The organism is Acuticoccus sediminis, from assembly GCF_003258595.1.
GTDB classification, from domain to species: domain Bacteria; phylum Pseudomonadota; class Alphaproteobacteria; order Rhizobiales; family Amorphaceae; genus Acuticoccus; species Acuticoccus sediminis.
The window spans coordinates 1-461,373 of sequence record NZ_QHHQ01000004.1; the positions used below are offsets into that span (position 1 = coordinate 1).

Sequence of the window (461,373 nt, forward strand, 5' to 3'; positions counted from 1 at the left end):
CGCTGATCTCCTCATCCGAAGACCAGCAGGTCCCTTCCGTAGCTTACAGCCCTGTCCGATTTTTCGGGAGCACCTCACTCTCCCCGATCGGCTTCTTCGAGGAGCCTCCCCATGTCCGGATCCTTGTAAAGATCCTCCAACGGCCCGTGGCCGCCCGGAATGACCACGGCCCCGTAGGTCGCGGCCGAGACATCCGAAAGTCGCAGCGTCGACCGCAGACACGGGGCTAGGGCTTCAAGATAAGCCTTGAAGCGCGCTGCGTCCGGACCGACGAACTCCTGATTGAGGCTGTCGGGGTCAGGGACCGGCGTCATCCCGCCCGGCGTGGCCACATCCACCTCTTGTCCAGCCGCGACCAAGACCCGGTGCATGTTGATAAGCTCCTCGGCCCAAAACCCGGCCGGAGCCAACGTGCCATCCGCTCGCATCCAGTGATCCGCCGCAGACAGAACGATCAGGATCTTGCCCATGCGCCGCCTTGCTGGTTGGCCTCGGCTCACGTGTCCCGCAAGCTGCAATCGCCTGCAGACCTGCGGCGCGTCCACCGGCGCGGAAGCGATCTTGCTAGCTGACCACGACGAGCTGCGAGACGTGCTCCGACAGTGATGGGCGCACAGATTAGCACGCGGAACCGACAGCGCGGTTATATGGGTTGGTACAAACAATATGGGCCGCCAACGCGTGCCCGGTCCCCACCGTCCGCCTGGTTCTGCGGAAGACGAGCCACAACCCATTCTCTCCCGCCTGGCGGGATTGAGGCTGACCAGCAGTCGATGGCGATCCGGGATGACCCACGGGCGGCGGCGCTTCAATACAAGAGCCGAAGAGTCGGCCGCCGCTCCTTGACGACACTTGCCGTTCGAAGCCACCCCTCCGATTTACACGCTATTGCCCGATATTACCGCACACGTTCACGAGTAGGCTTCAATGCGGAAGATCTATCGCCTTCTATCTCCACAAGAGCAAACAAATGGAGATACGGTATGAGCGCTGCCCCGCATGTCACCCGAAGGACAATTCGGCGGCAGCAGTTGCGCGAGATTGTGCCGCTTGCCGACAGCACGATCTACGACATGGAGCAGCGCGGAGAATTCCCACAGCGCTTCTATCTCACCTCGCGATGCGTCGTCTGGGACTTAGCAGAGGTCGAGGCTTGGCTCGACGCTCGACGCCGTGCCACTAGGGCTAATGCTGTTAAGCGCGCTCCAAGCCCCGACGTTAGATTGCGCCGTTCGCGACCCGTCAAACTCTAGGCTCCAACTCAAGCATTTCCATCGTGGCGGGGAGCAGCGTCGGAACATACTTCCGCCCCAACACCCACGCGTCCACCAAATTCGACCACTCCTGCATCATATGCCGGCGTTGATGCTCATATTCCGCCTTGTTGTAGATGCCACGCGACGACCTTCCGTCCTCGTGCGCCAAGCACTTCTCGATCCAGTCGCTGTTGAAGCCGAGCTCATTCAACAGCGTCGAGCCAGTGCGACGTAGATCGTGAACAGTGAAGGGTTCGAGTGGCAGCCCCTCCTTTTTCGCTCTGACAACGACTGCGGTCGTAATCCGGTTGAACGTCGCCCGCGACATGGGCGCGTCAGCGTCATATCGCGACGGAAGGACATAGCGCGAATTGCCTGCGCAGGTTTTCAGCGCGATGAAGATGTCGACGGCCTGCTGTGACAGATAGACGTTGTGCGCCTTCGACCGCTTCATTCGCTCCTTGGGTATCGACCAGACGGCGTTCTCGAAATCGACTTCGTCCCACGTCGCATCTTGCAGCTCGCTTTTCCTGACCATCGTTAGGAGGAAGAGCTTCATTCCCAGCCGTATAGTCGGCAGGGTCGGTACATGCTCGAGCTGTCCGAGCATGACGCGGATCTCCGCAGGAGATAGCGAACGATCCTTCGGTACGAAGGTCGCGATAGACGCCGGCCCAACTTCATCCGCTGGGTTGGCTACCTTCTCGCCATGTAAGATCGCGAACGCAAAGATCAGCTTGACGATATCCCGCACATGCACAGCGGTGGCTGGAGCGCCGCGATCCTTCACCTTCCCGCACATCATGCGGAGATCGTCAGGCGTGATCTCCGTCAGAAGCCTGTTTCGAAACGTTGGCAGGACGTCGCGCTCGTAGATCGAGCGGCGCATGGCGCGCGTGCTGTCTGCCATGCGCGACTCCTGGAACCACTTCTCGCCGAACTCGCCGAACCTCTTCGCCTCCTTCAGTCGGCGTTTGTCGTGCTGCTTCTCTTGAGCGGGAGACCGTCCTTCGGAAATGGCGCGCTTCGCATCGATCAGCTTCTCGCGAGCCCTCGCAAGCGAGAGGCCATCTGAGCCGTATCGGCCGAGCGTCAGCGTCTCGCGACGTCCGTTGAGGCGGTAGTCGTACCGGAATACGATCGCCCCGGACGGCTGCACCACAACGTACATACCGTCACGATCGCTCACCTTGTACAATTTCTTCTGCGATCTCAGCGCCTTAATCGCAGTGTCAGTCAGCATGAGTGCCTCCAAAACCGTCTTAAAAGCGGGGAGAGGCGCCAATTATACCGTCAGGCAAAAACAGGCGGCGCTGGAAGCATGATTCCTCTTGAGAATCAGCCTGTTAACACCAAAAACAATACCGTCATCAGCTCTCTCAGCCGTGACGGTATAGCGAAATTCTCGATGGAACAAGTTGGTCCATACCGTCTGTTATACCGTCAAATCGGAGCACTGCCCCTCGATAGACGGCGATAGATGGCATCTCAATTAGGCCGATATTCCAATGGGTTGAAGCGTATCGGAGCGTACAAACGGATACGGCCGGAGGGGCAAAAATCATTCCCACTCGATCGTGCCGGGGGGCTTGGAGGTGACGTCGTAGACGACGCGGTTGACGCCGCGCACCTCGTTGACGATGCGCGAGGCGACGCGGCCGAGGAACGTCACGTCGAAGGGGTAGATGTCGGCGGTCATGCCGTCGGTGGACGTCACCGCGCGAAGGCCGAGCACCTTCTCGTAGGTCCGCGCGTCGCCCATCACGCCGACGGTCTCGACCGGGAGCAGCACCGCGAAGGCCTGCCAGATCCGGTCGTAGAGCCCGGCGGCGCGGATCTCCTCGATGAAGATCGCGTCGGCGCGGCGCAGCACCGCCAGGCCGTCGCGGGTGATGGCGCCGGGGCAGCGGATCGCGAGGCCCGGTCCGGGGAACGGGTGCCGGCCGACGAACGTCTCGGCGAGGCCCAGCTCCCGGCCCAGCGCACGCACCTCGTCCTTGAAGAGGAGGCGCAGCGGCTCGACGAGCTTGAGGCCCATCCGCTCCGGAAGGCCGCCGACGTTGTGGTGGCTCTTGATGGTGACCGAGGGGCCGCCGGTCGGCGACACGCTCTCGATGACGTCGGGGTAGAGGGTGCCCTGGGCGAGGAAGTCGCCCTTGACCGCCTTCGCTTCCTTCTCGAACACCTCGACGAAGAGGCGGCCGATGGTCTTGCGCTTGACCTCGGGGTCGGTGACGCCCTCGAGCGCATTCAGGAAGGTCTCGGAGGCATCGACCTTGTTGAAGATGACGTCGTTGCGGCCGGCGAACATCGTCTCGACCTGCTCGGCCTCGTTCTCGCGCAGGAGACCGTGGTCGACGAAGATGCAGGTGAGCCGGTCGCCGATGGCCTCCGCCAGGAGCACGGCGGTCACGGTGGAGTCGACGCCGCCGGAGAGGCCGCAGATCACGCGGCCGTCGCCGACCTGCTCGCGGATCCTGGCGATCGCCTCCTCGCGGAAGGCGGCCATCGTCCAGTCGCCGGTGGCCCTGACGATGCGGCGCACGAAGGACTCGATGAGACGCGCGCCGTCCGGCGTGTGGACCACTTCCGGGTGGAACATCAGCCCGTAGGCGCGGCGCTCCTCGTTGGCGATGATCGCGAACGGCGCGCCGGGCGAGCGGGCGACCACCTCGAAGCCGGGCGCCGGCTCGACGACGCGGTCGCCGTGGCTCATCCATACGGTGTGCGTCTCGCCGGGGGACCAGATGCCCTCGATCAGCGGGCTGTGGCCGACCACCTCGATCTCGGCGCGGCCGAACTCGCGATGGTCGCTCCCCTCGACGCGGCCGCCGAGCTGGTCGTTCATCGCCATCTGGCCGTAGCAGATGCCCATCAGGGGCACGCCGGAGTCGTAGATCTCCTGCGGGGCGCGCGGCGATCCCTCCCAGTGGGTGGATGACGGGCCGCCGGAGAAGATCACCCCGCTCGGCTTGTGTTCGGCAAATGCGGCGGCCGCTTCCTGGTACGGTGCGACCACGGAAAACACCCCCGCCTCGCGCACGCGACGTGCGATGAGCTGGGTGACCTGAGAACCAAAATCGACGATGAGGATCGTGTCGTGCGCCATGGCCTCTATTGGCACAGTCCGGCGCGATCCACCATCGTCCGTCAACGCATTCCGGATCCTCATCCCCGCTCCGTGCGCGGGACGCGTGGCGCATGCTCCGCGGCGGGTGCCGGGGCCGTCTCAGCCCGCCCGGTTGACCCAGCGCGCGGCGCGCCAGAGGTCGATCTGGGTCCGCCAGACCGCCGGTTGCGGCTCGGAAAGCGGAGCGCGGGCCGCTAGCGCGAGGTGCCGCCGCGCGGCGAGTGCCGGGAGGAACGCGGCGCGGGCGGCCGGCGCCACCCCGGCGATGTGCTCGCGCATGGCCCGATGCGCGGCCTCGCCGTGCCCGGCGACGGCCGACGCGGCTCTGCCGGCCCCCTCCGGCAGGCGGCCGGCGGACATCGAGGCGCCCTGCTCCTCGCCCGTCGCTTCCCGCCAGACGCTGGACGGCACGAGGCTGACCCCGCGCGCGAACCGGCGCGGCACGCTCGACGCCACGTCCGCCGCGGCGAGGACGACGCCGGCGTACCCCGCGGCGGTCCCGGCGCTGCGGGCGGCGGCGAGGCCGTCGTCCGCCCCCAGCGCGTCGACGCAGAGCGCCATGGCGGCGAGCTGGACGAGCGCGCCCTGCCCTTCGCCGGCATAGCCGTCGAAATCGTCCCAGCTCGCGAGCGGGTCGGCGTAGAGGTCGTGGATGAAGGCCTCGCTGACGGCGCAGAGCGTCTCCAGCGGCCAGCGGTAGCGCTCGGCCCCCTGTCGCAGGTGATCGACGAGCGGGACGGAGCGGCCGGCGCCGTACCCCTCGTTGCGGATCGCGTCGCGCCACCACTGCAGGCGGATCTCGGCCGCCATCGGGTCGGACACGGTCTCGACGATGCGCTTCAGCTCGAGGCGGTAGGCGGCGAGGGCGTGGAGGGCCGGGCGCGTCGGCTCGGGTGCGAAGAGCGCCGCGAGCCAGCGGGTGCGGTCACCGTCGCGGACCGCGTCTTCGATCCCCATCAGTCGACAGCGATCAAGGCCGCCGCGACCCGCCGCTCCTCCGATATCATGACGTTGAAGGTGCGCACGGCGGCGCCGGTGTTCATCGTGTCGAACCGGACGCCCTGTGCCCGCAACGCTGCCGCGGACGGTCCGCCGAGCGGGAACGGCACCGTGCCGACCCCCACGAGCAGAACGTCGATCTCGCCGCGCTCCTCGATGACGCGGGCGAGCGACTCGGGCGTGATGTCGGCCGCCTCCGCCGGAGCCCAGCCGTAGATGCCGGACGGGACGCACAGGAGCGACCCGCGATGGCTCATCCCGGCGAAGCGGAAGCCACCGTTGCCGTAGGCATCGATGGGTGCCCGCCCCGGGAAGTGGGCGTCGCGGATGACGAGGCCAGTCATCAGGCCGGCGTCGGCTCCGCGTCGCCGGCCGGCTCGCCGTCGTCGGCCTCGTCCTCCTTGCCGCCGCCGGACGCACGGCCCGGGCGCAGGTGCAGCGTGATGAGGAGCGGCGCCGCGATGAAGATCGACGAGTAGGTGCCGACCACGATGCCCCAGATCATCGCGAACGTGAACGAGCGGATCACCTCGCCGCCGAACACGAACAGGGCCGCCAGCGCGAGCAGCGTCGTGATGGAGGTCATCAACGTGCGCGACAGGGTCTGGTTGATCGACAGGTCGATGAGCTGCGGCATCGGCATGCGCTTGTAGCGCCGCAGGTTCTCACGCACGCGGTCGTAGACGACGACGGTGTCGTTCAGCGAGTAGCCGACGATGGTCAGCACCGCCGCGATGGATGTGAGGTTGAAGTCTAGCTGGGTCGCCGAGAACAGACCTATGGTCAGGATCACGTCGTGCATCGTGCAGAGCACGGCGCCGACGGCGAAGTGCCACTCGAACCGCAGCCAGATGTAGACCATGATCGCGATCAGGGCGACGACGACGGCGATGATGCCGGCCTGCGCCAGCTCGCCGGAGACGCGCGGCCCCACGACCTCGACGCGGCGGAAGTCGGCGTCGTTGCCGTAGAGCTCGCGCAGCTGCATCACCGCGAGCTGCTGCGCCTCGTCCCCGCCGGGCTGCTCCTCGACGCGGATGAGGATGTCCGTCGGCTCCCCGAACTCGACGATCTGGACGTCGCCGAGGCCGAGCTGGCCGACTTCCTGGCGGATCTCCGAGATCGGCCGCACTTCGTGGAAGCGCAGCTCCACCATGGTGCCGCCCTGGAAGTCGATGCCGTAGTTCATCCCCACGAGCGCGAAGAGGGCGAGGGAGAGGATGCAGCCGATGGCCGAGCCGATCATTGCCGGCACGCGCCAGCGCATGAAGGCGATCTTGGTGTCCGTGGGAAGGGAGAGTCGTTTCATGGCTTACACCGGCACTTCGGTCGGGCGGCGGCGGCGAACCCACATCGCCACCATCAGCCGCGTGAACAGGAACGCCGTGAAGATCGTCGTGAGAATGCCGATCGCCAGCGTGACGGCGAAGCCGCGGACGGGGCCGGATCCGAGCTGGAACAGGATGACCGCCGCGATGAGGGTCGTGACGTTGGCGTCCAGGATGGTGGCGAAGGCCCGGCTGAAGCCCGCGTCGATCGCGAGGATCGGACTGCGGCCGGCGCGCCCCTCCTCCCGGATGCGCTCGTAGATCAGCACGTTGGCGTCCACCGCCATACCGATCGTCAGCACGATGCCGGCGATGCCCGGCAGCGTCAGCGTCGCCCCGAGGAGCGACAGGAGTCCCAGGATGAGGACGACGTTCACGACCAGCGCGACGTTCGCGATCACGCCGAAGAAGCCATAGACCAGCACCATCGACGCGGCGACGAGCACGGCGCCGACGATGGCGGCGGTCTCGCCGGCGGCGATCGAGTCGGCGCCGAGGCCGGGGCCGACGGTCCGCTCCTCGACCAGCGTCAGGGCGGCGGGCAGCGCACCGGCGCGCAGCAGGACCGCGAGGTCGTTGGCCGACTGGACCGTGAAGGAGCCGGAGATCTGACCGGCGCCACCGCAGATCGGCTCGCGGATGGAGGGCGCGGACACCACCTCGTCGTCGAGGACGATGGCGAACGGGGTGCGCGACGGCGCCTCGCGGGTGGTCACGTCGCAGAAGCGCCGTGCGCCGCCCGTGGTGAGGCGGAAGGTCACCACCGGTTCGTTGGTCTGCTGCTGGAAGGCGGGCTGGGCGTCGGTGAGGTCCTCGCCGGTGATGAGCGGCGCCTCGTCGACGACGTAGGGAACGCCCGGCTCGGCCTCGTTGTCCTCCGACGTCATCAGCAGCATCTTGCCGGCCGGGGCGCGGCCCCGCTGCAGAACGTCAGTGGGGTTCACCGAGGTGTCGACCAGGTGGAAGGTCAGCTGCGCGGTGGTGCCGATGATCGCCTTGAGCTGCTCCGGATCACCGCCCGGCGCCTCGACGAGGATGCGGTCGTCGCCCTGGCGCTGGATGTTCGGCTCGGTCGTGCCGAGCTCGTCGACGCGGCGGCGCACCACCTCGATGGACTGGTCCACGATGGAGCGCACGCGCTGGGCGAGGCCCGCCTCGGTGAACTGCAGCCGCATCAGGCCGTTGTCGGACTGGGAGAACTCGAACTCGTTGACGCCGCCCTGGGTGAAGACGCCCTGACCGAGCGGGTTCAGGAGCTGGCGCAGCCGGTCGGCGGCCTCGTCGATCCGCGTGTTGTCGCGGATCCGCACTTCGACGCCGTCGCTGACGACGCCGAGGCCCGTGTAGCCGATCCGGGGCTCCTTCAGGAGCGCCTCACGCACCTCGTTGGTGACGGTGCGCAGTCGCGTGTCGATGTAGTCTTCCTGATCGACCTGGTAGAGCAGGTAGGCACCGCCCTGCAGGTCGAGGCCGAGGACGATGCGCTCCTTCGGCAGCCACGATGGCAGCGGCGCCATCCACGAGCGGGGGACCAGATTGGGGATCACCGCCGCCACGCCGAGGATGACGACGAGGACGATGGAAATCGTCTGCCAGCGTGGGAAGTGCAGCATCAGTCGTTCGCCGCAGCCGCCGGTTCAGGCTTCGCGCGAACTTCCGTGATCGTGCTGCGCACGACGCGGACGGGCTCGTTGTCGCCGAATTTGATCTCGATCTCGTTGTCGTCGACCACCTTCGTCACCTTGCCGATGAGTCCGCCGGCGGTGACGACCGTGTCGTTGCGCTTCAGCGCGGAGACCATCGCCTGGTGCTGCTTCATCCGCTGCCGCTGCGGGCGGATGATCAGGAACCACATAATAACGAAGATCAGCAGGAACGGGGCGAGCTGAACGATGAAACCAGCGCCACCACCTGCGCCGCCGGGAGCCTGCGCGAAGGCTTCTGTGATGAACATGACGAACCTTATGATCGGATGGCCGCGCGAACGAAAGCGCCCGGCTTCGGGTTTTGCCGGAGTTAGACGTTCCGCACAGCGATTGCAACGCGGGCGCGGCAAGCTGCGCCAGTTGAACCGCAGGTCGACCGGTCCGGACACCACTCCCGGACGGATCCGTCCACAGGACAAGCCATCGGCCCCCTCCATGACCGGTAGGGATTTGATCCGACGCGCCGGACGGTTATGTGGGGGGCTCGTCAGGAAGACATGGAGACAATCGGTGCCCGTGGCCACCCTCGCGCTCGGCAGCAATCTGGGCGAGCGCGCGGCGATGCTCGACCGGGCGGAAGCCGCATTCGCGGACCTTCCCGCAACGGTCCTCGCCGCGTCCTCCCGCCACGTGACGCCGGCACTCCTGCCCCCCGGCGCGCCGCCCGACTGGAATATCGCCTATCTCAATTCCGTGGTGCAGATCGATACCGAGCTCTCGCCGCTGGCGCTGCTCGACGGCATCAAGGGGATCGAGCATGCGCTCGGCCGACGTCCCGGCCCGCGCTGGTCGCCGCGCCTGATCGACATCGACATCCTCGCCTACGGCGACGCGGTCATCACGACCGAGCGGCTGACGATCCCGCACCCGGAGATCGCCGCGCGGCTCTTTGTCCTGCGCCCCTGGTCGGAGATCGACCCGGGCTGGCGTCACCCCGTCACGGGCGTCAGCGTCGAGGAGATGCTGTCGGTGCTGGAGGCCGAGCGGGCGTGACGAAGATCGTCGGCATCCTCAACGTCACCCCCGATTCGTTCGCCAACGCGCGCCACACGCTGGCGCCCGACGCGGCGATCGCCGAGGCGCAGGCGCAGCTCGTCGCGGGCGCGGACGTGATCGACGTCGGCGCCGAATCGACACGGCCGGGCGGCGTCGAGGTCACGCCGCAGGAGGAGTGGGCCCGCCTCGCCCCCTGCCTGCCGGAGATCATCCGCCTCGCCCGCGAGCACGGGGCCCTCGTCAGTGTCGACACGCGCAACCCGGCGACGGCCGAGCGCGCGATCGGGGCGGGAGCGGACTGGATCAACGACGTCGGCGGCACGGGTCCGGAGATGGCCACGGTGATCGCGGCCGCCGATCCGCGCGTTTCCCTCGTCCTGATGCACGCGGTCACCGTGCCGGTGGTGCCGGGCCGCACGCTGCCGCCGTCGACCGACATGATCGCCTTCATCACCGACTGGTTCGCGCGCCGCCTGACAGAGCTCGCCGCGGCGGGCGTCGACCCGTCGCGCGTGATCCTCGACCCCGGCATCGGCTTCGGCACCACGCCGCGTCAGGCCTTCGACATCGTCGCCCGCCTGCCGGAGCTGCGCGCCCTCGGCCGCCCCGTATTCGTCGGCCACTCGCGAAAGTCCTTCATGAAGTGCATCACCGACGCGCCGGCGCCGGAGCGCGACGACGTGACCCTCGCCCTCTCCGGCGTGATGCTGCTGCACGGGGCGGACTTCCTGCGCGTGCACAACGTCGCGCGCCACGTCGCGCTTCGGGACCGGCTGGCGCGCGTCCCGGCTTGACCGCCCGCCCCGGCGAGGCGCAGGAGACGCGGGGCGCGACATAATGCGCCCCCGACGTTCCAGCCGACCCCGTCCGACCCTGCCCCGCCCGAACCTGCCACCTGACCCTGCCATAGCCGAGACTGCCCCTGCGATGACGAACGACGCTCTTACCGACCGCCTCGACCGGCTGATCGCGATCATGGAGCGCATGGCGCCTCCCGCGACCCCGGCGCCGGACTTCGACAGCGCGGACGCGTTCCTGTGGCAGGCCGAGGCCGGCGGGCGCCTCATGCCGGTGCCGAAGGTCAGCCGCGTCGGCCTCGGCGCGCTCAAGGGCATCGACTCCAACCGCGATCTCCTGCTGGAGAACACGCGCCGCTTCGCGAAGGGGCTTCCGGCCAACAACGCCCTCCTGTGGGGCGCGCGGGGCATGGGCAAGTCCTCCCTGGTGAAGGCCGTCCACGCCGAGATCGACGGGCTGAAGCTCGTCGAGATCCACCGCGAGGACATCGCCGCCCTCCCCGCGCTCATGAGCGTCCTGCGACCGGCGCCCTACCGCTTCGTCATCCTCTGCGACGACCTTTCGTTCGACGCCGGCGAGACGTCCTACAAGTCGCTGAAGGCGGTGCTGGACGGCGGCATCGAGGGCCGGCCGGAGAACGTCCTCTTCTACGCCACGTCCAACCGCCGCCACATCCTGTCGCGCGAGATGGTGGAGAACGAGCGCGGCACGGCGATCAACCCGGGCGACGCGGTGGAGGAGAAGGTCTCCCTGTCGGACCGCTTCGGCCTCTGGCTCGGCTTCCACCGCTGCACCCAGGACGACTACCTCGCCATGGTGAACGGGTATGTCGCCGCGTTCTCGATCCCCGTCGAGGCGGACGAGCTGCGGCGGGACGCGCTGGAATGGGCGACGACGCGCGGCTCGCGCTCCGGCCGCGTCGCCTGGCAGTACGTGCAGGACCTCGCCGGCCGCACCGGCACCTCGATCCAGCTCTGACCCTACGGCGGCCGCCGGGCCCGGCCCTTAGCCCTGCGCCATGGTCCGGCTGGGGCGGGCACCGGGGCGAGCCTCTCCCCATGACGCGCTCCCCTTCGGGAGCGCGCGATGGCCGCGAAAACTGAAAAAGGCGCCTTCCGTGGGGAAGGCGCCTTTTCGTTTCCGGCCCTGTCGCGCGGCGGTCAGGCGCCGGCGAGGTGGGGAAGCGGATCGACGGGCGTTGAGTTGCGGCGCAGTTCGAAGTGGAGCTGGGGCTGGTCGACGGAGCCGGTGTTGCCCACCGCCGCGATCGTCTGGCCACGCTGCACGGTGTCGCCGCGCGAGACCTTCAGCTCGGAATTGTGGGCGTAGGCGGAGACCCAGTCGCCGTCGTGCTGGATCAGGATGAGGTTGCCGTACCCCTCCAGCTCGTTGCCGGCGTAGATGACCTTGCCGTTGCCGGCGGCGTGCACCGGGGTGCCGGACGGGGCCGCGAGGTTGATGCCGTCGTTCCGCTCGCCCGAGGCCTGCTTGCCGAAGCCGACGATGATCGCGCCGCGAAGCGGCCACGCGAAGCCGGACGCGGACTGGCTCGGCGCGGGCTGCGTCGGGGCCGGCGCGGCCGGCGCGGCCGGCGTGCTCGCCTGCGGCGCGCTGGTGACGGGCGCGGTGGGCGCCGGCGCGGCGTCGATGCGCTGCTGCGGCTCGGCCATCGCGACCTGCGTCTCGGGCTGCGGCTGGGCCGGCTGCTTCGCGGCGACCTGCGCATTGCCCAGGCCGCCGGGGCCCGGGATGCGCAGCACCTGGCCGGAGCGGACGTAGGCGTCGGGGCTCATGCCGTTCGCCTCGGCGATCGCGGTGTGCGACACGCGGTAGGTGCGGGCGATGGAATAGAGCGTCTCACCGGGCTGCACGGTGTGGCTCTGGTTGGCGGCCTGCTCGTTGAGGGTGCGCGGCGGTGTGCCGAGGCTCGCCTGCTGCTGCACGCTCTCCTGCGGGGAGCCGGAGACGTCCGGGATCGAGCTCGGCCCCATCGCCGGGGTCAGGTTCGGCTGGTCGACCCGCACGTAGGTCGGGATGATGATGCGCGAGCCCGGCCGGACGTCGAGCGGGTTGGACAGGCGGTTCGCCTCGAGGATCACGTCGACGGGGACGTTGAAGCCCTGCGAGAGGGTGTCCACCGTGTCACCGGCCGACACTTCGACGATCGGCGCTCCCTCGACCGTCCAGCCGCGGGCGCGCAGCGAGGCCGGCGTCGTGATCGGCTGCGATGAGACGGGCGTCACCATCGCCTGCTGACCGTTGAGGGGAGTGAGGTCGCTCGACTCGATCGGGTTGGTCGCCGTCTCGGGCGGGTTGTTGGCCGCGAACAGGGACGCTCCGGGGACGCGCACGGAATCGCTCGAGCACCCGGCCATCAACGCGGCAACCCCGACCACCACGCTCAGATTGATTGCAGTTTTGCCGAGGCCGCCCGTTGCCCATCCGCGCATGACTCGCACCCTTCCGCGCCCAGAAAACACGGGGGTATATGGAAGCTTTCGACGTTACCGAGGTCTTAATTGGACCCGCCGAATGCTGCCGGTTGGGGCCCTTTCGAAGCTTCGGCGCGGATCATGTTCCTGCCTGTTGCTATGGTGTCACAACCGGCCGGCGATCCCCGGGACGAGAGGTACGAAACGCACATCCGCGATGTGCTCCCCGACCAGCCCCTCGCCCGCCTTGCGACACTTGAGGAGCTCCTGAACCATCCCCTCCGCGCCGACCGGCGCGACGAGAATCCCTTCAGGAACAAGCTGCTCGACGAGCGCCTCCGGAACGGCGGCCGCCGCGGCGGTGACGATGATGCGGTCGTAGGGCGCGTGCTCCGCCCAACCCTCGTGACCATCGCCGACGAGGAAATCGACGTTGTCGAGCTTGAGGACGGAAAGCCTCTCGCGCGCAAGATCGGAGAGCAGGCGGTAGCGCTCCACCGAATAGACGTGACCGGCGAGGCGGGCGAGGATCGCCGTCTGGTAGCCCGACCCGGTGCCGATCTCGAGGACGCGGTCGTTGGGGCCGAGCTCGAGCGCCTCGGTCATCTGCGCGACGACCGCGGGCTGGGAGACCGTCTGGCCGCACTCGATGGGCGCGGCGCGGTCGGCGTAGGCGAGCGCCTTGTGCTCGGCCGAGAGGAAGAGGGAGCGCGGGACCGACTCCAGCGCCGCCAGGACCTTGTGGCCGGCAACGTTCTGCCGGCGCAGGTTCATGGCGAGCTCGGCCCGCGCGATGGCCTCCTCCTCGGGGGTCATTTGGCGTCGATGCGCTCGAAGCCGGTGTACGGCACGAGCACCTCCGGAACGCGGACCGAACCGTCCGCCTCCTGGTAGTTCTCCATCACCGCGATCAGTGCCCGCCCGACCGCCACGCCCGAGCCGTTCAGCGTGTGGACGAAGAGCGGCGAGGCGTCCGGCTCCGGCCGGTAGCGCGCGTTCATTCGCCGGGCCTGGAAGTCGCCGCAGACCGAGCAGGACGAGATCTCGCGGTAGGTGTTCTGCCCGGGCAGCCACACCTCGATGTCGTATGTCCGGCGCGCGCCGAAGCCGAGGTCCCCGGTGCAGAGCGTGACGACGCGGTAGGCAAGGCCCAGCGCCTGGAGCACGGCCTCTGCGCAGCCGGTCATCCGCTCCTGCTCGTCGAGCGACTGCTCGGCGGTGGTGACGGACACCATCTCGCACTTGGTGAACTGGTGCTGGCGCAGCATGCCCCGCACGTCGCGGCCCGCCGAGCCGGCCTCGGAGCGGAAGCACGGGGTCAGCGCCGTCACGCGCAGCGGCAGCTGGCGCCCGTCGAGGATCTCGCCGGCGACGAGGTTGGTGAGCGGCACCTCGGCGGTCGGGATCAGCCAGCGCCCGTCGGTCGTCCGGAAGAGGTCATCGGCGAACTTCGGCAGCTGGGCCGTGCCGAACACCGCCTCGTCGCGCACCAGCAGCGGCGGGGAGACCTCGGTGTAGCCGTGCGCCTCGGTGTGCCTGTCGATCATGAACTGGCCGAGCGCGCGTTCCAGCCGGGCGAGCTTGCCCGTCAGCACGGTGAAGCGCGAGCCGGCGAGCTTGCCCGCCCGCTCGAAGTCCATCAGGCCGAGCGCCTCGCCGATGGCGTCGTGCTCCCTGACCTCGAAGTCGAACTTCGGCGGCTCGCCGACGCGGCGAAGCTCGACGTTGGCGTCCTCGTCCTCGCCCACGGGGACGTCTGCGAGGACCATGTTGGGGAGCGCCGAGAGCTCGGCGTGCAGGCGCTGCGTGACGTCACGCTCCTGCTCCTCGCCGGTCTGGATGGTGGTCTTCAGCTCGGCCACCTCGCCGATGAGGCGCTGGGCCTCATCCTCGTTCCTGGTGGCCTTGGCCTTGCCGATGGCCTTGGACGCGGCGTTGCGGGCCGTCTGCGCGTCCTGGAGGCGGGAGACGATCGCGCGGCGCTCGTCGTCCAGCTCCAGAAGGCGGGACGCCGCTGGCGGGGCTCCTCGCTTGGCAAGGGCGGCGTCGAAGGCGTCCGGTGCGTCCCGGACTACGCGAATGTCGAACATGATCTGGCTCGGCTACTTTGGTGTCGCCCCTCTTAACGAGTGGACGGGACCGGCTCCAGACCAAGAATGCCCCACGGCGCAACATCCGTGCCACCGGATATGCCAATTCCGCCGATTGCATCGTCCGTTGACGCCGTGGACCGGCGAGGCCACCCTGATCCCGGCCCAGCGGATAACGTGGGTCATTCATCCCCTCACGCCAACCCTTCGGTTCGGCGCGACAAGCCCATACGCCACGTCTGTCCCGGTCTGGGCGGCCGGCGCCAGACGAGTTGCTTCATGGACCTCACCGTCCCAACGATCTTCGACGGCCATAACGATGTGCTCTCCCGCCTCGCCGGCGGCGGACGGGCGGCCGCAGCCAACACCTTCCGTTCCGGCGCCGGCCACATCAACCTGGAGCGCTCGCACCTCGGCGGCTTCGGCGGCGGCTTCTTCGCGGTCTGGATCCCCTCCTCCGGTGGCGGCACGGTCGACTTCGACGCCATGACCAAGCCGCGTTACAGCGTGCCGCTGCCGCCCCCCGTGGCGCAGCCGGAGGCGCTCGAGGCCGCGATGCGGCAGGTCTCCATCCTGATGGCGCTCGAGGAGGCGGACGAGCTGAAGATCTGCCGCACGGCGGGCGAGATCGAGGCGACGCTCGGCACCGAACGTCTCGCCGCGATCTTCCACATCGAGGGCGCCGAGGCGATCGACCGGGACCTCGCGGTGCTGGACGTGCTCCATGCGGCGGGCCTGCGGTCGCTGGGACCGGTGTGGAGCCGGCCCAACCGGTTCGGCCACGGCGTCCCCTTCCGCTTCCCCTCCTCGCCCGACACCGGGCCCGGCCTCACGGAGGACGGCCTGCGCCTCGTCGACCGGTGTCTCGAGCTCGGCATCATGGTGGACGTCTCGCACCTCAACGAGGCCGGCTTCTGGGACGTGGCGAAGCGCACCACGAAGCCGATCGTCGCCACCCACTCCAACGCCCACGCGATCACGCCGACGGCGCGCAACCTGACCGACCGGCAGCTCGCCGCGGTCGCCGAAACCGGCGGCGTCGTCGGGATCAACTTCGCCTCGGCGTTCCTGCGCGAGGACGGGCGGATGGAGGGCGACGTGCCGCTCGCCACCGTGCTGAAGCACATCGACCACCTCATCGCCATCCTGGGCGAATCGGGCCTGGCGCTCGGTTCGGACTATGACGGCGCCCTCGTCCCGCACGCCCTCGACGGGGTGGAGCGCCTGCCCAACCTGCGCCACGCGATGCGCGAGCACGGCTACGGCGAGGCGCTGATCGCCCGGATCTGCCACGGCAACTGGGTCGACGTCCTCCGCCGCACCTGGGGCGCCTGACCGCGCCTCCGCCTCCCGGCGAGGCTCCCCCGAGAGGCCGGACCGCACCCGGCCTCCATACCGCCCGTTCCCCACGAGGCCCGTTCTCCACAAGGCCCGTTCTCCACATCGCCGCCTCCGGGCCCGTGCGGCGCGCGGTCGCATACCCGCATGCCTCGCATCGGCGGCCGCGATACGCGCGCGGCGTGCATCGCCGCGCCTGATGCTTTCACTTATCGCGGGCTGGAACATCGCTTGCACGCGAACGTCCTCCAGGGCCGCACTCCTGCCGCAATGCTTACGGTTTCACGGGGCTTGCGATGCCGGACCGCACCCCGCTTAACTTATGGCGGCCGGCAGACCGCGCTCTGCGGAGCGTCAGGCACAACCGGCCGCACAACACATGGGCTCGCGCTGCACCACCAGCGCAGAATGAGGGAAGCACATGAGAAATCTTCGCGCGCTCCTGGCCGCGGCTGGAGTCGCCACGCTCGCCGCGGCGAACCCGGCGCTCGCGGCGACGCCGGACGACATGCTGGTCATCGCCAACCGGATCGACGACATCGTCTCGCTCGACCCGGCCGAGACGTTCGAGTTTGCCGGCAACGACGTGAACCGCAACGTCTACGGCCGCCTCGTCAACTTCGACCCGGCCGACCTCGATGCCGGCTACCAGCCCGACATCGCCGAGAGCTGGAAGGTCTCCGAGGACGGCACCGCCATCACCTTCACCATCCGTGACGGGATGACCTTCCACTCCGGCAACCCGGTCCGCGCCGAGGACGTCGCCTTCTCGCTCGCGCGCGTCATCAAGCTGAACCTCACGCCCTCGTTCATCCTCAGCCAGTTCGGCTTCACGCCCGAGAACGTCGACGAGAAGATCACCGTCGACGGCAACACGGTGACCCTCGCCTTCGACGCGCCGTACGCCGAATCGTTCGTCCTGAACTGCCTCACCGCCGGCGTCGGCTCGATCGTCGACAGGGAGCTGGCGATGGAGCACGAGGTCGACGGCGACCTCGGCCACGACTGGCTGAAGACCAACTCGGCCGGCTCCTACGCCTACAAGCTGACCAACTGGCGCCCGTCCGAGGCGGTCACGCTGGAGGCGAACCCGGACTTCTACCTCGGCGAGCCGGCGATGAAGCGCGTGATCGTGCGCCACATCTCCGAGAGCGCCAACCAGCGCCTGCTGCTGGAGCGGGGCGACATCGACGTCGCGCGCAACCTCAACCCGGAGGACGTCTCCGGCATCGAGGGCGCGGACGCCATCAAGGTCGTCGACGAGCTGCGCGGCCGCATCATGTACGCGAGCTTCAACCAGAAGAACGAGTTCAGCACCAATCCGAAGGTCGTCGAGGCGCTGAAGTACGCGGTCGACTACGAGGGCATGGTCAACTCGTTCCTGAAGGGCCAGTGGACCATCCACCAGACCTTCCTGCCGCAGACCTACTTCGGCGCGCTCGACGAAACGCCCTACAGCTTCGACCTCGAGAAGGCGAAGTCGCTCATCGAGGAGGCGGGGGTGACCACGCCGGTCACGCTCGGCCTCGGCGTCCGGGACGCGCAGGAGCGCATCGAGATCGCCCAGTCGATGCAGAACACGCTGGGCCAGCTCGGCATCAACCTCGACATCACCGTCGGCACCGGCGCGCAGACGCTGGGCAAGTACCGTGCGCGCGAGCTCGACGTCTACGTCGGCGAGTGGGGGCCGGACTATCCGGATCCGAACACCAACGCGGCGACCTTCTCGTCCAACCCGGACAATTCGGACGCGGCGAACGCCACCGGCATCCTCGCCTGGCGCAACGCCTACGACCCGGGCGAGCTGACCGAGATGACGAAGGACGCGGTGCTCGAGAAGGACACCGAGAAGCGACGCCAGATGTACCAGGAGATCCAGCAGAAATTCCTCGAGACCGCCCCGTTCGTGATCATGTTCCAGAAGATCGAGCAGGCGGCGATGCGTGACAACGTCGAGGGGCTGTCGCTCGGCCAGGCGATCACCTCCGCGGCGTACTGGAAAGTCAGCAAGTAGGTGTCGATCGCCGATCGCGCGGGCGGGGGGGAGAGCCCCCTCGCCTCGTCACCGGGCGGCCCGTCGCACCGCGCCGCAAGGCCGGAGCGGCGCCGGATCGTGCCCCGCTGGATCGTCCGCCTCGCCTCGGGCGTCGGCACGATCGCGGTCACGCTCCTCGGCCTCCTCTTCGTCACCTTCATCATCGGCCGCCTGATGCCGATCGACCCGGTCCTCGCCGTCGTCGGCGAGCGCGCCACCCAGTCGACCTACGATCAGGTCTACCGCGAGATGGGCCTCGACCAGCCCGTCATCGTCCAGTTCCTCTACTATCTCCGCGACGTCCTCTCCGGCGACTTCGGCCGCTCCACCACGACGGCGCATCCGGTCATCGAGGACATCGCGCGCGTCTTCCCCGCGACGCTTGAGCTCGCGACGCTGGGCACGCTCATCGGCGTCCTCGTCGGCGTGCCGCTCGGCGTGCTGGCGGCGGTCAAGCGCGGCTCGCTGGTGGACCAGATTGCGCGCGTGCTGGCGCTCGTCGGCTACTCGGCGCCGATCTTCTGGCTCGGCCTGCTGGCGCTCAACGTGTTCTACGGGCAGCTCGGCTGGGTCGCCGGGCCGGGGCGCGTCTCCATCTTCTACATGGACCTCGTGCCGCCGGTGACGGGTCTGGTCCTCGTCGATGCCATCCTCGACGATAACTGGGACGTCTTCTGGGACGCGCTCAGCCACATCATCCTTCCGGCCTCGCTGCTGGGTTACTACTCGCTCGCCTACATCTCCCGCATGACGCGCTCCTTCATGCTGGAGCAGATGTCGGCGGAATACGTCACCACCGCGCGGGTGAAGGGCGTGCCGGAGTGGCGCGTCATCTGGGGGCACGCGTTCGCCAATATCCGCGTGCAGCTCATCACCGTGATCGCGCTGTCCTACGCCGCCCTTCTGGAGGGCTCGGTGCTGACCGAGATCATCTTCGCCTGGCCGGGACTCGGCAACTATATCGCCACCGCCCTGCTGTCGGCCGACCTCAACGCGGTGATGGGCGGGACGGTCGTGGTGGGCTGCGTCTTCGTCTGCCTCAACCTCTTCGCCGACTTCCTGTACCGCTTCTTCGACCCGAGGGCGCGCTGATGGCCGCTGACAACGCCTCCTCCTGGCGCGCCTGGCTGCTGACCGACGCGCCCCACTCGCGCCTGCAGGCGCGCCTGTCCACGATGTACACCGGGTGGCTCGCCTTCCGCTCCAACCGGCTGGCGATGGTCGGGCTCGGGATCCTGCTGCTCCTCATCCTCGTCGCGGCGTTCGCGCCGTACGTGGCGCCGGACAGCCCGTTCTCGCAGAACCTCTCCAACCGCCTCCAGCCGCTCGGCGCCGAGGGGCATGTCCTCGGCACCGATTCGCTCGGCCGCGACATCCTCTCGCGCATCATCTGGGGCGCGCGCATCACGCTGGTCATCGTCGCGCTGGTCGCCGTCATCGCGGCGCCCATCGGGCTGCTGGTCGGCACCGTCGCGGGCTACTTCGGCGGCTGGCTCGATGCGGTGCTGATGAGGATCACCGACATCTTCCTCGCCTTCCCGCGCCTCGTCCTCGCGCTCGCCTTCGTGGCGGCGCTGGGGACGGGGATCGAGAACGCCATCATCGCGATCTCCATCACCGCCTGGCCGCCCTATGCCCGCATCGCCCGGGCGGAGACGCTGACGATCCGCCACCAGGACTTCATCTCCGCGATCCGCCTTCAGGGCGCGGGGCCGATCCGGATCATCACGCGGCACATCTGGCCGCTGTGCATCTCGTCCCTCATCGTGCGGGTGACGCTCGACATGGCGGGGATCATCCTCGCGGCGGCCGGTCTCGGCTTCCTCGGCATGGGGGCGCAGCCACCGGCACCGGAATGGGGGGCGATGATCTCCGAGGGGCGGCGCTTCATCCTCGACTACTGGTGGGTGGCCGCGGTGCCGGGATTTGCGATCTTCCTCGTGTCGCTCGGCTTCAACCTCCTGGGTGACGGCCTGCGCGACGTCCTCGACCCGAAGGATGCGAAATGACCCTCCTCGACGTCGAAAACCTCACCGTCACCTTCCCCACCCGGACGGGCACGTTCGAGGCGGTGCGCGGGACGACCTTCTCGCTCGGCAAGGAGCGGCTCGGCATCGTCGGCGAGTCGGGGTCCGGCAAGTCGATGACCGGGCGGGCGATCCTGCGCCTCATCCGGCCGCCCGGCGTCGTCACCGCCAGCCACATCCGCCTCGGCGACGAGGACCTCCTCGGCAAGTCGGAACGGCAGATGCGCAGGATCCGCGGCGAGCGGATCTCGATGGTGATGCAGGACCCGAAGTTCTCGCTGAACCCGGTCATGACGGTCGGCGACCAGATCATGGAAGCCTACCGCCTGCACGAGAAAGGCGGCCGGCGCACCGCGCGGCTCCGTGCGCTGGAGATGCTGGAGGCGGTGCAGATCCGCGATCCGGAGCGCGTCTTCCGCGCCTACCCGCACGAGGTGTCGGGCGGCATGGGCCAGCGCATCATGATCGCGATGATGCTGATCCCCAATCCCGAGATCCTGATCGCCGACGAGCCGACGTCCGCGCTCGACGTCTCGGTCCAGCAGGAGGTGCTGGCGATCATGGACCGCCTGGTGCGCGACCGCGGGATGGGGCTGATCTTCATCAGCCACGACCTCAACCTCGTCGCCTCCTTCTGCGACCGGGTGCTCATCATGTACGCGGGCCGCATCGTCGAGACGCTGCGGGCCGACCGCCTGCACGAGGCCGAGCACCCCTACACGCGCGGCCTCCTCGGCTCGCTCCCCCGGCTCGACGCGCCGACCGACCACCTGACGGTCCTGAAGCGCGATCCCGCCTGGCGCGACGCTCCGTCCGTGGAGGGCCGGGCATGATCGCGCTCGACGTCGCCGACCTCGACGTCTGGTTCGGACACGGGGAGGACCGGGTCGACGCCGTCCGGGGCGCCAGCTTTTCCGTCGAGAAGGGCGGCTCGTTCGGTCTCGTCGGCGAATCGGGGTCCGGCAAGTCCACGGTGCTGCGGGCGATCACGGGGCTGGCGCCGGCATGGTCGGGCTCGATCATCGTCAACGGCAAGCCGCTGGGGGCGACGCGGGACCGGACCTTCTACGGGACGGTGCAGATGGTGTTCCAGGACCCCTACGCCTCGCTGCATCCGCGCCATTCGGTCGACAAGGTGCTGAACGAGACGCTGCGGCTGCACGGGATCAGGGACACCAACCGGCGCATCCCGGAGTTGCTGGAGCAGGTCGGCCTCGGCCCCTCCTTCCGCTTCCGCTACCCGCACCAGCTCTCGGGCGGGCAGCGCCAGCGCGTCGCCATCGCGCGGGCGCTGGCGCCGGAGCCGTCGATCCTGCTGCTGGACGAGCCGACATCGGCGCTCGACGTCTCGGTGCAGGCGGAGATCCTCAACCTGCTGACGGACCTGCGGCGCGAGCGGGGCCTCACCTACGTGATGGTCAGCCACGACCTGTCGGTCGTCGGTCACATGACGGAGAAGGTGGCGGTGATGAAAGGCGGCGAGATCGTCGAGGTGATGGACGTCGCCGCGATGCGGGCGATGACGCCGAGCCATCCCTACACGCGCCACCTCCTGGAGGCGTCGCTCGGCTACAAGCGGGCCGGCTGAGCGCCCGCCCCACCGGGGCGGCCGCTGACGTGGCGGCGCGAGGAAACGCGCCGCCGCGTTCCCCCTCGGATCGTGGAACCCCGCGCCAGACAATAAGCTGAAAGATGCGCCGGCGGCAGTGTTCGAGCGCCGCGTGACGTGGACCGCCCGAGAGGGAGGCGAGGATTTCCCACGCCGCCGAGGCTCAGATGGCGGTCAGCGTCCAGTCGACGATTTCGAGGGCGGCCTGGCGGGCGGCGGCGTTCATGCCCTCCGCCGCACTCTCCACGTCGTCGCTGCCGATCGGCACGGCGGCGTCGAAGACGCGGGTCCGCAGGACGCGGCCGTCCGAATCGTTCAGGAGTTTCACCGCGACTTCGACCCGCGCGCGATTGCCTTGGTAGGTCTCCACCTGGAACGCACGGACCTCGGTCACGACCTGATAGTTGATCAGGAGGCTCTGCCCCGGCAGGCCCACGGCGTGGACCCGGCCGGAGTTCTCGAACGTGTCGAGCAGGATGCGCTGCAGCACCTTCGGCGCCGCGTCCTGGTAGGCCACCTTCGGATAGTAGGCGAGCGTGAGCGCGGTCGGCTTGACCGCGATCTTCGCCGTCGAGAGCGCCTCCAGCGCACGGGGCTCCGGCACCAGGATCTGCGCCGTGGTGCCGCTGGCCACCGCCGGATTGGGCAGCGCCGTCAGTTCGTAGATCGCCTCGACCTTATCGCCCCCGGCACACCCGATGAGGGCGAGCACGAGCGCCAGCGAAGCAACAGCGCGTACTCTCCTCATCGGCGCTGCGGCGAATACCGCGGAGCGTTGTCACCACCGAAGATGATGCGGCTTGGGTCTCGGTCAAAACTCGACACGGCACTCTCGATGGATCTCAAGGTACTACGACCTTGATTGATGAGGGCCCTCAGATCGTCAAGGCCGCTCTGGCTGAACCTCGAAAGGCCGTTAGCGATTTGGCCAGCGCGTGGCGCAAATGCAGCAGCAACCTGCTCAATCGAGGCCGTTGCCTCATTCACACCATTGAAGACCCGCTGCACCTCGCCGCCCAGGACGGCGTTCGCACGGTCGACCAGCGTGCCGAGCTTGTTGGACGCGTTCTCGACGTTGACCGAGATCCGCTTCACCCGGTCGAGCACCTCCTGCACGAGGCCGTTCTCGCCGTCGGCCCCGTCGAGCGACTGAGTGATCTGCTCGGCCGACTGGACCACGTCGTCGATGGCCTTGCCGATGGCGTCGGTGCGGGACCCGACCGCCGTCGCCACCTTCTGCGCGTTGTCGAGGATGCCGTTGATCGCGCTCGTGTTGATGGAGGCGACCGTGTCGGCGACCCCGTTGGCCGCGCGCGAGACGGACTGGACGATGCCGTCGATCGACGGCGCCTGGTCCCGCAGCGCCCCCGCGAAGGTCGACACCGAATCGATGGCGGAGCTGATCTCGTCCGCCCGGGCCGAGACCGCCGCCGCCACCTGGTCGATGCGCCGCGAGGCGTCGCCCACGGTGGAGACGATCTGCGAAACGTTCTCGCGCTGGTCCGACAGCGTGAGGGTCACGTCGCGCACGTTGGTCATGATGGCGCGGACCATCACCGGATCGACCGCCGTCACGACCTCGGTGACCGCGTCGACCACCGGGTCGAGCTGTCGGCGGAGCGCCGGCAGCGTCGCGGTGAACGTCTTCACGTCCGCCACCGCGCTGTTGGCGGTGTCGATCGCCTCGGTGATCGTGCCGAGCTGGCCACGCACGCGGCCGGTGATCTCGGCAACGTCGTCGGCGGCGACGCCGGCGGTGGCGATGAAGTGCTGCACCTGCGGGGCGCTCGCGCCCAGCGTGTCGGTCAGCGTCTTGGCGCTGGCGACGATGTCGCTGATCGCCTGAGGATCCACCGCCTGCAGCACCGCCGAGACGTTCTCCACGCCCGGCTGCAGCGTTTCAGCGTAGCCCGGGAGGGTGTCGGCGAAGGTGCGCGCCGAGGCGACCGCGGCGCGCGCGTCGTCGATCGCGCCCGTCACCTGCGGCATCTGCGCCGAAACGGTCGCCGCGATCTGGCGCGCGTCCGCCGCCGTCCCGTCGACGTTGGCGATGATGGAGCGGACGTTCTCGGTCTGGCCGACGAGCGTCTCCGTCATCGACTTCACGTCGCTGACGATGCCCTGCACGGCGGTCGGATCGATCGCCGAGAGGACGGCGGAGACGTTCTCGATGCCGGGCTGCAGGGTCGTCGCGAACTCCGGCAGCGACTGGGCGAAGACGCGCGCGTCGGCGACGGTGGCCGCCGCGTTGTCGATCGCGCCCTCGATCGCCGGCATGCGGGCCGCGACCGACGTCGAGATCGTTTCCGCATTGCCGAGCGTGCTCTCCGCCGACGTGATGATGTGGTCGATGGAGCCGGTGCGGTTGCTGATCGTGTCGGCGAGCGTGCGCACGCTGCCGACGATGCCCTCGACCGCGGTCGGATCCACCGCCGACAGAGCGGCCGAGAAGTTCTCGATCCCCGGCTGCAGCGAGGCGACGAGCTGGGGCGCCGCGTCCGCCGCCTGGCGGGCGCTGGCGATCGCCGCGGTGGCGTTGTCGATGGCGGTGCCGATCTCGGTGCGGCGCGCCGCCACCTGCTCGATGATCACGCGCGCATCGGCGGCGACGGAGTTGGCGTCCGCCACCACGCCTTCGACGCGGTTGACGATCCGCTCCACCGCCGGTCCCTGCCCGGCGAGCGTCGCCGTCAGATCCTCGACATTGGCGACGATGGCGTCGATGGCGGCCGGGTCGATCGCCGACAGGGCGTCGGCGACATTCTGGATGCCCGGCTGCAGCGCGTCCGCCATCTGCGGCAGCTTGTCGGTCGTCTCGCGGACGCTGGCGATGGCGGCGGTGGCGTTGTCGATCGCCGTGCCGATCGCCGGCATGCGCTGGGCGACGGCCGAGGAGATCGCCTCGGCGCGCTGCGCGGTGCCGTTGGCCGAATCGATGAACTGCGAGATCGCCTCGTTCTTGCCGGCGATGGTCTGGGTGAACGATTCGACATTGGAGACGACGGCGTTGATGCGCGTCGCGTCGACCGCCCGCACCGTGGCGGCGGCGTCGCTGAGCAGCGTCTCGGCGCTGGTGACGAGCTTCGGCGCGCCCTCGGACGCCTCGCGCAGGTTGGTCACCATCTGCGCGGCCTGATCGAGCGTCGTGCCGATCGATTCGCTGCGGGCGCTGAGGATCGCGGTCACGCTGTCGATGCCCTTGGCGGCGTCGGTCGCGGAGGCGACGAGGCTCGCGACGTTCTCCGACTGCCCGGCGAGCGTGGAGGTGACGGTCTGGACGTTGTCGACGATGCCGGTGACCTTCTCCGGCGTCACCGCGGCCGCGGCCTTGCTGAGGTTCTCGATCACCGGGGCCGCAGTCTGGACCGCGCCGCGCGCGTCGGCGATCAGGCTGGAGGCGTCGGTGATCGCCTGGTCCAGCGAGTCCTTGCGCTGGGCGATGACGTCGGTGATCGAGGCGACGTCGGTGCTGATGCGCGAGGCGTTGTCGATGAGGTTGCCGATGGCGTCCGAGCGGTCGGCGAACGCCGTGCTCGAGGTCGCCACGTTGGTCAGGATCTTCGTGATCGTCCCGGCGTCGATCGTCCGGACCACCTGGTCGGCCGCGGCGACCGCGTCGTTCAGCGTGTTCGCGGTGTCGCTCAGGCGGGTGATGATGCCGCCGACATTGTCGATCACCGTGCCGGCCTTCTGGCCGAGCTGCGGCAGCTCGCCGGTGAAGCTCTCGACGTTGCCGACGATGGTTGTGACGCGAGACGGGTCGATGGCGGCGAGGATGCCGTTGGCGTTCTCGACGACGCCGGCGATCTTCGGCGCGGCCTCACCGATCGCGGAGGCGGCGTTGGAGAAGTCCGTCACCATAGCCGGGATCTGCGGCGAGGCCTGGGCCAGGTTGTCGGTGATCGTGCGGACGTTCTGGACGACGCCGGACAGGTTCCCCTGGTTCTCGTCGACGAGCTGGCGCACCGAGCCCAGCGTGGAATCGAGCCGGCCGAGGACGCTCTGCAACGTGTCCAGCACGTTGGTGAAGGCGCTCGTCGCGGCCTGGAGGGTCGGAACCTTGTCCTCCTTCTCGGCCGCCTCGAAGATCGATTCGCCCGTGCCGCCGACCAGCGAGACGTAGGCGACGCCCGTCAGCCCCTGCGAGGCGAGCTGGGCCTGCGTGTTGACCTTGATCGGCGCGGAGGGGTTCACCCGCGTGATCGCGATGACGTTGTCGCCCCCTTCCGGCGGAAACTCGAGCGAGGTCACCTCGCCGATGCGGATACCGTTGAAGTAGACGCCCGCGCCCGTCGACAGACCCGTCACCGCCTCGGGGAAGATGATGCGCAGCGCCTCGGTCGCGCCACTGCCAGAGGACCGGTAGAGCCACCAGAGCGAACCGAACGCCCCTGCGAGGACGACGAGCACGAAAATGCCAATCGCGACGTAGTTGGCACGGGTTTCCATCAGTGAGCCCTACTCGTTATGCGGCGGCCGGCCGCGACAGACTGAAACATCATTCAGCGTCCACGAACCGCCCGCCGCGGACGCCGCGGAAGTATTCGCGAACCCAGGGGTGGTCGTAGTCGATCAGGTCCTGGACCGGGCCGTTGACGATGACACGCTTGTCGGCAAGCACCGCCACGCGGTCGCACACGTTCCACAAGGAATCGAGGTCGTGGGTCACCATGTAGACGGTGAGCCCGAGGGTATCGCGCAGGCCCGCGATCAGGTCGTCGAAATTGGCCGCGCCGATCGGGTCGAGCCCCGACGTCGGCTCGTCCACGAAGAGGAGGTCCGGGTCGAGCGCCAGCGCGCGGGCGAGACCGGCGCGCTTGATCATGCCGCCCGACAGCTCGGAGGGGAGCTTGTCCGCCGCGTTGCGGGCGAGGCCGACCATGTCGATCTTCATCAGCGCCAGCTCGTCCATGAGCTGCTTGCTCATGTTGGAGCCCTGCTCCTTCATCGGCACCTGGATGTTCTCCTTCACCGTCAGCGAGGAGAACAGCGCGCCCATCTGGAAGAGGACGCCGTAGCGGCGGTTGAGGAGCGCGCGCTGCGGTACCGACAGCTTGTCGACGTCCTCGCCGAAGAGGCGGATGGTGCCGGAATATTTCGGCACCAGGTCGAGGATGGTGCGCATCAGCACGGACTTGCCCTGTCCCGAGCCGCCGACGAAGCCGAGGATCTCGCCGCGCCGCACGTCGAGGTTCAGGTTCTTGAACACCGTGAAGGAGCCGAAGCGGACCTCGACGTCGCGCACCTCGATGACGTGCTCGTCGGTCGGCTGGACGTGCTTCAGACCGTCGTCCTCCGCGGCCCTGCCGTGATGCGCGGGGACCTCGGTGACCCGCCGCGTCCCGTCCGGCAGGGTCTCTTCCATCGGGGCGGTATCGTCTTCGTCGCTCACTAGATCCCCACTGCCGCGAAGAAGACGGCGAACAGGCCGTCAACGACGATCACCAGGAAGATCGCCTTCACCACCGAGCTCGTCGTCTGACGGCCCAGCGATTCGGACGACCCGCCGACCTTCAGGCCCTCGGAGCAGCCGACCAGACCGATGATGAGCGCCATGAACGGCGCCTTGGCGATGCCGACCCAGAACTCCAGCGGCGTCACCACCTCGTTCAGCCGGCGCAGGAAGACGTCCGGCGAGATGCCGAGGTTGCTCCACGAGATGAGCATCGCCCCGATGATGGCGGCGATGTCCGACAGGAAGGCGAGGAGCGGCAGCGCGAGGATGAGCGCGATGAGGCGCGGCACCACCAGCACCTCGACCGGGTCGAGGCCGAGCACGTTGAGCGCGTCGACCTCCTCGCGCATGCGCATCGAGCCGATCTCGGCGGTGAACGCCGAGCCGGAGCGGCCGGCGACGAGGATCGCCGCGAGCAGCACGCCGAGCTCGCGCAGGATGAGGATGCCGGACATGTCGACGACGAAGATCGTCGCGCCGAACGAGGACAGGTAAAAGCCGCCCTGCTGCGCCACGATGAGGCCGACGAGGAAGCTCATCAGCATGACGATCGGCACCGCGCCGCGGCAGGCCCGGTCGAAGTGCGACAGCACGGAGATGACGCGAAGGCGCGAGAAGTGCGAGAACACCGTCGACAGGCGGAAGCCGAACACCCCCAGCATCGACAGCAGGTTGACGAAGTCGTGCCCGATGCTGACCGTGCTCTGGCCGACGGAGCTGAGGCAGCGGACGATGGCCGGCGGCTGGCGCGGCCGATCGAGAAGCTGCGGGATGTGGTTCTCGATCTCGTCGAGCAGGAATTCCATGCGCTGGCTGACGTTCGCCAGCTTGACGCGGTTGCCGACGAACTCGGCCCGTGCCCGCTCGCGATGGATGATCCAGGCGCCGGCGGTGTCGGCGGTGGTCACGTTGCCGAGATCGAACGTCACCTCCGCCGCGTGCTGCCCCCGACCGGGCGCGGAGAGAGGATCGAGCGCCTTGATGGCCCGTTCCGCCGAATCGGCACCGCTCACCGTCCAGCTGCCGCCGAAGGTGGCCGTGAATTTGTCGCCGTCGTGGTCGACTTTGACCGATGGCGTCGGGGATGGGGCCTGCGCGTCCATCTTCTCGTCTTTTGCGTGCTCGTTTTAGGTGGTAGCTCCACAAGGCGGTTTCGTCACCAGCAGTCGGCCGATACCGATGCAGCGTCTCGCGGAGTGCTGCACAATGGCATCATGTCGGCACTGGGTGAAAAGTCCGCAAAGATCAAAGAGGAATAGGCGTCTATGGAACTCGAACGCCCCTATCTGTTGTTTCTCGGCGACGTTCCGGACGCGCTGGCCGCCAAGACCGGTCTCGGTATCGTCGATTGGCGGCGCGATTGGTGCGTGGGTCAGTGGCGCCTGCCGAACTGCAAGGCCGACGCCAAGCTCCCCGAGATGAATGCGACGGACGCCGCCGCCGCGGGCGCCAAGACGATGATCGTCGGCGTCGTCAACGCGGGCGGTGTCCTTCCGGATCACTGGATCGCCTCCATCGTCGAGGCGCTGGAGGCCGGGCTCGACGTCGCGAGCGGGCTGCACAAGCCGCTCGCCAGCGTGCCGGCCATCGCCGAGGCCGCGGCCAAGACCGGCCAGCGGCTGCTCGACGTTCGCATCTCCAAGCAGAGCTTCGCTACGGGCAAGGGCAACAAACGCTCCGGCAAGCGCCTCCTGACGGTCGGAACCGACTGCTCCGTCGGCAAGAAGTATACCGCGCTCGCACTTGAAGCCGGCATGAATGCCAAGGGCTTCGACGCGACATTCTGCGCCACCGGGCAGACCGGGGTGTTCATCTCCGGCCGGGGCGTCGCCATCGACGCGGTGGTCGCCGACTTCATCTCCGGTGCGGCCGAGTGGCTCACCCCGGCGACGGAGCCGAACGCCTGGCAGATCGTCGAGGGTCAGGGCTCGCTGTTCCACCCGTCCTTCGCCGGCGTGTCGCTCGGCCTGCTGCACGGTGCGCAGCCCGACGCCTTCGTCGTCTGCCACGAACCGACCCGCACCAAGATGCGCGGCGTCGAGACCCCGCTGCCGACCATCGGCGAGGTGATCGAGGCGACGATCGCGATGGGCAAGCTGACCAACCCGGCGATCAGGCCGGTCGGCATCGCCGTCAACACCGCCGCGCTCGACGAGGGAGAGGCACGGGCGATGCTCTACTCGGTTGCGACGGAATACAACCTGCCGACGATCGATCCGGTCCGCTTCGGGGTCGACCCGATCGTCGACGCCCTCGCCGCGGAGTATCTCGCGTGATGCAGCTCACCGCTCGCGCCGAAGAGTTCCCGATCGCCGGGGTGTTCTCGATCTCGCGCGAGCGGCGCACCATCGCCCGCGTCGTCGTCGCGATGATCACCGACGGCACCTTCACGGGCCGCGGCGAGTCCGTGCCCTACCCGCGCTACGGCGAGTCGGTCGAGGGCGTCGTCGGCGACATCGAGGCGATGGCCGAGAAGGTCGCCGCCGGGCTCACCCGCGAGGAGCTTCAGGAGGCGATGGAGGCCGGCGCCGCGCGCAACGCCATCGACCTCGCCATGTGGGACTTCGAGGCCAAGCGCAGCGGCCAGCGCGTCGCCGACATGGTCGGCCGCACGATGTCGCCGGTGACGACCGCCTATACCATCGGCCTCGGCGAGCCGGACGAGATGGCCGAGGCGGCGGCGGCCGCGAGCGAGCGCCCGCTGCTGAAGATCAAGCTCGGCCGGCCGACCGGCGACGACAAGCGCATCGCCGCCGTGCGCGCCGCGGTGCCGAACGCGACGCTCATCGTCGACGCCAACGAGGGCTGGAGCGAGAACAACCTTCTCATCAACATGTCCGCCTGCGCGGCGGCGAAGGTGGCGATGATCGAGCAGCCCCTGCCCTCCCGCCGCGACGGGGCGCTGGCGACGATCTCCCACCCGGTGCCGATCTGCGCCGACGAGAGCGTCCACACCTCCAAGGATCTCGCCGCGCTGAAGGGCCGCTACGATGCGGTCAACATCAAGCTCGACAAGACCGGCGGGCTGACGGAGGCGCTGAAGGCCGTGGCCGAGGCCGAGCGTGTCGGCCTCAAGGTGATGGTGGGGTGCATGGTGTCGACGTCGCTCGGTATCGCTCCGGCGATGCTGCTGGCACCGGGTGCCGACTATGCCGATGTCGACGGCCCGCTGATGCTGGCCAATGACCGCGACGGCGGCCTCACCTTCGATGGCTCGACCGTCTACCCGCCCAGCCCCGAACTCTGGGGCTGAGGCGCGCGGCCGCGGCAAGCTGCAGCCGCTCGGCGTACCTGGCCTGCGGCCTCCGGGACATCTGGCCCGCGACCTCCGGAGAGGTTCCCAATCCTGCCTCCTGCGCTCGATCGTGCGCAGGGTTCCTCGGGCCGGGCGCCCGCACGGCCGCCCGGCATCCGGGAAGCCGTGCTTCGGCCGGATCGGGGCGCTATTCGTCCTCGAGTGCGCGCATCAGCATGGGCGGGTCGACGTTGCCGCCCGACAGGACGACCACGACCGTTTCCCCCTTCACGTCGATGAGGCCGCCCAGCAGGGCGGCGAGCGCGATGGCGCCGCCCGGCTCGGTGACGAGCTTCAGCTCGTGGAAGGCGAAGGCCATCGCCTTGTAGATCAGTTCGTCCGGCACGGCGACGCCCGGCTCGGCGAGGCGCGTCAGTACCGGGAAGGTCAGCTCCCCCGGCTGCTGCGACAGCAGCGCGTCCGCGATGGAGCCGCCACGGATCGTGTTCGTCTCGCGGTGGCCGCTGCGCAGCGAGCGGGAGGTGTCGTCGAACCCCTCCGGCTCCACCGGCTGGCAGACCGCCGTCGGCATGCGCGCCTTGATCGCCGTCGCGATGCCCGACAGCAGGCCGCCGCCGCTCACCGGGACGAGCACCCGGTCCGGCGAGACGCCGAGGCGCGCGAGGTCCTCGGCCACCTCGATCCCCACCGTGCCCTGCCCGGCCATCACGCCGGGATCGTCGTAGGGCGAGACGAAGGTGGCGCCGGTCTCGGCGGCGATGTCGGTCGCGATCTTGACGCGGTCGTCGTTCTCGCGGTCGTACCCGACGACCGTCGCGCCGGAGCGGATGGTGCGGGCGCGTTTGATGGCGGGCGCGTCGTGCGGCATGACGATGGTGGCCGGGATGCCGGCGACCCGCGCCGCCTCCGCGACGCCCTGCGCGTGGTTGCCCGAGGAGCAGGCGACGACGCCGCGCTGGCGCGAGCCTTCCGGCAGCCGCCCGATGGCGTTCGTCGCGCCCCGGAACTTGAACGAGCCGGTGCGCTGCAGGCACTCCGGCTTGATGAAGACGCGTGCGCCGACCCGGGTGTCCAGCACGGGGGAGGACATCAACGGCGTATGTACAACCCGACCGGCCAGACGGCTCGCGGCCGCCTCCACGTCCGCGTCGGTGATCGCAACTGGGGGTTCATCCATCAGGCAGTGACCGGCTCGTGATCATCGAATGTCACGGGAGCGCCGTAGGTCTCGACATAGCCGATATGTGACACAGCGCGCCCGCCCTCAATCATATGCACACCGTAGGCCGGAGGCTCCATGACGAGGGCCGGCGGCGTCATTTCATCCAACGCCAGAACCACCTGATGCGCAACGCCCGGGATCGCCATCACCGGAACGCCGCCGACTTCGGACACGATCGTGCGGTGCACATGGCCGCAGACGATCCGCACGATGTTCTCGTGCCGCGCCAGAACCTTGGCGAACGCGCGCGCGTCGGTGAGGCCGATCTTGTCCATGAAGTCGATCCCCACCTGGAACGGCGGGTGGTGCATCGCGATCAGGACGGGACCCGAGGTCGCGAGCGTCGCGTCCAGCCAGCGGAGCTGCGCCTCACCCAGTTCGCCCTGGTGCTGCGACTGGTCGGGCGAGGAGACGGACGTGTCGAGCGCGACGACCGTCACCCCGCCGATCTTGTGCACGTGGCAGGCCTTGCCGGGCACGCACTCCTCGGCGAAGCCGGGGAAGGCCTGGAACGCGTCGCGCAGGGTCGGGGTCGAGTCGTGGTTGCCCGGAATGACGATGACCGGCACCGCGAAGCGCGACAGCAGCATGGCGGCGCGATTATAGGCATCCTCCTCGCCGAGGTCGGTGATGTCGCCGGAGACAATCACCGCGTCGATATAAGGGTGCCGGGAATTGATGGCGTCGATGGCCTGGACGACGAAGCGGTCAGTGTCGATCCGCCCCAGCGTCAAAGTGCCGGGTGGCCTCAGGTGCAGATCGGTGAGTTGTGCAAAGACCGCCATATGCGCGCCTCTAGCAGGGCCGCCGTGCGGATGCTACTGCCGCGTGCGTAACACTGTGGAGTGTTGCATCCCGGCCGATGACCCCGGCTCCCAGTTCCCCTAAGGCCATTCCATGTCGACCCCACCAACAGCGCGCCCGCACGACGGGTCATCGATCAGTGTTTGGGCCTCGATCGCGCTCGTCCTGCTCGTATTCTTGGCATACGTGCCCGGCTTTGCGACAGTGCCGCCGCTCGACCGCGACGAGCCGCGCTACACCCAGGCCACCAAGCAGATGGTGGAGACGGGCGACTACGTCCAAATCCGCTTCCAGGACGCGCCGCGCAACAAGAAGCCGATCGGCATCCACTGGCTGCAGGCCGCGGCGGTGTGGGCAAGCGGCGACGGCAACGAGGCCCCGTTGTGGGTCTACCGGATGCCCTCGATCATCGGCGCCATCGCGGCCGTTCTCCTCTCCGTCTGGATGGCGCGTGCGTTCCTGCCGCTCGGCGGAGCGCTGATCGTCGGCGGCCTCCTCGGCGCGACGGTCATCGTCGGGGTCGAGGCGCGGCTTGCCAAGACCGATGCCGTGCTGCTGGCGACCGTCGTCCTGATGCAGGGCGCGCTCGCCCGGGTCTGGCTGCGCGAGGCGAAAGGATGGGCCGCGCCGATCGCCTTCTGGGTCGGCCTCGCGCTCGGCGTCCTGGTGAAGGGGCCGATCGCGCCGATGGTGGCGGTCCTCAGCGTCCTCGTCCTGTCATGGCGCTCGGGCTGGAGCCTCGTGCCGCGGCTTCGACCGCTCGTCGGCGTCCTCATCCTGGCGCTCATCTGCCTGCCCTGGTTCGTGGCCATCTGGCGCGCGACCGACGGCGCGTTCTTCGCCAACGCGCTGGGGCGCGACTTCCTCGGCAAGGCCGCGACCGGGCAGGAAGGGCACTGGGCCCCGCCGCTGACGCACGCTGCGCTCTTCTTCGTGGTCGCCTGGCCGCTGGCGCCGTTCTTCGTCGCGGCCGCGCGCGGCTTCTTCTCCGAGCGGAGCGCCGCGCTACTCTTCGCGGCGGCCTGGGCGATCCCGAGCTGGATCGTCTTCGAGATCACGCCGACCAAGCTGCCGCACTACACGCTCCCGCTCCTGCCGGCGATCGCGCTCGCCGTGGTCGCGGTGCTGGGGTCCGCGGAACCGCCCCGGTTCCTGCGCCGCCTGGCGAGCTTCGCGCTGATCGCCACGCCGCTCGGCCTCGTGCTGGTCGCCCTCGCGGCGCCGGCCTACATCGCGAGCGCGGTCGGCCTGCCGATCAACGTCACCGGGATCCTCTTCTCGTGGGTGACGCCGATCGCGGTGGTGGCGATCGGCCTCGGCGTCGTCGCCGGCATGTCGCTGTGGCGCGGACGGGCGGCGCTCTCGCTGCCGGTGGTCGGCGCGGGGATCGCCTCCGCGGCGGTGGCGCAGGCGCTGGCGTGGGGCCTCATCGTGCCCAACATCGCCCCGCTCTGGGTCAGCCCGACCATCGTGCGCACGGCCGACGCCGTCTCCTCCTGTCCGGACCCGCGCATCGCCAGCGTCGGCGGCTTCAACGAGCCGAGCCTCATCTTCCTCGCCGGGACAGACACCGCGCTCACCGGCCCCGAGGAGGCCGTCGCCCTGGCCGAGAAGGAGTGCGTCGTCATCGTCTCGCGCGAGCGCACGGTCGCAGGCGTCCGCGCCGCGGCGGAGGCCGCCGGCGTGACGCTCAGGGAGCCGGCGACGGTGACGGGGTTCAACATCTCCAAGGGCGATCCCGTCCGCCTCACCTTCTTCGTGAAGGAGGCGCCGTGAGCGGAGGCCGCGACGGACCGAAGCCGGACGACATACCTGCCGCCACCTTGTCCGGAGCGGCCGGCTTCACTACAGACGGGACCGAACCGCGAACCGATGCGTCCGCGGCCGCTTCGTTCCCGGATCCGTCGATGTCATCCCGCGCCCCAGAAAGCCCGGTCGTCTCAATTCTGATTCCCGCCAAGGACGAGGCGGGGTCGATCGCGGACGTGCTGCACGAGATCACGGCGTCCTCGCTCGGCTCGCTCGGCGTCCCGTACGAGTTCGTCGTCATCGATGACGGCTCCACCGACGGGACTGCCAGGGCCGCGCTCGGCGCAGGCCTCCCCAACGTGCGCGTGCTGCGGCACGAGAAGTCGGGCGGCAAGTCGCGGGCGATCCGCGCCGGCGCGCTGGCGGCCCGGGGCGAGATCCTCGTCACGATGGACGGCGACGGCCAGAACGATCCGCAATTCCTCGCCGCGCTGGTGGCTCCGCTCCTAAGCGACCCGGCCGTCGGCATCGTCGCCGGCCAGCGCACGCGCCGGCACGACGGGTGGCAGAAGAAGTTTGTGTCGAAGGTCGCCAACCGCACGCGCCGCGCCCTCCTCGCGGACGACACGCGCGACACCGCGTGCGGGCTGAAGGCGATGCGGCGGGACGTCTACCTGACGCTGCCGTTCTTCGACAACAACCACCGCTTCTACCCGGCGCTCTTCATGCGCGAGGGGTGGCGCGTGGGACATGTGGACGTGGCCGACCGGCCCCGCACCACGGGCCAATCGAAATATGGCGTGCTCGACCGCGCGCTGGTGGGACTGCCCGACCTGTTGGGCATGTGGTGGCTGCGGCGCCGGGCGGCCTCACGCCCGACCGCGGTCGAGGTAACGCGGGAGTCGGTGGATGGGTGAGTGGTGGTCCGGCCTGGGAACGTGGTTCCACGAGGTCTTCGTCGAGCAGTTCGACGTCTGGATCGCGATCGGGTTCTTCGCCCAGGCCATGTTCTCGGCGCGCTTCCTCATCCAGTGGATCGCATCCGAGCGGGCGGGACGGTCCGTCGTCCCGGTGGCGTTCTGGTTCTTCTCGATCGCCGGCGGCGGATTGCTGTTTATCTACGCCCTGTCGCGCCAGGACCCGGTGTTCATCGCCGGCCAGGGCACGGGCCTGCTGATCTACGCCCGCAACATCTGGCTGATCGTCCGCGAGCGGAAGTCGGCGCTCGCCAACGCAAGCTGACCGTCCCCGGCCCCGCCGGGGACATTCCGCCGCGCGGGCGACCCCGGGTCGGAGGCCATTGGCCTCCAACCCCCGTCCGACGGGCGGCGGCTCAGAGGTGAGCCATTGCCCGGTCGAGGTCCTCGATGAGGTCGGCCGGGTCCTCGAGGCCGATGTTGAGGCGCACCAGCGGCTCGTCGTCCGGCCAGGCCTTCGCACTGCGGAACTTGTTGACCACCGGCATGGTGGCGAGGCTCTCGAAGCCGCCCCACGAGGCGCCGATGCCGAACAGCTCGAGGCTGTCGACCATCTTCATGATCTCGTCCTCGGTGCGGCCCTTGAAGGTGATCGCGAAGAGGCCTGACGCGCCGTCGAAGTCACGCTTCCACAGGGCGTGCCCCGGGGCGCCCGGAAGCGCCGGGTAGAGCACCTTGCCCACTCGCGGGTCGGCGTCGAGCCACTCCGCCACGAGGCGCGCGTTGCGCTCGAAATGCGGCATGCGCACGTGCAGCGTACGGGTCCCGCGCAGCGTCGCGTAGACGTCGTCCGGACCGACGTTCTCGCCCCAGTCGTCCCACGTCTTGCGCACCTTGGCGATCGCCTCGCCGTTGCCCGACACCGTCCCGAGGAGAAGGTCGGAGTGGCCGGCGATGTACTTCGTCGCGGCGTGGATCGACAGGTCGACCCCGTGCTCCAGCGGGCGGAAGTAGAGCGGCGTCGCCCACGTGTTGTCGATCATCGTCGTCGCGCCGGCGGCCTTGGCCCGGGCGTTGAGGTACGGGATGTCCGCCACCTCGAAGGTCAGCGAGCCCGGTGCCTCGAAGAACGCCGCCGCCGCCCCTTTTTCGAGCTCGCGATCAAATGCCGCATGATCGAGCGGGTCGAAGTAGACGACCTCCACCCCGAATCGCCTGAGGAAGCCGTCCGCGAAGCTACGCGTCGGGTGGTAGACGTTGTCCGTGATCAGGACACGGTCACCCGCGTTGACCGCCGAGGCGAGCGCGACGGTGCACGCGGCGAGCCCGGTCGGCGCCAGAACCGTTTTTTCCGACCCCTCCAGCTCGTTCATAACGTCGCAGAGCGCGTCGGTCGTCGGCGTTCCCGAACGGCCGTATGTGTATCGCTGCGTGCGCGTTCGTGTTCCTTTGACGTTCGGATAAAGCACGGTCGAGGCGTGCACGACGGGCGGATTGATGAATCCGTGGAACGCGGACGGATCGCGGCCCGCGTGCGTCAGCGTCGTCGCAACGCGTCGCTTCGGGCGGTGCGCGGTCTCATCGTCCATACAAAATTCCCCTCAAGGCGTTGGCAGTTCTTCTAGCGTCTGACTATGCTCCGACAAGCCATGCACGCTCGTCCGGGTTGTCATGTCGGCGCTCGGCACGAGGCTTGCTTTTGGCGAGCAAACGGATTTCGCGAGTCATCCGTCGCGATCTAAGGAGAGAGCAAAACAAATGAAACTCACCAAACTGGCGATCGCCGCCGGGGTCACTGGGGTATGTGTTGCCGGCGCGGCGCATGCTGCGACCCTTGATGACGTCAAGGCCCGCGGTCAGCTTCGGTGCGGCATCAACACCGGTATTCCGGGCTTTGCCTTCACCGACCAGCAAGGCAACTGGCAAGGGTTCGACGTCGCGCTCTGCAAGGCCGTCGGCGCGGCCATCTTCGGCGAGCCGAAGGTCGAGTACGTGTCGCTGACCGGCAAGACCCGCTTCACCGCGCTCGCCTCGGGCGAGGTCGACATGCTCTCGCGCAACACCACCTGGACCTACTCGCGCGACACCGACCTCAAGCTCGATTTCGCCGGCGTCAACTACTACGACGGACAGGGCTTCATCGTCCCGAAGGCCCTCGGCGTGACCTCCGCGATGGAGCTCGACGGCGCGACCGTGTGCATTCAGACCGGCACCACCACCGAGCTGAACCTCGCCGACTTCTTCCGCGCCAACGACATGAGCTACGAGCCGGTCCCGATCGAGACGGAGACCGAGGCGAAGGAGAAGTTCCTCGCCAACGCCTGCGACGTCTACACCACGGACGCCTCCGGCCTGGCGGCGACCCGCTCGTCCTACCCGAACCCGAAGGACTACGTGATCCTGCCGGAGATCATCTCCAAGGAGCCGCTCGGCCCGGCCGTGCGCCACGGCGACAACGACTGGGGCGACATCGTCCGCTGGACGCTGAACGCGCTGATCGTCGCCGAGGAGAAGGGCGTCACCGCCGAGAACGTGAAGGACATGGCGTCCGCGCCGGGTGACGATCCGGAGGTCAACCGCCTCCTCGGCACCGAGGGCGAGTACGGCTCCATGATGGGCCTCGACAAGGACTGGGCCGTCAACGCCATCGCCGCGACCGGCAACTATGGCGAGATCTTCGACGCCTATCTCGGTCCGGACACGGACATCGGCCTCGAGCGTGGCCTGAACGCGCTCTACACCGATGGTGGCATCCTCTACTCGCCGCCGTTCCGCTAAGCTCAACGGTCGCCGGGCGTGGATCCCACCGGGTCCACGCCCGCACCACATCTGGAGACCGGTATGACCGTTGCTGCCAGTACAGAGACGCCCGCCTTCCGAATAGAAATGCTCTGGCGGGACGAGCGATACCGATCCGGCTTCATCCAGGCGATCACGATGATGATCCTGATGTTGGCGGTGGCCTGGCTCGTCAACAACGCGGTCGAGAACCTCGCCGCCCTCGGAAAGACTTTTGATTTCGGCTTTCTCTGGCAACCCGCCAACTACGACATCAACCAGCGCCTCATCGACTACACGAGCCGCTCCACCAATGCCCGCGCCGCCCTCGTCGGCATCCTGAACACCCTCCTCATCGCCGTCATGGGCTGTGTCACGGCCACCGTCATCGGCATCCTCGCCGGCGTCGCGCGCCTGTCCAAGAACTGGCTCGTCGCCAAGCTCATGACGCTCTACGTCGAGACCTTCCGCAACATTCCGGTGCTGATCTGGATCCTGCTGACCGCGGCGATCGTCAACACCGCACTGCCCGCCCCGGCCACCTATCGCGGCCTCGAGACCGGGCCGGTCGTCGTCACCAACCGCGGCATCTACATCCCGACGCCCAACTTCGGCGACGGATCGCTCGTCCTCCTCATCATCTTCGCGCTCTCGGTCGCGGCGATCCTCATGGTCCGCGCCTGGGCCAACCGACGCCAGGAGGCGACCGGCGAGCAGACGCCCATGCTGTGGATCGGGCTCGGCCTCCTCGTCGTGCCGTCGCTGATCGGCTACATCCTCCTCGGCGCGCCGATCACGCTGACGTACCCGGAGCTGAAGGGCTTCAACTTCCAGGGCGGCATCCAGCTGCGCGACTCCCTCATCGCGCTGTGGGTCGCGCTCTCGCTGTACACGGGCGCCTTCATCGCCGAGATCGTGCGCGCCGGCATCCTGTCGGTCAGCCACGGCCAGTCGGAGGCCGCCTATGCGCTGGGCCTCAGGCCGAACCGGGCGATGAACCTCGTCATCCTGCCGCAGGCGCTCAGGGTCATCGTGCCGCCGCTGATCAGCCAGTTCCTCAACCTGACCAAGAACTCCTCGCTCGCCATCGCGGTCGGCTACATGGACGCCACCGGCACACTCGGCGGCATCACGCTGAACCAGACCGGGCGCGAGATGGAATGCATCCTGCTCCTGATGGGCTTCTACCTCATCGTCTCGCTGCTGATCTCGGCGGTGATGAACCTCTACAACGAACGCGTCCGGCTGGTGGAGCGCTGACATGAGCGACCTTCACGCAGAAACCGTGCCCTACGTCGCCCGGACCAGGTTCGAGCCGCAGCCGCCGCCGGTCGCCTCCTCCGGCGTCCTCGGCTGGATGACGCAGAACCTCTTCTCCTCGATCTCCAACACGATCGTCACCGTCCTCGCGATCGCGCTCATCCTCTACATGCTCCCCGGCATGCTGGAGTGGGCGGTGTTCCACTCGGTCTGGAACGCCAGCAGCATCAAGGAGTGCCGCGACATCATCACCGCCTCCTTCGGCGAGGGCGCGACCGGCGCCTGCTGGGCGGTGATCCACGAACGCTTCGGCCAGTTCATCTACGGCTACTATCCGGTGTCTCTCAGGTGGCGTCCGGACGTCGCCTTCCTGCTCCTCGTCGTCGCGATGGTGCCGGTGCTCTTCCGCACCATGCGCCCGCTCGCCTACGCGATGGGCGGCCTCCTCGCGATCAAGCTCCTCATCGCGCTCTACGACGTGATGACGGGCGCCAAGGTGGAGGTCCTCACCGGGCCGACGACGGTTCTCGCCGTCATCGCCGGCATCCTCGCCCTCGTCGTCGGCGGGGAGAAGCAGCGGCCCTACTGGATCTGGTTCACCCTGATCTACCCGGTGATCGCCTACTTCCTCCTCTGGGGCGGGCTGGTGCTGCAGCCGGTCGACTCCAGCAAGTTCGGCGGCTTCCTGCTGACGGCGGTCATCGGCGTCACCGGCATCGCCGGCTCGCTGCCGCTCGGCATCCTGCTGGCGCTCGGGCGCCGGTCGATGCTCCCGATCGTGCGCACGGTGTGCGTCATCTTCATCGAGTTCATCCGCGGCGTGCCGCTGATCACGCTCCTGTTCGTGGCCTCGACGCTGCTGAACTACTTCCTGCCGCCGGGCACGAACTTCAACATCGTCCTGCGCGTCCTGATCATGGTGACGCTGTTCGCATCGGCCTACATGGCCGAGGTGATCCGCGGCGGCCTCGCGGCGCTGCCGAAGGGCCAGTACGAGGCGGCCGACGCGCTCGGCCTCGGCTACTGGCAGTCGATGCGCCTCATCATCCTGCCGCAGGCGCTCAAGATCTCGATCCCGGGCATCGTCAACACCTTCATCGGTCTCTTCAAGGACACGACGCTGGTGTCGATCATCGCCCTGCAGGACCCGCTCGGCCTGATGAAGCCGATCCTCGCCAACTCGACGTGGAACGGCATCGTCTGGGAGCTCTACATCTTCATCGCCTTCATGTTCTTCGTCTGCTGCTTTGCCATGTCGCGTTACTCCATGTTCCTGGAGCAGCGCCTCAGAGCCGCCGACCGCCGCTAAGGAGCCGACCGCATGGCCAACGCAGCTACATCGCCCGACGTGGCACCCCCCGCGATGACCGTCTCGAAAGAGGTGGCGATCGAGATCAGCGGGATGAACAAGTGGTACGGCGAGTTCCACGTCCTGAAGAACATCGACCTCACCGTGAACAAGGGCGAGCGCATCGTCGTGTGCGGCCCTTCCGGCTCGGGCAAGTCGACCCTGATCCGCTGCATCAACGCGCTGGAGAAGCACCAGAGCGGCAAGATCGTCGTCGACGGCATCGAGCTCACGTCGGACCTCAAGAAGATCGACGAGATCCGCCGCGACGTCGGCATGGTGTTCCAGCACTTCAACCTGTTCCCGCATCTGACCATCCTCGAGAACTGCACCCTGGCGCCGATCTGGGTGAAGAAGATGCCGAAGAAGCAGGCGAACGAGATCGCCATGGAGTACCTGACCCGGGTGAAGATCCCCGAGCAGGCGAACAAGTACCCCGGCCAGCTCTCCGGCGGTCAGCAGCAGCGCGTGGCGATCGCGCGCTCGCTGTGCATGAGCCCGAACGTGATGCTGTTCGACGAGCCCACCTCGGCGCTCGACCCTGAGATGATCAAGGAAGTGCTCGACGTGATGGTCGACCTCGCGCAGTCGGGGATGACCATGATCTGCGTGACGCACGAGATGGGCTTCGCCCGTCAGGTCGCCAACCGCGTGGTCTTCATGGACCAGGGGCAGATCGTGGAGTCGAACGCGCCGGAGCCGTTCTTCACCAACCCGCAGCACGAGCGCACGAAGCTCTTCCTGAGCCAGATCCTCGCCCACTGACCGGCCAGCGGGCCGCGCGCCTTCGACCCGAGCCGGGTGTCGGTCCAGCCGACGCCCGGCTTTTTTCGTGCGCATCCCGAACCCGCCGGAACCGCACAAAAAAAGCGGCGGCCCTCCGGCCGCCGCCTGTCCTCGCGCCGCCGGACCTGATGCCCGGCGATGGCAAATCGGGACGAACGGCTATTCCTTGGCGGCGTCGCCGGACGGGGTCTGGAACCGCGCCGTCAGCATCTCCTGCCGGGCCTTGATGTCGCGGTTCTGCTCGATGATCGTCGCCAGCGCGTCGCGGAGCTGGGAAATGTCGGCGGGCGTGCGGGCGCCGTCTCCGCCACCCTGCCCGTCGAGCTGCTCGAGCCGACGCAGCACGTCGGCCACCACCTCGTCGACATGCTTGAGCTGGCGGCCGACGTCGGTCACCGTCTCGCGCATCGACCCGGCGAGGACCTCGAGGTCGCGCTTCTGCGCCTCCAGCGTCTTTTCGAGCGTCTGCAGCCGCGCGGTCATGGCGGCGACACCCTGGCCGCCCTCGCCTCCGCCCTGCCCGGCCTCGATGGCCGAGCGCAGCGCCTCCAGCTCGCGGTGGTCGATGTCCTGCGAGGAGCGCAGCCTCGCGACCTCCTCGGCGACCGCCCCCGGCGCCGCGCCGCCGACGGCCGAGCGCAGGGCGTCCGGCGTCATGCGCTCGGTGATCGCCGCGCTGATCATCTCCTTGATGCGCGGCAGAAGGCGCTCGTTGATCGCCGCGTTGAAGGTCTCGATGCGCAGGTACTCGTCCAGCACCGGCACCGAACCGTTGCCGGACCCCGCCCCCAGCCGCGCCTCGATCATGGCGAGGCGCTCGTTGACGGTCGATTCCAGCTTGGCGATCTGCGCGCCGCGGGCCGCCTTCTCGCGATTGATCATCGCGTCGACGCCGGGTCCCGCTCCGCGGTTCTCCACTGGCGGCGGGGTGGCCGGGCGCGCGGTCGCGGCGCTCTCGGTGCGCATGGTCGCATTCTGCGGCATGCGCTCGCGCGGGGTGAAGCTCACCTCCTCGGCGCGTGGCGTGGTGCGCACGGCGGCCGGCTCGACCGCCCCCTCCCGCCGGCGCCCGATGGTCCGCAGGCCGAGAAGCAGCACGAGCGCGGCGAGGCCGGTGAGACCGTAGAACGCCGTCTGGACGTCCTGCGTCTCGGCCTGGGAGGCCATGTAGAAGGTCCACGCGCCGAACAGGACGACAAATATGTTTCCCGGCCAGGGCCAGAGCCCGTGGAAACTCTCGCGGCGGTCACTGCGGGTGAGGGCCATCACGGTCCTGCCTGTTCGACGTTTCACATCCGATGGGAATGCTTACTCCCTGCCATGGCATCAAACAACGCGGCCTAAATCCCGCGCAGGCGATCGGGCCCCCTGTCCACGACGAAACGCCACGTGGCCGGTGGACCGCAAACGCCCGCGTTCGCGGGCAGGACGTCGAGCCCTGTTGCTATTGGGCCGCGCACGGGTAGAGACTGTGGGGTCACCTGAGCGGTTGAACCATTGTCGATGTCTTTGCGCGCACCTGCCGTTTGCCCGGCCGGGAGAATCTGCGACCGGACGCCGGGCCCGAACCCCGGCCTGCGGGACGGCGAACCTCGTTCAGCAACGTACCATTTCATTCATCATTTCAGCATTCTGGAGGCGGCGCCCCGTGCGAGGACGTGAGCCGAAGACGCCCGTGACGGACACTCCGCCGGGCGACGACACCAAGGGCGGCGGCCGTGCCGTCCCGTCGACGCATACGCAGTCACCGGTGTCCACGCGCAAGCCCGGGCAGCTGTCGATCGGCGCGAAGAATCTGTCGCTCGACCCCGTCTGGTCGCAGCCCCCGATCACCGACATCGAGTTCGCGCTGCTGCGCAATGCCGCGCTTCCGGAGGTCGCCCGCACGAACGGGCTCGACCACGAGATCGTCATCGTCGACCCGTCGACCGACCCGGACGAGCCCGCGCACGACGACCTTGCGATTCGCCTGTGCGAATGCGCCAAGCGGCTCAGCCTGCGGACCGTCGTCATCGGCCACCGCGACAGCCGCGAGTTCGGGGGCGGCGGCTTCTCCACCTCGCTGACGCGCATCTCCGACCTCTCGGAGATGCAGCAGGCCGAGGCGTTCGCGGCCGTGCGGGAGCGGATCAGCTGGATCATCTCGGCGACCCGCTTCAGCCGCAAGCGGCACCTCCTGTTTCCGGTGTGCGACGCCTCGCTCTACGCCATCGTGCTGGAGCTTCTGGCGCAGCAGCCGGCCGCCTCGCGCCCGTTTGTCCACCTCGCGACATGGTGGGACGCCGACCAGCTCCCCAACCGCGAGCGATTCGCGACTCTCGACCGGATCGGCTCGGCGATCCACCAGCTCAACAGCGAGCGCGTCTCGACCTTCCTCTACGCCTGGACGCGGCCGCTGGCGCAGCGGCTCTCCAGCGCGTTCGGCGTCCCGGTCGTGCCGCTCGAGATACCACCGGAGATCAGCCTCGCCGAACCGGGCGAGACGGCGCCGGGCCGGATCACCATCGGCTACCTCAGCGCCCCGACGGCCGACAACGGGTTCCACAACCTCCCCGACGTGATCCGCGCCGCGAATGCCGCGCTGCCGAACCCGCGCCAGGTCCGCTTCGTCGTCCAGGTGCGGCCGAACAGCGACGAGTCGCCGCTGCCCGACGAGGTGATCGCGACGCACGCCGCGCTCGCGTCGATCCCCGACCGCAACGTCTCGCTGATCGACGAGATCCTCGCCCGCCCGGTGTACTTCGCGGCGCTGCAGCAGATCGACGCCCTGTTGCTCCCGATCGCGGGACGGCCGGAACACCATTCGGTCGCCGCGCTGCACGCGATGGCCGCGGGCAAGCTCGTCCTGACCCTGGACGGGACGTCGTTTGCGGGAACGGTGAAGAACCGGGTCCTGTCGGCCCCGGACGCGGATGCGCTCGGCGAGCTGATCAGCCGCACGGCGGAGGACCCGAAGGCCGTGCGCACCGCCGCCAAGCTGGCGCGGACCACCTACTGGTCCACGGTCCGGCCGTCGCGCATGTTCGCGCAGCTGCTCTATGGTCCGCTCATCATCGGCGGGGCGGAGGGCAGCAGCGCAGTCTGATCCGGCGCTGCAGTTTCGCGGGTGGCGGCCGGCAATGCGGCAGGCTGCCGGCCCGGGCGTCAGCCGGGACCGGCCGCCGACCTCAGGTGCGGCCCCACTCGTCCTGCAGGCGCACGATGTCGTCCTCGCCGAGGTACGAGCCGGTCTGCACCTCGATCACCTCGAGCATGATGCGGCCCGGGTTGGCGAGGCGGTGGACGCAGCCGAGCGGCAGGTAGGTCGACTGGTTCTCCGACAGGGTGATCACCTTGTCGTCGATCGTGACCTCGGCCGTACCGCGCACCACGACCCAATGCTCGGCCCGGTGGAAGTGCTTCTGCAGCGACAGCCGCTTTCCCGGCGACACGAACAGGTGCTTCACCTGGAAGCGGGGCCCGTTCATGATCGACGTATAGCCGCCCCACGGCCGGTTCACCGTCGGCGAGACGTCGACCAGCTCGTTGCGCGCCTTCTCCTTCAGCATCGACACGACGTCCTTGACGTCCTGCGAGCGGTCCAGCGGGCAGACCAGAATGGCGTCCTCGGCCGCGATGATGGCGATCTTCTCCAGACCGAGCGCCACCACCTCGGCGCGCTGCGAGACGATCAGCGAGTCCTTCGTCTCCAGCGTCACCGCCTTGCCGCGCACGGCGTTGCCCGAATCGTCCTTCTCCAGGCTGTCCCAGTAGGAGTGCCAGGAGCCGACATCCGACCAGCGGCAGGAGATCGGCGCGACCACCGCCTTGTCCGTCCGCTCGAAGAGGGCGTAGTCGATCGAGATGTCCGGCGCGGCTTTCCATGCGGCCGCGGCCAGCGTGACCGTGCCCGGCACCACCGTGGCGCCGTTGACGGCGGAGGCCGCGGCGTCGACGACGTCGGGAACGTAGGCCTTCAGCTCGTCCAGCAGCGCCCGCGCGCTGAACGCGAAGAACCCGGCGTTCCAGTAGTAGGAGCCGTCGGCGACCATGCGCACGGCGTCTCCCGCGGGCGGCTTCTCGACGAACATCTCCACCGGCCGGACCAGATCCTCGCTGGCGCCGGCCTTGATGTAGCCGTAGCCGGTCTCCGGATGCGTCGGAAGGACGCCGAAGGTGACCATCTTGCCGGCCCGCGCGGCGGCGATCGCCGCTTCGACCGCCTTGAAGTAGGATTCGTCCGTCCCGACGAGGTGGTCGGACGGCAGGACGAAGAGAATCGCCTCGGGGTCGTCGCGCAGCAGCATCTCGGCAGCGGCGGCGATCGCCGGGGCCGTGTTGCGGCTCGACGGCTCGACGATCACCGTCGCGTCGCTCACGCCGATTCCCACGAGGCCGTCGTCGACCTGGAAGCGGTCGTTGTCACCGCACACGATGATGGGGCGACCGATGCCGTCCATGCCCTGGTGGCGCTGGACGGTTCTCTGGAACAGGCTGTGTTCCCCGTGCATCGGGAGAAACTGCTTGGGCTTGTCGGCGCGGGACAGGGGCCAAAGCCGCGTGCCCTTTCCGCCTGCCAAGATCACGGGGTAGACCGTCATGCGATGAACCTTCCTCAGACCGCATTCCCGTAGCAAAAGTAATCGCCCTCGGCCAACCGCCGGGGAGCGTCGGGGCCGGGCTGCATGGCGGCCATTCCACCCCTTTAACTTCACAGTCGTTTCCGTGTAAGGCCATCTCCTCGTGGTGACGGGTCCCCATCCGCGCGCCGCTCTTTCCCAACCAGGTCGCGCTGACCCTTGTTCGGAGCAATTTATTCATGGCGAAGATCATCGTCCTCGGCGGTGACGGCTTTTGTGGCTGGCCCACAAGCCTTCACCTCTCCAAGCGGGGTCACGAGGTCATCATCGTCGACAATCTCTCCCGCCGGAAGATCGACGTCGAGCTCGAAGTACAGTCGCTTACGCCCATCCGGCATCTCTCCGAGCGGCTCGCCGCATGGAAAGAAGTCAGCGGCCAGACGATCCGCCACGTGAACTTCACGGTCGGCGAAAACTATCACCGCCTCCTGTCGCTCATCATCGAGGAAAAACCGGACGCGATCGTCCACTTCGCCGAACAGCGCGCGGCGCCGTACTCGATGAAGACGCCGATGCACAAGCGCTACACGGTGCGCAACAACCTTACGGCCACCCATGACGTCCTGTGCGCCATCGTCGAGTCGGGAGTCGATGTGCATCTGGTTCACCTCGGAACCATGGGTGTTTACGGCTACGGTACCGCCGGAATGAAAATTCCGGAAGGCTATCTTCGGATCAAGGTCGACACGGACCATGGCCTTAAGGATCAGGAGATCCTATATCCGGCTAATCCCGGCTCGATCTATCATATGACAAAGACTCAGGATCAGCTGTTCTTTTTCTACTACAACAAGAACGACAAGGTTAAGATCACCGACCTGCACCAGGGCATCGTCTGGGGCACGCAGACGGACGAGACGTCGTCCGACGACCGCCTCATCAACCGTTTCGACTACGACGGCGACTACGGCACGGTGCTCAACCGCTTCCTCATGCAGGCGGCGATCAACTACCCGCTGACCGTCCACGGGACCGGCGGCCAGACCCGCGCCTTCATCCACATCCGCGACACCTGCCGCTGCGTCGAGCTGGCGATCCAGAACCCGCCGCAGGCCGGCGAGCGCGTCAACATCCTCAACCAGATGACCGAGACCCACCGGGTGCGCGACCTGGCCAGGATGATCGCCGACCAGACCGGCGTCGAGGTCGCCTTCCTCGACAACCCGCGCAACGAGGCGCCGGAGAACGAGCTCCACGTCGAGCACGACCGCTTCCTGCACCTCGGCCTCGAACCCATCACCCTGGAGAACGGCCTCATGGCCGAGGTGACGGACATCGCCAAGAGGTATTCGGATCGGTGCGACCGCACCAAGATCCCCTGCGTCTCGCTCTGGCGCTGACGCGGTCACGGTGAGCGGAACGCGGGGCGATCGCCCGGGCCGTCCCGCTCGCCAGGGCCCCACGGGGCCGCAGGAGGCCGGGCCGCTGGAGCGCATCGAGGTGCGCCGGCGCTCGCGCATGGGCGTCGAGCTCGGCCTCGCCCGCACCGGCAACCCGCACCGCGACCTCACGGTCTCGAAGATCCTCGAGGCCAACCGCCGGACGGGCCGCTATCCGCGGCTCGCCGGCATCTCCGCCACCGACCTCGCGAGTGAGACGCGCGTCCTCGCCGGGCCGGCGCCGAACCGGTACCACCGGCACCCCATCGCCGCCCCGTTCGAGGGCACGGGCATCCACCAGCTCCCGTTCGACGACGAGATGACCGAGGCGCTCGTCCTGCGCCGGTTCCACGACGTGGTCCTGGTGCGCGGCGGCGGCTTCGTGACCATCCTGCGCGGCAACGAGATCGACGACGCCAGCAGCGGCATCGTGATGCGCCAGATGCGGCTGTCGCGCCTCGCCGACGCCATCACGACGATCCCCCACGCGGCGGTCTGCGACGGACCGCACAAGTCGGGCAACCCGATCCATTTCATCGCCGACCGTCTGACCCGCGGGGTCCTGCTGCACACTCTCGCCGGGGCACCCGCGAGCGTCATCGCGATCGGCACCGACGAGCAGCCGTTCGCGCGCTTCGCCGCGGCGGCGGTGCATCCGGGCCATATCCACCTCGCCGCCGGCACGCCCTACCGGGTGGAGCAGCTCGACGTGCTGAGCACCACCTTCCGGCCGACGGGGCACCCGTTCTGGTACCTTGACGAGACCGTCGTCCGGACGATCGTCCCCCGACTGCTGGCCGGCGTCCCCGAGCGGGACGGCCCGAAGGCCGTCTACCTAGCCCGCAAGGACACCTCCCGGCGCCCCATGCGCAACGAGGACAAGCTGATCGCAGCGCTCGAGGCGCATGGCGTGACGACGCTCGTCATGTCGCAACTCGCGCCGGCGGAGCAGCTCGCGGCGGTGCGCGGGGCGGGGCTGGTGATCGGCCCGCACGGCGGCGCGCTCACCCACATCCTCGCCGCGCGCCCGGGGACGCGCTTCGTGGAGCTCTTCAACCCCAGTATCGGGACCGCGTCCTTCGCCGCGCTGTCGCTGGTGTCGGACGCCGACTACACGCCGCTCTTCGGCACGCCCGAGGAGGCCGGCGACGGCTGGACGATCGACGTCGACACCGTCCTCGACGCTGCCCTCGGACGCCGGACCGCCTGAGGACGGGGCCTACGCGGCCTCGACGATCATGACGTTGGCGAGCCCGCCGCCCTCGCACATCGTCTGCAGCCCGTAGCGCTTGCCGCGCGCCCTGAGGGCGTGGACGAGCGTTGCCATCAGCTTCGTCCCCGACGCGCCGAGCGGGTGGCCGAGGGCGATCGCGCCGCCGTTGACGTTGAGCCTGTCCGGGTCCGCCCCGGTGTGGCGCAGCCACGCGAGCGGGACGGGCGCGAACGCCTCGTTGACCTCGTAGAGGTCGATCTCGTCGATGGACATGCCCGCCCGCTTCAGGGCCTTGTCGGTCGCGAACAGCGGCTCCTCCAGCATGATCACCGGGTCGCCGCCGGTCACCGTGAAGGAGTGGATGCGCGCCAGCGGCGTCAGTCCATGGTCCTTCAGTGCCGTTCCGGAGACGACGAGGACGGCCGACGCCCCGTCGCAGATCTGCGAGGCGTTGCCGGCGGTGATGACGCCGTCCTCGCGCAGCGTCTTCAGCCCCGCGAGCCCCTCGGCGGACGCGTCGAAGCGGATGCCCTCGTCGGTCAGATGCTGCGCCGTGCCGCCGTTCCCGTCTGAAATCTCCAGCGGGACGATCTCGTCCCTGAAGGCGCCGGCCTGGGTCGCGGCGGTGGCCCGCCTGTGGCTCTCCAGCGCGTAGGCGTCGAGCGTCTCGCGGTCGAAGCCGTGCTTCCCGGCGATCATCTCGGCGCCCATGAACTGGCTGAAGGCGATGCCGGGATACTTCTCGTCGAGGCGCGGGCTCTTCGGCGAGTTCGGCTCGAACGCGGGGGTGAAGCGACCGGTCGCGCCCATCGGCACGCGCGTCATCGATTCGACGCCGGAGGCGAGGACGATGTCCTGCGTGCCCGACAGGATCGCCTGCGCCGCGAACTGCAGCGCCTGCTGCGAGGAGCCGCACTGCCGGTCGATGGTCACCGCCGGCACGCTCTCGGGAAGGATCGAGGCGAGGACGGCGTTGCGCGCGACGTGAAGCCCCTGCTCCGCGGTCTGGCTGACGCACCCCATGATGACGTCGTCGAGCGCGGCCGGGTCGACGCCGGCCCGCTCGACCGCCGCGTCGATGGTGCTCGCGGCGAGATCGACGGGGTGCCAGCCGGCGAGCTTGCCGCCCCGCCGCCCCCCGGCGGTACGCACCGCGCTGACGATATAGGCCTCTGCCATGGCGCTTCCCTCTTGTCCCGGCCGCCTCGCGGCCCTCGTGCCCCGGGCCGCCTCGCGACCCCGTATGATTCCCGGCAGCTCGACAGTCTGTGTGCTCCTCAGCCGGTCGCGGCGTTCTCCTGTGCCGCACCGTCGCCCCGGCCGCGCGGCGGCCCGACGCGCAAACCGTCGCCGCCTCGCTGCGGGCGTGTCCGTTCCGCCGCCCGGGTCCGAGCGCGGCATGCGTTGAAATCCGGTCCCCGCGCCGCGGACGCTGGGGCCGAGCTAGCCGCCGAAGCGGGCCGGACGCTTCTCCTTGAAGGCGGCGACGCCTTCCACGAAGTCGGGGTGGCTGCCCGCCTCGCGCTGGAAGGCCCGCTCACGGGCGAGCGCGTCGTCAAACGACGACTCGCAGGCCGTCCAGGCCGCGTGGCGGATCAGACCGAGCGCCCGGGATGGGCCGGCGGCCAGCCTGTCGGCGATCTCCAGCGCCGTCGCCTCGACCGCGTCGTCGTCGACGACACGCGTCACCAGACCCCAGTCGTGGGCCTTCTCGGCGGGGATCTTCTCGGCCAGCAGCATCATCTCCATCGCCCGGACGCGGCCGACGGCGCGGGTGAGCATCCAGGTCGCCCCGCCGTCCGGCACCAGCCCGATCCGCGCGAACGCCTCGAGGAAGTAGGCCGAGCGGCCCGCTACGATGATGTCGCCCGACATCGCCAGCGACGCGCCGACGCCGGCCGCCGCACCCCGCACGGCGGTCACGAAGGGGATCGGCAGGTCGCGGATCGCCTGCATCAGCGGATTGTATGTGCGCTCGAGCGCCGCGCCCGTGTCGTGCCCCGGCTGGCCCATGGTCGATTCGCCGGTGAGCTTGGCGCCGGAGCAGAAGGCACGTTCGCCACCGGCGAGCACCACCGCGCGCGAGCTCTTCGCCGCTGCCTGAAACGCCTTCAGAAGCGCCCGGCCGATGTCCTCGGTCACGGCGTTCATCGTCGCCGGATCGTTGAGCCGCAGCACCGTGACGTCGCCCTGCTGCTCGACGAGCAGATGGTCCCCACTCACCGCTTCCGCCACAGACATCAACAGCCCCCTTAATTGTCCGGTTAATGCATATGTGGTTTCGCACCTATTGCCAAGGCTCGTCCGTCCACCACGGGAAATAGCCCGGCATGTCGGTGCTGACGCGGTCGCTGAACGCGGCGGGGCGCTTCTCCAGGAAGCTCGCCACACCCTCCCTGACGTCGGCGGAGGCGACGCGCGCGGCAACGCCGCGGCTGTCCACCCGATGCGCCTCCATAGGGCTCGCCGCACCCATCATGCGCCACATCATCTGCCGGGTGAGCGCGACGGAGACGGGCGCGGTGTTCTCCGCGATCTCGGCGGCGATGGCGCGCGCCGCCGGGAGCAGCCCCTCTCCCTGATGCACCGAGCGGACCAGCCCGCTCTCGCGCGCCTCCTCCGCGCCGAAGACGCGGCCGCTGTAGCACCACTCGAGCGCGCGGGAGATGCCGACGATCCGCGGCAGGAACCATGAGGAGCACGCCTCCGGCACGATCCCCCGCCGCGCGAAGACGAAGCCGTAGCGCGCCGTGTCCGACGCGAGGCGGATATCCATCGCGAGCTGCATCGTCGCGCCGATACCGACGGCCGGTCCGTTGCAGGCCGCGATCACCGGCTTCAGCGACCGGAAGATGCGCAGCGTGACGAGCCCGCCGCCGTCACGGATCGACGGATCGCTCCAGTCCTCCTTGCCATCCGGCCCGAGCGGCGCACCGGGATTGGCGAAGCCGCGCCCGTTACCGGAGAGGTCGGCGCCGGCGCAGAAGGCCCTGCCGGCGCCCGTCACGATCACCGCGCGCACCTCGTCGTCCGCGTCGGACATGTCGAAGGCGGCGATCAGCTCGTCCCGCATCGTGGCGTTGAAGGCATTCAGCTTCTCCGGCCGGCTCAGCGTCACCGTCATGATGCGGTCCGCGGCGTCCACGGCGAGCGTCTCGAAGTCGGTCATCGGGCCTCCCTAGTGGACCTGACGGTTTTGGCCGGACCAGAACGGCCGCCGCAGCTCGCGCTTCAGCACCTTGCCGGCGGCGTTGCGGGGCAGCATGTCGACGACCTCGACGGTCTTCGGGCACTTGAACGCGGCCAGCCGCTCGCGCGTCCAGGCAAGCACGTTGGCAGCGTCCACCTTGTGGCCCGGCCGCGCCGAGACGATCGCCTTCACCGCCTCCCCCCACGTCTCGTCCGGCACGCCGATCACCGCCACCTCGTTGACGTCGGGATGGCCGAAGATCGCGTTCTCCACCTCCGCCGGATAGACGTTCTCGCCGCCGGTGATGATCATGTCCTTGATGCGGTCGTGGATGTAGAGGAAGCCCTCCTCGTCGAGGTACCCCGCGTCGCCGGACCGGAACCAGCCGTCCCGGTCGAGGACGTCCGCGGTCGCCTCCGGGTTGGCATGGTAGCCGACCATGACGGCCGTGCCGCGGATCGCGATCTCGCCGATCTCCCCCACCGGCAGCGGCGCGCCGGCGGCGTCGACGATCCGGATCTCGGAGCCGGGGGCGGCGCGGCCGGCCGAGCGCATCCGCGGCGCCCCCTCCAGCGTGTGCTCCTCCGGAAGCAGCATGGCGATGGTGCCCGTGGTCTCGGTCAGGCCGTAGCACTGGAGGAACTCGCAGCCGATCAGCGCGATCGACTCGCGCAGCAGGGCCAGCGGCATCGGCGCCGCGCCGTAGCAGATGAGGTTGACGCGGCTGAAGTCGGTGCCCGCGGCGGCCGGGTGCCGGACGACGAACTGCAGCGCCGCCGGGACGAGGAAGAGCTTCGAGACGCCCTCCCGGGCGATGATCTGCAGGATCGCACCGGGGTCGAACTCGCGCGTGATGACGTTGGGGCAGGCATTGAGGAAACCCAGCATCCACCAGCCGATCCCGGCGATGTGCGCGAACGGCATCGACATGAGGCTGACGTCGTCGTCGCGCCAGTGGTCGTAGGCGAGGTTCGGCGGCGTGTGGCGGCGCTGGCCGAAGAGGTTGTCGTGGGAGATCAGCGCCCCCTTCGGCAGCCCCGTCGTGCCGGACGTGTAAAGGACCAGCACCGGGTCTTCCGGCCGGCACTGCTCGGGGTACGGCTCCCCCCGCGCAGCGTCGCGCCAGGCGGCATAGTCCGGCCATTCCGGGTGCCCGCCCTCGACGGCGATCAGCGTGAGACCCGCCGGGAGCTGGCCGCGCACGCGGGTCACCGCGTCCACCAGCTCGGGGCCGACGAAGAGGATCTGCGGGTCGAAGTTCACAACGATTGCGGCGATCTCGGGCGGCGCGAGACGCCAGTTGACGGGTGCGAACAGCGCGCCGGCGCGGGCCGACCCGACGAAGATCTCGAACGCGAGGTCGCAGTTCTTGCCGACGTATGCGACGCGCTCGGCGCCCTCGTCGGCGATCGCGTTGGCGACGCGGTCGCAGAACCCATCGAACGCGGCGAAGGTCGTCACGCGGCCCTCGAAGATGTTGCAGGCACGGGCGGGGGCGCGCCTCGCGTTCTCGCGGGCGAGCGCGCCGACGGTCGACAACGTGCCGATATCGAACATGTCCGTTCCCTCCGGGGCGTTATCGTCATATCCGGCGGGCCGGATCCTCGCCCGCGCCGTGTGGCGGATGCCCCGTCCGCCGCCGGGCGGGGGCTCCCGCGCCGGCTCGATGCGCGGCACGTCGGTCGCCGCGCCGATCCCCGGTGACCCGCGTCAGATGCTGCGCGCGACCACCTCCTTCATGATCTCCGACGTCCCGCCGTAGATCCGCTCCACCCGCGCATCGCGCCAGATCCGGGCGATGGGGTACTCGTTCATGTACCCCGCCCCGCCGTGAAGCTGGAGCGCGGCGTCGCAGATCGTCCAGAGCGTCTCGGTGTGCCACAGCTTGGCCGCGGAAGCCTCGACGGCGGTCAGCTTCCCCGCCACGTGGCGCATCAGCGCCCAGTCGAGATGCGCCCAGCCCACCTGCAGCCGCGTTTTCAGGTCGGCGAGGGTGAAGCGGGTGTTCTGGAACTCGAAAACGGTGCTGCCGAAGGCCGTGCGCCCCTTGGTGAAGGCGACCGCCTCGTCGAAGGCGCGCTGGGCGCGGGCCTGCGCCATGACGGCGATCGACAGGCGCTCCTGGGGAAGCTGGTTCATCAGCTGCGCGAAACCCTGCCCCTCCTCGCCCAGGCAGTTGGTGATCGGAACGCGCACGTTCTCGAAGAAGAGCTCGGACGTGTCGGCGGAGTGCTGGCCGATCTTGTCGAGGTTGCGGCCGCGGGCGAACCCCTCGCGGTCCGCCTCGACCAGGATCAGGCTGATCCCCTTCGCGCCCTTCTCCGGGTCGGTCTTGGCGACCACCACGACGAGGTCCGCGTTCTGCCCGTTGGTGATGTAGGTCTTGCTGCCGGAGACCTCGTAGTGGTTCCCGTCGCGCCGCGCGACGGTCTTCACCCCCTTGAGGTCGGAGCCGGCGCCCGGCTCCGTCATCGCGATGGCGGTGATGACGTCTCCCGCGACCATGCCCGGTAGCCAGCGCGCCTTCTGCTCGGCCGAGCCGTAGGCGACGAGGTAGTCGGCGACGATGTCGGACTGGAGGCCGATTCCGGCGCTCGACCCGGCGTAGGCGAGCTCCTCGCTGACGACGGCATTATACCGGAAGTCGAGTCCCGGCCCGCCGTATTCTTCCGGTACCGTGGGGCACAGGAGGCCCGCCGCGCCGGCCTCGCGCCAGAAGGTCCGGTCGACGATGCCCTCGTTCTCCCACCGCTCGAGATTGGGGGTGAGGTGGCGGTCGAACATCTTTCGGACCGTGGTGCGGAAGGCCTCGTGCTCGCCGTCGTAGGCCCCACGTTCTGCGGTGTCGAGCATGCGATCCTCCAGCGCCGGAGGCCTTAATTACTCGATTAATTTACTCGCGTAAAGTCGAGTCGTCGACCACCAGGCCGCCCATGATGAGGTCGATCACCTGCCGGGCGTAGGCGCGCCGCAGGTCGTCGTCGATCTCCTCGATTCCGTGCACGTAGCGCAGCACGTAGCGGGCGGAGAAGATCTGGTCGCATGCACCTATGATTGTGAAGTAGAGGAACTTGGCATCGACGTACTTGAACTCGCCGGTCGCGACGCCGTCCTCGATCATCCGCTGGTAGGCCTCGATGATCGGCGCGCAGTAGGACAGCGCGATCTCGCGGGCGGCGGGCTCGTTCCCGTCGCGCATGACGGCGGTCAGCAGCCGGTTCAGGTACGGCCGGTAGAAGTACATCTTGATGAGCGCCGACAGATGATACTTCATCTTCAGCGTCGGCCGCAGGTCCATGTCGACGAGGTCGCGCAGTTGGGTCACGGCGTTGGTGAGGTCGCGCTCGAGGAGCGCGAGGACGAGGCCCCGCTTGTTGCCGAAATAGTACTTGACCAGCGCGGCGTTGACCTTGGCCGTCTGCGCGATGTCGCTGAGGGACACGTCGATCGTGTCCCGCGAGCGCATCAGCGAGCTTGCCGCCTCCAGCAATTTGTCGCGCGTTGTCGCGGGCGCACCGTCCGACTCGACGGGCGCCCTGCTGCCGATCTCGTCGGGTGCAGTATGATCGTAACTCTCCACGCCTTTAACTTTGCATGCTGGCTGTTTGTCCGCAACGCATCCGGGAGGTCCGCAGGTGCAAGACAGGCAGACGGAATTGACGTGACATGCCGCGCCCCTAACCGAACATCGAAGCCGTTAATTGATGGATTGACAGATCGAACTCAACATGGTGAAGAGTCCCATCAATGGCGGCAAAAGATCGCTGGGTACGACCGGCCGGGAGGGGCCGGCGCTCTTGAAGGAAACGGCCGTGTCTAGGGTTGAGGCTGCGGTTTCGGCATCGGATCAGGGCAAAAAGCGCTGACCACGCCGCAACATACCGCATGCCCCAGGGGGTGGCACCTCATCGCGCTCCAGCGGACACGGTCCGTCAGCGCGTGCGACGGACGTCGAACGTCCCATGGCTGCGCCTCGGTCAAGAGGACCGACCGAGGCGCACCACGCATCTCGCGAAATTCCCGCATCTTCAACGCCCGTTTGGCAGACGCCGCTCAGTCGCTGCGCCTCGCGTCAGCGGACGTCACGGCACCGGCGCGCCCGGGCACTCGTTCCAGACGGCAATCCCGAATCACCCGGGCCGCAACGCACATCCGGAGCGAATCGCAGTGACCGTTCGGGCCCACCGCGCCGAAGGGCTGCGGCTGGAGGCGCACCACGGCCGCGTCGTCGCCTGCCGGGCCGAGCGGCTCGCCAACGTCAATGCCCTCTGGCAGGCCGCGCTCGACGCGAACCGGGACGGCGAGGCCGTCGTCGACGGCGGGGAACGGCTGACCTACGCCGAACTCGACGAGCGAATCGCCCGCCTCGCTGGCGGGCTCGCCGCCTGCGGCATCGGACCGGGTGACCGCGTCGCGGTGCGGCTCGGCAACTCCGCCGCCTTCGTCGCGCTCGTCTTCGCGATCGCCCGCCTCGGGGCGATCCTCGTGCCCATCAACGTGCGCGAGGAGATGGAGGGCATGCGCCATCTCCTCACCGACTGCGGCGCCGCGCTGATCGTCACCGAGGCGGAACACGCCGCGGCCGTTCCGCCGCCGGCGGAGACCCCGGCCTGCCGGAACCGGTTCTCCATCGGCGCCGCCGACGGCTTTCGCCCGTATCGCGAGCTCGAGGCCGGTGCGCCGGTCAGGACGGCCGCCCCGGTCCACGAGGACGAGACGGCCGCGATCCTCTACACCTCCGGCACGACCGGCCGCTCCAAGGGGGCGCTCCTCACCCACCTCGGCATCGTCCATCAGGCGGCGACCTACCGGGAGCTCTTCGCGCTCACGCCTGCCGACTGCACCGTCCTCGTCGTGCCGATGAGCCACGTGACCGGGCTGATGGCCGGTATCCACGCCACCGTCGCCGCCGCCGGGCGGATCGTCGCCATGCGCACCTTCGACGCGGCCGGCTTCCTCGAGACCGCGGCGCGCGAGCGGCTGACGTTCACGATCCTCGTCCCGGCGATGTACAACCTCTTCCTGATGCGCGCACGCCTCGCCGACTACGACCTCGGCGCCTGGCGAATCGGCGGCTATGGCGGCGCGCCGATGCCCGCCCCGACCATCGAGCGGCTCGCCGAGGCCCTCCCCAACCTCAACCTCGTCAACGCCTACGGCGCGACCGAGACGACCTCGCCGATGACCCTGATGGATCCCTCGGAGACGGCGCGCCGCAGGCTCAGCGTCGGGCTCGCGACGCCGGGCGCCGAGATCGTGGTGATGGACGACGCGGGGCGCGAGGTGCCCACTGGGGAGACCGGCGAGCTCTGGCACGCCGGGCCGATGATCGTCCCCGGATACTGGAACAACCCGGAGGCGACGGCGCGCGAGTTCGTCGGCCGCTTCTGGAAGTCGGGCGATATCGGATCGATCGACGCGGACGGGTTCGTCTACGTCCACGACCGCAAGAAGGACATGATCAACCGCGGCGGTTTCAAGATCTACACCGCCGAGGTGGAGGGCGTGCTGCTGGGCGTTCCGGGCGTGCGCGAAGCGGCGGTGATCGCCAAGCCCTGCATCGTCCTCGGAGAGAGGGTCCACGCCGTGGTGCATGCGGATGCGGGAGTCACGGCCGATGCGCTCGCCCTCGCCTGTTCGGTCCTGACGGACTATCAGCGGCCGGAGAGCTTCACGTTCAACGCCGGGCCGCTGCCGCGCAACGCGAACGGGAAGGTGTTGAAGCGCCACCTGCGCGAGGCGCTCGGCTTCGTGAGCCCTTAGGCCAGGACGTGCGTCGGCAGCACGCGCGTGCTGCCGCCCGCCGGACCCGCCTCCGTCGGACCGGAGGCGTCACGGCGCGTTCGCCACGAGGTCGGCAGGCCGCCTGAGCGCCTATTGAAGCGTCGCCCAAGCGGGCGGTTCCCCGTTCTCGTCGTCTACATCTCCCTCACCGGCGAATGGTCGGTGGCAGCAGGGGCAGGGCAGACCTCGGAACATGGAAAGGTCCAGCACCTTCTTCTGCGGAAGAAAGATGATCTTCCCATCGTCGTCGAGACCAGTCTGCAGAGAGCCGAAATCGGACACTGGTATCCTCCTTCAGGTGTCCTTGGCTTCGAAACCCGGCGCGTGCGGTCACCCGATGCCCGAAGCCCACACGGTCCAGCACGCTATCTAACGTTAGAGTGCCAAACCATACGATTTGCTTGTATTCGCCGACGTTTTGTCAGAGTTCGTTATACGCTTTGCCAAAAATAGCACAATCTCCTCGCGACGAGGTATTGTAAATATCCAACAGAGGCAAAAAGGCAGTCGGCAGAATTTCGCCCAAATTGTTGCAACAAGCCGACAATTTTAGCAACCCGGCGCCAAACACTGGGGCGAAAAGCCGATATCGCGCCTTTTGGACCCGCCCGAAGCCCCCAATTTCGCTGGCGACACCTGGCGTACGGCGGGTTGGTCAGACGATTTGATCATATCAAACTCCGAGTTAGGAGAGTTCATTCGTTCTCAAATGCACATAAAGGCAATAAATCCAAGGCTGCAATAGCCAATCGCGCAACCAGGGCGATCCGCCGTCAACGGGGCGGCATGCGCGACGAGACAACCGATGCAACCGATATTACGTCGCCCGATTGTAATGTTTCATCATGCACGAAATAAACATTCGGCCGGCGACATTGGACGTGACGGGTCGATGCCCGAACCGATGCCCGAACATGCCCGTTTGTCTCAAATTTGCGACAATTGTCCAACAACCCGGCTGTTCGCGAGAAAAACTGCGCGAGCCGGTTGTGCTCCAGGCCCGACGGGCCCGCCTTAGTCCTCGCCCGCCGCCAGATCGCGCAGACGGGCGCGGATGATTTTCCCGGTGGTCGTCAGAGGCATTTCACTCAGGAAATAAACCCGGCGCGGATACTCGTGCGCCGCGAGCCGGTTCTTAACGTGCTGGGCGATCTCGTCTGCGAGGCGGTCGGACGGCTCGTAACCCTCCGCCAGCGTCACGTACGCCGCCACCACCGCGCCGCGGATCGGGTCGGGCTTGCCGACCACACCAGCAAGTTGCACGGCCGGGTGCGAAATGAGACAATTTTCAACCTCCGCCGGCCCGATGCGGTAGCCGGCCGAGCTGATCACATCGTCGTTACGACCGACAAATGTGAACCGCCCCGCGTCCCGGGTGCCTCGATCGCCGGTCAGGAGCCAGCGCCCGTCTGGCCCGTCGACGAACTTCTCCGCCGTCGCCTCGGGGTTATTCCAGTAGCGCAGAAACATGACGGGATCCGGCGACAGGACCGCGATCGCCCCCTCCTCGCCATCGGCGAGGATCGCGCCGCTCACCTCGTCGATCACCTCGACCCGGTGCCCCGGAGCGGCGCGGCCCATCACACCCGGCGTCACCGCCTCCAGCGCGCTGCAGGAGGAGACCACCATGTTGCACTCGGTCTGCCCGTAGAACTCGTTGATGGTGGTGCCGAAGACCCGCTCGCCCCAGTCGATCAGCTCCGGGCTCAGCGTCTCCCCGCCGCTCGCCACCGAGCGCAGGGTCAGCGCGAACCGGTCGGCATCCGGCACCAGCCGCATCATCTTCAGCGCCGTCGGAGGCAGGAAGGCGTTGCGCACCTCCTGCGCGGCCATGAGCCGGAGCGCCGCCTCGCCGGTGAACTTCTCGAACCGGCAGGCGACCACAGGAATCCCGTGGTGAAGCGCGGGCATCAGCACGTCGAGGAGCCCGCCGATCCATGCCCAGTCCGCCGGCGTCCAGAACCTGTCGCCGTCCTCGGGCATCAGGTTGTGGCTCACCTCGACGCCGGGGAGGTGGCCGAGGAGCACCCGGTGCGCATGGAGCGCGCCCTTCGGGTCCCCCGTCGTGCCGGAGGTGTAGATGAGCACCGCCGGATCGTCCGCCAGCGTGTCCACCGGCTCGAACGTCACCCGCTCGCCCTCACAGGCCGTGGAGAAGTCCTCGGCGCCCTCGACCGCCCCGTCGATGCAAAGGACGACTTCGAGCTCGGGGAGCGCGGCGCGGATCTCGGCGATCCGGGCCGCACCGGCGCGGTTGGTGATCACCGCCCTGGCGCCGGAGTCGCGCAGGCGGTGGCCCAGCGCGTCGACCCCGAAGAGGGTGAAGAGCGGGATCGAGACGCACCCCAGCTTCGCCGATGCGATGTGGGCGAGCGCCGTCTCGACGCACTGCGGCAGCAGCACGCCGATGCGGTCGCCCACCTCGCCGTGCCGGCCGACGCCGCGCGCCGCCAGCGCGTGGGCGAGCTGGTTGGAGCGCGCCCTCAGTTCGCCGAACGTCGTCGTGGTTGCCGTTCCGTCGGGCTTCGCGTCGATGATCGCCGGCGCGTCGGGAACGCGCTCGGCCCAGCGGTCGCAGATGTCGACGCCGATATTGTACCGCTCGGGGATCTCCCAGTGGAACGCCTTCTGGAGCTCCTCGTAGGTCTTCACGCGCGGCAGCACGGGCTCAGTCCTCCGTTTCGAGGGCGAGGAGGAGCGTGCCCTCCTCGACCTGGTCTCCGGGCGAGACCATGACCTCGGCCACCACGCCGTCGCGCGGCGCGGTCATTGTGTGCTCCATCTTCATCGCCTCCAGCACGACGAGCGCCTGACCCGTCTCGACGGTGTCGCCCGCCGCGACCCGCACGGCCCGGACGAGACCCGGCATCGGCGCCGCGACGGTGTCGCCGCCCGCGCCCTCCTCCGCGTGGGCCTCGGCGCTGTAGTGGGCGAAGCGGTAGGCGAGCGTGTCCATGAAGACGGTGACCGCCTCCGCCTCGTGGGCGATCCCGACGGTCGCGATCCGCTCGCCGAAGGCGATCCGGATGCGGTCGGGGTCGGACCCGTCGACGACGCTGAGCCGGGTGGAACCGGCCGGCGTCTCGACCGTGAACCGCCCGGCGTCCTCGATGACGGGAACGTCGACGCGCCCGTCCGATCCCTCGAACCGGGCGGCCTGCCGCGCGGCGCCCCAGCTCCGGAAGCCGGCGAGCGCGGCGAACGGCTCGTCGTCCGCGACCGGCGCCAGACGGCGGAGCTGCGCCAGCGCCGCGACGGCGATCGCCTCCGCCGGCGGCGGGGCCGATGCCGTCAACGCCGCCTGATCGCGGCCGATGACGCCCGTGTCGACGTCGCCCGCCGCAAAGCCCTCGTGCGCCGCGAGGCGGGCCAGGAAGGCGACGTTGGTGACCGAGCCGGCGACGCGCGTCTCGCCCAGTGCGCGGGACAGGCGCGCGAGCGCGCTCGCCCGGTCCGGCCCCCAGACGATCAGCTTGGCGATCATCGGGTCGTAGTGGGGTGTGATACGGTCCCCCTCGGCGACGCCGGTGTCGACGCGCACCCCCTCCCCGTCCGGCAGCCTCAGCGTGGTGAGCTGGCCGGTCGCCGGCAGGAAGTCGCGCGTCGCGTCCTCGGCGTAGATGCGCGCCTCGAACGCGTGGCCGTTGAGGCCGACGCCCGACTGGTCGAACGGCAGCGGCTCGCCGCCCGCGACCCGCAGCTGCAGCTCCACGAGATCGAGGCCGGTGACGAACTCGGTGACCGGGTGCTCGACCTGGAGGCGCGTGTTCATCTCCATGAACCAGAAGCGGTCCGGCCTCAGGCCCTCCGAGCCGTCGACGATGAACTCGATGGTCCCGGCGCCGACGTAGCCGATCGCCTGCGCGGCCTTCACCGCCGCCTCGCCCATGGCGGCGCGCATCTCGGCCGGCATGCCCGGCGCGGGCGCCTCCTCGATGACCTTCTGGTGGCGCCGCTGCAGCGAGCAGTCGCGCTCGTTGAGATGGACGACGTTGCCGTGCCTGTCGCCGAACACCTGGATCTCGATGTGGCGCGGCTTCTCGATGTACTTCTCGATCAGGCAGTGCGGGTCGCCGAAGGAGGACTGGCCCTCGCGCTGGGCTCCTTCCAGCGCGGCGGCGAAGTCGGCCGGCCTCTCGACCCGGCGCATGCCCTTGCCGCCGCCGCCCGCGCGCGCCTTGATCAGCACGGGATAGCCGATCCGCTCGGCCTCCCTTTCCAGCGTCTCGGCATCCTGCGCCTCGCCGTGGTAGCCGGGGACGACCGCGACGCCGGCCTTCTCCATCAGCGCCTTGGCCGCGTCCTTCAGGCCCATGGCCCGGATCGCCGAGGACGGCGGGCCGACGAAGGTGATCCCCGCCGCCTCGACGGCGTCGACAAAGTCCGGGTTCTCCGACAGGAAGCCGTAGCCGGGGTGGATCGCATCGGCCCCGGTCAGCCGCGCCGCGGCGATGATGGTGCCGGCCTTCAGGTAGCTCTCGGCGACGGGGGGCGGGCCGATCGGCACCGCCTCGTCCGCCATCTTCACATGGAGCGCGTTGCGGTCCGCCTCGGAGAACACCGCGACGGTGGCGATCCCCATCCGGCGGGCCGTGCGGATGACACGGCAGGCGATCTCGCCGCGATTGGCGATGAGGAGCTTCTTCATCGTCTGGCGTCCTGCTCGAGGGGTTGGCCGTTGCACGTGACCAGGGTCAGCCGTTCTTCCGCGTCCTCGTCCTCGTGTCGGCCGAACCGCAGGATGGCGACCGTATTGACCGTCGGCGAACAGACGAGGGGATCGTCCTCGAGGATCGGTCGAACCATCTCGAAGAGGGCTTCCGCGTCGTGCGCGTCGAGGTAGAGCGCGCCGCCGCTTCCGTCGGCAGCGATATCGTTGCCGTCGATCTCGCCAATCCCGCTCTCCTCCACGACGGGGAAAAGGCGGTCTTCCAGGTCGTCCAGCGCGTCCAGCGTGATGCCGGCGCCGAGGAAGGTCAGGACCAGGACGTGTTCGAACATCGCCGCCTCACATCCGGAAGAGGCCGAACCGGGTGTCCGGGATCGGCGCGTTGAGGGTGGCGGCCAGAGACAGGCCGAGCGTGTCGCGCGTCTTCACCGGGTCGACGATGCCGTCGTCCCAGAGGCGCGCGGAGGCGTAGAGGGGGTTGGACTGGCGCTCGAACATGTCGATGGTGGGCTGCTTGAAGGCCGCCTCCTCCTCGTCCGACCATGTGCCGCCGCGCCGCTCGATGCCGTCGCGCCGGACGATGGCGAGAACCCGCGCGGCCTGCTCGCCGCCCATGACGGCGATGCGCGAGTTCGGCCACGTCCACAGGAAGCGCGGCTGGTAGGCGCGGCCGGCCATGCCGTAGTTGCCCGCCCCGTAGGAGCCGCCGATCAGCATGGTGATCTTCGGCACCGCCGTGGTGGAGACCGCCGTCACCAGCTTGGCGCCGTGCTTGGCGATGCCGCCCGCCTCGTAGGCCCGGCCGACCATGAAGCCGGTGATGTTCTGCAGGAAGACCAGCGGGATCTTCTGCTGCGAGCAAAGCTCCACGAAGTGGGCGCCCTTCATCGAGCTTTCCGCGAACAGCACGCCGTTGTTGGCGATGATGCCGACCGGAATGCCCCAGATGTGGGCGAAGCCGCAGACGAGCGTGGTGCCGTAACGGGCCTTGAACTCGTCGAAGCGCGAGCCGTCGACGACGCGGGCGATCACCTCGCGCACGTCGTAGGGCGTCTTCGGATCGGCGGGGACGATGCCCATGATCTCGGCGGGGTCGTAGTGCGGCGGCTCGGGCGTCGCGAGGACGACGGACCCGGGCCGCGGCTGGGCGCGGTTGGCGACCGCCCGGCGCGCGAGCTCCAGGGCGTGGACGTCGTCGGTGGCGAGGTGGTCGGCAACGCCCGAGAGGCGCGTGTGCACGTCACCGCCGCCGAGGTCCTCCGCCGTCACGATCTCTCCCGTCGCCGCACGCACCAGCGGCGGGCCGGCGAGGAAGATGGTGCCCTGCCTGGCGACGATGATGGTCTCGTCGCTCATTGCCGGCACGTAGGCGCCGCCGGCCGTGCAGGAGCCCATCACGACGGCGATCTGGGGGATCCCCTTCGCCGACATGCGCGCCTGATTGTAGAAGATGCGGCCGAAGTGGTCGCGGTCCGGGAACACCTCGTCCTGGTTGGGAAGGTTCGCCCCGCCCGAGTCCACGAGGTAGACGCACGGGAGATTGTTCTCCTCGGCGATCTCCTGCGCGCGAAGGTGCTTCTTCACGGTGACGGGGTAGTAGGTGCCGCCCTTCACCGTCGCGTCGTTGGCGAGCACCATCACCTCGCGGCCCATGACGCGGCCGATGCCGGCGATGGCCCCCGCCGCCGGCACCTCGTCGCCGTACATCCCGTTCGCCGCGAAGAGGCCGATCTCGAGGAACGGCGAGCCGGGATCGAGGAGCCCCTGCACGCGGTCGCGCGGCAGGAGCTTGCCGCGCTTGAGGTGCCGCTCGCGCGCCGCCTCGCCGCCGCCGGCGATGGCCGTCTCGGCGACGGCACGGGCCACGTCGAACTGCGCCTGCATGGCGGCGCGGTTGGTGGCGAACGCCTCGGACCGGGCGGAGATGGCTGAGGTCAGGATCGTCATGAAACCCCCTTGGCGGCGCGGCAGGCGGCCGTGCGGGCACGGCCGGGAACCGCGCGGGGACGGAGCGGAAGGTTGGACATGGCCGGCGCCTTACGCCGTCTCGGCGAAGAGCTCGCGGCCGATCAGCATGCGGCGGATCTCGGAGGTGCCGGCGCCGATCTCGTAGAGCTTGGCGTCGCGCAGCAGGCGGCCGGTCGGGTACTCGTTGATGTAGCCGTTGCCGCCCAGCGCCTGGATCGCCTCCAGCGCCATCTGCGTGGCCTTCTCGGCCGCGTAGAGGATGCATCCGGCGGCGTCCTTGCGGGACGTCTCGCCCCGGTCGCAGGCGGCGGCCACCGCGTAGACGTAGGCGCGGCAGGCGTTCATCGTGACGTACATGTCCGCGAGCTTGCCCTGCATCAGCTGGAACTCGCCGATGGGCTTTCCGAACTGCTCGCGCTCGTGGACGTAGGGCACCACCACGTCGAGGCAGGCTGCCATGATGCCGAGCGGCCCGGCGGCCAGCACCACGCGCTCGTAATCGAGCCCCGACATCAGGACGCGCACGCCGCCCCCTTCCTCGCCGAGGATGCTCTCGTAGGGGACCTCGCAGTTCTCGAACACCAGTTCGCAGGTGTTGGAGCCGCGCATGCCGAGCTTGTCGAGCTTCTGGGCGGTGGTGAAGCCGGCCATGCCCTTCTCGATCAGGAAGGCGGTGATGCCCTTAGGCCCGGCGTCCGGATCGGTCTTGGCGTAGACGACCAGCGTGGACGCGTCCGGCCCGTTGGTGATCCACATCTTGGTGCCGTTGAGGATGAAGCGGTCGTTGCGCTTCTCGGCCCGCAGCTTCATCGAGACGACGTCCGACCCCGCGCCCGGCTCCGACATCGCCAGCGAGCCGACGTGCTCGCCGGAGATGAGGCCCGGAAGATACTTCGCCTTCTGCTCGGCGGTCCCGTTGCGGCGGATCTGGTTGACGCACAGGTTGGAGTGCGCGCCGTAGGAAAGGCCGACGGAGGCCGAGGCGCGGGAGATCTCCTCGATGGCGACGCAGTGGGCGAGGTAGCCCATCCCCGAGCCGCCGAGCTCCTCCTCCACCGTGATGCCGAGGAGGCCGAGCTCGCCCATCTCGCGCCACAGCTCCATCGGGAACTCGTTGGTCGCGTCGATCTCGGCCGCGCGCGGGGCGATCCGCTCCTGCGCGAAGCGGTGCGTCATCTCGCGCAGGGCGTCGATATCCTCGCCGAGCGCGAAGTTCATGGTCTTGTCGAACACAGGCTCCTCCCGGCGCCGGTCTCGAGGCCGACGCTCCGTAGTGTCATCTCAACATAAATCTCGGCGATGGTCTCACGCGAGAGGCGGCCGCCCTCGCGGTACCACGTGGTCACGCCCGTCAGCATGGCGATGAGCGCCCGGGCGCCGACATTGACGTCGGGCACCTGGAAGACGCCGGCCTCGACGCCGTCGGCGAGGATCTGGCGGACCGCCAGCTCGTAGCGGCGGCGCATGGCGTTGACGGCGGCGAAATTGTCCTCCTCCAGGCTGCGCAGCTCCATGTACGCGATGAAGACCGCGGTCGCCTGGTCGAAGTGGTGGGCGATGTGGAAGCGGGCGAAGTTGGCGAGGCGCTCCGTCGGCGGCGCGTCCTCGAGCCGTGCCTCCTCCCAGGCGTCGAGCAGGCTCTCCATGTGGGTGACCATGAGATCGGCCAGGATCGCCTGCTTGGACGGGAAGTGGTTGTAGATCGCGCTCTGGCGGATGCCGACGGCGCCGGCGATATCGCGCATGGACACCGCGCCGTAGCTCTTCCGGGCGAACAGACGCTCGGCGGCTTGGCGGATGACCTCGCGGGTGCCTTGGCTTTTATCGAGCATGTCCGCATCCAGTGAACGATCGTTCATTCACCTCTTGAACCTCCGTGTCAAGCATGGCAGGGTTGCGGCGTTCGAATGGCTCATGCAACGCCATAGGCCAAGCCGATGACGTTCGGACACCGCGTTTCGACGGCGCGGCGGACCACCACAAGCCGCCGCTCCCGACCCTGTGACGATCTGTGTGAAAGGGCCCGCTGCACCCCGGGGGACGGGGTGCGCGGCTCTGGCGGACGGCAGACGCATCCCCGCCGCGAGGCGGACCAACAGCCGAGAGTCCCGCAAAGAGGGCCACGGCAGGGAGGACGAATTTGGAGCCTGGCGAGTCGCTGCTCGACGTGCGCGATGTGTCGCTCCGCTTCGGCGGCGTGCGGGCACTGACGAACGTCTCGTTCACCGTCAACAAGGGCGAGGTGTTCTCGATCATCGGTCCCAACGGGGCCGGCAAGACCTCGATGCTGAACTGCATTTCCGGCCGCTACAGGCCGACCGAGGGCGACGTGCAGTTCAAGGGCGCCTCGCTGCTGAAGCGGTCGATCAATGATCGCGCCCGGCTCGGCATCGGCCGCACGTTCCAGAACCTCGCCCTGTTCGGCCACATGTCGGTGCTCGACAACATCCTCGTCGGCCGCCACCACCTGCTCAAGAACAACGTCCTCACCGGGATGCTCTACTGGGTCGGCGGCGCGCGGCGGGAGGAGCTCGCCGAACGGCGGCGCGTCGAGGAGATCATCGACTTCCTCGAGATCCAGCATGTGCGCGGCGAGCCGGCGGGCACCCTCTCCTACGGCCTCAGGAAGCGCGTCGAGCTGGCGCGCGCCATGGCGATCGAGCCCGAACTCATCCTCCTCGACGAGCCGATGGCCGGCATGAACCTCGAGGAGAAGGAGGACATGGCCCGCTACATCATCGCTCTCTCCGAGGAGTTCGGCATGACCACCGTCATGATCGAGCACGACATGGGCGTCGTGATGGACCTCTCCGACCGCGTCATCGTCCTCGACTTCGGCCAGAAGATCGCCGGCGGCACGCCCGCGGAGGTGCTGGCCGACGAGCACGTGAAGAAGGCCTACCTCGGCGAGGAGGACGAGATGCTGGACGCCCTCGCCTCCTCCGAGATGGAGGGCGTTTGATGGCCCGCCTCGACATCGCCGGCGACGAGATCGCCTGGGGCCCGGCCCCCGCCAGGGTCGCCGAGTGCGACACGCTCCCCAAGCTCCTCCGCCGCAACGCGTCCGGCCACCCGGCCGACGTCGCGCAGCGCGAGAAGGAGTTCGGCATCTGGATCGAGTACGACTGGGCCGCGGTCGAGGACCACGTCTCGGCCATGGCCGCCGCGTTCGCCGCACTGGGGCTCGGCCCGGGCGACGTGGTCGCGCTGATCGGCGACAACCGGCCCGAGTGGGTCTGGGGCGAGGTCGCCGCGCACGCCTGCCGCGCCATGAGCCTCGGCGTCTACCGCGACGCCCTCGAGGATGAGATCCGCCACCTCTTCGGCCATGCCGAGCCGAAGATCGTCGTCGCCGAGGACGAGGAGCAGGTCGACAAGCTGCTGGCGCTCGGCGACGCCATCCCCTCCGTGCAGGTGATCGTCTACACCGACGACCGCGGCATGCGGAAATACGACGACCCCCGCCTGATCGACATCCGCGCGCTCGAGACGTCCGGCCGCGAGGCGCTGATCGCCCATCCGGACCGCTGGTCGCAGATGGTGGACGCGACGCGCGGCGAGGACGTCGCGGTGCTGTGCACCACCTCCGGCACGACCTCGAGCCCGAAGCTCGCGATGTGGACCTCGGCGGCGCTCCTCGGCCACGCCGAGACGTACCTGCGCGCCGACCCGCGCGGCCCGAACGACGAGTACGTCGCGGTGCTCCCGCTCTCCTGGGTGATGGAGCAGATGTACTCCGTCGCCTGGAACTTCCTCGCCCGGATGAGGGTCAACTTCGTCGAGGAGGAGGCCACCACGATGGCCGACCTGCGCGAGATCGGCCCGACCTTCGTCCTCTTCAGCCCCCGCGTCTGGGAGCAGGTCGCCGCCGACATCCGCGCGCGCATCATGGACACCACGCGCTGGAAGCGGGCGATCTACGACTGGGGCGTGAAGAAGGGCATGGCCGCCGCCGAGCTGCACCGCCGGTCGGCCGCCGCCGACGCGCTGCTCTTCCGCCACCTGCGCGACCGGCTCGGCTTCTCGCGCCTCAAGTCGGCCGCGACAGGCGGCGCGGCGATGGGGCCCGACACCTTCCGCTTCTTCGAGGCGATGGGCGTCCCGCTGAAGCAGCTCTACGGACAGACCGAGGCGCTCGGCGCCCACACGATCCACAAGGCCGGCGACGTCGACAACGAGACCGTCGGCTATCCGATGCCGGGCGTCACTCTCACGATCCGCGACCCCGACGCCGAGGGCCTCGGGGAGATCCTCGTGCGGCACCCGCACATGATGACGGCCTACTACCGCAACGAGGAGGCCTCGGCGGAGAGCTTCACCGACGACGGCTGGTTCCAGACCGGCGACGCGGGCTACCTGACCGAGGGACGCCAGCTCGTCGTCGTCGACCGCATCAAGGACCTCTCGACGACGTCGAAGGGCGTGCGCTTCTCGCCCCAGTTCATCGAGAACAAGCTCAAGTTCTCGACCTACGTCGCCGAGGCGGTGATCCTCGGCAAGGACCGGCCGTACCTCGCGGCGATGATCTGCATCCGCTTCCCGATCCTCGCCAAGTGGGCGGAGGAGCGGAAGATCTCGTTCACCACCTACTCCGACCTCGCCTCCCGCAAGGAGGTGTACGACGTCCTTCGCCAGGAGGTGGAGCGGGTGAACGCGACGCTCCCAGAGCACCAGCGGATCGCCAAGTTCCTGCTCCTCTACAAGGAGCTCGACGCGGACGACGGCGAGCTGACGCGCACCAAGAAGGTGCGCCGCGGCGTCATCGCCGAGAAATACGAAACCATCATCGAAACGATCTACTCGGGCGCCGATCACGTCGACATCGACACGGTGATCCACTTCCAGGACGGCTCGAAGCAGCGCGTGGTAACGACGCTCGCCATCGAGACGCTGAAGAGCGCGCCGGAGCCCGAGGCGCACCGTGCCCATGGGGAGGCGGCAGAGTGAACAGCGAGCTTTTGGTCCAGCTCCTCGTCAACGGGGTGATCGTGGGGATGCTCTACGGCGTCGTCGCGATGTGCTTCGTGCTCATCTACAAGTCCACGCAGGTGGTGAACTTCGCGCAGGGCGAGTTCGTGGTCCTCGGCGCCTGGGTCTGCCTGTCGCTGGTGATCCAGATGGGGCTGCCGTTCTGGCTCGCCTTCATCTTCAGCCTCGTCTTCATGATGCTCTTCGGCATCCTCGTCCAGGTGGTGCTGCTGCGCCCGCTGGTGGGCGAGCCGATCATCTCCATCATCATGGCGACCATCGGCCTCTCGATCTTCATGCAGGCGCTGATGAACTGGATCTGGGGCAACAACGCGGTGCGCTTCCCACCGGTGTTCGACCAGGGCACGGTCTCCATCGGCGGCCTCAACGTCGAGACCGCCTACCTGATGAGCCTCGTGCTGTCGCTCATCGTGATGGGCCTCTTCTTCTGGTTCTTCCGCTACTCGCGGTGGGGCCTCGCGATGCGCGCGACCGCCTACAACCAGCAGGTCGCCCAGTCACTCGGCGTCTCGGTCGGACAGGTGTTCGCGATGGCGTGGGCGATCTCGGCGGTCGTGTCCGGGATCGCCGGCGTCGTCATCGGCCTCGTCTCGGCGGTCTCCAACAGCCTCGCGATCATCGGCATCAAGGTCTTCCCGGCGGTGATCGTCGGCGGGCTCGACTCCATCGTCGGCGCGATCGTCGGCGGCCTGACCATCGGGCTCCTCGAAAACATGGCCGAGTTCGCGGACGGGCAGTACCTCCACTGGGGCAACATGTACCAGGTCGCGCCGTTCTACGTGCTGATCGTCATCCTGATGATCCGCCCCTACGGCCTCTTCGGTACGCCGGACATCGAGCGGGTCTGAGATGGCGCACGTCCCCAATCCCCGCCCGGCCGGCGACTTCCGCACCTCCTACGCGGCCGACACGTCCCTCTTCCGCACGCACCTCGAAAGCCGGCTGACGCTGCTTCTCGTCCTGGCGGCGCTCACGGTGCCGCTGTGGGGCTCGAACTACCTCCTCAGCCAGATGATCCTCATCGGGATCTACGGCATCGCCGCGCTGGGGCTGAACGTCCTCACCGGCATGACGGGGCAGATCTCGCTCGGCCACGGCGCCTTCTTCGGCTTCGGCGCGTTCGCGTCCGCCTACTTCGCCTCCAAGGGCATCCCGGTGCTGATCGCGATGCCGCTCGCGGGGCTGCTGACCACCGCGGTCGGGATGATCTTCGGCATTCCGGCGGCGCGGCTGAAGGGGCTCTACCTCGCCATCGCGACGCTCGCCTCGCAGTTCATCCTGCAGGACTTCTTCGCCCGCGCGGCCTGGTTCACCGGCGGTCCCTACGGCGCGCTCGCCGAGACGGCGTCGCTGTTCGGCCTCATGATCAACAACGACGCGCGGTATTTCTACCTCGTCCTCTTCTGGGTGGTGGTGTCGTTCCTGGCCGTCTCCAACCTGACCCGCACGCGGGACGGGCGGGCGCTGGTCGCGGTCCGGGACCACTACCTGTCGGCGGAAATGATGGGGATCAACCTCACCCGCTACCGGATCATGAGCTTCGGCATCTCGTCCTTCTTCGCCGGGATCGCGGGGGCGCTCTACGGGCACTACCTCGGCTTCGTCTCCGGCGAAGGGTTCACGATCCTGCTGTCCATCGAGTTCCTGGCGATGATCATCATCGGCGGCCTCGGCTCGGTGTCGGGATCGCTGCTCGGCGCGGCCTTCATCCTCCTGCTGCCGCAGGCGATGGAGGTGTTCGCCAACGGCATGGCCGGCGTCTTCCCCTCGATCGCGCAGGGCACCGCGTACATCAAGCAGATGTCGGTCGGCGCGGCGATCGTCCTCTTCCTCGTCCTGGAGCCGGAAGGGCTCATCCATCGCTGGCGGCTGATGCGCGCCTCCTGGAAGCTCTTCCCCTTCTCGCACTGACCCTAAAGACCGGGCGGCGCGCGGCAGCCATCCGGTCCCAACCACAAGCCGCATCGATGGGAGAACGCATGAAAGCCATTCAGACGGCGCTCGCCGCCGCCCTCCTCGTCACCACCGCGGGTGCGGCGGCGGCGCAGGACAAGGTGCTCGTGGGGCACCTCGCCGACTATACCGGCGCCACCTCGTTCGTCGGCAAGCAGTTTGGCCCGGGCGTGTCGGACGCCTTCAAGCAGATCAACGCGGACGGCGGCATCGACGGCACCATCGTCGACCTCGACACCGTCGACTACGGCTACAAGGTTCCGGAGGCGATCGCCCTCTACAAGCGCTGGGTCGGCAACGGCATGGTCGCGCTGCAGGGCTGGGGCACGGCCGACACCGAGGCGCTCATCTCGTTCGTCACGCGCGACGAGATCCCCAACATGTCCGGCTCCTACTCGGCGCACCTGACCGACCCGAAGGGCACCAACCCGAACACCAAGCTCCCGGCGCCGTACAACTTCTTCTACGGCCCCTCCTACTCCGACGCCTGCCGGGCGCTGGTCGAGTGGGCGAAGAAGGACGCGGACGCCAAGGGCATCGAGAACCCGACCTTCATCCACACCGGCGACAACCACCCCTATCCGAACGCGCCGAAGGAGGCCTGCGCCGCGCACGCCGAGGAGATCGGCCTGACGGTGGCGCCGCCGGTGGTCGTGCCGCTCGCGCCGGGCGACTTCAAGGCGCAGTGCCTGACGATCAAGAACTCGGGCGCCCAGTACGTCTACATGGGCAACCTCGGCGGCTCGGTCGTGTCGCTCATCAAGAGCTGCAACACGGTCGGCGTCGAGGCGACCTACATGGGCAACCCCTGGGCCGGCGACTACCAGACCGTTGAAGCGGCCGAGGCGCAGAACCTCGTCTTCCCGTCCTCGACGCCGTTCTACGGCGCCGACGTCCCGGGCATGGCGCTGGTGAAGAAGATCCTCGAGAACGGCGACGGGCAGGTCGGCGAGCGGCCGACGCACCACTACGTCCGCGCCGTGTGCGCCGCCTACTACATGAAGGAGGCGATGGACTGGGCCAAGGCCAACGGCGGCCTCACCGGCAAGAACATCCGCGACGGCTTCTACCAGAAGTCCGACTGGGTGCCGGAGGGCCTCGAGGGCGTGTGCGGCCCCGTGACCTGGACGCCTGAGGACCACCGCGGCCTCATGAGCGTCACCATCAACTCCGGCTCGTTCGTCGACGGCAAGGCCGAGATCACCCAGCTCGACGTCATCGAGCTGCCGCGCCGCGCGGACTGGCTCGGCCAGTAACGGCACCTCCCGCGGCGTCCGGATACCGTCCGGGCGCCGCGGATCCCTCGAACCTCAGGGTCGCACCCCTTCCGCGGAGACGCCCATGGCCCTCGCCGAACCCATCGCCGCCGCCGACGTGGCGACCGACGACATCCTCGCGCTCAACAACGTCGAGGTGATCTTCAACGACGTCATCCTGGTGTTGCGCGGGATGTCGATGGCGGCCAGGCGCGGCCAGATCACCGCGCTGCTGGGCGCCAACGGCGCCGGCAAGTCGACCACGCTGAAGGCGATCTCCGGCCTCCTGCATACCGAGGACGGCGAGGTCACCCGCGGCACGATCCACTACGACGGCGTCGACGTCACGCGCACCTCACCGGACCGCAAGGTGAAGAACGGGCTCTTCCTCGTGATGGAGGGGCGCGGCATCGTCCAGGACATGACGATCACCGAAAACCTGCGGCTCGGGGCCTTCACCCGTCCCGGCGCGGACGTGAAGCACGACATCGAGGAGGTGTACGAGTACTTCCCGCGCCTGCGCGAGCGGAAGGGCCTCGCGGGCTACCTCTCCGGCGGTGAGCAGCAGATGCTGGCGATCGGCCGGGCGATGATGGCCAAGCCCAAGCTCATCCTGATGGACGAGCCGTCGATGGGCCTCTCGCCGCTCCTGGTGAAGGAGGTGTTCGGCATCATCCGCCGGCTCAACAAGGAGCTCGGGCTGTCGATCCTGCTGGTGGAGCAGAACGCCAACATGGCGCTGAAGGCGGCGGACTACGGCTACATCATGGAAAACGGCAAGATCGTGCTGGACGGCACGGGCGAGGCGCTGTCCGAGAACGAGGACGTGAAGGAGTTCTACCTCGGCGGCGGCGAGCGGCGCTCGTTCAAGGCCGTGAAGAGCTTCCGCCGGCGCAAGCGCTGGCTCTAGCGCATCCTGCGCTCGACCGAGCGCGGATCAGATGTCCTGACGCCGTGATGGCGGGCCGCAGCATCGCGCCCCACGGCGTCCGATAACGCGGGATCCGTCCCAGGGGAAAGTCGATGAGCGAGTTCTACGACGAGCGCGAGACCCGGTCGCCCGAGGCCCGCGAACGGGCGCTGATGGACGCGCTCCGGGCCCAGGTCCGCCACGCCAAGATCCATTCGCCGCACTACCGCGAGACACTGGCGGACGTCGATCCCGACACCCTCCTGTCGCGTGAGGCGCTGTCGGCGCTCCCGGTGCTCTACAAGTCCGACCTCATCGACCTGCAGGCCAAGGCGCCGCCGCTGGGCGGCCTCGCGACCCGGCCGGCGGCGGACTTCAAGCGGCTCTACCTCTCCCCCGGCCCGATCGCCGAGCCGGAGGCCGAGCATCCGCACTGGCGCATGGAGCGCGCGCTGTGGGCGGCGGGGTTCCGGTCCGCCGACATCGTCATGAACACCTTTGCCTACCACCTCACCCCGGCGGGCTTCATGTTCGACCACGCGCTGGCGGCGCTCGGGGCGACGGTGTTCCCGTCCGGCGTCGGCAACACGCAGACCCAGGCGAGCGCGATCCCGGTGCTCGGCATCACCGGCTATGTCGGCACGCCGGACTTCCTGAAGGCCATTCTGGAGAAGGGCGACGAGCACGGCATCGAGACCGGGACGATCGCCAGGGCGATGGTGACCGGCGGCCCCCTCTTCCCGTCGCTCCGCGAGTTCTACGCGGCGCGCGGCATCGCGGTGCGCCAGTGCTACGGAACCGCCGAGCTGGGCCTCATCGGCTACGAGACCGAGCCGGGCGCGGGCCTCGTCCTCGACGAGGACGCGGTGGTGGAGATCGTCCGGCCGGGAACCGGCGACCCCGTCGCGCCGGGCGAGGTCGGCGAGGTCGTGGTGACGACGTTCAATGCCGCCTACCCGCTGATCCGCTTCGCGACCGGCGACCTGTCGGCCGAGCTCGACACGCCGAGCAGCTGCGGGCGGACCGGCAGGCGCCTCAAGGGGTGGATGGGCCGCGCCGACCAGACCACGAAGGTGCGCGGCATGTTCGTCCACCCGCGCCAGGTGGCGGCGATCGTCAACCGTTTTGCCCGCGTGCATCGCGCCCGGCTCGTCATCGACGAGGACGGCGGCGCGGACAAGGTTCTCCTCAAGGTCGAGGTGGCCGATGGCGACGAGGCGCTCGCCGCCGCGGTCGCCGAAGCGATCCGCACCGAATGCCGCGTGCGGGGCGACGTCGCGTTCGTCGATCCGGGCAGCCTTCCCAACGATGGCAAGGTGATCGACGACGTGCGCAAGCTCGAGGCCTGACCGCCCGCCCGGCGCGCCGCCACCGGTGCCGACCCCGCCGTCCCGCCGCCGGAAGGTGCCGCGAGGGTGCGCGGCATGCGTGTATTCCATCCGCGCGAGGATCGACGAGACCGCTTAAACCGAAGCATAAATACAAGGAAAATCAGCCCAAATTTCGGATGAAAACCGTGCACCCCGGGCTTGACCGATCATCGCAACCATAGGATGTTCTGCTTAAGAGTTGCGTGTACGCGACCGATGGCGAGGACATCGTCACGGATACCAGGGGTTGGGAACGGGCGTCCGCCGGTCGACGCACAGGCGCCGGAGCGAACCGGCCCCGGGGCGCGCTCCCCGGGCAGGCTTCGCGCGCTATGCGTCGTGGTGGACGTTCCGAAGGGCGACGAGTTGGAGCTGGCGACAATGAGCAAGTCCGCCGTGGGGTCGGCTCCCGAATCCGCCGCGCTTCGACGCCCGCGACCCAGACGCGGCGGTGCCGGCTCCGGCCCGCCCGCCCAGCCATCGGAGATGCGGTTGGTCACGGTCTTCAGGTCGCTCTCGCTGACCCGGCAACTCCTCATCGCCATGGTCACGCTGGTTCTGCTGACGTCGGCGTCCGTCGGCGTGGTCGTGTACTGGGCGGTCGAGCGGGCGCTGATCCCGCAGGGTGTGCTGCGCCTCGAGGGCGACGCCCGCCAGCTCGCGACCCAGCTCGTCAGCAGGACGACGGGGTATCGGTCCGACCTCGCCGCAAGGACGAAGTCGGGGGCCATCGCCGGCTTCATCGACGCGTCGACGGGCAGCGGCACCGACGCCCGCCTCGATCTCGACGCCGCCACCTGGCGGCGCATCGTCGAAAACCTCTTCTTCGCCGAGCTCGCGGCGAAGTCGGAGTACCTGCAGCTCCGCCTGCTCGACGCGGAGGGCAACGAGGTCATCCGCGTCGACCGGCAGAAGGGCGACGAGCCGCCGCGCATCGTCCCCGTCGCCGAACTGCAGGCCAAGCAGTCCCGCCCCTACGTCGCCAACACGCTGGCGCTCGACCCGGGCGAGATCTACATCTCGCCGCTCGACCTCAACCGCGAGCACGGCGAGATCGTCATGCCGTTCACGCCGGTCCTGCGCTTCGCCGCGCCGATGGACGGCCCGGACGGGCAGCGGTACGGCCTCCTCGTCCTCAACGTGGACATGCGCCAGGACTTCCGGATCCTGCGCGACGCGGTGCTGCCGGGGAGCGACCTCTTCCTCGTCAACGCCGAGGGGGACTACCTGCTCCACCCTGATCCGGCGAAGGAGTTCGCCTTCGACCGCGGCCCGCGCGTCCTTTTTCCGGAAGACCGGCCGGCCCTGTCGGCCGCCGTCGGGGCCGTGGCGGCCGGAAGCGACCTCGTTTCGGCCGACGGCGAGGCGACGCGGGCGGTCGCGTGGGCGCAGGCGCCGCTCGCGCAGGTGGGTCCGCCGCTCACGGTCGTCCTCTCGGCACCGAGCCGCATCGCCCGCGCGGCCCCCGCGATCCGCAACTCCGCCGCCGGCGTGGGAGCGATCGCCGCCCTCCTCGCCGCCATCGCCGTCGGCCTCGCCGGCCGGGCGATCATGCGGCCCATCGTGGCGATGACCCACGGGCTGGAGGACGCCAGCGCCGGCCGCCCGGTCGCGCTGCCGGTCACCCGCGGCGGCGAGATCGGCGTCCTCGCCCGCGCCCTCAACGACTACATCGAACGCGAGCGCTTCGACGGGGCGATCGTCAACGGCTCCAGCGACGCGATCCTGACGACCGACCATGACGGGCTGATCACCCGCTGGAACCCCGCGGCGGCCCACCTCTTCGAGTGCCCCGCCGAGAGCGCGATCGGCCGGGACGTCGACGCCGTGATCGCCCCGGACGGGGCCTTCACCGTGCGCACGTGGCTCAACGACACGATGGGCGAAAGCGAGGGCGGCGTCGCCGACATCACCCGGCTGCGGCGCGACGGGACGACGTGCGACATCGCCCTGCGCGCCTCCCCGGTGCACGCCCCGGACGGCACCATCATGGGCATGTCGATCATCGCGCGCGACATGACGGCGGAACGGATCGCCCAGGAGATGTTCCGCGTCTCGGTCGAGTATTCGCCCGCCGGCAAGGTCCTGTGCGGACCGGACGGCCGCATCAAGCTCGTCAACGCCCAGACCGAAGCCGCGTTCGGCTACACCAGGGACGAGCTGATCGACCAGCCGGTGGAGCTCCTCGTGCCGCAGGATGTGCGCGGCGAGCACGCGTCGCTGATGCGGGCCTTCCTCGCGAGCCCGGAACGCCGGTCGATGGGCAACGACCGCGAGGTGTTCGGCCGCCGCAAGTCAGGCGAGATCTTTCCCATCGAGGTCGGCCTCACGCCGGTGCCCTCGCGCTCCGGCACGCTCGTCCTCGCGGCGATCGTGGACGTCTCCGCCCAGCGCGCCGCGCAGCGCGACCTCATCGCCCGCACCCAGGAGCTTGAGCGCTCCAACAAGGACCTGATGCAGTTCGCCTACGTCGCCTCGCACGACCTGCAGGAGCCGCTGCGCATGGTGGCGAGCTTCACCCAGCTCCTCGCCGACCGCTACAAGGGCCAGCTCGACGAACGGGCGGACAAGTACATCCACTTCGCCGTCGACGGCGCCAAGCGGATGCAGGCGCTGATCAACGACCTGCTCGACTACTCGCGCGTCGGCGCGTCCACCAAGCCGCTGGAGCCGGTGGAGGTCGCGACGGTCTGGCAGCGCGTGCAACGCATGCTGCTGAGCACGATCCGCGAGACGGAGGCGACCGTCGAGGCCGGCCCCCTTCCCACCGTGATGGCCGACGCCGAGCAGCTGACGCGCCTCCTGCAGAACCTCCTCAGCAACTCGATCAAGTTCCGTAGCGATGTCCCGCCGCACATCACCCTCGCCGCGGAACGGCAGGGTGAGTTCTGGCAGTTCACGTTGAGCGACAACGGCATCGGCTTCGAAAGCCGCGACGCGGCCCGGATCTTCGACATGTTCCAGCGCCTGCACGAGCGCGGCAAGTACGAGGGGACCGGCCTCGGCCTCGCCATCGCCAAGCGCATCATCGACCAGCACGGCGGCCGCATCTGGGCCGAGAGCGCGCCGGGCGAAGGCACACGGTTTTCATTTACGCTGCGCGCAGCCGAGCCCGCGAGATCATGACCACCCCGATCACGATCCTCCTCCTCGAGGACAATCCCGCCGACATCGAGCTGACGCGCGAAGCCCTCTCGCACCGAAAGCTCCTTTTAAATCTGGAAGTTGTGACCGACGGCAGCGCCGCGCTCGATTTCCTGATGCAGCGCGGCGCCTTTGCCGACCGCCCGCGCCCGGACCTCATCATCCTCGACCTCAACGTCCCGCGGCTCTCGGGGAAGGATGTCCTTGCACAAATCAAATCGACGGAGGGCCTCAAGCGGGTTCCGGTCGTTGTCTTGACGTCTTCGGCCGCCGAGATCGATATTGTTGAAAGTTACGACCTGGGGGCTAACTGCTACGTGAACAAGCCTTTGGATTTCTCGTCTTTCCAGGAGATCGTGGCCGCGCTCGAGTCGTTCTGGTTTACGGTCGTCCGGCTGCCCACTGCTGCGGAGGCCAAGGAATAGTGTCGGAAAGTCCCGCCCGCAGGGTCCTGCATGTGGAGCAGAATCCCGCCGACCTGGAGCTGGTGCGGGAGTATCTGACCACCGGACCGCTGGAGCCGTTCGACGTCGTCCAGGCATCCCGGGTCGAGGACGGCCTCGCCATGCTCGACACCGAGACGTTCGACTGCCTTCTGCTCCACCTCCAGCGCTCGGGCGACAGCGTCGCCTCGATCCGCCGCGCCGCTGCCAGCGTGCCGGTGATCATCCTCACCGGGTTCGAGGACGAGGCCATCGCCCTCGAGGCGATCGCCGCCGGCGCACAGGACTACCTCTTCAAGAACGACCTCACCTCGCGCACCCTGCACCGTTCCATCGGCTACGCCATCAGCCGCAAACGGGAGGCGGAGTTGCGGACCCTCAACGAGACGCTGGAACGCTTCCGCGTCCTCGCCTCCGAAGGTTCCAGCACCTCCGTGACCGCCCGCGCCATGGGGGTCGGCCCGATGAAAACCAGCGCACCGGAGGTGTTCGACGACTGCGTCGGCAGCTACGCCCGGCTGCTGCAGCGCTACATCATGGCCTCCCTGCCCGCCCCGAGCCATCCGCGGGAGGCCATGGAGCGCCTCGTGACCCGGCTCGGCGACTTCGGGGCCGGCCCGAAGGACATCATCGACCTCCATGCCGCCGCACTGGAAGAAACTGCGATGACAAACAAACAAAAAGAGACCAGCATGATGGTGGTCGAAGGACGCCTCTTCGCGCTCGAGATGATGGGCCTTCTGGTCAATTACTACAGGATTGGTCACCGACGCCTGTCTTGGGGGATATAGTGCGGTATCGTCTTCGCCTCTACATCACCGGCCGGACGCCCTATTCCCAGCGGGCGATCGCCAACCTCCACGAGATCTGCGACCGCGAGCTGAAGGGCCGGTGCGACGTCGAGATCATCGACGTCCTCGAGGACCCGTCGGCGGCGGAGGAGGACCGCATCCTGGCCACTCCCACCTTGGTGCGCAAACTTCCGGAGCCCGTCCGCAAGATCATCGGCGACCTCAGCGACAGAGAGAAGGTCTACATCGGGCTGGACGTTTCTCCCTTGAATTCAAGCGTTTCAGGCAAATAGACCGTGGCACACGTCAAGGAACTGACCAAACTCGCGACCGGCATCGACGGTCTCGACGAAATCTCCAACGGCGGGCTGCCACGGGGCCGGTCGACGCTAATCGCCGGGACGGCCGGCAGCGGCAAGACCGTCCTCGCGCTCCAATTCCTCTACAGCGGCGTCAAATATTTCGACCAGCCGGGCGTCCTCGTGACCTTCGAGGAGACGCCGGCGGACATGATGGCCAACGTCGCCTCGTTCGGCTGGTCGCTGGAGCAGATGGTCGAGGACGAGAAGATCGCCATCGTCGACGCCGCCCCCGACCCGTCGGAGAGCGTCGTCGAGGCCGGCGGGCACGACCTGGCCGGCCTGATGGCCCGCATCGAGGGCGCGGTGCGGCGCGTCAACGCCGACCGCGTGATCCTCGACGCCGTCGGCGCCCTCTTCCCGCAGTTCAGCGACTCGCTCCTCGTCCGGCGCGAGCTGCAGCGGATCCTGTCGGGCCTGCGCGAGCTCGGCGTGACGACGATCATCAACCTGGAGCGCGTCGACGACGAGGGCGCGGTCGGCCGCTTCGGGATCGAGGAGTTCGTCGCCGACAACGTCCTCCTGATGCGCAACCGCCTCGACATGGAGAAGCGCCGCCGCACCATCGAGATCCTGAAGTTCCGCGGCGCGACGCACCAGAAGGGCGAGTACCCGTTCACCATCGACGACCGCGACGGCGTCACCGTGCTTCCGCTGTCGGCGACGAGCCTGCAGCAGTCCTCGTCGGAGACGCGCCTCTCCTCGGGCGTCAAGGAGCTCGACGAGATGTGCGGCGGCGGCATCTACCGCGACTCCATCATCCTCGTCTCCGGCGCCACCGGCACCGGCAAGACGCTGATGGTGACGGAGTACGTGAAGGCCGCCATCACCGCCGGCCAACGCGTCCTGCTCATCGGCGCGGAGGAGAGCCGCGACCAGCTCGGCCGCAACGCCAGGGCGTGGGGCGCGGACTTCGACAAGGCCGAGTCGGAGGGCCTCCTCAAGATCATCTGCCGCTACCCGGAGGTGATGGGCCTGGAGGACCACCTCCTCCAGATCAAGCGCGACATCCGCGAGTTCCAGCCGACCCGCATCGCGGTGGACTCGCTATCGGCGTTCGAGCGCGTCTCCTCGGTCAAATCCTTTCGCGAGTTCGTGATTGGCATCACCGGCTTCATCAAAGACCAGCAGATGACCGGCCTGTTTACCAACACGACTTCCATGCTGATTGGCGGCGAATCCGTAACGGAGACCCATGTCTCCACAATCACAGATTCCATTATCCTCTTGCGCTACGTTGAGTTGTTTGGCGAAATGCGCCGGGGCCTCACGGTCCTGAAGATGCGCGGCACCTGGCACGAGAAGGAGATCCGCGAGTACGTGATCGACGGCAACGGCATGTCGATCAAGGGCCCCTTCAAGGGCGTGCACGGCATCCTCTCGGGCATGCCGACGTACAGCTTCACGACGGAGGCCGAGAGAATGGAAACGATGTTCAACCCCGCTGATCGCTCGAGATAGGAACACCAGGCCCCCTGTGTACCCGAATGACGAGGCGAAGAGTCTCCTCCTTGTCGAGGACAATCCGGCCGACGCGGAGCTGACCGCCGCTGTCCTCGAAGGCGCCGACGTCACGTTCGAGATCCTCACCGCCAGCTCCCTGCAGGAGGCGTTGAGACTGCTCGGCGAGGAGGAGATCGACGCCGTCGTCCTCGACCTCAACCTGCCGGACTCGCAGGGTCTCGACACGCTGAAGCGGCTGCGCGCCAGGCATCACGACGTCGCCATCGTCGTCGTCTCCGGCGCCAATCCGCCCGGCCTGCGCGGCGGGGTGCTTGCCGAGGGCGCGCAGGATTTCATCTGGAAGAACGAGCCGGACGCCAACTTCCTCGCCCGCTGCATCCTCTACGCGGTCGAGCGGCACCGCGCCCAGGAAGCGCACCGCAGCGTGCGCCAGCTCCTCGACGCCAACCCCGACGCGATGATCGTCGTCGATGGCGGGGGGATCGTGCGCTACATCAACAAGGCCGCCGAGGAGCTCCTCTACGAAGGCTCCAACCTCATCGGCGAGTGGCTGGGCTTCTCGTCCGGGGAACGGCTGACGGAGATCCAGGTCCTCACCGGCGACAAGCCGCGCACGTGCGAGATGAAGGTCGCCGACATCGAGTGGGGCGGCCAGCGCGCCACCCTCGCCGCGATCCGCGACGTGACGGAAAACCGCCTCCTCGCCGAGCAGGTGCGGGCGGCGCAGAAGATGGAGGCCATCGGCGTCCTCGCCGGCGGCGTCGCGCACGACTTCAACAACCTCCTCGTCGTCATCATGGGCAACCTCGAGTTCCTGCGGGAGGACATCGAGGACGAGGAGCAGCAGCTCATGCTGTCGCGGATCGAGACGGCGACGGAGCGGGCGCGCACCCTCACCCGACAGCTCCTCGCGATGTCCCGCCGCCAGCCGTCGCGGCCCGTCGTCGTGCGCCCCAACGACCTCCTCATCAAGAGCTACACGATGCTTCGGCCCAGCTTCCCGAAGGACATCGAGCTCGTCTTCATCCCCGCCGAGGAGATCTGGAACATCAGGATCGACCCCAGCGAGTTCGACCAGATCCTGATGAACCTCGCCTTCAACGCCAAGCACGCGCTGCCGCACGGCGGGCGCGTGCAGGTGGACCTCGCCAACGAGACCTTCGGCGAGACGGTGAGCAGCCTCGCCCCGGGTCAGTACGTGCGCGTGCGCGTGTCGGACAACGGCACCGGCATCGCGCCGGACCACCTCGCCAAGATCTTCGAGCCGTTTTTCTCCACCAAGGTCGCCGGCACCGGCACCGGGCTCGGCCTCGCGATCTGCCAGGGCATCGCCCGGAAGGCGGGCGGCGACATCGTCGTCACCAGCGAGATCGGCGTCGGCAGCTCCTTCTCCGTCCTCATCCCGCGCAGCCTCGATGCGGTCACCACCCTCGAGTCGCATTCCGAGCTGCCGCAGATCGTCGGCGACGAGACGGTGCTGGTGGTGGAGGACGACGCCGCGGTCGCGGGCTCGATCATGCAGGCGCTGCAGATGCGCGGCTTCCGCACCATCCACGTGGACGACGGCGAGAAGGCGACACGCGTCCTCACCGACGCCAGCGAGACCATCCACCTCGTCCTCAGCGACGTGGTGATGCCGCGGATGGGCGGTGTCGAGCTCGCCCGCTGGCTGGCGCGCAACCGGCCGGACATGAAAGTCGTCCTCGCCACCGGCTACGCCGACAACGTCGACGCCCTGCGGGCCGAGAACAACCCGCTGCACGAGTTCCTGTTCAAGCCCTTCGCGCCCACCGACCTCATCGCCACCGTGCGCAGGATGCTCGACCGCTGAACGCCGGCGCCCCGGCCAGACCTGGGCGGCATTGGGCGGGGCGTGCGCCGATCGGCCCCGCCCCGCGTAGCCGGCCTGGCGCAAGCCGCACTCGGCCCCGATCGGTCCAGTCGGCCCTCCGGACCCCGCAGGGCCCGGGCCTCAGTCGGCGAACTTCGCCAAGCACTTGCCCGTCATGACGGCGGGCTGCTCGATCCCCATCAGCGCGAGGATCGTCGGCGAGAGGTCGGCGAGGCGACCGTCGTGGAGCGTCGCCTTGCGCGGGGAGACCATGACGACCGGGACCTTGTTGAGGGTGTGGGCCGTGTGCGGGCCGCCGGTCTTCGGGTCGATCATCGTCTCGCAGTTGCCGTGGTCGGCGGTGAAGATCAGCGAGCCGCCCTTCTCGGCGAGCGCGCCCGAGATCCGGCCGAGGGAGGTGTCGACCGTTTCGACCGCCTTGATGGCCGCCTCGAGGCTGCCGGTGTGGCCCACCATGTCCGGGTTGGCGAAGTTCACCACAATCAGGTCGTAGTTGTCCGACGCGATCGCCTTCAGCACCTCCTCGGTCAGCTCGGGGGCGGACATCTCCGGCTTCAGGTCGTAGGTCGCGACCTTCGGCGAGGGGACCATCACGCGCTCCTCTCCCTCGAAGGGCGCCTCGCGGCCGCCGTTCAGGAAGTAGGTCACGTGCGGGTACTTCTCCGTCTCGGCGAGGTGGATCTGCCGCTTGCCGGCCCGGGAAACGGTCTCGGCGAGGCCGTCCTTCAGGTCCTCCGGCTCGAACAGCGTCTTCAGCCGCGTGTCGAGCGCGGTGCTGTAGGAGACCATGCCGACCATCGCCGAGAAGAGCGGCGGCGTGCCGCGGTCGAACCCGTCGAAGTCCGGCTCGGTCAGGGCGATCAGGATCTCGCGCGCGCGGTCGGAACGGAAGTTGAAGAACACCAGCGCATCGCCGTCGGCGATCCCCTGATAGTCGCCGATGACCGCGGGCAGGATGAATTCGTCCGTCTTACCGTCCTTCTGCGCGGCCTCGACCGCCTCGACCGCGCTCGCGGCCTTCACGCCCTCGCCTTCGGCGATCGCGCGGTAGGCCTTCTCGACGCGTTCCCAGCGGTTGTCGCGGTCCATCGCGTAGTAGCGGCCGCTGACGGTGGCGATGACGATACCCTCAGGCAGCTCCGCCTCCACCTCGGCGAGGAAGCCGGCGGCGGAGGTCGGCGCCGTGTCACGCCCGTCGGTGAAGGCGTGCAGCACCGCCGGCACGCCCTCCGCGGCGAGCGTCTTCGCGACGGCGATCGCGTGGCGCTGGTGGCTGTGGACGCCGCCGTCGGACACCAGCCCCATGATGTGGCAGCGTCCGCCGGACGCCTTGACCGCCTCAGCAAGACCCGTCGCGGCGAGACGCTTCGCGAAATCCCCAGATTTGATCGCCTGATCGATGCGGGGAAGCTCCTGCATCACGACGCGGCCGGCGCCGATGTTGAGGTGCCCCACCTCCGAGTTGCCCATCTGGCCTTCGGGGAGCCCGACGTCGGGCCCGCAGGTGGTCAAAAAGGCGTGCGGATTGGCACTATAGAGCCGGTCGAAGTTCGGCGTATCGGCGAGACGGACGGCGTTGGCTTCGCGCGTATCGCTCCAGCCCCACCCGTCGAGAATCATCAGCATCACCGGAGTCGGCATCGTTCCTCCACGCGTTTGTCAGTGAGCGATTAGGGCAACGCGGAGCCACCGGCTACCCGTTTCGGGCGACATGGCAGTCACTCGGGTTTGGAGAATTCCGCTTTCACATCTACCTACGCATCATGCTGGCGCCGTCCGGCGCCGAACCCCCATCTCACGGAGACGCATATGTTGCGGTCTGCACCGCGGATTCTCACAATGGCAGTGGCGGTGTCGATCCTGGCCGCCGGCACCGCCGACGCGCAGCGCGGAACGCGTAACAACAACAGCGCGTCCCAGTCGTCGTCCGAGTCGTCGTCCCAGGCCTCGTCCGAGTCGGCTCCCGCCGCGGCACCGGCCGCGGAGAAGGCCGCCCCGGAGGAGAAGAAGGCCGAGGCTGCACCGGCCCCGCAGGCGCCGCCGCCGCCCGCGGTGACCTATGTCACCATGGAGGCGCAGGACATCACCATCACCTCGCTGCTGCCGGGGCGCGTTGTCGCATCCGGCGTCGCCGAGGTTCGGCCGCAGGTCGACGGGATCATCATCGAACGCGTCTACGACGAGGGCGCGGACGTGACGCTCGGCGATCCGCTGTACCGGATCGACCCGGCGACCTACGCGGCGCGTGTCGCGGCGGCGAAGGCAGCCGTCGCGCAGGCCCAGGCCACCTACAACCAGGCCCTCAACGACGCGACGCGTAACGAGCAGCTGCGCAAGCGCGGCGTCACCAGCGAGCAGACCCTCGAAGCAGCGATCGCCACCCGCGACACCGCCTCCGCGGCCCTCCAGGTCGCGCAGGCAGAGCTCCAGCAGGCGGAGATCGACCTCGACCGCACGACGATCCGGGCACAGCTCTCGGGCGTCGCCGGCCGCTCGATCACGACGCAGGGCGCTCTGGTGACGGCCGGGCAGTCCTCCCCCCTCGCCGTCATCCGCAACATCGACCCGGTCCTCGTCGACGTGACGCAGTCGGCGGCCGAGATCCTGGAGTTCCGTCGCGGGCGGCTGCAGGACCGGCTCAACGACACCGACACGTCGGTGGCGCTGATCCTGGCCGACGGGACGGAGTACTCGCAGCGCGGCGAGCTGACGGCGGCCGAGCCCTACGTCAACGAGAGCACCGGCGTGGTGACGCTGCGCCTGCAATTCGACAACCCGGACCATCTCCTGCTGCCCGGCATGTACATCCAGGTGCAGATGCCGCAGGGCACGATGGACAACGTCATCCTGGCCCCGCAGGAGGGCGTGACGCGCAACCGCCGCGGTCTGCCCATCGCCTACATCGTCAACGGCGACGACGTGATCGAGGAGCGCCAGCTCAAGACCGCGGGCACGCGCGGCAACACCTGGATCGTGACGGGCGGCCTTGAGGACGGCGACAGGATGGTTGTCGCCGGCCTGCAGCGCATCCGGCCGGGCGCGAAGGTGCGTCCGCAGGAGCGTCCGGCGGCTGCCGTCCCCGATGCCACCCCGGCGGGCGCCGCCGCGCCGGACGCGCCGGATGCGGACGTCAAGCGCGACTCGGACGGCGGGCGCTCCGCCGCCGTCACGACCGAGGGCTCCGCAAAGACCGCGTCCAACGAGCAGACCAAGTCCGCTCCGGAGCCGGAGACGTCGGCCAACTGACCGACGGCGGAATCACGCGCCCCGCTCGGTGAGACGCGAGCGGGGCGTGCCGGTTCTCGAAACCCGACAGTTTCCCGTCAGGGATCGATCGCCCGGCGTGCCCCGCCGGGCGATTTCGTTCCGGCGGCACGTTCCGCCGGACCCGCGGGACGCTAGCCGACGAAAGCGATGAGGCGGCCGAGCGCCAGGACCACCACCCAGAGCACCAGCGAGATGGCGGCATGGACGGCCGTGCGCCCCCGCCCGGCGCGCTGCATGTAGAGGCCGTAGCGCGCATGGAGGAGCAGCGCCGTGGCTGCACCCGCCACGACCAGCGTGAGCTTCGCCTGGACCACGCCAAGCGCCGCGTATTCGCCGGCGCGTGACGCGAACATCACCGCACCGGTCCCGACCGCCAGGAGGAGCCCCGCCCCGGCGAACGGCACGAGGAGCCGCCCCGCCGCCTCCGCGGGCGCGCGCACGGCACCCATCCGCACCAGATTGAGCGGCACCATCGCGCCGACCAGCAGCGCGATCCCGAGGATGTGCGCGCCGTTCAGCGCGGCGTAGCCCCAACGCGCGGTGCGTGCCCACTCGGCGACCGCGCTCGACTGGAGCGCCGCCCAGATCTCCGTCATGTCGCAACCATTACAAGCCCGGTCCGGGGGAACGCCGGTGTCAGGAGCGGTCCGGGTAAAGGTCGTAGAGCGTCCCGGCGATGATGATCCGCTCCGCCTTCATCAGCCTGTGGTCCGGCTCCGCCGAGGGCTGGCCATGGACGGTGACCTCGACCCCCTCGGCGAGATCGCCGTCCTTGAGGCCGGCCCGCGAGTTGCGCCAGGGCTGGCCGACCTCGACGGTCCAGACCTCCCCGCCGGCGTCCACGGTGAGGACGCCGTGGGGGTTGCCGAGCTTGACGGACGTGATGACGCCGGTGAGCTCGATGTTGCCGCCCGTGGTCCAGCTCCAGCCGTGATGGGCGAGAACGGCGGTCGGGGCGAGGACGATCGGCACGAGGGAAGCGGTGAAGAGACGGCGCGTCAGACAGGCCATGGCGTGTGTCTCCCTGTGGAAAGGTCCCCTCGAAAGTAGCGATTTTCGATTTTCTGCCAACGGCGGCAAATTTTCCCCTTGGCGAACGCGTCGAAACCGACTAGATCACGCCTCCACAGCACGCGCCCTTCGTCTAGTGGCCCAGGACGCCGCCCTCTCACGGCGGAAACAGGGGTTCGAGTCCCCTAGGGCGTGCCAGACGATATCCCCAAGATCTCCGGCACGCAGACTTCGCCACGACGACAGACGCGGTGATCCGCCTCTATCGCGCGACGACGCCTCGGACCCGTCTTGCGCACGGTCCGTGCTCGCAAGCCCTCCCCGCATCCGCTCGCGAATCCGGCTCCCGCGCACGTTTCGCGATGCCGTCCCGCATGCCCGGATCGACACGTCCGCCCGCACCCCGGGGTTGCGCCGCCGCTCCATCAATGCGTTAAACTCATGGATGGCATACAATATGCTTATGGGACGGGTGGTACCTCCGCACACCGGGAGGTGCCGGTCGCCGCAGGGTGAGGTCGAATCCCTCGCCTTCGGCCGATCCCGACACGACGAGTCCATCTCGCCATGACGCAAGGAGCCCCGCGGATGAGAACAACCCCCATCCATATCGCCATGCGGTCCGTCCGCTCGATCGGTGCGGCCGCCGCGCTGATGGCCTCCGCCACGCTGCTTCCCGGCGGGGCCGAGGCCACCACGCTGACGTTCGCCACCAACACAGCCCCCAACAACCTGCGCGGCATCGCCGAGACGATCTTCATCGAGGAGCTGGCCGCGCAGTCGAACGGCGAGATCGAGGTCGTCCCCTACTGGGGCTCCTCGCTGATGGACGGGCGCGAGATCCTGGGCGGCGTGCGCGACGGCGTCGCCGACATGGGCTTCGTCAACATCAACTACTACCCGAACCGCCTGCTGCTGAACTCCTCGTTCATGCTCTTCCCGCGCGGGCCGGTCTCCTACGAGGACCGCATGACGGTCTTCCGCTCCGCCTACAGCGACATCCCGGACCTCGCCGACGAGCTGTCCGAGGAGGGTGTGAAGGTCGTCTACCTCTACGGCGTGATGCCGTTCGCCGGCACCTTCACCAAGGACGTCAGCTCGCTGGAAGGCTTCGACGGCCTCAGGATCCGCGCCTCCAGCCGCTGGTACCTCAACCTCCTCGACGCGGTCGGGGCGACCCCCGTCTCGGTGCCGTGGAGCGAGTGCTACCAGGCGCTTCAGACCGGCGCGATCGACTCGGTTTTCACCAACCTCGACGGCATCCACCGCGCGAGCCTCGACGAGGTTGCGCCCAACGTCTTCATCATGAACCAGCTCTGGCTGCCCACCCCGTTCCTCATCACCATCAACGAGGCGAAGTGGGAGGGTCTTTCGGACGCGGAGAAGGACGCCTTCGCCAAGGCCTGGGACTCGGCCGAGAAGAAGTTCGCCGAGAAGTACGGCGCGATGTTCGACGAGGTCGTGAAGGCGCAGAAGGACGCCGGCTACAAGGTCACCTTCGCGACCGACGAGGAGGCCGACGCCTTCGCCAACCTGCCGCAGGTGGCCGCCAACCGCGAGACGTGGATCTCCGAGGCCAAGGACGCCGGCGCGACCGACCCCGAGGCGACCCTCGAGAAGCTCAAGGGCCTGATCAGCGCCAGCCTGGGCAACTGAGCCCGGCCCGACCGGTCGCCGGCCGCGGCGGGCCCCAGGGCCCCGGCGCGGCCATCCCCGCCGTCCCCGCGCCCCAAGAGACGACATGCTGCAACGCGTCCTCACGCCCGTCATCGGCTTCCTGGCCGAGCTGTGCGGGTGGCTCCTCATCCTCGTGATGGGGTTTCTCATCGTCGACCTCATCAGCCGAGGTCTGTCAAAGCCGGTCTACGGCGTCGCGGAGATGGCGATGTTCACGATGATCGCCATCGTCTACCTCGGCCTGCCGCAGGCCGAATCCGTGCGCAGCCATGTGCGGGTGGACTTCATCGTCGAGCATCTGCCGCCGCGGCTCCGCGCGGCATGCGAGTTCCTCGTCCAGGTCCTCTCCAGCGTCACCGTGGCGATCCTCCTCTACGCGGTCGGCAAGAACGCGCTGATCGCCTACGAGCGCAGCCAGGCGGTCGCCGGACCGGTGCCGCTGGTGGTGTGGCCGGTGAAGTTCATCATGGTCGTGGCGCTGGCGCTCTACCTCACCCAGCTCCTCCTGCACACGGTGCTCGCCGCGCAGGACCTCTTCACGACGCGCGAACGGGATTGAGCCGATGGACTTCATGATGGTCGGCGTCATCGGCGTCGTCGCGTTTCTGACGCTTCTCTTCGTGGGCCTGCCGATCGCGCTCGCGTTCATCCTCGTCGGCTTCACCGGGACCGTGGCGCTCCTCAACATGAACGCCGGTCTCTCGCTGCTCGGCGAGACGATGTACACGGCGATCGCCTCCCCCACCTTCACCGTGCTGCCGCTCTTCGTGCTGATGGGGGCGTTCGCCGCCGCGAGCGGCTTCGCCGAGCGGGCCTACCGCGCCATCAACCGCGCCGCCGCCCGGATCCCCGGCTCGCTCGCCATCGCGACATCCTTCGGCAGCGCCGCCTTCGCGACCATCTGCGGCTCCTCGCTGGCGACGGCCTCGGTCTTCGGCCGCGTCGCCTACCCGGAAATGCGCCGCTACGGGTACGACAAGAAGTTCGCGCTCGGATCGATCGCCTGCTCGGGGACCTTCGCCTCGATGATCCCGCCCTCGGGCATGTTCATCCTGTTCTCGATCTTCACCGAGGTGTCGGTGGGACGGCTCTTCATGGCGGGTGTGGTGCCGGGCGTTCTGACGGCGTGCATCTACGCCGCGTCGATGTACCTGCGCGCCAGGGCCAACCCCGCCCTCGCCCCCATCTCGGAGGAGGAGCACGCCGTCACCCCGCGCGAGCGCGTCGCCGCGCTCGGCGGACTGTGGCAGATCGCGATCCTCGGCGGGCTCGTCATCGGCGGCCTCTACGGCGGGCTCTTCACCGCGACGGAGGCCGGCGCGATCGGCGCGTTCGGCACGCTCGTCTTCGGCCTTCTCAACGGCCCGCTGCGGCGCTTCCGGATCTTCGCGGGGGCGCTGCGGGAGTCGGCGTCGATCACGGCGACGCTGTTCTTCATCATCATCGGCGCGCTCTTCTTCAGCCGCTTCCTGGGGCTGACGCGCATCCCCTTCGAGCTCTCCAACTTCCTGCAGACGTGGGACGTGGAGCCATGGGTGATCCTGGCGCTGATCCTGCTGACGTGGTTCGTGCTGGGCATGCTGGTGGTGCAGTCGGCGGTGTTCGCGCTGACCTTGCCGATCCTCTTCCCCATCGTCGTGGAACTCGGCTACGAGCCGGTCTGGTTCTGCGTGATCGCGATGAAGATGAACGAGATCGCCGGCGTCACCCCGCCGGTCGGCCTCAACGCCTTCTCGCTTGCGGGCGCAGCGGGAGACGAGGTGAAGGTGAACGAGGTGTTCGCAGGCGTGTGGCCCTTCATCGTCTGCGACATCGTCGTCCTGATCCTCCTCATCGCCTTCCCGCAGATCGTCCTCTTCCTGCCGAACACGATGCTCGGCTGATCCCGGCGCCCCCGCCTATCCCGCCGTCGCCAGCCCGTTCAACGTCGTCAGCGCGTCGTCCGGCAGGCTGAGAGCAGCGGCGGCGATGTTGTCGTGAAGGTGCGCCACGGACGACGTCCCCGGGATGACGAGGACGTTGGGGCTGCGCTGGAGGAGCCACGCGAGCGCCACCTGCTGGGCACTCACACCGAGATCCCTGGCGACACCGTCGAGACCGGCCGACTGGATCGGCGTGAAGCCGCCCAGCGGGAAGAACGGCACATAGGCGATCCCCTCGTCGGCGAGGCTGTCGATCAGCGCGTCGTCGCCGCGGAACACGACGTTGTACTGGTTCTGAACGCACACGATCGGCACCACCGACTGGCCGGCGCGGACCTGCGCGGCGGTCACATTGCTGAGGCCGATGTGGGCGATCCGGCCCTCGTCCTGGAAGCGCTTCAGCACGCCGAGAGGCTCGATCACGTCGTCCTCCGGCCCGCCCATGCGCAGGTTCACCACATCGATCCGGTCGATGCCGAGGTGGTCGAGGTTGTCGTGGACGGCGCGGGTCAGTCCCTCCGGGCTGCGGTCGAGCGGCCAGCCGCCCTTCTCGTCCCGGAACGCCCCCACCTTGGTGACCAGCGTGAGCGCCTCGGGGTACGGCCGGAGCGCCTCGTCGATGAGGCGGTTGACCACGTACGGCCCGTAGAAGTCGCTGGTGTCGATGTGGTCGACCCCGCAGGCGACCGCCTCCTTCAGCACCGCGCGGGCGGCGTCCTCGTCGGCGGGCGGGCCGAAGACGTGGGGGCCGGCAAGCTGCATCGCGCCGTACCCCATCCGGTTCACGCTGATGTCGGTTCCGGGGAAGGTGAAACGACCGGCCTGCCGGGCGTCGGGTCGGGTGTGAGTGGCGTCGGTCATGTTGGTCTCCCTTTGCGAGAGGGGATGTAGACCCGTCTCCGGGAATCGATAATCCGGCCAATTCCGAATAGTCTGTTCGGCATGGCGAACAATCACACCTCCTTCGACGATCTCGCGGTGTTCCTCGCGGTGCTGCAGGCGGGCGGGTTCCGTGACGCGGCGCGGCAGATCGGGGCGTCCCCGTCGACGGTGAGCGAGACGGTCTCGCGGCTGGAGGCGCGTCTTGCCGTGCGCCTCCTCAGCCGCACGACCCGCAGCGTCGCGCCGACCGAGGCGGGGCGGCTGCTCGCGGCCCGGATCGCGCCGCTCTTCGCCGAGACCAACGCGGCGGTGGAGGCGGCGATGAGCGCGGCGGGCGACGTTCGCGGCACCTTGCGCCTCAACGTTCCCGGCGCCGTCATGTTCGACATCCTCCCGCCCATCGCCGAGCGCTTTCTCGCGCGGTATCCGGATGTGCGGATGGAGATCACCGTCGACGACCGTTTTGTCGACGTCCTCGCGGCGGAGTGCGACGCCGGGATCCGCTACGGCGAGGCGCTCGCGCAGGACATGATCGCGGTGCCGATCGGCCCGCGCCTGCAGCGCAGCGGTACGGCCGCCTCGCCCCGCTATCTCGACGCGCGCGGCCGGCCCGGGCAGCCGGGAGACCTCTTCGGTCACGACTGCATCAGGACCCGGTTCCAGAGCGGCGCGATGACCACGTGGGAGTTCGCCCGTGGGGAGGAGGAACTGGTCCTCGACCCCGAGGCGCGGCTCGTCGTCGGCACGGGCGCGCCGCTGGCGGCGGTCCATGCGGCGTGCGCCGGCCTCGGCATCGTCTACGCGTTCGCGAACTGGCTGGAGCCGCATCTGGCGGCGGGGGAACTCGAGCCGGTCCTGCCCGACTGGTGGCCGACGTTCGACGGACCCCGGCTCTACTTCTCGAGCCGGCGCTTCATGCCGGCCCCGCTCCGCGCGTTCGTGGACCTGGTCGCCGACATGCGTTCCGACGCCCCGAAGCCGCCCTGAGGGCCAAAACACGCATTCCGGACATCAAAAACGCCCATTGGCACGATTCTTGCACCTATTCCGGAGCAAGATCGCGATGGCGCGGACGCGACCCTAGCCCGAACGGCGAAGGCCCGTCCACCCCTTCCCGGCAAAAAATGCCTACGAAATAGGCCTGCCCGCAAGATAGGCAAATCCGATCGGTCGACCGTATCCGCCTATCGAGGGGCCTCGAGGCGCCGTTACTCGGCCGCCTCGCGGGCCGGTTCCGGCGCTTCGTAGGTGAGGACGGGCTTGCGCGCGCCGCGGGTCTCGTCGAGGCGGCGGCGAGGCGCGTACTTCGGCGCCTCGGTGAAGCGCTCGGTATCGCCGCGCTTGGCCGCCATCGCGAGGTCGCGCAGGGCGGCGATGAAGATGTCCAGCGAGGCGAGCGACTCCGACTCGGTCGGCTCGATCAGCATCGCGCCGGGCACCACCAGCGGGAAGTACATCGTCATCGGGTGGAAGCCCTCGTCGATCATCGCCTTGGCGAAGTCGAGCGTGGTCACGCCCGTGCCCTTCAGGAAGCGCTCGTCGAACAGCACCTCGTGCATCGACGGACGGTCCGGGAAGGAGACGCTCATCAGGTCGCTGAGCGAGGCCTTGATGTAATTCGCGGCCAGGACCGCGTCCTCCGAGGCCTCCTTCAGGCCGTCCGCGCCGTGGCTCATCATGTAGGCCATGGCACGCACGTACATGCCCATCTGCCCGTGGAAGGCGACGAGGCGGCCGAACGGCATCTCGCCCCCCTGGGCGTCGCCGACCCGCTCCACGAGCTCGTCGCCCCGGAAGAACGGCACCGGCGCGAACGGAGCGAGGCGCTCCGACAGGACCACCGGGCCGGAGCCCGGGCCGCCGCCGCCGTGCGGCGTCGAGAACGTCTTGTGCAGGTTGATGTGCATCGCGTCGACGCCGAGCGCACCGGGCTTCGCCTTGCCGACGATGGCGTTGAAGTTCGCCCCGTCGCCGTAGAAGTAGGCGCCCGCCTCGTGGATCGCGTCGGCGATCGCCGCCACCTCCGGCTCGAAGAGGCCGCAGGTATTGGGGTTCGTCAGCATGATCGCGGCGACGTCGTCCGACAGCTTCTCGCGGACGGCGTCGACGCTGACCGTCCCGTCCTCGCGCGCCTTGATGCCCTCGACCCTGTAGCCGAGCGCGGCCGCCGTCGCGGGGTTCGTGCCGTGGGCCGATTCCGGCACCAGCACGGTCTTGCGGTCCTCGCCGCGGGCCTTCAGCGCCGCGCGGATCGCCATCATGCCGGCGAGCTCGCCCTGCGCGCCCGCCTTCGGCGACAGCGCGACCGCCTTCATGTCGGTCATCACGAGGAGCCAGTGCGACAGCGTCTTCATCAGCTCCAGCGCCCCGGGGACGGTGGAGAGCGGCTGCAGCGGATGGATGTCGGCAAAGCCGGGGAAGCGCGCCGCCTTCTCGTTGAGACGCGGGTTGTGCTTCATCGTGCACGAGCCGAGCGGGTACATGCCGAGGTCGATGGCGTAGTTCTGGCGCGACAGGCGCACGTAGTGGCGCATCGTCTCCGGCTCGGTGAGGCCCGGCAGGTCGATGGGCGCCTTGCGGGCCTGCTTGCCGAGGCGTGAGGTGTGGGGCGCCGGCTCCGGCAGGTCGACGCCGGTCGCCTCCGTGTGGCCCACCTCGAAGATCAGCGGCTCATGGATGCGAAGCGCCTGGTTTCCGGTGAAGGTCATCTTGGGGCTCCGTAGGTCACCGCGTCGGGCGCGCGGTCGTAGCGGATGAAGAATTCGTCGAGCTGCGGCGGGGCGACGGCGGTGCTGGACAGCATCGCGTGCGCCTGGCCGCGGTGATGGATCTGGTGCTGGAAGAGATGCAGGAGCAGCGCAGCGACGTTCTCCTGAATGACCCCGTCCTCGCGCCGGTCCGTGGCAATATCGCGGGCGAGGTCGTCCGCGCTCAGCCCGCCGCAGTAGGCGGTGAGCCGGGTGTCCTGCTCGGCCTGCGCCGCCTTGAGGGCGCGGGCGCTCGGATAGTCCACGTCATCGCGAACAGCGTAACCCTCGGCGCCGCCTTCCAGGACGTCGAGGTAGTAGCGGTCGACGCTCAGGATGTGGTTGAGCGTCGCGCGCAGCGAGGGGAAGAACCCCGTCCGCTCCGCCGCGAAGTCCTCGTCCGGGAGCGCCTCGCAGGCGCTCAGGAGGACGTGGTTCGCCCACGCGTTGTTGGCCGCCAGGGCGCGATATGGCGCCACGGGGTCGATCATCCGATCGCCCCTTCCAGCCCCTTGGCGAGCGCGGCGATGTCCTCGTCCGTGGAGAGCTCGGTCGCCGCGACCACGATGAGGTCGCCCGGCGCGGCGGCGTCGAGCCGCGACACGGGAAGCCCCGCGATGATCCCCTCTCCGGCGAGCGTCTCGACCACCGCCGCGGCATCACCGGGGACGCGGATCGTGAACTCGTTGAAGAAGGTGTCGTTGAGGACCGTCACGCCCGGCACGCGGGCGAGCGCGTCGGCCGTGGCGCAGGCGCGCTCGTGGTTGAGCGCGGCGAGGCGCTTCAGGCCCGTCTCGCCGAGCAGCGTCATGTGGATCGTGAACGCCAGCGCGCAGAGGCCGGAGTTGGTGCAGATGTTGGACGTCGCCTTGTCGCGGCGGATGTGCTGCTCGCGCGTCGACAGGGTGAGCGCGTAGCCCCGCTTGCCGTCCGCGTCGACGGTCTCGCCGGAGAGGCGGCCCGGCATCTGCCGCACGTGCTTCTTCTGCGTCGCGAAGAGGCCGACATAAGGTCCGCCGAAGGTGAGCGGATTGCCGATCCCCTGCCCCTCGCCGACGACGATGTCCGCGCCCTGCGCGCCCGGAGGCTCGATCGCCCCCAGCGCCACCGGCTCGGTGAAGACCGAGACCAGCAGCGCCCCGGCCTCGTGCGCCGCCTTGGCGATCGGCGCGAGGTCGACGAGGTGCCCGTAGAACGACGGCGACTGAACCACGACGCAGGCGACGTCCTTGCCGATCTTCGCAATGATGTCCTCGGCGCCGGCGGGGTCGGCCGGCATCGCCTCGATCTCGACGCCGACGGCCACCGTCTCGATCACGTCGCGGTACTGCGGGTGGACACCGCCGGACACCACCGCACGGCCGCGCTTCGTGAGGCGTGCGGCCATCATGACCGCCTCGGCGGCGGCGGTGGACCCGTCGTACATGGAGGCGTTGGCCACCTCCATGCCGGTGAGCCGTGCGACCTGGGTCTGGAACTCGAACAGGACCTGCAGCGTGCCCTGGCTGATCTCGGCCTGGTAGGGCGTGTACGAGGTCAGGAACTCGGAGCGCTGGATCAGGTGATCGACGGTCGCCGGTACGTGATGGCGATAGGCACCCGCGCCAAGGAAGAAGGGTCCGTCGCCGGCGGCGTGGTTCTTGCGCGCCATGGCCGACAGCGCCCGCTCGACCGCGATCTCGGACTGCCCCGAAGGCAGGTCCATCGGCTCGGTGAACAGCTTGCCGGCCGGCACATCGGCGAACAGGTCGTCGATGGACGCAACGCCGATCTTCTTCAGCATGAGCGCCCGGTCGTCGGCGGTCAGCGGATGATAACGCATCGTGTCTCCTTCATCAGCCCGCCGTTCAGGCGGCCGGGTGTTCCATGGCCCGCTCGATGAGGGCGGAATCGAAGATTTCGTCGACGGCCACGATCCGGCCGTCCTGCACCGTGAAGAACAGCGCCGTGTTCATCTCGATGCGCTGGCCCGTGTGCCTCTCGACACCGACGGCGTGGACCTTGACCGCCACGTCGTCGCCCTGGGCCACGACCTTCACCGGCGCGAACGTCTCGAACGACCAGTGTTCGATGATGTCGTGCACGCGGGAACGGAGGGCATCGAGCCCGTCCCACGTCCCGCAGAACCGCGAGACGGTGTTGTAGCTGTCGGCGGTGTGGTGCACCTCTGGATGGAAGAGGGCGAAGGACGCGTCGAGGTCGGCTTTGGAGTAGGCATCGAAAAAGGCGTGAACAGTCTCTGTCGGTGTCATCGACGGCTCCTCAAATGATCATGCGCTCCAATGGGTCGTATTGTGCTTCCGGCACGGTGCCGAAGGCGATCGCGGGCAGGCTGTCCGGCTTGAAGCGGACGGCCTTCAGCTCATCCGGCGCGAAAAAGCGCCGCTCGGTAACGATGGCGTCGGGATCGCGCCAGGCGGGGTCGATCCGCCCGCCGCTGACCCGCGCCCGGAAGAAGAGCTCCACCTGGTGGAAGCCCGTGTCCGGGTTGTGGAACTCGTTGACGAGGGCGAGGCCGCCCACGTCGACGCTGAGCCCCGTTTCCTCATGAACCTCGCGCCGCAAATTGCTGGCGAGGTCCGCCCCCACCTCCACCCCGCCGCCGGGCGCACACCACAGGTCGCTCCGCCCATCGGGATAGGCGTTGACGAGGAGGAGGCGCCCCTCCTCCACGATGAGCGCGCGGACGGCGAGGCGGGGCGATGTCACGAGATCGTCTTCAGGTACTCGTCGTAGCCCGCCCGGTCCATCAGGTCGGACAGGTCGACCCCGTCGGCCTTGAGCTTGGCGAACCAGCCGCCGGTCTCGGGCGCCTCGTTGACGAGCTCGGGCTTCTCGTCGAGAGCGGAATTCACCTCGACGACCTCGCCGTCGACCGGCGCGTAGACGTCCGACGCCGCCTTGACGCTCTCGACCACGGCGAACGAGTCGCCCTTGGCCACGGTCTTGCCGACCTCGGGCAGCTCCACGAACGTGATGTCGCCGAGCTGCTCCTGGGCGTGGTCCGAGATCCCGACGATGAGGAGACCATCGGCTTCCTCGATCCACTCGTGGTCCTTGGTAAAGCGTTTCATCTTACGTCTTTCGTTTGGCTCGCGATGGTACGAAGGGAAGCTCTGCGACCGTCACCGGTACCGGCTTCCCGCGCACGATCGCGGCAAGCTTCGTGCCGATCCCGGCGAACTGGGTGTCGACGTAGCCCATGGCGATGGGCGCACCGACGGTCGGCCCGACACCGCCCGAGGTGACGATGCCGACGTCGAGGTCGTCGATCTGGAGGATGGCGCCGGAGCGGGCCGGGACGCGCCCGTCGACGGCGAGGCCGACGCGCTTGCGGTTCGGCCCGTCGGCGAGCTCGGCGAGGATGCGCTCCTCGCCCAGGAACCCGCCCTCCTCGCGCCGGCGCCTGGGCATGATGAAGCCGAGGTCGGCCTCCACCGGGCTGATCTCCTCGGTGAGGTCCTGGCCGTAGAGGCACAGCCCCGCCTCCAGGCGCAGCGTGTCGCGCGCGCCGAGGCCGACGGGGGCGACACGCTCGTCGGCGGCGAGCCGGGTCCAGGCCTCGGCGGCCACCTCGTTGGGTACGGAGATCTCGAAGCCGTCCTCGCCGGTGTAGCCGCAGCGCGAGATCATCGCGTCGGCGCCGAACGCGGTCCCGTAGACGGCCTTCATGAAGGTCAGCGCGGAGAGGTCGACGTCGACAAAGGGCGCGAGCGCCGCCTCCGCCGCCGGACCCTGGATCGCGATCAGCGCGCGGTCGAGCGGGGTCACCGTCACCCTGGGGTCGGCATGCTCGGCGAAGTGGTGGGCCACCGCCTCGCGCCGCGCCCCGTTCACCACGACGCGCAGGTGGTCGCCCATGTTGGTGATGATGAGATCGTCGACGACGCCGCCCGCCTCGTTGGTGAGGACGGAGTAGCGTGCAGCGCCCTCGCCGAGGCCGGCGATGTTGGACGGGGTCAGGCGCTCCAGCCAAGCGGCGGCGGCGCCGGGCTCGCTCTCGTCGAGGCGGAGCTGGCCCATGTGCGAGACGTCGAAGAGGCCGGCCCCTTCGCGGCACGCCGCATGCTCGGCGATGATCCCGCTGTACTGCAGCGGCATGAGGTACCCGGCAAAGGGCACCATGCGGGCACCGGCCGCCTTGTGGACGTCCACAAGCGGGGTAACCTTGAGCGTCTCGGTCGAGTGTTCGGCCACGCCATTCTCCTAGCCCATGACTCAGGGTGCCCGGCGGTTGCCGGACATCTTGCCCTTCTGTCATGGCACCTGAGAGATTTCCCGCCCCGCAAGCGGGAACGGCTACTCCTTCGGTGGACGGCTGCCGCCGTCGCTTTCCAGAATGTCGTCGACGCGCGGTCCTTTTGCCTGAGAGTTTCCGGGCCGTTGCTCCTTCGGCGCCGCGACTTCGCCATTGACGAAGCCTCGGTCTCTCCCGCGTGTCGAGCAAACAATGATTGTTGCGCCGGGAAAGTCAAGCTGACCCCGGCGCCGCCCCCAACTCGACCGGCGCGCGCCTCACTCGGCGGCGACGGACCTCGCCGCGGGCTCCTCGCCCAGCAGGCGCCGGCGCGCGGCGGCATATTCGGCGGCGAGGCGGTCGATCAGCACCGCCGCCGGGACGACGCGGTCCACTGCGCCGATCCCCTGCCCCGAGCCCCAGATCTCGGACCACGACTTCGGCTTGGAGGAGCCGGAGCCGAAGTTCATCGCCGACGGGTCGCTGGTCGGGAGGTTCTCGGGGTCCATCCCCGCCGCCGAGATGGACGACTTCAGGTAATTGCCCCACACCCCGGTGAAGAGGTCCGAATAGACGATGTCGTCCGCTGCGCCGTCGACGATCATCTGCTTGTAGCCGTCGACCGCGTTCGCCTCCTCGGTGGCGATGAACGCGGAGCCGATGTAGGCCGCGTCCGCCCCCATCGCCAGCGCCGCCAGCACGGAATCGCCGCGCGCGATGGCACCCGACAGGACGAGCGGCCCGTCGAACCACTGGCGGATCTCCTGCACCAGCGCGAAGGGCGACTGCCGGCCGGCGTGCCCGCCCGCGCCCGCCGCCACCGCGACGAGCCCGTCCGCCCCCTTCTCGATCGCCTTCCTGGCGAAGGTGTTGTTGATGACGTCGTGCAGCACCGTCGCGCCGACCGAATGGGCCGCCTCGTTCACCTCGACCCGCGCGCCGAGCGAGGTGATCCATACCGGGACCTTCCACTTCACGCAGATCTCGAGGTCACGCTCGAGGCGCTTGTTGGTGCGGTGGACGATCTGGTTCACCGCATAGGGCGCGGCCGGGCGGTCCGGGTTCGCCTGGTTGTGCCGGTCGAGCTCCTCGGTGATGCGCTTGAGCCAAACCTCCAGCATGGCCGGCTCGCCGTCCTTCTCGCGCGCGTTGAGCGCCGGGAAGGAGCCGACGATCCCCGACTTGCACTGAGCGATGACGAGGTCCGGATTGGAGATGATGAAGAGCGGGGACCCGACGACGGGGATCCTCAGCGACTTGATCGTTTCGCGGAATGGCACTGCGTTTCGCTCCCGGCAATTTTTCCCGATACTCGTCACTTCGGGCCCCGAGGACAAGACCCGTGCTTAGGCACCGATCGCGCGACCGATCAGGCCGCGTACTCGAACCGCCCGTTGGTCAGGACCGTCGCGTCGCGCGCCGGCACCCGCGCCGTGTACGCCGCGACGCCGGGCTCCAGCGACCACATGTCCACCGCGATCGCCTCGCCCGGGAAGACCGGCGACGAGAACCGCCCGTCCTGCCCGCGCACGCGCGCCGGGTCGTTGCCGCAAAGGGTCAGCATCAGCGCCCGGCAGGCGATCCCGAACGTCGCGAGGCCGTGCAGGATCGGCCGGTCGAAGCCCGACCGCCGGGCGCTCGCAGGATCACTGTGCAGCGGATTGTAGTCGCCCGAAAGGCGGTAGATCAGCGCCTGCCCCGGCGATGTCGCGAGGGTCACCGACCGGTCGGGCGCGCGCTCCGGCATCTCCTGCGCGGCGAGCGGCGGCGTGGTCTGGGCGCGGCCGAACCCGCCCTGCCCGCGCGCGAAGGCCGACTGGCGCACGGTCGCGAAGGGCTCGCCCGTCGCCGCGTCGACGATGGTGCGCTCGGTGACGATGAGCCCGCCCTTCCCCTTGTCGATCACGTCGGCCACCACGGTCTTGGCCTTCAGCGTCGCCTCGGTCGGCAGCGGACGGACGATCCGCACCGACTGCTCGCCGTGGACGATGCGCGTGTAGTCGACCGTGGTGCCCGGCCGGCTCATCCAGTGCGGCGCCATGGCGAGGACGTTCGCCATGGCGGGCATCGCGTGGAGCTTCGTCTCGTCGACGAACTTCAGCTCCTCCTCGTCCATGGGGTCGGAGCCGTAGCCGAGGCCGAGACTGTAGACGATGCAGTCTTTCCAGCCGACCTCCTGGACGACCTCGGGCAGGTCGATGGCGAGCAGCGTGTCGGGATTGAGCATTGCGGGATGGTCCGGGTCGGGGATAGAGATCGAGGTTAATCGACGGATTAACTAGCGCGTCCATCGGTGGGACGCTAGGCCGGAGTGCCGGATGCATCAGGGACTTGCACCCGGCAACGCCGACGCCTTAGGTCTGAAGAAAATTGCCGGGTCCCCGAACCGGCCCTTGAGGAGAGACGCCTTGACGGACTGCGCCCACCCCCATCCGACCCGCCCGGTGCGCCGGCGCGGCGGCCCCGCCCTCGCGATGGCGAAGGGCGCATAGGATGTATCCGCTCGAAGGCATCAAGGTCCTGGACCTTTCGCGCGTCCTCGCCGGCCCCTCCTCCACGCAGACGCTCGCCGACCTCGGCGCCGAGGTCTGGAAGATCGAGGCGCCCGGCGCTGGCGACGACACGCGCGGCTGGATGCCGCCGCAGATCGGCGGCGAATCCACCTACTTCATGGCCGCCAACCGCTCGAAGAAGTCGGTGACCGTCGACCTCAAGAGCCCCGAGGGCCTCGCCTCGATCCTCGCCCTCGCCGCGCAGGCGGACGTGCTGGTCGAGAACTTCCGCCTCGGCGCGCTCGACCGGATGGGCATCGGCTACGAGGCGATCCACAAGGTCAACCCGCGGATCATCTACACGTCCATCTCCGGCTACGGCCGCACCGGGCCGCGCGCGGCCGAACCCGGCTACGACTTCGTGATCCAGGCCGAGAGCGGCCTGATGTCGATCACCGGCGAGCCGGACGGCAGCCCGATGAAGCTCGGCGTCGCGATCACCGACCTCGTCGCCGGCATGAACGCAGTGCAGGGCATCCTGGCGGCGCTGATCGCGCGGGAGCGGACCGGCCGCGGCCAGCACATCGACATCTCGCTGTTCGACTGCGCGGTGGCCGCCCTCGCCAACGTCGCGACCGGGCACCTCCAGACCGGCGGCGGCTTCCAGCGCTTCGGCAATGCGCACCCGACGGTGGTGCCCTACCAGACCTTCGACACGGCGGACGGCTCGCTGTGCCTCGCGGTGGGCAACGACGGCCAGTTCCGCAAGCTGTGCACGATGGTGATCGACCGGCCGGACATGGCCGAGGACGAGCGCTTCATCAGGAACCGCGAGCGGGTGCTGAACCGGCGCGACCTGATCCCGCCGCTGGCCGCGATCTTCACGACGAAGCCTACGGCGGAGTGGATCGCGCGGCTCAAGACGGCCGGTGTCCCCTGCGGCGAGGTCCGCTCGGTGGAGCAGGTGTTCGACGCACCGGAGATCGCCGCGCGCAACGTGGTGCTGGAGATCCCCGACGCCAAGCACGGCACGCTGCGCCTCGTCGCCTCGCCGCTGCGCCTGTCCGACACGCCGCCGCGGACCCCGGTCGCCCCGCCCCGCCTCGGCGAGCACACCGAAGAGGTCCTGTCGCGCTACGCGAAGGTCCCCGGCTGACCCGCCCGCGAGGCGGGAGCCTCGCCCCGCTTCGCGGAATCTCCTCCGGCAAGGACCGGAACCGGCGTTCGGTTCCGGATGGCGGGGTCCCGCGCGGTCGGCGGGCCTGAAACGCCCGCCGGTCCGATGCGCCTGACGCCGATCCATTGAGGTGCATGCCCTCGAACGGGCATCGATCGGCGCCGCAGGGCGGAGCGCGAGGGGCCGAGCCCCCCGCACTTTCGCGGCAGGGCGCCGCTCGTCGCAGCGGCCACTCCCGTCGCCCGCTACCGCATCAGGTCCGGCAACCAGGTGATGATCTGCGGGAACATGATGAGGAGGATCAGCGTCAGGATGTCCGCGACGAAGAACAGCGCGACGCCGCGGAAGACGTCCGACAGGGCGATATCCGGCCGGACGCCGGCGACGACGAAGCAGTTGAGGCCGATGGGCGGCGTGATGAGGCAGACCTCCGCCATCTTCACCACGATGATGCCGAACCAGATCGAGGCCTGACCGCCGGAGAGGCCGAAGGCGGAGTCCGCCGCAAGCACGTCCGGCCCGCCGTTGAGAGCCATCATCGCCGGATAGACGACCGGAAGCGTCAGGAGCAGAAGCCCGATCGCGTCCATGAACATCCCCAGCACCACGTAGCCCATGAGGATGCAGGCGAGGATCACGTAGGGATCGGTGTCGAACCCGAGGATCCAGTTGGCGAAGGCCTCCGGCAGGCCGGAGAAGCCCAGGAAGCGCCCGAAGATCAGGACGCCCCAGATCAGCGAGAAGATCATCACCACCAGCTTGGACGTCTCCATCAGGGCGTCCTTCAGGTGCTTGATGCGCATCCCGTTGATGACGGCGACCACCAGCACCACGAACGCGCCGAGCGCGCCGGCTTCCGTCGGTGTCGCCCAGCCGCCGTAGATCGCCGTGATGATGATGAGGACGACCGCGACGATGGGGATGAGACCCCAGGTGGAGCGGATCCGCTCGCCCCAGGTGAAGCCGCGCACCGGCGGGCCGATCCCCTCGTGTGTCGCCGACCACACGACGATGATGATCGCGTAGATCACCGCCGAGAAGATCCCCGGCAGGAAGCCCGCCAGCAGCAGCGCGCCGACCGATTCCTCGACGATGATCGCGTAGATCACGAGGATCGCCGACGGCGGGATCAGCGAGGCGAGCGTGCCGCCGGCGGCGACGACGCCGGCCGCGAGGCGCTTGTCGTACTTCGCCGCCAGCATCTCCGGAATGGCGACGCGGGAGAAGACCGCCGCCGTCGCCACCGACGCGCCGGAGACCGCCGCGAAGCCGGCCGCGGCGAAGACCGAGGCGACGGCGAGGCCGCCCGGCACCCAGCCGATCCACACCTTGGCGGCATGGAAGAGGCTCTTCGTCATCCCGGCGTGGAAGGCGAGATAGCCGATCAGGATGAACATCGGCAGCAGTCCCAGCACGAAGCTGACGGACTTCGAATACGGGATCTGCCCGACCATCGCCGCGGCCGGGCCCCAGCCGATCAGCTCGACGAGGCCGACGAGCCCGGCGATGCCCGCGGCGAACACCACCCGCACGCCGCAGACGACGAGAATCATCAGCAGGATCATGCAGTAGACACCGACCAGCGTCGGGTCCTGGTAGCCGATGCCGAAGATCGCGTTCGGCTGGCCCTCGATGAGCGCGGTGAAGTTCATCGGGCGTCCTCCTGGTGCTCGCGGAGGCTCTCCACCTCGTGCGCGGCCTCCTCCGCGGGCGTCATCACCTTGGGGACGGCGACGGGCTCGGCGTCGGGCCAGATGACGAGGCGCAGGAAGCCGACGACCTCCAGCGCGAGGCGCATCGCCCAGATCGTGAAGGCGATGGGCACGCAGAGCTTGGCCGGCCAGGTGGGGATGTCGGCGTCAGGGGTGGTGTCGCCGATGGTGTAGGCGTTCAGGAAGAAGTCCCAGCTATAGCGGATGAGGACGAGAACCAGCAGGAATCCCGCGAACGTCGCCAGCGCCTCCACGAGGTAGCGCGGCCGTCCGGTGAAGCGGTCGATGACGATGTCCATGCGGATATGGGCCGCGAGGCGCTGGGCGTAGGCCGCGCCGAGGAAGGCGAAGATCGCGATGGAGAGCTCCGTCACGTCGAGCGCGCCGGGGATGGGCGAGCCGGACAGGCGGGCGACGATCCCCGCCACCGTGACGATCATGACGAGGAAGATCGTGACGGCGGCGAGGATGTTGAGGAGATCCTCGAGCTTGGCGAGGGCACGGTCGAGGGGGCCGAGGGGCGAGCCTCGACCTGCGGGCATGTCGGTGGATGTCATTCACGAGCGCCGGTTGCGGGCGGATCGCCCGGGGCCAGGGGTCCGACGTGCGGCGCGCGCGTGCGCCGCACGTCGTTCGGATCCGGTGCGGGAAGCGGTCAGCTTCCCTTCTGGCCGGCGAGCTCGAGCGTCAGGTCGAGGACGGCCTGGGCGTCGAACTGATCCTTGTTGGCCTCGACCCACTCATGCCAGACGGGTTCGCCCGCGGCCTCGCGGAAGGCGGCGAGCTGCTCGTCGGTGTAGGTGATCTCCTCGAGGCGCTCCTGGAAGCGCGGCAGGAACTTGGCGTCCGCCTCGTCGTAGGCCTTGCGGTAGACCTCGAGAAGCTCCGGCTGGATTTCGGCGAGGAGGTCCTTGTACTGCTGCGGCAGCGCGTCGTAGGCGTTCTTGTTGATGACGATCGGGCAGTCGGACGTGCCGGGCGAGAGGTTGGCGGTGAACCAGTCGGCGACCTCGTCCAGCTTGTAGGACGCGTGGGCGTACGTATACGGCAGGAAGACCGCGTCGACGGTGCCGCGCTGCAGGGCGGTGTAGGTCTCGGTCGCCGGCATGGTCTGCTCGACGGCGCCGAGCTTGGCCATCGCGTCGCCGATGCCGCCGCCGGCGCGCACGCGCATTCCCTTGAAGTCCGTTGGGTCCTTCGGCGCCGGGCCACGGCCGAGGGCGTTGTACTGCGGCAGGTTGGTCGACGCGTAGTAGAGCGCGTTCCACTGCGCCATCTCGTCCTTGAGGATGTCGTTCTCGTAGAGGCCGGCGCGCACGCGGGCCATGTCGTCGTACGAGGACACCGGCAGGAACGGCATGGTGGTGACCATCAGCGCCGGGTTCTTGCCGGGGTGGTAGAAGTTGCAGAAGGTGGCGATCTCGAAGGCGTTCGCCTTCAGTCCGTCGAGGTTCTCCTTCGCCTTGGAGAGCTGCTCGCCGTAGAAGACGCGCATCTGCCACTTGCCGCCGGTCGCTTCCTTGACGCGTTCGGCCATGTGCTCGAGGCCGGCGGTGAAGGCGCGCGGGTTGCCCCAGGTGGAAACCTTCCAGAACAGGGACGGGCCGTCGACGGTCTGCGCGTTCGCGCTCGACACGCCGACCGACAGGGCAACGCCCAGCGCGAGTGCGGCCGCTCGGCTCCCGAGTCTTGCGGTCATGATATTCCTCCCAAATCCGCGGACTGTTTCGTCTCACGTGGTTCGATCGGCCGTTAGTCGGCCGTTGAACCGATCGTGCGTCGTCCGGGGGAAGGAATCAAGGGAGGCCGTCAGTCGGGCAAAACCTTTCCGGGATTGAGGATTCCTTTGGGATCGAACGCCTTCTTCAGCGTGCGCATCAGCTTAAGCTCGATGGGGGAGCGGGCGCGCAGCAGTTCGTCTCGGCGCAATCGTCCGACACCATGCTCGGCCGTGATGGAACCGCGGTACTTCATGACGATGTCGTGGACGATGCGGTTGACGGCGTCGGTCTCGGCCTTCCACGCGGCGTCGGTCCAGTCCTCGGGACGGATCGGGTTGTAGTGCAGGTTGCCGTCGCCGGCGTGGCCGAAGGTGCACTGGCGGATGCCGGGATAGACGGCCCTGAGCGCCGCGTCCGCCTCGGCCACGAACGCGTCGATCGAGGAGACGGGCACCGAGACGTCGTGCTTCACGCCGGCGCCGATGCGCTGCTGGATCTCGGCCTGCTCCTCGCGGATGCGCCAGAGCGCGGCGGCCTGGGCCTCTGACGAGGCGATGACCGCGTCGGTGATGAGCCCGTCCTCCAGAACCGCGCCGAGGGCGGCCTCGACGCGTTCGGAGAGCGGCGGCTCGCTCTCCGGCCCGTCGGCCTGCAGGAGGACGCGCCAGCCCGCGCCGGGGAGCGGGTCGGCGTGACCCATGGCCTGGTTCGCGAAGATGAACGTGTTCTCGTTCATCAGCTCGAACGCCGACAGCAGCTCGCCAAGGGAGCCGCGCAGACGCGCCAGCAGCTCCACCGCCGCCGTCGGCGAGGGGACCGCGACGAGGGCGACGGCGCGGTCCACAGGACGCGGGAAGAGGCGCAGCGTGGCGGCGGTGATGATGCCGAGCGTCCCCTCCGAGCCGATGAAGATCTGCTTCATGTCGTAGCCGGCGTTGTCCTTGCGCAGGCCGCGGATGCCGTCCCAGATCTCCCCGTCCGCGGTGACGACCTCGAGGCCGAGGCACAGGGCGCGGGCGTTGCCATAGCGCAGGACCTGCACGCCGCCCGCGTTGGTGGCGAGGTTGCCGCCGATCTGGCAGGTGCCCTCCGCCGCGAGGGACAGCGGGAACAGGCGGTTCACCTCGGCCGCCTGCTGCTGCACCTCGAGGAGCGTGACGCCGGCCTCCACGGTGATCGTGTCGTTGAGGGGATCGACCTCCCGGACCTTGCGCATGCGCGACATCGAGAGGACGACCTCGTCGCCGCTGATGCGCGGCTGGCCGCCGCCGGTGAGGCCCGTGTTGCCGCCCTGCGGGACGAGGAGCGTCCCCGTCTCGGCGCAGATCCGGACGATGTCGGCAACCTTCTGCGTGGTATCGGGGCGCAGGACCAGGGGCGTCTTGCCGACCCAGTTGTCCCGCCACGAGACGGAATAGGGCTCGGTGTCGGCGCCTTCGAGCCAGCCGCCGGGGCCCGCGGCCTCCTTGAGGCGGTTCAGGACATCGAGGGTGACGGGGGCGTGGATGTTCATATCTTGGCGAATTTCTTCAAGGCGTCGCGAAAGGACAGTCCGGCTTTCAGTTCCATCATGGCGCGCGCGTCGTCCGCCGCATAGCCGGTGGCGAGACGGGCGATCTCGGCCGCCTCCGCCGCCGGCAGGACGACGACGCCCGAGCCGTCCGCGACAATGACATCGCCGGGCGCGACATGCACCCCGCCCGCCACGACCGGCTCGCCGATCGCCTCGACCTTGAGGCGCGTCTTGCCCGGCGTCGGGACGACATGGCGGGAGAAGACGGGAAAGCCGAACTCCAGGATCTCCTCCCGGTCGCGCACGCCGCCGTCGACGATGAGCCCCTCGATCCCCCGCACCGTCGCCGCGTAGGAGGCCATGCCGCCCCAGGTGGAGACGGGTGCGCCGCCGTTGGCGACGACGATGACGTCGCCCGGACCGGCGATGTCGAGGAAGTCGCCGACACGGAAGTCGGACACGGGGAAGGAGCCGAACGGGCCAGTGGTCTCGCGCACGGTGATGGCGCGGCCGACGCACCTGAGGCCCGGCCCCACGCCCTGGATCTCCGGCGCCATGACGCCGCCGGCCCCGACGACGTCGATCGCGTTCGCGAGCGTCGGCGTCGCGAGTTCGCGCAGCGCCTCGAGGACCTCGTCGGAAACGCTCATTCCGCGGCCTCCCGCGCGCCGGACGCACCGAGGTCGAGCGCGGCGGCGAGGAGGCGCTCTTCCTCCGCGGCGTGCCAGGCGCCCCAGCCGACGGCGGGCGACGCGGCGGCGGGGCGGCAGATCCCCGGGACGCGCCGGCCTGCCGCGGCCTCCAGCCTGCGGTCCGCGTAGGCGAATGCACCGAGGTTCTCCGGCTCTTCCTGCACCCAGACGACCTCCGCCGCGGGCCAGCGGGCAAGCGCTGCGGCAAGCTCCGCGGCCGGGAATGGATAGAGCTGCTCCAGTCGCACGATCGCCACCTCCCCTTCCTGCCCCCTCGCCTTGCGCGCTTCGGCGAGCGTCAGCGCGACCTTGCCGGCGCAGACGACGACGCGGGCGGGCGCGGCGACGTCCTCGGCGATGACGGGCTCGAACTGCGTTCCGGGGCCGAATGCGTCGAGCGCGCTGACGCAGCCGGCGGCGCGCAGCATCTTCTTCGGCGTCATCAGGACCAGCGGCTTGCGCCAGGGCCATGCGAGCTGGCGGCGCAGGATGTGGAAGAGCCCCGCCGGCGTCGTCGGCGAGGCGACGACGATGTTGCCGCGGGCGCAGCGGGCGAGCACCCGCTCCAGATGGCCGGTCGAGTGGTCCGGACCGCCGCCGTCCCAGCCGTGCGGGAGCATCATGACGAGGGGCGAGCGGAAGAGCCAGCGGTCCTCGCCGCCGGTGACGTACTGGTCGAACATCGGCTGGCACACGTTGAGGAAATCGCCGAACTGCGCCTCCCAGACGGTGAGCGCATCGGGCCGCGCCACCGAGAGGCCGTACTCGAACCCGAGGGCGGCGTTCTCGATCAGCGGCGAGTTGAGCACCTCCGCCTCGCCGAAGCGCGCGAGCACGCTCTCGGTCCGCCCGTCCCTCTGGTCGGCGAGGATGAGGTGGCGCTGGGCGAAGGCACCGCGCGCGGTGTCCTGGCCGGAGAGGCGGACCGGGTGGCCGTCGGCGAGGAGCGTCGCGAAGGCGAGCGCTTCGGCCGTCGCCCAGTCGACCGGGCGCTCCCCGCTCGCCATGTCGACCCGGCGCTCGAGGAACTGGGTGACGCGCGGGTGAAGCGCGAAGCCCTCCGGCGCAGCGGTGAGACGCACGATGAGCTCGGCGAGGGTCTCGCGCGCGACCCCGGTGGTGACGGGCCCGGCCATCCGCGCCTCGATGTCGGCGGACAGACCCGATGCGTCGCGGGCGTCGTTGGGGATCGCCGGGGTCGCCTCGAAGGCGGCGTTGAGGGCGAGGCGGAAGGCGGTGAGGTCCGGGCGCGGCGCGCCGGCGGCGACGTAGCGCTCGGAGACGGGCGGCAGCGCGTCGATGGCCGCCTGCTGGAGCGGCTGGGTGAAGCGCGACTCCTCCATCTCGTTGTGGCCGCGGCGCCTGTAGGTGACGACCTCGACGACGATATCGGAGCCGAACCGGGCGCGGTAGCGCGCGGCGGCGCGGGCGGCGCGGAGGAGCGCGTCCGGGTCGTCGCCGTTGACGTGCAGGATCGGCGCCTCGACCAGCTTGGCGATGTCGGCGGACGTGCGCGCGGTCCGGGCCTCCCCGGCGCCGGTGGTGAAGCCGACCTGGTTGTTGAGGACGAGGTGGACGGTGCCGCCGACGGTGTAGCCCGGCAGGCCGGAGAGCTGCATCAGCTCCATGTTGACGCCCTGCCCCGCGAATGCGGCGTCCGTGTGGAGCATCAGCGGCAGGACGCCCGCGGCGCCGCCGGCGGCGCCGTGTCCGCGCGCGTAGCCGGTCGCGACCGGAGCGACCACGGAGAGGTGCGACGGGTGCGGGGCGACCCACACGCGCACCCCGTCGTCCCGCTCGCCCTCGTAACCGAGGTGGTAGGGCACGTCTGAGAAGGCGCCGACGGTCGGATCGAGGTCCGGCGTCCCCTTCGCCTCGGCGACGAGCCGGGCGAGCGGCTTGCCGAAGACGAGGCCGAGCTGGGTGAGACGGCCGCGGTGCATCCCGCCGGCCACCACCTCCCCGGCGCCGCCGAAGCGGATCACCGCGTCGGCCAGCGCGAGGAAGCTCTCGGCGCCCGACATGCCGAAGGTCTTCACGGTCGGGAGGCGCTTCAGCGTCGCCGCCTCGAACGCCTCCCCCGCGGCGGTGAGGAAGGCGGCGCGGGCGCGGCTCTCGGCCGGCAGCGGCTCGGCGGCCTCTGCCTCCGTCGCCAGCCAGCGGAACCGGGCCTCGTCCTGGACGTGGCCGAACTCCCAGCCGAGGGTACCGCAGTAGATTGCCGCCAGCCGGTCGGCGAGGTCCTCGAGCGTCGGCCATGCGGCCGGGTCGAGCGTCGGGGAGAGCTGCGGCGCGGGCGACAGCGGGTCGAGATGAGCCGAGAGCCATCCGCTCCGGCGATAGCGGTCGACGAGGATTTCGGCGGGACCGGGAAGCTGGGCGCGTACCATCGCCTCGATCGCGCCGGGGTCGCCGGCGGCGAGATGGCTCAGATCCCGCGACATTGTTGGTCCACCCTGTATTTTCTTTTTTGTTCTCTGGGCTATCGATGCATCCCGAAGGCAAGCCGGTCAACGCGGATTCGCCCGCGCTATAGGTTGTCGCGATAACAGAACGAGATGGATTGGAGCCGGAATGGACCTGGAACTGAGCGGCAAGCGGGCGCTCGTCCTTGGCGCGAGCAGCGGACTTGGCGCGGCGATCGCGCAGGGCTTGGCGCTGGAAGGCGCCACGGTGCTGGCAGCGGCCCGGCGCGTCGAACGCATCGAGGCGTGGCGGGACGAGTTGCCGCAGGAGGCGCGGCGCCACGTCAGCGCCCTCCACTGCGACCTCGCCGACGCGGCGTCGGTGGACCAGCTGATCGCAGACGCCGGTGACATCGACATCCTCGTCGGCAACGCCGGCGGCCCCCGGCCCGGTCCGGTCATGGACATGAGCCACGAGGATTGGGTCCATGCGTTCAACGGGATGGCGGCGAGCCTCTTTCATGTCGCGAGCCGCCTCGCGCCGCGGATGATCGAGCGCAAGTGGGGGCGGATCCTGACCATCGGCTCCTCGGCGATGGAGCAGCCGGTCCCCAATCTGGCCCTGTCGAACGGCGTGCGCGGGGCGATCGCAGGGTGGTCCAAGACGCTCGCCGGCGAGCTTGCGCCGCACGGTGTGACGGTCAACGTCATCCTGCCGGGGCGCATCCATACGGACCGGGTGGACCAGCTCGACGCGGCGAACGCGCAACGGCAGGGCAAGACCGCCGGAGAGGTCGCGAAGGCGTCGATGACCTCGATTCCGACGGGCCGCTACGGGACCCCGAAGGAGTTCGCCGATGTTGCGCTCTTCCTCGTCAGCGCGCGCGCGTCGTACATGACGGGGTCCATGGTCCGGGTCGACGGCGGCATGATCCGGTCCATCTGACGTCTGCCGATGCCGCCGCAGCACGAAGGTTGAGCCATGAGCATCGCCCCTCCCCTCGATCCGCCCGCCGTCCGCACCCCGGACGATCTCCTCGCCGAGGCCGAGGCGGGCGTTGCCGCGGCGGGGCGGGTGCTGGCGCTGCTGCGCACACGGCTCGAGGCGGCCGTGGCGCCGGAGGGGCGGGTCGACCGCCGCCTCGCCGACGAGCATCAGATCCTGATGCACGGCTACGCCTGGTTCGCGACCACCTGCGAGGCGCTGCGGCAGATGCACGGATGGGCGCTCCGCCTCGACGAGGCGGGCGCCTTCGGCGAGCTGGAGCGGATGATCCTCCTCGCCGCGATGGGCGAGAACCTGGCGCAGCTCTCCGGCGGCGTCTGGATGAGCCAGGGCGAGATCGTCCGCCCGCGCGACTTCGGCGCCGGCGACGATGAGGTCGCCGCGCTGCTGGCACCGGTCGCCGGGCTCGTCACCGCCGGCACGGCGCCCGCGCTGGCGCCGGCCATCGCGAGCCTCGCCGCCCGGAGCGGCAGCTACGGCGCGCTGGGGCTCGACGACGAGACCCTCGCGATGATGCGGGACGAATTCCATCGCTTCGCCGACGCCAGGATCGCCCCGTTCGCGCACGGCTGGCACCTCGCGGACGAGCTCATCCCGATGCCGCTGATCGAGGAGATGGCCGAGCTCGGCGTCTTCGGCCTGACCATTCCGGAGGAGTTCGGCGGCCTCGGCCTCGGCAAGATGGCGATGTGCGTCGTCACCGAGGAGCTGTCGCGCGGCTACATCGGCACCGGCTCGCTCGGCACCCGCTCCGAGATCGCCGGCGAGCTGATCGCCTCCGCCGGCACCGAGGCGCAGAAGGCCCACTACCTGCCGAAGCTCGCCTCCGGCGAAATCCTGCCGACGGCCGTCTTCACCGAGCCGAACGCCGGCTCCGACCTCGCCTCGCTGAAGACCCGCGCGGTGAAGGACGGCGACGACTACGTGATCACCGGCAGCAAGACCTGGATCACCCACGCCGCGCGCACCGACCTGATGACGATGATGGTGCGCACCGACCCGGACGAGCCCGGCTACAAGGGCCTCTCCATGCTGCTCGCCGAGAAGCCGCGCGGCTCCGACGACGACCCGTTCCCGGCGGACGGCATGACCGGCGGCGAGATCGAGGTGCTCGGCTACCGTGGGATGAAGGAGTACGAGCTGTCGTTCGACGGCTTCCGCGTGCCGGTGGACGCGGTCCTCGGTGGCCGCGAGGGCGAGGGCTTCAAGCAGCTGATGGCGACGTTCGAGTCGGCGCGCATCCAGACCGCCGCCCGCGCCGTGGGCGTTGCCCAGAACGCGATGGAGACGGCGGTGCGCTACGCGACGGAGCGCGAGCAGTTCGGCCGGCCGATCGGCGCCTTCCCCCGGGTCGGCTCGAAGATCGGCAAGATGGTCGTCGACACGATGCTCGCCCGCCAGCTCACCTACTTCGCGGCCCGGCAGAAGGACTCGGGCCGGCGCTGCGACATCGAGGCGGGGATGGCCAAGCTCCTCGGTGCCCGCACCGCGTGGGCGAACGCGGACAACGCGCTGCAGATCCACGGCGGCAACGGGTTCAGCCTCGAATACGAGATCAGCCGCATCCTGTGCGACGCGCGCATCCTCAACATCTTCGAGGGCGCCGCGGAGATCCAGGCGCAGGTCGTCGCGCGCGGCCTGATCGAGGGGCGCAACTGAGATGACGCCGATCCTGACCGACCTCTCGATCGTCGAAGTCGCCGCCTTCATCGCCGCGCCGCTCGGCGGCCTCACCCTGTCGCAGCTCGGCGCGGACGTGATCCGCATCGACCCCATCGGCGGCAACATCGACTTCACCCGGTGGCCGCTCAACGACGAAGGCCACAGCATCTACTGGGCCGGCCTCAACAAGGGGAAGCGCTCGGTGGCGCTGGACCTCAGGTCGCCCGAGGGTCAGGAGATCGCGGCGGCGATCTGCACCCGCGCCGGCGAGGGCCGCGGGATCGTCACCACCAACCTCCCCGCCCGGGGCTGGATGGCCTACGAGGCGCTCGCCGCGCGGCGCGACGACCTCGTCATGGTGACGCTGATCGGCAATCCGGACGGGTCGGGCGCGCTGGACTACACCGTCAACTGCGCCTCCGGGTTCCCGGACGTGACGGGGCCCGGCGGCGCGCCGGTCAACCACGTGCTGCCGGCCTGGGACGTCGCGGCGGGGCTGACGATCTCGACCGCGGTGCTCGCCGCGGAGCGCTACCGGTCTCGGACCGGCAAGGGCCAGAAGGTGACGCTGTCGCTGGCGGACGTGATGCACGCGACCGTCTCCAACCTCGGCTTCACGATGGAGGTCGAGGCGAACGGCACGGTACGCCAGCCCATTGGCAACGACCTCTACGGCGCATACGGCCGGGACTTCCCGACCAGGGACGGCCGGCGGGTGATGATCGTCGCGATCTCCAACCGGCAGTTCCGCGCCGTCGGCGAGGCGACCGGGCTCGCCGAAAAGCTCGCGATGATCGGCGCGCTGATGGACGTCGACCTCTCCGACGAAGGCGGGCGTTTCGCGGCCCGGCATGCGATCTCCGCCGTGCTGGAGCCGTGGGTCGCGGCCCGCACCCTCGCCGAGATCCGCGAGGCGTTCGAGGGGACGGGCGTCCTGTGGGGCCCGTACCAGGACTTCGGCCAGCTCTTCGCCGAGGACAGGTGGCACTCCGAGGCGAACCCGATGTTCGGCCGCGCCGAGCACCACGGGATCGGCTCGCTGCGGACGCCGGGAACGCCGCTCGCCTTCGGCGCGGTGCCGCGGGGCGAGCCCGGCGCCTCCCCGCGCCTCGGAAGCTCGACCGAGGAGGTGCTCGTCGAGGACCTCGGCCTGCCGTCGACCGAGATCGCGCGGCTGAAGGACAAGGGCGTCGTGTCCCTCTGACCCGTTAGCGCGACGGGCGCACGGCCGGGACTGCCCGGCCGCCACGCCCGCGCGGACGTTAACCTCGATGTCCAAAAGGGGGCGAGGCGCGCAGTGGCCGCAAGGCACCGGCGGTCCCGATTTGGTACGCCATTCCCTCCTTGGATCCATCGACGGAGGCCCCCATGGGCACACCCCGATTCAACGCCGGGACACGCTGTGTCTCCGCCGTCCTCGCCGCAGCGCTGGCGCTCGTGCCGGCGGCCGCCCAGGCCTGCACCGGGATCCGCCTCGTCGCCGACGACAAGTCTGTCGTTCGCGCCCGCACCATGGAGTTCGGGACCGAGACGCATTCCAACGTGATCCTCGTCCCCCGCGGCTACGCGCGGACTGCGACCGCGCCGGACAACGCGAAAGGCAAGTCCTGGACGGCGAAGTACGCCAGCGTCGGCATGAACATGCTCGGCCTGCCGCTCGTCATCGACGGCTTCAACGAGAAGGGCCTGTCGATCGGCCTGTTCTACTTCCCCGGTTACGCGCAATACCAGGACTACGCCGCCGCCGACCAGGACAAGGCCATCGCCCCCTGGGAGCTCGGGACCTACATCCTCGACAACTTCGCCACCCTCGACGAGGTGAAGGCGGGTCTCTCCGAGGTGGTCGTGCCGAATGTCGAGTTCGCCGCGTGGAAGTTCGTGCCGCCGGTCCACTACATCGTGATGGACCCCTCGGGCACGTCCATCGTCATCGAGTACGTGAACGGGACGCTCAACGTTCACGACAACCCGATCGGGGTCATCACCAACTCGCCGACGTTCGACTGGCACATGACCAACCTGAACAACTTCGTGAACCTGGGGCTGGAGAACGTGCCGCCGAACAAGCTCGGCAGCATGACGTTCAACGGCTTCGGCCAGGGGACCGGCCTGCTCGGAATGCCGGGCGACTTCACGCCCCCCTCCCGCTTCGTGCGGGCTGCGATCTTCTCCTACGGCGTGCTCGGCAGCGAGACGAGCGACGATGCCGTGCTGGAGGCGTTCCACATCCTCAACAACTTCGACATTCCGAAGGGCGTCGCGCGGGACGGCGAGAAGGACGAGGACGGCAACGTCATCGCCGACTACACGCAGTGGACGGGCGCGTCGGACCTCTCGAAGCTGCGCTACTTCGTGCGGACCTACGACAACAGCGCAATCCGGTTCGTCGACATGACGAAGGAGACGCTCGACGCGGCGGACATCAAGGTCTGGCCGGTGGAGGGCGACGAGTCGGTCGAGCCGCTGAAGCCCGCCCGCTAGGCGGAACCGTCCCCGGCCCGGCCGCGCCGGGGTCCCGTCAGCAGAAGCCGACGCCCCGCGCGCACCGGCGGACCGTGCGGCGGGTGGCGCGGCGCACGACGCCCGCCACGCTGAGCGGCGTCAGCGGACGGCCGATGATCGCATGGGACTCGCGGACGACACCGCCGGATGCGTGGTCCACGCGCCTGCCGATCTCGAAGTTGCCGTGGTCTCAATGCCCTCAGCATGATCGCACGAGCAGTCCACGCTTCCCCACGTGACGGCGGCGCCAAGGTAGATCCCCGGACGCGACAAGGCTGACGCGGCGGGCAGCCGATCCGCCAACTTCTGGCGCAATATGACCGGTCCACTGCAGACGGCCCGGTTTTGCGAATGTCGCGCCGGCGTCCGCTTCGCCCGGCCGAAGGCGGCATCCTTGAGCCACCGCCGTCACCGTGGGACACACGGCGCACCAAGACGGCACTCCAGGGAGGCAACCCGCATGCACTCGCGAACGACGCTGCTCCTTTCCCTCGGCTCGCTCCTCTGCGCAGGCGGCGCCAGCGCCGGCCCGGTCACGGATTCCGCGATGACCTACGAGGCGGCGAGCAGGACGGCCGAATCGATCACCGGCCCCGTCACGCTCTCGCAGTCCTCCATCGCGTTCGGGAACGGGGCGAGCGTGGCGCTGAAGCTGGTGGAGGATGGCGTCGGCGGCTCGTGGGACGGCCTCGACGGGTCCGGTCCGGGGCAGATCTTCGAGCTGGCGGGCGACCCCGGCGCGCTCCTCAACGGCAACACCCTCTGCGGCCCCGGCACGGCAAGCTACCTCGTCGCCTCGGCGGCGACGAGGTACGGGATGAAGACGCTGACGCTCGCCGTCTTCCAGGGCGATACCGTCCCGACCGGAGCCGACGGCGCGGACCTTTGCGGCACCTACGGCTACGACGCGGACGACCCCAGACCGGCCCGGTAGGTGGTACGGGACCCGCGCCGGGGGATGGTCCCCGGCGCGGTGACCCGAGTGTCAGTCGGCGGAGTCGGCCGCCTCGGCGTCGAAGCTCGCGAGTTGTGCGGCGACGCATTCGCGCAGCGCGGTCATGAACCGCTCCACGCCGTCGGTGCCGATGACGAAGGGGTGCGGATCCCCATCCTTGCGGTTCGCCAGCCGCTCGGCCTTCTCGTCCGTGCCGTCGGTGCCCGGATGGTTGGAGAGGAAGACGTCGATCCCCTCCTCCGCCGCCATCTCGCGGACCTTGTCGGCGGAGTGCATCATGTCGAGGAAGCGGCCGGCGTCGGGACCGAAGTTGAGGCCGTTGCCGCCCCAGATCACCGCCTTGTGCGCCTCGTCCCCGTCCATCACGTCGAAGACGATGCCGATGGTGCCGACGGTATGGCCGGGCATCAGCACGATCTGCGCCGTGGTGTCGCCGAGGGTCACGGTATCGCCGTCGTCGACGGCGACGTCGCGCTCCGGCGGCGCGTCCCAGAGCTCGTCGGCGTACTGCAGCTCGGGCTTTTCCAGCTCGGCCCAGTCGAGCGCGCTCATGATGACCTCGGGACCGTACGTGTCCTGAAGGTATTTCGCGCCGCCGTAGTGGTCGCCGTGGGCGTGGGCGACGATGATCTTCTTGATGTCGGCCGGATCGAGCCCGAGCTCTTCGAGGCCGGCCTCGATGTAGTCCTTCGCTTCCTTCGCGTTGTTGAGCGCGTCGAACAGGATGATCCCGTCGCTGGTCTCGATCGCCCAGGCGCTCACCCACTTGGTGCCGACATAGTGCAGGTTGTCGAACACCGTGACGGGCGGGCGCGGTCCGAGCGTGGTCAGTTTCTCCAGCATGCCGTGGAGCTTGCCCTCGGGGATCACGAAGGTCTTGCCGATGTCCTTGCAGTTGCCGAGCGCGAGCGTCAGGTCATCGCCCGCCGCCTCCTGCGCCGCCGCCACGTGACGGGCCGAGACCTCGGCGTTCCCCTCCGCCGCGGATGCGCCGGCGACGAGACCCAGGCTGATCGCCCCGACCGCGCTGACGAACGCGGCGGTGCCGCGCGCCATTCTGGCTGCCATGTCGTCCTCCCTGTTCGGCTTCTATGATTGTGAATTGCCGATAACGGGAAGGTAGCGGACACCCCGGAGCGAACAACTCACGCATCTGGGGGCAATACCGTCGGCCTATGGCAGCGGGCGGGTGGGAGTTCTTCGGCCTCTTCCAAGTGGTGCCGCACCGAGCCGCAATAAGCCCAACGTTAATTCTTCAGGCTTTTGTTTGGCGCATCGAGGGCGCGCAGGCGCCACAAAGCCACGACCACAAGAGGTATCCTCACAATGGCGCCACAACATTCGGCTCCCGTGCTGATCGCGTCTGATGGAAAGACCGAGACGCTCCGCAAGCTTGGCAACGAACACCTCGAGACCATGCTGCAGAGTCTTGTCCACGCGCATCCTGAAGCGCTCCCGATCGCCGAGATCGACCCGCAGTTTGTTGGTGCGCTCGCAATCTGCCGCGAGTTGCAGCTATCCGGCGCTGGCGCTGTCGACAATTTCCTGATCACGCCCACCGGCCTGCCGGTGATGGTCGAGTGCAAGCTCTGGCGCAACCCGGAGGCGCGGCGCGCGGTAGTCGGTCAGATTCTTGACTATGCGAGGGTGCTAAGCCGCTGGTCCGTCGCTGACCTGGAACGCGAAGTGCGCGTGCGGACGAAGCGCGGACTTTTCGAACACGTCAGGGAGCGGTTTCCCGAGACAGACGAGGCGTCCTTTTGTGACGCCGTCAGTCACAACCTCCGTGTCGGGCGGTTCCTGCTTATCATATTGGGCGACGGTATTCGGGAAGGCGTAGAGACACTTGTCGAATTCATGCACCGTCATGCCGGTCTCAACTTCGGTTTCGGCTTGGTTGAGTTTCCTATCTACGAGTTGGCGAACGGAGAGCAAATCCTCGTTCCTCGTGTCCTTGCCCGCACGACGCTCATCACTCGTCACGTCGTAGAGCTGCCCGCCGGTCAATTGATCGGGGATGATGTGCAAGCGGAGGACGGGACGGTGGTCGATCCCGACCAAGAGGCTCTCAAGGACGAGCGCCGATCCTTCTGGCAGGAATTTCTATCTCACTATCTGACCCTGGACGATCCTGAGCAAATGACCCCTGGAGCGCCGCGAATGGGCTACATTACACTGCCGTTCCCGGCGCCATCAGGCAGCAGCTGGCTTACCGTTTATCGCGTGAAGAAGAGTGGCGAACTCGGTCTGATGCTATCCTCACACCGGAATTCTCCCGGCGAGGCAGCGATGCTCGCGGTTGCTGATGACTGGGATGAGATTCGCCCGCTTCTAGCCGGCGACGCTAGCCTGGAAACGGATAGATATGGCAGGCCTCGGATCGGCGAAGCTCGCTTCTTCGGCAATTTGGAGGATCCGGCAGTACGGCGGGCCGGATTTGATTGGCTGGCCGATCGGACGAACACCTATGTCAACGTACTTCGCCCCAGGGTGCGAGACGCGGTCGCTAACGCCGCCTAGGGGGATTGCAGGCGCGCGAACGTCGTAGCAGTCCCTGCCGAAGTGATCTCTCGCCCTTCGAAGCTGCCCTACGTCGGCAGTATCGCTCCACCCGCTGGATACACTGTTCGGCTCCAGGCCTTTGGTGCAAACGCCGATGGCCGCTCTTCGAAAGCCCCCACGGCAACAAAAAAGCCTCCCAGGGGGTCCCTGGGAGGCTTCGTTGGTCGGGATGGGGCTGCGGATTATTCCGCGGCTTCCTTCGGGATCTCTTCGCCGGTGTCCTGGTTCACGACCTTCATGGACAGGCGGACCTTGCCGCGCTCGTCGAAGCCCATGAGCTTGACCCAGACCTTCTGGCCTTCCTTGACGACGTCCGAGGACTTCTCGGGACGGCCATTGGTCATCTGCGAGATGTGGACGAGACCGTCGCGCGGGCCGAAGAAGTTCACGAAGGCGCCGAAGTCGACGACCTTCACGACCGTGCCCTCGTAGATCGCGCCGACCTCCGGCTCGGCGGTGATGCCGCGGATCCAGTTCAGCGCCGCCTTGATGGCCTTGCCGTCGGACGAGGCGATCTTGACGGTGCCGTCGTCGGAGATATCGACCTTGGCGCCGGTCTTCTCGACGATCTCGCGGATGACCTTGCCGCCGGAGCCGATGACTTCGCGGATCTTGTCGACCGGGATCTGGATGACCTCGATGCGCGGGGCGTACTCGCCGAGCTCCGCGCGCGCCTCGCCGATGGCCTTGCCCATCTCGCCGAGGATGTGGACACGGCCGTGCTTGGCCTGCTCGAGGGCGACCTTCATGATCTCCTCGGTGATGCCGTCGATCTTGATGTCCATCTGGAGAGACGTGACACCGTTCATCGAGCCGGCGACCTTGAAGTCCATGTCGCCGAGGTGGTCCTCGTCGCCCAGGATGTCGGACAGGACGGCGAACTTCTCGCCTTCCTTGATGAGGCCCATCGCGATGCCGGCGACGGGCGCCTTCAGCGGCACGCCGGCGTCCATGAGGGCGAGCGAGGAGCCGCAGACGGTCGCCATCGAGGACGAGCCGTTCGACTCGGTGATCTCGGACACGACGCGCTTGGTGTACGGGAAGTCGTGCTGCGCGGGCAGCATCGGGTGGACGGCGCGCCAGGCGAGCTTGCCGTGGCCGATCTCGCGGCGGCCGGGCGAGCCCATGCGGCCCGTCTCGCCGACGGAGTACGGCGGGAAGTTGTAGTGAAGGAGGAAGGTCTCCTTCCGGGTGCCCTCGAGCAGGTCGACGAACTGCTCGTCGTCGCCGGTGCCGAGCGTGGCGACGACCAGCGCCTGCGTCTCACCGCGGGTGAAGAGGGCCGAGCCGTGGGCGCGCGGCAGGATGCCGACTTCGCAGGAGATCGGACGGACCGTCTTCAGGTCGCGGCCGTCGATGCGGGTGCCGGCGTCCAGGATCTGGCCGCGCACGATCGAGGCCTCGACCTTCTTGAAGACGTCGCCGGCCTGCTGCTTGGTCGGGGCGCCCTCGTCCTCGGTGACGAACTGGGCCATGACGCGGGCCTTGACCTCGTCGATCGCGGCGCGGCGCTCGCTCTTCTCCTTGATCGCGTAGGCCTTCTGCAGGTCGGCCTTGGCGAAGGCGGTGACCTTGTCGGTCAGCGCGCTGCGGTCTTCCGGCTGGAAGTCGCGCGGCTCCTTGGCGGCCTTCTCGGCGAGGCGGATGACCGCGTCGATCACCGGCTGGAAACCCTTGTGACCGAACATCACGGCGCCCAGCATGATCTCCTCGGAGAGCTCCTTGGCCTCCGACTCGACCATCAGCACGGCGTCGCCCGTACCCGCGACGATGAGGTCGAGGGCGGAGTCTTCCATCTGGTCGAGGGTCGGATTGAGGACGTACTCACCGTCGACGTAGCCGACGCGGGCGCCGCCGATCGGGCCCATGAAGGGAACGCCGGAGATCGTCAGCGCGGCCGAGGCGGCGACCATCGCGACGACGTCGGGCTGCGTCTCGAGGTCATGCGCCAGGGTGGTGATGATGATCTGGGTGTCGTTCTTGTAGCCTTCGACGAAGAGCGGACGGATCGGCCGGTCGATCAGGCGGGAGGTCAGCGTCTCGTGCTCGGACGGACGGCCCTCGCGCTTGAAGTAGCCGCCGGGGATCTTGCCCGCCGCGAACGCCTTCTCCTGGTAGTTCACCGTCAGCGGGAAGAAGTCGAACCCGGGCTTGGGCTCCTTCTCGGAGACGACGGTGGCGAGGACGACGGTCTCGCCGTAGGTGGCGAGGACGGCGCCGTCGGCCTGACGGGCGATCTTGCCGGTCTCGAGCGTGAGCGTGCGACCGCCCCACTCAATGGATTCTCTTTGGATATCGAACATATTTTCTTGCCTTTCATGCGGACGGCACCGGCGGGCAAGACGGCGGGACGCTGCTCCCCGGAGGGTCCCCGGCGGACGATCCGCGAGGGTCACAGCGGCCGGCAATCCTGCCCCACGACAGCGCCAGTGACCACGGACGGTGCGCCCATGGCCGGTTCGCGGCCCTTGGGCCGCGTCGTTCGGGCGGCCCCTACGGCCGCCTGGGTCGGGCACGATGCGCCAGTCGACGGGGCGCAAGGTGCTTCGCTCGGAACGGCGCGGTGTGCGCCACGGATCGGGAGCACCGTGGCCGGTCCGGCCGTCGGGTGCGCCCCTTCAGGTACGACGCGCCGGAACCGGAGGTCCGACGCGAAAGGCCGCCCGAAGGCGGCCCGAACACGTCAGCGGCGCAGGCCGAGACGCTGAATGATCGACTGGTAGCGCGCGACGTCCTTGCCCTTCACGTAGTCGAGCAGGTGGCGGCGCTGGGAGACGAGCTTCAGGAGACCACGACGCGAGTGGTTGTCCTTCGCGTGGGTCTTGAAGTGACCGGTGAGGTTGTTGATCCGCTCGGTCAGGAGCGCGATCTGGACCTCGGGCGAACCGGTGTCGTTCTCTTTGGTGGCGTACTCTTTGATGAGCTCCTGGCGGCGCTCTGCGGTAATCGACATCGGTGTCTCCTACTCTCGAGGTGATGCGCGGCGAGCCGGGATGTCGTCCAGCAAGCGCGCGGAAGCGTCGTCTTTAAGGGTACGCGCGCTCGTTGGCAACGTGACGTTTGTCCGTGCCGCCGCGCGTTCCGTCGTACGTCCCCGAACATGGGGTCGGGCAGCGCCCACTTTTAGAGGCAGCGGAGCCCGCTTGTTCGCACCCAGCCGTAGTAAATGCTGGAGCCGGGCGCCGCAAGACGGACCCACAGATCCGCGATGGGATCGTAGGGAACGTCGAGGATCTCGACCGCGATCCCGCGGGGCAGCGTGCCGATGGTCGTCGTGCGCGGCGCGCGGCTGTACTGGATCGGCATGCCGAGGATGCACGCGTAGGCGCTCGGCGCCGGCGCGGGCAGGATGACGATGGGCCGGTCGAGATCGGCGGCGACCGCCGCGACCGGCACGACGGCGACGAGAACGGACGCGACGAGAAGCGGGGCGGCGGGAAGGAGAGCGGCGAGACCGCGCATGAGCTGGCTCCGGGCTGGCGACAGGGTTGCCCGCCGCGCCGGCCCACGCCCGCCCGGGCTCGGGGCCCGTTCCGCGAGTGCCCGCAGGCGTGGGTGCCCGACGCATCGGGGCGCCGGGAGCCTACGCCCGCCGTCTTGGCCGAAGGTGCGCTCGGCACCTCCGCCCTCTCCTCGTCCGTCCCGTCATAGGGCGCGTCGCGGCCGGAAAGCGGTCGCGACGGCCCGATCCGGGATCAGTCGTCGAACTCGCTCACCGCGGCGCGGGGCTCCGGAGCCTCGGCGCGCTCGGACGGCGCCACGATCGGCACCGTGATCCGGCGGCGCGGGGCGCGGAACACGCGGACCGGGCGCAGCTCGCCCGCCTGCGCACGGCAGAGGGCGACGAGCTTGCCCCCCTCGCGGGCGCAGATCTCGCTGTCCTCCGCCAGCATCGGGTCGCCGGGGCGCAGGAGCGCGCCCTGCCCGCGGCGCAGACGGCCGGCGGCGTTCCGGTCGACGTCCATCTCCGGCAGGCCGAGGAGCGCGTCGGCGGGGTCGCGCAGCACCGCCTCGATAGCAGCCTGCGGGTCGACCGCCCGCTCACGCAGCGCGTCGAGCGTGATCATGTCCTCCTCGCGGAACGGACCGACGCGCGTGCGGCGCAATGCCGTGACGTGCGCGCAGGTGCCAAGCGCCTCGCCCAGATCGCGGGCGATCGAGCGAACGTAGGTGCCCTTGCCGCAGTCGGCGACGAGCGTCACCTCGTCCTCGGTCGGATCGCCGACGATGACGAGGCGCGTGACGGTGACGACACGCGGCTTCAGCTCGACCACGGTGCCCTCGCGGGCGAGGTCGTAGGCGCGCTGGCCGTCGACCTTCACGGCGGAGTAGCGCGGCGGCACCTGGCTGATCTCGCCGACGAATCGGGGCAGCATCGCCTCGATCTGGTCGCGCGTCGGGCGCACGTCGGAGGTGGCGATCACGTCGCCCTCGGTGTCGTCGGTGGCCGTCGCGGCGCCCCAGCGGACCGTGAACTGGTAGCTCTTCGCACCATCCACGACGTAGGGCACCGTCTTCGTCGCCTCACCGAACGCGAGCGGCAGCAGGCCGGTCGCGATGGGGTCGAGGGTGCCCGCGTGGCCGGCCTTCTCGGGATTGAAGAGCCGCTTCACCGCCGACAGCGCCTGCGTGGAGGTCAGACCCGACGGCTTGTCGAGGACGATCCATCCGTCGAGCTGATTCTTCGGCTTGCCACGGCGGCGCTGGCCCTTACCGCGCGACCTCTGCGGCGCCGGAGCTTGCTCGCGCTCCAGGTCGAATGTCCGCACGCGGTTTGTCTCCCATCTCATCTTCGGTGTCGCTCACTCGTTATTGTCGCCGCGGGGATGGTCGGCGGGTGTCCCCTCGCCCGGACCGGGGACGCGGCGCTCGGCCTCGTCGGTTCCGTCCTCGGGCTTGTCCTCGTGCTCGATGTCGGCCGCCACGGAGGGATCGTGCAGCGCCTCGCGCATGCGGTCGTCGTCGTCGAATCGGGTGTCGAGCCGGAAGCGCAGCTCGGGCATGTACTTAAGCTGACGGATCTGGCGCGAGAGCTGCCCGCGCAACGGCTTGGCCTGGCGCGCCAGCGCCTTCACGATCAGCTCCGCGTTCATCCCGCCGAGCGGCATGACGTAGACGGTCGCGATCTTGAGGTCGGCCGACATCCTCACCTCGGGCACCGTGATGGGTTGCCGGTCGAGGTCGGGATCGTAGGTGCCTCCGCGCATCAAAATGTCGGAGAGCGCGTGGCGGACGAGCTCGCCCACGCGCAATTGGCGTTGTGATTGCATTTTGGTCGTCACTTTGTCCAAGCCGGAGTCGGACCGGCAAGATTCTCACGCGCGCGGCCTGGCCGCACGGACTCATATAGTCATCCGAAAAGAACGATGCCCGCAGTAAACTACGGGCGACCGTTTCTCATTCCGACCACCGCCGCGGCGGTGTGGCCGGGGTGGGGTCGCCCCGCCGCTCGGCGAGGCGCGCCGGGTGAAGCGTTACGCCAGCGTACGCTCCACCTCCTCCACTCGGAAGCACTCGATGACATCGCCTTCGCGGATGTCCTCGTACCTCTCGAAAGCCATGCCGCATTCCTGACCGGCCTGGACTTCCTTCACTTCGTCCTTGAAGCGCTTGAGCGTCTTCAGCATGCCCTCGTGGATCACGACGTTGTCGCGCAGGAGGCGCACGCCGGCACCACGCTCGACCATGCCTTCCGTGACCCGGCAACCCGCGACCTTGCCGACCTTCGTGATGTTGAAGACCTGCAGGATCTCCGCGTAGCCGATGAAGGTCTCGCGGCGTTCCGGCGCAAGCATGCCGGACATCGCTTCCTTCACGTCGTCGATCAGGTTGTAGATGATCGAGTAGTAGCGGATCTCGACGCCAGCCCGATCGGCCGCCTCCCGCGCCTGCTTGTTGGCGCGGACGTTGAAGCCGATGATGATGCCGCCGGTGGCCGCAGCGAGGGTCACGTCCGACTCGGTGATGGCGCCGACGCCCTGGTGCAGGACACGGGCGGCCACCTCGTCGGTGTTGAGCTTCTCGAGCGCGCCGACGATGGCCTCGGCCGAGCCCTGCACGTCCGCCTTGAGGACGAGCGGGAACTCCGACAGCCCCTGCGACTGCAGGTTCGTCATCATCTGCTCGAGCGACATCGCCGTCGACGGGGCGGCGGACGCCTCCCGCTTCAGGCGGTCGCGGTACTCGGTGATCTCACGGGCGCGCTGCTCGGACTCGACGACCACGAACTGGTCGCCGGCTTCCGGCGTGCCGTTGAGGCCGAGAACCTCGACCGGCATGGACGGGCCGGCTTCCTTGACCCGCTCGCCCTGGTCGGTGACGAGCGCGCGGACCTTGCCCCACTCGGTGCCGGCGACGAGGATGTCGCCCACCTTGAGCGTGCCCTGCTGGACGAGGCAGGTCGCGACCGAGCCGCGGCCCTTGTCAAGCTGCGCCTCGACGACGACGCCCTGGGCCTCGCGGTCGGGGTTGGCCTTCAGCTCGAGGATTTCGGCCTGCAGCAGACAGGCGTTGAGGAGATCCTCGAGGCCCTGCCCGGTGTGCGCCGAAACCTCGACGTCCTGCACGTCACCCGACAGGCTCTCGACGACGACGTCGTACTGGAGCAGGTCGGTGCGCACGCGCTGCGGATCCGCGGCCGGCTTGTCCACCTTGTTGATGGCGACGATCATCGGAACGCCGGCAGCCTTCGCGTGGCTGATGGCTTCCTGCGTCTGCGGCATCACGCCGTCGTCAGCCGCCACCACGAGGATGACGATGTCCGTCGCCTTGGCGCCGCGGGCGCGCATCGCGGTGAACGCGGCGTGGCCCGGGGTGTCGAGGAACGTCACCTTGCCGGCGCCGATATCGACCTGATAGGCGCCGATGTGCTGGGTGATGCCACCGGCCTCGCCCTGCACGACGTTGGCCTTGCGGATCGCGTCCAGCAGGCTGGTCTTGCCGTGGTCGACGTGGCCCATGATGGTGACGACCGGCGGACGCGGGATCGCGTTCTCGGTGTCGATGTCGCGTTCCTCGAAGAGGCCCTCTTCGACGTCCGCTTCGGAGACGCGCTTCACGGTGTGGCCGAACTCCGTCACCACCAGCTCCGCCGTCTCGGCGTCGATGATGTCGGTGATCTTGTGCATCTGCCCCTCTTTCATGAGGAGCTTGATGACGTCCACACCACGTTCGGACATGCGGGCCGCGAGGTCCTGGATGGAGATCGCGTCGGGAATGGTCACTTCACGCATAATCTTTTCGCGGGGACCAGTACGCGATCCACCGCGCTTTTCCTTTTCCCGGCGACGGCGCAGAGCGGCCAGCGACCGTCCGCGCTCGGAGTCGTCCTCGAGCGCAGTGGTGATCGTCAGCTTCGTCTTGCGGCGATCGTCGCCCTTCGTGGCGGTCTTGGTCGGCGTGGCGCGGGCCTTCTTGGCCTTGGCCGAAGCCGCCTCGTCCTCCTCGAGCGCGTCGGTCTTGCGACGGACCGGCGTTGCGCCACGGGCGGAGCGGGCCTCGGCCGTCTCGCCCGGAGCGACGGACGCGTCGGCGGCCTTGTTCGCGGCCTCCTCGGCTTCCTTGGCGGCACGGCGCGCCGCGAGCTCGGCCTCGGCCTGACGGCGGGCCTCCTCGCGCTCCTTGCGCAGCTCTTCCTCGGCGAGCTGGCGCTTGGCGGCGACGATGGCCTCGCGCTCACGCACGGCCTCTTCCTCGGCGCGCTTCTTCTGCTCGCTCTCCTGGGAGCGGGCCATCGCCAAGGCGCGGGCGCGGGCTTCCTGCTCGGCGCGCGACAGGGTGCGGTGGACCTGTCCACCGCCGCCGGCCTGGCGCCGGTCACGATCGCCGCCGCGGTTGCGGTCGCCGCCGCGGTCGCCCCGGTCGGAGCGGCCGGCCGGAGCGCCGGCGTTGCGGTCGCGCTCGCGGCCGCGGTTGTCGCGGCCGTCGCGGTCACGTTCGCTGCGGCCGTCGCCGGTGCGGGCCTGGGCACCGCCACGCGGGCCCGGGGTCGAGGCATGGGCCGAGCGGCGACGCGGCTCGTCCGACGTGGCCGGAGCGGGCGGCGAGGTCCTCACCTCGGCCTTGCCGATGATGCGCGGGCGGCGCGGCATGTCGAGAGCGCGAGCAGCGAGTTCCTCGGCGGTCGGCATCTGCTGACCGCCGGCCTCGGCCTGAGCCTCGGGCTGGGAGGCCGCTGCGGAAGGGGTCGCGGCCGGCGCCGGAGCGGCGGCCTCGGCGTTCGGCGCGCCGGCGGCGCTCGGCGCCTGGGCCTCGCGGCGTGCGGCTTCGGGCGCGGCCGTGGGGGCCTCGCGAGCCGGAGCGTCGGCGGGCGGCGTCTGAGCGCGGCGCGGCGCCTCCGCGGCCGGCGCCGCCTGAGGGCGACGCGGCTCTGCGGCCGGAGCCGGAGCATCCTGCCCCGGCACCATCACTCGGCGCTGCTTCTTCTTCTCGACAACGACCGACTTCGTGCGGCCGTGGGAGAAGCTCTGGCGTACAGTGCCCTTCTCCACGCCGCCGCGGCGAAGCGACAGAGTCTGCTTACGGCCGCCAGCCTGTTCGCCGGTGTCGTTCGTTTCGCTCATATTGCAATTGGTCCTGCGAACCGGAGTTCGTCGGGCTGATCAGGATGCATCTCGTCGTGCGTGCCGCCAATCAGGTACACGCGCAAGCGCGCTGCATCCAGGATAAAGAGTTCGCTTAGCCGACCGGTCGTCAGTGCGGCATGAACCACACGGTCGCGACCCAGAGTGCGTTCCAGCTCAGCTGAATCGAACACGTCGACCACTGTCACGTTGTTATGGAGATCCAAGGCGTTCTTGGCAAGCGCCTCGACCTTTCGTCGCCCGTCCGGAGCCCCATCTGCCGCGAAGATCAGGCCGCATACCTGCCCACCGGACAGTGCAGCCTTCACCTTCTCGAACCCCTGGGTCACCAGACCGGCCTTCTGCGCGAACGCCAGACGCTCCAGCGCCGCCCGCCTGAGCAGGGCTTCGACCTGCTCAGGCAACTCGTCGGGCACGTCGACCTGTGCCTTGAAACCCCTTGAAAACGCCCGCTTCTTGACCGCGAGCGCCACACTTGCCGACGTGGCGTCGACCCAGACCCCACGCCCCGGCAGCTTGCGCCTGATGTCAGGCACGACGGCGCCGTCCGGCGACAGCACGAACCGGATCATCGATTCGGGCGCGCCAGTTCGCCGCGTCACCACGCAGGTGCGCGTCGGGGGTTTTGTGGGGCGCGCCGTCAGTTTGCGTTCTCCAGCGGCTCGTCGCCGTCGGCGACCACCTCGTCGACCTCGTCCCCGGCCTCGATCTCGTCCTCGTCTTCGACATCACCGTTGAGGTCTTCCTCGGTGATCCAGCCGGCGAGAACACGGGCCGTCATGATCATCTGCTCCGCGTCGGCACGCGAGACGCCGAACTCTGCGAGCGGACCGGTGTGACGAACGGTCTCGGAGCCGCGCTTCTCGACCCAGCCGACGAGATCGTCGGGGACCGAGCCGGCGAAGTCTTCCAGATTCTTCACGTCGTCCTTGCCGAGCGCGACCATCATCGCGCTCGTCATGCCGGGAACCTCGCGCAGGTCGTCCTCGACCCCGAGCTCGCGGCGCGCCTCGTCGTTGCGCCGCTCGAGCTCCTCGAGGTTCTCGCGGGCGCGGGCCTGGATCTCCTCGGCGGTCTCCTCGTCGAAGCCCTCGATCGAGGCGATTTCGTCGAGGTCCACGTAGGCGACCTCCTCCATGGAGGTGAAGCCCTCGGAGGCGAGGAGCTGGCCCACCACCTCGTCGACGTTGAGGCCGTCGACGAAGAGCTGGGTGCGCTCCTGGAATTCCTTCTGGCGGCGCTCCGATTCCTCGGCCTCGGTCAGGATGTCGATGTCCCAGCCGGTGAGCTGCGAGGCGAGGCGCACGTTCTGGCCGCGGCGGCCGATGGCGAGCGAGAGCTGCTCGTCCGGCACCACCACCTCGATGCGCTCGGAGTCCTCGTCGAGGACCACCTTGGCGACTTCCGCCGGCTGCAGCGCGTTGACGATGAACGTCGCGGCGTCCGGCGACCAGGGAATGATGTCGATCTTCTCGCCCTGCAGCTCCTGCACGACGGCCTGCACGCGCGAGCCGCGCATACCGACGCAGGCGCCGACCGGATCGATCGACGAATCACGGGAGATGACGGCGATCTTGGCGCGCGAGCCCGGGTCGCGGGCGACCGACTTCACCTCGATGACGCCGTCGTAGATCTCCGGCACTTCCTGGCGGAAGAGCATGGCGGTGAACTGCGGGTGCGTGCGCGACAGGAAGATCTGCGGCCCGCGCGGCTCGCGGCGGACGTCCATTACATAGGCGCGGATGCGGTCACCGGGGCGGAAGACCTCGCGCGGGATGAGCTGGTCGCGGCGGCAGATGGCCTCGCCGCGGCCGAGGTCGACGATGACGTTGCCGTACTCGGCCCGCTTGACGATGCCGTTGATGATGTCGCCGACGCGGTCCTTGTACTCCTCGTACTGCCGGTCGCGCTCGGCCTCGCGCACCTTCTGCACGATGACCTGCTTGGCCGACTGCGTGGCGACGCGGCCGAACTCGATCGGCGGCAGCGGGTCGGCGATGAAGTCGCCGACCTGCGCGTCCGGGTTCTTGGCGAGGGCGTCGACGAGGGCGATCTGGGTGGCGGGGTTCTCCACCTCGTCGACGACGAGGAGAAGGCGCTGCAGGCGCGTTTCGCCGGACTTCGGGTTGATCTCGGCGCGGATCTCGGTCTCCTGACCGTAGCGGGCGCGGGCGGCCTTCTGGATCGCGTCTTCCATCGCCTCGATGACGATGGCCCGGTCGATCTGCTTCTCCCGCGCCACTGCGTCGGCGATCTGCAACAACTCCAGCTTGTTCGCGCTGACTGCCATATGGTTTCCGTCCCACCTCAGGCCGCGCGCCGCGCCGACCCTCAAAACTTGCGGGGATTGCCCCCAAACTCACCGACTTGCCGCGAGCGGCAACCCGGTCACTCGCTTCTGACGCGTCGTCCGGCGCGATCGCGCGCCGGTCGTCGAACGTCAGTTCATAGCCGTCTTCTTGCCGGCCTTCAGCGACTGTTCCACCAGCGCGTCGGTCAGCACCAGGCGCGCGTCGGACAGCTCGCCGAGTGGGACATGGACCTTCTCGGCCCCCAGCTCGGCAAGACGCAGATGCACATTGTCCCCGTCGACGCCCAGGATGATGCCGCGCCAGCGGCGGCGGCCGTCGATGGGAATCGCGGTCTCGAGCTTTGCTTCGTGGCCCGACCAGCGCTCGAAGTCCTCCCGGCGGACCAGCGGACGGTCGATACCCGGAGACGAAACCTCGAGATGATACGCCTTGGAGATCGGATCGTCGACATCGAGGGCCGGCGAGACGGCGTGGCTGATGGCTTCGCAGTCTTCGACATTGAGGGTTCCGTCCGGCCGCTCGGCCATGATCTGCACCGTGCAGCCGTTCTGCGCCGTCACGCGGACACGCACGAGACGGTAGCCGAGCCCTTCCAGGGACGGTGCCACGATCCGCGCGATTCGCGCGTCGAGGCCGGTTTCGGTGATAATCCGGTCGTCGTCCAAAAAAACCTCGTTCATCCCGGCGTTGCTGGTCCGGCCGGATCCGCCTCGAGTGCCCTTGCCTTCGACCGGCCCTGCGTCCGGCCTTTCGAGCGGCGCCCTCGACCGGCCCCGTCCCGTATGGAGAGGCCTGGCGGCCCGGGTCGATGCTGCCGGCAGGTGGATCCGGAGGGACGTTACAAACGCCGAATGGGCCGGCCCCCGAAGGCGCCAACCCGGTTAAACCTGAGAACCTGAGTGTGGCGGTTAGATAGCCCGGCGCTGCGCCGAACGCAAGACCTCCGGCTCGGCGAGCGGCGCGAAGGCGTCGGCCACGTACTCGTAGACGTCGCGCTTGAAGGGCACGACGAGTCCCGGGACGTCGGCGAGCGCCTCCCACTTCCAGCGGGAGAACTCGACGCTGTGGCCCTCGGGCGGCTCGGTGACGTTGATCTCGCTGTCGTCGCCGACGAAGCGGAAGGCGAACCAGCGCTGGGCCTGGCCCTTGAAGCGCCCGCGCCAGGAGGCGACGTCCTTCGGCAGGTCGTAGTGGAGCCAGCCGTCCACCTCGCCGAGCGGCTCGATGGAGCGGACCGAGGTCTCCTCGTAGAGTTCGCGGCGGGCGGCGTCGAGCGGGTCTTCACCCGGGTCGATCCCGCCCTGCGGCATCTGCCATGAGTAGCTCGGCACGACGCCGCGCGAGGCGCGTTTGCCCATGAAGATCTGCCCGTCGGAGGCGAACAGCGCGATGCCCACGCAGAGGCGATAGCCCTTGCGGGGCGAAGCGGCGAGTAGGTCCATCAAAGCCCCGTCGTGCGCAATGCACGTTCGACCGCGCCCATCACCTGTGGCGAGCGCGGGGACATGTAAGAGGGGAAGGTCGCGGCGATGCGTCCGTCGCGGCCGATCAGGATCTTGTGAAAGTTCCAGGCCGGCACGGCCGCACGGCCGCCGTTCTGGCGTGCCCAGGTGAAGAGCGGATGCGCGTCGCGGCCGGTGACGGCGGCCTTTTCGAGCATCGGGAAGGAAACGTCGTAGCGGGCCGAGCAGAAGCTCGCGATCTCGCCGTTGGAGCCGGGTTCCTGGCTGCCGAAGTCGTTCGACGGGACGCCGAGGACGGTGAGGCCGAGGCCGGCATACTCATCGCTCAGCGCCTGGAGCCCCTCGTACTGCGGGGTGAAGGCACAGCGCGAGGCGGTGTTGACGAGAAGGACGACGCGGCCGGCAAAGAGGTCCGCGTCGAGCCGCTCGCCGTGAATGCCGGTGAGCGACACGGACGACCAGTCGATGGCGCGCGCGTTCGCCGGCAGCGTGTCGGCGGACACCATGCGTGCCGCCATGGCGAACGCGAACGTGGATGCGGCCGCGACGAGGGCGGCCACCTTGAATACGGTTCCCGGCGCTGATGCGATCGGACCCCTCATGGGTGCTCCTCGTTTCAGGGGGCGAGCCACGTCGGGCTCCGGGCGTCATCGTACCACAGTCTGGCCCGCCGATGCCCGTCGGCGGACAGAAATAGCCAATCCAGGCTCGCGATGTGAACCGTTACCAAAACGAAGTTGGCAAAACTTTGCGCCGTATCAAATCCGGCGGGTCCGGATGGCGGCTCGGGCCCGTCGACCGGGACGCCGGGACCGGTCTTCTGCGCATAGCAGATTTTCGAGTAGGCGCCCATCGCCGCCCACTCGGCAGCCGCGCCGGCGTCGCCGCGGTGCAGCACGGCACGTCCGCCGAGCCGGACCTGAATTCCCGCCGCATGATCGTAGAACACGGCCGCACAGCGTGGGTCGACCTCGAGCTCCGCCACCTTCGGCGAGCGCACGTCGGTGTAGAACCGGATCGACCTTTGCGCGCGGTCCGCGCCGCGCAGGACGACTGTGCGGGCCTCAGGCGCGCCGTCGGTCCCGACGCTCGCGAGGGTCATCCGCCGGAAGGCGGCCTGGCGCGAGGCGGCCCCCTCCTCCAGCATGGCCCACGCGGCCGCCTCGACGGCGTCGAGGTCGCCCGGACAACCCGGCACATCAACACTCACGGTGCTTATTCCCCAGACGGCCGCGCCGACCGGCGGCCTCCTTCACGGCCACGCCCCTCGGGCGCGGACACGGCACGGCCCCAGCCTGTTCCTCGGAGCCAGCCGTCGCTGAAGTCCGACCGGAGGCGAAGCGGGGGGGCGCGCAAGGCCGGAGAGCGGAGCGTGCCTTGCGCGGCGCCCCGCTTCGCCTCAGGACTTCGCAAGCGATGGCTGGCTCCGAGGGACAGGCGACCCGCCCTGTTCCCTGGTGAAGCCCGAGCGCCCTCGGCGGCTCCGGTCGCGGCGGCGCCACCCGTCAGTCGCGGTTCTGGACGCGGTCCATGACCCGGCCGGCCCGCATGACGGCATGGCTCACCATGGAGCGGGCGAGGGCCACCGGGGCGAGGGTCGCGGCGGACACCGGGCCGATCATCACCGTGGACTGGCGGCCGAGGGCGGCGAGGGTCTGCCGGGCGACCTTCTCGGGCGCCATGGCGCCGGGGATGCCGGTGCCGGTGTAGCCGGCGCGGGCGCCGAAGGCGGTGCGGACGGCGCCCGGGCAGGAGGCGAGGACGTCGATCGGTGCCCCGCTCACCTCCGCCGCGAAGGCTTCGGTGAAGGACAGGACCATCGCCTTGGCGGCGGCGTATGTCGCGAAGCTCGGCACCGGCACGAACGCGGTCGACGAGGCGACGTTGATGAGGCCGGCGCGTTCGCCGCGCGCCTCGGCCCGGCCGATCATCCCCGGGACGAGGCGATGCGTCAGGGCGAGGACGGCCTCGACGTCGATGCGCAGGGTCGCGCGGTGACGCTCGAAGTCGACGTCGAGGAAGTTGCCGACGGCGCCGACGCCGGCGTTGTTGATGAGGAGGTCGCACTCGGCCGCCTCCGCCGCCTCGGCGACGGCGGCGATCCCCTCCGGCGTCGCGAGGTCGGCGACGACGGTGCGGGCGCGGGTGCCGAACTCGGCGGCAAGCTCGGCGAGGCGGGCCTCGTCGCGGCCGGTGAGCACGAGTTCGGTCATTGCGGGGAGCTCGCGCGCGAAGGCCTCGCCGATCCCGCCGGTGGCGCCGGTGATCAGGGCGCAGCGCGGCGGGTCGCGGTGCGGGCGCAGCTTGTCTTTCAAACGTTCGTGCATCATCGGCCGATCCTGATCCCCCGGCGGGTCGCTTGTCGAGTTGTCATTCGTCGCACGGCGGGACCCTGCCGCGACGCCCGCCCCGGGCCCCGGCACCGGTCGCCGCCCAGAGCGCGGATACGAAAAGAGCGCGCCACCGGGGTGACGCGCTCGTCTCGTGGGCCATCGCTCCTGCGAGCCGAAACTCGCGCGAGCCCCCTGCCGGACGTTGGCCGGGCGCGGGGTGGGCCGGGCGCGGGGCCGGGCCTGCCCGCCGCCGGCTCAGCGCTGGGCGATCGGCATGTAGTCGCGCTTCGGGGCGCCGGTGTAGAGCTGGCGCGGACGGCCGATGCGCTGGGAGGGATCCTCCACCATTTCCTTCCACTGCGCGATCCAGCCGACGGTGCGGGCCAGGGCGAAGAGGACGGTGAACATCGTGGTCGGGAAGCCGAGCGCGCGCAGCGTGATGCCCGAGTAGAAGTCGATGTTCGGGTAGAGCTTCTTCTCGACGAAGTACTCGTCGTTGAGGGCGATCTTCTCGAGTTCCATCGCGACTTCGAGGAGCGGATCGTCCTTGATGCCCAGCTCGCCGAGGACCTCGTGGCAGGTCTTCTGCATGATGCGGGCGCGCGGGTCGTAGTTCTTGTAGACCCGGTGGCCGAAGCCCATCAGACGGAACGGATCGTCCTTGTCCTTGGCGCGCTCGATGTACTCGGGAATCTTGTCGGCGGTGCCGATCTGCTCGAGCATGTTGAGCGCGGCCTCGTTGGCGCCGCCGTGGGACGGGCCCCAGAGGCAGGCGATGCCGGCGGCGATGCAGGCGAACGGGTTGGCGCCCGAGGACCCGGCGAGCCGGACGGTCGAGGTGGACGCGTTCTGCTCGTGGTCGGCGTGCAGGATGAAGATGCGGTCCATGGCGCGGGCCAGAACCGGGTTCACCTTGTACTCCTCGCACGGCACCGCGAAGCACATGCGCAGGAAGTTCGCCGAGTAGTCGAGGTCGTTGCTCGGGTACACGAAGGGCTGGCCGATCGTGTACTTGTAGGCCATGGCCGCGATCGTCGGCATCTTGGCGACCATGCGGATCGAGGCGATCTCGCGGGCCTGCGGGTCATGGATGTCGGTCGAGTCGTGGTAGAACGCGGACAGCGCGCCGACGCAGCCGACCATGACGGCCATCGGGTGCGCGTCCCGGCGGAAGCCGGAGAAGAACCGGTTCATCTGCTCGTGGATCATCGTGTGATAGGTCACACGGTTTACGAAGTCCTGCTTCTGATCCATCGTCGGCAGTTCGCCGTAGAGAAGCAGGTAGCAGCTCTCGAGGAAGTCGCCGTGCTCGGCCAGCTGCTCGATCGGGTAGCCGCGGTAAAGAAGAACGCCCTTGTCGCCGTCGATGTATGTGATTTTCGATTCACAGGAGGCGGTGGAGGTGAAACCGGGATCGTACGTGAACATCCCGGTGTCTTTGTAGAACGATGCGATGTTGACGACGGATGGACCTTCCGTCCCGTGCATCACCTCATAGTCCACCGTTTCCGAGCCGACGGCGAATTGGGCTGCTTGTTCTGTGGTCATCGTCGGCTCCAGTGTTTGGCACAGCCAGGGGGGGCCCGCCGGGCACGCCGACGAGCGTAAAAATCGTCTGAAGCCCACTATCCGAAGCCGCCCTCCCCTTCAAGCCTGACGTCGGCCTGACATCGCGTCAGGCTGTTCGCGCCATCCCGGGTCGAGCCAGACCCCCGAGAAAATTGCCTCTTTGCGCGCCGCCCGGCGAGGCGTATGAAACCCGTGTATGAGCAACTTTTACGCGCGCAACGCTTGGTGGCTCTTCACCGGCGCGGTGTTCATGTTCGGGTCGTCGTTCGGACAGACCTACTTCATCGCGCTGTTCGCGGGCGGGATCCGCGAGGAGTTCGGGCTCAGCAACGGACAGTGGGGCGGGCTCTACACCGTCGCGACGCTCGCCTCCGCCATCTGCCTCATCAGGTACGGCCGCCTCGCCGACACGATGACGGTGACGCGCCTCGCGACGCTCGTCCTCGTTCTGTACGCCGTCGCCGCGACGACAATGGCGCTGGCGCCGAACGTCGTGGTCCTGTGCATCGCGATCTTCGGGCTGAGGTTCTGCGGCCAGGGGATGATGACGCACATCTCCATGACCGCGATGGCCCGCTGGTTCCGGGCCAACCGGGCGAAGGCGATCGCCGTCGCCGTGCTCGGCTTTCCCGTCAGCGAGGCGCTGTGGCCGCCCGTCGGCGTCGTCGTGCTCGACGATATCGGCTGGCGCGCCACCTGGCTCGTCATCGCCGCCATGCTGCTGGCGATCTTCCTGCCGGCGCTGACGCTGCTGACGCGCAAGGGCCGAACGCCCCAGGGCGAGGGCAACGACGAGGAGGCTCCCGGCATGCTGGGCCGGCAATGGACCCGCGGCGAGGTGGTCCGTCACTGGACGTTCTGGGTCGTTCTCGCCGGGCTGCTGGCGCCGCCGTTCATCGGCACGTGCGTGTTCTTCCACCAGGTCCACATCGCGGCGGTGCGGGACTACGACCTCTCCGTCATGGCGCTGGCGTTCACGATCTACGCCGGTGCCTCGGTGACGAGTTCGCTCGTCTGCGGCCCGATCGTCGACCGGGTCGGACCGACGCGCGTGCTGCCGTTCCTGCTGCTGCCGCTGTCGGTGGCGATCGCCATCCTCGCGATCCCCGGCGGGGTGGTGATCTGGTTCCTGATGGTGGCCGGGATCGGGGTGAGCCACGGGCTCGTGATCACCCTCCTCGGGGCGATCTGGCCGACGCTCTACGGCACGCGCTGGATCGGCTCGATCAAGGCGGTGGCGACGTCGGCGATGGTGATGTCGACCGCGGCGGGACCGGGGATCACCGGGGCGATCATCGACCTCGGCATCCCCTTCCCCAACCAGGCGCTGGTGCTGTCGGCCTACTGCCTGGCGGTCTCGGCGCTATACGTGACCGCCGCACCCCGGATCACGGCCATGGTGGAGGCGCCGCCGCGACCGGTCCCGGCCTGACGCCCGGCCCGCCCGCCGCGAGCGGCAGACACGCCGGACGTTCCGGGCCGAACGCGGAGCCTCGCCCGGGTGACCGCTGCCGCGGGGTCAGCCCGCGGCCTGGTCCTTGATGCGCCCGAGCGACTCGGCGCGGCCGAGCGCGACGAGGACGTCGAAGATCCCGGGCGACGTCGACGAGCCGACCAGCGCGGCGCGCAGGGGCTGCGCCACCTTGCCGAGCTTCACGCCCGCCTCGTCGGCGTAGCGCCTCACCTCGGCGTCGAGGTTGTCGGCAATCCACGGATCGACCTCGGACAGCCGCTCGTGCAGCGCGGCGAGGTGCTGCGCGGCATCGCCGGAGACGAGTTTCTGCGCCTTCTCGTCGAGGGCGAGCGGACGCGTTGCCCAGAGGAAACGGGCATTGTCCAGAAGCTCCACCAGCGTCTTGGCGCGCTCGGCGAGGCCCGGGATGAGGATCTCCAGCTTGGCTCGCGCGCCCGCGTCGAGCGCGGCTTCGATGGCCGAGGCGTCCTCCTGCGCGGCGATCACCGGATCGAGCGCGGCGAGGATGCGGTCGGGCGTCGCCTGGCGCATGTAGTGGCCGTTGGTGTTCTCCAGCTTGGCGAAGTCGAACCGTGCCGGGGAGCGGCCGACGGCCTCCAGGCTGAAGTGCTCGATCATCTCCTTGGTGGAGAAGAACTCCTGGTCGCCGTGCGCCCAGCCGAGGCGGACGAGGTAGTTGCGCAGCGCCTCCGGCAGGTAACCCATCGACCGGTAGGCATCGACCCCGAGCGCGCCGTGGCGCTTGGACAGCTTGGCCCCGTCCGGACCGTGGATCAGCGGGATGTGCGCCATCTTCGGCACGTCCCAGCCCATGGCCTTGTAGATGAGGGCCTGCCGGGCGGCGTTGGTGAGGTGGTCGTCGCCGCGGATGATGTGGGTGACGCCCATGTCGTGGTCGTCCACCACCACGGCCAGCATGTAGGTCGGCGTGCCGTCCGAGCGCAGGATGACGAGGTCGTCGAGGTTCTCGTTCGCGAACGTGACCTCGCCCTGGACCATGTCGGGGATCACCGTCTCCCCCGTCAGCGGCGCCTTGAGGCGGATGACGGGGTCCACGCCCGGAGGCGCGTCGGCGGCGTCGCGGTCGCGCCACGTGCCGTCATATTTCGGCGGCCGGCCCTCGGCGGCGGCCTTCTCGCGCATCGCCTGCAGCTCCTCGGCCGAGGTGTAGCAGCGGTAGGCCATCCCGGCGTCGAGGAGCTGGTGAGCAACCTCAGCGTGCCGCGCGGCGCGGGAGAACTGGTAGACCGGCTCGCCGTCCCCCTCCAGCCCGAGCCACGAGAGGCCGTCGATGATGGCGTCGATCGCCTCGGTCGTGGAGCGCGCGCGGTCGGTATCCTCGATACGCAGCAGCATCTTGCCGCCGTGGTGCCGGGCGAACAGCCAGTTGAACAGCGCGGTCCGCGCGCCGCCGATGTGGAGGAAGCCGGTCGGCGACGGCGCGAATCGCGTCACCACCTTGGATTGAGACGTCATCTGATGCACGTTATTCATGAAGCTGTCGGCGAGGTGTGTAGCGGGACATCCCCGCCCGCGTCGACCCTCTGAGGTCGAGGAATCCTGTGACGGAGGTCATGGTGCGACCCATGCGCGACGCTGCCCCGCCCCCGGCGCGGGGGCCCGAGGTCCGGTCGGCGGGGGACCGACGGTGAGTCTCGCCCTGCCACGCACGCGCGCAAATTTCGACCTAAGGGCGCGGCTTGCAACCTGGGTCGAGCATGAGCGGGCGTTCGGTCGGTTCCAGCTGTGGTTGCCGGTTCTGGCCGTCGCGGGGATCTTCGTTGCCGTCGAATTGCCGCTGGAAATCGCGCCCTGGTGGCCGGGCGCCGCGCTGATCGCCGCAGTTTCCGCCCGTTTCGCCGCCGGGCGAAGCATCCGCTTCGCCCCCCTTGCCGCACCTCTCCTCGCGCTCGCGGCGTTCCTGGCGGGCATGGGCGCTCTCGGGCTGGAGGAGCGGCTCGGCGGCACGCCGGTCGTCAGATCCGCACAAACCGTGGAGTTCAGCGGCAGAATCGTCGACGCCGAGGTCCGCGAGCCGGGCCGGGTCAGCGCGATCGTCGCCGTCACGGAAGGCAGCTTCCGCGGCGCCATGCCGCACCGGATTCGCCTTTCGATTCGCGGCAGTGGGCCCTTTCCGGTGGGCGCGGCCGTGCGCGGCAAGGCTCGGCTCTTCCCGCTGCAGGGGCCGGTCTACCCTGGCGGGTACGATTCCGGGCGCCGGCTCTACTTTGACGGGATCGGCGCCACCGGCTTCGCCTACGGTCCGCCGGAGGTGACCGCGCCCCCGCCGCCGCGTAGCCTCCCGGCGCTCGTCGACCGGCTGCGCTCCGGCGTCGCGGAGCGGATCGAAGCCACCCTCGGCCAGACGCCCGGCGCCGCGTTCGCGACGGCACTCCTGGTGGGGCGGCGGGGCGCCATGAACGCGGACGACGTCGAGGCGCTGCGCGTCTCCGGGCTCGGTCACATTCTCGCGATCTCGGGGCTTCACATGGCGCTGGTCGCCGGATCGGTGTTCGCCGCGGTGCGCTTTCTCCTCGCCCTGTGGCCGCGCCTCGCGGTGTCGGCACCGATTCGCAAGTGGGCGGCGGTCGCGGGGCTCGCGGCGGCAACGTTCTACCTCGCGCTTTCCGGCGGCTCGGTCTCCACCGTGCGGGCGTATGTGATGCTGGTGGTCGCGCTCGCCGCGATCCTCCTCGACCGGCCGGCATTGACGATGCGTACCGTCGCGGTGGCGGCGGTCGTGGTGATCGCGATGGATCCGGTCTGCGTCACAGAGCCGTCGTTCCAGATGTCGTTCCTCGCCGTGGTCGCGCTCGTCGGCTTCTACGAATGGTGGTCGAAGCAGCGGACCCGCCTCGTGCGCGGCCGCCCGTGGCCGGTGACGGCGTTCGTGCTCGGCCTCCTCCTGACCTCGCTGATCGCCGGCCTCGCGACGGCGCCGGCCGCGGCCTACCACTTCCACCGCCTCGCCCCGTTCGGACTGCCGGCGAACCTCGCCGCGATGCCGATCGTCACGATCCTGGTGATGCCGGCCGGCGTCCTCTCCCTCGCGCTGATGCCGTTCGGGCTCGAGGCTCTCCCGCTGGCGCTCATGCGCTGGGGCCTCGACCTGGTGCTCGGAATCGCCCGCGCGGCGGCCGACGCGACCGGCGACGCGGGCCTCACCGGCGCACTGCCGCCGGCGGCTGCGATCCTGGCGGCGTTCGGTCTCGTCTGGCTCGCGCTCTTCACCGCGCCCTGGCGGCTTGCCGGCGCGCTCTTCATCGCGGGTGGGCTCGCCGTCGCCCCCCTCGCGCCCCGATTCGACGTGATGGTGTCGGAAACGGCGGAGACCATCGCCGCGCGCGGCACCGACGGCCGCCTCGCCCTGATGGGCGACACGGACGGGTTCGTCGCCGAGCTGTGGCTCAAGGCGGACGCGGACCCGCGCACCGAGGCCGCCGGGACGGCGCGATGCGACCCGCTCGGCTGCACCTTGCCGCTCGGCGAGGGGCGCCTTGCGCGGCCGGTCTCGCCGCGCGCCCTCGCCGAAGACTGCGCGCTTGCGGAGGTGGTGGTGGCGGCGCTGACCGCGGTACGCTGTCCCGCCCCGCTCGTCATCGACCGGCGGACGCTGGTGCGGCACGGGGCGACGGTCGCCTGGCGCAATCAGGGCGTCTGGGAAGTCCGGACCGCGCGGCCCTACGGCGTCGTGCGGCGCTGGCAGGTCGAGCCGGAGGTCCCCTACGACTGAGCGGACGCCTACGACGGAGCGGACGCGGCGCGGGTGCCGATGTCCGGCGGCACCATCGACAGGACCGCATCCGCCGCCGTCTCGGCCGGCGAGGTATCGACCCGCATCGCCTCGGCGAACTCGTCGAAGACCCGCTCCTGCACCGCGCGCTCGGGGCTGCCGGGGGTCAAAAGCGGAGCGAGGCGCGCGGCGATCCCGTCCGCCGTCACCTCCTCCTCCAGGAGCGCCGGGATATCGTTGCGGCCGACCACGATGTTGGCGAGGACCATCGACGGGGCCGTCACGATCCGCACGAAGCGGTTGATCTTCTTCACGAACCGCCCGGCGATATCGAGCTTGTAGGCGACCACCATGGGAATCCGTGCCGCGGCGAGCTCCATCGTCACGGTGCCGGACGCTGCCAGCGCCGCCTTCGCGCGGGCGAACACGGCGAGCTTCTCCGAGCCGTCGCGGAACGTCACCGGGACCGGCCACGTCGAGGCGAGCTCCTCGATCCGCGCGCGAAGGTGCGGCACGGCGAGGACCTCGACGGGCTCGGACGGGGCGAGCTTGCCGAGCGCCTCGCCAAACGACGGCATCAACCGCTCGATCTCCAGGCGCCGGCTGCCCGGCAGCACCAGCAGCGTGTCGCCGCCGCCGATCGCGGAGCGCATCCGCTCGTAGAGCGGGTGGCCGACGTAGACGCAGCGCGGGCCGCCGAGCCGCTCGTGCACCGCCGGCTCGAACGGAAACAGCGCCATGACGAGGTCGGTATAGGGCACCATCGCCCTGGCGCGGCCGGGACGCCATGCCCACACCGTCGGGCTGACGTAGTTCACGATCGGGATCTCGGGCCGCGCGCGCCGCACCCGCTTGGCGACCCGGTGGTTGAACTCCGGCGCGTCGATGACGACGAGGACGTCGGGGCGGAAGGCGATCACCGCGTCCGCCGCCTCGCGGATGCGCCTCAGGAGCCGCGGCAGCTGGCGGATGATGGCGTCGATCCCCATTACCGAGATCTCGTCCTGCGGGAAGATCGGCTCGAGGCCGGCGGCCGTCATGTCCTCGGCGCCGATGCCGCACCATTCGATGCTCCGCCGCTCGTTCAGCGCCTGCATGAGGGCGCCGCCGAGCCGGTCGCCGGATTGCTCCCCGGCGATGATCGCGATCCGGAGGGGGCGGTCGCCGCTCATCGGGCCACCACGAAGACGCGCGCCCTGTCGGCCTCGGCGGCGACGACGACACGCTCGGCGATGATGGTGCGCCCGGCCTCGACGGCGATTCCGCCGAGACCCGCCTTGATCGCGCCGCGCAGCGTGTCGGCACCGATCACCGGAACGTCCGAGCGCATGTCCTGCCCCGTCTTCGCCCGCTTCACGAGGACCCCCGCGCCCTTCTCGCTGCGGAAGCGGCGGGCGCGGCGGATGTCGGCGACGCGGGCGAGCATCGCGTCGGTCCCCTCCGCGCCCTCGACGGCGATGACGCGTCCGTCGACCACGGCGACGCACTGGCCGACGTCGAACGGCGAGGAGGCGTCGAGGTAGCGCATGCCGAGCGCGATGTCGGCCTCGTGCTTTGCGTCCGGCTGCCGGGCGCCGACCGGTCCGGGGGCCGCCAGCAGTTCCGGCGCGGCCTCGGCGACGGAGACGACGCGGAACCCCTCCTGCTCGAAGAGGCCGATGACGTTGCGCACGACGGTGTCGTCCCCGCCGACCGCGGCACGGACGATCCGCGGCAGAAGCCGAAGCGTCTCGAGGTCCGGGATGATCGAGGCGAAGTCGGGCCGGGAGCGGATGGCACCGATCAGGAGGACGTCGCGGCAGCCGTGCTCGATGGCGATGCGGCGCATGCGTCCGATCTGGCCGGGACCGATCCGGTGCGTCTCGATGGACGCCGGGCCGGCGTCGGCCTCACCGTCGACCGCGAACACGACGATCTTGCGGCGGCGGGCGATGACGTCGGCCGCCTCCCATGGGAGGGCGCCGGCCCCCGCGATGATGGCGAGGGTCCCCTCGCCGTCCCCCGCAGGGCCGTTCGCCGGTTGCGCGCCGCTCATCGACAGCGCCCACCGTTCATCGCGGGCTGTCCCCGCTCATCGCCTGTTGTCGAGGAATTCCGCGGCGACGTCCTCGCGCGACTCCTGACGGGACTGCATGTAGGGGCGCTGCGGCGCGGCGTCGATGAAGGCGAGGATCGGGTCGACCACCGGGTCGCCGCCCATCTCCGCCCGCAGCTTCTCCTTGCGCTCGGCGAAGACCATGCCGGGCGTATGGAAGAGGACGTCGTACGCCGTGGTGACGGTGCGGATCGCGTCCCGATCGAAGCCGCGGCGGCGGAGGCCGACGCGGTTGACGCTCTCCACCCAGGCGACGCGGCCGGTGGAGAAGGCGTATGGCACGCAGTCGCGCATGATGCCCGACATGCCGGAGACGAACGTGTAGGAGCCGATCCGCGCGCGCTGCAGCACCGCGGTGCCACCGCCGATCAGCACGTAGTCGCCGAGCTGGACGTGGCCGGCGAGGAGGACGTTGTTGGACAGCGTCACCCCGTCGCCGAGGATGCAGTCGTGCGCGACATGGCAGCCGACCATGAAGTAGCCGTCACGTCCCACGACCGTCCGGCCGCGCCCCTTCGCGGTGCCGGCATGCATGGTGACATGCTCGCGGACGGTGCAGTTCTCGCCGATGTCGAGGAGGGTCGGCTCGTCCTTGTAGCCGAAGTCCTGCGGCGGTCCGCCGAGGACGGCGCCGGAGTAGATCTTCGACCCCGCCCCGATCGTGGTGTGGCCGGTGATCACAACGCCGGCGCCCACCATGACGCCCTCGCCGAGCGTCACATGCGGGCCGATCACCGCGTGGGGGCCGATGGAGGCGGAATCCGGGATGGACGCACCATCCTCGATCACCGCCGTCGGATGGCGCGAAGCCGTCATGCTCAAGCCCAAACGTTTACTCTTGTACGATCATGGCGGAGACGTCCGCCTCGGCAACCAGGGTATCGCCCACGATCGCCTCGCCGTGGAAGCGCCAGATGCTGCCGCGCTGGCGCTCTTTCTTCATGTGGTACTCGATCACGTCGCCCGGGCGGACGGGTTTGCGGAACTTCGCCTTGTCGACGGTCATGAGGTAGACGAGGCGCGGCCGCTCCCGGCCTTCGGCGTACATGCACAGGACGCCGGCGGTCTGGGCCATGCCCTCGATCATCAGGACGCCAGGCATCACCGGCTCGCCCGGAAAGTGCCCCTGAAAATGAGGCTCGTTGAACGTCACGTTCTTGATGCCGATGCCGGAACGGTCACCGTCGATATCGATCACCCGGTCAATCATCAGGAACGGGTAGCGGTGCGGCAGCATGTTGAGGATGTCGCCAACCTCGGCCACCGCCAACGTCTTCGTCGTTCCGTCCGGGGTCCCCCCACTATCCATCACGTCGTCCGCACTATCCACAGAAGTCCTATCCACCATAAGAGGGGCCGCTAGGAATTTGAAGTTGTCGCGTTGCGAATGAGCCGGAGCAGCGCGCGGCGCTCCTTGAGCCACTCCATCGCGTCCATCGCCGGCGTGCCACCCCAGGTCGCGTTCTCGGGCACATTCTCCGAGACTGCGGAATGGCCGGCGATCTGCGCACCAGTGCCGATGGTGACGCCGTCACGGATGCCGACGCCGCCGCCGAGCGTGACGTAGTCGCCGAGCGTCACCGACCCCGCGATACCGGACGTTCCGGCGATGACGCAGTGGCACCCGGTCACGACGTTGTGCGCAATCTGCACGAGATTGTCGACCTTGGTGCCCTTGCCGATGACGGTGTCGCGCCGCGAGCCGCGGTCGATGCAGCTGTTGGCGCCGATCTCCACGTCGTCCTGGATCACCACGGCGCCGACCTGCGGCACCTTGCGGTAGCCGTCCGGCGTGCGCGCGAGGCCGAATCCGTCCTGGCCGATGCGGCAGCCGGGATGGATGATCACGCGGTCGCCGATGTGGGCGCACTGGATCGTCGTATTGGCGCCGATCACCGAGTTGCGGCCGATGCTGCAGCCCGGGCCGATGACGACGTTGGGGCCGATCACCGAGCCGCGGCCGATCTCGACGCCGCGCGAGATCACGGCGTAGGCCTCGACGATGACGTTGGCCTCCAGCGACTCCGGGTCCTCGATGATGGCGGTCGCAGCGATCTCACCGCCGGAGCGGGAGGTCAGCGGGCGCGGCCGCATCGCCGAGGGGTGGAACATCCCTGCCGCCAGGCCGAAGGCGTTCGAGGCGTGCTTCGTGACGAGCGGCACGCAGCCTTCCGGCACGACAGGCAGGAAGCGCTCATCGATGAAGACGGCGCCGGCCTTCGTGGTCTCGAGGTCCTTTCGCCGCTTGGCGTCGCGGACGAAGGAGATGTGTTCGGGGCCTGCGCTGTCGAGCGGCATCACGTCCGACATGATGCGCTCGCGAGCGGATGCGTCGACGGTCGCACCGACGGCATCGGCGACATGGCCGAGCTGCTGCGGCTCGGCGGGCGGGAAGAATCGGTTCATTGACACGTCACTGATCGGCAGTTGGGGCGAGGTGTTAGACCGACGAGGCGCCCTTCGGCAACTCCCACAACGCAAAAGCGCCGCCGGGAGGGCCCGACGGCGCTGTTTTGCAGAGTTGAGTGTGGCCTAGAAGCGCGTGCCACCCGACAGGCGGAAGAGCTGGGTGTCGTCTCCGTCCTCCTCCAGGACCGGGACCGCGAAGTCGGCGCGGATCGGACCGAAGGGCGACTTCCAGGTGATGCCGACACCGAGCGAGGCACGCAGCGCGAAGTCGTTCGAGTCGATGGTCCCCTCGCCGCCGTTGCGGTCGACGATGTCCGGATCCACGCCCCAGAGCGAACCGGCGTCGGCGAAGGCCGAGGCGTTCAGACCGATCTCCGGCGGCAGGAACGGCACCGGGAAGGTCGCCTCGACGGTACCGGCGACGTAGTAGAGGCCGCCGAGAGCGTCGCCGCTCGCCTTGTCACGCGGGCCGATACCCTGGCTCGAGAAGCCGCGGACCTTGGAGCCGCCCAGGAAGAACTGGTCCTGGATGCGCAGGTCGTCGTTGAGCGACTGCATCGCGCCGCCCTCGAGCGAGACCATGCCCAGCAGGCCGGCGGCCGGGTAGATCTCCTGGTAGGCACGGGCCTTGGCCGTACCGCGCAGGAAGTAGGTGTCACCACCGAGACCGGCGACCTCACCCTTGATCTGGCCGTAGTAGCCCTCACGCGGGTTAAACTGGTCGTCGAGCGAGTTGTAGGTCAGCGAGGTACCGATCAGCGAGGTGATGCGGTTGCCGTCCGAGTCGCAGACCGCCTTGGACAGGGAGCCGTCGTCGCAGTCGCTCTGGTCGACCGACACGTCGCGGTTGAACAGGGTGTAGAACACCTGGACCGAGGTCTGCTCCGTCAGCGGCACGCCGAGGCGAACGGTACCGCCCGTTTCGTTCGAGTCGTAGTTCGAGTCGTCCACGTCCTCGGCGAAGCGGGTGTAGAGGTCGATGCCGCCCGACACGCGGTAGCCGAAGAGGTACGGCTCAGTGAAGGAGACGTCCGCCGACTGCTTCTCGAAGCTGCCCGACACGGAGCCCTTCAGGTACTGGCCGCGGCCGAGGAAGTTGCGCTCCTCGAGGGTGACTTCGCCGACCACGCCTTCGTCGGTGGAGTAGCCGAAGCCGACCGAGATCTTACCCGTGGCCTGCTCCTGGACGAAGACGGTGACCACCACGCGGTCCGGAGCGGAGCCGGGCGACGTCGCGATGCGCACGGTCTCGAAGAAGCCGAGGGCACGCAGGCGGCGCTCGGCGCGGTCGAGCAGGACGCGGTTGTAGGCGTCGCCCTCCGCGATGTCGAACTCGCGCCGGATGACGTAGTCGCGGGTCGTCGTGTTGCCAACGATGTCGATGCGCTCGATGTAGGCCCGGACGCCCTGGTCGACGCGGTAGACGACGTCGATGGTGCCGTTCTCGAAGTTGCGCTCGCCCACCGGGGTCACGTCCGCGAAGGGGTAGCCCTGCCGGTTGGCGGCGAGCGTCAGGTCCTCGATCGACTTCTCCACCTTCTCGGCCGAGTAGCGGCGGCCCGGACGGCTGTCGACCTTGCGCTCGAGCTCGGTCGGGTCGAGGTCGGCGAGCGTCGTGTCGACGCGAACGGCGCCGAACTCGTACTGCTCACCCTCGTCCATCGTGAAGGTGATGAAGAAGGCGTTGCGCTCTCGGTCGTAGTCCGCGACGGCCGACAGGAGGCGGAAGTCGGCGAAGCCGTGGTTGAAGTAGAAGCGCTTCAGCAGCTCCTGGTCCGTCTGCAGGCGGTCCGGGTCGTAGACGTCCGTGGTGCGCAGGAAGCCGAGGAGGCCGCTTTCCTTCGTCTTGATCACGTCGCGCAGACGCGAGTCGGAGAAGGAGTTGTTGCCGACGAAGGTGATGCGGGCGACGTTCGCCTTCGAACCCTCGTTGATCAGGAAGATCAGGTCGACACGGCCCTCGCCACGATCGATGGTCTGCGGCTCGACCGAGGCGCGGTAGTTACCACGCCGGCGGTAGACCTCGAGGATGCGCTGGGTGTCGGCCTGGACCTGGTTGCGGCTGAAGATCGAGCGCGACTTGCTTTCGACGACCGCGGCGAGCCGCTCGTCGTTGATCGCCCGGTTCCCCTCGAAGGAGACCCGGTTGATGGTGGCGTTCTCTTCGACCGTCACGACTAGGCTGGAGCCTGACTGGCGGATCGTCACGTTGGAGAAGAGCCCGGTGGCGAAGAGCGCTTCGATGCTCTCGCTCACCTGCTCGGGACCGAAGGACTGCCCCGGTGCGACGGTCACATAGGCTTTGACGGTCTCGTCGGAGACCCTCGTGTTGCCTTGAACCACGATGCTCGAGACGACGGCGGCGATCGCCGGCGCCCCAGCGGTGACCAGACCTACCGTCAAAACAACGGACAGAACGGCGGCGCGGAGGAGTTTCTGCATCATGGTGCCCGGACGAAGGAACATGGACGGGACGGAGCCTCGCGTTTCTCAAGGCCACCGAACCGCTGGTGACCCACGCCAGCTATGATCCGAGGGAAGTTTTCAAACAAGGCAAAGGACGGGTGCGAAAGAGCCTTTGCACCCGGACCGTTGCGCCGAAGCAACGGTCTTGGGGACGCCGGAGCGCCCCAAAAGCGTCACACGGCGCCCTCGCCGGGCAAGCGGGGCGCCAGGTGACGTCGTTCGTCAGGACGTGAGGAAGAGCAGGTCGTTGAAGGTCGCGAAGAACATCAGGAGGAGGACGAGGCCGAGACCGATTCGGAAGCCGACGTCCTGCGCGCGGAGCGACAGCGGCCGCCCCCGCAGCGCCTCGATCCCGTAGAAGAGCAGGTGCCCGCCGTCGAGCATCGGAATCGGCAACAGGTTGATAAGGCCGATGGAAATCGACAGCATCGCCGCCAGGCCGAAGAGCGCGGTGAAGCCGATCGAGGCCATGTCGCCGGAGATCTTGGCGACGCGCAGCGGACCGCCGAACTGCTTGGGCGACTGCTCCAGCGTGATGACGCCGGCGATCACCTCGACGGTGCGCTTGGTGATGTACGCGGTCTCCTGCGCCCCGGCGACAAGCGCGCCGATGGGCCCGAACGTCTGGCGATGGACGTCCTCAGGGCTCGTGCGATTCTCGATTCCGAGAAAACCGGCGCTGTAGGGCGTGCCGAAGTCGTCCTTCAGGTCGCGCTGCTCGGGCGTCGCGTGCAGCGTGACCTCCTGCCCTCCCCGGTCGACGGTGAAGGTCAGGTCCTGGCCGGCGGCGCTCGACACGGTGCGCAGCACGTCGATGAAGGCGTTCACCTTGCTGCCGTCGATGGCGACGATCACGTCGCCCGGCTGGAAGCCGGCGGCGGCCGCCGGGCTGTCGGGCCGCACGCCCGTGACGGCGGCGTCCACCGTCGGCCGGCCGACGATCAGGAAGGCGGAGGCGAAGATGAAGATCGCGAGCAGGAAGTTGGCCGCGGGGCCGGCCGCGACGATGGCGGCGCGCTGCCAGACGGGCTTCAGGTAGAAGCTGGTGCGCTTCTCCTCCTCGCTCATCGACTCGAGCGCGTCGTGGTCGGGCATCGACGCGGCGTTGTCGTCACCGGCGAACTTCACGTAGCCGCCGAGGGGGATCAGCGCGACGCGCCAGCGGGTGCCGCGGCTGTCGTTCCAGCCGATCAGCTCGGGACCGAAGCCGAGGGAGAAGGCGTCGATCGCGACATTGCACCACCGTGCAACCAGAAAGTGGCCCAGCTCGTGGATGAAAATGATGATCCCGAGGACGAACAGGAACGGCGGAATGTACGCCGCGATGTCCCAGAGCCAGCTTAAAATCTGCACGTTGGTTCAACTCCAAATGACACTGGCGATGTTGCCGCTGCCGACGGGAAAGCGCCCAAGTTGTGCCAGAATTCAGGCTGCGCTGCACGCGTAAGTCAGGCGTTCGGCGACATCCCGCGCTTCACGATCGGTCGATTCCACGTCATCCACGGTCGCACTCGCGCCGCCACGGTGCGCCAGGCACTCAAGCGTATCGCTTACCACGCGGGAGATGTCGAGGAAACCGATCCTATCGTTAAGGAACGCGGTTACCGCCACTTCGTTGGCCGCGTTCAGTATGTTGGTGGCGTGGCCGCCGGCCGCAAGCGCCTCGCGCGCAAGCCGCAGGGCTGGGAACCGTGTCTCGTCCGGCGCCTCGAAGGTCAGCGGGCTCGTCGCCACCAGGTCCAGCGGGGACACCGGCGCGCCGCCGCGGTCGGGATAGTGGAGGCAGTGGGCGACCGGCGTCACCATCGACGGATTGGACATGTGGGCGAGCACCGAGCCGTCGGCGTACTCGACCATGCCGTGGACGATCGACTGCGGGTGCACCACCACGCCGATCCGCTCGATGCCGACGGGGAAGAGATGATGCGCCTCGATCACCTCGAGGCCCTTGTTCATCATCGTCGCCGAATCGACGGTGATCTTCGCGCCCATCGACCAGTTGGGATGCTTCAGCGCGTCCTTCGCCCTGGCGCGGGCCATCGCCTCGTGGGTCCAGGTGCGGAACGGACCGCCGGACGCGGTGAGGACGATGCGGCGAATCGCGCCCAGCGCGTCGTTCTCGAAGACCTGGAAGATGGCGTTGTGCTCCGAATCGACCGGCAGCACCGTCGCCCCCGCCGCCCGAGCGCGCGGCATCACGACGTCGCCCGCCGCGACCAGGCACTCCTTGTTGGCGAGGCAGATGATTCGCCCGGCGTCGACCGCCGCGAGGGTCGGCCGGAGCGCGGCGAAGCCCGGGATCGCGACGACGACGCGGTCGGCCTCCATCGCCGCCAGCGCCTCCATCGCCGCCGGGCCGGCGTCGCTCGCAAGGCCCAGCGGGCCGAGGCGCGAGGCGAGCGCGGCGCCGCCGGCGGGGTCGGCCAGCACCGTCATCCCGGGGCGGAAGCGCTCGGCGATGGCGGCGAGGCCCGACACGTCGCGCCCGGCAGCGATGCCCACCAGTTCGAACCCGCCCGCCTCGATGGCGGCGAGCGCGGACTGCCCCACCGACCCGGTGGCTCCGAGGAGGACGACGCGCGTCATAAACGCCCCATCAGCGTTAGGAGACCCGCCGCCGGGGTCTCACCCGCCGCGAGGCTCCCGATGACCATGGTCACGACGCCGGCCGCGATCAAGCCGTCCACACGGTCCATGACGCCGCCGTGGCCGGGGATCAGGGTTCCGGCGTCCTTGATGGCGAAGCGGCGCTTGGCGGCCGACTCCAGCAGGTCGCCGCCGACCGAGGAGAGCGCCACGAACGCCGCCGCGACGAAACCCGCCACGGAGAGCGGCGCGTCGAGCAGCGCCAGCACCAGCGCGCCGCAGGCCGCGCCCGCGAGGAGGCCGCCGATCGCGCCGGACCACGTCTTAGACGGCGAGACACTGCGCCACAGGCGCGGCCCTCCCACCTTGCGCCCGACGAAGAAGGCCGCGGTGTCGGTGGTCCAGGCGATCAGGAAGACGAAGACGACCGCGCCGAACCCGTCCGCGCCCTTGCGCAGCTCGATCAGCGCGACGACGGCGGCGCCCGCGTAGAGGACGCCCGCCATGCACCACTTCGGCGACGCCCGGCTGCCCACGAGGGCGACGAGGCCCACCGCGAGGCAGCAGACCGCAAGGACGATCAGCGAGACCCAGACGGACTGCGTGACGGCGGCGATGGTCAGGACAGAGAGGCCCGCGAAGGCCGCATAGACCACCGTCCGCTCGGCGCGTGCGCCGATCATCCGCATCCACTCCTCGAGGACCAGGAGGCCGGTCAGCAGCACGACGCCGGCAAAGGCGATCTCGCCGATCCACAGCGCGAGCAGGACGGCAGGGATCAGCACGGCCGCCGACAGAAGCCGCAGCCGCATCTCGCGCTGGAACACGAAGCGCGCCCGAAGCCGGCGGACCCGCGCGCGGATCCCGGGGGGTGGCACGTCAGGCGTCGGGCGGCGCACCCGGCCTGGACGCCGACGCGAGATCATGGCTTGGCGATGGATACCGGCACGGCACCGAAGCGGCGTTGCCGCGTGGCATAGTCGGCCAGCGCCTCGTCGAACTGCGCGGCGTCGAAGTCCGGCCAGAGCGTCGAAGGAAACGCGTACTCCGCGTAGGCCGACTGCCAGAGCAGGAAGTTGGAGATCCGCAGTTCGCCGCTGGTGCGGATGACGAGGTCGGGATCGGGGAACTTCGCGGTGTCGAGGAAGCAGGCGAACGTCTCCTCGGTCAGCCCGTCGGGGCTGAGCTCGCCGCGGGCGACGGCTTCCGCGGCGCGGCGCGCCGCGCGCACCAGTTCGTCCCGCCCGCCGTAATTGAAGGCGAGGATGAGGTTGAGGCCGGTATTGTCCCGCGTGCGGCCCTCGGCCTGGTCGATCATCTCGATGAGGTCGTCGGACAGGTCCGCCCGGCCGCCGATGACCGAGATCCTGACGTTGTTGGCGACGAGCTCGTCGAGGTCGGCGCGGATGAAGTGGCGCAGGAGGTTCATCAGCTCGGAGACTTCCGCCTGCGGGCGGTTCCAGTTCTCGCGGCTGAAGGCGAACAGCGTGAGGTAGGCGATGCCCCTCTCGCCGGCGTGGCGGACGATGCGGCGCACCGTCTCGACACCCTTGCGATGGCCGAGCGTCCGCGGGAGGCCGCGCCGACTGGCCCACCGTCCGTTCCCATCCATGATGATTGCCACGTGACGGGGGAGGCCCCCCGCCGACTCGGGCACGCTGGGTTCGGGAACCGCCGCGTTAGCCAAGGGATCGGATCTCACGCAGGGCCTAGCCTCAGATCTGAGAAATCTCTTGTTCTTTCTGCGAAACGATTTGATCGACCTCGGCGATCTTCTCGTCCGTCAACTTCTGAACGCGATCGGACGTGACGCGCTGCTCGTCCTCGCTGAGGTCGGACTTCTTCACGCTCTCCATGCCGTCGCGGCGGACGTGGCGGACGGAGACGCGCGCCTGCTCGGCATACTTGTGCGCGACCTTGATGAGGTCCTTGCGGCGCTCGGCGTTGAGCTCGGGGATCGGAATGCGCATCAGCTGGCCTTCGACCACCGGGTTGAGGCCGAGGCTCGACTCGCGGATCGCCCGCTCCACCGCCTGGGCCATGCCGCGGTCCCAGACCTGAACGGTGATCATGCGCGCCTCGGGGACGGACACGGTGGCCACCTGGTTGAGCGGCATGTGCGTGCCGTAGGCCTCCACCTGCACCGGCTCCAGCATCGACGCGCTCGCGCGGCCGGTGCGCAGTCCGGACAGTTCCGTCTTCAGGACCCCGATCGCGCCGTCCATCCTCCGCTTGAGGTCATCAAGGTCCACGCTCATCCGTTCTTTCCTCTTACCTGCCGCGCAGGCTTGAATTATTCCCGCCGCGGCGGGACTTGAACTCTTCCGTCCGCGCGCCGGCCGATGCAACCATCCCGGCGCTCCGCCGACGGTCGGACATGCAAATACACGATCAGCCGCCTGTCGTAGCAGGCCGGCCCCCCGCGAACAACGCGTGGAGCCGGCGAGCCCGTCAGTCGGCGACGATCGTGCTCGTCCCTTCCCCGCGCACGACCTTCGGAAGTGCGCCGGTATCCTGGATCGAGAACACCACGATCGGCAGGCCGTTGTCACGCGCCAGGGCGATCGCGGCGGCGTCCATCACGCCGAGGTTCTTCGACAGCGCCTCCTGATGGCCGACGCGGTCGTAGCGCGTGGCCGTCGGATCGCGGTTCGGATCCGCGGTGTAGACGCCGTCCACCTGCGTGCCCTTCAGGAGGACGTCGCATTCCATCTCCACCGCCCGCAGCACGGCGGCCGTGTCGGTGGTGAAGAAGGGGTGGCCGGTGCCGGCCGCGAAGAGCACGACCCGGCCCTCGGCCATGTGCTGGATCGCCCCACGGTGGGTGAAGCGATCGCAGATCACCGGGACGTCGATCGCCGAGAGCACCACGGCTTCGGTCCCGAGGGCCCGAAGCTGCGCCGCCACGGCGACCGCGTTCATCACGGTCGCGAGCATGCCCATCTGGTCGCCGGCGACACGGTCCACCGCGGTGAGCGCCAGGTTGGCGCCCCGCAGGAAGTTGCCGCCGCCGATGACCAGGCCGACCTCACGGCCGGAGTTCACGACCGCGACGATCTCCGACGAGATGCGCTGCAGCGTCGGCTGCGAGATGCCGAAGGCGGAATCGCCCATCAGCGCTTCGCCCGACACCTTGAGGAGCAGCCGGCGCCACTCCGAAGGAGGCTTCAGCTCCGACAGAGCCACCGGTCAGTGACCCGCAGCAGCGGCGACCTCGGCGGCGAAGTCGCTCTCCTCCTTCTCGATGCCCTCGCCCAGCAGGAAGCGCGAGAAGCCCGTCACCGTGATCGGCGCGCCGACCTCGCCTTCGGCTTCCTTCACCGCCTGCTCGACCGTCTGGTCGGGATTGACCACGAAGGCCTGCTTCAGGAGGACGACCTCCTCGTAGAACTTGCGCATGCGGCCCTCGACCATCTTCTCGATGATGTTCTCGGGCTTGCCGGAGGCACGGGCCTGCTCGGAGTAGACCGCGCGCTCGCGCTCGGCGGCCTCGGCGGGGACCTCTTCCGGGGTCAGCGCCAGCGGGCCGACGGCGGCGATGTGCATCGCGATCTTGCGGCCGAGCTCGTCGAGCTTCGCGGCGTCGCCGGCGGACTGCATCGCCACCAGGACACCCAGCTTGCCGAGGCCCGGGGCCACGGCGTTGTGGATGTAGGTGGAGACCACGCCCTCGGTGACCTCGAGCATCGCCGTGCGGCGAAGCGAGAGGTTCTCGCCGATGGTGGCGACGGACTCGGTCACTTCCTCGCCGACGGTGCGCGACGTGCCGGGGTACGACTTCGCCTTCAGCGCGTCGATGTCGCCGCCGGCGCCGAGCGCCTCACGGGCGATCGTCGTGACGAGCTTCTGGAAGATCTCGTTGCGGCCGACGAAGTCGGTCTCGGAGTTCACCTCGACCAGCGAGGCCTTGGTGCCCTCGCCGGCAGCGCCGATGAGACCCTCGGCTGCCACGCGGTCCGCCTTCTTGGCGGCCTTCGACAGGCCCTTCTTCCGCAGCCAGTCGACGGCCGCTTCCATGTCCCCGCCGGTCTCGTTGAGCGCCGTCTTGCAATCCATCATGCCGACGCCGGTTTTCTCGCGGAGCGCCTTTACCTGCTGCGCCGTGATCGTCATTGTATTCTGGTCCTGGGTGCTCGGAGTGGTGCGAAAATCCGCACCCTCATGTTCGATCGAGCGGCCGGTGTCGACCCCTCGAGCCATTTTTTCGGAAAAGTATGCGCCGGGGGTCGCGTTGCAACCCACCCGCGCATGGTCGTTACGTAGTCATGCAACGGACAAAGTGAAAGGCTTCGCCCGTTCAGGCGTCGAAGCGCTCCACACTCTCCTCGTCCGCCCACTGCACGAGACGGCGCAGCACGCCCTTCTCCAGCGAGTAGACGACGCCGTGCACGAGCAGCCCCTGCCCCCGCGCCCAGGCGTTGCGCACGATGGTCGTGTTGGCGACGTTGCGCACCTGCTCGACGACGTTCAGCTCGCACAGACGGTCGAGCCGCAGCTCGCTGTCGTTGATCTGCGCCAGCTCTTCGGCATGGAGCCGCTTCACCAGGCGGATGTGGTTCAGCCAGTTGTCGATCAGGCCGTGGTCCTTGTCGGACTCGGACGCGCGGATGCCGCCGCAGCCGTAGTGGCCGCAGACGATGACGTGCTTCACCCGCAGAACCTCGACCGCGTACTGCAGCACGGAGAGGAAGTTGAGATCGGCCGGCGAGACCACGTTGGCGATGTTGCGATGAACGAACACCTCGCCCGGAGGGAGATCCATGAGCTGGTTGGCCGGCACGCGGCTATCCGAGCAGCCGATCCAGAACCAGTCCGGTCGCTGCTGACGCGACAGGCGCATGAAGAAATCGGGATCGTCGGCGGTGACGCGGTCGGCCCACGCCTGGTTGCGCTCGCAAAGCTTGTCGATGTCGTTCATTGATGGAAACTCGAAGACGAGATCACTTTCAGTAGCCACGGGTTGTATCCGGTGCAAGTTCAAGCGCCCGTGCAACTCCTATGCACGGCCGTCGGTTCAACGGTCGGGACCACGCAGCCCGGCACAATCGTCAGATCCGCCCATCATAGGCGCGTCGTCCGATCCGGGCGCAGAGCAGCGTGAAGGTGTCACGCTCGTACGCCGCCACGGCCTGCTTGCGCAACGTCTCGGTGTCGTCGATCCAGACGCCGTGCCCGCCCATCGCAGCGGCGAGCGCGACGAAATCGGTCGCCGGGAAGTCGACGCCGACGTTGGGGAGCTGGTTGGCGCGCTGCTTCATCTCGATCAGCGTGAGGCTCTCGTCGATCAGCACCAGGATCGGCACCGACAGGCGCTGGTCGCGGATCGTGGCGAGGTCGCCGAGGGTCATCTCGAGCCCCGCGTCGCCCACCACGGCGAGCACAGGCGCGTGCGGCGCGGCGAGCCTGTGGCCCGCCGCCAGCGGCACCGCGCACCCCATGGTGCACAGCGCCGAGGACTGGAGCAGCGTGCGCGGCTCGCGGCACCGCCAGATCTGGCTGAAGAGGATCCGGTGCGCGCCGGAATCGACCGTCGCCACCGTGTCCGCCGGCACCGCCTCGCGCATCGCGTGGAAGGCGGCGGCCGGGCCCCAGCCCGCCTCCTCCGGCGCGAACGCCCCGGCGAGCGCCCGGCGCACCTCGCGCGGCTCCCCTCCCGCCCAGGTGGGGTGGATGTGCGCGCTCGACTGCAGCATCTTCAGCGATGCCGACACCGAGCCGTAGAGCGTCACACCCGCGGCGTGCATGCCGTGCTGGCGCACCACCGGCGTCACGTCGATGACGCGGGCGTCGTCCGGCCACGGGTCGCGCCAGGGCGCGCGCATCTCGATCGGATCGTAGCCGATGAGGACGATGCAGTCCGACTTTGCGATCAGCGGCAGCAGGTGGCGGTCGGCGAGCGGCGACAGGCCGGCCCCGCCGAGCGCCTGCGGCCCCGTCTCGTCGATCAGGCCCTTGCCCTTGTAGGTGGTGACGAGCGGCGCGCCGACGGCCTTCACGAAGTCGGCCACCGCCGCCCCCGCGTCGTCGTTGACGGCGTCGACGCCGGCGATCGCGATCGGCCGCTCGGCCTCGGCGATCCATTTGCGGGCGCGCTCGATCTCCGGCCCGTCCACCGGTCGGAAGCGCGAGCCGATGGAGGCCGGGGCCAGCACCTCAGCGGTCGCCTCCGCCTCGGCGACGGCGACGGGCACGTCGATGTGGACCGGACCGGGCTGGCCGGTCATCGCCAGCGTGATGGCCTTGTCCACGACGCGGTTGAGGCTTTGCCCCGAAGCCTTGAAGGTCCCCTTCACGATGGGCGCCAGCACCGCGCCGTGGTCGAACACCTGATGGGTATAGGTGTCCGCCTCGTGCGGCGTGACGCAGCCGGTGAGGACGATCAGCGGCACCCGGTCCTGCTCCGCGTTGGCGATCACGTTGACCGCGTTGGCGACGCCCGGCCCGATGGTCGCCACCAGGATCCCCGGCGCGCCCGTCGCATGCCACGAGCCCTCCGCCATGAAGCCGGCGACGTTCTCGTGCTTGGTGAGCGTGAAGCGGATGCCGGCGGCCTCCAGCGCGTCCATCAGCGCCAGCGTCTCCCCGCCGGGGATGCCGAACGCGTGGGCGCAACCGAGGGCGGCGAGCTTCCTCGCAATGACGTCAGCGTTGCGCATGGGTTCAGGCCGGAACGCGCGACAGCTCGACGACGCCGCGCTCGGCGAGGTCGGCGATCTGGCTCTCGGAATAGCCGAGGTCGCCGAGGATCTCGTGCGTGTGCTCGCCGCGGACCGGAGGCGGGCGGCGGTAGGTCACCCTGGTGTCGGAGTACTTGATGGGGTTGCCGATGGTCTCGACGGTGCCCGAGCCGGAGTGGGCGTAGGGCTGGGAGACGCGGGCGCCGCGCGCGATCGCCTGCGGCTCGGCGAAGGCCTCGGCCACGGTGTTGATCGGCCCGGCCGGGACGCCCGCGGGGTCGAGCGCGGCGGCCCACTCGGCCTTGGTCTTCGTCCCGGCGATGCGGTTGACCACCGCCTCGCACGCCTCCCGGTTGGCGACGCGGGCGGCGTTGGTGGCGAAGCGGGGGTCCTGCGCGACCTCGGGCTCGCCGCCGATCTCGCAGAAACGCTGGAACTGCCGGTTGTTGCCGACCGCGAGCATGAACTGGCCGTCAGCCGCGTCGAACGCGTTGTAGGGCACGATGGTCGGGTGGCCGTTGCCCATGCGGTGCGGGGTCTTGCCGGTGAGCAGGTGCGCGGTGCCGAGGTTGGCGAGCCAGGCGAGCTGGCAGTCGAACAGCGACAGGTCGATCGCCTGCCCCCGGCCCGTCTTGCGGCGCCCTTCGAGCGCGGCCAGCATCGCGACGGTGGTGTACATCCCCGTCATGATGTCGGCGATGCCGACGCCCACCTTCTCCGGCGTGCCGCCCTTCTCCTCCGGCTCGCCGGTGACGCTCATGATGCCGCCGCGCGCCTGGGCCAGCACGTCGTAGCCGGCGAGGCTGGCGAGCGGCCCGGTCTGCCCGTAGCCGGTGATCGAGGCGAAGATGATCCCCGGATTGATCTTCGACAGCGCCGCGTAGTCGACGCCGTAGCGCGCGGCGTCACCGACCTTGAAGTTCTCGATCGCGATGTCCGCCTTCGCCGCGATCCTGTGGATGATCTCGACGCCTTCCGGCGCGGCGAGGTCGAGCGCGATCGAGCGCTTGTTGCGGTTGGCGGCGAGGTAGTAGGCGCTCTCGGTGGTCGGCGATCCGGTCTCGTCCGGCACGAACGGAGGGCCCCAGCGGCGCGTGTCGTCCCCCACCCCGGCGCGCTCGATCTTGATGACGTCCGCGCCCAGATCGCCGAGAAGCTGCGTGGCGGTCGGGCCGGCGAGAATGCGGCTCATGTCGAGGACGAGAAGGCCCTCGAGCGGGCCGGAGGGGGTATCCAAATCTTCTCTCCTGGGGCTGGAGGTCCGGACGGGCCGGAAGGGGTTGACGCCGTTGTTATATGTTAATCGCACCGGCGAGACGAAGGTCCTGCCTTTGGCATGCCCGCATGATGAGTGCGAGCTTCGTCGGCGCGGCACTGCGGCGCGGCCACGAATGCGCGCCGCCCGACCCCTCTTCTTGCGCCTTGCCGCGGCAGGCGCCAGATGTGCCATGACACGTTCCCGAGAACGTGACCGATCGCGAAGGCTGCCATGATCCGAACCCTGGGCCCCAATTTGAGCGCGCCTCACCTCAGCGCGAACGATCCCGGTTTCATCGCGGTGCATCGTGCCATCGGCGAGATCGCGGCCGGGCGGCCCGTCATCATCCGCGACGGGCTGCAGGCGGTGCTCGCCTCGCCGATCGACGGCGGACCGATCCTCTCCGGCCGCATGACGCTCACCGCCGCCCGCGCCGGCTACCTCGGCCTGGAACCTGCCCCCACCGTGGTGGAGGCCGAGCCCGACCGCGCCGTCCTCAGCGCCATCGCCATGGCCGACGCCGCCGACGTCGGCCGCCACATGCGCGCCGGCTCCATCGCCAACGCCGCCTCGGAGCTCGCCAAGATGGCCGAGCGCGTCCCGGCGATGACGCTCGGCTCGGCCAGCAGCGCCCCGCCGGGGACCCTCGCCGCCCACGCCGGCGACGTCCTCTCCTTCCGCCACGCGCTCGCCGCCACGCAGCGGCCGATCGCCAGCGCGCCCGTGCCGCTCGCCGCCGGGGCCACCGCCAACGTGACGGCGTTCCGCAACGCCATCGGCGGCACGGTCACCGCGGTCGTGGTCGGCGACATCGATCGCGGCGCCCTGGTGCGCGTCCACTCGGCGTGCGTCACCGGCGACATCCTCGGCTCGCTGAAGTGCGACTGCGGCGCACAGCTCCGCCTCGCCCTGGGGCGCATCTGCTCGGAAGGCGGCATCGTCCTCTACACGGCGCAGGAGGGACGCGGCATCGGGCTCGCCAACAAGTTGCGGGCCTACGCGCTGCAGGACAAGGGCCTCGACACGGTGGACGCCAACATCGCCCTCGGCTTCCACGACGACGAGCGCGACTATGCCGCCGCCGGCAACGTGCTGGCGCAGCTCGGCCTCAGCTCGATCCGGCTGATGACCAACAACCCGACCAAGGCGGCGGGTCTCGCGACCCAGGGGATCAGCGTCGAGCCGGTGCCGCTCATCGGCCCCGTCACGCCGGACAACGAGCGCTACCTCGCCACGAAGAAGACGCGCAGCGGCCACCACCTCTAGTTAAATCCTACGTTGCAGGGGGCTCCGGGCGCAGAAATGCCTTGATAACCCCCGCCCCCACCGGGCGATCCCGGTCCCGGCGCTTGCACGCGTCCGGGCCGGATGACCAAGATTTGCGCGCACGAGGCGTGGGGGAACGCTGTGAGGGCGGCGGCATTCGACTACTATGCGCCATACACCATCGACGAGGCGCTGAAGCTCCTCGCCCAGTACGGCGTCGAGAGCCGCATCCTCGCCGGCGGGCAGAGCCTTGTCCCGGCGATGACCGCACGACACGCCCGCCCCGCCCACGTCATCGACATCAACCGGATCATGCAGGCCGAGCGCCCCTCGATCTCGGCCGGCCGCCTGCGGATTCCGCCGCTGATGCGTCATGTCGACTTCGCGCCCGGCGCGGTTGACGGGCCGCTCGGCGCGCTGCTGGCGGAGCTTTCCGGGCACATCTCGTCGCTGCCGGTGCGCCTGCGCGGCACGTTCTGCGGTGCCATCGCCCAGGCCGAGCCCGCGTCCGAATGGTGCCTCGCCGCGGTCGTCCTGGGCGCGGAGATGGTCGCCCGCTCGGCCCGCCGCGGCGCCCGGACCATCGCCGCCGGGGACTTCTTCGAGACCATCATGACCACCACCCTCGCCGACGACGAGATGCTGGTCGAGGTGCAACTCCCCGTCCTGCCGCCGGAGGCGCGCCACGGCTTTTACGAGGTGACGCCGCGGGCGGGCAACTACGCCCTCGCCATGGCCCTCGCCGTGTTCGACCAGGACGAGGACGAGATGACCAACGTGCGCCTCGGCGTCGGTGCGGTGGAGGCCGTGCCGCGACGTTTCGCCGAGGCGGAGGCGATGCTGAACCGCCGGCGGCCGTCCAAACGCCTCTTCCGTGAGGTGGGCCATGTGGTCGCCGAACTCGTCGACCCGATGAGCGACCAGCTCGCCGACGCCGACTGGCGGCGCGATCTGACCCGCACGTCGGTGATGCGGGCGCTCGAGCGCACGCTCACCCGCCCCGCCGAAGCGACGGGCGCGCCATGACCCAGAAGATGCAGATGTCGCTGGAGGTCAACGGCGAGCCGCACACCCTGATCGTCGAGCCGCGGGCCACCCTGGCGGACGCCCTGCGCGAGGAGCTGGGCCTGACCGGAACGCGCACCGGATGCGAGGAAGGCGTCTGCGGCGCCTGCACTGTGCTCGTCGACGGCGAACCGGTGCGCGCTTGCCTGCAGTTCGCCGTCCAGGCGCACGGCCGCGAGGTCACCACCGTCGAGGGGCTGCGCGGCGGCGAGATGATGGCCGCCCTCAAGGATGCGCTGGCGGAGAACTTCGCCGTGCAGTGCGGCTTCTGCACCGCGGGCTTCCTGATGCTGGCCGCAGGCGCCTTCGCCCGCGACCCGGACATGGACGAGCGGGCGATGACGGAGCTCGTCTCCGCCAACCTCTGCCGCTGCACCGGCTACCAGCCGATCGTGAAGGCCATGATGGAGGCACAGGCGGCGATGCGGGTGCCCGCCGAATGAAGCATGTCGGCCGCCCCCTCAGGCGCCCCGACGATGCCGTGCACCTCGACGGGCGCGGCGGCTTCGTCGCCGACGTCGCCTTCCCGCACCAGCTCCACATGCGCGTCGTGCGCTCCCCCGTCGCCTGCGCGAAGCTCGTCGGCGTCGACACCGAGCCGGCCTACGCCCTCCCCGGCGTGGTCGCGGTGCTGACGGCGGACGACGTCGCGCATGTGCCGCCCATCGGCGTGCGCCTGTCCACCGGCGCCTCGCTGGAGCGCTTCCTGCAGCCGGTGCTGGCCGCGACGATGGTGCGCTACGTCGGCGAGCCGGTGGCGGTGGTCCTCGCCGACACCCCGGCGGTCGCCGAGGACGCGGCGGAGCTGATCGGGCTGGAGCTGACGCCGCTCGAACCGCAGCTAACGCCCACCGACAGCGATGTCAGCGCCAGCGACCCGCTGCGCGGCAACGAGGCGGCCACCGTCTTCAAGGCGTTCGGCAACCTCAACACCGCGTTCCACCGGGCCGAGCGGATCGTCGAGGTCGATCTCGCCTGGGGCCGCGACGGGGCGATGCCGCTGGAGACGCGCGGCCTCGTCGCGCGGTGGGACGGCGCCAGCGAAACGCTCGAGATCTGGGGCGCCGGGCGCGCGGCACACTGGAACCGCGACGTGATCGCGGAGGTGCTGGACCTCCCGCGCAGCGCCGTGGTCTGGCACACGACCGACGTCGGCGGCAGCTTCGGCGTGAAGGGCGAACTCTATCCGGAGGACATGCTGGTCGCCTACGCGGCGCGCCTGCTGGGGCGGCCTGTCCGCTGGATCGAGGACCGCCGCGAGCACCTCCTCGCCGCCAACCAGGCGCGCGACATCGCCGCGAGCGCGCGCGCCGCGGTCGATTCCAGCGGCCTCATCCTGGGCGTGGACCTCATCTTCACGGTCGACCAGGGCGCCTACGTGCGCACCGAAGGCACGATGGTGGCCGACCTCATCGCCGCGATGACGCCGGGTCCCTACGCCCTGGGGGCCTACCGCGCCAGGGGCCACCTCAAGCTCACCAACAAGACCCCCGCCGGCTCGTTCCGGGGGGCCGGGCGGGCCGAAGCCGCGTTCATCCGCGAGCGGCTGATGGATGCGGTCGCGCACCGGACCGGGATCGACCCGATGGAGCTGCGCCGCCGCAACCTCATCGACCCGTCGGAGATGCCGGCCGACCGCGGGATGGAGACGCTCGGCAGCGCCGTGACATACGATTCCGGCCGCTACCAGTCGCTCGTCGACGCCACGACGCGGCGCTTTTCGCTGGACGTCGTGCGGCGCCGCGCGCAGCACCGGCGGGCGCAGGGCGAGCTGGTCGGCGTCGGCGCGGCGTTCGTGGTCGATGCCGCAGCCCCAGCGGGCTACGAGCACGTGAAGCTGTCGGTGGACCGGCGCGGCACCGTCGACGTGATCACCGCCGCCGCCGAGCAGGGCCAGGGCATCCGGACGCTGCTGGCCCAGATCGTCGCGGACATCGTCGGCGTCGACTACCGGCGCGTGCGCGTCACCGCCGGCGACACGGTGCAGATCCCGTTCTCCGCCGGCACGCTCCTGTCGCGCTCCAGCGCCATGGTCGGGACCGCGGCGCAGCACGCGGCGGAGGCGCTGCGCGAGAAGATCCTCGCGGCCGCCGCCGCGATGCTCTCGGTCCCCGCCGACAAGCTGACGATCCAGGGCGGGCGGATCCGGCAGGCCGACCGGCATTTCGGCGCCATCCTCGACCTCGGGGAGCTGGCCGCCGCGCTGGAGCCCGGTCCGTCGCAGAGAGTGCCGCACGGCTTCGCGCTGGACGCGGACGGGTCCGTCACCACCGCCATGACGACCTTCCCCTACGGCCTCCACGTGGCTGTGGTCGAGATCGACAGGGACACCGGGCTCGTCAGCGTCCCGTCCGTCTATGTCGGCTACGATGTCGGCAACGCCATCAACCCGGGACTGGTCGAGGCGCAGCTCGTCGGCGGCGTCGTCCAGGGCATTGCAAGCGCGCTTCATACCGCACTCGGGGTCACCGGGACCGGCGATCCGCTGCGCGCGAACCTCGCCGACTATGCGATGCCGACGGCGCGCGAGGCGCCGGGCGTCGAGGTTCTCCTCATCGAGGAGGCGCCGAGCCCCGCCAACACGCTCGGCATCAAGGGCGCCGGCGACGCGGGCCTGACCGGGATGGCCCCGGCGATCGCCGCGGCGGTCGACGACGCGCTCGGCGTGGTGGGCTTCGCGCGGCAGCTACCGGTGACGGCCGCCGACGTGATGCGGGAGTTGAAGGCCCGCGTCCCGCTGCCCCTCGCCCTGGTCGGGGCGGCCTGAAGGCGCGGCCCGAACGCAACGACGCCCGGCGCGGCAGGGCCGACCGGGCGTCGCTGATCAGATCGTGTCCGCCGCGTCAGGCGATGCGGCGGGCGTCAACTCAGTTGAGAACCTGAATGACCTGGCGCGTGTCCGGATCCACCACGACCGTACGGTCGTTCACGACGACGTACTGGTAGGGAACGGAGGACTCCTTGATGGTGTGCAGCTCGACTTCCTGCGGCACGGTCGAGCCGAGGTTCAGCTCGATGCCCGGAAGGCTGATGGAGGCCAGCGGCTCACGCTTGACGTAGCTGCGGATCACCGTCTGCTGTTCCGGGGCGATCACCACGTCCGGCTGGGGGGCCACGACGACGTTCTGCGCCATGGCCGCGGCGGTCCCACCCATCAGAATCACGCCGGCTACGGCAGCTTTCAGCGAAGACTTCATCGTTCTTCTCCGTCAATCCAAACTCTGCGATCCAAAGATCAGTTACTGATCGTCTCGCATGGTGAAGCGATCGGAGCGAAGAACGTCGCGTTTACTGAAGCCGTTCCCAGTTATCTCTCGAATTATTTATTTATCTTGCGGCGGAACTCTCGGAGGCTCCGCGCGTATGGGCGCGCTGTTCTCAGTCGCCCAGGACTTATTCTAGACGTCACGGGTTTACTATTGCCGTCCACAGGCGCCCGGGTCCCGCCCCGGCCGAGCCGGCGGAGGCGGGATCGCTCGCGGTATCAGCGGGCCTTGCGCTCGGCGGCCTCGACGGTGTTGCGCATCAGCATGGCGATGGTCATCGGGCCGACGCCGCCCGGCACCGGGGTGATGGCGCCGGCATGGGTCGCCTCGGCGAAGGCGACGTCGCCCACAAGGCGCTGGCCGGACTTCCTCGACGCGTCCGGCACGCGGCTGGTGCCGACGTCGATCACCGTGGCGCCTGGCTTGATCCAGTCGCCCTTCACCATCTCCGGCCGGCCGACGGCGGCGACGAGGATGTCCGCGTTCTGGCAGAGCCCCGGCAGGTCTTTCGTGCGGCTGTGGGCGATGGTCACCGTGGCGTTGGCCTTCGCCAGCAGCAGCGCCATCGGCAGGCCGACGAGACGGGAGCGGCCGATCACCACAGCGTTGAGCCCGGAGAGGTCGGTGCCGTGGACGGTGCCGATGAGGGTCATCGAACCGAGCGGCGTGCACGGGACGATCGCATTGGGATCGCCCACCGCGAGGCGGCCGGCGTTGATCACCGAAAGGCCGTCGACGTCCTTGTCCGGGTCGATGGCGGCGATCACGGCGGCGGAGTCGAGGTGGGCCGGCAGCGGGAGCTGCACGAGGATGCCGTGGATCGCCGGATCGGCGTTGAGGGCGTCGACGACGGCGAGGAGCTCGTCCTGGCTCGTCTCGGCGGGCAGCGAGTGCTGCACGGAGTGAAAGCCGAGCGCCTCGGCCTTCTCCGACTTCATGCGCACGTAGACGGCGCTCGCGGGGTCCTCGCCCACCAGCACCACGGCGAGGCCGGGTTTGGCCGCAAGGGCGGCGGCGCGGCTCGCGACATCCTCGGTCACCGCGGCGGCGATGGCCTTGCCGTCGATCAGGCGGGGGGCGTTAGCGGAAGACAACGGTACGGTCTCCATTCAGTAGGATACGGCGCTCCAGGTGATAGCGGACCGCTCTGGCGAGAACGCGGCTTTCGATGTCGCGACCGGCCGCGGCCATGTCGTCGGGCGTCATGGTGTGGTCGATGCGCTCCACGTCCTGCTCGATGATCGGACCCTCGTCGAGGTCGGCGGTCACGTAGTGGGCCGTCGCGCCGATCAGCTTCACACCGCGCGCGTGGGCCTGGTGGTAGGGCTGCGCGCCCTTGAAGCTCGGCAGGAAGGAGTGGTGGATGTTGATGACACGCCCCTCGAGGCGGCGCGACAGGTCGTCCGACAGCACCTGCATGTAGCGGGCGAGGACGATGAGCTCGACCTTCTCGTCCTCGACGAGCTTGAGGAGCGCGGCCTCCTGCGCGGCCTTCGTCGCGGGCGTGACGGGCATGTAGTGATACGGCAGGCCCTCGTTCTCCACCCGCGCGCGCCACGTCTCGTGGTTGGAGACGACGCCGACGAAGTTCATCGGCAGCCGGTCCGTGCGCCAGCGATAGAGGAGATCGTTGAGGCAGTGACCGGCCATCGAGGCCATGACGAGGACGCGCGGACGCACCGACGTGTCGGTGATCTCGGCTTCCATGTCGTAGGCGAGCAGCGTCGGACGGAAGCCGGCGCGGAAGCGCTCGGGCGTCATGCCGTCGGGCGCGGCGAAGTGGACGCGCATGAAGAATGAGCCGGACGCGCGGTCGAAGTACTGCGCGCTCTCCAGGATGTTGCAGTCCTGGGCGGCGATGGACGAGCCGACCGCGCCGACGATTCCCTTGCGGTCGATACAGGAGAGGGTGAGGACGAGTTCGGTCACGGCGGGGTCTTCTGTGCGGGTCCGGAGGCGGCCCGGGCATAGGCCCATTGCCGCGATCCGGCAACCCGTTAGCGGCCCCGCTAGACCTCGCCGTGGGCCTTCTCCTCACCCACGTCCTTGGCCATGGGCTGGCAGGTCAGCCCGCCGCAGCCGGTCGGCGGGCCGACGTCGTACCAGCCGTGCACGGTGTAGAACCTGTGGGCCGTCACCGTGCTCTCCAGCCGGCCGCTGGGATAGCCGGCGGAGCGGATGTGCTCCTCCATCGCGCCCAGCAGGGCCTTGCTGTGGCCCGTGAAGCGGCGGCCCGGTGCGACGTAGTTCAGCAGGATCGTATCGCCGCGGATCATGCCGACGGCCGCAATGTCGCCATCGTCGCGCGAGACGAGGACGGCGAGCGCCGGGTCCATGATCCACTCGAGCACGTTCTCGCGCGTCTTGTTGGCGGTCCACCTGGTGACGATACCCGGGTCGTCATGATGGTCGGCTGCGCACAGGTCGCGGATCGACCTCGTCAGCACTTCGGCGATCCGGGGGGCGTCACCAGGCGTCGCCTCCTCGATCTTGTGCATCCCTGCCTCTCGCTCAGTCGGTCTGCATTATGCATCATAGCATTGGACGGCGTGCGGGTGCGCGCCGCTGCAAGTTGGGGACCTATGAAAGTCGACGTTGTTGTGCTGGGTGCCGGAATGGTCGGCATCTCCACCGCGATCCACCTCATGGACCGCGGCCGCTCCGTTGCCCTGGTGGACCGCCGGGGCCCGGCCGAGGAGACCTCGTACGGCAACGCGGGTCTGATCCAATCCGAAGCGGTGATGCCGTACGTCTTCCCGCGTGATCCGATGATACTCATTCAGGCCGCCTTCGCGCGGCGCACGGACGCGCGGGTGCGCTGGTCGGCGCTGCCGAAGATCGCGCCCTTCATCATCGCCTACGCACGCTCCGGCTCCAGCGAGATGGCCCGGCGCACGGCTGCGGCGAACGTGCCGATCCTGGCGCGCGTGCGGCAGGAGCACGAGGCGCTGATGGACCGCGCCGACGCCCGCCATCTGCTCCGCGAGGGCGGCTACATCATCGTCTTCCGCAACGGCCGCGACCTCGAGGCCCACTCGGTCGGCGACGAGGCGACCCGACGGGAGTACGGCGTCGAGTTCGAGGTGTGGGACGGCGCGCGCACGGCGGCCGAGGAGCCCAACCTGCTGATCGACGTCGCCGGCGCGATCCACTACCCCACACCGGCGCGGGTCGACGATCCGGGCGACGTCGGCAAGGCCTACGCGGCGCTGTTCGAGGCAAGCGGCGGCCGGCTGATGACGGGCGACGCCCGCAGCCTGACGCGCACGGGCACCGGCTGGCAGGTCACGACCGAGGAATCGGGCCCCCTCACCGCGAACGAGGTGGTCGTCGCACTCGGCGCGTGGTCGGGCGAGGTGCTTCGTCCGCTCGGCGTGAACGCGCCGCTCGGCGTCAAGCGCGGCTATCACATGCACTACCGCCTCAAGGGCAACGTGCAGCTCAACCGGCTGATGTTCGACGGCGACAACGGCTACGTGCTGACGCCCAACAAGCGCGGTATCCGCCTCACGTCGGGGGCGGAGTTCGCCGACCGCGACGCGAAATCGAACTTCGGCCAGATCGACAAGGCGGAAGAGTTCGCGCGCGGCCTGTTCCCGCTGGGCGAGCGGATCGAGGCGGAGCCGTGGCGCGGCGCACGGCCGTGCCTGCCGGACATGCTGCCGGCGATCGGCCCGGTGACGGGGCAATCCGGCCTCTTCGTGAACTTCGGCCACCACCACCTCGGCTTCACGATGGGTCCGGCCACCGGCCGGCTGCTCGCCGAGGTCATGACCGGCGAGACCCCGTACACCGACCCGTCCCCCTACAGCCTCGACCGCTTCTGACGGCGCCGGCCATCAGGCGACGACGCCGTCCGCCTTCAGCGACGCGCGCTCGTCCGCACCGACGCCGAAGTCGGCGAGGATCCGGTCGGTGTCCTCGCCGGTGAGCGGCGCGCGCCGGCGCACGCCGCCGGGGGTGGCCGACATCTTGACCGGCGTTCCCGCCACCGTGAGGGGGCGCGCCGCGCCGGGAACCTCGACCTCGGGGAGCATGCCGCGGGCGGCGAAATGGGGATTGGCGAAGATCTCGTCGGCGCGCAGCACCGGCCCGAACGGGATCCTGCCGCCGAAGATCTCCGTCAGCTCCGCCTTCGTGCGCGCCGAGGTGTACTCGGTGACGATCGCGTTCACCTCGTGGCGGCGGGCGACGCGGTCCGGGTTGAGGGCGTAGCGCGGATCGGCGGCGAGCTCCGGCCGGCCGATCACGGTCACGAACGGACCCCAGAACTCGTCCTTCGGAATGCCGAGGCTGACGTAGCCGTCCTTCGCCCTGAAGAGCCCGAAGGGGCACAGCAGCGGGTGGCCGTCGCCCTCAGGGCCAGGCACGTCGCCGGTCGCGGAATGCTGGTAGACGAGCCGCTCGCACACCGCGAGGACGCCGTCGACCATGGCGACGTCGACGAACTGGCCCTCCCCCGTCGCCCGCGCCCGCAGCACCGCCGAGACGATCCCGAACGCGGTGAACAGCGCCGGGATGAGGTCGCCGACGCCCGGCCCGATCTTGGTCGGCGCGCCGCCGGGGACGGGACCGGTGATGCCCATAATCCCGCCCATCGCCTGGGCGACGGGGTCGTAGGCGGGCCAGTTCGAATACGGGCTCTCCCCGCTCGCCGGATCGCCGAAGCCGCGCAGCGCCGCGACCACCAGGCGGGGGTTCTCCTCGCGCAGGGCCGCGTAGCCGGCGCCCAGCCGCTCCATCACCCCGGCACGGAAATTCTCGATGATGACGTCCGACTGCGCCGCGATGCGCTTGAAGAGCGCGATCCCCCGCGGCGACTTCAGGTCGATGACGATCGATTCCTTGTTGCGGTTGATCGAGGCGAAGTAGCCGCCGTAGCCGCCCTCCTCCATGCGGGTCTGCCCGTCCATGAACGGTCCCACGCGGCGGGTGGTCTCGCCGCCGGGCGGCTCGATCTTGATGACGCGGGCGCCCTGGTCGGCGAGGAGCATGGAGGCGAAGGGGCCGGACAGCATCTGGGTGAGGTCGATCACCGTCAGGCCTTCAAGTGCGCCGCTCATCGGGGTCCTTCTCCTGTTCCGCCGTCCATCGCATGCCGCGACACTGCCCCGGCGCCAGGGCCGGCGCCATGCCCGGGGCATGCCGGACCCGATGCGCCGCGGACCCGCCGCCCGCGGCATCAAACGACGCGGCGGCGGCGATGGCCAGCGCCGGACGCCCGATGGCCGCGAGAGGGCGAAACTATGGCCCCGGGGATCGCTGCGACCGCGCACCTGATATGCACTTTTGATGGCATACCATTTGCCTATAAAGCGTGCGTCCCGAGGGGACGAATTGACACAGTGTGCGCCTGCCGGCCGTCCGGCCGATGGGCTAGCATTGCGCGCGATCGAAGGGCGAGCCGATTGCCCGTTTTTGCGCCAGGCGCGTATTCGGGACGGCTCTAGGAGAAACAATGGCTCAGGTTCGGCTAGCAATTGATATCGGCGGTACGTTCACCGACGTCGTGCTCGACACGGGGGACGGGCGGGTCGACACCACGAAGGTGTTGACGACGCCCAAGGCACCGGAGGACGGCGCCCTCACCGGGATGATGGTGGTGCTGGACGCCGCCGGGCTGAAGCCGGGCGACGTCGACCTGATCCTGCACGGCACGACGCTCGCGACCAACGCGCTGATCGAGCGCAAGGGCGCAAGGACCGCGCTGATCGCCACGGAAGGCTTCCGCGACGTCCTCGCCATCGGCTACGAGGACCGCTACGACCAGTACGACATCGGGATCGTCAAGCCGGCCCCGCTCATTGACAAGGCGCTGCGCTTCACCGTGCCGGAGCGCGTGGCGGTCGACGGCTCGGTCCTCCTGCCGCTCGACGAGGGGGCGGTCCGCGCCCTGGTGCCGCAGATCAAGGCATCCGGCGCCGAGGCCGTCGCGGTGGCGCTGATCCACGCCTACGCGGCGCCGGCGCACGAGGAGCGCATCGGCGCGATCCTCGCCGAGGAGCTGCCGGGCGTGTCGGTCAGCCTGTCGAGCGCGGTCTCGCCTGAGGCGCGCGAGTACGAGCGCACGATGACGACCGCGGTGAACGCCTACGTTCAGCCCCTGATGGCCGGCTACCTCGGCCGGTTCGAGACACGCCTCGCCGAGGAGGGCTTCAAGGCGCCGGTGCTGCTGATGACGTCGGGCGGCGGCCTGACCACCATCGGGACCGCGCGGCAGTTCCCGGTGCGCCTCGTCGAATCCGGCCCGGCGGGCGGCGCCATCCTGGCCGCCGAAGTCGCGCGGGCCTGCGGCGAGGACAAGGTGCTGTCGTTCGACATGGGCGGCACGACGGCGAAGATCTGCCTCATCGACGCCGGCACGCCGAACACGGCGCGCGTCTTCGAGGTGGACCGGCAGTCGCGCTTCACCAAGGGCTCGGGCCTGCCGATCCGCATTCCCGTGATCGAGATGATCGAGATCGGCGCGGGCGGCGGCTCCATCGCCAAGGTGGACGCGATGAAGCGCATCGCGGTGGGTCCGCATTCCGCCGGCTCCGATCCCGGCCCGGTGGCCTACGGCCGCGGCGGCGAGCAGCCGACGGTGACGGACGGCGACCTGACGCTCGGCCGCCTCGATCCGGACGACTTCGCCGGCGGGCGCATCAAGCTCGACGCCGAGGCGAGCGCCGCGGCCATCACCAAAGCCGTCGGCGAGCCGCTCGGCCTCGCGCCGCGCCTCGCCGCCTTCGGCATCGCCGAGATCGTCGACGAGAACATGGCGAACGCCGCCCGCGTCCACGCGGTCGAGAACGGGGCGGACGTCGCGACCCGCACGCTGATCGCCTTCGGCGGCGCCGCGCCGCTCCACGCCGGCCGCCTCGCCCAGAAGCTCGGCATCGACAAGGTGATCGTGCCGGCGCACGCGGGCGTCGGCTCGGCGGTCGGCTTCCTCTACGCGCCGGTCTCCTTCGAGGTGGTACGCAGCGCCTTCGTCCCGCTCGACGGCATGGACCGCGACGCGGTCGCGCAGATGTACGCCGAGATGGACGCGGTCGTGCGCCCGGTCGTGACGGCGGCGGTCGCCGAGAGCGAGGTGAAGCCCACCCGCACGGCGTACCTGCGCTACATGGGCCAGGGTCACGAGGTCCCCGTGGAGGTGCCGGAGGACTTCGACCCGGCCAAGCTGAAGGCCGCGTTCGAGACTGCCTATACCGCCCTCTTCGGCCGCACCATCGCCAACGCCGCCATCGAGGCGATGAGCTGGTCGCTGGCGCTGGCCGCCCCGGCGAACGCCGAGCGGATGACCGAGCGGGCGAGCGGCAGGACCGAGCCGACCACCCGCACGCTGTTCGACCCGGACAGCGAGGCGACGGTGGAAGTCTCCGCCTACCCGCGCGCCGCCCTGACCGACGGCACCGAGATCACCGGCCCCGCCCTCGTCACCGAGGCCGCCACAACGACCGTGGTCCCGAAGGGCTACTCCGCCGCGCTCAACGCGGACGGCCACCTCATCCTCACCCGCCAACCCGTCGCTCAGGAGATCGCCGCGTGAGTGCTGCCGATGCCATCCGCAACCAGGTGATGTGGGATCGCCTGATCGCCGTCGTCGAGGAGCAGGCCCAGGCGCTCCTGCGCACCGCCTTCTCCACCATCGTGCGCGAGGCGGGCGACCTCTCCGCCGGCGTCTTCGACCTCGAGGGCCGCATGCTGGCTCAGGCGGTCACCGGGACGCCGGGCCACGTCAACTCCATGGCGGAGTCGGTGAAGCACTTCATCGACATCTTCCCCGTGGAGACGATGAAGGAGGGCGACCACTACATCACCAACGACCCGTGGCGCGGCACCGGCCACCTCAACGACTTCGTGGTGACGACGCCGGCCTTCCACAACGGCAGGATGGTCGGCCTCTTCTCCTGCACGAGCCACCTGATCGACATCGGCGGCATCGGTTTCGGGCCGGACGGGCACGACGTGTTCGCCGAGGGCCTCTCGATCCCGTTCCTGAAGCTCTGCGACCAGGGCACCATGAACGAGACGCTGATGGCGATGATCCGCGCCAACACGCGCCTCTCGGTGGAGACCGAGGGCGATGTCTACTCGCTGGTCGCCTGCAACGAGATCGGCGCCAAGCGGCTGTCGGAGATGATGGGCGAGTACGGGCTGACGACGCTCGACGCGCTTGCCAGCCACATCTGCGACGCCTCTCGCGCGGCGGCGCTGGAGCGGATCGCGGCGCTGCCCAAGGGCACGACGCGCAACTCGATGACCATCGACGGGCTGGACAAGCCGGTCGACCTCGTCGCCGCGCTCACGGTGGCCGAGGACGGCATCCACGTCGACTACGACGGCACGTCCGGGACGGCGAAGAAGGGCATCAACGTGCCGCTCGCCTACACCCGCGCCTACACCGCGTTCGGGCTGATGGCCGCGCTCGCCAAGGGGATCCCGAACAACGCGGGCTCGCTGTCGGTCTGGCACATCGACGCGCCGGACGGTTGCATCCTCAACGCCCCGCGCGGGCTGCCGGTCTCCTCGCGCCACATCATCGGCCAGATGCTACCGGACGTGATGTTCGGCTGCCTCGAGCCGCTCATCCCCGAGGTGGTGCCGGCCGAGGGCACCTCCTGCCTCTGGAACGTGACGCTGCGCGGTCAGGCCAGGAAGGACAACCTCGGCCGTCATGGCTTCGCGGTGACGATCACCACCAACGGCGGCACCGGCGCGCGTCCGAACAACGACGGCCTGTCGGCGACCGCGTTCCCGTCGGGCGTGAAGGGCTCGCCGGTGGAGATCATGGAGCAGGCCGCGCCCGTCGTCGTGTGGAAGAAGGAGCTGCGGGACGGCTCGGGCGGCGCGGGCAAGTACCGCGGCGGCGACGGTCAGGTGATCGAGATCGAGAACCGGTTCGGCCAGTCGATGGAGCTCCTGGCCGCGTTCGACCGGATCGACCATCCGCCGCGGGGCCGGGCCGGCGGCGGCAACGGCGCGTGCGGCACGGTGGCCCTGTCGGACGGCCGGAAGCTGAAGGGCAAGGGCACGCAGGAGATCCCGGCGGGTCAGCGCCTGTGCATCCAGACCCCGGGCGGTGGCGGCTTCGGCAAGCCGGTCGCCGGCGCGGCCGAGTAGGCCCGGCACCTTCCGCGACCCGCCTCCGCGGCGGGTCGCTCCGCCCCTTGCCCGGGTCCAGACGCGGGCGCGCTGCCCCGGCGCCGACCGTCGTTTGCATTTCGACAGATCATGCCGGACATCGTTCCGAATATCGGTGTCGTCCGCACGCGTTTACAGCGTCGCTTTCGGTGCAGCGCCGCCGCTTCTTCGGGAGATTGACGGCAGCGGCGGGGCGGCGCATCGGGCGCGGGCCACATCCGGTCGCGTCAACCGACAGTCATGATGATGATCCCGACAACCGAATTCTGAAAATTCGCCATGGAACTGCCCTCCCGGGATCGGAACGAAAGGCCAAAGGGCAATGATCGGAAAGCGGCGCCACGCTCTCAGGGTGTGGTAGCGGCAACCTAAGTTGATGATACTACAACCGCTTTTCGAACAGCGACATTGACCGCCCCACCCCCCCGATCGACGCATAGGCTGGTCGAAATTCCGTCTCACCGGCCCCTTAATTGATCCAGAACTAAAGTTCCGCTTTTCAGCGGCACCTATATTAAAATCGCCCTTTAAGGCCTGTTTTTGCGTACGAATCGATCTCGCGACCGATGGCGCGGTTTACGAAAGCAATGTTTTTGTTATTGATCGCTCCACTGCCCGTCAGCCGGCAGATTGGAGGAGACACAATGACAAAACCCAAGGTTAGCCCGCTCAGCCGCCGTTCCTTCCTGCGCACCGGCGCGGTCGCAGGTGGCGCGGCCGCCGCGACGACCCTCGCCGCCCCGGCGGTCCTCGCCCAGTCGCCTATCGTTGTCAAAATGCAAACGTCCTGGCCCGCATCCGACATCTGGATGGACATGGCGCGCCAGTACACCGACCGCGTGGAGCAGATGTCCGGCGGCCGCCTCAAGGTCGACCTCCTGCCGGCTGGCGCGGTCGTCGCCGCGTTCCAGGTGATGGACGCGGTCAACGACGGCGTGCTCGACGCCGCGCACTCGGTCTGCGCCTACTGGTACGGCAAGAACAAGGCCGCGTCCCTGTTCGGCACCGGCCCGGTGTTCGGCGGCAACCCGACGACGATGCTCTCCTGGTTCTACCAGGGCGGCGGGCGCGAGCTCTACAAGGAGCTGACGCAGGACATGATGGGCCTCAACGTCGTCGGCCTGCTCGGCTTCCCGATGCCGGCCCAGCCGTTCGGCTGGTTCACCAACCCGGTCTCCGGCGCGGACGACATCAAGGGCCTCAAGTACCGCACCGTCGGCCTCGCCGCCGACCTGATGCAGTCGATGGGCATGTCCGTGGCGCAGCTTCCGGGCGGTGAAATCGTACCGGCCATGGAGCGCGGCGTGATCGACGCGTTCGAGTTCAACAACCCCTCGTCCGACATGCGCTTCGGTGCCCAGGACGTGGCGACCAACTACTATCTCGGCTCCTACCACCAGGCGTCCGAGGCGTTCGAGTTCCTCTTCAACCGCGACTTCCTCGAGGACCTCGACGACGACCTCCGCGCAATCATGGAGTACGGCGTCGAAGCCGCGTCGACGGCCAACACCGCCTTCGCGCTCGACAACTATTCGTCCGACCTGCAGAAGCTGAAGGACGGCGGCGTCAACGTCCAGCAGACGCCGGATTCGATCCTTGCGGCGCAGCTCGACGCATGGTCGGTGATGATCGAGCAGCTCGAGACCGATCCGTTCATCAAGAAGGTCCTCGACAGCCAGCGCGCCTGGGTCGAGCGGGTCACCTACTACGAGCTTCTCAACGCCCCCGACTACCGTCTGGCCTACAACCACTTCTTCCCGGGCGTCCTCCCCTCCTGACGCCCGCTCCCATCGAGGCGGCCCGGCGCATGATGCCGGGCCGCACTGGAAGGTCCGGACCGGCCGGCCGAGCCGGTCCGGAGTTTGCCCGGTCCGGCCAATCACACGATGCGACGAGAGGGGAGCCGCGCACGCCACATGACTAGCTTCATCCGCTTCGCCGACGCGCTGTCGGCGGCATTCGGCAAGGCATTCGCCTGGCTGATCATCCTGATGACGATCGGGACGAGTTACGAAGTCTTCGTTCGATACGTCCTGAACGACCCGACCCCGTGGGCGTTCGACGTCTCGTTCATCAACTACGGCACACTGTTCATGATGGGCGGCGCCTACACCCTGTCGCGGGGCGGGCACGTGCGGGGCGACTTCCTGTACCGGCTGTGGAAGCCGCGCACGCAGGCGATCGTCGACCTCACCCTCTATCTCTTCTTCTTCTTCCCCGGCGTCACGGCGCTGATCTTCGCCGGCTGGAAGTACGCGAGCCGCTCGTGGCGCTACGGCGAGGTGAGCGTCAACTCCCCCGCGGGCATCCCGATCTTCCAATTCAAGACGGTCATCGTCGCCGCCGGCATCCTCCTCTTCATCCAGGGGATCGCCGAGATCCTGCGCGCCATCAGGTGCATCCAGACCGGTGAGTGGATGCGTGCGCACGAGGACGTGCACGAGACCGAAGACGAACTGATGAACAAGGCCGCCGAGGCCGAAGCGGGCAACCATCCATGACCGATCCCCAGCTCGCCCTCACCATGCTGGGGCTCTTCATCGTCCTGGTCTTCCTCGGCTTCCCGATCGCCTTCACGCTGATGGCGATGGGCATCGGCTTCGGCTACTACGCCTACTTCGACGCCGCGCGCCAATGGCGCCAGTACCTGCGGCTCGACGAGACGGCGACGAGCTGGGACCAGTGGTCGCTATGGTTCGACGGGTTCCTCAACAACCGCATCTTCGACCTCTTCATCAACCAGACCTACACGGTGATGAGCAACGAGGTGCTGACGGCGGTGCCGCTGTTCCTCTTCATGGGCTACATCGTCGAGCGGGCGAACATCGTCGACCGGCTGTTCTCGACGCTCAACATCGCCTCCAAGCGCATTCCGGGCTCCATGGGCGTCGCGGCACTCGTCACCTGCGCGCTCTTCGCGACCGCCACCGGCATCGTCGGCGCGGTGGTGACCCTGATGGGCCTGCTCGCGCTGCCGGCGATGCTGAAGGCGCGCTACAACCCCTCCTTCGCCTCCGGCATCATCTGCGCCGGCGGCACGCTCGGCATCCTGATCCCGCCGTCGATCATGCTGATCGTCTACGCGGCCGCATCGGGCGTCTCCATCGTGCGGCTCTATGCGGGCGCGCTGCTGCCGGGCCTCATCCTGGTGGGGCTCTACCTCCTCTACGTCGTCGGTCGCTCCATCCTGCAGCCGTCCGCCGCGCCGCGCCCCACCAAGGAGGAGGTGCCGGACATCCCGATGGCGACGATGCTGCGGATGATCGTGGTGTCGTTCGTGCCGCTCGCCTTCCTCATCCTGGCGGTGCTCGGCTCGATCCTCTTCGGCCTCGCGACGCCCACCGAGGCGGCGGCGATCGGCGCGCTGGGCGGCCTCGTGCTGGCGATCGGCTACCGGGCGCTGACGTTCCAGCGGCTGCGCGAGTCTGTCTACCTGACGGTGCGCACCACGGCGATGGTGTGCTGGCTCTTCGTCGGCTCCTACACCTTCTCCTCGGTGTTCTCGTACCTCGGCGGCGAACAGATCATCTCCGAGTTCGTGACCGGGCTCGACATCACCCCGCTGCAGTTCCTGCTGCTGGCCCAGCTCATCATCTTCCTGCTCGGCTGGCCGCTGGAGTGGTCGGAGATCATCATCATCTTCGTGCCGATCTTCCTGCCGCTTCTGGAGATCTTCGGCATCGACCCGCTGTTCTTCGGCATCCTGGTCGCGCTGAACCTGCAGACGTCGTTCCTGACCCCGCCGATGGCGATGTCGGCCTACTACCTCAAGGGCATCGCACCACCACAGGTGAAGCTGACGCACATCTTCGCGGGTATCATGCCGTTCCTGCTGATGGTGTTCATCGCGATGGCAGTGGTCTACCTGGTGCCGGGCTCGGTCTACTACCTGCCGGAGCTGTTCTATGGGCGCTGACCCGCGTCTCATGGACCTTCCGGCGCCGATCCTCGTCGAGCGGATCGCCGCCGGGGCGATGCGCGCGGAGGACCTCGCGAACGCGGCCGCCACCCGCGTGGAAGCGGCGGACGCAGCGGGGCTCGCCTGGTTCGACGGAACCTACCTGCGCCGGCAGGGCACCTCGATGGACCGCTGGCGCGGCACCGGGCGGCCCCTCGGCGCGCTGCACGGGCTCCCGGTGGTCGTCTCCGACCTGGTCGACACCGCCCGGATCGCGACGAGACTGGGATTCTCCGGGCACGCCGAGCGCGTCCCGGAGCACGATGCCGCCCTCTTCGAGCGGCTCCGCCAGGCGGGTGCCGTGCTCGTCGGCAAGGGCACCGCGCCGGCCTTCGGCATCGGCATCGCCGCGGAGGCCGCGGGGCCGGTGCGGATGCGCTTCGCCCCCGCGGCCGTCACCACCTGCAACGACGGGTCGGCGCTCGCGGTCGCCGCGGCGGACGCCGTCGTCGGCTACCGTCCGTCGGCCGGCCGGGTGCCGATGCGCGGCGCCTATGCCGCCTCGCCCACCCTCGCCGCGCCGACGATCCTCGCCACGGACCTGACGGGCGCGGCGATGGTCGCGGACACGCTGTTCGCGCCCGACGAGCACACCGCGTTCGCAATGCCCGCCCCGCCGCCCGGCCTCAGGGCCGCGACGTCGGGGACGCCGCTGGTGACGCCCACGATCGCCGTCGTCCCGCCGCTGTGGTGGGACGAGGCGGACGCCGACATCCGCGAGGCGTTCGCCGAGCTGGCCGGGGCCATCGGGAGCCGCGTCTTCGAGGCGCCCCTGCCGCCGATCTTCGGCGAGGCGGTGCCACAGGCCCGCCGGATCCTGTCCGCCGAGGCCGCCAAGACCCTCCACGGCACGGTGGAGCGTCACGGTGAAGCCCTGCCCGCGCCCGTGACCGCGCTCGTCGCGGAGGGCGAGGCCGTCACGGCGCGCGAGTACCTCACGGCGCTCGACTGGCGCACCGTGCTTGGCGCAGGGCTCGGCGCGATCCTCGACCGGTGCGACGTGATCCTGACCGCCGTGTCGCCCCGGGTGGGCGCCGTCGGACCGGCGGACGCCAACCTCGCGCTCGCCTTCCTCGGCCTGCCGGCCGTCACGCTGCCGCTGCTTGCGGCGGCGGACGGGCGCGCCATCGGCCTCCAGCTCGTCGGCCGCAGAGGCGACGACGCGCGCCTCCTGCGCACCGCAGCCTGGCTGCAAAACCTCATCCTCGGCCAAGGGGAGCCGTCCTGATGCTCGAACGCACCCTCTCCGTCGTCGCCTTCGCGGTGCTGTGCGGCTTTCTTTTCATCCTGATCTGGTTCGTGCCGCGGCTCGATCTCGGCCTCGTCCTCGCCGTGACCGTGCTCCTGTGCGGCTACGACATCCTGATCCACCGGCCGCCCGCGGGACGTTGAGCCCGCTGCGGCGGGCCATGACGGACCGGCGCGAGGCTGCCATTGACGGTTGCACTCGCCGCTTTGGTCACGTATATGGCCCGCCATCCCACACGTGAGCGAATCTCCGGTGCCCCGATGAGCGGGGCCAGCGCTCGCGGCGGTTCAACCGGATAGAGACAGATATGGCACTGCCCGATTTCACGATGCGTCAGCTCCTCGAAGCTGGCGTCCACTTCGGTCACCAGACGCACCGCTGGAACCCGAAGATGCAGGACTACATTTTCGGTTCGCGCAACAACATCCACATCATCGACCTCGCGCAGACGGTTCCGCTGCTGCACCAGGCGCTGAAGGCCGTGTCCGACACGGTGGCCAAGGGCGGCCGCCTGATGATGGTCGGCACCAAGCGTCAGGCCCAGGAAGCCGTCGCCACCTCCGCGACCGAGTGCGCCCAGTACTACGTCAACGCCCGCTGGCTCGGCGGCATGATGACGAACTGGAAGACCATCAGCCACTCGATCCGTCGCCTCAACAACCTCGAGGACATGATGCAGGGCGAGGCCCAGGGCCTCACCAAGAAGGAGCGCCTCAACCTCGACCGTGAGCGCGAGAAGCTCGAGCGGAACCTCGGCGGCATCAAGTCGATGGGCGGCGTGCCGGACATCGTGTTCGTGATCGACACGAACCGCGAGTCCATCGCCATCCAGGAAGCCCGCCGTCTGAACATCCCCATCGTCGCGATCCTCGACACCAACTGCGACCCCGAGGGCATCACCTACCCGATCCCGGGCAACGACGACGCCGCGCGCGCCATCACGCTCTACTGCGACCTGATCGCCCGCGCCGCGCTCGACGGTCTGCTCCGCTCGCAGGGTGATTCGGGCTACGATCTCGGCGAGGCCGAGGACGTGCCGATGGAGCCGGAGCTGTCCGAGAACGGCGCCGAGGAGGTTGCCGTGGAGGCCCCGGTCGAGGAACTGATGGAGCCGACCCCGGAAGACACCGGCGACGCCCCGGCCGAGTCCGAGACCCAGTCGGCCTAACCAGCCGGACCCGTCACGACATCGACGGCCTGGTCCCGACCCCGGGGCCAGGCCGTTTTCGTTTGCGCCACGCGGCCGACCGATCCGCGCCGGCCAAATGCCCCGCGCCGCCGCGAGCGGCCGAGGCGCCCGCCTGCGGCGCAAGGTCGCCATCGGCGCTCCGCACGTCCCCGCCGCACCGCTCGGCCAGGCACCGATGCCGGCGGGGCCGGACACGGGCGCGGCGACGGGAGCCGCCCGGGCCGGCCCTCCAGTTCATCCACAACCGAAATGCTGCGGATCGCGCGTCCGGATGCCGCCGGGCGGCGGCGAGCCCCCGGACGGCAGGGCGTTTCGAGGAAAAGGCGCGATCGATCGGGACCGCCGCATCGGCCGCGCAATCAACCGGTTTCGAAACTCCCGCCCTCGGATCGCCCGGACCGTGCGCCGGCTCTTGTTGGGGCGTCACGGCCTGTTCCCGCGCGATGACGGTCGTGTGATCACGGAAACGAGATCGGCGCGCACGTTGATTTGGACAAACTCCGAATTAGCCTCGGTCTGGTTCCGGCGCGCACGGCGGTGTGGCCGGGCGCACTCGCGATACGTCGACCCGGAGCAATCGATGCAAAAGTCCCTCGCCGCAGCCGGCATCGCCGCGCTTGCCCTGTCCGTCGCCCTCACCCCGGCCCGCAACGCCAACGCGCAGGGCGGCTCGCCTCAGGCCGAACGGCAGGAGATCATGAAGAGTGTCGGCGACGCCATGGGCGTCCTCGGCGGAATGGCGAAGGGCGAGCGTCCCTACGACGCCGCCGCCGCGACCCAGTCGCTCGACATCTTCATCGCCAAGGTCCCGCCGTTCCTCGAGCTCTTCCCCGAGGGGACCGAGACCGGGCACGAGACGCGCGCCCTCCCCGCCATCTGGGAGAACAAGGCCGACTTCGACGAGAAGGGCGAGAAGCTCGTCGCCGTCGCCGAGGCCTCCAAGGGACCGGCCGGCGAGAGCCTCGACGGTCTGCGTTCGGTCATGCGCGACGTCGGCGGCGCCTGCCAGGCGTGCCACGAGACCTATCGCCGTCCCAAGAACTGACACGCGGCCGGTCCTTTCCAGCCGTCCCGAAGCTGCCGGGCGCCGATCGTCGGCGCCCCGACGGAGTGATTTGCCATGCGCAAGCTGGTCGCCCTCGCGGTGGTGATCGCCGCCGGCGCCGCGGGGTTCTGGTTCCTCACCGCGCCACAGCCGCTGCCGGCGGCGGAGGTGCCGACCGGCGGCGACGCGGCGCGGGGCGAGGCCGTGTTCTGGGCCGGGGGCTGCGCGGCCTGCCATGCCGCGCCGGGCGCGACGGGCGACGACCGCCTCGTCCTCGCCGGCGGGCTCGCGCTGGAGACGCCGCTCGGCCCGATCGTCGCGCCGAACATCTCGCCGTCCGCGGCGGGGATCGGCGAATGGTCGGACGCCGAGTTCGCCAACGCGCTCCTGCGCGGCATCTCGCCGGAGGGGACGCACTATACCCCCGCCTTCCCGTGGGCCTCGTATCGCAACATGCGTCCGCAGGACGTCGCGGACCTGCGCGCGTTCATGGCGACGCTGCCGCCGTCCGACAACGCGGCGGAGGCGACCGGGCTGCCCTTCCCGTTCAGCTGGCGCCGCCCCATCGGCCTCTGGAAGCGTTTCGCGCTCACCGACCCGCCGCCCGTGCCTGACGGCGCCGACGACACGGTGCAGCGCGGCTACTACCTCACGGTCGCGCTCGGTCACTGCGGCGAATGCCATACCCCGCGCACGACGCTGTTCGCGATGGATCCGGCACGCTGGCTCGCCGGGGCGCCGAACCCCGACGGCGACGGGACCGTCCCCAACATCACGCCGTCGAGCGCCGGGATCGGCGACTGGCCGGCCTCCGACATCGCCTACCTGCTCGAGACGGGCTTCACGCCCGACTTCGATTCGGTCGGCGGATCGATGTCGCCGGTGGTCACCAACTGGGGCCACGTCCCGGCCGGGGACCGCGAGGCGGTCGCCGCCTACCTGAAGGCGATCCCGCCGGTCACCGAACCGGCGCAATAGCGCCGGTCGCGCGGGGCGCGCGCGTGAGCCGATGCGGCCCGCGCCGTCGTGCCGGTGCGCCTCCTAGGCGCGGACGGCGACGACGTCGAGAAGCTCGGCCTCGATCACGACCGCCTCGGCGGTGCCGATGTTGTGGCGCGTGAAGAGGGCCTCCAGGTCCTCGCGCAGATCCTCGCGGTCGTCCGGGTCGAGATCGGCGACGGCGACCATCGACGGGCCGAAATCGTTGAAATAGTGCTCCACCGTCTCCGGCACGGGCGTGCCATACTCGATCCGGTAAGGATGCCGTGACAGGGCGAGCGAGGCGACGCCCTTTGCGAAGCGGTCGCGGACGGTCGCCTCGTCTCCCCACAGGAGCGGCGAGGGTATGTCCGGCATCGGCGCATACTTCGCGAGCGCCGCGAAGAAGGACGCGATGAACCCGCCGTCCGCCCAGTTGCCCATGACGAGGCGCCCGCCGGGCCGCGTCACCCGCAGCATCTCCGCGGCGGCCCGCTCCGGGCGCGGCGCGAACATCGCCCCGATGAGGCTGACGGTGAGGTCGAAGGTCTCGTCCTTGTAGGGCATGTCCTCGACGTCGCCGGCGTCGAGCTTCACCTCGAGCCCGCCGGCGTGGACGAGGGCGTTCGCCTTCTCGATGTTGTTCTCGGAGAGGTCGAGGCCGGTGACCTTCGCGCCGGCCCGCGCCGCGGGCAGCGCGATCTGCCCGGTCCCGCAGGCGACGTCGAGGATCCGGTCGCCCGGACCGACCGCGAGGCGGTCGAAGAAGGCCGCGGCGCCCGGCTCCAGCGTGCGGGCCACCGTTTCGTAGTCGCCGCTGTTCCAGACGAAGTGAAGCGCGGTCTTCAGCTTGGACAGGCTTTCCTGATCCATGGCTCGACCTCCAGCGTGCCGCTGGACCCTTCCAGGGCCGCCTCGCGGAGGTTAGTGGCCAAATTTGGTCACAATGAGGTCCGACGCCGAAAGATGAGCGAAGTTCGCGGGACCGGCGGCGATGTTCACGGACCTGCGCGTTGTGCGTCTCGCGCAATGTGCCCATCTTTGGAGTGGCTTCATCGAAGGACGTCCCATGTTCGACTTGAATCTAGGGATCAATCTCTACTTGATCGCCGCGGCGATCCTGGTGTTCGTGGTCATCGTCGCCGCGGTGAAGACCGTGCCGCAGGGCATGCACTACACGGTGGAGCGGTTCGGCCGCTACACCCGCACCCTTCGCCCGGGGCTCAGCATCCTGACCCCGTTCGTGGAGCGCATCGGCGACAAGATCAACATGCGCGAGCAGGTGCTCGACGTGCCGAGCCAGGAGGTCATCACCAAGGACAACGCCACGGTGACGGCCAATGGCGTGACCTTCTTCCAGGTGCTGGACGCGGCGAAGGCCGCCTACGAGGTGACCGACCTCGAGGTCGCGATCCTGAACCTCACGATGACCAACATCCGCTCCGTCATGGGGTCGATGGACCTCGACGAGCTGCTGTCGAACCGCGACGAGATCAACTCGCGGGTCCTGCGCGTGGTGGACTCGGCGGTGGACCCGTGGGGCGTCAGGATCACCCGCATCGAGATCAAGGACATCAACCCGCCGCCCGACCTCACCGCCGCGATGGCGCGGCAGATGAAGGCCGAGCGCGAGAAGCGCGCCCTCGTGCTGGAGGCGGACGGCGCCCGCCTCGCCGCCATCGCCCGCGCCGAGGGCGAGAAGCAGTCGCTGATCCTCGCGGCCGAGGGCCGGCGGGAGGCCGCGCTGCGCGACGCCGAGGCGCGCGAGCGCGCCGCCCAGGCGGAGGCGAACGCCACCACGTCCGTGTCCGAGGCGATCGCCAAGGGCTCGGTGCAGGCGATCAACTACTTCGTGGCGGACAAGTATGTCGGCGCGCTGCGCGACCTCGCGGCGGCGCCCAACCAGCGCACGCTGATCCTGCCGGTCGATGCCGTGGCGACGCTCGGCTCCCTCGCCGGCATCGCCGAGATCGCCCGCGAGGCGTTCGGCCCGCACCCCGCAGGCGCCAGTCCCCCCACGCCGCCGCCCCCGGCCACCGACCCCTGGAGCGACATCAACGCGCGCCTCTCCGGCGTCACCCGCGCGGCGGAGACCGCGGCCGCGCCGCAGAGCGCCGTCCCGCCCGCCGGCCCGGCCCGCGAGGCAGACGCCGCCGCGACAGCAGCCCCGCAGGAGGGCGTGCGTACGGACCGGTTCCGGCGCATCAGCGAGGCGACGGAGGCGCTCGCCGAGCGGCTCGCGCGGCACGACCTGGGAGGGCGCTGAGGTGATGCTCCTCCTCGCCGTCCTGCGCGACCTCGGCCCCTACGCGTGGTTCATCGTTGGGGCGCTGTTCCTCATTGCCGAGGTGGTGCTGCCGGGGATCAACCTGATCTGGTTCGGCGCGGCCGCCTCGGCGACGGGACTTGCGGCGCTCGCCTGGCCGCCGGCGTTCGGCAGCGGCCTCGGCTGGGAGGGGCAGATGGTGGCCTTCATCGGCTTCGCGGCGGTCAGCGTGATTGGCGCCCGCTTCCTCGCCGCGCGGCGCTTCGACGACGGTGCCGACCGCGTCAACCGCGACCTGACGGCCTATGTCGGGCGCGAGCTCGTGCTCGCCGAGCCCATCGTCGCCGGGCACGGCCGCGCCCATTGGGGCGACAGCCTCTGGCGCGTGACCGGGCCGGATCTGCCGGCGGGCGAGCGCGTGCGCGTCGTCGGCGTCGACGGGGCGACCCTGCGGGTCGAGCCGGTCCACGCCGTGCTGGGCGAGGCGCGGACGGCCTGACGGGGCTCACCGGTGTTCGGCACGGCCCCCGCCGGCGCGCCTTACCCGTGCATAACCGGGACACCCCTCCGCCGGCCCCTTCCGGGCGGGGGGAGCGGGCGGCAGACTTGGGCCATGCTGGCTTATCCTTTCGGTCCTCTCGTCGAAGGCACGTGGGTCGAGCGCCGCAAGCGCTTCATGCTCGACGTCGCCCTCCCCGACGGCACCATGATCACCGCCCACTGCCCCAACACCGGGGCGATGACGGGCCTCACGAACCCGGGCGCGCGCGTCCTGCTGTCGGTGTCGGACAACCCGAAGCGGCGCTACCGGCACACGCTGGAGGCGGTCGAGGCGGACGGCGTCTGGGTCGGCGCCAACACGCAGAACCCCAACCGCGTCGCCCTCGCGCTGGCGCGCGCCCGCGTCGCCCCCTTCCCCGCGGCCGGCGAGATCCGGCCGGAGGTGAAGTACGGCAAGGCGGAGCGGATCGACATCCTCGTGACCGGCGAGGACGGGCGGCGCACCTTCATCGAGATCAAGAACGTCCACATGCTGGAGCGGCCCGGCGAGGCCTCGTTCCCCGACTGCGTCACCGCGCGCGGCGCCAAGCACCTCGGCGCGCTGGCGGACGTCGTGGCGGCGGGCGACGACGCGCTGACGGTCTTCCTCATCCAGCGCGGCGACTGCGACGTCTTCCGTCTCGCCCGGCATATCGATACGGCATACGGCGAAGGCTTCGACAGGGCGCTCGCCGCCGGGGTCCGTTTCGCTGCGCTGAGGTGCAGCATATCGCCGGAAGGCATCCACGCGGACGGCCTGATCCCGATTCTGGACGGCATGACCGACGTGCAATTGAGCCAAGCTGCCCGCGTGGCCGCCTGACACCTTGCGTTTCGCCGCCAAAACGCCGAGATAAGTCCAGCGGAAGGAGGCACGGCGGACATGGTGGAGTTTATTGATGCGGACGTCGCGCCTGCTCGCAACACGGGCCAGGTGCGGATCTACGGCAAGGACGCCTTCGCCGCGATGCACGCCGCCGGGTCGCTGACCGCGAAATGCCTCGACGAGCTGGAGGACTTCATCGTCCCCGGCACCACGACGGAGGCCATCGACGAGTTCGTCATGGCCTTCGCCGAGAAGCACGACGTCATTCCGGCGACGCTGTACTACCGTGGCTACCGCCACGCGACGTGCACCTCCATCAACCACGTGGTCTGCCACGGCATCCCGTCCCCCAAGCCGCTGAAGGAAGGCGACGTCCTCAACGTGGACGTGACCTTCATCCTAGACGGCTGGCACGGCGATTCGTCCCGTATGTACCGCGTCGGGCAGATCCGCCGCGCGGCCGACCGTCTGCTGGACGTGACGCTCAAGGCGCTCGACCTCGGCGTGAAGGCCGCCGTCCCGGGCAACACCACCGGCGACATCGGCTACGCGATCCAGACCTACGTCGAGGGCGAGCGCTGCTCCGTGGTGCGTGAGTTCTGCGGCCACGGCGTTGGCCGGCTGTTCCACGACATGCCGAACATCCTGCACTACGGCCGTCCCGGTGACGGTGTGCGGCTGCAGCCGGGGATGATCTTCACCATCGAGCCGATGGTGAACCTCGGCCGACCGCACGTGAAGGTCCTGTCGGACGGGTGGACGGCGGTGACGCGCGACCGCTCGCTGTCGGCGCAGTACGAGCACACCGTCGGCATCACCGAGGACGGGTGCGAGATCTTCACGTTCTCCCCGCACATGGTCGTCACCGACTAACCAATCAGAGATTGCATCTTCGGTGCAATCTAAAGTAATCTTCCCTCGAGAACGGGGGTGGATCCATGGCCGAGCAGGACCGCGGCACAGAGCGGGTTTCGAGCGCTGCACTGACCCTGCTTCGCGCCGCGATCTCGGCCCACGCCGCCCAGTCGGGCAGCGGGCAACCGGCGCGTAAGCGAACCTCCCCCACAACCGCCACGCCGCCGGAGACCAGGTCATCGCCGGACGAGGCGCGCCGTTCATCCGAGACTGCCCGGGACGATCCGGCCGCTTCGGCGGAGCGCCCTGCCCGGCTCCGCCATCCCGCCGGGGACGATCCCGCTCGGCATCCGGAGGCCAACCAGGCGGAGCTTTTCGGAGAAGGGCCGGACGCGCCGGCGAGAGCCAGTGGCGACGAGGGGCAGCGCCGCATCAGCGTCGACCTGTCGAGCGGGCATCGCGACCGGCTGCGGGCGCGCTTCGACCGCGGCGAGACGCTACCGGAATACGAACTCCTCGAGCTTCTCCTCTTCCGCTCCATCCCACGCCGCGACACGAAGCCGATCGCCAAGGCGCTGATCGCCGAGTTCGGCTCCTTCGCCGCGGTTCTCGCCGCCCCCGCCGCGCGGCTGATGGACGTGAGCGGCGTCGGCGAGCGTGTCGTCGGCGACTTCCGGCTGATCCGCGCGGCGGCCGAGCGGCTGACCCACGACGCCCTCGCCGACCGCGTCGTCCTCAGCTCGACCGACGCCGTGGTCGACTTCTACCGTGCCAGACTGCGCGGGCTGGAGCGGGAGGAGTTCCACGTCCTCTACCTCGACAAGAAGAACAAGATGCTGGTGTCGGAATGTGCCGGTGCGGGGACCGTCGACCACACGCCGGTCTACCCGCGCGAGGTGCTGAAGCGGGCGCTGGAGCTCGGCGCGAGCGCGATCGTCCTGATCCACAACCATCCGTCCGGTGACCCGGCCCCATCGCGGGCGGACATTGCCGTCACCGCGAAGATCATCGACGGGGCGCGGCCGCTGGGGCTTGCGGTGCACGACCACATCATCATCGGCGCCAACACGTACATCTCGCTGCGCAGCGAGGGGTACGTGTAGGCGTCCGGCGACGGTCCCTACCCCTCCGGCGTCAGCGGAGCGGGCGGGGCCACCAGGTCGGCGATGTAGGGCGGGAGCGCGAAGGCCGCACGGTGCACCGCCGGCGTCCAGTAGCGCGTGGCAAGGCCCAGCCCCTCCGCCCGCTTCTCGAGGGTCGCCTCGGAGACGGACTTCAACGACGGGTCCGTCGACAGGAAAGCGTGCGCCATCGGCCCGCCGGTGTAACTCGGCACCGTCGACAGGAAGAACGCGACGTCCTCGAAGACCCCGCGCAGCGTCTCGGCATGGCCGCCGAACCAGCCGCCGGTCAGGAACGGCATCCCGGACTGGCAGACCATGACGCCCCCCGGCCGCAGCAGCCGCCGGCAGTCGGCATAGAAGGCGGACGTGAAGAGCGCCGCGCCGGCCCCCATCGGATCAGGCGAGTCGACGATGATCGCGTCGAATTCCGCCTCCGCCTCGCGCACGAAGCGGGCCCCATCGTCGATCACGAGGTCGAGGCGCGGGTCGTCGAAGGCCCCTCTCGAGATGGACGGCATCTCGCTCACCATGAGGTCGACGACGGCGCGGTCGATCTCCACCAGCGTGACGCGCGACACCGGGTGACGCAGTACCTCCCGCGCCACGCCGCCGTCGCCCCCGCCGAGGACGAGGACGTCGCGCACCGCGCCGTGGGCGAAGAGCGCCACGTGCGACATCATCTCGTGATAGACGAACTCGTCCCCGGTGGTGACCTGGATGGCGCCGTCGAGGGTGAGGACGCGGCCGAAGCTCGGATTGTCGAACACGACGAGCGTCTGCTCGCCGTGCACCTCGCGCACCGCCCGGGTCACTTTCAGCGAGGTGCGGAACCCCGCCTCCTCATTGACGGCTTCCGTGATCCACCCTGCGCCGGCCGGCGCCGTCAAAGCCCGCGGCCGCGCAGGAACTCGCTGACGGCGATGTGGCTCGGCGAGAACGCCTTGCGCAGCACCTCGATGCAAGCCTGCGGCTCGGTCTCGCCGCACATGAAGATGTCGAGCGCGGCGTACCGGTGCTCGGGCCAGGAGTGGATCGAGATGTGACTCTCCGCCAGGACCGCGACGCCGGACACACCACCATTCTCGTCAAAGTGGTGCAGATGCACGTGAAGGAGGGTGGCACCGGCCACTTCGACGCACTCTTTCAGCGTCTCCTCGATGTGCGCCAGATCGTCCAGGCGCTCCCCACCGTAGACGTCAACGATGATGTGCGCGCCGGCGCAGCGAACGCCGTCACGCAACATCATGTGCTCATCGGCCGATGCGGTCGCTGCCGGCATTTCGGCGATGAAATCCTCGTCCACGACGTCATCGATCGTGCGGGTCAGGGGGCGGTGTTGAGCCATCCGCGTGTGCCACCTCGTTCTTCGTAGTCAAACATTCGGTTCCGGTCGCGAACGTATGCGCACACGCCCGCGCAATCAAGTCGCGAGGCGCACTCAGCGCGCATCCCGCGACACACGTCATAATCGCGTCCCCGGATTGCATCAGCGTTTCCAAAAACTATATTTCGGGGCGAGATATATCGGGCCGACATATTCCGAATCGAGGGCAACTTGGCCGCCGAAACCCTGAGCCCCGTCGCCATGCTGTGCCTCGCGATCCTGTTCGATGGCGAGCGAACCGGCTACGAGATCAAGAAGGAGTCGCTCGAGGGGCGGCACCGCTGGTTCGTCGACGCCAGCTACGGCTCGATCTACCCCGCCCTCGCCCGCCTCGCGCACCACGAGCTCGTCACCGTGCGGGAGGAGATCCAGTCCGGCCGCCCCTCCCGCAAGGTCTATTCGATCACCGACGCCGGCCGCGCCACCTTCCTTGCGACCCTGTCGCAGTCGCCGGGGCCGGACGTCTACCGCTCGCGGTTCCTCCTCCTGTCGACCTTCGCGCCGCGCCTTCCGCGCCACGTCATCCAGGCCGCGATCGAGGAGCGGATGCAGGGCCTTCGCGACGAAATCGCCGCGATCCGGGCCGCCGTCGACGAGGCGGACAAGGACGGCGCCCCCCACTGCGACGCGCTGGGCTGGGCGGCGGCGTACGGAGAGAACTGCCTCAGCGCCCACCTCGACTTTCTGGAGACCCACGGCGAGACGCTGATCGCCATGTCCCAGACCGACATTGCCGACGCGGCGGAGTGACAGTGCCATGAACGGAAAACTCTTGCTCGCCGGGCTGATGACCGCAGGGATCGCCGCGTGGATGGCGAGCGGCCACCTCATCATCGCCGGCACCGCCCAGGAGGCGACGCCCCGACCGCCGGCCGAGCGCGCCGAGGCCAACGAGGAGGCCTTCCGCGTGCGCACCCGCACCGTCCAGGCCGAGGAACGCGGCCGGCTGCTGACGATGCGCGGACGCACCCGTGCCGACGCCCTCGTCGACGTCGCTGCCGAGACCACCGCGCGCATCGCCGAGCGGCCGGTCGACCGCGGCTCGCACGTGAAGGCCGGTGACGTGCTGTGCGAGCTGGACAAGGGCGTGCGCGCCGCCCAGCTCGCCCGCGCCAGGGCCGAGGAGGAGAAGGCGCAGCTCGACTACGATGCCGCCAGCAAGCTGAGCGGGCGCGGCTTCGAGTCCCAGACGCGCGTCGCCGCCACCAAGGCCGCCCTCGACGCGGCCCAGGCCTCCGTCGCCGAGGCGCAGGAGGAGCTGAGCCGCACGACGATCCTCGCCCCGATCTCCGGCACCGTGCAGGAGCCGCTCGGCGAGGTCGGCGCCATGCTGGCGATCGGCGGCGTCTGCGCCACCATCGTCGACGCCGACCCGATCATCGTCACCGGGCAGATCTCCGAGCGGGACATCTCGGCAGTGCACATGGGCTCGGAGGCGAACATCGACCTCGTCACCGGCGAAGCGATCAGCGGCTCCGTCTCCTACATCTCGCGCACCGCCGACGCGGACACACGCACCTTCACGGTGGAGCTCACCGTCCCCAACCCCGACGGCGCGCTGCGCGACGGCGTGACGGCCGAGGCGCACATCCCGCTCACGACGGTGAAGGCGCACCGCCTGTCGCCGGGCGTCCTCACGCTCGCCGATTCCGGGCAGATCGGCGTGCGCACCGTGGACACGGACAACCGGGTCCGGTTCATGCCCGTGAAAATCGCGATGCAGGACTCGGACGGCTTCTGGGTGACCGGCCTGCCCGAAACCGTGACGATCATCACCGTCGGCCAGGAGTATGTGGTCGAGGGCCAGACCGTCGATCCCGTCGCGGAGGCCGACGCCACATGAACAGCATCCTCGACGGCCTCCTCGATCGTCCGCGGACGATCCTGACGCTGCTGGTCTTCCTCCTCGGGGCCGGCGCGTTCATCTATGCGACGATCCCGAAGGAGGCGAATCCGGACATCGACGTTCCGGTCTTCTACGTCTCGATCACCCAGCAGGGCATCTCCCCGGAGGACGCGAACCGCCTCCTGGTCAAGCCCATGGAGACGCAGCTCCGCGGCCTCGACGGGCTGAAGGAGATCAAGGCCACCGCCTCCGAGGGACACGCCGGCATCGTCCTCGAATTCAACGCCGACTTCGACAAGGACGAGGCGCTCGCGGACGTGCGCGACAAGGTGGACCGCGCCCAGGCGGACCTTCCGGCCGACGCCGACGAGCCGACGATCACCGAGACCAACTTCTCCCTCGTGCCGACGATCATCGTGGCGCTGTCGGGCGACGTGCCGGAGCGCACCCTCTACCAGCGCGCGCGGCGGCTGAAGGACGCGGTCGAGGCCGTGCCGTCGGTGCTGTCGGCGGACCTCTCCGGCTCGCGCGAGGAGCAGCTCGAGGTCCTCATCGACCGTACCGCGATGGAGTCCTACCGCGTCCAGCCGCTGGAGCTGCTGCAGGCGCTGCAGAACAACAACGCGCTCGTGCCGGCCGGCTTCCTAGACACCGGCGAGGGCCGGTTCTCGGTCAAGGTCCCCGGACTGATCGAGGACGCCGGCGACGTCTACAACATGGTGATCAAGTCGAACGCCGAAGGCGTCGTGACGGTCGGCGACATCGCCGAGGTGCGCCGCACCTTCAAGGACCCGACGACGTTCACGCGCGTGAACGGCCGGCCGGCGATCACCATCGATGTCGTGAAGCGGATCGGCGAGAACATCATCGAGAACAACCAGGCGGTCCGCGACGTCGTCGAGAACGCGACGGCGGACTGGCCGGACGCGATCAAGGTCGACTACCTGCTCGACCAGTCCTCCTTCATCTACGAGGTGCTGGGCGGGCTCGAGGCGTCGATCTCCACCGCCATCGTGCTGGTGATGATCGTCATCGTGGCCGCGCTCGGCTTCCGTTCGGCCCTCCTCGTCGGCATCGCCATCCCGACGTCGATCCTGTTCGGCTTCGCGGTGCTCTCCGGCCTCGGCATGACCGTCAACATGATGGTGATGTTCGGCCTGGTGCTCTGCGTGGGCCTCCTCGTCGACGGCGCCATCGTCGTCGTGGAGTACGCGGACCGAAGGATCGCCGAGGGCGTCGACCGCCCGCAGGCCTTCCGCGAGGCCGCGCACCTCATGGTCTGGCCGCTGATCTCGTCCACGGCGACGACGCTGATCGCCTTCCTGCCGATGCTCCTGTGGCCGGGCGTCGCGGGCGAATTCATGAGCTACCTGCCGGTGATGGTGATCATCGTCCTCACCGTGGCGCTCGTCACGGCGATGGTGTTCCTGCCGGTGGTTGGCGCCGTGCTTTCCAACGCGCTGATCATCGGCCTTTTCTCCGGGACGGTGGTCGCGGGCGGGGCGATGATCGTCCTCGGCGCCGCGCCGATGCCGCTCCAGATCCTGGCGGCCATCGTCGGGTTCATCGTGGCGACGGTCATCGCGACCTCGCTCGCGAACCGCTGGGGCCGCTCGCGCGCCAAGCCGGTGCTGACGCCGCACGAGGGACCGTTCGACGTCACCAGACTGACCGGTGTGGCGCGGCTCTACGTTGGCGGCCTGCGGCTCCTCGCCGGCAACACGTTCGGCATCATCCTCACCGTCGTGGTGGTCGTGGGCGTGGCCTTCGGGGTGCTCACCGTCTTCCAGCAGAACGCGGCGGGCGTCGAGTTCTTCGTCGACGAGGAGCCGGACGTCGCGGTGGCGATGATCTCGGCGCGCGGCAACATGAGCGCGCGCGAGGCGCTTTCGCTGGTGCGCGAGGTGGAGCGCGAGGTGCTCGCCGTGGACGGCGTCGACAACGTCGTCACCAACGCCTACCCGTCCGGCGGCAGCAGCGGCGGTGGCTCGCAGATCGGCAGCGTGCAGGACAAGCCCGCCGACATCATCGGCCAGCTCCAGATCGAGCTGGTCAAATACTGCTGCCGCCGTCCCGCCGCGGAGATCTTCGAGGACATCCGCAACCGGACCGACTTCGCCGGCATCAAGGTCGAGGTGCGCAAGATCGAGGGCGGCCCGCCGACCGGCAAGGACATCCAGCTCCAGATCACCTCCGAGTCCTATGACCAGGTCGTCGCGGCGACGGCGCGCGTGCGCGACCACGTCGAGACGGTCGAGGGGCTCCGGGACGTGGAGGACGACCGGCCCCTCCCCGGCATCGAGTGGCAGCTCGACGTCGACCGCGAGGAGGCCGGCCGGTTCGGCGCGGACGTGACCACGGTCGGTCAGATCATCCAGCTCGTCACCAACGGCGTCCTCCTCACCGAGTACCAGCCGGACGATTCGGAGGATCAGATCGACATCCGCGTGCGCTACCCCGAGGCGGAGCGCAACCTGCACCAGTTCGCGGACCTCCGGCTTCAGACGAGCCTCGGCCAGGTGCCGATCATCAACTTCATCGACGTGAACCCTCAGCAGCGCGTCTCCTCGATCGCACGCGTCGACGGGCAGTTCGCCATGACGGTGAAGGCCGACGTTCTGGAGGCGGAAGGCTTCGACCAGAACCAGAAGATCGCCGAGATCGACTCCTGGCTGAAGACCCAGGACTGGCCGCAGGGCGTGACCTTCACCTTCCGCGGCGCCAACGAGGACCAGGCCGAGGCATTCGACTTCCTCATGAAGGCGATGGTCGCCTCGCTGGTGATGATGTTCCTGGTGCTGGTGACGCAGTTCAACAGCTTCTACCAGACCGGACTGACGCTCCTGACGATCGTCCTCTCCGCGTTCGGCGTGCTGCTCGGGATGGCGATCACGGGCCAGAAGTTTTCCGTCATCATGACGGGGACGGGGATCATCGCGCTCGCGGGCATCGTCGTGAACAACGCGATCGTGCTGATCGACACGTTCAACCGCGAGCGGCTGGAGCAGCCGGACCTGCTGACGGCGACGCTCGCGACCGCCGCCCAGCGCGTCCGGCCGATCCTGCTGACGACGATCACCACCATCGCCGGCCTCATCCCGATGGCGACGCAGGTGAACCTCGACTTCTTCACCCGGACGATCTCCGTCGGCGGCATCACCTCGATCTGGTGGGTGCAGCTCTCGACCGCGATCATCGCCGGCCTCGCCTTCTCGACGATCCTCACGCTGGTGGTGATCCCGGTGATGCTGGCGATGCCGGAGACGGTGTCCCGCTCCGTCCGCCGCCTGCGCGGCCGCGAGCTGGAACCGGCGCTCGCCGGCGCACCCGGGATGATCCTGCCGGCGGCGGCGGAGACGCACGAACCGGCGGTCTACCGCCTCCCCGGCCGCACCGCCGCGACGGCGACCGGGCGGACGGACGCCGCCGAAGGCACCGCGTCGGCGCCCGTCGAGACGGCGCCCCAAGCGGCGGCGGCCGAGGACGGGCAGGAGGCACCGGACGTCTGGGCCCCGGTGATCGCCCGCCCGCGCCGGGGAACGACCGAGGACGGCGCGCGCGAGGCCGATGCCGCCCGCCCGCCGGCGATCCCGCCGATCGTGCCGGCAGAGACCCCCAAGAGCCCGGAACCGGACGGCGGACCGCCGGACGTCTACGCGCCGGTGCTGACCCGCCATCCACGGCCTTCCAAGGAGACGGCGGACCAGAAGCCGTCCTCCTCGAGCGAGGCGGCCGAGTAGCCCGCGGGCGTCCCTCGCCGGGGGCGCCCGCCCGGCCCTATTCGAAGTGGACGGTCACCGCGGGGTCGCCGGGAAGGCCCTTGTAGGTGACGGTCGCGGTGCCCTTGGCCTTGGCGGGCGGCAGCAGCGGGCCGATGGACCCGACGCTGATCACCTGCCCGGGCTCGAAGGTCAGGCCCTTCTCCATCAGCCAGAGCGCGCTGTTCAGCGGGTTGCCGAGCACCGACTCGCCCTTGGCCTCGGCGAGCACAGTTCCGTCCGCGTCGGTCACTGTGACGGTCATCGTCTTCAGCGTGTCCAGCATCGCGTCGTCGACCGGGATGTCGTCGCCGACGACGCCCATCCGCGCACCGACGTTCATCGCGGTGATGGTAGCGCCGTCGAGCGGCTCGCCCTCGGCCAGCATGAGATCCGGAAGCTCGATGAACGGCCGCACGGAGGAGAGGTGCGCGAGGACCTCCTCAGGTGTCTTCGCCTCGTTGATCCCCGCGTCGCCGACGACCAGCAGGAGGTCCGCCTCGAACAGCGGGCGGGCGCCGAAGCTTGCAGGAACGGTGGCCCCGGAGGGCAGCATCATCTTTTCGAGGAGCGTGCCGAGGACCGGCTCGTCGACGCCGAAGCGCTCCTGCGCGGCCGCGCTCGTCAGGCCGGCCTTGTAGCCGATCACCGGGCCCAGCTCGCCCGTCAGCTCGCCGACCAGAAGGTCCTGGATGCAGCGCGCGTCCTCCACGCTGCCGCCGGCGCCCATGGCCCTCGTCGGCGTCCCGGAATCGAAGTCCTTCAGATAGGCCGCGAGCGTGGCGTCATCCACGCAGGCGGCGTTCGCCCCGCCGATCCCGCAACCCAGGAGCAGTGCGCCGCCGATCACCCATCGCCGCATGGTCCGTCCCCTCCCTGACATCCGCCGCCTCTGCGTGCGGCGCCGGGGACAGTCTAGCGCTCTTCGCGCACGGGCGCATGGCTCCGTTTCCGGGGCCGGCGTGCGCCCACGGGGAAGGCGCCGGGCGGTCCCGGCGCCTTCGGCCTACTTGAAGCTCTCCTCGCGTTCGCGAACGGAGAGCTCGCGCGGCTGGGCGAGCGATTCGGGCGGCGGGACCTCGGCCTGCTGGCTCTGGCGCGCCCACATCTCGGCGTAGAGGCCGTTCATCGCCATCAGCGAGCCGTGCGTCCCCCGCTCGACGATGCGGCCGGCCTCCAGCACGATGATCTGGTCCGCCTTCACCACGGTCGACAGGCGGTGCGCGATCATCAGCGTGGTCCGTCCGGTCGAGACCTCGTCGAGCGCGGACTGGATGTCCTCCTCGGTCCGGGTGTCGAGTGCGGACGTCGCCTCGTCGAGGATGAGGACCGGCGGGGCCTTCAGGATGGTGCGGGCGATGGCGACGCGCTGCTTCTCGCCGCCCGACAGCTTCAGCCCGCGCTCGCCGACCTCGGTGTCGAACCCCTGCGGCAGGGCGCGGATGAAGTCGCCGATCTGCGCCATCTCCGCCGCGCGCTCCACCTCCTCCCGGCTCGCCGACGGGCGGCCGTAGGCGATGTTGTAGGCGATGGTGTCGTTGAAGAGCACGGTGTCCTGCGGGACGATGCCGATCTCGCGGCGCAGCGAGACCTGCGTGACGTCGCGGATGTCCTGCCCGTCGATGGTGATGGCCCCGCCGGCGACGTCGTAGAAGCGGTAGAGAAGACGCGAGATCGTCGACTTCCCGGCTCCGGAGGGGCCGACGATCGCCAGCGTGTGCCCCGCGGGCACATCGAACGAGATCCCGTGCAGGATGGGCCGCTCGGGATCGTAGTGGAAGCGGACGTCCTCGAAGCGGACGGTGCCGCCGGCGACCGCGATGGGGCTCGCGTCCGGCCGGTCGACCACTTCCTGCGGAATGTTGAGGACGGCGAACATGTCCTCGACGTCCGCCAGCGCCAGCTTGATCTCGCGGTAGACGAAGCCGATGAAGTTCAGCGGGATGGAGAGCTGCATGAGCAGCGCGTTCACCATCACGAAATCACCGATGGTCTGCTCGCCTGCCATGACCGCGCGGGCGGACATGATCATCAGTACCATCATGCCGATCGTGAAGATCACCGTCTGGCCCATGTTGAGCCAGGCGAGCGAGGTCCAGGTGCGGACCGCCGCGTCCTCGTAGCTCGCCATCGAGCGGTCGAAGCGGTCGGTCTCCATCGTCTCGTTGTTGAAGTACTTGACCGTCTCGTAGTTGATCAGACTGTCGATCGCCTTGGAGTTGGCGTCGGTGTCCGAGTCGTTCATGTCGCGGCGGATGGAGATGCGCCACTGCGAGGCGATGACGGTGAACCAGACGTAGAGGATCACCATCACGACGATCACGCCGAGGTAGGACAGCGAGAACTGGTAGGCGATGACGGCCGCCATCAGCGCGAACTCGAGGATGGTCGGGATCGCGTTGAGGATGGTGAAGCGCACCAGCGTCTCGATGCCCTTGACGCCGCGCTCGATGACGCGCGAGAGGCCGCCGGTGCGCCGCTGCAGGTGGTAGCGCAGCGACAGGGCGTGCAGGTGCATGAACGTCTGCCGGGCGAGCTGGCGCACCGCGTGCTGGCCGACCCGCGCGAACAGCGCGTCGCGGAGCTGGTTGAAGCCCATGCTGAGGATGCGCCCCACGCCGTAGGCGATCACCAGCATGATCGGCCCGACCACGAACGCGGGCAGGTTCCAGCCCGGCGTGTCCGCGATGCGCTCGCTGGCGGCGACGCCGAACTCGTTGGCGGTGAGCGCGTCCGTCGCCCACTTGTAGGTGTAGGGGATGAGGACGGTGACGATCTTGGCGACGACGAGCGCCAGGATGGCGATGCCGACGCGAAACTTCAGGTCGGGGCGGTCGCTGGGCCACATGTAGGGCCAAAGGCCCCTCAAGGCGCCCAGCATCTCGCCGCGATCGGCCGAAACGGGGTTCACAGGCTGTCTCGCTTAGCGGGAGTTGGTGGGCAGAACTTAGAATGCATCTCAATCCAGATAGGGCATTTCGACCCGATCCGTGAGCGTTCATCCGCGGCCGGCAGCCTTGCCGGCGCCGCCGGGCGGCGGTTGTCGCCTCTGGATCACTGATCCTGCGGCGATGGGGCGTGGCGGGCCGCGCGGGGCTTCGGTGCGGCGGGCACGGGCCAGCGGGCGTCCGGGCCTCCGGCAGGCATCATGGCGGCGAAGGGCGGCCCGGTCCGGCACACCGGGAGGCCGGTGCCGGCGGTGCTATGGGGGCGCCGCGACGGGCGCCCCCGGCGATCAGTGCATTTCCTTGATTTCGACGAAGCGAATGTCCGGGTTCTTCTCGCGCGTGTAGTTCAGCTCCCAGGCGTTGCGGGCGAGGTAGACGGGATCGCCGTCCACGTCGTCGGCCACCACGGACTTGTTGACGTCCACGAACGCCTTGACGAGCTTGGGGTCACCGGCGAGCCAGCGGGCGGTCGCGAACGGCGCCGGCTCGAACTCGATCTTGACCTTGTACTCGGCCTCCACGCGCGAGGCCATGACGTCGAGCTGCAGGGCGCCGACGACGCCGACGATGTGGTCGCCGCCGAGGTGCGTGCGGAACACCTGGGCGAGCCCCTCCTCCGAGAGGTCCTGCAATGCGCGGCGCATCTGCTTGGTCTTCATCGGGTCGCCGAGGCGCACGCGGCGCAGGATTTCCGGGGCGAAGCGCGGCAGGCCGGTGAAGCGCAGATCGCCCTTCTCGGCCAGCGTGTCGCCCACCCGCAGCGCGCCGTGGTTCGGGATGCCGATGATGTCGCCGGCCCACGCCTCCTCGGCGAGCTCGCGCTCCTCGGCGAGGAAGAAGATCGGCGCGGTCACGGCGAGCGACTTGCCGGTCCCGACCTGGTTGAGCTTCATCCCGCGCGAGAACCGGCCGGAGCAGATGCGCGCGAAGGCGATGCGGTCGCGGTGGTTCGGGTCCATGTTCGCCTGGACCTTGAAGATCAGCGCCGAGACCTCGTCGCGGTTGGGATCGACCGCGACGTCGCCGGCCGGCTGCGGCCGGGGCGGCGGCGCCCAGGCGCTGAGGCCGTCGAGCAGGTCGGCGACGCAGAAGTCACGCAGCGCCGAGCCGAAGAAGACCGGCGAGAGGTGGCCCTCCCGGTAGGCCTCCATGTCGACCTTCGGCATCGCCTCGGCGACGAGTTCGGCCTGGCCGCGGAACTCCGCCAGGACGTCCGGCTTCACCGCGGCGTCGAGCTTCGGGTCGTCGAGGCCGGTGAGCCGCTCGGTCGTGCCGAACTTGGTCGACCCGTCGCCGGCGAGCTTGTGCCAGTCGTGGGTGTTGAGGTTGTAGACGCCGTGGAACTGGCCGCCCATGCCGATCGGCCACGTGACCGGCGACAGCTCGAGCGCGAGCTTGTCGGCGATCTGGTCCATCAGCTCGAACGGGTCCATGCCCTCCCGGTCCACCTTGTTGATGAAGGTGATGATCGGGATGTCGCGCAGCCGGCACACCTCGAAGAGCTTGAGGGTCTGCGCCTCGATGCCCTTCGCGGCGTCGACGACCATGACGGCGGAGTCGACGGCGGTCAGCGTACGGTAGGTGTCTTCGGAGAAATCCTCGTGGCCGGGCGTGTCGAGGAGGTTGAAGACGATGCCGTTGCGCTCGAACATCATGACCGAGGACGACACCGAGATGCCGCGCTTCTTCTCGATCTCCATCCAGTCCGAGCGGGTACGGCGGCGCTCGCCGCGGGCGGCGACTTCGCCGGCGAGGTGGATCGCGCCGCCGAACAGCAGGAGCTTTTCGGTGAGCGTCGTCTTGCCGGCGTCCGGGTGCGAGATGATCGCAAACGTACGCCGGCGCGCGATCTGCGGCTTCAGCTGAGCTTCTGCGGGAAAGTCGGCGAGCGTGTTCATGGCCGGGATGTAGAGGTTTCCCCGACCGCCGGCAACGTCTCCGCGCGGGGTTCAGCGACGCGCGCGGCAGGGATATTGCGTTTTACTCGGCAGACCCCAGTCCCGGCCGGATCGGTGCCGGCGGGGGTGTGCCCCGCCTCGCGTCATGCGTGTCCCGGCCCGGACACGCCGCCCGCTCACGCATGGCGCGTGGCGTTGGCGCCGTAATAGTTGATGTAGCGGTGAGAGATGCCGGAGACCGGGAGGACGATCATCACGTCCGTGGTGCCGAACTGGTGGTCGACGACGGCGCCGTCCGCCACGTAGGCGCCGAGGCGAAGATAGCCCTTGATGAGCGGCGGCAGCGCCCGCAGCGCCGTCTTCATGTCGATCTCTTCCACCGGCAGGCGGTTCATGTCGACATGGCGCGCCTCGAGGGCGCGGACCCGCCACTCCTCCGGCGCGAGATGGTGGTGGTAGAGGTAGGAGAGCGCCACCTTCAGCTCGTCCGGGTTGGTGCCGGAGAGCGAGGCGCAGCCGAACAGGACGTCGACGTTGTGGCGCAGGGTGTAGGACCAGGCGCCGTGCCACAGGAGCTCGACGGTGCGCTTGTCCCGGTAGGGCTTCAGCACGCAGGAGCGGCCGAGCTCCAGGAAGTTGAGCCCCGGGTGACGCTCCAGCATCGGCGCGAGGTTGAACTCGGACTTGGAGTAGAAGCCGCCGTTGTGCTCGGCGATCTCCTGCCGCAGCAGGCGGTAGGTGCCGACGATGCGGGGCTTGGCCTTGCGGAAGCGTCGCGTGGCGACGTTGTGGTCGAGCACCAGAAGGTGATCGCACAGGGAGTCGAACTGGTCCCGGTCCCGCCGGGTGGCCATGGTGAAGGGATCGGCCTGCGCGGCCATCTCCTCGTAGAAGACTTCGTAGCGCACCTGCTGGGCGCGGCGGACCTCGCCCATCGTCCGCGCGAGGCGCACTTCGAGGGTGCCGAGCTGCCCGAAGGTCGGTGTCGAGCGGTCGAGGGGAGCGATGCGCATTCCGGGAAGTCGTGGTTTTCCACCCGTCGTTGCCGGATAGACGATGCGGCCCTGAGGGACGAAGCGACGGACCACGGGCGGCAGGGATTTCAGCCTGGCAACCCTGCGGCGGCGACGGTCTTGGTAAGGTTCGAGTGTCACGTCACCCGTTCCTCAGCGGACGCTGAGCGTCATTCATCGACTTAGGTTCCCTCCCCGTTCGCCGCGGTCATGACCGGCGGCGGACTGAGATGACGTTATTGGTAGCCATCAGCCGACGCAACGGCACCGGGCCGTGTGGCGGTCGCCTTGTGACAAACGTGTTGTCGCATTCACGCAGATTCAACGCGCAAATGAAATGGCACGACCGCACACGCGGCGAAAATCACCCCTGGATTGCAGAATGCCCTTGGATCATGCTATCTGAGATTGATATTTCGGATTGTCCGCAATCGTGCAGAGCCGTGTCACAACCATCGCCTTCCGCGGGATCGACGCCGTGCCGGTGGACGTGGAGGTGCAGGTCGTCTCCGGCTCCGTCGGCTTCATGATCGTCGGGCTGGGGGACAAGGCCGTGGCCGAGAGCCGGGAGCGCGTGCGGGCGGCGCTCGCCTCGTCCGGCCTGTCGCTGCCGCCCCGGCGGATCACGGTCAACCTCGCCCCGGCGGACCTGCCGAAGGCCGGCAGCCACTACGACCTGCCGATCGCCCTGGCGCTGATGGTCGCACTCGGCGTGTTGCCGCAGGAGGCGGTGGACGACTGCGTCATCCTCGGCGAACTGGGTCTCGACGGGCGGATCGTCGGCGTCGCGGGCGTCCTTCCCGCCGCCGTCAGCGCCAACGGGCTGGGAAAGAGCCTCATCTGCCCCGCCGCCGACGGGTGCGAGGCGGCTTGGGCGTCGGCCGACATGCCGATCACCGCGCCCGCCAGCCTCGCCGCCTTCCTCAACCACGTCGCGGGCCGGCAGGCCCTCTCCCGCCCCGCCCCGGAGATGCGACGCACCGACCCGTTCGTCGCCGACCTCGCCGAGGTGAAGGGCCAGGAGAGCGCAAAGCGCGCGCTGGAGATCGCCGCAGCCGGCGGGCACAACCTCCTCATGGTCGGCCCCCCCGGCTCCGGAAAGTCGATGCTGGCGGAGCGGATGCCCTCGATCCTGCCGCCCATGGCGCCGGAAACCCTCCTCGAGAGCGCGATGATCCGCTCCGTCGCGGGCGATCTCGCCGGCGGGCGGCTCGAGCTCGCCCCGCCCTATCGCGCGCCGCACCACTCGGCGTCGATGGCCGCGCTCATCGGCGGCGGCCCCAAGGGGCGGCCGGGCGAGATCTCGCTGTGCCACGGCGGCGTCCTCTTCCTGGACGAGCTGCCGGAGTTCGCGCCCAACGTCCTCGACGCCCTGCGCGAGCCGCTGGAGACGCGGCGTGCCAACATCGCCCGGGCCAACGCCCGCGTCAGCTACCCGGCACGTTTCCAGCTCCTCGCCGCGATGAACCCCTGCCGCTGCGGCCACGCGTCAGAGCCGGGGCACACCTGCAAGCGCGGTAAGGCCTGCGCGGACGACTACCAGGGGCGCATCTCCGGCCCGCTCCTCGACCGGTTCGACCTCACCATCCGCCTCTCCTCGGTGTCGCTGACGGACCTTCGCGCCCCGCCCGGCGAGCGGTCGCAGGCGGTGGCGGACCGTGTCCTCGCCGCGCGGGCCCGCCAGGCGCACCGCTTCCGGGACGAGCCGGTCGAGATCAACGCCGAGTGCAGCGGTCCGGGCATAGAGGCCGCCGCCGAGGTCGACGGCGACGCGCAGGAGCTGATCGACCGGGCGCTGTCCGAGCGCCGCCTCACCGCGCGGGCCTACCACCGCACGCTGAAGGTCGCGCGCACCATCGCCGACCTCGCCGCGAGCCCCAACGTGCGGCGCGTCCACGCCGCCGAAGCCCTCGCCTACCGTCATGCGCTGTCCTGATCCGTCTGGCCGGTTGCAGGCTCGCAACCTCCGGCGCAACCTCCGGCGCCTGGCACATGCGCGTCATGCGTGTCATGTCCCTTGTCATCCCCCCGCGCGCGGAGGCACGTTCGCCTCATGGTCCATGCGATTTTCGATCGCGCTGAAAAAGCGCAACACGCTCTGGAAGAGGCGTTCGCCGAGTCCAGCCGCGCCGTCGTCTTCACCGGTGCCGGGATCTCGACCGAGTCCGGCATTCCCGACTTCCGCTCCGCCGGCGGGATCTGGTCGCGGATGGAGCCGATCCTCTTCGACGACTTCCTCGCCTCGGAGGAGGCGCGGCTCGAGGACTGGCGGCGCCGGTTCGACATGGCCGAGCGCTTCGCCGCCGCCCGCCCCAACGGCGCGCACGAGGCGGTGGCCCACCTCGCCCGGAACGGACCCGTCTCCCTCGTCGTCACCCAGAACATCGACGGGCTGCACACCCGCTCGGGCGTTCCGCCGGAGAAGCTGGTCGAGCTCCACGGCGCCGGCGACCATGCAACATGTCTGGAATGTGGCACGCGCCACGAAATCAGCTTTGCGCAAGATCAGATTGCGAAAACGGGCATGTCGCCACGCTGCACCGCCTGCGGTGGGCTTCTCAAGGCGGCGATCATCTCGTTCGGGCAGCCGATGCCCGAGGACGAGCTTGAACGCGCGATGAAGGAGTCGGTGATGGCGGATCTGTTCGTGGCGACCGGAACGTCGCTGGTGGTCTACCCCGCGGCGGCGCTTCCGATGATGGCGAAAGAGGCCGGAGCGCGGCTGATTATCTGCTCACGCGAGCCGACGGATCAGGACGATATCGCCGATCTCGTCGTGCGAACGCCGCTGGCGGAAACGTTCGGACCACTGAAACAGATGAAATTTGCTTAAAATCGTGTGTCTTAGGCGCAACAGGAATTCATAACAATGCGAAAACCTGTCGCCTAATCGGTGAATGAATGGTAACGTCGGATTCACGGATGCGCAGAGTGCTGACGGCAGTAGGTAAGCGACGGGTATAGTGGTGAGCGACAACAAGCTGGTGCGATTTATCGATCAATACTCTGTCGAGGACCGCGGTGAGCAGCCGTTCGATGGTCTCAATGACCTGACCGAAGTCTCCGGCAGTATCAAGTGGTTCGACGTTGGCAAGGGTTACGGCTTCATCGTCCCGGATGACGGTGGGGCGGACATCCTCCTCCATGTGACCTGCTTACGCCGAGATGGTTACCAGAGTGCTTACGAAGGCGCTCGTGTTGTGTGCGAAGTGGTCTCCGGGTCCAAAGGTCTCCAGGCCTTCCGGATTCTCTCGATGGACGAGTCGCAGGCGGCTCATCCGTCACAGCTTCCGCCCTCCCGCACGAACATTCAGGTCTCCCCTGAAGGTCCGGCGGAGCTGGCGCGGGTGAAGTGGTTCAACCGCTCCAAGGGCTACGGCTTCCTGACTCGCGGCGACGGAACGCCCGACATCTTCGTCCATATGGAGACGCTGCGTCGTTTCGGCGTGACAGAGCTCCGGCCGAACCAGGTCGTCAAGGTCCGCTTCGGCAACGGGCCGAAGGGTCTGATGGCGGCGGAGATCCTGCCGGAAAGCGGTCACAACGTTCCGCAGTCGCACTAAGGTGCGCACGCCCATGCGGGCCGCGCTCCTGCTGGCCCTCGCGCTCGGCGCCGTCTCGGCGGCGCCGGTCGTGGCCGAGACGGTCACCGCGTCGCCCTCCGTCGCGGCCGATACGCTGCCGGCCAACGTGCTCGTCGCCGAAACCGCGTCGGGCCCCCACCGCTTCACCATCGAAATCGCCGACGACCCGGTCGAGCGCTCCCGCGGGCTCATGTACCGCGAGGCGATGGACCAGGACGCGGGGATGCTCTTCATCTTCGCGGACGAGAGCGAACGCGCGTTCTGGATGAAGAACACCATCCTCCCGCTCGACATCATCTACGCCGATGCCAACGGGACCGTGGTCTCCATCGCCAAGGACACGACCCCCTTCTCCACCGCCTCCATTCCCTCCGACGGTCCGACTCAGTACGTGCTGGAGGTCAACGCGGGCGTGGCGGACGAGATCGGCCTCGAGCCCGGCGACAAGCTCATCCACCGCCGCATCGCTCGGTAGAACCTGCCGCGCCGCGTTTCCGTTGCCCAAGGGCGCGATGTTCGGTAGGACGAAACAAGTCGGGGCATAGCTCAGCCTGGTAGAGCACCGGTTTTGGGAACCGGGGGTCGTAAGTTCGAATCTTGCTGCCCCGACCAATCGTTTGAGCCGGCCGTAGGGCCGACCGAGGAGCGTATGCGCGCACGTATCTTCAAACCGGCCCGGAATGCCATGCAGTCCGGCACCCGTGGCACCAAGACGTGGAGAATCGAGCTGGAGGGGCTCGGCGAGCCCGAGATCGAGCCGCTGATGGGCTGGACCTCCGGCACCGACACCCGCCGTCAGGTCCGTCTGGACTTCCCGACCCGCGAGGCCGCCATCGCCTACGCCGAGCGTCACGGTCTCGACTTCTGGGTCGAGGACGAGAAGCAGCACGAGGCCCGGAAGATGGCCTACTCGGACAACTTCCGCACCGACCGGTCCGCACCCTGGACTCACTGACCGTCACGCGCTGACGGTCACGCGCTGCTCCTCGCCGGTCGACCGTCGCGCACTCCCCGGCCCCGTAGCTCAGCTGGATAGAGCAACGGACTTCTAATCCGTAGGTCGTAGGTTCGAATCCTACCGGGGTCGCCAATGTTTTCAATGACTTAGTCGCCGAACCCCGCCGGTTTCATGTTGCATCATGTTGCAACTGAGTTCCGCAGGTTTCCTGGGGTTTCTTGATAGGCCCGGCGGCTCCATGCGACATGGATGCGACATGACAGAAAGCGAAAACCGCCCCTTTGAGGGGCAGGCACTGAAAGACATTTTGCATGAGCTAGCGCGAATCAACGCTACAGCTGGCGGTCTGAGGTACAGCCTCGATCCGATCACTGACGAAGATCGGAAGGCTGGTGCCGAGCCCTTAACACCTGAACAGATCCAGGAAGATCTGACGGACATTATGCGGGTGCTCACCGGAGTTGTGGTCAACCACCTCAGAGCGAAACCAGCTGAGTGGTACGCAGCTAACGACGAGATCCTCTGACGCACTGGCGCTAGTCGTTACCGTGAGTACCGGTCCAGAGTAGGACGGATATTCTGGCGGGTGCGGCCCGCTTCCGTGCCCGCCACTGCCGCAGATGTTCGCGCGCGCGTGCGACATGGAAGTGGGCTAGAACCACCTCCAAATGCACTCGTGGGGCGTATTCCGGCGAGAACGGAATTCCCTCTAGTTCGCCTTGGCCGCCCTGGCGCGCTCCCTTGCCAAGGCGGCGCACCGCTGGGAGCAGTATTTCCGCCTCGCGCTACCCTTGAAGGCCGCCCCGCAGTTCTCGCACCGGTGATCCATTCCGCCCGCGTTCTGACAAGCGTGCGAACAGAACCGAGCGCGTGCATCCATATGTACTGGTACCGGGGCGCCGCACCGCTCGCACGGCGGCCGGTGCGCCTTCGCCTCCAGTCGCGCGTCCTTCTCGATCTGGTGCAGGTACTCGATCTGGCACCGCCGCGAGCAATAGACTCGCTTTATCGAGTGCCGCCGGGTCCGGTCGATCTCACCACCGCACCACGGACAGAAGTCACGGAAGTCGAGCGGCTGTGTCATAGGCGCGTTGGTCGTTGAACTGGTGGAGGCGAGCCAGACGCATGTGATGGGCGTTGGCACACAACGTCCCGCAGAACTTGGTGTGCTCGCCCGGCAGCGGCTTATGGCACCTCACGCACCGGGACCGCTTGATCTGCGCACCGGCCCCTAGCTGTACATAGTCGGGTTGCCCCTCCAGCCACGTTGGACGAACTGCGCCGATCATCGCCAGGGCGCGGCTCACGACGTCCTTGGCAATGGTGTCGGCCACGTCCCAGCTCTTGCCCTGAAGGCACAGCTTGGACCGGATGGCGTAACGGATCGGCGCCTCCAGGGCGAACTTGGACGGGGCGCCCGCCCGCATCGCCTCCTTCATGATGTCGACGACGGCCTCGGCCATGATGCGCCGACCGCGGTCGTTCAAGCGCCGAGACTTCTCCTTCGGCGGTGCGGTCCATCCGGTGCGCGCGAGCATTCGATTACGCGCCAGTCTCGCTGGAGCAGATGCACCGCGCCCTGTTGAGCGGCTTGGCCCGGCTCACGGAAATAATCTCCAACCCGTTAGCCCCTTCTCTGTGGGATCGCCGCACGCGCTAATTGCAACGCCCGCTATTCTAGAGTATTAATATATCAGTTGGAACCCACGAGGTTTGCATTGCCGGCTGCTGGAAGTCTTCGCGAACAGATTCGCTTCGATCGACGCGTCGAATTTGACGACGGCTACGGCAACACCACGGCCGGATGGGGAGCGTTTGCCGAAGGCCTCCCCGCGGCCATCGAACCCGTCCGCGGCTCCGAGGAAGTTTTGGCCGGGAAGCTGACTGGCCTCACCCCTGTGACGATCACGATCCGCTGGCAGCCGGGCCTCGTCGGAGGAGCAGATCGGCTGACCACGGCCGATCGAGCCGTCAACGTCCGTTCCGGCGATACCTTCAACATCAAGTCAATTGAGGCTGATCCGCGCCGCCGCTGGATCACGCTCACCTGTGAGAACGGAGGCGCCGATGGCTGACGACGAGCGCCTCGCCGTCCTCATCGAGGCCCGCGTGGCCGAGTTCGAACGCTCGCTCAAGGGCGTCGAGAGGCGCGTCAACAAGATGGGCGGCAACGTCACTGGCAGCATGAAGGGTGTGGAACGTGCGTCCAAGCGCGCTGCCAACACCATGGAAAAGGAATTCAGCGCCGCCACGGCTGGCGTCTCCAAAAAGATCGCGGCCCTGCGCAATGGCTTCGGCGGTGCGCGGAACCTTCTCGGCTCGATCGCCCCTACGGCGGGCCTCGCAGGCCTTCTGGGCGGGGCGGGCATCGGCGGTGCTGCGGCAGCGATCACTAGCGTGACGAAGTCGATCGCGGACATGGCAGCCGAGGCGAAGCGAGCTGGCCTCTCGTTCGCGGCCTTTCAGGAATTAGACTTCGCCTTCGACCGGGAGCGCGTCAGCATCGATGCGTTGACGGATGGCATCAAGGAGCTTCAGCTTCGCGCGGACGAGTTCGCTGTCACCGGCAAGGGCTCTGCGGCGGAAGCCTTCACCCGCCTCGGGTACGGCGCGGAGGAACTGAAGCGCAAGCTGAAAGACCCGCAAGACCTTCTCCTGGAGATCATCGGGCGCCTTGAGAAGTTCGACAAAGCGGCGCAGATCCGCATCGCGGATGAGGTCTTCGGCGGGACCGGCGGCGAGCAGTTCGTCCAGCTCCTCGATGCCGGCGAGGGGAAGCTTCGGGAGAATATCCAGCGGGCTCGCGACCTTGGCGTGGTGCTCTCGGACGACGTCGCCGCCCGTGCCGCCGAGGTCAACGCGAAGTTCGAGGAACTGGTCCGGATCATCTCCGGCAAGTTGAAATCGGGCATCACCGCCCTCGGTGGGCTGATCGCAGACCTGGGTACGGAGATCGGTCAGGTTGTCGACGCTGCCAACAGGTTCGCCGAGACGGTCGGTCAGACGACCCCCGCCGGACGGCTGCGTGAGATCGAGGGCAATCTCTACCAGCGCGCCGAGGCGGAACGTGAGCTGCAACGCGGTCGGGATGCCGCCGCAGCGGCTCGGTTCGGCCGTGATATCGACCTCGGCATTCCGCAGGAATATCTCGACACGGTCGAGCGGACGACCGACGAGTTCGCCGATCAGAACGACGAGATCGCCAAGGCCGAGCAGCTTCTTGGGCGGGCTCAAGCCCAGGTACAGCACTTCGATAGCCTGGGCGACAAGCTGAAGGCGGATGAGGCGCGCGCGGACGTCGAGGCTCTGCGACAGGAACTTGAAAGGCTAAGGCAGGCGTTGGGGACGATCCGCCTCGATCCCATCGTGGTGGACCAGGGTCCGACGCTGTCAGGCAACCACCCGACCACGGGACTGCCGCAACCGGTCGCGGGGACCATGGGCGCGCATGGTCAGCGCCTCGTGAGGATCAACACGGCGAGCGGTCGATCGGCGATGGTGAACGCCGAGCATGCGACCAACTTTCAGGGCCTGATCGACGACCTTGAGGCGCAGGGTTACGTCATCACCTCGCTCGGCGGGTACAACAACCGCAACATCGCCGGCACGAACACGCTCTCCAACCACGCGTTCGGCAACGCGATCGACATCAATCCGGCTCAGAACCCGATGGGTGACAGGCTCGTCACGGACCTGCCCGTGAACGTTGCGGAGCTGGCGAGGAAGCACGGCCTTTCGTGGGGCGGAAACTGGCAGTCCCGAAAAGACGCCATGCACTTCGAGGCGCCGGGATCTGGGACCGAGCGTGAGCTGCAACGGGCCGCTCAGTCCGCGGAGACCGATCGTGCGAAGGTCGCCGAAGATGCCATGCGCCAAGCCGAAGCGCTCCAGCGGGTCAACGAGGAACTGGCCCGCGAGCTGGAGATTGAGAACCAGCGTGCGGAACTTCAGGCCGCTGGCTTCAGCCAAGAGCAGATCAACAACGCCCTCGACGAAGAGGCGCTGGTCCGAGAGAAGCTGAACCAGCTCAAAGCGGCCGGCATCGAGGTCGACGCTCAGCAGGAAGAGAAGATCCGCGCGCTCGTCTCGCAGCTCTTCGAACTTCGCGACGCGACCGATCAAGCGGCGGCGGCGCAACAGAAGCTGGAGCAGGCGCAGCAGGACGTTGGGGCGGCCGCGCAGGCCATCGGGCAACCGATCCTCGACACGCTCCTGTCGCTCGGTGACGGCGCCGAGGATGCCGGGGAGAAGTTCAAGCAGCTCGCGAAGCAGATCGCCAACATGGTGCTGCAAGGCGCCCTGTTCGGTCAGGGGCCGCTCAGCAACCTGTTCGGCGGTGGCCTTCTTGGTGGGCTGTTGGGCCGCGCGTCTGGTGGCCCCGTGCGCGCTGGTCAGCCGTACATGGTCGGCGAGCAGGGCAAGGAACTGTTCGTCCCCGGCGCCAACGGGACGATCCTCGACGCGAACCGCACCAAGTCGATGATGGACCGAATGATGACGCCGTCGATGGCCGGCGGGTCCGCCGCCTCTGGGACCCGCGAGAGGGTCATCGAAAAGGTGATCATCGCCGGCACCGTCACGAAGGACGGCGGCCTGGAGACCTTCGTGGAGTCGGTGGCGAGCCCCATCGCACGGGCTGAGAGCCGGAAGGCATCGGACCGCGTGGCCCGCAGCGTTCCCAGCATTGCCGATGCGCGCAGCCACGATAAGGAGACGCGCAAGACGCGCACGCTCCGCGGATGGGGAGTGCCCGACTGATGTTCTCCACCCTCCGTCGCCGTCTCGGCCTTGAGGCCCGTAGCCTCGCCTATCCCTCTCCAGAGCTGTTCGCTCTCTTCGGAGCGCGGCCAACGGCCTCTGGTGTCACCGTAACGGCCGAGACGGCCTTGCGCTCACCGACGACGCTCGCCGCGGTCCGTGCCATCTCCGAGACGCTCGGTGCGGTGCCGATCCACCTCTACCGGCGCGGCGCAGACGGTGCCCGCGAACGAGAGACCTCGCATCCGGCGGCGGCCCTTCTCGCTGGTGATTGGGCGCCGTGGGCTGGTGGTGTCGAGACCCGAACGGCGATGATGGTCGACGCCCTGGTACACGGTGTTGCATACGCCGCCGTCGTTCGCATCGGCGGGCGGCCTGTCGAGCTTCACCGTCTCGACCCTCGCAACGTGGTCGTGGACCTCGACGGGACCGAGCCCCGGTTCAAGGTCCGTGAGGATGGCGTCGAGCGCATCGTCGGTTGGCGCGACATCCTGCGCATCGGCACGCCCGGCTCCACGATCGACCGCCCGCTGAACCTGACGAACTTGGCGCGTGAAGCGATCGCCCTCGACATCGTCATGGCCGAGCATCAGTCGCGGCTCTTCTCCAACGGTGCGCGCCCCTCCGGAATTCTCAAGACAGCCAAGAGCCTGTCGCCGGAGACCGTGGCACGGCTCAGAGAGAGCTTCGAATCGTCTCACGCGGGCGGCGAGAACTCCGGCCGGACGATGATTCTGGAGGACGGGTTCGCCTTCGAGGCGCTCCAGTTCTCTTCGACCGACAGCCAGTTCATGGAACTCCGACGCTTCGTCATCCAGGAGATTGCGCGGGCCTTCAAGGTGCCCGGCACCCTCGTCGGCGATCTCGACCGGGCCACTTGGCGCAACGTCGAAGAGCTGATGAGGCAGTTCGTTCAGACCTCGCTGCTGCCCTGGGCCGAGGTGTGGCAGTCCAGTCTGGAGCGCGTTCTCCTCACGCCCGACGAGCGCCGCACCTTCTTCATCGAGGCGATCTTCGACGACCTCCTCCGCGGCGACCTCGCCGGCCGCTTCAACGCCTACCGTCAGGCAACCGGCGGTGCGTGGCTGACCCCGAATGAGATCCGCGCCCTCGACAACCGTCCGCCCATCGAAGGGGGCGACGAGCTGATCCGTCAGGCGGGTCAGGCCGACGCGACTGCGCCGAGGGAGGATGCCGACAATGCAACGTGAGACCCTGACCGTCCGCGCCGACGAGGTGCGATTCGCATCCGACGACGAGGGCGTCTTCACCGGATACGCCTCGATCTTCGGCGAGCCTGACAGCTACGGCGACACGATCCGCCCTGGCGCCTTCCGCAAAGCCTTGTCGACCCGCGCTGCGACCGGCGGTCCTCCTATGTTCTGGAACCATGATCCGTCGCAGCCGATCGGAGTCTGGACCGAGCTAGTCGAGGACAGCCGCGGCCTCAAGGTGACTGGCCGTCTCATCACCGAGACGCGTGCTGGTGCCGAGGCATTGGCTCTGCTCAAGGCCGGCGCGGTCAATGGGCTCTCCATCGGCTTCCGTGCCCGCAAGTCCGAGCGCGGCGCCAAGGGGGGCCGCGTCCTCACCGATATCGACCTCGTTGAGATTTCCCTCGTCAGCCTCCCGGCCGCGTCCAACGCGCGGGTGACGAGTGTCCGACATGACCGGCAGCCGGCCGGCACTGCGGCTTTTGTCCAGGCGGTTCGCCGCGCCGCCGCGTCCCTGAAAGGATAGATCATGGACTACGAGACGCGGTCGGCCGAGCCGATCGAGACCCGCAACGAGGACGACCACGACGACGGTCTGAACACCGCCGTTGCCGCCGTCGACGAACTGCGAACCGCCGTCGAAGAGCACCGCTCTGCCACCGACGAGCGCATCACCACCGAGCTGCGCGGGATCACCGAGCGCCTCGACGCGATCGACCTTCGGACCCAGCGGCCCGGCAACCGCACCGAAGAGCGCCGCGACGACAATGCGATCGAGCGCCGTGCCTTCACCGGCTTCCTCCGCCACGGTCGCGAGGGCCTCCCGGCCGACGAGGTTCGCTCCCTGCGCGTCGCCGACGATACTGCTGGCGGCTACCTCGCTCCGGCCCAGTTCGTCGCTGAGGTGATCAAGGGCATCGTCGAGGTGTCCCCGGTCCGGCAGGCCGCCCGTGTCGGCTCCACCGCCTCCGGCTCGGTGATCCTGCCGAAGCGCACCGGCCGTCCGACCGCCCGCTGGGTGGGCGAGACCGAGACCCGTACCGGCACCGAATCCACCTACGGTCAGGTCGAGATCCCGGTTCACGAGATGGCGGCCTACGTCGACGTGTCGCTTCGTCTCCTCGAGGACGCCGCGGTCAACGTCGAGAGCGAGGTGGCCATGGACCTCGCCGAGGAATTCGGCCGACTGGAAGGCGTCGCGCTGGTCAACGGCGACGGGTTCAAGAAGCCCACCGGGTTCATGACCGACACCAACGTCGAGTTCACCCCGACCGGCAACGCCTCGACGCTCGGCTCGGCTCCCGCCGACACCCTCATCGATCTCATGTACGCGGTGCCGGCCTTCTACCGGAACAGCGGCGTGTGGATGATGAACGGCAACACGCTCGCCGCGATCCGCAAGCTCAAGGACGGCCAGAACAACTTCCTCTGGCAGCCCTCCTACCAGGCGGGACAGCCCGAGACGATCCTCGGCCGCCCGGTGATCGAGGCGCCGGACATGGACGACGTCGGCAGCGCCGCTGAACCCATCGTCTTCGGCGACTTTGCCCGCGCCTATCGCATCTACGACCGCCTCCAGCTGTCGATCATGCGCGACCCCTACTCCCAGGCGACGAGCGGCCTCGTCCGCTTCCATGCGCGGCGCCGTATCGGCGGTGGCGTGGTCCTCGCCGAAGCCCTCCGCAAGCTCAAGTGCGCGACCTCGTAAGGAGCAACGAACATGCGTGACATTGCCAATAACATCGGGGTTGTGCAGGCCGTGGCGCCTGCCGTCCTCTCGGCCACCAACACCTCGGCGGCGATCGACCTTCTCGGCTTCGGCTCGGCGGCGGTCGTCATCAACACCGGCGCGATCGTCTCTGCGGGCGACTTCTCGGCGAAGATCCAGGAGTCGGACACCACCACGTCCGGCGACTTCGCCGACGTGGCTGCCGCCGACCTCGTCGGGACGCTCCCCGTCCTGATGGAGGCGTCGAGCGTCTACAAGCAGAGCTACATCGGCAACAAGCGCTACATCCGCACCGTGCTGACCAAGAATGGCGGTACGTCGATCGCGGCTGGCGCTGTCATCGTGATGGGCAACGCTCACGAGCGACCCGTTACCTAACCGGTTTGCCCCACCACCTCCTTTGAGGCTGCCGCGGTCCGGCCAACAACGAAAGCGCTGATCCCTATTGGTGGGGCAATGGAACAGGGTCAATCGGCGCAAGACCGCACTCATTCACTGGAGGCGCGTATGTCGCTCATGCTGATCACACCGCCGGCCACCCAACCGGTGACGCTCGACGAGGCAAAGGCGCACCTGCGCGTCGCCTACGACGATGACGACATCTACATCACCGACCTGATCACCACGGCCACCGCACGCCTCGATGGTGCCTATGGTCTCCTTGGTCGCTGCCTCATCACTCAGACGTGGCGCACCACGATGCCCGTCCCCTCGACCGCTGCCATCGTGCTGCCCCTCGGCCCACACCAGTCCGTCGACGCGATCACGTACCTCGACGACGCCCGCAACACGGTGACCATCGACCCCGAGAGCTATGTCGTCGACTACCTCGGCAGCACGCACCCCGCCGTCCTGACGCGCGTGGACGGTGCACCTTGGCCGCGTACCGTGAGCATCACCTTCACCGCCGGCTATGGCGACATTCCCGACAACGTCCCGTTCCCGCTCCGCTCGGCGATCCTCCTCCACGTGGCCCACCTCTTCGAGAACCGTGAGAGCACCACGACGCTCGGCTTCCTCAAAGAGTTGCCGCACGGATACGCCGACCTCGTCACCGACTATCGAGCGTGGGCCTTCTGATGCCGTACGCCGCACCGAGACACTGCCCCGCAGGCCATCCGCCCTTCACCGGCCCGTCGTGTCCCCAATGCACCGCCCGGCGCAACGCCAACGCCGAGGCCCGCCGGCCGTCCTCCCGTGCCCGCGGCTACGACAGCACGTGGGACAAGGCCCGTGCCGCGTTCCTCGCCGAGCATCCCCGCTGTGTCCGGTGCGGTGCCGCCGCCACCGTCGTCGATCACGTCGTGGCCCATCGTGGTGATCAGTCGCTCTTCTGGCGTCGATCCAACTGGCAGGCGATGTGCGGCCACTGCCATTCGTCCGCCAAGCAGTCCGAAGAGAAGCGAGGGGGTGGGTCTGAGCTTTCCCGAGAGCGGCCCAGGACCGGTGGGGGTCCCTCGCGCGCAATTCCGAGTGAAACAAGGTTTCGCAAATGAGAGGTCGTAAACCCGCCCTGAAGATCATCGAGGGCAATGCCAACGTTGGTCCCATCCCGTCGCCGCCGTCGTCTCTGGACAAGCACGGAAAGGCCGAGTGGAAGCGTGTCGCGCCGATCCTACACGGTCGCGGTCATCTTGACGAAGCGGTGATCGCGACGCTCGAAAGCTACTGCCGATCTGTCGCACTGTGCCGGATCTACAACGACATCCTCGACCAGGAGGGCCACGTCCTCACCAGCGAGAAGGGGAAGGCCAAGCACCCCGCGTTCAACATGCTGATGTCCGTGATGCGCGAACAGCGCCTTCTCGCTGCCGAGCTGTCGCTTACGCCGCATCGGAAGCGGGGCGGCGAGCCAGCCGAGGGGGGCGGCGATGGCTGGGACTCAGACCTTCTCGCCTAGATCTCACGCTGAGAGAATTTTCGTAATTGTTTGGCGCGCTCATCCACCTTTTCGCACAGTATCTTCGCCAGCTCACTGGCTCCCGCCGTAATACGAAGTATTTCATCCTCGAAAGGTTCTAGGCCCTCGACCGCGTGCATACTTTTTATGTTTCTCTGAAATTCATCCAGGAAGGCCTGAGCACGTGCCTCATCTACATGCGCAAGCTGAATTGAGAGGATCATTTCGATAGCATATTCATGCATAAGAAGCTGCGAGAGCATCTCAGCCTTATCATCATCCATTCCGGCACCTCCCGATGGATTGGGCAATCCACGTGATTTACAATTCAGATGCAACGTTCTGTCGATCTTTCGACCCCGCTCCTTCGAGTTATCCAGACACGGACGGGCGCGCCGAACGGATGTGCCGCTTCGTCCGTCGACTGAAGCTGTGGGAAGGGCGCTTCGCGGGCCAGCCGTTCACGCTGCACCCGTTCCAGGAAGCGATCATTCGGCGGATCTACGGACCGTCCGACGAGCATGGCCGCCGCCTTGTCCGCCGGGCGTGCATCTGGATTCCTCGCGGCAATGCGAAGACGACCCTCGCGTCAGCCCTCTCGCTCGCGCACTTCATGGGACCGGAGGCCGAAGCGGGTGGACAGGTGATCCAGGCGGCGGCCGACCGCGAGAACGCGGGTATCGCCTTCAAGCACTCCTGGGAGATGGTGAAGCAGGATCGGGCCTTGTCGGGCCGGGTGCAGCCAATCGAAAGCCGTAAGGAGCTGCGCCACCCGAAGTCCGCGAGCGTGCTGAAGGCCATCTCGACGGAGTCCTATTCGAAGCACGGCATGAACGTGTCCTTCTTCCTCGCCGACGAGGTGCACGCGTGGCCGCCAGCCGATGCGAAGAAGCTGTTCGGCACCATCACCGACTCGATGGTGAAGCGCGAGGAACCGCTGACCATCGTCATCAGCACCGCCGGTGAAGGCGTGGGCGGCCTCGCGCACGACCTCTGGACCTACTCGCACCGCGTGGCGTCCGGCGAGATCGAGGACCCGACGTTCGCACCGATCATCTTCGCGGCCGATCCTGACGACGACTGGACAGAAGAGGCGGCATGGCGGAAGGCGAACCCAGCGATCGAAGCGGGGTTCCTGTCCCTCGACGAGCTGCGCATCAAGGCGCGGCGCATCGAGCACTTCCCGGCCGACGTGGCGGGGTTCAAACGCTTCCATCTCAACCAGTGGCAGGAAGGCGCGGCCGATCCGTGGCTGTCGTTGGAGGTGTACGACGCCGCCGAGGATATGACGCCCGTCGAGAGCCTCATGGGGCGTCCCTGTTGGGTGGGCGTGGACCTATCCAGTGTGGAGGATCTGACAGCCGTGGTGGCCGTGTTCCCGGCCGAGGGGGATCACGAGGGCCGCCGCTACGACGTCCTCGCACAGTTCTTTCTGCCGGCCGATAACCTCACCCGGAAGGGAGAGCGTGACCGCGCCGACTATGTGCGGTGGGCTGACGACGGCATCCTCACCCTCACGCCCGGCAACGTCGTCGACCACACCGCCATCGTCGATCATGTTGTCGAGCTGGGCGAGCGGTACGGGGTCCAGGAGGTGGCTATCGATCGGTGGAACTCTACCGCGGTGCAGACGGCGCTGCAGGAGGAAGGCTTTACCGTCGCTCAGTTCGGCCAGGGCTTCGCCTCCATGGCGGCGCCCGTGAAGGAGCTGAAGCGGGCCATCCTCTCCGGTCACTTCCGGCACGCCGGCAACCCGTTGCTGAGGATGTGCTTCGCGAACGTCGTGGCGGAGAAGGACCCGGCCGAGAACGAGAAGTTCACCAAAGACCCGAAGCGGACCCGTGGCCGGATCGACGGGGCTGTGGCCGCTGCGATGGCCGTGGGTCGGATCCTGGCCAACGAGACCGGGCCGTCACCATACGAGAGGGATCGACCCGAGGGGTTCCTGTTCCTCTAGCTTACGCTTGCCCTCGTTACGTAACGGGACTAGCATCGCTCCGTTACGTAACGAGGGCTTTCATGGTACTTTCGAATGCCGAGAGGCAGAAGCGATACCGGGAACGGCTGAAGGAGCGTGCAGGAGCACTTCCGGGACCGCCGGCAGAATTTGTCGCCATAGATGATCCAATGGTCGGCGGCGAACGTGAAAAGTTCCTTGGCTTTAGTCGCATTGAGTGGTCTTGTTCCGCTCCAGAAGAGATTGTTGATTTATGCGGGATGCGCAATCCTGTCGAGCGATGGCGCGCAAACCTATTCGCTAAGCTCGGCAAGGATGCTACGCAACTCTTCAATTCAAGCAGGCACGATACTCATGAAATCGCTAAGCGCGCAGCGCGTCTAAACGAAAAGGCCTCACCGTATCGGTGAGGCCTTCCCAAATACGACAGTCCCGCAAGCTTGTTATCGCCGACGCGGGACCCGCTGCCTCACCCATGAGGCAGTCTTCAAGCCCGATGCCGAAGCAGAGCGGGAACGTGCCGAATATACGTACTCAAAAATGCTTCGTCAACGATCCGAGGCCAAGACCGTGGAGGATGCCTTTCCGGATTTCTAATAGATGGGCTTCGGTGACCCGGCCTGTCCTGTAGATCCGCCGGCCGTCAGAATTTCGCTCCCGGAAGCGATCAAGCCGCGAGAGGGCTACGGTCGCAACCATATCGCACTTCGCCCACATAACTGGGTTCTCGAACGGCCTAGGAAGCGGCTCTGCCAAGCAGATGCCACACTGATGCAGCTCAGGCGAACCTGCCGGCGGCGTCGTGCTTAAAGGCACCACGGCCACAAGATCCGCTCGGCGGCGCAGTCTCGGCGACACCACAACAACCGGTCGCTTCTTTACCATTTCTGGTGGGACAAAACCGGAATCGTAGTTGCATAAAACGATCTCGCCAGGGCTTGGGTAATATGTGAGCGGCATAAGCGATAAGGTACTTCTATATCTCCAAACTCTTTCTTGCTGTCGATCGCGAAGCGGAAGGCCTCCCCTAGGCGGCGCACAGCGCGACTGCGCCGGGGTGGTCGGCCACGGGCACCCGGCGTTCTACTGGTAAAGGTCGCTGCCCTGAATGACCCCCAGCGTTGATCCGGCCTTCTACCAGTCGATTTTGAGGCCGTTTTTGGTTTTGGAGGGCGGTTTCGCTGCCGGATGGGGCCGGGATGGGCTGGTTTCACCCTCAATCGGCACGATCCGGGCAGTGGCCAAAAGGGAGGGCTAGATGCCCTTAAGGGCCATAATATAGAAGGTACTTAGCCTGGGCGTAGTGAGGAAACCCGTGTTTCACTGAGCCTGGGCGTAGTGAAAACCGGCCGTTTCACTACGCCTGGGCGTAGTGGTTCACTGAGCCTGGGCGTAGTGGGATATTAAATTTTGTGCGGGTAGTCTGCCAACCTGCACACGACCGCCGATGTCATCCGATCCGCCGCGCCTGCGGTTCCGGCGCTACTCGCAAAGCCGCCTCGCATGGCGCCCCGGCGTCCTTCTTCTTGCGATGACGGCGTTGCGGGCCGATCTTCGCAAGCGCCTTCGTGACGGCTTCCGAGCTGCGCAGCTTATCCCAGTCATGCGTCCTGACCGGGGCAGGAACGATGTTGCCGTGATCCACCCTGTGTCGTCCCACGACGTAGGTGAGACGATAACGGTTCGGTGCCCTCTGCCCTCGTGAAGAATCATAGCCTGCTCGCTTCACGTCGACGAAGCCTAAAGCCTCCAACCGCTTGATTGCCAGACTGATCGCCTCATCGTTCGGCAAGCCATAGTCACGGAACTGCGGATAGCTGACTTGGAGATTGCCGTTCTCGGAGCCGGCGTGCGCCATGTGCTCCTCCTCAAGCCGGAACAGCACCCGCAGGTCATTGAACGTCAGGGCGCGAAACGCGAACGATCGGCGCATTGCGTCCTCATGGGCGATCCACGGCCCATCGAGTTCGCCTTTCCTCAGCTTGGAGGCGCGGCTGCCGTCACTCACCCGGCGTCGCCCCAGTGCGTCTGAAGCGCCGCTTGTTCGAGCCGCACCATGGTCTCCAGCACGCGGATCTCGGCGCGGATGCGATCGTCGTCGATGCCCCGCCGCTTCATCGTGTCGAATTGCAGCTTGAGCTGGCGCTGGATGTGCTCCTCGCCCTTGTGCGGCCTGAAGTCGGCCGCACGGCGCGCGATGCGGTAGGCAAGGTCATCCCGGCGGCGAGCATACGGGAACGGGATCACCGTGGCCCGCGCATGCTGCGCGGACCACTTGAACAGGGGCAGATGATCGGGAACGTCAGCCATGACCAAACCCCAGCGACACACCGCCATCGCGGGCGAAGGTGACAGACCTAGCGCGGGCGGCAAGCAAGGCCGCCCGGATGCGTCCTTGATCAAGCGGAACGATGCCGATCTTCTCCGCCGGTGAAATGAACTCCATGCAGCGTTTCGCCTGATATTCCTGCAGCCACGAGTTCATCGCCTCCTGGGTGCCCTCAGGGGCAAGGCCGTTCTCGATGAAGCAGTCCACGAGGATCGTCGCCTGGGACCACTCCAACGCTTCGACGGTCTGGCGACTGTAGGCATCTCGAACTTTGTAGACCCGGACGCTTACCTCGTTCCTGAGTTGGTGCGGGCGCGTATCCGCAACGATGGCCGCCCTCGCAAGCTCCTTCATGTGGACGAACGGCAGCAGTTCGAGCGGCGAGCCGACGTCGTAGATCCTGATCGCCTTGCCGTTGATCGTCATCATGTCGGCAACACCGATCGGGGCTCCGTCTCGGCGTCGCAATTCAACGTAGTTGGTCTTCATTACCCGCGGTGCTCCTCACTCAGTGGCGGCATTGCTTGCGCAGAGTGGGCGCCGGAGTTACCCTCGGCGCTGTCGATGTCATCGCTGATCTCGATTCCCGCCCGGTCGCCGTTGGCAGACGGCGCCGGGCACCCCTTCCTCGGCGCGCTCATTCGGCCGCCGCGGGCGTTGGGGGCTCCTGCCTGTGGATCTCGGCCATGTGACGCTCGGCCCCGTCGAGCTTGCGGTCGATCTCGGCGACGTCGTCCTCGGCGACACCGAGGCGCTCCAACATCAGCCTGATGCCGCGACGGTTCAGCCGAAGCATGTCGCCGTCGTCGCAGAAGTGCGTCTCACGGCACAGACCGTCAGTGCTGACGATCCAATAGGCCGCCTCCCGGCGGACGTCGGCGAGAGGGACACCAACCGCAGCGGCGATCTGATGGAAGTGCATCATCCCCTCGGCGGGACCGCAGAATGAACACTCGAAGCGGGCGTTCATTCCTCGGCCCCCTTCTGAGGGCTGTGATAGTCGTTCAGAAGAATTTTGAAATCGTCGACGAACTCCCCCAGGTCTTCCGTCGCCCGCAGCAAGGGCCCATGATCGAGTTCGTCTCGCGCGATGGCCTCTGCCGCAATGCAGTAGAGGCGGATCCGGGCTTCAAGCCGGCCGAACTCATCACAGAGACGGATCAGGGCGTGGTCGTGTTGTGCCTTGGCCATCACTTGCCCCTCCCTTCCACCGCGAGGTGGTCCTGCCAGCAATCGCCGAGCACGCCAGCCAACGCCTCGCGGAGCGGATGTTCGGCATGTGTCAGCCTGATCTCCATGTGTTCGGCGCCGGCCGCGGGAGCGTAGGGCTTCCCCTCGGCGAGGCAGTGCGTCCAGACCATTCGGCGTTCGGTATCGACAGCCTCTAGCACCCGGTGCAGGGCCTCGTAGGCGGCGATGAGGTGGCGGCCGACTTCAGCCTCGGCCGCGCGAGCAACATCAAAATATGCGGCGCTCTGTTCGTGGATCGTCGCCATCACGCGTCCCTGCTGAAGGTTCTTGTTGCTCGCGTTGGCGATCATGTCGCTCGCGCGGCGGCAGGCCTCGGCCATGTCCTTGTCCATCACGCGGCCTCCCCGCCGTCAGCACGGAGCGCAGCCCGCAGGGCCGACGGGAACGCGCAGTGGCGCTTGCCCACCCGCTTCACCGGCAGCTTGCCCTCGGCAACGAGGTAGTACGTTGCCTTCTCGCCGAGGCCGATCACCTCGGCGATCGCCTTCACGCCCCACACCGGGCGCTCGGTATTGTCAGTCAGTTCCATGGTCTTCCCTCAGCCACAATATGATGACACCAATTTGGTGCGACACCAATTTGGTGCGACACCAATACGGTGTCAAGACGTGACACTAAATTGGTGCTACTGGTCCCAACTTGTGAAGGGGAGAGGCAAGCTGGTGGATGCTGACGACGATGAGGTGAGGATCACCCTTCGGCTACCAAACAAGATTCGGAACCGTTTGAAGGCAGCCGCCGATCTCAACGGCCGATCTATGAACGCGGAGATCGTAATTCGCCTAAGCGATTCGATCGCAATGTCAGGGGCGGAGGCTTACGCAGCGGATATCGTAAATGCCGTGCGCGACATCGTGACAGCAAAGCACTTATCAGACTCGATTCCACGAAATATCTTAAATGGATTCATTGGATACATGAATGATAATGGATTCAGCAATAGAGATGCAGCACTAGCAAACATTCTGTCTGTATTCTTATTTGAAAGACACTATTTGAGCGACGCGGATTTTGAGGAAACATCGGAAAAGAATTCCGAAACATGAGCGTCCGCAAGCGCATATGGACCAGTAAAGGCGTCGAGAAGACGGCATGGGTCGTTGACTATACTGACCAGAACGGCAAGCGGCGCCTGAAGACCTTTCAGCGCAAGAAGGAAGCCGACGCTTGGGCCGCGCGCACCACGACCGAGGTTGGCGACGGTATCCACGTCGCTGACAGGGCGACCGTGACCGTCTCTGAAGCTGGGGATAAGTGGCTGGAGAGCGCCATCAACGCGGGCTTGGAGCGCAGCACGACGGACCAGTACCGCCAGCATCTGAAGCTCCACATCAAGCCGTTCCTCGGCGAGCGCCGGTTGAACGAGTTGACCGTGCCAGTGATCCGCGACTGGCAGGACCGCCTTCGTAATGAAGGTAGATCAGCGAAGATGGTGAGGATCGTCACAGCCAGCCTCGGCCGCATCCTCTCCGAGGCCCAGGACCGCGGCTTGGTCGTTCGCAACGCGGTGTCCGAGATGTCCCGCCGCCGGAAGGTCGGAGCGCGGACTGAGGACCGCCAGACGACCCGCCTCGCCTACGGTGAGGCTATCCCGACGCAAGAGGAGATCCGTGCCATCGTGACGGCCGCGTCAGGCCGATACCGCCCCGTCCTCATCACGGCCATCTTCACCGGCCTGCGGGCGTCGGAGCTACGCGGTCTACGCTGGAGTGATGTCGAGCTGGACAAGGCCAAGCTCCACGTCCGGCAGCGGGCGAGTCTCTATAAAGCGATCGGAGCGCCGAAGTCGAAGGCCGGGCAGCGGACGGTCCCCCTCCCCCCGGTGGTGGTGAACACGCTGCGGGAATGGAAGGTAGCGTGTCCGAAGGGTAAACTCGGTCTCGTATTCCCGAACGGCGCCGGCAACATCGAAGAGCACGGGAACATCGTGAAACGGGGCCTATGGCCGGCACAGATAGCCGCGGGCGTCGTCAGGGACACCGGGGAGAAGGACGACGACGGGAACCCGATCCTCGGTCCGCGCTATACCGGCCTCCACAGCCTCCGACACTGGTACGCGAGCTGGCTGATCAATCGCAGAGCCGACGGTGGTCTCGAACTATCGGCTAAGGCCGTCCAGGAGCGGCTTGGGCACGCGAGCGTCGCGCTCACGCTGAACACGTACTCGCACCTGTTTCCCTCTCAGGACGAGGCCGACGCCCTTGCTGCAGCCGAGCTTTCGCTTCTAGGCAACGCAACATTAACGTGACATGGCGTCTAAATCGCCAATGTTTTCAATGCATCTCTATGGACTTCTAATCCGTAGGTCGTAGGTTCGAATCCTACCGGGGTCGCCAGCACTTCTCCTCGCATGAAACGAGCCGGCGCCGGGCCGAGGCGGCATGGTCCGCCGGGTGGACGGCACGTTCCCGATGGCAACGGCCCGTTCGGGAACACGTCCCGGGGCGCATCACGGCCCGTCCGTCCGCGCGTCATTCGAACCACTCTCACGCCATCCGGATAAGGCGCCCTCCACCGTGGCGGCGCCGGCCGCTGCCGAAACGGCCTCGGCGCGGCGGACGGTTTCTCTCCGCTGCCCCTCGGCCGACCCGTGTCCCCGCTCTCTCCCTACTGAGTGATCCAGGCGGCCTCGTAGGGGGCGAGGGTCAGCTCGGTGGTCTCTGCGCCGATGATCGGGGCCGTGCCGCCGAGGAGGCTGACGCTCCTGCCGGGAGCGAAGCCGAGATCGGCGGTGGGGACGGAAAGGGCGACCGGCCCGGCGGTGACGTTGACGGCGACCCAGACGCGGTCCCCGCCCGTCTCGCGCATCAGGCTGAACACCCGGTCGTCCAGCGACAGGACGCGCTGGGCGGCGTTGGGGGCGAAGGCCGGGCGCGCCGCGCGCAGGGTCAGGCGCTCCCGGAAGGCGGAGAGGACGCGGGTCCGCAGGTTCGCCGGATCGGCGAGCGCCGCCTCCAGCCCGGCGAGGTCCAGCTTCTCCCGGTTGATGGAGCGGGCGCGGCCGGTCCGGGCGAGCCCCTCGAGGTCGTTGTGTGAGCCGAGGAGGCTGTGGACGTAGATCCCCGGAATGCCGACCACGGACAAGAGGATCGTCTGCGCAGCCATGAACTTGGCGAGGCGCGTGTCGTCGTCCTCCCCGGGGGCCGATATCGCGTCGAGGTAGGTGATGTTGAGCTCGTACGGCGCCTCGCCGCCGCCGGGGAGGCTGCGCATCGACACGCGGCCGCCGCGCGCGACCACCGCGTCGGCCATCGCGGCGACCTCCTCCGGCGACAGGATCCCCTCCGCGGGGCGCACGCCGATGCCGTCGTGCGAGGCGAGGAAGTTGAAGAACGTCGTCGACGGCGTCGTCGGCTCGAGCGAGCGAGCCCAGCCGGTGAGGCGCGAGGCGTCGCCGGTCAGGAAGGCATGCAGCGTGAGCGGCGGCAGGGGGAACTGGTAGACGAGCTGCGCCTCGTCGCTGCCGTCGCCGAAATAGCTGATGTTGTCCCTGTGCGGCACGTTCGTCTCGGTGACGATGAGCGTGCCGGGGACGGCGGCGTCGAGGACGACGCGCATCGCCTTGATGACGGCGTGGGTCTGCGGCAGGTGCATGCAGGTGGTGCCGACCTCCTTCCACAGGAAGCCGATCGCATCGAGGCGGATGAACCGCGCCCCCTTCTGCGCGTAGAAGATCAGGAGGTCGAGGATCTCGATGAGGACGTCGGGATTGGCGTAGTTGAGGTCGATCTGGTCGGCGCTGAAGGTGGTCCAGACGGACTTGACACCGTCAGCGGTCTCGAACGGCGTCAGCACCGGCAGCGCGCGCGGGCGCGTCACCTGCGAGAGGTCGGTCGCCGGGTCCATCACCGTGAAGTAGTCGGCGTACTTCGGGTCCCCGGCGAGGAAGGCCCTGAACCACGCGCTCTCGGCGGAGATGTGGTTGATCACCCCGTCGAACATGATGCCGACGTCTTCGGCGAGCGCGCTCACGTCGTCCCAGTCGCCGAGGACCGGGTCGATGGCGCGGTAGTCCTTGACCGAGAATCCGTCGTCCGACGTCCAGGGATAGAACGGCAGGATGTGGACGTTGGTGATGATCTCCCCGCCATGCGCGGCGAGAAAGCGGCGCAAGGTCGCAAGCGGGGCTTCCCCCTCGGTGCGGATCGAGTCGCCGTAGGTGATGAGCATCACGTCGCGCTCGTCGAGCCACCCGGCGGCGCGGTTGCCGTTCGTTGCGCGGGCGCCCTCCACGAGGGGCACGATCCGTTCCACGAGCGCGGCGACCGTTTCCGAATCGTACGCGACAGCGAGGTGGGCCGATAGCGCGGACGTATAGTTAGCGCCTTGATTTGTCACGCCGGTCTCCATCGGGCCTGGGTCAGAACGTTAGCGGCTAGGGAAAACATGTAAAAGTTTCATTGCCGTAGTCGACCGTTGGCCCTAACATTTCCGGAATGAAGAACAGAGCGGGACGTCAATATGTTGCGGGTTTGTGCCCGTTGGATATGACGGTTTCGCATAGGAGGAGACGTGCGTTCGCCGTTCTGGCAGGCCGCCGGTCCGTTCCTCGTGTCCGGGCCACGGACAGCCTTCAATGTTGCCCACACGCCGCCCCGCCCCACCCTTGTCCAGCATCTTGGCGAGGCCTTGCCGCCGCTCGTCCCTGACGGACGAACAGGCGCTTGGCCCGGAATATGGAGACCCACGTGAACGCCCTCGCGAAGATCGCCGCATTAGCGGTTCCCCTCTCGCTGGTCGCGGCCGCCGCCCAGGCGGAATCGATCAGCTTCTGGACGATGGAAGAGCAGCCGGAGCGCCTCGCCCGCCAGGAGGCGATGGCCAAGGCCTTCACCGAGAAGACCGGGATCGAGGTCGAGATCATTCCGGTCACCGAGAGCGACCTCGGCAAGCGCGCGACCGCCGCCTTCGCCGCCGATGACCTGCCGGACGTCATCTACTTCAGCCTCCAGTACATGCAGCCCTGGGCCGAGGCCGGCATCCTCGACATCGACGCCAACACCGAGGCGGTCGAGGAGCTGGGCGAGGACACCTTCGCGCCGGGCGCGCTGGCGCTCGCCGACGTCGACGGCGACTACGCGGCCGTCCCGCTCGACGGGTGGACGCAGATGCTGCTCTACCGCAAGGACCTCTTCGACGAGGCCGGGCTCGAGCCGCCGACGAGCTACGCGAACATCCTGAAGGCCGTCGACGCGCTGGGCAACCCGCCGGAGATGTACGGCTTCGTCGCCGCCACCAAGATCGACGAAGACTTCATGAGCCAGGTGCTGGAGCACGTGCTGCTGGCCAACGGCGCCACCCCCTTCGCCACCGACGATGGCTTCGACCCCAAGGCGTTGAAGGAGAGCCTCGAATTCTACAAGGCGATCGCCGACGCCTCGCCCGAGGGTGAGCTCTACTGGCCGCAGTCGCGCGAGCTCTACTTCGCCGGCAAGGCGGCGATGACGATCTGGTCGCCTTTCATCCTGGACGAGCTGGCGGGCCTGCGCGACAGCGCCCCGCCGACGATCAACGACGACCCGACGTCCACCGAGCTGGCCGAGAAGACCGGCATCGTGACCACCCTGTCCGGCCCGTCCAACCCGGACGGCGCGGCGTGGGCCAACATCAACTACCTCGGCGTCTCCACCTCGGCCGAGGATCCGGACGCGGCGATCGAGTTCATCAAGTACTCGCTGTCTGACGGCTATGCCGAGACGCTCGGCATCGCGCCGGAGGGCAAGTTCCCGGTCCGCCGCGGCACCGAGGACGAGCCGGAGAAGTTCACCGAGATGTGGACCACCCTCCCCGTCGGCGTCGACCGCAAGGCCCCGCTCTCCGACCTCTACCCGGCCGACGTGATCGACGAGATCGTCACCGGGCTCGACACCGCCCAGCGCTGGGGTGCCGAGGAGGGCAAGCTGGCGGAAGCGTCGCGCATCGTCACGAGCCAGGTCGTGAACCAGATCGTGCGCCGCTACATCGACGGAGAAATCTCCGTGGATGACGCGGTCGAGCAGATCAACGAGGAAATCGGGAGGCTCTAAGCCTCTCCGGGGGCGGGCCTTTTCCGGTCCGCCCCGCCCACCGACCCGGAGACGTTGAATGACCGACGCCACGCAGAAGCCGCCACGCGGGGCGGGCGCGCTCGAAAAGCGCGAGGCGCGGCTGGCCCTCCTCCTCCTCGCTCCCACCTTCGCCATCGTCGCGCTGGTGGTGCTCGTCCCGCTGATCATGAACTTCTGGATCAGCGCCAAGCCGGTGATGCTCGCCGACCTGCGGCCGCCGGAGGCCAACATCAACGAGCGCGTGTCGAGCGACGAAGACGACGTGGCGGCGGGCGGCACGTTCGAGATCACCTACACGCTTCGCAACACCTCGCCGAGCCTGCCGGTCGAGGGCGCGGGCTTCAGCGACGAGATCCCCACCGGCGCGACGATCGCCATCGACGACGACCGCTGCGCCATGACCGGGCAGACGCTGACGTGCGACGTGGGCGAGCTGGAGCCCCGGGCCCGCGAGCGCTTCAAGTTCGAGGCGACGGCGACCGAGCCAATCGCGGACGTCGAGGACCTTTTCGAGGGGACCGTCGCGACCTCCACCGGCAGTGGCGAGAACGCGCTCCTCAACCTCAACTTCACGTGGGACAACTTCGTGAAGGTCTTCGACGGCCGCGAGTTCTGGACGGTGCTGTGGACGTCCATCGTCTACGCCGTCTTCGGCACCGGCGGCGCGCTGCTCCTCGGCCTCTTCGCGGCGCTGCTGCTCAACAACGCCTTCAAGGGCCGGGCCTTCCTGCGCGGGCTCTTCCTGTTCCCCTACGTCGCGCCGGTCATCGCGGTCGCCTACACGTGGATCACCCTGCTCGACCCGAACTCCGGGACGCTGAACGCGATCCTGATGCAGATGGGCGCCACGAACGGACCCATCAACTTCCTCGGCCAGCGCACCGCCTTCGACTTCACGATCTTCGGCACCACCATCGAGTTCCCGATGGCGCTCACCACCGTCATCGTGTTCGAGGCGTGGCGCTACTTCCCGCTGTCGTTCCTCTTCATCCTGGCGCGCATGCAATCCATCAACACGGACATGTACGAGGCGGCCGAGATCGACGGCGCGTCACCGTTCCAGCAGTTCTGGTACCTGTCGCTGCCGCAGCTCGCGACGATCCTCGCGATCCTCTTCCTGCTGCGCTACATCTGGACCTTCAACAAATTCGACGACATCTTCCTTCTGACCGGCGGTGCCGCGGGGACGCGCACGCTGACGGTCAACGTCTACGAACAGGCGATCGGGCTCGGCAACATCGGCGCGGGCGCGGCGGTGGCGGTGGTCGTCTTCGTCGTGCTGCTGCTCTTCGCGCTCGTCTTCTTCCGCTTCTCGCCGAAGGAGAGCTGAGATGACCGCCGTCGCACAACGCCCCGCCCCGGGAGGGTTCGCGCTCCGCTCCGGCACCACCGCGGCGATCATCGCCGGCCCGCTCTTCGGCGCGCTCTACATGATCGTCTTCGGCGTGACGCTGGCGCTCTTCTCCGGCGCGCCGGCACGCCCTGCGGTCGGCGCCGCGGCACTCGCGGGCCTCGCGGGGGCGCTCGTCCTGATCTTCGTCAACGCCGGCCGCAGCGCCGCCGTCCGCCGGGCCGGCGTCGCGGCGGCGATCTTCGCGGTCCTCGTGGTGGCGAGCCTCGGCGCGCCGTTCGGGCTCGCTGCGGGCACCGCGACGCTCTGGCAGATCGTCGGGATCGTCGTGCTCGTCGCGGTGACGACGCAGACGCTGTGGATGTGCCTGTCGGACGCCCCGGCCGGCGCGGTCCGCCGCTACGACTTCGAGATCTTCGTCATCCGCATCCTGAAGGGCGTCGGCTACGTCGTCTTCACCGTCTTCGTCGTGCTGCCGTTCTACGTGATGGTGATGACGAGCTTCAAAAGCCAGGCGGAGCTCCTCGCCAACCCGCTGGACTTCTCCATCGACATCACCGGCGCCGGGCTGCTCGACTCCTACACGGAGCTCTTCAGCAAGTTCAATTTCGGGACCTATATCCTGAACTCGGCGATCGTGTCCGTCTCGACGGTGCTCATCACGCTGTTCTTCGCGGTGCCGGGGGCCTACACCATCGCGCGGCTGAGGTTCCGGGGGCGGACCGCATTCGCCAACTCCGTGCTCCTCATCTACATGGTGCCGGCGATCGTCCTGGTGCTGCCGCTCTACACGGTGTTCAGCCAGCTCGGCCTGCGCAATTCGCTGCTCGGCCTGCTCATCGTCTATCCGGCCACGACCATCCCGGTGGCCCTCTACATGCTGCAGGGCTACTTCCGCGGGCTGCCGGCGGAGATGGAGGAAGCCGGGCTGATGGACGGGCTCACCCGGCTCGGCGTGATCGCCAAGATCACGCTGCCGCTCAGCCTGCCGGCCCTGACATCGGTCGCCCTCTACGTCTTCATGATCGCGTGGAACGAGTTCCTGTTCGCGTTCATGTTCCTGGACGACCCGGCCATCTTCACGCTGCCCCGCGGCGTGGTCTCGTTGAATTCGTCGGAACTGCCGCGCGAGCTGCTGATGGCGGGCGCCGTCACGGCCACGGTTCCGATCATGGTGATCTTCCTTTGGCTCGAGCGCTTCATGGTTCGCGGCCTCGCGGCTGGCGCCGTCAAAGGGTAAGGAGAAGAATTGATGGGCGCGATTACGCTCAATGCGGTCGAGAAGTGGTTCGGCTCCGTTCAGGTCATCAAGGGCGTGGATCTAGAGATCGCCGATGGCGAGTTCGTGATCTTCGTGGGGCCGTCCGGTTGCGGCAAGTCCACCCTGCTCCGCCTGATCTCGGGGCTGGAGGACATCTCGCGCGGGTCCCTCACGATCGACGGGAAGGACGTCACGGCGGAGCCGCCCTCGGGGCGCGGCCTCGCGATGGTGTTCCAGTCCTACGCGCTCTACCCGCACATGACGGTGCGGGAGAACATGGGCTTCGGCCTCAAGACCGCCGGCGCGCCGAAGAAGGAGATCGCCGAGAAGGTCAACGAGGCCGCGCGCGTCCTGAAGCTCGAGCCGCTGCTCGACCGGCGGCCGAAGGACCTCTCCGGCGGGCAGCGCCAGCGCGTCGCCATCGGCCGGTCGATCGTGCGCCAGCCGACCGCGTTCCTGTTCGACGAGCCGCTCTCCAACCTCGACGCGGCGCTGCGGGTGGAGATGCGTTTCGAGATCGCCAAGCTGCACCAGCGCCTCGACGCGACGATGATCTACGTGACGCACGACCAGGTCGAGGCAATGACGCTGGCCGACAAGATCGTCGTGCTGCAGGCGGGGCGGATCGAGCAGGTCGGCACCCCGCGCGAGCTCTACGAGAAGCCCGCCAACCTCTTCGTCGCCCAGTTCATCGGCAGCCCGAAGATGAACGTGATGCCCTGCCGGGTCGACGGGGACCGCCTCGCCCTCTCCGGCCATCCCGGCGCGGAGGCGGAGGGGGCACCGGCCACGGCCACCCAGATCGGCGTGCGCCCGGAGCACATCGAGCTGACCGGCCCCGAGGAGGGGCACGTCTCCGGCGAGGTGGAGGTGGCCGAGTATCTCGGCGCGGACGTGATGCTGTTCGTCGACTGCGGCGACCTCGGCGTCGTCAACGTGCGCCACGTGGGCGACGTCGCGCTGCGTCCGGGCGAGCGCGTCGGGCTCCGTTTCCCGCCGGCGCTGCGCTACTACTTCGACGAAGCGGGGCTGGCGCTCGGCCGCTGAGGCCGGGCGTGCGGGCGGCCCCGCCCGCGGTCAGGGCGTCAGAAGTGGATGACGCCCTTCAGCCAGAAGAAGTTGCCCTTCATGCGGTTCTCGGTCTCGAACTCCGGGAGCCATTTGGCCTCGATCGTCCCGGACACCTTCTCGGTCTTCACCGCGTAGCTGAGGACCGGGCCGAGGCCGACCGTGCTGCCGCGGAAGCCGCCGAGGAGCGCGCCGGAGCCGCTGTCGTCGGTGATCTGCTGCAGGTAGAAGCCCTCCGCGCCGACGCCCAGGAAGCCCGGCCCCACCGGGAAGAGCTGCTGCGCGCTCGCCTCGAGGTGCAGCAGCGAGCCGCTCTGGTACTGCGTCGCGGTATTCTGCGTGTTCAGCGTGACACCGAGGAACGCGGACGCGTTGAAGCCGTTCGTCGGGTTGCTGTAGGAGATCGACAGGGTCGGATCGACGGTAAGGTAATTCTTGCCGATGTTGGCGAGGGTCAGCGGATCGTAGGCGCCGGTCGGCAGGTACACCGGCAGCGAGACGCCGAACGACACGTTGCCTGACTTCCACCCCAGCATGGCCGGGACCAGCATGATGTCGCCGATCCCGCTCGCCTTGTCGCTCAGCTTGATCTGGCCGAAGGGCGTGTCGATCTTGCCGTTCACCTTCATGTCGTAGAACGGCACCAGCACGCCGACGGAGAAGAAGGCGTTGGCGATGCGCTGGTCGAACGTATAGAAGCCGCCGATCGTCGCCACGCTGAGGTCGGCGTCCAGGCTGGACACGACGACGCCCGGATAGAGCACGCGCACCGGCTGGTTGATGTCGCCCTCGTAGCTCACGGCGTTGACGTAGCCGTAGAAGCCCGGCGTCGTCGGCGGGACATCGATGAGCGTGGCCGCGAGGCCGGGTGCGTAGTGTCCGTACCCGCTCTCTTCGGCGAGTGCGGACGTGTGCGCGGCCAATACTGCGAGAATACCAACCAATAGACGACGCACGTCGCTGCCCCTTTAGATCGATAGGGGAACGTAACAGACCCTTAGGTTACCGGTCGAGCATATTTCCATAGCGGACCACGCCGGGGCGGCGTGCGTGATCCCCGTGCAACACGATTGTTCGGTCGCGATACTATAATCAACGGTTAGGCAAGTATGCCTCACCTGCAGGGTTGCTGCAATCAGGCAAACATTGCCGCAAAAATTATCATCCGCCGGAGCTTTTCCGGGGACCGGACGCGTCCCGCGCATCGACGATGGGCGCCGAGTGCGCGATCCTCGGTCAGCAGACCCAATGAACGGACCGGCCGTGCCCTCGCCCCATCCCCGCTCGTCCGCCGTCGCCGGCGACCCGATCGACCTCATCGGCGAGCGCACGCGCGCGTACCGCGCCAGGCCGGAGGCGGCGCGATGACCGTCACGCCGGACACCATCGCCATCGGCCCGTTCGTCGCCCTCACGCTCGGGATCGTTGTCTTCTTCCTCGGCCAGCGGCTCACGAAGGTCTTCGGCGTCCTGCGCGAGTACAATATTCCCGAACCCGTGACGGGCGGGCTGCTGGTCTCCGTCGTGACGCTGGTGGTCTACCTCGCGTCGGGGCGCGAGGTGACGTTCGATCTCACCGCCCGCGACGACCTCCTCATCTACTTCTTCACCATCGTCGGCCTCAACGCGCGGCTCAGCGACCTTGTGGCCGGCGGGCGCCCCCTCGCGGTGCTGCTCGCCCTCACCATCGGCTTCATGGTGGTGCAGAACGTCGTCGGGATCGCGGCGGCGGTCGCGAGCGGGCTGCCGCCGCAGGCGGGCATCCTGCTGGGCACCGCCTCGCTCATCGGCGGCCACGGCACCGCGATCGCCTGGGGGCCGTTGATCGAGACGCGGTTCGACGTGCCCGGCGCGGCCGAGCTCGGCATCGCCGCGGCCACCTTCGGCCTGATCATGGCGAGCCTCGTCGGCGGACCGATCGCCAAGCGCCTCATCGAGCGTAACGACCTCACGGCCGAGGAGCCGGCGCCGGATGTCTTCGTCCTGCCCGAGGAAGAGTCGCAGGCGCTCTATTTCGACCACGTCGACGTGATGAGTTCCCTGCTCGCGATCCACCTCGCGATGATCGTCGGCTTCGTCCTCTACGAGGTTCTCGAGGCTCTCGGGGTGATGCTGCCGCGGTTCGTGCCGTGCCTGCTGTCGGCCATCGTCCTGTCGAACACGCTGCCCGGGCTCATCCCGCGGCTGCGCTGGCCGGCGCGCACGCCCGCGACGGCCATGCTGTCCGACTTCAGCCTGTCGATCTTCCTCGCCATGTCGCTGATGAGCATGAACCTCGCGAGCCTTGCCGAGGCGGTGGGCGTCTTGAGCCTCGCCATGGCCCTGCAGCTCGTCGCCGCCGTACTCTTCATCGTCTTCGTGTTCTTCCGCGTGATGGGGCGGGACTACTTCGCCGCGGTCCTGTCGACCGGGTTCGCCGGCTTCGCCCTAGGCGCAACGCCGACGGCGATCGCCAACATGGGCGCGGTGACGAAGCGGTACGGCGCCTGCTCGCTCGCCTTCATCGTCCTGCCGCTGGTCTCCGCCTTCTTCGTCGACATCACCAATGCGCTGATGATCCAGGCGATCCTGTCCCTCTGAGACCGCCTAGCCTTCGGAGATTGCCGGCGCGCCCCGCTCCAGCGGCTTGCCGTCGAGTTCCACGATCTCCTCCGACAGCGGCGTGTCCGGGATGTCGCCGTTGGCCGACACCAGCACCGCGATCCAGCGCAGCGAATCGATCTTCGAGCAGATGATGATCGCAACCGTCAGCACCGGCACCGCGATGAGCGCCCCCACCACGCCCCACAGCGCGCCGCCCGCGAACACCGCGACCAGCACCACGAAGGAGCTGAGGTTGAGCGAGCGGCTCATCAGCGCCGGCATCAGGACGTTGGTGCCGAGGATCTGCACGATGCCGACCGCCACCAGGACGATGACGACCGGCCAGAACTCGAGGAACTGCAGCAGGGTCATCAGGACCGGCAGCAGGATGCCGAAGATCGAGCCGATCGTCGGGATGAAGCTGAAGAAGAAGACGAGCACGGCCCAGAAGACCGCCGCGTCCACGCCGACCAGCAGCAGCACCAGGAAGGTCGGCACCGCCTGGACGAGGCCGACGAGCACCTGGACGCTGAGCACGTCGTCGATGGCGCTCTTCACGTCGATCGCCATGCGGCGCAGGCGCGCCTCCTCCTCCGGCCCGCCGGCGATCGCGGTGAGCTTGGAGTCGAACGCCTGCGACTCGACGAAGATGAAGGCGACGTAGAGGAAGACGACGAAGATCGCCGAGGTGTACGCGGCCGTCGAGCCGGCGAGGTTGATCAGCAGCGAGCGCACGTCGATCTGCTGCAGCAGGTCGAACAGGCTGAGCTGCTCCTTCGACCCCACGTACTCCTGCACCAACGCCAGCAGCTGGTCGACGTTCTGCTGGTAGAGTGGCAGGTTCGAGCGGAACTCGGCGACCGCACCGACCATCAGGATGGAGATCAGCGCCACGATGGCGGTGATGCCGAAGATGCTGACGACGCGCGCGGTGGTGCGCCTGTGCCGCCAGCGCCGCGGGACCAGCCGCACCAGCGTGGCGGACGTCGCGCTGAGGACGAGCCAGATCAGCAGGCTCGTGGCGAGCGGCCGCAGGACGCTCTCGGCGGTGTTCAGGATCCAGATCGTCGCCGCGATCAGAACAGCAATTCGCATTCGTCCTCCGCCGGCAACGCTCGCGCGTGCCACCTCGTCACTTGCCGCCCCGGTCCGGCAGCCGGCGCACCAGGAGCCACGCCGCAAAAGCTATGAACGCGAAGGTGCCCAGGTTGAGCAAGGTGTCGACGACGTCACCCACCAGCATCCGCAACCCCTCCCACCGTTTGCGGTTTCCCCCGCCGCTCCTCCCCCAGCGCCCTGACGAGACAGACGAGGAGGAGGACGGTGATGAACACGAACGGAAGCGCCCCCAGCGCGATCAGCTTCTTCACCGCGGCGATGGACCCGGTCAGGATCATCGCCGCGCCGACGAACCCCAGGAGCACACCCCATACCACTCTCAGCCGCGGTTTCGGATCGGGATCACCGCCGCTGGAGAACATCGCCAGCACGAAGGCCGCGCTCACCACGCTCGTCACGATGAAGAGAAACGCCGCGACGATGACCGCGAGGGTCGTGAGCCCGCTGAACGGAAGCCGGTCGAGCAGCGCGAACGTCACGCGCTCGACGTGGGAGGCGGTCTCGGCGAGGAGCCCGCCGGTGCCGTTCAGCGCATCATAGAGACCGATGCCGCCGAACACGCCGAACCACACGGTGGAGAACACCGTCGGCCCGACGAGGACCCCGAGGACGAACTCCCGGATCGTGCGCCCGCGCGAGATGCGGGCGATGAACACGCCCACGAACGGCCCCCAGGCGATCCACCAGACCATGTAGGTGAGCGTCCAGTCCTTGTACCACGTCGCGACGCGGCTGTCGTAGAAGGTGAAGGTCTTGAGGCCCATCGGCAGCGCCTCGGTCAGGTAGTCGGCGAACGCGGTCAGGACCGAGTTCAGGAGGTATTCGGTCGGTCCCAGCACGACGACGAAGACGACGAGCCCCGTCGAGATCAGCATCGCCGCGTTGGAGAGGCGCGACATGCCGGCGCCGAGGTCCACCATCAGCGGCGGCAGGTAGGCGACGACCATCGCGGCGAAGACGACGGCCACCAGGACCGGTCCCGCCACGTCCCCGCCCAGCATGAGGTTGACGCCGTCCGCCACCTGGAACACCCCCATGGCGATCGACCCGCCGACGCCGATGGCGATCGCGACGATGGCCATGAGGTCCGACAGGAAGCCGACCGCGGCGGCCCACCGCTCGCGCGGGAAAAGGTAGGTGATGGGCGCGCTCACCAGCATCGGCGTCTGCCGGCGGAAGCTGAAGTAGGCGATGGCGAGGGCGACGGAGCCGTAGATCGCCCAGGCGTGGATGCCCCAGTTGAAGTTCGTCGCGAGCAGCGCGCGCTCGGCCGCCGCGGGGTCGGCCATCAGCTCGCGCGAGAAGGCGAAGTGGGTCATCGGCTCGGCAACGGCCCAGAACAGGAGGCCGACGCCCATGCCCGCCGCGAACAGCATCGCGATCCAGACCGGGGTGGCGAAGTCCGGCCGGTCGTCGTCGGCGCCGAGGCGGATGCGCCCGTAGCGCGAGAAGGCGAGCCCGACACACAGGACGAGCATCCCCGTCACGGACAACATCAGGAACCAGCCGCGGCTGGTGAAGAACTGGTCGACGATCCGCGAGGCGATGCGCACCACCCCTTGCGGATCCGCCACGCCCCAGACCGCGGCGAGCGTGATCAGCGTCAGCGACAGGGCAAGGAGCCGTCTCGATCGGTGCACATGCTCCCCCGGTTCCGCGATGTCCTTTCCTGCCGGTGCCGCGCGGGGCGGCCCGGATCCGGACGATATCGGAACCCGGCCTTGAAGATAAACCCGGTTAGCACGTTGAATTCGCTGGCGCGCGGCTCCCGCGCCCCGGATCGGGGCCCCGGGGCCGGGCGGGCGAGAGGACGATCGTCCCGGCGGCCGGGGGCGACGTTGCCGGCTCCCGCGGGTCCGGGCGCCCGATCACGGCGAAGGCGCCCGGGTCGAGGGCGAGCAGCGACGGGACGGCTGGCCTCGCGCGGCGCAGGGCGAAGTACCCGACGCCGGCAAGGCCGGTCATGAGGCCGAGCGGTCCGCTCCAGCCGGGCGCCGGCCAGCGCCCGGCGGAACCGTGGCCCCGCAGCGCCGACGCGAAGGTCGCCTCGGCGAGGGCGTGGTCGTCCGGGCGGTCGGAGAGTTCGGCGAGCGTCTCCAGCGCACCGGCGAGGCCGCTGGCGTACGAGAGATCCGGCCAGCCGTCCGGGGCCTGACGATCGAGCTCGCGGCGGATCGCGGCGGCGGCCGCCGCCCGGTCGGCCCGGTTCTCCTCGGGGGAATCGACCATTGCGGCGCGCAGGCGGGAGAGACCGATCCCGACGGCCCCGCTCGCCCAGTTGCAGGCGACCGGCTCGCCCCGCTCCGCCGCCGTCGCGCCTTCCGGCGAGCGGTGGTCCGGCCAGCCCCCCCGGCGCGGGTCGAAGCGGCTCCGCTCGTAGCGCAGCGCGCCACGGGCGACTTCGAGGAAGCGGGCCGCCCCGGTCGCCTCGTACGCGGCGAGCAGCGCATGGGCCGCCCCGCTGGTCCCGTGGCCATAGCCGAGAAGGTCGTCGACCGGGCGCTCGGTGAGCCCGACCGGGCGCGCCGACCGCCACGACAGGGCGGGCCCCGGGGGCGCACCGTCACGGTGACGCGCGGCGGCGATGAGCCCGTCCGCCTCGTGCGCAGCGCGCGCGACGAGGCGCGGCTCGCGCAGGAGCGCCGCCGTTGCCAGGAGGCCGAGGACGCGGCCGGACGCTCCGGACATGACGTCGAAGCCATGGCGCGGTGCGTCGTCGGCCATGGCGACGAGATCCCTCGCCGCCTCGTGAAGCTCCGGTTCCGCCAGAAGGCTGCCGCCGAGCGCCAGCGCGAAGGCGACGCCCGCGAGACCCGTGTAGAGGCCGGCGTCCGTGGCCGTGGAGATCGCCGCCGCGTGATGGAGCGCGGCGCGAGCGGTCCGCCCGGCGTCACGGTCTCCGCTCGCCTCGGCATAGACCGCCAGGAACGCGCCGACACCGGCCTGGCCCGCGGCGAGGTTGGGGCCGAGGGTGCCGAACTCCGCCGCGCTCTGCCCTGCCCCGAAGTCGCCGCTGGCCGGGTCCGGCGCGAGCCAGGTGCAGCGGTCGCCGTGCCAGAGCGCGGTCTCGCCGAAGTGCGCGGCGATCCGACCTGCGGTCGCGAGTGGAGGCTCGACGGGTATCGGTGCCGCCGGTGCGACGGCGGCCCGTGCCGTGCGGCGCGGCAGCGGCATCGTCCAGGCGGCGAGCGGGTCGGGCGCGCCGGCGAGACGGTGCGGCAAGTCGAGGCTGATCCCCGCCATGACGAACCGGTCCTCCACAGCCGCGAGACGGGCGCGCGGGCTGGATGCGCCGGCATCGACCGCCTTCAGCAGCCCGTCGGCGATCAGGCGCACGCGATGCTCGCCAAAGCTCTCGCCACCGCGTGGGCTCTCGGCGTAGGCGAGGCCCGGGCCGATCTGCCGCGTCATCGCCGGCACGCCGGCCACGAGGTCCCCCTTCACGGTCTCGGCGACGGCGCGGACCGCGCGGGCCGCGCCCCCGACCGCGGCGTGCGGAAGGTAGAGCACCGCTCCGTCCCGCCGCCGCTCCGGCGCGGCGGCGGCGAGGACCTTGAAGTGATACGGGATCCCCGCCGCGTCGAGGCGGCACGCGAGCTCCGCGGCGAGCCGGGGCGCGCCCTCCGGCGTGACGTTCCAGTAGAGCCGCCAGACCCGCCCGGCTCCGTCGAACGGCGCCTGACCGACGACGAGATGGTGGCCCGGCGAGTAGGTCGGCCGTGCGGTGGGCATCGCGACGGCGAGCGTGTCCTGCGAGACCGGACGCACCTCGGTCTCGCCGGCACGCAGGGTCAGCCCGCCGCGGGTCACGAGCACGCAGCCCTTCCGGTCCTCGAGCCGCTGCCAGCCGCCTTCCCAGCGCGTCGCCGTCACGGCCGCGGCGAGCGCGAACTGGCTCGCCCCGTCCGTCCGCTGCCGCGCGCGGCGATACGGGCGCGGCAGGCCGCAGCAGTAGAAGTCCTCGTAGAGCCGGCGGGTGAGTGCCGTGCGGAGCGCCGCGCGCCTCTCGGCTGCCGGCATCCGGCGGACCTCGGCCCCGCCGGCGAGAGGGATCGGACGGCCGAACCAGGTGAAGCCCGCATCCGACGTCACGCTGATGGCGGCGAGCGCCGCCTCGATGGGCTGTCTCATCGGCGTCCCTTCACTGCGGCACGGTGGCGTCGGAAAGGCCCAGCCGGAAGGCGGCGGCCCGTTCGGGGTCTTCCAGGAATTCGGCGCCCATCGCGGCGAGTGTGGCGACGCGCGCGTCCGGCTCGGCGAGGCCCGCGGCGTGCTCGTATGCCCCCTGGACGAGCCGCGCGCCGGCGAAGCGCGCCGCCTCCGCCGCCCCGATCCGCGGTGCGCCCGGCGTCCGGCGGTACGCCTCCCAGGCGGTACGGATCGCGGCACGCGCGGACGCCTCGGAGAAGCGGGCCTCGTCCGGGCGCCAGTTGCCCCCGTCCGGATCGCCGAGCGGGGCCGAGACGAGCCAGGCTTCGAGGAAGGCCGCGAGCATCCCGGCCATGTCCCAGCGCGGATCGCCGACGCCCAGGTACTCGAAGTCGACGAGGGTCAGGCGGCCGTCAGCGGCAAGCACGTTGGCGAGGCGGATGTCGAAGTGGATCAGCCTTTCGGGCCGCCACGCCTCCCCGAGTCGCGCGAGCGCGTCCATCACGCCGCGCTGCGCCTGGAGGGCGGTGACGAGCTCGATCTGCGCCCGGCTGAAGCGGCAGTACTGGCCCACCGTGGGCGCGTCGAGCTGGAAGATCGTGGTGCCGAGGTGGACCGGGATGCCCTGCGCCCGGGCGGCGGCGGCGTCGACGCCGTGGAGCGTCGCCAGCGCGGTACCGAGCGCCGCCGGCAAGGCGCCGAGGGGCTCCCCGGCCTGGGCGATCCGGGCAAGGTCCGTCGCGTCCGGCACGAGGGCGAGCACCAGGAGGTCGGCGGCCGCGTCGTATGCGGCGACCTCGGGCACTCCAAGCGCCGGCCCGGGAGGAAGGAGCGCGGACAGTGCGCGGTAGGCCGAGCGCTCGTGGGCGATGGTGCCGAAGCCGGAGCCGCCATCCCCCTCCTTCAGGAACCAGCCGCGCCCGTCGCGCCGCGCGAGGCGGACGTTCCGGTGCCGGCTGTGGTGCGGTGTGAGGCGGGCGCCGTCCCGCGCGACGGACGCCGCGTCGGTCACCCCGAGGGCGATGACGCGGGCGAGCAGCGCCGCGGCCCTTTGGGGAGCCGTGCGGATCGCGCTGTCGCCGTCGCTCTCAGCCATCGTCGTGGGCCCGCCTCGTGAGAAACCGAAAGGTGTGCGCCGCGGGTGAGTGCGGCGCGCCGGAATCGCGGCCGCCGCCAGGGAGCAGCGCAGGCCGCGGCCGGTGACGTTTCGAGCCGGACAGCCCCGGCCCGGCCCCTGAGGGGTGCGCACCGGCGGAACGGGGCTGCGGAACGCGCCACGCAACCGGGGCACCGCGCGCCGAACGAGCCGGGTGCGGCGGCGTTCAGTCTCGCATGCCGTGCCCCGACAGCGGCCCCGCCACCGGGTCGGTGCGGGCCCTCGCGGCACGGCCGTAATCATTGTTCTGCATCATCTCGGTCTTCGATGAATATTCTCGCGACGACGGGCGAAGGAAACTTAGCTATTTCTTCTAAAATTGGACGTGATCGGGATCACAACCGCGTATCCAAGGCCTTGATCCCGTGTTTGTGTTCGGCGGTTATCGACCGTGTGCCCGGCAGGTCTCTCGTCGTCGCCCGCGCGGCGCCGAATTCAGTCCTGACGGCGCCGCTTCGCCGGGACACCCGTCACCGGCCCGGCGCGATACCACCGGGGGATGCGGCGAATATTCCCAGTTTTGCCACCAAAACATCCCCCGGACGACGCAAACTCTTCAGGCATGAAGGAGCAATACCAGCCTGGGAGTTGGGGATTTCGACGCGGTTCACAAATTCTTTCACGAAGTCATAAAAGTTCGCGTGGACTTAAGTGATACGAGTGTGGTTCCGATGCGGCGCAACGGGCAGCGAATTTGTTTCGATTCGTTCGCCTCAGGCCGTCTCCGACCCGTTTCCGTGGACTTCAACCCGACGAGAGAGACCCCATGAAGAGTGGAATGCGCACCATCCTCGCGGCCCTGACACTGAGTGTTCTGGCCGTCAGCGGCGCTGCCAACGCCCAGACGATGGGCTACGCAGACGCCATCGCCATGCTGTCCAAGCAGTGCGGCGGCGACATCTCGAAGTACTGCAGCAAGGCCGTGCTCGCGAACTTCGAAATCACCGACTGCCTGGTGAAGAACCAGTCGAAGCTGTCCGGCTCCTGCCAGGGTTCGCTCGTCACGGCGGTGCAGAATATCCAGGCCCGCACGGCCGCCCAGCAGGCCGCCGGCGAGGTCTGCAAGACGGACGCCGCCCGCCTCTGCAAGCTCACCGTCCCCGGCCAGGGCCACATCCTGCGCTGCCTCCTGAAGGCCGAGCCGAGCGTCAGCGCCAAGTGCAACGCCGCGATCACGAACGCCGGCTGGCGCTAAGGAATTCGAGACCATGTCAATGAAAACGATCGCACTTTCCGCTGCCGTCGCGGCCGGCCTCCTGGCGAGCCAGGGTGGCGCCTTCGCGCAGAACCAGCTCACCCGCAACCAGATCGTCAACAGCCTCTACGAGACGGAAGGCACCGTCGCGCGGCTCGACCCGATCGCCCTCGAGGCGGCTGCGCAGCGCGCCGCGGCGAGCGGCGGCGACAACGCCCCGGGCCCGCTGTCGGACAAGCTCGCCGGGCTGCCGCAGATCAGCGTCGAGATCAACTTCGACCGCGGCTCCGCCCGTATCCGGCCGGAGAGCTACTACTCGGTCGGCCTGATCGCGGACGCGCTGCACACGCCGTACCTGATGGGCCAGAAGTTCGTCGTCATCGGCCACACCGACGCGACCGGCGGTCGTGAGCTGAACTTCAAGCTCAGCCAGCAGCGCGCCATCGCGGTGATGAAGGCGCTGGTCACCACCTTCAGCGTGCCGACCGAGCAGCTCGTCGCGATCGGCCTCGGCGAGGAGCAGCTGCAGAACCCCTCGGACCCGTACGGCGCCGAGAACCGCCGCGTGCAGCTCATCAACATCGGTCAATGACCATCTGGTAAGTTGGCGAGGGTCGCCGGACGTGCCAATGAATGGGCCGTCCGGCACCGGAATTCGTCTTTCCGATCGGACCCAAAGGAGGGGCTGCGCTCGCTCATCGCCGCCCCGATAACACCAGTGGTGCGACCTCCGCCGACCCGGCGCCCGGCCGCCCCATGAGCGTTTCCGGCATATTCGAGTTTGGACTTTGCGCATCATGCGAAAGACGATCGCCACCTTCATCGCGACGGTCATGGCCGTCTCGCCAGCCCTTGCCAGTCCCGCGACCACGACCGCGAACGTCAACATGCGAGCCGGTCCGGGGACGAACTACCAGTCCCTCGGCACCATCCAGAACGGCACCGCGGTCGACCTTGGGCAGTGCGATTCGTCGGGCACGTGGTGCTCGGTGACGGTCAACGGCCAGAACGGCTACATGGCCGGCCAGTACCTCAAGGACGAGTCCGACCCGAACGGCTGGCCCCGCGCGTTCGACACCAGCGACGGCGGCAAGATCGTCCTCTACCAGCCGCAGGTCACGGCGTGGGACGACTTCAAGACCATCGAGGCGCTGATCGCCGCCGAGTATTCGAGCGGCCCCAAGACCTCGCCGGTCTTCGGCGTCATCGGCGTCAAGGGCACGACCCAGGCCGACGATTCCAACGACCAGGTGGTGATCCAGAACCTCACCATCACCCAGCTCAATTTCTCCGCCCTCGACCGGGAGAAGCTCGACGCGCTCAACGTCGCCGTCGGCCAGCTCCTGCCGACCGGCCCGATCACCGTCTCGCAGCAGCGCATCGCCGCCAGCCTCGCCGGGCAGAAGCGCCTCGCGGACGTTGAGGGGCTGAAGTCCGACGCGCCGCCGATCTTCCATTCCGACACGGCGGCGATCCTGGTGCAGACCGACGGCAAGGCGACCTTCGCCCCGGTGCAGAACACCAAGGGCCTCAGCTTCGTCGTCAACACCAACTGGGACATCCTGCAGACCGACGACGACAAGGCGCTCTACCTGCGCGACGACAAGTCGTGGCTGACGGCCAAGTCGCTCGAGGGCCCGTGGAGCGAGATCGACACCCTCCCCGACACCCTCTCCGCCCTGCCGGCCGACGACGACAACTGGAAGGACGCCCGCGCCGCGATCCCCGCGACCCCCTTCAAGGACGGCGCGCCCAAGGTCTTCTACTCGGACAAGCCGGCCGAGCTGATCATCTTCGACGGCTCGCCCAAGGCCGAGGCGGTCCCGGGCACCAACCTCGAATGGATGTCGAACACCCAGTCGGACGTCTTCTTCGACAACGCCAACACGACCTGGTACGTGCTGCTCTCCGGCCGCTGGTTCAGCGCGACCTCGCTGGACGGTCCCTGGACCTTCGCGACGCCGAACCTGCCGGACGACTTCAGCAAGCTCCCCGCCGACGCACCCTATTACAGCGTCCGCTATTCGGTCCCCGGCACGTCCGAGAGCGACGAGGCGCGGCTGAAGGCGAGCATCCCGAACACGGCGCGGGTCGAGGTCGGCTCGGTGAAGGCGGACGTCGCCTACGCCGGCGACCCGCAGTTCAAGCCCATCGAGGGCACCTCGATGCAGTTCGCGACCAACACCAACGCCAGCGTCATCGAGGTCAGCGGCAGGTACTTCGTGCTGCAGAACGGCGTCTGGTTCGTGGGCGATTCGCCGTCGGGCCCGTTCGTCGTCGCGACGTCGGTGCCGGACGTGATCTACACGATCCCGCCGTCGTCACCGGTCTACAACGTCACCTACGTGCGCGTGTACGACACCGAGCCGGGCGCCGTCTGGTTCGGTTACACGATGGGCTACCTGACCGGCTACCTCGCCTGGGGGACCTACGTCTACGGCACGGGCTGGTACTACCCGCCCTACTGGTACGGCGGCCCGGCCGGCTGGCCCGGCTACTTCCCGCGGCCCGTCACCTACGGCATGGGCGCCTACTACAACCCCGCCCGCGGCACCTACGGCCGCTACGGCTACGCCTACGGCCCCTATCGCGGCATCGCCGGCGGCGCGGCGTACAACCCGGTGACCGGCCGCTACGTCCGCGGCGGCGGGGTGTCCGGCCCCTACGGCGAGCGCGGCTTCGTCTCCGCCTACAACCCCCGCACCGACACGGGCGCCTTCGCCCGCGGCGGCCACAACGTCTACGGCTCGTGGGGTTCGGCCGGGATCCGCAGGGGCTCGTCCTGGGCGCACGTCGCCGGCGGCGAGAACGACAACGGCGCCGGCATGCGCTGGGGCACCTCCGCCGGCAACCACGGCTTCGTGGCCTCCGGCGACAACGGCAACCTCTTCGCCGGGCGTGACGGCAACGTCTACCGCCACGACGACGACGGCTGGCAGAAGCTCGACGGTCGCGACGGCTGGTCGCCGGTGAACCGTCCGGCGGGCAACGGCCCGCGCCTCGGCAACGGCGCGGACGGCGGCGCCCGGATCGGCGACGGCGGCCAGAACCGCCTCGGCGACGGTGGGCAGAACCGGGGCGGCGAGCGACTCGGCAACGGGCCGGCGAGCGTCGCCTCCCGCCCCCGCGAGGAGCGGCCCAACGTGAACCTGCCCCAGCACCTCGATGGCGACCTGCGCGGCCGCGAGATGGGCAACCTCGGCGCGATGCGCAGCCGCGATTTCGGCGGCGGTGGCGGCTTCGGCGGCGGTGGCCGCGAGTTCCGCGGCGGCGGCGGTGGTGAATTCCGCGGCGGCGGCGGGTTCCGTGGCGGCGGTGGCGGCTTCGGCGGCCGGCGCCGCTAGGGCTCCGCTGCGGGCCGCGCCGCAGCGGCCCGGCGGTCCGCCATGGGGACCGGACCGGTCCCGCCCGGGCGTCGACCCCGGGGTCCTGAAAACAGCGCGGCGCCGCCTTGTCCGAGGCGGCGCCGCTTCGCTATCCGGATATCGCCGGCGCGGCGCTGGTCAGAGCGCGGCCTTGGGCATCATCATGTGGCAGCCCTTCTCGCCGTCGACCGTCTGCGTCACGCGCAGGTCCGCCTGCAGCGAGCAGAGCATGTACGCCTCCTCCCGGCTGAGGTTGGTCCGCGCGCAGACGTGCAGGATCATCTGCCGCAGCGCGATCCGGGCCGCCTCGTCGAGGTCCTCGTTGAGGCCGATGCTGATGAGGTGCGACGCGTTCTCGGCGAAGGGGTAGGTATAGGACAGGTCCTTGCGCACCGTCAGGCGGAAGTTGCCCGTCAGCCCCGTCTCCAGCGCGGTGATGCACACCTCGCCGTCACCCTGCACCGCGTGCCCGTCCCCGGCGGAGAAGAGCGCGCCCTCGGTGAAGACGGGGAGATAGAGCGTCGTGCCGGCGCCGAGCTCCTTGTTGTCCATGTTCCCGCCGAACTTGCGCGGCTGCATGCTGGGGATGCGGCCCCAGTGCGGCGGCGGCGCGACCGCCATGATGCCGAAGAAGGGCGCCAGCGGGATCTCGGTCCCCCAGGGCAGCCGGGCCGTGCCCTTCGCCGCGTCGATGGACGGGTGGATCCGAGTCACGGCGTCGAATTCGTCCGGCAGCGTGCCCTTCAGCGGCACGATCTGCACGAACCCCCATCGGTCGTGAACGGTAACGTCGAGGATGTCGATCTGGAGCACGTCCCCCGGCTCGGCGGTCTCGACGAAGACCGGGCCGGTCAGGAGGTGGGTCGTCCCGTCGCGCACGCAGGTCTGGAGCGCGGCGAGGTGGCCGGGCTGGACGAGGCTCCGGTCCTCCGGCAGCGCGTCGGGTCCGCCGGCCGCCCAGCTCGTCAGTTCGACGGTGTCACCGGAGGCGACGGTCAGCACCGGCGACAGGGCCGCGTCGTGGTGACCCCAATGGATGTTCTCCGGCAGGGCCGGCAGCGTGTGATGGCGGGACATCGGTTCTCCCTAGCAAAGTCCATCCCATGCTAGCGCGATCGGCGGCCGCTGTTGTTTGACCCGGTTGTAAAATTTTGCCGCGCGGATCCGGCACATGGATTGCCGGCGGGCGATGTGAACGCGAGGCCGTTCAGGTCACCGCTTCGTGGGCGCGCAGGATCTGTCCGTGGATCCATCCCGCCTTCTCGGAGGCGAGGAACTTGACGAGGCCGACGATGTCGTCCGCCGGGTAGCAGTGGCGATAGGCCCGGTCGTTGGAGCCCCGCCACAGGATCCCACCGCGCCGGTCGACATGCGAATCGCATTCGGCCGAGCCGGGGGCGACGGCGACGGCGTTCACCGTGATGCCCTTCGGCCCGAGCTCCTTGGCGAGGACGCGGGTGATCGCCTCCACGGCGCCCTTTGTGGCGTTGTAGCTCGAATAGCCCGGCATGTTCAGCGACAGCTCGCTGCTGGAGACGTTGACGATGCGGCCGCCCTGCTTCATCCGCCGCGCGGCTTCGCGCATGGTGTGGAAGCTGCCGTAGAGATTGACGGCGAGCACCATCTCGAACATCTCGTCGCTCACCTCGGCGAGCGGCGCCTCCTGGAGGATTCCGGCGCAGTTGACAAGGATGTCGACCGACCCGAACCGCGCTTCCGCGAGGTCGAAGAGATCCGGCGCGGCGCGGCTGTCAGCGACGTTGGCCTCGACGGCGAAGGCCTCACCCCCGGCCGCCTCGATGTCCGACACCACGCCCGCCGCAGCCTGTTCCCCACCGCGGTAGTGAACGAGGACGCGGATACCATCGTACCCGAAGCGACGGGCTATGGCGGCTCCGATACCGCTGGAACCGCCGGTAATCAGTGCCGTGCGCCGCATGGTTGCCTCCACAATAGGTATTATAAACCACGAACGACACCAACGGTCTACAGGTCATCCACCTTTCATACGATATTATGCAACCACACTGATGAACCAAAGCAAATGGGTAGTTCTGCCAACAGAACACATTCTTTTGAAGAAGACGTTATAAAGAATCGTTATAGGCACAAAACTCCGCCACATAGTCAACATTTTGGCTTGAAAATGGCGGGTGGGATCTTCGTCTGCGTCGATTCCGAAGCCTTTCAGACCTCCGGTCCTTTTCCAATACGACCGGGCGGCCGCGAACGTCCCAGAGGATGTGTCGCTATCATGACGGGTCGGGCGATGTGAACCATCGTTTCACCATGCGATTGCCAAAGTCCCCGTTCAGGCGGCACGGTGTGGGCCACCTGCCCCGCCGTGACACGGACACCGACCATGCCGACCGACAGCGTCTCGCCGTCTTCCATCCCATCCCCGTCCCAATGCGTCCTGCGCGAGATGCTCAGCGTTGCCGCCGACACCCACCCAGACCGCGACTGCGTGCGCTTCTGGCGCAGCGAGACGTGGACCTACCGCGAGACGCGCGAGCGCGTCTCGCGGCGGGCCGCGGCGCTTGCCGCCGCAGGCGTCGCCCAGGGCGATCATGTCCTCACCTTCATGAACAACGGGCCGGAGCTGCTCGTTACCTGGTGGGCCATAAACTGGCTCGGCGCGGTCTACGTTCCCGTCAATACCGCCGCGCGCGGCCGTCCGCTGTCGCATATCCTCACCAACGCCGATGCCAGGGTGATGGTGTCCCACCCGGGCGCCGTCGCGCGGCTCGAGGGGCTCGACCTCGGCTCGCTGGAGACCGTCCTCGTCCCGCCCTCGTTCGGGGGCGACGCCGGCACCGTGCCGGGCCTCACCGTCCGCCCGCTGGTCGACCCGGGCGGCGATCCCGGCGAGGTGCCGCTCGCCCGCCCCATCGCGCCCTGGGACACGCAGGCGATCATGTACACCTCGGGCACGACCGGTAACGCGAAGGGCGTCCTCTTCTCCTACGTCCAGCACTGGACGATGGGGCCGGAGGCGATGCACGACATCACCGCGGACGACGTGTGCATGATCTGCGGCCCGATCTTCCATTGCGGCTCGACGCTCTACGTCAACACGATGCTCGCCCGCGCCGGGACGATGGCGATGGTGCCCGAATTCCGCACCGGCGACTTCTGGGACGCCGTGCGCGAGACCGGCTCGACCGTCGTCCTGCTGCTCGGCGTGATGGCGAGCTTCCTCCTGAAGGCGCCCGCGACCCCGGCCGACAGGGACCACCCGCTGAAGAAGGCCTTCATCGTCCCGTTCGGCGAGGACGCGCCGCGCTTCCGCGACCGGTTCGGCGTCGCGCTCCACACCGTCTTCAACATGACCGAGATCTCGAGCCCGCTCGTGGCCGGGCCGGGCATCGAGACGCCTGGCCTTGCCGGCCTCCCCCGCCCGCCGTTCGAGCTGCGTATCGCCGACGCGAACGACATCCCCCTTCCCGACGGCACCGTGGGCGAGCTTCTGGTGCGTTCGCACCGCCCCTGGGCGCTGTTCTCGGGGTACTACCGGAACCCCGAGGCGACGGCCGCCGCGCTGCGGAACGGGTGGTTCCACACCGGCGACGCCTTCCGCCGCGAGGCCGACGGCCGCTTCTACTTCGTCGACCGGCTGAAGGACGTGATCCGCCGGCGCGGCGAGAACATTTCCTCGTTCGAGCTGGAGAGCGAGATCCTGACGCATCCGGACGTGCAGGAGGCGGTCGCCGTCGCGGTGCCCAGCGAAGTCACCGAGGACGAGGTGCTCGCCATCGTCGTCGCGGTGCCGGGCGCGAGCGTCGACCCGGCCGGGCTGATCGCCCACCTCGCCGAGCGGCTTCCGCACCACATGGTGCCGCGCTATGTGCGGGTGGTGGACGCGCTGCCGAAGACCGCGTCCGGCAAGCTGCAGAAGCACGAGCTACGGAGCGACGGCGTCACCCCGGACACCTTCGACCGCGAAGCTGCGGGCATCCGGATCCGCCGCGCCAGGCTCTGAGTGCGCGCATCGCAGGGGCCGGACGGTGGCAAGGCCTGCCGTCCGCCCCGCACTGGCGTCAGACAGCAAGGTGCCGCGGTATCGGGTTCGACCGATCGCGGATGGGCGGGGGCCCGCCGCCGGCGCCGGTGGAACGCACCAATACTGCGACCATACCATGGTATATTTATCCTACACGGACATACATTGTTTTGAACGCACGTAGAATGGGATCGGCGCCCTGTTCGGTGAACCTTAAGGGGGCCTGATCCCGCGTGTCGCGGCGACGCCGGACGGACCCCAGGTCCGCCGACCGTCGCCAGGCGACGAGCGCGGTGGACGGCCCAGTTGGCACAACCCATGAGGGCCCGACGATGTCATTCCACTTCTCGCACGCGTTCGACCCCATCGCCCCCCAACCCCACGCCGCAGAGATCCTCTCCGGCGCGTCGCTGGACGACGCCGAACCCGTGGCGCACGCAAGTGGCGCGGGCGACCCGGGCGACGACCGGGGCAGCACGCTCTCGGTCCACCTCGCCGAGCTGAGCCTCGACCTCGCGATCTCCGCCGACGCTCCGCCGGCCGGTCCCGCCGCGGCCCCGGAGAGCGGCCGGGAGGCCGTCCTGATCCAGCTCTGCCGTGCCACGCCGGCGCTGAGCGAGATGCTCGGCGGCGCCGATTTCGACGGCGGGTTCGACCGGCAGGCGCTCGCCGACGACCCCATCGTCCGCCGCCTCACCGGCGCGCTCGACGAGGCTGCCGGCAGCGAGGATCCGTCCGCCGGCCTCTACGCCGACGCGCTGCGGCTGGCGACGCTGGTGCGCATCCTCAGCGTCCAGAAGGCGGCGGCGCGGATCTGGGCCCCGGCTGCCGAGCCGGCACCCCGGCCCGCCCCGGAGGCGACGCCGGGCGGCCTGCCGAAATGGCGCCTGAAGCGCGTGAAGGCCTACCTCGACGAGCACCTCGCCGAGGCCGTCACCCTCGCCGACATGGCCGCGGCGGCGGGTCTCAGCCGCATGTACTTCGCCGCGCAGTTCCGCCTCGCGACCGGACACCGGCCGCACGAATACCTCCTGAAGTGCCGGGTCGAACGGGCGATGGACCTCCTGAAGGACACCGACGAGCCCGTCGCCCAGGTCGCCTTCGCCGTCGGCTTCCAGACGCAGTCGCACTTCACGACCGTCTTCCGCCGCTTCGCCGGGGAGACGCCCTACCGCTGGCGCTGCGCGCAGAGCAGCTAGCGCACCGCCCGCTCGATCCGGCACGGACCGCGCCGCGGGCCCCGGCCCCGGTACGAGTGCCCTCCGAGTTGCCCGGCCCCCGAGCCGGGCGGCTCGCAAAGAGGCGAAACGCCCCGTCCCATTGGTCACCCAATCGGACGGGGCGTTTCGCCTGTTTGCGGTTGGACCGGCCGACGGTGAACGAGCGCTGTCGAGGTCTCGGCCGCGAAGCACAAAAAAAGGCGCCCGCCGGGTCACGGCGGGCGCCTTCTTGCCATCGGATCGGAACGGGACGCTCAGGTCTCGTTGCTGCGGCGGGAGGCTTCGAACAGGAACCAGACGCGGCCCTCGGCCTCGTCGATGTAGTTTTCGAGGAGGCTGGCGGTGGCGACGTCGCTGTGCTCGTCGCAGAGGTCATGCACCGCGCGCATCCGGGCGATCAGCTCGGAGTTGTCCTCCTTCAGCTCGGCCAGCATGTCGAGCGGCGTGACGTAGTCCGCATCGTTGTCCTGGATCCGCTGGAGACGGCCGATATGACCGATCGAGCGAAGCGTCGTGCCGCCCAGCTTGCGCACCCGCTCGGCGATCGCGTCGGTCGTGGCGAAGAGCTGACCGGCCTGATCGTCGAACAGGAGGTGATAGTCGCGGAAATGCGGACCGGAGACGTGCCAGTGAAAGTTCTTCGTCTTGAGGGCGAGCGCGAAGATGTCGGCAAGAAGCGCATTGAGCGCGCCCTGGAGGTCTCGCGTCGCGTCGGCGGAGAAGCTGGACGGCGTCGTCAGCGGGGCGGTACGCCGCTGCTGCGGGGTGCTCATGGAACTGTCCTCATTGTTGGGCGCCGCAGCTCACGGCGCCGTGGGAGATCAGTGGCCGACCGCGACGGGGTCGCTCGCGGGAAAAGTCTCGTCGAGCGCTTCATCGAGGAGGTCGCTGCTATGCTGGTCTTCGGCTGACGGTGCGGCCGGAGCACGGGCGGGCGGTTCCGGGTTCGAAGACGGACGCGGCACTGCGTGTGGGACCTTGTCGTCCATGGGAGCCACTCCCCTTTCCGGGCATGAAGTGTCGGTTCCCTGCACCACCGGTTCCACCCGACTGAGATACGGACGAGGCAGCACTGGTCCGAGAACCCGCAAGACGCTCCATCGGGCCGCCCGCATCCGCGAACGCGGCGCCCGATGTTTCATCTACGGGTTATAAATGTTGTCTCCGAGGGGCCGGGACAATCCATACCTGCGTATGTTCCTCGTCCCGCCTTGGCCGCAGTCAGCCTTGGCCGCAGTCAGCCTTTGCCGCAGTCAGCCTTTGCCGGTCGTCGGCGTCGGCGTCGGCGCCCAGGGCAGGATGTAGCGCTCGTCGCCGACCGCGCCGCGCACGACGCTGACGCCATAGGCGGCGGCGATCCGCGCGTCGGTCAGCACCGTCTCCGGCGGGCCGTCGGCGGCGACGCCGCCGTCCGACAGCAGGACGACGCGGTCGCAGAAGCGGGTGGCGAGGGCGAGGTCGTGCAGGACGACGGTGACGGCGGCGCCGCCGCGCGCCGTCCGGCGCAGCAGTTCCATGGCGTGAAGCTGGTGGAACGGGTCGAGCGCGGTGAGCGGCTCGTCGGCGAAGAGGAACGGCGCCTCCACCGCCAGCGCCCGCGCCAGCAGCACCCGCATGCGTTCGCCGCCCGATAGCGCGTCGGCCCGCCGCCCGGCGAGGGCGAGGACGTCCGCCGCCGCCATCGCCCGATCGACGGCAGCGCTCACCGCCCCGGCCCGTTCGCCATGCGGCAGGCGGCCGAGGGCGACCACCTCGGCCACACGGATCGGCCAGTCGATCGTCGCGCCCTGGGCAAGGTAGGCGACGGTGCGCGCCAGCATGCGCGGCCGCAGCGCACACAGCGGGCGCCCGTCGATCGCGACCACGCCCCGGGCCGGCCGGGCGAGACCGGCCAGCACCTCCACGAGGGAGGACTTGCCGGCGCCATTCGGGCCGATCAGCCCGACGAATTCGCCCGGCCGGAGGGTGAGGTTCACGCCGGAGAGGACCGCGCGTCCACCCCTGACGACGTCGACGTCCCGCGCTTCGAGCGTCATGCCGGTCTCCGGAGGCGCAGGATGAGGGCCAGCAGGAACGGCGCGCCGATGAGCGCCGTCACCACGCCGAGCTTCAGCTCCGGACGCATCGGGAGGAGGCGCACGGCGATGTCGGCCCCCACGGTGAGCGCGGCGCCTGCGAGGCCGCTGACGAGGAGGAGCCGGCCCGGACGATGCCCCACCAGCGGCCGCATCACGTGCGGCGCCACCAGCCCGACGAAGCCGATGGCGCCGGAGACCGCCACCGCGCTCCCCACGGCCAGCGCCGCGCCGGCGATGACCTTGAGCCGCAGCGACCGCATCCGAAAGCCGAGGCTCTCGGCCGTCGCCTCACCGAGGGTGAGCGCGTCGAGCCCGGAGGCGGCGCGCATCGTCACGAACCAGCCGGCCGCCATCAGCGGAGCCGCTAGCGCGACATGCTGCCAGCTCCGGTCCGCGAGCGAACCCATCAGCCAGTAGATGATTTCGAGCGCTGCGTAGGGATTGGGCGACAGGTTGAGCGCCAGCGAGGTCAGCGCGCCGCAGAGGCTGGACAGCGCGACGCCGGCCAGGATCAGCCCGGTGGTCCCGGTCCGCCGCCCGGCGAGGGCGTAGATGGCGAGCGTGCCGAGAAAGGCGCCGCCGATGCCGCCCAGCGGGAGCGCCAGCGCGAAGGTGGCCGCGAGTCCGGAGTAGAACGTCGCCACGGCCCCGAGTGCCGCGGCGGCCGAGACGCCGATGATACCGGGATCGGCGAGCGGGTTGCGCAGCAGCCCCTGCATCGCCGCACCGACGATGCCGAGGCTGAAGCCGACCAGAACGCCCATCACCGCGCGCGGCAGGCGCAGCTCGACGAGGACGATCCGGCCGAGGCTCTCCCGCCCGGCGAACCAGTCGCCGAACGCCGCCCCGATATCGAGCGAGGCATAGCCCACCGCCGTGGAGAGCGCGGCGAGCGCCAGCGTCAGGCCGGCCAGCCCGGCGAGGAGGCCCCTCCCCGTCATCGGACCGCCCTCATGGCCCGCGCGCGGCGGGCCGCCTCGGCGAGGATCGTCACCACGTCCCCCATCTGCGGGCCGGCGCAGGTCCAGAGGCGCGCGGGGACCCTCGCCGTCACGATCCGCCGCTGCATGTCGCGCAGCGCCGGATGGCGCAGGATGTCGGTCGCGAGGGACGGCAGCGCCTCGGGCTCGGCGTCCACGATGAGGACGTCGACGTCGCCGAGGATGACCGTCTCCAGCGGCACCGCGCCGTAACCGGAGACGCCGAGGTCCTGCGCGGAGTTGTCGAGGCCGGCGCGGGCGATGAGCTCTCCGGCGATGGAGTGCGCGCCGGCGGTGAAGCCGTTCGGGTTGAGGACCAGGGCGCGGGGGCGCCCGATATCCGCCTGGAGCGGCGCCATGGCCTCGTCCATCTCGCCGACCAGCGCCGCCCCGCGCTCCGGCACGCCGAGGCGGTCGGCGAGGTCGAGGATCGACCGGCGCGCCTCGTCGAGCGTCGCCGGCACGTCCATGACGAAGACGTCGACGCCGATGCGCTCCAGGAACGACACCGCCGCCTGCGCGGTGTAGCGCCCGGCGACGACGAGGTCCGGGTCGAAGGCGACCGCCTCCTCCGCGAGGCCGTGGTTGGCGGGGATCGCGGCCGCCTTCGCGGCGACAGTGGAAGCGGCGTGGTCCTTCCCGAACCATGTGACCGAGGCGACCTCGTCCGGCACCAGTCGCATCAGCAGCTCGTCGGCGCAAAGGTTCAGCGACACGATCCGGCGCCCGCCCTCCGCCGCGTCCACCGCCTCGTCGGACCGCGCCCCGTGGGGCAGCGCCAGGGCGCAGAGGACGGCGATGGCGAGCGGGCGGCGCATCAGAACGAGAGCCTCAGGCCGGCGACGGCGCTGAAGCCGGGGCTGCCGTAGCCGTATGCCTGCTCGTAGCGGGTGTTGAAGAGGTTCTCGACACGGCCATAGACCTGCGCGTTCTCGTTGATGTCCCACGACGCGGCCGCGTTGACGACGACATAGGGGTCGAGGTCGACGACCCGCGTCGAGTAATCGGCATTGTAGAACAGGTCCGTCTGCTCACCGGTGTAGAGAAGCTCGATGTTCACGTTCGCCCGCTCCTGCCAGAAGCGGTAGTTCGCGTCGAGGCTCGCCTGATGCATCGGCCGGCGCGTCAGGCGCACACCGCGCGCGTCCTCGCCGTCGGTGTAGGTGTAGCTCCCCCGGAGCGTGAGTCCCTCGACGGGCGTCGCGGCGACCGCGAGCTCCACGCCGTGGATCTCGGAGGTGCCGGCGACGTTCACCGACGTCTCGCCGCTCCCCTGGATGAGGTCGGTGATGCGCTGGTTGAAGTAGGTCGCCTGGACCATCAGCCGCTCGCGCCAGAGCCACTGGTCGATGCCGACGTCCCAGCCGGCCGCCTCCTCCGGCTTCAGGTCGGGGTTGCCGTGGTAGGTATCGGTGTAGCCGTAGAGCTCGAAGAGCGTCGGGTTCTTGACGCCGGTGCCGTAGCTCGCCCGCAGTTTCGTGCCGGTCTCGTCTATGTTGTAGGCGGCGGTGAGGCGGTAGGTGGTGGCGTCGTCGAACAGCTCGTTGACGTCGTGGCGCAGGCTCCCGGTCAGGAACAGCCGGTCCCAGACGCCGAGGCGGTACTGGCCTACCACGCTCGTCTCGCCGACGGACCGGTCGAACGTGGAGTAGCCGTCCACCTCCGCCGCGTCGATCTGGTGCTCCAGGCGGAACGTGAGATCGTGCGTGGCCGACGCGGCCGGCGTCTCGAGCGAGAGGTCCGACTGGTAGTCGAACTTGGTGCGGGTGCCGAGGTAGGAACTCGTGACGATGCCGCCGTCCAGATAGTCGTTGTCGAACCGGGAGCGGGCGACGCCCGCGGTGTGGCGCCAGCGTCCGTCCCAGAGGTCGAGCCGGGCCTGGGCGCGGCCGAAGAGCTGCAGGCCCTCCGAGCTTCCGTCCCCGTCCACCGGGCCGATCCCGCCGATGAAGTCGTCGCTCTCGGCGCTGTAGGAGGTGAGCCTGCCGACGGCGTCGAACCGCAGCGCCTCGATGGGCTGGAAGCCGATCTTGCCGAAGGCGGTGACGTTCTCGTAGCCGTCCTTCTCGTGGTTGCCTTTCCACTCGGCGGCGCTGGAGAAGCCCTCCGTGCGGAGCCCGCCGAACGAGGCGAAGTAGTCGAACTTGCCGACGCTGCCGCCGGCCGAGAGCCCGCCGGAGGCGGTTGCGCGCGTCCCCCCCTCGAAGAAGCCGGATGCCGTCGGGGTCCCGTCGGCGCGCCGGGTGACGATGTTGACGACGCCGCCGATGGCGTCCGACCCGTAGAGCGCGCTTTGCGGACCGCGCAGGACCTCGATGCGGGCGACGCCCTGCGTGAGGAGGTGCGCGAAATCGAACTCCGACCCGCCCGACGGATCGTTGACCTCGATGCCGTCGATCATGACGAGGGTCTGGTTGCTCTCCGCGCCGCGGATCCTGAGCTGCGTCTGGTTGCCGACGACGCCGGTGCGGTTGACGGTAACGCCCGGGACCGTGCGCAGGACGTCGGCGACGACGCGGACCTTGCGGTCCTCCAGCTCCGTCTCGTCGATGATGGTGACGGCGCTGCCGACGGCGCGCTCGGCGGTCGGGGTGAGGTTCGACGTCACGACGATCTCCTCGAGGGAGATCACGCCGGACGTTCCGTCCTGAGCATAAGCGGGGGCATGGGCCGGGATGGCGGCGAGCGCGGCGGCGCAGGCAAGCGGGAGAGCGAATCGGCTGGAACAACCGAAGACGGGTTGGCGCATCGGGACCTCGTGCGGCACGTACCAAAACGTCACCGCGATCGAAGGCCGTCCGGACCCCGCCGCCTGGCGAACGTCCGCACCGATCATCTCCCGTCGACACACCCCGTCCGACGATCCCGCGCGTGACCGCTATGCGACGGCAGGTCTCCTGGCTCGCGGGTCGTCCGTCTCGCGTCGCCTTCCCAGACCTGACCGGCCCAGTGGCATGTCGACGGAGACGTCACCGCTCACAGTTGCGGGGGCAGCCGCAGAGTCCGGCCAAAGCCATCACTGCGTTCCCTTTTGATCCTCGGAAGGAACCGTCGCGCGGAAGGTCACATACTTGATCCGGGGGCGCAACGATCTGAACGCGTTGCGCAACGGACGTGACACTTCGGCCACGTCCGCCATGGAGGACCGGGCGCCGCCCGGCCATTGCCGCTATTTGGCGGTGTGGTTCATCCCCTCATGATCCATTCCGCCGTGCTTCATTTCACCGTGCTTCATTTCACCGTGGTTCATGCCGCCGTGACCGCCGCCGGCCGGCTTGGTGGCGCCGATGGGTGCGACCTCCATCATGAGCTCCACGGGGCCGGCATGCTCGAACCGGAGCGTGATCGGCACCGTTTCGCCGGCCTTGGGCGCACCGGAGAGGCCCAGCATCATGAGGTGGTAGCCGCCCGGCGCCAGCGTCACGGTCTCGCCTGCCGGTATGACGAGGCCGCCTTCGACCTCCTGCATCGTCATCACCCCGTTGGTGACCGCCATCTCGTGCACCTCGACGGTCCTGGCGAAGCCGATGGTTCCGCCGAGGAGCGTGTCGTCGGTGTCGCCGGTGTTGGTCACGGTGAGGTAGCCGCCGGCGACCGACGCCCCCGGAGGCGGCTGGCGCATCCATACGGTCTCGATGTCGAGCGTCGCGGGCACGGCCGCCGCCTGCTCGCCGTGAGCATGACCCTGACCATGGCCGTGCGCGGGCGCGGGCGCGTCGGACGCCGCGATGGTGACCGTCGGCGCGGGGTGGTCGATGTCGTGCGCGTCCTCGCCCGGCGCGGCGACGTTGACCCAGGCGACCTGCCCGTCGGGGCACTCCTGCACGACCTTGAAGGGCAGCACGGTACCGGCCTCGAAGCCCGTGATGCGGCCGCGGAAGACGAACTCGTCGTAGTACTCGTCCGGCAGATCGCCGCCGCTCCACACCACTTCGGTGACGCCCGACGAGACGTCGCTGCCCCACAGATCGTAGGTTCTGGCGTAGTCGGACGTCTTCGTCGACAGCGTCCAGCCGGCCTTCGGCATCGGCTTCACGTCGATGAAGCCCTCCGGGATGCGGACGGAGACGGTGTTGGTGGGCTGGCCGTCGCAGCCGTGCGGAACACGCAGGACCGCCTTGTAGGTCGAGTTGGCCGGCGCTTCGCCGATCTCGAACGTGGCGTGGGAGAGCGCAGGCAGTGTCGTGGCGAGGAGCGCGGCGAGCGCCGTCGCCCCGCCCAGAATGCGGGTGTTGGACATGGTTTTCTCCTGAGGAAACGAGCAATTTGCCGGACGCCGCGGTGCGGTCCGGACGACGTGCAGTCGTGTCTCAGGAGATCGGTGGAGCCCGGATGCGGAAGGCATGCGGCGCGGCCGGTCCCGTGACCGCGGCGACGAGGCGTGACGGCTGCTGCGTGCCGGGAGCGGCGCGGACGGTCAGCGTCGGCACCGCCTCCGGCATCAAGGCGACGACGGCGGAGAAGCAGCAGCTCTGGAACCGGGGACCGGTGGTCTTGCCGCCGGCATCCGGCGTGACGGGGCCGGCGCCGTGACAGATCAGCCCCGGCGACAGCACCCCGACGCTGAAGGCCGGGATCCACACGTTCGCGAACAGCAGGACGGCGCAGAGCGTGACGAGCGGCCGCCGAAGCGCCCGAAACGCCGCCGGGACCGACATCCGGTCCGCCGCTATGTCATGCCGCTGCCCCATCGCGCGGAACCCCTAACAGCTTTGCTCCGCACTGTCTCCGCTGCGTTCCGACACGCCCTGCCGCCCGTTCACGTTTTTCCCGCACCGGCCCGGAAGCCCCCTATGGGAGTGGGTCGGCGGACGAAGCGGTGCGAGAGATAGTATGGCCCATCATCGACCCGGCTCACGGGCGCGGAATGGGTCACGAAGCGCAACCGTCGGCACGAAAAATCACGTCGAAGTTCTAAAATCGATCGAAAATGCTGATTCTGACGCAATAATTTTAAATCGTATGCGCGTGATTCACGGTTGTGTCACGCTGCATTGCGCCACCCGGGCCTAACGTTCCCTGGCATTCAGATTGTCCAGATGGAGCGCTGACGATGCGTGTGCCGCCCTCGGGAGACACCGACTGTCGTCCGACCTCCGACTTGGGAGGACAGGCTATGAACGTGATCCCCTTTCCCCAGAAGGCAGACTTCGTCGCCGTCGCAGTCCCCGGATATGATGGTCTCGACGACGGGACCGGCGCGCGCGGCGCCACCGGGCTCGCCCCGGGCACACCGGGCCGATGCGGGTCCATCGTGGCCCGTCTGATGCGCGGCCTGCTGCAGTGCGACGCGGCGTCGGCACGGCGCCTGATCGCCACCGGCCTCTTCGCCTACGGCGGTCCGGACGGCGTGCGGCCGGTCGGCGCGGCCGTCGAGCGGCGCCTCGCGGATCTGGCCGAGTCGCAGGCGCGGGGCGTGCGCTGCAACGTCGTGATCGGCGACGTGCAGGCGATGCTGGTGGTCGAGACCTTTCCCGACCCGGACGGAGCGGAACGGCACGGCCTCATCGTCCGCCCGCTCGTCCCGGCGCCGTGGACCACGGCGGCGCTGATGGACACCTTCTCGGTCACGCAGCGGGAGGCGGACATCGCCCTCGGCCTCCTCGCCGGCCTGTCGATCAACGCCATCGCGAAACGGTTCGCGCTGCGCTCGACCACGGTACGCCAGTACCTGAAGTCGATCTACCTGAAGACCGGAACATCGAGCCAGGCGCAGCTCGTCGCCCTCCTGAACGGCGCGTTCGCGGACGCGCGGACCGGCGAATGGCCGGTGCGCGAGGACGATCTCTCGGAGACCGGCCGGTGAGCGGGGACCGCGACGAACAGCCGTGGCTCGACGAGACCGGCGGGCTGACGGGGCACGACGACTGCGGGCGGCTCGTCTTCCTGTGCGAGCTGCCGCGTCCGCCCCGGCCCGGCGGTGAGCCGGCCGGCCCCGCCCCCTTGGGCTGGAGCACAAGTGCCGCGCTCCCTCCGGAGGTGCCGGCCATTGCGCCGTGTGCCGTGCCGTCGCCGTGGCTCGTCGTGCAATCCTCGGCGGAACAGCGTGGGATGCGCGACGCCATGGACCTGCTGCGGCGGGTCATCGAGACCGGGCGAGGCGCGCAGGCCGCGGAGCTCCTGACGAAGCGGCCGTCCGATGTGCCGTAAGTGCGGTGGCCACGAGCCGGTGTGGGATGCGACGCTGGTCTCCTCCCGCCTGACCGGACCGTCCCGGATCGGGCGGCGCGACCTTGCCCTGCCGATCGTCTGCCGGCCGCAGCGCCGGACGGACAGCTGCCCCTCCATTCATCCGCCCGGCCCCGTGGCCCGGTGCTCCGACCGCCGCCGCCAGCCCCTCGCCGCGGTCTAGGACGCGTTGCCCGGCTCCTGCCCGCGCCCCGTCCGGCGTGGCAGGACGCGTCCGTCCCGGGCCATCCCCGCCGCGCCGTACTCGCGCGCGATCTCGATGAACGCGGCGACCTCCGGCCGCGCCCGGATGCGCTTGCGGAACACGAGGTGCTCGTGGAGGACGAGGCTCATCTCCGCCTGATGGATCGGCAGGTAGTGCAGCCGCGGGTCCGGCGGACACTCCGACATGGCAAATGCCGTCACGCCGATCTTGGCCGCCACCGCCTCGCGCAGCGCCTCGCGGTCGCCGATCTCGACGGTCTCGCGCGGACTGATGCCGAGCTGCGCCAGCGCCTGCTCCACGAGGCCGCGGGTGCGCGAGCTCGCCTCACGCATGAGCAGCACCTCGTCTTCCAGCACGCCGACGCCGACGTGGCGCATCCGCGTCAGCGGGTGGTCGCGCCAGACGCAGAGGGCAAGACCCTCGCTCTGAAGCGGCAGGCCGATGAAGTCGACGCCGAGGGTCGGCTCGACGGTGATGCCGACATCCGCCTCGCCATCCTCGAGGCGGGCCATGATGGTCGCCTTCGACGCGACGGTGATCGACACGGCGACATTTCGATGACGATCCCGGAAGCGCTTGAGGAGCCGGACCGAGAGCGGCGGCGAGTCGGAGACGACGCGCAGATGCCCGCCGTCGAGGCTCCCTTCGTTCGCGAGCGCGTCCTCCACGTCGGCGGCCGCGCGCATCATCCGCTCCACCGCGGCGAAGACCTGCGCGCCATCGGCAGTCAACACCAGACCGCGCCCGCGCCGCTCGAAGAGGCGCACGTCGGCTTCCGCCTCCAGCGCCTTCAGATGCTGCGAAATCGTGGGCTGCGAAACGTTCAGCATGTGCGCCGCGCGACCGACCCCGCCTTCCCGAAAGACGTAATAGAAGGCGCGGATCTGCGCGAAATTCATAGTCTCAGCCTATATGATGACGAAAGATAATCGATTTGTCCTAACAGCCAAAATGTCAATTGTCGCCTCCGTTAAGCACCGCTCGGAAGAGCAGAAGGAGGCGTTTCATGGCGCGCGTGTACAATGGCGTCGTGCTGGGCACGACGAGCGAGCTCTCCGTCCCCGGCATCAACGGCGACGTCGCCGACATCCTGAAGGCCGACGCCCTGCCGGCCGACCAGTCGCTGCGCATCCGCCCGTCAGAAGCGACGGTCAGCACCTGGGTCCTCGGCATCGACCTTTATGTCCCGGTGACGAGCGCGAGCTACATCGGCCTCGCCCAGGCGGGCGCGGACAGCGCGGACGGCGACCTCTTCCTGCACGACAACGGCGCCGGCGCGCTGGGTGTCGGGATCTCCGGCCAGTATGACGGCGCGGTCGAGTTCGATACGTGGACGCGCATCGTCGTCGCCGTCACCGAGGTGGACGGCGAGACGGTGCTGGAGAAGTACGTCGACGGCGAGCACGTCGGCACGCAGTCGATCGGCACCAGCGACCGCTTCGACATCTCCCCGGCTCTGGGGCTCACCCTCTTCACCGACAACGACGGCGAGACCGCGCCGCTATCGGTCTCCGGCGTCTTCTTCTCCTCGGACCTGTCCGACCTCGACGCGCTGCTGGCGGCGGGTGCGACGGCGGACGCGGAAGGCTTCCTGACCGGGGCCCCATCCGAAAGCGCCGTCGAGATCGACTTTGCCGGCGCCGACGTCGCGCCGCGCTACGGCGACGCGGCCGTCGACCTCGAAGGGCTGACGGCCGAAGGCGAGCCGGTCGCGATCGGTGACAGCGTCATCGGCCTCGCCTCGGAGCTGGGCCTGCCGATGCCGGGCGGCGAGGACACCGCGGTCCTCGCCTTCGACAGCTACACGCGCGGCGAGGGCCTGAAGGTCTCGGTGCCGGCCGACGCGGGCGATCTGACGAGCTACACGGCCGTCTGGGACATCTACCTCGACGCCTCCTCGGACGAGGCGACGACGCTGCTGCGCGGCGGCAGCATCGGCCGCGCCAACGTCCTGGCCGACCTTGGCCAGGGGATCGGCGTCGACGGCCAGTACGACGGCACGATCGCCGCCGACACCTGGACGCGCATCGCGGTCTCGGTCGAGGACCGGGGCGACGGAACGTCGGTCCTGTCGAAGTACATCGACGGCGTCCTCGTCGGGACGCAGACGGTCGACACCGGCGACTTCACGCTCGATACCGACGACGCGATCGTCCTCCTGGGCGACGAGCTGGGCCAGTCCGGCACCGGCGCCCTCGCCCACTTCGGCCTCTCCCCGCTGGTCCTGCCGGCGGCGGAGATCGCGACGCTCGGCACCGTGGACGCCGACGGGCCGTTCGAGGCCAGGCTCGACGGCGACGGCGAGCTGCCCACCAACGTCGTGCGCCTCGTGCCCGAGGTGTCCAGCAAGTCGGGCGCCTTCCACACCAGCGAGGCGGCCCAGACCGACGGTCTCACCTTCGACGCCTCGTTCCAGTTCCGCGCCACCAACGCGTCGGGCTACAGCGGCGACGGCTTCGCGTTCCGCATCGACGGCGCGGACAGCGTGGACGGCTACCTCGAGGGAAGCGGCGGCTCCATCGGCATCCCAAGCTCCAGCGACGCCCCGATCCCGACCGTTTCGGTGATCTTCGACTTCTACGCCAACGGCGGCGAGAGCGGCTCCAACGTCGTGCGCATCGCGGTCGGAACCGACTCCATCGACGACACGGTCGTCACCAGCGCGCGCCTGCCCTACGGCATGGACAACGGAGCCATCCACAGCGCGTGGGTCGAGTATGACGGCACCACGCTGTCGGTCTACCTCGCCGAGGCCGCGGACGCCGAAAAGCCGGTCGAGCCGATCATCAGCCAGGAGGTGGACCTCGCGGCGGTCGTCGGCGAGGAGGCCGTGTTCGGCTTCTCGGGTGCCACCGGCGCCAATTCGACCGCGATGGACATCGTCAATCTCGACATCGAGACCAGCGATCCGAACGGCCCATCCGGAGAGCTCCTCGAGACCGGCGCGGACAACATCGAGCTGATCGGCGATGCGGCACAGATCGGCCCGGTCGAATTCGACGACGAAGCGCCGATGCAGGTCGGCTTCGACCGCGGCGACGCCACCGTCGAGTTCGGCTTCGCCGACGCCGACGTCGTCGACCGCGAGACGGTGCGCAACCCGATCGCCGACCTCCTGGTGACGCCGGACGCCGAGACCGTCGCCTACGACCTCACCGACGTCTTCGGCGAGGGCGCCCACGACTTCGCGGTGACCAACAGCAACGGCGACGTCGTCACGGCGACCATCGAGGACGGCGTCCTGTCGCTCGATTTCGGCGAGACGCTCGACCACTCCGACCTCGTCGTCACCGCGATCACCGAGAACGGCACGGCGCTCACCGACAACGTGCGCGTGCGCGTCGCCGGCGAGAACGCCTACACCTTCGCGATCATCCCCGACACGCAGGACTATCCGACCACCGGCAAGGGCCAGCCGGAGACGATGGGCCACATGATGCAGTGGCTCGCGCAGAACGCGGACGGCAAGTCGATCGAGTTCGTCTCGAGCGTCGGCGACATCGTCAACAACAACACGGAGGCGGAGTGGCAGATCGCGCGCGACGCCTACGACATCCTGCGTGACGCCGGCATCTCCTTCTCCGTCGTCTCCGGCAACCACGACATCGGCAACAACGGCTCGTCGGACGTCCGCGACACGGACTACATGCGCGAGTACTTCTCCGTCGAGTACATGTCCGCCGACCCGACCTACGGCGGCAACTACGACCAGGACGCGACGTCGGCCGACAACAACTACCACCTCTACACCGCGCCCGACGGCACCGACTGGATCATCCTGAACCTCGAGTTCGGACCGCGCGACGACGTGCTGCGGTGGGCGGACGACGTCCTGACCGAGCACGCGGACCGCAACGCCATCGTCATCGAGCACGCCTCGAACAACTTCGACGGCCGCCTCGACGCGATCGGCGACGAAGTGGAGGCCGAGCCCGCCGGCTACGACTACGGTCTGCAGAACAGCGACGAGGGCGCCTGGGACGGCGAGACGCTGTGGCGCGACGTCGTCTCCCGTCACTCGAACGTGGTGTTCACCTTCGGCGGCCACGTCTTCGGCGACGGCGGTGAGACCACGATCGACCGGAACGCCTTCGGCTACGACGTCTACCAGATGCTGGTGAACTACCAGAACGGCGTCTCGACGGAGATCACCGGCGACGGCAGCGCGGAGGACGGGGCCAACGGCGGCAACGGCGCCATCCGCCTGGTGACGATCGATCCCGAGAACGACGCGATCTACACCGAGACCTACCTCACCGAGCTCGACACCTACCTCACCGGCTCGCGCGAGACCGAGGAGATGAACCGCGACGGCCTCACCGGGTCGTACGTGGGCCACGAGGAGACCATCGAGGACGCGGGGATCGGCCAGCGCGACGCGGAGACCGTCGCGAAGGCCGGCGACGACCAGATCGTGCGCGCCGCGGCGGGCGAGACGACCGCCGAGGTGACCCTTTCGGCCGCCTTCACCGTCGACCAGCAGGACGACATCAGCGCCTACGTCTGGACCGACGCGGACGGCAACGTCGTCGCCGAGGGTCCGGAGGCGACGGTCGCGCTCCGGGGCGGCGTCCACGACATCACGCTGACGGTGGAGACCGCGCACGGTGTCTCCTCCACCGACACGACGCGCGTCATCGTCGAGACCGACGCGACGTACTTCAGCGACAACTTCAACGACGGCGATGCCGAGGGCTGGTACGACCCGTCGGTCGGCGACCCGGGCAACCTCGCCACCTTCGGCACCGAGGCCGAACTCGGCCTGCCGGCGATCGAGGACGGCACGGACGGCAGCATCGTCAGCATCGAGGCGCTCGCCTCCTCCCAGGCGATCAGGGTGTCGGCCGAGGGCGTCATCGGCGCCATCAACGAGTACACGCTCGTCTACGACCTCTACGTCGCCGACGGCCAGGGCTCCTACACCTCGCTGTTCCAGACCGACCTCGCGAACAGCAGCGACGCCGAACTGTTCATCAGGAACAACGGCAACGGGACCGGCGGCGTCGGCATCTCCGCCGTCTACGAGGGCGCGTTCGAGTACGACGCCTGGAACCGCGTCGCGGTCACGCTGAGCGTCGTGAACGGCGAGCACGTGATGTCGAAGTACATCAACGGCGAGCTGGTCGGCACGCAGGTGGTCGACGGCGACGTCGCCGACGGATCGCGCTGGCAGTTCGACGCCGAAGACGGCTTCTACATCCTCGCCGACAACGACGGCGAGACCTCCGACCTGTCGCTGAGCGCGTTCACCTTCATCGACGGCGCGGCGACGGCCGACCAGATCGCCGCCCTCGGCGGCGTGGACGCGGACGGACCGGTCGACACGCTGGCCGGCTACAGCACGCAGTGGAGCTTCGACGGCTCGTTCGACAGCAGGGACTTCGGCCCGGCAGAGCTGGAACTCGCCGACATCACGGCGCTCAGCACACCGTTCGACGTGAAGGGCTCGGCCAACTCCCGCAGGGACACGCCGGGGCTGGAAGGCGTCGAGGGCACGCTCTACGACCTCTCCGACACGCCGGACAACACGTTCATCCGCCAGGGCGAGATGATCGGCGACATGGTCCTCGAGGCGACACTGCTGTCGCTGTCGGACGGGACCATGGGCGTCGTCTTCCGCTACGACGAGGCGAGCGGCGACCATTACCGCTTCGAGATGGACAGCGGCGAGAACGTCCGCCGCCTGGTCCGCGTCGAGGGCAGCGAGGAGACCGTCATCGCCGAGGAGACCGGCGGCTACGGGTTCTACGACGACATCGAGCTCAAGGTCGTCGCGGTCGACGGCGAGATCGGTGTGTCCCTCGACGGCGTGCAGCTCTTCGGCGGCCGCGTGACGGACGCCGCTCCGCTGGGTGCCGGAACGGTCGGCGTCTACTCCTCGGACAACGACGGCTCGCTGTTCGACGACATCACCGTGCGTGCCCCGACGGACGAGGCCGACACGGGCGCCGACATTCGCGTCGTCGACTTCGACGGCGACGGGTTCGAGGCCGTCACGGTCGACGCGTCCATGTCGACCGGCGCCACACCGGTGATCGGCGCGGGAGCCGGGAGCGTCACCGGCGACCGCCTCGAAACGCGGTTCGCCGCCGGCGAGACCACGGTCGAGGTGACGGTCGGCGAGACCGTCGACACGATGACGGTGGACGTCGTCACAGGGGACCGGATCATCGTCGCCGAGACCTTCGACGACGGCACGATGGACGGCTGGACGATCGTCGACACCACCGAGTTCGACGGCGAGGGCAACGCGGCGACGGGTTCGGCGGACTGGGCGGTCGTCGACGGCGCTCTCGTGGAGCAGGAGGGCTCCTACAGCCGGGAGCTGACCTGGAACGGCACGGCGAACGCCTCCGACGTCTGGGAGCGGGGCTGGTCGCCGCAGGGTGACGGCGTCTTCGCCCTCCACAAGGGCACCTACGCCCTCTACGACGGCGACACCCAGCTCGAGGACTACGCGATCGAGGCGGACATCACCGTCCCCACCGCCGAGGGCGGCGTCGGCTTCATGCTGAACTACGTGGACGCGGACAACTACTACAAGCTCGAGATCGACGCCCACGCCAACCTCACGACGCTGGTCGAGGTGGTCGACGGCTACGAGAGCTTCGTCGGCCGCGTGCGCACCACCTACACGCCGGGGGAGACCTTCCACCTCTCCGCCGAGAGCGTCGACGGGGCGATGCAGGTCACCGTCGACGGTCACGAGATCTTCGCCTACGACCTCGAGGCGCGGTACGCCGAAGCGGGCTCGGCGGGCGTCTACGCCTGGGGGGCGGCGGGCGCGACGTTCGACAACGTGGCGATCATCGACCTCTCGGAGCAGGAGGCGGACGCGATCGTCGTCGACACCCTGCGCGACCGCGTGGCCGACGACGGGCTCACCTCGCTGCGCGAGGCGATCCTGCTCGCCAACGAGAGCGACGGCGCCGACACGATCGTCTTCGACGAGGCGCTGGCCGGCGGCACCATGTCGCTGCGCGGCGGCGTCCTCGGCATCACCGACGACGTGACAATCGACGGCGCGGACGTCACCATCGACGCCAACCGCACCGGCCGCATTTTCGAGATCGGCGACGGGACCAGCGTGGAACTCTCAGACCTCACCCTCGAGGACGGGCGGATCGTCATGCGGCCGGTCTCGGACGCTGACGGGGGCTCCATCCTCGCCGGCGACGACGTCGCGCTGACGCTCGAGGGCGTCGAGATGACGGGCAGCACCGCCTACTCGGACGGCGGCGCGATCGCGATGGGCGACAACGCGGTGATCACGATCGTCGGCGGCGAGTACACCGACAATCGCGGCATCGGCCATGGCGGCGTCATCGTGGCTGGAGACGGCGCGACCCTCTCGGTGGAGGGCGCGGTGTTCGACGGCAACACGTCGAGCGGCGACGGCGGTGTCTTCGCGCTCGGCGACGATGCGGTGGTGAGGTTCGTCGACATCGAGGCGACGGCCAACATCGCCTGGGGCGAAGGGGGCGTGGTGTCGGCGGGCGACGGCGCCAGCCTCACCGTCGAAGGGGGCGAGTTCGCGCGCAACAAGGCGATCTCCAACGGCGGCGTGTTCGCCTTCGGCGACGGCCTCGACGCGAGCCTCTCCGACGCGGACTTCACCTGGAACCGGGCGATCGCCGGCCAGCGTGACGGCGGTGTCCTCTACGTCGCGGGCGGCGAGGCGGACATCGACGCCTCCGGCCTCTACGCGGTGCGCAACAGCGCGGGCGACAACGGCGGCGTCTTCGCCATCGGCGAGACGGAAGGCGCGGTGCTCGACCTCTCGGTCACCGGCAGCACGCTCCAGCGCAATTCCGCCGGCGACAGCGGTGGCGTCGTGTTCGGCGGCGACGACCCCATGATCGTTCTGGCGGAGAGCGACGTGCGCCGCAACGTGGCCGAAAACGACGGCGGCGTGATCGCGATCGGCGACGACGGGACGGTGACGCTGGAGGACGACGTCCTGCGCCTCAACGATGCGGGCGACGAGGGACCGGTGCTCTTCCACGGCGACGATGTCACCCTCATCGGCAGCATCTCCCAGTGGGGCGACTTCGCGATCCTCTGACACTACGGCCGGCCGGGCCCCCTGCCCGGCCCTTCCCCTGAAACGAAGACGCCGAGCCGACACGCTGTCGGCTCGGCGTCTTGCGTTGGACCCGCCACCGCTGCCGGAGACGGGTCGGCGCCGGCGTCAGATCGCCGGGAGGCGGTCCAGCATCTTGTCGAGCGTGACGGGATAGTCCCGAACGCGGATGCCGGTGGCGTTGTAGGCGGCGTTGGCGATCGCCGCGGCGACGCCGCACAGGCCGAGCTCGCCGATGCCCTTCGCCTTCAGCGGCGTCGACACGGGGTCGAGCGTGTCGAGGAAGATCACCTCCTGCGCGCCGACGTCGGCGTGGACGGCGACCTCGTAGCCGGCGAGGTCGTGGTTGACGAAGAAGGCCCGGCCCGTGTCCACCGCCAGCTCCTCCGACAGTGCCCCGCCGAGGCCCATCACCATGGCGCCGATCACCTGGCTGCGGGCGGTGACGGGGTTCAGGATGCGGCCCGAGTCGCACACCGCCAGCATCCGCCGCACGCGGATCTCGCCGGTGCCGACGTGGACGCCCACCTCGACGAAGTGCGCGCCGAAGGTGGCGAGCACGTAGTCGCCCTTGAAGTCGCCGAACGTCATCGTGTCCTCGGCGACGAGCTCCTCGTTGGAGATCTCGGACAGCGGCCGGTCGATCTCCTCGGCGAGCACGCGGCCGTCCTCGAACCGGGCCTCGTCGACGCCGAGCCGTTCGCAGATCATCCGCTGCAACGCCACGCACGCGGCGTAGGTGCCGGCGGTGGAACTCGACGCGCCGAACTGGCCGCCCGAGCCGGAGGACACCGGGTAGGCGCTGTTGCCGAGCTTCACCTCCACCGCCTCCAGCGGCAGGCCCATCGTCTCGGCCGCCGTCTGGGCGATGATCGTGTACGCGCCGGTGCCGATGTCGGTCATGTCGGTCTCGACCGTGAGGCGGCCGCCGGAGAGCCTTACCCGCGCGCCGGAGTCGAGCGTCGGACTGCCCCGGTAGGCACCGGCCATGCCGTGCCCGATCAGCCACATCCCGTCGCGCGTGGCGCCCGGAGCGGTGTTGCGCCCGGCCCAGCCGAACGCCTCGGCTCCCGTGTCGAGGCACTCGACGAAGTGACGGTCGGAGAACGGCACGTCGGGGTCGGACGGATCGACCTGGGTGTCGTTGACCTTGCGGAACTCGACCGGGTCCATCCCGAGCTTCTCGGCCATCTCGTCCATGGCGATCTCGAGCGCCATGAGGCCAGACGTCTCGCCCGGGGCGCGCATGTCCGACGCTTCGGGGAGGTTCATGTCCACGAGGTGGTGGATCACGCGGCGGTTCGGGGCGGCGTAGAAGTACGGCGTCTGCGCCGTCGCGTCCTCGCCGCGGCCGCCCGGAAGCGTGTGCGAGGCGGCCTCGTGGTCGATCGCCGTCAGACGCCCGTCCGCGTCCGCCGCGAGGCGGATGCGCTGGACGGTGCCGGAACGGTGGGTCGTGTTGTTGATCATGAACGGGCGCGGCAGCGCGATCTTCACCGGCCGCCCCGCCGCGCGCGAGCCGAGCGCGCCGAGCACCTCGTCCGCCCGCAGCCACAGCTTGCCGCCGAAGCCACCGCCGATATAGGGGCTCTCGACGCGGATCCTGTCGATGTCGATCCCGAACGTCGTCGCCAGCGCCTGACGGTTCCAGTTGATCATCTGGTTCGAGGTCCAGATCGTCATCTGCCCGCCGTCCGACCAGTCCACGATGGAGGCGTGCGGCTCCATCATCGCGTGGGTCTGCGACGGGGTGCGGTACATCTCGTCGAGCGTCACCGCCGCCTCGGCGAAGGCCGTCTCGACGTCGCCCACCATGGTGGAGGGCTCGCCGGTGCCGAGGAGCCGGTCGAAGGCGGCGTCGAGGTCGACGTCGGCCTCCTCCGCCTCGTAGGTGGCGCTCACGAGCGCCGCCGCGGCGCGCGCCTGCTCGAACGTGTCGGCGACCACGACGGCGATCGCCTGGTGGTAGTGCTCGACCACGTCGCCGCCGAACAGGCGGGCGACGTTGTAGTCCCAGATGCCGAGCGGCTCGATCTCGAGCGTCGTCACCACCGCGTGGACACCGGGAGCAGCGCGCGCGGCCTCCGCGTCGATCGCCGTGACGCGTCCTTTCGGGATCGCCGCGCCGACGGGGTAGCCGTAGAGCTGCCCGTCGACGACGTCGTGCCGCTCGTAGGCGTAGGGCGCGGTTCCGGAGACCTTCAGCGGGCCGTCGATCCGGGGATGCGCCTTGCCGACGATCCGCGCGTTGTCGAAGATGTTGTTGCCTGCGGGCTCTCTGAATTCCATCGTCTCACCCCTCGGCCAGCATCGCCGCGAGCGTGCGCTCGGCGAGCGTGATCTTGAATGCGTTCTCCTCGGTCGGGCGGGCGCCCTCCAGGAGGCGGGCCATGACGGCACGGGCCCCGTTGGGGAGTTCGGCGTCCGCCTCCGCCCGGCGCCACGGCTTGGGCGCGACGCCGCCGAGGGCGACGCGGCCGGACCCGTCCGGCAGGCGGATCAGGGCGACCGAGACCAGCGCGAAGGCATAGGACGCGCGGTCGCGGGCCTTGTGGTAGGCGTGGCGCCCGCCCACCGGCGCGGGCAGCGTCACCGCGGTGACGAGTTCGCCCGGCTCCAGCACCGTTTCCGTTTGCGGCGTGTCGCCCGGGAGGCGGTGGAAGTCCTCCAGCGGGATCGCCCGCGTGTCGCCGGCAGGCGTCACCGTCTCGACCACGGCGTCGAGGGCGCGGAGCGCGACGGCCATGTCGGACGGATGCGTCGCGATGCAGGCCTCCGATGTGCCGATGATGCCGAGCTGGCGAGAGAACGCCCCCTCCGAGAGCGCCGCGCAGCCCGCGCCGGGGGTGCGTTTGTTGCACGGCATCGCGGTGTCGTAGAAGTACGGGCAGCGGGTGCGCTGCAACAGGTTGCCCGCGGTCGTCGCCTTGTTGCGAAGCTGGCCGGAGGCGCCGGCCACCAGCGCACGCGTCAGGACGGCGTAGTCGCGCCGGACGCGCTGGTCGGCGGCGAGCGCGGTGTTCTTCACCAGCGCCCCGATCCTGAGGCCGCCGTCTTCGGTCTCGGTGATCTCGTCGAGACCCGTGCCGGAGACGTCGATGAGGTGGACCGGCGTCTCGATCTCGAGTTTCATGAGGTCGAGGAGGTTGGTGCCGCCGGCGATGTACCTGGCGCCCTCGACCTCAGCCGCACGGCGCGCCGCCGCGGCCGGGTCGCTCGCCCGCTCGTAGGAAAACGCCCTCACGCCTCGTCCTCCGCAACCTGTGTGATGGCCGCCAGGATGTTGGCGTACGCGCCGCAGCGGCAGATGTTGCCGGACATCCGCTCGCGGATCTCGGCGTCCGTCATGGCGATGGCGGCCGTCAGGTCACCGGTGACGTGGCTCGGGATACCGGCCTTGATCTCCTCGATCACGGCGCGCGCAGAGGTGACCTGACCGGGCGTGCAGTAGCCGCACTGGTAACCGTCGTGCTCGACGAAGGCTGCCTGCATCGGGTCGAGGTTCTCCGGCGTGCCGATGCCTTCGATCGTGGTCACCTCGTCGCCCTCGTGCATGACGGCGAGGCTGAGGCAGGCGTTCACGCGCTCGCCGTTGACCATCACGGTGCAGGCGCCGCACTGGCCGTGGTCGCAGCCCTTCTTCGCACCGGTGAGGTGCATGTGCTCGCGCAGCGCGTCGAGGAGCGTGGTGCGGTTGTCGAGGGTCAGCGCCCGCGCCTCGCCGTTGACCGTGACGTTGACGGTCGACTGCACCGGGCCGGCGGGAACGGCGGCCGCGGCAGCACCGGCCGCGCCGGTCCGGGCGCGCGCGGACCGGGCCATCCCGGCGGTGACGGCGGTCGCCACGGTGCCGACGAGCAACGTCCGGCGCCGCATTTCGAATTCGAGAGGTGGGCTCATGGCAGGCCTTCCTGTCACTGACGCATCAATCCGGAACTGGAATTGTATGAAGTCGAACTAGGGCGTACCGCGGCGGCCGATTAGGGCCGTCCCGTTCAACACGGCCATGAGCCCGCTTCATGGATCGATGACCGGGTCCGGCCATCCGGCACCCTGATCGCCGCCGGACCGCAAGCGATCGTGCCGATCGACCAGGTCGACGAACGGCGGGGAGCTCCCGATGCCGCGGGGGATCGCGTAAGTTGGTCGCAGCGCCCGCGGGACCGCGTCCGGGTCCGCGATCCCGCGTGCGGCGACACGCGTCCCCTTTCCGCAAGACCCCGGCGACCTTCCGCAGGATCCCGTCCTGTGGCATCATCGCGCCGTGACGCGTACTCAAGACATTTCATGACCGGCGCCTCGGGGCAGGCACCGGCGATAGTGGACTCGGACCCCGCAAGGTCCTGATTTTCTTTTTTGGTTTTGCAGTCTGGCCTGGAGGGGCGGACGGTCTGCGGTTGTCGGACACGGCGCGGCGGGCGATAGTCCCCGACACGGCAACGCGGCCGGGCCAGTGGGCGGAGGCTGAGGTGCAACCGATCGATATCTTCTCGCTCGTCGTTCTGTCGGTCGTCGGCCTCTCGGTGCTGATCATCTTCATCGTGCTGGCACGGATGCCGGGCGTGATCGCCCGGCGGCGCGGCCACCCGCAGGCGGACGCGATCGCCGTCGGCGGCTGGCTCGGCCTGCTCTTCGGCGGCATCCTGTGGCCGATCATGATGATCTGGGCGCACACCCGCACCGACGCCACGCCCCGATCCGGGCACGACTGACGCGGCCCAGGGAGCGCGGCGATGATCATCTTTCTCACCATCATCTGGCTCGGGCTGATCGCCCTCCTCGTCGGCATCAAGGTGCTGCCGAACAAGCCGGCGAGCTGGCTGTCGACCGTCGTCGTCTTCATCGCGCTGAACATCTTCCTGCTGATCCCGCTGCAATGGTCCGCGCCGACGGGCGACGCGGCGGTCATCGTCAACACCGTGCCGATCGTGCCCAACGTCGCCGGTCAGGTGACGGAGGTCGTCGCCGAGCGGAACGTGCCCGTGAAAGCCGGCGACGAGCTCTTCCGGATCGACCCGGTCCCGTACCAGGCGCGGCTCGACGCGCTGGACGCCCAGCTCGAGCTCGCACGGCTGCGCGTCGAGCAGTTCAAGGAGCTTGGACAGGGCCCCGCCGGCCGTCGCTTCGACCTCGAGGAGGCGCAGACCGCCATGCGCCAGCTGGAGGCGCAGCACACGGCCGCCGCCTACGACCTCGAGCAGACGACGGTCGTGGCGCCCGCGGACGGGTTCGTCACGACGCTCGCCCTCCGCCCCGGCCAGCGGGTCACCACCGCCCCCATCGCACCGGTCATGACCTTCATCGAGACTGAAGGCATCGTCGTCGCCGCGCAGATCGCGCAGAACGCGATACGGTTCGTGGAGCCGGGACAGCCGGTGGAACTCGCCTTCAAGACGCGCCCCGGCCAGATCTTCACAGGCACCGTGGACTCGGTGGTCGAGGTCAACGCTCAGGGCCAGGTCATGACGAGCGGGACGGTGATCGCCACGCGCAACCTGCAGTCGGTCCCCTACTTCGTCCGGATCCAGATGGACGATCCGAACATCCTGAAGGCCCTGCGCGGGGGTGCGGCCGGGACGGCCGTTATCTTCACGCCGAAGCTGCAGGTCGCGCACATCATCCGCCGTGTCATGCTGCGGATGGAGAGCTACCTCAACTTCGTCGTCCCGTAATCGCGACGCGCCCGCCCGTCAGCCGAGCCGTGCGAGGACCCTTGCCGTGGCGCCGGTCGCCTCGCCGAGCCTGGCGCCCTGCCGCACCGCCTCCTCGCGCGCCTTGCCGACCTCCTGGCGCTTCAGTGCCGCCTCGGCCTCCCCGCGCACCTCCCCGGGGCGCAGGACGACGACGCCGGACTCGTCCGCCAGCACCGCATCGCCCGGCATCACGACGGTGTTGCCGCACGAGACGGGCACGTTGATCGCCCCGCCGAGGTCGTAGAGCCGTGTGGTGATCGGCGAGAGGCCCCGGCACCACATGGGAAAGTCCGACGCACGGATCTCCTCGAGGTCCGTGCAGGGCCCGTCGACCGCCGCACCCACCGCGCCCGCCGCCTTCGCCGCGACCGTCACGCCGCCGCCCCAGCAGGCGTAGCGGTCGTCGTGGAGACGGTCGACGACGACGAAGTCGCCCGGCCGCAGCAGCCCCATGAGGTGATGGAGCAGCGTCGAGTCCGGCCCGGGGATGGCGATCGTCACTGCCGTGCCGACGACCCGGCGGCCGGGGATCAGCGGCTGGATCGCCGTGTGCAGGAAGCCGAAGTGGCGCCAGTGGCCGAGCGTCGCCGTCTCCACGCCGCTCAGGAGGTCGAGGTCATCCTTGGGAACCTGCGCGGGCATGTCACGAATGATATAGGTCATGGTCCGATCCAAGCTGAGCGGCCGGCGCCGCGGCACCCCGTGCCCAGCAAGGCCCGTTCCGCGCCCCCGGACCGGCCCGCGCGGCGACCCGATCAGACCAGGACGTCGAGCTCCGGCACCGGTTCGCCGGCGGCGACCCGCGCGAGATTGTCCAGCATGCGGTTGACGGTCTTGCCGAAATTGTCGGCGGCGAGTGCCGCGATATGCGGCGTGGTGACGACGCCCTTCAACCCGACCAGACGATTCTCCGGCGGCACGGGCTCGGTCTCGTAGACGTCGATGCCCGCGCCCCGGATGTGCCCGCTCTCGATCGCGTCGGCGAGGGCGTTCTCGTCGAGAATCCCGCCACGGGCCGTGTTGACGATGATCGCGCCCTGCTTCATCGCCGCCAGCGCCTCCCGGCCGATCAGCCCCATGGTCTCGGGCGTCAGGGCGCAGTGGAGCGAGACCACGTCGCTCTCCGCCAGGAGCGTCGCGAGGGGGACGTGGGCCGCGTTGAGCCCGGCTTCCTCCGCCGGCGAGAGCGGCGTCGGCTTGGTGTAAAGCGTGCGGCAGCCGAACCCGGTCAGCAGCCGCGCCAGCGCCTTGCCGATATAGCCGAGGCCGACGAGGCCGACGGTCTTGCCGGAGAGGGTGTAGATCCGCGGCCCCAGCTCCCCCTTCAGCCACTTGCCGTCGAGGACGCCGATGTGGCCGGCGACCGTCTGCCGGTTGACCGCCAGCATCAGCGCGAGGGCGGACTCGGCCACCGCGACGGAATTGCCGCCGGTCGTGCGGAAGACCCGCACGCCTGCCGCCCGAGCCGCGTCGAGGTCGATGTTGTCGTACCCGACGCCCCACTTGTGGACCGCCTCGAGGCCGCCGGCCGCGCCCTCGCGCATCATCCGCGCGGTGACCGGGACGTCACCGGTGATCGCGAAACGGGCCCCCTGCAGCGCGTGGAGCTGGTCGTCCGCCGCGCGGCTCGCCGCCGTCGTCACGGCGAAGCGCGGCGAGGCGAACTGCTCGAGCCGCGCAAGGCGCTCGGGGGACATGGGGTCGAGAAAGACGATGGTGTCCATCATGGTGATCGCTCAGGGCCTTCGTGTTCGTGGTGGCGCGTCCCGGCTTCCGGTCGGGGGCAGGCGGTTGGGCAATGGCGTCCGACCGGGGCCCGCACGGTCTGGGACCGGCGGGGTCGGGACATGCGCCTTCCGGGACGGCGGGTCGTGCCGAGTCTCTCCTCTGGCAACCACTGTGCCATCGCGCTGGCAAGTCCCGCCGGCGGCATCAGCCAAGCGAGCCGGCCGTTCCCAGCGCCCGCGCCACCGCCCTCACCTCGGCCGCGAGGGCGATGGCGGCGGAGGACGGCGCGCCGGCGGTCGAGACCAGGAGCTTCGACACGTTCTCGATCCGCGGCGTCAGCGGACGTCCGGAGAGGTCTGGATAGGCCGTGGCGAAGGGCACGAAGGTGTCGACGAGGCCGACGCCCTGCCCGTTGCGGATCATGTCGAGCACCAGCGGCGTGCTCGACAGGATGATCGCGGGGACGAGCTCATGCTGCTCGGCGTGGAACTGGCGCCGCAGCGCGGCGCCCGTCGGCGATGATTCCGAATAGGTCAGCAGCGTCTCGCCGGCGAGGTCGCGCGGCGAGACCGTCGGCAGTCCCTCCAGCCGATGCCCCGACGGAAAGACGCAGGCGCACGCCCAGGCGCCGACATCCTCGATGACGAGCTGGGAGTGGTGCAGCGGGCCGTAGGAGAGGCCGATGTCGACGTGCCCGCTGACGACGCTCGTCACGGTCTCGTTCGGCGGGAGCACGATCAGCGAGACGCTGATCTCCGGCCGGACGCTGCGCAGCCGGGTCGCGGCGCGGGCGGCGAGCGCGGAGATCAGCGTGTGGTTGCCGGCGATGCTGACCTGGCCGCCCGATCCGCGGCCGACCGCCTCCGCCCCGCGGTTCAGCCGGTCGAGCTCGCCCAGGACGCGCTCGGCGAGCGGCATCAGCGCCAGCGCCTCGGGAGTCGGGGCGAGGCGCCGGCCGCTGCGGCGGAACAGGCGGTAGCCGAGCTCGTCCTCCATGCCGGCGATGATCTTGCTCACCGCGGGCTGGCTGATCGCCAGGGTCTCCGCGGCGGCGGATGCGCTGCCGCCCCGCACGATCGCCGCGAGCGCCCTGATTTGCCGGAGATCCAGACGCACGGCCATCGCGGCCCTCCCAACACTTCACCTGCGGTTATACGGGAGTGAGGATTTGCCATTTGATTACAGCGCCGACGATTGCAACGCTCGCGAACCAGAACAGACCTTAGCGTAAAGGACACGCTCAATGGGACTTCTGGTGAGCGTCGATACCGGCGGCACGCATACCGATATCGTCGTGCTCGACGGCGCCAACCGTTCCCTTGTGACACATAAGGTTCCGACCCGGCCGGGTGCGCTCGCCGCTGCCGTGCTCGAGGGCGTCGAGACCACGCTCGCCCGCGCCGACAAGACGCTCGCCGAGGTGGACCGCCTCGTCTACGGGACCACGCTCGTCACCAACATCATCCTGGAGCGCGACGCCGTTCCCGTGGGCCTTATAACCACGAGGAATTTCCGCGACGTCCTCGCCATCGGCCGCGCCTACCGCAACGAGAACATCTACGACATCCGCTGGCGCCCGCCCGAGCCGCTGGTCCCGCGGCGGCTCCGCTTCGGCGTCACCGAGCGCATCGACGCGCGCGGCCACGTCGTCGAGCCGCTCGACGAGGACGACGTGCGCGAGGCGCTCGCCGCGATCGTCGCCGCCGGGGTCGACACCGTCGCGGTCTGCCTCATCAACGGCTACGTCAACCCGGTGCACGAGCAGCGCATCGCCGCCGTCGCCCGGGCGGAGTTCCCGGCGCTGCGCCTCTCCGTCTCGTCCGACATCCTGCGCGAGTTCCGCGAGTTCGAGCGCACCTCCACGACCGTCGCCAACGCCTTCGTCATGAAGCCCATCGACGAGCACTTCGCCGAGCTCGAGGCGGGGCTGCGCGGCGCCGGACTTGCCAACGCGCCGTGCATCATGCGCGCGAACGGCGGCATCATGAGCTTCGCCGCCGGCCGCCGGCAGCCCGTCGCCCTCACCCATTCCGGGCCGATGGGCGGGATCGTCGGCTCGGCCGTCATCGCCCGCGAGGCGGACCTTCCCGGCATCATCACCTTCGACATGGGCGGCACCTCGTCCGACGTCTCGCTCGTCTCCAACGCGACCCCGACCATGACGACGAAGAGCACCGTGGCGGGGCTGCCGGTGAAGCTGCCGAGCCTCGACCTCGTGACGGTCGGCGCGGGCGGCGGCTCGATTGCCTGGATCGACGCGGCGGGCGCCCTCAAGGTCGGCCCGAAGAGCGCCGGCGCGCGGCCGGGCCCGGCGTGCTACGGCAACGGCGGCACACAGCCGACCGTGACCGACGCCAACCTGCTCCTCGGCCGGCTCAATCCCGATTGGTTCCTCGCCGGTGCCGGCACGCTCGACATCGACCTCGCCCGGAAGGCTGTCGGCGACCTCGCGGACCGCCTCGGCCTCGGGCTGATGGAGGCCGCGCTCGGCATCGTGCGCATCTCCGAATCGCACATGGTCAACGCGATCAAGCTTTCGTCGGTGAAGCGGGGCGTCGATCCGCGCGGCATGACGCTCGTCGGCTTCGGCGGCGCGGGGCCACTGCACGCCATCGGCCTCGCCCGGGAGCTCGGCATCCGCCGCGCCGTCGTGCCGTGCGCGCCGGGCAACATGTCCGCCCTCGGCATGCTGTCGGCGGACCTGACGCAGGACTTCGTCCTCAGCCTCGTGCGGCCGCTCGCGGCGCTCGACGCCGACACCCTGCCGCGCGAGCTCGCTGCGCTGCTCGAGACCGGCGCGGCCTGGCTCGAGGAGGAGACGCGCGACCGGATGGAGCCCCTCCTCCTCGCGAGCGTCGACCTGCGCTACCGGGGCCAGACGCATGAGCTCAACCTGCCGCTGACCGACGCCGCCGACCTCGACGCGCTCGCCGCCGCCTTCCACGACCGGCACCTTGAGCGCTACGGCTACAACATGCCCGCGATCGGCGTGGAGCTGACCAACATCCGCGTCAGCGCCGTCGGCCGCCTGCCCCGCGAGAGCTTCATGCGCACCCCGGACGCCGCGCTCGCCGCGCCGCAGGGCGCCCGGGAGGTGTGGTTCGACGCCTCAGGCCCCGTCACCGCCACCGTCTGGCGGCACGAGGGACTGGCGCCGGGCGTGCGCATCGCCGGACCCGCCGTGGTCGAGTTCACCGGGTCCACCTTCATCGCCCCGCCCGGCTGGTCGTTCGAAGCCGACGCCGCCGGCCATCTCCATATCGAGGCGCAGACTGCACAATGAGCGTCGACCCGATCACCCTCGAGATCCTGCAGAACAAGCTGCTGACCGTCGCGGCCGGAATGAGCGAGCGCCTCGTGCGCGCCGGCCAGTCCTTCATGATCAAGGAGATGGAGGACTGCTCGGCCTCCCTCTTCGACGTGGACTGCCGCCTCCTCGCCGAGTCGGCCAACATCCCGATCCACCTCAACTGCGTCGGCATCGTCCTGAGGTCGATCCTCGACCACCACATCCCGCGCGAGGCGTGGAGACCCGGCGACATCGTCGTCACCAACGACCCGTACCTCGGCGGCGGCTCCCTCGGCAGCGCACACACGAACGACATCGTCACCTACGCGCCGGTGTTCGTGGACGGCGCGCTGGTCGGCTTCACCGGGCTGATGGCGCACCACCTCGACGTCGGCGCGATGACGATGGGCACGCGCGGCTGGAACACCGAGATCCAGCAGGAGGGCCTTCTCATTCCGCCGCTGAAGATGGTGGAGGAAGGCCGCCCGGTGCCGCAGGTGATGGACCTCATCCTGCGCAACACCCGCGTGCCGGCGGCGCTCGAGAACGACCTCTACGCCCAGAACGGCAGCCTCGTCGCCGCCGCGGAGGAGCTGGCCGCGATCTTCGTCGAGCACGGCGACGCGATGGGCGAGATCGTCGACCTCCTGATCCGCCACGGCGCCACGCGGTCACGCCAGGAAATCGCGGCGATCCCCGACGGCGTCTACCGCGGCGAGGTGCCGATCCTCGACGACGGCTATGCCGGCGGGCCTCACATGATCCGCGTCGCGATCCACAAGACCGGAGCCGAGATCACGTTCGACTTCACCGGCACCGACCCGCAGATCTCCGGCCCCGTGAACGCGCCGCTCTCGACCACGATGTCGGCGATCTACTACGTGATGCGCTGCCTCACGGACCCGTCGCTGCCAAACTCGGAGGGGTGCCGCGAGCCGATCACGGTGATCGCGCCGGAGGGCTCGCTCGTGAATGCCCGCCAGCCCGCCGCCGTCTACCAGCGCATGGTGTGCTGCCACGCGATCGTGGACCTCGTGATGGGCGCCCTCGCCGACGCCGTGCCGGACCGGGTGATGGCCGACTCCTGCGGCTGCCAGTACAACTACACTTCCGTCCACGACCCGGCGACGAACCGATGGTACGGCTTCGGCGAAGTGACGCCCGGCGGCCTCGGCGCCACCGCCGACCTCGACGGCATCGACGTCATGGCCTGCCACGTCACCAACTGCTCGCTTCCGCCGGTGGAGGCGACCGAGATCGAATCCCCCGTCCTCTTCCTGAAGCGCGAGTACCAGACCGACACCGGCGGCGCCGGCTACCGACGCGGCGGCGTCGGCCAGACGATCGCCTACCAGGTCCTGCAGGGCGGCGGGATCTTCACCCACACGTCGCAGAAGTCGGTGATCCGCCCGCGCGGCTTCGGCGGCGGTCTCGCCGGGGCGGGCGGAACCTGGGTCATCAACGAGGGCCGCGAGGGCGAGCGGCGCCTGCCGCACGCGATGGGTGACGTCGAGCACCTGCGGGCGGGCGACACCGTGACGTTCCACACCACGGCGGGCGGCGGCTACGGCGACCCGCGCGAGCGCGAACGCGAGCGGGTCAGGGCGGACCTCGCCGACGGCTTCATCTCCGAGGACGCGGCGCGGGAGGTCTACGGTCTCGAGCCCGCCGCGGCGGAGCGCGAGGACGCGTGAGCGACGCTCCTGCAGACGTCCTGGTGGTGGGCGCCGGCATCGTCGGCGTGATGACGGCGCTCACGCTGCAACAGCGCGGCCACGCCACGATCCTGGTGGACCGCGAGGGGCCGGCCACGGGCTGCTCCTTCGGCAACGGCGGCGCCATCGGCCCCAACACCGCGACCCCGTTCGCGATGCCCGGTATCCTGCGCAAGGTGCCCAAATGGTACGTCGACCCCGACGGGCCGGTGACCGTCCGGCCGAACTGGGCGGTCCGCTCGGCGCCCTTCGTGCTGCGCTGGATCCGCGCCTCGCGTCTCGACCAGGCGCGCCGTTCGGCCGGGGGCATGCGCTTCCTGCATGCGGGTTGCCTCGACGCCTACCGCGCCGCGCTGGGCCCCACGGCGGCGGCCGACCTCCTGCGGGAGGACGGCTACCTCTACGTCTACGAGAGCGAGGCGCCGGGCGAGAACGAGCTCACCGTCGCCGCCCTTCGCGAGGATCTCGGCATCCCGGCGCAGGACCTCACCGCCGACGAGGTGCGGGAGGCCGAACCCTCGCTCGGACCGGCGATCCGCCGGGCGACGTACCTGCCGGGAAATGGTCATACCGTGAACCCGAAGCGCCTCGTCGAGACGCTGTTCGAGGTGTTCCGCGGCCTCGGCGGCGCCTTCCGGCGCGCCACCGTCGAGGAGATCCGTCCTGGCGAGACCATCGCGGTGCGCACCCGCGAAGGGGGCGAACTGCTCGCGAGGCGGCTCGTCCTGTGCACCGGTGTCTGGTCGCGGCCGTTCGCGGCCGCCCTCGGGGTGCGGCTGCCGCTCGTCGCCGAGCGCGGCTACCACGTCACGTTCACCGAGTGCCACGTGCCGCTGAACCACAAGATCATGAACGGCACCCGCGGCTTCGGCGCCACCGCGATGGAGACCGGGCTTCAGGTGACGGGCACCGTCGAGCTCGACGACCCGGACGCACCGCCGAACTGGAATCGCGCGGACGCGCTCGCCCGCAACGCGCAGCGCCTCTTCAGGACACCGCCCGGCGGCGCGACGACCCGCTGGATGGGCCCGCGCCCGTCCCTGCCGGACAGCCTGCCGGTCGTCGACCGCGCGCCGGCGGCGGCCAACATCGTCTTCAACTTCGGCCATGCGCACTGGGGCCTGTCGGGCGCGCCGCGCTCGGCGGCGATTGCGGCGGACATCATCGACGGCCGGGACCTGCCGCCCGAGACGAACCTGCTGCGCGCGGGCCGATTCGGGTGAGCGCCGGGCGGGTTGCCGCGCCCGGCACGGCATATGCCTCTCTTAACGTCACGCACGAGTCAGGAAAGGGGATACGACATGAGGCCTATCGCTAGGGGCTTTGCATTCGGGATCGCCGCGGCGCTCTCGGTTCTGTCGGCACTCGCGCCGGCCAGCGCCCAGGAGGTGACGCTGCGCATGGCGACGCAGATGCCCTCCGACTCGGTCGAAGGCCGGGTGCACGAGCGCTTCGCCGAGCTCGTCAAGGAGTACTCGAACGGCGAGGTCGAGATCGCGCTCTACCCCAACGACCAGCTCGGCAAGCTCGACTCCGTGCTCGAGCAGCTGCAGATGGGCACGGTCCACATCTTCGCGGAAGGCGCCGGCTTCATGAAGAAGTGGTCGCCGGACATGAACTGGCTCGCCGCTCCGTTCCTGTTCAAGAGCCGGGAGGACTGGGTCGCGTTCATGAAGTCGGACACCGTGCGCGGCTGGTTCGCGGAGGCCGAGAAGGCCGCCGGAGTGATCACGCTCGGCACCTCGACGGAGATCCTGCGCGGCCCCTACCGCGTCCTCGTCACGACACGCCCGGTCGACACGCTGGACGACCTCTCGGGCCTTCGCCTGCGGCTCTTCTCCAACAAGACCCAGGTGGACGCCTGGACCTATCTCGGCGCCTCCGTGAAGGTGATCCCGTGGACCGAGGTCTACTCCTCGATGCAGTCCGGCCTCGTCGAGGGCACGACGAGCCCGATCTCCCTCGTGCGCTCCATGCGCTTCAACGAGGTGGCGCCCTACGTGCGTCGGACCGACGAATACTTCCAGTCGGTCGCCTACATGGTGAACGCGCGCGCCTGGAACGGGATGACGGAGGCGCAGCAGCAGGCGGTCACCAAGGCCTACATGGACGTCGCGTCCTACGCCGACGAGCTGATCAACACCGAGGGTGACGAGATGGTCGCGGCGCTGGAGGCCGAGGGCGCGCACTTCGCCGTCCTCGACACCGCGCCCTTCGTGGAGCGGATGGCGTCCTTCTACGAGAACCTGCAGGACGCCGGCGAGCTGCCCGAGGGCTTCCTTGCCGCCGTCAACGCGAGCCGCACGAATTGATCGGGGGACCCGCGGGGCGCGCGCTGACGCGCCTCGACGCCGTGCTCGGCGTTCTGGGCGTCGTCTTCCGCCAGCTCGCCATCATCTGCCTGCTGCTGATGCTGACCGTCACGGCGGTCACCATCCTCCTGCGCCCCTTCGACATCGCGTACTACTGGATGTGGCCGTGGACGATGATCCTGTTCGTCTGGATGACGTTCTTCGGCCTCTTCGCCGTCTACCGCTTCCGCAAGGACATCGTGATCGACATCGTCGTGCGCCGGCTCACATCGGGCCCAGCCGCGGCGATGCTGCGCACGCTGCCGCCGCTGGTGCTGCTCGCCGTCTCGCTGACGGTGCTGTCGCAGATCCCGGCGCTGATCGCGGTGCAGGGCGGGCCGATCGACGGGGCGCTGCTGCCGGGCGGTGGTGAGCTGAGCCGCCTGTTCCTCACGGTGCCGATGGCGCTGTCCATGTCGCTGGTTGCGCTTCAGTCGGTGGTCGACCTGCTCCTTGCCCGGCCGACCGGGGCCCGCGCGGCGGACGCGGCACAGGTCGGGGAGCCCTAGGGCATGGCCGTCGTCCTCTTCCCGGCGTTCCTCGCCCTCCTGCTCCTCGGCGTTCCGGTCGCGATGGCGGTGGGCGCGGCGACGATCCTCGCCTTCCTGACGTCCGACTTCTCGGACAGCCTCTACGTCGTGCCGCTGCAGATCCTCGACGGCGTGGACAATCCCTCCCTCCTGTCGGTGCCGTTCTTCATCCTCGCCGGCAACCTGATGAACGCCGGCGGCGTGACGGACCGGATCTTCAACTTCGCCAACGCGCTGGTCGGCCACTTCCGTGCCGGTCTCGCGCAGGTGAACGTCCTCTCCTCGATGATCTTCGCGGGCGTCTCGGGCGCTGCGGTCGCCGACTGCGCGGGCCTCGGCACCATCGAGATCAAGGCGATGCGCGAGCGCGGCTACCGGCCGGAGTTCGCCGCGGCGGTGACGGTCGCCTCCTCCGTCGTGGGGCCGCTGATCCCGCCGTCGGTCGGCCTCGTGATCTACGCCTTCCTGGCCGAGCAGTCGGTGCAGAGGATGTTCCTCGCCGGCGTGGTGCCGGGGCTGCTGGTGGGGCTGTCGCTGATGGTCTTCAACCGCGTCCTGGCGTCGGTGCACGACTTCCCAACCCAGCCCCGCGCACCGACGCGGGAGGTGCTTCGGCTCGGCGTCGATGGCGTCCTCGCGCTGATGGCGCCGGGGATCATCATCGTCGCGATATTCACCGGCTGGGTGACCGCGACCGAGGCCGGGGTGCTCGCCTGCCTCTACTCGATCGTGCTCGGCGTCCTCGTCTACCGGAGCCTCGACTGGCGCGGCTTCTGGAAGGCGCTCGACGAGACGATGATGATGACGGCGGTGATCATGATCATCATCGGGTTCTCGATCGCGATGGGCTGGCTCCTCGCCATCGAGCAGGCCCCGCAGGCGCTCGCCAGGGAACTCTTCTCGCTGACCGAGGACCGCTGGGTGTTCCTGGCGCTGATGCTGGGCTTCATCCTGGTGGTGGGCTGCGTCGTCGAAGGCGTCCCGGCCAAGCTGATGCTGGTGCCGACGCTGCTGCCGATCGCGGACGCCTACGGGGTCGACCGGGTGCACCTCGGTCTCATCCTGCAGCTCGGCCTCCTGATCGGCATCGCGACACCGCCGATGGGCGTCGGCCTCTACATCATGGTCGAGGTCGGCAAGGTGCCGTTCGAGAAGGTGGCGATCGCCGTGCTCCCCTTCCTGGTCCCGCTCATCGCGGTCCTCCTGGCGATCACCTACCTGCCGGAGCTCGTCCTGTGGCTCCCGGACCTCGTGATGGGGCCGCAGGCACCGCACTGAGCAACCGTGCCGTCGGAGGGGCGCGTCCGTCCCCTCCGTCCGATAGCGGGGGCATCGGGCTCGCCCCGGACGGCCGGGCCGCCTTGCGCCGCGCGGGCATCCTCTTCCTGCCACACGCTCGATGTTTGGTGCTCGACCGGGGGTGGTTCCTGGGGCAGAGTTGCGCCTCGGGGCTGCCCCGCAACGGGCCGACCCGCCGGCGTGCGCCGGCCGCCGCCAGAGCGCCGGTGTCGTCCGGTCCTCCGACGGACGGCCGGTCTGTGCGCGGACCGAGGCACGGCGGGCGAACCCGCACGGCCACCACAACGACCGACCGGCCAGAAACGGACCGGCGGCACTGGAGGAAACGATGCGAAACACTCTTGCCTGCCTGGCGATTCTCGCCGGCGCGCTCCCGCTCATGACCGCGCCCGGCCAGGCGCAGGACTACCCGGCGAAGGACGTCAGGGTGGTCGTGCCCTGGGGTGCCGGCGGCGGCACGGACGCCATCACGCGCAAGATCACGACCATCGCCGAGAGTGAGCTCGGCGGGACGATGTACGTCGAGAACGTCGAAGGCGGCGCCAGCGCGACCGGCGTCATGGAGGTCATGAACTCCACGGCGGACGGCTACACCGTCGGCGCCCTCACCTACGACAGCGTCGTCACCGTACCGCGGCAGGGGCTCCTCTCCAGCTACTCGCTGGACAAGCTGGTCCCGATCGCCCGGATCACCTCCGAGCCCGACGCGCTCATGGTCGGCAAGAACGCCCCGTTCCAGACGTACGACGAGATGATCGCCGCCGCGAAGGACGCCCCGGGTGAGGTGCGCGTCGGCATCCAGAACATCGGCTCGCGCACGCACCTCGCGATGCTGCGCCTGCAGGAGCTGACCGGGACCGAGTTCGACCTCATCGCCTACCCCGGCGGCGCCGCGCCGCAGAAGGAGGCGCTGCTGTCCGGCGAGGTGGACGCGGTCGTCACCAGCCTCGGCGACTTCGCCCCGCTGATCCAGTCGGGCGACGCGAAGGGCGTCATCGAGTTCTCCGAGTCGCGCAACCCGACCTACTCCGACGTGCCGACCACGAAGGAGAAGGACCTCGACCTGCAGATCGGCAGCTTCATCCTCCTCGCCGTCCCCGCCGACACGCCGGAGGCCGCCCGCACCGCGCTGACGAACGCCTACAAGACGGCCTACGACAGCGACGCGTTCCAGAGCTGGGTGTCCGACATCGGCGTCACGCCGAGCTGGATCGCCGGGGACGACGCCGGGAAATGGGTCGAGTCCACCCAGACGGAGCTGTTCCAGCTGATGGACGAGATCGAGGGCAAGTAGGCCCCTCCGTCCCCGCTCCGGCGCCACGCGCCGTTCGGTCCGGAGCCGGCACGCGGCACGGATCGCGATCGCTCGTCCCCTCGCGATGCGGATCGGCCGTCGCCGGCCTTCGCCGCAGCCGCTCGCCCGTTCCGCCCGGTCCCGCGGGCAGCGGCCAACCACGCCGGTCCGGCCACCGCCGGGCCGCAGCGCCCGCCGGTCGGCTGGCGACACCATCCATGATCGCAATCACCCGGCAGTGACCATGCAATTCCTTGCGTCCCTCCTCGCGCGCGCCCTCGTCCCGCTGGGGCTCGCGGTGTTTGCCGTGATCTACTTCGATCAGGCCGGCAAGATCCGCTCGCTCTACAATATCGGCCCGGTCGGCCCGAGCGACTATCCCAAGCTCCTCGCCGTCGCCCTCGGCCTCGCGCTCGTCGCCGTCGTCGTGACGGACGCGTCGAGCCGCCGCCGCAAGGACGAGGTCCGGACCGCGCCGGTCGACTGGGGCGGCCTCGCGGCGGCCGGACTCGTCATCGTGGCCTCCGCGCTCTACGTCGCGCTCTTCCGGACCACGGGCTTCCTGATCTCCACCGGCCTTTACGCGCTGGCGCTCCTCGCCATCTTCTCCCGGCTCACCCTGAGGCCCGTGAGGGCGATCGTTCAGGCCGCCGTGCTGGTCGGGCTCGTCTATTTCCTCTTCGGCGTCCTCTTCGACGTGCGGCTCCCCGAGAGCCCGTCGGTCGACGCCCTCCTCTCGCGCATCGAGGCGCTGGTCTCCGGTCCCGACGCCGCGCCCCCTGCCGCCGGGACGGGCGCGGCCTCCGGCACCCCTGCCAAGGGGGACGCGCGATGACCTACCTCGTCGACGTCCTCTCCGGCGGCGCGGCGCTGTTCCAGCCGGCGGTGCTCGGCTTCATGGTGCTGGGCTTCCTGATCGGCACCTTCTTCGGCGCCGTGCCCGGGCTGACGGCGGTGCTCGCCATCGCGCTGCTGCTCCCCTTCACGTACAGCCTCGACCCGGTCAGCGCGCTCGTCATGTGCGCGTCGATCTTCATGGCGGGAATGTACGCCGGGTCCATCACCGCGACGACGGTCAACATCCCCGGCGCGCCCTCCTCGGTAATGACCGCGATCGAGGGCTACCGCCTGATGCAGCGCGGCGAAGGGGCGAACGCGCTGGGGCACGCCGCGTTCGCCTCCATGCTCGGCGGGGCGGTCGGGGCGGTGCTCCTCCTCGTCTCGATGCCGATCACGGCCGAGCTCGCCCTTCTCATCAAGACGCCGGGCAAGTTCTCGCTGATCCTCTTCGCGCTCGTCGTCATCGTCGTGGCGCAGCGCGGCGAGGTGGCGAAGGCGTCGGTCGCGGCGATCCTCGGCGCGATGATCGCCACCATCGGCGTCGACGTGATGCAGCCGGTGCCGCGGTTCGCGTTCGGGACCGAGACGCTGGTGGAGGGCATCGACCTCATGCCGCTCATCATCGGAACGTTCGCGATCAGCGAGATCATGATCCAGGCGCAGACGCGCGACGACCCCGCCCTCATCGCCGCCGCGGGACGGGCGGCGCGCGCGCTCCGCCGCCGCGACTTCGTGCCGAAATGGCGCGAGATCCGCGAGATCGGCCTCTTCACCTACGCCAAGAGCGCGCTGATCGGCTACTTCGTCGGCGTGCTGCCGGGGGCCGGCGGGTCGATGGCCGCGTTCGTCTCCTACGCCGAGGCGATGCGGGTCTCGAAGTCGAGCGGCCAGTTCGGCAAGGGGAGCCGGGAAGGGATCGCCGCCGCCGAGTGCGCCAACAACTCGATGTGCGGCGGCGCCTTCGTGCCGATGCTGATGTTCGGCATTCCCGGCGATCCGACCACGGCCGTGGTGCTCGGCGTCCTCGTCATCAACGGGCTGCAGCCGGGACCGCAGCTCCTGACGAACCAGACGGAGCTCATCGGGCCGATGATCGGCTCGCTGTTCTTCAGCGCGCTGGTCCTGATCCCGCTGTCGCTGTTCCTGTTCGGCCCGTTCTTCGTGCGGATCGTGTCGATCAGCCGGCCGCCGCTCTATACGGCGATCGCGCTGGTGGCGCTGGTCGGCGCCTATGTGGCGACCACGTCGATCGTGCAGATGGCGCTGACGCTGGTGTTCGGCGTGCTGGCGTTCATCTTGCGCCGCGCGGGCTACCCGACCGTAACGCTGCTGCTCGGCTTCATCCTCGGGCCGAGCCTCGAGGAATATCTCCGACGGTCGCTATCGCTCAGCAAGGGCGACCCGACGATCTTCCTGACGAGCCCGGACAGCCTCGCCTTCCTGGCGCTGACGGTGGTGTTCGTCGTCATGCTGACCCGGCCGCGCCGCCCTGCCCCGCTCGAGCCGGCCTGAGGCGGCCGGCCAGGCGCCGCCGCGACGGGAGACGGTCGCCGCGCTCCGCCAGGCGGCGAGACGGGCCGGGGCCGGCGTTTCGCACCCGTCCGGCGTGACCACGATCATGGCGTCGATGCGGGTGGCGCCGACTTCGGGCGGGATGATCATCGGCTCCATGCGGACGCCCATGCCGGCCCCGACCACGGCCGCGCATAGCCGCGACGATCGGGCAAGTTATTGCCCAATCGAGCGGCAGATCCGGCAGGTGACCAATTCGTTGACAGGTCCGGCGCGGTGTGGTCGTGTCGCGTCACATTCGCGCCGAAATCCCTGGGAGTTGGGTCCGCACATGCGTCAGAATTTCATCCGCACCTTGGCCGTTGCCGCCACCGCCAGCATGGGTCTGACCGCTACGGCCTCAGCCGCCGACGTGGCCATCGGCATGAGCGGGTGGACCGGGTTCGGCCCCCTCACGCTGGCCAAGGAAGCCGGCCTCTTCGAGAAGGCGGGCGTCGACGTCGACATCAAGAAGATCCCGCAGAAGGACCGCCACCTCGCCATCGCCTCGGGCGACATCCAGTGCGCGGCGACCACGGTGGAGACCTTCATGATCTGGAACGCCAACGGCGTGCCGATCAAGCAGCTCTTCCAGCTCGACATGTCGCACGGCGCCGACGGCATGGCGACGCGGAGCGACATCGCCTCGATCGCCGACCTCAAGGGCAAGACCATCGCCGCCTCCGCCCCCGGCACCTCGCCCTACTTCGTGCTCGCGTGGATGCTGAACGAGAACGGCCTCACCCTCGACGACGTGACGGTCGTGAACCTCGAGCCGTCGGCCGCGGCGCAGGCCTTCATCGCCGGCCAGAACGACGCCGCGATGACCTACGAGCCGTACCTCTCCGCCGTGCGTGACGCGCCGGACTCCGGCAAGATCATGGCAACCACCCTCGACTACCCGGTCGTGATGGACACCTTCGGCTGCACGCCCGACTTCATCGAGGAGCATCCCGACCTCGTCCGCGCGCTCGCCGACGGCTACTACGCCGCGCTCGACATGATCGAGAGCGACCCGGAGAAGGCCTACGAGATCATGGGCGCGGACGTGAACCAGTCCGGCGAGGCGTTCGGCAAGTCGGCCGGCTACCTGGAGTGGCAGGGCCGCGAGGCGAGCGACGCCTTCATGTCCGGCGGCATCCAGGAGTTCTACTCCAAGGCCGGCCCGCTCCTGATGGAGATCGGCACCATCCGCGAGATCCCGGACACCGACTCGCTGATCGACACGAGCTGGAAGAACTGAACCTGACCCGCTGAAGGCCGGCCCGGACCTCGTGAACCAATCTCCTGTCGGCGCCGACGACGGCGCCAGTGAAGTCGCCGGGCCCGAGGCTCCGGCGCCGAGGCGGTCGTGGCGCATGCGCCCGCTGACGCCGGTATCCTCCTCGGCGCGGGTCGTCCTCGGCCTCGCCTTCTTCGTTCTTTTCGTCGTGGGCTGGTCGATCGCGACCTTCGGCGGCTTCGTCTCCACCATCTTCCTGGCGAGCCCGGTGAAGATGGTGAACGAGGGCTGGCTGCTCCTCACCAAGTACGGCTTCTCCTACGACATCGCGATCACCGTCTGGCGCGTGTTCGGCGGCTTCGTCATGGCGACGGTGATCGCCGTGCCGCTCGGCATCCTGATGGGCGCATACAAGCCGATCGAGGCGTTCTTCGAGCCGTTCGTCTCGTTCGCGCGCTATCTGCCCGCGTCGGCCTTCATTCCGCTCCTCATCCTGTGGGCGGGCATCGGCGAGATGCAGAAGCTCCTCGTCATCTTCATCGGCGCGGTGTTCCAGATCATCCTGATGGTCGCGGTCGCGGTCGGCTCGACGCGGCGCGACCTCGTCGAGGCGGCCTACACGCTCGGCACCGGCGACACGGGCGTGGTGCGCCACGTGATGCTTCCCTACGCGGCGCCGCAGATCGCGGAGATCCTGCGCCTCGTCCTCGGTTGGGCGTGGACCTACGTCATCGTCGCCGAGCTGATCGGCTCCTCCGCCGGCATCGGCCACATGATCGTCGACAGTCAGGCGCTCCTGAACACTGGGCAGATCATCTTCGGCATCATCGTCATCGGCCTCATCGGCCTCGTTTCCGACTTCGCGTTCAAGGCGCTGAACCGCCGGCTCTTCCCGTGGAGCCTCGCGTGAACGGGCCCGCCGCGACGCACGTCTCCATCGAGGGCGTGCGGCGGACCTTCCCGGCCAAGCGGGGCGGCACGCCGACCGAGGCGCTCTCCCCCATCGACCTCACCGTCCGGCGCAACGACTTCGTGACGATCCTCGGCCCGTCGGGATGCGGCAAGTCCACGTTGCTGCGCATCGTCGCCGGGCTCGACACCCCGACCGCCGGGCGCGTCAGTGTCGCGGGGCGCGTGGTGACGGGGCCGGGCCCCGACCGCGGGATGGTGTTCCAGTCCTACACGCTGTTCCCCTGGCTGACGGTGGCGGACAACATCGCCTTCGGACTGCGCCGCAAGGGCGTGCCGAAACGGCGGCAGCAGGAGACCGTCGACTTCTACCTCGACAAGACGGGCCTCTCCGGTTTCGCCAATCACCTCCCCCGCGAGCTGTCGGGCGGCATGCAGCAGCGCGTCGCCATCGCCCGCGCCCTCGCCAACGATCCGGACATCCTGCTTCTGGACGAGCCGTTCGGCGCGCTCGACAACCAGACCCGCGGCCTGATGCAGGAGCTGCTCCTCAAGATCTGGGAGGAGGACCAGAAGACCGTCCTCTTCGTCACCCATGACATCGAGGAGGCGATCTTCCTCGCCAGCCGCTGCATCGTCATGACGGCGCGCCCGGGCCGCATCAAGGCCGACGTCACGATCGACCTCGGCCGCCCGCGCGACTACCACATGAAGACCGCGCCGGAGCTCCTCGCCTACAAGGAGCAGCTCACGGAGGAGATCCGCGCCGAGGCGATCAAGGCCCTCTGACGCGCGCCCCGCAGGGCCGGACCCGGGTGCTCCCCGCCGGGCGGGCCGCGCGCCGGCCGCCGAGATGCCGGCGTGTACGACCGCGCAGCGATTGCTCTATGGAAGGTGGCGTGACACACCGCCGCCGGGGTCGCACCCGGCCGTGCGTCCCGTCCATCCCGCACCCGGTCCTTGTGCCGGGCGCATCAGACATCGAGCGCAAACCATGACTGTCCTGAAGTGTATCTCGCCTATCGACGGAGCGGTGGTCGCGACCCGTGAGACGCTGGGCACCGACGAGGCCCGGGCGCGCGTCGCGGCGGCGCGTAAGGCCCAGGCGGAGTGGGCCGCGCGGCCGCTTCGGGAGCGCGTTGAGCTCGTCCAGGCCGGTGTCGCCGCCGTCGGCGCGATGAACGACGAGATCGTCCCGGAGCTCGCCCGGATGATGGGCCGGCCGGTGCGCTACGGCGGCGAGTTCCGCGGCGTCGAGGAACGCGCGAGCTACATGGCCGGCATCGCGCAGGAGGCGCTGGCCGACATCGAGGTCGGCGACGACGCGAACTTCCGGCGCCTGATCAAGCGCGTGCCGCACGGGCTCGTCCTCGTCATCGCGCCGTGGAACTACCCCTACATGACGGCCATCAACAGCGTCGCCCCGGCGCTGATCGCCGGCAATGCGGTGATGCTGAAGCACGCGACGCAGACGCTCCTCGTCGGCGAGCGGATGGCCCGCGCCTTCGCCTCGGCGGGCGTTCCCGAGGCGGTGTTCCAGAACGTCTTCCTCACCCACGAGACCGCCGCGGAGCTCATCGCCGGGGGCGCGTTCGACTTCATCAACTTCACCGGTTCGGTCGCGGGCGGCAAGGCGATCGAGACGGCGGCGGCCGGCACCTTCACCGGCCTCGGCCTCGAGCTCGGCGGCAAGGATCCGGGCTACGTCATGGAGGACGCCGACCTCGACGCGGCGGCGGACACGCTGATCGACGGCGCGATGTTCAACTCGGGCCAGTGCTGCTGCGGGATCGAGCGCATCTACGTCCACGAGAGCCGCTTCGACGCCTTCCTGGAGAAGGCCGTCGCCATCGTTCGCGGCTACCGCCTCGGCGATCCCCTCGACCCGGAGACGACGATCGGCCCGATGGCGCACGTGCGCTTCGCCAGGACCGTGCGCGATCAGGTCGGCGAGGCGCTGGCCGCCGGCGCGGCAGCCCACATCCCGACGCTGCCGGGTGACGACGGCGGCGCGTACCTCTCGCCGCAGATCCTGAGGAACGTCACGCACGACATGCGGGTGATGCGGGAGGAGACCTTCGGCCCGGTGGTCGGCATCATGCCGGTGCGCGACGACGACGAGGCCGTCCGCCTGATGAACGACAGCGACTACGGCCTGACCGCCTCGCTCTGGACCCGCGACATCGACCGCGCGATGCGGGTGGGCGACAGGGTCGAGACCGGGACGGTCTTCATGAACCGCGCCGACTACCTGGACCCGAGCCTGTGCTGGACCGGGTGCAAGGACACCGGCCGCGGCGGATCGCTGTCGATCATCGGCTACCACAACCTCACGCGGCCGAAGTCCTTCCACCTGAAGAAGCCGGCGCAGTAACCGGACGATCCGGTTCAGCCGTCCCGGCCCACGGCGCCGACCATTCAAGGCTCGGCCGGCGTCCGCCCCCGCGGGCGCGCGGCAGCGCCGGCACAGATCCCCGCCCCACGTCCCAAGGAACCGATGACGAGGCCGGCCTCCCCCGGTGGACATTGACCCGAATTCTTTTCAAGATGCCGGTTCGATAATAATATAGGGAGGCTAATGCCATGAAAAGACGTACATTTCTGAAGACCGCGGGTGGCGTCGCCGCCGTCGCTAGCAGCGCTAGTCTTGCCACACCCGCGATTTCTCAGAATCGCGTCGAATGGCGAATGGTGACGACCTGGCCGAAGAACTTCCCGGGCCAGGGCACGAGCGCGGAACGCCTGGCCAAGACGATCGGCGAGGCGACGGATGGCCGGCTGACCATCAAGGTCTACGGCGCCGGCGAGCTCGTCCCGGCGTTCGAGAGCTTCGACGCGGTGGTCAGCGGCGCGGCCGACTGCATGCACGCCACGCCCTACTACTGGAAGAACAAGTCCGCCGCGCTGAACTTCTTCTCCACCGTCCCCTACGGCCTCACCACCATCGAATTGAACTCGTGGCTGAAGTTCGGCGGCGGCCAGGAGCTGTGGGACCGGGTGTACGACCAGTTCGGCCTCAAGGCGTGGTCCGCCGGGTCGACGGGCGTGCAGATGGGAGGCTGGTACAACAAGGAGATCAACTCCGTCGCCGACCTCCAGGGCCTCAAGATGCGCATCCCCGGCCTCGGCGGCGAGGCGCTGCAGAAGCTGGGCGTGACCACGATCAGCCTCCCCGTCGGCGAGATCTTCTCCTCGCTGCAGTCCGGCGCGATCGACGCGACAGAGTGGGTCGGCCCGTTCAACGACCTCGCCCCCGGCTTCTACAAGGTGGCGAAGTACTACTACTGGCCCGGCATGCACGAGCCCGGCACCGGTGCGGAGTTCACCGTCTCGAAGGAGAAGTTCGCCGCGCTTCCGAAGGACGTGCAGGTCATCGTCGCCGCCTGCGCCGGTGACGAGAGCGAGCGCTTCTCGGCCGAGTTCCACTATCGCAACGGTGGCGCCCTCGACACGCTGGTGCGCGAGCACGGCGTGCAGCTGAAGCGCTTCCCCAAGGACGTCCTCGAGGCGTGGGGCCAGGCCTCGGGAGAGGTGATCGCGGCGCTGCGCGAGTCCGACGACGAGCTGACCCGCGAGACGGTCGAGTCCTTCCTGAAGGCGCGGCGCGAGCTGATGGCCTGGAGCCGCATCGGCGACCAGGCGTTCATGAACGCGCGTCTCCTCGACTACCAGTACGGCTGAGCCGAACTCGCCGGGCCGCCCACGGCGGCCCGGCGTCCCTGATCAGTCGGGGACCATCAGCTCCTCATTCTTGAGGAGATCGTCGAGGACCGAGCCGCTCGACTGCTTCTGCCGCCGCTCGCCCGCCGGCGCGCCGCTCCCGCCACCGGAACCGCCTTCCTCCTCGTCCGGCAGCATCAGGTCCTGTCCGCCGAGGAGATCGTCGAGCACCGAGCCGCCACCGCTCTCCGACCCTGCGGCCGGAGACTCCAGCGTCGGATCGGAGTCGAGGCCGCCGTCGTCGGGGGTGACCGGCGCATCGCGCACCACGTTCCGCCCCTCGCCGAAGATCACCTCCGGCAGCCAGGTGGCCGACTGCGGGACGGTCCAGATGAAGACCATCGCCAGCATCTGCAGTCCCACGAAGGGGACGATGCCGCGGTAGATGTGCCCGGTCGTCACCTGCGGCGGTGCGACACCGCGCAGGTAGAAGAGCGCGAACCCGACCGGCGGCGTCAGGAAGCTCGTCTGCAGGTTCACGCCGATCATCACGCCCAGCCAGATCGGATCGACGTCCAGCCCCAGAAGCACGGGCGCGGTGATCGGCACGACGATCAGGATGATCTCGAACGTGTCGAGGAAGAAGCCAAGCACGAACATCAGCGCCATCACGGCGAGGACGGCCCCGCCCGCCCCGCCGGGCATCGCGCTCAGCACGTCGTCGACCAGCAGCTCGCCGCCGAGGCCGCGGAAGACGAGGGAAAAGACCGATGCGCCCAGCACGATGACAAAGACGAGCGAGCTGATCATCATCGTCGAGCGCATGACGTCGCGAAGGTTCACCCAGGTGAGCTGCCGCTTGGTGGCGGCGAGCAGCATCGCGCCCAGCGCGCCGATGGACGCCGACTCGGTGGGCGTCGCGATCCCGGAGAGGATGGAACCGAGGACCGCGATGATGAGGAGCAGCGGCGGTATGAGGGCCGACAGCACCCTCAGCGGCAGCGTGCGCCGCTCCTCCGCGGTCATGACCAGCGGCGGGCAGCTCTTCGGATTCACGATCGCCTGGAAGATGACGTAGCCGATGTAGATGCAGACCAGCATCATGCCGGGGATCATCGCCCCGGCGAAGAGGTCGCCCACCGAGACCGGATCGGGCGAGAAGTTGCCCTTGGCGAGCTGGGCCATGGTGTTGGCACTGGCGAGGATGTCGCCGAGGAAGATCAGCACCACCGACGGCGGCACGATTTGACCCAACGTCCCCGACGCGCAGACGACGCCCGTCGCAAGGCGCGGGTCGTAGCCTGCCCGCAGCATCGCCGGGAGGCTGAGGAGGCCCATCGTGACCACCGTCGCGCCGACGATGCCGGTCGATGCCGCGAGAAGCGCGCCCACCAAGACCACCGAGATGCCGAGGCCGCCGCGCAGCGGCCCGAAGAGCTGGCCCATCGTCTCCAGGAGCGCCGTCGCGATCTTCGAGCGCTCCAGCATCACGCCCATGAAGACGAAGAGCGGCACGGCGACGAGCACCTCGTTCACCATCGTGCCGTAGTAGCGCGAGGGAAGGCCGAAGAAGAGCGTGAAGTCGAAGGTCCCGAACAGGTGCCCGATGACCGCGAAGATCAGCGACATGCCCGCCAGCGTGAAGGCGACGGGGAAGCCGATCATCACGCCGCCGATGGTGGCGGCGAACAGGAGAACCGCGAGGACCTCCCCGACATGCGAGCCCATCATCAGATGGCACCCGTGGGAGTCGACTCGTCCTCGCCGGCCGCCTCGCTCAGGACCACGTCGGGCTCGTCCCGGCCGGTCAGCGTCAGGATGCTGCGGCCGGCGAGGGCGAGGCCCTGAAGCCCCAGAAGCAGGCAGAAGACGAGGAGGACCGACTTCAGGAGATAGACCGCCGGCATCCCGAAGGACTGCGCCGACCCCTCCCCCAGCCGCCATGACGCGCGCACGTAGGGGATCGACGTCCAGGCCGTCAGCGCCAGCCACGGCAGCAGGAAGACGAAGGCCCCGAACAGGTTGACGATGGCGCGGGTGCGGGCGGACGCCTCGGCATAGAAGATGTCGACGCGCACGTGGCCCTCGTGCAGCAGGGTGTACCCGGCACCCAGCATGAAGACGCAGGCATAGGCCCAGACGTAGAGCTCCTGCATCCACACGAAGCCGATGCTGAACGCGTAGCGGAGGACGACGACGACGGCGCAGACGATGACGGTGACCAGCGTCAGCCACGCGGCGGCGCGCCCCACCGCCTCGTTCAACCGATCGACGGCGTGCACGAATCCCACGATTGCTCTCATCGCGTCCCAGTCCTCCCCATGAGTGTCCGGTCTGTTGCCGGTTTCCCCGAAGGTTACAGGTACGCGGACGATTGCCAATGGCCCCCGTGGTGTCGCTTTGGTCGCGACGGCGGCGCGCGGTCCCGGGACGGATCGCGTCAACGACTATGACGTTGCATCGCGCCTGCGGGGACAGCGCCGGTTTACGACCCCGGCAAGACATCGCGCGGGGGATCACTATTGCGGGGATACGCGCGGATATTTTTGGGGTGCGGCGGGTGCAGCGCCTCCGGGCCGGCAACGCGCAGCGCCATCGCGGCGCGGGCAGTCCGAACCGTGTGCAGGCCGGGCCGTGGCCGTCGTGCCACGGTCCCGGGACGCGCGGCGCGGGGTGCAGGCTGGCGGGGGAGCCAGCCCGCGTTCTCGTCAGCGGCCGGTGATCCCCGGGAAGAAGAGGAGCACCGCGACGGCGAGGATCTGCAGCCCGATGAACGGCAGCAGAGAGCGGAAGATCGTCCCGAGGGGGATGTCCGTCACGCTCTTCAGGTAGAAGGCGGCGGGGCCGAACGGCGGCGACAGGAAGGACACCTGCATGTTCATGCAGAAGAGCACGCCGAACCACACCGGGTCATAGCCGAGGTCCTTGATGATCGGCACGAAGATCGGCATCGTCAGCAGCGCGATGCCGACCCAGTCGAGGAACGCGCCGAGGAAGAACAGGATCCCCATCATGACGAGCACGACGACGATCGGCTCGTCGGAGATGCCGGTCAGCAGGCCGGAGACGAACGTCACGCCGCCCATCAGGTTGTAGACGCCGACGATGGCGGTCGCGCCGATGCCGATCCAGACGATCATGCCCACCGTGGCGAGCGTCTGCAGCGCCGAGTCGCGGATCAGGCGGTAGGTGAACTCACCGCGCAGGATGGTCGACAGGATCACGCCACCGACGCCGATGGCCGAGGCCTCCGTCACCGAGGCGATGCCGCCGTAGATCGACCCCAGCACGAACACCACCACGAGGATGGGAAGCACCAGCCCCTTGAGGAGCTTGATCTTCTCGGCGGCCGGTATCGGCTGCGGATCCGGGTCCGGCACGATGCCCTTGCGGAAGTAGGCCGTGAACAGGATGTAGGCGACGTAGAACATCGCCAGCATGAAGCCGGGGATGAACGACGCCGAGAACAGCTCGCCGATCGAGACGTTGGCGGTAAGGCCGTAGACGATGAGGACGATCGAGGGCGGAATCATCGTGCCGAGCGAACCGCCGGCGCAGACGACGCCGATCGCGAGCGAGCGGTCGTAGCCGAGGCGCAGCATCTGCGGCAGCGCGATGAGGCCGAGAAGCACGATCTCGCCGCCGATGATGCCGCTCATCGCCGCCAGGATGATCGAGACGAAGATCGTCTGGACGGCGACGCCGCCGCGCAGGCGGCCGGCGAAGAGCTTCATGGCGTCGAACAGGTCGCGGGCGATTCCCGACCGGTCGAGGATCGCCGCCATCAGCACGAACATCGGCACCGAGACGAACACGAAGTTCGACACGAACGAGTAGACGCGGCTCGTGATCAGCGGGATCGACATCGGCCCGAACCAGCCGAGCGCGAAGATCAGCGCCACGAGCAGCGTCACGAACGCCAGCGGCATGCCGGTGATGAGGAGCGCCACCAGCATGCCGAACATCAGCAGGGTGCCGTACTCGATCCCGAGCTGGGAGAGATCGATCCCGAGCGAGAGGAAGCTGTTCATCGGGTCGTCCGGCGGATGGTGTTGATGGCGAGGATCACGAACTGGATCGCGAGCAGCAGCATCGTGATGAAGATGAAGGACTTGATGAGCGCCGGCGTCGGGGGCGACCAGGCCGAGCCCGTGGTCTCGAGGCGGATGCCGCCGGTCGGCGCGAACACCGCGCGCGAGGCCATCTGATACGCCGCGTAGGCGAAGAAGAGGCTGGCGACGGCCGACACGAGGAAGATCACCACGTCCGCCGCGCGGCGCGCCGTCGGCCCGAGCTGATCGTAGATCAAGACCACGCGGATGTGGCTGTTGCGGGCGGTGCAGTAGAGCCCGCCGTAGATGAAGGCGAGGCCGGAGAGGAAGATCGTGGTTTCGTGCGCCCAGATCGTCGGGCTGTTGAACACGTAGCGAAGGAACACTTCGATCAGCAGGATCACGGCACCGGCGACGATTCCGGCCGCGAACACGTAGCCGAGGCGGTCGATGACGCGCCCCATCACTCCCGCTTCGGGGAGCACCGCGCGCCCCGTCCCCTCACTCGTCGCCGCGAGGTCGATGTCCTCGCGTTCGGTCTCTGACATGGTCGCCACCTCTGTCCATCTCGTCTCGATGGCCGTCTCGCGCCGGGTTCAGTCGAAGGCCGGAAGCGACGCGAGGCGGCTCGCTCAAAAGGTGAGGCCGGACACGAAAGCGTGCCCGGCGTCAACGTCAGATGTTATTGGGCGAGGAGGCCCTTTTCGGAGAGGTAGGCGCTCAGCGCGTCGTAGACCTTCTGCGACATGGGCGAATTGGCGGCGACCTTCTCCCACTCACCCTGCGCGATCGTGCGGAACTTCGCGCGGTCCTCGGCGGACCAGTCGTGGACGGTGATGTCCGGGTTGGCCTCGGCCTCCTTGAGGGCGGCGAGGTCACGCTCCTTCAGACCGTTGACCTGGGTCTGCTGGAACTCCTTCACCGTCTCCTCGAGCATCGCCTTGATGTCGTCCGGGAGCGCGTCCCACTTCGCCTTGTTCATCGAGACCTCGACGAGCGGCAGGGAGTGGAAGCCGGGATAGACCGGGTTCGGGGCGACATCGTTGAGGCCCTGCGCCTGGTTCACGGAGAACACCGAGTAGTCGGCGGCGTCCACCACACCCTTGTCGAGGGAGGTGTACACCTCGGAGGCCGGCAGGTTCACCGGCGCCGCGCCGGCGGCCGCGAACACCGCACCGATGAGGCCTTCCGGCGCACGCACCTTCACGCCCTTCAGGTCGTCGACGCCGTCGAGCGGCACGCGCGAGACGAACGCCTCGAGGCCCGGCGTCGAAACGCCGATGAAGTGCAGGCCGTAGGGCTCGAGAAGCTCGCCCATCAGCTCCTTGCCGCCACCGTTCTCGACGAAGTCGATCATCTGCGACGGGTCGGACCACGCGCCGACCGGGTTGGCGATGAGACCGAACGCCGGGTCGCGGCCGGCCCAGTAGGACGTGTCGCAGATCTGGCCGTCGAGGATGCCGGCGCCGACCGCCTCGAGCGTCTCGTTGTACTCGACGACGGAGCCGACCGGCAGCAGCTCGATCTTCACCTTGCCGCCCGACTTCTCGGCGACGAGATCGGTCCAGCCCTTCTGGTACTCGAAGTTCGGGTTGCCCGCCGGATCCGAGGACTGGAAGCGGAAGGTGTATTCCTGCGCGCTGGCGCCCGTCGTCAGGGCGAGGCCGATCGCCAGACCGGCGAGGCCGGACCATTTGAAGGTCATGGGGTGTCCTCCTTAGTTTGTCTGGGAGAGAGATTCGGATGCCCCTCGTCGGAGGAGAATCCGGAGGCTGGCTGCGCCGCCGTGCGTTTGTCGGCGGGCCGGCCGAGACCGACGTCGAGGAGCATCGGATCGACGCCGTCCGATAGATCATCGACATAGGACTGCGACAGATCGATGAGGGCGTCCGACGCTTTTGTCGCACGCGCCACGTCGCCGGAGACGACCGCATCGAGAATCGCGAGGTGCCGCTCGTAGGTGTCGGCGATGCCCGCGTCGCGACCGAGGCTTTCGATGCAGATGTAGCCGATGCGGCGCGCGAAGGCGTGCAACGGGCGGACGGTTCGCTGCAGGAAAGGCTCGCCCGCGGCTGCGATCAGCAGCGTGTCGAACGCACGATCGAAGCGGTTGAAGGTGTGGATGTCGATCCCCTCGCCGATCGCCACCAGAGCCCGGCGCAGGTGCATGAAGCCGGCGCGGTGGTTGAAGGAGAGGCGCTTGGCCGCCTCCTCCACCACGAAGCGGTCCATGCTGCGCCTGAGGTCGGCGAGGCGCCGTTCGCGCGTGAGGTCGACGGGGGCAATGGTGAGTCCGTCGCGCGGGCGGATTCGGATCAGGGTCTCAGACCCGGCGCGCCGCACCGCCTGATGCACCGGGGTCCGGCCGAGGTCGACGAGGGTCTGCAGGTCCTGCATGCGCACGAAGGCGCCGGGCGGCAGAGACGTGTCGACGAACAGCGCTTCGATCCGGTCGTAGGCGCGCTCGGCGAGGCTTTGCTTTGCCGCACCAAGGTTCCAGTCGAGATCGAAGACGTCCGCCTCGCCCACGTCCACCCGGTCCACTCCTGCCGCGTTCATCCCGTCGGTGCACGCTGGTTTTCATCCGGCAACACAATCCAAATTCGGCGTTGCGTTGCCAGAGATACGTCGTGTACTCGTCTTGTTACATCGTGATATTTCACGAGTGGGATGCGCTGGCAAGCGCCGATCCGCTCGCGTCGCAAAATAGGCTCTGTTGGCAGGACGACATGAGGATCACCGCAATCGAGACGCTGCGAACCGAAGAGTTCGCGAACGTCATCTGGGTCCGGATCCATACCGACGCCGGCATCATCGGCCTCGGTGAAACCTTCTACGGCGCCGGCGCCGTCGAGGCTCACATCCACGACACCCTCGCCGGCCGCCTCCTCGGCAAGAGCGCGCTCACCATCGAGGCGCACAGCCGCGAGATGGTGAACCTGCCGATGGCGCAGGCCTCCACCGGCGTCGAATACCGCGCCGCCTCCGCCATCGACCTCGCCCTCTGGGACGCCTTCGGCAAGCTCGTCGACCAGCCGGTGCACCAGCTCCTCGGCGGCCTCTGCCGCGACAAGCTGAAGGTCTACAACACCTGCGCCGGCACGCGGTACGTCAGCTCCAAGAACATCAAGCCGGTGGAGAACTGGGACCCGCAGGCCCGTGGGCGCTACGAGGACCTCGACGGCTTCATGAACCGAGCCGGCGAGCTCGCCGAGGACCTCCTCTCCGAGGGCATCACGGCGATGAAGATCTGGCCGTTCGACCCGATCGCGCACGAGACGCAGGGCCTCTCCATCGATGCCGCGCAGATGCGCCGGGCGTGCGAGCCGTTCGAGAAGATCCGCAAGGCCGTCGGCGACAAGATGGACATCATGGTGGAGTTCCACTCCCTGTGGAACCTGCCGACCGCGAAGGTGATCGCCCGGGAACTCGAGCAGTACAAGCCGTACTGGTACGAGGACCCGATCCGCATGAACTCGCCGCAGGCGCTCGCCGAGCTGGCGCGCCACACGGACGTGTGGATCACCGCCTCCGAGACGCTCGGCAGCCGCTGGCCCTTCAAGGACATGCTCGACGTCGACGCGCTGTCCGTGGCGATGGTCGACATCGTCTGGTCCGGCGGGCTGACCGAGGCGCGCAAGATCGCCTCGCTCGCCGAGACCTGGCACCGCCCCTTCGCGCCGCACGACTGCACCGGACCGGTCGCCTTCGCCGCCGCCGTCCACGCGTCCTTCTCCCAGCCCAACACGCTGATCCAGGAGTCGGTCCGCGCCTTCTACCGCGGCTGGTACACCGAGCTCGTCGACACCGTGCCGCGGATCGAGAACGGCTATGTCTACCCGATGGAGGGGGCCGGCCTCGGCATCGACCTGCTGCCGGCAGTGTTCGAGCGTTCAGACCTCATCGTCCGCCGATCGGAGCTCTAGAAAATGTCCGCTCTCTTCGACCTCACCGGCAAGACCGCCCTCGTCACCGGCTCCTCGCGCGGCCTCGGCTTCGCGATCGCACAGGGACTCGCGGAGGCGGGCGCGGCGCTGATCCTGAACGGCGTCAACGAAGAGCGGCTGAAGGCGGCCGCCGAGAGCCTCTCGGCGAAGGGCTTCAGCGTCCGCGCCCTCGCGTTCGACGTCAACGACGAGGCCGCCGTGGTCGCCGCGTTCGAGAGCCTCGACGCCGAGGGCGTCGCGGTCGACATCCTCGTCAACAACGCCGGAATCCAGTACCGCAAGCCGATGGTCGAGCTCTCGACCGCCGACTGGCAGCGGGTCATCGACACCAACCTGACGAGCGCGTTCGTCGTCGGCCGCGAGGCGGCCAAGCGGATGATCGCGCGCAAGGCCGGCAAGGTCATCAACATCGGCTCGCTGACGTCCGACCTCGCCCGCGCCACGGTGACCCCGTACACGGTGGCCAAAGGCGGCATCAAGATGCTCACCAAGGGCATGGCCGCCGAGTGGGGCGAGCACGGCATCAACGCCAACGCCATCGGTCCCGGCTACATGCTGACCGACATGAACGAGGCGCTGATCAGCAATCCCCAGTTCGACGCATGGGTGAAGGGCCGCACGCCGCAGCGCCGCTGGGGCAAGCCGGAGGAGCTCGTCGGCGCCGCCGTCTTCCTCGCCGCCCCCGCCTCGAACTACGTGAACGGCCAGATCATCTACGTCGACGGCGGGATGATCTCCGTCCTCTGACGGGATCGGCCGCCGGCACGCTGCGGGCAGGACCCCCGTGCGAGATGGTCGCCCGCGCCGCCGGCCGCGGCGCGGCGCCCACGCTCCGCGTCGCCGCCCGCCCGGGGCGGAGCGTCGGCGACCAGGCTGTCGGGGACCGAGATCGCCGAGGCCGTCGACAACGTGCCGATCAACGTGTTCCCTGCCACCATGCAGTCGAACACACTTCCGATCGTCACCTGCCATCCCATGCGAAGCTTCGATGACCCTCCGGTCGCGCTCGCGGCGGCCCTCCCGCCGCGCCTCACCCTGAGCCTCGCCATGCTCCCGGGCCGCCTCGTCGGGCCCGACCGGGCGCAGGCCCGGGAGGGCGGGCGATGACCGGGCATCCCGCCATGCACCGCGCCTACGCCGCCATCGAGGCCGGCTTCGACACCTTTCTCGACGACCTCGTGATGCTGACGGAAGTCCCCGCTCCGCCGTTCGGAGAGGCGGCCCGCGGCGAGGCGTTCAAAACGAGGATCGCGGCCTGCGGGATGGACACCGTCACCGTGGACGCCGTCGGCAACGTCGTCGCGCTCAGGCGCGGGACGGGGCGCGGGAAGGTCGCCATCGCGGCGCATCTCGATACGGTGTTTCCCGCCGGGACCGACGTCACCGTCCGCCGCGAGGGAACGCGCCTCTATGCCCCCGGCGTCGGCGACGATACGCGCGGCCTCGCCGCCATCCTCGCCGTCGCCCGGGCGCTGGACGCGGCGGACGTGCGCACGGAGGCGGACCTTCTCGTCGTCGCGGACGTCGGTGAGGAGGGTCTCGGCGACCTCCGCGGGGTGCGCCACCTGTTCGAGGCGGGCGAGCACGCCGGCACCATCGACGCCTTCTTCAGCTTCGACGGCTCGGACATGGAAAAGCTCGTCACCGGAGGCATCGGTTCGCTGCGCTACCGGATCGTCTTCCGGGGGCCCGGCGGGCACAGCTTCATCGACTTCGGGCGCGTGAACCCGTCCAATGCGCTGGGCGCCGTGGTTGCGGAGCTTGCCCGTACGCCGGTCCCGGACGAGCCGCGCACGACGTTCTCGTCGAGCGTCCTCGGCGGCGGCTCCTCGATCAACGCCATCCCCGAGGAGGTGTTCGTCGAGGTGGACCTCCGCTCCGCCGATCCCGGCCCCCTCGCCGACCTCGACGCGCGGCTGCGCCGCCTCGTCGCACAGGCGGTCGAGGAGGAAAACGGCCGCGCCAGACTTTCGGCGGGAATGCTGACGGCCGAGATCGTCCCGATCGGCAACCGCCCGGCGGCACCGCTCCGCGAGAATGGCCGGGTCATCGACGAGACGCGGGCCGCGCACCTCGAGTTCGGCTTCTCCCCGCGCGTCACCGCCTCGTCGACCGACGCGAACGTGCCCCTCGCCCTCGACATCCCGTCGGTGACGCTCGGGTCCGGCCCCGGGGCGGGCGGCGTCCACACCCTCGGCGAATGGGTGGACGTGGAGCGCGACGGCTCGGTTCGGGCGCTCAAGGCGGGCCTCTCCGCCGTGCTCCGGGTGGCGGGGATCGCGGCGGGATAGCCGCGCACCGCCGGGATTCGAGCGCGAAACGGGGCACCGTGCCTCCGACGGGCCGGCCATCCGCCCGGACGTGTCGAAGAAGGGGCCGAACGCCATCCGGGTCCGCACGTCGCTCACGGTGCTCGCCATCGTGTCGCGCTCCACCGACGACCGCTGCGGCAGACCGGCATGATCCGGCAGGCGAGCGCAATCCAGGACGTCGCCGGATGCGGACGCACCTCATCCATGGGTTCGATGCCGGCATATCGCGCCGCTCCGTGGCCGTCAGCGCGCCGCTCGCAACCCCTCACAACGCATAACACGCGCTGCGGCACGGCCCTCCCTACGTAGCGGGGAGCGGACCGGACCGCCTCGCCTCGCATCGGCTCGTCCGCACGCCCATCCGCTCCAAAGGAGGTCGGCGATGACCGACAGCACGCCCGAGACCATCGACATCCGCCGCCGCCGGATCGTCGGCGCCGCCGCTCTCACCTTCGCCGCCGCGGCGTTCGGCGCCGTCCGGCCGGCCGCCGCCGAAACGACGGCCCGCCCGGCCCGTGCGAGAGTAGACGCCGGCCTCCCTGCGGTGCGGCAGATCCACGCCGGCGACCTTGACGTCGGCTATGTCGACGCGGGACCGGCGGACGGCCAGGCGGTCCTCCTGCTGCACGGCTGGCCCTACGACATCCACAGCTACGAGGTCGTCGCGCCGGAGCTCGCCGCGGCAGGGTACCGGGTGATCGTGCCCTACCTGCGCGGCTACGGGTCGACGCGCTTCCTGTCCACCGAGACGCCCCGCAACGCGCAGCAGACCGTGATGGCGGTCGACGCGATCGCGCTGATGGACGCCCTCGGCATCCGGTCGGCGATTGTCGCCGGGTTCGACTGGGGCGCGCGCACCGCCAACATCATGGCGACGCTCTGGCCGGACCGCTGCACGGCAATGGTGTCGGTCAGCGGCTATCTCGTCGGCAACCAGGCGGCTGGCGCCGAGCCGCTGCCGCCGACGGCCGAGCACGAGTGGTGGTACCAGTACTACTTCGCGACCGACCGCGGCCGCGCCGGCTATGCCCGCTACACCGACGAGTTCGCCAGGCTGATCTGGCGCCTCGCCTCGCCGGACTGGCGCTTCGACGAATCGACCTTCGACCGGTCCGCGGCCGCGCTCGCCAATCCCGACCATGTGGACATCGTCATCGACAACTACCGCTGGCGGCTCGGGCTCGCCACGGGCGAGCGCCGGTTCGATGCGCTGGAGAAGCGCCTCGCGCTGACGCCGACCATCGCCGTGCCGACGGTGACGCTCGAGGGCGACGCGAACGGCGCGCCGCATCCCGATCCGGCCAGCTACGCCAGTCGCTTCACCGGCAAGTACGCGCACCACCTGATCGCCGGCGGCGTCGGCCACAACCTGCCGCAGGAGGCGCCGGAGGCCTTCGTGTCCGCGGTCGTCGAAGCCGCCGGCTTCGCCGCGTGACCGGGCTCGCGAGGGCGGCCACCGCCGTCTGCGCGGCCACTGCCATGGCGGGGCTCGCGGCGGTCGCCGTCCGGGCGGACGATGGCGCGTCGCCGATCTTCGGCGTCACCCTTCCCGCCGGCTATCGCGACTGGCGCCTCGTGGCGCCGGCGCTGGAGGCGCCTCCGCTCGACGAGATCCGGGCCGTGGTCGGCAACGACACCGCCATCGACGCCTACCGCGGGGGAACGGTGCCGTTCCCGGACGGCACGGTCCTCGTCAAGCTCGCCTGGAAGCGCGTGCCCTCGCCCGCGTTTCCGCCGGCCGCCATCCCGGGCGCACCGACCACGGTGCAGGTCATGGTGAAGGACAGCGCCCGCTGGCCCGAGACCGGCGGCTGGGGCTTCGGCCGCTTCGTCGGCGGACGTCCGGTCGACGAAGCGCAGCACGAGACCTGCTTCGCCTGCCACGAGGCGCGGGCGAAGGACCACGACTTCGTCTTCACCCGGTACGCGCCATGAGCGGCGCCGGCGATCGCGTGGAGGGCGATGGCCCCTCGACGGAGCGCTCGGTGGCCCGGACCAGCCTTTCATCTCATTCCAGGTGACTCTCATGGATCGACTCGATCAGGTGTACATCGCCGGCCGGTTTCGCGCCGCGCACGGGCGCGAGGAACTGGAGCGCATCGACCCCACGACCGAAGAGCCGACGGGCATCCTCGTCATGGCCGACGCCCACGACGCGGGCCTTGCCGTCGACAGCGCACGCGATGCCTTCGCCGGCTTTTCCCGGACGAGCAGGCGCGAGCGGATCGACCTCCTCCATGCGCTCGCAGACGCGGTCGCCGCGCGCGCCGGGGCCCTGACGGAGGCCACCGTCGCCGAGTATGGCGCGCCGATGGAACAGGCCCGCTGGCGGGCCGGCCTCGCCGCCGGGAACTTCCGGCTCGCGGCCCGACTGCTCGAGGACTTCGCGTTCGAACGACGGGTCGGCGGCAGCACCGTGATCGCACAGCCGGTCGGCGTCGCCGTCCACATCGTGCCGTGGAACAGCGTCTACAACGCCATCAGCGTGAAGCTCGCCGGCGCACTGGCGGCGGGTTGCACCGTCGTCGTGAAGGCCAGCGAATTCAGCGGTCTGCAGAACCAGCTGTTCGCCGAGTGCCTTGATGCGGCCGGCATGCCGCCCGGTGTCGTCAACATCGTCTCGGGGCGGGGCGACGTCGTCGGCGAGGCGCTGACGGGTCATCCGGATGTCCGCAAGATCTCGTTCACCGGCTCCAATGCGGTCGGCAAGTCCATCCTTCGCAAGTCGGCGGATCGCCTGCCGCGGGTGACGCTCGAGCTCGGCGGCAAGGCGCCGACGGTCGTGCTCGATGACGCCGACCTCGCGGATGCCGCCGTGAAGGCCCTCGCCATCGCCTTTGCCAACAACGGACAGGCCTGCATCGCCGGAACGCGGGCGCTGGTCCAGCGGCGACAACTGGCATCGTTCTGCACCGCGATCGAGGCGGCGTCGTCGACGATCGTGACCGGCGATCCCCGTGAGCCGGGGACGACGATGGGCCCGCTCGTCAATCGCCGGCAGTTCGAACGGGTGCAGGGCTACATTCGCATGGGACTTGCCGACGGCGCGCGGCCGGTGATCGGCGGCGAAGGGCGGCCACGCGGGCTGGATCGCGGCTACTTCGTCCGGCCGACGGTGTTCACCGACGTCACCAGCGACATGACGATCGCGCGTGAGGAGATCTTCGGGCCGGTCCTGTGCGTGATCGGCTACGAGGACGAGGATCATGCCGCGCAAATCGCCAACGACACGCCGTTCGGGTTGCACGCCTACGTGATCGGGGAGGACGATCGCGCGCGGGCGTTCGCGCGCCGCATCGACGCGGGGCGGGTGGCGATCAACGGCGTCGCCCACGACCCGGAGGCTCCCTTCGGGGGCTTCAGGGAATCGGGCATCGGGCGGGAGTACGGCGTCTTCGGCATCGAGGATCACCTGGAGCTGAAGGCGATCCTCGGTCGCTGAACGCCCGCCTCCGAACGATCAGCCGCCCCAACGGCGGACGACGCGAGACCGTTCCCTGGTACCCGGCCAGAGAACCTCCCCTATTCGAAGTCGCGCGCGCATCACATCTCCTCGCCCCGCCGGAGCGCAACACGACTTCCGAAGCGGACAAGGTTCGAGGGGCTTGAGTAGCGACGCTGGCGTTCGCCTGTTCAGAGCGCGGAGTGGGCAAACCGCTCCAGCAGAAGTTCGGTGAGTGCGCGCACCTTGGCGGGAGCGGGGCCCGCGGACGGAGGGCGGACGACGTAGAGCCCGATCTCGGGCGACCCGTACTGCGGCAGCAGCACCTCGAGCGCGCCCGACTCGATCGCCGGCGCGCACAGGAAGAGCGGCAGCCGGGCGATCCCGACGCCCGCCAGGACCGCCGCCAGCAGGACATGCCCGCTGTCGGCGACGAACCGCGCGCGAGGCGACACCGTGACCTCGCGCCCTCCGTCGAGAAGGCGCCAGACTTCGTGCTCCTGCGCCACGATCGCATGGTCGCGGAGGTCGGCGAGCGTGTGCGGACCGGGACGCCCCGCAAGGTAGGCCGGGCTCGCGACGACGACGGCCCGGATCGACGCGATCCGCCGCGCGACGAGGCTGGAGTCGCGCAGGGCGCCCAGACGGATCGCAGCGTCGAGCCGCTCGCCGGCGAGGTCCACGAGGCGATCGCTGAAGGTCGCCTGGATCTCGAGCTGCGGGTGCCGCAGCGCAAACTCCGCCAGCACCGGCGCGAGGTGGGTGGCCCCGAACGACGTCGACGCGGAGATCCTGAGGCGTCCGACGATCGCAGACCCGTCGTCCCTGACGGCATCGCGGCCGGCCTCGAACTGGGCGAGCATCTGCTCCGCGTGCGGCTTGAACGCCTCTCCGGCCGGCGTCAGGGTCGCGCCTCTCGTCGTGCGATTGACGAGCCGGGCGCCCAGTTCGGCCTCCAGCCGCGCCAGCCGCCGGCTGACGACCGACTTGGACGCGCCGATCCGGCGCGCAGCCGGCGTGACCCCACCAGCCTCGCAGATCTCCACGAAGCTCCGAACGTCGTCGACATCCATCGTTGCAAAATCCGAAACACGGCGGTGCGGATTATGAGGCTACCGTCGCCAGCCCCGCAACGCCAGATCCAGCGTCGCCAATGAGGAGGTTCAAATGCGTGTTCTTGTCATCAACAGCAGTGCCGACCTGACGAACGCGGTGTCCCGCCGGATCGTCAAGGCAGCCGTCGAACGGCTTGCGGATCGCGATCCGCAGCTCGAGATCGATGTGCGGGACGTCGCGGTCGATCCGGTCCCGCACCTCGTCCCCGGAACCATTTCGGGCGTTCGGGGCGGTGCCGAGTCCACTGCGGAGGAAGCCGCCGCGCGGGCGCTCTCCGACACGCTGATCGACGAGCTGCGCGCCGCCGACCTCGTCGTGATCGGCGTTCCGATGTACAATTTCGGCGTCCCCACGGTCCTGCGCTCCTGGTTCGACCATGTTCTGCGCGCCGGCGAGACCTTCCGCTACAGCGAGGCGGGTCCGGAGGGGCTCCTGCGCGGGAAGCGGGTGCTCGTGGTCGAAAGCCGCGGCGGCCTCTACAGCGAGGGCCCCGCGAAGGTTGCGGACTTCCAGGAACCCTACCTGCGCCAGCTCCTCGGTTTCATCGGCCTCACAGACGTGACGTTCGTCCGTGCCGAAAGGATCGGCTTCGGCGACGAGGCGCGCGACGCGGCCATCGCCAGCGCGCTGTCGGACGTCGACGGCTGGGTCGCCGGCCTCGCGCTGACCGACGTGGCGGCCTGACTGCAGCGGAGTTCCAACCGCTGGCCACGCCGGACCGGCGCTGCCATGTCCTCGGGTCGCTGGCCGATCAGGACCGGACAGGCGCCCTGTTCGTGAGGGACGCCGGTTCCGCGCTGTGTTGTCGACCCGGGTGCAGAGCCCGGCCGTAACCTGAAGACAGGTCGAGGTTTGTGATGATGTCCGGCCGTCTCGGCCGGGCGCGGTCCGTGGAGACCGGAGGCAAGCCCGGCTCCTCCGCCGACGACTGGTGCCTTACCCGGCAGCCGCGCAACTCCACCCGCAGCGCCGCACGGCCATCCAACAGCCTCAGGAAGCCGCACCGCGTCCCAAGCTCGCGAAGCTGCCCAAGGCGTCACAGTTGCTGAATGAGCGGAGCGCATGACGCGAGCGCACGACAGAAAAGCCACGAAACCGCCGGCTACCGTCGTCTCGATGCAGACTGGAAATTCTGGATGGCGGAGAGAGAGGGATTCGAACCCTCGGTACGGTTACCCGTACAACGGTTTTCGAGACCGCCCCGTTCAACCACTCCGGCACCTCTCCCGCGCCGCGCAACCTAATCATCCCGGACGGCTTCGGCAAGTGATTGTCGCGCCTTCCATCGCGATCGCTGTGCATGACTTCCCCGCGCCTGCGCATGGCAGGCCGTCCGGCCATGAATCGCGGGGGGATCGGCACTTTCCTCGCGTCCGGACGGGGCCTCCGTCTGTCCAAGCCTCCCCTTTCCGTGCAGTTTGCCGCAAAAGCACAAGACGGAAACGACCACGGAGATCCCCATGTCATTCGCGCCCGAAGACCAGCGCGCCACCCTGCTCGGCCGGGCCTTCCGCCCCGGCATCGGCCCGTCGGTCGTCACCGTCCGCGACGGCGCCGTCATCGACATCACCAGCAAGGCCTACCCCACCGTGCGCGACGTCACCGAGGCGGACGACCCGGTCGCCGTCGTCCGCGGCGCGAAGGGCGAGGCCATCGGTGACGTCGGCACGCTGACGGCCCAGACCGCGGCGACGCGCACGGCCGACGCTCCCTACCTCCTCGCCCCGGTCGACCTCCACGCCGTCAAGGCGTCGGGCGTCACGTTCGTCGCGAGCCTCATGGAGCGCGTCATCGAGGAGCAGGCGCGGGGCGACCTCTCCAAGGCGGCGGCGCTCCGGTCGGAGATCACCGGGCTCATCGGCACGGACCTCTCCCGGCTGAAGCCCGGCTCCGAGCAGGCGATGGCCCTCAAGGAGGCGCTGATCGCCAAGAAGGCCTGGTCGCAGTACCTCGAGGTCGGCATCGGGCCGGACGCGGAGATCTTCACCAAGGCGCAGCCGATGAGCGCGGTCGGACCGGGCGCCTATGTCGGCCTCCACCCGGTCTCCTCGTGGAACAATCCGGAGCCGGAGATCGTCATCGTCATCGCCTCCACCGGGCGGATCGTCGGCGCCACGCTCGGCAACGACGTCAACCTTCGGGACGTCGAGGGACGCTCGGCGCTCCTTCTCGGCAAGGCGAAGGACAACAACGCGTCCGCCGCGCTCGGCCCCTTCATCCGCCTCTACGACGAGAGCTTCGGCGCGGCCGACGTCGCGGCGGCGGAGGTGAGCCTGACCGTCACCGGCGAGGACGGGTTCGAGCTCTCCGGCCGCTCCTCGATGCGGCAGATCAGCCGGTCGCCGGAGGAGCTCGCCGGCGCCACCATCGGCAGCCACCATCAGTACCCGGACGGGCTCGTCCTCTATCTCGGCACCATGTTCGCCCCGGTGGAGGACCGCGACGCGCCGGGCCAGGGGTTCACGCACCACCCCGGCGACGTCGTCACCATCGCGACCGAGACGCTGGGCGCCCTCAGCAACACGGTCACCTATTCGACCGAGGCTCCGCCGTGGACGTTCGGCATGCGCGAGCTGATGGCGAACCTCGCCGGCCGCGGCCTCCTCTAGGGCCCCGGGCCGCCGCCCTGCGGAGCGGCGGCGGCTTCCCCCGTCCGGCACCACGCCGGCGGCCTGTCGATCCTGGTGACGCCCGGACCGCCGCGACGGCGACGGCTTGACGAGCGCCCTCCCCCGGGAGCAGGCTTGAGGCCTTCACCCGGGGGGTCCCGACAAGGGGCTGAGATTCTGATCGCCGGTCCGAGCGGGACCGGCAGCGCAGTGACCCGAAGAACCTGATCCAGTTCATACTGGCGTAGGGATGGTGTTCGGGTCTCGCGCGGGACCGTTGGGCGACAGGTCCGATCCTCCGGCGCAACCTCTCCCATTCAACGCGGAACTGGGTCTCCACGCGCTGGAGCTGGGAGGCTCACTCATGACCGACGTTTCACCGACCGTTACCACCGGCCCGCTGCCCGCCTCGCGCCGGATCTACCGGCCCGGGACGATGCACCCGGACATCCGCGTGCCGCTGCGGCAGATCGACGTGCATCCCTCGGCCGGCGAGCCGCCCGTCACGGTCTACGACAGCTCCGGCCCCTACACCGACCCCGCCGCCGAGATCGCCATCGACCGCGGCCTCCCCCGGCTCCGCTCCGACTGGATCGCCGCGCGGGGCGACACCGAGGCCTACGACGGTCGCACCGTGAAGGCCGAGGACAACGGCTTCGCGCAGGGCGAGCGCCTGACGCCGGAGTTCCCGGTCCGGCACCGGCCCCTGCGCGCGCTTTCCGGACGGGCCGTCACGCAGATCGCCTACGCCCGCGCCGGGATCGTCACGCCAGAGATGGAGTTCGTGGCGATCCGCGAGAACCTCGGCCGTGCCGCCCTCAAGGAGACGCTCGTGCGCGACGGCGAGGACTTCGGCGCGGAGATCCCGGACTACGTCACCCCCGAGTTCGTGCGCGACGAGATCGCGAGGGGGCGCGCGATCATCCCGGCCAACATCAACCACCCCGAGCTCGAGCCGACGGCGATCGGGCGCAACTTCCTCGTGAAGATCAACGCCAACATCGGCAACTCGGCCGTCACCTCGTCCATGGCCGAGGAGGTGGAGAAGATGGTGTGGGCCACGCGCTGGGGGGCGGACACGGTCATGGACCTCTCCACCGGCCGCAACATCCACAACATCCGCGACTGGATCGTCCGCAACGCCGCCGTCCCCATCGGCACGGTGCCGATCTACCAGGCGCTGGAGAAGGTCGGCGGCATCGCCGAGGCGCTCAACTGGGAGGTGTTCCGCGACACCCTCGTCGAGCAGGCCGAGCAGGGCGTCGACTACTTCACCATCCACGCCGGCGTCAGGCTCCACATGATCCCGCTGACGGTGGACCGGGTGACCGGCATCGTCTCGCGCGGCGGGTCGATCATGGCCAAGTGGTGCCTCCACCACCACCGCGAGAGCTTCCTCTACGAGCACTTCGAGGAGATCTGCGACATCGCGCGGGCCTATGACGTGTCGTTCTCGCTCGGCGACGGCCTGCGCCCCGGCTCCATCGCCGACGCCAACGACGCGGCGCAGTTCGCCGAGCTTGAGACGCTCGGCGAGCTCACAAAAATCGCCTGGGCGAAGGACTGCCAGGTGATGATCGAGGGGCCCGGACACGTCCCCATGCATAAGATCAAGGCCAACATGGACAAGCAGCTCGCCGTCTGCGGCGAGGCGCCGTTCTACACCCTCGGTCCGCTCACGACCGACATCGCGCCGGGCTACGACCACATCACCTCCGGCATCGGCGCGGCGATGATCGGCTGGTTCGGCACCGCGATGCTCTGCTACGTCACCCCCAAGGAGCACCTCGGCCTGCCCGACCGGGACGACGTGAAGACCGGCGTCATCACCTACAAGATCGCGGCCCACGCGGCGGACCTCGCCAAGGGCCACCCGGCCGCGAAGATCCGCGACGACGCGCTGTCGCGCGCCCGGTTCGAGTTCCGCTGGGAGGACCAGTTCAACCTTTCGCTGGACCCCGACACCGCCCGCGCCTTCCACGACGAGACGCTGCCGAAGGAGGCGCACAAGGTCGCGCACTTCTGCTCCATGTGCGGGCCGAAGTTCTGCTCGATGCGCATCTCACACGACATCCGCGAGGAGGCGAAGGCCGCCGCCGGCATGGCCGACATGGCCGAGCGCTACCGCGACGGCGGCAACCTCTACATGCCGGTCGAAGAGGTGCAGTCGTGACCCAGTCTCCGGGCGCCCTCCTCGGCGCCCTGCGGACGAGCCCGCCGCTCGTCCAGTGCCTGACGAACTACGTGGCGATGAACATCGCCGCGAACGTCCTCCTGGCGGCCGGCGCCTCGCCGGCGATGGTGTCGGACGCCGAGGAGGCGGGCGAGTTCGCCGGGATCGCCGGGGCGGTGACGGTGAACATCGGCACCCTCTCCGCCCCCTTCATCGCCGGCTGCCACGCGGCGATCGCGGGAGCGAAGGCGGCCGGGCGGCCCTGGGTCCTCGACCCGGTCGCCTGCCAGGCGACGGCGCTCCGGCGCCGCGTCTCGGCCGAGATGGTGGCGGCCGGGCCGACGATCGTCCGCGGCAACGCCTCCGAGGTCCTGTCGCTCGCCGGCGAGGAGAGCCAGGGCCAGGGCGTCGACGGGCGCGACGAGGTGGACGCCGCGGCCCCCGGAGCCCGCCGCCTCGCCGAAAAGACCGGCGCGATCGTCGCCGTGACCGGCGCGGTCGACCTCGTAACCGACGGGACACGGGTTGCAAGGATCGCCGGAGGATCGATCTATATGCCCATGAACACCGCCATCGGCTGCTCCCTCACCGCCCTCTGCGGCGCCTACGCCACCGTGGCGGACGATCCGTTCGACGCGACCGTCGGCGCCCTCGCCCACTTCGCCGAGGCCGGCCGTGCGGCACATCCGCTCGCCGACGGTCCCGGCACGTTCGGGCCGCGCTTCGTCGACGCCCTCCGCGCCCTGACCCCCGAGGCGCTCGACCGCACCGCCGAAGTGAGATTTCAATGAAGACCTTCGACCTGTCCCTCTATCTCGTCCTCGATCCAGGCCTGTGCGCCGGGACCGGCATGATCGAGACCGCACGCGCGGCCGTCGCCGGCGGCGCGACCATGGTGCAGCTGCGTGACAAGACCGGCGGCACCGACCGGCTGGTCGAGACCGGCCGCGATCTGATGGACGCTCTCGCCGGCACGCCCGCCAGGGTGATCGTCAACGACGACGTGACCGCAGCCATCACCATCGGCGCCCACGGCCTTCACATCGGTCAGGGGGATGGTGCCGCCGACGAGGCGCGGGCGCGGATCGGTCCGGCCATGATCCTCGGCCTCAGTGTGGAGCGGCCGGACCTCGCAGCCGGCGTCGATCCGGCGGTCGTCGACTACATCGGCGCCGGCCCGGTGTTCGCGACGCCGACCAAGCCCGGCCACCACGCGCCGATCGGGTTCGACGGCCTCGCCGGGATCGTCCGGGCGAGTCCCGTCCCGGCGGTTGCCATCGGCGGCCTCAAGGCGCCGCACGTCGGTGACGTTCTCGCCGCCGGCGCGGACGGCCTCGCCGTCGTCTCGGCGATCTGCGGCGAGAGCGACCCGCGCTCCGCCGCCCACGCCATCGCCGTCCGGATCGCGGCCTCGCGCCGGTCGATCCCCCGGCTGGCCGGCGCCACCGTCTGACGGCGCCGCACCCGCATGCGGCTCAGCCGTACGAGAGCACGGTCACGGGGTGCATGCGGCCCTTCAGCGTCGCCCTGCCGCGGTAGGCGAAACCGTCGAGGAGGCGGTCGGCCGTTTCCGGGTCGGCCAGCTTCAGCGCATCGGCGACGTCCATACTGATCACCGCGGACGCGTGGAGCTGGCGCGTCAGGGTCTCCAGCCGCGCCGCGACGTTCACGGTGTCGCCGAGCACCGCGAACTCCAGCCGCCGCTCCGTGCCGATGTTGCCGAGCACCACGGGGCCGTAGTGGAGCCCCACCGAGATCGACACCGGCGGCGCGCCGCGCTGCGCCCGCTCCCGGTTCCAGGCGGCGAAGTCGTCGACGATCGAGCGGACGCAGGCCACCGCGTTGGCGATGTCGTCGGGCTCCGGGTCGAGCGTGCCGAACGTCGCCATCATCCCGTCGCCGGTGAACTTGTCGAGCATGCCGTGGTGGCGGAACACCTCGTCCTCGAGCCGGGCGTGCACCGCGCGCAGCATGACGATGACGTCGTGCGGCGGGTGAGGCTCGGCCCACTTCGTGAAGCCGACAAGGTCGGCGAACATGATCGCGGCCCTCTGCTCGCGCGTGTCGGCCAGGGTCGTGCGGTCCTGCGCGGCGAGGCGGTCGACGATCGCCGGCGGGAAGTGCCGCGCGAGGTTCACCCGCTCGCGCTCCAGCGTGCTCTGCCGCAGCACCAGGTGGCGCGAGCGCGCGACGACCGCCGCCATCAGCATCGACACCGTCAGGAACACCATGACGTTCACGAACGGCGCGCGCAGGTCCACGAAGGTCGGCGAGGCGATCTGCGGTATCGTCGGATCGTAGACAAGGCGCGCGACGTCGGCGATGTCCGTGTCGGCGAGCGAGGCGATCAGCGCGACCGTCGCCCCCCAGACCAGCGAGCAGGCGACCCCGCCCCACACCACCAGCTTCGGCTGGTAGCTGAACGCGAGCTCCACCAGCAGGATGTAGAAGTAGGTGAAATTGCTGAAGCGCAGTTCGAGCTGGAGCGGCTGCTCCATCCCGCCCAGCGGATTCGGCAGGACGAGCACCGCCGCCAGCAGGACCGCATCGATGACGACCTGGGCGTAGGGGAACCACCAGCGGAAGAACCCGAGCCGCTCCAGCCCGTACCGCGCCAGGCCCGACACCAGGAAGAGCAGCAGCATCGCCTCGTAGTAGAGCGACTGCGGGAACGGCAGCGTCAAGAAGTTGACGAACGCGATCGCCACCAGCGCCACGATCCGCCCCTTGAGGGCGAGCCGCCGGCCGGCGGCCTCCTCCGCCGCGAGGCTGCGCTCCGAGCGCTGCTCCATGCGCACGCGAAGTGCGCCTTCGGGTGCGCCGATTGCGGCGGCCGCCCCGATGGCGGCGCCGGGCGGCTCCAGGCCGGTCCCCGGCGATGCATTTCCGATCGTGCTCATTGCCGGTGCTCGTCCCCGCCGTCCCGCCGCCAGGCGCCGCTCGTCAGTCGATGGTCCGCAGGACCGTCTCGAGCGTCGAGAACAGCGTCTCGATCTCGGCCTCGGAGATGATGAGCGGCGGCGACAGCGCGATCGTATCGCCGGTGACGCGGATCATCAGGCCCGCCTCGAACGCGCGCTCCATCGCCTCGATGCCGCGTGCGCCCGGCGCCCCTTCGCGGGGGGCGAGCTCGACGGCGCCGATCAGGCCGAGATTGCGGATGTCGACGACGTGCGGGCGGTCGGCGAGCTTGTGCAGCCGCTCCTCCCAGATCGGCGCCAGCATGCCGGCATTCTCGAACAGCTCGTCCTCGCGGTAGACGTCGAGGGTCGCGAGGGCGGCGGCGCAGGCGAGCGGGTGACCCGAATAGGTGTAGCCGTGGAAGAGCTCGATCCCGGCCGGCGACGATTCGACGACGGTGTCGTAGATCCGCCCGGAGGTCATCACCGCGCCCATCGGGACGGCGGCGTTGGTCATCCCCTTGGCGAGGGTCATGATGTCGGGAATGATGCCGTAGTAGTCCGCGGCCGAGCTTGCCCCGAGGCGGCCGAACGCGGTGATCACCTCGTCGAAGATGAGAAGGATGCCGTGCTTGTCGCAGATCGTGCGCAGACGGTGCAGGTAGCCCTTGGGGGGAACCAGGACACCGGTCGACCCGGCGATCGGCTCGACGATCACCGCCGCGATGGACGACGCGCCGTGGAGTTCCACCAGCCGTTCCAGGTCGTCGGCGAGTTCCGGCCCGCCATGGTCGGGCGCCCCCTTGCTGAAGGCGTTCTCCGGCAGGTGCGTGTGGCGCAGATGGTCGACCGGATGGACCGCCGCGCCGAACTGGGCCTTGTTGCGCTCGATCCCGCCGACCGCCGTGCCACCGAAACCGGACCCGTGGTAGCCGCGCTGGCGGCCGACCAGGAGGGTGCGCTCCTCCTCGCCGTTGGCGACGTGGTAGGCGAGCGCGATCTTGAGGGCCGAGTCGACCGCCTCCGACCCGGAGTTGGTGAAGAACGCGTGCTTGAGCGCCGAGGGGAAAAGCTCGGTCAGCCGGTTCGCCAGCGAGAAGGCGAGCGGGTGGCCGAACTGGAAGTTCGGTGCATAGTCCAGCGCGGCCGCCTGCTTCTGGATCGCACCGACGATCCGGGGGTCGCCATGCCCGGCATTGACGCACCAGAGGCCCGCCGTCCCGTCGAGGATCAGTCGGCCATCGCCGGCGGTGTAGTACATCCCCTTCGCCGAAACGCACAGCCGCGGGTGAGCCTTGAAGCTCCGGTTGGCGGTGTAGGGCATCCAGAAGCTGGCCAGATCGTTCGGCCGGTTGGCGAAAGCGTCCATGACGGTCCCCTTGCGACGGTCGCACACGGCGCGGCGCAGTCGGCCCCGCACGGTCCACATCCTGCCGCGGTCCCGGCCGATGCCCCTTTCCCATAACACCCGCTCGGGCCGGTGGCACCCTGCCGTCCGCCTCGTCCCCGGCGGGCCGTCAGGCCCTGGAGCCGAAGACCTCGCGCAGCCGCTCCGGCTCGATGACGCCGCGCTCGGTGACGAGCCCGGTCACCAGCCGCGCCGGCGTCACGTCGAACGCGGGGTTCGCGGCGGCGGTCGATGGCGTCGTCACGCAGACCGATTCGATGCGCCCGTCCGCCGTTCGGCCGGTGATCTCGGTGACCTCGGTGCCGGCCCGCTCCTCGATCGGAACGTCCCGCCCGCTCTGCAGCGAGAGGTCGAGCGTCGGCGAGGGCAGCGCGACGTAGAACGGGACGCCGTTGTCGTGCGCGGCGAGTGCCTTCAGGTAGGTGCCGATCTTGTTGCAGACGTCGCCGTTGGCGGCGGTGCGGTCGGTGCCGACGATGCACAGATCCACCCGGCCGTGCTGCATCAGGTGCCCGCCCGCGTTGTCGGCGATGAGGGTGTGGGGCACGCCCGCCTCGGCGAGTTCCCACGCCGTCAGCGAGGCACCCTGGTTGCGCGGGCGCGTCTCGTCGACCCAGACATGGATCGGGATGCCGGCGGCGTGGGCCTTGTAGATGGGCGCGGTCGCCGTCCCCCACCCGACCGTCGCGAGCCAGCCGGCGTTGCAGTGGGTGAGGACGTTGACGGTCTCCCCCGGCCGCGCCTTCTGCGCCGCCTTGATGAGCGCCAGCCCGTGGTCGCCGATCGCCCCGTTGAGAGCGATGTCCTCGGCGGCGATCGCTTCCGCCTCCGTCCACGCGGCCTCCGCCCGCCGCTCCAGCGGCAGCGACGCCAGGACGTCGGCGACGCGCGCCAGGGCCCAGCCGAGGTTCACCGCCGTCGGGCGCGTCGCGAACAGGATCTGCCGCGCCAGCGCGAGGGCGGCGTCGGACGGGTCGACATCCGCGGCGATCGCCATGCCGTAGGCGGCGGTCGCGCCGATCAGCGGCGCCCCGCGGACCCGCATGACGGCGATCGCCTCGGCGACGTCCTCCACCGAGGCCAGCCGCTTCGTCGCATACTCGTGCGGCAGCCGGGTCTGGTCGATGATCTCGACCGCGCCGTCGCCGGTCGCCCAGATGGTCCGCCGTGCCGATCCGTCCGCACTGGTCTTCATCGTCCCGGCTCCTGTCGCACCATGACCGCCACCAGCCGCCGCACCATCGGCGCGACAAGCAGCACCACCGGGAACGCGATCACCCAGGAGGTCAGCCAGCACTCCAGCCAGATCGACGGCAGGTTCGTCACCAGTCCCGCCGCCCGGACCGTCGCGATCCCCGACACGATGAACGACATGAACCCGGAGAGAAGGAGGCCGAACAGGTAAGGGGCGAATCGAGGGTGCATGTCGCAGGGCTCAGTCGTTCACGAATGTGAGGGTCATAGCATCGATCGGCCGTCGCCATGCAACACGCCGGTCGATGCAGCAGGCGCGGCACCGGCGAGTCGAGCCCCGCGCGGTCAGGCCGCCGCCGCCAGCGCCTCGTGCACCGCGGAGGCCGTCGGGATCGGCGCGACGGCCCCGTAGCCGCGGACCGAAAGCGCCGCCGCGCAGGCCGCGTACGTGGCGGCCGCCCCGGCGTCGCCGGTCTCCAGCCACCGCACGAGGAAGGAGCCGTCGAAGCAGTCGCCCGCGCCGGACGCGTCGACCGCCTCGGTCGGGAAGGTCGGAACGTCGATGACGCGCTCGCCGTCGCGCACGATCGCGCCGTCCGCGCCCAGGGTCAGCGCGACGACGCCGGGGCCGAAGGCGGCGTAGAAGTCCAGGATCGCCCGGGGGTCCTGGAGGCCGGAGAGCACCGAGGCGTCGTCGAAGCCCGGCAGCGCCACCGTCGCGTAGCGCAGCGCCTCATGGATGACGGCCCGCGCACGCCCCAGCGGCCACAGCCGCGCCCGGTAGTTAAGGTCGTAGGAGACGGTGACGTCCGCCCGCTTCGCCTGACGCATCGCCTCGAAGCAGGTGTCGCACGCGGTGTCGGAGATCGCCTGGCTGATGCCGGAGAGGTGCAGGAGCCTTGCGCCCGCGATCGCCCCGTCGGGGAGGTCCGCCGGCTTCATCAGTGCGGCGGCCGAACCCGCCCGACGGTAGGAGAAGCTGTGGCCCTTCTCGCCATGGTCGACGAAGTAGATGCCCGTCGGCGCGTCGGCGTGGCGCGTGACGTAGCGCGTATCGACGCCCTCGGTGTGCCACAGGTCCATGATCGCGTCGCCGAACTGGTCGCGGCCGAGCGCGGAGAGCATGCCGACCTTCGCCCCCTGCCGCGCCGCCGCGATCGCGACGTTGGACACGTCCCCGCCGAATCCCTCGAGCCACCTCCCGTCCGACTGGCGGTTGAACTCGATCATCGGCTCTCCGAGGCAGAGGATGTCCATCAACGCCCCATCGCCGCGCGGGTCGCAGCCGCGAAGGACTTCGCGTCGGCGGCGACATCCGCCAGCGACTTGCCGGGCTTGTAGAGCGCCGAGCCGATGCCGACGCCGTCCGCCCCGCCGGCGAGCCACTCGCCGATGTTGTTGGCGTCGACGCCGCCGGTCACGACGAGGCGCGTGCCCTTCGGCAGCACCGCGCGCATCGCCTTCACCACCTTCGGCGAGAGGCCGTCGCCGGGGAAGAGCTTCAGCGCGTCAGCGCCCGCCGCCAGTGCCCTGAACGCCTCGGACGGTGTGAAGACGCCCGGCACCGAGAGGAGCCCGCAGCGCTTGGTCGCCTTCACGACCTCCTCGTCGAAGTTCGGCGACACGATGATGGTCCCGCCCGCGTCGGCGACGCGCGAGACGTCCTCCGGGACCAGAACCGTGCCGGCGCCGACGATGGACGACCCGCCGAACCGGTCCGCCTGGATGCGGATCGACCTGAACGGGTCCGGCGAGTTGAGGGGGACCTCCATCACCGGGATCGCGGCGTCGAGCAGCGCCTGGCCGACGCCCTCGGCCTCGTCCGGCGAGAGGCCACGCAAGACCGCGACGACCGGCATGGATTTCAGCGCATCATCGAGGGTCATGGGAGGTGCCTTTCGTAAGCTTGTCATCTCTACCTGCATCGGCGTCCAGCGCCCGTCAACGCGCGGGCGCGCGCGGTCACCGGACGTTGCCGCCCGAGCCAGCGTCGCCGGGATTTCGGTGCGGGAGGTCGGCGAGGACGGCGGCACGATCCGCCGCGCTCATCGTCGCCCAGCCGGCGATCTCGTCGATGGTACGCGCGCAGCCGAGGCAGAGCCCCGTCGCCGGCGCGATCCGGCACACCTTGGTGCACGGGCTGTCGCCGGCCGCGCTCACGGGCACCGCCGGCCAAGCCGCGGCACCGTCGCGGCGCGTGGTCCGTTGTCGGCGGCCCAGGACGGGTCGACGGTCATCCGGTGCGCTTCAGGGCAGCGACGAAGAAGCCGTCGGTGCCGGTGGCGGCCGGGGTCATCGTCATCATCAGCCCCTCGGCGCTCCAGGGCATCGGCGCATCTTCGCCGGCGATATCGACCCAGGCGTCGGCCATCGAGGTCAGCGTGAAGTCCGCAGCGCGGTCCAGGAAGTCGGCGATCTGCGCCTCGTTCTCCTGCGGCAGCACGGAACAGGTGACGTAGATGAGCGTGCCGCCCGGCCGCACGAAGGCGCGCGCCTGGTCGAGCACGGCCGCCTGCTGGTCGGTGCGGCGCTCCAGCGCCTCCGGGGTGAGGCGCCACTTCGTCTCCGGCCGCCGCCGCCAGGTGCCGGAACCCGAGCACGGCGCGTCGACCAGCACCTTGTCCATCCGGCCCTCCAGCGCCGACAGGTCGGAGCCGGCGCGGTGCACCTGCGCGTTGCGCACGCCCGCCCGCTTCAGCCGCTCGAAGATCGGGGCGAGCTGGTTCTGGTCGGCGTCCGTCGCATGAAGCTGGCCGCGATTGTCCATCTGCGCCGCGAGCGCCAGCGTCTTGCCCCCTGCCCCAGCGCACAGGTCGAGGATCTGCTCGCCGGGGTGGGCGAGCACCATCAGCGCGGCCGCCTGGCTGCCAATGTCCTGCACCTCGACGTGGCCGCGCTGGTAGACGTCCTCGCGCACGATGTTGGGCGAGCGCTCCCACCCGGCGCGGGCCGGAAGGCGTACCCCGACGGGGCTGATCGGGCTCGCCGTCGCGCCGAAGCGCTTCAGCGCGGAAAGCACCTTCGCCCGGTCCGACTTCAGCGTGTTGACGCGAAGGTCCACCGGCGCGCGTGCGGCCAGCGAGGCCGCCTCGTTCACCCAGTCGTCGCCGAAATTGTCCTCGAACGCCGGGGCGAGCCAGTCGGGCACATCGGCCGCCACGTCCGGCGGCGCGTCGCCGAGGCGGTCGGCCGACAGCGCCGCGCGCTCCTCCTCGGTGAGGGCGCCCGGGCCGTGCTCCTCGGTGGCGAGCGTCTCGAGGTCGGCCGGGCCGACGCCCCAGTGGAACCGCAATGTGGCAAGCGTCGCCGCGCGCGGCGTGTCCGCCCCTGCCCGCCAGGCGGACGAGCGGCGCCAGCGCAGGACGTCGTAGACGAGGTTGCCGATCGCGGCGCGATCGCCGGAACCGGCGAAGCGGTGCGACAGGCCCCAGTCCTTCAACGCGTCCGCGACGGGTCGGTGACGCGTCTCGACGTCGGCGAGCACTTCGATGGCGGCTGCGATGCGGCCTGCAGGTCTCAACCCATGACTCCCAACAGTTGGTGCGGCGCGGCGGCGGCCGTCACTCGGCCCCCGGCCCGATGAGCTGGGGCAGGCGTTTCAGGACGTCCGCGCGAAGGCGGATCGGCGGACGCGGCGTCCCGCCGGCCGCGCCCTCGGCGAACCGCGCGAAGGCGAATGTGCGCCCGTCGTCCGTCTCGGCCCAGCCGACGAACCACGCGAGCGCGTCGCTCGGCTGCGCGACCCCTCGCGCATCGCGGTGCCAGGCCGCGCCCGTCTTGCCGCGAACGACCATTCCCGGAGCGTCGAAGCTCGGCATGATCGCCCGCGTCCCGGAAATCGCCGCGTCCGACACCGGCAGCTCGTGGCGCAGCATCGCCGCGATGAAGGCCACCTGCTCAGCCGGGCTGATCCGCAGCGAGGAATCGATCCAGGCACGCTCCATCCCGTTGCCCGTGCCGGGATCGCCCGACACGTCCACGTTCCCGTATCCCAGCCGCGCGACGTCCTCGGCATACCGGGCCGCGCCGAGCTCGCGCACCAGATGCTGTGAGTACCATACGACGGAGAGATCGAGCCACGACGTCGGGTCGGTCGGCGTTTTGACCCGGCCGGGATCGGCGGGCGGGTTCCAGACCGGAGCATGGGGCCCCGTCAGGATGCCGCGATCGAAGCCGATGAGAGAGAGCGCGACCTTGAAGGTCGAGGCCGGGCTATGGCGCTCGGCACAGGCACCTTTGCGCGCGATGAGCGCGCCCGTCGCCACGTCGGCGACGATCATGCAGCCCGGCGCACCCTCCGCGGCCGCGGCTCCGGCGGACCCGGCGCCAAGCGCAAGGACGAGGAACGCGCCGGCCACCGCGCGCCGGGACAACCCGGCGCGGCGAGCACGCGCGTTCACCGTCCGAGCCGCCATGGCCGTTACCGCGCGGACGGGTAGTTCGGGCTCTCGCGCACGATGGCGACGTCGTGGACGTGGCTCTCGGCGAGGCCGGCGTTGGTGATGCGCACGAAGCGCGCCTTGTCGCGCAGCTCCGTGAGGTCGTGCGCGCCGACATAGCCCATCGCCGAGCGGAGACCGCCGATCAATTGGTGGATGACGTTGCCGGCCGGACCCTTGTACGGCACCTGACCTTCGATGCCCTCCGGCACCATCTTCATGGTGTCGCGCACTTCGGCCTGGAAGTAGCGGTCGGCCGAGCCGCGGGCCATGGCGCCGAGGGAGCCCATGCCGCGGTAGGATTTGAAGCTGCGGCCCTGGTGCAGGTAGACCTCGCCCGGCGCCTCCTCGGTGCCGGCGAGGAGCGAGCCCACCATCGCGCAGGAGGCGCCCGCCGCCAGCGCCTTGGCGAGGTCGCCCGAGAACTTGATGCCGCCGTCCGCGATCACCGGCGTGTCGGAACCGGAGGCGGCCTTGCAGGCCTCCATCACGGCGGTGAGCTGCGGCATGCCCACGCCCGCAACGACACGGGTGGTGCAGATCGAGCCCGGACCGATGCCGACCTTCACGGCGTCCGCACCCGCGTCGATCAGCGCCTTGGTGCCTTCCGGCGTCGCGACGTTGCCAGCGAGGACCTGCACCTGATTGGAGAGGCGCTTCACCTGGGCGACGGTGTCGAGCACCTTCTGGGAGTGGCCGTGCGCGGTGTCGACGACGATGAGGTCGACCTCGGCGTCCACCAGAGCCTCGACACGCTCCATGCCGGCATCGCCGACGTTGGTGGCGGCGGCGACGCGAAGGCGCCCCTTGCCGTCCTTCACCGCGTTCGGGTAGGCGCGGGCCTTCTCCATGTCCTTCACGGTGATCAGGCCGGTGCAGTTGCCGGCTTCGTCCACCACCAGCAGCTTCTCGATCCGGTGCTGGTGGAGGAGCCGCTTGGCCTCGTCCTGGCCGACCTCGTCGCGCACGGTAATGAGGTTCCTGGCCGTCATCAGCTCGCGGACCGGCTGCTTCGGGTCATTGGCGAAGCGCACGTCGCGATTGGTGAGGACGCCGACGAGGCGGCCGCGGATGTGACCGCCGAGGCCGCCGTTCTCGACGACGGGAATGCCCGAGATCTTGTGGCTGTCCATCAGGGCCAGCGCGTCACCGAGGGTCGCGTCGGGGCCGATCACCAGCGGATCGACGATCATCCCGCTCTCGAACTTCTTCACCCGGCGGACCGCGGCGGCCTGTTCGGCCGGGGTCATGTTGCGATGGATGGTGCCCATGCCGCCGGCCTGCGCCAACGCGATGGCGAGCTCGGCTTCGGTCACCGTATCCATGGCGGCTGACAGGATCGGAATATTGAGTGGCAGCTCGCGCGTGACGTGCGTCGCCACATTCGTCTCATTCGGCAGGACTTCCGACAGTCCCGGCATGAGAAGAACATCATCGAACGTGAGCGCCTCGATCGTTGCGAGGCTCACAAACTCGGCCATCTGGGTCCCCCTTCCCGCGCCACCGTCGCGCGGGGCCGGCGGTTGGGGCCGCCGTCCGGCCTCATAGCGGGACACGGCGGGAACTTCAACGGACCTGACCGTTCATGCACGGTTAGGTGCTATGCAGCTTCCTTGGCGTCGGCGACGGCGGGGGTGCCGAGATCGTCCACCGGCAGCGTCCCGGTCGGCCGCGAGAGCCGCGCGAGGACCACCCAGTGGAGCCGCTCCTGCGCCCGGGTCAGCGCCACGTAAGTCAGCCGCTTCCAGAGCGGGATGCCGCCGTCGATCATTCCGGCACGGGCCGCGGCCTTCAGGTCCGGCGCGAACACCTGGACGTCCGGCCACTGCGAGCCCTGCGCCTTGTGGATCGTCAGCGCCGCGCCGTGGAGGAAGGTCGCGCCCATCCGGGCGACGAAGGGGAACCAGGGCTCCTCCTCCCCGGTGCGCTCGATCTTCACGATGGAGGCGCAGATGATGTTGGGCTCCTCCGCGCCGACGACGTGCATGCGCGACAGGCCCGGCTTCTTGCCCGGCCCGCGGAAGATCACCTGCGCGCCGCGGATCAGCCCCCTCGCCTCCAGCTCGATTCGCCGGTTCTGCTGCTTGGCCGGTAGCTCGATCCCGTCGCACAGCAGCGGCTCGCCCGGCAGCAGCTCGTCGTCGCCCGCCCCGTAGGCCGCGCGGAAGGCGGTGATCAGGCGGATGCGCGTCTGGTTGCGCCAGACGAGGACGGGCGAGCGCGCCATCAGGTCGGAGTTGACGCGCGGCGAGACGATGACGCGGTCGTCACGCCGCGCCGCGTCCTCCACCATCGCCTCGAACGCGGGAAAGGTGAGGTTCGGGTCGGAGAGCGCGTGCGCGAGATCGAGGATCGGGCTGTCCGCCTCCTGCCGGTGAACGCGCTCGAGGCGGACGACCTCGGCCGCCGGCATCTTGTCGAACACCATGTCGCCGCCCTTCACCGGGGCGAGCTGGGCCGGATCGCCGAAGAGGATCAGCGTCGGGAACAGCTCCTTCAGATCGGCGAGCTGGTTCTCCGACAGCATCGACGCCTCGTCGACGAAGCCGATGTCGAGCGTCTCGTCGCGCCGGCTCCAGCCGCTGATGAAGTCGCTGCCCCGGAGGCCCGCCATCGCCAGCGCGCCCACGACGGACTTGTTGGTCTCGTAGAACTTCGCCGCACGCTGCAGCATCTCGTCGGTGTAGCCCTCGGGCTTCTCGTCGCGCTCGCCCTGGATCCAGTCGACGACGGCCTGATAGGCCTCGTCGAACACCGGGCGGTAGAGCAGACGGTGCAGCGTGACCGCCGGCACGCCGCGCTGGCGCAGGACGCTGGCGGCCTTGTTGGTGGGCGTCACGATGGCGAGGCTGCGCTGGCTCGCCTTGCGCTTCTTGTTGTCGTCGGGCGCGGCGATCTCGACGCCGGCGCCTTCCAGGTCCTTGACGAGCTGGGCGAGGACGTGGGTTTTGCCCGACCCGGCCTTGCCGACGACGGCGACGGTGCCGGAATCATGGTCCGGCTCGTCCGTGGAGCGGGACAGGATGTCGACGCCGCGCTCGGAGAGGAGCTTTGCGACGCGCGACCACGCGGTGGCCTGGTCCGTTGCGAAATCGCTGTGAGGGCACGGGAAATCGCTCGTCTCGTCGCCCGCCATCACCCCTCCCCACACAGCCCGATTCGGCACAACACGGAACAAGAGTAGCACACCGGCACGCCGAGGCCGACTGCCCGCAGTCCTTCCCGCAAGGTCTCTCGGTCCGGTTCGGATGGAACGGACCGCGTCTCACGAGGGGCTACGCCGCCGCGTCCGCCCCGGCAAGGTTGACCGCTGCCTTTCAACGACAACGGGCCGCCCGCACCCAAGGCGGACGACCGGCGCAACGAGAAAGGGCGGCCGCGTGGGCCGCCCCTCGGGGTTTGCAGGGTCGTCGCGGTCAGTCGTTGCGCAGGGTCACCGCGTCGACGACGATCTCGCGCTCGCCGAGGGTCCGCGGGTCGACGAAGACGCCCATCGCCTCGAACATCAGGCGGATGTTGCGCATGATCCGTGCCCGGTCGGCCTTGGTCTTGTAGCGGTAGGTCACGCGGGTCAGCGACTCGTCCTCCAGCTCGAGGTTCGAGTAGCAGGACCAGGAGGACATGAACTCCTCGATGGCGTTCTTCTGCCGCGCGTCGATCCCCGTGAAGGTCAGCAGGTAGGTCACGGGGAGGTTGTCGCAGCCATAGCCACCCGAGGACGGGCCGCTCAGCACGGCGCCGTGCGTGGTGCCGCCGTCGATCGCGACGTTCGCGCCCGGCGCGCCGCCGGCGCCGCCGCCGGACGTGTGCAGCGAGCCGTACTGCTGGCCGATGATCGAGGCGATCTGGATCGCGATGCGGTTGGCCGCATCCGAGGCCATGCGGCCGAGGTTCTCGGTCACGGCGTCACGCACGCACTGGTCGTCCGGCGCGATGTCGGCGATCTGGGTGGCGCAGCCCGTCAGCGGGATGCCCTCGGTGTCGAGCTGCACGTTGTCGCCGGCGAGGACGCGGCCGTCACGGTTGAGGACGCGGTACTGCATCGAGGCGCGCAGCAGCGAGATCTTGGTGTAGGGGTGCGGCACGGCCTTGGCGTAGACGGTGTAGAGGACCACCGCGTCGATCGACTGGCCCGGGAAACTGAAGGCCAGCGACAGAAGCTCGGCGTCCTGGCGGCGCTCGCGGTTCGGGTCGTAGCCGAGGCCGCTGTCCACGATGACGGCCGTCTCGTCGTAAACGTCGAGGCCGTCGAGACCGTATTGCTTCAGGTAGGACCCGATGGCCGGGCCGTTGAGCGCCCCGTTCCACACGTTCAGCATGCCGCGCTGAACCTGGATGCCGCGGCGCAGGGAGTTCGGATCGGCATCCGACTGCATCACGATGACATCCACCGTCTGAGCAGCAGCGGCCGAGGCGGTGCCGGCGAGGGCACCCACCGCCATCACGGCGGCAGCAAAGGATTTCAACATTCTAAAACTTCCCCCGTAGACCGATCGGCTCAGTTGCCGATGGCGTTGTTCACGTCGTCGATGGCGGAGTTCGTGCCGCCCAGTCCGATGGCCTCGTTCCGCTGCGGTGGCACCGGAGCCTGGCCGTATTGGGGCTGGGCGTCGAGGCATTCGGCCGGCGTCCGACCGGCGCGGAAGTCATCGAGACCCTGCTGGTTGGGACGTGGGTCCGAAAGCTGACCCGTCCGAGTGTCGCAGACCACATTCGTGCTGTTCTGCTGCGGCACATATTGCGGCGCGACGGGCTGCACGGGCGCGTACTGCTGCGCCGGCGCCGGCTGAACCGGAACCGCCGCCGTCTGCGCGGAAGGCGTCGCGTCGTAGGACGCTCCGCCGCTCGCCACCGGCGCCGAGCTTTCCGGCTCGATCACGGTGAATTCGACGCGCCGGTTGATCTTGTTGGCGCCGGCGCGCGGGTCCTTGAGCTCGGTCTCGCCGAACCCGACCGGCTGGAGCCGGTCCGGCGAGATCTTCCAAACGTCAATGAGATAGGCCGTCACCTCGTAGGCCCGGCGTTCGGACAGCCACTGATTGTAGTCGTCCTTGCCGACGGTGTCGGTGTGCCCGCCGACGAGGAAGAGGTCGTCCCGAAGCTGCTCGGACGAGAGGGCCTCGCCGAGGATGTCGAGGGTATCGCGGGCCTGACGGGTGAGCTGGAAGGAATCAAATCGGAAATTGATCGTGAAATCCTTGGTGTGGTTGTAGTTCAGAACCACGGGAATTTCTTTGATCGCGGCGTTGGTCAGGTAGATGTCCTGATGCGCGATGTCCGGACGGACGTGCAGCGTGCGCGACTTCACGTTCTGACGGTAGGCCGGCGTGTCCGCAGGGCGACGGTCGAGTTCGTTGATCAGGCTGTTGATCTCGTCTGCCGTTCGCTGTCCCTGCGCCCAGGTCGGCGACACCGACAGGACGAGGGCGACAACGCCGGCGCCGATGAAAAGTCTTTTCGATGTCACGGGGTGTCCCCTCAATCGTTGGCAAAAGCGTCGGTGATCCGGTTCGATACGTTCGGGCTCGTGTGTTGTTCGAACGCGCCCGATCCGGCCGGCTGGGCCTGCGTGGCCGTCACCCCCGCTGACGGTTGCGGTGTCGTCAGTTCCTGAAACGCGCTGTCCTGCGGCGAGCCAGCGGCCGGTGCGGCCGCCCCCACGTTCGGACGGGGCGTCGTCTCGTAAGATGAACTGGAAGGACGAGACGCGACCTGGCTCGCCGTGCCCGGACGCAAGGTGTCGAGGGCGGCGCGGATGACGCTGGCGCGGGTCGCGAGATTGTAGCTGCCGGCGTCGCTCTTGCTCAGGCCGCCGGTGTGGTGGAGGCCGACGGGCTGGCGATCGACGTTGACGATCAGCCCTCCGGACGAGCCCGGCAGCGTATCGCAGACGTGGCGCAGCTCGGTCGGCCGCGGCGACGGGTCCTTGTAGGCGAAGCACTCGTGCACGGTCATCATCTTCGGGCGGCCGGCCGGGTGGTGCAGGATGGTCAGGCGCTCACCGGGCTGGGCGTCGGCGGGCTCGAAGTCGAGCGGCGTGAGGCCGGCGGGCAGCGGCGCGGTCAGGCGGACCAGCGCGAAGTCCAGCTTGTCGTCGGCCATCACCGGCCGGGTCTCGATGGGGATCCGCACCGCGTCGGGGTCGTCCTCGTCCTCGTAGCCGAGGAGGATGGAGGCCTGACGGATGTCCTCCCCGAAGCCCGGGATGCAGTGATAGTTGGTCAGGACGAGGTCGGTCGCGACGATCGTCCCGGTGCAGGTCGACGTCAGCTCGCGCCCGTTGACGCTGATCAGCCGGTCGAGACGGACGACGCGGTCGGACACCTCGCGCAGCTTGTCGTCCGTCCGCAGCCGGCCGACGCGCTGGAAGATGTCCCCGCGCTCGATCACCTGTGAGACGGCCGAGCCCTGGCTTTCACGCAGACGGAGCGTGACCTGGCCGTAGTCGGACCCTGGAAACGTGCTCGGCTGGGCGAGGGCCGAGGCCGTCCCGATCGCTGCGAAAAATAGCCCAGCAAGACCCAAGCGCATGGCAAGCTCGCATCCAAAAATTGTCTGGTCCAGGCCTTAAAGTTGTAGACGAAACGTCGCGGCGCTGGCTAGAGCCCTCAGATCAGGACGCTTCGACGCGGATCCAAGCGTAGATCTCTGAAATGTTTGTGATCTGCCGAAACTCTTTAGCCAGCGATTCCACCTCGTTCCAGTCCAGGTAGCGCTGCGCTTTGTGGGCCTCCAGCCAGCGATTCAGCAGCGCATTCGGCGCACGGTTCTTGATGACAAAACAGTGAAACAGAATTGTGCCGGGCGCGAGAAGCTTTTGGTCCGGCTTGTTGAGGTCATGAGGGATACGGTAAGTCTTGGCGTCGAGGGGCCGGTTCGCCGAACGCTCGGAAAACGGATAGAACACCAGCCCGTTCGCCTCGTCCTCATCCTGCAGCAGCGCCCAGCAATACGGGAAGACCGGCTGATCGATGGTCAAGTCGATCTCCAAGAGGTCGCCGACCTGGAACGGTGATGCCAGCGGCGCCATCGTCGACTGGTGGGCCTCGCTCTTGCGCGCGTTGGCGAGGAAGATCTCGAGCCGGTTGTCCCTGCCGGAGGAGGAGGCCGATCCGTCGACGCACCGCTTCAGCGCCCCCGGCTGCAGCGCCACGATCCGCGATTCACCCGGCCGGCGCCGCGCCCCGTCCCGCCAGGTGAAGGTGATCACCGCAACGTCGTCGGCATGCTCCTCGGCGATGCGCACCGAGGTCGTGGCGAGGACCTGCAGGTGCGGCACCGTCTCCGCCTCGTCCGGCGACAGCGGCACGAACGCCCGGCCCGCCCCGTCCGAGACGGCGATCCCCGTGTTGTCCTGGATCTCGCGCGCGGCGTCGAACAGCTGGCGCGTGAGCTGCTCCGACGAGACGGCGCAGCGCTGTCCCTCCAGCTTGGAGGTGACCATGAACGGCACGTCCTCCTCCGCCCCCAGGTTGCGCGGGATCGTCGTGCGCAGGCCGTCCCTCAGGGTGGCGTTGATGTCGTAGATGTCGACCGCCGTCGCCGAGAAGGGCGGCGCCGGGACGCGGTCCAGCGTGTTGGTGTTGAAGTGCCACTGCCGCGTGGCGCTGTCACAGATGCGGCCGTCCTTCTGGGTGAGCACGATCTCGATCTTCAGCCGCGCGATGTCGAGGTGGTTGCGCACCACCGAGGCGCGCAGCACCGTCTGCGACTCCTCGAAGTCGGCCACGACGTCGGACGCCGAGGCGCGGTCACGGGCGAAGACGCTGCCCTCGTTGACCGTGCTCGCCACCGCCTCCCCCGACATCAGCACCCAGGTCTTCGGGATCGCCTGCTTGATGATCTCGTTGAGCTTCTCGCGCACCGGGGCGGACAGGTACGGGTCGCGCTCGGTGATCTCGGAGAAGCGGACGCGCCGATCCTCCAGCCGCTGCGAGCAGAAATAGAGTGTCGCGTCGTCCTCGTAGAGGCGCAGCAGCCAGTCGGCGATGTCCTCGCGCAGGTCGGCGGTTTCGGCGCGGGCGGACGACGCGCCGCCGATTGCCCCGCCGACAGCCATCAGGGCTGCCAGTCCGACTGCAGCCACATGCATGACGACGTTGGGCATCGGCACCTCCCACAGGGCGACCAAGGGTCTCCCTCTAGTTAGTAGCGCCTGATGGCCCTCTGTTCACGCACCGTGTCGCTCACGGGTTTCAAGATGCCGAGAGCATCGAGTGCGCCGAGCGTCACGCCGGGGGGCAGGTGATGGTCCTGCGTGAAGGTGTTCAGCGCCTCGGACCAGCTCTCGCGGAAGTGACCGTCCGCCGGGCCGGGGTGAAGGTCGGCCCGGATCATCGCCTTCTGCAGCATCGTCCAGTGCCGGGGCGAGAAGAGGTAGGAGATGTCCATCGCGAGCACCGCTTCGCCGTCGCCGGTGCCGGCGATGGACGCATCCCTGGCGAGGTCGAGCGCGCCCGGCAGGTCCCAGCCGACCCCGAACCCTTCGACCTTGAGGTAGGCGGCGAGCGCCTCGGCGGCGGGCAGACGGTAGGCGGCGCCGCGCATGGCGATGTCGTAGGCCGCCTCCAGATTGGTGAGGCGGTACTCCATCAGCGCGAGATCGCCGAGCGCGGGGTAGTAGCCGGCGTCGACGAGCCGGGAGAAGGACTGCCGCGCGGCGATCAGCGTCGAGTAGGTCTCCGGGTCGAGGCGCACCTTGGCGACGGCGGCGAGGTAGCGCGCGCTCATCCGCTGCGCGGCCGGACCCTTGAGGAGCGACAGGCAGTCGAGCTCGCGCTTGGGATCGGACGGCGCCTTGCACCGGGCGACCTCGCACAGGTCGCCCGCGCCGTCGCACAGGCCCAGCTCGCTGGCGAGCTTCAGCGCCCGGTCCGGGCTCGGTGCATGCTGCAGCAGCACCCGGACGGCGCCGCGGTGCGCATCCGGATCCCACAGCGCGGCGATGCAGTTCGCGGCCGTCCCCAGCGGAAGCTCGGCGACCTGCCGGTCTGACGTGCCGAAGACGTAGCCGAGCGTCCCGCGCGGCGCCTCGCCGATGCGGGTGCACACGTCCGAGCTCGCCGCCGTGGCCCGGCTCAACGCAACCGTGATCGGTGCCTCGACCGGGCTATGACTGGTCGCCGGCGCCAGGGCCAGCGCCGCGATCAATGCCAATATCAGGCCCATGCCCTACTCCATACTCGACGACGGGCTCGAAACGGACACGCATACCGTTGCCGATACGCTCGAACAGGGACTGCACTTCACTCTCATAAAGCGAGACGCAGCCCCACGTCGCCGCCCGGCCGATCTTGCGTGCATCATTGGTGCCATGGATGAGGTAGTACTTCCAAGTCAGATTGATGGCGCGCGAGCCGAGCGGGTTGTCTCCGCCGCTCGCGACATATGCCGGGAGGTAGGGGTCGCGCTCCCGCGCCCGCGGCGTCGGCGACCAGGACGGCTCGACGCGCTTGAAGGTCACCCGCGTGCGGCCGAGCGGGTGGTGCGCCTCCGGCCGGCCGACGGCCACGCGGTAGAGCTCCACCGTCTCCGGCAGCTCCTCGCTGCGCCAGAAGAGCCGGCGGTTGCGCATGTCCACCACGATGTTCTCCCCCGGCGCGAACACCGGCGCGGCACTGGCCGGCAGGGTGAGGCGCGACCGCGTCTGGCCGAGGACCATCTCGGTCAACCGCAGCCCGTCCGCCGACGCGGGTGCGGCGGCGGACACGGCAGCAGCGGCCATGGCGACCACCAACGCGGCGGTCGGCCCCCTCCCGGCGCGCCCCTTCGCGGCGCGATGCATCGGGCGGCCCCTCAACGCGGTCATTCAGCCGCCGGCGACGGGGCTGTAACCGAGCGTTTCCAGAAACCGGTCGACCATCTCCCGCTGCACCGTCGACCCATGCTCGGCCTCCACGTTGAAATACGGACGACCGTCGTTCAGGACGACGTGGTTTGAGAAGGAGCAGTCGCTGTTTTTCCGCGTCACATGCTCGTGAACCACGCTGAGACCGGCCTCGTTGAGCTTCTGGCGGATCGCCGTCGCGTCCCTGTCGTCGGCGATCGGTCTCGGTCCGGCGATGTAGATGAGGTCGTCCGGATCGCCGAAGCGACCGGAGGAGATCGGGTAGCCCTTCTCCTTGTCGGTCCAGACCCTGGCGGTGATGCCGCCGCCGTTGGTGTTGTTGTGGGCCGAGAAGATGTGCGGCCGGCCGACGAAGAGGCCCATCACGAAGGCGGTATAGGTCGGTGTCGCCCGGCGGATGCGGCAGGGCCGCGCGTCCGCGTCGGTGGTGGCGAAGTAGCGGTTGGGGTCGATGCCGCGATAGAAGCGCGTCTCGTCGCCGGCGACGGCCACCATCCGTCCGCCATAGCGCGCGACGGCGTAGACGGCGGCGTCGAACGCCTCCGCCTCGTTGTCGTGCGGCAGGTACCAGACCGGTCCGTCCGGATGGTTCCGGTTCTCCACCGACACGAACGTCCACGTGATGGCGCCTTCGGTGAGCCGCACGCGGCCGACGCAGAGCCCTGCCCTTGCGATCGCGCCCCGGTTGCGCCGGACGTCCGGGTCGGCGTCGCCCCCGGCGTCGTCGCAGCCGGATGGCGTGGCGACCGCCGCGGCGCCCGGGGCAGCGCTGGCGGCGGCGGCCTTCAGCGCGGCGCGCACGTCCGGGGCGACGGGGTTGGGTCGCGGCAAGTTGATCGGCGACAGGTCCGGCGTCGCCCCTTCGGGAAAGAACCCGGCGTCGGCGAGGCTGCGCCGCAGCTCCGGCGGGACCGCCGCCGCGTCGGGCCCGGCAGACCCTGCATCCGCATCGGCCGGGCCGACACCCGCGATCGAGGCGACCGGCGGCGTCCGCAGGTCCCCCTTCTCGGCCGCCGCTTCCGCCGAGCCCTGCGGCGCGGTCTCGCCCGCCGCTCCCGTGGCGTTTTCCGGCGCAGCTCCGGCGGCCGCCTCGGCCGCGGGCGCCGGGGCCGGAGGCGCGAAGGGGGATGCGGGATCGAGCGCCGCCGGCTCGTCGGCCTTGCCCATGCGCATCACGAAGGCGCGGGCGAACACCTGGTCGTGCATCTCCGACGGGCTCGCCCGAAGCTCCGCCGCGAGGGAGGCGAGATAGGCCATGGGATAGGGACCCGCCTCGGTGTTGAAGGGCGAGACGTCGATCCGGTAGGCGCCGCGCGCCCGCGCGTCGTTGCCGTAGTCGTCCTCGCCCATCCGGCCGAGCCGCAGCAGCGCGATGCGCACGTAGCAGGCGAGCTCGCTGTCCGTCGCGACGCCCAGCAGGAGATCGGCGAGCCGAACGTTGTTGGCTTCGGCCCTCACGGTGTTGCAGGCCTCGAGGTCGAAGGCCGCGGCGCCGGTGGTCGCCGCCGCGACCATCGCCGCCCCCGCGATCGCCGCCGCCCGCAATAAGAGGCGCATAGACGCTCCCCGAGCCCCCTTCACCCATCGGCTGAAACTCTGCGGGGCAGCGCTCGCCGGGGTCAACCCCTGCGCGAGCTTCGCCGGGCAGCTCTCAAATTCAGTCACATTCGCGCGCGGGCCGGGACACGACGTTAATGTAATGTTAAGATTTGCAGATCCGTCCCCGGGAAGATCCGAGGTATTCCCATGTGCCGCGCCCTGCGCGTTTTCGCTGTCCTGATCGGCCTGATCGCCATTGCTCCGGCGGCCTGGAGCGATGCGCGCACGGACGCCATCACCGCAGCGGTCGAAGCGGGCGACAAGCGCTACGCCATCCTCGTGGGCGTCGGCGACTACCGGCAGGCGCCGCCGGTCGCGTTCGTCAAAGAAAATCTCGACCAGATGGAAGCGATGATGACCGACGTCTTCTTCGTGAAGCAGTCGAACATCCGTCGCATCGAGGATCCGGACCGGCTGGACCTCGCGGAGATCTTCGGTTTCGAGAAGGGCGAACCCGGAAGTCTCGCCGGCCTCGACATCAAGGAGGACAACGCGGAGCTCTTCGTCTACTTCGTCGGCCACGGCTCGCGCGACCTGCGGGCCTCGGGCACGTCCGACGCGGCCTCGGCGGAGGGCTTCCTCCTCGCCACCAACTCCCGCCCGTCGACGCTGCGCCACACCGCCTACTCGTACGACCTCCTCGTCGAGAACCTCGACAAGGTGCAGAAGCAGCGCTTCCCGAAGGGCCGCGTCGTCGTCTTCATGGAAAGCTGCTTCTCGGGCGAGACCGCGGACGGCGAGCCGCTGAACCCGTCGATGGCCGCCGCCCTCCTCGCCCCTTCGGAAGGGTGGGACGAGACCGCCGACCGGTTCGACGTCATCGCCGTCTCCGCCGCCGCGGCCGACACGCCCGCCTACTGGGACCACCAGCGCCACGAAGGCGTCTTCACCGGCGCGCTCGTCACCGGACTGCGCGGCGAGGCGGACACGCGGGCCGGCAACAACGACGGCGTGGTGAGCTTCGAGGAGCTGCGCGACTGGCTCTCGACCTCGGTGCCGAGCCGCACCGCCCAGCTCGGCAAGGGCCGGCAGACCCCGCAGGTGTCCGAGCATGCCGAGGGTGCACTCGTGCGCCTCGCCAGGCTGGAGCCGAGCGGCGGCGGCACCGGCGACGTCGAGAACCTCAGCCTCGAGTTCGAGCTGCGCGAGCTGAACCTGCGCGCCGATCAGGTCGACGCGCGCGACTGGCCCGCCCTCAGGACGCTCGACCAGGACATCAGCGACTTCGTGAACCGCTGCGACGGCGACGGCTGCCGCGTCTTCCTGCCGACCATCATCCCGCTGCGCGAGGTGACGGAGATGCACCTCTCACGCTGCAAGGCCGCCTCGGAGATCGCCGCCAAGTGGATGAGCGCCGGCTCCTTCCGCAGCGTGGAGCGGCTCGACGCGCTGTGCGTGGCGCCGGACGTCGTCGCGGCCTGCGTCGCCGGACAGGACCCGGCCTCGCGCGCCTGCACCTGCGTCGCCGACCCGTTCGCGCCGAGCTGCACCGCCGAGGCGGTCGCGGCCTCCACCTGCCCCGCCGACGCCGAGGCCGCCGCGGCCCTCGCCGCCGAGACGCGGAGCCTCGCCCCGCTCGACGACTTCGCCGCCGCATCGCCCGACTGCGCCGCCGAGACCGCCGCGACGGTGGCGAGCGCGCGCGAGGCGGTGTGTGCGGCGGGCGAAAACGACGGGGGACCGGTGCCGGCAGGTCTCGAGGCGTGTCCTTTCGCGGTCGCCCTCCGGGACCGGCAGTCGGCTCAGGACGCCTGCATCGCCGCCTACCAGGAGGCGAAGACCGGCCCCGCCGGGACGCTCGCCCGCTTCCTCACCGAGCACGAAGCCTGCCCGCAGTACGTCAACGCCGTCGCCGAGCGCGACGGGCGCATCAACCGGGCGATCCAGGCCGCCGAGATCGCCCGCAGCCGGGCCGAACGCGAGGCCGCCGCGGCGACGCTGGGCGAGCTCTCCACCACCTTCAGCGCCACCCTGTCGGACGCGGCCGTGAAGCGCCTCACCGACCTCGGCGAGACACTCGCCGTCCCCACCTGCAGCGCCGCCTACAAGGACGCAGAGAGGGGCGGAGCGGACGCGCTCGCCCGGTTCGCGACCGAGCGGTCCGACTGCCGCACCGAGGTGGCCGCCGCGCGCGACCGCCTCGCCGGGCAGCGCTGCCGGGACGAGTACGAGAAGGTCGACGCCAGGGATCCGGTCGAGCTCTACCGCTTCGCCCAGGGCCATCCGAGTTGCCCGACCGAGACGGCGGATGCGGAGCGGCTGATCGAAAACATCGGACGCGAGTGCATCTACGACGCGCAGAACGGGTTGAGCGCCCAGCTCGACGTGATCAACACGGCGCTGGAGAAGCTCGGCGGCTGCCGGCGGATCACGCTGCTGTCGCCGGCCCTCGACGGCCCCTACGCCGGGGCGGAGAAGACCCTGCGCAACCTGCAGCGCGCCCTCGCGCTCGCCGCGGCGCAGCAGGCGGCCGACCCGCAGCCCAAGCCCGGCCCCGGCTACACGCCCCCTCCGAGCTACCAGCCTCCGGCGAACACCCCGGCGCCCAGCTCCGCCCGCTCCGTCGCGATCTACTCCGGCGTCGACTTCTACGGTTCGGACCTGACCTCGACGGGTCTCGGCGCCTCGTCGACGATGGAATGCGCGCAGATCTGCGCCAGCAACAGCCGGTGCAGCCACTTCACCTACAACGCCAAGGCCAATGTCTGCTTCCCGAAATACGGCTATGGCCGCGTCGAACAATTCCGCGGCGCCCACTCCGGGATCATCCTCTATCCGGGCCAGAGCGCGCCGGTCCTGCGGGACGACAAGGGCCGTGTCGCCACGGCCACGCGAACGAGCCAAGTATACTGAGGAGTTTACGTTACCAAGCGTTTCCGGCGGTCGAGGGTGGAACGAAACGCCCAGGTTCGGCATCACGTCCTGCGAGTCCCCGCCAATCCTACGACCGACGCCCTTTATTAACCGCGAGTGATTGATGTCCCGACGGATCCTGCAGGTGGGCTGTGCCGCCATCGTCCTTGCGGCGGCCGTCGCGGCAATTGCGCCGACGGCGGCGCAGAAGCACGTCCCCCTGCCGCCGGAACAGCCCGCCTCGCGCGGCGGTGAGTTCCTCGCCGCCGAGGCGCCGGCCGCCGGCATCGCCATGCGCCCCCGGATCGGCGCCGGCCCCGGCGCGCCGGAGATCATCGCATCGCCCCGCCCGGCCGCGACAACGGCTGCCGCGACCGCCCGCCCGCCCCTCACCCCGCTCCCGCTGAAGATCGCCCCGGGCGCCGACCCGACACCCGGCGCGGCCACGCCGTCCGCCGACGACGCGGATCTGCCGCTCCTCGGTGAGGGCGAGCGCCCGGCCGGGGACGGCGCCCTCGTCACCGTGGTCCCCCGCGCCAAGCCGGAGCGCCCCGGCCGCCGCCGCTTCCCGTCCTATGTCGCCGGCGAGGGCGACCCGCCGCTCGAGGTGATGGTCGGGCAGATGCTCATGGTCGGCTTCCAGGGCGACGACGTCGACCAGCCCGGGCCGCAGCGCATCGCCCGGCACATCGAGGCGGGCCGCCTCGGCGGCGTGATCTTCTTCCGCCAGAACGTGAAGAGCGAGGCGGCGGTGAAGCGCCTCACCCACCTTTTCCGCGCCTCGGCCCCGCCGGGCCTTCCCGTCCTGATCGCGGTCGACCAGGAAGGCGGCCACGTGCAGCGGCTCAACACCGAGGTCGGTTTCCCGGACACCCCGTCGGCAAAGCGCGTCGCGGCGCGCGGCGAGGCGGCCGCCAAGCGCATCTACACCCGCCTCGCCCGGGACCTCGCGGAGTGGGGGTTCAACGTCAACCTCGCGCCGGTCGTCGACCTCGGCAACCAGCGTGACAACCCGATCATCGCCAAGCTCGGCCGCGCCTTCTCCGGCGATCCGGCGACCATCGCGTCCTACGCCTCCCTCTTCGTCGAGGCGCACCGCGACGCCGGTGTCCTCACGGCGCTGAAGCACTTTCCCGGCCACGGCTCCTCGCGCGGCGACACCCACAAGGGCTTCGTCGACGTCTCCTACTCGTGGACCGAGACGGAGCTGACGCCGTACCGCGACCTCGTCGCCGAGAACATGGTCGACATGGTGATGGTGGCCCACGTCCACCTCGCCAAATACGGACCCGGCGGGCTGCCGGCTTCCCTGTCCGAGCCGATGATCGAGGGGTTGCTGCGCGGCAACATCGGCTTCAACGGCGTGGTGATGTCGGACGACCTCGAGATGGGGGCGATCCGCAAGCTGGGTTCGCCCATCCGCATCGCCAAGCAGGCGATCCTGGCGGGCAACGACATCCTCGTCTATGCCGGCGGCGCTGCCGGTCGCGGCGACCTCGTCGGCGAGCTGCAGGCGCGTCTCCAGGTGGCCGCCCGGGACCCGGTCTTCGCCGCCCGGATCAAGGACAGCTACCACCGCGTCATGACCATGAAGGCCAAGCTCCCCGGCGAGTGACGCGTCCGACGCGCCCCCATAAGCCGCAGCGACGACCCGCATCGGAAGAATGGGCGGCAGCCCACATGCCGGCTCGCCGAGCGCCGCCGGATCCCGCCGGTCCTAACGCCAGCCGAAGCGCCAATGCGCCGGTTCCGACGCGCCGCGAGCGGCCGGCGGAGAGTTTCCTGCCGACCTCGCAGGTCCATCACGCCGAATTTAGCGGCACCTGGTTAACTGCGCTCACGAAACCGTGTTGTGCGCCTCCACCCGCGCATCGTCTCGCCCAGGACTGACAGGACTTCTCGAGTCTACTTGACTGCATATGCGGTCAATTTGGGATTTAAATCAACCAGAGGCATCATTTCCTGTCACAACTCTGGCCGAAATTGTCCAAAAAAACCAATTTCTTGGACAGAAACACGACTGCGGCGCCGAGAATGTTCTCATCCATAACAACGAGTGATACTCTCTATTTCACGATGTCGTGATAAGGGATCGGCAATCCCGTAATGCACTCCTTTTTTCTCCAACAGGGAAGAAACAAGCCGCAACCTCAGCGCGAAGTTGCGGTTCAGGCGCACATCAGTACGCAAGTTGTTTCAACTGTGAAGAACTCAATGCTTGACTGAACAAACTCCGTCTCTCAGAAGGAGATCGGATGAGTCCTCGGCAAATGATGCAGCCGTGTATTACGGCAAAGAGCCATAACTCGGCGGTATAGTCATTGGGTTTTCGCCTGTCCGTGGGCAAGTCAATGAATGACGCGAACGATTTAAAAAGGAACGCCGGATGGCTATACGGTTAGGGACGAGCATCGCGGACAAACTCGTCGGCACCCCACTTGCGGACTATATTCGCGGCTATGCCGGAGACGACACACTCGTCGGTGACGACGCGGGCGGCGCCGGCAACGACATCATCGTCGGCGACGAAGGCAACGACATCATCTATGGCGGCGTCGAAGAAGGCGCCGACACCGGCAACGACGTGATGATGGGCGGCGACGGCGACGACTCCATCTTCAGCTACGGCGGCCGCGACTACATCGACGGCGGCGACGAGCTTCTCGGCGGCGACGGCGACTTCGCGCTGATTGACCGTTCCGACGCATCGAGCGCCCTCACGGTCTACGGCACCGGCTTCGGCGGGCTCATCCCGGCCGCGCGCTTCAGCCCCTCGAGCGCGGCGGTCATGAGCGACGGCACGATCTTCACCGACATCGAGCGCCTCGAGCTCATCGCCACCGACTATTCGGACCGGCTCTACCTCGCCAACAACTTCGGCCTCGATGAGACCGAGATCCACGCGGGCGCAGGCGGTGACGTCGTTCAGACCGGCTCGAGCGTCGACAAGGTCTGGGGCGAGGACGGCAACGACTACATCGGCCTCGGCGCGGGCGACGACACCGCCTACGGTGGCGTGATGAACGACACCGTCGACGGCGGCGCCGGCGACGACGTCGTGCGCGGCGGCGATGGCAACGACTCCCTCCTCGGCGGCGATGACAACGACGAGCTGTTCGGCGGCGACGGCAACGACATCGTCTCGGGCGGCGACGGCGACGACGAGCTGCACGGCGGCGCCGATCAGGACACCTATATCGGCGGCGAGGGCGCGGACTCCTTCTACCTCGCCTACGGCACGATCGACTTCGACCTGATCGCCGACTACGAGCCGGGCGAGGACACCATCATCGTCAGCTTCGTCGGCATCGAGGAGGAGGACGTGCTCATCGACGTCCTGAACCCGGCGACCGGCCTGGTCTCCGTCGCGGTCGACGGGATGGAATCGGAGTACTTCTTCGCCGACGGCATCACCAGCTCCGCCGAGATCGAGACGCAGTTCCTCGTCTGACGCGAACGCGGGGGGCCGCTGCCGGCGCCTCCGCCCACCTCAACCACACGACGGCCACGGCGCTCGCCCCCGCGAGCGCCGTTTTCGCGTCGCGCCGCCCGCGCCGCGTCGCCCTCCCGAGGGGCCCGGTGAAGGGCTTCGGTGTGTCATGCGCCAATATCAATTTTAGCGTGCATTCCCATCCGTCCCCCGGCAAGGTCCTCGCGCCGCCCGCGAGGCACGCCGTGCCGGTCCCGGAAACGCTCCCACATGCCGGCACTCCGGGCGATCCGCGCGGCGCGGGGCTTACACGAGCGCGCCGGATTCGTCACAATCCGGAGAGGCGTGCGTTGATCGCTTTGTCCAGCGCCGGGACAATCACTAGTGTTATGTGCACGCGACCGGGTTTTTGGAGCAGAGGGAACATGGCGAGGATCGTGGCACGGATCGGATGGTCGCTCCGTCTCGCCGTTCTGGCGCTCGTGGCCACTGCCGCGCTGATCTCGGCGGCCGCCGCCGAGACCGACAAGGAGCGCCTCGAACGACTGATCGCGGAAGGCAACAAGCGCTATGCCCTGCTCGTGGGCATCGGCGACTATTCCGAGACCGTGCCCGTCAAGTTCGTGCAGGAGAACCTCGACGCGGTGACGCGCCTCCTCACCGAGGACCTCTTCATTCCCGCCGCCAACATCGTGCGGATCGAAAATCCCGACAACATCTCCCTCGCCGGCACCTTCGGGTACGACAAGGGCGAGCTGGGCGACTTCGGCGGCCTCGACATCACCCATCCGGACGCCGAGCTCTTCGTCTATTATGTCGGTCACGGCTCGCGCGACCTGCGCGGCTCGAACACGACCAACGCGGCCGAGTCGGAAGGATACCTCCTCGCCACCAACTCGCGCCCCGCGCTCCTCTCCCGCACGGCCTACTCGTACGACACGCTGCTGGCGAACCTCGACGCCTACCAGAAGCGCAATTTCCCCGACGGCCGCGTTGTTCTCTTCATGGAGAGCTGCTTCTCGGGCGAGACCAACGACGGCGTGGCGCTCAACCCGTCGATGGCCGCCGCGCTGCTGGCGCCGACCGAGGGCTGGGACGAGCCGCAGAGCGAGCACGACGTCATCGCCATCGCCGCGGCCGGGGCCGACACCCCGGCCTACTGGGACGAGGAGCGGCACATCGGCCTCTTCACCGACGCCCTCGTCGCCGGTCTCTCCGGCCGTGCCGACAGCGAGGGGGGCGACGGCAACGGCACGATCACCGTCGCCGAGCTCGGCGACTTCCTGCGCCAGTCGGTCTCCGCCCGCGCCCGCACCCTCGGCAAGGGCGACCAGCGCCCCCAGGTGCAGGAGCAGGACCTCGAGAAGACCCTCGCCAACCTCGCCCGCACGCCGCAGCCCACCGCCTCGCCGCTGATCGAATTCGAGGTGAAGGACCTCGAGGCGCGCCTCGCCGAGATCGACCCCCGCAACCTTCCCGGCCTCAAGCGCCTGTCGCGCGACGTCGAGGCGTTCCGCAACAGCTGCGGCGACGACTGCCGGAGCTACCTCGCACGGCTCATCCTCCTGCAGGACGACCTGCGGCGGCAGGTGGACCTGTGCGACGCGGCCGCCACCATGTCCGGCCGCTGGCAGGAGCGCGGCGCCTTCAACCGCCTGGCCGAGTTCGACCAGATCTGCGCGCCGCCCGACATGGTGGACGCGTGCGTCGCCTCCCGCGACCTCTCCTCCAAGGCCTGCCAGTGCCTGCGCGACCCGGAGGACGAGAGCTGCCAGATCGATCCGGCGCAGATCTGCGCCGACGGGCTGACGTCGGCGACCGAGGCGGGCGTCGCGCAGACGAGCCTCGACCCGCTCCTCCAGTTCCAGCGCCTCCAGCGCAACTGCGCGCGCGACACCGAGGCGCTCGCCGCCGCCCGGGAGACGGTCTGCGCCGCCGCCGAGAAGGGCTTCGACGCCAACGGACCGATCGCGCCGGGCATCGCCGCCTGCCCCTTCGCCAAGACGATCGCGACCCAGCGGCGCGAGGCGGAACGCTGCCGCAGCGAGTTCGCCGCCGTCGAGGCGCAGTCCGGCGACCACACCCGCCTCGCCAACTTCATCGCCGAATACCCCAACTGCGGGCAGATCTCCGACGCGCGGGTGCTCCTCGACCGCCGGATCGCCGATGCGCTCGGCAAGGCGGACACCGCCAGGACCCCGGCCGACCGCAAGCGCGTCCACGGCGACCTCACCGCGATCCGCAACGCCTTCGAAGGCTCGCTGTCGCGCGCCGCCCTCGCCTCGATCGACGACGCGATCTCGGCGCTCGACGAGACCGCCTGCCCCGTCGCGCTGCGCAGCGCCAAGGAGAAGGGCCTTGCAGCGCTCAGCCAGTTCGTGCGCGAGCGGCCGAACTGCGAGGCCGAGATCGCCGAGGCGCAGAAGCTCGTCGCCACCGGCGAGTGCCGGGCCCAGTTCGAGCGCGTGTCGGGCGACGACGCCACCCAGCTCATCGCCTTCACCGAGCGCAACCGGAGCTGCGAGGCGGAGGTGGCGAACGCCAACGCCCGGCTCGAGACGCTGGCGACCCAGTGCATCCACCGCGCCGGCGAGTACGAACGCGCCGAGCCGCGCGAGGCGATCCGACGCTATCGCGCCTGCAGCTCCACCTTCGGCGGAACGTTCGACTGGGTGGGCACGCAGGCGAGCAGCAGCCTCGCCCGCCTCAACCGGACGATCGTCTGCGCCGACGCCTTCGACGCCATGCCGCACGACGACGCCGACGCGCTGATCGCCTTCATCGGCCGCTTCAAGGCGCAGTGTCCGAGCTACACCGAGGAGGCGGCCCGTCTCTACGCGGCCCTCCCCGCCGCGGTCCCGGACGTGACGCAGTTCGACGGCATCTACACCGGCCAGCGCGGCTACACGGAGCCGGGCCGCAAGAGCCCCGACCGTTCCTGCCTCGACCGGTACGAGTTCACCGCGACCGTCGAGAACGGCGAGATCCGCTTCGATAGCGACGACCGCTCCTGGACCGGAAGCGTCGGCGCGGACGGGGCGATCCGCATCACCCGCGAGGGGATCAGCCCGCGGACCAAGTCGGAGATGTGGATCTCCGGCAGCCTGTCGGGCGCCTACGCGCGCGGCGAGATGTTCTCCGGCTACTGCGGAACGGGCTACTTCGAGCTGTCACGCCGCTGACCGGCACGCCCGGCGGCGCCCAGTCCCGCGACGGTCGACCGCCGACGGCCGACGGCCGACGGCGGCGATGGCGGCGAACCGTTCGACAATCCACGGTGGACATTGGCGGCGCCCGGCGCGCCGCTATTTGCCGCAGGAGTTGTGGGCGGATGTCGAAATGGAGGCTCCCACCGGCGCTCCGGCTTGGCATATCACTGCGACCCCGACCCCTGTCCGCTTTCCCACAGGGTTCGATCGACGACGCCCGACCCCGTCCCGCTCCAGGAGGCGCCACATGACCGACGATTTCGAGGAACGCCGCAGCAAACTGCGCCGTCAGCTGGACCGGCACGAGGCCGCCGAGCGCGCCGAGCAGGCGAAAGAGGCGCAGAGAACGGCCTCCAGCTATGCCATCGCCTTCCGCCTCTCGACCGAATTCGTGAGCGCCGTCGTGGTGGGTCTCGCGATCGGCTGGGGGCTCGATTGGGTCGCCGGAACCCTCCCACTTTTCATGGTGGTGTTCCTTTTGCTCGGCTTTGCGGCAGGTGTCCTCAACGTTTTACGTTCGGCGGGCTTGATTCAAACGCCCGAGCCGGGCAAGAGACCACGCGGCGAGCGATGAATCGCTGCGCAGATAGTACACTTCCGCCGGCTCGGCGGGCCAACCGGGACTACAATTCACGTGGCAACGGCTGAAGGCGGCGGGCTCGACCCCATTCACCAGTTCGAAGTGCATCCGCTGTTCGACATCGAGGTCGGCGGCGTAGATCTTTCGTTCACCAACGTCTCTCTCTACATGCTGGTGACCGTCGGCGTGACGATCGCCCTCATGCTGCTTCCGACGGGGCGCCGTGCGCTCGTTCCCGGCCGGTGGCAGAATGTCGCCGAGATGAGCTACGAGTTTGCGGGCAGCATGCTGCGCTCGTCCGCGGGTGCCGGCGGGATGAAGTTCTTCCCGTTCGTGTTCTCCATCTTCATGTTCGTGCTCGTCGCCAATCTCATCGGCATGTTCCCGTACTTCTATACGGTGACCAGCCAGCTGATCGTGACCTTCGCGCTCGCCCTGACGGTGATCCTCGTCGTGGTCATCTCGGGCCTGCGCCAGCACGGTCTGTCCTTCTTCGGGGTGTTCGTGCCGTCCGGCGTTCCGGGCTACATCATCCCTCTGGTGTCGACGATCGAGGTCATCTCGTTCCTGTCGCGCCCCATCTCGTTGTCGGTTCGTTTGTTTGCCAACATGCTGGCCGGCCACATCATGCTGAAGGTGTTCGCCGCATTCGTCGTTTCGATGAGCGCGTTCGGAGCCGTCGGCGTCATCGGCGCGGTGTTGCCGCTGGGCATGGCGGTGGCGATCACCGCTCTGGAGTTCCTGGTGGCGGGTTTGCAGGCGTACGTCTTCGCGGTGTTGACCTGCATCTACCTCAACGACGCCGTTCATCCTAACCACTGACCCTAACCCGCGCTGCAACTGACACTAGCGCACGATAAGGAGCCCCCCATGGACGCGGAAGCTGCCCGTTATCTTGGTGCCGGCATCGCCTGTTTCGGTCTCGCCGGAACCGCGATGGGCCTCGGCAACATGTTCGCCAACTACCTCGCCGGCGCGCTGCGCAACCCGTCCGCTGCCGACGGCCAGTTCGGCCGCCTGATCTTCGGCTTCGCGGTGACGGAAGCGCTCGGCATCTTCTCGCTGCTGATCGCGCTGCTGCTGCTCTTCGCGGTCTAATCCTCAATGTCGAAGCTCGAACTGGCCCAGGTCGAGGTCGCCCCGGACAAGCTTCACCCTGGTGACCTTGTCGACACCGGGACGACGGGGACGCACATCACGCACCCTGACGGTTCGGTCGTCGAACCGCTTCACGGTGGTGGTGAAAGCATCTTCCCGCCGTTCGACTTCGACGCCTTCCCGTCGCACCTCTTCTGGCTCGCGATCTCGTTCGGCATCCTCTTCTTCTTCGTCAACCGGGTCATCATGCCCAAGGTCGGCGGGATCCTGGAGGACCGGCGGGACCGGATCGCGAGCGACCTCGGCGAGGCCTCCCGGCTCTCGCGCGAGACGGACGAGGTGATCGCGGCGTACGAGCGCGAGCTCAGCGAGGCCCGCCAGCGGGCCTACGCCATCGCGCACGAGCGCCGCGAGGAGATCAAGGCCGAGCAGGCTCGCCAGCAGGCCGAGACCGAGGCTGCGCTCGGCAAGCGCATCGCCGAGGCCGAAGCCGAGATCGCTGCGCGCCGCGACGCGGCCCTCGCCGACGTCAATACCATTGCGTCGGGCGCGGCCCAGGCCATCGTCCAGAAGCTGTCCGGCGTCGCCATCACTCCCGAGGATGCCGGCGCAGCCGTGAGCCAAGCCGAGGGTGCCCGTGCTTAACACCGATACCTTTTGGGCGTTTGTCGCGCTGGTCCTCTTCCTGCTCCTCGTCATTGCTGTCGGCGGGCCGAAGATGATCGTCAACGGTCTGGATGCCCGGACCCAGCGCATCCGCAATGAGCTGGACGAGGCCCGCAAGAACCGTGAGGAAGCCCAGGCTCTCCTCGCGGAGTACCAGCGGCGCCGCCGGGATGCCGAAGCCGAGGCCGCCTCGATCGTCGAGGAGGCGCGCAAGGAAGCCCGCCGCCTGACCGAGGAAGCCAACGAGAAGCTGCGCGACATGGTCGAGCGGCGGACCAAGACGGCCGAAGCGAAGATCACCCAGGCCGAGACCCAGGCGACGGCCGAGATCCGCGGCCGCGCCGCCGAGCTTGCCATCGCCGCCGCGGGGGACATCCTCAAGGCGCGCGTCTCCGGCGGGACGGCGAACCGATTGATCGACGACTCGATCGAAACCGTGCGTGCGCGCATGAACTGAGGGCGCCAACGCCCTCCACGATCCCCAAGCGGTCGCCCCGGCGGCCGCTTTTTTTTGTGCCCGCCGCCGGCACCGTCCGCCGTCCCGCCGGTGGCCCCGCGCGCGAACGGCCGCGCCGCGATCCCCGGCAGCGACACGGCAAGCGACACGGCACTGGCTCGCCGCGACGAAATGTGCATCCTCCCTCCCCGCTCGAGCGATGGAGGAATGGCGGATGAAGCTCTACGGCATGTTGGACTCGCCCTATGTGCGGCGCGTCGCGGTCTCGCTGAAGCTGCTCGACCTGCCGTTCGAGCACGTCCCACTGTCCGTTTTCCGCGACTACGAGCGCTTCGCGGCGATCAACCCCACGGTCAAGGCGCCGACCCTGACGACGGACGACGGCATCACGCTGATCGACTCCACTCTGATCCTCCAGCACATCGAAGATGTCGCCGGACCGGGCCGCTCGCTGCGTCCGACCGATCCGATCGCCCGGCAGAAAGGCCTGCGCCTCACCGGGCTGGCGCTCGCCGCCTGCGAGAAGACGGTGCAGATCGTCTACGAGCACCAGCTCCGGCCGGACGACAGGCGCCATCAGCCCTGGGTGGAGCGTGTCGACGGGCAGCTCCGCGCCGCCTACGCGTTGCTGGAGGCGGAGGTGGACCCCGATGGCTGGATGGGGGGCGAGCGCATGCTGGACCCCGACATCGCCGTCGCGATCACCTGGCGCTTCACGCAGTTCATGATGCCGGAGCGGATCGTGGCCGCCGACTATCCGCGCCTCGCCGCTCTCAGCGCCCGCGCCGAGGCTCTCCCCGCCTTCGCCTCGACGCCGCTGGACTAGCCGTCCTGCGGCGATCGGAGCCTGCCGCGAATCCCTTGTGATCGGGTGCGAACGGCGCGAGAAGGAGAGAAAGGAGACATCATGGTCACGCGCGCTTTCGCAACCCTCGGGGTTGGCGATCAATACGAGTCCATCGCCGAGCAGATGATTGCGACGCTGGACGTCCTGGTGGACGACGGCGAGCCGATCCTGTCGGCCTACCGGCCACTGCAGGACGGCGAGTGGCTGATCGACGTGATGTTCGTCGACAAGGACGCGGACGCGCGTGCGCGGTGGCTGGCCGAAGCGCGCGAGCTTCTGCCGGAGCTGCCGGATTTCGAAGAGGATCCGGTCGCCGAGCGCGACTGGGTGGCCGAGAGTCAGAAGGCGCTGCATCCGATTCATGCCGGACGCTTCGTCGTGTTCGGCTCGCACGACAGGGACAAGATGGTCCCGACGCAGTGGCGGATCGAGATCGACGCCGGCCGCGCCTTCGGCACCGCGCATCATGCTTCGACGCGCGGATGCCTCATCGCGTTGGAAAAGCTGGCCAAGCGGCGGCCGCTGACCACTGTGGCGGATGTCGGTACGGGCACGGGCGTCCTCGCCATCGCTGCCGATCGGCTCGGAGCCAGAGCGGTAGCGGCAGGGGACATCGATCCCGTTTCAGTGGAGGTGGCCCGCCGCAACATCGCCGTCAACCGTACGCACAGACCCATACCGGTTGTCGTGAAAGCGGGACCGTTCGCGATCGCCGACACGGTGATCGCCAACATCCTGGCGCGCCCTTTGATCGCGATGGCCAACGATCTGGCGTTGGCCACGGGGCGTACGCTCGTTCTCTCAGGGCTGAGAACGGCGCATGTTCGCCCCGTGAAGGCCGCCTACCGCGCCCGAGGGCTGGTCGTGGCGGATCAGATCATCATCGAGGACTGGGCCACCCTGACGCTCGAACGGCCGCTCAGATGAGGCGGGTGCGTCGAGCCGGTCGCGAGCGGTCCGGTCCGCGAGGGACGATGCCGTTAGACGAAGGGGTAACCGCGCGGGTCGCGCTTGACGATCTCGTCGCGCTCATAGCCAAGCTTGGTCAGCGTGGCGTCGTCGAGGCTGAGAAGGTACGCGGCGACGGCGCGATCGGCCTGGCGCTTGCGGGACTCCATGACCTTCTCGCCGAGGCGAGCAAAGAACCCCTTCTGGGCTACCGGACGGTCGTTGGCGAAGTCTTGCGTGGCGGTGATGGCCATTTCATTAATCCCTGGTTTGTGCGCCGCAACATCTTACGAACACTTCGTTGTCGGCGGCTGACGGTGACGAAGGTACGAAACTCCGCTGCGATCTCAATGCACAGACCTGCATGGCTGGCTCCGCGTAGTGCAATGCAATATGCATGGCCTGCTGCGCATGGCCGCTCGAACCCGCCCCTGAACTTATTGTCGACGCCCAGAATCGCATGACCTTCCAGACCTTCGACACCGCCTCGACGCCCGCCCCCGACATCGAAAAACGGGTGCAACATCTGAGAGATAGCCTCGACGCGCTGGGCGTGGACGGGGTCGTCGTCCCGCACGAGGACGCCTACCAGAGCGAGTACTTGCCGCCCTCCGAAGACCGCCTGCAGTTCATGACCGGTTTTACTGGGTCGGCAGGCCGGGCTTTCGTTTTGCGGGATGCTGCCATGTTCGTGACGGATGGCCGTTACACGCTGCAAGCTTCGGCCCAGGTTCCGCCACTCTTCCACATCGTCAGCGACCAGCCCGCCGCGCGGGAATGGGCCCGCGCGAATCTGGCCGGCAAGCGGCTCGGCGTCGACCCGCACCTCCATACCCGTAGCGACCTCGAGCGGATCGCCAAGCTCGCCGAGGGGCTGACCCTCGTGAAGCTGGACCGCAACCCCGTCGATCCCGTCTGGCCGGACCGCCCTGCCCCTCCGCGCGGTATGGTGCGGGCCCACCCCGAGACGCTCGCCGGCCGCAGCATGCCCGAGAAGATCGCCGACGTGCGGGCGGCGATGGAGGGCGATGCTCTCTATATCGCCGACAGCGACAGCGTCTCGTGGCTCCTCAACTGGCGCGGCGCGGACGTCGCGCATACGCCCCTCGTCCTGTCCCGCGCCTTCGTCCCGCGGGAGGGTGAGGTCAGCGTCTTCGTCGACCCGCAGAAGGTGCCGAACGACCTTGCCGGCGCGCTCGCCGGGCACGCCGCCATCGTGCCGGAGGACCAGCTCCTCGCCCGCCTCGCCGGACTGTCGGCCGGCAAGTCGGTGATGGCCGACCCCGCCCGCGCGTCGGACGCCGCCCTCGCGGCGATCGAGGCCGAGGGGACGCTCCTCCCCCGCACCGACCCGGTACAGCGCCTCAAGGCGGTCAAGAACGCGGCCGAGATCGACGGCATGCGCCACGCCCACCAGCGCGACGGCCTCGCCCTGGTCCGCTTCTTCGCCTGGTGCGAGGAGAACGCCGTCGGCGCCACCGAGATCGACCTCGTGAAGCGCCTGGAGGCCTTCCGCCGCGATGCCGGGGCCATCGACATCTCGTTCGACACCATCTCGGGCTCCGGCCCGAACGGCGCCATCGTACACTACCGGGTGGACGAGACGACCGACCGTGCGATCGAGGAGGGCGAGCCGGTCCTGATCGACTGCGGCGGCCAGTTCGAGGACGGCACAACCGACATCACGCGCACGTTCGTCGCCGGCGGCGGCACAGGCTCGGACGAGTTCCGCGTGCAGTATACGCGCGTCCTGAAGGGCCACATCGCCATCGCCCGGCAGCGCTTCCCGGAGGGCACGCAGGGCTCGGAGCTCGACCCCTTCGCCCGGGCGGCGCTGTGGAATGCCGGGTTCGACTTCAAGCACGGGACCGGCCACGGGATCGGCGCGGCGCTCGCCGTGCACGAGGGCCCGGCCTCGATATCGCGGCGCGGCACGACGGCGCTGGAGACGGGCATGATCCTCTCCAACGAGCCGGGCGACTACCACACCGGCGCGTTCGGAATCCGCATCGAGAACGTTTGTCTGGTTCGCGAGGCGCGGGTGCCGCTGGGCGGGTCCATCCCGTGCCACTGGTTCGAGACGCTGACGCTGGCCCCGATCGACACCCGGCCGATCGTCGCGACCCTCATGACGGCCGACGAGATCGGCTGGCTGGACGCCTACCACGCCCGGGTGCGGGGCGCCCTCGCCGGCGACCTCACGCCGACCGAGCGTGCCTGGCTGGAGGCCCGCACGCGCCCACTCGGCTGACGGACTGCCCCGTCGCCCCGAAGGCCCGGACCGGGTCCGGGCTTCGGGGGACGCGGCTCAGTCGATGATCGCCTCGATCAGCTTCGGCCCCGGCTCCTTCACCGCGTCACGGATCGCCTGGCAGAGCGTCGCGGCGTCCTCGACGCGCCGGCCCGGCACGCCCATCCCCTTGGCGATGGAGACGAAGTCGAGCGCCGGCCGGTTGATCTCGAGCATGTCGAGAGCACTGCGGCCGGGGTTCGCGCCGACGCGCACCAGCTCCTGCTTCAGGAGCTCGTAGGTGCCGTTGGCGAAGATCACCGTCGTCACGTTGAGGTTCTCGCGCGCCTGGGTCCAGAGGCCCTGGATGGTGTACATCGCCGAGCCGTCCGCCTGCAGCGCCACCACCGGCCGGTCCGGACAGGCGATGGCGGCGCCGGTCGCGAGCGGCGGGCCGATGCCGATCGATCCGCCGGTAATCGCGATCCAGCTCATCGGCGGCGCGCCGGCAGTCGCGTCGTAGATGCCGCGTCCCGCCGTCAGCCCCTCGTCCATGACGATGACATCCTCGGGCAGCGCGGCGGCGATCGCCATCTCCAGCGAGCGGTAGTCGATCGGCACCCGCTGCGGGCGGATCGGGCGCGGCGCGTCCACCGGCGTCGCCGGCTTGGCGCCGACGCGGTCGGCGAGCGCCCGCACCGCCTCCGGACCGTCGTCGTGGAGATCGGCGAGGGTCAGGCGGGCGCACTCGTCCGGCAGCAGCACGGACGGCTTGCCCGGGTAGGCGAAGAAGGCGACGGGCTGGCGCGCCTCGATGAGGATCGCGTGCCGGAAACCCTTCAGCATCTCCACCGCGAGGTCGACCGCGAACGGCACCTTGGCGAAGTTCGCCCGTCCCGCGCCACGCTCGAGGCGGCGGTTCGCCGGCGGGACCGCGATGGTGCAGCCGGTCTTCTCGGCGATGCCGAGGAGCAGCGACGTCAGCTCCGGCTGCTCCAGCACCGAGCCGCCGGCGAGGATCAGCGTCTCCTTGCCGTGGCCGAGCGCGGCGACGGCGGCGTCGAGCGCCGCGGGCTCGATGGGCGCGGGTCCCTGCGGCCGGCGCGGCTCGGCGACGACGCCGCCCTCGTCCCACCCGGTGTCGGACGGGGCGATGAGGGTGGCGACCTTGCCGGGGGCGCTCATCGCGGCGGCGAGCGTCTCGGCCCCGTCGGCGCCGATCTCGGCCGCCGAGCGGGTGACGCGCACGAAGTCGCTGAAGGGGAGCGCCGCACCCTCGACGTCCGCCGTGAGCGGCGCGTCGTAGGCCTGGTGGCGCAGCGCGTGGTCACCGACGAGGTTGACCATCGGCGTGCGCGCCTTGCGGGCGTTGTGGAGGTTCGCCGAGGCGTTCGCGAGCCCCGGGGCGAGGTGCAGGAGCGTCACCGCGGGCTTGCCGGCCATGCGGGCGTAGCCGTCGGCGGCACCGGTCACAACACCTTCGAAGAGCCCGAGAACGCATCGAATCAGGCGGGTGCGGTCGAGCGCGTCGACGAACTGCATTTCCGACGTGCCGGGGTTCGCAAAACAAACCTCGACACCCCCCGCGGAAAGGGTGCGCACCAGGCTTTCTGCGCCGTTCATAGCCACTCCATCGTGAGGATCGCCATCGCGGGGAAAGGCGATGGCCGCAGCCGGGAATGGCGCGTGTTACAATCCTTCCAACCAAAACGATGTTTGGCAACTCCAACGCTCGACCCGGAAGGGAGCGGGAACCTGCCCCGCACATTTCGCGGGCACGCCTAAAGATTTGACATCCTCGAAGAGACGGATACCGTTCGCATACCAACGAGCTGGGGAACCATTATGGCACCGGCGAGGCCTCTGACCCTGGACGACGCGCTGACCGCTCTGGCGGCAGGCCCCGCGCGGATCCTCGCAGGCGGCACGGATCTTCTCGCCGCCACCGGGCCCCGCCTCTCCGGCCCCGTCCTCGACCTTTCCGGCGTCGCCGACCTCGCCGCGATCGAGACCACGGACGCGGGCTGGCGCATCGGCGCGGGCGTGACCTGGTCGGCTCTGGCGGACGCTCACCTGCCCCCCGTGTTCGACGCCCTGAAGGCCGCAGCCCGGCAGGTCGGCTCGATCCAGATCCAGAACCGCGCGACGCTCGCCGGCAATCTCTGCAACGCCTCCCCCGCGGCCGACGGGGTTCCGGCGCTGATCGCCCTCGACGCCGTGGTCGAGACCGCCTCGCCCGCCGGCCGGCGGCGGCTGCCCGTCGCATCGTTCATCCTCGGCCCCCGACGGACCGCGCTGGACCCCGGCGAGATCGTCTCCGCGATCATCGTGCCGCCACAGCCGGACGGGGCGGTCAGCGTCTTCTCCAAGCTCGGCAGCCGGCACTATCTGGTGATCTCCATCGCCATGGTGGCCGTTGTCCTCGCCGCCGAGGACGGGGTCGTGACCGCCGCGCGCGTCGCGGTCGGCGCCTGCTCCCCGGTCGCCGTGCGGCTCGGCGCGCTGGAGGCGAGCCTCGTCGGCCGCCCCCTCGCCGACGTGGCCGCGATCCCGGCAGCGGACCACCTCGCTCCGCTGTCGCCCATCGACGACGTGCGCGCGAGCTCCGCCTACCGGATGGACGCGGCGCTCGTGCTCGTGCGCCGCGCGCTGGCGGACGCGGCCGGGAGGCTCCCGTGAACGTCGTCCCGGCGAAGATCGCCGCCCGACCGCCCGACCGCGAAGAACCCGCGTCGTCGCTCGTGCTGAACGGAGAGCGCGTCGACTACGCCCCGCGCGAGGGCGAGCGGCTCTCCGACACGCTGCGCGCGCTGGGCGCGCTCGACGTGAAGGTCGGCTGCAACGCGGGCGACTGCGGGGCCTGCACGGTCCTCGTCGACGGCGAGCCGGTGTGCGCCTGCCTCGTCGCCAGCACGCAGGCGGACGGTCGCGACGTGACCTCGCTCGCGGGCCTCCGCGCGGAACCCGCGATGCAGCGCCTCGCCGACGCCTTTCATCGCAACAATGCCGCCCAATGCGGGATCTGCACACCGGGGATGCTGGTGAGCGCCGCCGCCCTCCTGCGCCGCAACGCGCAGCCGAGCGAGGCGGAGGTGAAGGATGCGCTCGGCGGCGTCCTCTGCCGCTGCACCGGCTACCGCGCGATCATCGACGCCGTCCTCGGCACTGTTCGGGACGTTCCGGCGGACGACACGATCGGCACCGGGGTCCCCCGCATCGACGGCCGCGCCAAGGTTCACGGCACCGAGCGCTTCGGGGACGACGTCGCACCGGCCGACGCGCTGGCGCTCCGGGTGATCCGCTCGCCTCACCCGCGCGCCCGCATCGTCTTCGGCGACCTCGCCGCCTTCGCGGCCGGCACCGGCATCGCCGCGGTTCTGACGGCGGACGACGTTCCGGGCGCCAACCGCTTCGGCGTCATTCCGGCGTTCGCCGACCAGCCGGTCTTCGCCGTCGGCGAGGCGCGCTACCGGGGCGAGGCGGTCGCCGCCGTCGTCGGCGATCCGGACGTCATCGCCGCGCTCGACGCGTCGACGTTCCCGGTCCGCTTCGAGCCGCTCCCCGCCGCCACCTCGCCCGCCGAGGCCGAGGCGGCGGACGCCGCCGTGCTGCATGCGGGGCGCGCCGGCAACCTGATGTGCGAGGGGCTGGTGCGGAAGGGCGACGCCGAGGCGGCACTGGCCCGCGCCGCCATCGTGGCGGAAGGCCGCTTCCGGTCCCCGTTCGTGGAGCACGCCTACATCGAGCCCGAGGCGGGGTACGCAGAGGTCGTCGCCGGGCGCGTCGAGGTGCACGCCTCGACGCAGGCGCCGGTCATGGACCGCGACGGCCTCGCCGGGATCCTCGGCGTCGAGCCGGAGGCGGTGCGGATCGTGCCGACCGCATGCGGCGGCGGTTTCGGATCGAAGCTCGACCTCTCGGTGCAGCCGTTCCTGGCGCTCGCCGCGCTCAAGACCGGCCGGCCGGTCCGCTGCGCCTACAGCCGCACCGAGTCGATGCAGTCGACCACCAAGCGGCACCCCTCCGACATCCGCTGCCGGATCGGCGCCACCGCAGACGGCACGATCTGCGGCTTCGACTTCGCCGGGACCTTCGACACCGGCGCCTACGCGAGCTGGGGCCCGACGGTGGCGAACCGCGTCCCCGTCCACGCCTCCGGCCCCTACCGGATCGCCGACTACCGCGCGACGAGCCGCGCGGTCCACACGCACAACCCGCCCTCAGGCGCGTTCCGCGGCTTCGGCGTGCCGCAGTCGGCGATCGCGCAGGAGGTGCTGTTCGACGACCTCGCGATGGCGCTCGGCATGGACCGCCTCGCCTTCCGCCAACGCAACGCGCTCGCCAACGGGACGCCCACCGTGTGCGGCCAGGTGTTCACGCAGGGCGTCGGCATCGGCGCCTGCTTCGAGGCCATCTCCCCGCACTGGGCCCGCGCACTCGCGGGCGCGGATGCGGCCAACGTCGCCGGCGGTGCCGTGCGCCGGGGCGTCGGCGTCGCGGCCGGCTGGTACGGCTGCGGCAACACCTCGATGCCGAACCCGTCGACCATCCGCGCCGGTGTCCGCGCGGACGGCGGCATCGTGCTCCACCAGGGCGCCGTCGACATCGGCCAAGGCGCGAACACGGTGATCGCGCAGATCTTCGCGACGACGCTCGGGGTGCCGCTTTCGGCGGTCGAGATCGTCGGCCCGGACACGGACGTCACGCCGGACGCCGGCAAGACCTCCGCCTCGCGCCAGACGTTCGTCTCAGGCAATGCGGCGCGCCTCACCGCCGAGGCACTGCGGGCCGAGATCCTGCGCCTCGCCAATGCCGGTCCCGACGCGGTGATCCACACCGGCGACGGCCTCGTCGTCGAGGACGGCGAGCGGCGCCAGCGGCTGGAGCTCACGGCGAGCGGCCCGTACGCCCTCGAGGCGGCGGAGAGCTACGACCCGCCGACCGCCCCCCTCGATGCGAACGGCCAGGGCGCGCCCTACGCCGTCTACGGCTACGCGGCGCACATGGTGGAGCTCGACGTCGACATGGAGCTCGGCACCGTGACGCTCGTGAAGGTCACCGCCGCGCACGACGTCGGCCGGGCCATCAACCCCGTGCTGGTGGACGGCCAGATCCATGGCGGTGTCGCCCAGGGCGCCGGGATGGCCCTCATGGAGGAGTACATCCCCGGCCGTACCGAGAACCTGCACGACTACCTGATCCCGACCATCGGCGACATTCCGCCCATCGAGACGCTCATCGTCGAGGAACCGGACGCGCACGGCCCCTACGGCGCGAAGGGCCTCGGCGAGCACGCCCTCATCCCCACCGCCCCTGCGATCCTCAACGCCATCCGCCACGCGTCGGGCGCGCGCCTCACGGCCGTGCCGGCGACGCCCGACCGGGTGCTCGCGGCGATCCGCGCCGCAAAGGCCGCCCCATGACCGACACACCGTCATCCGAATCCGCGTCGCCCGAGATCCTGCCGCCCCCCGGCGCCGAGAAGATCCGCTGCGACGCCTGCCCGGTGCTCTGCTACATCGCCGACGGACGCACCGGGGCGTGCGACCGCTACGCCAACCGTCACGGCGAGCTCGTGCGCCTCGACCCCCTCACCATCATCAAGGCCGGGACCGACAAGCTCGTCCCCTTCCTGCCGGAGGGCGCCGGCGGGCCGGACGACTGGGACGGCGACGTCCTCGGCAACGGCCGCACCTTCGTGACCGCCATCGGCGCGGGGACCACCTACCCGGACTACAAGCCCGCCCCCTTCATCATCAGCCAGCCGCTCGGCGGCGTGGACATGGTGACGGTCGTGACGGAGGGGATCTTCAGCTACTGCGGCGCCAAGGTGAAGATCGACACCGACCGCCACATCGGCCCGGAGCGGGCGTTCGTGCGGGTCGCGGGCGAGCCCATCGGCCACGTCACCACCGGCGAGTACGGGTCGAAGATGCTCTCGCTCGGCGGGGTGGAGCATCTGACCGGCGGCACCAAGAAGGAGGGCCGCGTCACCTGCGAGGCGCTGCTGTCGCTGTGCAACCGCGAGCCGGTTGAAATGTCCGTCGACGACGGGGCGGAGCTCGTCATCACCGCGGGGCAGGCGCCCATCGTCAACGGTGTCACGGAGGCGCGGATGCGCGTCGGCTGCGGCTCGGCCACCATCGGCATGTTCGCCATGCAGTGGCACGGCCTCGTCGACGAGGTGGTGGTGGTCGACGACCACATCACCGGCGTCCTCTCCGAGCACCAGTCCGGCCGGCTGCTGGGGATGGAGCCGAGCGGCATCAGGATCAAGGGACGCCGCTCCACCCCCGGGCGCTACTTCCAGGTCGCCGACCCGGGCACGGACTGGGGCGGCACCAACGTCACCGACCCGCTGTCGATCCTCGGCCCCTTCGACCCCAGGCGCGCCCGCCCCGGAATGACGCTGCTCATGGTCTCCACGACCGGCGAGCAGTGGGCCTACTTCGTTCTCGACGAGGGCCTCGTACCGCAGCCGGCGCCACTGCCGGGACCGCTGCACGCGGTGGTGGAGCGCATCGCGGAGAACTGCGAGCCGGCGGTCGCGTCGGTCCTGTTCATGGGCGGCGCGGGCGGCTCGCTGCGGGCTGGTGTGACGCAAAACCCCATCGCCCTCACCCGATCCGTCCGCGACGCGCTAACGCGCGTGACATGTGGGGGCGCCCCGGCCTACCTTTGGCCGGGCGGTGGGATCACGTTCATGGTCGACGTGATGGACATGCCCACCAACGCGTTCGGCTCCGTGCCGACCCCGGCGCTCGTCGCGCCGATCGAGTTCACAATGTCGGCAGCCGACTATGCGGCGCTGGGCGGACATGTGGACGAGGTGCGCGACATGGCCGATGTTATCCGTGAGGCGGAGGCCAAGGGCCTTCGCACAGTGCCGAACGGCACCAGCCGTTCCGCCAGTAAACGAGGAAAGGCCGCATGATGACCGACCCGACTGCAGCGCTCCTTCCCGACGGCCGCCTCCACCTTCAGCACGGCCCTATCGACGTCATCGTTTCCGCGGACGGCAGTGAAACCGCCGTCGAAACCGCCTTCACAGCCGCCGCCGGACGCTTCGCGACCGTGCTGACGGAGATCGTGGAGGAGCTCAACGAGCTGCGCCGCCCCGCCAGCACCGACACCGAAATGGAGGGCCTCGTCGCCTCCCGGATGGCGGCCGCGGTCCGCGTCCACGCCGCCGACACCTTCATCACTCCGATGGCGGCCGTCGCCGGCGCCGTCGCCGACGAGATCCTCGACACCATGACCGCGTCCGCCCCGCTGACGCGCGCCTTCGTCAACAACGGCGGCGACATCGCGGTGCACCTTTCGGGCGGGCAGATGGCGCATGCCAAGATCTCCGCGCACGACAACACCCACCTCGGCACCGTGAAGCTGAAGGCGGGGGACGGGATCGGCGGGATCGCCACCTCCGGCCGGTCCGGCCGCAGCCTCTCGCTGGGGATCGCCGATTCGGTGACCGTGCTCGCCGCCTCCGCCGCTGAGGCGGACGCCGCCGCCACGCTGCTCGCCAACGCGGTCGACCTCCCCGGCCACCCGGCGATCGAGCGCGCGCCGGCCGAGTCGCTCGACCCGGACTCCGACCTCGGCTCGCGCCTCGTCACCACCGGCTGCGGCACCCTCACCGAGGCGGAGAAGACGCTCGCCATCGGCCGCGGCGCCCGCCTCGCGCGCAAGATGCTCGCCGACGGAACGATCCGCGGCGTCGCCTTCTACCTGCAGGGTCAGGCCCGCTCGCTCGGCTGGGGTGATTCGATCAGCCGCGACACCGCGCCGGACGATCACGACCAGGAGGACTGAGCGCGATGAGCGGCGCGGACGGCTTCGTCCCCAGGAAGGTCAACATCGCCGACTGGGGCCGGCCGGGCTGGTCGCCGGAGACCATCGCGACGGACCCCGCCTGGCGCGGCGAGATCCCCGGGGAGGCGCTCGGCACCGACGTCACCGTGCTCTTCTACGCCACCGACAAGGTCGGCGACGGACCGGCCTACCACGTGCACCCGTACGGCGAGATCTTCATCGTAAGGGAGGGCCGCGCCCGCTTCTTCATCGGCGACACGGTCGTCGAAGCCGGGCCGGGGGACGTGCTGTTCGGACCCGCGGACGTGCCGCATACCTTCCGCAACCTCGGTCCCAGCCGCCTCGCCACGACCGACATCCACCTCAGCCCCCGGCGCATCCAGACGAACCTCGACGCACCGCCCGGCCTCGACCTCTCGGTGTCGCCGGCCGTGCCGGCGGACACGGCGGTCTGAACGGCGGAACGACACCGGCTGGCGCGGTCATGCCGCGCGACAGCGGCGTGCGCGCCCCTTGTGGTGCGGGATCAACCGTTTAAGACTTTCGGCAAACGGCGAAGACCGCCTTCGCCGATCCGACGAGAGGACTCCCATGCTCACGCGTCGCGCATCCCTACGCGCAGGCATTGCCGCGCTCGCCCTCACCGCAGCTCCGTTCACGCCGGCCGCCTTCGCGCAGGACGGTGCCCCGATCAAGATTGGTGAGATCAATTCCTACACCCGCATGGCGGCCTTCACCGAGCCCTACCGCAAAGGCTGGGAGCTCGCCCTGGAGCAGATCAACGAGGCCGGCGGCGTCAAGGGACGCCCGCTCGAGGTCCTGTCCCGCGACGACACCGGCGATCCGGCGACCGCCATCCGCATCGCCGACGAGCTCGTCAACCGCGACCACGTCACGCTGATCTTCGGCACCTTCCTGTCCAACATCGGCCTCGCGGTGTCGGATTTCGCGAACCAGAGCCAGACGCTGTTCATCGCGTCCGAGCCGCTGACCGACGCGATCATCTGGTCCAAGGGCAACCGCTACACCTATCGCCTCCGTCCCGGCACCTCGATGCAGGCTTCCATGCTCGCCGAGCAGGCCGCCAAGACCGACGCCGTGAAATGGGTGACCATCGCGCCCAACTACGCCTACGGCACCGACGCCGTGGAGGCCTTCAAGCGCGAGCTGACGAAGCTGAAGCCCGAGGTCGAGTTCGTCGAGGAGCAGTGGCCCGCGCTCTTCAAGATCGACGCCGGCTCCACCGTGCGCGCGCTGGAGCAGGCCAAGCCGGACGGCATCTTCAACGTCACCTTCGGCGGCGACCTCGCCAAGTTCGTGCGCGAGGGTTCGCTTCGCGGCCTCTTCGACGACCGCGTCGTCGTCTCGCTGCTGTCGGGCGAGCCTGAATACCTCGAGCCGCTCGGCAGCGAGGCGCCCGAGGGCTGGATCGTCACCGGCTACCCTGGTTTCGACATCGACACGCCCGAGCACAAGGCCTTCGCCGACGCCTATCAGGCCAAGTGGGGCGAGGAGCCGAAGACCGGCTCGATCGTCGGCTACAACTCCATGATGACGATCAAGACGCTCCTTTCCGAGGCGCCGACGCTTGAGACCGAAGCGCTGCTCGACACCATGGAGGGGCTGCGCGTGGAGAGCCCGACCGGCGAGTTCCTCTACCGTCCGGTCGACAACCAGGCGACGATGGGCGCTTACGTCGGCAAGACCGGTCTCGTCGACGGCAAGCCGCGCATGGTCGACTGGCACTACGCGCCGGGCGAGGACTACCTGCCGTCCGAGGCCGACGCGCTGACGCTGCGTCCGGACCGCCAGTAGGCGACGCGGGTCGGACCCTGCCATGACGGTTCTCACACTCGAGCTCGCGACGCGGATGATCGCCGCGGGCTTCGCGCACGCCCGCACCGAGGGGCTCCGGCCGATGGCCATGGTCGTCCTCGACACCGGCGGCGCGCCGATCGCCTTCCAGCGGGAGGACGGCGCCGCGCCCGGCCGCTACAACCTCGCCCACGGCAAGGCCTACGGTACCGCCATGCTTCAGCTCCCGGGCCGAGCGCAGGCGGCGCTCTCGGAGCGCTTCCCCGTCCTCATGGGCGCTGCCAACGGCGTCTTCGGCGGGGCATTCGTCCCGGTGCCGGGCGGCGTCCTCGTGCGCGACGCGGACGGCGCGGTGCTCGGATCGGTCGGCGTCTCGGGCGGCATGCCCGAGGACGATGCCTCCGTCGCCATCGCCGGCATCGAGGCGGTAAGCCTCACGGCGGAGGCCTGACGTGCCTGCGGCGCACTCCCGTTCCCGGACCGCGCCGGGCGCCCCTCGCCCGGCGCGCCGGCAAGGGAGCGCGCGCCGCCGTCCGAATGAGGTGACGCTCGGCCCCGCCGGTGCGTTCGGCCTGCGCCTCCTCGCATCGCGGCCGGCAGCCTGATGCCGGCCGCGTCCCCGCCCGTCTCGACACCCGACGTCACGACCCAAGGAGCGTCAACGCCTCAATGATGGGCTTCTACTTCGCCCAGCTCCTGACCGGGCTCGCGAACGCGTCTTCGCTTTTCCTCATCGCCTCGGGGCTGTCGATCATCTTCGGCGTGACGCGCGTGGTGAACTTCGCGCACGGCTCGCTCTACATGCTCGGCGCGTACATCGCCTACACGCTGGTGACGACCTTGCCGGGGGTCGTCGGCTTCTGGACCGGCGTCCTCCTCGCCGCCGTCGCGACGGCGCTGATCGGCGCGGTGATCGAGATCCTCATCCTGCGCCGCATCTACAACTCGCCCGAGCTCTTCCAGCTCGTCGCCACCTTCGGCGTCGTCCTGGTGGTGCAGGACGTCGCGCTCCACGTGTGGGGCTCGGAGGACCTCCTCGGCCCCCGCGCGCCGCTCCTCGACCGCGCGGTGCGGATCTTCGGCGAGCCGATCCCCGAGTATGACCTCGCCCTCATCGTCATCGGCCCGGTGGTGCTGGGGCTGATCTGGCTCCTGTTCCAGCGCACACGCTGGGGCATCCTCGTGCGGGCGGCGACGCAGGACCGCGAGATGGTCGGCGCGCTCGGCGTCAACCAGCGCTTCCTGTTCACCTCGGCCTTCATGGTCGGCTCGTTCCTGGCCGGGCTCGGCGGGGCGCTGCAGGTGCCGCGCGAGTCGGTCAACCTCCTCATGGACCTCAACATCATCGGCGAGGCATTCGTCGTCGTCGTGATCGGCGGGATGGGGTCGGTGACCGGCGCGTTCGTCGCCGCCGTCATCATCTCCGTGGCCAACGCCTTCGGGGTGCTGGTCTTCCCGCAGATCTCGCTGATCCTGCCCTTCCTGGTGATGGCGATCGTCCTCATCGTGCGGCCCTACGGCCTCTTCGGGACGCCCGCCTCCGCGCACGGCGCCACCGTGCCGGAGGCGCCGCTGCGGGCCCTCCCGCCCGCCGGCGCCGCGCTCTTCGCGGTCGCCGTGGTGGCGGCCGCGATGCTGCCGATGTTCGACGACGGCTTCCTGCTGGTGCTCGCGATCGACCTCCTCGTCGCGATGCTGTTCGCGGCGAGCCTCCATTTCCTCATGGGGATCGGCGGCATGGTCTCGTTCGGCCACGCGGCCTACTTCGGCCTCGGCGCCTACGCGGCGGCGCTCGCGGTCAAGGCCCTCGGACTGCCGATGCTGGCGGCGATGGCGTTCGCCCCCGTCGTCGCGGCCCTCGGCGCGCTGGTGTTCGGCTGGTTCTGCGTGCGTCTCTCGGGCGTCTACCTCGCGATGCTGACGCTCGCCGCGGCGCAGATCCTGTGGGGCGTCACCTTCCAGTGGCAGGGCGTCACGGGTGGCGACGACGGCATCCTCGGCGTCTGGCCGGCACGATGGGCGTCCGACCGGACCGTCTACTTCTACCTCGCCCTCGTCCTCTGCGGCGCGGGGATCCTCGTCATCCGCCGCATCGCCCACTCCCCGTTCGGCTACGTGCTGCGCGGCGGACGCGACTCGGCGCCGCGGGCGGAGGCGATCGGCATCGACCTGCGCACGCACCAGTGGCTGGGCTTCATCCTCGCCGGCGCGCTCGCGGGCGTCGCGGGCGCGGTGTTCGCCTTCTCGAAGGGCAGCGTCTTTCCCGACACGCTCGCCATCGGGCAGTCGGTGGACGGGCTCATCATGGTGCTGCTGGGCGGCGTGCAGTCCCTCCTCGGCCCGCTCTTCGGCGCCGCGGCCTTCGTCCTGATCGAGGACTGGGTGACCCGGCTCGACTACTGGCGCGCGATCTTCGGCGGCATCATCCTCGCCATCGTGCTCCTCGCCCCTGACGGGATCGCCGGGTTCCTCGGCCGGGCCGTCGCCCTCGTCCGCCCCGGGAGGACGGCATGAGCGTCCTCACCGTCACCGGCCTCACCAAGCGCTTCGGCGGCCTCCTCGCGGTCTCGGACGTCACCTTCGCGCTCGGCTCCGGCGAGTTCCTGGCGCTGATCGGCCCCAATGGGGCGGGCAAGACGACCTGCTTCAACATGCTGAACGGCTACATCCGCCCCGATTCCGGCACCGTCGCGCTGGAGGGGCGGACCATCACCGGGATGCCGCCGCGCGCGGTCTGGCGGCTCGGCGTCGGCCGCACGTTCCAGATCACGCAGACCTTCGCCTCCATGACGGTCGCCGAGAACGTGCAGATGGCGCTCATCTCGCACCACCGCCGCACCCTCAGCATGTTCGCGCGGGCGACGCGCCTCTACCGCGCCGAAGCCGACGCTCTGCTCGACCGCGTCGGCATGCTCCAGCACGCCGAGCGCGGCGCCAACACGCTCGCCTACGGCGACCTGAAGCGCCTCGAACTCGCCGTCGCCCTCGCCCACCGGCCCAAGGTGCTCCTGATGGACGAGCCCACCGCCGGCATGGCACCGGCCGAGCGCACCGCGCTGATGGCGCTGACGGGCGAGATCGTCGCCTCGGAAGGCGTGAGCGTGCTCTTCACCGAGCACGACATGGACGTCGTCTTCGCCCACGCGCACCGGATCCTCGTGCTCAATCGCGGCGAGTTGATCGCGGAAGGCACCGGACCCGAAATTCGCGCCAACCGGACGGTACAGGACGTGTACCTTGGGGGCGGCACGCTGATGTCCTCCACCCCGCCGCAACCAGGAGCCACGCCGTGAGCCTCGAATTCCTCGCCATGTCGCTCGTCGTCGTGCTGATGCCGGGCACCGGAGTGATCTACACCGTGGCCGTCGGATTGGGCCGGGGCTTTTCCGCCAGCGTCGTCGCGGCGTTCGGGTGCACCCTCGGGATCGTGCCGCAGATTCTGGCGAGCCTCGTCGGCCTCGCCGCCGTCCTCCATACCAGCGCCGTCGCCTTCCAGGTGCTCAAGTTCGCCGGCGCGCTCTACCTCCTCTACATGGCGTGGGGCGTGCTGCGCTCCGGCGACATGCTGCGGGTGGAGCGGCGCGAGACCGTCTCCGCCGCCCGCACCATCCGCGACGCGATCCTCCTCAACGTGCTGAACCCGAAGCTCTCGATCTTCTTCCTTGCCTTCCTGCCGCAGTTCGTGCCGGCGGACAGCACGAACCCGACGCTCGCCATGGTCCCCCTCGCCCTCACCTTCATGGCCATGACCTTCGTCGTCTTCGTCCTCTACGGCGCCCTCGCCGCGGCGGCCCGCACGGCGGTTCTGGAGCGTCCGGGCGTCATGAAGTGGCTGCGGCGGGTGTTCGCGGGGACGTTCGCCGCCCTCGGCCTGCAGCTCGCCCTCGCGCAGCGATAGAGCCGCCGCATGCTCGATCTCGAAGCCGTCAACACGTTCTACGGCGGCGCGCACATCCTGCACGACGTGACGTTCGGTGTCGGCCCGCATGAGGTGGTGGCTCTGCTCGGCCGCAACGGGGCGGGCAAGTCCACCACCATCCGCTCCGTCATGGGGCTGACGCGCCCGCGCTCCGGCACCGTGCGCTTCGACGGCACGAACATCACCGGCTGGCCGCCATACCGCGCCTGCCGCCTCGGCCTCGGCTTCGTGCCGGAGGACCGGCGCGTGTTCCGCGAGCTCTCGGTGATGGAGAACCTCGAGGTCGGCCGGCGCCCGCCGCGCGACGATGCCCCGACGTGGACCGCCGACGCCCTCTTCACGCTGTTTCCGAACCTTGCCGAGCGGCGGACCACGGCCGCCGGACGTCTCTCCGGCGGCGAGCAGCAGATGCTCACGATCGCGCGCACCCTCGTCGGCAACCCGCGCCTCATCCTGCTGGACGAGCCGTCGGAGGGGATCTCGCCGCTCATCGTCGAGCAGATGGCGAAGGTCATTCTCGAGATGAAGTCGAGCGGGCTCGCCGTTCTCCTTTCGGAACAGAACCTTCATTTCGCCCGGCTGGTTGCCGATCGCGCCGTCATCATCGAAAAGGGTGCGGTGCGCTTCGACGGCGCGTTCGCCGCGCTCGACGCCGAGCCGGACATTGCACGCGAGACCCTGGCCGTATGACGAACGACAGGCCGTACGTTCTGGACGACCAGATCGGCTATCTGATGCGCCTCGCCACGCAGCGACACACCTCGATCTTTCAGGACAGGATGGACGAGGGGCTGACGCCGACGCAGTTCAGCCTGATGACCCGCCTCGCCGAGGTGGGCCCCAGCTCGCAGAACCATCTCGGCCGCCTCGCCGCGCTCGACGTGGCGACCGTGAAGGGCGTGGTGGACCGCCTCGCCGCCAAGGGCCTCGTCGTCGTCGCGCCGGACCCGTCGGACGGGCGGCTCCGGATCGTCTCGCTGTCCAGCCGGGGCGCGGCGCTGCTGCCGCAGCTCCAGGCCCGCGGCCACGAGATCACCGAGGAGACGATGAAGCCGCTGACCGCGCGCGAGCGGGAGACCATCGTCCGCCTCCTGCGCAAGCTCGCCTGAGCGGCGGGCCCGCCCGGACGTCCCGGGCGCCGTGCCGGATCTGCCGCCGGCGGGCGATTCATGCTATCGAGGTAAGGCCCTGACGGCCCCCGGCAGCGGCGACGAGACCTCACCGGAACGAGCGCCGTGACCCGAATGACCCGCCCCCTCGCCCTCCTCGCCGCCCTTGTGACCGCCGCCGTCGCCGGACCGGCACTCGCCGAGGAAGGTCCCTCCTTCGACTGCGCCGGCGTGACCGGCGAGGTCGAGACGTTGATCTGCGAGGACCCCGATCTCGCCGCCCTCGACCGCCGCCTCGCCGCCCGCTACGAGGCCGCCCTCACCGTTGTCGACAGGCTCGGCGCCGGGACGGAGGAGGCGGAGAACGAGCTTCGCGCCACGCAACGCGGCTGGATCGGCGGCCGCGACGACTGCTGGAAGTCGGAGGACGCCGACACCTGCATCGAGGACGCCTACCTCAGGCGCGAGGCCGAGCTCGTCGCCCGCTACATGCTGGAAGAGCCGTTCAATACCGTGACCTGGATCTGCGACGGCAACCCCGCCAACGAGGTGGTGACGATGTTCTTCCACACCCCGCTCGAGAGCCTGCGGTTCGAGCGCGGCGACACCGTGGACGTCGGCACGATCGTGCGCACGGCGTCCGGCGCGAAGTACGATGGAAGCTTCGGCCGCTCCATCTGGATGAAGGGCGACAACGCGATGTACCGCGAGGCCGACCCCGACGGAACGGAATACGACTGCACCGTCGCGAAGTAGCGCCCCGACCACCGGACCTGACCCTCGCCATCGGATCCGGCGGGTCGCCGCCGAGGCTCCGCTAGCTCCGTGCGGCCTCCGCGCCGGCACACAGCTCGATGATCTCGGAGGTGATCTCCTCCTGCCGCAGCGCCTTCTCCGTCATCGAGAGGTCCGTGAGGCGCTGCTCGATGTTGTTGCGGGCGGCGGCCATCGCCCGCAGCCGCGCATCGTTTTCGGCGACGTAGGCGTGCATCGCCGTCGCGCAGAGCGCGGCGAAGACGTACTCGGCCGCGAGCCGCTCCACCAGGACGGCGGGCGGCAGCGTGGTCAGCGGCGGCTCGGTCCGCTTCTGCGGCCGGAAGCGGGCCGTGTCGAGCGGGAGGACGGAGATGCGCTCGGCGGCGACGGCGCTGTCGGAGACCTGCCGTCCGAACACCACCTCGAGGCGGGAGACCTCCCCCTCCGCCAGCATCTCGTAGACCATGTCCACCAGGCTCGTGGCGAGCGCCGGGAGCGCGTCGACATGGCTCGGCATGACGGCGGTGTGCGTCGGCTCGATGCCGCGTTCGCGGGCGATCGCCGCCCCCCGGGTGCCGACGATGATGAGCGCCTCGGGTGCCGCCGCCGCGACCGCGTCCAGGATGTGTTCGCTGAATGCGCCCGCGAACCCTTCCTCGGCACAGAAGGCGACGAGCGCTGTTCTGGGCGGCGCGGACGCGGCGGGCGTCTCGTCCGCCGTGGCGCCGACCGCGGCCCTGCCGATCGCTCCGCCGACGAGGCGCCCGTAGGCGTCGATCGCCGAGAGGAGCGAGCGGCCGTGCTGGGCGCGTGCGGCGGCGATCCCGCGCATCGCCGTCACCACCGCCTGAAGCTGGGTGACGTTGGCGATCCGTGCCTGGATCTCCGCGTGCCGGTCAGCCACCGTCCGCCGCCCCCGCCGGCTCGGCCGCGCTCGGCTCAGAGGTCGACCGCGTGAGGTCGGCGACCAGCGCCGTCATCGCCGACAGCAGCGTCTCGCGACCCGCATCGTCCAGCGTGCCGGTGGCCTCGACGCTCTCGACCACGCCGCCCGCCGCCCGGTCCAGCGCCGCGGGCAGGCCGGTGCGGAAGGCCGGCACCTTGTCGACCGGGAGCGGGTCGAGGACGCCGCCCTGCACGGCAAGCACCATCGCCACCTCGTCCACCAGGCGGAACGGCGCGTACTGGTCCTGCGACAGCACCGCCCGGATGCGCCGTCCGCGTGCGATACGGTCCTTCACCTTCGCGTCCGTGACACCGCCGAAGCGGGTGAACATCTCGATCTCGAGGAACTGCGCGTAGTCGAGCCGCAGCATGCTGGCGGCCTTGCGGAGCGCCGGCGCCTGCGTCTTGCCGCCGACGCGGCTGACGCTGCGCCCGACGTCCACCGCAGGCTTCTGCCCCGCCTGGAACAGCGCCGAATCGAGAACGATCTGCCCGTCCGTGATCGAGATGAGGTTGGTCGGGATGTAGGCCGACAGGTTGCCGGCATCGAGCTCGGCAATGGGCAGCGCCGTCAGCGAGCCGCCGCCGTGCTCCTTCGACAGTTTCGCCGCCCGCTCCAGGAGCCTCGCGTGGACGTAGAAGACATCGCCGGGGTACGCCTCGCGGCCGGGCGGCTGGCGGGTGATGAGCGCGATCTCCCGGTGGGTGGCGGCGTGCTTGGTCAGGTCGTCGATGACGATCAGCGCGTGCTGGCCCCGGTCGCGGAAATGCTCTGCCATCGTGGCGGCGGCAAACGGCGCGATCCACTGCAGCCCCAGCGCGCTCGACGGCGAGGCGACGACGATGATCGTGCGCTCCGGCGCGCCATGGCGACGGATCGCCTCGATCACGCGCGCGACCGTGGACGACTTCTGCCCCACCGCGACGTAGACCGAGATGATGTCGGTGTTCTTCTGGTTGATGATCGCGTCGACACCCACCGCGGTCTTGCCGATCGCGCGGTCGCCGACGATCAGCTCCCGCTGGCCCCGCCCCAGGGCGAACATCGCGTCCACGACGAGCAGGCCGGTCTTTACCGGCTCCGTCACGAAGTCGCGCGCCTGGATGGGCGGCGCGGGACGCTCCACCGGCTCCTGCGCCTCGCCGTCGATGGGGGGACCGCCGTCGAGCGGCCGGCCGAGCGGGTCGACGACGCGGCCGAGAAGCGCCGGCCCCGTCGGCACCCGCACCACCTCGCCGCTGCCGGTGACCCGGTCGCCGGCGAGAACGCCCGCCGCGTCGTCGAGAAGCACGCAGGCGACGGTATCGGCATTGAGGGAGGAGACGTAGCCCACCCCGCCGCGCTCGAATCGTACCAGCTCGTCGAGCCGCACCCCGGGGAGGCCGGAGACGAAGGCGACGCCGTCGGCCGCCGATTCCACCCGGCCCACCTCCTCGGCGGAGGCGCCGATGTCGGCGGCTTCGACCTTCGCGCGCGCGGTGTCGAGCCAGGCGTCAAGCTGCGTGGCGTCGCTCACTGGAAACCTCCTTCTGAATGCGTTCGAGGTCCGCCCGCCAGGAGTTGCGCACCACCAGCGACGCGGCCTGGATCTCGAGCCCGGCGATCAGCGCCGGATCGACGGTGACGCTGACGGACACCCCGTCGCCCAGCACCCCGGCGAGGGCGGCGCGCACCGCGGGCTCCGCATCGCCGAGCGGCGCCGCGCTGACGAGATGGACGTCCTCGGCGGCGAGGCGCCGGCGGTCGTCGTCCGGGAGGGCCGCGACCTGCGCCACGAGGCCGTCGAGGAAGGCGAGCGTCAGCGCCTCGGCCGGGATCCGCTCGACGAGGCGGCGGGCGATGGCGAAGGCGAGCTGCGACGCGTGGCCGGCGACCGCCCTCTCGGCGGCGGCCCGGTCGCGGGCGACGTCGGCCTCGCCGGCCTCCCGCACCTTCGCCGCCTCCGCCTCCGCCGCGGCGACGAGGCCCTGACGGTGCTTCTCGGCCTCGGCCTCGGCGGCGGCGAACAGGCGGTCCCGCTCGGGGCCGACGGTGGCGAGCCGCGCCTCGCGCTCGACCTTCAGCCGGTCCGCCTCCTCGCGCGCGGTCCTCGCGTCATCGAGGCTTCTGGCGATCTCCGCCTTCCGCCTGGCGACGATCTCCGCCACCGGTCTGAAGAAGAACCGTGCCAGCAGCCCGACGAGGATGAGGACGTTGATCGTCTGAAACGCCAGCGTCCACCAGTCGATGCTCATCGTCAGCCGATGAACGGGTTCGCGAACAGGAGCAGCAGCGCGACGACGAGGCAGTAGATCGCCGTCGTCTCGATCATGGCGAGGCCGACGAAGAGCGTGCGCGAGATGGTGCCCGCGGCTTCCGGCTGCCGGGCGATGGCGTCCATCGCGGCGGCGACCGACCGTCCCTCGCCGAGCGCCGGCCCGATCGCTCCGGCGGAGACCGCGATACCGGCCGCGATGATGCTGGCGATCTCGACCCAGTTCATGGCGTGTCACTCCTGTCGGTTTGTTGCCGGCCCTCCTCGAGGGCGCTGGCGATGAAGACCATGGCGAGGGCGGCGAAGATGTACGCCTGAACCGCCCCCGTCAGCAGATCGAGTGCCATCAGCGGCACCGGCACCAGGATCGCGGCGAGCGAGAGGATGATGCCGATGATGAACACCCCGCTCATCACGTTGCCGAAGAGACGCACGATCATCGAGAAGGTCCGGGTGAAGACCTCGACGAGGTTCACCGGCATCATCAGGATCGTCGGCTGGGCGAACGTGGCGAGGTAGCCCCTGAGGCCCAGCTCCTTGATGCCGAAGCCGAGCGTCGCGACGAAGACGATGAGGCCGAGCGCGGCGTCCGTCTCCACATGCGCCGTCGGCGGTTCGACGCCGGGGACGAGGGACGACCAGTTCGCCGTCAGGATGAAGATGAGCAGCGTACCGATGAGGGCGCGGTAGGGCTCCGGCTCGGCGCGCATCGTGACGCGGATCTGGTCGTCGATGACGCCGACGACGAGTTCCAGGACCGTCTGCCACGTGCCCGGAACCAGCGAGAGATGCCGTGTGACGAGGCAGGCCCCGCCGGCGAGCACGGCGATGATGCACCAGGTGATCACCACCGGCTCGGTGATCGGCACGGTGCCGATCCAGAAGTCGACCTTGGCGACGAGGGGCGTGCTATCCATGCGACCGCTCCTGCCGAAGCGTCTCGGCGGCGAGCGCCGCCTCCCCCGCGCGCCGTTCCCGCCGCATGAGGAGCGCGCGCGTTGCGAGCACGCCCGCCGCGGCGGCCACGAGGGCGACCCCGCCGGCGAGACGCACGATCGCGAAGAGCGCGGCGATCAGCACCGCGTGGCGGGCGACCTGCAGAACGACGGGTGCGAGGACGCGGCCGGACGTGATCCACCGCACGCTGGTGCGCAGCGACAGGAAGTGCGCCGCGCCGATGGCGATGCCGAGGGCGAAGAACCCCGCCGCCAGGCCGGCGATGTGAAGCGTTTCGGCGTTGAGCGTCATTGCCGGTGCATCCAGCGCCAGGCCGACCAGCAGCCGGCCGCGAGCCCCAGCATCATCAGCGGGGCGGAGAAGAAGATCTGGGTGCCGGCGAGATGGTCGAGCCACCGGCCGACGAACAGGAACAGCAGCGTCGGCGCGACGACGATCCATCCCAGGAGGCCGATCTGCCCGACCTGGCGCATCATCGAGGGCTCGCCCTCCCTGTACCAGCGGCGCTCGCGCTCGTGCCGGCGCCGGGCACCGGCGGCGAGGCCCTGGGTGGGATCCTCCTCGGCCTTGGTCATCCCGGCCCCCCGGCGACACCGCGGCCCGTCACGTCGTGCCCCAGCACATCGCCGGGGCGGGCGGAGAGGTTGGCGACGATCTGGCGGATCGCCTTCATCTGGAGCTTGAGACTGTCGGTGCGGGCGGTGCGCTCCTCGTCGAGGCGCTGGGCGAATGTCGCGAGGACCTCGCGCTCCAGGTGGCCGAGGTCGTCCGCCACCACCGCCTCGCGCGTCGCGACGGCCACGTCGGTCCCTCCGGTGACGGAGAAGACGCCGCGCTGGACCGCGCAGTGGTGCCGCGCACCGTCCGTGCCGCGCCAGGTCACCACGCCCACGGTGAGCGCCGTCAGGAAGTCGGCGTGTCCGTGCAGGATGCCGAAGCTCCCCGTCTCGTCCTCGGCGCGCACGGAGACGGCCTCGGTGTCGACGACGATCTGCGTGGGGGTGGTGATCAGGAGCCTCATGCCGCCCTGGTCTCCCCGGCGTGCCCGTTGCCGGCGTGTTTGGCCCGCGCCTCGTCGAGGCTGCCGATCATGTAGAGGTCGCCCTCGTCCCAGTCGTCGCACTCGCCGTCGAGGATCGCGCGGCAGCCGGCCACCGTGTCGGCGCGCTTGACCGACCGCCCGGGCATTCCCGTGAACGCCTCGGTCACGGAGAAGGGTTGCGTCAGGAACCGCTGCAGCCGGCGCGCGCGGTTGACGGCGAGGCGGTCGGCGACGGACAGTTCCTCGATGCCGAGGAGCGAGATGATGTCCTGCAACTCGCGGTACTGGGCGATGGTCGCGCGGACGTCCTGCGCGACGCGGTAGTGCTCGGCACCGACCACGGTGGGGTCGAGCAGCACCGAGGAGGACCCGAGCGGGTCGACCGCCGGATACATCCCCTCCGCCGCCATGGCGCGCGACAGGACGATCATCGAGTCGAGGTGGTTGGAGATCGCGGTGACGGCAGGGTCGGTGAAGTCGTCGGCGGGCACGTAGACGGCCTCGATCGCCGTCACCGACGCGTCCTCGACGGAGGCGATGCGCTCCTGCAGCTCGGCGATCTCGGTGGCGAGGGTGGGCTGGTAGCCGACGCGCGACGGCAGGCGCCCGAGAAGGCCGGAGACCTCGCTGCCCGCCTGAACGAAGCGGAAGACGTTGTCCATCAGGAGCAGCACGTTCTGCTTCTTCTCGTCCCGGAAGTGCTCGGCGATGGTGAGCGCGGTCAGACCGACGCGCCAGCGCGCCCCCGGCGGCTCGTTCATCTGGCCGAAGACGAGGGCGCAGCGGTCGAGGACGCCCGATCCCTTCATGTCGTTGAGGAGCTCGTGCCCCTCGCGGGACCGCTCGCCGATGCCGGCGAAGACGGAGATGCCGGCGTAGCTCTCCACCATCGCGTGGATCAGCTCCATCACGACGACGGTCTTGCCGACGCCGGCGCCGCCGAACATCGCCGCCTTGCCGCCCTGCGGCAGCGGAGCGAGGAGGTCGATCACCTTGATGCCGGTCTCGAAGACGCTCGTCGCGGCGGTGCGCTTGTCGAGCGGGGGCGCCGGGCGGTGGATCGGCTTGCGCGCGATCCCCTCGGGGAGCGGCGGACCGCCGTCGCGCACCGTGCCCATCACGTCGAGCAGGCGGCCCAGCACCGCCTCGTCCGCCGGCACCTCGATCGGGCCGCCGACCGGGACGACCGGCGTGCCGCGCCTCAGGCCGATGGTGGCCGCGAGGGCGACCGTGCGCACGGTATGCTCGTCGAGATGGGCGGCGACCTCCACGACCAGCGGCTCGGGCTGGTCCCAGGCGACGGTCAGGGCATCGTCGATCCGCGGCAAGGGGCCGTCGAACGCGACGTCGATCACCGCGCCGCGCACCGCCACAACACGTCCCGTCGCCTCATCGCTCATGCGGCATCCTCCCGCGAGGGATCCCCACTGGCAAGTGCGGTGCCATGGTCGCCGCGATGCAGGTAGAGCTTGGCGAGCGCGGCGGACGCGAGGCTCGGCAGCGCCCCGTCGGATCGCCCCGGGATGATCGCCGGGACGCGCGCACCGAGGATGATCCCCGCCGAGTCCGCGCCCGCGAGGTGCACCAGCTCCTTCACCAGAAGGGTCCCCGCCTCGAGGTCCGGCACCACCAGGACATCGGCGTCCCCCGCCACGAGACCGGCGACGCCGTTCGCCGCGGCGGCCTTGCGGGAGATCGCGCTGTCGAACGCCAATGGCCCGTCGACGACGGCCCCCGCGATCTGTCCCCGCTCGGCCATCTTGCAGAGCGCGGCGGCCTCCATGGTGGAGCGAATCCTGGGGTCGACCACCTCGCTCGCGGACAGGATCGCGACCTTCGGCGCCTCGATCCCCAAAGACTTCGCGAGGTCGACGGCGTTGCGCACGATGTCCCGCTTGTCGGCGAGCGTGGGGTAGGCGAGCAGCGCCGCGTCGGTGATGAGGAGCGGCTTCGGATAGGTCGGCACGTCGAGGACGTGGACGTGGCTCGCGCGCCGCTCGGTGGCGAGGGCCTCGGGTGCGAGCACCGCGTCCATCAGCTCGTCCATCGCGATCGCGCCCTTCATCAGCGCGTCGACCTTGCCGGTGCGGGCGAGTTCCACCGCCCGCGCCGCGGCCGCATGGCTGTGCGGGACCGCCTCCAGCGTGACCCCGTCGAGCGAGCGGTCGATCTCCTCGGCGGCCCGGCGGATCTTCGCCTCCGGGCCGACGAGGACGGGTTCGATCAGCCCTTCCTCCTTCGCGTCCAGCGCATCGTGCAGCGACGCCGCGTTGACCGGTTGGACCACCGCGACGCGGATCGGCTCGTACGGCGCGGCGAGCTTGACCAGCTCGCGGTGGCGTGCGCCGCGTTCGTGGAGGTGGACCTCCGGCAGCGTGACGCGGGGGCGCCGGACCTTCTCGGACGGCGCGATCACCAGCGCCTCCCCGACGATGACCTGCTTGCCCTCCTGGTTGAGACATTCGCAGGCGAGCTTCAGCCGCCTGGTGTCGGGGTACTTCTCGGCGACCGTGACGCGCACGGTCACGGTATCGCCCAGCCCGACCGGACGGCGGAACTGGAGCGACTGGTCGAGGTAGATCGTCCCCGGCCCCGGCAGCTCCGTTCCCAGCACCGCCGAGATGAGCGCGCCGCCCCACATCCCGTGGGCGATCACCCTGTGGAACATGTCCGACGCCGCGTACTCGGGGTCCACGTGCGCCGGGTTCACGTCGCCGGACATCACGGCGAAGAGCTCGATGTCGTCGTGGCGCAGGGTCCGCGTGATCTCGGCGCTGTCCCCGACCTGGAGCTCCTCGAACGTCCTGTTCTCGATGTACTCCATGGATCAGGCCATCACGTTGATGCCGGCGTCGATGTAGGCGACGTTTCCGGTGACGCGGCGGGCGGCATCGCTGACGTAGTAGAGCGCCATCGCGCCCACGTCCTCGATGGTGACGACCTGGCGTTCCGGCGCGCGGGCGCGGGCCTCGTCGAGCAGCGCGTCGAAGTGGGCGATACCGGACGCGGCGCGGGTCATCAGCGGCCCCGGCGACAGGGCGTTGACGCGGATCCCCTGCGGCCCGAGCTCCGCCGCGAGGTAGCGCACGCACGACTCGAGCGCGGCCTTCACCGGCCCCATGACGTTGTAGTTGTCGACCACCTTCTCCGCCCCGTAGTAGCTGACGGTGAGGATGGACCCGCCGTCCGCCATCAGCGGCTCGGCGCGCTTCGCCATCCGGAGCAGCGAGTGGACGGAGATGTCCATCGCCTCGGCGAAGCCGTCGCGGGAGGTGTCGACCACGCGCCCGTGCAGGTCCTCCTTGCGGCAGTAGGCGATCGAGTGGAGCAGGAAGTCGAGCTTCCCCCACTTCGCGGCGATCGCCGCGAAGACGGCGTCGAGCTGGGCGTCGTCCGCGACGTCGAGCGGCAGGAAGAGGTCGGCGCCCAGAGCGGTCGCGACCGGCTCCACGAAGCGTCTGGCCTTCTCGTTGAGGTAGGTGACGGCGAGGTCGGCCCCCGCCTCGCGGAAGGCCGCCGCGCAGCCGGCCGCGATGGAGTGCTCGTTGGCGATGCCGACGACGAGACCCTTGCGCCCGGCGAGCGGTGTCAGTGAGAGCGCCATGGATCCCCCTACCGCATCAGGACGTAGGTGCCGGGCGCGTCGCACACCGGCGCGAGACCGGCGGCGGGCGCGCCCATGGACGGCGGAGCGACCGGCTCGCCGGAATGGACGGTGAGGAACTCGGAGAGCTCGGGCCACCAGGAGCCTTCCTTCACCGGAGTCTCGGCCACGAACTTGTCCGGGTCGATGTAGTGGCCCGTCTCGGTCTTGGTGCGGATGCGGTAATGCCGGTGCTTGTGGCCGGGCTCGGAGACGATGCCGGCATTGTGGCCGCCGCTCGTCAGCACGAAGGTCACGTCCGTGTCGGCGAGAAGGTTGATCTTGTAGGCCGAATGCCAGGGCGCGACGTGGTCGTGCTCGGTCCCGACCGCGAAGATCGGCACGCGGATGTCGCCGACGGCAACCGGCCGGCCGAACACCATGTAGCGCCCCTTCGCGAGGTCGTTGTCGAGGAAGAGGTGGCGCAGGTACTCCCGGTGCATCCGGTAGGGCATCCGCGTCGCGTCGGCGTTCCAGGCCATCAGGTCGATCATCGGCGCGCGCTCGCCGAGCATGTACTCGCGCACGACCTTCGACCAGATGAGGTCGTTCGACCGCAGGATCTGGAAGGCGCCGGCCATCTGCGTGCTGTCGAGGTAGCCCGACTCCCACATCATGTCCTCGAGGAAGCAGAGCTGGCTCTCGTTGATGAAGAGCGTCAGCTCGCCGGCCTCGGTGAAGTCGGTCTGCGCGGCGAACATCACGACACTCGCGAGGCGGTCGTCGTTGTCGCGCGCCATGGCGGCCGCGGTGATGGAGAGGAGCGTTCCGCCGAGGCAGTAGCCGACCGCGTGGACCTTCCGTTCCGGCACGATCTTTCCGATCGCGTCGAGCGCGGCGAGCGGGCCCATGGTGACGTAGTCGTCCATCCCGAGGTCCCGGTCCTCGGCGCCCGGGTTGCGCCAGGAGATGGCGAACACCGTGTGCCCCTGCCCGACCAGGTACCGGATCAGCGAGTTATGCGGCGACAGGTCCAGGATGTAGTACTTCATGATCCAGGCCGGGATGATGAGGATCGGCTCCGGCGTCACCGTCTCGGTGGTCGGGGAATACTGGATCAGTTCGATGAGGTGGTTGCGGAACACCACCTTGCCCGGCGTGACGGCGACGTCCTCGCCGACCTTGAAGTCCTCGGTGCCGGGAGGCGGACGATGCGCGGCGGTGCGGTGCGCGTCCTCGAGGAAGTTCTGGAACCCGCGCACGAGGTTCATGCCGCCTTCGTTGAAGGTCCGGCGCACCACCTCGGGGTTGGTGAGGAGCATGTTCGAGGGCGCGAAGGCGTCGAGGATCTGCCGGGCGCAGAACTCGGCCATCCGCTCGTGCTGATGGGTGACGCCGTGGACGCCGGTGGTGGCGTCCTGCCACCAGTCCTGCACCGTCAGGAAGCTTTGCTCCAGCATGTTGTAGGGCCACTGGCGCCATGACGCCTCGGCGAAGCGGTAGTCCTGCGGCAGCGGGGCGACGGGCCGCTCGGCCTTCTCGCCTTCCATCAGCGCGCGGCCGGCATAGTCGGCGAGCGCGGTCGCCTTCCTGCCCGCCTCGGTCATCAGCTCGAGCTGCTTGCCGGGCGAGAACGACACGTGCGCCGCCCAGTCGAGATAGGCGCCGGCGAGCGCGGCGGGAGAGAGCCCCATCGTCAGGTGCGCCGCCGAGGCGTGCAGCGAGCGGTCGATCATGTCGAACACGGTCGGCCGGTCCGGCGACGCCGTCGGCGGGGTCTCGGGCGAGTGCCGCGGGGGCGTGCCCGCCGCATCGGGCGAGTGCGGCGCGACAGGGTGATCGACTGGCTCCGGCGAGACGAGCGAGAGGGTGGATCGGGCCGTTTGGGACATGGCGCACTCCGGGCTTCCCAGGACCTCGATCCCTGCACCCGCTCGGCAGCCGCAGACCTTGACCGAGGTCAATTCGCAGAACCGTCACAGAGGCAATAGTGCAGGGTTCCGTGGCCTTTTAACGAAATCGCATATCAGGACCGCGCTGGGATCATAGAAAAATCGCGCAGTTCCGTCCGTGCGGCAACCTCACGGGACGAGGACGGCCGCTCCGTCGAGCTCGCCCTGCCGCAGGTCGTCCAGGGCCGCGTTCGCCGACGCGAGCGGGTACGTCCTGGTGTGGACGCTGACCGGCGCGCGGGCGACGCGGGCGAAGAACTCGTGCCCGTCCTCGCGGGTGAGGTTCGCGACCGACAGGATCTCCCGCTCGCCCCACAGGTCGGCGTACGGGAACCCCGGGATGTCGCTCATGTGAATTCCCGCGCAGACGACGCGCCCTCCTTTGCGCACCCGCTTCAACGACTCCGGGACGAGCGCGCCGACGGGAGCGAAGAGGATCGCGGCGTCGAGCTCGGCCGGTGGCGCCTCGTTCGAAGCCCCCGCCCAGACCGCGCCGAGCGACCGGGCGAACTCCTGTGAGCGCGTGTCGCCGGGCCGGGTGAAGGCGTATACCTCGCGCCCGTCACCGGCGGCGACCTGGGCGAGGATGTGCGCCGCGGCGCCGAAGCCGTAGAGCCCGAGACGCCGGCCCTCCCCCGCCATCCGGTACGACCGGTAGCCGATGAGGCCCGCGCACAGGAGCGGCGTGCCGCTGATGTCGTCGAGGCTTTCGGGGAGATGCAGGCAGAAGGCCGCGTCGGCGGTGAGGTGGGTGGCGAAGCCGCCGTCCCGGGAGCAGCCGGTGAACGTCGGCGTGTCGCACAGGTTCTCCCGCTGCATCGCGCAGTAGGGGCAATGACCGCAGGCCGAACCGAGCCACGGCACGCCAACCTTCTCGCCGACGGACCATCCGTCGACGCCCTCGCCCAGCGCGAGGACGCGGCCAATGACCTCGTGGCCCGGCACCACCGGATAGCGCGTCTGCGTGAGGTCGCCGTCGGCCACGTGAAGGTCCGTGCGGCAGACGCCGCAGGCGCTGACCTCGATGAGGATCTCGCCGCGCCCCGGCTCCGGGACCGCGCGCGTCTTCTCCACCAGCGGCTCGCCCGGCGCGCGCACGACCATCGCCCGCATCATCGCTCCGCCCCCGGTCCGGGGGTCATGGGGCGCAGCGGCGGCAGTCCGGGGAAAGTGGCGGTGGGACCGTCCATGGATCCTGTCCTCTCGTTGGCCCGCCGCGTGCCGAGGCGCCCGGCGGGCCGATCGTGCGATGACGTCGGGGCTCGCCGCCCCGCGGCACCCGCCATGGAAGCCGTCAGTGCGCCATCAGCAGCGGCCGGTCGGTGATCTCCATCAGGTCGCGCGTCACGCCGCCGAGGATGATCTCGGTCAGCCGCGAGTGGCCGTAGGCGCCGGAGACGATCAGGTCGGCGTCGATCCCCTCGGCGTGGTGAACGATCGCCTGCGCCACCGTACGGTTGTCGCGCGGGATGGAATCCACGGTCACCGGCAGGCCATGGCGGGCGAGCGCGGTTGCGAGGTCCGTTCCGGGCTCCTCCCCGTGACCGCCGGCACCGACGCGCGGATCGACGGTGACGATGCGGACGTCCTCGGCCTTGGGGATCACGTCGATGGCGTCGTGAACCGCGCGGGAGGCTTCGGCGCCCGGCTGCCAGGCGATCGCGACGCGCGTTCCGATGCGGCTCAGTGACGCGCCCTCGGGGCACAGGATGAGCGGCCGGCCGCTCTCGAACAGCGTCGCGTCGACGAGGTCGTGCCAGTCGCGGTCGAGCTCGGAGCGGGCGAAGATCGAAATGTCGGCATAGCGCGCCTGACGGGCGAACTGGCGCCCCGCCTCGCCGGCGGGAACGACGGTGCCGCGCACCTCGAAGGAGACACCGGTCGCCGTGAGACGCTCGGTGACGAAGTTCATCGTCGCCTTCACCTCCTCACGGGCCTCGGCCAGATCGCTCGCGTAGACGTCCGGCGGGATGTCCGGCAGACCGGCGTAGGCGAGGGTCGGCTGGGCCCCGACCGTCAGCGCCACGAGATGGGCGTCGCGGGCCTGCGCGAACGCCGCGGCCTCGGTCAGGAGTTCCGCGCCGGCGGCGCTCTTCTCTGCGTGCACGAGGATTGATTTCACTGCTGCCATCGTAGCCTCCAGGGCGAGTTCATTTATTAGGTAGACCCGCCTTCAGACATTGGCTTTGATGTTCATCAACGCAGCAAGCGACTGTACGTTGTTTAAGTCCGGCGGCCGTGGCCGACATGTTCGGGACGCCGCGGCCTTAACGAACTCAACGGAGAGGCTGGTCCAAGGGACCCCGATACAGGAGTGAGCGATGAAGCCGACCAATCATATCCAGGCTCCGTTTCTGCCTGAACTTCCCGTGCTGTCCGTCGAACCGATCGAAGCGGCGACCAAGACCGCCTGCCAGATGACGAGCGACATCACGCGGGAAACGGCACGGTTCGTCAGCATCCGCCTGCAGCGCTACGCCGATTTCGAGCTGTCGCTGGCGCGCTCGAGCGGGTGGATGGAGCCGATGGAGTGCTTCATGGAGTTCAGCCGCCAGACGATGCTGGACTACACGCGCGAGATGGAGCGTATGCCCTACTTCTTCGGCCACATGTCCGAGGGCGCGCTTCTCGACATGGAAATCGAGTCCGCCGGTCCGAACGCACCCCTCGAGTAGTCGCGCAGCGCCATCGGCCGACGCGCGGATGGCACCATCACGGTCTGCGACGAATTTCCCTGATTGAACGAGCGGGACGGCACCCAGCCGTTTCGCGCGGGCGCGTGCGTGCCGGCGCGTTGACGAGACTCCCGGTCTTCGCCGCTCCCCTGCGTTCGCAGGGCCCGGGTATCGTCCCGGCGACGACCGGACCCGCAAAAACGGAAAGCTGGCAGAACCGCCCGGCATGGCGCCGCGGCGGCCGATGGGTGTGGCATCGACCGTTGCCGGACGCCCGAATCGGTCGGGTGCGACACCCGCGTACGAACTGAAGATGGGAAGGAAGCGACAATCGCGGCGGGCGATGACCCGCTGGCGCGAGCGCATGCATCGTGGCGCTCAGAGAGCCCGGATGCGCTTTGGAGATTGTCGGCTAAATCTTTGGAGAGTTTGGAGCGGGCGATGGGATTCGAACCCACGACCCCAACCTTGGCAAGGTTGTGCTCTACCCCTGAGCTACACCCGCATCCTGCGTCGGCGCCGCGTCAGCGCCTTGCGTGGCAGCCATATGGACGATTAGCCGGGAGAGCGCAAGCCCTGTTTGCAGAGCTTTTGCACAGGCTGTGGATTCTCTCCCGGCGCCGCCTACCCTTCGAGGCCCTCGGGACCGAAGCGGCGGCCCGACAGGTCGAGCGCGAACCGCTCGGGCAGCGTTGCGAAACTCGCCATCCCCGCCACCGCAGGCTTCGGCTCCGTAATGAGGAAGGTCGGAATCTCGCGCATGATGTCCGAATGCGGCGCCTTGGCCTCGAACGCGGCGCGGAAGCTGCTCGCCGCCAGCCGGTCGGCGAAGCGCGGCACGATTCCGCCGCCGAGGTAGACACCGCCCTTGGCGAGCGCGATCAGCGCCAGGTCGCCGGCCATGCGGCCGAGGTAGGTGAAGAACAGGTCGACCGCCTCCTCCGCCACCACGTCGCCCATGACGAGCGCCTCGTTGACGTCCGAGCCCTGGGTGCACCAGGGGTCCTTGCCGTCGGTGCGGGCGATCGCCCGATAGATCCGGGCAAGGCCGCGGCCCGACAGCAGGGTCTCGCCGGTGATCCGGCCGTGGAAGCGCTCCAGGTTGGGCCAGATGGCGAAGTCGCGGTCGCTCTCCGGACCGATGGAGATGTGCCCGCCCTCCCCGGCCAGCGGCGTGTAGCACTTGTCGCCGTAGACGAGCGCGGCGACGCCGAGGCCGGTGCCCGGGCCGATCACCACGCGCGGCGAGCGCGGCAGCGATTCGCCCCCGCCGACCTGCTGGATCTGGTCGTCCCGCAGGTACGGCAGCGACAGCGCCAGCGCCTCGAAGTCGTTGAAGGCGATGACGGTGTCGAGATTGAGCCGCTGGCAGAGGGCGATGGGGTGGACGTCCCATTCGGCGTTGGTCAGCTTGACGTGATCGCCGGTGATGGGGCCGGCGAGCGCAATCAGCAGCGAACGCGGCATGATCGACGTCGCGTCGAGGACGGTCGCCTCCGCCGCGGTGGCGAAATCCGGGAAGTCGGACGTGCGGATCGTCGGGAAGTCGCGCAGCGGGGCATGCGCCTCCGGCAGCACGGCCATCCGCGCGTTGGTACCGCCAATGTCGGCAATCAGGACCGGGAACGACAGGGGGCGGATATCGCCCGATCTTCTGCGGGGTATGTTCATGACCACATTTTGCGGCACGCGCTCGCTTCTTCAACGGTCTGGCGACGATTCCATTTGTGGAACCTTTAGGGTAGATGTGCGAAGTGGCGCCCTTCCTTCCAGTTAAGGACAGGGCATTTTTTGTTCGAGGACACATATTCTCGGGCGTCTCGAATGCCCCAGGAGCACGGCATGGGCGATCCAGTTAATCGCAAGACCCACATCCGCCTCACCTCCCACCCCGGCAACGGACGCGCCCTGCGCTTCCCGCTGCACTGGGGCGCGAAGGATCCGATGGAGCGCGGGCCGATCGTGGGAACGGTGACCGAGACAGCCGACCGCAACGTCATCGGCACGCACGGCGGATCCTATTCCCTCTATCGCGCGCTGGCCGTCACCTCGGGCGCGCTCAATCCCATTCGGCGGCCGGATCTCGCCAACACGTCGCCGGTCGTGCCGATCGGGCCGCACCCGCAGTGGCTCGACCCGGAGCGGATCGTCTCGCTCGACCCGTTCGGGCATATCGCCGCGGAGGCGTTCGCGCCGCTGATCGCGGAGGGCGTCGACATCCGCCCGACGATCGCGATCACCCGGGCGCACCTGTCGATGCACGAGCTGAACGAGGCGGTCGCCAAGGGGCGGCTTCCGATCGACGGCAAGATCATGAAGGAAGGCGGCGACGTCGCGGTCACCAAGGCGGCGATCGAGCCGGTGTGGTACCTCCCCGGCATCGCCGCGCGGTTCGGCGTCGAGGAGACGCGCCTGCGCCGCGTCCTGTTCGAGCAGACGGGCGGCATGTACCCCGAGCTCGTCACCCGGCCGGACCTGCTGGCCTTCCTGCCGCCGATCGGCTCGATCAGCGTCTACATCTTCGGCGAGGCGGCGGACCTTGCCAACCCGAAAGTGCGCCTCACCTGCCGCGTGCACGACGAGTGCAACGGGTCGGACGTCTTCGGCTCCGACATCTGCACCTGCCGGCCCTACCTCATCCACGGGATCGAGGAGTGCGTGGCCGAGGCGCAGCGCGGCGGCGTGGGCCTCGTCGTCTACAACCGCAAGGAGGGCCGCGCGCTCGGCGAGGTGACGAAGTTCCTCGTCTACAACGCCAGGAAGCGCCAGGAAGGCGGCGACACGGCGGCCGAGTACTTCGAGCGGACCGAATGCGTCGCCGGCGTCCAGGACGCCCGCTTCCAGGAGCTGATGCCGGACGTGCTGCACTGGCTGGGCATCAGGAAGATCCACCGCTTCATCTCCATGAGCAACATGAAGTACGATTCCATCGTCGGCTCGGGGATCGAGATCGGCGAGCGCGTGTCGATCCCGCCGGAGCTGATCCCGGCGGACGCCTCGGTGGAGATCGAGGCCAAGAAGGCGGCGGGCTACTATTCCGAGACCGGCGCGACATCGGACCTCGCGACGGTCAAGGGCCGCGGCATCGATGAGTGATGCGGTGACCGAATCGGCGGAGCTGGAGGCGGCGCGCTACCTCCTGTCCGCGACGGCCGTTCGCGAGCGTTCGGCGATGCTGTTCTCGCGGATCGAGAACGGGTCGTCGGAGCACTTCAGTTTCGACCCGGCCGCCATGCCGGCGATCGCGGACCGCGTCGCCGCGGTGACGCGCGAGCGCTACCCGGACCTCGCCGTGCCGCTCCATGCCCGCTTCCGGCATTTCGAGAGCCCCGGCCTCGACCGCTTCGCGAGCCTTGCCGCGGCGCGTGCGTGGTCGACGCCCGAGGAGGCCGCCCGGGCGATGGGCGACCTCGCCATCGTGTCGGTCCTGCTGGACGCCGGTGCCGGTCCCGCCTGGCGCTACCGCGAGGCGGCGACGGGCGAGGTCGCGGGCCGCTCGGAGGGTCTGGCGCTCGCCTCGTTCGCGATGTTCGCCGCCGGTTCGTTCTCGGCCGTCCCGGCCGATCCGCTGCGCGCCGACGCCGCCGCGCTGGAGCTCGTCAGCGCGGAGGAGTTCGCCTCCGGCTTCCAGATCACCCCGGACAACCCGCTCGAGGGGGCGGAGGGCCGGCGCGAGCTGCTCGCCCGGCTCGCCGAGGCGACGCGCGCCGCGCCCGACCTCTTCGCCACCGAGGACGACCCGCGCCCGGGCGGCCTCATCGACGCCCTCGCCGCCGAGGCGGAGGACGGCGAGCTGCCGGCGAGCGCGATCCTCGACATGGTGCTCGAGGGCCTCGCCCCGATCTGGCCGAGCCGGCTGGAGCTCGGCGGCATCGCCCTCGGCGACGCCTGGCGCCACCCGGCGCTCGGCGACGGTACTCCCGGCTCGGACATCGTGCCGTTCCACAAGCTCTCGACCTGGCTGTCGCTGTCGCTGATCGAACCGCTGGTGATCCGCGGCGTCGACGTCGTCGACCTCGATGCACTGCCCGGTCTTGCCGAGTACCGCAACGGCGGCCTCTTCGTGGACGGCGGCGCGCTCCGGCTTCGCGAGCCGCAGACCGCGCCGCTTCCCGTCGATCACCCGCTGATCGTCGAGTGGCGGGCTGCGACCGTGACGCTCCTCGACCGCCTCGCCCCGATGGTGCGCGAGCGGCTCGACGCGACGCCCGAGGCGCTGCCGCTGGCCGCGATCCTGGAGGGCGGCACCTGGGCGACCGGCCGCCTCCTCGCGGCCGAGGCGCGCCCCGACAGGACCCCGCCGATCGCCATCGTCAGCGACGGGACGGTCTTTTAGTCCGTCCCGGCAGCCTACGCCCGGAACAGGCGGGCGCGGCCGATTGCCATGCCGTGCCCGCTATGGTCGGATTTCCCGCGCTCTGATTTCGAGCGCCCCGCCCGTCGCGGTGCCCCCTGGAGACCTCTCGCGAATGCCCACTACCCACCCCAACGTGACCGTCATCGACCACCCGCTGGTGCAGCACAAGCTGACGATCATGCGCCGCAGGGAGACCTCGACGGCGAGCTTCCGCCAGCTCCTGCGGGAGATTGCGATGCTGCTGTGCTACGAGGCGACGCGGGACCTGGAGCTCGAGCTCGTCGACATCGAGACCCCGATCCAGGCGATGCAGGCGCCGATGCTGACGGGCAAGAAGCTGGTGTTCGCGTCCATCCTGCGCGCCGGCGAGGGGCTGCTCGACGGCATGCTGGACCTCGTCCCGGCCGCCCGCGTCGCCCACGTCGGCCTTTACCGCGACCCCAACACGCTCGCGGCGGTGGAGTACTACTTCAAGGCGCCGGACGACATGGGCAACCGCCGCGTCATCGTGCTCGACCCGATGCTCGCGACCGCCAACAGCGCCATCGCCGCCATCGACCGCCTCAAGGAGGCCGGCGCGACGGACATGAAGTTCGTCTGCCTGCTGGCCTCGCCCGAGGGGGTGGAGAACCTCTCCGGCCACCACCCCGACGTGCCCATCGTGTCCGCCGCGGTGGACGAATGCCTCAACGATCACGGCTACATCGTCCCCGGCCTCGGCGATGCCGGCGACCGGATGTTCGGCACCAAGTAGGCCGCCGCCCGGCGGCATGGGCCGGGCGCCGCGTCAAGCCCGGCCATTGTCGGTGCCGTGGCGGCCGTACCGATCCGTCGCCCGACAGTTGTGCGCGGTCACGTGTGCATCCATGCTTGGGCGATGGACTCCAAGGACACATCGCATCAGTTCACGCTGCGTCAGCTCCAGATCTTCTGGGCGGTCGCGCAGTCGCGGTCGCTGACGCGTGCGGCCAAGCAGCTCGACGTGCGCCAGCCGTCGATCTCGCAGCAGCTCTCCCGCATGGAGCACATGATCGGCGGCAAGCTGATCCGTTACGTCAACAACGAGCTGCGCCTCACCCCGGCGGGCGAGTTCCTCCTCGCCGAGGCGGGCGGCATCCTGGAGGCGGTGGACCGCGCCAGCGCCGGACTCGGCGAATATTTCGAGGGGGTGCGCAGCCAGCTCACCGTCGGCGCGCTGCCCTCCCTCGCCCGCAACCTCGTGGCGCCGGCCTTCGCGCGGATGAGGCGGGACCACCCGGGCTATCTCCTCGACCTCGCCGAAGTGACGCCCCGGGAGGCGCGCGAGCAGCTCAACGGCCGCCTGTTCGATGCGGCGGTGATGTCCGACTATTCGGAGGGGACCGGGCAGGGCCTGCGCACCGTGCCCATCATCGGCGACCGCCAGCTCCTCGCCGTGCCGCGCGACCTGCCGGACCTGACGGATGTCACCTCGCTGGCGCAGGGCCTCTCGGAGGACGCGCGCGCCACCATGAGCCGCACCGCACGCTATGCCTTCGGCAGCGAGCATACCGCGCGCGTCACCGCCTGGTACGACCGCCTCCTGCCGGGCTCTGAGGCGACGCTGCGCTGCCGCACCTTCGAGAGCGCGCTTGCCTTCGTCGAGGAGGGCCAGGGCGTCGCCATCGTGCCGGAACTTTCGGTGCGCCAGGGGGCCCGCCTCCTGTTCGACGTGACGCTCTACGACCTTGGTCTACCGGTGCGGCAAACGGTTTTGCTAACCCCCTTCCAGACCGCCCGCCTGCCGAGCATCGCGGCGCTGGAAGCGGCGCTGAAGGACGCCGCGTCGGGACTGGAAGCCCTGGAAACCCGGCCCATTCCGGCCTTCGTGCGCAATTGCGGCCTCTCGTCGGCGGATCATTCAGGGTCGAAACTATATGCAGCGCCTACGGGACCGTGACGCAGCGAGCGCCGCCGCATAGGCGCGCCCTATGGACGCTATCACTTGCGAGGCGCGGTGCCGGACGAGAGATTAACCTGGACCTGGTCGAACGACCGGCGTCGACAACTAGGGAGATGCACCATGAAGAAGATCTGGACCAAACCCGCCATCCAGCAGAAGCCGGCCGGCATGGAAGTAACGGCCTACGTCAACCCGACGTTCTGAGTTCCTGCCGCCGCGCCCGGCCGCGTCCATGACGGGCGTCTACCGGGAGCGGCGGCCCCGCTACGCCCTGCCGCGGCACGCCGTCGAGGCTGATTTGCGATGACGCCACTCTCCGCCAGCGACATTCTCGTGCGCCCCACGTGGGCCCGGCTGAAGCATTGCGAGATCCGCGGCCAATGGGTCCTCCTCGTGCCCGAGCAGGTCCTCTACCCCTGCCCCACGACGGTCGAGGTACTGGAACGGCTCGCCGCGCCGACCCGCTACGGCGCCGTCATCGACGCGCTCGCTGACGAATACGACGCGCCCGTCGACGTCATCGAGGCGGATCTTTCGCCGCTCGTCATGGGGCTCGTGGAGCAAGGCTATGTCCGACGCGTCGACGCTTGAGCGTCCGGCCGGCCCCGCCGCGGCCGACACGCCGATCCTCCTCGGCCTCCTCGCCGAGGTCACACACAAGTGCCCGCTGCAGTGCCCCTACTGCTCCAACCCCGTTGCCCTCGAGGCGCCGTCGGGGGAGCTGACGCCGTCCGAATGGGGCCGCGTCTTCCGGCAGGCGGCGGCGCTCGGCGCCCTCCAGCTCCACCTCTCCGGCGGCGAGCCGCTGGTCCGTCGGGACATCGTCGACATCGTGCGCGAGGCGCGCGCGGCGGACCTTTACGTCAATCTCATCACCGCCGCCGTCACCCTGACGCCGGAGAAGGCCGACGCGCTGGTCGCGGCCGGCGTCGACCACGTGCAGGTCTCGCTGCAGGACGCCACCGCCGAGGGCTGCGGGCGCATCACCAACATGAAGGGCGCGTACGAGAAGAAGCGCGCCGCCTGCCGCCTCGTCACCGAGCGCGGGCTGCCGCTGACGCTCAACGCCGTCGTCCACCGGCACAACCTCGACAATGTGGAGCTGATGATCGACCTCGCGGTCGAGCTCGGCGCGCACCGTCTGGAGGTCGCCAATACCCAGTACTACGGCTGGGCCCTCGCCAACCGCGCCGCGCTGATGCCGCGGCCGGACCAGGTGGAGCACGCCGGCAAGGTGGTGGAGGCCGCCCGCGAGCGGCTGCGCGGCACGCTCGCCATCGACTACGTCGCCCCTGACTACTACGCGCGCTATCCCAAGCCGTGCATGAGCGGCTGGGGACGGGAGTTCCTCGCCGTCTCGCCGTCCGGGGACGTGCTGCCGTGTCACGCCGCCGCCAGCATCCCCGATCTCACGTTCGACAACGTCCGCGACGTCCCGCTCGCCGAGATCTGGCGCGCCTCGCCCGCATTCCAGCGCTTCCGCGGGACGGACTGGATGCGCGACCCCTGTCGCTCCTGCGCGCGGCGGGAGGAGGACTTCGGCGGCTGCCGCTGTCAGGCGATGATGGTGACGGGGGACGCGGCCAATACCGACCCGGTGTGCGTCCTCTCCCCCCACCGCGCTGCGCTCGACGCCGCGCTGGAGGCGGCCGTCAGCGCTCCGGACACACTGTTCCGCTGGCGCCGCTACGAGCGCGGCTGACACCGGCCGCCCTCGCCGCCGGCTGCCCGCGCGGCACCGCCCGCCCGGACGGCGCGCTCTCCGCCGCGCACAGGGTCTCGGCCGTTGATATGAGGCAACCATTTTATTCGCGTGCGACCGAATTCGGACGGGCTGGCCCCTAATACCTTTGTCTCGCTCCCCGACAGCTGAGCCGGGCTTTAGGGTCGGAACGCTAATACTTCGTGCGTCGCCGAGACTGCATTGCAGGCGCGCGTCTTACTGGCATGACCGCACAATAAATACCATTTGGGAGGACGTTCGCTCATGGCTGTGTCGATCCATCCATCCGTCGATCACGGGGTCCAGCCGGGCAGCCCGGGTTTTTCGGGCGGCAAGCTTTACTGCAAGTGCCCGACCGACAAGGTCGAAGTCACGCTGACCTCGAACACCGCGCACAACCACGTCTGCGGCTGCACGAAGTGCTGGAAGCCTGCGGGCGCGAACTTCTCGATGGTCGCCGTCGTCCCGCGCGATCACCTCTCCGTCACCGCGCATCCCGAGAAGCTGAAGCCGGTCGACTCGAGCGCCGCCATCGTCCGCCACGCCTGCACCGGCTGCGGCACCCACATGTACGGCCGGATCGAGAACACCAACCACCCGTTCTACGGCCTCGACTTCGTCCACACCGAGCTGTCCGACTCCGGCGGCTGGTCGCCGCCTGAGTTCGCCGCCTTCGTCTCGTCGATCATCGAGTCCGGCTTCCCGCCGTCGCGGATGGACGAGATCCGCTCGCGGCTGACCGAGCTGTCGCTGACGCCGTACGACTGCCTGTCACCGCCGCTGATGGACGCCATCGCGACCCACGTGGCCAAACAGAACGGCAAGCTCGCGGCCTAGCCGCGCCGGGCGCGGCACGAAGGGGTCCGTCGCGCGGGCTCCTGGGCTCCAAGGCGCTGGTACGCGCCACCGTGCCCCCGCCGCCAGGGCGCATCGGACGACGGCCAGAACGACGAACGGCCGCCGGCGTGGGCCAATGCCCGCGCCCGGCGGCCGTTTTCGCGCCGGCTGTCGCCAACCGGCCTTTTCCTCACAGACCGTCCCGCGTGCCGCGGGGCGTGTCGGGCCAAGGCGCGGCAAACACCGCACCCGGCCAGCGCCCCGGCACGTCGTGGCGCCCTCTCCCGTCGCGCCGGCCGGGCCGAACATCGGCGGGGCGAGGCGCGATGGCCGGGCGGCGAGCGTGGCTCCCGGCGGACGACCGCCGGGCGGGCCCGGCTAGCCTCCCCGGATCGCCCGTCCGCCCGCGATCAGCAGGCAGGACCCGATCACCGCCGTGATCAGATACGCGAAGACACCCTGACCGAAGCCGGTGTCCAGAGCCGCCAGAATCGCATTCAGGATCACCGCGCCGGCGATACCCAGCACGATGTTCATGACGATGCCCATGTCGCTGCGCATGAATTTCTCGGCCAGCCAGCCCGCGATACCGCCGATCACGATGGCCGTGATCATCCCGACGCCGTTCACATCCATTTTCGTCCTCCTCCATCATGCCGGGACGCTCGCATTGCACCCGATGCCCGGCCGGCGTAGTTCAACGGACAAACAGCTCAGAGGTTGCACAAGACCCATGAAGACGATCGTGATGACGGGAGCGGCCGGCGGCGTCGCGACCATGCTCCGCCCGCTGCTGCGCAACCGCTACACGCTCGTCCTCTCCGACCGCAGCGCCGAACCCGCCGATCTGGCAGACGGCGAGCGCTGGGTCACCGCCGACCTCACCGACCGCCCCTCCCTCGACGCGCTGATGACGGGCGCCGACGGGCTCATCCACCTCGGCGGCCAATCGGTCGAGGCGGACTGGGAGACGGTGAACGCAGCCAACATCCAAGGCTACCACAACATCCTGGACGCGGCACGCGCGGCGGGGACGGGCCGCGTGATCTTCGCCTCCTCCAACCATGCCTGCGGCTTCTACCCGCGCACCCGGCGCATCGGTATCGACGAGGCGGTGCGGCCGGACGGGCTCTACGGGGTCTCCAAGGCCTTCGGCGAGGCGCTCGGCTCGCTCTACGCGGACAAGTTCGGCATGCGCATCATGTCGATCCGCATCGGCAACATCGCCGAGCGGCCGGCCGACCACCGCCGCCTCTCCATCTGGATGCACCCGGAGGACCTCGCCGCGCTGATCACCATCGGGCTCGAGCATCCGGACATTCACCACGCCATCGTCTACGGTGCCTCGCACAACGAGCGCGCCTGGTGGGACAACGCCACCGCCGCCGCGCTCGGCTACGTCCCCCGGCACAGCGCGGAGGACCACGCGGCGTTCGCCCTCGCCGAGCAGGCCAAGATCGGCCCGAACGCGGTGGGCGACCTGTTCCAGGGCGGCACCTTCTGCGCCGACGGCTTCGACGGCGACCTCGACCGCACTCTCAAGGCCCGCTTGCCCCGCCCGTAAGCGACGCCATTTCCCCGGGCGCAACGTGATACCGAGATGACCTTCGACGCGCTCCTCCCCGACCCCGCGACGCTCGCGGTCTTCATCCCCGCCGCGGCGCTCGTCGCGTCGACGCCCGGGGCCAACAACCTCCTGTCGCTCAGCTACGGCATGCGCTCCGGCTTCGGCCCGACCGTCGTCAGCCTGTGCGGGCGGATGACGGCCTTCGCGGTCCTCATCGTCCTCGTCGCGGTGGGCCTCGGCGCCGTCGTCGCCGCGTCCGAGACGGCGTTCACGGTCATCAAGTGGTTCGGCGTCGCCTATCTCGTCTGGGTCGGCATCTCCATGTGGCGCGCACCGGTCAGCGACGACGGCCTCCCCGTCCCCAGCGGCACGCCTCTGACGCTGGCGCGGCGGGCGTTCTGGGTGGCGATGAGCAATCCGAAGTCGATGCTGATCTTCACCGCCTTCATCCCGCAGTTCCTCTCCCCGGCAGGCTTCACGGCAGCCGAGTTCATCGTGCTGAGCGCGCTCTACCTGGTGGTGGAGTTCCTCTTCGCGTGCGGCTACGCGGGCGCCGGCGCCTCGCTGCGGCGGCTGAAGCTCACCGCCTCGCGCCTGCGCTGGGCCAACCGCATCACCGGCGGCACCATGATCGGCGCCGCCGGCCTCCTCGCTGCAGCGCAACGGTAACGACCATGACGATCGAACGATTCGGAGAGTATCGCGGCACCCCCGTCCTGCGCACGGTGCTGCGCTCGGAGACGATCAGCCTCGCGCTGCTCTCCTACGGCGGCGTGGTGCAGAGCTGGGAGGTGAACGGACCGCGCGGCCCCATGCAGGCGACGCTCGGCTTCGACACGTTCGCCCCCTACCCCGAATGGAGCCGCTCCTTCGGCATCATCGCCGGCCGCCTCGCCAACCGCGTCCACGAGGGCCGCCTCCGCCTCGACGGCGAGACCTACCAGCTCGACCGGAACGAGGGCCGCAACCACCTGCACGGCGGCTCGGAGGGCCTCGGCCGGCAGCTCTGGTCGCTCGAGTCGGACGGCCGCGCCGCCCGCCTCGCCCTGACGAGCCCGGACGGCGCGATGGGCTATCCCGGCACCGTCCACTTCACGGTCGATGTCACCGTCGACGGGCCCACCGTCACCTTCAACATGACCGGCGTGCCGGACCGGCCGACGCCGATCGCCCTCGCGCAGCACTCCTACTACGCGCTCGGCGGCCCGGTCGCCGACCACGTCCTCCACATCGCCGCGCACGAGATGACGGTGACGGACGCGGCGAACATCCCGACCGGCGAGATCATGCCGGTGGCCGGCACCGAGTTCGACTTCATGACCCCCCGGGCCATCGGCGAGATGGAGCTCGACGACAACTTCTGCCTCGCCGAACGTGCCCCCGCTGCAACGCTCGAGGGCCGCGACATGACGCTGGTCCTGTCCACCGACCGGCCGGGCCTCCAGGTCTACAACGCCTTCGACATGCCGGAGATTCCCGTCCCGGGTCTCGGCGGTGCGCTGTACGGGCCGCTTTCGGCGATCGCGCTGGAGGCGCAGGACTGGCCGGACGCCGTGAACCACGAGCACTTCCCCGGCGTCATCGCGACGCCCGAGTTCCCGTACCGGCAGACGACGTCGATCACGATCGTCCCCCGCTAAAGGCCCCGATCCCGTTTAATATTGAAGACGCATGGCAATTCACCTTGCCTTGTCACGCTCTGGCGTGTCCGCTACCTCCACGAGGGAACAGACCTAGAAACACTAATACATCTGCCGCGCGCCGCCCGCGGGCCCGGCAGTCAAAAGGGTCAATATGGACACGTTCAGCAATCTCATCGGGGGCGAGTGGACCGAGGGTCCCGGCATTACCGAGAACATCAATCCGTCCAACACCAACGACGTGATCGGCCGCTACGCGCAGGGAGACGCGGCGCAGGCCAACGCAGCGATCGCCGCCGCGAAGGCGGCCGCGCCGTCGTGGGCGCGCACCAACGTCATGGTGCGCCACAACATCCTGAAGGCGGCCGCGGCGGAGATCTTCGCCCGGGCCAAGGAGCTCGGCGACCTGCTGGCGCGCGAGGAAGGCAAGACGCTCGCGGAAGGGATCGGCGAGGCCGGCCGCGCGGGCCAGATCTTCGACTTCTTCGCCGGCGAGTGCCTTCGTCTCGCGGGCGAGAAGGTGCCGTCGATCCGTCCCGGCGTCGAGATCGAGATCACCCGCGAGCCGATGGGCGTCGTCGGCATGATCACGCCGTGGAACTTCCCCATCGCGATCCCCGCCTGGAAGATCGCGCCGGCGCTCTGCTACGGCAACACCATCGTCATCAAGCCGGCGGAGCTGGTACCGGGCTGCGCCTGGGCGCTCGCCGACATCCTGAAGCGCGCGGGCCTGCCGGACGGTGTCCTCAACCTCGTCATGGGCAAGGGCTCGGTGGTCGGCGAGGCGATCCTCTCCTCCCCCGACGTCGACGCGGTGACGTTCACCGGCTCGGTGGCGACGGGCAAGCACGTCGCGATGAAGTGCGCCGAGCACATGCGCAAGGTGCAGCTCGAGATGGGCGGCAAGAACCCGCTCGTCATCCTCGACGACGCCGATCTCGACATCGCGGTCGACTGCGCCGTCAACGGGGCGTTCTTCTCCACCGGCCAGCGCTGCACCGCCTCCTCGCGCCTCATCGTGACGGAGGGGATCCACGACAGGTTCGTCGAGGCCACCATCGCGAAGCTGCAGTCCCTCTCGGTGGACGACGCGCGCAAGGACGGCACGCACATCGGCCCCGTCGTCGACGCCAAGCAGCTCGACACGGACATGAACTACATCGAGATCGGCCGGGGCGAGGACGGCGCCAGGCTCGCCTGGGGCGGCGAGCGGCTGAACCGCGCGACGCCGGGCTTCTACCTGCAGCCGGCCCTCTTCACCGAGACCAGCAACGACATGCGCATCAACCGCGAGGAGATCTTCGGTCCCGTCGCCACGGTGCTGCGCGTGAAGGACTACGACGAGGCCCTCGCGGTCGCCAACGACACCAGGTTCGGCCTGTCGTCCGGCATCTGCACGACGAGCCTCAAGTACGCCTCGCACTTCAAGCGCAACGCCGAGGCGGGCATGGTCATGGTGAACCTGCCGACCGCAGGTGTGGACCCGCACGTGCCGTTCGGCGGGCGCAAGGGGTCGTCCTATGGCCCGCGTGAGCAGGGCCGCTATGCTGCCGAATTCTACACCACCGTCAAAACGGCTTACCAACTCGCATGACCGACGCTGAACGCCTCGCCGCCGCCTTCGTCTCCGGAGGCCCCCTCACCGAGCTCGCCGAGCCGCCCGCCGACGTGGCGGCGGCCTACGAGATCCAGGACGCGATGCGCGCCCGCCTCGGCCAGCCCATCGCCGGCTGGAAGCTCGCGCAGACGGTCCCGCCCGCGCAGGCCGCCTCCGGGCTGACCGAGCCGACCGTCTCGCCGCTCCTGGAAGGGATGATCTTCCCCGACGGCACCGTCTTCGGGGGCGATCGCTTCCTCTCGCCGGAGGCGGAGGCCGAAGTCGTTCTGGAGCTCGCCTCGACGATCTCCAAGCCCGTCAGCGCCGACGAGGTGCGCGCCGCCTGCGCCGGCTACCGCCTCGCCATCGAGATGGCCGACAGCCGCTACGCCGACAAGCCGTCCATGGGCGCCAAGGCGGTGATCGCGGACATGAACTCGTCCAACGCGCTGGTGATCGGCGAGCTGCGGCCGATCGCGGAGGTCCCGACCGTCGCGACCGGCCCGCTGACGCTCCAGCTCGGCGACGGCACGATGCTGGACCCGCTCCCGGCCGACTGGCGGCCGAACCCGTTCGAGGTGGTGGCCTTCCTGTCCCAATTCGCGACCGCGCGCGGTCACGTCCTGGAGGCGGGCGCCATCATCACCACCGGCACCCACACCAAGCCGACCCGCACCGGGCCGGGCACCATCACCGCGACCTTCGAGGGATTCGGCAGCGTGTCCTGTCAGGTCCCGGCCCTGCGCAACCGCTAGGATCGCCCTGCCGCGGCGGACATCGTCCGGGCGGCACCCGACGCCTGGCGCGAATGCCGGACCATCCCGGGCTCGCCCGGAGCCGGAGTGGTCCGAACGCCATCACCATGCGCCGCGCGCGGCGCATGGTCCCGACACCCCGGCCGGCCACCCGGCCATACGACCGGAGCAGCGACGATGCGTCTCCTGATCCTGGCGCTGGCCGCCGGCCTCGCCGCCTCTCCCGCCAATGCCCAGAGCTTCGATTGCGCGAAAGCCGCCGCGGCGGACGAGCACGCGGTCTGCAACTCTCCCCGCCTCTCGGCGCTCGACGAGGAGATGGCGAGCCTCTACGCCGCCATCCGCCAGTGCGCCCTGATGGGGACGCGCGGCGAGGTCACCGACAGCCAGCGCACCTTCATGGCCAGGCGCGCCGCCTGCGGGTCCGACGACGGCTGTCTCGTGAAGCTCTACAGCGACCGCGTCGCCGAGCTCGGCACGATCAGGCGCGACATGGGCCAGGGGGCCTGCTGAGGGCGCTACAGGGTCGTCGCCACGACCTCGTTGGGGTCGAGCCGCACGCCGTCCGACTCCGAGAGCCAGGGGTTGCGCTCGATCAGCGCCTGCCATTCGGCCGCGGGTGCGACCGCGATGGCGTGCGGCAGGCCCGGCAGCGCGTTGACCTGAACCCCCTGCATGGACTGCAGGGCCTCCAGCACCGGCTGCTTGGCCGCCGTCATCCGCTGCAGCACGTCCTCCCCGGCGATCCCGCCGAAGAGCTCCGGCGCGACGCTGACCACCGCCGTCACGCGCGCCGCAGGCGCGGCATCACCGATCTCCTTGCGAAGCCCAGGGTTCAGCATAGCAACGCTCCTGCCCGCGTGCCTCCGCCGGCTGCGCCCCGGTCCGGGGCGCTCGGGATCGCGACGCCGCACGCGCCTTCATAGGTTCGTCAGGTCGAGCCGTCCTCGCCCGACCTTGTTGAAACCGCTCTGGAAGGCCGTCGGTTTCATCGCCGGTGCCGGATCGGTCAGCGACAGCATGCGACTATGCAGCCCCATCGGGTTGCGCGCCAAGGCCGGATGCTTCTCCACCACCAGCGCTGCCGCGCCTGCGACAATCGGCGTCGCCATCGACGTGCCGGATTTCAGGCCGTAGGTGTTGCCGGGAACCGAACTGCAGATGTCGACGCCCGGCGCCGACATGTCCGGCTTCACCACACCGGTCCCGTTCTCGATCCCCCAGTCGGAGAAGTCGGCGGCGTCGTCATTGATGTCCGTCGCGCCGATGCCGCAGGTGATCTGGTAGTTGCCGGGGCTCCCGTGGTTGTTGACGCCGCTGCGCCCTGCGTTGCCGATCGCAGCGAACAGGAAGGCGGCAGGCGCGGACTGGATGATCTGCAGGCTGCTCAGGAGGTAGTTGTTGAACCCGGCGCCGCCGAGCGAGGCGTTCATCATCGGGCAGCGCGAGATCGGCACCGCGGCGGACGCGAAGTTGCTGTGCGCCAGCCAGTTCAGCCCCGCCATGATCTGCGCCAGGAACCCGGTGAGCCGGCCCTGCGCGTTCAGCGTCGTCAGCACCGCCGCGACGGAGAGGCTCGCGTCCGGCGCCACGCCCACGGTCCTGCCGGCGGCGAGACCGCACACGTGCGTGCCGTGCGTGCCGGCATCGCGCGGCGTGGTGGAGATGAGGTCGCCGGCGGCGTTGAATTCGGCGAACTGGATGTTCTTTCCGGCGAACTCCTGATGCGAGGCCTCGACGCCGGTGTCGAGGACGCCGATCCGCACGCCCTTGCCGGTGAGGTTCTGCGCCCGCGCCGCCTGCACGTTGATCTTGTCGAGGTGCCACGGATTGCAGGTCGCCTCGGTGGCCTCCGCCACCGGGGTGACCGCCGGGATCGCGATGTTGGGGACGATCTCCGCGTCCGCGCTGAGGGCGCCCAGCGTCTCGTCCGACGGGTTCTCTAGAAGCACGACGCCAAGCGCCGAGAGAACGCGCGGAGCGCCCGCGCCCCGGGCACTTTCGAGGGCGGGGGCGCCCGTCTCGGTGGCGTCCTCGCGGCCGCTGGGGACAAGGCCGCGCTCGGTCATGATCGGCCGGCCCGCAAACTCCGTCCCCGCGACGAGGCGCTGCACCTCCTGCAGGCTCGCCGAGTGGAGACTATCGGCACTCTCCAGGGACGCCGCTTGCGCGAGCGCGGCCGAGCGTTGCCGGGGAATAACGATCAATGTGGCCATAGTGACAACCTAATAATTTAACGGCGTACGCATCCAAAAACATCAGAACTGCCTCTAAAATATAACGGGCAACGCAATAACACTCCACTCGTATGGGAGCGGTCTTCTAGTCTTTGTGATCGTCCGGGCGCGCCTTGGCCGTCAAATGATTGAGAACACCGCGCAGCGTGCGCACCTGCTGCTGGTTCCAGCCGGCGTCGGACAGCGTGGTCAGGAGATTGCGCTCCATGCGGTCGACCATGCCCTCCGGCCGGAAATAGCCGGACGGCTTCAGCAGCGAGACGAGATGCTGCCAGAGGCCCTGGACCTCCGCGCGCGTCGCCGGCGGCTGGTCGGGCGGCGGCGCGGCGGGCGCGTCCCGCGCGACGCGCCGCCACTCGTAGGACATCAGCAGCACCGACTGGGCGATGTTGAGCGAAGCGAACTCCGGGTCGACCGGGAACGAGACGATGATGGAGGCCTGTGCCACCTCCTCGTTCTGCAGTCCCCACCGCTCGCGGCCGAAGAGGATGCCCGTCGGTCCGCGCGACGTTTCGCGCACCAGCTCGGCGAGGCCGTCCTCGGGTCCTTCCACCCGCTTCGTCATGTCGCGCGGCCGGCGGGTGGTGGCGATGACGAAGACGAGGTCCTCGATCGCCTCCTCGAGCGTTGCGAAGACGCGCGCATTGTCGATGACGTGCGAGGCGCCGGACGAGGCTGCGCGGGCCTTTTCGTTGGGCCAGCCGTCGCGCGGGGCCACGAGACGCAGGTCCGTCACGCCGAAGTTCGCCATCGCGCGTGCGGCGGTGCCAATGTTCTCGCCGAGCTGCGGCTCGACGAGAACGATCGCCGGAGGCGGTACTATAGTAGGAGCCACAACTTCCTTCATCGCTTGGGGCATGCTAAGGCGCGCCCTGATCCGCGAGTCGCGCGGAATGACCCTTCAAGACGCAAGGTCCCGGAATGGCGAAGATCAAGGTGGAAAACCCCGTCGTAGAATTGGACGGGGACGAGATGACACGTATCATCTGGCAGTATATCAAAGACAAACTGATCCACCCTTACCTCGACATCAATCTCGAATACTACGACCTCGGCGTCGAGCATCGCGATGCGACCGACGATCAGGTGACCGTCGATGCCGCCAACGCCATCAAGCGTCACGGCGTCGGCGTCAAGTGCGCGACGATTACGCCGGATGAGGCCCGCGTCAAAGAGTTCAGTCTCAAGAAGATGTGGCGTTCCCCCAACGGAACGATCCGCAACATCCTCGGCGGCGTGATTTTCCGCGAGCCGATCATCTGCCGCAACGTGCCGCGCCTGGTCCCCGGCTGGACCGAGCCCATCATCATCGGCCGTCACGCGTTCGGCGACCAGTACCGCGCGACCGACTTCGTCGTGCCGGGCAAGGGCAAGCTGACCCTCACCTTCACCCCGGAAGGCGGCGAGCCGCAGGAACACCAGGTGTTCGACTTCCCGGGCGGCGGTGTCGCGATGGCGATGTACAACCTCGACGAGTCGATCAAGGACTTCGCCCGCGCCTCCTTCAACTACGGCCTGATGCGCGGCTACCCGGTCTACCTCTCCACGAAGAACACCATCCTCAAGGCCTATGACGGGCGCTTCAAGGACATCTTCCAGGAGATCTACGACGCCGAGTTCGCCGACCAGTTCAAGGCCAAGGGCATCCTCTACGAGCACCGTCTGATCGACGACATGGTCGCCTCGTCCATGAAGTGGTCCGGCGGCTACGTGTGGGCCTGCAAGAACTACGACGGCGACGTGCAGTCCGACACCGTGGCCCAGGGCTTCGGCTCGCTCGGCCTGATGACGTCGGTGCTGATGACGCCGGACGGCCAGACCGTCGAGGCGGAGGCCGCGCACGGCACCGTGACGCGCCACTACCGCCAGCACGAGCGCGGCGAGCAGACCTCGACCAACTCGACGGCCTCGATCTTCGCCTGGTCGCGTGGCCTCGCCCACCGCGCCAAGCTCGACGACAACGACGACCTGAAGACCTTCGCGGCGACGCTCGAGAAGGCCACGGTCGGCTGCATCGAGGACGGCCACATGACGAAGGACCTCGCGCTCCTCGTCGGCGCCGACCAGAAGTGGGAGTCGACCACCGGCTTCCTCGACTCCGTCTCGGCTCGCCTCGAGAAGGAAATGGCGAAGGCCTGACCGGCCGCCGAACGGCCATTCTGGGGGCGGGCCGGATCCACCGGGCCGCCCCTTTTTCGTTTGCGGGAACGAGACCAGCGATGAGCAGCGCCCCCTTCAGCGATCCCGAGGCCGTCGCCCGATACGCCGAAGGTCCGCCGCGGCAGGTCCCCGGCTTCGACGACCTGCACACCATGGCTCTGGTCCTCCTGTCCGAGCGGATGCCGGACGACGGACGCCTGCTCGTCCTCGGTGCCGGCGGCGGGCTGGAGCTGAAGGCCTTCGCCGAGGCGCGTGCGGGCTGGCGGTTCGACGGCGTGGACCCGTCACCGCAGATGCTCGGCCTCGCCGCCGCCACGACCGAGCCGTGGCGCCAGCGCATCCGCCTCCACGAGGGCACCATCGACACGGCCCCCGACGGCCCGTTCGACGGCGCGACCTGCTTCCTGACGCTCCACTTCCTCGACGCCGACGATCGTCGCCGGACGCTCGCCGCAATGCGCGAGCGGATGGCGCCGGGCGCACCGCTGGTCGTTGCCCACCACAGCATCGCCGAGGGTGACGCGGCGCGCCGAACCTGGCTCTCCCGCTACGCCGGCTTCATGATCGCCAAGGGGATCGCGGCGGAGAACGCCCGCAACGCCGAAGCCGCGATCCAGTCCCGCCTCCCCCTTCTCGCGCCGGAGGAGGACGCGGCGCTGATCGCCGACGCGGGGTTCCGCGACGTCAGCCTGTTCTACGCCGCCTTCACGTTCCGCGGCTGGGTCGCCACCGCCTGACCCTTCCGACGCATCCGGTGCCTCGGGCGGAGGCGGATGGCGCACGATTTGCAGCGGGTCTGCGCCCCAGAGGCGAATGACGAACGCTGGAGACGACATGTCCAAGACGACCCTCGCCGTGGCGATTTCCGCCGCCCTCATCGCCGCTCCGCTGACCGCCCTGGCGCAGGCGTCGAACACCTCCCCGAACGGTGTCGTCACTCTCTCCCCGGAGGGCATGTTCCCGCCGACGGGCACCTGGAACCTCGCCACGCGCGCCGGCGACTTCGTCTACATCGCGGGCATGCGCGGCATCGTGCCGGAGACCAACACCCTCGCCGAGGGCAACGAGGCGCGCGTGCGGCAGGCGTTCACGAACATGCAGACGATCGCCGCGTCGGAGGGTGCGACCCTGCAGGACGCGGTCCGCATCGTCGTCTACGTGACCGACATGTACCGGTACCGGCCGATCGTGAACAAGATCCAGGAGGAGATGTGGGCCGGCCGGCCCTATCCGCCGCGGACCATCATCGAGGTCGACCGGCTCAACCAGGACGACATCGTCGAGGTCGAGGGGACCTTCTACGCCCCGAAGAACTAGCGGCGGACCGCGTTCCGTCCGGTACCGCGCCGGGTACGCCCGGTCCGGGGTCAGGGGAGCGCGCCCGCGATGTGCCGGAGCTTCTGCGGGTTGCGCATCACGATGATCGCCGCGATCCGCCCGTCGACGATCTTGAGCGCCGTCGTCTGAAGCTCGCCGTCCGCCTCGCGGGTGACGAGACCTGGGAGCCCGTCGACGAGCGCGGTGCGCACCCGGGGCGCCGCGGTCGACTTGCGCGCCTGCGCGGCGAACATCCGCACGATGCGCTCGCGCCCCAGGATCGGGCGCAGGAACGCGTTGCGGATGCCGCCGCCGTCGCTCACCAGGACGGCGTCCTCGCTCAGCAGCGCCGCCAGCGCGGCGACGTCGCCGCTGCGCGAGGCGTTGAAGAACGCCTCGGCGATGTCGTGGTGCGTCCGTTCGGCGACGGCGAAGCGGGGGCGTTCCTGGCGCACGTGCTGCCGCGCGCGCGAGGCGAGCTGGCGCACCGCCGCCGGGTCCCGGCCGAGATGCCGCGCCACCTCGTCGAACGGCCTGCCGAAGACGTCGTGAAGGAGGAAGGCGGCGCGCTCGAGCGGGGTCAGCCGCTCCAGCGCGACCATGAGGGCGCTGTCGATGAGGTCGAGGTCCGGCTCCTCGTCGACCACCGGCTCGGGAAGCCAGGGGCCGACATAGTCGATCCGCCGCCCCGAACGCAGGGCGTCGATGGCGAGGCGCGACACCGTCGTCGTCAGCCAGGCCTCCGGCGAGGCGATCGCCTCCCGGTCGGCGGCGGCGAACCGCAACCAGGCGGACTGCACCACGTCCTCCGCCTCGCCCGAGGTACCGACGATGCCGCGGGCGAGGCGCGTCAGGCGCGCCCGCTCGCGCTCGAAGAGAGCGATCGCCTCATCCATCGACGGTCCCCTTCATCGATCGCCCCCTCCCCATTCCCCGCCTCAGGCCTGCGGTACGGCGCGGAAGCCGACCGCGAACCGGTTCCACCCGTTGATCGCCACGATCGCGGTGGTGATGTCGACGCACTCCTTCTCGCTGAAGGCGGCGGCGAGACGGGCGTAGACGTCGTCGGGCGCATGCGTGTCGGCGAGGCGCGTCAGCGCCTCCGTCCAGGCGAGCGCCGCCTCCTCCGCTTCGGTGAAGAGCGTCGTCTCGTGCCAGCTCTGCAGGAGGTCGAGGCGGCGCTGGTCCTCGCCGTCCGCGCGGGCCTCCTTCGTATGCATCGCGATGCAGAACGCGCAGCCGTTGATCTGCGAGGCGCGCAGCTTGATGAGGTGCAGCAGCGCCTTGTCGATGCCGAGCCCCTCCATCGCGGTGTTGAAGGCGATCATCGCCTTCGGTCCAGCGGAACCGGCCTGGAAGTAGTTCAGTCGTGCTTGCATGGTTGTCACCATCCCTTTCACCGGGATGACGTCCGGCGCGCCGCCGATGTGACATGCGCGCCGAATTTATTTCTGCTCCATCCAGGACGCGCACGGCGCGGCCCCTCCCGGCCGCGCCGCGAGGCCCGGCGGGCGGCTCAGGCCGCGGCCTTCTCCTCCGCCTCGGCGAGCTTGGCGAGTTTGGCGAGGAGCACCGCGACGCCCTTGGTGCGCTTGTCGGCGTCCGGCCAGTCGCGGATGAAGACGATCTTCTGGTCCGGCCGCATCTTGGCGAGCGAGCCCTCGCCGGCGATCATCTGCACGAGCCCCTGCGCGTTGTCGAACTCGTTGTTGCGGAACGAGATCACGCAGCCCTTCGGCCCGGCGTCGATCTTCTCGACGTTCGCCTTGCGGCACAGGCTCTTGATGTAGACGATCTTCATCAGCCACTCGACCTCGTCGGGCACCGGGCCGAAGCGGTCGACCAGCTCGGCCCCGAACGCGTCGATCGAGCGCGCGTCGTCGAGATCGGCGAGGCGTCGGTAGAGGCTCATGCGAAGCTGCAGGTCGGGGATGTAGTCCTCCGGGATGAGGACCGGGATGCCGACCGAGATGTGCGGCGACCACTGGTCCGGCGCCTCCTCGTCCGAGCCCGACTTCAGCGTCGCGACCGCCTCCTCCAGCATGGACTGGTAGAGCTCGAAGCCGACTTCCTTGATGTGCCCCGATTGTTCTTCGCCGAGAAGGTTGCCGGCGCCACGAATGTCGAGGTCGTGCGAGGCGAGCTGGAAGCCCGCGCCCAGCGTGTCGAGCGACGACAGGACCTTGAGGCGACGCTGTGCGGGGCCGGTCAGCGTCTTGTCCACCGGCGTCGTCATCAGCGCATAGGCCCGGGTCTTCGACCGGCCGACACGGCCACGGATCTGGTAGAGCTGGGCGAGTCCGAACATGTCCGCCCGGTGCACGACCAGCGTGTTGGCGGTCGGAATGTCGAGCCCCGATTCCACGATCGTCGTCGCCAGCAGCACGTCGTACTGCCCGTCGTAGAAGGCGTTCATGACGTCGTCGAGGTCGGTGGCCGACATCTGCCCGTGCGCCACCGCGACCTTCACCTCTGGGACGTGCTGCTCCAGGAACTCCTTCTGCCCGGCGAGGTCGGAGACACGCGGGCAGACGTAGAAGGACTGGCCGCCGCGGTAGCGCTCGCGCAGGAGCGCCTCGCGGATCGTCAGCGCGTCGAACGGCGTCACGAAGGTGCGCACCGTCAGCCGGTCCACCGGGGGCGTCGCGATGAGCGAGAGCTCGCGCACGCCCGTCAGGGCGAGCTGCATGGTGCGCGGGATCGGCGTCGCGGAGAGGGTCAGGACGTGGACGTCCGCCTTCAGCTCCTTGAGCTTCTCCTTGTGCTTGACGCCGAACTTCTGCTCCTCGTCCACGATCAGGAGGCCGAGGTCGCGGAACTCGATGCCCTTGGCGAGGAGCGCGTGGGTGCCGACGACGATGTCGACGTCACCGGACGTGAGCCCCGCCTTCACCTCGCGCATCTGCTTGGAGGAGACGAGGCGCGACATCTGCTCCACCCGCAGGGGCAGCCCGGCGAAGCGCTCGGCGAAGGTCTTGTAGTGCTGGCGGGCGAGCAGCGTCGTCGGCACGATGAGCGCCACCTGCTTGCCGTCCATCGCCGCGAGGAAGGCGGCGCGGATCGCGACCTCGGTCTTGCCGAAGCCGACGTCGCCGCACACCAGCCGGTCCATCGGCCGGCCGGCGGCGAGGTCCTCGGCCACCGCCTCGATGGCGGAGAGCTGGTCGTCCGTCTCGTTGTAGGGGAACTTCGCCACGAACTCGTCGTAGACACCCGACGGCGGCATGATCACCGGGGCCTTCTTCAGCATGCGCTGCGCGGCGGTCTTGATGAGCCCGTCCGCGATCTCGCGCACGCGCTCCTTCATCTTCGCCTTGCGCGCCTGCCAGCCCGCGCCGCCCAGCTTGTCGAGGATGACGCCATCGGCCTCCGCCGCGCCGTAGCGTGACAGGAGGTCGATATTCTCCACCGGCAGGTAGAGCTTGTCGTCCTTCAGGTAGGCGATCTCGACGCAGTCGTGCGGCGCGCCGGCGGCCTCCAGCGTCTTCAGGCCGATGAAGCGGCCGATACCGTGGTCGACGTGGACGACGAGGTCGCCCGGCGCCAGCGAGGCCGCCTCGGTCAGCGCGTTGGCATCGCGCTTGCGGCGGCGTCCGGAGGAGACGAGGCGGTCGCCCAGCACGTCCTGCTCGGCGACGACGACGTAATCCGGCGTCTCGAACCCCGTCTCGAGCTCGATCACGGCGAGGCCCGCGTGACCCTTCTCGAGGGCGAGGACGTCCGCCATGGACGCGACTTCGTCGATCCGCTTCAGCTCGTGATCGTGGAGGACCTGCGCCATGCGGCTGCGCGAGCCTTCGGACCACGACGCGATGACGACGCGCCGCCCGTCCTGGCGCACGGCGTTCACATGGTCGGAGAGCACCGAGAAGATATTGACGTTGCCGGCCGAACGCTCCGCCGCGAAGGAGCGGCCCACCTTGCCGCCCGCGGGGATGGTCGGCTGGCCGGGCTTCTCCGGCTCGTCGAACGGCGACAGGCGGATGACGCGGCGTCCGTCGAACATCTCGTCCGCCGGCTCGCCGGCGAGGTAGAGCTCGCCCGGCGGCAGCGGGTTGTACGGCGCACCCTGCAGCGAGGAGGACTTCGCCTCCAGCCGGGTCGCGTAATGGTCCTCGATCTCGGCGACCCGCTTCGCGATCGCGTCCTCGGCGAGATGGTCGATCACGCACGGCGCGCCGGGCATGTAGTCGAAGGCCGTGGCGAGGCCCTCGTGGAAGAGCGGCATCCAGTGCTCGACGCCCGACGCCCGGACCCCTTCCGAAACGGAGTGGTAGAGGATGTCGTCCTTGCCCGCCGCACCGAACCGGCGCAGGTACCCTTCGCGGAACCGGGAGATCGTCTCGTCGTTGAGGATCACCTCGCTCATCGGGATGAGCTCGATCGCCTTCCACTGCCCCGTCGTGCGCTGCGTCTCGGCGTCGAACGGGCGGATGGTCTCCAGCGTGTCGCCGAAGAAGTCGAGCCGCACCGGCTGCTCGGTGCCCGGCGCGAAGAGGTCGACGATGCCGCCGCGCACCGCGTACTCGCCCGCCTCACGCACGGTGGGGGTGCGCAGGAACGCGTTGTCCTCGAGCCAGGAGAGGACGTCCTTCATGGCAACGTCCGCGCCGGCCTTGTGCTTCAGCGTCGCGGAGCGGATCACCTCGGGGCGCGGCGCGCGCTGCAGGATCGCGTTGGCCGTCGTCAGGACCACGAGCGGCCCGTCCCCGGCCTTGCGCTCGGCCAGCATCGCCAGCGCACTGGCCCGGCGGGCCTGGACGAGCGCCGAGGGCGAGGCTCGGTCGTAGGGCATGCAGTCCCACGCCGGCAGGCGCACGATCGGAAGCTCCGGCGCGAAGAAGCCGAGGGCGTTTTCCGCCGCCTTGAGGCGCGCCCCGTCGCGTGCGACGAAGACCACCGCGTCGCCCGTCGCGCGGGCGAGCGTCGCCAGGACGTCGCCTTCCATGCCGTCGGGGACTTGCGTCACGGTCAATTCCCGCGGCAAATCCGGTTCGGCCAGCCGTCTCGGGCTCGGCTTCTGGAGTTCCTTGATTTCGGCGATCGAGAGCGCCTGCGCCTTTTTGGCCATCACCCTGCCTTGTGAAACGCAATGACGCGATAAAGAACCGCGCTCTGATGATTTTCGGGAATATCGGATTGCTCGGTGATCCAGGCATAGAGCTCCGGATCGGGGACGCTCATCAGCGCTTCCATCTCGGCGACGTCCTCGTCGGTCCAGTCCTCGATGGTGGCGTCGGCGAAGCGGCCCAGCAGCAGGTCCATCTCGCGCGTCCCGCGGTGCCACGTATGGAAGAGGAGACGCTTCTTGCGCGGGTCGAGACCTGCGGAGGAGCGGGTGGTGCCGGACATACTCTTCTTCCCACAATCGGTAACACGCCGCTGTTCGCAACGCAGGATGGCCGGCCGCCCGAAAGGACGCCGACGTGACAGGCCAAGTGGATATCGGTCGTCTGATCGCCCCGGTCAATCGGCTCGACGGTGTCGGGCCCGGCCGGGCCGAGCGCCTCGCCCACCTTCTGGGCCGGGAGAGCGCGGCGGAGACGCGAATCTTCGACCTTCTCAACCACATGCCGACGTCCGTCGCCGACCGCCGCACGATGACCGCCGTCGCCGACGCGCCGGAACGCGGCATCGCAACCTTTACGGTCAGGATCACCCACCACGAGGCCTCCCGCGCCCCCAAGGGGCCGGTGCGCGCCTTCGGCGAGGACGAGACGGGCGAACTCGCCATCGTCTTCTTCCGCGGCGGCTTCAAGTGGATCGTCGGCGCCTATCCGGTCGGCGCCTGGGTCCGCGTCTCCGGCGAGACCACGTGGCGTGACGGGCGGCCGCAGATGATCCACCCGGACGCATCCGCCGTGGTCGAGGGGCCGGAGGCGCCGAGCGGCGTCGGGTTCGGCCTCGAGCCGCAGTACCCGATGACTCAGGGCCTGACCCCGGGTGTCCTCTCCGGCATCATCCGCCACGCGCTGGAGCGCATCGGCGACCTGCCCGAATGGCTCGACGCCGCGCTCCTGAAGCGCGAGGGCTGGCCGGGCTTCGCGGAGGCCTACGCGAGGGTTCATCACCCGGCGGAGGTGGCCGACGTCCTGCCCGCCTCCCCCGCCCGCCGCCGCCTCGCCTACGACGAGCTGCTGGCCAGCCAGCTCGCGCTCGCCATCGTGCGTGACCGCGAGCGCAACCGCCGCGGCCGCGAGCGGCACTGGAACCCCGCCACCATCAGCGCGCTCGAAGCCTCGCTTCCCTTCGCGCTCACCCCCTCGCAGCGGCAGGCGATCAGCGAGATCGCCGAGGATCTCGCCGCCGAGCACCGCATGATCCGCCTCGTCCAGGGTGACGTCGGCTCGGGCAAGACCATGGTCGCGATGATCGCCGCCGCGATGGCCGCCGGCGACGGCGGGCAGACCGCCATCATGGCCCCGACCGACCTCGTCGCCCGCCAGCACTACGAAACGCTCGCCCGCTATCTCGAGCCGGCCGGCATCCCCGTGCGGCTCCTGACCGGCCGCGTGTCCGAGGCCGAGCGAGAGAACGCCATGGACGCGCTGGAGAGCGGCGAGGCGATGGTCGCGGTCGGTACCCACGCCCTCTTCCAGAGCCGCGTGACCTTCAGGGACCTCGCCCTCGTGGTGGTCGACGAGCAGCACCGCTTCGGCGTCTCGCAGCGGATGGCGCTCAGCCAGAAGGGGCCGACGTCCGACCTTCTCGTGATGACGGCGACGCCGATCCCGCGCACCCTCGTCCTTGCCAGCTACGGCGACATGGACGTCTCGCGCCTTACCGACAAGCCGGCCGGCCGCCAGCCCATCGAAACGCGCGCCGTGGCCGACGACCGCCTGTCGCAGATCATCGACCGCCTCTCGTCTGCGGTGGAGCGCGGGGAGAAGGCGTACTGGGTCTGCCCCCTGGTGGAGCCGGACGAGGAGTCGGAGCTCACCTCCGCCATCACCCGCCACAAGACCCTGACGCAGCGCCTCGGCCCGATTGTCGGCCTCGTCCACGGCAAGACGCCGGTGTCGGAGCGCGAGGACATCATGGCCGCCTTCAAGGACGGCGCGCTCTCCGTGCTCGTCGCCACCACCGTGGTGGAGGTCGGCGTCGACGTGCCGGACGCGACGATCATGGTGATCGAGAACGCCGAGCGGTTCGGCCTTTCGCAGCTGCACCAGCTGCGCGGGCGCGTCGGGCGTGGCTCGAAGCCCTCGACCTGCCTGCTGCTGTATCGCTCGCCGCTGGGTGCCGTCGCGCGCCAGCGTCTCGACACCATGCGCGCGACCAACGACGGCTTCCGCATTGCCGAGGACGACCTGAGGCTGCGCGGCGAAGGGGAGCTCCTCGGCACCCGCCAGTCCGGCGCGCCGCAGTTCCGCCTCGCCGACCTGGAGCGGGACGCCGACCTCCTCACCATGGCGACCGCCGACGCGCACCTCATGGTCGCCACCGACCGCGACCTCGCCGGCGAGCGCGGCCGGGCGCTGAAGCTCCTGCTAACGCTGTACGAGCGCCGGCGCGCCATCGACCGCCTGCGCTCGGGCTGATCCCGCGTCTCGCCGGCCGGGCGGTCCGCGCGCCATAACGCCGGACGCGGTCTAGCGCTTGGCGCCGCTTCCGGCGGGCGCGACGCGGTCGAGGAGGAGCGGGTCCAGCGCCTCGGGGGCGAAACCGAACGCCTCGGCGACGTCCATCTGGACGAAATGCTGCAGGGCGGCGAGCTGGGCCGTCAGCGCCGCAGCCGTCGCGCGGCTCGGCGACCCGCGCAGCTCCTGCGCGCGCTCGCTGAGCGCGGCGAGCGTCTGCACCATGTTGACGGTCGTTCCCTGGGTGTTGGTTCCCGCCAGCGCGTACGCGTCGATCATCCCGGCCATGTCCGTCAGCGCGGCGAGACGGCCCTGGATGAACGCCGCGTTCGCCGCCTCGTGCCGGCCGATCCGTCCCGCCGCTCCGCGCGGCCCCGGCGCCAGCACGTCCACCGTGCGGCCCAGCGTGCGCACCATGCCGGAGAGGAGGTCGAAGAGCCGCCGCCGCGCCCCGGCGTCGGAGCTGAGGTCCGCCCAGTGCGGCTCGACGAGGCCGTAGCGCCAGCGCCGTTCCAGCGTCTTCGCCGTGTTGGAGATGTGCGCCGCGAGGGTCACCGCCAGCCGGCAGCGCCCCTCGTCCTCATGGAGCGTGAAGAGTACGTATTCGAGCGCGGGAAGCCCGACATAGCTCGGCTCCAGATTGCGCAGCGCCGTCAGGGTCGCCGGGCCGTCCTGCGCGCTCGCCAGCAGCACCGTGAACTGTGTGCGGGCGATCGCCTCCTCCCCGAACGGCGTCAGGACGCTCGCCGCCGCGGCGCGGTGGTAATCGCTCGCGAACGCCAGCGACACCGCCGCGCTGGCGGCATGCACGGTATGGACGTAGATCGTCTCGAGGTCGTCGTCCGACCTTGGGTCCAGCGAGCAGCGGCGCAGCACCACGTTCTGAAGCCGCGCGGACATCCGCGTGAAGGCCGCGAAACGGGGCAGGATGAGCGTGCGCGTCAGATTGGCGATCGGCGGCTCGCGCAGCGTCTCGGCCTGGCCCGGATCGGGGGCTGGCGCGGCGGTGGGCGCGGGCGCCGTAGCGGCGGCCGCCGCCGTGGGTGCCGGAGCCGGTGCCGCGGCAGGGGCCTGGCCGGACGGCGGCGGGGCGGGAACGGCGCTCGGGGCCGGGACGGGAGCGGGCGCCTGCGGCGCCGCGGGCGCCGCCTGAACCGGCGCCTCGGGGGCGGCGGGCGGCGGGTTGGCCGGCGCGGTGTCCTGACCTGCGGCCCCGAAGGACCAGGCGGCCACGCTGGCCGCCAGCACGATGCTGCAGGCTCTACCGCAGAGACGCAAAGATCTCGTCCAACCGCTTCGCGTACTTCCGCGCCTGCGCCTCGATCGAGAAATTCTTCGCAACAAATGCCTTCGCACGCTCAGCCCGTCGAATCCGCTCGTCCGGGTTCGCGCGCACGGCTCGCATCATCTCCACCGCGCTCTCGAGCTTCGGTTGCGCCCAGACCTGATCACCATCGACGAAAATATACTCGTTCGCCTTCGGCTCTACGAGATCGTAGTCCACGATCCAGGAGTGCTCGGGCAACGTGAAGTCCATGTTGCCCGAGTAGCCTGTGGTCAGGATCGGTACGCCGATGCTCATCGCCTCGATGAGGCCGAAGCCCCAACCCTCTGACCGGTGCAAGGAAACGTAGCAGTCCGCGCCCCGCTTCAGCTTCATCAGGTCGGCGTAGTGGAGCGTTTCGTTCAGAATCGTGATGCGCGGATCCGTCGCGGCGATCTCCAGCAGCCGGTCCCAACGCATGGTTTGGTGCGGATCGTCGACAAAATCGCGGTTGTGCGTCTTCAGAACGAGGAACACGTCCTCGTCCTCGCCGAAGGCCGCCTGGAAGGCTTCCACCACCCCGTGCGGGTTCTTCCGCTCCACGAAGGAGAACGAGTCGAACGTCGCGAGGAAGACGAACGTGTCCGGCCCGACGGGGAGCCGCTCGCGCACCCAGGCACGCGAGGCGTTGCGGCCCGGGTCGGCCACCTCCTCCACCGCCATGCCGACGTTGCGCACCGGCTTGTCGCCCATCACCGGCTCGTAGATCGTGACGCCGTACTCGGTCGCCACCCAGATCTCGTCCACCAGTTCGAACGACAGGAGCTGCGCGTCGGACGGGCGCGACAGCTCCCAGAAGTAGTACCCGATGTTGTAGGCGCCGTTGTAGACGTCCGGCAGGTAGGCGAGCGCCATCGGCAGCGTCTCGCCGTTGAGGTGGATGAGGTTCACCTTCGCCGGCTTCGGCTCGTCGAACGCCAGCTCCTTGGAGTTCATGCCCACCGGGGCCGGATTGTCGAGGTCGAAGTCGACGACGTTCGGCTCGTATCCGGCCGCCTTCAGCGTCTCGAACGACAGGCGCGAGGCCTGCCCCAGCCCGGACGACTTGGCGAGCGGGCCGATGATCTGCAGCGGGATCCGCTCCTCGCGCGGGGTGGTCGCGGCCGGGAAGCGCGCCGCGTCGAACCGGTTGCCCTGCGCATCGAACGTGTTGAAGCGCAGCCGCTTCAGATCGAAGGCGTTGCCGAGCAGGTACTTGGCGTAGCGCTCGGCGTCGAACACCTCGGTGATCGCCTCGCCGCTCGGGTGCATCGCCTGGACGGTCTTGTCGAACAGCGTCTCCCGCGGCGGCCCGTCGAACAGCGCGGTCAGGTTCTTCGTCGGCAGGAAGCGGATCATGCCCGGGTGGCGGATCGCCTCCAGCAGCAGCCAGACGTGCATCAGCCGGCGATGATCGGGCGTCGAGAGGTCGAGCACCTGGTAGCGCGGATTGGCCTTGTGCTCCTCCTCGATGAAGCGGGACAGGGCCCACTCCTTGCCGAGGAAATAGTTCGGCACGCGCCGCAGCACGTCGACGTAGTAGTCCGGGACGAGGCAGTCCTCGGCGCGCAGCTCCACCGCCATCTCCAGCGCCCACCAGCGCACGAACTTCTCGTACTGGAAGATGTCTGTGAGCGGGAACACCTCGGCCGCCCCCGGGGTCGTCATCGCGTACGACAGCGAGGCCTGGGAGAGCTTGTAGCGGTTGCCGACGAGCGGCACCGGCGCGTTGAGGTAGGCGATCTCGTCCGCGCCAAGCGGGATGCGGAACCGGGGGCGCATGCCGACGTAGTTGTCGAGATACCAGCGCAGGTAGCGGTTCCTGGCGGTCTCCGACCCGTCGAGCGGCAGGCCCTGGTAGAGCTTCAGCCGCGTGTGCTGAAACTCGAGGTACGGCGACAGCGACTGGCGCACGTTGCCCTTCGACGCCCCCTGAAAGGCGAACATCGTCTCCTGCAGGGGGTAGCGCTTCGGCTCGCCGCGCACCGGCATCTTCTCGAGCCGGGCGCCGGACTTCGCAACCAGGGCGATGGCGCTGTCGAGCGCCGGGGCGACGGCGCTGCGGATCTCGTCGGTGACGCCGCTGCGGCTCTCCAGCACGCGCCGGGCGACGCGCTCGAAGCTCCCCTCGCCGCTGCCGCGCACGAAGAACTCGAACGGCAGGTCCCGCTCGGCGAGCGCCTCGCGCAGGTTATCGGTCAGCTTCCAGTAAAAGCCCGACTGCAGCGGCCCGAGGCCGGCCGCCTCCACGTCCTTGCGCTTGACGTCGGCGCGGATCACCGATGTCGGCACCCCGTCGATGACGAACTGAAGGGTCAGCGGCGGGTGCATCGGATCGTTCCGATCCGTCACCCAGCCCGAAACTTCGCTCGAGGAGAAGACGTCGATATTGAGGGCGAATCTGGACGTCTCGCTCACGCTCATGTGTCTCTCAATCGGTCGCCAAATCACGCGTCGGCAGGCGGCATCTCCACCCTACCGAAATCGCACCCTACAAGGTCCGCGTGCAAGATAACTTTTCAGGCAATTTACGCCGGGACAAGATGGCCCTGGTTGTTGTGCCGCTCGAGGTCGGCGTCGACCATCTCGCAGATCATTTCCTCGAGGGTCGTCTTCGGCTCCCAACCCAGCGTTTTCCTTGCCTTGGTCGGATCGCCCAGGAGAATGTCGACCTCGGCCGGTCGGAACAGGGCCGGATCGATGACGAGATAGTTCGACGACTTCAGCCCGACGTGGCCGAACGCGATCTCGACCATGTCACGCACTGAGGTTGTGCGGCCGGTGGCGACGACGTAGTCGTCCGGCTTCTCCTGCTGCAGCATCATCCACATCGCCTCGACGTAGTCGCGGGCGTGGCCCCAGTCGCGCTTGGCGTCGATGTTGCCGAGGCGCAGCTCGTCCGAGAGGCCGAGCTTGATACGGGCCACCGCGTCGGTGACCTTGCGCGTCACGAACTCGATCCCGCGCAGCGGCGATTCATGGTTGAAGAGGATGCCGGAGGAGGCGTGCATCGCGAAGCTCTCGCGATAGTTCACGGTCATCCAGTGGGCGAAGAGCTTGGCCGCGCCGTAGGGCGAGCGGGGGTAGAACGGTGTCCGCTCGCTCTGGTGCGCCTCCTGGATGAGGCCGAACATCTCCGAGGACGACGCCTGGTAGAAGTGCGCGTTCGGCTGTGCGATCCGGACCGCCTCGAGCACGTTGGCCGCGCCGAGGCCGGTGACGTTGCCGGTCAGCAGCGGCTGCTGCCAGGACGAGGCGACGTAGCTCTGGGCCCCGAGGTTGTAGACTTCGTCCGGCCGCGCGGCCTCGACCGAGCGCACGAGGCTCGACAGGTCCGTGAGGTTGGCGTCGAGAAACCGGACGTCCTTCTGGATCTTCAGCCAGCGGAGGCGATGGTCGGCGATCCCGAAATGGCTCGAACGACGCACGACACCGTAGACCTCGTACCCCTTACCGAGGAGCAGCTGCGCCAGGTAGGCTCCGTCCTGTCCGGTGATGCCGGTAATGAGTGCCGTAGGCGCCATGCGGTTCTGTCTCGCTTACTCGAAATTCGAAAGGCGCGGCACCGCCCCAGGGGCAGCACCCCGCACAGGGATTGGCTCGGCGCAATTACCAAAGCTCCAACACCTGGACAATAGTTCGCCCGGAAACGCAGCTTGGCGGCTACGGATATAGAAAAAAATCACATTTGGAAAAGGACGGCTAAATGAAGGCCACCGCCGGCGCGTTTCGCACCGACGGAGTGCAGCGAGGTTGCCCGGATGCTCAGAGGGAGGGCAGATCCGGCAGCGGCTGGCCCAGCCACTTCTCCGACAATTCGTTCAGTTCCCCACCGAGCTTCTTGTGGAGAATGAAAACATTCACCCACTGCAGGAGGTCGATGTTGCCCTTCTTGATGCCGATGAAGGCGGGCGATTCCTTGATGATGAACTTCGTCTCGATCGACAGGTCCGGGTTGTCCGAACCGAGCTGCGCCGCCACCGTGTTGCCGGTCACGATGACGTCCGTCTGGCCGGACACGAACGCCGAGATCGTCGCCGCGTTGTCGCCGAAACGGATGATCTCGAGGTCTTTCGGGCCCTTTTCAGTGAGCTCCAGGTCCTCGAGCGTGCCGCCGGTCACGCCCACCTTGTGACCGGCGAGATCGGCCATCGAGGCGATGGAAAGGTCGGATGCGGCAAATGCGCCGGAAAAGAACGGCGCATAGGCCGACGAGAACCAGATCGACTTCGCCCGCTCCGGATTGGCGCCCATGGAGGAGACCACGAGGTCGACGCGGTCCGTCTCCAGGTAGGGGATGCGCTGGGGCGAGGTGACGGGCACGAGCTCCAGCTCGACGCCGAGGTTCTCGGCGATCAGGTTCGCGACGTCGACGTCGTAGCCGACATACTCCCCCTCCATGCCGAGCGAGCCGAACGGCGGGAAGTTCTCCGGAACGGCGATCTTGATCGTCCCGGCGGAGAGGATGTCGGAGAGGTCTGCGAGCGCGGGGGTCGCGAAGGCGAGCGTGGCCGCGACGGCGGCGGCGATTGTAGTCCTGATCATCGTTGCTCCTTGGGTTGAAATGTCTATCCGGCGGCCGTCTTGTCCGCCCCGTGAACGGCGCCGAGTCGCCGCTCCAGCCGGCGCGAGAGCTTCGACAGCGGAAAGCAGAGGCAGAAGTAGATGAGCGCCATCAGCGGGAAGATGACGAACGGCTCCGTCCCCGGCACCGGCGCGTTCGCCCAGCGCCGGCCGATGGTCATGAGGTCGTGGAAGCCGATGATGTAGGCGAGCGAGGTGCCCTTGATGATCTGCACCATGAAGCCCACCGTCGGGGCGATCGCGAGGCGCAGGGCCTGCGGGGCGATGATGGTCCACAACACCGGGCGGAACCGCAGCCCCAGCGCGAAGCCCGCCTCCCACTGCCCCTTGGCGACGCCGTTGACCGCCCCGGCCCAGACTTCGGACAGGTAGGCGCTCGCATAGAGCGTCAGCGCGACGGAGGCCGCCAGCCAGGAATTGATGTTCATCCCGATGAGGCGCGGCACGCCGAGCCCCAGCAGGAACAGGAGCATCAGCAGCGGCACCGACTGGAACAGCCAGATGTAGCCGGAGGCCAGCGTGCGCGCGGTGCGGCTCGTCGTGATCTTCGCCGTCGCGACGACCGCGCCGATCAGCCCGCCGCCCAGGAAGGCGATGAGGGTCAGGTAGATGGTGTACTGCGTCGCCGTGAGGAGCTGGGCGAGGACGATGCCGTAGGGCTTGCCCAGGATGGACACGAAGGCATCGGTCATCGCGACGCCTGCCATGCGAAGAGGCGCCGCTGCAGCAGGCTCAGCACCACTTTGAAGCCGACCGCGATGACGACGTACATGATCGTCAGCACCGTGAAGACCTCGAAGGACCGGAAGGTGCGCGAATCGATGTAGAGGCCGGCGTTGGTGAGGTCCGGGACGCCGATCTCGGCGACGATGCCGGTGGTGAGGAAGAGGAAGATGAACTGGCTGTTGAGCGAGGGGAACACCGCCGCCACGGCCTGCGGGAAGATGACCTTGCGATAAAGGAGCAGCGTCGGCAGCCCCAGCGCCCGCGCCCCCTCGATCTGCCCCTTGGCGATCGAGAACAGGCCCGCCCGCAGGATCTCGGCGAAATAGGCCGAGAAGTTGAGCGTCAGCGCCAGCGCCGCGTGCGCCCAGAACGGCCACGCGTAGCCGAGCAGCATCGGCAGCCCGAACGCCACGAAGAAGAGCTGCACGATCAGCGGCGTGTTGCGGACGAACTCGACGTAGACGACCGCGACCTGCGCCGCGACCGGCACGGCGAAGTAGCGCGCCGAGGCGAGCCCGACCGCGAGGATGAACCCTATGATGCCGCCGATGGTGGCGAGCGCGATCGAAAAGCCTGCGCCTTCGATCAAGCGGAGCACATACTCCTCACTCCGCCAAATCTCGAAGAACCTGAAGTCCATCGCTTGCCTCCCGCGATCGGGAAGCAAGCGATATGCCGACCTTATGGGCGGGGATCAGGTCCGGCGGACGAGGCCGTCGATGGGCCGCAGCCCCTCCGTGCCGGGGAAGACCGAACCGCCCAGCATGCGCGGGTCGAGGCCGAGGTGGTCCCGCGCGACGCCCTTCAGAACGGCACGAAGGTCCGTCGTCGGAGCGAGGTCCCGGCCCTCGAAGAGCGCGTTGGGGGCAAGGCCCGGCCAGTCGGCGTAGACGCGGCCGCCCTTCACCGCGCCGCCCAGCAGCATCGCCACCGTCGCGGTGCCGTGGTCGGTGCCGTCGCTGCCGTTCATGCGCACCGTGCGGCCGAACTCCGTCATCACCGCGACGACGGTGTTGTCCCACGCATCGCCCAGCGAATCGCGCAGCGCGCCGATCGACAGGTCGAGCGCCGTGAGTGCGCGGCCGATCCGGCCGGAGGTGACGCTCTGGCGCAGGTGCGTGTCGAAGCCGGACATGTCGAGGAAGCCGACGCGGGGGCCGTCGTCGGTCGACATCGCGCGGCCCGCGGCGGTCGCAGCGGCCACGACCTGCCGCTCGAAGCCGTTGGCCTCCATCGTGCCGAGCATCGCCTTGACGGCCTCCCCGGTCTCCACCTCGCTGCCGGTGACGCGCGAGAGGTCGAGCCCCTCGGCCATCGCCCTGGCGAGCACCGGGTCGGTGTGCTCGTACATCATCAGGAGACGCGAGCGCGTGTCGTCGGATGCCTCGGCGAAGCCCGGCGGCAGCCAGGTCACCACCCGGGGCGCTCCGCGCAGGGTCAGCGGCGTCGTCGTCGCGGCGGCGAACGCCCCGTCCCGCGCCACGTCGCCGTCGGCCGGCAGGCCCTGGATGATGCGCCCCAGCCAGCCGTCCTTGTAGTGCGCCGCGGCCGTGGTGCCGTTCTCCAGAACGTCCTGCGCGTCGAAGTGCGAGCGCTCGCGGTAGGCCGTGTGCGCCGCGTGCACGAACAGCGCCTCGCCCTTGCGGTAGAGCTCCGCCAGACGCGTCATCCGCGGGTTGAGGACGAAGAAGCCGTCGAGCGGGATGCCCGCGTCGGGGCCCTCCAGCGGCATCGAGAATTCGTCACGCACGGCCTCGTAGGACGGGTCGCCGATGGGCGCCACCACGGCGAGGCCGTCCATGCCACCGCGCAGGATCAGCGCCACGAAGCGGGGGTCACGCGAACCGGCCGCCCGTGCGATCGTCGGGATCGAGGCCCAGGCCGTGAACGCGGCACCGCCGATCAGGACGGACCGCCGAGTAGGATGCAGCATGCCTATCTCCGTTGAAACGCCGGGCTCATCAGGAGCAACACCAGGGCCTGATGCCGATCTTCCGCCCGGTCGACCGTTTCGGCGACGAACGGATCGAGGTCGTCGCCGAACAACTCGCGCGCAAGCGTGCGCCCGTCCGCCTTCTTGGCGAACCGCTTCACCATCGTGCCGGCGAAATCCACTCGCTCGAGCACGCTGTCGCCTCCCAGGAAGTCATTGTCCTTGTAGGGCCATCCGGCCGGCGATGGCGGCTTCCATATAGGCTGGCCGAGCGCATCGCAAACCTGGGTCAGGAATCGCGGCGGCAGCTCCGCGACCTCGAGCGCACGCCCCGTCGAGACGAGGAAGTCGTACGGCGGCACCACCTTGGTCGGCTCGGCCGACCACGCGTCGGGGTGCGAGATGAGCGTGAAGGCGAGCTCGGCGAGGTCGCCGTCCGTCTCCACGAAGGAGACGCGCAGCGCCTCGACGAGGTCGTCCGAGGCCTGGTCGCCGACGAAGTGGTGGGCGAACTTGCGGGAGATGAACTTCGCCGTCGAGGGATGCGCGGCGAGGTCGTCGAGGACCGCCAGAAGCTGGCGCTGCCCCGGTTGGCCGTACTTGCGCCCCAGGATCGTGCGCGCGCCGGGCTCGTGCCAGCGCGCGTCGAACTCGGGGTTCTTGGGACGGGGCTGCATGGCGCCGGTCCACCCGGTCAGGGCGAGGGCGAGCTCGTTGACGTCGGCCTGGGTGTATCCGCCGTCGACGCCGAGGGTGTGCAGCTCGAGGAGCTCGCGGGCGAGGTTCTCGTTCAGCCGGCCCTTGCCCCTGCGCCGGCCGAGCTTGCTGTTGGGACCGATGGAGCGCCAGTTGTCGAGGTAGATGAGCATCGCCGGATGCGTGATCGCCGCGTGCAGCATCTCGCGGAAGCTGCCGGTGACGTTGGCGCGGATCGCCTCGCGCTCGTAGTTCCCGGCGAGGAGGCGCACGGTCACGTTGCGCGCCTCGACGGCGAAGTGGTTGGACCAGAAGAGGACGAGGCGCTCCAGGAACGGAGTCGCGGTGGTCACGCCGTGCTTGTAGCGCGCCTCGAGCTCGGCCGCCTCCACCTCGCGCATGACCTGCTGGCGGGCCTTGACGGCCTCCTGCCGGGCCGCCTCGGTCTCGTCCGTCCGGTTCTTGCGGAACGCACGCGCGAGCTCGCGGAATTCGCGGTCCTTGGCGAGATAGCGCTCGCGAATCGTGTCGAGGTCGTCGAGGGACGCGATCCGCGCCCCCCGGGGATTGTCGAGTTCGGCCGCCAGCGACTCGCGCGTCGGTCCCGGGTCCTGTTCGGGTCCGAGGCCGAAGCGCGTGGCAGCAGTCAGCGCGGGCGAGCGCATGGATCACCTCCCTGCCGTGTGGAGGGCCGGCGGCCCTCCGATCCGACGTCGTGATGATCCTGCCCGCGTGAACCGGCGTTGAACGAGTCGGTTAAGCCTTCAGCGGCTGCAGGATCGAGACATAGTTGGCGACAGCGGCGCCACCCATGTTGAAGATGCCGCCGAGCTCCGGCGACTTCAGCTGCATGTCGCCCGCCTCACCGGCGAGCTGCATGGCGCTCACGACGTGCATGGACACGCCGGTCGCACCCACAGGGTGGCCCTTCGCCTTCAGGCCGCCCGAGACGTTCACCGGCAGCTTGCCGTCCACCTCGGTCCAGCCCTCGTGAATGGCGCGGGCGCCCTCACCTTCCTTCGTCAAGCCCATCGCCTCGTACTCGATGAGTTCGGCGATCGTAAAGCAGTCGTGAGTCTCGACGAAGGAGAGGTCGTCGAGCGTGATGTTGGCCGCCGTCAGCGCGCGGCTCCAGGCCTCGCGGCAGCCCTCGAAGCGGATAATGTCTCGCTTCGACATCGGAAGGAAGTCCTGGACATGCGTCATATTGCGGAAGGCGACGGCCTTCTTCATGCCGAGCGCGGTCGGGATGTCGGTGATCACCGTGGCGGCCGCGCCGTCGGAGACGAGCGAGCAGTCGGTGCGCTTCAGCGGGCCGGCCACGGTCGGGTTCTTCTCCGACTCGGTGCGGCAGAACTCGAAGCCGAGGTCCTTGCGCATCTGCGCGAAGGGGTTCTTCACGCCGTTCTTGTGATTCTTCGCCGCGATCATGGCAAGCGCGTCGGACTGGTCGCCGTAGCGCTGGAAGTAGTTGCCGGCGATCTTGCCGAAGACGCCCGCGAAGCCCGCCGGGATGTCGCTCTCTTCCTTGAGGTAGGCGGCGCGCAGGAGGTTCTCGGCGATCTGCGGCCCGGGGGTCGTCGTCATCTGCTCGACGCCCACGACGAGGACGACCTTGGCGTCCTTCGAGGCGATCGACTTCAGCGCCTGGCGGATGGCGCCCGAGCCGGTCGCGCAGGCGTTCTCGACGCGCGTCGCCGGCTTGAAGCGGAGGCGGTCGTCGGCCTGGAGGACCAGCGAGGCGGTGAAGTCCTGCTTGGAGAAGCCGCCGTTGAAGTGGCCGAGGACGATCTCGTCGATGTCCTCCGGGCCGACTCCGGCGTCGGCCATCGCGTCGTTGGCGACGCGGGTGACGAGGGACTCGACCGTCTCGTCGCCGAGCCTGCCGAACGGGGTGTGCGCCCAGCCTACCATCGCAGCCGTCATAGAATCCTCCATTCTTCTCGCGGTCGACGCCGCAGTCGTCGTTGCGCGGCCACCGCCGCAATCGTGATCTCGCGGCGCGCGCCGCGGTGTCTGTCGCGCGGCCGAAGCCGCGGTGCCCGTGCCGCGGCGCGTGCCGCGATCGTCGTGGTCCGGCCTGCGCCGCAGCCGTCGTTCGCCGCCCGCCGGCGCAGTCGCGTGCTATGTCAAATAATCATTTAATCGCGACATTGACAGCACCGGCACCGCACGTCAGCCAAAATCGTCTGACGTTTCTGCGCAAATTGTAGCCCTGCTCCGTGACTGTCCAATCCGGCGGCAGTGTCGGCGGGCTAGTCGACCGGGACGACGGTGTCGAGCGGGAGCCGGCCGCCGTCGGCGTAGACGGTCTGCCCGGTGATGTAGCTCGACTCGGGCGAGGCGAGGAACGCGACGACGGACGCGATCTCCTGCGGCCGCCCCGCGCGCCCCATCGGCGTACGCGACATCAGGATCTTCATCGCGCTGGTGTCGCGCGAGCCGCGTGGCGGCAGGTCCGTCTCCATCGAGCCCGGACCGACCGCGTTGACCCTGATCCCCCACGGCGCCAGCGCCACCGCGCTGACGCGGATGAGCTGCGTCAGGGCGCCCTTGGAGAGGGTGTAGGGCACCTGCGAGGTCATCGCGAACACCGCGTTGACCGAGCTCATGTGGACGATGGTTCCCGGCTGCGCCCCGTTCTCGACGCGCTCGACCATGTGCCGCGCCACCCCTTGGGAGATCAGGAAGGCGCCCTTGAGGTTAACCCGCAGGACGCGGTCGAAGTCCTCCTCGGTCAGTTCGAGGAACTCCGCGCCCCCCATCACCGCGGCATTGTTGGCGAGCACGTCGATGGCACCGAAGGCATCGATCGTGGCGGCGATGAGGTTGCGGACGTCGAGCCGCTCGGCCACGTCGCACTCGTGGAACATCACCTGGCTCTCGGGGCCGAGCGCCTTGGCGGCGCGCTGCCCCTCCGCCGGGTTCGCGTCGGCGAGCATGACGCGCATGCCCTCCTCGATGAACCGCTCGGCCACCGCGCGTCCGATCCCGCGCCCGGCGCCGGTCACGATCGCGACCTTGTCGGTCAGTCCCTTCACGCCGCGGCGCCGGGCTTGCCGATCGCGTCTTCGATGTCCGTGAGGGCGCCCGGGTCGTCGATGGTGGCGGGCATCGTGTAGCTCTCCCCGTCCGTGATCTTCTTGATCGTCGCCCGCAGCGTCTTGCCGGATCGCGTCTTGGGCAAGCGCGGAACGGCGATCACCCGCTTGAAGGCGGCCACGGGACCGACCTCCTGACGCACCTTGGCCACAAGCTCGGCCTCCAGCCCCTCGAACGAGGCGTCGGGCCGCAGCACCACGAAGCCGACAGGAGCCTGCCCCTTGATGGCGTCCTCCGCACCGATCACCGCGCACTCCACGACCGCCGGATGGGACGTCAGCACGTCCTCCATCACGCCGGTGGAGAGGCGGTGGCCGGCGACGTTGATGACGTCGTCGGTGCGGGCCATGATGAAGACGTAGCCGTCGTCGTCGATGAGCCCGGCGTCGGACGTCGCGTAGTAGCCGGGAAACGCCTCGAGGTAGGCGGAGCGGAAGCGCTCGTCGTCGTGCCACAGGGTCGGCAGGCAGGCCGGCGGGAGCGGCAGGCGGATCGCGATGTTGCCCATGACGCCGCGTGGCAGCTCCTTGCCCGCCTCGTCGAGGATGACGACGTCGTAGCCCGGCATCGGCTTGGTCGGCGAGCCGGGCTTGACGGGAAGGAGGCCCAGCCCGACCGGGTTGCCGCAGATCGCCCAGCCGGTCTCCGTCTGCCACCAGTGGTCGATCACCGGCACCTTGAGCGCGCGTTCCGCCCAGTCGATCGACGCCGGGTCCGCCCGCTCGCCCGCCAGGAACAGCGCGCGCAGCGAGGAGAGGTCGTAGTTCGCCGGCAGCAGGCCGTCGGGGTCCTCCTTCTTGACCGCACGGATCGCCGTCGGCGCGGTGAAGAGGGAGACGACCTTGTGGTCGGCGATGACGCGCCAGAACGCGCCCGCGTCGGGCGTGCCGACGGGTTTGCCTTCGTAGACGACCGTCGTCGCCCCGATCAGTAGCGGGCCGTAGACGATGTAGGAGTGGCCGACGACCCAGCCCACGTCCGAGGCCGTCCACCACACCTCCCCCGGCTCGATGCCGTAGAGGTTCTTCATCGACCAGGCCAGCGCGACGCAGTAGCCGGCGTTGTCGCGCACGACGCCCTTGGGACGCCCGGTCGTGCCGGACGTGTAGAGGATGTAGAGCGGGTCGGTGCCCCTGACCGGTTCGCACGGGACCGTCCGCCCCTCGGCCATCGCTGCCTCGTAGAGCGGGCCGAGGTCGTGGTTGCCGTCGCCGGAGAGGTCCGCCGGCCCCTCCTTGCGCTGGAGGTAGAGGACAGGCGGCGCCGCCCTGGCGATCCGGCGCGCCTCGCTGATCAGCGGCTCGTAGGGAACGACGCGCGTCGGCTCGATCCCGCACGAGGCGGCGATGATGAGGGTCGGCCCGGCATCGTCGAGGCGTGCGGCGAGCTCCCTGGCGGCGAAGCCCCCGAACACGACCGAATGGATCGCACCGAGGCGCGCGCACGCCAGCATCGCCACGACCGCGTCCGGGATCATCGGCATGTAGATGATCGCCCGGTCGCCCTTGCCGAGGCCGAAGTCCTTCAGCACGGCCGCCATCGCGTTCACGCGCCGGGCAAGTTCGCCGTACGTCCAGACCGTCTTGCTGCCCGTGACGGGGGAGTCGTGGATTACCGCAGGCTGGTCCGCCCGCTCCGGCAGATGCCGGTCGACGGCGTTCCAGCACGTGTTGACGACGCTGTCGGCGAACCAGCGGCCGTAGATCCCGGCGTTCGGGTCAAAGGCTTCTCTCGGCGGCTCGATCCAGTCGACCGCAGCCGCAGCATTCAACCAAAACGCGTGAGGATCTGCCTGCCAGGTTTCGATCGTCGCCTGGTAAGCGTTTGACATTCCCCCCTCCCCGTTTGCGCTCGTACCTTCGGCGCGTTGGCGGCACGATGCCACCAACGCAAAGGAGGCGCAAACGGGAGAGCTGCTAGGCTCTTATTCGGGCAATTTCGTCTTTGAGGCGAAGCTTTTCCCGCTTGAGTTGGATGGCGGTGAGTTGGTCGACACTAGGATGTGTGGTGAGGTTTTGGAGCTCAGCTTCGATCGCGGCGTGCCTGCGCTCCAGCGCAGCCTTACGTGCCTCAGCGGACATCGGCCCCTCCGTGCTTAGCTGGATAAGAGACTAGCACATTCGAATCCGATATCTACATCTTTAGGTCGAAAAAGTGCTACTCTTTCATTCCGATAGGGTGCGCCGATGCATGCATCAGCCGTCCCCGCTCCGTCACCACCACGATCGCCAGAGAAATCACGGCAAAAAGCCCGTAGCCGACGATCAGGGGGTGCGCTGATCCGTCGTACATCTGGCCGATCGTGCCCCCCAGAATCGCCCCCATGCCCGTCATCGCGAAGCCGACGAACGAGGATCCCGTGCCCGCGATCGAGCCCAGCGGCTCCATCGCCAGCGCGTTGAAGTTCGGCAGCATCAATCCGATCAGGAAGAAGGATACTGACAAAAACGCGACCAGAGGCAGCATCGCGAACTCGCCGACGATCGCGTGGATGAGGTTCGTGACCAGCGCCAGCGCCACGAACAGCAGCAGCGAGCCGTGCGACAGGCGGCGCATGCCGATCTTCTCGACGAACCGCGAGTTCACCAGGCTGGCCACGACCATGCCGCCGGCAACGCTCGCGAAGATCAGCGGGAACCAGGTGACGACGTCGTAGACGTCCTCGAAAAGCTGCTGCGCGCTGGCGATGTAGGTGAGCAGGCAACCGAAGATGAAGCCGAGGCTCATCGTGTAGCCCACCGTCTGGCGGCTCTGCAGGATGATCCGGACCGCGCGCAGGATCGGCACCGCCTTGTGCGAGCCCGATCCGGAACGCGGGTTCGTCTCCTCCAGCCGGGTCGACACCCAGATCATGATGCCGATCGAGAAGATCAGCAGGAACATGAAGATCGGCTGCCAGGATCCCAGCAGCGCCAGGAGGCTGCCGAGCGAGGGCGCGATGATCGGCAGGATGATGAAGACCATCATCACGATGCTCATGATCTGGCTCATGCCGCGGCCGACGAAGCGGTCGCGCACCACGGCCACCGCGACGACCCGCGGGCCCGACGCGCCCAGCCCCTGGATGACCCGCGCCGCGAGCAGCGCCTCGAAGCTATGAGCGAAGATCGCCAGCAGCGTGCCGCCGATGTAGACGACGAAGCCGCCGATCAGGACGGGCTTGCGCCCGATCCGGTCCGACAACGGCCCGACCACAAGGTGCCCCGTCGCGAACGCCGCCATGTAGGCGGTGATCACGAACTGCTGCGAGTTGGGGTCCAGTAGCCCGAAGTCCGCCGCGATATTGGGCAGCGCCACGAGCATGATGTCGACCGACAGCGCCGTCAGCGCCATCGACATCGCCATCATGCCCACAAACTCGGCCATGGAGGTATTGCCGAGTCTGTGTGATTGATCGCTCATTGCATCACTTTCTCAATTTGATTGCTGCGAGACCTAATGCGTCGGACGCGCAGCGACAGGCATGGCAGGTGTGCCCTACCCGCCTACCGAGCTCTCGCTTCGCCATCGCCGCCCCAGGGCGGAGACGATGGGCGGCAGCGAAAGGGAAAGAAGTATCATTCGCGCGGTGTGGATGAGCGCGACGAAGGCCACGTCGTAGTTCAGAAGGAAGGACAGCGCGATCATCGTGTCGATGCCGCCCGGCGCGTAGGCGAGGAAGACGGTCCCGAGCGGCCGGCCCAGCACCTCGGCGAAGACCGTCGCGACGGCGAGCGAGGTCAGCGCCGCCGCAACGAACCCGGCCAGCGAGGCGAGGAACATGCGCATCAGCCCGTCCCGCTCCACGCCGCGGAAGCGCAGCGCGACGCTCGCCCCCAGCATGATCAGCGCGAAGGCCGCCATCCAGTCCGGGATCGCGACACGTGCCAGACCGGTGATCGACATCGCCGCGCCGATGATGAGCGGCCCCATCAGCGCCGGCGCCGGGATCCGGATCTTGTAGGCGACGAACACCGCCACCGCGGTCAGCGCCAGCGTGAAGACGACGTCGAACGCGGTGGTGTCCGGCGGCGCCATGTGGAGCCCGCCCTGCTCCGAGCCGCCCAGCGCGAAGGGGATGATCGCCACCAGAATGAAGAGCCGAAGCGACTGGGCCATCACCACCCGGTCCATCCGCGCGCCGCCGTCGGTGGAGACGGCCAGCACCAGCGGCAGGTTGCCCGGGATGGAGCCGCAGAGCGCGGAGAGCCGGTCCCAGCCGCCGAGCCAGCACAGCATCGCCGCGCTCGCCGCCGTGGTGCCGGCGATCACCATCACGAGACCCACCAGCGCGATGGGCGCCGTGGCGAGCTGCTGCAGCGCCTCGGGGCTGATGCTGGAGCCCATCACGGTGCCGAGCACGGAGAATGAGCCGGCGCGCACCGGGTTCGGCAGATCGATCGGCAGGCCGACCAGGATGGCGATCGCCACCGCCGCCGCCGATCCCGTCAGGAAGGCGGCCGGCATGCCGATGGTGTTGAAGAGAAAGGCGCCGAGGGCGCCGATGCCGATGGCGAGCAGCGTCAGGGCCACACGCCGAGCGTTGAACGTCGGCGCCACGATGTCTGGCGCCGGTCCTGTCGATTCGTCGTGTGACGGAGGCATGAGGCTCCCTTAGCGCGGGAGCGTCGTCGCCCCCATCAGGTCGAGGTCGATGGCGCGCGCAGCCTGGCGTCCCTCGCGGATCGCCCAGACCACGAGGCTCTGTCCTCGCCGCACGTCCCCTGCCGCATACACCTTCGAGACCGATGTGCGATAGTCTGTTGTGTTAGCAACTATGTTGGTACGCCCGTCCAATTGTAGCTCGTTGCCCGACAGATAGGTGTCGAGCCGCGGGCCCGAGAAGCCGATGGCGACGAGGACGAGATCGGCGCGAATGTCGAACTCGGTGCCAGCGATCGGCTTGCGCTTGGGGTCGACCCGGGCGCAGCGCACGTGGGTCGCGCGGCCGTTCTTGCCGACGATCTCCAGCGTCGCCACCGCGAACTCGCGGTCCGCGCCCTCGGCCTGGGACGAGGACGTGCGGAACTTCGTCGGCCAGTACGGCCACACGACGTCCTTGTTCTCGCGGATGGGCGGCATCGGGCGGATGTCGAGCTGCGTGACCTGCAGCGCGCCCTGGCGGATCGAGGTGCCGATGCAGTCCGACGCCGTATCGCCGCCGCCGATGACGACGACGTTCTTGCCGGAGGCCATGATCGGCACCTCGTCGAACGGCTCTCGCCCGACGCGGCGGTTCTGCTGCACGAGGAACGGCATCGCGTAGTGGACGCCGGCGAGCTCGATGCCCGGCAGGCCGGGATCGCGCGGCCGCTCGGCACCCGTCGTCAGCAGCACGGCGTCGAACTCGGCCGCGAGCGTCTTCAGCCGGTCGGCACCGACGTCCGCGCCGAAGTGGAAGACGACGCCTTCGGCTTCCAACTGCGACTGGCGGCGGTCGATGATCCCCTTCTCCATCTTGAAGTCGGGGATGCCGTAGCGCAGCAGGCCGCCGGACTTGGCGTAGCGCTCGAAGACGTGCACCTCGTGGCCGACGCGGGCGAGTTGCTGGGCCGCGGCCATGCCGGCCGAGCCCGCACCGATCACGGCAACCTTCTTGCCGGTGAGGCGCGCGGGCGGCTGCGGCGCGATCCAGCCGTTCTCCCACGCCTTGTCGGCGATCGCCTGCTCGATCGCCTTGATGGCGACGGGCGTGTTCTCGATGTTGAGCGTGCACGCCTCTTCGCACGGCGCCGGGCAGACGCGGCCGGTGAACTCGGGGAAGTTGTTGGTCGAGTGGAGGTTGCGCGCCGCCTCCATCCAGTCCTGGGTGTAGACGAGGTCGTTCCAGTCGGGGATCTGGTTGTCGACGGGACAGCCGGCATCGGACTGGCAGAACGGAATCCCGCAGTCCATGCAGCGCGCCGCCTGGCGTTCCACTTCCGGGTCAGTGAGCGGAAGGGTGAACTCCTTGAAATGACGAATGCGATCCGCCGCCGGCTGGTACTTCAGTTCCTGCCGGTCGATCTCCAAAAATCCCGTGACCTTCCCCATCGTCACCCTTTCATTCCATACCGCCGTTGACTGCAACGGATGGCAGTATGGGTCAATCTAAACGCGTCGTCCGACCTTCGAAGAGCGCACGGCGACGCGTTCGCGCCACAGATCAGTCCATGTCCGCGGCGCGTTCTTCAACGCGCCGACTTTACGTCTCGCCGCGAAGCCAAACAACGCGATGCGTCGCGGCTCCGTCCTGCGCCAGGAGATCGGTGAGCGCCGGAAGCAGCGCCTTCAGCTCCCCCTCCAGAGTGAAGGGCGGATTGACCACGATCACACCCGAGCCGGAAAGACCACCCTCGGCCTCCCCCCTGACGCTCAGCTCCGCCGCCAGGACCTTGGGGATCCCGGCGCCTCTCAGCCCCCTGTGCAGCGCCGCCACCGGCGCGCCCGCCTTCAGCGGATACCACAGGAGGTAGACCCCGCCCGCGAACCGGCGGTGCGCGGCCTTCAGACCGTCGACCAGCCGGTCCCAGTCGGCCGCCTCCTCGTAGGGCGGGTCGACCAGCACCAGGCCCCGCCGCTCCTTCGGCGGCAGATGCGCGCCGAGCGCTAGCCAGCCGTCGATGTGCAGCACCTTCACCCGCCTGTCGCGCCCCAGCGCGTCCACGAGAAGGCCATGGTCGACGGGATGCAGCTCGATCGCCTCCAGCGCGTCCCCTTCGCGCAGCATGTGCTGCACGATGAGGGGCGAGCCCGGATAGTGAAGGAGCCTCTCCCCCTCGTTGACCGCCGCCACCGCCTCACGGTACGGCGCCAGCAGCCCGGCCACGTCGTCCGGCAGCGTAGCGCCCGCGAGGCGGGCGATCCCGTCGCGCCACTCCGGCGAGCGGACCGCCTCCTCCGCGCCGAGATCGTAGAGGCCGATCCCGGCGTGGGTGTCGATCACGCGAAACGGCTTGTCCTTGCGCCTCAGGTACGCGAGGAGCCGGGTCAGAACGACGTGCTTGAGGACGTCCGCGTGATTGCCGGCATGGAAGGCGTGCCGGTAGTTCAGGGCTGGCCCGCCTCCGCCCCCTCGGCGAGGAAGGCGCGCACCATCCCGGCGGAATTCTCCGCGGCGATCGCCATGAAGGTCTCCATCTCGTTCTCCGCCTCGCTCCCGCCGGCGAGATCCGACAGGGAGCGGAAGGCGATGAACTTCACGCCATTGGTCGCCGCGACCTGCGCCACGGCCGCGCTCTCCATGTCGACAACGCTCGCGTCGAACGTGTCGAACACGTACTTGCGGAACTCCGCATTGTCGACGAAGGCCGAGCCGGACACGCCGTTGCCGCCGACCACCACGCGCGGCGCCTCGCTGAGGCACACGCCCGCGCCGGTGCAGCTCTCCAGCGCCACCTTCACCGAGGCCCGGGTCGCCCGCGTCAGCAGCCCCTCGTCCACCTCGAACCAGAACCGGTGCTCCGGCTCCTCGTGCCCGTCCGAGCGGACGAGCTCCGGCTGCGGGTACAGCATGCCGTAGTTCGGATACTCGGCGTGCATGAAGGACGGGATGGAGTAGCCGTCGGTGGTCTTCCGGGCGATGAGGACGTTGAAGTACGACGCCCAGCGGTCCGGCACGACCACCTCGCCGAGGGTCAGCGACGGATCCACGCCACCGGCGATCCCGGAGAAGACGATGGTGTCGACCGTGTAGCGGTCGAGTACCATCTGCGCCGACATCGCGGCGTTGACCATGCCGACGCCCGACAGGAGCAGCACGACGGGCGTCCCGTCGATGGTCCCGGTGACGAAGCGCACACCGTTCTCGACCGCGTCCGTACGGTCCTCGATCATCTCCTGAAGCACGCCCCATTCCGGCGCGAAGGCCGACATGACCGCGATGCGCGGGGTGGGATCGACCGGCTCCGCGGCGGCCGCGAACGGCACGCCGACGCCAACCGCCGCGGCAAATGCCACGGCGGCCAGGGGCCTCGCGAGGGCGCGGATCACTCCGCCGCCATCCCGATGCGCTGTGCCTCCATCTCTTCCATCGCGCGGCGATAGTCGACCGGCATGACCTTCACGAACTTCGGCCGGAAGAGGTCCCAGTTGTCGAGGATCGCCTGACCGCGCGCCGAACCCGTGTACTTCACGTGGTTCTGGATCATGGTCAGCAGGCGCTCCTCGTCGTGGTGCGTCATGTTGACGGAGACGTCGACGCGCCCCTTCGTCTCGAGGTCGCCGCCATGGTGGTGGAGGCGCTCCATGAGGTCGTCCTCCTCGACGACCGGCTCGAGGTCGACCATCGCGAGGTTGCAGCGCTTCTTGAAGTCGCCCTCCTCGTCGAGCACGTAGGCGACGCCGCCGGACATGCCCGCCGCGAAGTTGCGGCCCGTGTAGCCGAGCACCGCGACCGCACCGCCGGTCATGTACTCGCAGCCGTGGTCGCCGCAGCCTTCCACCACCGCGACCGCGCCGGAGTTGCGCACCGCGAAGCGCTCGCCCGCCACGCCCGAGAAGTAGGCCGAGCCGGCGATCGCGCCGTAGAGCACGGTGTTGCCGACGATGATCGCCTCGCTCGGGACGATGGTCGACTCCGGCCGCGGCTTGACGATGATCCGCCCGCCGCAGAGGCCCTTGCCGACGTAATCGTTCGCATCTCCGGTCAGGTCGAGCGTGACGCCGGTCGCAAGCCAGGCGCCGAACGACTGGCCGGCGGTCCCCGTCAGCTTCACGACGACGGACCCGTCCGGCAGGCCCTCCATGCCGTGCGCCTTGGCGACCGCGCCCGACAGCATCGCGCCGACCGTACGGTCGATGGAGCTGACCTGCTTCTCGATCACCACCTTCTCGTGCTGGTCGATCGCCCCCCGCGCCTCGGCGACGAGCTGGCGGTCGAGGACCGTCTCGATCGGGTGGAGCTGGCGCGTCGTGTTGCGCTGCTCCTCCATCGGCTCCGGCATCTTCACGAAGACCTTGCGGAAATCGAGGCCCTTCGCCTTGTAGTGGTCGAGCAGGCGGTGCTGGTCGAGGACGTCGACCATGCCGATCGCCTCGTCCATCGTGCGGAATCCCGCCTCGGCGAGGTATTTGCGCACCTCCTCAGCCACGAAGAACATGAAGTTGATCACGTGCTCGGGCTGGCCCTTGAAGCGGCGGCGCAGGACCGGGTCCTGGGTCGCGACGCCCACCGGGCAGGTGTTGAGGTGGCACTTCCTCATCATGATGCAGCCGGCCGCGATCAGCGGCGCGGTCGAGAAGCCGAACTCGTCGGCGCCCAGCAGCGCGCCGATGAAGACGTCGCGGCCCGTCTTCAGGCCGCCGTCGACCTGCAGGCGGATGCGCGAGCGAAGGCCGTTGGCGACCAGCGTCTGGTGCGCCTCGGCAAGTCCCATCTCCCACGGCGAGCCGGCGTGCTTGATCGAGGTCAGCGGCGAGGCGCCCGTACCACCGTCGTAGCCCGCGATGGTGATGTGGTCCGCCCGCGCCTTGGCGACACCCGCCGCGACCGTGCCGACGCCCACCTCGGAGACGAGCTTGACCGAGATGTCGGCCCCCGGGTTGACGTTCTTCAGGTCGAAGATGAGCTGCGCCAGATCCTCGATCGAGTAGATGTCGTGGTGCGGCGGCGGAGAGATGAGGCCCACGCCCTGCGTCGAGTGGCGCAGCTTGGCGATCACCGCGTCAACCTTGTGGCCGGGCAGCTGGCCGCCTTCGCCGGGCTTGGCACCCTGCGCCATCTTGATCTGGATCTGGTCGGCGTTGACCAGGTACTCGGTCGTCACGCCGAAGCGGCCCGAGGCGACCTGCTTGATCGCCGAGCGCTTGGACGCGCCGGACGGGAGCGGACGGAACCGGTCCGGATCCTCGCCGCCCTCACCCGTGTTCGACTTGCCGCCGATCTGGTTCATGGCGAGCGCCAGCGTCTCGTGCGCCTCCTTGGAGATGGCGCCGAGGCTCATCGCACCCGTCACGAAGCGCTTGACGATCTCCGCCGCCGGCTCGACGTCATCGAGCGCGACGGGGGCGCGGCCGAGCTCGTCCGCGTTCTTGATGCGGAAGAGGCCGCGCAGGGTGAACCGGCCCGACTCCTCGTTCACGAGGCGGGAGTACTCGTCGAACCTGTCCTGCGCGTTGCCGCGGACGGCGTGCTGCAGGTTGGCGACCGTGTCGGCGACCCAGAAGTGGTGCTCGCCGCGCGTGCGGAAGGCGTACTCGCCGCCGACGTCCAGGTGACGGGCCATCAGCACGTCGTCGGAGAAGGCGATCTTGTGCCGGCGCACGGTCTCCTCGGCGACCTCCATGAGGCCGACGCCCTCGATCGTCGTCGCGGTGCCGAAGAAGAAGCGGTCGACGAAGTCCTGGCTGAGGCCCACGGCGTCGAAGATCTGCGCGCCGCAGTACGACTGGTAGGTGGAGATGCCCATCTTGGACATCACCTTCAGCAGCCCCTTGTCGATCGACTTGATGTACCGCTCGACGATCTCGGCGTCGTCGACCTCCTCCGGGAAGCCCTTGTGGAGCTCGGTCAGCGTCTCGAACGCGAGGTACGGGTTGATCGCCTCCGCGCCGTAGCCGGCGAGGACGGCGAAGTGATGCACCTCGCGCGGCTCACCCGTCTCCACGACGAGGCCGACGGACGTGCGCAGGCCCTTGCGGATCAGGTGATGGTGGACGCCCGCCGTCGCCAGCAGCGCCGGGATCGCGATGCGCGAGCGCGACACCAGACGGTCCGACAGGACGATGATGTTGTACCCGTCGCGCACCGCCTTCTCGGCCCGGTCGCACAGGCGGTCGATCATGTCGGCCATCCCCTCCGCGCCCTGCTCGGCCGGGTAGGTGATGTCCAGCGTCTTGGTGTGGAACTGGTCGTCCGCGATGTCGCCGATCTCGCGGATCTTCTCCAGATCGTCGTTCGTCAGGATCGGCTGGCGCACCTCGAGCCGCTTGCGCTTGGTCTGCCCCTCAAGGTCGAAGAGGTTCGGGCGTGGGCCGATGAACGACACCAGGCTCATGACGAGCTCCTCGCGGATCGGGTCGATCGGCGGGTTCGTCACCTGGGCGAAGTTCTGCTTGAAGTACGTGTAGAGCAGCTTCGACTTGTCCGAGAGGACCGACAGCGGCGTGTCGGTGCCCATCGAGCCGAGCGCCTCCTGCCCGGTGATCGCCATCGGCGACAGGAGCAGCTTCAGGTCTTCCTGCGTGTAGCCGAAGGCCTGCTGGCGGTCGAGCAGCGACTCGTTCGTGCGCGGCGCGCGGCTGCGCACCTGGCGCTGGTCCTCGAGGACGATCTGCGTCTTGTCGAGCCACTCCTGGTACGGCTTCTCGGACGCGAGCTGATGCTTCACCTCCTCGTCGGAGATGATGCGGTGCTCCTCGAGGTCGATGAGCAGCATCTTGCCGGGCTGGAGGCGCCACTTGGTCTTGATGCGGGTCTCGTCGATCGGCAGCACGCCGGCCTCGGAGCCCATCACGACGAGACCGTCGTGGGTCACGCAGTAGCGCGCCGGGCGCAGGCCGTTCCGGTCGAGCGTCGCGCCGATCTGGCGCCCGTCGGTGAAGACGATCGCGGCCGGTCCGTCCCACGGCTCCATCAGGGCGGCGTGGTACTCGTAGAAGGCGCGCCGCTCGTCGCTCATCAGCGGGTTGCCGGCCCAGGCCTCGGGCACCAGCATCGCCATCGCGTGGGCGAGCGAGTGCCCGCCCTGGACGAGGAATTCCAGCGCGTTGTCGAAGCAGGCGGTGTCGGACTGGCCCTCGTAGGAGATCGGCCACAGCTTGGAGATCTCGTCGCCGAACAGCGACGAGGACGCCGTCGCCTGGCGCGCGGCCATCCAGTTCTTGTTGCCCCGCAGGGTGTTGATCTCGCCGTTGTGGGCGACCATGCGGAACGGATGGGCGAGGCCCCAGGACGGGAACGTGTTGGTCGAGAAGCGCTGGTGGATGAGCGCCAGCGCCGACTTGAACCGCTCGTCCGTCAGGTCGGCGTAGTAGGCGCCGAGCTGGTGGGCGAGGAACATGCCCTTGTAGACGATCGTGCGGCAGGACAGGGAACAAATCACGAAACCGAACTCGGCCGGCGACCGGCCCTCGTAGACGGTGTTCGAGATCACCTTGCGCAGGATGAAGAGCCGGCGCTCGAAGTCCGTCTCGTTCTCGATCCCCGGCCCGCGACCGATGAAGAACTGCTTGATGACCGGCTCGGACGCCTTCACCGACTCCGACAGGACCCCGGAGTGCACCGGCACGTCGCGCCAGCCGAGCAGGGTCTGCCCCTCGGCGGCGATGACGTCCTCGACGACCTGCGTCTTGTCGAGGTGGTCGGGCGGCAGGAACATCATGCCGACGGCGTACTCGCCCTTCGCCGGCAGCTCGAAGCCGAGCCGGGCCGCCTCCGCGCGGAACAGCTCGTCCGGCATCTGCATCAGCAGGCCGGCGCCGTCGCCCATCTCCGGGTCCGCGCCCACCGCGCCGCGGTGGGTCAGATTGACGAGGATCTCGAGGCCCTGCTTGACGATCTCGTGCCGCGCCACGTTGTTGATGTCGGCAATGAAGCCGACACCACATGCATCATGCTCCTTGTCGGCCCGGTAGAGGCCCTCCGTCGGAGCACGACGGGTCGCGGTGGTGGTCGTCTTTTGCGTGTGAGAGCGTGCGATGGGCAGCAGCTGGGTCATCGTCAATCTCCTTCAGCCCGCAAGCGGGCACGCCTCTTAATCGGGTCGCCCGTCTCCCTCAGGACGGGCGGCTCGAGCACCCGTCCAGATTGTTCGGAGGCTCGGCACGCGCTGCCGTATCGTCGCAGCGCGGCAGTTCGATATAACGTGTTTGTTCGCCCACGCAAACGGCACTGTTACCCGTCCGTCATGCAAGGGTGTGGCCAAACCGCCAACGCGCCGGGAACGCTCAGGCGGCCCCTGGCCCATTTATAGGTGGAATGGGAGCCAAAGCGCGATCGCGGGCATCAGCGTAATGGCCAAAACGGTCAGCAACATCAAGGCCAGAAACGGCAGAATCCCACGCGAAACCTCGGTCAGAGTGCCGTTTCCGACCGCCTGGATCACATATAGATTCAATCCCACAGGCGGTGTGATCAGCGCACATTCCACCATGATGACGAAGAACACGCCGAACCAGATCGGGTCGATGCCGAGCGGCACCATCGCCCCGGCCAGAACCGGCACCATGATGAGGAGCAGCGACAGGCTCTCCATCACCAGCCCCATGATGAGGAGCACGATCGCCACCGCCCCGATGAAGAGGCTCGGCGAGGCGATGGTGTCGATGATGAAGCTCGAGACGTCCTGCGGGATCCGGTAGAGCGCGATCGCCTTGCCGAAGATTTTCGCCCCCGCCACGATCAGAAGGATCGCGACGGTGGTGCGCATCGACATCACGGTCGCCTCCCACAGCGCCTTCAGCGTCAGGCTGCGCAGCACGATGCCGGTCACGAAGAGCGCGCCCGCGAAGCCGATCGCCGCCGCCTCGGTCGGCGTGTACCAGCCGCGGTAGATCCCGGCGATGACGACGGCCGCGAGGATCAGCGTCGGCAGCGCGCGGATCCCGGAGCGCCGCCGCTCCTCCCAGCTCGCCTTCTCGATTCGCTCCAGCGAGGGCTGCGTGCGGGCGTAGAGGATCGAATAGATGATGAAGAGGATGATCATCATGATCCCCGGCCCGACGCCGGCCATGAAGAGCGCCAGCACCGACTCCTCGGTGATCACGCCGTAGATGATCATGATGAGCGACGGCGGGATCAGGATGCCGAGCGTTCCGCCGGCCGCCAGCACGCCGAAGGTGAAGTGCCGCGGGTAGCCCCGCGCGGTCATCTCGGGGATCGCGACGGTGCCGATGGTGGCAGCGGTCGCCACGGACGAGCCGGAGATCGCCGCGAACACGCCGCAGGAGAGGATGGTCGCCACCGCGAGGCCGCCGGGAAGGTGCCCGACCCAGGCCTGCAGCGCCGCGAAGAGATCGCGCCCCACCCCGCCCTTCAGCATCACGTTGGCCATCAGCAGGAAGAGCGGCACCGCGACGAGGACGAACGAGTCCATGGCCGAGAGCAGCCCGGCCGGCGCCATCAGCGGCGAGAAGCCGCCCAGCGCCAGCAGCATGACGCCCATCCCGCCGAGGACGAAGGCCACGGGAATGCCCAGAAGGAGCAGCACGAAAAGCGCCACCAGGATTCCGACCGTGATCATCGCCGCTCCGCCTGACGTCGCGCGCCTTCCGCGGCCGGCTGGCCCTTGCGGAGACGCGCCCCATGAACCCGCCGCGGCGGGCGGGACGCGCACGCGTCACCGCCCGGCGGCACAGAATAGAAAACGTGCACCGCGCGTCCCGTCAGAGCTCGATGTGCTCGGGATGGGCCGCTTTCGGAGGTTGCGACGGCCGCGCGAGGATGAGCGCCACCGCCTGGATCGCGATCAGCCCGAAGCCGAGCGGCACCGACGCCTGGCTGACCCAGGACGGAAGGTCCAGCATCGACCCGACCGTGCGGCCGCGCACGTAGGAATCCCACGCGATCGGCGCGCCGTGCCAGGCGACGAAGCCCGAGATCACCGCGACGAAGACCAGCGCGAACACGTCCATCACCGCCTGCCCCTTCGCGGACAGCTTGTCGGTGAGGACGGTGACGCGGATGTGCTCGCCCGAGCGCAGCAGGGCCGCGCTCCCCAAGAACACGGCCCAGATCATCGCGAGGCGGGAGAGCTCCTCGGCCCAGATCGTCGGCGCGTTGAAGAAATACCGCGCCACGACCTCATAGGTCAGCATCACGCCGATCGCGAACAGAAGGACCGACGCGATCGCCGACAGGAGTTGAGCCACCCGCCTCATGGAATGCCCTAAAGGTTGTTCGCCGCGTCGTAGACGGTCTTGCCCAGATCGCCCGACTGCGAGAGCCACTTGTCGATCACCGGCTGCGAGGCGGCCTTCCAGGCCTCGATCTCCTCCGGCGTCGGGTCGTAGACCGTCATGCCGTTCTCCTCGGCCTTGGCGAAGGCGTCGGCCTCGATCTTGCTCATGGCGTCACGCACGGACGTCTCGGCGCGGGTGGCGGCCTCGTTGATCCAGAGCTGCTCCTGCTCGCTGAGACCTTCCCAGAAGTCCTGGTTGATGAGGACGATGAACTCGATGTCCGCGACGTTCACGCGCGTGATCGTGTCCATCACGTCCCACAGCGAGCGCGCGGCGACGCCCGAGACGCCGGTCAGGCCGACGTCGACCGTGCCGCGCTGGTAGGCGAGGAACTGCTCGGAGCCGGAGATGAGCGTCGGCGCGCCGCCGACGGTGTCGATCCACTCGCCGAGCCACTTTCCGAAGACGCGGACCTTCTTGCCCTTGATGTCGTCGGGCGTGGCGATCGGGCCGCCATTGGAGATCAGGATGGCGCCGCCATAGGCCTGCCACCACAGCACCTTCGAGCCTGTATCGGCGATCGCGTCGTCGATGGCGGTGCGCACCGGTGCACCGGGCGCCACGGCCGCACGGACCTTCTCCTCGGTGTTGAAGAGGAAGGGCATGTAGAAGACGTCGACGGCCGGGATCTCGCCGACGAAGCGCGTCAGCGAGGCGACGCCCATCTCGATCTGCCCGGAGCCGACGGCCTCAGGCACCTCGTTGTCCTTGTAGAGCTGGGCGGAATCGTAGATCTCGACGTTGATCTCGCCGCCGGACAGCTTCTCGACCTCTTCCTTGAAGAGCAGGAGGTTCTGGCCGAGGTGCGATTTCATCGGCAGCTGCAGCGTGATGCGCAGCGTCGTGGCGGCGCTGGCGGGCAGCGCCAGGCCCGCGAACATGGCACCGGCCAGCGCGCCGGCGATCCAAGACTTCTTCATATGTCCTCCCTCCCTGCGTCGTTGGGCCGACACAGCGTTGTTGGCCCACCTAGGCCAACGAAGAAGGACTTATGTCAAGGCATTAAGCCGCAGTCGCAGTGATTAGGCGGCCACGGAAATCGGCAGCGACTCCGACGGAAGCTCGCCCAGTCCCCGGATCGCGCGGCCCCAGTTGCGGCCCGGAGCGTTGAGCCAGGCCTGCGCGTACTCCGAAAGGCCCGAGCAGACGTCGCGGCTGAGGACGCCGACGAACGTCTTGTCGCCCGGAGCGAGGATGGTGCGGATCAGCCGGGTGACGGTCTCCGCATCGCGGCCCGAATCGATCAGCCAGAACTCGGCGCCGACCCTGTAGACGTCGTTGAAAAGAACGCGCAACCGCATGTCGACACCGGAGCCGTCACGGTCGCGGGGGGACACGAACACCGAGTGGATTGCCATCTGACTCGCTCCGTCCTTGGTTGTCGGAGCGTGACCAATCCTGGTTAACGAGACCCTAAGCCGCCACCCGCCGTCCCCTGCCGCGGCGCCGGTTTCCGGCCGATCCGGTGGCGCTGCGCGAACGGTGCCACTTGTGGGTCCGCCCGGCCGACACTATTGAGGCGATCCATGGCACGCCCTCCCCTTCTGTCTTTGCAGGATATCGCCCTCACCTTTGGCGGCACGCCGCTGCTGGAGGCGGCGTCGTTGCAGCTCGCGCCCGGCGAGCGGATCGCCCTCGTCGGCCGCAACGGCTCGGGCAAGTCGACGCTCCTGAAGATCGTCGCCGGCCTCGTCACCGCCGATTCGGGCCAGCGCTTCGTCCAGCCGGACGCGACGGTGCGCTACCTCGCGCAGGATCCGGACCTCTCCGCCTACCCGACGGTGCTCGACTACGTGCTGTCCGGCCTCGCCGAGGGGGACGACCAGCACGCCGCGCGCGCCACGCTGGAGGCGCTGGGCGTCGACCCGGACGCCGCGCCCGGACCGATGTCCGGCGGGGAGACCCGCCGCGCGGCGCTCGCCCATGCCCTCGCCCCGGACCCGGACGTCCTGCTCCTCGACGAGCCGACCAACCACCTCGACATCGCCGCCATCGCCTGGCTGGAACAGCACCTCAAGGAGCGGCGCAAGTCGCTCGTCCTCATCAGCCACGACCGGCGCTTCCTCGAGGAGCTCTCCACCGCCGTCGTGTGGCTCGACCGCGGCAAGACCTACCGGATGGACAAGGGCTTTGCCGCCTTCGAGGACTGGCGCGACGAGATCCTCGCCGCCGAGGAGGAGGAGCGCCGCCGCCTCGACAAGAAGATTGAGGCCGAGCAGGAGTGGGTGCGGTACGGCGTTACCGCCCGGCGCAAGCGCAACATGGGGCGCCTGCGCAAGCTCCAGGCGCTGCGGACCGAGCGTCGCGAGCAGCGCAAGGCGACGGGCCTCGCCGACATGCAGCTCGCCGGCGCGGAGCGTTCCGGCAAGCGGATGATCGTCGCGAAGGGCCTCACCAAGTCGTTCGGCGACAGGACCGTCGTGGCGGACTTCTCCACCACCATCATGCGCGGCGACCGGGTCGGCCTCGTCGGCCCCAACGGCGTCGGCAAGACGACCCTCATCAACCTGCTGCTCGGCCGCCTGAAACCCGACGCCGGGACCGTCACCTACGGCGTCGACCTCAAGGTCAACCTCCTCGACCAGCGGCGCGAGGCGCTCGACCCGACGACCCCGCTGCGCCATGCGATCAGCCCGTCCGGCTCCGACCAGATCACGGTCGGCGACACCACCAAGCACGTCGCCGGCTACCTCAAGGACTTCCTGTTCACGCCGGAGCAGTTCAACACCCCCGTCGGCGCGCTGTCGGGCGGGGAGCGGATGCGCGTGCTACTGGGCCGCGCCTTCGCGATGCCGTCCAACATCCTGGTGCTGGACGAGCCGACGAACGACCTCGACCTCGAGACGCTGGACCTCCTCGCCGAGGTGATCTCCGACTACGACGGCACCCTCATCCTCGTCAGCCACGACCGTGACTTCATCGACCGCACGGTGACGACCACCCTCGTCGCCGAGGGGGACGGAACCTGGAGCGAGTATCCGGGCGGCTACTCCGACATGCTGGTCCAGCGCGGCGAGGCGCCGGTGCGCGCCATCGAGAACGCCGGCAAGCCGAAGAAGGCGAAGGACACGAAGGACGCCCGGCCCTCGACCGCCGCGGCGGCGCCGGCGAAGAAGGGCAAGCTCTCCTTCCGCGAGAAGCACGACCTCGAGACGCTTCCCGCCAGGCTGGAGGAGCTGGAGGCGGCGATCGCCAGGCTCTCTGACGCCCTCGCCGATCCAAACCTCTACGCCAGGGACCCCGCCCGGTTCGAGAAGCTGACGAACGACCTCTCCACCCGCCAGGCCGAGAAGGACGCCGCGGAGGAGCGCTGGCTCGAGCTGGAGATGAAGCGCGAGGAGCTGGAGGCCTGAGCCCCGCCGGCCCCGACGGTCCGCCGGCGGACGGCACCCCTGCGTCCCCGGTCCGCGTCACGGACCCCGACGACCCGGCCATCGCCCTCTTCCGCGACGTGAAGGAGCGGGACCGGATCGGCCGGCAGGGCATCTTCATCGCCGAGGGACTGTCGGTGCTGACCGTGCTCCTGACGCGCTCGCCGCTGGAGACGCTGGCGATCCTCGTCGAGGAGAGCCGCGTCGACCGACTGCCCGTCCTTGCCGAGCGCGGGACCGCACCGCTCTACGTGGCGCCGCAGGCGGTGCTGGACGGCATCGCCGGATTTCACCTCCACCGGGGAATCCTGGCGGCGGGCCGCGTTCCGGCACCCCGGCCGCTCTCGGCCCTGCCGCACGGACCGCTGCGGCTGCCGGTCTGCGTCAACCTCGCCAACCACGACAACGTCGGCGGCATCTACCGCAACGCGGCGGCGTTCGGCGCGGCGGGGGTCGCCGTCGACGCCACCACGGCGAACCCGTTCTACCGCAAGGCCATCCGCGTCGGCGCCGGTGCACCGCTCACGGTGCCCACCTACGCCGTGGGCGACGATATCCTCGGCGAGCTGCGGGAGGCCGGGATCACGCCCTACGCCCTCACCCCGCAGGCCGGGGCGTCGCTCGGCGCCGCGCCGCTCGCCGCACGCGCCGCCTTCCTGCTGGGGACGGAGGGGCCGGGCCTTCCCGATCCGCTGATCGGCGGGTGCGAGCCGCTGGCAATCCGCATCGCGCCCGGCGTCGACAGCCTCAACGTCGCCACCACCGCCGGTATCGTCCTCCACGCGCACGCGCTGCAGCACGGCCTCTGAGCCGTCCGGCGCGGCGACGTCAGCCTCGCCACAGCACCTTCTGGAAGGATGGCCGCCGTTCGACAGGCGCCAACCGCAACCGGAAATGGCCGCGCGCCAGCCGATACCTCAGGCGATCGGCGCGGGTTCGACCCGCTGCATCGGGAGGACGTTGGCCTCCCGCATCGCCGCGTGGTCGGCCGCGAGCACCTTGTCCCGGAGACGTTCCAGGAGCGCCTTCTCGCGGTCCGTCACAGCCCAGATGATCCGCGGCGCGAGGTAACGCGCAGCAACCCGCGGGGACAGCCGGCAGGCCATCCGGCTCGCACACCAATAATTGCGCAATTCATAACTAACGGACATCGCCCTGCACCAAAGTTCATGCAATTGAGGACAACGCTAACCTTTGGTTCAGGGTGCTGAAAGCAGGATCGCCGGCATAGCTGTTTGGCCATAACCTTCCGGCAACCCTGTCCTGCCCGTCAGCCGAGCCCCTCCATCAGCGCAGCCGGGCCCTGCAGCATGTCGATGCTGAACACCAGGTCGTCGACGGGGATGCCGCCGTCTGTGGACGCCTCGCTCCCGATCGACAATTGCAACGCGGCAGGCGCGGGGCTGCCCGGATCGGCCGGTCCGAGCGCCCGCTCGAACGCGACGATCACCTCGTCGTCCACCTCGGGCAGGCCGCCATCCGGCCCGATCACACGCGAAAAGCTCGGGAAAACCCCACCGTCGACGATAACCGACATATCAGTTTCCTCCCTCTTGCCCTGCAATTAGGCAGGAGGTCGGGCGGCAGGACAATCCTGCCGCGATCACAACCTGAGGAGGAGGTCGATTCGCGCCGGCCCGTTCAGTGGCCCTCGAAGGACATCACCGCGTAGCTGTCGATGCCGATGCCGGCGAGCTTCCGCGCCCCGCCGAGCTCCGGCAGGTCGATGGCGAAGGCCGCCATCGGCACGGTGCCGCCGGCCCGCTGGATCAGCCTGGCGGCGGCGATCGCCGTACCGCCGGTGGCGATCAGGTCGTCCACCAGCAGCACCGTCGCCCCGCCCGCCGGCACCGCGTCCTTGTGGATCTCCACCTCGTCGGTGCCGTACTCGAGCGAATATTCCTCGCGGTAGACGTCGGCCGGCAGCTTGCCGCGCTTGCGGATGGGCACGAACCCCTTGCGCATCCGCACCGCCAGCGCCCCGCCGAGGATGAAGCCGCGCGCGTCGATCCCGGCGATGAGGTCGATGCCGTGCCCGGCGACATGATCGGCGATCGCATCCACCGTGCGCGCCAGACCCTCCGCGTTGCCGAACAGGGTCGTGACGTCACGGAAGATGATCCCGGTCTTGGGATAGTCCGGGATGGCCCGGACCATCTCGCGCAGGTCGCGCGTCGCGTCGTTCATGGTGCGGTCCTGTGGAGGACGCGGCCGGCGACCGCGTCGAGCTTGGCAACGAGTGCGGGGTCGCGCGCGTCGGGCGAGGTGATGATGGCGAACTCGAGCGCCGTGTCGGACCCGGCCGAGCAGACCTCGCGCGTCGGCGGCGTCGCCACCGCGAGCGCCTGGACCAGCGCGCGGGCCGCGTCGCCGTTGGCGTTCATCGTCGCGATGATCTGCTGGATGTCCACCTCGCCGTGGTCCGGGTGCCAGCTGTCGAAGTCGGTCACCATGGCGACGGTCGCGTAGGAGATCTCCGCTTCGCGGGCGAGCTTGGCCTCCGGCATGTTGGTCATGCCGATCACGTCCGCCCCCCAGGCGCGGTAGAGGTGCGATTCGGCGAGCGACGAGAACTGCGGCCCCTCCATCGCGAGGTACGTGCCGCCGCGGCGGGACTTCACGCCGCTGACCTCCGCCGCCGCCTCGATCCGGTCGCCGAGATCGCGGCTCACCGGGTGCGCCATCGACACGTGCGCCACGCACCCCGTGCCGAAGAACGACTTCTCCCGCGCGAAGGTGCGGTCGATGAACTGGTCGACGATGACGAAGGTCCCGGGCGGCAGGTCCTCCCGCAGCGATCCGCACGCCGACAGCGAGACGAGGTCCGTGACCCCCGCCCGCTTCAGGACGTCGATGTTCGCACGGTAGTTGATCTGCGTCGGGCCGAGCCGGTGGCCGCGTCCATGGCGAGGCATGAAGACGATGGGCGTTCCCGCGAGCGTGCCACGCAGCACACTGTCGGATGGCTCGCCCCATGGGCTCTCGATCGTCTCCCAAGTCCCTTCGAGGCCCGGGAGATCGTAAAGTCCCGAACCACCGATGATGCCGAGCACAACGTCCATCAGCTCTCCTCGTAGTCCACGCGCGTCAAGATCAGGCCGGCCGACGGTGCGACCGGACCACAGGCCGGCCGCGACCGTGCCGCCAGCGCCGCCGCGACATCGTCCGGCTGCCAGCGGCCGATCCCGACCTCGACCAGAGTGCCGACCATGGACCGAACCTGATTGTGAAGGAAAGACCGCGCGCTCGCCGTCACCGCAATCACCTCCCCGTCGCGGGTCACATCGAGGCGGTCCAGCGTCCGCAACGGGCTTTTCGCCTGACACTGCGCGGCCCGGAAGGTCGTGAAGTCGTGCTTGCCGAGGAGGTGGCGCGCGCCGGCGTTCATCGCGTCGACGTCGAGCGCCTGCGGCACGCGCCAGGCGACCTGGTCGAGGGCCAGCGGCGCCCGGCGATTGATGATACGGTAAAGGTAATGCCGGGCCCGCGCGGAGTGGCGGGCGTCGAACTCGTCCGGCACGCGCTCGGCGGCGAGGATCGCCACAGGTTCGGGCCGCATGTGGGCGTTCATCGCGTCGCGGACGGTGTCGGCCCGCCAGTCCCTGACGAAGTCGACGTGCGCCACCTGGCCGGTCGCGTGGACCCCGGTGTCGGTGCGGCCGGCGCCGTGGACACGGGTCGGCGTGCCGCAGAGCCTCTCCGCCGCGTCCTCCAGTGCCTCCTGCACGCTCCGCCCGGTCTCCTGGCGCTGCCAGCCGACGAACGGCGACCCGTCGTACTCGATGGTGAGCTTGTAGCGCGGCACGTCAGGCGCCGATCCGGTCCGCGGCGGAGCGCACGGCACCGAGCACGCCATCGATGTCCACTGTCCAGGCGTCCCTGCGACGGTCGCCCGCGACCGGGGTGCCGAAGTGCGGCGTGTAGCCGAGGCCGAGGGCGTGGGCGATCGCCATGTAGACCGTCGTTCCGCGGTTGGGATTGAAGAGTTCGACCACGCACGTGCCGGGGCGGGCGGCGACGAGGTTCGTCAGCGCCGCGCCATGGGGTGCCACCACCACCTCCGCATCGCGCGCCAGGGCCAGCTGCTCGGCGGGGGCGAGCGCGCCCATCTCCACCGCCTCGAAGCCTTCGCGGCCGAGCGCCTCGATCAGCGGACGCTCGTTGAGGAGGACGCGGGCGCCGGCATCGGTGCGGGCGAGGTAGAGCCGCCGCCCCGCGCGCGACCGCTCCCCGGCCGCGGGAAGGTCCGCCAGCAGGCGCGTCAGGATGAAGTCCATCGCCTCGGGATCGAGATAATAGAACGGGTGCCCGCCCATCTCCGCCGTCGACGACAGGACCAGGAGGCGGGCGACCCGGTAGACCCGGTCCGAACGTGCGACGTTCGCGCCCGGGCACACCCGGTCCAGCGCGTACGCCGGGTAGAGCGCGGTGGCGCCGCCGAAGAGGCAGCCCTCCGGCGCGACGCCGAGGCGCTGGGTGAAGACGTAAGCCCGCGTCAGCCGGTCGCCGACGAAGTGGGCAGGGTTGGCGGCACCGGGAAAGAAGTCGTCGCAGAACGCGGCGAAGGCCAGCGGCTCCGCGTTCGCCGCCAGCCGCTCCTGCCGCTCCAGCACCGCCGACGAGGCGGGGTCGACGGTGTCGCCACGGAAGATGGTGAACCGGTTGCCGGTGGTCGCGAGGCAGACGTCGCGGTACTCCAGCACCGTCAGCGCCTTCTGCATCGGCATCCGCAGGCCGCCGCGGTTCAGCTTCGTGCCGCGGAACAGCGCCCATGGGAGCGTGCTCTCGAGCGGGTTCGGGCGCTCCGGCAGGACCGTCGTCTCGGACACCGCGAGCGGGGCCACCCTGATGCCGCGAATCGCCGGGACGGCGCCGCTCGCCTCGTTCGCGGCGAGCGCCTCCGCCAGCAGGGTGCGGTCTTCGGGCGGGAGACCGTGCGCGGCGAGAAGCTGCTCGCGGCTGCGGTAGACGAGGTCCCCGAACGCCTTGTCCCGCGGATAGGACGGCCGGCCGAGACGCATCACGCGACGCCAGAAGGCGGGGGCAGTGCTCGGCTTTGCGGGATCACGCATGGCTGGATCGCGCCTGTTGGGTTGCGCGCAACGGATGCGCTTCTCGGATACGCGGGCTTGCGCGATGGCCTACATTCGGCCCCGGCGCGTGTCCATCGTGGCGGTCCGGTCAGACCTCGAAGCGGTCGCCGGGCCCGATTCGCGCGCCGCGCAGGAAGGCGTCGGCGTCGACCGGGGACTTGCCCGCCCGCTGCACCCGCAGCAGCCGCACGGCCCCCTCGCCGCAGGCGACGGTGAGGCGGTCATCGAGAACTTCGCCCGGCGCGCCCGAGCCGGTGGCGACCGTCGCCCGGAGGACCTTCAGCCGCTCCGGCTTGCCGGCGATCTCGATCGTGGCATAGGCGCCCGGCATCGGGTTGAGGCCGTGGATGTGGTTGCGAACCGCCTCCGCCGGCTGGGCGAAATCGATCGGCGCCTCGGCCTTGTCGATCTTGGAGGCGTAGGTCACGCCCTCCTCCGGCTGCGGTGTCAGGGTGAGCGCGTCGCGATCCAGCGCGGCCAGCGCGCGGACCATCAGGTCGGCGCCGAGGCGGGACAGGCGGTCGGTGAGGTCCGCCGCGGTATCGTCCGGGCCGATCGGCGTGTGCTCGACCATGCCGACGGGGCCGGTGTCGAGCCCCTTCTCCATCCGCATCACGGTGACGCCGGTCTGCGCGTCGCCCGCCATGATGGCCCGTGCGACGGGTGCCGCGCCGCGCCATCGCGGCAACAGGGACGCGTGGACGTTGTAGGCGCCGAGCGGTGCCGCCTCCAGCACCGGGACCGGCAGGATGAGGCCGTAGGCGACGACGACCAGCGCGTCCGGCTCCAGCGCCGCGATCGCCTCCGCCTCCTCCTTCAGCGAGGTCGGGTGGCGCACTTCGATCCCGAGCGCCTCGGCCGCCTCGTGGACGGCGGACCTGCGCTCGGCCATCCCCCGCCCAGCGGGCCGCGGCGGCTGGGTGTAGACGGCCGGGACCGTGTGCCCCTGCCCGACGATCTCCATCAGGGTCGGAACGGCGAAGGACGGCGTTCCCATGAAGACGATGCGCATCATCGGCGCTCACCCCTGGCCACGAGCGATACGCGGCCCGCCGGAGACGGCGACCGGGCGAAAGGCAATGTATGGATCATCACGCGGCGCCGAGCTTGGCCTGCTTGGTGAACTTCTTCACGACCCGGTCCCGCTTCAGCCGCGACAGATAGTCGATGAAGAGGATGCCGTTGAGGTGATCGATCTCGTGCTGCAGGCACGTGGCGAGGAGGCCGTCCGCCTCGACCGTCTGCTCGGCCCCGTCCCGGTCGAGGAAGCGCACGGTCACGCGCGCGGGCCGCTCGACCTCCTCGGTGTAGTCGGGGATCGACAGGCACCCCTCCTCGTAGACCGAGGTCTCCTCAGAGCTGGCGACGATCTCCGGATTGACGAGGACCATCGGCGCGGGCTCCGCGTCCTCCCCGGTCGCGACGTCGAGCACGATGAGCCGCTCCAGCACGCCGATCTGCGGGGCCGCGAGGCCGATCCCGGGGGCGGCATACATGGTCTCGAGCATATCGTCGGCCAGAGCCTTGATCCGCGCGTCGACGGAGGTCACAGGCTCGGCCACGCGCCGCAGCACGGGATCGGGAATGATGAGGATCGGACGTTTCGCCATGAGCGGCAGATATGCTGCGCCGAACGTCCGGTCAATTGTCAAACGGCCCGTCCCTTGCCTACCCTTCGAAGCATGAGACCGACAAAATGACCACGCTGCTTCTTTCCACCGGCTGGCACCAGGACGAATGGCTCGCCAACTGGCGCGCGACCGCGCCGGACCGCCCCATCCTCCGGCACGGCCAGGACGACTACGACCCCGCCGCCATCGACTACGTGCTGACCTGGAAGCCGCCGGCCGGCGTCCTCAGGACGCTCCCGAACCTGAAGGCCGTCTTCAACCTCGGCGCGGGGGTCGACGGGCTGATGGCGGACCCGGACCTGCCGCCCGTCCCACTGGTGCGCCTCGTCGACGACGACATGACCTACAGGATGGGCGAATGGGTCATCCTCCAGGTACTGACCCACTTCCGCCAGGCGCTCGCCTACCTCGACGTGCAGCGTAAGCACGAGTGGCGCGAGTTCGAGCAGCCGGCGGCGAACGCGGCCCGCGTCGGCCTCATGGGCTACGGCACCCTTGCCCGGCACTGCGCGCCGATCCTGCTGTCGCTCGGCTTCACCGTGCACGGCTGGTCCCGCTCCCAGCGGCCGAGTGACATCACGCTCTACTATGGCGCCGAGGGCCTCGACGCCTTCCTGAAGCGCACGGACATCCTCGTCTGCCTGCTGCCGCTGACGGAGGACACCCGCGGCATCCTCGATGCCGGCCTCATCGCAAGGCTCGGCGGGGAGAGCCCCCTCGGCCCGGTCCTCATCAATGCCGGGCGCGGCGGTCTCCAGACGGAGGCGGACATCCTGGCGGCGCTCCGGTCCGGTGCGCTGAAGGGCGCCTCGCTCGACGTCTTCAACGAAGAGCCCCTCCCCGCGGACGATCCGATGTGGGATGCGCCCAACCTCGTCATCACGCCCCACGTGGCCGCGGTCTCCGACCCGACGTCCACGCTTCGCAATATCGTCCGCCAGATCGAGGCGTTCGAGCGCGGTGAGCCGCTCCGGAACGTCGTCGACACAATACGCGGCTACTGAGGAGACACCATGACCTTCGACCTCGTCATCGCCGGCGGCACCATCGCCACGGCCGCCGACGTGTTCAAAGCCGACATCGGCGTGAAAGACGGCGTCATCACCGCGCTCGGCATCGGCCTCGAGGGCGCCGAGACCATCGACGCGACGGGCAAGTACGTCCTGCCGGGCGGCATCGACAGCCATGTCCACATCGACCAGCCCTCCGGCGAGGGTATCGTCATGGCCGACACGTTCGAGACCGGCACTCTGTCCGGCCTCTTCGGCGGCAACACGACGCTGCTGCCGTTCTGCGTCCAGGAGAAGGGCAAGTCCCTGCGCGACGCGCTGACGGCCTACCACGCGAAGGCCGAGGGCAACTGCTACACCGACGTCTCCTTCCACCTCGTCATCTCCGACCCGACCGAATCGGTGCTCGGCCAGGAGCTGCCGGCGGCGGTGGCGGACGGCTACACCTCGTTCAAGGTCTTCATGACCTACGAGAACCTGCGCCTCAACGACGCCGAGATCCTGCAGGTGATGGACACCGCGCGACGCACCGGCGCGCTCGCCATGGTGCACTGCGAGAACGAGGACGCGATCCGCTTCCTGATCGACCGCCACGTCGCCGAGGGCCGTCTCGAGCCGCTGTCGCACGCAACGACGCGCCCCCTCGCGGTGGAGCGCGAGGCGACGCACCGCGCCATCACGCTCGCGGAGGTGGTCGACGTGCCCGTCGTCATCGTCCACGTCTCCAACGGGGCGGCGATGGAGGAGATCGAGCGGGCGCGGGCGCGGGGCATGAACGTCACCGGGGAGACCTGCCCGCAGTACATCCGCCTCACCGAGAAGGACCTCGAGGGGATGAACTGGGAGGGCGCCAAGGCGGTCTGCTCGCCCCCTCCGCGGACCGAGGCCGAGTGGGACAATATCTGGCGCGGCATCCAGACCGGCGTCTTCGACGTCTTCTCCTCGGACCACTGCCCGTTCCGCTACGACGACGAGCGCGGCAAGCTGAACCCCAAGGGCCGCAAGGACTTCCGTCACGTCCCGAACGGCATCCCGGGGGTGGAGACGCGCCTGCCGATCCTCTTCTCCGAGGGTGTCTCGAAGGGGCGGATCGACATAACCCGCTTCGTGGCGCTGACCTCGACGAACCACGCCAAGACCTACGGCCTCTACCCGAAGAAGGGCACCATCGCGGTCGGCGCGGACGCCGACATCGTGCTGTGGGACCCGGAGGCGGAGACGACGATCCGCCACGCCAACCTGCACGACGGGTCGGACTACTCGCCCTACGAGGGCCTCGAGGTCAAAGGGCTGCCGAGGACGGTCATCCTCCGCGGCAAGGTGATGGTGAAGGACGGCGAGCTCGTCGGCGCCAGGGGCGACGGACGCTATCTGCCGCGCGAACTCTCGATGAAGGTCCGCCGGCCGGGCTGAGGCCGGCCGCCGGCATTCCCGGTCCGGCTCCGCTTGCGGACGCCGGGGCCGGGTGCCGGCCACCGGGGCACGACCGCGCGGGGCGGTCGCAATCCGGCCCCGCGCACCCTATGATGTTCACGCGTGGCTCAGGATCGGTCTGGATGATCCTCGGGGCACGGGGACGGCGGCCTGACGCGGCACGATACGCGCGGCCGCGGCCCGACATCTGGTGAATGAGTTGTCCCGTCCCGCGTTCGTCCCGGGGCGCGGATCCGGGAGCATGGCCCATGAGGCGTCCTCACCTTCTCGCGCTGTCCGTCGTGGCAGCGGGCGCGTGCGTCGCGGTGACGACGGCGAGCGCGCAGACCTATTCCTCGGCGCTGCCGCTGACGGTCGCGGAGCGCCGCGCGCTGGAGAGTCGCCTGTCGACGGTGCTCGACTACGCCCGCGACAACCAGGTGGCGTACATCGAGCTGCCGGGCGGCGGCCAGGCCGCGGTGCGCGCCTACCGCACCGTGCGCGGCGGCAACGGCCAGCCCTGCCGCGGCTACCGCATCGACGTGGACGGACAGGCCGGCCGCTCGGCCGTCGACGGCTACCGCTGCCGCACGCCGGACGGCGCGGTCTGGGTGCTGGCGCAGCCGGAGCTGCGCATCGCGCAGCAGGGCGCGCCGCTCGATCTGCGGCGCCCGGCCCCGCAGCCGGGCCCGCCGCCCGCGGGCGCGTCCGACCCCGGCTCGTTCGCCGAGCGCATGCGCCAGCGCCTCGGCAACGGTAGCGGCAACGCCCCCTTCAACCCCAACGCCCCGAGCCCGCCGCCGGAGGAGGACAACGCGTCGCTGTTCGCGCCGGGCGAGGTCCCGCCGATCCCGCGCGAGGCGCCGCCGCGTGACACCGCCTCGACCGGCGACGGCAGCGTCGGCGGCACGGGCGACCTCGCCGCGGCGGCGCCGGGCGACGCCGCGCCGGACGCCTCGCCGGCAACGCCGAGCGATGCCGGCGGGCCCACCGACACCACCTCCCTGCCGCAGTCCGCGCCATCGCAGGACACCGCCGCGGGCGAGCCGACCAGCGACACCTTCGCTCCCTCGGTGCAGGCGCGCCTCGCCACCGACCGCGCGGCCCGGCAGGGCACCCCGCCGGGCGACGGCGAACCGGCCGCCCCCGCCGAGGCGTCGCCGCGCGTCGTCACCGCAAAGGATCCGCAGCCCGCCGCACCGTCGGCCATCACGCCGGCCCCGGCGACGGACGGAACGCGCGTCGTCGCGGGCCGGACCGATCCGGCGGCCACCACGTCGGCGAGCGACGAGCGCGTCGTCGCCGCGCTGAAGGAGCTCGACTATCTCGGCCCGTCCGATGGCGACACGCCCGGCGCGGTCGAGGCGGCCATCGGCGACTTCGCCAGCGACGAACGCTTCGCGCTGCCGGTGCCGTCCGACGCGCTGCTGGCGCGCCTCAACGATGCCCTCGACCGCACCGGCTCGCTGCCGATCTGCCAGACCGGCGCCCAGTCGATGTGCATCTCCCCCGACTGAAACCGGTAGCGGCGCCCGCTATAGCGCGGGCGCCCGCCTGAAACGTGAAGAGGCCGTCCGGGTCGCCCGGACGGCCTCTTTCGTTCTGAAGGCCAGCGGGCCCGGTATGCCGGCCGGCTTCGGCCGGCGAAACGCGCGTCGCGCCTGCGGGGTGAGAGGCCGGGCCGCGCCAGTCCGCCCGGCGCCGCGCCTCAGATCACTCGGTGCGGGTGACCGTCACGGCGGTGGGCGCGCGCACCGAGCGGACGGAGAGGTCCGTCCCCTCGGCGATCGGCACCCGGAGCCGCTGGTCGGCCGAGCCGGTGAAGACCTCGCCGTCGAGGCGAATGCGGTAGGTGCCGTCGGCGCTGATCAGCACCGCGCCCGGTTCGGCCGGGACCGACACCCACCCGTCATCGGCGCGCACCGTCAGCGGTCCGGAACCGAGGGCGCCGGAGCCGCCGCGGTCGAACAGGCCGAAGTCCGCGATCCCGTTGTCCTCGAGGTAGAACGCGACGCCGCCGGCGCCGACGAGCAGCACCAGCGCCAGCACGAGCGTCCCGACGACGTCCTTGATCCGGCTGCGCCGGCGCGGCACCACGAGGATCTCGCGCGTGCGCGGCTCCGCCACCACGACCCGCCGCGGCCGCTTGGCCGACGTTTTCGGCGAGACGGCGAGCCCGGCGCCGTTCTCCCGGCCCCCCGCGCGCGACTGGCCCGGCACGATCGCCGCGACGTCGAGGTCGCCCGGCTCGCGCTCCTCGCCGTCGTCCCGCTCGTCGTGGTCCTCGTCGTGGCCGTCGTCGTGGCCGTCGTCCGGCTCATCGTGGTCCGGCTCCTCGTCGTGTTCGACCTCCACGTCGACGATGTGCTCGTCGTCGCGGTTGTCCCGGCGGCTGCGCCGCTTGACGTCGGCCCACACCTCGGGCTCGACCGCCTCGGGTTCCTCCGGAGCGGGCTCCGGCTCGCGCAGCTCCTCTCCCAGCGCGCCCTCGAAGCGGGTGGCGATATCGGTCGGCATCACCGACTTGGACCGCGACCGGCCCGACGGGTCGACGGCCGCAGGAGAATCCGGCGTCGTCGGCGTATTCGGCGTGCCGGTGGGGAAGTCGATCCCGCACACCGGGCACCGATAGGCGCCGGACACGACCGGTTCACCGCACGCGCGGCATCGGAAGAAGGCTCGCGAGGCCAAATACGCCCCCTCGTTAAAGACCGTCCGGCGAATGCCACCAACCGTCACGCCGGTCAAACCGCGTGCCGGGTGCCGGCCCCTGTCGCATCGTCTCACCCCCGCGGCGACGCCACGGGGACGATGCGGCAGCGACGGACGCACCCGGCCGGTCCGGCCGGGTGATGTTAACGTGTTTTGCGGTAGAGCCAGTAGCGCCCGCGTTCGGCGTCCGCGGAGCGAGGCAGCGCCTCGAAGTCCGGCATTTCCAGCTCGATGCCGCTCGCCACGTACCCGCCGGGCGCGGTCCGCTCGGCGATCAGCGGCGACAGCCAGGCGCGCTTGACGAGGTCGGCCGTCGGGTCGCCCGAGCCGAGGTCGCAGTGCACCAGCGCCGCAAGCGCGCCCACGCGCGGCCCGCAGAAGGCCAGCGTGTCGCGGATCTCGCCGACGATCATGTGATCGGCATCGGGGATGGAGGCCGGGTGCGCGGTGATCGACCGGTCGAACACGAAGATCTCCCGATCCGGCAGGATCGTGCGCAGGTGATCGAACGTGCGCCCGTTGCCGAGGCCCAGTTCCAGGACCGGCCCCGGCACGTCGAGCGCCGCGGCCACCTCTTCCAGAAATGTCTTCTGCGCGGTCATGCGCGCGATGAAGACCTCCAGCCGGCTGACGCGCCGGGTCGCCTCGGTTGTCATACCCGCAGAGCGCTGCGCAGCCGTTCCGGGTCGGGCATGCCGCCCTGCACCAGCTCGGGGTTGTCGCCGGCGGTATAGATCTTGAGGATGCCGCAGTTGAAGATCCGGTCGACGAAGGTCTGGTCGATGCGCACGGTCCGGATCGATTCGAGTTCGATCTCCAGTCGCTCCTTGTTGAACACGCCGCGCGTCAGGAGGACGCGCTCGTCGCCCACGGTCAGGAGCGTGCACTTGGTCTTGACGTACCAGACCAGCAGCCAGACGATGCCGATGACGAACGGCACGAGCAGACACGCCAGGATGAACCGCCCCGGCTCGTCCGCGAACATGCGCGGATGCTCCTGGTAGCGTGGCTTGGGGACATTGTCGGACGTCATGGTCATCGGTTTCAGCGCTCTCCGTCGGTCAAGCTAAGGGGCCGTGCTTCGTGATGGCCTTGGCGGTCGAACCCGCGAGGCCCCACAATGGTTGCCTTCGTCGTCGATGCAAGTTTACGCGTTGGAGCCGCGGGCGTTGCGCAACGCGGTGCGCAGCGTGTCCGGATCGGGCAGTCCGCCCTGGTCGATGTCCGGCGCGTCGCCGGAGGTGTAGACCTTCAGGATCCCGCAATTGAAAATCCGGTCGACGAACGTCTGATCGACCCGCACGGTCCGGATCGAGCTCATCTCGACCTCGATGCTTTCCTTGTTGAAGACGCCGCGGCGCAGGGTCACGCGCTCGTCGTCGACCGTCACGAGCGTGCTGCGATTGACGATGTACCAGACGAGGAGCCACACGATCCCGACCACGAACGGAATGAGCAGGCACGCCAGGATGAACTTCCCCGGTTCGTCGGCGAACATCGTCGGGTGTTCGTTGTAGAGAGGGGTACTCATGCGCCATCCGATGCTACGTGTCTCCACGCCGCAATATAATGACGCTCCGTCCGACGCATACCCCCAGCAGCGTCAGTCTCTTGTGAACGACGCGGATCTCCGCGCGCGGCGGCGCCGGGAACTGGCGCTTGCCTTGTGCCGCCGCCGTTGCGGCGGATCGCCCCGCGGGGCCGCGCGCGGCGGCTCGCTCAGTGGTACTGCTGCAGCGTCACCAGACGCCACGACCCTGCCGAGATGAGCTGGCGGTAGCTGACGTTGACCGAGTGCAGCTTGCCTTCGATCTCCCGCCGCCAGAACTCCAGGAAGGTTTCCAGCACCGGGAACTCGGGCGCACAATCGTATTCCTGCCAGATATAGCTTTGCAGGATCGCAGGATGATCCGGCATGCGGTAGAGAATTTCTGCTGTCGTCAAGCTGTATCCGGCGAGTTGCCGTTCCAACCCTGTCACCATTGGTCTCTCCCAATCAGACAATCAAAAGTCTGCCACGAGAAATGGTAAAGGCAAGCCGGCGAATGAATTTTGAGCAAGCTGTGCAACAGGTTAGCTGGCAGCAGTGCAGGAGACTGCTAGCGCTGTTGGTGCGTCAGCTTTCTCCGGAGGTTGCCGAACCGCTCCGAAATCGAAGCGCCCTTGCCCGAACGCCCCTTCGCGACCAGATCCGCCACCACCGCGTCCCGCGCGCCCAGCGGCCGCTGCGGCCCCACCGTGGTGTCGGTGACGAGCTGGTGCTCCACCTCGGCGTTGAGCTGCGCGCCGAGCAGGATGATGATCATCGACACGTAGAGCCACATCATGAAGCCGATGACGGCGCCGAGCGAACCGTAGGTCGCGTTGTAGTTGGCGAAATTCGCCAGGTAGAACGAGAACGCCGCCGACGCGACGACCCACAGAAAGGCCGTGAGGACGCTGCCCCACAGCACCCAGCGCAGCCGCGGCGGGCGGCGGGACGCACCGTAGCGGAAGAGCAGGCTGAGCCCCGCCATCAGCACCACGAAGAGCGAGGGCCAGCGCACCATCGCGACCGCCGCCTCCCCCCGGCCGCCGAGCCCGATGTGGCCGAGCACCACCGGCACGACGACAATGGCCGAGATCAGCACCGCCGCGGCGAGGATCGCCGCGAGGGTGAAGGCGAGCGAGACCAGCGTCAGCGTGAAGAAGCCGCGCTTCTCCTCCTCGCCGTAGACGACGTTCATGGCCGAGAAGAGCGCCTTGACGCCCGCGTTCGCCGACCAGAGGGCGACGAGGATACCGACGAGGAAGCCGACGCTCAGCGTGCTCTGGTCCTGCGAGGCGAGCCGGCTGAGCTGCTCCGTCACGAGATCGACCGCCGTGTCGGGCAGGACGCCGGAAAGTGCGGCAACGTGGCTCTGCACGGCAGTGACGTCGAACACCAGACCGTAGAGCGCCACGAAGGCGGCGATGCCGGGGAAGATCGCCAGGAGCAGGAAGAACGCCGCCCCGCCGGCGATCAGGGAAATGTTGTTTCGCCCGAAGTCGGCCGCAGTACGCGTCAGGATCGCCCGCCACGCCGGGAGCGGGATCTGGAAGACCCCCTGGGCGTGTCGCCCGTCCGGCCCGGCCGGCGGCGCGCCGCGCTCCGCAACCTCGTCCGCCGCCGCATCGTCCGCTGCGCGCTGCTCCATGTCGTCGCCTCCCTCGATAATGGCGCAACCATGCACGGGGCCCGCGGGTTCCACGCCGCCTTCGATCGGACGCGCGGCCGTGACAGCGCCAGAGGGTAGCAGACGCGTCGCGTCCCGGCCCGAGGTCCGTTGACGGCCCCCGGCGGTGCAGTCCAGAAGGGCGCGGATGCGGCCCGGTGGGCTGCAACGGGTCCCAGCGGTACACCTATTCGATGCACGACGCCCTCGCCCCACGGAGCACGAGCCCGGCGCCGCTCGATCCGGCGCTCGGACCGGTGCTTGCCGAGTTCGCCGCGCTGAAGCGCGTGCCGGCGCGCGCGAGCGCCCACCGCTCGATCGCCGACGAGGGCTTCCGCCGCGCCTGGACCGCGATTCTCGCCGGCGAGCCGCTGGAGGACGTCGCGCGGACGGAGGTCGCCTACGCCGCCGCGCAGATCGCGCTGGTGCCGGTGGACGCCGCGCAGCTCGCCCATGCGGGCGTCGACCCCGACGATCGCCGCACGGTCTACCGGAACGCCGCCGGCCGCACGGTCGGCACGCTGTCCGAACCCGTCGCCGACCGCCTCGCCGCCGTCGTCGAGGGAATGACGCCGCCGGGGACGGGACCGCAGTTCGTCGACCTGCTGGCGAGCCAGGCCCGAGCCGGGGCGCTGCGCGAGGGCGCCGCCCGGCTGGTGATGCCGCCGGAGGAGATGCAGTCCGAGCACGCGTGGTCCGTCGCGGTGATGGGCGGGCTCCTGCAGCTGCGGCGCGACGAGCCGGCGGGACCCGCCATGCTCCTCGGCCTCGCCCATCATCTCGGCGACGCCTACGCCGCCGTACCCGACCCCGAGGCGCCGAGCCCCGAGGACGAGACCGCCCGCCGCCGCTCCGTCGCCCGCGCGCTGGAACAGTGCCCCGGCGAGCTGGCCGAGCTCCTCGCCGCCGCGCTCGATCACCGGAACGACCTCCGGCTGCCCGCCGCGGGCGCCTTCGTCGCCGCCGACCTCATCGACCGCGTGCTGCAGCAGCGGCACTACGCGAACCTCGCCGGCTTCTCCCTCTCGGACGCGATGGACGCGCGGGAGTTCGTCGACCCGGGTCCGATCCGCGAATTCCAGCTCGAGGTGCTCGCCCGCTTTCGCCTCACATTCTGATGAGAATTTCATCACCTCCCATGCATATTACGCAACCTTAGCGATGGTGCGGAGGAAATACGCGGCAAAGCGCGGCAAACCCATGACAAAAAGGATTGATTTTTCTCGGCTAGAGGCCTTGCGAGACTTGGCAAGAGCGCCGCGAATGCCGATAAGCTCGCGACGAAGCATTTCGTTGCGCCGGTGGTCCGGAATCTGCCAGCGTCGCGATGTGCGCTGGTCACATGCCGCCGCAGTCGTCCGTGGCCAGCCCCACCGCAGGACCCCGTGACCCGATAGCCGACGACCCATGCTGCGCTTTGCCTACAACACGAACGGTTGCGCCTACCATCGCCTCGATGACGCGCTCGAGCTGATTGCCGAATCCGGCTACCAGGGCGTCGCCCTCACGCTCGACGCCAATCATTTCGACCCGCTGGCCGACGACTACGAGGCCGCCGCCGAGCGATTGGCCACCCGCCTCAGAGAGCTCGACCTCGGCCTCGTCGTCGAGACCGGCGCCCTCTATCTGCTCGACCCGCGCGAGGCGCAGGAGCCGAGCCTGCTGCATCCGACCGAGGAGGGGCGCAAGCGGCGCATCGACCTCATCCGGCGTGCCGTCAGGATCGGCGAGATCTGCGAGGCCGAGGCGGTCACCTTCTTCGCCGGGCGCCGCCTGCGCAGCGTCACGCAGGAGAATGCCGGCGCGTGGCTCCTCGACGGGCTCTGCCAGATCGCCGAGATCGGCTCCGCCGCCGGCGTCACCGTCGCGCTGGAGCCGGTGCCGGGGCAGATGATCGGCACGCTCGACGACTTCATGCTGGTCCGCGAGGCGCTGAAGCAGATGGTCGGCGTCCCGCCCGCCCTCTCGCTCGACGTCGGCCACTGCCTCGTCACCAACGAGCGCGACCCTGCCTCCGCGGTGAAGGAGTTCGCCCCCGTCCTCGGCAGCGTCGCCATCGAGGACATGGTGAAGGGGGTCCACGAGCACCTGCCCCTCGGCCAGGGCGACATGGACATCCGCGCCGTCCTCACCGCGCTCGACGACGTCGGATTCGAGAAGCTCATCTCCGTCGAGCTTCCCCTTCAATCCATGCGCGCGCACGAGGTGATCCCGGCTATGATGGACGTCCTGCAGGACTGCCTGCCGAGCGACTGAACGGTTCGCTGCGCCCATTAGGCACAGCATTTTACCGTTGCGTCATCTACGGACAGTGCCACCTGCAAGGGGAGCCGCGCCTCTTCGCGGCGACCTAACGATGAGGACGCCTATGCGCCTTGCCCTCGCCCTCGCGCTGTCCGCAGGTCTCGCACCGGCCCTGCTGACCCCCGCCGCGGTCGCGCAGACGCGCCCCCCGATCGACGCCGGGCCGGCCAACGCCGCCGACCAGACGCCCGCCTTCCCCGGCCAGACCCGCGCGCCGCAACCGGACGAGCCCACCGCCTTCGCGACCGAGACCGTCGCCACCGGCCTGCCGCGCCTGTGGGCCCTCGAGTTCCTGCCGGACGGGCGCATGCTCGTCACCGCGAAGTCCGGCACGATGCACATCGTCGGCCAGGACGGGCGCGTCGGCGCGATGATCCAGGGCGTGCCGAGCGTCGACTCGCGCGGCCAGGGCGGCCTCCTCGACCTCGCCCTCGACCCCGGCTTCGCAGACAATCACCGGATCTACATCTCCTACAGCGAGCCGCGCGGCGACGGCGTCAACGGCACCACCGTCGCCCGCGCCGTGCTCGACATGCGCGAGGGCAATACCGCGGCGCTGAACAGCTTCGAGGTCATCTTCCGCCAGACGCCGGGCTACGCCGGAACGAGCCACTTCGGCTCGCGCCTCGCCTTCCGGCGGGACGGGACGCTGTTCGTCACCGTCGGCGAACGGTCCGACACGCCGATCCGCGATCGCGCACAGGCCCTCGACGCCGGCATGGGCAAGGTTTTCCGCATCAACACGGACGGCTCGGTCCCGGCGGACAACCCGTTCGTCGGCCGGGACGGGGCGCAGCCGCAGATCTGGTCCTACGGGCACCGCAACCTCCAGTCGGCGATCGTCGACCATGCGGGCGACCTCTGGACCGTCGAGCACGGGCCGCGCGGCGGCGACGAGCTCAACCGCCCCGAGGCCGCCCGCAACTACGGCTGGCCGGTGATCACCTACGGCCTCAACTACAACGGCACGCCCGTCGGCGACGGGATCACCCGGCACGAGGGCATGGAGCAGCCGGTCTACTACTGGGACCCCGTGATCGCCCCGTCGGGCATGGCCGAGTACAACGGCGACCTCTTCCCCGCCTGGCGCGGCCACTTCCTGATCGGCGGCCTCGCCGCCAAGGCGATCGTCGTGCTGGCGGTCGAGGACGGGCGCGTCGTCACCGAGGAGTGGGTACCGCTGAAGGCACGCGTGCGCGACGTGAAGGTGGCGCCGGACGGCACGGTCTACGCGGTCACCGAGACGGGCAATTCCAGCAACATCGTCAGGGTCATCCCGAAGAAGGGGTCCTGAGCGCGGGTGCCCGTGCTCCGGCCCCCGCCCCGATCGTCGATCCGACCGGTCACCCGGTCCTCCCCGCCGCGCCGCCCCCCGCTGCGGCGCGGCCCCGTCGCCCCGCCGCCCGGGGCCGACGCCCGGCGCCGCGCGGTCGCACCGCCGCCTCCGCCGTCGGGACCGGCGCCGGCATGACGCCGTTTCTCACCGGGCCGCTCGCCGACCTCAGGGCCGAGGCGCTGTCCCTCGTCAACACTGCGCGGGATGCGGCGGGCCTCCTCTGGCTCGTCCCCTCCCCGGCGCTCGACCTCGCCGCCCAGCGCCACGCCGAGGCGATGCTCACCGGGGGAAACTACAGCCACACCGGCGCGGACGGTTCGACGCCGCGCGACCGGATCCTCGCCGCCGGCGCGCCGCCCTTCACCCTCACCTCCGAAAACATCGCCCGGATCGACGGGTGCGACCCGCTGCCGACGACCGGCCAGGTCCGCAACCTCCACGACGGTTGGATGACGAGCCCGCCCCATCGCGACGCGATCCTCTCGCCGGGCGTCTCCCTCTTCGGGTTCGGCATCGCCGGCGCCGCGTCGTCGCTCTTCGCCGTGCAGACCTTCGCCGGCCCCGGCCTGCCGCGCGGGCTTCGCCCGGGCCTCTCCCCTCCGGCGCTCGGGCCGCGCGAGGCGGCGGACCGCGCCATTGCCGCCCTCAACGCGGCTCGGCTCTCTCCGATCGCCCGCGCCTCGGCCCTTGAGGCGGTCGCCCTGGCGCTCCTCCCGGACGTTCCCGGCGCGATCATGCGCACGGCGGGCGACCTCTTCGCCCTCCTCCCCCCGGCCGAGCGCCGCGAGTGGCGCCGCCTCGAGGTCCACGCCGCCGGCGAGACCGCCTCGGGCGGCGCGCTGAGCGACATCGACGTCACCAACCTTCTCGCCGACCTCCTCGCCGGTGCCGGGGCCCGCGCGGCCCTTCTCGGCCCCGCCGACGCGGCGGGATTTGCCTTGTGGGCCGACGGGTTGGGTGCCAAGGGCGCGATCGTCGTCGTAGGTGAACGGTTCCCTTAAGCTCTTGCGGCGGCGGCCGGACTGCGCAAGTTGAACGTCAAGCTCAGCAAGCTCGATTTTCTGGTGCGACGGCGCCGGCAAAGTCGTGCTAGTTGCGCCGGATTGACCGGGTTGCCACGACGGGAGGGCATGCATGAAGAAAGTCTACGGGTCAGCAGCGGAGGCGCTCGACGGCCTCTTGTTCGACGGCATGTTGATTTCCGCGGGTGGCTTCGGCCTCTGCGGCATTCCCGAGCTCCTGATCGCGGCGATCCGCGATGCCGGCACGAAGGACCTCACCGTCGCCTCCAACAACGCCGGCGTCGACGACTTCGGCCTCGGCGTCCTGCTGCAGACCAAGCAGGTCAAGAAGATGATCTCGTCCTACGTGGGCGAGAACGCCGAGTTCATGCGCCAGTACCTCTCCGGCGAGCTGGAGCTCGAGTTCAACCCGCAGGGCACCCTCGCCGAGCGCATGCGCGCCGGCGGCTCCGGCATCCCGGGCTTCTACACCAAGACCGGCGTCGGCACGCTCGTCGCCGAAGGCAAGGAGCACAAGGAGTTCGACGGCGAGACCTACATCCTGGAGCGCGGCATCGTCGCCGACCTTTCCATCGTGAAGGCCTGGAAGGCGGACGACACGGGCAACCTCGTGTTCCGCAAGACCGCGCGCAACTTCAACCCGCCGGCGGCCATGTCCGGCAAGGTCTGCGTCGTGGAGGTCGAGGAGATCGTCCCGCGCGGCTCGCTCGACGGCGACCAGATCCACCTGCCCGGCATCTACGTCCACCGCATCATCCAGGGTGAGCACGAGAAGCGCATCGAGCAGCGCACGACCCGCAAGCGCGAGGCCGCCTAAGCGCGGCCGCGGGCGCGGCACCGGCCGCGCCCGGTTGGATGTGGAGCCCCGCAAGGGGCGTCGGAACAACGGCTGAAACGCCGACTTTTTCAGGAGATGGATTGTGCCCTGGGATCGCAATCAGATGGCCGCCCGCGCTGCGCAAGAGCTCGAAGACGGCATGTACGTCAACCTCGGGATCGGCATCCCGACCCTCGTCGCCAACTACGTCGGTGACAAGGACATCACGCTCCAGTCGGAGAACGGCATGCTCGGCATGGGCCCGTTCCCCTACGAGGGCGACGAGGACCCGGACCTCATCAACGCCGGCAAGCAGACGATCACCGAGCTCGCCCGCACCTCCTACTTCGACAGCGCCATGTCGTTCGGCATGATCCGCGGCGGCAAGATCGCCGCGGCGATCCTCGGCGCGATGGAAGTGGCGGAGAACGGCGACCTCGCCAACTGGATGATCCCCGGCAAGCTCGTCAAGGGCATGGGCGGGGCGATGGACCTCGTCGCCGGCGTCGGCAAGGTGATCGTGGTCATGGACCACACCAACAAGGCCGGTGAGTCCAAGGTGCTGAAGGAGTGCACCCTGCCGCTGACCGGTCAGGGCGTGGTCGACCGCATCATCACCAACCTCGGCGTCCTCGACGTCGTCGACGGCGGCCTCAAGATCGTCGAATGCGCCGAAGGCGTGACCGAGGACGAGCTGCGCGCCGCCACCAGGGCGACGATCGTCAACTAGTGCCGTGTCCGCCCGGGCGACGTCGCCCGGGCGGACCACGCGCTCATTTCCATGACGCCGGCGCCTCCTGCCCGCCCCTTCCGCGCGCAGGATGCCCCGGAAACGACCGACGGCCTCACGGCCCAACGAAGCCCCTGCCGGCGGTGCGCGCCGGTGGAATGACGCGCGGCGCCTGAAGCCAGCGGCCCCGACGGAGGAAGCCCCCAATGACCGGACCCGTGACCCTCAGCTACGAGGGCCCCATCGCCATCATGACCATCGACAACCCGCCGGTGAACGCGCTGTCGTACGCCGTCATCGACGGGATCAAGGCGGCATTCGACACGTTCGAGGCCAGCGAGTGCGAGGCGCTCGTCATCGCCTGCGCCGGTCGCACCTTCGTCGCGGGCGCCGACATCAACACCTTCGACGACGCGGACTTCTCCGCCGCCCCCTTCAACGCGCTGATCGGCCGGATCGAGGCGAGCCCGCGTCCGGTGGCCGCCGCCCTCTTCGGGACGGTGCTCGGCGGCGGGCTGGAGCTGGCGATGGCCTGCCACATCCGCGTCGCCCACCCCGCGACCAGGCTGGGCCTGCCGGAGGTCCATCTCGGCCTCATCCCCGGCTCGCTCGGCACGCAGCGCCTGCCGCGCCTCGCGGGCCTCGCCAAGGCGTTCGAGATGATCTCCACCGGCACGCCGATCTCGGCCGAGCATGCGGTCGGCGCCGGCATCGTCGACCACATCGCCGACGACCCGAAGGGCGCCGCGATCCACGCCGTCGCCGACTACGCCCATTCCCACCAGCCGCCCCGCCGCGCGAGCGAGCTGACGATCCCGGACATCGACCAGGCACCGGAGATCATCGCCCAGGCGAAGGCCGCCGCCGAGGCGAAGCCCTTCCTGCCGACGCTGGGCGCCATCGCCGCCGCGCTCGAGGCGGCCACGAGGAGCTTCGCCGAGGGCGAGCGCGTCGAGGCGGCGGAGTTCGAGAAGCTGCGCGCCACGACCACCTCCCGAGCGCTGCGGCACATCTTCTTCGCCGAGCGCGAGGCGCAGCGCGTCCCGGGCCTGCCGAAGGATATCCAGGCGCGGCCGATCAAGTCCGTCGGCATCGTCGGCGTCGGCACCATGGGCGGCGGCATCGCGATGACCTTCGCCAACGCCGGCATCCCGGTGACGCTGGTCGAGACCTCGCAGGAGGCGCTCGACCGCGGCATCGGCATCATCGAGAAGAACTACGCCGGCACCGTCAGCCGCGGCCGCCTCACCGAGGAGGCCGCCAAGGAGCGCCGGGCGCTGATGACCGGCGCAACCGGCATGGAGGCCCTCGCCGAGGCCGACCTCATCATCGAGGCGGTGTTCGAGGACATGTCGCTGAAGCTCGACGTCGCGCGGAAGCTGGGCGAGGTCGCCAAGCCCGGCGCGATCATCGCCACCAACACGTCCACCCTCGACGTCGACAAGATCGCCGAGGCGACCGGCCGGCCGGCCGACGCGCTCGGAACGCACTTCTTCTCGCCGGCTCACATCATGAAGCTGCTCGAGGTGGTGCGCGGCGCGCAGACGGCGCCGGACGTCCTCTACACGGTGATGAAGCTCTCCAAGACCATCGGCAAGACGGCCGTCGTCTCCGGCGTGTGCTACGGCTTCATCGGCAACCGCATGACGGAGATGTACCTGCGCGAGTCCGAGGCGATGATCCTCGAGGGCGCGACGCCGCAGCAGATCGACAAGGTGGTCGAGAGCCCCAGGTGGCTGGGCCTCGCCATGGGTCCCAACCGCATGGGCGACATGGCCGGCGTCGACGTCATGGCGCGGATCGTCAACGAGTGGGTGGAGTCGGGCGAAGGACCGCAGGCACCGTCCTACCGGGCGCTGGTGCGCGCGCTCTTCCACCTCGGCAAGTTCGGCCAGAAGACCGGCGAGGGCCTGTACCTCTACGAAGGCCGCAAGCCGATCCCGAACCCGGCGACCGAGGCGCTGGCGAAGGAACTCGCGGCGATGCACAACATCGCCCCGCGCGAGCACTCCGAACAGGAGATCTTCGAGCGCCTGATCTACCCGATGGTGAACGAGGCCGCGCTGATCCTCATGGAGGGGATCGCCTATCGCCCGGGCGACATCGACGTGGTGTGGACGTCGGGCTACGGCTGGCCGACCTGGCGTGGCGGTCCGCTCTTCATGGCGGACGAGATCGGCGTCGGCGAGATCGTCGCGCGGATGGACCACTACGCCGCGACGCTGGGCAACGAGCACGGCTACTGGACGGTGGCGCCGCTCCTGCGCGAACTGGCGGCGTCCGGCCAGCGCATCTCCGACTGGCGTCCGGCGAGCTGACCGGCGGGCCGGCGGTCGCGGGTTGATCCGGCGGCCGCGCGGCCCGATCCTCGGTGCGGGCACAGGCGCCCCCCGCGAGACCACACGCATGGACCACAGCTATCCCGCGACCACCGCCCGCCCGGCCGTCCACCCGGGCCCCCGCGGCGTCAGCGTCGTGATCCCGTTCCGCCGCTTCGACGGCGGGCTGGAGGAGGCGGTCGCCTCCGTCTGGGCGCAGCGGGGCGTGACGGCTGAGGTGGTGCTCGTCGCGGCCGGCGCGCCCGACCGCGACACGCTGCGGGCCGAGCGGCTCGCCGCGAAGGGGCCGTGCCGGATGGCCTACCAGGCGGCACCGGCGCGCGGCGCCGCGCTCGCGCGCGGGATCGCCACCGCCGGCGCCGCGATCGTGACGACACTCGATTCCGAAACCGTCCTCACCCCCCACAAGCTGGCGGCGGACGCGGGCATCGTCGCCGCCGACCCGCGCGCCGTTGCCGTGTGCGACCTCGAGCGGACCTGCCCCGGACGCGGCGATGGCGGCGCGGTGCGCTGGTCGTTCGATGCGCTGGACGCGGTTCGCGGCGGCGCGCTCACCGCCCACGTCGCCTCGCACGCGCGGTCCCTGCCCCGGCACATGACGCTCTCGCGCGCGCTCTACGGCCGGACCACAGGGTTCGACACCGCGCTCGGCGCCTTTGCCGACTGGGCGCTCGCGATCGAGCTGACCGGCCTCGCCTCGGGCTGGGTGCGCACGCCCCGCGTCGGCCTCACCTGGACGCCACGGCCAGACCGTCGGCCGGTCGAGACCGCGCTCTGGGACGCGTCTCTCGATCTCCACCTCGCCTTCCTGCGCAACGGGGACATGCTGGCGACCCGGTTCGGAGCGGACGCGCTCACCTTCCTGAAGTGCGCCGCGGAAACGCTCGTTGTCTCCACGCAAATGCGGATGGCCTGGGCGCATATGGATGATCGCGCCACCTTCCCCGGCCACGTGCTGACGGACCTGAGGGCGCTTCGCGCCGCGCTCGCCGCCGCGCCGGGAACGCCGCGCGCGCGGCTGGAGGCGGCCTACGCGGCGCTGACGGTGCCGGCATGAGCGCAGCCGACGCCCTCTCGTTCGACCACTTCACCAGCATCGCCCCGGTCGGCATCGAGGCGCAGGTGGACAAGCTTGCCACCTGGCACCACGCGCACGGCAGGCCGGTCTTCACCGTCAACCACGCGCGCGAGTTCGACAGCTTCGCCGGCGTCCTCCCGCCATGGATCGTGCCGGTCGAGGTGGATTTCGAGCGGGCCTACGGGCGGGACTACCTCCCCCTCCGCGCGCTGCACTGCGGGATCAGCCGCGCCGCCCACCCGCGGCATGAGCACATTGTCTTCACCAACTCCGACATCAAGGTGCGGGGCCGGGACGACGTCGCAGCCCTCCTCGCGTCCGGGGCCGACCTCACCTTCGCCTCCCGCAACGACGTCGCGCCCGACGGTACCGAACGCGGCGTCTACACCGACGGCTTCGACGTCTTCGCCTTCAGGCGAAGCGCGCTCGGCGTTCTCGACCGGGACGATCTGCGGCTCGGCATGCCCTGGTGGGACTACATGGTTCCGCTGTTCGCGATCCTCGCCGGGCACGCCGTGCGGCGGCTCGACGACGGTGTCTTCCCGCACGTCACCCACACGCAGCGCTGGTCGGAGGTCGCCTACCAGGACATCGGCACGCGCTGCCTCCTCGACATGGCGCCGGACCTGATCGACGAGACGGACATCACCGGCGCCAGGATCACCACCTTCGCCCGCTTCACCAACGACATCCTGAACAGCGAGGCGCTGGGCGAGCCGGGCGGATCGCTGACGGGAGACCTGCGGGCCGACATCCGCCGAGGCATCCGCAACATCTTCCGCGACCCGGAGGACGACGGCGAGCGTGCCGAATACCGCCCCTCGCGCGAGCTGATCGGCCCCAATGCGGATGGAACGGGCGTGGAGTTCGCCGCCAAGGCACCCGCGACGCTGGAACCTGTCGGCACCGCCTGGCAGCTCAGCCGCAACGGCGCGCCCTACGGCGGGGTCGGGCGCATCATGGCCGACGTGAAGCGCGGCGGGCGCTACGAGGTGGAGCTGACGGTGAGCGCCGTCGGCAAGAAGCTCAACGTCACGATCTTCGGCGTCCGCACCACGCTCGACCGG

404 protein-coding genes, 5 tRNA genes and 4 riboswitches (1 of these 413 only partly in view) are annotated in these 461,373 nt (G+C 69.3%); of the genes, 192 read left to right on the forward strand and 217 right to left on the reverse strand.

Translation table 11 applies throughout. The features are described from left to right. Positions 1-74: 74 nt before the first annotated feature. Positions 75-470, reverse strand: a complete 396-nt coding sequence (locus DLJ53_RS18235) for a type 1 glutamine amidotransferase domain-containing protein (protein WP_111347892.1) — start codon at positions 468-470, stop codon at positions 75-77. Positions 471-983: 513 nt separating this feature from the next. Between DLJ53_RS18235 and DLJ53_RS18240 the strand changes: the two genes are divergently transcribed. Then, on the forward strand, positions 984-1,253 hold the full coding sequence (locus tag DLJ53_RS18240) for a helix-turn-helix transcriptional regulator (protein ID WP_111347894.1): 270 nt from the start codon (positions 984-986) through the stop codon (positions 1,251-1,253). On the opposite strand, the gene DLJ53_RS18245 is transcribed toward DLJ53_RS18240, so the two are convergent. The 7 genes from DLJ53_RS18245 to yajC all read right to left on the reverse strand — a co-directional run bounded on the left by DLJ53_RS18245 (position 1,243) and on the right by yajC (position 8,667). Then, positions 1,243-2,499 carry a tyrosine-type recombinase/integrase gene (locus tag DLJ53_RS18245; protein WP_111347895.1) on the reverse strand — a complete coding sequence of 419 codons (1,257 nt, stop codon included), beginning with the start codon at positions 2,497-2,499 and terminating at the stop codon, positions 1,243-1,245. The genes DLJ53_RS18240 and DLJ53_RS18245 overlap by 11 nt on opposite strands. 318 nt (positions 2,500-2,817) lie before the next feature. Next, positions 2,818-4,410 (reverse strand): glutamine-hydrolyzing GMP synthase, encoded by a 1,593-nt coding sequence (gene guaA / locus DLJ53_RS18250; RefSeq protein ID WP_455423629.1) that lies wholly within the window; start codon positions 4,408-4,410, stop codon positions 2,818-2,820. A gap of 75 nt (positions 4,411-4,485) precedes the next feature. Next, the gene (locus tag DLJ53_RS18255; RefSeq protein WP_111347899.1) at positions 4,486-5,343 is read right to left on the reverse strand and encodes a squalene/phytoene synthase family protein; all 858 of its coding nucleotides are present in this window, start codon (positions 5,341-5,343) and stop codon (positions 4,486-4,488) included. Then, the gene (locus DLJ53_RS18260; protein WP_111347901.1) at positions 5,343-5,729 is read right to left on the reverse strand and encodes an Mth938-like domain-containing protein; all 387 of its coding nucleotides are present in this window, start codon (positions 5,727-5,729) and stop codon (positions 5,343-5,345) included. Before DLJ53_RS18260 ends, DLJ53_RS18255 begins: the two co-directional genes overlap by 1 nt. Further along, positions 5,729-6,694, reverse strand: a complete 966-nt coding sequence (secF, locus tag DLJ53_RS36105; RefSeq protein WP_202913230.1) for a protein translocase subunit SecF — start codon at positions 6,692-6,694, stop codon at positions 5,729-5,731. The genes DLJ53_RS18260 and secF overlap by 1 nt, the downstream gene beginning before the upstream one ends. A gap of 3 nt (positions 6,695-6,697) precedes the next feature. Further along, positions 6,698-8,326 carry a protein translocase subunit SecD gene (secD, locus tag DLJ53_RS36110; RefSeq protein WP_202913231.1) on the reverse strand — a complete coding sequence of 543 codons (1,629 nt, stop codon included), beginning with the start codon at positions 8,324-8,326 and terminating at the stop codon, positions 6,698-6,700. Next, positions 8,326-8,667 carry a preprotein translocase subunit YajC gene (yajC, locus tag DLJ53_RS18270; RefSeq protein ID WP_075219213.1) on the reverse strand — a complete coding sequence of 114 codons (342 nt, stop codon included), beginning with the start codon at positions 8,665-8,667 and terminating at the stop codon, positions 8,326-8,328. The genes secD and yajC overlap by 1 nt, the downstream gene beginning before the upstream one ends. Before the next feature lie 262 nt (positions 8,668-8,929). Between yajC and folK the strand changes: the two genes are divergently transcribed. The 3 genes from folK to DLJ53_RS18285 all read left to right on the forward strand — a co-directional run bounded on the left by folK (position 8,930) and on the right by DLJ53_RS18285 (position 11,191). Then, entirely contained in the window at positions 8,930-9,412 is a 483-nt protein-coding gene (gene folK / locus DLJ53_RS35255; RefSeq protein WP_162409367.1) for a 2-amino-4-hydroxy-6-hydroxymethyldihydropteridine diphosphokinase, read from the forward strand. Beyond that, positions 9,409-10,209 carry a dihydropteroate synthase gene (folP, locus tag DLJ53_RS35260; protein WP_162409369.1) on the forward strand — a complete coding sequence of 267 codons (801 nt, stop codon included), beginning with the start codon at positions 9,409-9,411 and terminating at the stop codon, positions 10,207-10,209. Before folK ends, folP begins: the two co-directional genes overlap by 4 nt. Positions 10,210-10,342: 133 nt before the next feature. Beyond that, on the forward strand, positions 10,343-11,191 hold the full coding sequence (locus tag DLJ53_RS18285) for an ATP-binding protein (protein ID WP_111347905.1): 849 nt from the start codon (positions 10,343-10,345) through the stop codon (positions 11,189-11,191). Between the two features lie 182 nt (positions 11,192-11,373). Here DLJ53_RS18285 and DLJ53_RS18290 read toward each other — a convergent pair whose 3' ends face one another. The 3 genes from DLJ53_RS18290 to serS form a co-directional block, all read right to left on the reverse strand. Continuing rightward, entirely contained in the window at positions 11,374-12,564 is a 1,191-nt protein-coding gene (locus tag DLJ53_RS18290; protein ID WP_162409371.1) for a peptidoglycan DD-metalloendopeptidase family protein, read from the reverse strand. 246 nt (positions 12,565-12,810) lie between these two features. Further along, positions 12,811-13,461, reverse strand: coding sequence for a protein-L-isoaspartate(D-aspartate) O-methyltransferase (locus DLJ53_RS18295; protein WP_111347908.1), 651 nt, complete (start codon positions 13,459-13,461; stop codon positions 12,811-12,813). Continuing rightward, complete coding sequence (serS, locus tag DLJ53_RS18300) at positions 13,458-14,735, reverse strand: serine--tRNA ligase (RefSeq protein ID WP_111347910.1); 1,278 nt, start codon at positions 14,733-14,735, stop codon at positions 13,458-13,460. The genes DLJ53_RS18295 and serS overlap by 4 nt, the downstream gene beginning before the upstream one ends. A gap of 279 nt (positions 14,736-15,014) precedes the next feature. Here serS and DLJ53_RS18305 point away from each other — a divergent pair, with 279 nt between their 5' ends. The 6 genes from DLJ53_RS18305 (at position 15,015) to DLJ53_RS18330 (ending at position 21,723) form a co-directional block, all read left to right on the forward strand. Continuing rightward, the gene (locus tag DLJ53_RS18305; RefSeq protein ID WP_111347912.1) at positions 15,015-16,070 is read left to right on the forward strand and encodes a dipeptidase; all 1,056 of its coding nucleotides are present in this window, start codon (positions 15,015-15,017) and stop codon (positions 16,068-16,070) included. 424 nt (positions 16,071-16,494) lie between these two features. After that, positions 16,495-18,087 carry an ABC transporter substrate-binding protein gene (locus tag DLJ53_RS18310; RefSeq protein ID WP_111347914.1) on the forward strand — a complete coding sequence of 531 codons (1,593 nt, stop codon included), beginning with the start codon at positions 16,495-16,497 and terminating at the stop codon, positions 18,085-18,087. 99 nt (positions 18,088-18,186) lie between these two features. Continuing rightward, the gene (locus tag DLJ53_RS18315; RefSeq protein ID WP_226581262.1) at positions 18,187-19,200 is read left to right on the forward strand and encodes an ABC transporter permease; all 1,014 of its coding nucleotides are present in this window, start codon (positions 18,187-18,189) and stop codon (positions 19,198-19,200) included. After that, on the forward strand, positions 19,200-20,117 hold the full coding sequence (locus tag DLJ53_RS18320; RefSeq protein ID WP_111347916.1) for an ABC transporter permease: 918 nt from the start codon (positions 19,200-19,202) through the stop codon (positions 20,115-20,117). The genes DLJ53_RS18315 and DLJ53_RS18320 overlap by 1 nt, the downstream gene beginning before the upstream one ends. After that, positions 20,114-20,968: an ABC transporter ATP-binding protein gene (locus DLJ53_RS18325; RefSeq protein ID WP_111347918.1), complete on the forward strand. Its 855-nt coding sequence runs from the start codon at positions 20,114-20,116 to the stop codon at positions 20,966-20,968. The genes DLJ53_RS18320 and DLJ53_RS18325 overlap by 4 nt, the downstream gene beginning before the upstream one ends. Next, positions 20,965-21,723, forward strand: coding sequence for an ABC transporter ATP-binding protein (locus tag DLJ53_RS18330; RefSeq protein WP_111347920.1), 759 nt, complete (start codon positions 20,965-20,967; stop codon positions 21,721-21,723). Before DLJ53_RS18325 ends, DLJ53_RS18330 begins: the two co-directional genes overlap by 4 nt. A gap of 184 nt (positions 21,724-21,907) precedes the next feature. On the opposite strand, the gene DLJ53_RS18335 is transcribed toward DLJ53_RS18330, so the two are convergent. The 4 genes from DLJ53_RS18335 to DLJ53_RS18350 are packed head-to-tail and all read right to left on the reverse strand — an operon-like array spanning position 21,908 to position 28,302. Next, positions 21,908-22,492: an ABC-type transport auxiliary lipoprotein family protein gene (locus DLJ53_RS18335; RefSeq protein ID WP_111347922.1), complete on the reverse strand. Its 585-nt coding sequence runs from the start codon at positions 22,490-22,492 to the stop codon at positions 21,908-21,910. Continuing rightward, positions 22,489-26,193 carry an MlaD family protein gene (locus tag DLJ53_RS18340; RefSeq protein ID WP_111347924.1) on the reverse strand — a complete coding sequence of 1,235 codons (3,705 nt, stop codon included), beginning with the start codon at positions 26,191-26,193 and terminating at the stop codon, positions 22,489-22,491. Before DLJ53_RS18340 ends, DLJ53_RS18335 begins: the two co-directional genes overlap by 4 nt. A 49-nt stretch (positions 26,194-26,242) precedes the next feature. Next, positions 26,243-27,136, reverse strand: a complete 894-nt coding sequence (locus DLJ53_RS18345; RefSeq protein WP_244935104.1) for an ABC transporter ATP-binding protein — start codon at positions 27,134-27,136, stop codon at positions 26,243-26,245. Next, positions 27,136-28,302, reverse strand: a complete 1,167-nt coding sequence (locus DLJ53_RS18350) for an ABC transporter permease (RefSeq protein WP_111347928.1) — start codon at positions 28,300-28,302, stop codon at positions 27,136-27,138. The genes DLJ53_RS18345 and DLJ53_RS18350 overlap by 1 nt, the downstream gene beginning before the upstream one ends. 162 nt (positions 28,303-28,464) lie before the next feature. On the opposite strand from DLJ53_RS18350, the gene dgcN reads away from it, so the two are divergent. Both dgcN and dgcA read left to right on the forward strand, forming a co-directional pair. Then, positions 28,465-29,475 carry an N-acetyltransferase DgcN gene (gene dgcN / locus DLJ53_RS18355; RefSeq protein ID WP_111347930.1) on the forward strand — a complete coding sequence of 337 codons (1,011 nt, stop codon included), beginning with the start codon at positions 28,465-28,467 and terminating at the stop codon, positions 29,473-29,475. Then, complete coding sequence (dgcA, locus tag DLJ53_RS18360; RefSeq protein WP_111347932.1) at positions 29,475-30,452, forward strand: N-acetyl-D-Glu racemase DgcA; 978 nt, start codon at positions 29,475-29,477, stop codon at positions 30,450-30,452. The genes dgcN and dgcA overlap by 1 nt, the downstream gene beginning before the upstream one ends. A 190-nt stretch (positions 30,453-30,642) precedes the next feature. Here the strand turns inward: dgcA and DLJ53_RS18365 are convergent, their stop codons facing one another. Next, a complete protein-coding gene (locus DLJ53_RS18365; RefSeq protein ID WP_111347934.1) occupies positions 30,643-31,632 on the reverse strand; it encodes a threonine ammonia-lyase in 990 nt (329 codons plus the stop codon). Then, the gene (locus tag DLJ53_RS18370) at positions 31,632-32,462 is read right to left on the reverse strand and encodes a phosphodiesterase (protein WP_111347936.1); all 831 of its coding nucleotides are present in this window, start codon (positions 32,460-32,462) and stop codon (positions 31,632-31,634) included. The genes DLJ53_RS18365 and DLJ53_RS18370 overlap by 1 nt, the downstream gene beginning before the upstream one ends. A 112-nt stretch (positions 32,463-32,574) precedes the next feature. Here DLJ53_RS18370 and DLJ53_RS18375 point away from each other — a divergent pair, with 112 nt between their 5' ends. The 3 genes from DLJ53_RS18375 (at position 32,575) to DLJ53_RS18385 (ending at position 35,472) form a co-directional block, all read left to right on the forward strand. Continuing rightward, positions 32,575-34,257, forward strand: coding sequence for an ArnT family glycosyltransferase (locus tag DLJ53_RS18375; protein WP_111347938.1), 1,683 nt, complete (start codon positions 32,575-32,577; stop codon positions 34,255-34,257). Between the two features lie 131 nt (positions 34,258-34,388). Further along, positions 34,389-35,147 carry a glycosyltransferase family 2 protein gene (locus DLJ53_RS18380; protein WP_111347940.1) on the forward strand — a complete coding sequence of 253 codons (759 nt, stop codon included), beginning with the start codon at positions 34,389-34,391 and terminating at the stop codon, positions 35,145-35,147. Then, the gene (locus DLJ53_RS18385; RefSeq protein ID WP_111347942.1) at positions 35,140-35,472 is read left to right on the forward strand and encodes a lipid-A-disaccharide synthase N-terminal domain-containing protein; all 333 of its coding nucleotides are present in this window, start codon (positions 35,140-35,142) and stop codon (positions 35,470-35,472) included. Before DLJ53_RS18380 ends, DLJ53_RS18385 begins: the two co-directional genes overlap by 8 nt. Positions 35,473-35,563: 91 nt before the next feature. Here DLJ53_RS18385 and metC read toward each other — a convergent pair whose 3' ends face one another. Then, positions 35,564-36,736, reverse strand: a complete 1,173-nt coding sequence (metC, locus tag DLJ53_RS18390; RefSeq protein WP_111347944.1) for a cystathionine beta-lyase — start codon at positions 36,734-36,736, stop codon at positions 35,564-35,566. 169 nt (positions 36,737-36,905) lie between these two features. Here metC and DLJ53_RS18395 point away from each other — a divergent pair, with 169 nt between their 5' ends. The 4 genes from DLJ53_RS18395 to DLJ53_RS18410 all read left to right on the forward strand — a co-directional run bounded on the left by DLJ53_RS18395 (position 36,906) and on the right by DLJ53_RS18410 (position 41,298). Further along, a complete protein-coding gene (locus DLJ53_RS18395) occupies positions 36,906-37,925 on the forward strand; it encodes an amino acid ABC transporter substrate-binding protein (RefSeq protein ID WP_111347946.1) in 1,020 nt (339 codons plus the stop codon). Between the two features lie 63 nt (positions 37,926-37,988). Next, the gene (locus DLJ53_RS18400; RefSeq protein WP_111347948.1) at positions 37,989-39,185 is read left to right on the forward strand and encodes an amino acid ABC transporter permease; all 1,197 of its coding nucleotides are present in this window, start codon (positions 37,989-37,991) and stop codon (positions 39,183-39,185) included. Position 39,186: 1 nt separating this feature from the next. Beyond that, positions 39,187-40,494 (forward strand): amino acid ABC transporter permease, encoded by a 1,308-nt coding sequence (locus DLJ53_RS18405; RefSeq protein WP_111347950.1) that lies wholly within the window; start codon positions 39,187-39,189, stop codon positions 40,492-40,494. Between the two features lie 12 nt (positions 40,495-40,506). Beyond that, a complete protein-coding gene (locus DLJ53_RS18410) occupies positions 40,507-41,298 on the forward strand; it encodes an amino acid ABC transporter ATP-binding protein (protein ID WP_111347952.1) in 792 nt (263 codons plus the stop codon). Between the two features lie 180 nt (positions 41,299-41,478). On the opposite strand, the gene DLJ53_RS18415 is transcribed toward DLJ53_RS18410, so the two are convergent. Next, positions 41,479-42,585, reverse strand: coding sequence for a hypothetical protein (locus tag DLJ53_RS18415; RefSeq protein WP_111347954.1), 1,107 nt, complete (start codon positions 42,583-42,585; stop codon positions 41,479-41,481). A 409-nt stretch (positions 42,586-42,994) separates the two neighbouring features. Between DLJ53_RS18415 and DLJ53_RS18420 the strand changes: the two genes are divergently transcribed. After that, positions 42,995-44,404, forward strand: coding sequence for a glycosyltransferase family protein (locus DLJ53_RS18420; RefSeq protein WP_111347956.1), 1,410 nt, complete (start codon positions 42,995-42,997; stop codon positions 44,402-44,404). Between the two features lie 82 nt (positions 44,405-44,486). Here the strand turns inward: DLJ53_RS18420 and DLJ53_RS18425 are convergent, their stop codons facing one another. Beyond that, on the reverse strand, positions 44,487-45,899 hold the full coding sequence (locus tag DLJ53_RS18425; protein WP_111347958.1) for a mannose-1-phosphate guanylyltransferase/mannose-6-phosphate isomerase: 1,413 nt from the start codon (positions 45,897-45,899) through the stop codon (positions 44,487-44,489). Between the two features lie 218 nt (positions 45,900-46,117). On the opposite strand from DLJ53_RS18425, the gene DLJ53_RS18430 reads away from it, so the two are divergent. Then, positions 46,118-47,278: an NAD-dependent epimerase/dehydratase family protein gene (locus DLJ53_RS18430; protein WP_111347960.1), complete on the forward strand. Its 1,161-nt coding sequence runs from the start codon at positions 46,118-46,120 to the stop codon at positions 47,276-47,278. A 10-nt stretch (positions 47,279-47,288) separates the two neighbouring features. Next, a complete protein-coding gene (locus DLJ53_RS18435) occupies positions 47,289-48,527 on the forward strand; it encodes a glycosyltransferase family 61 protein (protein ID WP_146620025.1) in 1,239 nt (412 codons plus the stop codon). 9 nt (positions 48,528-48,536) lie between these two features. On the opposite strand, the gene DLJ53_RS18440 is transcribed toward DLJ53_RS18435, so the two are convergent. The 6 genes from DLJ53_RS18440 to DLJ53_RS18465 all read right to left on the reverse strand — a co-directional run bounded on the left by DLJ53_RS18440 (position 48,537) and on the right by DLJ53_RS18465 (position 55,300). Next, positions 48,537-49,709 carry an acetyl-CoA C-acetyltransferase gene (locus DLJ53_RS18440; RefSeq protein ID WP_111347964.1) on the reverse strand — a complete coding sequence of 391 codons (1,173 nt, stop codon included), beginning with the start codon at positions 49,707-49,709 and terminating at the stop codon, positions 48,537-48,539. Between the two features lie 264 nt (positions 49,710-49,973). After that, positions 49,974-50,753 carry an enoyl-CoA hydratase-related protein gene (locus tag DLJ53_RS18445; protein ID WP_211100621.1) on the reverse strand — a complete coding sequence of 260 codons (780 nt, stop codon included), beginning with the start codon at positions 50,751-50,753 and terminating at the stop codon, positions 49,974-49,976. Between the two features lie 64 nt (positions 50,754-50,817). Beyond that, entirely contained in the window at positions 50,818-51,699 is an 882-nt protein-coding gene (locus DLJ53_RS18450) for a crotonase/enoyl-CoA hydratase family protein (RefSeq protein WP_111347968.1), read from the reverse strand. 9 nt (positions 51,700-51,708) lie between these two features. Beyond that, positions 51,709-53,277 (reverse strand): long-chain-fatty-acid--CoA ligase, encoded by a 1,569-nt coding sequence (locus DLJ53_RS18455; RefSeq protein ID WP_111347970.1) that lies wholly within the window; start codon positions 53,275-53,277, stop codon positions 51,709-51,711. Positions 53,278-53,430: 153 nt separating this feature from the next. Then, positions 53,431-54,573 (reverse strand): acyl-CoA dehydrogenase family protein, encoded by a 1,143-nt coding sequence (locus DLJ53_RS18460; RefSeq protein WP_111347972.1) that lies wholly within the window; start codon positions 54,571-54,573, stop codon positions 53,431-53,433. 40 nt (positions 54,574-54,613) lie between these two features. Beyond that, entirely contained in the window at positions 54,614-55,300 is a 687-nt protein-coding gene (locus tag DLJ53_RS18465) for a TetR family transcriptional regulator (RefSeq protein ID WP_146620026.1), read from the reverse strand. A 587-nt stretch (positions 55,301-55,887) separates the two neighbouring features. Between DLJ53_RS18465 and DLJ53_RS18470 the strand changes: the two genes are divergently transcribed. Then, positions 55,888-57,483, forward strand: a complete 1,596-nt coding sequence (locus DLJ53_RS18470) for a class I adenylate-forming enzyme family protein (protein ID WP_244935105.1) — start codon at positions 55,888-55,890, stop codon at positions 57,481-57,483. Between the two features lie 1,035 nt (positions 57,484-58,518). Here DLJ53_RS18470 and DLJ53_RS18475 read toward each other — a convergent pair. The 6 genes from DLJ53_RS18475 to DLJ53_RS18500 all read right to left on the reverse strand — a co-directional run bounded on the left by DLJ53_RS18475 (position 58,519) and on the right by DLJ53_RS18500 (position 65,973). Beyond that, positions 58,519-60,168, reverse strand: a complete 1,650-nt coding sequence (locus tag DLJ53_RS18475) for an AMP-binding protein (protein ID WP_111347978.1) — start codon at positions 60,166-60,168, stop codon at positions 58,519-58,521. 4 nt (positions 60,169-60,172) lie between these two features. Beyond that, positions 60,173-62,152: an acetyl/propionyl/methylcrotonyl-CoA carboxylase subunit alpha gene (locus DLJ53_RS18480; protein ID WP_111347980.1), complete on the reverse strand. Its 1,980-nt coding sequence runs from the start codon at positions 62,150-62,152 to the stop codon at positions 60,173-60,175. Continuing rightward, on the reverse strand, positions 62,149-62,505 hold the full coding sequence (locus DLJ53_RS18485) for a hypothetical protein (RefSeq protein WP_111347982.1): 357 nt from the start codon (positions 62,503-62,505) through the stop codon (positions 62,149-62,151). Before DLJ53_RS18485 ends, DLJ53_RS18480 begins: the two co-directional genes overlap by 4 nt. Before the next feature lie 7 nt (positions 62,506-62,512). After that, positions 62,513-64,120 (reverse strand): carboxyl transferase domain-containing protein, encoded by a 1,608-nt coding sequence (locus DLJ53_RS18490; RefSeq protein ID WP_111347984.1) that lies wholly within the window; start codon positions 64,118-64,120, stop codon positions 62,513-62,515. Positions 64,121-64,210: 90 nt separating this feature from the next. Further along, positions 64,211-65,359 (reverse strand): isovaleryl-CoA dehydrogenase, encoded by a 1,149-nt coding sequence (locus tag DLJ53_RS18495; protein ID WP_280525518.1) that lies wholly within the window; start codon positions 65,357-65,359, stop codon positions 64,211-64,213. Further along, on the reverse strand, positions 65,356-65,973 hold the full coding sequence (locus DLJ53_RS18500) for a TetR/AcrR family transcriptional regulator (RefSeq protein WP_111347988.1): 618 nt from the start codon (positions 65,971-65,973) through the stop codon (positions 65,356-65,358). Before DLJ53_RS18500 ends, DLJ53_RS18495 begins: the two co-directional genes overlap by 4 nt. A gap of 308 nt (positions 65,974-66,281) precedes the next feature. On the opposite strand from DLJ53_RS18500, the gene DLJ53_RS18505 reads away from it, so the two are divergent. From DLJ53_RS18505 to DLJ53_RS18565, 13 genes are all read left to right on the forward strand, one after another. Next, on the forward strand, positions 66,282-67,103 hold the full coding sequence (locus tag DLJ53_RS18505) for an ABC transporter ATP-binding protein (RefSeq protein ID WP_111347990.1): 822 nt from the start codon (positions 66,282-66,284) through the stop codon (positions 67,101-67,103). After that, positions 67,103-69,088, forward strand: a complete 1,986-nt coding sequence (locus tag DLJ53_RS18510) for an AMP-binding protein (RefSeq protein ID WP_111347992.1) — start codon at positions 67,103-67,105, stop codon at positions 69,086-69,088. Before DLJ53_RS18505 ends, DLJ53_RS18510 begins: the two co-directional genes overlap by 1 nt. After that, positions 69,085-69,978, forward strand: coding sequence for a branched-chain amino acid ABC transporter permease (locus DLJ53_RS18515; protein ID WP_111347994.1), 894 nt, complete (start codon positions 69,085-69,087; stop codon positions 69,976-69,978). Before DLJ53_RS18510 ends, DLJ53_RS18515 begins: the two co-directional genes overlap by 4 nt. A 1-nt stretch (position 69,979) precedes the next feature. Beyond that, complete coding sequence (locus tag DLJ53_RS18520; RefSeq protein WP_111347996.1) at positions 69,980-71,041, forward strand: branched-chain amino acid ABC transporter permease; 1,062 nt, start codon at positions 69,980-69,982, stop codon at positions 71,039-71,041. A gap of 68 nt (positions 71,042-71,109) precedes the next feature. Beyond that, positions 71,110-72,339 (forward strand): ABC transporter substrate-binding protein, encoded by a 1,230-nt coding sequence (locus DLJ53_RS18525; RefSeq protein WP_111347998.1) that lies wholly within the window; start codon positions 71,110-71,112, stop codon positions 72,337-72,339. Between the two features lie 85 nt (positions 72,340-72,424). Then, a complete protein-coding gene (locus tag DLJ53_RS18530; RefSeq protein WP_111347999.1) occupies positions 72,425-73,249 on the forward strand; it encodes an ABC transporter ATP-binding protein in 825 nt (274 codons plus the stop codon). A gap of 113 nt (positions 73,250-73,362) precedes the next feature. Next, positions 73,363-74,598 (forward strand): phenylacetate--CoA ligase family protein, encoded by a 1,236-nt coding sequence (locus DLJ53_RS18535; protein WP_111348001.1) that lies wholly within the window; start codon positions 73,363-73,365, stop codon positions 74,596-74,598. Positions 74,599-75,111: 513 nt separating this feature from the next. After that, entirely contained in the window at positions 75,112-77,745 is a 2,634-nt protein-coding gene (locus tag DLJ53_RS18540) for a PAS domain S-box protein (protein ID WP_111348003.1), read from the forward strand. Next, complete coding sequence (locus tag DLJ53_RS18545; protein WP_111348005.1) at positions 77,742-78,188, forward strand: response regulator; 447 nt, start codon at positions 77,742-77,744, stop codon at positions 78,186-78,188. The genes DLJ53_RS18540 and DLJ53_RS18545 overlap by 4 nt, the downstream gene beginning before the upstream one ends. A 32-nt stretch (positions 78,189-78,220) precedes the next feature. Then, positions 78,221-78,997, forward strand: a complete 777-nt coding sequence (locus DLJ53_RS18550) for a response regulator (protein WP_162409373.1) — start codon at positions 78,221-78,223, stop codon at positions 78,995-78,997. Next, positions 78,997-79,290, forward strand: a complete 294-nt coding sequence (gene kaiB / locus DLJ53_RS18555; RefSeq protein ID WP_111348009.1) for a circadian clock protein KaiB — start codon at positions 78,997-78,999, stop codon at positions 79,288-79,290. The genes DLJ53_RS18550 and kaiB overlap by 1 nt, the downstream gene beginning before the upstream one ends. Positions 79,291-79,293: 3 nt before the next feature. Beyond that, entirely contained in the window at positions 79,294-80,817 is a 1,524-nt protein-coding gene (gene kaiC / locus DLJ53_RS18560; protein ID WP_202913232.1) for a circadian clock protein KaiC, read from the forward strand. Positions 80,818-80,833: 16 nt separating this feature from the next. Next, positions 80,834-82,651, forward strand: coding sequence for an ATP-binding response regulator (locus DLJ53_RS18565; RefSeq protein WP_111348011.1), 1,818 nt, complete (start codon positions 80,834-80,836; stop codon positions 82,649-82,651). Between the two features lie 141 nt (positions 82,652-82,792). Here DLJ53_RS18565 and gpmI read toward each other — a convergent pair whose 3' ends face one another. Beyond that, entirely contained in the window at positions 82,793-84,313 is a 1,521-nt protein-coding gene (gene gpmI / locus DLJ53_RS18570; protein ID WP_111348013.1) for a 2,3-bisphosphoglycerate-independent phosphoglycerate mutase, read from the reverse strand. Positions 84,314-84,511: 198 nt separating this feature from the next. Between gpmI and DLJ53_RS18580 the strand changes: the two genes are divergently transcribed. Beyond that, positions 84,512-85,918, forward strand: a complete 1,407-nt coding sequence (locus tag DLJ53_RS18580) for an efflux RND transporter periplasmic adaptor subunit (RefSeq protein ID WP_211100623.1) — start codon at positions 84,512-84,514, stop codon at positions 85,916-85,918. Between the two features lie 152 nt (positions 85,919-86,070). Here the strand turns inward: DLJ53_RS18580 and DLJ53_RS18585 are convergent, their stop codons facing one another. Together DLJ53_RS18585 and DLJ53_RS18590 are read right to left on the reverse strand one after the other, a co-directional pair. After that, positions 86,071-86,535, reverse strand: a complete 465-nt coding sequence (locus DLJ53_RS18585) for a hypothetical protein (protein WP_111348017.1) — start codon at positions 86,533-86,535, stop codon at positions 86,071-86,073. A gap of 40 nt (positions 86,536-86,575) precedes the next feature. Beyond that, on the reverse strand, positions 86,576-86,950 hold the full coding sequence (locus DLJ53_RS18590) for a DUF6152 family protein (RefSeq protein ID WP_111348019.1): 375 nt from the start codon (positions 86,948-86,950) through the stop codon (positions 86,576-86,578). A gap of 122 nt (positions 86,951-87,072) precedes the next feature. Here DLJ53_RS18590 and DLJ53_RS18595 point away from each other — a divergent pair. The 4 genes from DLJ53_RS18595 to DLJ53_RS18610 all read left to right on the forward strand — a co-directional run bounded on the left by DLJ53_RS18595 (position 87,073) and on the right by DLJ53_RS18610 (position 90,510). Then, positions 87,073-87,148, forward strand: a tRNA-Glu gene (locus DLJ53_RS18595). Between the two features lie 390 nt (positions 87,149-87,538). Beyond that, a complete protein-coding gene (locus DLJ53_RS18600; RefSeq protein WP_162409375.1) occupies positions 87,539-88,606 on the forward strand; it encodes a TRAP transporter substrate-binding protein in 1,068 nt (355 codons plus the stop codon). Between the two features lie 85 nt (positions 88,607-88,691). Next, positions 88,692-89,186: a TRAP transporter small permease subunit gene (locus tag DLJ53_RS18605; RefSeq protein ID WP_111348023.1), complete on the forward strand. Its 495-nt coding sequence runs from the start codon at positions 88,692-88,694 to the stop codon at positions 89,184-89,186. Between the two features lie 4 nt (positions 89,187-89,190). Further along, the gene (locus tag DLJ53_RS18610; RefSeq protein ID WP_111348025.1) at positions 89,191-90,510 is read left to right on the forward strand and encodes a TRAP transporter large permease; all 1,320 of its coding nucleotides are present in this window, start codon (positions 89,191-89,193) and stop codon (positions 90,508-90,510) included. A gap of 15 nt (positions 90,511-90,525) precedes the next feature. Here DLJ53_RS18610 and DLJ53_RS18615 read toward each other — a convergent pair whose 3' ends face one another. After that, positions 90,526-91,410 (reverse strand): oxidoreductase, encoded by an 885-nt coding sequence (locus DLJ53_RS18615; RefSeq protein WP_111348027.1) that lies wholly within the window; start codon positions 91,408-91,410, stop codon positions 90,526-90,528. A gap of 81 nt (positions 91,411-91,491) precedes the next feature. Between DLJ53_RS18615 and DLJ53_RS18620 the strand changes: the two genes are divergently transcribed. Next, positions 91,492-92,418 (forward strand): LysR family transcriptional regulator, encoded by a 927-nt coding sequence (locus DLJ53_RS18620; protein WP_111348029.1) that lies wholly within the window; start codon positions 91,492-91,494, stop codon positions 92,416-92,418. A 221-nt stretch (positions 92,419-92,639) separates the two neighbouring features. Here the strand turns inward: DLJ53_RS18620 and gcvPB are convergent, their stop codons facing one another. From gcvPB to DLJ53_RS18665, 9 genes are all read right to left on the reverse strand, one after another. Continuing rightward, positions 92,640-94,139, reverse strand: coding sequence for an aminomethyl-transferring glycine dehydrogenase subunit GcvPB (gene gcvPB / locus DLJ53_RS18625; protein ID WP_111348031.1), 1,500 nt, complete (start codon positions 94,137-94,139; stop codon positions 92,640-92,642). Further along, complete coding sequence (locus DLJ53_RS18630) at positions 94,136-94,669, reverse strand: DinB family protein (protein ID WP_111348033.1); 534 nt, start codon at positions 94,667-94,669, stop codon at positions 94,136-94,138. The genes gcvPB and DLJ53_RS18630 overlap by 4 nt, the downstream gene beginning before the upstream one ends. Further along, complete coding sequence (gcvPA, locus tag DLJ53_RS18635) at positions 94,666-96,000, reverse strand: aminomethyl-transferring glycine dehydrogenase subunit GcvPA (protein ID WP_111348035.1); 1,335 nt, start codon at positions 95,998-96,000, stop codon at positions 94,666-94,668. Before gcvPA ends, DLJ53_RS18630 begins: the two co-directional genes overlap by 4 nt. Before the next feature lie 25 nt (positions 96,001-96,025). After that, a complete protein-coding gene (locus DLJ53_RS18640; protein WP_111348037.1) occupies positions 96,026-96,430 on the reverse strand; it encodes a nuclear transport factor 2 family protein in 405 nt (134 codons plus the stop codon). 10 nt (positions 96,431-96,440) lie between these two features. Continuing rightward, entirely contained in the window at positions 96,441-96,887 is a 447-nt protein-coding gene (locus DLJ53_RS18645) for an NUDIX domain-containing protein (protein WP_111348039.1), read from the reverse strand. Then, complete coding sequence (gcvH, locus tag DLJ53_RS18650) at positions 96,884-97,252, reverse strand: glycine cleavage system protein GcvH (RefSeq protein WP_111348041.1); 369 nt, start codon at positions 97,250-97,252, stop codon at positions 96,884-96,886. Before gcvH ends, DLJ53_RS18645 begins: the two co-directional genes overlap by 4 nt. Position 97,253: 1 nt before the next feature. Beyond that, a complete protein-coding gene (gene gcvT, locus DLJ53_RS18655) occupies positions 97,254-98,375 on the reverse strand; it encodes a glycine cleavage system aminomethyltransferase GcvT (protein WP_111348043.1) in 1,122 nt (373 codons plus the stop codon). A gap of 53 nt (positions 98,376-98,428) precedes the next feature. Next, positions 98,429-98,520, reverse strand: a riboswitch (glycine riboswitch). A 1-nt stretch (position 98,521) separates the two neighbouring features. Further along, positions 98,522-98,623: riboswitch (glycine riboswitch) on the reverse strand. A 70-nt stretch (positions 98,624-98,693) separates the two neighbouring features. After that, complete coding sequence (locus tag DLJ53_RS18660; protein ID WP_111348045.1) at positions 98,694-99,695, reverse strand: NAD(P)H-dependent flavin oxidoreductase; 1,002 nt, start codon at positions 99,693-99,695, stop codon at positions 98,694-98,696. Positions 99,696-99,784: 89 nt separating this feature from the next. Beyond that, complete coding sequence (locus tag DLJ53_RS18665; protein ID WP_111348047.1) at positions 99,785-100,642, reverse strand: MaoC/PaaZ C-terminal domain-containing protein; 858 nt, start codon at positions 100,640-100,642, stop codon at positions 99,785-99,787. A gap of 266 nt (positions 100,643-100,908) precedes the next feature. Between DLJ53_RS18665 and DLJ53_RS18670 the strand changes: the two genes are divergently transcribed. Next, positions 100,909-102,063 carry a CaiB/BaiF CoA transferase family protein gene (locus DLJ53_RS18670; protein WP_111348048.1) on the forward strand — a complete coding sequence of 385 codons (1,155 nt, stop codon included), beginning with the start codon at positions 100,909-100,911 and terminating at the stop codon, positions 102,061-102,063. A 266-nt stretch (positions 102,064-102,329) separates the two neighbouring features. On the opposite strand, the gene DLJ53_RS18675 is transcribed toward DLJ53_RS18670, so the two are convergent. The 6 genes from DLJ53_RS18675 to DLJ53_RS18700 all read right to left on the reverse strand — a co-directional run bounded on the left by DLJ53_RS18675 (position 102,330) and on the right by DLJ53_RS18700 (position 110,166). After that, the gene (locus DLJ53_RS18675; protein WP_111348050.1) at positions 102,330-103,736 is read right to left on the reverse strand and encodes a TRAP transporter large permease; all 1,407 of its coding nucleotides are present in this window, start codon (positions 103,734-103,736) and stop codon (positions 102,330-102,332) included. Next, positions 103,733-104,353, reverse strand: a complete 621-nt coding sequence (locus tag DLJ53_RS18680; protein WP_226581134.1) for a TRAP transporter small permease — start codon at positions 104,351-104,353, stop codon at positions 103,733-103,735. Before DLJ53_RS18680 ends, DLJ53_RS18675 begins: the two co-directional genes overlap by 4 nt. Positions 104,354-104,451: 98 nt before the next feature. After that, positions 104,452-105,495, reverse strand: a complete 1,044-nt coding sequence (dctP, locus tag DLJ53_RS18685) for a TRAP transporter substrate-binding protein DctP (protein ID WP_111348052.1) — start codon at positions 105,493-105,495, stop codon at positions 104,452-104,454. A 110-nt stretch (positions 105,496-105,605) separates the two neighbouring features. Further along, the gene (locus tag DLJ53_RS18690) at positions 105,606-107,030 is read right to left on the reverse strand and encodes an FAD-binding oxidoreductase (RefSeq protein WP_111348054.1); all 1,425 of its coding nucleotides are present in this window, start codon (positions 107,028-107,030) and stop codon (positions 105,606-105,608) included. Beyond that, positions 107,027-107,680 (reverse strand): RraA family protein, encoded by a 654-nt coding sequence (locus DLJ53_RS18695; RefSeq protein WP_111348056.1) that lies wholly within the window; start codon positions 107,678-107,680, stop codon positions 107,027-107,029. Before DLJ53_RS18695 ends, DLJ53_RS18690 begins: the two co-directional genes overlap by 4 nt. Then, positions 107,677-110,166, reverse strand: a complete 2,490-nt coding sequence (locus DLJ53_RS18700) for a 2-oxoglutarate dehydrogenase E1 component (RefSeq protein WP_111348058.1) — start codon at positions 110,164-110,166, stop codon at positions 107,677-107,679. Before DLJ53_RS18700 ends, DLJ53_RS18695 begins: the two co-directional genes overlap by 4 nt. 130 nt (positions 110,167-110,296) lie before the next feature. On the opposite strand from DLJ53_RS18700, the gene DLJ53_RS18705 reads away from it, so the two are divergent. The 4 genes from DLJ53_RS18705 (at position 110,297) to DLJ53_RS18720 (ending at position 115,276) form a co-directional block, all read left to right on the forward strand. Next, positions 110,297-111,073 (forward strand): SDR family oxidoreductase, encoded by a 777-nt coding sequence (locus tag DLJ53_RS18705; protein WP_111348060.1) that lies wholly within the window; start codon positions 110,297-110,299, stop codon positions 111,071-111,073. A 36-nt stretch (positions 111,074-111,109) separates the two neighbouring features. Beyond that, complete coding sequence (locus tag DLJ53_RS18710; protein WP_111348062.1) at positions 111,110-112,792, forward strand: acyl-CoA dehydrogenase family protein; 1,683 nt, start codon at positions 111,110-111,112, stop codon at positions 112,790-112,792. Position 112,793: 1 nt separating this feature from the next. Continuing rightward, complete coding sequence (locus DLJ53_RS18715; protein ID WP_111348064.1) at positions 112,794-113,999, forward strand: CoA transferase; 1,206 nt, start codon at positions 112,794-112,796, stop codon at positions 113,997-113,999. A gap of 164 nt (positions 114,000-114,163) precedes the next feature. Beyond that, positions 114,164-115,276 carry a linear amide C-N hydrolase gene (locus tag DLJ53_RS18720; RefSeq protein ID WP_111348066.1) on the forward strand — a complete coding sequence of 371 codons (1,113 nt, stop codon included), beginning with the start codon at positions 114,164-114,166 and terminating at the stop codon, positions 115,274-115,276. A 37-nt stretch (positions 115,277-115,313) separates the two neighbouring features. Here the strand turns inward: DLJ53_RS18720 and DLJ53_RS35265 are convergent, their stop codons facing one another. After that, a complete protein-coding gene (locus DLJ53_RS35265; protein WP_162409365.1) occupies positions 115,314-115,457 on the reverse strand; it encodes a hypothetical protein in 144 nt (47 codons plus the stop codon). A 300-nt stretch (positions 115,458-115,757) separates the two neighbouring features. Here DLJ53_RS35265 and DLJ53_RS18725 point away from each other — a divergent pair, with 300 nt between their 5' ends. After that, the gene (locus DLJ53_RS18725) at positions 115,758-116,231 is read left to right on the forward strand and encodes a hypothetical protein (protein WP_111348068.1); all 474 of its coding nucleotides are present in this window, start codon (positions 115,758-115,760) and stop codon (positions 116,229-116,231) included. A gap of 51 nt (positions 116,232-116,282) precedes the next feature. On the opposite strand, the gene DLJ53_RS18730 is transcribed toward DLJ53_RS18725, so the two are convergent. Then, positions 116,283-117,320 (reverse strand): MBL fold metallo-hydrolase, encoded by a 1,038-nt coding sequence (locus DLJ53_RS18730; RefSeq protein ID WP_111348070.1) that lies wholly within the window; start codon positions 117,318-117,320, stop codon positions 116,283-116,285. A gap of 258 nt (positions 117,321-117,578) precedes the next feature. Between DLJ53_RS18730 and DLJ53_RS18735 the strand changes: the two genes are divergently transcribed. Beyond that, positions 117,579-118,772, forward strand: coding sequence for a hypothetical protein (locus DLJ53_RS18735; protein ID WP_146620028.1), 1,194 nt, complete (start codon positions 117,579-117,581; stop codon positions 118,770-118,772). Positions 118,773-118,996: 224 nt separating this feature from the next. On the opposite strand, the gene pnp is transcribed toward DLJ53_RS18735, so the two are convergent. The 14 genes from pnp to gltA all read right to left on the reverse strand — a co-directional run bounded on the left by pnp (position 118,997) and on the right by gltA (position 135,052). Then, positions 118,997-121,117 carry a polyribonucleotide nucleotidyltransferase gene (gene pnp / locus DLJ53_RS18740; RefSeq protein ID WP_111348074.1) on the reverse strand — a complete coding sequence of 707 codons (2,121 nt, stop codon included), beginning with the start codon at positions 121,115-121,117 and terminating at the stop codon, positions 118,997-118,999. A 380-nt stretch (positions 121,118-121,497) separates the two neighbouring features. Continuing rightward, on the reverse strand, positions 121,498-121,767 hold the full coding sequence (gene rpsO / locus DLJ53_RS18745) for a 30S ribosomal protein S15 (RefSeq protein WP_111348076.1): 270 nt from the start codon (positions 121,765-121,767) through the stop codon (positions 121,498-121,500). 170 nt (positions 121,768-121,937) lie between these two features. Then, positions 121,938-122,276, reverse strand: coding sequence for a hypothetical protein (locus DLJ53_RS18750; RefSeq protein ID WP_111348078.1), 339 nt, complete (start codon positions 122,274-122,276; stop codon positions 121,938-121,940). Between the two features lie 233 nt (positions 122,277-122,509). Then, complete coding sequence (gene truB / locus DLJ53_RS18755; protein WP_244935106.1) at positions 122,510-123,583, reverse strand: tRNA pseudouridine(55) synthase TruB; 1,074 nt, start codon at positions 123,581-123,583, stop codon at positions 122,510-122,512. Positions 123,584-123,616: 33 nt separating this feature from the next. Beyond that, entirely contained in the window at positions 123,617-124,096 is a 480-nt protein-coding gene (gene rbfA, locus DLJ53_RS18760) for a 30S ribosome-binding factor RbfA (RefSeq protein WP_342353603.1), read from the reverse strand. A 192-nt stretch (positions 124,097-124,288) separates the two neighbouring features. Next, positions 124,289-127,375, reverse strand: a complete 3,087-nt coding sequence (infB, locus tag DLJ53_RS18765; RefSeq protein WP_244935107.1) for a translation initiation factor IF-2 — start codon at positions 127,373-127,375, stop codon at positions 124,289-124,291. Then, positions 127,372-128,040, reverse strand: coding sequence for an RNA-binding protein (locus tag DLJ53_RS18775; RefSeq protein WP_111348083.1), 669 nt, complete (start codon positions 128,038-128,040; stop codon positions 127,372-127,374). The genes infB and DLJ53_RS18775 overlap by 4 nt, the downstream gene beginning before the upstream one ends. Continuing rightward, positions 128,037-129,686, reverse strand: coding sequence for a transcription termination factor NusA (gene nusA / locus DLJ53_RS18780; RefSeq protein WP_111348084.1), 1,650 nt, complete (start codon positions 129,684-129,686; stop codon positions 128,037-128,039). Before nusA ends, DLJ53_RS18775 begins: the two co-directional genes overlap by 4 nt. A 150-nt stretch (positions 129,687-129,836) precedes the next feature. Continuing rightward, complete coding sequence (rimP, locus tag DLJ53_RS18785) at positions 129,837-130,388, reverse strand: ribosome maturation factor RimP (RefSeq protein ID WP_111348085.1); 552 nt, start codon at positions 130,386-130,388, stop codon at positions 129,837-129,839. 228 nt (positions 130,389-130,616) lie between these two features. After that, complete coding sequence (locus tag DLJ53_RS18790; protein ID WP_111348086.1) at positions 130,617-131,150, reverse strand: RNA pyrophosphohydrolase; 534 nt, start codon at positions 131,148-131,150, stop codon at positions 130,617-130,619. Beyond that, complete coding sequence (locus DLJ53_RS18795) at positions 131,150-131,773, reverse strand: glutathione peroxidase (RefSeq protein ID WP_111348087.1); 624 nt, start codon at positions 131,771-131,773, stop codon at positions 131,150-131,152. The genes DLJ53_RS18790 and DLJ53_RS18795 overlap by 1 nt, the downstream gene beginning before the upstream one ends. A gap of 14 nt (positions 131,774-131,787) precedes the next feature. Next, complete coding sequence (locus tag DLJ53_RS18800) at positions 131,788-132,318, reverse strand: pyridoxamine 5'-phosphate oxidase family protein (protein ID WP_111348088.1); 531 nt, start codon at positions 132,316-132,318, stop codon at positions 131,788-131,790. Positions 132,319-132,676: 358 nt separating this feature from the next. Beyond that, positions 132,677-133,501, reverse strand: a complete 825-nt coding sequence (locus DLJ53_RS18805; protein ID WP_111348089.1) for an SDR family NAD(P)-dependent oxidoreductase — start codon at positions 133,499-133,501, stop codon at positions 132,677-132,679. 258 nt (positions 133,502-133,759) lie between these two features. Then, on the reverse strand, positions 133,760-135,052 hold the full coding sequence (gene gltA / locus DLJ53_RS18810; RefSeq protein WP_111348090.1) for a citrate synthase: 1,293 nt from the start codon (positions 135,050-135,052) through the stop codon (positions 133,760-133,762). Positions 135,053-135,269: 217 nt separating this feature from the next. Here gltA and DLJ53_RS18815 point away from each other — a divergent pair, with 217 nt between their 5' ends. Then, a complete protein-coding gene (locus DLJ53_RS18815; RefSeq protein WP_111348091.1) occupies positions 135,270-136,505 on the forward strand; it encodes an MFS transporter in 1,236 nt (411 codons plus the stop codon). 87 nt (positions 136,506-136,592) lie between these two features. On the opposite strand, the gene gltX is transcribed toward DLJ53_RS18815, so the two are convergent. Then, positions 136,593-138,041 (reverse strand): glutamate--tRNA ligase, encoded by a 1,449-nt coding sequence (gltX, locus tag DLJ53_RS18820; protein ID WP_425320966.1) that lies wholly within the window; start codon positions 138,039-138,041, stop codon positions 136,593-136,595. A gap of 154 nt (positions 138,042-138,195) precedes the next feature. Here gltX and DLJ53_RS18825 point away from each other — a divergent pair, with 154 nt between their 5' ends. Next, a complete protein-coding gene (locus DLJ53_RS18825; RefSeq protein WP_162409379.1) occupies positions 138,196-140,280 on the forward strand; it encodes a ComEC/Rec2 family competence protein in 2,085 nt (694 codons plus the stop codon). Positions 140,281-140,288: 8 nt separating this feature from the next. On the opposite strand, the gene lpxB is transcribed toward DLJ53_RS18825, so the two are convergent. The 16 genes from lpxB to DLJ53_RS18905 form a co-directional block, all read right to left on the reverse strand. Beyond that, positions 140,289-141,452, reverse strand: coding sequence for a lipid-A-disaccharide synthase (lpxB, locus tag DLJ53_RS18830; protein WP_111348095.1), 1,164 nt, complete (start codon positions 141,450-141,452; stop codon positions 140,289-140,291). Continuing rightward, entirely contained in the window at positions 141,449-142,315 is an 867-nt protein-coding gene (locus tag DLJ53_RS18835) for an LpxI family protein (protein WP_111348097.1), read from the reverse strand. The genes lpxB and DLJ53_RS18835 overlap by 4 nt, the downstream gene beginning before the upstream one ends. Before the next feature lie 36 nt (positions 142,316-142,351). Next, a complete protein-coding gene (gene lpxA / locus DLJ53_RS18840) occupies positions 142,352-143,191 on the reverse strand; it encodes an acyl-ACP--UDP-N-acetylglucosamine O-acyltransferase (protein ID WP_111348099.1) in 840 nt (279 codons plus the stop codon). 16 nt (positions 143,192-143,207) lie between these two features. Next, complete coding sequence (gene fabZ / locus DLJ53_RS18845) at positions 143,208-143,684, reverse strand: 3-hydroxyacyl-ACP dehydratase FabZ (RefSeq protein WP_111348100.1); 477 nt, start codon at positions 143,682-143,684, stop codon at positions 143,208-143,210. 50 nt (positions 143,685-143,734) lie between these two features. Beyond that, a complete protein-coding gene (lpxD, locus tag DLJ53_RS18850; protein ID WP_111348102.1) occupies positions 143,735-144,781 on the reverse strand; it encodes a UDP-3-O-(3-hydroxymyristoyl)glucosamine N-acyltransferase in 1,047 nt (348 codons plus the stop codon). Between the two features lie 126 nt (positions 144,782-144,907). Next, a complete protein-coding gene (bamA, locus tag DLJ53_RS18855) occupies positions 144,908-147,226 on the reverse strand; it encodes an outer membrane protein assembly factor BamA (protein WP_111349045.1) in 2,319 nt (772 codons plus the stop codon). A 246-nt stretch (positions 147,227-147,472) separates the two neighbouring features. Continuing rightward, entirely contained in the window at positions 147,473-148,603 is a 1,131-nt protein-coding gene (gene rseP, locus DLJ53_RS18860; RefSeq protein WP_202913233.1) for an RIP metalloprotease RseP, read from the reverse strand. A 72-nt stretch (positions 148,604-148,675) separates the two neighbouring features. Continuing rightward, the gene (dxr, locus tag DLJ53_RS18865) at positions 148,676-149,836 is read right to left on the reverse strand and encodes a 1-deoxy-D-xylulose-5-phosphate reductoisomerase (protein WP_111348104.1); all 1,161 of its coding nucleotides are present in this window, start codon (positions 149,834-149,836) and stop codon (positions 148,676-148,678) included. Next, entirely contained in the window at positions 149,833-150,714 is an 882-nt protein-coding gene (locus DLJ53_RS18870; RefSeq protein WP_202913234.1) for a phosphatidate cytidylyltransferase, read from the reverse strand. The genes dxr and DLJ53_RS18870 overlap by 4 nt, the downstream gene beginning before the upstream one ends. 44 nt (positions 150,715-150,758) lie before the next feature. Continuing rightward, the gene (locus tag DLJ53_RS18875) at positions 150,759-151,523 is read right to left on the reverse strand and encodes an isoprenyl transferase (protein ID WP_264194720.1); all 765 of its coding nucleotides are present in this window, start codon (positions 151,521-151,523) and stop codon (positions 150,759-150,761) included. 28 nt (positions 151,524-151,551) lie between these two features. Then, positions 151,552-152,094: a ribosome recycling factor gene (gene frr, locus DLJ53_RS18880; protein WP_111348110.1), complete on the reverse strand. Its 543-nt coding sequence runs from the start codon at positions 152,092-152,094 to the stop codon at positions 151,552-151,554. Between the two features lie 193 nt (positions 152,095-152,287). Further along, positions 152,288-153,022 (reverse strand): UMP kinase, encoded by a 735-nt coding sequence (pyrH, locus tag DLJ53_RS18885; RefSeq protein WP_425320967.1) that lies wholly within the window; start codon positions 153,020-153,022, stop codon positions 152,288-152,290. A 3-nt stretch (positions 153,023-153,025) separates the two neighbouring features. Further along, positions 153,026-153,949, reverse strand: coding sequence for a translation elongation factor Ts (tsf, locus tag DLJ53_RS18890; RefSeq protein ID WP_111348112.1), 924 nt, complete (start codon positions 153,947-153,949; stop codon positions 153,026-153,028). 184 nt (positions 153,950-154,133) lie between these two features. Continuing rightward, positions 154,134-154,754, reverse strand: coding sequence for a carbonic anhydrase (locus DLJ53_RS18895; RefSeq protein WP_111348114.1), 621 nt, complete (start codon positions 154,752-154,754; stop codon positions 154,134-154,136). Between the two features lie 130 nt (positions 154,755-154,884). Next, on the reverse strand, positions 154,885-156,492 hold the full coding sequence (locus DLJ53_RS18900) for a thiamine pyrophosphate-binding protein (RefSeq protein WP_111348115.1): 1,608 nt from the start codon (positions 156,490-156,492) through the stop codon (positions 154,885-154,887). Between the two features lie 4 nt (positions 156,493-156,496). Next, positions 156,497-157,750 carry a CaiB/BaiF CoA transferase family protein gene (locus DLJ53_RS18905; RefSeq protein WP_280525514.1) on the reverse strand — a complete coding sequence of 418 codons (1,254 nt, stop codon included), beginning with the start codon at positions 157,748-157,750 and terminating at the stop codon, positions 156,497-156,499. A gap of 252 nt (positions 157,751-158,002) precedes the next feature. On the opposite strand from DLJ53_RS18905, the gene DLJ53_RS18910 reads away from it, so the two are divergent. From DLJ53_RS18910 to DLJ53_RS18925, 4 genes are all read left to right on the forward strand, one after another. Continuing rightward, on the forward strand, positions 158,003-159,037 hold the full coding sequence (locus DLJ53_RS18910) for a GTP cyclohydrolase II (protein ID WP_111348119.1): 1,035 nt from the start codon (positions 158,003-158,005) through the stop codon (positions 159,035-159,037). Positions 159,038-159,139: 102 nt separating this feature from the next. Further along, positions 159,140-160,063 (forward strand): FAD binding domain-containing protein, encoded by a 924-nt coding sequence (locus tag DLJ53_RS18915; protein ID WP_111348121.1) that lies wholly within the window; start codon positions 159,140-159,142, stop codon positions 160,061-160,063. Beyond that, positions 160,060-160,545: a (2Fe-2S)-binding protein gene (locus DLJ53_RS18920; protein ID WP_111348123.1), complete on the forward strand. Its 486-nt coding sequence runs from the start codon at positions 160,060-160,062 to the stop codon at positions 160,543-160,545. The genes DLJ53_RS18915 and DLJ53_RS18920 overlap by 4 nt, the downstream gene beginning before the upstream one ends. Further along, a complete protein-coding gene (locus DLJ53_RS18925; RefSeq protein ID WP_111348125.1) occupies positions 160,542-162,869 on the forward strand; it encodes a xanthine dehydrogenase family protein molybdopterin-binding subunit in 2,328 nt (775 codons plus the stop codon). The genes DLJ53_RS18920 and DLJ53_RS18925 overlap by 4 nt, the downstream gene beginning before the upstream one ends. A 100-nt stretch (positions 162,870-162,969) precedes the next feature. Here DLJ53_RS18925 and DLJ53_RS18930 read toward each other — a convergent pair whose 3' ends face one another. The 4 genes from DLJ53_RS18930 to DLJ53_RS18945 all read right to left on the reverse strand — a co-directional run bounded on the left by DLJ53_RS18930 (position 162,970) and on the right by DLJ53_RS18945 (position 165,866). Beyond that, positions 162,970-163,299 (reverse strand): DUF1236 domain-containing protein, encoded by a 330-nt coding sequence (locus tag DLJ53_RS18930; RefSeq protein WP_111348127.1) that lies wholly within the window; start codon positions 163,297-163,299, stop codon positions 162,970-162,972. 287 nt (positions 163,300-163,586) lie between these two features. After that, entirely contained in the window at positions 163,587-164,462 is an 876-nt protein-coding gene (locus tag DLJ53_RS18935; protein ID WP_280525515.1) for a bifunctional 5,10-methylenetetrahydrofolate dehydrogenase/5,10-methenyltetrahydrofolate cyclohydrolase, read from the reverse strand. Beyond that, positions 164,449-165,297 carry a formyltetrahydrofolate deformylase gene (purU, locus tag DLJ53_RS18940; protein ID WP_211100624.1) on the reverse strand — a complete coding sequence of 283 codons (849 nt, stop codon included), beginning with the start codon at positions 165,295-165,297 and terminating at the stop codon, positions 164,449-164,451. Before purU ends, DLJ53_RS18935 begins: the two co-directional genes overlap by 14 nt. Before the next feature lie 80 nt (positions 165,298-165,377). After that, positions 165,378-165,866, reverse strand: a complete 489-nt coding sequence (locus DLJ53_RS18945) for a GNAT family N-acetyltransferase (protein ID WP_111348133.1) — start codon at positions 165,864-165,866, stop codon at positions 165,378-165,380. An 84-nt stretch (positions 165,867-165,950) separates the two neighbouring features. On the opposite strand from DLJ53_RS18945, the gene DLJ53_RS18950 reads away from it, so the two are divergent. Then, complete coding sequence (locus DLJ53_RS18950) at positions 165,951-167,195, forward strand: NAD(P)/FAD-dependent oxidoreductase (protein WP_111348135.1); 1,245 nt, start codon at positions 165,951-165,953, stop codon at positions 167,193-167,195. Positions 167,196-167,207: 12 nt separating this feature from the next. Here the strand turns inward: DLJ53_RS18950 and DLJ53_RS18955 are convergent, their stop codons facing one another. After that, entirely contained in the window at positions 167,208-168,431 is a 1,224-nt protein-coding gene (locus DLJ53_RS18955) for a CaiB/BaiF CoA transferase family protein (protein ID WP_111348137.1), read from the reverse strand. Positions 168,432-168,826: 395 nt separating this feature from the next. On the opposite strand from DLJ53_RS18955, the gene DLJ53_RS18960 reads away from it, so the two are divergent. The 10 genes from DLJ53_RS18960 (at position 168,827) to DLJ53_RS19000 (ending at position 180,916) form a co-directional block, all read left to right on the forward strand. Continuing rightward, complete coding sequence (locus DLJ53_RS18960; protein WP_111348139.1) at positions 168,827-170,902, forward strand: hydantoinase/oxoprolinase family protein; 2,076 nt, start codon at positions 168,827-168,829, stop codon at positions 170,900-170,902. Further along, positions 170,899-172,476, forward strand: a complete 1,578-nt coding sequence (locus DLJ53_RS18965; protein ID WP_202913236.1) for a hydantoinase B/oxoprolinase family protein — start codon at positions 170,899-170,901, stop codon at positions 172,474-172,476. The genes DLJ53_RS18960 and DLJ53_RS18965 overlap by 4 nt, the downstream gene beginning before the upstream one ends. 665 nt (positions 172,477-173,141) lie before the next feature. Further along, positions 173,142-174,275, forward strand: a complete 1,134-nt coding sequence (locus DLJ53_RS18970; protein ID WP_111348141.1) for a TRAP transporter substrate-binding protein — start codon at positions 173,142-173,144, stop codon at positions 174,273-174,275. A 138-nt stretch (positions 174,276-174,413) separates the two neighbouring features. Then, a complete protein-coding gene (locus DLJ53_RS18975) occupies positions 174,414-174,998 on the forward strand; it encodes a TRAP transporter small permease subunit (protein WP_111348143.1) in 585 nt (194 codons plus the stop codon). Then, the gene (locus tag DLJ53_RS18980) at positions 174,995-176,413 is read left to right on the forward strand and encodes a TRAP transporter large permease (protein WP_111348145.1); all 1,419 of its coding nucleotides are present in this window, start codon (positions 174,995-174,997) and stop codon (positions 176,411-176,413) included. Before DLJ53_RS18975 ends, DLJ53_RS18980 begins: the two co-directional genes overlap by 4 nt. Then, the gene (locus DLJ53_RS18985) at positions 176,403-177,683 is read left to right on the forward strand and encodes an amidase family protein (protein ID WP_111348147.1); all 1,281 of its coding nucleotides are present in this window, start codon (positions 176,403-176,405) and stop codon (positions 177,681-177,683) included. The genes DLJ53_RS18980 and DLJ53_RS18985 overlap by 11 nt, the downstream gene beginning before the upstream one ends. Further along, positions 177,683-177,847 carry a hypothetical protein gene (locus DLJ53_RS35585; RefSeq protein ID WP_202913237.1) on the forward strand — a complete coding sequence of 55 codons (165 nt, stop codon included), beginning with the start codon at positions 177,683-177,685 and terminating at the stop codon, positions 177,845-177,847. The genes DLJ53_RS18985 and DLJ53_RS35585 overlap by 1 nt, the downstream gene beginning before the upstream one ends. Before the next feature lie 164 nt (positions 177,848-178,011). Further along, positions 178,012-178,872, forward strand: coding sequence for a 30S ribosomal protein S2 (gene rpsB, locus DLJ53_RS18990; RefSeq protein WP_111348149.1), 861 nt, complete (start codon positions 178,012-178,014; stop codon positions 178,870-178,872). 601 nt (positions 178,873-179,473) lie between these two features. Then, entirely contained in the window at positions 179,474-179,938 is a 465-nt protein-coding gene (locus DLJ53_RS35270; RefSeq protein WP_162409381.1) for a c-type cytochrome, read from the forward strand. Positions 179,939-180,013: 75 nt separating this feature from the next. Further along, positions 180,014-180,916, forward strand: a complete 903-nt coding sequence (locus tag DLJ53_RS19000) for a c-type cytochrome (RefSeq protein ID WP_111348153.1) — start codon at positions 180,014-180,016, stop codon at positions 180,914-180,916. Positions 180,917-180,979: 63 nt separating this feature from the next. On the opposite strand, the gene DLJ53_RS19005 is transcribed toward DLJ53_RS19000, so the two are convergent. Beyond that, a complete protein-coding gene (locus DLJ53_RS19005; protein ID WP_111348155.1) occupies positions 180,980-181,789 on the reverse strand; it encodes a class I SAM-dependent methyltransferase in 810 nt (269 codons plus the stop codon). A gap of 196 nt (positions 181,790-181,985) precedes the next feature. Between DLJ53_RS19005 and DLJ53_RS19010 the strand changes: the two genes are divergently transcribed. The 5 genes from DLJ53_RS19010 (at position 181,986) to radC (ending at position 186,506) form a co-directional block, all read left to right on the forward strand. Then, positions 181,986-183,182, forward strand: a complete 1,197-nt coding sequence (locus DLJ53_RS19010; RefSeq protein WP_202913238.1) for an SPFH domain-containing protein — start codon at positions 181,986-181,988, stop codon at positions 183,180-183,182. A gap of 4 nt (positions 183,183-183,186) precedes the next feature. Continuing rightward, positions 183,187-183,681 (forward strand): NfeD family protein, encoded by a 495-nt coding sequence (locus DLJ53_RS19015; protein ID WP_111349053.1) that lies wholly within the window; start codon positions 183,187-183,189, stop codon positions 183,679-183,681. 114 nt (positions 183,682-183,795) lie between these two features. Further along, positions 183,796-184,545 (forward strand): DNA/RNA nuclease SfsA, encoded by a 750-nt coding sequence (sfsA, locus tag DLJ53_RS19020; RefSeq protein ID WP_111348157.1) that lies wholly within the window; start codon positions 183,796-183,798, stop codon positions 184,543-184,545. A 60-nt stretch (positions 184,546-184,605) separates the two neighbouring features. Continuing rightward, on the forward strand, positions 184,606-185,421 hold the full coding sequence (gene map, locus DLJ53_RS19025) for a type I methionyl aminopeptidase (protein WP_111348159.1): 816 nt from the start codon (positions 184,606-184,608) through the stop codon (positions 185,419-185,421). 65 nt (positions 185,422-185,486) lie between these two features. Beyond that, a complete protein-coding gene (gene radC / locus DLJ53_RS19030) occupies positions 185,487-186,506 on the forward strand; it encodes a RadC family protein (protein WP_111348161.1) in 1,020 nt (339 codons plus the stop codon). 17 nt (positions 186,507-186,523) lie between these two features. Here radC and speE read toward each other — a convergent pair whose 3' ends face one another. Beyond that, complete coding sequence (speE, locus tag DLJ53_RS19035; RefSeq protein ID WP_211100625.1) at positions 186,524-187,414, reverse strand: polyamine aminopropyltransferase; 891 nt, start codon at positions 187,412-187,414, stop codon at positions 186,524-186,526. Continuing rightward, on the reverse strand, positions 187,411-187,872 hold the full coding sequence (speD, locus tag DLJ53_RS19040; RefSeq protein WP_211100626.1) for an adenosylmethionine decarboxylase: 462 nt from the start codon (positions 187,870-187,872) through the stop codon (positions 187,411-187,413). The genes speE and speD overlap by 4 nt, the downstream gene beginning before the upstream one ends. 210 nt (positions 187,873-188,082) lie before the next feature. Here speD and DLJ53_RS19045 point away from each other — a divergent pair, with 210 nt between their 5' ends. Genes DLJ53_RS19045 through DLJ53_RS19055 form a run of 3 tightly spaced genes read left to right on the forward strand, consistent with a single transcriptional unit; the run spans position 188,083 to position 193,497 of the window. After that, entirely contained in the window at positions 188,083-188,661 is a 579-nt protein-coding gene (locus DLJ53_RS19045) for a PadR family transcriptional regulator (RefSeq protein WP_202913240.1), read from the forward strand. Between the two features lie 7 nt (positions 188,662-188,668). After that, positions 188,669-189,754 (forward strand): efflux RND transporter periplasmic adaptor subunit, encoded by a 1,086-nt coding sequence (locus DLJ53_RS19050; RefSeq protein WP_111348163.1) that lies wholly within the window; start codon positions 188,669-188,671, stop codon positions 189,752-189,754. Continuing rightward, entirely contained in the window at positions 189,751-193,497 is a 3,747-nt protein-coding gene (locus tag DLJ53_RS19055; protein ID WP_244935108.1) for an efflux RND transporter permease subunit, read from the forward strand. The genes DLJ53_RS19050 and DLJ53_RS19055 overlap by 4 nt, the downstream gene beginning before the upstream one ends. A 37-nt stretch (positions 193,498-193,534) precedes the next feature. Here DLJ53_RS19055 and DLJ53_RS19060 read toward each other — a convergent pair whose 3' ends face one another. The 4 genes from DLJ53_RS19060 to olsB form a co-directional block, all read right to left on the reverse strand. Further along, positions 193,535-194,377, reverse strand: a complete 843-nt coding sequence (locus DLJ53_RS19060; RefSeq protein ID WP_111348165.1) for a 2-keto-4-pentenoate hydratase — start codon at positions 194,375-194,377, stop codon at positions 193,535-193,537. A gap of 144 nt (positions 194,378-194,521) precedes the next feature. Beyond that, entirely contained in the window at positions 194,522-196,396 is a 1,875-nt protein-coding gene (locus tag DLJ53_RS19065; protein ID WP_111349061.1) for an ABCB family ABC transporter ATP-binding protein/permease, read from the reverse strand. 354 nt (positions 196,397-196,750) lie between these two features. After that, positions 196,751-198,361, reverse strand: a complete 1,611-nt coding sequence (locus tag DLJ53_RS19070) for a peptide chain release factor 3 (protein WP_111348167.1) — start codon at positions 198,359-198,361, stop codon at positions 196,751-196,753. Between the two features lie 176 nt (positions 198,362-198,537). Continuing rightward, complete coding sequence (gene olsB, locus DLJ53_RS19075; RefSeq protein WP_111348169.1) at positions 198,538-199,374, reverse strand: l-ornithine N(alpha)-acyltransferase; 837 nt, start codon at positions 199,372-199,374, stop codon at positions 198,538-198,540. A 433-nt stretch (positions 199,375-199,807) separates the two neighbouring features. On the opposite strand from olsB, the gene DLJ53_RS19080 reads away from it, so the two are divergent. The 8 genes from DLJ53_RS19080 (at position 199,808) to DLJ53_RS34775 (ending at position 204,442) form a co-directional block, all read left to right on the forward strand. After that, the gene (locus DLJ53_RS19080; protein WP_111349063.1) at positions 199,808-201,310 is read left to right on the forward strand and encodes a YifB family Mg chelatase-like AAA ATPase; all 1,503 of its coding nucleotides are present in this window, start codon (positions 199,808-199,810) and stop codon (positions 201,308-201,310) included. Positions 201,311-201,427: 117 nt separating this feature from the next. After that, positions 201,428-202,207 carry an SIR2 family NAD-dependent protein deacylase gene (locus DLJ53_RS19085; protein ID WP_111348171.1) on the forward strand — a complete coding sequence of 260 codons (780 nt, stop codon included), beginning with the start codon at positions 201,428-201,430 and terminating at the stop codon, positions 202,205-202,207. Positions 202,208-202,367: 160 nt separating this feature from the next. Next, positions 202,368-202,937 carry a cold-shock protein gene (locus DLJ53_RS19090; protein WP_280525519.1) on the forward strand — a complete coding sequence of 190 codons (570 nt, stop codon included), beginning with the start codon at positions 202,368-202,370 and terminating at the stop codon, positions 202,935-202,937. Between the two features lie 13 nt (positions 202,938-202,950). Next, positions 202,951-203,433 (forward strand): DUF192 domain-containing protein, encoded by a 483-nt coding sequence (locus tag DLJ53_RS19095; RefSeq protein ID WP_146620030.1) that lies wholly within the window; start codon positions 202,951-202,953, stop codon positions 203,431-203,433. Between the two features lie 60 nt (positions 203,434-203,493). Next, positions 203,494-203,570: transfer RNA gene (locus tag DLJ53_RS19100), tRNA-Pro, on the forward strand. A gap of 37 nt (positions 203,571-203,607) precedes the next feature. Then, a complete protein-coding gene (locus DLJ53_RS19105; RefSeq protein WP_111348175.1) occupies positions 203,608-203,913 on the forward strand; it encodes an ETC complex I subunit in 306 nt (101 codons plus the stop codon). A 58-nt stretch (positions 203,914-203,971) separates the two neighbouring features. Continuing rightward, a tRNA-Arg gene (locus DLJ53_RS19110) sits at positions 203,972-204,048 on the forward strand. 124 nt (positions 204,049-204,172) lie between these two features. Then, positions 204,173-204,442 carry a hypothetical protein gene (locus DLJ53_RS34775; protein ID WP_146620031.1) on the forward strand — a complete coding sequence of 90 codons (270 nt, stop codon included), beginning with the start codon at positions 204,173-204,175 and terminating at the stop codon, positions 204,440-204,442. 532 nt (positions 204,443-204,974) lie between these two features. Here the strand turns inward: DLJ53_RS34775 and DLJ53_RS19115 are convergent. Further along, entirely contained in the window at positions 204,975-205,403 is a 429-nt protein-coding gene (locus DLJ53_RS19115; RefSeq protein ID WP_111348177.1) for a hypothetical protein, read from the reverse strand. A 231-nt stretch (positions 205,404-205,634) separates the two neighbouring features. Here DLJ53_RS19115 and DLJ53_RS19120 point away from each other — a divergent pair, with 231 nt between their 5' ends. The 8 genes from DLJ53_RS19120 (at position 205,635) to DLJ53_RS19160 (ending at position 213,517) form a co-directional block, all read left to right on the forward strand. Then, positions 205,635-205,991 (forward strand): head-tail adaptor protein, encoded by a 357-nt coding sequence (locus DLJ53_RS19120; protein WP_162409383.1) that lies wholly within the window; start codon positions 205,635-205,637, stop codon positions 205,989-205,991. Further along, positions 205,984-208,674, forward strand: coding sequence for a M15 family metallopeptidase (locus tag DLJ53_RS36115; RefSeq protein ID WP_202913241.1), 2,691 nt, complete (start codon positions 205,984-205,986; stop codon positions 208,672-208,674). Before DLJ53_RS19120 ends, DLJ53_RS36115 begins: the two co-directional genes overlap by 8 nt. Next, positions 208,674-209,885, forward strand: coding sequence for a phage portal protein (locus DLJ53_RS19130; RefSeq protein ID WP_280525516.1), 1,212 nt, complete (start codon positions 208,674-208,676; stop codon positions 209,883-209,885). Before DLJ53_RS36115 ends, DLJ53_RS19130 begins: the two co-directional genes overlap by 1 nt. Next, positions 209,875-210,414, forward strand: coding sequence for an HK97 family phage prohead protease (locus DLJ53_RS19135; protein ID WP_111348183.1), 540 nt, complete (start codon positions 209,875-209,877; stop codon positions 210,412-210,414). The genes DLJ53_RS19130 and DLJ53_RS19135 overlap by 11 nt, the downstream gene beginning before the upstream one ends. A 3-nt stretch (positions 210,415-210,417) precedes the next feature. After that, positions 210,418-211,596, forward strand: coding sequence for a phage major capsid protein (locus DLJ53_RS19140; protein ID WP_111348185.1), 1,179 nt, complete (start codon positions 210,418-210,420; stop codon positions 211,594-211,596). Positions 211,597-211,608: 12 nt separating this feature from the next. Beyond that, positions 211,609-211,995 (forward strand): hypothetical protein, encoded by a 387-nt coding sequence (locus DLJ53_RS19145; RefSeq protein ID WP_111348187.1) that lies wholly within the window; start codon positions 211,609-211,611, stop codon positions 211,993-211,995. A 129-nt stretch (positions 211,996-212,124) separates the two neighbouring features. Beyond that, positions 212,125-212,697, forward strand: coding sequence for a head-tail connector protein (locus DLJ53_RS19150; protein WP_162409387.1), 573 nt, complete (start codon positions 212,125-212,127; stop codon positions 212,695-212,697). Positions 212,698-213,109: 412 nt separating this feature from the next. After that, positions 213,110-213,517, forward strand: a complete 408-nt coding sequence (locus DLJ53_RS19160) for a phage terminase small subunit P27 family (RefSeq protein ID WP_111348192.1) — start codon at positions 213,110-213,112, stop codon at positions 213,515-213,517. Here the strand turns inward: DLJ53_RS19160 and DLJ53_RS19165 are convergent. Then, on the reverse strand, positions 213,514-213,801 hold the full coding sequence (locus DLJ53_RS19165) for a hypothetical protein (protein WP_111348194.1): 288 nt from the start codon (positions 213,799-213,801) through the stop codon (positions 213,514-213,516). The genes DLJ53_RS19160 and DLJ53_RS19165 overlap by 4 nt on opposite strands. 119 nt (positions 213,802-213,920) lie before the next feature. On the opposite strand from DLJ53_RS19165, the gene DLJ53_RS19170 reads away from it, so the two are divergent. Then, positions 213,921-215,474: a terminase large subunit gene (locus tag DLJ53_RS19170; protein WP_162409389.1), complete on the forward strand. Its 1,554-nt coding sequence runs from the start codon at positions 213,921-213,923 to the stop codon at positions 215,472-215,474. A 62-nt stretch (positions 215,475-215,536) separates the two neighbouring features. Continuing rightward, positions 215,537-215,884: a hypothetical protein gene (locus tag DLJ53_RS34780; RefSeq protein ID WP_146620033.1), complete on the forward strand. Its 348-nt coding sequence runs from the start codon at positions 215,537-215,539 to the stop codon at positions 215,882-215,884. 124 nt (positions 215,885-216,008) lie between these two features. On the opposite strand, the gene DLJ53_RS36690 is transcribed toward DLJ53_RS34780, so the two are convergent. The 8 genes from DLJ53_RS36690 to DLJ53_RS19210 all read right to left on the reverse strand — a co-directional run bounded on the left by DLJ53_RS36690 (position 216,009) and on the right by DLJ53_RS19210 (position 219,583). Further along, positions 216,009-216,434, reverse strand: coding sequence for a type II toxin-antitoxin system PemK/MazF family toxin (locus DLJ53_RS36690; protein ID WP_111348198.1), 426 nt, complete (start codon positions 216,432-216,434; stop codon positions 216,009-216,011). A 490-nt stretch (positions 216,435-216,924) separates the two neighbouring features. Next, entirely contained in the window at positions 216,925-217,482 is a 558-nt protein-coding gene (locus DLJ53_RS19180) for a hypothetical protein (RefSeq protein WP_111348200.1), read from the reverse strand. Next, positions 217,479-217,784 carry a DUF6074 family protein gene (locus DLJ53_RS19185; protein WP_111348202.1) on the reverse strand — a complete coding sequence of 102 codons (306 nt, stop codon included), beginning with the start codon at positions 217,782-217,784 and terminating at the stop codon, positions 217,479-217,481. The genes DLJ53_RS19180 and DLJ53_RS19185 overlap by 4 nt, the downstream gene beginning before the upstream one ends. Beyond that, positions 217,777-218,292: a hypothetical protein gene (locus DLJ53_RS19190; RefSeq protein ID WP_146620034.1), complete on the reverse strand. Its 516-nt coding sequence runs from the start codon at positions 218,290-218,292 to the stop codon at positions 217,777-217,779. Before DLJ53_RS19190 ends, DLJ53_RS19185 begins: the two co-directional genes overlap by 8 nt. Before the next feature lie 148 nt (positions 218,293-218,440). Next, positions 218,441-218,773, reverse strand: a complete 333-nt coding sequence (locus DLJ53_RS19195; protein WP_111348206.1) for a hypothetical protein — start codon at positions 218,771-218,773, stop codon at positions 218,441-218,443. Then, complete coding sequence (locus DLJ53_RS19200; RefSeq protein WP_111348208.1) at positions 218,770-218,994, reverse strand: hypothetical protein; 225 nt, start codon at positions 218,992-218,994, stop codon at positions 218,770-218,772. The genes DLJ53_RS19195 and DLJ53_RS19200 overlap by 4 nt, the downstream gene beginning before the upstream one ends. Beyond that, entirely contained in the window at positions 218,994-219,386 is a 393-nt protein-coding gene (locus DLJ53_RS19205) for a hypothetical protein (protein WP_111348210.1), read from the reverse strand. The genes DLJ53_RS19200 and DLJ53_RS19205 overlap by 1 nt, the downstream gene beginning before the upstream one ends. Then, positions 219,386-219,583, reverse strand: coding sequence for a hypothetical protein (locus tag DLJ53_RS19210; protein ID WP_111348212.1), 198 nt, complete (start codon positions 219,581-219,583; stop codon positions 219,386-219,388). Before DLJ53_RS19210 ends, DLJ53_RS19205 begins: the two co-directional genes overlap by 1 nt. 133 nt (positions 219,584-219,716) lie before the next feature. Between DLJ53_RS19210 and DLJ53_RS19215 the strand changes: the two genes are divergently transcribed. After that, positions 219,717-220,100, forward strand: a complete 384-nt coding sequence (locus DLJ53_RS19215) for an Arc family DNA-binding protein (protein WP_162409391.1) — start codon at positions 219,717-219,719, stop codon at positions 220,098-220,100. Next, complete coding sequence (locus DLJ53_RS19220) at positions 220,097-221,302, forward strand: tyrosine-type recombinase/integrase (RefSeq protein ID WP_111348216.1); 1,206 nt, start codon at positions 220,097-220,099, stop codon at positions 221,300-221,302. The genes DLJ53_RS19215 and DLJ53_RS19220 overlap by 4 nt, the downstream gene beginning before the upstream one ends. A 359-nt stretch (positions 221,303-221,661) precedes the next feature. Here the strand turns inward: DLJ53_RS19220 and DLJ53_RS19225 are convergent, their stop codons facing one another. Beyond that, positions 221,662-223,392 (reverse strand): alpha-amylase family glycosyl hydrolase, encoded by a 1,731-nt coding sequence (locus DLJ53_RS19225; RefSeq protein ID WP_162409393.1) that lies wholly within the window; start codon positions 223,390-223,392, stop codon positions 221,662-221,664. 350 nt (positions 223,393-223,742) lie between these two features. Here DLJ53_RS19225 and DLJ53_RS19230 point away from each other — a divergent pair, with 350 nt between their 5' ends. From DLJ53_RS19230 to DLJ53_RS19245, 4 genes are read left to right on the forward strand one after another with little or no spacing between them, the layout of a single operon-like run. Then, entirely contained in the window at positions 223,743-225,080 is a 1,338-nt protein-coding gene (locus DLJ53_RS19230) for an ABC transporter substrate-binding protein (protein ID WP_244935109.1), read from the forward strand. 58 nt (positions 225,081-225,138) lie between these two features. Next, positions 225,139-226,431 (forward strand): carbohydrate ABC transporter permease, encoded by a 1,293-nt coding sequence (locus DLJ53_RS19235; RefSeq protein ID WP_111348222.1) that lies wholly within the window; start codon positions 225,139-225,141, stop codon positions 226,429-226,431. A gap of 1 nt (position 226,432) precedes the next feature. Next, positions 226,433-227,692, forward strand: a complete 1,260-nt coding sequence (locus DLJ53_RS19240; protein ID WP_111348224.1) for a carbohydrate ABC transporter permease — start codon at positions 226,433-226,435, stop codon at positions 227,690-227,692. 12 nt (positions 227,693-227,704) lie between these two features. Beyond that, entirely contained in the window at positions 227,705-228,760 is a 1,056-nt protein-coding gene (locus tag DLJ53_RS19245) for an ABC transporter ATP-binding protein (RefSeq protein WP_111348226.1), read from the forward strand. A 38-nt stretch (positions 228,761-228,798) separates the two neighbouring features. Here DLJ53_RS19245 and DLJ53_RS19250 read toward each other — a convergent pair whose 3' ends face one another. Continuing rightward, on the reverse strand, positions 228,799-229,737 hold the full coding sequence (locus DLJ53_RS19250) for a SphA family protein (RefSeq protein ID WP_111348228.1): 939 nt from the start codon (positions 229,735-229,737) through the stop codon (positions 228,799-228,801). A gap of 408 nt (positions 229,738-230,145) precedes the next feature. Here DLJ53_RS19250 and gltS point away from each other — a divergent pair, with 408 nt between their 5' ends. Continuing rightward, positions 230,146-231,360: a sodium/glutamate symporter gene (gene gltS, locus DLJ53_RS19255; protein WP_111348230.1), complete on the forward strand. Its 1,215-nt coding sequence runs from the start codon at positions 230,146-230,148 to the stop codon at positions 231,358-231,360. Between the two features lie 6 nt (positions 231,361-231,366). Here gltS and DLJ53_RS19260 read toward each other — a convergent pair whose 3' ends face one another. The 4 genes from DLJ53_RS19260 to DLJ53_RS19275 all read right to left on the reverse strand — a co-directional run bounded on the left by DLJ53_RS19260 (position 231,367) and on the right by DLJ53_RS19275 (position 237,727). After that, positions 231,367-232,458, reverse strand: coding sequence for an AI-2E family transporter (locus DLJ53_RS19260; RefSeq protein WP_111348232.1), 1,092 nt, complete (start codon positions 232,456-232,458; stop codon positions 231,367-231,369). A 134-nt stretch (positions 232,459-232,592) separates the two neighbouring features. Next, positions 232,593-234,122 (reverse strand): BCCT family transporter, encoded by a 1,530-nt coding sequence (locus DLJ53_RS19265; protein WP_111348234.1) that lies wholly within the window; start codon positions 234,120-234,122, stop codon positions 232,593-232,595. 97 nt (positions 234,123-234,219) lie between these two features. Continuing rightward, a complete protein-coding gene (locus tag DLJ53_RS19270) occupies positions 234,220-236,613 on the reverse strand; it encodes a lanthionine synthetase LanC family protein (RefSeq protein ID WP_111348237.1) in 2,394 nt (797 codons plus the stop codon). Between the two features lie 10 nt (positions 236,614-236,623). Beyond that, positions 236,624-237,727: a phosphotransferase family protein gene (locus DLJ53_RS19275; protein ID WP_162409395.1), complete on the reverse strand. Its 1,104-nt coding sequence runs from the start codon at positions 237,725-237,727 to the stop codon at positions 236,624-236,626. A gap of 826 nt (positions 237,728-238,553) precedes the next feature. On the opposite strand from DLJ53_RS19275, the gene DLJ53_RS19285 reads away from it, so the two are divergent. The 3 genes from DLJ53_RS19285 (at position 238,554) to DLJ53_RS19295 (ending at position 242,326) form a co-directional block, all read left to right on the forward strand. Further along, the gene (locus DLJ53_RS19285) at positions 238,554-238,982 is read left to right on the forward strand and encodes a hypothetical protein (protein WP_226580957.1); all 429 of its coding nucleotides are present in this window, start codon (positions 238,554-238,556) and stop codon (positions 238,980-238,982) included. A 19-nt stretch (positions 238,983-239,001) separates the two neighbouring features. Beyond that, entirely contained in the window at positions 239,002-239,574 is a 573-nt protein-coding gene (locus DLJ53_RS19290) for an OmpA family protein (protein WP_111348243.1), read from the forward strand. Between the two features lie 205 nt (positions 239,575-239,779). Further along, a complete protein-coding gene (locus DLJ53_RS19295) occupies positions 239,780-242,326 on the forward strand; it encodes an SH3 domain-containing protein (RefSeq protein WP_111349068.1) in 2,547 nt (848 codons plus the stop codon). 159 nt (positions 242,327-242,485) lie between these two features. Here the strand turns inward: DLJ53_RS19295 and DLJ53_RS19300 are convergent, their stop codons facing one another. After that, positions 242,486-243,424, reverse strand: coding sequence for an acetamidase/formamidase family protein (locus DLJ53_RS19300; RefSeq protein ID WP_111348245.1), 939 nt, complete (start codon positions 243,422-243,424; stop codon positions 242,486-242,488). Between the two features lie 130 nt (positions 243,425-243,554). Next, complete coding sequence (locus DLJ53_RS19305) at positions 243,555-244,286, reverse strand: SDR family oxidoreductase (RefSeq protein ID WP_111348247.1); 732 nt, start codon at positions 244,284-244,286, stop codon at positions 243,555-243,557. A gap of 423 nt (positions 244,287-244,709) precedes the next feature. On the opposite strand from DLJ53_RS19305, the gene DLJ53_RS19310 reads away from it, so the two are divergent. Next, a complete protein-coding gene (locus DLJ53_RS19310) occupies positions 244,710-246,329 on the forward strand; it encodes an AMP-binding protein (protein ID WP_111348249.1) in 1,620 nt (539 codons plus the stop codon). A 353-nt stretch (positions 246,330-246,682) separates the two neighbouring features. Next, positions 246,683-247,549 carry a helix-turn-helix transcriptional regulator gene (locus DLJ53_RS19315; protein WP_202913242.1) on the forward strand — a complete coding sequence of 289 codons (867 nt, stop codon included), beginning with the start codon at positions 246,683-246,685 and terminating at the stop codon, positions 247,547-247,549. Between the two features lie 275 nt (positions 247,550-247,824). On the opposite strand, the gene DLJ53_RS19320 is transcribed toward DLJ53_RS19315, so the two are convergent. From DLJ53_RS19320 to DLJ53_RS19350, 8 genes are all read right to left on the reverse strand, one after another. After that, the gene (locus DLJ53_RS19320; RefSeq protein ID WP_111348251.1) at positions 247,825-248,343 is read right to left on the reverse strand and encodes a Dps family protein; all 519 of its coding nucleotides are present in this window, start codon (positions 248,341-248,343) and stop codon (positions 247,825-247,827) included. 48 nt (positions 248,344-248,391) lie between these two features. Next, on the reverse strand, positions 248,392-248,559 hold the full coding sequence (locus DLJ53_RS35595; RefSeq protein WP_202913243.1) for a hypothetical protein: 168 nt from the start codon (positions 248,557-248,559) through the stop codon (positions 248,392-248,394). Positions 248,560-248,823: 264 nt separating this feature from the next. Next, positions 248,824-249,606 (reverse strand): ABC transporter ATP-binding protein, encoded by a 783-nt coding sequence (locus DLJ53_RS19325; protein ID WP_111348253.1) that lies wholly within the window; start codon positions 249,604-249,606, stop codon positions 248,824-248,826. Continuing rightward, the gene (locus DLJ53_RS19330) at positions 249,603-250,589 is read right to left on the reverse strand and encodes a FecCD family ABC transporter permease (protein ID WP_111348255.1); all 987 of its coding nucleotides are present in this window, start codon (positions 250,587-250,589) and stop codon (positions 249,603-249,605) included. The genes DLJ53_RS19325 and DLJ53_RS19330 overlap by 4 nt, the downstream gene beginning before the upstream one ends. Beyond that, positions 250,586-251,446 (reverse strand): ABC transporter substrate-binding protein, encoded by an 861-nt coding sequence (locus tag DLJ53_RS19335; RefSeq protein WP_111348257.1) that lies wholly within the window; start codon positions 251,444-251,446, stop codon positions 250,586-250,588. Before DLJ53_RS19335 ends, DLJ53_RS19330 begins: the two co-directional genes overlap by 4 nt. Beyond that, positions 251,446-253,377, reverse strand: a complete 1,932-nt coding sequence (locus DLJ53_RS19340) for a TonB-dependent receptor plug domain-containing protein (protein ID WP_111349072.1) — start codon at positions 253,375-253,377, stop codon at positions 251,446-251,448. Before DLJ53_RS19340 ends, DLJ53_RS19335 begins: the two co-directional genes overlap by 1 nt. A 121-nt stretch (positions 253,378-253,498) precedes the next feature. Beyond that, a riboswitch (cobalamin riboswitch) is annotated at positions 253,499-253,696 on the reverse strand. A 101-nt stretch (positions 253,697-253,797) separates the two neighbouring features. Next, on the reverse strand, positions 253,798-254,868 hold the full coding sequence (locus DLJ53_RS19345; RefSeq protein ID WP_111348259.1) for a DUF1775 domain-containing protein: 1,071 nt from the start codon (positions 254,866-254,868) through the stop codon (positions 253,798-253,800). Between the two features lie 70 nt (positions 254,869-254,938). Then, positions 254,939-255,286 (reverse strand): DUF2946 family protein, encoded by a 348-nt coding sequence (locus DLJ53_RS19350; protein ID WP_111348261.1) that lies wholly within the window; start codon positions 255,284-255,286, stop codon positions 254,939-254,941. A 458-nt stretch (positions 255,287-255,744) separates the two neighbouring features. Between DLJ53_RS19350 and DLJ53_RS19355 the strand changes: the two genes are divergently transcribed. Both DLJ53_RS19355 and DLJ53_RS19360 read left to right on the forward strand, forming a co-directional pair. After that, positions 255,745-256,434 (forward strand): helix-turn-helix transcriptional regulator, encoded by a 690-nt coding sequence (locus DLJ53_RS19355; protein WP_111348263.1) that lies wholly within the window; start codon positions 255,745-255,747, stop codon positions 256,432-256,434. Continuing rightward, complete coding sequence (locus tag DLJ53_RS19360; RefSeq protein WP_111348265.1) at positions 256,431-256,778, forward strand: hypothetical protein; 348 nt, start codon at positions 256,431-256,433, stop codon at positions 256,776-256,778. Before DLJ53_RS19355 ends, DLJ53_RS19360 begins: the two co-directional genes overlap by 4 nt. Positions 256,779-256,976: 198 nt before the next feature. Here DLJ53_RS19360 and DLJ53_RS19365 read toward each other — a convergent pair whose 3' ends face one another. Then, the gene (locus DLJ53_RS19365; protein ID WP_111348267.1) at positions 256,977-257,921 is read right to left on the reverse strand and encodes a LysR substrate-binding domain-containing protein; all 945 of its coding nucleotides are present in this window, start codon (positions 257,919-257,921) and stop codon (positions 256,977-256,979) included. A 107-nt stretch (positions 257,922-258,028) separates the two neighbouring features. On the opposite strand from DLJ53_RS19365, the gene DLJ53_RS19370 reads away from it, so the two are divergent. After that, positions 258,029-265,087, forward strand: coding sequence for a hypothetical protein (locus tag DLJ53_RS19370; RefSeq protein ID WP_111348269.1), 7,059 nt, complete (start codon positions 258,029-258,031; stop codon positions 265,085-265,087). A 126-nt stretch (positions 265,088-265,213) separates the two neighbouring features. On the opposite strand, the gene paoC is transcribed toward DLJ53_RS19370, so the two are convergent. Genes paoC through paoA form a run of 3 tightly spaced genes read right to left on the reverse strand, consistent with a single transcriptional unit; the run spans position 265,214 to position 269,005 of the window. Next, positions 265,214-267,394 (reverse strand): aldehyde oxidoreductase molybdenum-binding subunit PaoC, encoded by a 2,181-nt coding sequence (paoC, locus tag DLJ53_RS19375; protein ID WP_111348271.1) that lies wholly within the window; start codon positions 267,392-267,394, stop codon positions 265,214-265,216. A gap of 4 nt (positions 267,395-267,398) precedes the next feature. Continuing rightward, positions 267,399-268,349 carry an FAD binding domain-containing protein gene (locus tag DLJ53_RS19380; RefSeq protein ID WP_111348273.1) on the reverse strand — a complete coding sequence of 317 codons (951 nt, stop codon included), beginning with the start codon at positions 268,347-268,349 and terminating at the stop codon, positions 267,399-267,401. Further along, a complete protein-coding gene (paoA, locus tag DLJ53_RS19385; protein ID WP_111348275.1) occupies positions 268,346-269,005 on the reverse strand; it encodes an aldehyde dehydrogenase iron-sulfur subunit PaoA in 660 nt (219 codons plus the stop codon). The genes DLJ53_RS19380 and paoA overlap by 4 nt, the downstream gene beginning before the upstream one ends. A gap of 569 nt (positions 269,006-269,574) precedes the next feature. On the opposite strand from paoA, the gene DLJ53_RS19390 reads away from it, so the two are divergent. Together DLJ53_RS19390 and DLJ53_RS19395 are read left to right on the forward strand one after the other, a co-directional pair. After that, on the forward strand, positions 269,575-269,817 hold the full coding sequence (locus DLJ53_RS19390; RefSeq protein ID WP_111348277.1) for a DUF3302 domain-containing protein: 243 nt from the start codon (positions 269,575-269,577) through the stop codon (positions 269,815-269,817). A 21-nt stretch (positions 269,818-269,838) separates the two neighbouring features. Continuing rightward, positions 269,839-270,777 (forward strand): HlyD family secretion protein, encoded by a 939-nt coding sequence (locus tag DLJ53_RS19395; RefSeq protein ID WP_111348278.1) that lies wholly within the window; start codon positions 269,839-269,841, stop codon positions 270,775-270,777. 18 nt (positions 270,778-270,795) lie between these two features. On the opposite strand, the gene DLJ53_RS19400 is transcribed toward DLJ53_RS19395, so the two are convergent. From DLJ53_RS19400 to DLJ53_RS19410, 3 genes are all read right to left on the reverse strand, one after another. Then, positions 270,796-271,461, reverse strand: coding sequence for an RraA family protein (locus tag DLJ53_RS19400; RefSeq protein WP_111348279.1), 666 nt, complete (start codon positions 271,459-271,461; stop codon positions 270,796-270,798). Positions 271,462-271,553: 92 nt separating this feature from the next. Continuing rightward, complete coding sequence (locus DLJ53_RS19405) at positions 271,554-272,525, reverse strand: 2-hydroxyacid dehydrogenase (RefSeq protein ID WP_111348281.1); 972 nt, start codon at positions 272,523-272,525, stop codon at positions 271,554-271,556. A 205-nt stretch (positions 272,526-272,730) separates the two neighbouring features. Beyond that, positions 272,731-273,648: a LysR family transcriptional regulator gene (locus DLJ53_RS19410; RefSeq protein ID WP_111348283.1), complete on the reverse strand. Its 918-nt coding sequence runs from the start codon at positions 273,646-273,648 to the stop codon at positions 272,731-272,733. 121 nt (positions 273,649-273,769) lie between these two features. Between DLJ53_RS19410 and DLJ53_RS19415 the strand changes: the two genes are divergently transcribed. The 14 genes from DLJ53_RS19415 (at position 273,770) to DLJ53_RS19480 (ending at position 291,207) form a co-directional block, all read left to right on the forward strand. Further along, positions 273,770-275,809, forward strand: coding sequence for a hydantoinase/oxoprolinase family protein (locus tag DLJ53_RS19415; protein ID WP_111348285.1), 2,040 nt, complete (start codon positions 273,770-273,772; stop codon positions 275,807-275,809). Continuing rightward, on the forward strand, positions 275,806-277,509 hold the full coding sequence (locus DLJ53_RS19420) for a hydantoinase B/oxoprolinase family protein (RefSeq protein ID WP_111348287.1): 1,704 nt from the start codon (positions 275,806-275,808) through the stop codon (positions 277,507-277,509). The genes DLJ53_RS19415 and DLJ53_RS19420 overlap by 4 nt, the downstream gene beginning before the upstream one ends. Continuing rightward, entirely contained in the window at positions 277,506-278,753 is a 1,248-nt protein-coding gene (locus DLJ53_RS19425; protein ID WP_146620035.1) for an NAD(P)/FAD-dependent oxidoreductase, read from the forward strand. The genes DLJ53_RS19420 and DLJ53_RS19425 overlap by 4 nt, the downstream gene beginning before the upstream one ends. Before the next feature lie 78 nt (positions 278,754-278,831). Then, entirely contained in the window at positions 278,832-279,842 is a 1,011-nt protein-coding gene (locus DLJ53_RS19430; RefSeq protein ID WP_162409397.1) for a TRAP transporter substrate-binding protein, read from the forward strand. Beyond that, a complete protein-coding gene (locus tag DLJ53_RS19435) occupies positions 279,839-280,390 on the forward strand; it encodes a TRAP transporter small permease subunit (protein WP_111348293.1) in 552 nt (183 codons plus the stop codon). Before DLJ53_RS19430 ends, DLJ53_RS19435 begins: the two co-directional genes overlap by 4 nt. A 3-nt stretch (positions 280,391-280,393) precedes the next feature. After that, positions 280,394-281,689, forward strand: a complete 1,296-nt coding sequence (locus tag DLJ53_RS19440; protein WP_111348295.1) for a TRAP transporter large permease — start codon at positions 280,394-280,396, stop codon at positions 281,687-281,689. Between the two features lie 349 nt (positions 281,690-282,038). Beyond that, positions 282,039-283,004, forward strand: a complete 966-nt coding sequence (locus tag DLJ53_RS19445) for a Bug family tripartite tricarboxylate transporter substrate binding protein (protein ID WP_111348297.1) — start codon at positions 282,039-282,041, stop codon at positions 283,002-283,004. A gap of 244 nt (positions 283,005-283,248) precedes the next feature. Then, positions 283,249-283,839 (forward strand): tripartite tricarboxylate transporter TctB family protein, encoded by a 591-nt coding sequence (locus DLJ53_RS19450; RefSeq protein WP_162409399.1) that lies wholly within the window; start codon positions 283,249-283,251, stop codon positions 283,837-283,839. Further along, positions 283,836-285,356: a tripartite tricarboxylate transporter permease gene (locus tag DLJ53_RS19455; protein ID WP_111348301.1), complete on the forward strand. Its 1,521-nt coding sequence runs from the start codon at positions 283,836-283,838 to the stop codon at positions 285,354-285,356. The genes DLJ53_RS19450 and DLJ53_RS19455 overlap by 4 nt, the downstream gene beginning before the upstream one ends. A 331-nt stretch (positions 285,357-285,687) precedes the next feature. Further along, on the forward strand, positions 285,688-286,638 hold the full coding sequence (locus tag DLJ53_RS19460) for an ABC transporter substrate-binding protein (protein ID WP_111348303.1): 951 nt from the start codon (positions 285,688-285,690) through the stop codon (positions 286,636-286,638). Positions 286,639-286,753: 115 nt separating this feature from the next. Further along, a complete protein-coding gene (locus tag DLJ53_RS19465) occupies positions 286,754-287,527 on the forward strand; it encodes an ABC transporter permease (protein WP_111348305.1) in 774 nt (257 codons plus the stop codon). Further along, a complete protein-coding gene (locus DLJ53_RS19470; RefSeq protein ID WP_111348307.1) occupies positions 287,524-288,315 on the forward strand; it encodes an ABC transporter ATP-binding protein in 792 nt (263 codons plus the stop codon). The genes DLJ53_RS19465 and DLJ53_RS19470 overlap by 4 nt, the downstream gene beginning before the upstream one ends. Positions 288,316-288,520: 205 nt before the next feature. After that, positions 288,521-289,900 carry an aldehyde dehydrogenase family protein gene (locus DLJ53_RS19475; RefSeq protein WP_111348309.1) on the forward strand — a complete coding sequence of 460 codons (1,380 nt, stop codon included), beginning with the start codon at positions 288,521-288,523 and terminating at the stop codon, positions 289,898-289,900. Positions 289,901-290,214: 314 nt separating this feature from the next. Next, entirely contained in the window at positions 290,215-291,207 is a 993-nt protein-coding gene (locus tag DLJ53_RS19480) for a TRAP transporter substrate-binding protein (protein WP_226580873.1), read from the forward strand. A gap of 42 nt (positions 291,208-291,249) precedes the next feature. On the opposite strand, the gene DLJ53_RS19485 is transcribed toward DLJ53_RS19480, so the two are convergent. The 6 genes from DLJ53_RS19485 to DLJ53_RS19510 all read right to left on the reverse strand — a co-directional run bounded on the left by DLJ53_RS19485 (position 291,250) and on the right by DLJ53_RS19510 (position 297,797). Continuing rightward, complete coding sequence (locus DLJ53_RS19485) at positions 291,250-292,917, reverse strand: TRAP transporter large permease (RefSeq protein WP_111348313.1); 1,668 nt, start codon at positions 292,915-292,917, stop codon at positions 291,250-291,252. Beyond that, positions 292,917-293,477 carry a TRAP transporter small permease subunit gene (locus tag DLJ53_RS19490; protein ID WP_202913244.1) on the reverse strand — a complete coding sequence of 187 codons (561 nt, stop codon included), beginning with the start codon at positions 293,475-293,477 and terminating at the stop codon, positions 292,917-292,919. Before DLJ53_RS19490 ends, DLJ53_RS19485 begins: the two co-directional genes overlap by 1 nt. 417 nt (positions 293,478-293,894) lie before the next feature. Continuing rightward, the gene (locus DLJ53_RS19495; RefSeq protein WP_111348316.1) at positions 293,895-295,217 is read right to left on the reverse strand and encodes a TRAP transporter large permease; all 1,323 of its coding nucleotides are present in this window, start codon (positions 295,215-295,217) and stop codon (positions 293,895-293,897) included. Beyond that, positions 295,214-295,786: a TRAP transporter small permease subunit gene (locus DLJ53_RS19500; protein WP_111349074.1), complete on the reverse strand. Its 573-nt coding sequence runs from the start codon at positions 295,784-295,786 to the stop codon at positions 295,214-295,216. Before DLJ53_RS19500 ends, DLJ53_RS19495 begins: the two co-directional genes overlap by 4 nt. A 134-nt stretch (positions 295,787-295,920) precedes the next feature. Continuing rightward, positions 295,921-296,943: a TRAP transporter substrate-binding protein gene (locus tag DLJ53_RS19505; protein WP_111348318.1), complete on the reverse strand. Its 1,023-nt coding sequence runs from the start codon at positions 296,941-296,943 to the stop codon at positions 295,921-295,923. Beyond that, positions 296,940-297,797, reverse strand: coding sequence for a GntR family transcriptional regulator (locus DLJ53_RS19510; RefSeq protein WP_111348320.1), 858 nt, complete (start codon positions 297,795-297,797; stop codon positions 296,940-296,942). Before DLJ53_RS19510 ends, DLJ53_RS19505 begins: the two co-directional genes overlap by 4 nt. Before the next feature lie 170 nt (positions 297,798-297,967). Between DLJ53_RS19510 and DLJ53_RS19515 the strand changes: the two genes are divergently transcribed. From DLJ53_RS19515 to DLJ53_RS19550, 6 genes are all read left to right on the forward strand, one after another. Beyond that, positions 297,968-299,164: a mandelate racemase/muconate lactonizing enzyme family protein gene (locus DLJ53_RS19515; RefSeq protein WP_111348322.1), complete on the forward strand. Its 1,197-nt coding sequence runs from the start codon at positions 297,968-297,970 to the stop codon at positions 299,162-299,164. Between the two features lie 3 nt (positions 299,165-299,167). After that, entirely contained in the window at positions 299,168-299,932 is a 765-nt protein-coding gene (locus DLJ53_RS19520; protein ID WP_111348324.1) for an SDR family oxidoreductase, read from the forward strand. A gap of 356 nt (positions 299,933-300,288) precedes the next feature. Beyond that, on the forward strand, positions 300,289-301,476 hold the full coding sequence (locus tag DLJ53_RS19535) for a M20/M25/M40 family metallo-hydrolase (RefSeq protein ID WP_202913245.1): 1,188 nt from the start codon (positions 300,289-300,291) through the stop codon (positions 301,474-301,476). A 403-nt stretch (positions 301,477-301,879) separates the two neighbouring features. After that, positions 301,880-302,932 carry an alpha/beta fold hydrolase gene (locus tag DLJ53_RS19540; RefSeq protein WP_111348330.1) on the forward strand — a complete coding sequence of 351 codons (1,053 nt, stop codon included), beginning with the start codon at positions 301,880-301,882 and terminating at the stop codon, positions 302,930-302,932. Positions 302,933-302,976: 44 nt separating this feature from the next. Next, entirely contained in the window at positions 302,977-303,432 is a 456-nt protein-coding gene (locus DLJ53_RS19545) for a cytochrome P460 family protein (protein WP_111349078.1), read from the forward strand. A 91-nt stretch (positions 303,433-303,523) separates the two neighbouring features. Continuing rightward, a complete protein-coding gene (locus DLJ53_RS19550) occupies positions 303,524-304,939 on the forward strand; it encodes an aldehyde dehydrogenase family protein (protein WP_111348332.1) in 1,416 nt (471 codons plus the stop codon). 191 nt (positions 304,940-305,130) lie between these two features. On the opposite strand, the gene DLJ53_RS19555 is transcribed toward DLJ53_RS19550, so the two are convergent. Next, complete coding sequence (locus DLJ53_RS19555; RefSeq protein WP_111348334.1) at positions 305,131-306,012, reverse strand: LysR family transcriptional regulator; 882 nt, start codon at positions 306,010-306,012, stop codon at positions 305,131-305,133. A gap of 94 nt (positions 306,013-306,106) precedes the next feature. Between DLJ53_RS19555 and DLJ53_RS19560 the strand changes: the two genes are divergently transcribed. Then, entirely contained in the window at positions 306,107-306,739 is a 633-nt protein-coding gene (locus DLJ53_RS19560) for an FMN-dependent NADH-azoreductase (RefSeq protein WP_111348336.1), read from the forward strand. A 453-nt stretch (positions 306,740-307,192) separates the two neighbouring features. Here the strand turns inward: DLJ53_RS19560 and DLJ53_RS19565 are convergent. Then, positions 307,193-307,282 (reverse strand) — tRNA-Ser (locus tag DLJ53_RS19565). A gap of 233 nt (positions 307,283-307,515) precedes the next feature. On the opposite strand from DLJ53_RS19565, the gene DLJ53_RS19570 reads away from it, so the two are divergent. The 4 genes from DLJ53_RS19570 to thiE all read left to right on the forward strand — a co-directional run bounded on the left by DLJ53_RS19570 (position 307,516) and on the right by thiE (position 312,290). Continuing rightward, positions 307,516-308,664, forward strand: coding sequence for a fumarylacetoacetate hydrolase family protein (locus DLJ53_RS19570; protein WP_111348338.1), 1,149 nt, complete (start codon positions 307,516-307,518; stop codon positions 308,662-308,664). Between the two features lie 139 nt (positions 308,665-308,803). Next, a riboswitch (TPP riboswitch) is annotated at positions 308,804-308,933 on the forward strand. A 95-nt stretch (positions 308,934-309,028) separates the two neighbouring features. Next, positions 309,029-310,837 (forward strand): phosphomethylpyrimidine synthase ThiC, encoded by a 1,809-nt coding sequence (gene thiC / locus DLJ53_RS19575; protein ID WP_111348340.1) that lies wholly within the window; start codon positions 309,029-309,031, stop codon positions 310,835-310,837. Continuing rightward, on the forward strand, positions 310,834-311,628 hold the full coding sequence (thiM, locus tag DLJ53_RS19580; protein WP_111348342.1) for a hydroxyethylthiazole kinase: 795 nt from the start codon (positions 310,834-310,836) through the stop codon (positions 311,626-311,628). Before thiC ends, thiM begins: the two co-directional genes overlap by 4 nt. Next, positions 311,625-312,290, forward strand: coding sequence for a thiamine phosphate synthase (gene thiE, locus DLJ53_RS19585; protein ID WP_111348344.1), 666 nt, complete (start codon positions 311,625-311,627; stop codon positions 312,288-312,290). Before thiM ends, thiE begins: the two co-directional genes overlap by 4 nt. 22 nt (positions 312,291-312,312) lie before the next feature. Here the strand turns inward: thiE and DLJ53_RS19590 are convergent, their stop codons facing one another. The 18 genes from DLJ53_RS19590 to DLJ53_RS35280 form a co-directional block, all read right to left on the reverse strand. Then, positions 312,313-313,737, reverse strand: a complete 1,425-nt coding sequence (locus tag DLJ53_RS19590) for an adenylate/guanylate cyclase domain-containing protein (RefSeq protein WP_111348346.1) — start codon at positions 313,735-313,737, stop codon at positions 312,313-312,315. A 43-nt stretch (positions 313,738-313,780) separates the two neighbouring features. Next, entirely contained in the window at positions 313,781-315,106 is a 1,326-nt protein-coding gene (gene aptA, locus DLJ53_RS19595; protein WP_111349080.1) for an omega-aminotransferase AptA, read from the reverse strand. Positions 315,107-315,254: 148 nt separating this feature from the next. Then, entirely contained in the window at positions 315,255-316,340 is a 1,086-nt protein-coding gene (mtnA, locus tag DLJ53_RS19600) for an S-methyl-5-thioribose-1-phosphate isomerase (protein WP_111348348.1), read from the reverse strand. Further along, complete coding sequence (locus tag DLJ53_RS19605) at positions 316,337-316,570, reverse strand: DUF2798 domain-containing protein (protein ID WP_111348350.1); 234 nt, start codon at positions 316,568-316,570, stop codon at positions 316,337-316,339. The genes mtnA and DLJ53_RS19605 overlap by 4 nt, the downstream gene beginning before the upstream one ends. 114 nt (positions 316,571-316,684) lie before the next feature. After that, positions 316,685-317,596 (reverse strand): sugar kinase, encoded by a 912-nt coding sequence (locus tag DLJ53_RS19610; RefSeq protein WP_111348352.1) that lies wholly within the window; start codon positions 317,594-317,596, stop codon positions 316,685-316,687. Further along, the gene (locus DLJ53_RS19615; RefSeq protein WP_111348354.1) at positions 317,596-318,225 is read right to left on the reverse strand and encodes a 2-dehydro-3-deoxy-6-phosphogalactonate aldolase; all 630 of its coding nucleotides are present in this window, start codon (positions 318,223-318,225) and stop codon (positions 317,596-317,598) included. The genes DLJ53_RS19610 and DLJ53_RS19615 overlap by 1 nt, the downstream gene beginning before the upstream one ends. Positions 318,226-318,301: 76 nt before the next feature. After that, positions 318,302-318,499, reverse strand: coding sequence for a DUF1289 domain-containing protein (locus DLJ53_RS19620; protein ID WP_226580821.1), 198 nt, complete (start codon positions 318,497-318,499; stop codon positions 318,302-318,304). Between the two features lie 73 nt (positions 318,500-318,572). Further along, positions 318,573-319,859: an RsmB/NOP family class I SAM-dependent RNA methyltransferase gene (locus DLJ53_RS19625; RefSeq protein ID WP_111348358.1), complete on the reverse strand. Its 1,287-nt coding sequence runs from the start codon at positions 319,857-319,859 to the stop codon at positions 318,573-318,575. A gap of 40 nt (positions 319,860-319,899) precedes the next feature. Next, a complete protein-coding gene (locus DLJ53_RS19630) occupies positions 319,900-320,619 on the reverse strand; it encodes a class D beta-lactamase (protein ID WP_202913248.1) in 720 nt (239 codons plus the stop codon). 140 nt (positions 320,620-320,759) lie between these two features. Next, a complete protein-coding gene (gene guaB / locus DLJ53_RS19635) occupies positions 320,760-322,259 on the reverse strand; it encodes an IMP dehydrogenase (RefSeq protein WP_111348362.1) in 1,500 nt (499 codons plus the stop codon). Positions 322,260-322,378: 119 nt separating this feature from the next. Continuing rightward, positions 322,379-323,914: an ATP-dependent DNA helicase gene (locus tag DLJ53_RS19640; protein WP_111348364.1), complete on the reverse strand. Its 1,536-nt coding sequence runs from the start codon at positions 323,912-323,914 to the stop codon at positions 322,379-322,381. A gap of 280 nt (positions 323,915-324,194) precedes the next feature. Beyond that, on the reverse strand, positions 324,195-325,247 hold the full coding sequence (locus DLJ53_RS19645; protein ID WP_146620036.1) for a hypothetical protein: 1,053 nt from the start codon (positions 325,245-325,247) through the stop codon (positions 324,195-324,197). 29 nt (positions 325,248-325,276) lie between these two features. Next, positions 325,277-326,245, reverse strand: coding sequence for an OmpA family protein (locus DLJ53_RS19650; protein WP_162409401.1), 969 nt, complete (start codon positions 326,243-326,245; stop codon positions 325,277-325,279). Between the two features lie 11 nt (positions 326,246-326,256). After that, a complete protein-coding gene (locus DLJ53_RS19655; protein ID WP_111348368.1) occupies positions 326,257-327,309 on the reverse strand; it encodes a trypsin-like serine peptidase in 1,053 nt (350 codons plus the stop codon). Positions 327,310-327,391: 82 nt separating this feature from the next. Then, positions 327,392-328,885, reverse strand: a complete 1,494-nt coding sequence (locus DLJ53_RS19660; RefSeq protein WP_146620038.1) for a hypothetical protein — start codon at positions 328,883-328,885, stop codon at positions 327,392-327,394. 38 nt (positions 328,886-328,923) lie between these two features. Continuing rightward, positions 328,924-329,946, reverse strand: a complete 1,023-nt coding sequence (locus DLJ53_RS19665; RefSeq protein ID WP_146620039.1) for a hypothetical protein — start codon at positions 329,944-329,946, stop codon at positions 328,924-328,926. After that, positions 329,888-330,502, reverse strand: coding sequence for a L,D-transpeptidase (locus DLJ53_RS19670; protein ID WP_162409403.1), 615 nt, complete (start codon positions 330,500-330,502; stop codon positions 329,888-329,890). Before DLJ53_RS19670 ends, DLJ53_RS19665 begins: the two co-directional genes overlap by 59 nt. 84 nt (positions 330,503-330,586) lie before the next feature. Beyond that, complete coding sequence (locus tag DLJ53_RS35280) at positions 330,587-332,182, reverse strand: hypothetical protein (RefSeq protein WP_162409405.1); 1,596 nt, start codon at positions 332,180-332,182, stop codon at positions 330,587-330,589. A 189-nt stretch (positions 332,183-332,371) separates the two neighbouring features. Between DLJ53_RS35280 and DLJ53_RS19680 the strand changes: the two genes are divergently transcribed. From DLJ53_RS19680 to DLJ53_RS19730, 11 genes are all read left to right on the forward strand, one after another. Next, positions 332,372-335,077 (forward strand): PAN domain-containing protein, encoded by a 2,706-nt coding sequence (locus DLJ53_RS19680; protein ID WP_111348376.1) that lies wholly within the window; start codon positions 332,372-332,374, stop codon positions 335,075-335,077. Positions 335,078-335,201: 124 nt separating this feature from the next. Further along, entirely contained in the window at positions 335,202-336,692 is a 1,491-nt protein-coding gene (locus tag DLJ53_RS19685; RefSeq protein ID WP_111348378.1) for a glycoside hydrolase family 3 protein, read from the forward strand. A 771-nt stretch (positions 336,693-337,463) separates the two neighbouring features. Then, positions 337,464-338,528, forward strand: coding sequence for a calcium-binding protein (locus DLJ53_RS19690; RefSeq protein WP_111348380.1), 1,065 nt, complete (start codon positions 337,464-337,466; stop codon positions 338,526-338,528). A gap of 404 nt (positions 338,529-338,932) precedes the next feature. Beyond that, the gene (locus DLJ53_RS19695) at positions 338,933-341,689 is read left to right on the forward strand and encodes a caspase family protein (RefSeq protein ID WP_162409407.1); all 2,757 of its coding nucleotides are present in this window, start codon (positions 338,933-338,935) and stop codon (positions 341,687-341,689) included. 274 nt (positions 341,690-341,963) lie between these two features. After that, positions 341,964-342,290 carry an AtpZ/AtpI family protein gene (locus DLJ53_RS19700; RefSeq protein ID WP_111348384.1) on the forward strand — a complete coding sequence of 109 codons (327 nt, stop codon included), beginning with the start codon at positions 341,964-341,966 and terminating at the stop codon, positions 342,288-342,290. A 60-nt stretch (positions 342,291-342,350) separates the two neighbouring features. After that, a complete protein-coding gene (locus DLJ53_RS19705; RefSeq protein WP_111348386.1) occupies positions 342,351-343,118 on the forward strand; it encodes a F0F1 ATP synthase subunit A in 768 nt (255 codons plus the stop codon). 48 nt (positions 343,119-343,166) lie between these two features. Beyond that, positions 343,167-343,394, forward strand: coding sequence for a F0F1 ATP synthase subunit C (locus DLJ53_RS19710; RefSeq protein WP_111348388.1), 228 nt, complete (start codon positions 343,167-343,169; stop codon positions 343,392-343,394). A gap of 6 nt (positions 343,395-343,400) precedes the next feature. Then, entirely contained in the window at positions 343,401-344,039 is a 639-nt protein-coding gene (locus DLJ53_RS19715) for a F0F1 ATP synthase subunit B (protein WP_111348390.1), read from the forward strand. After that, positions 344,032-344,517 (forward strand): F0F1 ATP synthase subunit B family protein, encoded by a 486-nt coding sequence (locus tag DLJ53_RS19720; protein ID WP_111349084.1) that lies wholly within the window; start codon positions 344,032-344,034, stop codon positions 344,515-344,517. The genes DLJ53_RS19715 and DLJ53_RS19720 overlap by 8 nt, the downstream gene beginning before the upstream one ends. Positions 344,518-344,731: 214 nt before the next feature. Beyond that, positions 344,732-345,343, forward strand: coding sequence for a glutathione S-transferase (locus DLJ53_RS19725; RefSeq protein WP_111349086.1), 612 nt, complete (start codon positions 344,732-344,734; stop codon positions 345,341-345,343). Positions 345,344-345,424: 81 nt separating this feature from the next. Next, on the forward strand, positions 345,425-346,291 hold the full coding sequence (locus DLJ53_RS19730) for a 50S ribosomal protein L11 methyltransferase (RefSeq protein WP_111348392.1): 867 nt from the start codon (positions 345,425-345,427) through the stop codon (positions 346,289-346,291). A gap of 53 nt (positions 346,292-346,344) precedes the next feature. Here the strand turns inward: DLJ53_RS19730 and DLJ53_RS19735 are convergent, their stop codons facing one another. After that, positions 346,345-346,566 carry a hypothetical protein gene (locus DLJ53_RS19735; RefSeq protein ID WP_111348394.1) on the reverse strand — a complete coding sequence of 74 codons (222 nt, stop codon included), beginning with the start codon at positions 346,564-346,566 and terminating at the stop codon, positions 346,345-346,347. Between the two features lie 206 nt (positions 346,567-346,772). On the opposite strand from DLJ53_RS19735, the gene DLJ53_RS19740 reads away from it, so the two are divergent. Next, a complete protein-coding gene (locus tag DLJ53_RS19740) occupies positions 346,773-348,563 on the forward strand; it encodes an aminopeptidase P family protein (RefSeq protein WP_111348396.1) in 1,791 nt (596 codons plus the stop codon). A gap of 57 nt (positions 348,564-348,620) precedes the next feature. Here the strand turns inward: DLJ53_RS19740 and DLJ53_RS19745 are convergent, their stop codons facing one another. Then, the gene (locus tag DLJ53_RS19745; protein ID WP_111348398.1) at positions 348,621-350,165 is read right to left on the reverse strand and encodes an acetolactate synthase large subunit; all 1,545 of its coding nucleotides are present in this window, start codon (positions 350,163-350,165) and stop codon (positions 348,621-348,623) included. A 222-nt stretch (positions 350,166-350,387) separates the two neighbouring features. Here DLJ53_RS19745 and DLJ53_RS19750 point away from each other — a divergent pair, with 222 nt between their 5' ends. From DLJ53_RS19750 to DLJ53_RS19810, 13 genes are all read left to right on the forward strand, one after another. After that, positions 350,388-351,221 (forward strand): FAD binding domain-containing protein, encoded by an 834-nt coding sequence (locus tag DLJ53_RS19750; protein ID WP_111348400.1) that lies wholly within the window; start codon positions 350,388-350,390, stop codon positions 351,219-351,221. After that, entirely contained in the window at positions 351,218-353,965 is a 2,748-nt protein-coding gene (locus DLJ53_RS19755) for a molybdopterin-dependent oxidoreductase (RefSeq protein ID WP_280525517.1), read from the forward strand. Before DLJ53_RS19750 ends, DLJ53_RS19755 begins: the two co-directional genes overlap by 4 nt. Continuing rightward, complete coding sequence (locus DLJ53_RS19760; RefSeq protein WP_111348402.1) at positions 353,962-355,476, forward strand: 6-hydroxynicotinate reductase; 1,515 nt, start codon at positions 353,962-353,964, stop codon at positions 355,474-355,476. The genes DLJ53_RS19755 and DLJ53_RS19760 overlap by 4 nt, the downstream gene beginning before the upstream one ends. Further along, entirely contained in the window at positions 355,473-356,354 is an 882-nt protein-coding gene (locus DLJ53_RS19765) for a UPF0280 family protein (protein ID WP_244935110.1), read from the forward strand. The genes DLJ53_RS19760 and DLJ53_RS19765 overlap by 4 nt, the downstream gene beginning before the upstream one ends. Positions 356,355-356,359: 5 nt before the next feature. After that, positions 356,360-356,809 carry a cupin domain-containing protein gene (locus tag DLJ53_RS19770; RefSeq protein ID WP_111348408.1) on the forward strand — a complete coding sequence of 150 codons (450 nt, stop codon included), beginning with the start codon at positions 356,360-356,362 and terminating at the stop codon, positions 356,807-356,809. A 136-nt stretch (positions 356,810-356,945) separates the two neighbouring features. Beyond that, positions 356,946-358,169, forward strand: a complete 1,224-nt coding sequence (locus tag DLJ53_RS19775) for an ABC transporter substrate-binding protein (protein ID WP_111348410.1) — start codon at positions 356,946-356,948, stop codon at positions 358,167-358,169. A 22-nt stretch (positions 358,170-358,191) separates the two neighbouring features. Continuing rightward, positions 358,192-358,620, forward strand: a complete 429-nt coding sequence (locus tag DLJ53_RS19780) for a GlcG/HbpS family heme-binding protein (RefSeq protein ID WP_111348412.1) — start codon at positions 358,192-358,194, stop codon at positions 358,618-358,620. A 218-nt stretch (positions 358,621-358,838) separates the two neighbouring features. After that, positions 358,839-360,683 carry an ABC transporter permease gene (locus DLJ53_RS19785; RefSeq protein WP_211100627.1) on the forward strand — a complete coding sequence of 615 codons (1,845 nt, stop codon included), beginning with the start codon at positions 358,839-358,841 and terminating at the stop codon, positions 360,681-360,683. Then, on the forward strand, positions 360,680-361,462 hold the full coding sequence (locus DLJ53_RS19790; RefSeq protein ID WP_111348414.1) for an ABC transporter ATP-binding protein: 783 nt from the start codon (positions 360,680-360,682) through the stop codon (positions 361,460-361,462). The genes DLJ53_RS19785 and DLJ53_RS19790 overlap by 4 nt, the downstream gene beginning before the upstream one ends. Then, on the forward strand, positions 361,459-362,067 hold the full coding sequence (locus DLJ53_RS19795) for a LysE family translocator (protein WP_111348416.1): 609 nt from the start codon (positions 361,459-361,461) through the stop codon (positions 362,065-362,067). The genes DLJ53_RS19790 and DLJ53_RS19795 overlap by 4 nt, the downstream gene beginning before the upstream one ends. 9 nt (positions 362,068-362,076) lie before the next feature. Beyond that, positions 362,077-362,778: an ABC transporter ATP-binding protein gene (locus DLJ53_RS19800; protein ID WP_111348418.1), complete on the forward strand. Its 702-nt coding sequence runs from the start codon at positions 362,077-362,079 to the stop codon at positions 362,776-362,778. Then, positions 362,775-363,197 (forward strand): MarR family winged helix-turn-helix transcriptional regulator, encoded by a 423-nt coding sequence (locus DLJ53_RS19805; RefSeq protein WP_111348420.1) that lies wholly within the window; start codon positions 362,775-362,777, stop codon positions 363,195-363,197. Before DLJ53_RS19800 ends, DLJ53_RS19805 begins: the two co-directional genes overlap by 4 nt. Positions 363,198-363,332: 135 nt before the next feature. Beyond that, positions 363,333-363,953, forward strand: coding sequence for a lysozyme inhibitor LprI family protein (locus DLJ53_RS19810; protein WP_111348422.1), 621 nt, complete (start codon positions 363,333-363,335; stop codon positions 363,951-363,953). 61 nt (positions 363,954-364,014) lie between these two features. On the opposite strand, the gene DLJ53_RS19815 is transcribed toward DLJ53_RS19810, so the two are convergent. The 14 genes from DLJ53_RS19815 to DLJ53_RS19880 all read right to left on the reverse strand — a co-directional run bounded on the left by DLJ53_RS19815 (position 364,015) and on the right by DLJ53_RS19880 (position 376,818). Continuing rightward, positions 364,015-364,857 (reverse strand): F0F1 ATP synthase subunit gamma, encoded by an 843-nt coding sequence (locus DLJ53_RS19815; protein ID WP_162409409.1) that lies wholly within the window; start codon positions 364,855-364,857, stop codon positions 364,015-364,017. Beyond that, positions 364,850-366,415, reverse strand: coding sequence for a F0F1 ATP synthase subunit alpha (locus DLJ53_RS19820; RefSeq protein WP_111348426.1), 1,566 nt, complete (start codon positions 366,413-366,415; stop codon positions 364,850-364,852). Before DLJ53_RS19820 ends, DLJ53_RS19815 begins: the two co-directional genes overlap by 8 nt. Further along, a complete protein-coding gene (locus tag DLJ53_RS19825) occupies positions 366,393-367,133 on the reverse strand; it encodes a F0F1 ATP synthase subunit delta (RefSeq protein WP_111348428.1) in 741 nt (246 codons plus the stop codon). The genes DLJ53_RS19820 and DLJ53_RS19825 overlap by 23 nt, the downstream gene beginning before the upstream one ends. A gap of 2 nt (positions 367,134-367,135) precedes the next feature. After that, positions 367,136-367,381 (reverse strand): F0F1 ATP synthase subunit C, encoded by a 246-nt coding sequence (locus DLJ53_RS19830; protein ID WP_111348430.1) that lies wholly within the window; start codon positions 367,379-367,381, stop codon positions 367,136-367,138. After that, positions 367,378-368,070, reverse strand: a complete 693-nt coding sequence (locus DLJ53_RS19835; protein WP_111348432.1) for a F0F1 ATP synthase subunit A — start codon at positions 368,068-368,070, stop codon at positions 367,378-367,380. The genes DLJ53_RS19830 and DLJ53_RS19835 overlap by 4 nt, the downstream gene beginning before the upstream one ends. Further along, positions 368,063-368,401, reverse strand: coding sequence for an N-ATPase subunit AtpR (locus DLJ53_RS19840; RefSeq protein ID WP_111348434.1), 339 nt, complete (start codon positions 368,399-368,401; stop codon positions 368,063-368,065). The genes DLJ53_RS19835 and DLJ53_RS19840 overlap by 8 nt, the downstream gene beginning before the upstream one ends. Beyond that, the gene (locus tag DLJ53_RS19845; protein WP_111348436.1) at positions 368,398-368,685 is read right to left on the reverse strand and encodes an AtpZ/AtpI family protein; all 288 of its coding nucleotides are present in this window, start codon (positions 368,683-368,685) and stop codon (positions 368,398-368,400) included. Before DLJ53_RS19845 ends, DLJ53_RS19840 begins: the two co-directional genes overlap by 4 nt. Next, the gene (locus tag DLJ53_RS19850) at positions 368,682-369,131 is read right to left on the reverse strand and encodes a F0F1 ATP synthase subunit epsilon (RefSeq protein ID WP_111348438.1); all 450 of its coding nucleotides are present in this window, start codon (positions 369,129-369,131) and stop codon (positions 368,682-368,684) included. The genes DLJ53_RS19845 and DLJ53_RS19850 overlap by 4 nt, the downstream gene beginning before the upstream one ends. Beyond that, positions 369,128-370,552, reverse strand: coding sequence for a F0F1 ATP synthase subunit beta (gene atpD / locus DLJ53_RS19855; RefSeq protein WP_111348440.1), 1,425 nt, complete (start codon positions 370,550-370,552; stop codon positions 369,128-369,130). The genes DLJ53_RS19850 and atpD overlap by 4 nt, the downstream gene beginning before the upstream one ends. Further along, positions 370,549-371,976 carry a bifunctional enoyl-CoA hydratase/phosphate acetyltransferase gene (locus DLJ53_RS19860; RefSeq protein ID WP_111348442.1) on the reverse strand — a complete coding sequence of 476 codons (1,428 nt, stop codon included), beginning with the start codon at positions 371,974-371,976 and terminating at the stop codon, positions 370,549-370,551. Before DLJ53_RS19860 ends, atpD begins: the two co-directional genes overlap by 4 nt. A gap of 3 nt (positions 371,977-371,979) precedes the next feature. Next, positions 371,980-372,756: an enoyl-ACP reductase FabI gene (gene fabI, locus DLJ53_RS19865; RefSeq protein WP_111348444.1), complete on the reverse strand. Its 777-nt coding sequence runs from the start codon at positions 372,754-372,756 to the stop codon at positions 371,980-371,982. Positions 372,757-372,764: 8 nt separating this feature from the next. Continuing rightward, complete coding sequence (locus DLJ53_RS19870) at positions 372,765-374,627, reverse strand: PHA/PHB synthase family protein (RefSeq protein ID WP_111348446.1); 1,863 nt, start codon at positions 374,625-374,627, stop codon at positions 372,765-372,767. A 189-nt stretch (positions 374,628-374,816) separates the two neighbouring features. After that, positions 374,817-375,800 carry a zinc-dependent alcohol dehydrogenase family protein gene (locus tag DLJ53_RS19875; RefSeq protein WP_111349093.1) on the reverse strand — a complete coding sequence of 328 codons (984 nt, stop codon included), beginning with the start codon at positions 375,798-375,800 and terminating at the stop codon, positions 374,817-374,819. Between the two features lie 181 nt (positions 375,801-375,981). Beyond that, the gene (locus tag DLJ53_RS19880) at positions 375,982-376,818 is read right to left on the reverse strand and encodes a universal stress protein (protein WP_111348448.1); all 837 of its coding nucleotides are present in this window, start codon (positions 376,816-376,818) and stop codon (positions 375,982-375,984) included. Between the two features lie 190 nt (positions 376,819-377,008). On the opposite strand from DLJ53_RS19880, the gene DLJ53_RS19885 reads away from it, so the two are divergent. Beyond that, positions 377,009-377,362, forward strand: coding sequence for a hypothetical protein (locus DLJ53_RS19885; protein ID WP_111348449.1), 354 nt, complete (start codon positions 377,009-377,011; stop codon positions 377,360-377,362). A 430-nt stretch (positions 377,363-377,792) separates the two neighbouring features. On the opposite strand, the gene DLJ53_RS19890 is transcribed toward DLJ53_RS19885, so the two are convergent. Continuing rightward, positions 377,793-377,867, reverse strand: a tRNA-Gly gene (locus DLJ53_RS19890). Between the two features lie 119 nt (positions 377,868-377,986). After that, entirely contained in the window at positions 377,987-379,033 is a 1,047-nt protein-coding gene (glk, locus tag DLJ53_RS19895; RefSeq protein WP_111348451.1) for a glucokinase, read from the reverse strand. Positions 379,034-379,204: 171 nt separating this feature from the next. On the opposite strand from glk, the gene DLJ53_RS19900 reads away from it, so the two are divergent. From DLJ53_RS19900 to gfa, 8 genes are all read left to right on the forward strand, one after another. Further along, a complete protein-coding gene (locus DLJ53_RS19900) occupies positions 379,205-380,458 on the forward strand; it encodes a GTP cyclohydrolase II (protein ID WP_111348453.1) in 1,254 nt (417 codons plus the stop codon). Between the two features lie 4 nt (positions 380,459-380,462). Further along, positions 380,463-381,698, forward strand: a complete 1,236-nt coding sequence (locus DLJ53_RS19905) for a URC4/urg3 family protein (RefSeq protein WP_111348455.1) — start codon at positions 380,463-380,465, stop codon at positions 381,696-381,698. A gap of 133 nt (positions 381,699-381,831) precedes the next feature. Then, complete coding sequence (gene upp, locus DLJ53_RS19910; RefSeq protein WP_111348457.1) at positions 381,832-382,473, forward strand: uracil phosphoribosyltransferase; 642 nt, start codon at positions 381,832-381,834, stop codon at positions 382,471-382,473. A 123-nt stretch (positions 382,474-382,596) separates the two neighbouring features. Beyond that, positions 382,597-383,637: a LysR family transcriptional regulator gene (locus DLJ53_RS19915; protein WP_111348459.1), complete on the forward strand. Its 1,041-nt coding sequence runs from the start codon at positions 382,597-382,599 to the stop codon at positions 383,635-383,637. A 123-nt stretch (positions 383,638-383,760) separates the two neighbouring features. Further along, complete coding sequence (gene pqqA / locus DLJ53_RS36695; RefSeq protein ID WP_111348461.1) at positions 383,761-383,844, forward strand: pyrroloquinoline quinone precursor peptide PqqA; 84 nt, start codon at positions 383,761-383,763, stop codon at positions 383,842-383,844. 99 nt (positions 383,845-383,943) lie between these two features. Further along, positions 383,944-384,231: a PqqD family peptide modification chaperone gene (locus DLJ53_RS19925; protein WP_111348463.1), complete on the forward strand. Its 288-nt coding sequence runs from the start codon at positions 383,944-383,946 to the stop codon at positions 384,229-384,231. Continuing rightward, positions 384,209-385,342, forward strand: coding sequence for a pyrroloquinoline quinone biosynthesis protein PqqE (gene pqqE / locus DLJ53_RS19930; RefSeq protein ID WP_111348465.1), 1,134 nt, complete (start codon positions 384,209-384,211; stop codon positions 385,340-385,342). The genes DLJ53_RS19925 and pqqE overlap by 23 nt, the downstream gene beginning before the upstream one ends. A gap of 285 nt (positions 385,343-385,627) precedes the next feature. Continuing rightward, complete coding sequence (gene gfa / locus DLJ53_RS19935) at positions 385,628-386,200, forward strand: S-(hydroxymethyl)glutathione synthase (RefSeq protein ID WP_111348467.1); 573 nt, start codon at positions 385,628-385,630, stop codon at positions 386,198-386,200. A 378-nt stretch (positions 386,201-386,578) separates the two neighbouring features. On the opposite strand, the gene DLJ53_RS19940 is transcribed toward gfa, so the two are convergent. After that, positions 386,579-386,836, reverse strand: a complete 258-nt coding sequence (locus DLJ53_RS19940; RefSeq protein WP_111348469.1) for a GlsB/YeaQ/YmgE family stress response membrane protein — start codon at positions 386,834-386,836, stop codon at positions 386,579-386,581. Positions 386,837-386,933: 97 nt separating this feature from the next. On the opposite strand from DLJ53_RS19940, the gene DLJ53_RS19945 reads away from it, so the two are divergent. The 6 genes from DLJ53_RS19945 to DLJ53_RS19970 all read left to right on the forward strand — a co-directional run bounded on the left by DLJ53_RS19945 (position 386,934) and on the right by DLJ53_RS19970 (position 392,272). Then, positions 386,934-387,764, forward strand: a complete 831-nt coding sequence (locus DLJ53_RS19945; RefSeq protein ID WP_111348471.1) for an NAD-dependent epimerase/dehydratase family protein — start codon at positions 386,934-386,936, stop codon at positions 387,762-387,764. Positions 387,765-387,800: 36 nt separating this feature from the next. After that, the gene (locus DLJ53_RS19950; RefSeq protein ID WP_111348473.1) at positions 387,801-388,436 is read left to right on the forward strand and encodes a LysE family translocator; all 636 of its coding nucleotides are present in this window, start codon (positions 387,801-387,803) and stop codon (positions 388,434-388,436) included. Positions 388,437-388,441: 5 nt separating this feature from the next. Next, complete coding sequence (locus DLJ53_RS19955) at positions 388,442-389,407, forward strand: aldose epimerase family protein (RefSeq protein WP_111348475.1); 966 nt, start codon at positions 388,442-388,444, stop codon at positions 389,405-389,407. A 154-nt stretch (positions 389,408-389,561) separates the two neighbouring features. Further along, positions 389,562-391,001: an aldehyde dehydrogenase family protein gene (locus DLJ53_RS19960; RefSeq protein WP_111348477.1), complete on the forward strand. Its 1,440-nt coding sequence runs from the start codon at positions 389,562-389,564 to the stop codon at positions 390,999-391,001. Further along, a complete protein-coding gene (locus DLJ53_RS19965; protein WP_111348478.1) occupies positions 390,998-391,759 on the forward strand; it encodes a 2-keto-4-pentenoate hydratase in 762 nt (253 codons plus the stop codon). Before DLJ53_RS19960 ends, DLJ53_RS19965 begins: the two co-directional genes overlap by 4 nt. A gap of 177 nt (positions 391,760-391,936) precedes the next feature. Continuing rightward, entirely contained in the window at positions 391,937-392,272 is a 336-nt protein-coding gene (locus DLJ53_RS19970) for a lysozyme inhibitor LprI family protein (protein WP_111348480.1), read from the forward strand. A 5-nt stretch (positions 392,273-392,277) separates the two neighbouring features. Here DLJ53_RS19970 and DLJ53_RS19975 read toward each other — a convergent pair whose 3' ends face one another. The 3 genes from DLJ53_RS19975 to DLJ53_RS19985 form a co-directional block, all read right to left on the reverse strand. Beyond that, positions 392,278-392,601, reverse strand: coding sequence for a hypothetical protein (locus DLJ53_RS19975; protein WP_111348482.1), 324 nt, complete (start codon positions 392,599-392,601; stop codon positions 392,278-392,280). 78 nt (positions 392,602-392,679) lie between these two features. Beyond that, a complete protein-coding gene (locus DLJ53_RS19980) occupies positions 392,680-393,975 on the reverse strand; it encodes a S8 family peptidase (protein ID WP_111348484.1) in 1,296 nt (431 codons plus the stop codon). Positions 393,976-394,081: 106 nt separating this feature from the next. Then, complete coding sequence (locus DLJ53_RS19985) at positions 394,082-394,831, reverse strand: RNA methyltransferase (protein ID WP_244935111.1); 750 nt, start codon at positions 394,829-394,831, stop codon at positions 394,082-394,084. An 86-nt stretch (positions 394,832-394,917) separates the two neighbouring features. Between DLJ53_RS19985 and DLJ53_RS19990 the strand changes: the two genes are divergently transcribed. The 3 genes from DLJ53_RS19990 to DLJ53_RS20000 all read left to right on the forward strand — a co-directional run bounded on the left by DLJ53_RS19990 (position 394,918) and on the right by DLJ53_RS20000 (position 397,473). Beyond that, on the forward strand, positions 394,918-396,135 hold the full coding sequence (locus DLJ53_RS19990; protein WP_111348488.1) for an NADP-dependent isocitrate dehydrogenase: 1,218 nt from the start codon (positions 394,918-394,920) through the stop codon (positions 396,133-396,135). 80 nt (positions 396,136-396,215) lie between these two features. Then, positions 396,216-396,893, forward strand: a complete 678-nt coding sequence (locus tag DLJ53_RS19995; protein ID WP_111348490.1) for a class I SAM-dependent methyltransferase — start codon at positions 396,216-396,218, stop codon at positions 396,891-396,893. A 97-nt stretch (positions 396,894-396,990) separates the two neighbouring features. Next, entirely contained in the window at positions 396,991-397,473 is a 483-nt protein-coding gene (locus tag DLJ53_RS20000; RefSeq protein WP_111348492.1) for a RidA family protein, read from the forward strand. 50 nt (positions 397,474-397,523) lie between these two features. Here DLJ53_RS20000 and sigJ read toward each other — a convergent pair whose 3' ends face one another. The 4 genes from sigJ to DLJ53_RS20020 form a co-directional block, all read right to left on the reverse strand. Next, positions 397,524-398,369 carry an RNA polymerase sigma factor SigJ gene (gene sigJ / locus DLJ53_RS20005; RefSeq protein ID WP_111348494.1) on the reverse strand — a complete coding sequence of 282 codons (846 nt, stop codon included), beginning with the start codon at positions 398,367-398,369 and terminating at the stop codon, positions 397,524-397,526. A gap of 42 nt (positions 398,370-398,411) precedes the next feature. Next, positions 398,412-398,852 carry a carboxymuconolactone decarboxylase family protein gene (locus DLJ53_RS20010; protein ID WP_111349095.1) on the reverse strand — a complete coding sequence of 147 codons (441 nt, stop codon included), beginning with the start codon at positions 398,850-398,852 and terminating at the stop codon, positions 398,412-398,414. 137 nt (positions 398,853-398,989) lie between these two features. Further along, positions 398,990-402,421, reverse strand: a complete 3,432-nt coding sequence (gene mfd, locus DLJ53_RS20015) for a transcription-repair coupling factor (protein WP_111349097.1) — start codon at positions 402,419-402,421, stop codon at positions 398,990-398,992. Positions 402,422-402,543: 122 nt separating this feature from the next. After that, positions 402,544-402,825 (reverse strand): FAD assembly factor SdhE, encoded by a 282-nt coding sequence (locus tag DLJ53_RS20020; RefSeq protein ID WP_111348496.1) that lies wholly within the window; start codon positions 402,823-402,825, stop codon positions 402,544-402,546. 74 nt (positions 402,826-402,899) lie between these two features. Here DLJ53_RS20020 and recG point away from each other — a divergent pair, with 74 nt between their 5' ends. Beyond that, positions 402,900-405,014 (forward strand): ATP-dependent DNA helicase RecG, encoded by a 2,115-nt coding sequence (gene recG, locus DLJ53_RS20025; RefSeq protein ID WP_202913251.1) that lies wholly within the window; start codon positions 402,900-402,902, stop codon positions 405,012-405,014. A gap of 51 nt (positions 405,015-405,065) precedes the next feature. On the opposite strand, the gene DLJ53_RS35600 is transcribed toward recG, so the two are convergent. From DLJ53_RS35600 to DLJ53_RS20135, 22 genes are all read right to left on the reverse strand, one after another. Then, positions 405,066-406,286, reverse strand: a complete 1,221-nt coding sequence (locus DLJ53_RS35600) for a hypothetical protein (protein WP_202913252.1) — start codon at positions 406,284-406,286, stop codon at positions 405,066-405,068. A 28-nt stretch (positions 406,287-406,314) separates the two neighbouring features. Next, entirely contained in the window at positions 406,315-408,780 is a 2,466-nt protein-coding gene (locus tag DLJ53_RS20035) for a glycosyltransferase family 4 protein (RefSeq protein ID WP_111348500.1), read from the reverse strand. 104 nt (positions 408,781-408,884) lie between these two features. Then, entirely contained in the window at positions 408,885-409,880 is a 996-nt protein-coding gene (gene gmd / locus DLJ53_RS20040; RefSeq protein WP_111348502.1) for a GDP-mannose 4,6-dehydratase, read from the reverse strand. Between the two features lie 241 nt (positions 409,881-410,121). Then, the gene (locus DLJ53_RS20045) at positions 410,122-410,901 is read right to left on the reverse strand and encodes a transporter substrate-binding domain-containing protein (RefSeq protein WP_111348504.1); all 780 of its coding nucleotides are present in this window, start codon (positions 410,899-410,901) and stop codon (positions 410,122-410,124) included. A gap of 23 nt (positions 410,902-410,924) precedes the next feature. Beyond that, positions 410,925-411,632, reverse strand: coding sequence for an amino acid ABC transporter permease (locus DLJ53_RS20050; protein ID WP_244935112.1), 708 nt, complete (start codon positions 411,630-411,632; stop codon positions 410,925-410,927). Next, positions 411,629-412,264 carry an amino acid ABC transporter permease gene (locus DLJ53_RS20055; protein ID WP_226580654.1) on the reverse strand — a complete coding sequence of 212 codons (636 nt, stop codon included), beginning with the start codon at positions 412,262-412,264 and terminating at the stop codon, positions 411,629-411,631. Before DLJ53_RS20055 ends, DLJ53_RS20050 begins: the two co-directional genes overlap by 4 nt. A 96-nt stretch (positions 412,265-412,360) precedes the next feature. Then, positions 412,361-413,599, reverse strand: coding sequence for a DUF1501 domain-containing protein (locus tag DLJ53_RS20060; RefSeq protein WP_111348510.1), 1,239 nt, complete (start codon positions 413,597-413,599; stop codon positions 412,361-412,363). A 2-nt stretch (positions 413,600-413,601) separates the two neighbouring features. Beyond that, entirely contained in the window at positions 413,602-414,960 is a 1,359-nt protein-coding gene (locus DLJ53_RS20065; protein WP_111348512.1) for a DUF1800 domain-containing protein, read from the reverse strand. A gap of 91 nt (positions 414,961-415,051) precedes the next feature. After that, positions 415,052-416,221: an acetyl-CoA acetyltransferase gene (locus tag DLJ53_RS20070; protein WP_111348514.1), complete on the reverse strand. Its 1,170-nt coding sequence runs from the start codon at positions 416,219-416,221 to the stop codon at positions 415,052-415,054. A gap of 329 nt (positions 416,222-416,550) precedes the next feature. Continuing rightward, complete coding sequence (locus DLJ53_RS20075; RefSeq protein ID WP_425320968.1) at positions 416,551-417,336, reverse strand: SDR family NAD(P)-dependent oxidoreductase; 786 nt, start codon at positions 417,334-417,336, stop codon at positions 416,551-416,553. After that, complete coding sequence (locus DLJ53_RS20080; RefSeq protein WP_111348516.1) at positions 417,333-419,228, reverse strand: AMP-binding protein; 1,896 nt, start codon at positions 419,226-419,228, stop codon at positions 417,333-417,335. Before DLJ53_RS20080 ends, DLJ53_RS20075 begins: the two co-directional genes overlap by 4 nt. 85 nt (positions 419,229-419,313) lie before the next feature. After that, positions 419,314-419,478: a YdcH family protein gene (locus tag DLJ53_RS20085; protein WP_111348518.1), complete on the reverse strand. Its 165-nt coding sequence runs from the start codon at positions 419,476-419,478 to the stop codon at positions 419,314-419,316. A gap of 76 nt (positions 419,479-419,554) precedes the next feature. Beyond that, positions 419,555-420,763, reverse strand: a complete 1,209-nt coding sequence (locus DLJ53_RS20090) for a multidrug effflux MFS transporter (protein ID WP_202913253.1) — start codon at positions 420,761-420,763, stop codon at positions 419,555-419,557. Positions 420,764-420,874: 111 nt separating this feature from the next. After that, positions 420,875-421,909: an AbrB family transcriptional regulator gene (locus DLJ53_RS20095; protein WP_162409411.1), complete on the reverse strand. Its 1,035-nt coding sequence runs from the start codon at positions 421,907-421,909 to the stop codon at positions 420,875-420,877. Between the two features lie 81 nt (positions 421,910-421,990). Next, entirely contained in the window at positions 421,991-423,409 is a 1,419-nt protein-coding gene (locus DLJ53_RS20100) for a glutamate synthase subunit beta (RefSeq protein ID WP_111348524.1), read from the reverse strand. Positions 423,410-423,560: 151 nt separating this feature from the next. After that, positions 423,561-424,409, reverse strand: a complete 849-nt coding sequence (locus tag DLJ53_RS20105; protein ID WP_111349101.1) for a 23S rRNA (adenine(2030)-N(6))-methyltransferase RlmJ — start codon at positions 424,407-424,409, stop codon at positions 423,561-423,563. Continuing rightward, positions 424,406-425,347, reverse strand: a complete 942-nt coding sequence (locus DLJ53_RS20110; RefSeq protein ID WP_202913254.1) for a 5'-methylthioadenosine/S-adenosylhomocysteine nucleosidase — start codon at positions 425,345-425,347, stop codon at positions 424,406-424,408. Before DLJ53_RS20110 ends, DLJ53_RS20105 begins: the two co-directional genes overlap by 4 nt. Beyond that, complete coding sequence (gene gltB, locus DLJ53_RS20115; RefSeq protein WP_111348526.1) at positions 425,344-430,014, reverse strand: glutamate synthase large subunit; 4,671 nt, start codon at positions 430,012-430,014, stop codon at positions 425,344-425,346. Before gltB ends, DLJ53_RS20110 begins: the two co-directional genes overlap by 4 nt. 249 nt (positions 430,015-430,263) lie before the next feature. Next, complete coding sequence (locus tag DLJ53_RS20120; protein WP_111348565.1) at positions 430,264-431,538, reverse strand: TRAP transporter large permease; 1,275 nt, start codon at positions 431,536-431,538, stop codon at positions 430,264-430,266. Positions 431,539-431,680: 142 nt separating this feature from the next. After that, positions 431,681-432,175, reverse strand: coding sequence for a TRAP transporter small permease (locus DLJ53_RS20125; RefSeq protein WP_111348567.1), 495 nt, complete (start codon positions 432,173-432,175; stop codon positions 431,681-431,683). Between the two features lie 8 nt (positions 432,176-432,183). Then, complete coding sequence (locus DLJ53_RS20130; protein ID WP_111348568.1) at positions 432,184-433,176, reverse strand: TRAP transporter substrate-binding protein; 993 nt, start codon at positions 433,174-433,176, stop codon at positions 432,184-432,186. 102 nt (positions 433,177-433,278) lie between these two features. Next, complete coding sequence (locus tag DLJ53_RS20135) at positions 433,279-433,614, reverse strand: hypothetical protein (protein WP_111348570.1); 336 nt, start codon at positions 433,612-433,614, stop codon at positions 433,279-433,281. Between the two features lie 168 nt (positions 433,615-433,782). Between DLJ53_RS20135 and DLJ53_RS20140 the strand changes: the two genes are divergently transcribed. Both DLJ53_RS20140 and DLJ53_RS20145 read left to right on the forward strand, forming a co-directional pair. Continuing rightward, a complete protein-coding gene (locus DLJ53_RS20140; RefSeq protein ID WP_111348571.1) occupies positions 433,783-435,609 on the forward strand; it encodes an ATP-binding cassette domain-containing protein in 1,827 nt (608 codons plus the stop codon). A gap of 98 nt (positions 435,610-435,707) precedes the next feature. After that, positions 435,708-436,436, forward strand: coding sequence for a TrmH family RNA methyltransferase (locus DLJ53_RS20145; RefSeq protein WP_202913255.1), 729 nt, complete (start codon positions 435,708-435,710; stop codon positions 436,434-436,436). 108 nt (positions 436,437-436,544) lie between these two features. Here the strand turns inward: DLJ53_RS20145 and DLJ53_RS36415 are convergent, their stop codons facing one another. The 8 genes from DLJ53_RS36415 to DLJ53_RS20185 all read right to left on the reverse strand — a co-directional run bounded on the left by DLJ53_RS36415 (position 436,545) and on the right by DLJ53_RS20185 (position 442,330). Then, complete coding sequence (locus DLJ53_RS36415) at positions 436,545-436,670, reverse strand: hypothetical protein (protein WP_264194712.1); 126 nt, start codon at positions 436,668-436,670, stop codon at positions 436,545-436,547. Positions 436,671-436,897: 227 nt separating this feature from the next. Then, complete coding sequence (locus tag DLJ53_RS20155; protein ID WP_111348576.1) at positions 436,898-437,164, reverse strand: hypothetical protein; 267 nt, start codon at positions 437,162-437,164, stop codon at positions 436,898-436,900. A gap of 104 nt (positions 437,165-437,268) precedes the next feature. Further along, positions 437,269-437,814 carry an adenine phosphoribosyltransferase gene (locus DLJ53_RS20160; protein WP_111348578.1) on the reverse strand — a complete coding sequence of 182 codons (546 nt, stop codon included), beginning with the start codon at positions 437,812-437,814 and terminating at the stop codon, positions 437,269-437,271. Next, positions 437,811-438,692: an S-methyl-5'-thioadenosine phosphorylase gene (locus DLJ53_RS20165; RefSeq protein ID WP_211100646.1), complete on the reverse strand. Its 882-nt coding sequence runs from the start codon at positions 438,690-438,692 to the stop codon at positions 437,811-437,813. Before DLJ53_RS20165 ends, DLJ53_RS20160 begins: the two co-directional genes overlap by 4 nt. Next, complete coding sequence (gene truA, locus DLJ53_RS20170) at positions 438,689-439,432, reverse strand: tRNA pseudouridine(38-40) synthase TruA (RefSeq protein ID WP_111349105.1); 744 nt, start codon at positions 439,430-439,432, stop codon at positions 438,689-438,691. The genes DLJ53_RS20165 and truA overlap by 4 nt, the downstream gene beginning before the upstream one ends. A 1-nt stretch (position 439,433) precedes the next feature. Continuing rightward, entirely contained in the window at positions 439,434-440,699 is a 1,266-nt protein-coding gene (locus DLJ53_RS20175; protein ID WP_111348581.1) for a glycosyltransferase family 61 protein, read from the reverse strand. A gap of 109 nt (positions 440,700-440,808) precedes the next feature. Then, positions 440,809-441,732 (reverse strand): methionyl-tRNA formyltransferase, encoded by a 924-nt coding sequence (gene fmt / locus DLJ53_RS20180; protein WP_111349107.1) that lies wholly within the window; start codon positions 441,730-441,732, stop codon positions 440,809-440,811. A gap of 79 nt (positions 441,733-441,811) precedes the next feature. Beyond that, positions 441,812-442,330: a peptide deformylase gene (locus DLJ53_RS20185; RefSeq protein ID WP_111348583.1), complete on the reverse strand. Its 519-nt coding sequence runs from the start codon at positions 442,328-442,330 to the stop codon at positions 441,812-441,814. A gap of 86 nt (positions 442,331-442,416) precedes the next feature. On the opposite strand from DLJ53_RS20185, the gene DLJ53_RS20190 reads away from it, so the two are divergent. The 3 genes from DLJ53_RS20190 (at position 442,417) to DLJ53_RS35285 (ending at position 446,291) form a co-directional block, all read left to right on the forward strand. Beyond that, positions 442,417-443,355, forward strand: coding sequence for a 2-hydroxyacid dehydrogenase (locus DLJ53_RS20190; protein ID WP_111348584.1), 939 nt, complete (start codon positions 442,417-442,419; stop codon positions 443,353-443,355). 9 nt (positions 443,356-443,364) lie between these two features. Next, positions 443,365-444,774 (forward strand): dihydropyrimidinase, encoded by a 1,410-nt coding sequence (gene hydA / locus DLJ53_RS20195; protein ID WP_111348586.1) that lies wholly within the window; start codon positions 443,365-443,367, stop codon positions 444,772-444,774. Positions 444,775-445,043: 269 nt separating this feature from the next. Beyond that, the gene (locus DLJ53_RS35285) at positions 445,044-446,291 is read left to right on the forward strand and encodes a hypothetical protein (RefSeq protein ID WP_162409413.1); all 1,248 of its coding nucleotides are present in this window, start codon (positions 445,044-445,046) and stop codon (positions 446,289-446,291) included. Between the two features lie 196 nt (positions 446,292-446,487). Here DLJ53_RS35285 and DLJ53_RS20205 read toward each other — a convergent pair whose 3' ends face one another. From DLJ53_RS20205 to DLJ53_RS20230, 6 genes are all read right to left on the reverse strand, one after another. Next, a complete protein-coding gene (locus DLJ53_RS20205) occupies positions 446,488-447,291 on the reverse strand; it encodes a hypothetical protein (protein ID WP_162409415.1) in 804 nt (267 codons plus the stop codon). A 338-nt stretch (positions 447,292-447,629) separates the two neighbouring features. Continuing rightward, positions 447,630-448,142, reverse strand: a complete 513-nt coding sequence (locus DLJ53_RS20210; protein ID WP_111348589.1) for a class I SAM-dependent methyltransferase — start codon at positions 448,140-448,142, stop codon at positions 447,630-447,632. Next, positions 448,139-448,525 carry a PH domain-containing protein gene (locus tag DLJ53_RS20215; protein WP_202913256.1) on the reverse strand — a complete coding sequence of 129 codons (387 nt, stop codon included), beginning with the start codon at positions 448,523-448,525 and terminating at the stop codon, positions 448,139-448,141. The genes DLJ53_RS20210 and DLJ53_RS20215 overlap by 4 nt, the downstream gene beginning before the upstream one ends. A gap of 108 nt (positions 448,526-448,633) precedes the next feature. Continuing rightward, positions 448,634-449,017 carry a PH domain-containing protein gene (locus DLJ53_RS20220; protein ID WP_111348591.1) on the reverse strand — a complete coding sequence of 128 codons (384 nt, stop codon included), beginning with the start codon at positions 449,015-449,017 and terminating at the stop codon, positions 448,634-448,636. Between the two features lie 188 nt (positions 449,018-449,205). Next, entirely contained in the window at positions 449,206-449,469 is a 264-nt protein-coding gene (locus tag DLJ53_RS20225; protein ID WP_111348592.1) for an usg protein, read from the reverse strand. Positions 449,470-449,585: 116 nt separating this feature from the next. Beyond that, a complete protein-coding gene (locus tag DLJ53_RS20230; protein ID WP_111348594.1) occupies positions 449,586-450,662 on the reverse strand; it encodes a YihY/virulence factor BrkB family protein in 1,077 nt (358 codons plus the stop codon). Positions 450,663-450,838: 176 nt separating this feature from the next. Between DLJ53_RS20230 and DLJ53_RS20235 the strand changes: the two genes are divergently transcribed. The 9 genes from DLJ53_RS20235 to DLJ53_RS20275 all read left to right on the forward strand — a co-directional run. Further along, on the forward strand, positions 450,839-451,798 hold the full coding sequence (locus tag DLJ53_RS20235) for a hypothetical protein (protein ID WP_111348596.1): 960 nt from the start codon (positions 450,839-450,841) through the stop codon (positions 451,796-451,798). Positions 451,799-452,087: 289 nt separating this feature from the next. Next, positions 452,088-452,936: a sugar phosphate isomerase/epimerase family protein gene (locus tag DLJ53_RS20240; RefSeq protein ID WP_111348597.1), complete on the forward strand. Its 849-nt coding sequence runs from the start codon at positions 452,088-452,090 to the stop codon at positions 452,934-452,936. A gap of 112 nt (positions 452,937-453,048) precedes the next feature. Beyond that, entirely contained in the window at positions 453,049-454,278 is a 1,230-nt protein-coding gene (locus DLJ53_RS20245; protein WP_111348599.1) for a PQQ-dependent sugar dehydrogenase, read from the forward strand. 173 nt (positions 454,279-454,451) lie between these two features. Next, entirely contained in the window at positions 454,452-455,321 is an 870-nt protein-coding gene (locus DLJ53_RS20250; RefSeq protein WP_111348600.1) for a CAP domain-containing protein, read from the forward strand. Positions 455,322-455,454: 133 nt separating this feature from the next. Further along, on the forward strand, positions 455,455-456,159 hold the full coding sequence (locus tag DLJ53_RS20255) for a CoA transferase subunit A (protein ID WP_111348602.1): 705 nt from the start codon (positions 455,455-455,457) through the stop codon (positions 456,157-456,159). 103 nt (positions 456,160-456,262) lie between these two features. After that, positions 456,263-456,889: a CoA transferase subunit B gene (locus tag DLJ53_RS20260; RefSeq protein WP_111348603.1), complete on the forward strand. Its 627-nt coding sequence runs from the start codon at positions 456,263-456,265 to the stop codon at positions 456,887-456,889. A gap of 206 nt (positions 456,890-457,095) precedes the next feature. Next, positions 457,096-459,207, forward strand: coding sequence for a 3-hydroxyacyl-CoA dehydrogenase NAD-binding domain-containing protein (locus DLJ53_RS20265; protein WP_111348605.1), 2,112 nt, complete (start codon positions 457,096-457,098; stop codon positions 459,205-459,207). Positions 459,208-459,295: 88 nt separating this feature from the next. After that, complete coding sequence (locus DLJ53_RS20270) at positions 459,296-460,285, forward strand: glycosyltransferase family A protein (RefSeq protein ID WP_111348606.1); 990 nt, start codon at positions 459,296-459,298, stop codon at positions 460,283-460,285. Next, a protein-coding gene (locus tag DLJ53_RS20275) for a hypothetical protein (protein WP_111348608.1) crosses the window boundary here: on the forward strand, positions 460,282-461,373 show its 5' portion. Its footprint extends 129 nt past the window's final position; only the first 1,092 of its 1,221 coding nucleotides appear in the window; the start codon lies at positions 460,282-460,284; its stop codon lies beyond the right edge, outside the window. The genes DLJ53_RS20270 and DLJ53_RS20275 overlap by 4 nt, the downstream gene beginning before the upstream one ends.

Bases quoted from the DNA above. Each gene is read 5' to 3' on its own strand.
- DLJ53_RS19740 (WP_111348396.1), top strand. From the start codon at position 346,773: ATGACCTTCCAGACCTTCGACACCGCCTCGACGCCCGCCCCCGACATC.
- DLJ53_RS19780 (WP_111348412.1), top strand. From the start codon at position 358,192: ATGACGGTTCTCACACTCGAGCTCGCGACGCGGATGATCGCCGCGGGC.
- DLJ53_RS18310 (WP_111347914.1), top strand. From the start codon at position 16,495: ATGAGAAATCTTCGCGCGCTCCTGGCCGCGGCTGGAGTCGCCACGCTC.
- DLJ53_RS20135 (WP_111348570.1), bottom strand. From the start codon at position 433,614: ATGGCAATCCACTCGGTGTTCGTGTCCCCCCGCGACCGTGACGGCTCC.
- DLJ53_RS18455 (WP_111347970.1), bottom strand. From the start codon at position 53,277: ATGTTCGATATCGGCACGTTGTCGACCGTCGGCGCGCTCGCCCGCGAG.
- DLJ53_RS19810 (WP_111348422.1), top strand. From the start codon at position 363,333: ATGACCCGCCCCCTCGCCCTCCTCGCCGCCCTTGTGACCGCCGCCGTC.
- DLJ53_RS18385 (WP_111347942.1), top strand. From the start codon at position 35,140: ATGGGTGAGTGGTGGTCCGGCCTGGGAACGTGGTTCCACGAGGTCTTC.
- DLJ53_RS18970 (WP_111348141.1), top strand. From the start codon at position 173,142: ATGACAAAACCCAAGGTTAGCCCGCTCAGCCGCCGTTCCTTCCTGCGC.
- DLJ53_RS18950 (WP_111348135.1), top strand. From the start codon at position 165,951: ATGAAAGTCGACGTTGTTGTGCTGGGTGCCGGAATGGTCGGCATCTCC.
- DLJ53_RS18305 (WP_111347912.1), top strand. From the start codon at position 15,015: ATGGACCTCACCGTCCCAACGATCTTCGACGGCCATAACGATGTGCTC.
- DLJ53_RS18700 (WP_111348058.1), bottom strand. From the start codon at position 110,166: ATGTCGCGGGATCTGAGCCATCTCGCCGCCGGCGACCCCGGCGCGATC.
- DLJ53_RS19660 (WP_146620038.1), bottom strand. From the start codon at position 328,885: ATGCCCAACGTCGTCATGCATGTGGCTGCAGTCGGACTGGCAGCCCTG.
- DLJ53_RS18395 (WP_111347946.1), top strand. From the start codon at position 36,906: ATGAAACTCACCAAACTGGCGATCGCCGCCGGGGTCACTGGGGTATGT.
- DLJ53_RS18815 (WP_111348091.1), top strand. From the start codon at position 135,270: ATGAGCAACTTTTACGCGCGCAACGCTTGGTGGCTCTTCACCGGCGCG.
- DLJ53_RS19320 (WP_111348251.1), bottom strand. From the start codon at position 248,343: ATGAGCACCCCGCAGCAGCGGCGTACCGCCCCGCTGACGACGCCGTCC.
- DLJ53_RS19535 (WP_202913245.1), top strand. From the start codon at position 300,289: ATGACCGGGCATCCCGCCATGCACCGCGCCTACGCCGCCATCGAGGCC.
- DLJ53_RS19310 (WP_111348249.1), top strand. From the start codon at position 244,710: ATGCCGACCGACAGCGTCTCGCCGTCTTCCATCCCATCCCCGTCCCAA.
- pnp (WP_111348074.1), bottom strand. From the start codon at position 121,117: ATGTTCGATATCCAAAGAGAATCCATTGAGTGGGGCGGTCGCACGCTC.
- DLJ53_RS18460 (WP_111347972.1), bottom strand. From the start codon at position 54,573: ATGCTCGACACCGCAGAACGTGGGGCCTACGACGGCGAGCACGAGGCC.
- upp (WP_111348457.1), top strand. From the start codon at position 381,832: ATGCCCACTACCCACCCCAACGTGACCGTCATCGACCACCCGCTGGTG.
- DLJ53_RS20065 (WP_111348512.1), bottom strand. From the start codon at position 414,960: ATGCGCTCGCCCGCGCTGACTGCTGCCACGCGCTTCGGCCTCGGACCC.
- DLJ53_RS19655 (WP_111348368.1), bottom strand. From the start codon at position 327,309: ATGCGCTTGGGTCTTGCTGGGCTATTTTTCGCAGCGATCGGGACGGCC.
- DLJ53_RS18480 (WP_111347980.1), bottom strand. From the start codon at position 62,152: ATGAAGAAGCTCCTCATCGCCAATCGCGGCGAGATCGCCTGCCGTGTC.
- DLJ53_RS19500 (WP_111349074.1), bottom strand. From the start codon at position 295,786: ATGTCAGAGACCGAACGCGAGGACATCGACCTCGCGGCGACGAGTGAG.
- infB (WP_244935107.1), bottom strand. From the start codon at position 127,375: ATGAGCGAAACGAACGACACCGGCGAACAGGCTGGCGGCCGTAAGCAG.
- DLJ53_RS20080 (WP_111348516.1), bottom strand. From the start codon at position 419,228: ATGTCAAACGCTTACCAGGCGACGATCGAAACCTGGCAGGCAGATCCT.
- olsB (WP_111348169.1), bottom strand. From the start codon at position 199,374: ATGCGCATCGCTCCCCTCGACCGCTCGACACCGACCTTCGGGCAGCTC.
- DLJ53_RS19140 (WP_111348185.1), top strand. From the start codon at position 210,418: ATGGACTACGAGACGCGGTCGGCCGAGCCGATCGAGACCCGCAACGAG.
- aptA (WP_111349080.1), bottom strand. From the start codon at position 315,106: ATGGACGCTTTCGCCAACCGGCCGAACGATCTGGCCAGCTTCTGGATG.
- DLJ53_RS19940 (WP_111348469.1), bottom strand. From the start codon at position 386,836: ATGGATGTGAACGGCGTCGGGATGATCACGGCCATCGTGATCGGCGGT.
- DLJ53_RS18735 (WP_146620028.1), top strand. From the start codon at position 117,579: ATGGCGCCACAACATTCGGCTCCCGTGCTGATCGCGTCTGATGGAAAG.
- DLJ53_RS19440 (WP_111348295.1), top strand. From the start codon at position 280,394: ATGGCCGTCGTCCTCTTCCCGGCGTTCCTCGCCCTCCTGCTCCTCGGC.
- DLJ53_RS19290 (WP_111348243.1), top strand. From the start codon at position 239,002: ATGAAAACGATCGCACTTTCCGCTGCCGTCGCGGCCGGCCTCCTGGCG.
- DLJ53_RS18900 (WP_111348115.1), bottom strand. From the start codon at position 156,492: ATGCGCAACGCTGACGTCATTGCGAGGAAGCTCGCCGCCCTCGGTTGC.
- DLJ53_RS18255 (WP_111347899.1), bottom strand. From the start codon at position 5,343: ATGGGGATCGAAGACGCGGTCCGCGACGGTGACCGCACCCGCTGGCTC.
- DLJ53_RS20190 (WP_111348584.1), top strand. From the start codon at position 442,417: ATGACCACGCTGCTTCTTTCCACCGGCTGGCACCAGGACGAATGGCTC.
- DLJ53_RS19060 (WP_111348165.1), bottom strand. From the start codon at position 194,377: ATGCGGCGATGGGTGATCGGCGGCGCACTGCTCCTGGGTTGCGGGATC.
- DLJ53_RS19480 (WP_226580873.1), top strand. From the start codon at position 290,215: ATGGTGACGACCTGGCCGAAGAACTTCCCGGGCCAGGGCACGAGCGCG.
- DLJ53_RS19485 (WP_111348313.1), bottom strand. From the start codon at position 292,917: ATGATGGGCTCGCATGTCGGGGAGGTCCTCGCGGTTCTCCTGTTCGCC.
- DLJ53_RS19800 (WP_111348418.1), top strand. From the start codon at position 362,077: ATGCTCGATCTCGAAGCCGTCAACACGTTCTACGGCGGCGCGCACATC.
- DLJ53_RS19830 (WP_111348430.1), bottom strand. From the start codon at position 367,381: ATGAACTGGGTCGAGATCGCCAGCATCATCGCGGCCGGTATCGCGGTC.
- DLJ53_RS19365 (WP_111348267.1), bottom strand. From the start codon at position 257,921: ATGAATTTCGCGCAGATCCGCGCCTTCTATTACGTCTTTCGGGAAGGC.
- mfd (WP_111349097.1), bottom strand. From the start codon at position 402,421: ATGGAAGGCGACGTCCTGGCGACGCTCGCCCGCGCGACGGGCGACGCG.
- DLJ53_RS19010 (WP_202913238.1), top strand. From the start codon at position 181,986: ATGTTCGACTTGAATCTAGGGATCAATCTCTACTTGATCGCCGCGGCG.
- DLJ53_RS18835 (WP_111348097.1), bottom strand. From the start codon at position 142,315: ATGAGCGGCGCGCAACCGGCGAACGGCCCTGCGGGGGACGGCGAGGGG.
- DLJ53_RS19590 (WP_111348346.1), bottom strand. From the start codon at position 313,737: ATGAGCACGATCGGAAATGCATCGCCGGGGACCGGCCTGGAGCCGCCC.
- DLJ53_RS18665 (WP_111348047.1), bottom strand. From the start codon at position 100,642: ATGCTCAATCCCGACACGCTGCTCGCCATCGACCTGCCCGAGGTCGTC.
- DLJ53_RS19195 (WP_111348206.1), bottom strand. From the start codon at position 218,773: ATGAACGCCCGCTTCGAGTGTTCATTCTGCGGTCCCGCCGAGGGGATG.
- dxr (WP_111348104.1), bottom strand. From the start codon at position 149,836: ATGACGCGCGTCGTCCTCCTCGGAGCCACCGGGTCGGTGGGGCAGTCC.
- DLJ53_RS20050 (WP_244935112.1), bottom strand. From the start codon at position 411,632: ATGACCGATGCCTTCGTGTCCATCCTGGGCAAGCCCTACGGCATCGTC.
- DLJ53_RS20175 (WP_111348581.1), bottom strand. From the start codon at position 440,699: ATGCGTGATCCCGCAAAGCCGAGCACTGCCCCCGCCTTCTGGCGTCGC.
- DLJ53_RS18675 (WP_111348050.1), bottom strand. From the start codon at position 103,736: ATGAACTTCACCGCGCTCATCGAGGGCCAGCCGAACGCGATCTTCGGC.
- DLJ53_RS18680 (WP_226581134.1), bottom strand. From the start codon at position 104,353: ATGACATCCACCGACATGCCCGCAGGTCGAGGCTCGCCCCTCGGCCCC.
- DLJ53_RS19130 (WP_280525516.1), top strand. From the start codon at position 208,674: ATGTTCTCCACCCTCCGTCGCCGTCTCGGCCTTGAGGCCCGTAGCCTC.
- gltA (WP_111348090.1), bottom strand. From the start codon at position 135,052: ATGACCACAGAACAAGCAGCCCAATTCGCCGTCGGCTCGGAAACGGTG.
- DLJ53_RS18920 (WP_111348123.1), top strand. From the start codon at position 160,060: ATGACCCAGAAGATGCAGATGTCGCTGGAGGTCAACGGCGAGCCGCAC.
- DLJ53_RS18600 (WP_162409375.1), top strand. From the start codon at position 87,539: ATGAGAACAACCCCCATCCATATCGCCATGCGGTCCGTCCGCTCGATC.
- DLJ53_RS19750 (WP_111348400.1), top strand. From the start codon at position 350,388: ATGGCACCGGCGAGGCCTCTGACCCTGGACGACGCGCTGACCGCTCTG.
- DLJ53_RS19085 (WP_111348171.1), top strand. From the start codon at position 201,428: ATGGTCCATGCGATTTTCGATCGCGCTGAAAAAGCGCAACACGCTCTG.
- DLJ53_RS19205 (WP_111348210.1), bottom strand. From the start codon at position 219,386: ATGGACAAGGACATGGCCGAGGCCTGCCGCCGCGCGAGCGACATGATC.
- dgcN (WP_111347930.1), top strand. From the start codon at position 28,465: ATGGAACTCGAACGCCCCTATCTGTTGTTTCTCGGCGACGTTCCGGAC.
- fabI (WP_111348444.1), bottom strand. From the start codon at position 372,756: ATGGCGCTCTCACTGACACCGCTCGCCGGGCGCAAGGGTCTCGTCGTC.
- DLJ53_RS19160 (WP_111348192.1), top strand. From the start codon at position 213,110: ATGAGAGGTCGTAAACCCGCCCTGAAGATCATCGAGGGCAATGCCAAC.
- DLJ53_RS20255 (WP_111348602.1), top strand. From the start codon at position 455,455: ATGAAGAAAGTCTACGGGTCAGCAGCGGAGGCGCTCGACGGCCTCTTG.
- lpxA (WP_111348099.1), bottom strand. From the start codon at position 143,191: ATGACGGCTTCGCGCCATCCGACGGCGGTGATCGAGGATGGTGCGTCC.
- DLJ53_RS18710 (WP_111348062.1), top strand. From the start codon at position 111,110: ATGAGCATCGCCCCTCCCCTCGATCCGCCCGCCGTCCGCACCCCGGAC.
- DLJ53_RS18440 (WP_111347964.1), bottom strand. From the start codon at position 49,709: ATGGCAGAGGCCTATATCGTCAGCGCGGTGCGTACCGCCGGGGGGCGG.
- DLJ53_RS19700 (WP_111348384.1), top strand. From the start codon at position 341,964: ATGACCGACGATTTCGAGGAACGCCGCAGCAAACTGCGCCGTCAGCTG.
- DLJ53_RS20205 (WP_162409415.1), bottom strand. From the start codon at position 447,291: ATGCCGACCGATATCGCCACCCGCTTCGAGGGCGCGCTGGGAGAGGAG.
- DLJ53_RS19350 (WP_111348261.1), bottom strand. From the start codon at position 255,286: ATGTCGGTCCCGGCGGCGTTTCGGGCGCTTCGGCGGCCGCTCGTCACG.
- hydA (WP_111348586.1), top strand. From the start codon at position 443,365: ATGACCTTCGACCTCGTCATCGCCGGCGGCACCATCGCCACGGCCGCC.
- DLJ53_RS19370 (WP_111348269.1), top strand. From the start codon at position 258,029: ATGGCGCGCGTGTACAATGGCGTCGTGCTGGGCACGACGAGCGAGCTC.
- DLJ53_RS19880 (WP_111348448.1), bottom strand. From the start codon at position 376,818: ATGGCAGCAGTGAAATCAATCCTCGTGCACGCAGAGAAGAGCGCCGCC.
- DLJ53_RS19405 (WP_111348281.1), bottom strand. From the start codon at position 272,525: ATGATGGACACCATCGTCTTTCTCGACCCCATGTCCCCCGAGCGCCTT.
- DLJ53_RS18590 (WP_111348019.1), bottom strand. From the start codon at position 86,950: ATGGCCTGTCTGACGCGCCGTCTCTTCACCGCTTCCCTCGTGCCGATC.
- DLJ53_RS19355 (WP_111348263.1), top strand. From the start codon at position 255,745: ATGAACGTGATCCCCTTTCCCCAGAAGGCAGACTTCGTCGCCGTCGCA.
- rpsB (WP_111348149.1), top strand. From the start codon at position 178,012: ATGGCACTGCCCGATTTCACGATGCGTCAGCTCCTCGAAGCTGGCGTC.
- DLJ53_RS19765 (WP_244935110.1), top strand. From the start codon at position 355,473: ATGATGACCGACCCGACTGCAGCGCTCCTTCCCGACGGCCGCCTCCAC.
- DLJ53_RS19415 (WP_111348285.1), top strand. From the start codon at position 273,770: ATGGGACTTCTGGTGAGCGTCGATACCGGCGGCACGCATACCGATATC.
- metC (WP_111347944.1), bottom strand. From the start codon at position 36,736: ATGGACGATGAGACCGCGCACCGCCCGAAGCGACGCGTTGCGACGACG.
- DLJ53_RS18485 (WP_111347982.1), bottom strand. From the start codon at position 62,505: ATGTTCGAACACGTCCTGGTCCTGACCTTCCTCGGCGCCGGCATCACG.
- DLJ53_RS19845 (WP_111348436.1), bottom strand. From the start codon at position 368,685: ATGACCAAGGCCGAGGAGGATCCCACCCAGGGCCTCGCCGCCGGTGCC.
- DLJ53_RS18330 (WP_111347920.1), top strand. From the start codon at position 20,965: ATGATCGCGCTCGACGTCGCCGACCTCGACGTCTGGTTCGGACACGGG.
- glk (WP_111348451.1), bottom strand. From the start codon at position 379,033: ATGAACATACCCCGCAGAAGATCGGGCGATATCCGCCCCCTGTCGTTC.
- DLJ53_RS19610 (WP_111348352.1), bottom strand. From the start codon at position 317,596: ATGGACATCCTCTGCCTCGGAGAGCCGATGATCGAGTTCAACCGCCAG.
- DLJ53_RS18985 (WP_111348147.1), top strand. From the start codon at position 176,403: ATGGGCGCTGACCCGCGTCTCATGGACCTTCCGGCGCCGATCCTCGTC.
- rpsO (WP_111348076.1), bottom strand. From the start codon at position 121,767: ATGTCGATTACCGCAGAGCGCCGCCAGGAGCTCATCAAAGAGTACGCC.
- lpxD (WP_111348102.1), bottom strand. From the start codon at position 144,781: ATGAACCGATTCTTCCCGCCCGCCGAGCCGCAGCAGCTCGGCCATGTC.
- DLJ53_RS19275 (WP_162409395.1), bottom strand. From the start codon at position 237,727: ATGGCTGAGAGCGACGGCGACAGCGCGATCCGCACGGCTCCCCAAAGG.
- DLJ53_RS20215 (WP_202913256.1), bottom strand. From the start codon at position 448,525: ATGACCATGACGTCCGACAATGTCCCCAAGCCACGCTACCAGGAGCAT.
- gltS (WP_111348230.1), top strand. From the start codon at position 230,146: ATGACCGTCACGCCGGACACCATCGCCATCGGCCCGTTCGTCGCCCTC.
- DLJ53_RS19860 (WP_111348442.1), bottom strand. From the start codon at position 371,976: ATGGAGTACATCGAGAACAGGACGTTCGAGGAGCTCCAGGTCGGGGAC.
- DLJ53_RS19445 (WP_111348297.1), top strand. From the start codon at position 282,039: ATGCGAAACACTCTTGCCTGCCTGGCGATTCTCGCCGGCGCGCTCCCG.
- DLJ53_RS20245 (WP_111348599.1), top strand. From the start codon at position 453,049: ATGCGCCTTGCCCTCGCCCTCGCGCTGTCCGCAGGTCTCGCACCGGCC.
- DLJ53_RS19300 (WP_111348245.1), bottom strand. From the start codon at position 243,424: ATGTCCCGCCATCACACGCTGCCGGCCCTGCCGGAGAACATCCATTGG.
- serS (WP_111347910.1), bottom strand. From the start codon at position 14,735: ATGTTCGACATTCGCGTAGTCCGGGACGCACCGGACGCCTTCGACGCC.
- DLJ53_RS19220 (WP_111348216.1), top strand. From the start codon at position 220,097: ATGAGCGTCCGCAAGCGCATATGGACCAGTAAAGGCGTCGAGAAGACG.
- DLJ53_RS18690 (WP_111348054.1), bottom strand. From the start codon at position 107,030: ATGAACATCCACGCCCCCGTCACCCTCGATGTCCTGAACCGCCTCAAG.
- DLJ53_RS18410 (WP_111347952.1), top strand. From the start codon at position 40,507: ATGGCCAACGCAGCTACATCGCCCGACGTGGCACCCCCCGCGATGACC.
- thiC (WP_111348340.1), top strand. From the start codon at position 309,029: ATGACCGACGTTTCACCGACCGTTACCACCGGCCCGCTGCCCGCCTCG.
- DLJ53_RS18380 (WP_111347940.1), top strand. From the start codon at position 34,389: ATGTCATCCCGCGCCCCAGAAAGCCCGGTCGTCTCAATTCTGATTCCC.
- DLJ53_RS18800 (WP_111348088.1), bottom strand. From the start codon at position 132,318: ATGCTGGAGGAGGGGGCCGCCTCGCGCCAGGCCGCCTTCCGGCGGATG.
- DLJ53_RS19345 (WP_111348259.1), bottom strand. From the start codon at position 254,868: ATGTCCAACACCCGCATTCTGGGCGGGGCGACGGCGCTCGCCGCGCTC.
- DLJ53_RS19520 (WP_111348324.1), top strand. From the start codon at position 299,168: ATGTCCGCTCTCTTCGACCTCACCGGCAAGACCGCCCTCGTCACCGGC.
- DLJ53_RS19990 (WP_111348488.1), top strand. From the start codon at position 394,918: ATGGCGAAGATCAAGGTGGAAAACCCCGTCGTAGAATTGGACGGGGAC.
- thiE (WP_111348344.1), top strand. From the start codon at position 311,625: ATGAAGACCTTCGACCTGTCCCTCTATCTCGTCCTCGATCCAGGCCTG.
- DLJ53_RS19725 (WP_111349086.1), top strand. From the start codon at position 344,732: ATGAAGCTCTACGGCATGTTGGACTCGCCCTATGTGCGGCGCGTCGCG.
- DLJ53_RS19925 (WP_111348463.1), top strand. From the start codon at position 383,944: ATGACGCCACTCTCCGCCAGCGACATTCTCGTGCGCCCCACGTGGGCC.
- DLJ53_RS19105 (WP_111348175.1), top strand. From the start codon at position 203,608: ATGCGCGCACGTATCTTCAAACCGGCCCGGAATGCCATGCAGTCCGGC.
- lpxB (WP_111348095.1), bottom strand. From the start codon at position 141,452: ATGAGCGGCGACCGCCCCCTCCGGATCGCGATCATCGCCGGGGAGCAA.
- DLJ53_RS19260 (WP_111348232.1), bottom strand. From the start codon at position 232,458: ATGCGAATTGCTGTTCTGATCGCGGCGACGATCTGGATCCTGAACACC.
- DLJ53_RS19615 (WP_111348354.1), bottom strand. From the start codon at position 318,225: ATGACCCTCGATGATGCGCTGAAATCCATGCCGGTCGTCGCGGTCTTG.
- DLJ53_RS19735 (WP_111348394.1), bottom strand. From the start codon at position 346,566: ATGGCCATCACCGCCACGCAAGACTTCGCCAACGACCGTCCGGTAGCC.
- frr (WP_111348110.1), bottom strand. From the start codon at position 152,094: ATGAGCGTGGACCTTGATGACCTCAAGCGGAGGATGGACGGCGCGATC.
- DLJ53_RS19240 (WP_111348224.1), top strand. From the start codon at position 226,433: ATGACCGCCGTCGCACAACGCCCCGCCCCGGGAGGGTTCGCGCTCCGC.
- DLJ53_RS18615 (WP_111348027.1), bottom strand. From the start codon at position 91,410: ATGACCGACGCCACTCACACCCGACCCGACGCCCGGCAGGCCGGTCGT.
- fabZ (WP_111348100.1), bottom strand. From the start codon at position 143,684: ATGGATAGTGGGGGGACCCCGGACGGAACGACGAAGACGTTGGCGGTG.
- DLJ53_RS19570 (WP_111348338.1), top strand. From the start codon at position 307,516: ATGTCATTCGCGCCCGAAGACCAGCGCGCCACCCTGCTCGGCCGGGCC.
- DLJ53_RS19875 (WP_111349093.1), bottom strand. From the start codon at position 375,800: ATGCGGGCGATGGTCGTGCGCGCGCCGGGCGAGCCGCTGGTGGAGAAG.
- DLJ53_RS19335 (WP_111348257.1), bottom strand. From the start codon at position 251,446: ATGCGCCGCCCGCTCGCCATCGCCGTCCTCTGCGCCCTGGCGCTGCCC.
- DLJ53_RS18545 (WP_111348005.1), top strand. From the start codon at position 77,742: ATGACCACCCCGATCACGATCCTCCTCCTCGAGGACAATCCCGCCGAC.
- DLJ53_RS19680 (WP_111348376.1), top strand. From the start codon at position 332,372: ATGTGCCGCGCCCTGCGCGTTTTCGCTGTCCTGATCGGCCTGATCGCC.
- DLJ53_RS20000 (WP_111348492.1), top strand. From the start codon at position 396,991: ATGTCCAAGACGACCCTCGCCGTGGCGATTTCCGCCGCCCTCATCGCC.
- gcvPA (WP_111348035.1), bottom strand. From the start codon at position 96,000: ATGCGTTATCATCCGCTGACCGCCGACGACCGGGCGCTCATGCTGAAG.
- DLJ53_RS19690 (WP_111348380.1), top strand. From the start codon at position 337,464: ATGGCTATACGGTTAGGGACGAGCATCGCGGACAAACTCGTCGGCACC.
- paoC (WP_111348271.1), bottom strand. From the start codon at position 267,394: ATGGAATTCAGAGAGCCCGCAGGCAACAACATCTTCGACAACGCGCGG.
- DLJ53_RS19465 (WP_111348305.1), top strand. From the start codon at position 286,754: ATGCGCCCGCTGACGCCGGTATCCTCCTCGGCGCGGGTCGTCCTCGGC.
- DLJ53_RS19285 (WP_226580957.1), top strand. From the start codon at position 238,554: ATGAAGAGTGGAATGCGCACCATCCTCGCGGCCCTGACACTGAGTGTT.
- DLJ53_RS19790 (WP_111348414.1), top strand. From the start codon at position 360,680: ATGAGCGTCCTCACCGTCACCGGCCTCACCAAGCGCTTCGGCGGCCTC.
- DLJ53_RS18620 (WP_111348029.1), top strand. From the start codon at position 91,492: ATGGCGAACAATCACACCTCCTTCGACGATCTCGCGGTGTTCCTCGCG.
- DLJ53_RS18705 (WP_111348060.1), top strand. From the start codon at position 110,297: ATGGACCTGGAACTGAGCGGCAAGCGGGCGCTCGTCCTTGGCGCGAGC.
- DLJ53_RS20140 (WP_111348571.1), top strand. From the start codon at position 433,783: ATGGCACGCCCTCCCCTTCTGTCTTTGCAGGATATCGCCCTCACCTTT.
- DLJ53_RS19170 (WP_162409389.1), top strand. From the start codon at position 213,921: ATGTGCCGCTTCGTCCGTCGACTGAAGCTGTGGGAAGGGCGCTTCGCG.
- DLJ53_RS20240 (WP_111348597.1), top strand. From the start codon at position 452,088: ATGCTGCGCTTTGCCTACAACACGAACGGTTGCGCCTACCATCGCCTC.
- DLJ53_RS18450 (WP_111347968.1), bottom strand. From the start codon at position 51,699: ATGACCGACTTCGAGACGCTCGCCGTGGACGCCGCGGACCGCATCATG.
- DLJ53_RS19475 (WP_111348309.1), top strand. From the start codon at position 288,521: ATGACTGTCCTGAAGTGTATCTCGCCTATCGACGGAGCGGTGGTCGCG.
- atpD (WP_111348440.1), bottom strand. From the start codon at position 370,552: ATGAGCGATGAGGCGACGGGACGTGTTGTGGCGGTGCGCGGCGCGGTG.
- DLJ53_RS19900 (WP_111348453.1), top strand. From the start codon at position 379,205: ATGGGCGATCCAGTTAATCGCAAGACCCACATCCGCCTCACCTCCCAC.
- DLJ53_RS19775 (WP_111348410.1), top strand. From the start codon at position 356,946: ATGCTCACGCGTCGCGCATCCCTACGCGCAGGCATTGCCGCGCTCGCC.
- DLJ53_RS19070 (WP_111348167.1), bottom strand. From the start codon at position 198,361: ATGAACACGCTCGCCGACTTTCCCGCAGAAGCTCAGCTGAAGCCGCAG.
- sfsA (WP_111348157.1), top strand. From the start codon at position 183,796: ATGCTGGCTTATCCTTTCGGTCCTCTCGTCGAAGGCACGTGGGTCGAG.
- DLJ53_RS18925 (WP_111348125.1), top strand. From the start codon at position 160,542: ATGAAGCATGTCGGCCGCCCCCTCAGGCGCCCCGACGATGCCGTGCAC.
- DLJ53_RS19165 (WP_111348194.1), bottom strand. From the start codon at position 213,801: ATGGATGATGATAAGGCTGAGATGCTCTCGCAGCTTCTTATGCATGAA.
- DLJ53_RS19515 (WP_111348322.1), top strand. From the start codon at position 297,968: ATGAGGATCACCGCAATCGAGACGCTGCGAACCGAAGAGTTCGCGAAC.
- DLJ53_RS19670 (WP_162409403.1), bottom strand. From the start codon at position 330,502: ATGGCCGCTGCTGCCGTGTCCGCCGCCGCACCCGCGTCGGCGGACGGG.
- DLJ53_RS19005 (WP_111348155.1), bottom strand. From the start codon at position 181,789: ATGGATCAGGAAAGCCTGTCCAAGCTGAAGACCGCGCTTCACTTCGTC.
- DLJ53_RS19885 (WP_111348449.1), top strand. From the start codon at position 377,009: ATGAAGCCGACCAATCATATCCAGGCTCCGTTTCTGCCTGAACTTCCC.
- DLJ53_RS19745 (WP_111348398.1), bottom strand. From the start codon at position 350,165: ATGAACGGCGCAGAAAGCCTGGTGCGCACCCTTTCCGCGGGGGGTGTC.
- DLJ53_RS34780 (WP_146620033.1), top strand. From the start codon at position 215,537: ATGGTACTTTCGAATGCCGAGAGGCAGAAGCGATACCGGGAACGGCTG.
- DLJ53_RS19430 (WP_162409397.1), top strand. From the start codon at position 278,832: ATGAGGCCTATCGCTAGGGGCTTTGCATTCGGGATCGCCGCGGCGCTC.
- DLJ53_RS19505 (WP_111348318.1), bottom strand. From the start codon at position 296,943: ATGACCTTCAAATGGTCCGGCCTCGCCGGTCTGGCGATCGGCCTCGCC.
- gmd (WP_111348502.1), bottom strand. From the start codon at position 409,880: ATGGCGCCTACGGCACTCATTACCGGCATCACCGGACAGGACGGAGCC.
- DLJ53_RS18695 (WP_111348056.1), bottom strand. From the start codon at position 107,680: ATGAGCGTTTCCGACGAGGTCCTCGAGGCGCTGCGCGAACTCGCGACG.
- DLJ53_RS19420 (WP_111348287.1), top strand. From the start codon at position 275,806: ATGAGCGTCGACCCGATCACCCTCGAGATCCTGCAGAACAAGCTGCTG.
- pqqE (WP_111348465.1), top strand. From the start codon at position 384,209: ATGTCCGACGCGTCGACGCTTGAGCGTCCGGCCGGCCCCGCCGCGGCC.
- DLJ53_RS18245 (WP_111347895.1), bottom strand. From the start codon at position 2,499: ATGCTGACTGACACTGCGATTAAGGCGCTGAGATCGCAGAAGAAATTG.
- DLJ53_RS36690 (WP_111348198.1), bottom strand. From the start codon at position 216,434: ATGCCGCTCACATATTACCCAAGCCCTGGCGAGATCGTTTTATGCAAC.
- DLJ53_RS18585 (WP_111348017.1), bottom strand. From the start codon at position 86,535: ATGACGGAGATCTGGGCGGCGCTCCAGTCGAGCGCGGTCGCCGAGTGG.
- DLJ53_RS19945 (WP_111348471.1), top strand. From the start codon at position 386,934: ATGAAGACGATCGTGATGACGGGAGCGGCCGGCGGCGTCGCGACCATG.
- DLJ53_RS20125 (WP_111348567.1), bottom strand. From the start codon at position 432,175: ATGAGGCGGGTGGCTCAACTCCTGTCGGCGATCGCGTCGGTCCTTCTG.
- DLJ53_RS18790 (WP_111348086.1), bottom strand. From the start codon at position 131,150: ATGGACCTACTCGCCGCTTCGCCCCGCAAGGGCTATCGCCTCTGCGTG.
- DLJ53_RS20210 (WP_111348589.1), bottom strand. From the start codon at position 448,142: ATGACAACCGAGGCGACCCGGCGCGTCAGCCGGCTGGAGGTCTTCATC.
- DLJ53_RS18335 (WP_111347922.1), bottom strand. From the start codon at position 22,492: ATGAGGAGAGTACGCGCTGTTGCTTCGCTGGCGCTCGTGCTCGCCCTC.
- DLJ53_RS19730 (WP_111348392.1), top strand. From the start codon at position 345,425: ATGGTCACGCGCGCTTTCGCAACCCTCGGGGTTGGCGATCAATACGAG.
- DLJ53_RS18795 (WP_111348087.1), bottom strand. From the start codon at position 131,773: ATGAGGGGTCCGATCGCATCAGCGCCGGGAACCGTATTCAAGGTGGCC.
- DLJ53_RS19315 (WP_202913242.1), top strand. From the start codon at position 246,683: ATGTCATTCCACTTCTCGCACGCGTTCGACCCCATCGCCCCCCAACCC.
- radC (WP_111348161.1), top strand. From the start codon at position 185,487: ATGGCCGAGCAGGACCGCGGCACAGAGCGGGTTTCGAGCGCTGCACTG.
- pqqA (WP_111348461.1), top strand. From the start codon at position 383,761: ATGAAGAAGATCTGGACCAAACCCGCCATCCAGCAGAAGCCGGCCGGC.
- DLJ53_RS19545 (WP_111349078.1), top strand. From the start codon at position 302,977: ATGGCGGGGCTCGCGGCGGTCGCCGTCCGGGCGGACGATGGCGCGTCG.
- speD (WP_211100626.1), bottom strand. From the start codon at position 187,872: ATGGCTCAACACCGCCCCCTGACCCGCACGATCGATGACGTCGTGGAC.
- DLJ53_RS20035 (WP_111348500.1), bottom strand. From the start codon at position 408,780: ATGAGCGTGAGCGAGACGTCCAGATTCGCCCTCAATATCGACGTCTTC.
- DLJ53_RS18240 (WP_111347894.1), top strand. From the start codon at position 984: ATGAGCGCTGCCCCGCATGTCACCCGAAGGACAATTCGGCGGCAGCAG.
- nusA (WP_111348084.1), bottom strand. From the start codon at position 129,686: ATGGCAGTCAGCGCGAACAAGCTGGAGTTGTTGCAGATCGCCGACGCA.
- DLJ53_RS18520 (WP_111347996.1), top strand. From the start codon at position 69,980: ATGGCGCACGTCCCCAATCCCCGCCCGGCCGGCGACTTCCGCACCTCC.
- DLJ53_RS18640 (WP_111348037.1), bottom strand. From the start codon at position 96,430: ATGACACCGACAGAGACTGTTCACGCCTTTTTCGATGCCTACTCCAAA.
- DLJ53_RS19805 (WP_111348420.1), top strand. From the start codon at position 362,775: ATGACGAACGACAGGCCGTACGTTCTGGACGACCAGATCGGCTATCTG.
- DLJ53_RS19055 (WP_244935108.1), top strand. From the start codon at position 189,751: ATGAACAGCATCCTCGACGGCCTCCTCGATCGTCCGCGGACGATCCTG.
- DLJ53_RS19095 (WP_146620030.1), top strand. From the start codon at position 202,951: ATGCGGGCCGCGCTCCTGCTGGCCCTCGCGCTCGGCGCCGTCTCGGCG.
- DLJ53_RS18725 (WP_111348068.1), top strand. From the start codon at position 115,758: ATGCACTCGCGAACGACGCTGCTCCTTTCCCTCGGCTCGCTCCTCTGC.
- DLJ53_RS19665 (WP_146620039.1), bottom strand. From the start codon at position 329,946: ATGGGCCTGATATTGGCATTGATCGCGGCGCTGGCCCTGGCGCCGGCG.
- DLJ53_RS35280 (WP_162409405.1), bottom strand. From the start codon at position 332,182: ATGCGCCTCTTATTGCGGGCGGCGGCGATCGCGGGGGCGGCGATGGTC.
- DLJ53_RS19640 (WP_111348364.1), bottom strand. From the start codon at position 323,914: ATGGCGGGCGACGAGACGAGCGATTTCCCGTGCCCTCACAGCGATTTC.
- gltB (WP_111348526.1), bottom strand. From the start codon at position 430,014: ATGACCCAGCTGCTGCCCATCGCACGCTCTCACACGCAAAAGACGACC.
- dctP (WP_111348052.1), bottom strand. From the start codon at position 105,495: ATGACCGCAAGACTCGGGAGCCGAGCGGCCGCACTCGCGCTGGGCGTT.
- map (WP_111348159.1), top strand. From the start codon at position 184,606: ATGGTGGAGTTTATTGATGCGGACGTCGCGCCTGCTCGCAACACGGGC.
- DLJ53_RS20060 (WP_111348510.1), bottom strand. From the start codon at position 413,599: ATGCTGCATCCTACTCGGCGGTCCGTCCTGATCGGCGGTGCCGCGTTC.
- yajC (WP_075219213.1), bottom strand. From the start codon at position 8,667: ATGTTCATCACAGAAGCCTTCGCGCAGGCTCCCGGCGGCGCAGGTGGT.
- DLJ53_RS19540 (WP_111348330.1), top strand. From the start codon at position 301,880: ATGACCGACAGCACGCCCGAGACCATCGACATCCGCCGCCGCCGGATC.
- DLJ53_RS18370 (WP_111347936.1), bottom strand. From the start codon at position 32,462: ATGGCGGTCTTTGCACAACTCACCGATCTGCACCTGAGGCCACCCGGC.
- DLJ53_RS18910 (WP_111348119.1), top strand. From the start codon at position 158,003: ATGATCCGAACCCTGGGCCCCAATTTGAGCGCGCCTCACCTCAGCGCG.
- DLJ53_RS20120 (WP_111348565.1), bottom strand. From the start codon at position 431,538: ATGATCACGGTCGGAATCCTGGTGGCGCTTTTCGTGCTGCTCCTTCTG.
- DLJ53_RS18975 (WP_111348143.1), top strand. From the start codon at position 174,414: ATGACTAGCTTCATCCGCTTCGCCGACGCGCTGTCGGCGGCATTCGGC.
- DLJ53_RS20160 (WP_111348578.1), bottom strand. From the start codon at position 437,814: ATGAACGACGCGACGCGCGACCTGCGCGAGATGGTCCGGGCCATCCCG.
- DLJ53_RS20220 (WP_111348591.1), bottom strand. From the start codon at position 449,017: ATGAGTACCCCTCTCTACAACGAACACCCGACGATGTTCGCCGACGAA.
- DLJ53_RS18375 (WP_111347938.1), top strand. From the start codon at position 32,575: ATGTCGACCCCACCAACAGCGCGCCCGCACGACGGGTCATCGATCAGT.
- DLJ53_RS19135 (WP_111348183.1), top strand. From the start codon at position 209,875: ATGCAACGTGAGACCCTGACCGTCCGCGCCGACGAGGTGCGATTCGCA.
- DLJ53_RS18530 (WP_111347999.1), top strand. From the start codon at position 72,425: ATGGCCCTCGCCGAACCCATCGCCGCCGCCGACGTGGCGACCGACGAC.
- DLJ53_RS19400 (WP_111348279.1), bottom strand. From the start codon at position 271,461: ATGACCTATATCATTCGTGACATGCCCGCGCAGGTTCCCAAGGATGAC.
- DLJ53_RS19995 (WP_111348490.1), top strand. From the start codon at position 396,216: ATGAGCAGCGCCCCCTTCAGCGATCCCGAGGCCGTCGCCCGATACGCC.
- DLJ53_RS20085 (WP_111348518.1), bottom strand. From the start codon at position 419,478: ATGTCCGCTGAGGCACGTAAGGCTGCGCTGGAGCGCAGGCACGCCGCG.
- DLJ53_RS19245 (WP_111348226.1), top strand. From the start codon at position 227,705: ATGGGCGCGATTACGCTCAATGCGGTCGAGAAGTGGTTCGGCTCCGTT.
- DLJ53_RS19270 (WP_111348237.1), bottom strand. From the start codon at position 236,613: ATGAGACAGCCCATCGAGGCGGCGCTCGCCGCCATCAGCGTGACGTCG.
- DLJ53_RS18405 (WP_111347950.1), top strand. From the start codon at position 39,187: ATGAGCGACCTTCACGCAGAAACCGTGCCCTACGTCGCCCGGACCAGG.
- DLJ53_RS19695 (WP_162409407.1), top strand. From the start codon at position 338,933: ATGGCGAGGATCGTGGCACGGATCGGATGGTCGCTCCGTCTCGCCGTT.
- DLJ53_RS19975 (WP_111348482.1), bottom strand. From the start codon at position 392,601: ATGCTGAACCCTGGGCTTCGCAAGGAGATCGGTGATGCCGCGCCTGCG.
- dgcA (WP_111347932.1), top strand. From the start codon at position 29,475: ATGCAGCTCACCGCTCGCGCCGAAGAGTTCCCGATCGCCGGGGTGTTC.
- DLJ53_RS19550 (WP_111348332.1), top strand. From the start codon at position 303,524: ATGGATCGACTCGATCAGGTGTACATCGCCGGCCGGTTTCGCGCCGCG.
- DLJ53_RS18490 (WP_111347984.1), bottom strand. From the start codon at position 64,120: ATGACGATCCTGACCTCAGCCATCTCCGCCCGGTCCGAGGCGTTCGCC.
- DLJ53_RS19145 (WP_111348187.1), top strand. From the start codon at position 211,609: ATGCGTGACATTGCCAATAACATCGGGGTTGTGCAGGCCGTGGCGCCT.
- mtnA (WP_111348348.1), bottom strand. From the start codon at position 316,340: ATGAAGACCAGTGCGGACGGATCGGCACGGCGGACCATCTGGGCGACC.
- DLJ53_RS19850 (WP_111348438.1), bottom strand. From the start codon at position 369,131: ATGAGGCTCCTGATCACCACCCCCACGCAGATCGTCGTCGACACCGAG.
- DLJ53_RS20155 (WP_111348576.1), bottom strand. From the start codon at position 437,164: ATGTCGGTTATCGTCGACGGTGGGGTTTTCCCGAGCTTTTCGCGTGTG.
- DLJ53_RS18325 (WP_111347918.1), top strand. From the start codon at position 20,114: ATGACCCTCCTCGACGTCGAAAACCTCACCGTCACCTTCCCCACCCGG.
- DLJ53_RS18605 (WP_111348023.1), top strand. From the start codon at position 88,692: ATGCTGCAACGCGTCCTCACGCCCGTCATCGGCTTCCTGGCCGAGCTG.
- DLJ53_RS18400 (WP_111347948.1), top strand. From the start codon at position 37,989: ATGACCGTTGCTGCCAGTACAGAGACGCCCGCCTTCCGAATAGAAATG.
- DLJ53_RS19560 (WP_111348336.1), top strand. From the start codon at position 306,107: ATGCGTGTTCTTGTCATCAACAGCAGTGCCGACCTGACGAACGCGGTG.
- DLJ53_RS18960 (WP_111348139.1), top strand. From the start codon at position 168,827: ATGGCTCAGGTTCGGCTAGCAATTGATATCGGCGGTACGTTCACCGAC.
- DLJ53_RS19965 (WP_111348478.1), top strand. From the start codon at position 390,998: ATGACCGACGCTGAACGCCTCGCCGCCGCCTTCGTCTCCGGAGGCCCC.
- DLJ53_RS20185 (WP_111348583.1), bottom strand. From the start codon at position 442,330: ATGGCGAAACGTCCGATCCTCATCATTCCCGATCCCGTGCTGCGGCGC.
- DLJ53_RS19605 (WP_111348350.1), bottom strand. From the start codon at position 316,570: ATGCACCCTCGATTCGCCCCTTACCTGTTCGGCCTCCTTCTCTCCGGG.
- DLJ53_RS18415 (WP_111347954.1), bottom strand. From the start codon at position 42,585: ATGGCCCTCACCCGCAGTGACCGCCGCGAGAGTTTCCACGGGCTCTGG.
- DLJ53_RS19950 (WP_111348473.1), top strand. From the start codon at position 387,801: ATGACCTTCGACGCGCTCCTCCCCGACCCCGCGACGCTCGCGGTCTTC.
- secF (WP_202913230.1), bottom strand. From the start codon at position 6,694: ATGAAACGACTCTCCCTTCCCACGGACACCAAGATCGCCTTCATGCGC.
- DLJ53_RS18895 (WP_111348114.1), bottom strand. From the start codon at position 154,754: ATGAACGACATCGACAAGCTTTGCGAGCGCAACCAGGCGTGGGCCGAC.
- DLJ53_RS20045 (WP_111348504.1), bottom strand. From the start codon at position 410,901: ATGATCAGGACTACAATCGCCGCCGCCGTCGCGGCCACGCTCGCCTTC.
- DLJ53_RS35270 (WP_162409381.1), top strand. From the start codon at position 179,474: ATGCAAAAGTCCCTCGCCGCAGCCGGCATCGCCGCGCTTGCCCTGTCC.
- DLJ53_RS19235 (WP_111348222.1), top strand. From the start codon at position 225,139: ATGACCGACGCCACGCAGAAGCCGCCACGCGGGGCGGGCGCGCTCGAA.
- gcvH (WP_111348041.1), bottom strand. From the start codon at position 97,252: ATGAAACGCTTTACCAAGGACCACGAGTGGATCGAGGAAGCCGATGGT.
- gpmI (WP_111348013.1), bottom strand. From the start codon at position 84,313: ATGCCGACTCCGGTGATGCTGATGATTCTCGACGGGTGGGGCTGGAGC.
- DLJ53_RS19185 (WP_111348202.1), bottom strand. From the start codon at position 217,784: ATGGCTGACGTTCCCGATCATCTGCCCCTGTTCAAGTGGTCCGCGCAG.
- DLJ53_RS19915 (WP_111348459.1), top strand. From the start codon at position 382,597: ATGGACTCCAAGGACACATCGCATCAGTTCACGCTGCGTCAGCTCCAG.
- gfa (WP_111348467.1), top strand. From the start codon at position 385,628: ATGGCTGTGTCGATCCATCCATCCGTCGATCACGGGGTCCAGCCGGGC.
- DLJ53_RS18350 (WP_111347928.1), bottom strand. From the start codon at position 28,302: ATGGACGCGCAGGCCCCATCCCCGACGCCATCGGTCAAAGTCGACCAC.
- DLJ53_RS18425 (WP_111347958.1), bottom strand. From the start codon at position 45,899: ATGACGGTCTACCCCGTGATCTTGGCAGGCGGAAAGGGCACGCGGCTT.
- DLJ53_RS34775 (WP_146620031.1), top strand. From the start codon at position 204,173: ATGACAGAAAGCGAAAACCGCCCCTTTGAGGGGCAGGCACTGAAAGAC.
- DLJ53_RS35595 (WP_202913243.1), bottom strand. From the start codon at position 248,559: ATGGACGACAAGGTCCCACACGCAGTGCCGCGTCCGTCTTCGAACCCG.
- DLJ53_RS18320 (WP_111347916.1), top strand. From the start codon at position 19,200: ATGGCCGCTGACAACGCCTCCTCCTGGCGCGCCTGGCTGCTGACCGAC.
- DLJ53_RS19630 (WP_202913248.1), bottom strand. From the start codon at position 320,619: ATGATCGTCGCCGACGTGGCGACGGGCGCGCTCATCGCGCGCAAAGGT.
- DLJ53_RS20250 (WP_111348600.1), top strand. From the start codon at position 454,452: ATGACGCCGTTTCTCACCGGGCCGCTCGCCGACCTCAGGGCCGAGGCG.
- DLJ53_RS19305 (WP_111348247.1), bottom strand. From the start codon at position 244,286: ATGCGGCGCACGGCACTGATTACCGGCGGTTCCAGCGGTATCGGAGCC.
- DLJ53_RS20270 (WP_111348606.1), top strand. From the start codon at position 459,296: ATGGACCACAGCTATCCCGCGACCACCGCCCGCCCGGCCGTCCACCCG.
- DLJ53_RS18715 (WP_111348064.1), top strand. From the start codon at position 112,794: ATGACGCCGATCCTGACCGACCTCTCGATCGTCGAAGTCGCCGCCTTC.
- DLJ53_RS18945 (WP_111348133.1), bottom strand. From the start codon at position 165,866: ATGCACAAGATCGAGGAGGCGACGCCTGGTGACGCCCCCCGGATCGCC.
- DLJ53_RS19200 (WP_111348208.1), bottom strand. From the start codon at position 218,994: ATGGCCAAGGCACAACACGACCACGCCCTGATCCGTCTCTGTGATGAG.
- DLJ53_RS18525 (WP_111347998.1), top strand. From the start codon at position 71,110: ATGAAAGCCATTCAGACGGCGCTCGCCGCCGCCCTCCTCGTCACCACC.
- DLJ53_RS18340 (WP_111347924.1), bottom strand. From the start codon at position 26,193: ATGGAAACCCGTGCCAACTACGTCGCGATTGGCATTTTCGTGCTCGTC.
- DLJ53_RS18580 (WP_211100623.1), top strand. From the start codon at position 84,512: ATGGCAGTGGCGGTGTCGATCCTGGCCGCCGGCACCGCCGACGCGCAG.
- DLJ53_RS19760 (WP_111348402.1), top strand. From the start codon at position 353,962: ATGACCGACACACCGTCATCCGAATCCGCGTCGCCCGAGATCCTGCCG.
- DLJ53_RS18805 (WP_111348089.1), bottom strand. From the start codon at position 133,501: ATGATGCACGAACGTTTGAAAGACAAGCTGCGCCCGCACCGCGACCCG.
- DLJ53_RS18930 (WP_111348127.1), bottom strand. From the start codon at position 163,299: ATGAAGTCTTCGCTGAAAGCTGCCGTAGCCGGCGTGATTCTGATGGGT.
- DLJ53_RS18750 (WP_111348078.1), bottom strand. From the start codon at position 122,276: ATGCGCGGTCTCGCCGCTCTCCTTCCCGCCGCCCCGCTTCTCGTCGCG.
- DLJ53_RS18295 (WP_111347908.1), bottom strand. From the start codon at position 13,461: ATGACCCCCGAGGAGGAGGCCATCGCGCGGGCCGAGCTCGCCATGAAC.
- DLJ53_RS18430 (WP_111347960.1), top strand. From the start codon at position 46,118: ATGGCGAAGATCATCGTCCTCGGCGGTGACGGCTTTTGTGGCTGGCCC.
- DLJ53_RS19495 (WP_111348316.1), bottom strand. From the start codon at position 295,217: ATGAACAGCTTCCTCTCGCTCGGGATCGATCTCTCCCAGCTCGGGATC.
- DLJ53_RS18495 (WP_280525518.1), bottom strand. From the start codon at position 65,359: ATGAACTTCGCGCTCGGCGAGGATATCGACGCCCTGCGCGAGATGACG.
- DLJ53_RS19870 (WP_111348446.1), bottom strand. From the start codon at position 374,627: ATGTCCCAAACGGCCCGATCCACCCTCTCGCTCGTCTCGCCGGAGCCA.
- DLJ53_RS18235 (WP_111347892.1), bottom strand. From the start codon at position 470: ATGGGCAAGATCCTGATCGTTCTGTCTGCGGCGGATCACTGGATGCGA.
- DLJ53_RS19645 (WP_146620036.1), bottom strand. From the start codon at position 325,247: ATGTTGAAATCCTTTGCTGCCGCCGTGATGGCGGTGGGTGCCCTCGCC.
- DLJ53_RS20100 (WP_111348524.1), bottom strand. From the start codon at position 423,409: ATGGGGAAGGTCACGGGATTTTTGGAGATCGACCGGCAGGAACTGAAG.
- fmt (WP_111349107.1), bottom strand. From the start codon at position 441,732: ATGCGCATCGTCTTCATGGGAACGCCGTCCTTCGCCGTTCCGACCCTG.
- sigJ (WP_111348494.1), bottom strand. From the start codon at position 398,369: ATGGATGAGGCGATCGCTCTCTTCGAGCGCGAGCGGGCGCGCCTGACG.
- DLJ53_RS18955 (WP_111348137.1), bottom strand. From the start codon at position 168,431: ATGAGCGGCGCACTTGAAGGCCTGACGGTGATCGACCTCACCCAGATG.
- DLJ53_RS19715 (WP_111348390.1), top strand. From the start codon at position 343,401: ATGTCGAAGCTCGAACTGGCCCAGGTCGAGGTCGCCCCGGACAAGCTT.
- DLJ53_RS19460 (WP_111348303.1), top strand. From the start codon at position 285,688: ATGCGTCAGAATTTCATCCGCACCTTGGCCGTTGCCGCCACCGCCAGC.
- DLJ53_RS18730 (WP_111348070.1), bottom strand. From the start codon at position 117,320: ATGGCAGCCAGAATGGCGCGCGGCACCGCCGCGTTCGTCAGCGCGGTC.
- tsf (WP_111348112.1), bottom strand. From the start codon at position 153,949: ATGACGATCACGGCGCAGCAGGTAAAGGCGCTCCGCGAGAAAACCGGC.
- DLJ53_RS19410 (WP_111348283.1), bottom strand. From the start codon at position 273,648: ATGGCCGTGCGTCTGGATCTCCGGCAAATCAGGGCGCTCGCGGCGATC.
- DLJ53_RS18535 (WP_111348001.1), top strand. From the start codon at position 73,363: ATGAGCGAGTTCTACGACGAGCGCGAGACCCGGTCGCCCGAGGCCCGC.
- DLJ53_RS20230 (WP_111348594.1), bottom strand. From the start codon at position 450,662: ATGGAGCAGCGCGCAGCGGACGATGCGGCGGCGGACGAGGTTGCGGAG.
- DLJ53_RS18285 (WP_111347905.1), top strand. From the start codon at position 10,343: ATGACGAACGACGCTCTTACCGACCGCCTCGACCGGCTGATCGCGATC.
- gcvPB (WP_111348031.1), bottom strand. From the start codon at position 94,139: ATGACCTTCACCGGAAACCAGGCGCTTCGCATCCATGAGCCGCTGATC.
- DLJ53_RS18980 (WP_111348145.1), top strand. From the start codon at position 174,995: ATGACCGATCCCCAGCTCGCCCTCACCATGCTGGGGCTCTTCATCGTC.
- DLJ53_RS19960 (WP_111348477.1), top strand. From the start codon at position 389,562: ATGGACACGTTCAGCAATCTCATCGGGGGCGAGTGGACCGAGGGTCCC.
- DLJ53_RS19770 (WP_111348408.1), top strand. From the start codon at position 356,360: ATGAGCGGCGCGGACGGCTTCGTCCCCAGGAAGGTCAACATCGCCGAC.
- DLJ53_RS19295 (WP_111349068.1), top strand. From the start codon at position 239,780: ATGCGAAAGACGATCGCCACCTTCATCGCGACGGTCATGGCCGTCTCG.
- DLJ53_RS19785 (WP_211100627.1), top strand. From the start codon at position 358,839: ATGATGGGCTTCTACTTCGCCCAGCTCCTGACCGGGCTCGCGAACGCG.
- DLJ53_RS18610 (WP_111348025.1), top strand. From the start codon at position 89,191: ATGGACTTCATGATGGTCGGCGTCATCGGCGTCGTCGCGTTTCTGACG.
- gltX (WP_425320966.1), bottom strand. From the start codon at position 138,041: ATGAATAACGTGCATCAGATGACGTCTCAATCCAAGGTGGTGACGCGA.
- DLJ53_RS19325 (WP_111348253.1), bottom strand. From the start codon at position 249,606: ATGACGCTCGAAGCGCGGGACGTCGACGTCGTCAGGGGTGGACGCGCG.
- DLJ53_RS19150 (WP_162409387.1), top strand. From the start codon at position 212,125: ATGTCGCTCATGCTGATCACACCGCCGGCCACCCAACCGGTGACGCTC.
- DLJ53_RS19340 (WP_111349072.1), bottom strand. From the start codon at position 253,377: ATGCGCCAACCCGTCTTCGGTTGTTCCAGCCGATTCGCTCTCCCGCTT.
- DLJ53_RS19210 (WP_111348212.1), bottom strand. From the start codon at position 219,583: ATGGAACTGACTGACAATACCGAGCGCCCGGTGTGGGGCGTGAAGGCG.
- DLJ53_RS18500 (WP_111347988.1), bottom strand. From the start codon at position 65,973: ATGCTCGATAAAAGCCAAGGCACCCGCGAGGTCATCCGCCAAGCCGCC.
- DLJ53_RS18670 (WP_111348048.1), top strand. From the start codon at position 100,909: ATGTATCCGCTCGAAGGCATCAAGGTCCTGGACCTTTCGCGCGTCCTC.
- DLJ53_RS19000 (WP_111348153.1), top strand. From the start codon at position 180,014: ATGCGCAAGCTGGTCGCCCTCGCGGTGGTGATCGCCGCCGGCGCCGCG.
- DLJ53_RS20090 (WP_202913253.1), bottom strand. From the start codon at position 420,763: ATGGCCGAGTTTGTGGGCATGATGGCGATGTCGATGGCGCTGACGGCG.
- DLJ53_RS20020 (WP_111348496.1), bottom strand. From the start codon at position 402,825: ATGTCCGGCACCACCCGCTCCTCCGCAGGTCTCGACCCGCGCAAGAAG.
- paoA (WP_111348275.1), bottom strand. From the start codon at position 269,005: ATGAGCCCACCTCTCGAATTCGAAATGCGGCGCCGGACGTTGCTCGTC.
- DLJ53_RS35285 (WP_162409413.1), top strand. From the start codon at position 445,044: ATGAGGCGTCCTCACCTTCTCGCGCTGTCCGTCGTGGCAGCGGGCGCG.
- DLJ53_RS20130 (WP_111348568.1), bottom strand. From the start codon at position 433,176: ATGAAGAAGTCTTGGATCGCCGGCGCGCTGGCCGGTGCCATGTTCGCG.
- DLJ53_RS19510 (WP_111348320.1), bottom strand. From the start codon at position 297,797: ATGAACGCGGCAGGAGTGGACCGGGTGGACGTGGGCGAGGCGGACGTC.
- DLJ53_RS19710 (WP_111348388.1), top strand. From the start codon at position 343,167: ATGGACGCGGAAGCTGCCCGTTATCTTGGTGCCGGCATCGCCTGTTTC.
- DLJ53_RS19955 (WP_111348475.1), top strand. From the start codon at position 388,442: ATGACGATCGAACGATTCGGAGAGTATCGCGGCACCCCCGTCCTGCGC.
- DLJ53_RS18365 (WP_111347934.1), bottom strand. From the start codon at position 31,632: ATGGATGAACCCCCAGTTGCGATCACCGACGCGGACGTGGAGGCGGCC.
- rimP (WP_111348085.1), bottom strand. From the start codon at position 130,388: ATGAACGAGGTTTTTTTGGACGACGACCGGATTATCACCGAAACCGGC.
- DLJ53_RS36115 (WP_202913241.1), top strand. From the start codon at position 205,984: ATGGCTGACGACGAGCGCCTCGCCGTCCTCATCGAGGCCCGCGTGGCC.
- DLJ53_RS19970 (WP_111348480.1), top strand. From the start codon at position 391,937: ATGCGTCTCCTGATCCTGGCGCTGGCCGCCGGCCTCGCCGCCTCTCCC.
- DLJ53_RS19825 (WP_111348428.1), bottom strand. From the start codon at position 367,133: ATGAGCATCGACTGGTGGACGCTGGCGTTTCAGACGATCAACGTCCTC.
- secD (WP_202913231.1), bottom strand. From the start codon at position 8,326: ATGCTGCACTTCCCACGCTGGCAGACGATTTCCATCGTCCTCGTCGTC.
- DLJ53_RS20010 (WP_111349095.1), bottom strand. From the start codon at position 398,852: ATGCAAGCACGACTGAACTACTTCCAGGCCGGTTCCGCTGGACCGAAG.
- DLJ53_RS19840 (WP_111348434.1), bottom strand. From the start codon at position 368,401: ATGACGCTCAACGCCGAAACGCTTCACATCGCCGGCCTGGCGGCGGGG.
- bamA (WP_111349045.1), bottom strand. From the start codon at position 147,226: ATGCAGAAACTCCTCCGCGCCGCCGTTCTGTCCGTTGTTTTGACGGTA.
- DLJ53_RS18915 (WP_111348121.1), top strand. From the start codon at position 159,140: ATGACCAAGATTTGCGCGCACGAGGCGTGGGGGAACGCTGTGAGGGCG.
- DLJ53_RS18260 (WP_111347901.1), bottom strand. From the start codon at position 5,729: ATGACTGGCCTCGTCATCCGCGACGCCCACTTCCCGGGGCGGGCACCC.
- DLJ53_RS19835 (WP_111348432.1), bottom strand. From the start codon at position 368,070: ATGGATAGCACGCCCCTCGTCGCCAAGGTCGACTTCTGGATCGGCACC.
- DLJ53_RS18510 (WP_111347992.1), top strand. From the start codon at position 67,103: ATGGCCCGCCTCGACATCGCCGGCGACGAGATCGCCTGGGGCCCGGCC.
- DLJ53_RS19190 (WP_146620034.1), bottom strand. From the start codon at position 218,292: ATGAAGACCAACTACGTTGAATTGCGACGCCGAGACGGAGCCCCGATC.
- guaB (WP_111348362.1), bottom strand. From the start codon at position 322,259: ATGGCCGAGTTTGTGAGCCTCGCAACGATCGAGGCGCTCACGTTCGAT.
- DLJ53_RS18630 (WP_111348033.1), bottom strand. From the start codon at position 94,669: ATGATCGACCCCGTGGCGCCATATCGCGCCCTGGCGGCCAACAACGCG.
- DLJ53_RS19395 (WP_111348278.1), top strand. From the start codon at position 269,839: ATGATCATCTTTCTCACCATCATCTGGCTCGGGCTGATCGCCCTCCTC.
- DLJ53_RS19455 (WP_111348301.1), top strand. From the start codon at position 283,836: ATGACCTACCTCGTCGACGTCCTCTCCGGCGGCGCGGCGCTGTTCCAG.
- DLJ53_RS19450 (WP_162409399.1), top strand. From the start codon at position 283,249: ATGCAATTCCTTGCGTCCCTCCTCGCGCGCGCCCTCGTCCCGCTGGGG.
- DLJ53_RS19330 (WP_111348255.1), bottom strand. From the start codon at position 250,589: ATGACGGGGAGGGGCCTCCTCGCCGGGCTGGCCGGCCTGACGCTGGCG.
- DLJ53_RS19050 (WP_111348163.1), top strand. From the start codon at position 188,669: ATGAACGGAAAACTCTTGCTCGCCGGGCTGATGACCGCAGGGATCGCC.
- DLJ53_RS19015 (WP_111349053.1), top strand. From the start codon at position 183,187: ATGCTCCTCCTCGCCGTCCTGCGCGACCTCGGCCCCTACGCGTGGTTC.
- DLJ53_RS35585 (WP_202913237.1), top strand. From the start codon at position 177,683: ATGCTCGAACGCACCCTCTCCGTCGTCGCCTTCGCGGTGCTGTGCGGC.
- DLJ53_RS20265 (WP_111348605.1), top strand. From the start codon at position 457,096: ATGACCGGACCCGTGACCCTCAGCTACGAGGGCCCCATCGCCATCATG.
- DLJ53_RS19555 (WP_111348334.1), bottom strand. From the start codon at position 306,012: ATGGATGTCGACGACGTTCGGAGCTTCGTGGAGATCTGCGAGGCTGGT.
- DLJ53_RS20225 (WP_111348592.1), bottom strand. From the start codon at position 449,469: ATGGTGACAGGGTTGGAACGGCAACTCGCCGGATACAGCTTGACGACA.
- DLJ53_RS20070 (WP_111348514.1), bottom strand. From the start codon at position 416,221: ATGACGGCTGCGATGGTAGGCTGGGCGCACACCCCGTTCGGCAGGCTC.
- DLJ53_RS19980 (WP_111348484.1), bottom strand. From the start codon at position 393,975: ATGGCCACATTGATCGTTATTCCCCGGCAACGCTCGGCCGCGCTCGCG.
- DLJ53_RS19065 (WP_111349061.1), bottom strand. From the start codon at position 196,396: ATGCTGGGCGCCTTGAGGGGCCTTTGGCCCTACATGTGGCCCAGCGAC.
- DLJ53_RS18720 (WP_111348066.1), top strand. From the start codon at position 114,164: ATGGGCACACCCCGATTCAACGCCGGGACACGCTGTGTCTCCGCCGTC.
- DLJ53_RS19685 (WP_111348378.1), top strand. From the start codon at position 335,202: ATGTCCCGACGGATCCTGCAGGTGGGCTGTGCCGCCATCGTCCTTGCG.